359 protein-coding genes, 6 tRNA genes, 3 rRNA genes, 11 pseudogenes and 2 riboswitches (2 of these 381 cut by a window edge) are annotated in these 461,373 nt (G+C 71.0%); of the genes and pseudogenes, 118 read left to right on the top strand and 261 right to left on the bottom strand.

The annotated features are described in order from the left end of the window. The 3 genes from HEP85_RS29385 to HEP85_RS29375 form a co-directional block, all read right to left on the bottom strand. Positions 1 to 736, bottom strand: partial view of an ABC transporter substrate-binding protein gene (locus HEP85_RS29385; RefSeq protein ID WP_168530580.1) — the 5' portion only. The gene continues 323 nt to the left of window position 1, outside the view; 736 of the gene's 1,059 nt are visible here — the first part of the coding sequence; its start codon is at positions 734 to 736; its stop codon lies off the left edge, out of view. A 226-nt stretch (positions 737 to 962) separates the two neighbouring features. Continuing rightward, positions 963 to 1,838 (bottom strand): ABC transporter permease, encoded by an 876-nt coding sequence (locus HEP85_RS29380; RefSeq protein WP_168530579.1) that lies wholly within the window; start codon positions 1,836 to 1,838, stop codon positions 963 to 965. After that, the gene (locus HEP85_RS29375; protein WP_168530578.1) at positions 1,828 to 2,643 is read right to left on the bottom strand and encodes an ABC transporter ATP-binding protein; all 816 of its coding nucleotides are present in this window, start codon (positions 2,641 to 2,643) and stop codon (positions 1,828 to 1,830) included. The genes HEP85_RS29380 and HEP85_RS29375 overlap by 11 nt, the downstream gene beginning before the upstream one ends. Before the next feature lie 161 nt (positions 2,644 to 2,804). On the opposite strand from HEP85_RS29375, the gene HEP85_RS29370 reads away from it, so the two are divergent. Continuing rightward, on the top strand, positions 2,805 to 3,497 hold the full coding sequence (locus HEP85_RS29370) for a response regulator (RefSeq protein ID WP_168530577.1): 693 nt from the start codon (positions 2,805 to 2,807) through the stop codon (positions 3,495 to 3,497). Positions 3,498 to 3,680: 183 nt separating this feature from the next. On the opposite strand, the gene HEP85_RS29365 is transcribed toward HEP85_RS29370, so the two are convergent. From HEP85_RS29365 to HEP85_RS29340, 6 genes are all read right to left on the bottom strand, one after another. Beyond that, positions 3,681 to 5,273, bottom strand: a complete 1,593-nt coding sequence (locus HEP85_RS29365; RefSeq protein ID WP_168530576.1) for a cation acetate symporter — start codon at positions 5,271 to 5,273, stop codon at positions 3,681 to 3,683. After that, the gene (locus tag HEP85_RS29360; protein WP_248002117.1) at positions 5,270 to 5,758 is read right to left on the bottom strand and encodes a DUF485 domain-containing protein; all 489 of its coding nucleotides are present in this window, start codon (positions 5,756 to 5,758) and stop codon (positions 5,270 to 5,272) included. The genes HEP85_RS29365 and HEP85_RS29360 overlap by 4 nt, the downstream gene beginning before the upstream one ends. A 104-nt stretch (positions 5,759 to 5,862) precedes the next feature. Continuing rightward, positions 5,863 to 6,546 (bottom strand): response regulator transcription factor, encoded by a 684-nt coding sequence (locus HEP85_RS29355; RefSeq protein WP_168530574.1) that lies wholly within the window; start codon positions 6,544 to 6,546, stop codon positions 5,863 to 5,865. Next, the gene (locus HEP85_RS29350; protein ID WP_168530573.1) at positions 6,543 to 7,694 is read right to left on the bottom strand and encodes a sensor histidine kinase; all 1,152 of its coding nucleotides are present in this window, start codon (positions 7,692 to 7,694) and stop codon (positions 6,543 to 6,545) included. The genes HEP85_RS29355 and HEP85_RS29350 overlap by 4 nt, the downstream gene beginning before the upstream one ends. Beyond that, on the bottom strand, positions 7,691 to 8,215 hold the full coding sequence (locus tag HEP85_RS29345; protein ID WP_168530572.1) for a DUF1453 family protein: 525 nt from the start codon (positions 8,213 to 8,215) through the stop codon (positions 7,691 to 7,693). Before HEP85_RS29345 ends, HEP85_RS29350 begins: the two co-directional genes overlap by 4 nt. A gap of 470 nt (positions 8,216 to 8,685) precedes the next feature. Further along, positions 8,686 to 10,809 (bottom strand): type IIA DNA topoisomerase subunit B, encoded by a 2,124-nt coding sequence (locus HEP85_RS29340; RefSeq protein WP_168530571.1) that lies wholly within the window; start codon positions 10,807 to 10,809, stop codon positions 8,686 to 8,688. 439 nt (positions 10,810 to 11,248) lie between these two features. On the opposite strand from HEP85_RS29340, the gene HEP85_RS29335 reads away from it, so the two are divergent. Beyond that, complete coding sequence (locus HEP85_RS29335; RefSeq protein WP_153288178.1) at positions 11,249 to 11,479, top strand: hypothetical protein; 231 nt, start codon at positions 11,249 to 11,251, stop codon at positions 11,477 to 11,479. Positions 11,480 to 11,842: 363 nt separating this feature from the next. On the opposite strand, the gene HEP85_RS29330 is transcribed toward HEP85_RS29335, so the two are convergent. The 7 genes from HEP85_RS29330 to HEP85_RS29300 all read right to left on the bottom strand — a co-directional run bounded on the left by HEP85_RS29330 (position 11,843) and on the right by HEP85_RS29300 (position 22,640). Next, complete coding sequence (locus tag HEP85_RS29330) at positions 11,843 to 12,661, bottom strand: serine protease (RefSeq protein WP_168530570.1); 819 nt, start codon at positions 12,659 to 12,661, stop codon at positions 11,843 to 11,845. Positions 12,662 to 12,793: 132 nt separating this feature from the next. Beyond that, complete coding sequence (locus HEP85_RS29325; protein ID WP_168530569.1) at positions 12,794 to 14,329, bottom strand: RNA polymerase sigma factor; 1,536 nt, start codon at positions 14,327 to 14,329, stop codon at positions 12,794 to 12,796. A 429-nt stretch (positions 14,330 to 14,758) separates the two neighbouring features. Next, positions 14,759 to 15,646 carry a FadR/GntR family transcriptional regulator gene (locus tag HEP85_RS29320; protein WP_168530568.1) on the bottom strand — a complete coding sequence of 296 codons (888 nt, stop codon included), beginning with the start codon at positions 15,644 to 15,646 and terminating at the stop codon, positions 14,759 to 14,761. A gap of 162 nt (positions 15,647 to 15,808) precedes the next feature. Next, positions 15,809 to 17,569, bottom strand: a complete 1,761-nt coding sequence (locus tag HEP85_RS29315; protein ID WP_168530567.1) for an ATP-binding cassette domain-containing protein — start codon at positions 17,567 to 17,569, stop codon at positions 15,809 to 15,811. Positions 17,570 to 17,678: 109 nt separating this feature from the next. Then, positions 17,679 to 18,437 carry an NUDIX domain-containing protein gene (locus HEP85_RS29310; protein WP_168530566.1) on the bottom strand — a complete coding sequence of 253 codons (759 nt, stop codon included), beginning with the start codon at positions 18,435 to 18,437 and terminating at the stop codon, positions 17,679 to 17,681. 131 nt (positions 18,438 to 18,568) lie between these two features. Beyond that, a complete protein-coding gene (locus tag HEP85_RS29305; RefSeq protein WP_369657891.1) occupies positions 18,569 to 20,500 on the bottom strand; it encodes a glycogen debranching N-terminal domain-containing protein in 1,932 nt (643 codons plus the stop codon). 499 nt (positions 20,501 to 20,999) lie between these two features. Next, positions 21,000 to 22,640, bottom strand: a complete 1,641-nt coding sequence (locus HEP85_RS29300; RefSeq protein ID WP_369657890.1) for a DUF4192 domain-containing protein — start codon at positions 22,638 to 22,640, stop codon at positions 21,000 to 21,002. Positions 22,641 to 22,773: 133 nt separating this feature from the next. Here HEP85_RS29300 and HEP85_RS29295 point away from each other — a divergent pair, with 133 nt between their 5' ends. Together HEP85_RS29295 and HEP85_RS29290 are read left to right on the top strand one after the other, a co-directional pair. Further along, a complete protein-coding gene (locus HEP85_RS29295; RefSeq protein ID WP_168530565.1) occupies positions 22,774 to 24,954 on the top strand; it encodes a RecQ family ATP-dependent DNA helicase in 2,181 nt (726 codons plus the stop codon). 223 nt (positions 24,955 to 25,177) lie between these two features. Next, positions 25,178 to 25,813: a hypothetical protein gene (locus HEP85_RS29290; RefSeq protein WP_168530564.1), complete on the top strand. Its 636-nt coding sequence runs from the start codon at positions 25,178 to 25,180 to the stop codon at positions 25,811 to 25,813. Positions 25,814 to 26,672: 859 nt separating this feature from the next. Here the strand turns inward: HEP85_RS29290 and HEP85_RS29285 are convergent. The 3 genes from HEP85_RS29285 to HEP85_RS29275 form a co-directional block, all read right to left on the bottom strand. After that, complete coding sequence (locus HEP85_RS29285) at positions 26,673 to 27,296, bottom strand: hypothetical protein (protein WP_168530563.1); 624 nt, start codon at positions 27,294 to 27,296, stop codon at positions 26,673 to 26,675. Positions 27,297 to 27,364: 68 nt separating this feature from the next. Then, entirely contained in the window at positions 27,365 to 28,066 is a 702-nt protein-coding gene (locus HEP85_RS29280; RefSeq protein WP_168530562.1) for a ribonuclease HII, read from the bottom strand. An 82-nt stretch (positions 28,067 to 28,148) separates the two neighbouring features. Continuing rightward, positions 28,149 to 28,772, bottom strand: a complete 624-nt coding sequence (locus HEP85_RS29275; RefSeq protein WP_168530561.1) for a TetR/AcrR family transcriptional regulator — start codon at positions 28,770 to 28,772, stop codon at positions 28,149 to 28,151. A gap of 238 nt (positions 28,773 to 29,010) precedes the next feature. Here HEP85_RS29275 and HEP85_RS29270 point away from each other — a divergent pair, with 238 nt between their 5' ends. Continuing rightward, positions 29,011 to 30,558 carry an MFS transporter gene (locus HEP85_RS29270; RefSeq protein WP_168530560.1) on the top strand — a complete coding sequence of 516 codons (1,548 nt, stop codon included), beginning with the start codon at positions 29,011 to 29,013 and terminating at the stop codon, positions 30,556 to 30,558. Between the two features lie 283 nt (positions 30,559 to 30,841). Here HEP85_RS29270 and HEP85_RS29265 read toward each other — a convergent pair whose 3' ends face one another. The 3 genes from HEP85_RS29265 to HEP85_RS29255 form a co-directional block, all read right to left on the bottom strand. Beyond that, complete coding sequence (locus HEP85_RS29265; protein WP_168530559.1) at positions 30,842 to 31,747, bottom strand: ADP-ribosylglycohydrolase family protein; 906 nt, start codon at positions 31,745 to 31,747, stop codon at positions 30,842 to 30,844. Further along, entirely contained in the window at positions 31,737 to 32,420 is a 684-nt protein-coding gene (locus HEP85_RS29260) for a histidine phosphatase family protein (RefSeq protein ID WP_153288193.1), read from the bottom strand. Before HEP85_RS29260 ends, HEP85_RS29265 begins: the two co-directional genes overlap by 11 nt. A gap of 105 nt (positions 32,421 to 32,525) precedes the next feature. Next, positions 32,526 to 33,131, bottom strand: a complete 606-nt coding sequence (locus HEP85_RS29255) for a YdbC family protein (RefSeq protein WP_168530558.1) — start codon at positions 33,129 to 33,131, stop codon at positions 32,526 to 32,528. A gap of 157 nt (positions 33,132 to 33,288) precedes the next feature. Here HEP85_RS29255 and HEP85_RS29250 point away from each other — a divergent pair, with 157 nt between their 5' ends. After that, positions 33,289 to 33,822 carry a TerD family protein gene (locus tag HEP85_RS29250; protein ID WP_168530557.1) on the top strand — a complete coding sequence of 178 codons (534 nt, stop codon included), beginning with the start codon at positions 33,289 to 33,291 and terminating at the stop codon, positions 33,820 to 33,822. A 91-nt stretch (positions 33,823 to 33,913) separates the two neighbouring features. Here HEP85_RS29250 and HEP85_RS29245 read toward each other — a convergent pair whose 3' ends face one another. Both HEP85_RS29245 and nrdR read right to left on the bottom strand, forming a co-directional pair. Continuing rightward, positions 33,914 to 36,817: a vitamin B12-dependent ribonucleotide reductase gene (locus tag HEP85_RS29245; protein WP_329290939.1), complete on the bottom strand. Its 2,904-nt coding sequence runs from the start codon at positions 36,815 to 36,817 to the stop codon at positions 33,914 to 33,916. Positions 36,818 to 36,967: 150 nt separating this feature from the next. Next, positions 36,968 to 37,531, bottom strand: coding sequence for a transcriptional regulator NrdR (nrdR, locus tag HEP85_RS29240; protein WP_168530555.1), 564 nt, complete (start codon positions 37,529 to 37,531; stop codon positions 36,968 to 36,970). Positions 37,532 to 38,049: 518 nt separating this feature from the next. Between nrdR and lexA the strand changes: the two genes are divergently transcribed. Next, the gene (lexA, locus tag HEP85_RS29235) at positions 38,050 to 38,826 is read left to right on the top strand and encodes a transcriptional repressor LexA (protein WP_168530554.1); all 777 of its coding nucleotides are present in this window, start codon (positions 38,050 to 38,052) and stop codon (positions 38,824 to 38,826) included. A gap of 304 nt (positions 38,827 to 39,130) precedes the next feature. On the opposite strand, the gene HEP85_RS29230 is transcribed toward lexA, so the two are convergent. The 5 genes from HEP85_RS29230 to HEP85_RS29210 form a co-directional block, all read right to left on the bottom strand. Continuing rightward, on the bottom strand, positions 39,131 to 41,164 hold the full coding sequence (locus HEP85_RS29230; protein ID WP_168530553.1) for an ATP-dependent DNA helicase: 2,034 nt from the start codon (positions 41,162 to 41,164) through the stop codon (positions 39,131 to 39,133). Between the two features lie 112 nt (positions 41,165 to 41,276). Continuing rightward, positions 41,277 to 43,154, bottom strand: a complete 1,878-nt coding sequence (locus HEP85_RS29225; RefSeq protein WP_168530552.1) for an IucA/IucC family siderophore biosynthesis protein — start codon at positions 43,152 to 43,154, stop codon at positions 41,277 to 41,279. A 57-nt stretch (positions 43,155 to 43,211) separates the two neighbouring features. Next, complete coding sequence (locus HEP85_RS29220) at positions 43,212 to 44,225, bottom strand: GNAT family N-acetyltransferase (RefSeq protein WP_329290931.1); 1,014 nt, start codon at positions 44,223 to 44,225, stop codon at positions 43,212 to 43,214. A 39-nt stretch (positions 44,226 to 44,264) separates the two neighbouring features. Continuing rightward, entirely contained in the window at positions 44,265 to 46,277 is a 2,013-nt protein-coding gene (locus HEP85_RS29215) for an IucA/IucC family siderophore biosynthesis protein (protein WP_369658137.1), read from the bottom strand. Between the two features lie 303 nt (positions 46,278 to 46,580). Next, positions 46,581 to 47,969 carry a diaminobutyrate--2-oxoglutarate transaminase family protein gene (locus HEP85_RS29210; RefSeq protein WP_329295101.1) on the bottom strand — a complete coding sequence of 463 codons (1,389 nt, stop codon included), beginning with the start codon at positions 47,967 to 47,969 and terminating at the stop codon, positions 46,581 to 46,583. A gap of 345 nt (positions 47,970 to 48,314) precedes the next feature. Between HEP85_RS29210 and HEP85_RS29205 the strand changes: the two genes are divergently transcribed. Further along, positions 48,315 to 49,544: a serine protease gene (locus tag HEP85_RS29205; RefSeq protein ID WP_168530551.1), complete on the top strand. Its 1,230-nt coding sequence runs from the start codon at positions 48,315 to 48,317 to the stop codon at positions 49,542 to 49,544. A gap of 161 nt (positions 49,545 to 49,705) precedes the next feature. Here HEP85_RS29205 and hflX read toward each other — a convergent pair whose 3' ends face one another. The 6 genes from hflX to miaA form a co-directional block, all read right to left on the bottom strand. Beyond that, entirely contained in the window at positions 49,706 to 51,199 is a 1,494-nt protein-coding gene (hflX, locus tag HEP85_RS29200) for a GTPase HflX (protein ID WP_168530550.1), read from the bottom strand. Between the two features lie 191 nt (positions 51,200 to 51,390). Further along, entirely contained in the window at positions 51,391 to 52,830 is a 1,440-nt protein-coding gene (locus tag HEP85_RS29195) for a M1 family metallopeptidase (RefSeq protein ID WP_369658136.1), read from the bottom strand. Between the two features lie 195 nt (positions 52,831 to 53,025). Beyond that, positions 53,026 to 55,200 carry a bifunctional (p)ppGpp synthetase/guanosine-3',5'-bis(diphosphate) 3'-pyrophosphohydrolase gene (locus HEP85_RS29190; RefSeq protein WP_168530549.1) on the bottom strand — a complete coding sequence of 725 codons (2,175 nt, stop codon included), beginning with the start codon at positions 55,198 to 55,200 and terminating at the stop codon, positions 53,026 to 53,028. A gap of 459 nt (positions 55,201 to 55,659) precedes the next feature. Continuing rightward, a complete protein-coding gene (gene dapF, locus HEP85_RS29185; RefSeq protein WP_168530548.1) occupies positions 55,660 to 56,529 on the bottom strand; it encodes a diaminopimelate epimerase in 870 nt (289 codons plus the stop codon). Between the two features lie 61 nt (positions 56,530 to 56,590). Next, the gene (locus HEP85_RS29180; protein ID WP_168530547.1) at positions 56,591 to 57,193 is read right to left on the bottom strand and encodes a hypothetical protein; all 603 of its coding nucleotides are present in this window, start codon (positions 57,191 to 57,193) and stop codon (positions 56,591 to 56,593) included. 102 nt (positions 57,194 to 57,295) lie between these two features. Beyond that, positions 57,296 to 58,234, bottom strand: a complete 939-nt coding sequence (miaA, locus tag HEP85_RS29175; RefSeq protein ID WP_168530546.1) for a tRNA (adenosine(37)-N6)-dimethylallyltransferase MiaA — start codon at positions 58,232 to 58,234, stop codon at positions 57,296 to 57,298. Between the two features lie 245 nt (positions 58,235 to 58,479). Here miaA and HEP85_RS29170 point away from each other — a divergent pair, with 245 nt between their 5' ends. Both HEP85_RS29170 and HEP85_RS29165 read left to right on the top strand, forming a co-directional pair. Next, positions 58,480 to 58,785: a hypothetical protein gene (locus tag HEP85_RS29170; protein WP_369657889.1), complete on the top strand. Its 306-nt coding sequence runs from the start codon at positions 58,480 to 58,482 to the stop codon at positions 58,783 to 58,785. 24 nt (positions 58,786 to 58,809) lie between these two features. Further along, the gene (locus HEP85_RS29165) at positions 58,810 to 59,070 is read left to right on the top strand and encodes an antitoxin (protein ID WP_168530545.1); all 261 of its coding nucleotides are present in this window, start codon (positions 58,810 to 58,812) and stop codon (positions 59,068 to 59,070) included. A gap of 84 nt (positions 59,071 to 59,154) precedes the next feature. On the opposite strand, the gene HEP85_RS29160 is transcribed toward HEP85_RS29165, so the two are convergent. From HEP85_RS29160 to HEP85_RS29150, 3 genes are all read right to left on the bottom strand, one after another. Then, positions 59,155 to 59,874: a class III extradiol dioxygenase subunit B-like domain-containing protein gene (locus HEP85_RS29160; RefSeq protein ID WP_369657888.1), complete on the bottom strand. Its 720-nt coding sequence runs from the start codon at positions 59,872 to 59,874 to the stop codon at positions 59,155 to 59,157. A 35-nt stretch (positions 59,875 to 59,909) separates the two neighbouring features. Beyond that, positions 59,910 to 61,436 carry a tRNA (N6-isopentenyl adenosine(37)-C2)-methylthiotransferase MiaB gene (miaB, locus tag HEP85_RS29155; protein WP_329290914.1) on the bottom strand — a complete coding sequence of 509 codons (1,527 nt, stop codon included), beginning with the start codon at positions 61,434 to 61,436 and terminating at the stop codon, positions 59,910 to 59,912. Between the two features lie 182 nt (positions 61,437 to 61,618). Continuing rightward, the gene (locus HEP85_RS29150; RefSeq protein WP_369657887.1) at positions 61,619 to 62,593 is read right to left on the bottom strand and encodes a LysR family transcriptional regulator; all 975 of its coding nucleotides are present in this window, start codon (positions 62,591 to 62,593) and stop codon (positions 61,619 to 61,621) included. A gap of 29 nt (positions 62,594 to 62,622) precedes the next feature. Here HEP85_RS29150 and HEP85_RS29145 point away from each other — a divergent pair, with 29 nt between their 5' ends. Together HEP85_RS29145 and HEP85_RS29140 are read left to right on the top strand one after the other, a co-directional pair. Beyond that, positions 62,623 to 63,582, top strand: coding sequence for a serine hydrolase (locus tag HEP85_RS29145; protein ID WP_168530543.1), 960 nt, complete (start codon positions 62,623 to 62,625; stop codon positions 63,580 to 63,582). 83 nt (positions 63,583 to 63,665) lie between these two features. Next, the gene (locus HEP85_RS29140; RefSeq protein WP_369657886.1) at positions 63,666 to 64,703 is read left to right on the top strand and encodes an MBL fold metallo-hydrolase; all 1,038 of its coding nucleotides are present in this window, start codon (positions 63,666 to 63,668) and stop codon (positions 64,701 to 64,703) included. Between the two features lie 28 nt (positions 64,704 to 64,731). Here HEP85_RS29140 and HEP85_RS29135 read toward each other — a convergent pair whose 3' ends face one another. The 3 genes from HEP85_RS29135 to HEP85_RS29125 form a co-directional block, all read right to left on the bottom strand. Further along, positions 64,732 to 65,160 (bottom strand): DUF6234 family protein, encoded by a 429-nt coding sequence (locus tag HEP85_RS29135; protein WP_168530542.1) that lies wholly within the window; start codon positions 65,158 to 65,160, stop codon positions 64,732 to 64,734. Between the two features lie 81 nt (positions 65,161 to 65,241). After that, positions 65,242 to 65,910: a response regulator transcription factor gene (locus HEP85_RS29130; protein ID WP_168530541.1), complete on the bottom strand. Its 669-nt coding sequence runs from the start codon at positions 65,908 to 65,910 to the stop codon at positions 65,242 to 65,244. Continuing rightward, positions 65,907 to 66,932 (bottom strand): HAMP domain-containing sensor histidine kinase, encoded by a 1,026-nt coding sequence (locus HEP85_RS29125; RefSeq protein WP_248002113.1) that lies wholly within the window; start codon positions 66,930 to 66,932, stop codon positions 65,907 to 65,909. The genes HEP85_RS29130 and HEP85_RS29125 overlap by 4 nt, the downstream gene beginning before the upstream one ends. Positions 66,933 to 67,377: 445 nt before the next feature. Between HEP85_RS29125 and HEP85_RS29120 the strand changes: the two genes are divergently transcribed. Both HEP85_RS29120 and HEP85_RS29115 read left to right on the top strand, forming a co-directional pair. After that, positions 67,378 to 67,863 carry a cation:proton antiporter regulatory subunit gene (locus tag HEP85_RS29120; RefSeq protein WP_168530539.1) on the top strand — a complete coding sequence of 162 codons (486 nt, stop codon included), beginning with the start codon at positions 67,378 to 67,380 and terminating at the stop codon, positions 67,861 to 67,863. Positions 67,864 to 67,867: 4 nt separating this feature from the next. Continuing rightward, positions 67,868 to 69,148: a cation:proton antiporter gene (locus HEP85_RS29115; protein ID WP_248002112.1), complete on the top strand. Its 1,281-nt coding sequence runs from the start codon at positions 67,868 to 67,870 to the stop codon at positions 69,146 to 69,148. A 52-nt stretch (positions 69,149 to 69,200) separates the two neighbouring features. Here HEP85_RS29115 and HEP85_RS29110 read toward each other — a convergent pair whose 3' ends face one another. Further along, the gene (locus tag HEP85_RS29110) at positions 69,201 to 69,605 is read right to left on the bottom strand and encodes a MazG nucleotide pyrophosphohydrolase domain-containing protein (protein WP_168534129.1); all 405 of its coding nucleotides are present in this window, start codon (positions 69,603 to 69,605) and stop codon (positions 69,201 to 69,203) included. A 116-nt stretch (positions 69,606 to 69,721) separates the two neighbouring features. Here HEP85_RS29110 and HEP85_RS29105 point away from each other — a divergent pair, with 116 nt between their 5' ends. Next, complete coding sequence (locus HEP85_RS29105; protein ID WP_168530538.1) at positions 69,722 to 70,720, top strand: TAXI family TRAP transporter solute-binding subunit; 999 nt, start codon at positions 69,722 to 69,724, stop codon at positions 70,718 to 70,720. A 51-nt stretch (positions 70,721 to 70,771) separates the two neighbouring features. Here the strand turns inward: HEP85_RS29105 and HEP85_RS29100 are convergent, their stop codons facing one another. Together HEP85_RS29100 and HEP85_RS29095 are read right to left on the bottom strand one after the other, a co-directional pair. Further along, entirely contained in the window at positions 70,772 to 72,178 is a 1,407-nt protein-coding gene (locus HEP85_RS29100) for a HAMP domain-containing sensor histidine kinase (protein ID WP_329290900.1), read from the bottom strand. A gap of 8 nt (positions 72,179 to 72,186) precedes the next feature. Next, positions 72,187 to 72,873 carry a response regulator transcription factor gene (locus tag HEP85_RS29095; RefSeq protein WP_168530537.1) on the bottom strand — a complete coding sequence of 229 codons (687 nt, stop codon included), beginning with the start codon at positions 72,871 to 72,873 and terminating at the stop codon, positions 72,187 to 72,189. Positions 72,874 to 73,295: 422 nt separating this feature from the next. On the opposite strand from HEP85_RS29095, the gene HEP85_RS29090 reads away from it, so the two are divergent. From HEP85_RS29090 to HEP85_RS29055, 8 genes are all read left to right on the top strand, one after another. Then, positions 73,296 to 74,072: an amino acid ABC transporter ATP-binding protein gene (locus HEP85_RS29090; protein ID WP_168530536.1), complete on the top strand. Its 777-nt coding sequence runs from the start codon at positions 73,296 to 73,298 to the stop codon at positions 74,070 to 74,072. A gap of 131 nt (positions 74,073 to 74,203) precedes the next feature. Next, a complete protein-coding gene (locus HEP85_RS29085; RefSeq protein ID WP_168530535.1) occupies positions 74,204 to 75,037 on the top strand; it encodes a glutamate ABC transporter substrate-binding protein in 834 nt (277 codons plus the stop codon). 75 nt (positions 75,038 to 75,112) lie between these two features. After that, a complete protein-coding gene (locus HEP85_RS29080) occupies positions 75,113 to 75,778 on the top strand; it encodes an amino acid ABC transporter permease (RefSeq protein WP_168530534.1) in 666 nt (221 codons plus the stop codon). Then, positions 75,775 to 76,668, top strand: coding sequence for an amino acid ABC transporter permease (locus HEP85_RS29075; protein ID WP_168530533.1), 894 nt, complete (start codon positions 75,775 to 75,777; stop codon positions 76,666 to 76,668). The genes HEP85_RS29080 and HEP85_RS29075 overlap by 4 nt, the downstream gene beginning before the upstream one ends. Before the next feature lie 176 nt (positions 76,669 to 76,844). Beyond that, positions 76,845 to 78,524, top strand: coding sequence for an FAD-dependent monooxygenase (locus HEP85_RS29070; protein WP_369657885.1), 1,680 nt, complete (start codon positions 76,845 to 76,847; stop codon positions 78,522 to 78,524). A 492-nt stretch (positions 78,525 to 79,016) separates the two neighbouring features. Continuing rightward, positions 79,017 to 79,103, top strand: coding sequence for a putative leader peptide (locus HEP85_RS29065; protein ID WP_348772510.1), 87 nt, complete (start codon positions 79,017 to 79,019; stop codon positions 79,101 to 79,103). A gap of 79 nt (positions 79,104 to 79,182) precedes the next feature. Beyond that, on the top strand, positions 79,183 to 79,704 hold the full coding sequence (locus HEP85_RS29060) for a cysteine dioxygenase (RefSeq protein ID WP_168534127.1): 522 nt from the start codon (positions 79,183 to 79,185) through the stop codon (positions 79,702 to 79,704). Then, entirely contained in the window at positions 79,701 to 80,111 is a 411-nt protein-coding gene (locus tag HEP85_RS29055; RefSeq protein WP_248002111.1) for a rhodanese-like domain-containing protein, read from the top strand. The genes HEP85_RS29060 and HEP85_RS29055 overlap by 4 nt, the downstream gene beginning before the upstream one ends. Positions 80,112 to 80,357: 246 nt before the next feature. Here the strand turns inward: HEP85_RS29055 and recX are convergent, their stop codons facing one another. Both recX and recA read right to left on the bottom strand, forming a co-directional pair. Further along, a complete protein-coding gene (recX, locus tag HEP85_RS29050; RefSeq protein WP_369657884.1) occupies positions 80,358 to 81,281 on the bottom strand; it encodes a recombination regulator RecX in 924 nt (307 codons plus the stop codon). A gap of 3 nt (positions 81,282 to 81,284) precedes the next feature. Further along, complete coding sequence (gene recA, locus HEP85_RS29045) at positions 81,285 to 82,412, bottom strand: recombinase RecA (protein WP_168530531.1); 1,128 nt, start codon at positions 82,410 to 82,412, stop codon at positions 81,285 to 81,287. Between the two features lie 401 nt (positions 82,413 to 82,813). Here recA and HEP85_RS29040 point away from each other — a divergent pair, with 401 nt between their 5' ends. Beyond that, on the top strand, positions 82,814 to 83,683 hold the full coding sequence (locus HEP85_RS29040) for a hypothetical protein (protein ID WP_248002110.1): 870 nt from the start codon (positions 82,814 to 82,816) through the stop codon (positions 83,681 to 83,683). Between the two features lie 60 nt (positions 83,684 to 83,743). Here the strand turns inward: HEP85_RS29040 and HEP85_RS29035 are convergent, their stop codons facing one another. Both HEP85_RS29035 and HEP85_RS29030 read right to left on the bottom strand, forming a co-directional pair. Further along, positions 83,744 to 84,958: an AI-2E family transporter gene (locus HEP85_RS29035; RefSeq protein ID WP_168530530.1), complete on the bottom strand. Its 1,215-nt coding sequence runs from the start codon at positions 84,956 to 84,958 to the stop codon at positions 83,744 to 83,746. A 92-nt stretch (positions 84,959 to 85,050) separates the two neighbouring features. After that, entirely contained in the window at positions 85,051 to 85,245 is a 195-nt protein-coding gene (locus tag HEP85_RS29030; protein ID WP_168530529.1) for a DUF3046 domain-containing protein, read from the bottom strand. A gap of 80 nt (positions 85,246 to 85,325) precedes the next feature. Between HEP85_RS29030 and HEP85_RS29025 the strand changes: the two genes are divergently transcribed. After that, on the top strand, positions 85,326 to 86,288 hold the full coding sequence (locus tag HEP85_RS29025) for a hypothetical protein (protein WP_168530528.1): 963 nt from the start codon (positions 85,326 to 85,328) through the stop codon (positions 86,286 to 86,288). Between the two features lie 89 nt (positions 86,289 to 86,377). Here HEP85_RS29025 and HEP85_RS29020 read toward each other — a convergent pair whose 3' ends face one another. The 3 genes from HEP85_RS29020 to HEP85_RS29010 are packed head-to-tail and all read right to left on the bottom strand — an operon-like array spanning position 86,378 to position 88,316. Beyond that, the gene (locus tag HEP85_RS29020) at positions 86,378 to 86,686 is read right to left on the bottom strand and encodes an AzlD domain-containing protein (RefSeq protein WP_168530527.1); all 309 of its coding nucleotides are present in this window, start codon (positions 86,684 to 86,686) and stop codon (positions 86,378 to 86,380) included. Continuing rightward, entirely contained in the window at positions 86,683 to 87,369 is a 687-nt protein-coding gene (locus tag HEP85_RS29015; RefSeq protein ID WP_168534121.1) for an AzlC family ABC transporter permease, read from the bottom strand. Before HEP85_RS29015 ends, HEP85_RS29020 begins: the two co-directional genes overlap by 4 nt. After that, positions 87,321 to 88,316 carry an AraC family transcriptional regulator gene (locus HEP85_RS29010; protein ID WP_168530526.1) on the bottom strand — a complete coding sequence of 332 codons (996 nt, stop codon included), beginning with the start codon at positions 88,314 to 88,316 and terminating at the stop codon, positions 87,321 to 87,323. The genes HEP85_RS29015 and HEP85_RS29010 overlap by 49 nt, the downstream gene beginning before the upstream one ends. Before the next feature lie 143 nt (positions 88,317 to 88,459). Here HEP85_RS29010 and HEP85_RS29005 point away from each other — a divergent pair, with 143 nt between their 5' ends. The 3 genes and pseudogenes from HEP85_RS29005 to HEP85_RS28995 all read left to right on the top strand — a co-directional run bounded on the left by HEP85_RS29005 (position 88,460) and on the right by HEP85_RS28995 (position 95,184). Next, positions 88,460 to 93,352, top strand: a complete 4,893-nt coding sequence (locus HEP85_RS29005) for an ATP-dependent helicase (protein WP_369657883.1) — start codon at positions 88,460 to 88,462, stop codon at positions 93,350 to 93,352. A 106-nt stretch (positions 93,353 to 93,458) separates the two neighbouring features. Continuing rightward, a pseudogene (locus tag HEP85_RS29000) lies at positions 93,459 to 94,249 on the top strand (Fpg/Nei family DNA glycosylase); the annotation flags it as partial. Positions 94,250 to 94,422: 173 nt separating this feature from the next. Next, positions 94,423 to 95,184, top strand: coding sequence for an SDR family NAD(P)-dependent oxidoreductase (locus tag HEP85_RS28995; RefSeq protein ID WP_168530524.1), 762 nt, complete (start codon positions 94,423 to 94,425; stop codon positions 95,182 to 95,184). Here the strand turns inward: HEP85_RS28995 and HEP85_RS28990 are convergent. From HEP85_RS28990 to HEP85_RS28945, 10 genes are all read right to left on the bottom strand, one after another. Further along, positions 95,132 to 95,407 (bottom strand): hypothetical protein, encoded by a 276-nt coding sequence (locus tag HEP85_RS28990; RefSeq protein WP_248002109.1) that lies wholly within the window; start codon positions 95,405 to 95,407, stop codon positions 95,132 to 95,134. The genes HEP85_RS28995 and HEP85_RS28990 overlap by 53 nt on opposite strands. Before the next feature lie 113 nt (positions 95,408 to 95,520). Beyond that, positions 95,521 to 95,991, bottom strand: a complete 471-nt coding sequence (locus HEP85_RS28985; protein WP_168530523.1) for a Dps family protein — start codon at positions 95,989 to 95,991, stop codon at positions 95,521 to 95,523. Between the two features lie 189 nt (positions 95,992 to 96,180). Further along, positions 96,181 to 96,558, bottom strand: coding sequence for a helix-turn-helix domain-containing protein (locus HEP85_RS28980; protein WP_148010798.1), 378 nt, complete (start codon positions 96,556 to 96,558; stop codon positions 96,181 to 96,183). A gap of 109 nt (positions 96,559 to 96,667) precedes the next feature. Then, positions 96,668 to 97,213: a CinA family protein gene (locus HEP85_RS28975; protein ID WP_168530522.1), complete on the bottom strand. Its 546-nt coding sequence runs from the start codon at positions 97,211 to 97,213 to the stop codon at positions 96,668 to 96,670. Continuing rightward, positions 97,210 to 97,923, bottom strand: coding sequence for a CDP-diacylglycerol--glycerol-3-phosphate 3-phosphatidyltransferase (gene pgsA / locus HEP85_RS28970; RefSeq protein WP_168530521.1), 714 nt, complete (start codon positions 97,921 to 97,923; stop codon positions 97,210 to 97,212). Before pgsA ends, HEP85_RS28975 begins: the two co-directional genes overlap by 4 nt. Continuing rightward, positions 97,920 to 99,395 (bottom strand): 30S ribosomal protein S12 methylthiotransferase RimO, encoded by a 1,476-nt coding sequence (gene rimO / locus HEP85_RS28965; RefSeq protein ID WP_168530520.1) that lies wholly within the window; start codon positions 99,393 to 99,395, stop codon positions 97,920 to 97,922. The genes pgsA and rimO overlap by 4 nt, the downstream gene beginning before the upstream one ends. Positions 99,396 to 99,486: 91 nt before the next feature. After that, a complete protein-coding gene (locus HEP85_RS28960; RefSeq protein ID WP_168530519.1) occupies positions 99,487 to 100,341 on the bottom strand; it encodes a helix-turn-helix domain-containing protein in 855 nt (284 codons plus the stop codon). Between the two features lie 276 nt (positions 100,342 to 100,617). Beyond that, positions 100,618 to 103,341: a DNA translocase FtsK gene (locus HEP85_RS28955; protein ID WP_168530518.1), complete on the bottom strand. Its 2,724-nt coding sequence runs from the start codon at positions 103,339 to 103,341 to the stop codon at positions 100,618 to 100,620. A gap of 213 nt (positions 103,342 to 103,554) precedes the next feature. Continuing rightward, complete coding sequence (locus HEP85_RS28950; RefSeq protein WP_168530517.1) at positions 103,555 to 104,238, bottom strand: two-component system response regulator; 684 nt, start codon at positions 104,236 to 104,238, stop codon at positions 103,555 to 103,557. A 301-nt stretch (positions 104,239 to 104,539) separates the two neighbouring features. Beyond that, positions 104,540 to 110,041, bottom strand: a complete 5,502-nt coding sequence (locus tag HEP85_RS28945; RefSeq protein WP_211118085.1) for a HAMP domain-containing protein — start codon at positions 110,039 to 110,041, stop codon at positions 104,540 to 104,542. A gap of 364 nt (positions 110,042 to 110,405) precedes the next feature. On the opposite strand from HEP85_RS28945, the gene HEP85_RS28940 reads away from it, so the two are divergent. Next, entirely contained in the window at positions 110,406 to 113,153 is a 2,748-nt protein-coding gene (locus tag HEP85_RS28940; RefSeq protein ID WP_168530516.1) for a SpoIIE family protein phosphatase, read from the top strand. A 61-nt stretch (positions 113,154 to 113,214) separates the two neighbouring features. On the opposite strand, the gene HEP85_RS28935 is transcribed toward HEP85_RS28940, so the two are convergent. The 8 genes from HEP85_RS28935 to thyX form a co-directional block, all read right to left on the bottom strand. Next, a tRNA-Thr gene (locus HEP85_RS28935) sits at positions 113,215 to 113,290 on the bottom strand. A 104-nt stretch (positions 113,291 to 113,394) separates the two neighbouring features. Then, positions 113,395 to 114,057: a DegT/DnrJ/EryC1/StrS family aminotransferase gene (locus tag HEP85_RS28930; RefSeq protein ID WP_168534117.1), complete on the bottom strand. Its 663-nt coding sequence runs from the start codon at positions 114,055 to 114,057 to the stop codon at positions 113,395 to 113,397. A 114-nt stretch (positions 114,058 to 114,171) separates the two neighbouring features. Continuing rightward, positions 114,172 to 114,288 (bottom strand): 5S ribosomal RNA (rrf, locus tag HEP85_RS28925). A gap of 86 nt (positions 114,289 to 114,374) precedes the next feature. After that, positions 114,375 to 117,497 (bottom strand): 23S ribosomal RNA (locus HEP85_RS28920). A gap of 316 nt (positions 117,498 to 117,813) precedes the next feature. Further along, a 16S ribosomal RNA gene (locus tag HEP85_RS28915) occupies positions 117,814 to 119,338 on the bottom strand. The 16S, 23S and 5S rRNA genes sit together here, the layout of an rRNA operon. A 513-nt stretch (positions 119,339 to 119,851) precedes the next feature. Further along, on the bottom strand, positions 119,852 to 121,537 hold the full coding sequence (locus tag HEP85_RS28910) for a ribonuclease J (protein WP_168530515.1): 1,686 nt from the start codon (positions 121,535 to 121,537) through the stop codon (positions 119,852 to 119,854). 137 nt (positions 121,538 to 121,674) lie between these two features. Further along, positions 121,675 to 122,574, bottom strand: coding sequence for a 4-hydroxy-tetrahydrodipicolinate synthase (dapA, locus tag HEP85_RS28905; protein ID WP_168530514.1), 900 nt, complete (start codon positions 122,572 to 122,574; stop codon positions 121,675 to 121,677). A 210-nt stretch (positions 122,575 to 122,784) separates the two neighbouring features. Beyond that, a complete protein-coding gene (gene thyX / locus HEP85_RS28900; RefSeq protein ID WP_168530513.1) occupies positions 122,785 to 123,525 on the bottom strand; it encodes an FAD-dependent thymidylate synthase in 741 nt (246 codons plus the stop codon). A gap of 176 nt (positions 123,526 to 123,701) precedes the next feature. Here thyX and HEP85_RS28895 point away from each other — a divergent pair, with 176 nt between their 5' ends. Then, positions 123,702 to 123,941: a hypothetical protein gene (locus tag HEP85_RS28895; protein WP_168530512.1), complete on the top strand. Its 240-nt coding sequence runs from the start codon at positions 123,702 to 123,704 to the stop codon at positions 123,939 to 123,941. A 90-nt stretch (positions 123,942 to 124,031) separates the two neighbouring features. Then, positions 124,032 to 124,589: a hypothetical protein gene (locus tag HEP85_RS28890; protein WP_168530511.1), complete on the top strand. Its 558-nt coding sequence runs from the start codon at positions 124,032 to 124,034 to the stop codon at positions 124,587 to 124,589. Positions 124,590 to 125,051: 462 nt separating this feature from the next. On the opposite strand, the gene HEP85_RS28885 is transcribed toward HEP85_RS28890, so the two are convergent. The 5 genes from HEP85_RS28885 to rpsO form a co-directional block, all read right to left on the bottom strand. Beyond that, complete coding sequence (locus tag HEP85_RS28885; protein ID WP_168530510.1) at positions 125,052 to 125,507, bottom strand: hypothetical protein; 456 nt, start codon at positions 125,505 to 125,507, stop codon at positions 125,052 to 125,054. Between the two features lie 51 nt (positions 125,508 to 125,558). Next, positions 125,559 to 126,311, bottom strand: a complete 753-nt coding sequence (dapB, locus tag HEP85_RS28880) for a 4-hydroxy-tetrahydrodipicolinate reductase (RefSeq protein WP_168530509.1) — start codon at positions 126,309 to 126,311, stop codon at positions 125,559 to 125,561. A gap of 26 nt (positions 126,312 to 126,337) precedes the next feature. Further along, positions 126,338 to 127,717: a pitrilysin family protein gene (locus HEP85_RS28875; protein ID WP_168530508.1), complete on the bottom strand. Its 1,380-nt coding sequence runs from the start codon at positions 127,715 to 127,717 to the stop codon at positions 126,338 to 126,340. Further along, positions 127,714 to 129,933: a polyribonucleotide nucleotidyltransferase gene (locus HEP85_RS28870; RefSeq protein WP_168530507.1), complete on the bottom strand. Its 2,220-nt coding sequence runs from the start codon at positions 129,931 to 129,933 to the stop codon at positions 127,714 to 127,716. The genes HEP85_RS28875 and HEP85_RS28870 overlap by 4 nt, the downstream gene beginning before the upstream one ends. Before the next feature lie 351 nt (positions 129,934 to 130,284). Further along, complete coding sequence (rpsO, locus tag HEP85_RS28865; RefSeq protein ID WP_168530506.1) at positions 130,285 to 130,572, bottom strand: 30S ribosomal protein S15; 288 nt, start codon at positions 130,570 to 130,572, stop codon at positions 130,285 to 130,287. 265 nt (positions 130,573 to 130,837) lie between these two features. On the opposite strand from rpsO, the gene HEP85_RS28860 reads away from it, so the two are divergent. Continuing rightward, the gene (locus HEP85_RS28860) at positions 130,838 to 131,158 is read left to right on the top strand and encodes a DUF397 domain-containing protein (protein ID WP_168530505.1); all 321 of its coding nucleotides are present in this window, start codon (positions 130,838 to 130,840) and stop codon (positions 131,156 to 131,158) included. Positions 131,159 to 131,275: 117 nt separating this feature from the next. On the opposite strand, the gene eccD is transcribed toward HEP85_RS28860, so the two are convergent. Beyond that, complete coding sequence (eccD, locus tag HEP85_RS28855; protein ID WP_168530504.1) at positions 131,276 to 132,790, bottom strand: type VII secretion integral membrane protein EccD; 1,515 nt, start codon at positions 132,788 to 132,790, stop codon at positions 131,276 to 131,278. 395 nt (positions 132,791 to 133,185) lie between these two features. On the opposite strand from eccD, the gene eccCa reads away from it, so the two are divergent. Beyond that, entirely contained in the window at positions 133,186 to 137,151 is a 3,966-nt protein-coding gene (gene eccCa, locus HEP85_RS28850) for a type VII secretion protein EccCa (RefSeq protein ID WP_369657882.1), read from the top strand. A gap of 206 nt (positions 137,152 to 137,357) precedes the next feature. On the opposite strand, the gene HEP85_RS28845 is transcribed toward eccCa, so the two are convergent. From HEP85_RS28845 to eccB, 7 genes are all read right to left on the bottom strand, one after another. Beyond that, positions 137,358 to 137,660 carry a WXG100 family type VII secretion target gene (locus tag HEP85_RS28845; RefSeq protein ID WP_148010778.1) on the bottom strand — a complete coding sequence of 101 codons (303 nt, stop codon included), beginning with the start codon at positions 137,658 to 137,660 and terminating at the stop codon, positions 137,358 to 137,360. Between the two features lie 67 nt (positions 137,661 to 137,727). Then, the gene (locus HEP85_RS28840; RefSeq protein WP_168530503.1) at positions 137,728 to 138,066 is read right to left on the bottom strand and encodes a WXG100 family type VII secretion target; all 339 of its coding nucleotides are present in this window, start codon (positions 138,064 to 138,066) and stop codon (positions 137,728 to 137,730) included. A gap of 76 nt (positions 138,067 to 138,142) precedes the next feature. After that, positions 138,143 to 139,312: a S8 family serine peptidase gene (locus HEP85_RS28835; RefSeq protein WP_248002108.1), complete on the bottom strand. Its 1,170-nt coding sequence runs from the start codon at positions 139,310 to 139,312 to the stop codon at positions 138,143 to 138,145. A 123-nt stretch (positions 139,313 to 139,435) separates the two neighbouring features. Next, the gene (locus HEP85_RS28830) at positions 139,436 to 141,160 is read right to left on the bottom strand and encodes a hypothetical protein (RefSeq protein ID WP_369657881.1); all 1,725 of its coding nucleotides are present in this window, start codon (positions 141,158 to 141,160) and stop codon (positions 139,436 to 139,438) included. Continuing rightward, entirely contained in the window at positions 141,160 to 141,633 is a 474-nt protein-coding gene (locus tag HEP85_RS28825) for a hypothetical protein (RefSeq protein ID WP_329290850.1), read from the bottom strand. Before HEP85_RS28825 ends, HEP85_RS28830 begins: the two co-directional genes overlap by 1 nt. 234 nt (positions 141,634 to 141,867) lie before the next feature. Continuing rightward, positions 141,868 to 143,127 carry a type VII secretion-associated serine protease mycosin gene (gene mycP, locus HEP85_RS28820; RefSeq protein ID WP_168530499.1) on the bottom strand — a complete coding sequence of 420 codons (1,260 nt, stop codon included), beginning with the start codon at positions 143,125 to 143,127 and terminating at the stop codon, positions 141,868 to 141,870. 16 nt (positions 143,128 to 143,143) lie between these two features. Further along, positions 143,144 to 144,670: a type VII secretion protein EccB gene (gene eccB, locus HEP85_RS28815; RefSeq protein WP_168530498.1), complete on the bottom strand. Its 1,527-nt coding sequence runs from the start codon at positions 144,668 to 144,670 to the stop codon at positions 143,144 to 143,146. A 195-nt stretch (positions 144,671 to 144,865) separates the two neighbouring features. Between eccB and eccE the strand changes: the two genes are divergently transcribed. The 8 genes and pseudogenes from eccE (at position 144,866) to HEP85_RS28775 (ending at position 157,167) form a co-directional block, all read left to right on the top strand. Next, entirely contained in the window at positions 144,866 to 146,203 is a 1,338-nt protein-coding gene (gene eccE / locus HEP85_RS28810; protein ID WP_168530497.1) for a type VII secretion protein EccE, read from the top strand. A 5-nt stretch (positions 146,204 to 146,208) separates the two neighbouring features. Beyond that, positions 146,209 to 147,027, top strand: a complete 819-nt coding sequence (locus tag HEP85_RS28805; RefSeq protein ID WP_248002107.1) for a hypothetical protein — start codon at positions 146,209 to 146,211, stop codon at positions 147,025 to 147,027. Positions 147,028 to 147,440: 413 nt separating this feature from the next. After that, a pseudogene (locus HEP85_RS28800) lies at positions 147,441 to 150,862 on the top strand (SCO5717 family growth-regulating ATPase). Positions 150,863 to 151,191: 329 nt separating this feature from the next. After that, positions 151,192 to 153,036 (top strand): ABC transporter substrate-binding protein, encoded by a 1,845-nt coding sequence (locus tag HEP85_RS28795; RefSeq protein WP_248002106.1) that lies wholly within the window; start codon positions 151,192 to 151,194, stop codon positions 153,034 to 153,036. Between the two features lie 54 nt (positions 153,037 to 153,090). After that, on the top strand, positions 153,091 to 154,158 hold the full coding sequence (locus HEP85_RS28790) for an ABC transporter permease (protein ID WP_211118083.1): 1,068 nt from the start codon (positions 153,091 to 153,093) through the stop codon (positions 154,156 to 154,158). A 23-nt stretch (positions 154,159 to 154,181) separates the two neighbouring features. Beyond that, entirely contained in the window at positions 154,182 to 155,120 is a 939-nt protein-coding gene (locus tag HEP85_RS28785) for an ABC transporter permease (RefSeq protein WP_168530494.1), read from the top strand. Then, entirely contained in the window at positions 155,117 to 156,133 is a 1,017-nt protein-coding gene (locus tag HEP85_RS28780; protein ID WP_248002105.1) for an ABC transporter ATP-binding protein, read from the top strand. Before HEP85_RS28785 ends, HEP85_RS28780 begins: the two co-directional genes overlap by 4 nt. Continuing rightward, positions 156,130 to 157,167 carry an ABC transporter ATP-binding protein gene (locus HEP85_RS28775; protein WP_248002104.1) on the top strand — a complete coding sequence of 346 codons (1,038 nt, stop codon included), beginning with the start codon at positions 156,130 to 156,132 and terminating at the stop codon, positions 157,165 to 157,167. The genes HEP85_RS28780 and HEP85_RS28775 overlap by 4 nt, the downstream gene beginning before the upstream one ends. A gap of 262 nt (positions 157,168 to 157,429) precedes the next feature. Here the strand turns inward: HEP85_RS28775 and HEP85_RS28770 are convergent, their stop codons facing one another. From HEP85_RS28770 to rimP, 9 genes are all read right to left on the bottom strand, one after another. Then, positions 157,430 to 158,383, bottom strand: a complete 954-nt coding sequence (locus HEP85_RS28770; RefSeq protein WP_168530492.1) for a bifunctional riboflavin kinase/FAD synthetase — start codon at positions 158,381 to 158,383, stop codon at positions 157,430 to 157,432. Positions 158,384 to 158,516: 133 nt separating this feature from the next. Further along, positions 158,517 to 162,698 carry a trypsin-like peptidase domain-containing protein gene (locus HEP85_RS28765; protein ID WP_369657880.1) on the bottom strand — a complete coding sequence of 1,394 codons (4,182 nt, stop codon included), beginning with the start codon at positions 162,696 to 162,698 and terminating at the stop codon, positions 158,517 to 158,519. Between the two features lie 317 nt (positions 162,699 to 163,015). Further along, positions 163,016 to 163,921, bottom strand: a complete 906-nt coding sequence (truB, locus tag HEP85_RS28760; RefSeq protein WP_168530491.1) for a tRNA pseudouridine(55) synthase TruB — start codon at positions 163,919 to 163,921, stop codon at positions 163,016 to 163,018. Then, positions 163,918 to 164,367 (bottom strand): 30S ribosome-binding factor RbfA, encoded by a 450-nt coding sequence (rbfA, locus tag HEP85_RS28755; protein ID WP_329290832.1) that lies wholly within the window; start codon positions 164,365 to 164,367, stop codon positions 163,918 to 163,920. The genes truB and rbfA overlap by 4 nt, the downstream gene beginning before the upstream one ends. 33 nt (positions 164,368 to 164,400) lie before the next feature. Beyond that, positions 164,401 to 164,694 carry a DUF503 domain-containing protein gene (locus tag HEP85_RS28750; RefSeq protein WP_168530489.1) on the bottom strand — a complete coding sequence of 98 codons (294 nt, stop codon included), beginning with the start codon at positions 164,692 to 164,694 and terminating at the stop codon, positions 164,401 to 164,403. A 287-nt stretch (positions 164,695 to 164,981) separates the two neighbouring features. Further along, positions 164,982 to 168,155, bottom strand: a complete 3,174-nt coding sequence (gene infB / locus HEP85_RS28745; protein ID WP_356012991.1) for a translation initiation factor IF-2 — start codon at positions 168,153 to 168,155, stop codon at positions 164,982 to 164,984. Between the two features lie 147 nt (positions 168,156 to 168,302). After that, complete coding sequence (locus HEP85_RS28740) at positions 168,303 to 168,581, bottom strand: YlxR family protein (protein WP_168530488.1); 279 nt, start codon at positions 168,579 to 168,581, stop codon at positions 168,303 to 168,305. Positions 168,582 to 168,683: 102 nt separating this feature from the next. Next, on the bottom strand, positions 168,684 to 169,730 hold the full coding sequence (nusA, locus tag HEP85_RS28735; protein ID WP_168530487.1) for a transcription termination factor NusA: 1,047 nt from the start codon (positions 169,728 to 169,730) through the stop codon (positions 168,684 to 168,686). Between the two features lie 2 nt (positions 169,731 to 169,732). Beyond that, entirely contained in the window at positions 169,733 to 170,275 is a 543-nt protein-coding gene (rimP, locus tag HEP85_RS28730; protein WP_168530486.1) for a ribosome maturation factor RimP, read from the bottom strand. A 242-nt stretch (positions 170,276 to 170,517) separates the two neighbouring features. On the opposite strand from rimP, the gene HEP85_RS28725 reads away from it, so the two are divergent. From HEP85_RS28725 to HEP85_RS28715, 3 genes are all read left to right on the top strand, one after another. Continuing rightward, a complete protein-coding gene (locus HEP85_RS28725; RefSeq protein WP_369657879.1) occupies positions 170,518 to 171,132 on the top strand; it encodes a hypothetical protein in 615 nt (204 codons plus the stop codon). A gap of 95 nt (positions 171,133 to 171,227) precedes the next feature. Continuing rightward, on the top strand, positions 171,228 to 171,668 hold the full coding sequence (locus HEP85_RS28720) for a ferritin-like domain-containing protein (RefSeq protein ID WP_248002527.1): 441 nt from the start codon (positions 171,228 to 171,230) through the stop codon (positions 171,666 to 171,668). A gap of 40 nt (positions 171,669 to 171,708) precedes the next feature. Beyond that, positions 171,709 to 172,656, top strand: coding sequence for an aminoglycoside phosphotransferase family protein (locus HEP85_RS28715; RefSeq protein ID WP_369657878.1), 948 nt, complete (start codon positions 171,709 to 171,711; stop codon positions 172,654 to 172,656). 274 nt (positions 172,657 to 172,930) lie between these two features. Here the strand turns inward: HEP85_RS28715 and HEP85_RS28710 are convergent, their stop codons facing one another. The 6 genes from HEP85_RS28710 to dxr all read right to left on the bottom strand — a co-directional run bounded on the left by HEP85_RS28710 (position 172,931) and on the right by dxr (position 180,800). Beyond that, positions 172,931 to 174,622, bottom strand: coding sequence for a proline--tRNA ligase (locus HEP85_RS28710; protein ID WP_168530483.1), 1,692 nt, complete (start codon positions 174,620 to 174,622; stop codon positions 172,931 to 172,933). A 92-nt stretch (positions 174,623 to 174,714) separates the two neighbouring features. Then, complete coding sequence (locus HEP85_RS28705) at positions 174,715 to 175,284, bottom strand: GNAT family N-acetyltransferase (RefSeq protein ID WP_168530482.1); 570 nt, start codon at positions 175,282 to 175,284, stop codon at positions 174,715 to 174,717. Positions 175,285 to 175,363: 79 nt separating this feature from the next. Then, on the bottom strand, positions 175,364 to 176,212 hold the full coding sequence (locus tag HEP85_RS28700; RefSeq protein WP_168530481.1) for a GNAT family N-acetyltransferase: 849 nt from the start codon (positions 176,210 to 176,212) through the stop codon (positions 175,364 to 175,366). Positions 176,213 to 176,578: 366 nt separating this feature from the next. Next, positions 176,579 to 177,736 carry a flavodoxin-dependent (E)-4-hydroxy-3-methylbut-2-enyl-diphosphate synthase gene (gene ispG / locus HEP85_RS28695; RefSeq protein ID WP_168530480.1) on the bottom strand — a complete coding sequence of 386 codons (1,158 nt, stop codon included), beginning with the start codon at positions 177,734 to 177,736 and terminating at the stop codon, positions 176,579 to 176,581. A 506-nt stretch (positions 177,737 to 178,242) separates the two neighbouring features. Further along, the gene (locus HEP85_RS28690; protein WP_168530479.1) at positions 178,243 to 179,547 is read right to left on the bottom strand and encodes an RIP metalloprotease; all 1,305 of its coding nucleotides are present in this window, start codon (positions 179,545 to 179,547) and stop codon (positions 178,243 to 178,245) included. After that, complete coding sequence (gene dxr / locus HEP85_RS28685; RefSeq protein WP_168530478.1) at positions 179,544 to 180,800, bottom strand: 1-deoxy-D-xylulose-5-phosphate reductoisomerase; 1,257 nt, start codon at positions 180,798 to 180,800, stop codon at positions 179,544 to 179,546. The genes HEP85_RS28690 and dxr overlap by 4 nt, the downstream gene beginning before the upstream one ends. 192 nt (positions 180,801 to 180,992) lie before the next feature. Here dxr and HEP85_RS28680 point away from each other — a divergent pair, with 192 nt between their 5' ends. Continuing rightward, a complete protein-coding gene (locus HEP85_RS28680) occupies positions 180,993 to 181,445 on the top strand; it encodes a lamin tail domain-containing protein (RefSeq protein WP_168530477.1) in 453 nt (150 codons plus the stop codon). A gap of 104 nt (positions 181,446 to 181,549) precedes the next feature. On the opposite strand, the gene HEP85_RS28675 is transcribed toward HEP85_RS28680, so the two are convergent. After that, positions 181,550 to 183,481: an acyl-CoA dehydrogenase family protein gene (locus tag HEP85_RS28675; protein WP_168530476.1), complete on the bottom strand. Its 1,932-nt coding sequence runs from the start codon at positions 183,479 to 183,481 to the stop codon at positions 181,550 to 181,552. Between the two features lie 476 nt (positions 183,482 to 183,957). Here HEP85_RS28675 and HEP85_RS28670 point away from each other — a divergent pair, with 476 nt between their 5' ends. Together HEP85_RS28670 and HEP85_RS28665 are read left to right on the top strand one after the other, a co-directional pair. Then, positions 183,958 to 184,971: a LacI family DNA-binding transcriptional regulator gene (locus HEP85_RS28670; RefSeq protein ID WP_168530475.1), complete on the top strand. Its 1,014-nt coding sequence runs from the start codon at positions 183,958 to 183,960 to the stop codon at positions 184,969 to 184,971. A 165-nt stretch (positions 184,972 to 185,136) separates the two neighbouring features. Further along, positions 185,137 to 185,619 carry a hypothetical protein gene (locus tag HEP85_RS28665; protein WP_365769643.1) on the top strand — a complete coding sequence of 161 codons (483 nt, stop codon included), beginning with the start codon at positions 185,137 to 185,139 and terminating at the stop codon, positions 185,617 to 185,619. Between the two features lie 82 nt (positions 185,620 to 185,701). Here the strand turns inward: HEP85_RS28665 and HEP85_RS28660 are convergent, their stop codons facing one another. Then, positions 185,702 to 186,181, bottom strand: a complete 480-nt coding sequence (locus tag HEP85_RS28660; protein WP_168530474.1) for a general stress protein — start codon at positions 186,179 to 186,181, stop codon at positions 185,702 to 185,704. Positions 186,182 to 186,314: 133 nt separating this feature from the next. Between HEP85_RS28660 and HEP85_RS28655 the strand changes: the two genes are divergently transcribed. Together HEP85_RS28655 and HEP85_RS28650 are read left to right on the top strand one after the other, a co-directional pair. Further along, positions 186,315 to 186,455: a hypothetical protein gene (locus tag HEP85_RS28655; protein ID WP_168530473.1), complete on the top strand. Its 141-nt coding sequence runs from the start codon at positions 186,315 to 186,317 to the stop codon at positions 186,453 to 186,455. A 129-nt stretch (positions 186,456 to 186,584) separates the two neighbouring features. Next, the gene (locus HEP85_RS28650) at positions 186,585 to 186,758 is read left to right on the top strand and encodes a hypothetical protein (protein WP_168530472.1); all 174 of its coding nucleotides are present in this window, start codon (positions 186,585 to 186,587) and stop codon (positions 186,756 to 186,758) included. A gap of 103 nt (positions 186,759 to 186,861) precedes the next feature. Here HEP85_RS28650 and HEP85_RS28645 read toward each other — a convergent pair whose 3' ends face one another. From HEP85_RS28645 to HEP85_RS28635, 3 genes and pseudogenes are all read right to left on the bottom strand, one after another. Then, positions 186,862 to 188,307, bottom strand: coding sequence for an aldehyde dehydrogenase family protein (locus HEP85_RS28645; RefSeq protein WP_168530471.1), 1,446 nt, complete (start codon positions 188,305 to 188,307; stop codon positions 186,862 to 186,864). A 413-nt stretch (positions 188,308 to 188,720) separates the two neighbouring features. Then, positions 188,721 to 190,379 (bottom strand): PucR family transcriptional regulator, encoded by a 1,659-nt coding sequence (locus tag HEP85_RS28640; RefSeq protein WP_369657877.1) that lies wholly within the window; start codon positions 190,377 to 190,379, stop codon positions 188,721 to 188,723. A 142-nt stretch (positions 190,380 to 190,521) separates the two neighbouring features. Beyond that, a pseudogene (locus HEP85_RS28635) lies at positions 190,522 to 192,649 on the bottom strand (ATP-binding protein). Between the two features lie 504 nt (positions 192,650 to 193,153). Between HEP85_RS28635 and gabT the strand changes: the two are divergent. Continuing rightward, positions 193,154 to 194,488 carry a 4-aminobutyrate--2-oxoglutarate transaminase gene (gene gabT, locus HEP85_RS28630; protein ID WP_168530469.1) on the top strand — a complete coding sequence of 445 codons (1,335 nt, stop codon included), beginning with the start codon at positions 193,154 to 193,156 and terminating at the stop codon, positions 194,486 to 194,488. A 200-nt stretch (positions 194,489 to 194,688) separates the two neighbouring features. Beyond that, the gene (locus HEP85_RS28625; protein WP_248002098.1) at positions 194,689 to 195,552 is read left to right on the top strand and encodes a phosphatase PAP2 family protein; all 864 of its coding nucleotides are present in this window, start codon (positions 194,689 to 194,691) and stop codon (positions 195,550 to 195,552) included. Here the strand turns inward: HEP85_RS28625 and HEP85_RS28620 are convergent. The 8 genes from HEP85_RS28620 to HEP85_RS28585 all read right to left on the bottom strand — a co-directional run bounded on the left by HEP85_RS28620 (position 195,491) and on the right by HEP85_RS28585 (position 205,255). Next, complete coding sequence (locus HEP85_RS28620; protein WP_211118082.1) at positions 195,491 to 197,320, bottom strand: chitinase; 1,830 nt, start codon at positions 197,318 to 197,320, stop codon at positions 195,491 to 195,493. The two genes, HEP85_RS28625 and HEP85_RS28620, sit on opposite strands and share 62 nt — an antisense overlap. Before the next feature lie 126 nt (positions 197,321 to 197,446). Then, positions 197,447 to 197,902 (bottom strand): hypothetical protein, encoded by a 456-nt coding sequence (locus HEP85_RS28615; protein WP_329527525.1) that lies wholly within the window; start codon positions 197,900 to 197,902, stop codon positions 197,447 to 197,449. A gap of 199 nt (positions 197,903 to 198,101) precedes the next feature. Then, positions 198,102 to 199,520 (bottom strand): FAD-dependent oxidoreductase, encoded by a 1,419-nt coding sequence (locus tag HEP85_RS28610; protein ID WP_356012467.1) that lies wholly within the window; start codon positions 199,518 to 199,520, stop codon positions 198,102 to 198,104. Between the two features lie 29 nt (positions 199,521 to 199,549). After that, the gene (locus HEP85_RS28605) at positions 199,550 to 200,350 is read right to left on the bottom strand and encodes an ABC transporter permease (protein WP_153288298.1); all 801 of its coding nucleotides are present in this window, start codon (positions 200,348 to 200,350) and stop codon (positions 199,550 to 199,552) included. Next, positions 200,351 to 201,274 carry an ABC transporter permease gene (locus HEP85_RS28600; RefSeq protein WP_168530467.1) on the bottom strand — a complete coding sequence of 308 codons (924 nt, stop codon included), beginning with the start codon at positions 201,272 to 201,274 and terminating at the stop codon, positions 200,351 to 200,353. Next, positions 201,274 to 202,437: an ABC transporter ATP-binding protein gene (locus HEP85_RS28595; protein WP_168530466.1), complete on the bottom strand. Its 1,164-nt coding sequence runs from the start codon at positions 202,435 to 202,437 to the stop codon at positions 201,274 to 201,276. Before HEP85_RS28595 ends, HEP85_RS28600 begins: the two co-directional genes overlap by 1 nt. Next, on the bottom strand, positions 202,434 to 203,681 hold the full coding sequence (locus HEP85_RS28590) for a PotD/PotF family extracellular solute-binding protein (protein WP_168530465.1): 1,248 nt from the start codon (positions 203,679 to 203,681) through the stop codon (positions 202,434 to 202,436). Before HEP85_RS28590 ends, HEP85_RS28595 begins: the two co-directional genes overlap by 4 nt. Positions 203,682 to 203,734: 53 nt before the next feature. Then, complete coding sequence (locus HEP85_RS28585) at positions 203,735 to 205,255, bottom strand: gamma-aminobutyraldehyde dehydrogenase (RefSeq protein WP_329290791.1); 1,521 nt, start codon at positions 205,253 to 205,255, stop codon at positions 203,735 to 203,737. A 207-nt stretch (positions 205,256 to 205,462) separates the two neighbouring features. Here HEP85_RS28585 and HEP85_RS28580 point away from each other — a divergent pair, with 207 nt between their 5' ends. After that, on the top strand, positions 205,463 to 206,026 hold the full coding sequence (locus tag HEP85_RS28580) for an NADAR family protein (protein WP_211118081.1): 564 nt from the start codon (positions 205,463 to 205,465) through the stop codon (positions 206,024 to 206,026). Positions 206,027 to 206,078: 52 nt separating this feature from the next. Here the strand turns inward: HEP85_RS28580 and HEP85_RS28575 are convergent, their stop codons facing one another. Beyond that, a complete protein-coding gene (locus HEP85_RS28575) occupies positions 206,079 to 206,681 on the bottom strand; it encodes a DUF4190 domain-containing protein (RefSeq protein WP_369657876.1) in 603 nt (200 codons plus the stop codon). 413 nt (positions 206,682 to 207,094) lie between these two features. On the opposite strand from HEP85_RS28575, the pseudogene HEP85_RS28570 reads away from it, so the two are divergent. Continuing rightward, positions 207,095 to 208,269: pseudogene (locus HEP85_RS28570) on the top strand (adenosine deaminase). A 101-nt stretch (positions 208,270 to 208,370) separates the two neighbouring features. Then, a complete protein-coding gene (locus tag HEP85_RS28565; RefSeq protein WP_168530462.1) occupies positions 208,371 to 209,069 on the top strand; it encodes a glycerophosphodiester phosphodiesterase in 699 nt (232 codons plus the stop codon). Between the two features lie 24 nt (positions 209,070 to 209,093). Here HEP85_RS28565 and sigJ read toward each other — a convergent pair whose 3' ends face one another. The 7 genes and pseudogenes from sigJ to HEP85_RS28530 form a co-directional block, all read right to left on the bottom strand. Further along, on the bottom strand, positions 209,094 to 210,077 hold the full coding sequence (gene sigJ, locus HEP85_RS28560) for an RNA polymerase sigma factor SigJ (protein ID WP_369657875.1): 984 nt from the start codon (positions 210,075 to 210,077) through the stop codon (positions 209,094 to 209,096). Positions 210,078 to 210,084: 7 nt separating this feature from the next. Next, positions 210,085 to 210,849 carry an NAD(P)H-binding protein gene (locus HEP85_RS28555; RefSeq protein ID WP_365770805.1) on the bottom strand — a complete coding sequence of 255 codons (765 nt, stop codon included), beginning with the start codon at positions 210,847 to 210,849 and terminating at the stop codon, positions 210,085 to 210,087. A 61-nt stretch (positions 210,850 to 210,910) separates the two neighbouring features. Next, positions 210,911 to 211,360, bottom strand: a complete 450-nt coding sequence (locus HEP85_RS28550) for a hypothetical protein (protein ID WP_168530461.1) — start codon at positions 211,358 to 211,360, stop codon at positions 210,911 to 210,913. Positions 211,361 to 211,429: 69 nt separating this feature from the next. Beyond that, complete coding sequence (locus HEP85_RS28545; RefSeq protein ID WP_369657874.1) at positions 211,430 to 211,933, bottom strand: hypothetical protein; 504 nt, start codon at positions 211,931 to 211,933, stop codon at positions 211,430 to 211,432. Further along, a complete protein-coding gene (locus tag HEP85_RS28540; RefSeq protein ID WP_168530459.1) occupies positions 211,917 to 212,408 on the bottom strand; it encodes an RNA polymerase sigma factor in 492 nt (163 codons plus the stop codon). Before HEP85_RS28540 ends, HEP85_RS28545 begins: the two co-directional genes overlap by 17 nt. Positions 212,409 to 212,650: 242 nt before the next feature. Further along, entirely contained in the window at positions 212,651 to 213,274 is a 624-nt protein-coding gene (locus HEP85_RS28535) for a class F sortase (protein ID WP_329290777.1), read from the bottom strand. Then, positions 213,271 to 213,650 (bottom strand): annotated as a pseudogene (locus tag HEP85_RS28530) (sortase-dependent protein). Before HEP85_RS28530 ends, HEP85_RS28535 begins: the two are co-directional and overlap by 4 nt. 321 nt (positions 213,651 to 213,971) lie before the next feature. Here HEP85_RS28530 and HEP85_RS28525 point away from each other — a divergent pair. Together HEP85_RS28525 and HEP85_RS28520 are read left to right on the top strand one after the other, a co-directional pair. Next, a complete protein-coding gene (locus HEP85_RS28525; RefSeq protein ID WP_168530458.1) occupies positions 213,972 to 214,925 on the top strand; it encodes a 5'-nucleotidase in 954 nt (317 codons plus the stop codon). A gap of 252 nt (positions 214,926 to 215,177) precedes the next feature. Further along, positions 215,178 to 216,311 (top strand): hypothetical protein, encoded by a 1,134-nt coding sequence (locus HEP85_RS28520; RefSeq protein ID WP_168530457.1) that lies wholly within the window; start codon positions 215,178 to 215,180, stop codon positions 216,309 to 216,311. Between the two features lie 20 nt (positions 216,312 to 216,331). On the opposite strand, the gene HEP85_RS28515 is transcribed toward HEP85_RS28520, so the two are convergent. Both HEP85_RS28515 and HEP85_RS28510 read right to left on the bottom strand, forming a co-directional pair. Continuing rightward, positions 216,332 to 217,513 carry a spermidine/putrescine ABC transporter substrate-binding protein gene (locus HEP85_RS28515; protein WP_168534105.1) on the bottom strand — a complete coding sequence of 394 codons (1,182 nt, stop codon included), beginning with the start codon at positions 217,511 to 217,513 and terminating at the stop codon, positions 216,332 to 216,334. 589 nt (positions 217,514 to 218,102) lie between these two features. Beyond that, a complete protein-coding gene (locus tag HEP85_RS28510; protein WP_329290770.1) occupies positions 218,103 to 219,542 on the bottom strand; it encodes a gamma-aminobutyraldehyde dehydrogenase in 1,440 nt (479 codons plus the stop codon). Between the two features lie 165 nt (positions 219,543 to 219,707). Here HEP85_RS28510 and HEP85_RS28505 point away from each other — a divergent pair, with 165 nt between their 5' ends. The 7 genes from HEP85_RS28505 (at position 219,708) to HEP85_RS28475 (ending at position 226,450) form a co-directional block, all read left to right on the top strand. Beyond that, positions 219,708 to 220,226, top strand: a complete 519-nt coding sequence (locus tag HEP85_RS28505) for an Lrp/AsnC family transcriptional regulator (protein WP_168530454.1) — start codon at positions 219,708 to 219,710, stop codon at positions 220,224 to 220,226. Further along, entirely contained in the window at positions 220,211 to 221,590 is a 1,380-nt protein-coding gene (locus tag HEP85_RS28500; RefSeq protein WP_168530453.1) for an aspartate aminotransferase family protein, read from the top strand. The genes HEP85_RS28505 and HEP85_RS28500 overlap by 16 nt, the downstream gene beginning before the upstream one ends. Before the next feature lie 186 nt (positions 221,591 to 221,776). Next, positions 221,777 to 222,514, top strand: coding sequence for an ABC transporter ATP-binding protein (locus HEP85_RS28495; protein ID WP_168530452.1), 738 nt, complete (start codon positions 221,777 to 221,779; stop codon positions 222,512 to 222,514). Next, entirely contained in the window at positions 222,496 to 223,770 is a 1,275-nt protein-coding gene (locus HEP85_RS28490; RefSeq protein WP_329290768.1) for a hypothetical protein, read from the top strand. Before HEP85_RS28495 ends, HEP85_RS28490 begins: the two co-directional genes overlap by 19 nt. Positions 223,771 to 223,875: 105 nt before the next feature. Continuing rightward, the gene (locus HEP85_RS28485; protein ID WP_168530451.1) at positions 223,876 to 224,283 is read left to right on the top strand and encodes a VOC family protein; all 408 of its coding nucleotides are present in this window, start codon (positions 223,876 to 223,878) and stop codon (positions 224,281 to 224,283) included. A gap of 218 nt (positions 224,284 to 224,501) precedes the next feature. Then, positions 224,502 to 225,617 carry an LOG family protein gene (locus HEP85_RS28480; protein WP_168530450.1) on the top strand — a complete coding sequence of 372 codons (1,116 nt, stop codon included), beginning with the start codon at positions 224,502 to 224,504 and terminating at the stop codon, positions 225,615 to 225,617. A 149-nt stretch (positions 225,618 to 225,766) separates the two neighbouring features. Then, positions 225,767 to 226,450, top strand: coding sequence for an LAETG motif-containing sortase-dependent surface protein (locus HEP85_RS28475; protein ID WP_168530449.1), 684 nt, complete (start codon positions 225,767 to 225,769; stop codon positions 226,448 to 226,450). Between the two features lie 248 nt (positions 226,451 to 226,698). Here HEP85_RS28475 and HEP85_RS28470 read toward each other — a convergent pair whose 3' ends face one another. The 11 genes from HEP85_RS28470 to rpsB all read right to left on the bottom strand — a co-directional run bounded on the left by HEP85_RS28470 (position 226,699) and on the right by rpsB (position 241,915). Beyond that, positions 226,699 to 227,814 (bottom strand): ABC transporter ATP-binding protein, encoded by a 1,116-nt coding sequence (locus tag HEP85_RS28470; RefSeq protein WP_168530448.1) that lies wholly within the window; start codon positions 227,812 to 227,814, stop codon positions 226,699 to 226,701. Continuing rightward, positions 227,814 to 229,493, bottom strand: coding sequence for an iron ABC transporter permease (locus HEP85_RS28465; protein WP_168534103.1), 1,680 nt, complete (start codon positions 229,491 to 229,493; stop codon positions 227,814 to 227,816). The genes HEP85_RS28470 and HEP85_RS28465 overlap by 1 nt, the downstream gene beginning before the upstream one ends. After that, positions 229,469 to 230,563 (bottom strand): thiamine ABC transporter substrate binding subunit, encoded by a 1,095-nt coding sequence (locus tag HEP85_RS28460; RefSeq protein ID WP_168530447.1) that lies wholly within the window; start codon positions 230,561 to 230,563, stop codon positions 229,469 to 229,471. The genes HEP85_RS28465 and HEP85_RS28460 overlap by 25 nt, the downstream gene beginning before the upstream one ends. A 77-nt stretch (positions 230,564 to 230,640) precedes the next feature. Continuing rightward, positions 230,641 to 230,759, bottom strand: a riboswitch (TPP riboswitch). Positions 230,760 to 230,798: 39 nt separating this feature from the next. Further along, positions 230,799 to 231,905: a 23S rRNA (adenine(2503)-C(2))-methyltransferase RlmN gene (gene rlmN / locus HEP85_RS28455; RefSeq protein ID WP_168530446.1), complete on the bottom strand. Its 1,107-nt coding sequence runs from the start codon at positions 231,903 to 231,905 to the stop codon at positions 230,799 to 230,801. A gap of 162 nt (positions 231,906 to 232,067) precedes the next feature. Then, a complete protein-coding gene (locus tag HEP85_RS28450) occupies positions 232,068 to 233,069 on the bottom strand; it encodes a helix-turn-helix domain-containing protein (RefSeq protein WP_168530445.1) in 1,002 nt (333 codons plus the stop codon). 137 nt (positions 233,070 to 233,206) lie between these two features. Next, positions 233,207 to 236,941, bottom strand: coding sequence for a S8 family serine peptidase (locus HEP85_RS28445; RefSeq protein ID WP_369657873.1), 3,735 nt, complete (start codon positions 236,939 to 236,941; stop codon positions 233,207 to 233,209). Positions 236,942 to 237,263: 322 nt separating this feature from the next. Beyond that, positions 237,264 to 238,391, bottom strand: coding sequence for a phosphatidate cytidylyltransferase (locus HEP85_RS28440; protein ID WP_329290755.1), 1,128 nt, complete (start codon positions 238,389 to 238,391; stop codon positions 237,264 to 237,266). Then, positions 238,391 to 238,948 (bottom strand): ribosome recycling factor, encoded by a 558-nt coding sequence (frr, locus tag HEP85_RS28435; protein ID WP_153288324.1) that lies wholly within the window; start codon positions 238,946 to 238,948, stop codon positions 238,391 to 238,393. The genes HEP85_RS28440 and frr overlap by 1 nt, the downstream gene beginning before the upstream one ends. A 137-nt stretch (positions 238,949 to 239,085) precedes the next feature. Further along, the gene (gene pyrH / locus HEP85_RS28430) at positions 239,086 to 239,856 is read right to left on the bottom strand and encodes a UMP kinase (RefSeq protein WP_168530444.1); all 771 of its coding nucleotides are present in this window, start codon (positions 239,854 to 239,856) and stop codon (positions 239,086 to 239,088) included. A 179-nt stretch (positions 239,857 to 240,035) separates the two neighbouring features. After that, a complete protein-coding gene (tsf, locus tag HEP85_RS28425; protein ID WP_168530443.1) occupies positions 240,036 to 240,872 on the bottom strand; it encodes a translation elongation factor Ts in 837 nt (278 codons plus the stop codon). 95 nt (positions 240,873 to 240,967) lie between these two features. Continuing rightward, positions 240,968 to 241,915, bottom strand: a complete 948-nt coding sequence (gene rpsB / locus HEP85_RS28420) for a 30S ribosomal protein S2 (protein ID WP_168530442.1) — start codon at positions 241,913 to 241,915, stop codon at positions 240,968 to 240,970. Positions 241,916 to 242,185: 270 nt separating this feature from the next. On the opposite strand from rpsB, the gene HEP85_RS28415 reads away from it, so the two are divergent. Then, positions 242,186 to 242,857 (top strand): M23 family metallopeptidase, encoded by a 672-nt coding sequence (locus HEP85_RS28415; protein ID WP_356012458.1) that lies wholly within the window; start codon positions 242,186 to 242,188, stop codon positions 242,855 to 242,857. Between the two features lie 266 nt (positions 242,858 to 243,123). Here the strand turns inward: HEP85_RS28415 and HEP85_RS28410 are convergent, their stop codons facing one another. The 18 genes from HEP85_RS28410 to proS all read right to left on the bottom strand — a co-directional run bounded on the left by HEP85_RS28410 (position 243,124) and on the right by proS (position 258,141). After that, on the bottom strand, positions 243,124 to 243,681 hold the full coding sequence (locus tag HEP85_RS28410) for a TetR/AcrR family transcriptional regulator (protein WP_168534102.1): 558 nt from the start codon (positions 243,679 to 243,681) through the stop codon (positions 243,124 to 243,126). A gap of 134 nt (positions 243,682 to 243,815) precedes the next feature. Next, the gene (gene whiG / locus HEP85_RS28405) at positions 243,816 to 244,658 is read right to left on the bottom strand and encodes an RNA polymerase sigma factor WhiG (protein ID WP_168530441.1); all 843 of its coding nucleotides are present in this window, start codon (positions 244,656 to 244,658) and stop codon (positions 243,816 to 243,818) included. A 271-nt stretch (positions 244,659 to 244,929) separates the two neighbouring features. Continuing rightward, positions 244,930 to 245,997 (bottom strand): DNA-processing protein DprA, encoded by a 1,068-nt coding sequence (gene dprA / locus HEP85_RS28400; protein WP_248002526.1) that lies wholly within the window; start codon positions 245,995 to 245,997, stop codon positions 244,930 to 244,932. Positions 245,998 to 246,239: 242 nt separating this feature from the next. After that, a complete protein-coding gene (locus tag HEP85_RS28395; RefSeq protein ID WP_168530439.1) occupies positions 246,240 to 247,865 on the bottom strand; it encodes a YifB family Mg chelatase-like AAA ATPase in 1,626 nt (541 codons plus the stop codon). Further along, complete coding sequence (locus HEP85_RS28390) at positions 247,865 to 248,236, bottom strand: YraN family protein (protein ID WP_168530438.1); 372 nt, start codon at positions 248,234 to 248,236, stop codon at positions 247,865 to 247,867. The genes HEP85_RS28395 and HEP85_RS28390 overlap by 1 nt, the downstream gene beginning before the upstream one ends. A 163-nt stretch (positions 248,237 to 248,399) precedes the next feature. Next, entirely contained in the window at positions 248,400 to 248,708 is a 309-nt protein-coding gene (locus HEP85_RS28385; protein WP_003965949.1) for a DUF2469 domain-containing protein, read from the bottom strand. 55 nt (positions 248,709 to 248,763) lie between these two features. After that, complete coding sequence (locus tag HEP85_RS28380) at positions 248,764 to 249,240, bottom strand: NUDIX hydrolase (RefSeq protein ID WP_168534100.1); 477 nt, start codon at positions 249,238 to 249,240, stop codon at positions 248,764 to 248,766. A 133-nt stretch (positions 249,241 to 249,373) separates the two neighbouring features. Beyond that, positions 249,374 to 250,120, bottom strand: a complete 747-nt coding sequence (gene lepB, locus HEP85_RS28375; RefSeq protein ID WP_168530437.1) for a signal peptidase I — start codon at positions 250,118 to 250,120, stop codon at positions 249,374 to 249,376. A gap of 81 nt (positions 250,121 to 250,201) precedes the next feature. After that, positions 250,202 to 251,146 (bottom strand): signal peptidase I, encoded by a 945-nt coding sequence (gene lepB, locus HEP85_RS28370; RefSeq protein WP_168530436.1) that lies wholly within the window; start codon positions 251,144 to 251,146, stop codon positions 250,202 to 250,204. After that, positions 251,031 to 252,113, bottom strand: a complete 1,083-nt coding sequence (gene lepB, locus HEP85_RS28365) for a signal peptidase I (protein WP_168530435.1) — start codon at positions 252,111 to 252,113, stop codon at positions 251,031 to 251,033. Before lepB (HEP85_RS28365) ends, lepB (HEP85_RS28370) begins: the two co-directional genes overlap by 116 nt. Continuing rightward, the gene (gene lepB, locus HEP85_RS28360; protein ID WP_369657872.1) at positions 252,106 to 252,903 is read right to left on the bottom strand and encodes a signal peptidase I; all 798 of its coding nucleotides are present in this window, start codon (positions 252,901 to 252,903) and stop codon (positions 252,106 to 252,108) included. Before lepB (HEP85_RS28360) ends, lepB (HEP85_RS28365) begins: the two co-directional genes overlap by 8 nt. 45 nt (positions 252,904 to 252,948) lie before the next feature. Further along, positions 252,949 to 253,299 (bottom strand): 50S ribosomal protein L19, encoded by a 351-nt coding sequence (gene rplS / locus HEP85_RS28355; protein WP_037741626.1) that lies wholly within the window; start codon positions 253,297 to 253,299, stop codon positions 252,949 to 252,951. A gap of 132 nt (positions 253,300 to 253,431) precedes the next feature. Next, complete coding sequence (trmD, locus tag HEP85_RS28350; RefSeq protein ID WP_168530434.1) at positions 253,432 to 254,253, bottom strand: tRNA (guanosine(37)-N1)-methyltransferase TrmD; 822 nt, start codon at positions 254,251 to 254,253, stop codon at positions 253,432 to 253,434. Beyond that, positions 254,253 to 254,816, bottom strand: coding sequence for a ribosome maturation factor RimM (rimM, locus tag HEP85_RS28345; RefSeq protein WP_168530433.1), 564 nt, complete (start codon positions 254,814 to 254,816; stop codon positions 254,253 to 254,255). The genes trmD and rimM overlap by 1 nt, the downstream gene beginning before the upstream one ends. A 107-nt stretch (positions 254,817 to 254,923) precedes the next feature. Continuing rightward, on the bottom strand, positions 254,924 to 255,163 hold the full coding sequence (locus tag HEP85_RS28340; RefSeq protein WP_005479813.1) for an RNA-binding protein: 240 nt from the start codon (positions 255,161 to 255,163) through the stop codon (positions 254,924 to 254,926). 2 nt (positions 255,164 to 255,165) lie between these two features. Further along, the gene (rpsP, locus tag HEP85_RS28335; RefSeq protein WP_168530432.1) at positions 255,166 to 255,594 is read right to left on the bottom strand and encodes a 30S ribosomal protein S16; all 429 of its coding nucleotides are present in this window, start codon (positions 255,592 to 255,594) and stop codon (positions 255,166 to 255,168) included. 283 nt (positions 255,595 to 255,877) lie between these two features. Continuing rightward, complete coding sequence (locus HEP85_RS28330) at positions 255,878 to 256,474, bottom strand: hypothetical protein (RefSeq protein WP_168530431.1); 597 nt, start codon at positions 256,472 to 256,474, stop codon at positions 255,878 to 255,880. Positions 256,475 to 256,725: 251 nt separating this feature from the next. Continuing rightward, a complete protein-coding gene (gene proS, locus HEP85_RS28325) occupies positions 256,726 to 258,141 on the bottom strand; it encodes a proline--tRNA ligase (protein WP_168530430.1) in 1,416 nt (471 codons plus the stop codon). A gap of 199 nt (positions 258,142 to 258,340) precedes the next feature. On the opposite strand from proS, the gene HEP85_RS28320 reads away from it, so the two are divergent. Next, the gene (locus HEP85_RS28320; protein ID WP_369657871.1) at positions 258,341 to 259,198 is read left to right on the top strand and encodes an SAM-dependent methyltransferase; all 858 of its coding nucleotides are present in this window, start codon (positions 258,341 to 258,343) and stop codon (positions 259,196 to 259,198) included. Between the two features lie 278 nt (positions 259,199 to 259,476). Here HEP85_RS28320 and ftsH read toward each other — a convergent pair whose 3' ends face one another. The 6 genes and pseudogenes from ftsH to HEP85_RS28290 form a co-directional block, all read right to left on the bottom strand. Further along, on the bottom strand, positions 259,477 to 261,414 hold the full coding sequence (ftsH, locus tag HEP85_RS28315) for an ATP-dependent zinc metalloprotease FtsH (RefSeq protein ID WP_168530428.1): 1,938 nt from the start codon (positions 261,412 to 261,414) through the stop codon (positions 259,477 to 259,479). 152 nt (positions 261,415 to 261,566) lie between these two features. Beyond that, positions 261,567 to 263,120, bottom strand: a complete 1,554-nt coding sequence (ffh, locus tag HEP85_RS28310; RefSeq protein ID WP_168530427.1) for a signal recognition particle protein — start codon at positions 263,118 to 263,120, stop codon at positions 261,567 to 261,569. Positions 263,121 to 263,237: 117 nt separating this feature from the next. Continuing rightward, a pseudogene (locus HEP85_RS28305) lies at positions 263,238 to 265,766 on the bottom strand ([protein-PII] uridylyltransferase); the annotation flags it as partial. A gap of 59 nt (positions 265,767 to 265,825) precedes the next feature. Next, positions 265,826 to 266,164: a P-II family nitrogen regulator gene (locus tag HEP85_RS28300; RefSeq protein ID WP_054235369.1), complete on the bottom strand. Its 339-nt coding sequence runs from the start codon at positions 266,162 to 266,164 to the stop codon at positions 265,826 to 265,828. Further along, entirely contained in the window at positions 266,161 to 267,498 is a 1,338-nt protein-coding gene (locus tag HEP85_RS28295) for an ammonium transporter (protein ID WP_168530426.1), read from the bottom strand. The genes HEP85_RS28300 and HEP85_RS28295 overlap by 4 nt, the downstream gene beginning before the upstream one ends. 337 nt (positions 267,499 to 267,835) lie before the next feature. Continuing rightward, positions 267,836 to 269,308, bottom strand: coding sequence for a hypothetical protein (locus HEP85_RS28290; RefSeq protein ID WP_369657870.1), 1,473 nt, complete (start codon positions 269,306 to 269,308; stop codon positions 267,836 to 267,838). A gap of 483 nt (positions 269,309 to 269,791) precedes the next feature. On the opposite strand from HEP85_RS28290, the gene HEP85_RS28285 reads away from it, so the two are divergent. Beyond that, the gene (locus tag HEP85_RS28285) at positions 269,792 to 270,454 is read left to right on the top strand and encodes a bifunctional DNA primase/polymerase (RefSeq protein WP_356012456.1); all 663 of its coding nucleotides are present in this window, start codon (positions 269,792 to 269,794) and stop codon (positions 270,452 to 270,454) included. Positions 270,455 to 270,590: 136 nt separating this feature from the next. Here HEP85_RS28285 and ftsY read toward each other — a convergent pair whose 3' ends face one another. Beyond that, positions 270,591 to 271,802 carry a signal recognition particle-docking protein FtsY gene (gene ftsY, locus HEP85_RS28280; protein ID WP_168530424.1) on the bottom strand — a complete coding sequence of 404 codons (1,212 nt, stop codon included), beginning with the start codon at positions 271,800 to 271,802 and terminating at the stop codon, positions 270,591 to 270,593. 131 nt (positions 271,803 to 271,933) lie between these two features. Here ftsY and HEP85_RS28275 point away from each other — a divergent pair, with 131 nt between their 5' ends. Continuing rightward, a complete protein-coding gene (locus HEP85_RS28275; RefSeq protein WP_168530423.1) occupies positions 271,934 to 273,376 on the top strand; it encodes a cytosine permease in 1,443 nt (480 codons plus the stop codon). Positions 273,377 to 273,423: 47 nt separating this feature from the next. After that, a complete protein-coding gene (locus HEP85_RS28270; RefSeq protein WP_168530422.1) occupies positions 273,424 to 274,416 on the top strand; it encodes an LLM class flavin-dependent oxidoreductase in 993 nt (330 codons plus the stop codon). A gap of 70 nt (positions 274,417 to 274,486) precedes the next feature. Here HEP85_RS28270 and HEP85_RS28265 read toward each other — a convergent pair whose 3' ends face one another. The 4 genes from HEP85_RS28265 to HEP85_RS28250 form a co-directional block, all read right to left on the bottom strand. After that, positions 274,487 to 275,905: a sugar porter family MFS transporter gene (locus HEP85_RS28265; protein WP_168530421.1), complete on the bottom strand. Its 1,419-nt coding sequence runs from the start codon at positions 275,903 to 275,905 to the stop codon at positions 274,487 to 274,489. A 294-nt stretch (positions 275,906 to 276,199) separates the two neighbouring features. Next, the gene (locus tag HEP85_RS28260) at positions 276,200 to 279,907 is read right to left on the bottom strand and encodes an AAA family ATPase (protein ID WP_365770193.1); all 3,708 of its coding nucleotides are present in this window, start codon (positions 279,905 to 279,907) and stop codon (positions 276,200 to 276,202) included. A gap of 207 nt (positions 279,908 to 280,114) precedes the next feature. Next, positions 280,115 to 280,318: a hypothetical protein gene (locus tag HEP85_RS28255; protein ID WP_107021972.1), complete on the bottom strand. Its 204-nt coding sequence runs from the start codon at positions 280,316 to 280,318 to the stop codon at positions 280,115 to 280,117. 381 nt (positions 280,319 to 280,699) lie between these two features. Beyond that, positions 280,700 to 280,981 carry an acylphosphatase gene (locus HEP85_RS28250; protein ID WP_168530420.1) on the bottom strand — a complete coding sequence of 94 codons (282 nt, stop codon included), beginning with the start codon at positions 280,979 to 280,981 and terminating at the stop codon, positions 280,700 to 280,702. Positions 280,982 to 281,123: 142 nt separating this feature from the next. Between HEP85_RS28250 and HEP85_RS28245 the strand changes: the two genes are divergently transcribed. Beyond that, positions 281,124 to 282,098 (top strand): CAP domain-containing protein, encoded by a 975-nt coding sequence (locus HEP85_RS28245; protein WP_168530419.1) that lies wholly within the window; start codon positions 281,124 to 281,126, stop codon positions 282,096 to 282,098. A 260-nt stretch (positions 282,099 to 282,358) separates the two neighbouring features. Here HEP85_RS28245 and HEP85_RS28240 read toward each other — a convergent pair whose 3' ends face one another. From HEP85_RS28240 to HEP85_RS28230, 3 genes are all read right to left on the bottom strand, one after another. Next, on the bottom strand, positions 282,359 to 283,168 hold the full coding sequence (locus tag HEP85_RS28240) for a hypothetical protein (protein WP_168530418.1): 810 nt from the start codon (positions 283,166 to 283,168) through the stop codon (positions 282,359 to 282,361). Then, positions 283,165 to 283,704 carry a SigE family RNA polymerase sigma factor gene (locus HEP85_RS28235; protein ID WP_168530417.1) on the bottom strand — a complete coding sequence of 180 codons (540 nt, stop codon included), beginning with the start codon at positions 283,702 to 283,704 and terminating at the stop codon, positions 283,165 to 283,167. Before HEP85_RS28235 ends, HEP85_RS28240 begins: the two co-directional genes overlap by 4 nt. A 290-nt stretch (positions 283,705 to 283,994) precedes the next feature. Further along, positions 283,995 to 284,579 (bottom strand): flavodoxin family protein, encoded by a 585-nt coding sequence (locus tag HEP85_RS28230; RefSeq protein WP_168530416.1) that lies wholly within the window; start codon positions 284,577 to 284,579, stop codon positions 283,995 to 283,997. Positions 284,580 to 284,679: 100 nt separating this feature from the next. On the opposite strand from HEP85_RS28230, the gene HEP85_RS28225 reads away from it, so the two are divergent. After that, positions 284,680 to 285,087 (top strand): helix-turn-helix domain-containing protein, encoded by a 408-nt coding sequence (locus HEP85_RS28225; RefSeq protein ID WP_168530415.1) that lies wholly within the window; start codon positions 284,680 to 284,682, stop codon positions 285,085 to 285,087. Between the two features lie 76 nt (positions 285,088 to 285,163). Here HEP85_RS28225 and mutM read toward each other — a convergent pair whose 3' ends face one another. The 8 genes from mutM to recG all read right to left on the bottom strand — a co-directional run bounded on the left by mutM (position 285,164) and on the right by recG (position 292,714). Next, positions 285,164 to 286,024: a bifunctional DNA-formamidopyrimidine glycosylase/DNA-(apurinic or apyrimidinic site) lyase gene (gene mutM, locus HEP85_RS28220; protein WP_168530414.1), complete on the bottom strand. Its 861-nt coding sequence runs from the start codon at positions 286,022 to 286,024 to the stop codon at positions 285,164 to 285,166. 185 nt (positions 286,025 to 286,209) lie between these two features. After that, entirely contained in the window at positions 286,210 to 287,067 is an 858-nt protein-coding gene (gene rnc / locus HEP85_RS28215) for a ribonuclease III (protein ID WP_168530413.1), read from the bottom strand. Between the two features lie 19 nt (positions 287,068 to 287,086). Continuing rightward, on the bottom strand, positions 287,087 to 287,260 hold the full coding sequence (gene rpmF, locus HEP85_RS28210; RefSeq protein ID WP_006139588.1) for a 50S ribosomal protein L32: 174 nt from the start codon (positions 287,258 to 287,260) through the stop codon (positions 287,087 to 287,089). Positions 287,261 to 287,262: 2 nt separating this feature from the next. Next, the gene (locus HEP85_RS28205) at positions 287,263 to 287,919 is read right to left on the bottom strand and encodes a DUF177 domain-containing protein (protein ID WP_168534098.1); all 657 of its coding nucleotides are present in this window, start codon (positions 287,917 to 287,919) and stop codon (positions 287,263 to 287,265) included. 134 nt (positions 287,920 to 288,053) lie between these two features. Continuing rightward, on the bottom strand, positions 288,054 to 289,124 hold the full coding sequence (locus tag HEP85_RS28200; protein WP_168530412.1) for an ATP synthase F0 subunit B: 1,071 nt from the start codon (positions 289,122 to 289,124) through the stop codon (positions 288,054 to 288,056). Positions 289,125 to 289,223: 99 nt separating this feature from the next. Further along, the gene (gene coaD, locus HEP85_RS28195) at positions 289,224 to 289,703 is read right to left on the bottom strand and encodes a pantetheine-phosphate adenylyltransferase (protein ID WP_211118255.1); all 480 of its coding nucleotides are present in this window, start codon (positions 289,701 to 289,703) and stop codon (positions 289,224 to 289,226) included. A 26-nt stretch (positions 289,704 to 289,729) separates the two neighbouring features. Further along, on the bottom strand, positions 289,730 to 290,317 hold the full coding sequence (gene rsmD, locus HEP85_RS28190; protein WP_329527492.1) for a 16S rRNA (guanine(966)-N(2))-methyltransferase RsmD: 588 nt from the start codon (positions 290,315 to 290,317) through the stop codon (positions 289,730 to 289,732). A gap of 180 nt (positions 290,318 to 290,497) precedes the next feature. Then, positions 290,498 to 292,714 (bottom strand): ATP-dependent DNA helicase RecG, encoded by a 2,217-nt coding sequence (recG, locus tag HEP85_RS28185; RefSeq protein ID WP_168530409.1) that lies wholly within the window; start codon positions 292,712 to 292,714, stop codon positions 290,498 to 290,500. Between the two features lie 165 nt (positions 292,715 to 292,879). Between recG and HEP85_RS28180 the strand changes: the two genes are divergently transcribed. Both HEP85_RS28180 and HEP85_RS28175 read left to right on the top strand, forming a co-directional pair. Next, on the top strand, positions 292,880 to 294,718 hold the full coding sequence (locus HEP85_RS28180; RefSeq protein WP_168530408.1) for an HSP90 family protein: 1,839 nt from the start codon (positions 292,880 to 292,882) through the stop codon (positions 294,716 to 294,718). 11 nt (positions 294,719 to 294,729) lie between these two features. Beyond that, a pseudogene (locus HEP85_RS28175) lies at positions 294,730 to 297,757 on the top strand (tetratricopeptide repeat protein). Between the two features lie 292 nt (positions 297,758 to 298,049). Here HEP85_RS28175 and HEP85_RS28170 read toward each other — a convergent pair. Continuing rightward, a complete protein-coding gene (locus HEP85_RS28170; RefSeq protein WP_369657869.1) occupies positions 298,050 to 299,819 on the bottom strand; it encodes a DAK2 domain-containing protein in 1,770 nt (589 codons plus the stop codon). Between the two features lie 260 nt (positions 299,820 to 300,079). Here HEP85_RS28170 and rpmB point away from each other — a divergent pair, with 260 nt between their 5' ends. Further along, positions 300,080 to 300,265 (top strand): 50S ribosomal protein L28, encoded by a 186-nt coding sequence (rpmB, locus tag HEP85_RS28165; protein ID WP_168530407.1) that lies wholly within the window; start codon positions 300,080 to 300,082, stop codon positions 300,263 to 300,265. Positions 300,266 to 300,469: 204 nt separating this feature from the next. Here rpmB and HEP85_RS28160 read toward each other — a convergent pair whose 3' ends face one another. Then, the gene (locus HEP85_RS28160; protein WP_168530406.1) at positions 300,470 to 301,435 is read right to left on the bottom strand and encodes a thiamine-phosphate kinase; all 966 of its coding nucleotides are present in this window, start codon (positions 301,433 to 301,435) and stop codon (positions 300,470 to 300,472) included. A gap of 206 nt (positions 301,436 to 301,641) precedes the next feature. Here HEP85_RS28160 and HEP85_RS28155 point away from each other — a divergent pair, with 206 nt between their 5' ends. Next, positions 301,642 to 301,875, top strand: coding sequence for an Lrp/AsnC family transcriptional regulator (locus HEP85_RS28155; protein WP_003997603.1), 234 nt, complete (start codon positions 301,642 to 301,644; stop codon positions 301,873 to 301,875). Positions 301,876 to 301,895: 20 nt separating this feature from the next. Further along, the gene (locus HEP85_RS28150; RefSeq protein ID WP_168530405.1) at positions 301,896 to 302,390 is read left to right on the top strand and encodes a DUF3515 domain-containing protein; all 495 of its coding nucleotides are present in this window, start codon (positions 301,896 to 301,898) and stop codon (positions 302,388 to 302,390) included. Between the two features lie 113 nt (positions 302,391 to 302,503). On the opposite strand, the gene HEP85_RS28145 is transcribed toward HEP85_RS28150, so the two are convergent. The 3 genes from HEP85_RS28145 to HEP85_RS28135 all read right to left on the bottom strand — a co-directional run bounded on the left by HEP85_RS28145 (position 302,504) and on the right by HEP85_RS28135 (position 305,656). Further along, positions 302,504 to 303,661 (bottom strand): D-alanine--D-alanine ligase family protein, encoded by a 1,158-nt coding sequence (locus HEP85_RS28145; RefSeq protein ID WP_168530404.1) that lies wholly within the window; start codon positions 303,659 to 303,661, stop codon positions 302,504 to 302,506. Between the two features lie 157 nt (positions 303,662 to 303,818). Further along, positions 303,819 to 304,829 (bottom strand): NAD(P)H-dependent glycerol-3-phosphate dehydrogenase, encoded by a 1,011-nt coding sequence (locus tag HEP85_RS28140; RefSeq protein ID WP_168530403.1) that lies wholly within the window; start codon positions 304,827 to 304,829, stop codon positions 303,819 to 303,821. Further along, a complete protein-coding gene (locus HEP85_RS28135; protein WP_168530402.1) occupies positions 304,826 to 305,656 on the bottom strand; it encodes a 1-acyl-sn-glycerol-3-phosphate acyltransferase in 831 nt (276 codons plus the stop codon). Before HEP85_RS28135 ends, HEP85_RS28140 begins: the two co-directional genes overlap by 4 nt. A gap of 145 nt (positions 305,657 to 305,801) precedes the next feature. On the opposite strand from HEP85_RS28135, the gene cofC reads away from it, so the two are divergent. Next, positions 305,802 to 306,449, top strand: a complete 648-nt coding sequence (gene cofC, locus HEP85_RS28130) for a 2-phospho-L-lactate guanylyltransferase (protein ID WP_329527486.1) — start codon at positions 305,802 to 305,804, stop codon at positions 306,447 to 306,449. A gap of 817 nt (positions 306,450 to 307,266) precedes the next feature. Next, entirely contained in the window at positions 307,267 to 307,470 is a 204-nt protein-coding gene (locus tag HEP85_RS28125; protein WP_099943501.1) for a hypothetical protein, read from the top strand. 92 nt (positions 307,471 to 307,562) lie between these two features. Here the strand turns inward: HEP85_RS28125 and HEP85_RS28120 are convergent, their stop codons facing one another. From HEP85_RS28120 to leuC, 4 genes are all read right to left on the bottom strand, one after another. Continuing rightward, positions 307,563 to 308,216 carry an HU family DNA-binding protein gene (locus tag HEP85_RS28120; protein ID WP_168530400.1) on the bottom strand — a complete coding sequence of 218 codons (654 nt, stop codon included), beginning with the start codon at positions 308,214 to 308,216 and terminating at the stop codon, positions 307,563 to 307,565. Between the two features lie 138 nt (positions 308,217 to 308,354). Beyond that, complete coding sequence (locus HEP85_RS28115; RefSeq protein ID WP_168530399.1) at positions 308,355 to 308,585, bottom strand: hypothetical protein; 231 nt, start codon at positions 308,583 to 308,585, stop codon at positions 308,355 to 308,357. A gap of 289 nt (positions 308,586 to 308,874) precedes the next feature. Continuing rightward, positions 308,875 to 309,468: a 3-isopropylmalate dehydratase small subunit gene (gene leuD, locus HEP85_RS28110; protein ID WP_168530398.1), complete on the bottom strand. Its 594-nt coding sequence runs from the start codon at positions 309,466 to 309,468 to the stop codon at positions 308,875 to 308,877. Between the two features lie 3 nt (positions 309,469 to 309,471). Next, positions 309,472 to 310,908, bottom strand: a complete 1,437-nt coding sequence (leuC, locus tag HEP85_RS28105; protein WP_168530397.1) for a 3-isopropylmalate dehydratase large subunit — start codon at positions 310,906 to 310,908, stop codon at positions 309,472 to 309,474. Positions 310,909 to 311,098: 190 nt separating this feature from the next. Here leuC and ndgR point away from each other — a divergent pair, with 190 nt between their 5' ends. Further along, the gene (ndgR, locus tag HEP85_RS28100; RefSeq protein WP_037625007.1) at positions 311,099 to 311,815 is read left to right on the top strand and encodes an IclR family transcriptional regulator NdgR; all 717 of its coding nucleotides are present in this window, start codon (positions 311,099 to 311,101) and stop codon (positions 311,813 to 311,815) included. 262 nt (positions 311,816 to 312,077) lie between these two features. Here ndgR and HEP85_RS28095 read toward each other — a convergent pair whose 3' ends face one another. Further along, positions 312,078 to 312,617 carry a DUF4188 domain-containing protein gene (locus HEP85_RS28095; RefSeq protein ID WP_168530396.1) on the bottom strand — a complete coding sequence of 180 codons (540 nt, stop codon included), beginning with the start codon at positions 312,615 to 312,617 and terminating at the stop codon, positions 312,078 to 312,080. A gap of 81 nt (positions 312,618 to 312,698) precedes the next feature. Here HEP85_RS28095 and HEP85_RS28090 point away from each other — a divergent pair, with 81 nt between their 5' ends. Further along, on the top strand, positions 312,699 to 313,343 hold the full coding sequence (locus HEP85_RS28090) for a MerR family transcriptional regulator (RefSeq protein ID WP_168530395.1): 645 nt from the start codon (positions 312,699 to 312,701) through the stop codon (positions 313,341 to 313,343). Positions 313,344 to 313,444: 101 nt separating this feature from the next. Here HEP85_RS28090 and HEP85_RS28085 read toward each other — a convergent pair. The 10 genes from HEP85_RS28085 to HEP85_RS28040 all read right to left on the bottom strand — a co-directional run bounded on the left by HEP85_RS28085 (position 313,445) and on the right by HEP85_RS28040 (position 319,834). Further along, positions 313,445 to 313,517: transfer RNA gene (locus tag HEP85_RS28085), tRNA-Glu, on the bottom strand. Positions 313,518 to 313,546: 29 nt separating this feature from the next. Then, positions 313,547 to 313,618: transfer RNA gene (locus HEP85_RS28080), tRNA-Gln, on the bottom strand. Between the two features lie 33 nt (positions 313,619 to 313,651). Next, positions 313,652 to 313,724, bottom strand: a tRNA-Glu gene (locus HEP85_RS28075). 62 nt (positions 313,725 to 313,786) lie between these two features. Further along, positions 313,787 to 313,859: transfer RNA gene (locus HEP85_RS28070), tRNA-Glu, on the bottom strand. Between the two features lie 42 nt (positions 313,860 to 313,901). Further along, positions 313,902 to 313,973 (bottom strand) — tRNA-Gln (locus HEP85_RS28065). A 90-nt stretch (positions 313,974 to 314,063) separates the two neighbouring features. Beyond that, a complete protein-coding gene (locus HEP85_RS28060; RefSeq protein WP_168530394.1) occupies positions 314,064 to 314,798 on the bottom strand; it encodes an HAD family hydrolase in 735 nt (244 codons plus the stop codon). 36 nt (positions 314,799 to 314,834) lie between these two features. Next, positions 314,835 to 317,066 (bottom strand): FlgD immunoglobulin-like domain containing protein, encoded by a 2,232-nt coding sequence (locus tag HEP85_RS28055; RefSeq protein WP_369657868.1) that lies wholly within the window; start codon positions 317,064 to 317,066, stop codon positions 314,835 to 314,837. 199 nt (positions 317,067 to 317,265) lie between these two features. Beyond that, the gene (gene gltX, locus HEP85_RS28050) at positions 317,266 to 318,744 is read right to left on the bottom strand and encodes a glutamate--tRNA ligase (RefSeq protein ID WP_168530391.1); all 1,479 of its coding nucleotides are present in this window, start codon (positions 318,742 to 318,744) and stop codon (positions 317,266 to 317,268) included. Further along, entirely contained in the window at positions 318,737 to 319,525 is a 789-nt protein-coding gene (locus tag HEP85_RS28045; protein ID WP_168530390.1) for a fumarylacetoacetate hydrolase family protein, read from the bottom strand. Before HEP85_RS28045 ends, gltX begins: the two co-directional genes overlap by 8 nt. Positions 319,526 to 319,645: 120 nt before the next feature. Continuing rightward, entirely contained in the window at positions 319,646 to 319,834 is a 189-nt protein-coding gene (locus HEP85_RS28040; protein ID WP_168530389.1) for a hypothetical protein, read from the bottom strand. Positions 319,835 to 320,432: 598 nt separating this feature from the next. Here HEP85_RS28040 and HEP85_RS28035 point away from each other — a divergent pair. The 8 genes from HEP85_RS28035 (at position 320,433) to HEP85_RS28000 (ending at position 330,995) form a co-directional block, all read left to right on the top strand. Further along, complete coding sequence (locus HEP85_RS28035) at positions 320,433 to 324,245, top strand: nitrate- and nitrite sensing domain-containing protein (protein ID WP_369657867.1); 3,813 nt, start codon at positions 320,433 to 320,435, stop codon at positions 324,243 to 324,245. A 9-nt stretch (positions 324,246 to 324,254) separates the two neighbouring features. Beyond that, entirely contained in the window at positions 324,255 to 324,668 is a 414-nt protein-coding gene (locus tag HEP85_RS28030) for a roadblock/LC7 domain-containing protein (RefSeq protein ID WP_010984127.1), read from the top strand. Positions 324,669 to 324,779: 111 nt separating this feature from the next. Then, the gene (locus HEP85_RS28025) at positions 324,780 to 325,178 is read left to right on the top strand and encodes a DUF742 domain-containing protein (RefSeq protein WP_168530388.1); all 399 of its coding nucleotides are present in this window, start codon (positions 324,780 to 324,782) and stop codon (positions 325,176 to 325,178) included. After that, positions 325,159 to 325,734, top strand: coding sequence for an ATP/GTP-binding protein (locus tag HEP85_RS28020; protein ID WP_028802395.1), 576 nt, complete (start codon positions 325,159 to 325,161; stop codon positions 325,732 to 325,734). Before HEP85_RS28025 ends, HEP85_RS28020 begins: the two co-directional genes overlap by 20 nt. 350 nt (positions 325,735 to 326,084) lie before the next feature. Next, positions 326,085 to 329,324, top strand: a complete 3,240-nt coding sequence (locus tag HEP85_RS28015) for a nitrate- and nitrite sensing domain-containing protein (RefSeq protein ID WP_211118080.1) — start codon at positions 326,085 to 326,087, stop codon at positions 329,322 to 329,324. Positions 329,325 to 329,334: 10 nt separating this feature from the next. After that, positions 329,335 to 329,748, top strand: coding sequence for a roadblock/LC7 domain-containing protein (locus tag HEP85_RS28010; protein ID WP_005479603.1), 414 nt, complete (start codon positions 329,335 to 329,337; stop codon positions 329,746 to 329,748). Positions 329,749 to 329,842: 94 nt separating this feature from the next. Further along, a complete protein-coding gene (locus tag HEP85_RS28005) occupies positions 329,843 to 330,433 on the top strand; it encodes a DUF742 domain-containing protein (RefSeq protein ID WP_153288431.1) in 591 nt (196 codons plus the stop codon). After that, positions 330,414 to 330,995, top strand: a complete 582-nt coding sequence (locus HEP85_RS28000) for an ATP/GTP-binding protein (protein ID WP_030793786.1) — start codon at positions 330,414 to 330,416, stop codon at positions 330,993 to 330,995. Before HEP85_RS28005 ends, HEP85_RS28000 begins: the two co-directional genes overlap by 20 nt. A 256-nt stretch (positions 330,996 to 331,251) precedes the next feature. Here HEP85_RS28000 and HEP85_RS27995 read toward each other — a convergent pair whose 3' ends face one another. Beyond that, positions 331,252 to 331,446, bottom strand: a complete 195-nt coding sequence (locus tag HEP85_RS27995; protein ID WP_168530387.1) for an acyl-CoA carboxylase subunit epsilon — start codon at positions 331,444 to 331,446, stop codon at positions 331,252 to 331,254. Positions 331,447 to 331,503: 57 nt separating this feature from the next. Further along, the gene (locus tag HEP85_RS27990; protein ID WP_168530386.1) at positions 331,504 to 333,093 is read right to left on the bottom strand and encodes an acyl-CoA carboxylase subunit beta; all 1,590 of its coding nucleotides are present in this window, start codon (positions 333,091 to 333,093) and stop codon (positions 331,504 to 331,506) included. 622 nt (positions 333,094 to 333,715) lie between these two features. On the opposite strand from HEP85_RS27990, the gene HEP85_RS27985 reads away from it, so the two are divergent. Together HEP85_RS27985 and HEP85_RS27980 are read left to right on the top strand one after the other, a co-directional pair. Continuing rightward, positions 333,716 to 334,327: a YceI family protein gene (locus HEP85_RS27985; RefSeq protein WP_168530385.1), complete on the top strand. Its 612-nt coding sequence runs from the start codon at positions 333,716 to 333,718 to the stop codon at positions 334,325 to 334,327. A gap of 181 nt (positions 334,328 to 334,508) precedes the next feature. Then, complete coding sequence (locus tag HEP85_RS27980; RefSeq protein WP_168530384.1) at positions 334,509 to 335,018, top strand: GNAT family N-acetyltransferase; 510 nt, start codon at positions 334,509 to 334,511, stop codon at positions 335,016 to 335,018. Positions 335,019 to 335,214: 196 nt separating this feature from the next. Here the strand turns inward: HEP85_RS27980 and HEP85_RS27975 are convergent, their stop codons facing one another. Then, positions 335,215 to 336,597 carry a hypothetical protein gene (locus HEP85_RS27975; RefSeq protein WP_365771047.1) on the bottom strand — a complete coding sequence of 461 codons (1,383 nt, stop codon included), beginning with the start codon at positions 336,595 to 336,597 and terminating at the stop codon, positions 335,215 to 335,217. Between the two features lie 146 nt (positions 336,598 to 336,743). After that, a complete protein-coding gene (locus tag HEP85_RS27970; protein ID WP_369657866.1) occupies positions 336,744 to 339,764 on the bottom strand; it encodes a glycoside hydrolase family 3 N-terminal domain-containing protein in 3,021 nt (1,006 codons plus the stop codon). Between the two features lie 238 nt (positions 339,765 to 340,002). Between HEP85_RS27970 and HEP85_RS27965 the strand changes: the two genes are divergently transcribed. Further along, entirely contained in the window at positions 340,003 to 341,868 is a 1,866-nt protein-coding gene (locus HEP85_RS27965) for a ricin-type beta-trefoil lectin domain protein (protein ID WP_168530383.1), read from the top strand. A gap of 72 nt (positions 341,869 to 341,940) precedes the next feature. Here HEP85_RS27965 and cimA read toward each other — a convergent pair whose 3' ends face one another. The 5 genes from cimA to ureA form a co-directional block, all read right to left on the bottom strand. Further along, entirely contained in the window at positions 341,941 to 343,545 is a 1,605-nt protein-coding gene (gene cimA / locus HEP85_RS27960; protein ID WP_168530382.1) for a citramalate synthase, read from the bottom strand. 384 nt (positions 343,546 to 343,929) lie between these two features. Beyond that, positions 343,930 to 344,466, bottom strand: coding sequence for a TetR/AcrR family transcriptional regulator (locus HEP85_RS27955; RefSeq protein WP_168534091.1), 537 nt, complete (start codon positions 344,464 to 344,466; stop codon positions 343,930 to 343,932). A 225-nt stretch (positions 344,467 to 344,691) separates the two neighbouring features. After that, positions 344,692 to 345,729 carry an agmatine/peptidylarginine deiminase gene (locus HEP85_RS27950; RefSeq protein ID WP_168530381.1) on the bottom strand — a complete coding sequence of 346 codons (1,038 nt, stop codon included), beginning with the start codon at positions 345,727 to 345,729 and terminating at the stop codon, positions 344,692 to 344,694. Between the two features lie 11 nt (positions 345,730 to 345,740). Further along, positions 345,741 to 347,411 (bottom strand): urease subunit alpha, encoded by a 1,671-nt coding sequence (locus HEP85_RS27945; RefSeq protein ID WP_168530380.1) that lies wholly within the window; start codon positions 347,409 to 347,411, stop codon positions 345,741 to 345,743. Beyond that, complete coding sequence (gene ureA, locus HEP85_RS27940; protein ID WP_168530379.1) at positions 347,408 to 348,106, bottom strand: urease subunit gamma; 699 nt, start codon at positions 348,104 to 348,106, stop codon at positions 347,408 to 347,410. The genes HEP85_RS27945 and ureA overlap by 4 nt, the downstream gene beginning before the upstream one ends. Before the next feature lie 164 nt (positions 348,107 to 348,270). Here ureA and HEP85_RS27935 point away from each other — a divergent pair, with 164 nt between their 5' ends. After that, entirely contained in the window at positions 348,271 to 349,716 is a 1,446-nt protein-coding gene (locus HEP85_RS27935; RefSeq protein ID WP_168530378.1) for a cytosine permease, read from the top strand. Between the two features lie 50 nt (positions 349,717 to 349,766). On the opposite strand, the gene HEP85_RS27930 is transcribed toward HEP85_RS27935, so the two are convergent. The 4 genes from HEP85_RS27930 to HEP85_RS27915 all read right to left on the bottom strand — a co-directional run bounded on the left by HEP85_RS27930 (position 349,767) and on the right by HEP85_RS27915 (position 354,846). Then, a complete protein-coding gene (locus HEP85_RS27930; RefSeq protein WP_168530377.1) occupies positions 349,767 to 351,107 on the bottom strand; it encodes a KamA family radical SAM protein in 1,341 nt (446 codons plus the stop codon). A gap of 14 nt (positions 351,108 to 351,121) precedes the next feature. After that, positions 351,122 to 352,192, bottom strand: coding sequence for a hypothetical protein (locus tag HEP85_RS27925; RefSeq protein ID WP_168530376.1), 1,071 nt, complete (start codon positions 352,190 to 352,192; stop codon positions 351,122 to 351,124). A gap of 229 nt (positions 352,193 to 352,421) precedes the next feature. Then, positions 352,422 to 353,528, bottom strand: a complete 1,107-nt coding sequence (locus tag HEP85_RS27920; RefSeq protein ID WP_168530375.1) for a branched-chain amino acid aminotransferase — start codon at positions 353,526 to 353,528, stop codon at positions 352,422 to 352,424. A gap of 274 nt (positions 353,529 to 353,802) precedes the next feature. After that, positions 353,803 to 354,846, bottom strand: a complete 1,044-nt coding sequence (locus tag HEP85_RS27915) for a 3-isopropylmalate dehydrogenase (protein WP_168530374.1) — start codon at positions 354,844 to 354,846, stop codon at positions 353,803 to 353,805. Positions 354,847 to 354,989: 143 nt separating this feature from the next. Here HEP85_RS27915 and HEP85_RS27910 point away from each other — a divergent pair, with 143 nt between their 5' ends. Beyond that, on the top strand, positions 354,990 to 356,555 hold the full coding sequence (locus tag HEP85_RS27910) for a metallophosphoesterase family protein (protein WP_168530373.1): 1,566 nt from the start codon (positions 354,990 to 354,992) through the stop codon (positions 356,553 to 356,555). A 140-nt stretch (positions 356,556 to 356,695) separates the two neighbouring features. On the opposite strand, the gene HEP85_RS27905 is transcribed toward HEP85_RS27910, so the two are convergent. From HEP85_RS27905 to HEP85_RS27890, 4 genes are all read right to left on the bottom strand, one after another. Further along, positions 356,696 to 356,824: a hypothetical protein gene (locus HEP85_RS27905; protein WP_095852449.1), complete on the bottom strand. Its 129-nt coding sequence runs from the start codon at positions 356,822 to 356,824 to the stop codon at positions 356,696 to 356,698. A gap of 313 nt (positions 356,825 to 357,137) precedes the next feature. Further along, entirely contained in the window at positions 357,138 to 357,704 is a 567-nt protein-coding gene (locus HEP85_RS27900; protein WP_168530372.1) for a GNAT family N-acetyltransferase, read from the bottom strand. A gap of 172 nt (positions 357,705 to 357,876) precedes the next feature. Next, positions 357,877 to 359,508: an L-glutamate gamma-semialdehyde dehydrogenase gene (gene pruA, locus HEP85_RS27895; protein WP_168530371.1), complete on the bottom strand. Its 1,632-nt coding sequence runs from the start codon at positions 359,506 to 359,508 to the stop codon at positions 357,877 to 357,879. Between the two features lie 35 nt (positions 359,509 to 359,543). Next, complete coding sequence (locus tag HEP85_RS27890) at positions 359,544 to 360,470, bottom strand: proline dehydrogenase family protein (RefSeq protein ID WP_168530370.1); 927 nt, start codon at positions 360,468 to 360,470, stop codon at positions 359,544 to 359,546. Between the two features lie 166 nt (positions 360,471 to 360,636). Here HEP85_RS27890 and HEP85_RS27885 point away from each other — a divergent pair. Beyond that, positions 360,637 to 361,919: pseudogene (locus HEP85_RS27885) on the top strand (PucR family transcriptional regulator). Between the two features lie 70 nt (positions 361,920 to 361,989). On the opposite strand, the gene HEP85_RS27880 reads toward HEP85_RS27885, so the two are convergent. Continuing rightward, the gene (locus HEP85_RS27880; protein ID WP_168530369.1) at positions 361,990 to 362,595 is read right to left on the bottom strand and encodes a TetR/AcrR family transcriptional regulator; all 606 of its coding nucleotides are present in this window, start codon (positions 362,593 to 362,595) and stop codon (positions 361,990 to 361,992) included. Positions 362,596 to 362,705: 110 nt separating this feature from the next. On the opposite strand from HEP85_RS27880, the gene HEP85_RS27875 reads away from it, so the two are divergent. Both HEP85_RS27875 and HEP85_RS27870 read left to right on the top strand, forming a co-directional pair. Next, a complete protein-coding gene (locus HEP85_RS27875; protein ID WP_168530368.1) occupies positions 362,706 to 364,268 on the top strand; it encodes an MFS transporter in 1,563 nt (520 codons plus the stop codon). A gap of 237 nt (positions 364,269 to 364,505) precedes the next feature. Beyond that, entirely contained in the window at positions 364,506 to 367,511 is a 3,006-nt protein-coding gene (locus tag HEP85_RS27870) for an AAA family ATPase (protein WP_369657865.1), read from the top strand. 207 nt (positions 367,512 to 367,718) lie between these two features. Here HEP85_RS27870 and serA read toward each other — a convergent pair whose 3' ends face one another. From serA to HEP85_RS27840, 6 genes are all read right to left on the bottom strand, one after another. Continuing rightward, positions 367,719 to 369,308 (bottom strand): phosphoglycerate dehydrogenase, encoded by a 1,590-nt coding sequence (gene serA, locus HEP85_RS27865; protein ID WP_168530367.1) that lies wholly within the window; start codon positions 369,306 to 369,308, stop codon positions 367,719 to 367,721. A 432-nt stretch (positions 369,309 to 369,740) separates the two neighbouring features. Next, positions 369,741 to 370,739 carry a ketol-acid reductoisomerase gene (ilvC, locus tag HEP85_RS27860; RefSeq protein WP_168530366.1) on the bottom strand — a complete coding sequence of 333 codons (999 nt, stop codon included), beginning with the start codon at positions 370,737 to 370,739 and terminating at the stop codon, positions 369,741 to 369,743. A 115-nt stretch (positions 370,740 to 370,854) separates the two neighbouring features. Further along, positions 370,855 to 371,385 (bottom strand): acetolactate synthase small subunit, encoded by a 531-nt coding sequence (ilvN, locus tag HEP85_RS27855; RefSeq protein WP_148010603.1) that lies wholly within the window; start codon positions 371,383 to 371,385, stop codon positions 370,855 to 370,857. Between the two features lie 20 nt (positions 371,386 to 371,405). Further along, positions 371,406 to 373,262, bottom strand: coding sequence for an acetolactate synthase large subunit (locus tag HEP85_RS27850; RefSeq protein ID WP_168530365.1), 1,857 nt, complete (start codon positions 373,260 to 373,262; stop codon positions 371,406 to 371,408). A 237-nt stretch (positions 373,263 to 373,499) separates the two neighbouring features. Continuing rightward, complete coding sequence (locus tag HEP85_RS27845) at positions 373,500 to 376,484, bottom strand: bifunctional diguanylate cyclase/phosphodiesterase (RefSeq protein ID WP_168534089.1); 2,985 nt, start codon at positions 376,482 to 376,484, stop codon at positions 373,500 to 373,502. 454 nt (positions 376,485 to 376,938) lie between these two features. Continuing rightward, on the bottom strand, positions 376,939 to 377,880 hold the full coding sequence (locus HEP85_RS27840) for a 2-hydroxyacid dehydrogenase (RefSeq protein ID WP_211118079.1): 942 nt from the start codon (positions 377,878 to 377,880) through the stop codon (positions 376,939 to 376,941). Positions 377,881 to 377,956: 76 nt separating this feature from the next. On the opposite strand from HEP85_RS27840, the gene HEP85_RS27835 reads away from it, so the two are divergent. Together HEP85_RS27835 and HEP85_RS27830 are read left to right on the top strand one after the other, a co-directional pair. Continuing rightward, positions 377,957 to 378,985, top strand: a complete 1,029-nt coding sequence (locus HEP85_RS27835) for an aldo/keto reductase (RefSeq protein WP_168530364.1) — start codon at positions 377,957 to 377,959, stop codon at positions 378,983 to 378,985. Positions 378,986 to 379,104: 119 nt separating this feature from the next. Continuing rightward, positions 379,105 to 380,255: pseudogene (locus tag HEP85_RS27830) on the top strand (sorbosone dehydrogenase family protein). 11 nt (positions 380,256 to 380,266) lie between these two features. Here HEP85_RS27830 and HEP85_RS27825 read toward each other — a convergent pair. The 14 genes from HEP85_RS27825 to HEP85_RS27760 all read right to left on the bottom strand — a co-directional run bounded on the left by HEP85_RS27825 (position 380,267) and on the right by HEP85_RS27760 (position 397,059). Further along, on the bottom strand, positions 380,267 to 380,506 hold the full coding sequence (locus HEP85_RS27825; RefSeq protein ID WP_168530363.1) for a DUF6191 domain-containing protein: 240 nt from the start codon (positions 380,504 to 380,506) through the stop codon (positions 380,267 to 380,269). A gap of 38 nt (positions 380,507 to 380,544) precedes the next feature. Beyond that, complete coding sequence (locus HEP85_RS27820; RefSeq protein WP_168530362.1) at positions 380,545 to 383,658, bottom strand: helix-turn-helix transcriptional regulator; 3,114 nt, start codon at positions 383,656 to 383,658, stop codon at positions 380,545 to 380,547. A 179-nt stretch (positions 383,659 to 383,837) separates the two neighbouring features. Continuing rightward, positions 383,838 to 384,038 carry a hypothetical protein gene (locus HEP85_RS27815; protein WP_168530361.1) on the bottom strand — a complete coding sequence of 67 codons (201 nt, stop codon included), beginning with the start codon at positions 384,036 to 384,038 and terminating at the stop codon, positions 383,838 to 383,840. 174 nt (positions 384,039 to 384,212) lie between these two features. Continuing rightward, positions 384,213 to 384,836, bottom strand: coding sequence for a hypothetical protein (locus HEP85_RS27810; RefSeq protein WP_168530360.1), 624 nt, complete (start codon positions 384,834 to 384,836; stop codon positions 384,213 to 384,215). Positions 384,837 to 384,933: 97 nt separating this feature from the next. Then, the gene (locus HEP85_RS27805; protein WP_168530359.1) at positions 384,934 to 385,500 is read right to left on the bottom strand and encodes a GNAT family N-acetyltransferase; all 567 of its coding nucleotides are present in this window, start codon (positions 385,498 to 385,500) and stop codon (positions 384,934 to 384,936) included. A 262-nt stretch (positions 385,501 to 385,762) separates the two neighbouring features. Continuing rightward, on the bottom strand, positions 385,763 to 387,280 hold the full coding sequence (gatB, locus tag HEP85_RS27800; protein WP_168530358.1) for an Asp-tRNA(Asn)/Glu-tRNA(Gln) amidotransferase subunit GatB: 1,518 nt from the start codon (positions 387,278 to 387,280) through the stop codon (positions 385,763 to 385,765). Between the two features lie 16 nt (positions 387,281 to 387,296). Beyond that, the gene (locus tag HEP85_RS27795) at positions 387,297 to 387,539 is read right to left on the bottom strand and encodes a hypothetical protein (RefSeq protein WP_148010591.1); all 243 of its coding nucleotides are present in this window, start codon (positions 387,537 to 387,539) and stop codon (positions 387,297 to 387,299) included. Next, the gene (gene gatA, locus HEP85_RS27790; protein WP_168530357.1) at positions 387,536 to 389,041 is read right to left on the bottom strand and encodes an Asp-tRNA(Asn)/Glu-tRNA(Gln) amidotransferase subunit GatA; all 1,506 of its coding nucleotides are present in this window, start codon (positions 389,039 to 389,041) and stop codon (positions 387,536 to 387,538) included. The genes HEP85_RS27795 and gatA overlap by 4 nt, the downstream gene beginning before the upstream one ends. A 5-nt stretch (positions 389,042 to 389,046) precedes the next feature. Beyond that, positions 389,047 to 389,343, bottom strand: a complete 297-nt coding sequence (gene gatC, locus HEP85_RS27785; protein WP_010984178.1) for an Asp-tRNA(Asn)/Glu-tRNA(Gln) amidotransferase subunit GatC — start codon at positions 389,341 to 389,343, stop codon at positions 389,047 to 389,049. A gap of 598 nt (positions 389,344 to 389,941) precedes the next feature. Then, on the bottom strand, positions 389,942 to 392,173 hold the full coding sequence (locus HEP85_RS27780; protein WP_168530356.1) for a bifunctional diguanylate cyclase/phosphodiesterase: 2,232 nt from the start codon (positions 392,171 to 392,173) through the stop codon (positions 389,942 to 389,944). A gap of 261 nt (positions 392,174 to 392,434) precedes the next feature. Further along, positions 392,435 to 394,630: an NAD-dependent DNA ligase LigA gene (gene ligA / locus HEP85_RS27775; protein ID WP_168530355.1), complete on the bottom strand. Its 2,196-nt coding sequence runs from the start codon at positions 394,628 to 394,630 to the stop codon at positions 392,435 to 392,437. Positions 394,631 to 394,645: 15 nt separating this feature from the next. After that, on the bottom strand, positions 394,646 to 395,653 hold the full coding sequence (locus tag HEP85_RS27770; RefSeq protein WP_168530354.1) for a methionine synthase: 1,008 nt from the start codon (positions 395,651 to 395,653) through the stop codon (positions 394,646 to 394,648). A gap of 160 nt (positions 395,654 to 395,813) precedes the next feature. Then, positions 395,814 to 396,512, bottom strand: coding sequence for an SDR family oxidoreductase (locus HEP85_RS27765; RefSeq protein ID WP_168530353.1), 699 nt, complete (start codon positions 396,510 to 396,512; stop codon positions 395,814 to 395,816). 7 nt (positions 396,513 to 396,519) lie between these two features. Continuing rightward, positions 396,520 to 397,059: a TIGR00730 family Rossman fold protein gene (locus HEP85_RS27760; protein WP_168530352.1), complete on the bottom strand. Its 540-nt coding sequence runs from the start codon at positions 397,057 to 397,059 to the stop codon at positions 396,520 to 396,522. 50 nt (positions 397,060 to 397,109) lie between these two features. Here HEP85_RS27760 and HEP85_RS27755 point away from each other — a divergent pair, with 50 nt between their 5' ends. Beyond that, positions 397,110 to 397,433 carry a DUF427 domain-containing protein gene (locus tag HEP85_RS27755; RefSeq protein WP_153288472.1) on the top strand — a complete coding sequence of 108 codons (324 nt, stop codon included), beginning with the start codon at positions 397,110 to 397,112 and terminating at the stop codon, positions 397,431 to 397,433. 45 nt (positions 397,434 to 397,478) lie between these two features. Here the strand turns inward: HEP85_RS27755 and mnmA are convergent, their stop codons facing one another. Continuing rightward, entirely contained in the window at positions 397,479 to 398,606 is a 1,128-nt protein-coding gene (gene mnmA, locus HEP85_RS27750; protein WP_168530351.1) for a tRNA 2-thiouridine(34) synthase MnmA, read from the bottom strand. A gap of 87 nt (positions 398,607 to 398,693) precedes the next feature. Here mnmA and HEP85_RS27745 point away from each other — a divergent pair, with 87 nt between their 5' ends. Beyond that, positions 398,694 to 399,521: an N-acetylmuramoyl-L-alanine amidase gene (locus HEP85_RS27745; protein WP_168530350.1), complete on the top strand. Its 828-nt coding sequence runs from the start codon at positions 398,694 to 398,696 to the stop codon at positions 399,519 to 399,521. Positions 399,522 to 399,558: 37 nt separating this feature from the next. Here HEP85_RS27745 and HEP85_RS27740 read toward each other — a convergent pair whose 3' ends face one another. The 3 genes from HEP85_RS27740 to HEP85_RS27730 form a co-directional block, all read right to left on the bottom strand. Beyond that, positions 399,559 to 400,728 (bottom strand): cysteine desulfurase family protein, encoded by a 1,170-nt coding sequence (locus HEP85_RS27740; protein WP_329290587.1) that lies wholly within the window; start codon positions 400,726 to 400,728, stop codon positions 399,559 to 399,561. Positions 400,729 to 400,850: 122 nt separating this feature from the next. Continuing rightward, a complete protein-coding gene (locus HEP85_RS27735; RefSeq protein WP_168530349.1) occupies positions 400,851 to 401,117 on the bottom strand; it encodes a DUF4190 domain-containing protein in 267 nt (88 codons plus the stop codon). A gap of 23 nt (positions 401,118 to 401,140) precedes the next feature. After that, positions 401,141 to 401,308 carry a hypothetical protein gene (locus HEP85_RS27730; protein ID WP_329290584.1) on the bottom strand — a complete coding sequence of 56 codons (168 nt, stop codon included), beginning with the start codon at positions 401,306 to 401,308 and terminating at the stop codon, positions 401,141 to 401,143. Positions 401,309 to 401,491: 183 nt separating this feature from the next. On the opposite strand from HEP85_RS27730, the gene HEP85_RS27725 reads away from it, so the two are divergent. After that, positions 401,492 to 402,118 carry a TetR family transcriptional regulator gene (locus HEP85_RS27725; protein ID WP_168530347.1) on the top strand — a complete coding sequence of 209 codons (627 nt, stop codon included), beginning with the start codon at positions 401,492 to 401,494 and terminating at the stop codon, positions 402,116 to 402,118. A 207-nt stretch (positions 402,119 to 402,325) separates the two neighbouring features. On the opposite strand, the gene HEP85_RS27720 is transcribed toward HEP85_RS27725, so the two are convergent. Next, positions 402,326 to 403,186, bottom strand: a complete 861-nt coding sequence (locus tag HEP85_RS27720; RefSeq protein ID WP_356012744.1) for a thioesterase family protein — start codon at positions 403,184 to 403,186, stop codon at positions 402,326 to 402,328. 214 nt (positions 403,187 to 403,400) lie between these two features. Between HEP85_RS27720 and HEP85_RS27715 the strand changes: the two genes are divergently transcribed. Beyond that, the gene (locus tag HEP85_RS27715; RefSeq protein WP_168530346.1) at positions 403,401 to 404,630 is read left to right on the top strand and encodes an esterase family protein; all 1,230 of its coding nucleotides are present in this window, start codon (positions 403,401 to 403,403) and stop codon (positions 404,628 to 404,630) included. Here the strand turns inward: HEP85_RS27715 and HEP85_RS27710 are convergent. From HEP85_RS27710 to HEP85_RS27665, 10 genes are all read right to left on the bottom strand, one after another. Next, positions 404,530 to 405,195, bottom strand: a complete 666-nt coding sequence (locus HEP85_RS27710; RefSeq protein ID WP_168530345.1) for a trimeric intracellular cation channel family protein — start codon at positions 405,193 to 405,195, stop codon at positions 404,530 to 404,532. The genes HEP85_RS27715 and HEP85_RS27710 overlap by 101 nt on opposite strands. A gap of 66 nt (positions 405,196 to 405,261) precedes the next feature. Continuing rightward, positions 405,262 to 406,653 carry a M1 family metallopeptidase gene (locus tag HEP85_RS27705; RefSeq protein WP_168530344.1) on the bottom strand — a complete coding sequence of 464 codons (1,392 nt, stop codon included), beginning with the start codon at positions 406,651 to 406,653 and terminating at the stop codon, positions 405,262 to 405,264. Between the two features lie 106 nt (positions 406,654 to 406,759). Next, entirely contained in the window at positions 406,760 to 408,175 is a 1,416-nt protein-coding gene (locus HEP85_RS27700; protein WP_211118077.1) for an ABC transporter ATP-binding protein, read from the bottom strand. A 23-nt stretch (positions 408,176 to 408,198) separates the two neighbouring features. Continuing rightward, entirely contained in the window at positions 408,199 to 409,287 is a 1,089-nt protein-coding gene (locus HEP85_RS27695; RefSeq protein WP_168530343.1) for an ABC transporter ATP-binding protein, read from the bottom strand. Next, complete coding sequence (locus HEP85_RS27690; protein WP_168530342.1) at positions 409,284 to 410,297, bottom strand: ABC transporter permease; 1,014 nt, start codon at positions 410,295 to 410,297, stop codon at positions 409,284 to 409,286. The genes HEP85_RS27695 and HEP85_RS27690 overlap by 4 nt, the downstream gene beginning before the upstream one ends. A 99-nt stretch (positions 410,298 to 410,396) precedes the next feature. After that, on the bottom strand, positions 410,397 to 412,160 hold the full coding sequence (locus HEP85_RS27685; RefSeq protein WP_168530341.1) for an ABC transporter substrate-binding protein: 1,764 nt from the start codon (positions 412,158 to 412,160) through the stop codon (positions 410,397 to 410,399). Positions 412,161 to 412,217: 57 nt separating this feature from the next. Next, positions 412,218 to 413,216, bottom strand: a complete 999-nt coding sequence (locus tag HEP85_RS27680; protein ID WP_168530340.1) for an ABC transporter permease — start codon at positions 413,214 to 413,216, stop codon at positions 412,218 to 412,220. A gap of 1,027 nt (positions 413,217 to 414,243) precedes the next feature. Next, the gene (locus tag HEP85_RS27675; RefSeq protein ID WP_168530339.1) at positions 414,244 to 415,044 is read right to left on the bottom strand and encodes an enhanced serine sensitivity protein SseB C-terminal domain-containing protein; all 801 of its coding nucleotides are present in this window, start codon (positions 415,042 to 415,044) and stop codon (positions 414,244 to 414,246) included. A 170-nt stretch (positions 415,045 to 415,214) separates the two neighbouring features. Beyond that, a complete protein-coding gene (locus HEP85_RS27670) occupies positions 415,215 to 415,997 on the bottom strand; it encodes an enhanced serine sensitivity protein SseB (protein WP_168530338.1) in 783 nt (260 codons plus the stop codon). Positions 415,998 to 416,270: 273 nt separating this feature from the next. After that, positions 416,271 to 416,945: an AAA family ATPase gene (locus HEP85_RS27665; RefSeq protein WP_329295081.1), complete on the bottom strand. Its 675-nt coding sequence runs from the start codon at positions 416,943 to 416,945 to the stop codon at positions 416,271 to 416,273. Positions 416,946 to 417,113: 168 nt separating this feature from the next. Beyond that, positions 417,114 to 417,235, top strand: a riboswitch (glycine riboswitch). Positions 417,236 to 417,381: 146 nt separating this feature from the next. Here HEP85_RS27665 and gcvT point away from each other — a divergent pair. From gcvT to HEP85_RS27640, 5 genes are all read left to right on the top strand, one after another. Continuing rightward, positions 417,382 to 418,500, top strand: a complete 1,119-nt coding sequence (gene gcvT / locus HEP85_RS27660; RefSeq protein ID WP_168530337.1) for a glycine cleavage system aminomethyltransferase GcvT — start codon at positions 417,382 to 417,384, stop codon at positions 418,498 to 418,500. Positions 418,501 to 418,635: 135 nt separating this feature from the next. Then, positions 418,636 to 419,013 carry a glycine cleavage system protein GcvH gene (gene gcvH / locus HEP85_RS27655; RefSeq protein WP_168530336.1) on the top strand — a complete coding sequence of 126 codons (378 nt, stop codon included), beginning with the start codon at positions 418,636 to 418,638 and terminating at the stop codon, positions 419,011 to 419,013. 11 nt (positions 419,014 to 419,024) lie between these two features. After that, a complete protein-coding gene (gene glyA, locus HEP85_RS27650) occupies positions 419,025 to 420,287 on the top strand; it encodes a serine hydroxymethyltransferase (RefSeq protein ID WP_168530335.1) in 1,263 nt (420 codons plus the stop codon). Between the two features lie 100 nt (positions 420,288 to 420,387). After that, on the top strand, positions 420,388 to 421,755 hold the full coding sequence (locus HEP85_RS27645) for an L-serine ammonia-lyase (protein WP_168530334.1): 1,368 nt from the start codon (positions 420,388 to 420,390) through the stop codon (positions 421,753 to 421,755). A 25-nt stretch (positions 421,756 to 421,780) separates the two neighbouring features. Further along, positions 421,781 to 421,915 (top strand): hypothetical protein, encoded by a 135-nt coding sequence (locus tag HEP85_RS27640; RefSeq protein WP_282189858.1) that lies wholly within the window; start codon positions 421,781 to 421,783, stop codon positions 421,913 to 421,915. A 63-nt stretch (positions 421,916 to 421,978) separates the two neighbouring features. Here HEP85_RS27640 and HEP85_RS27635 read toward each other — a convergent pair whose 3' ends face one another. The 4 genes from HEP85_RS27635 to HEP85_RS27620 form a co-directional block, all read right to left on the bottom strand. Continuing rightward, positions 421,979 to 422,968: a polyprenyl synthetase family protein gene (locus tag HEP85_RS27635; RefSeq protein ID WP_168530333.1), complete on the bottom strand. Its 990-nt coding sequence runs from the start codon at positions 422,966 to 422,968 to the stop codon at positions 421,979 to 421,981. 105 nt (positions 422,969 to 423,073) lie between these two features. Continuing rightward, on the bottom strand, positions 423,074 to 424,468 hold the full coding sequence (locus HEP85_RS27630; RefSeq protein ID WP_168530332.1) for an NAD(P)/FAD-dependent oxidoreductase: 1,395 nt from the start codon (positions 424,466 to 424,468) through the stop codon (positions 423,074 to 423,076). 702 nt (positions 424,469 to 425,170) lie between these two features. Beyond that, positions 425,171 to 426,367, bottom strand: coding sequence for an MAB_1171c family putative transporter (locus tag HEP85_RS27625; RefSeq protein ID WP_168530331.1), 1,197 nt, complete (start codon positions 426,365 to 426,367; stop codon positions 425,171 to 425,173). Positions 426,368 to 426,370: 3 nt separating this feature from the next. Then, positions 426,371 to 426,535 carry a hypothetical protein gene (locus HEP85_RS27620; protein ID WP_168530330.1) on the bottom strand — a complete coding sequence of 55 codons (165 nt, stop codon included), beginning with the start codon at positions 426,533 to 426,535 and terminating at the stop codon, positions 426,371 to 426,373. A 630-nt stretch (positions 426,536 to 427,165) separates the two neighbouring features. Between HEP85_RS27620 and HEP85_RS27615 the strand changes: the two genes are divergently transcribed. Further along, entirely contained in the window at positions 427,166 to 427,723 is a 558-nt protein-coding gene (locus HEP85_RS27615) for a glycoside hydrolase family 25 protein (protein WP_168530329.1), read from the top strand. 98 nt (positions 427,724 to 427,821) lie between these two features. Here the strand turns inward: HEP85_RS27615 and HEP85_RS27610 are convergent, their stop codons facing one another. Both HEP85_RS27610 and HEP85_RS27605 read right to left on the bottom strand, forming a co-directional pair. Beyond that, complete coding sequence (locus HEP85_RS27610) at positions 427,822 to 428,571, bottom strand: NADPH-dependent F420 reductase (protein ID WP_282189914.1); 750 nt, start codon at positions 428,569 to 428,571, stop codon at positions 427,822 to 427,824. 252 nt (positions 428,572 to 428,823) lie between these two features. Next, a complete protein-coding gene (locus HEP85_RS27605; RefSeq protein ID WP_148010556.1) occupies positions 428,824 to 429,036 on the bottom strand; it encodes an EF-hand domain-containing protein in 213 nt (70 codons plus the stop codon). A 141-nt stretch (positions 429,037 to 429,177) separates the two neighbouring features. Between HEP85_RS27605 and HEP85_RS27600 the strand changes: the two genes are divergently transcribed. Beyond that, the gene (locus tag HEP85_RS27600; protein ID WP_356012758.1) at positions 429,178 to 429,813 is read left to right on the top strand and encodes a GNAT family N-acetyltransferase; all 636 of its coding nucleotides are present in this window, start codon (positions 429,178 to 429,180) and stop codon (positions 429,811 to 429,813) included. Positions 429,814 to 429,914: 101 nt separating this feature from the next. On the opposite strand, the gene HEP85_RS27595 is transcribed toward HEP85_RS27600, so the two are convergent. From HEP85_RS27595 to HEP85_RS27570, 6 genes and pseudogenes are all read right to left on the bottom strand, one after another. Beyond that, complete coding sequence (locus tag HEP85_RS27595) at positions 429,915 to 431,096, bottom strand: YncE family protein (protein ID WP_168530326.1); 1,182 nt, start codon at positions 431,094 to 431,096, stop codon at positions 429,915 to 429,917. Next, complete coding sequence (locus HEP85_RS27590) at positions 431,096 to 431,884, bottom strand: polysaccharide deacetylase family protein (protein WP_369657864.1); 789 nt, start codon at positions 431,882 to 431,884, stop codon at positions 431,096 to 431,098. Before HEP85_RS27590 ends, HEP85_RS27595 begins: the two co-directional genes overlap by 1 nt. A gap of 266 nt (positions 431,885 to 432,150) precedes the next feature. Next, positions 432,151 to 432,654, bottom strand: a pseudogene (locus tag HEP85_RS27585) (ATP-binding protein). Positions 432,655 to 432,964: 310 nt separating this feature from the next. Next, a complete protein-coding gene (locus tag HEP85_RS27580) occupies positions 432,965 to 433,732 on the bottom strand; it encodes an enoyl-CoA hydratase/isomerase family protein (RefSeq protein ID WP_168530324.1) in 768 nt (255 codons plus the stop codon). Positions 433,733 to 433,819: 87 nt separating this feature from the next. After that, a complete protein-coding gene (locus HEP85_RS27575) occupies positions 433,820 to 435,067 on the bottom strand; it encodes an Ig-like domain-containing protein (RefSeq protein WP_168530323.1) in 1,248 nt (415 codons plus the stop codon). Positions 435,068 to 435,271: 204 nt separating this feature from the next. After that, positions 435,272 to 436,489 (bottom strand): Ig-like domain-containing protein, encoded by a 1,218-nt coding sequence (locus HEP85_RS27570; RefSeq protein ID WP_168530322.1) that lies wholly within the window; start codon positions 436,487 to 436,489, stop codon positions 435,272 to 435,274. 382 nt (positions 436,490 to 436,871) lie between these two features. Here HEP85_RS27570 and glgX point away from each other — a divergent pair, with 382 nt between their 5' ends. After that, positions 436,872 to 439,073, top strand: coding sequence for a glycogen debranching protein GlgX (glgX, locus tag HEP85_RS27565; RefSeq protein WP_248002525.1), 2,202 nt, complete (start codon positions 436,872 to 436,874; stop codon positions 439,071 to 439,073). A 69-nt stretch (positions 439,074 to 439,142) separates the two neighbouring features. Here the strand turns inward: glgX and HEP85_RS27560 are convergent, their stop codons facing one another. From HEP85_RS27560 to HEP85_RS27545, 4 genes and pseudogenes are all read right to left on the bottom strand, one after another. Next, on the bottom strand, positions 439,143 to 439,781 hold the full coding sequence (locus tag HEP85_RS27560; RefSeq protein ID WP_168530321.1) for a response regulator transcription factor: 639 nt from the start codon (positions 439,779 to 439,781) through the stop codon (positions 439,143 to 439,145). Then, on the bottom strand, positions 439,771 to 441,027 hold the full coding sequence (locus tag HEP85_RS27555; protein ID WP_168534079.1) for a sensor histidine kinase: 1,257 nt from the start codon (positions 441,025 to 441,027) through the stop codon (positions 439,771 to 439,773). The genes HEP85_RS27560 and HEP85_RS27555 overlap by 11 nt, the downstream gene beginning before the upstream one ends. A 26-nt stretch (positions 441,028 to 441,053) precedes the next feature. Next, complete coding sequence (locus HEP85_RS27550) at positions 441,054 to 441,851, bottom strand: ABC transporter permease (protein ID WP_168534077.1); 798 nt, start codon at positions 441,849 to 441,851, stop codon at positions 441,054 to 441,056. Positions 441,852 to 441,883: 32 nt separating this feature from the next. Then, positions 441,884 to 442,787: pseudogene (locus HEP85_RS27545) on the bottom strand (ABC transporter ATP-binding protein). Between the two features lie 170 nt (positions 442,788 to 442,957). On the opposite strand from HEP85_RS27545, the gene HEP85_RS27540 reads away from it, so the two are divergent. The 8 genes from HEP85_RS27540 (at position 442,958) to HEP85_RS27505 (ending at position 457,322) form a co-directional block, all read left to right on the top strand. Further along, positions 442,958 to 444,868, top strand: coding sequence for an ABC transporter ATP-binding protein (locus HEP85_RS27540; RefSeq protein WP_168530320.1), 1,911 nt, complete (start codon positions 442,958 to 442,960; stop codon positions 444,866 to 444,868). Next, complete coding sequence (locus HEP85_RS27535; RefSeq protein ID WP_168530319.1) at positions 444,865 to 446,784, top strand: ABC transporter ATP-binding protein; 1,920 nt, start codon at positions 444,865 to 444,867, stop codon at positions 446,782 to 446,784. Before HEP85_RS27540 ends, HEP85_RS27535 begins: the two co-directional genes overlap by 4 nt. A 57-nt stretch (positions 446,785 to 446,841) precedes the next feature. Beyond that, the gene (locus HEP85_RS27530; RefSeq protein ID WP_168530318.1) at positions 446,842 to 448,584 is read left to right on the top strand and encodes an ABC transporter ATP-binding protein; all 1,743 of its coding nucleotides are present in this window, start codon (positions 446,842 to 446,844) and stop codon (positions 448,582 to 448,584) included. Further along, entirely contained in the window at positions 448,581 to 450,416 is a 1,836-nt protein-coding gene (locus tag HEP85_RS27525) for an ABC transporter ATP-binding protein (protein ID WP_369657863.1), read from the top strand. The genes HEP85_RS27530 and HEP85_RS27525 overlap by 4 nt, the downstream gene beginning before the upstream one ends. A 25-nt stretch (positions 450,417 to 450,441) precedes the next feature. Continuing rightward, a complete protein-coding gene (locus tag HEP85_RS27520; protein WP_168530317.1) occupies positions 450,442 to 451,710 on the top strand; it encodes a hypothetical protein in 1,269 nt (422 codons plus the stop codon). A 140-nt stretch (positions 451,711 to 451,850) separates the two neighbouring features. After that, complete coding sequence (locus HEP85_RS27515; protein WP_168530316.1) at positions 451,851 to 452,828, top strand: NAD(P)-dependent alcohol dehydrogenase; 978 nt, start codon at positions 451,851 to 451,853, stop codon at positions 452,826 to 452,828. Positions 452,829 to 453,327: 499 nt separating this feature from the next. Beyond that, positions 453,328 to 455,361, top strand: a complete 2,034-nt coding sequence (locus tag HEP85_RS27510; RefSeq protein ID WP_168534075.1) for a M4 family metallopeptidase — start codon at positions 453,328 to 453,330, stop codon at positions 455,359 to 455,361. Positions 455,362 to 455,660: 299 nt separating this feature from the next. Then, positions 455,661 to 457,322, top strand: coding sequence for a M4 family metallopeptidase (locus HEP85_RS27505; protein ID WP_369657862.1), 1,662 nt, complete (start codon positions 455,661 to 455,663; stop codon positions 457,320 to 457,322). A 283-nt stretch (positions 457,323 to 457,605) separates the two neighbouring features. Here the strand turns inward: HEP85_RS27505 and HEP85_RS27500 are convergent, their stop codons facing one another. Further along, positions 457,606 to 460,224 (bottom strand): glycosyltransferase family 1 protein, encoded by a 2,619-nt coding sequence (locus HEP85_RS27500; protein ID WP_168534073.1) that lies wholly within the window; start codon positions 460,222 to 460,224, stop codon positions 457,606 to 457,608. 405 nt (positions 460,225 to 460,629) lie between these two features. Here HEP85_RS27500 and HEP85_RS27495 point away from each other — a divergent pair, with 405 nt between their 5' ends. Then, positions 460,630 to 461,373 carry the 5' portion of a S8 family peptidase gene (locus tag HEP85_RS27495; RefSeq protein ID WP_329527439.1) on the top strand. Its footprint extends 459 nt past the window's final position, so the window shows 744 of its 1,203 coding nt (coding positions 1-744); its start codon is at positions 460,630 to 460,632; its stop codon lies beyond the right edge, outside the window.

Below are 461,373 nucleotides of genomic sequence, written 5' to 3'. Positions count from 1 at the left end.
GCATGTAGAGGCTGGACGAGGGATACGGGCCGCCGAACGCCTCCGCCGAACCCTTCGGCGTGCGCATGTCGATGAGCACCTTGCCCAGGCCCTTCTTCAGGACCGTGGCGACCGTCGGGTCCGTCGTCATACCGCCGTCGATCGCGCCCTTCTGGAGCGCGGAGATGAAGGTCGGTCCGGCGCCGACGGCGACCGGCGAGAAGTCGCTGACCTTCACCCCGTTCTTGACCGCCAGGTACTTGGTGAGGAAGTCGGTGGAGGAACCGAGCCCGGTGATGCCGAGCTTCTTGCCCTTGAAGTCCTTGGGCGACGTGATGTCGCCCGCGCGCTGGGCGGAGACGAGCTCCACCTCACCGGGCGCGTGCGAGAACTGCACGACGGACTCCACGGACTTGCCCTTGGTCTGCAGGTCGAGCGTGTGGTCGTAGAAGCCGACGGCCCCCTGCACCTGACCGGAGACGAGCGCGGTCTCCGCCTGCACACCGGCCGGCTCGCTGAGGAGTTCGACGTCCAGGCCCTGGTCGTTGAAGTAGCCGAGCCGCTGGGTGAGCATCGCCGGCAGGTAGATGACCTTGTCGAGGCCGCCCACCATGATCTTGACGTGTTCACCCTTACCACCGCCTCCGCCGCTGCCGCTGTCGGCGGTGGAGGCCGCGTCGTTGGCACAGGCGGTGAGCGAGGAGAGGGCGAGCAGACCGGCGGCTGCCAGCGCGGAGTATCTGGCGGTCTTGCGCATGATTGGGTCACGTCCTTGTGAGAGGGCGGTGCGGGCAGAACGGGCGCCCTGAAAGGTGTTGAACCGGGAACGGGCGTCCTGAAGAGGGGCGTTGAGCAGGGAACCTGGTTTTGCGGAGGGGCGCCGGGAGAGCGACGGGGGTTTCCTGGAATGGGGTTGGGCGCCGAGCGCGCCCTCCTGGTGGCGACCACGACCGGGCGGCGCGGAAAGCCGGGCCCCGGGTCGGTCAGCTCTCGGAGTCCGACGGCTTCCAGCGGAAGATGCGGCGTTCGGCGAAGGTGAGCAGTCCCTCGGCCAGCAGCGCGACCACGGCGAGGATGACCATCGCGGCGTACACACCGGCCGCGTTGAAGGTGCCCTGCGACTGCGCGACGAGCAGGCCGATGCCCTTGGTGGCGCCGATGTACTCCCCGACGATCGCGCCGATGAGGGCGAAGCCGAAGCTGACGTGGAGGCTGGTGAAGATCCACGAGGTGGCGGACGGAATGACGACCTGAAGCGTCACCCGTCGGTCGCTCGCGCCGAGGATCCGGGCGTTGGCGACGAGGTTGCGGTCGACCTCACGGGCACCCTGGAACGCGTTGAAGAAGACCGGGAAGAACACCAGGACCACCGCGGAGGCGACCTTGGAGGCGGGGCCGAGCCCGAACCAGATCACGAAGATCGGGGCCAGCACGATCCGCGGTATGGAGTTGAGCACCTTGATGTACGGACCAAGGACATCGGCGAGGAAGGTGACGCGTCCCAGCGCGATGCCGAAGACCACGCCGGACACCACGCCGATGACCCAGCCGAGCAGCGCCTCGTGGAGCGTGAACCAGATCTGCTCGCCGAGCGAACCGAGTGCGGTCCCGTGGGCGGTCCAGGTGTAGATCTGGTCCCAGATCTTCGACGGCATGGAGAAGTTGAACGGGTCGATGATCTCGGCCCGTGCGAACACCTCCCACAGACCGAGCGCGGCGACCAGAAGCACCGTACGGGCGGCGGCGACGATCATCCGGCGTCGGCGGGCGGCTCGGGCCCGTGAGTGGGCGCGTCCCGGCTTGACGGGTTCACGGTCGGCCGGCGCGACGACGGCCTCGGGCATGACGTCAGGCGACATCGGCCGCACCCCTCTCACGCGTGATGCGGACCTCTTCGCCGAGCGACTGCCAGATCTCGCGGTAGATCTCGATGAACCGCGGCTCCAGACGTACGGCTTCGACCTTGCGGGGCCGCGGCAGATCGATGTCGAAGATCTGCTTCACGGTGGCCGGGCCCGCCGTCATCACGACGACCTTGTCGGCGAGCGCGATGGACTCCTCCAGGTCGTGGGTGACGAAGACGACCGAGGCGCCCGTGCCCTCCCACAACTCCAGCAGTTCGTCCGACATCAGGGCCCTGGTCTGCACGTCGAGCGCCGAGAAGGGCTCGTCCATCAGCAGGATCTCGGGGTCGTTGACGAAGGTCGCGGCGAGCGCGACCCGCTTGCGCTGACCGCCGGAGAGCTGGTGCGGATAGCGGTCCTCGAAGGCCGCGAGCCCGACCCTGGCCAGCCACTCGCGGGCCCGCTTCTTCGCCTCCGCCTTGGGCACCCCACGAAACCGTGGGCCCGCCATGACGTTCGACAGGACCGTACGCCACGGGAAGGTGGCGTCCTGCTGGAAGACGAAACCGACCTTGTCACCGACACCCTCGACCGGCGCACCCGCCACCATGACCTCGCCCTCGGTGGGCTCCTCGAGGCCGCTCACCAGGGTCAGCGTGGTCGACTTCCCACAGCCCGTGGGGCCGACGACGGCGACGAACTCGCCACGGCCGATCGTCAGGTCCAGCTCCCTGACTGCCGTGTGCAGGCCGCCTGACGGGGTCTTGAAGATCTTGCTCGCGCCCCGTAGCTCTATGGCGGGGCTGGTGTCTGCGCTCATGGGCCGGGACGGTAGATGTGGCGCGAGCCACAGCATCAGTCTTCTGGGCGCAAGGCCTTCTTCTGCTTGCAAGAGTCTGTTGTGCTCATTTTGCTCGCGCTACAACGGCGGAGCCGAAACACGGGCTTAACGCTCGCCAGGCGTTGAGAGAAAGAGGCCCGATGATTGACGTCCTGGTCGTGGACGACGACTTCCGCGTCGCTGAGATCAACGCGAAGTACGTGGGGAAGGTTCCCGGATTCCGGGTGGCCGCCCGCGCGCACAGCGCTGCCCAGGCCCTGGCCGCCGTGGAGCGCGCGCCCGTCGACCTGGTCCTGCTCGACCACTATCTGCCCGACCAGACGGGCCTCGAACTCGTCCACCACATGCGTGAACGGGGTCACGGCACCGACGTCATCATGATCACCGCGGCGAGCGACGTGGTGACCGTGCGGGCCGCGATGCGTCTGGGCGCCCTGCACTATCTGGTCAAACCGTTCACCTTCGCCGCACTGCGCACCCGCCTCGACTCGTACGCGGCCCTGCGGCGCACCGTCGACCGGGTGGGTGGGCGCGGCGTCGCGGGTCAGGAGCAGGTCGACCGGATCTTCGGTGCCCTGCGCACCGCGCCCATACCGGCGTCACCGGGGCTGCCCAGAGGCCACTCCGAGCCCACCACCGACCTGATCTGCGGTGTGCTGCACCGTGCGAACCAACCGCTGTCCGCCCACGAGGTGGCGGCCGAGACGGGCCTCAGCCGCTCCACCGCCCAGCGGTACCTGCGCCACCTCGAACAGGCGGGACGCCTGCGCCTGTCCCTCAAGTACGGCGACACCGGACGCCCCGAGCATCGGTACGCGTGGGTGGCGCCCTGAGGGCTGTCCCCTCGGTGTCGCCCGCACGCGCCCCCCTGACGCGCGAGTCGGAGTCTCCTCAGGCACGGACCGGCTGCGGAGAGGTACGCCGCTGGAGGCCTGCGGCGCCGCAGGCCTCCGTCACGGGAGTCCTGGCGCCGCTCCCCTCGCCGCGGTTCACGTCGCCCGGGGGGCCGGGTGCCCTCAGACCGCCCCGGCACCCGTCAGCGACCGCACCTCGGTCTCCGCGTGTTTGGCCTCGTCCGGCGGCTCCACCGAGGTGACCGTCCCCAGCCAGCCCGCGAGGAAGCCGAGCGGGATCGACACCAGGCCGGGGTTCTGCAGCGGGAAGTACTGGAAGTCCACGCCCGGGAACAGGGAGTCGGGGCTGCCCGACACCACCGGCGACAGCAGCACGAGCACCAACGCGGGCACCAGCCCGCCGTATACGGCCCACACCGCGCCACGGGTCGTGAAGCTCCGCCAGAACAACGAGTACAGCAACACCGGCAGGTTCGCGGACGCGGCGACGGCGAAGGCGAGGCCCACCAGGAACGCCACGTTCAGGTCGCGGGCCACCAGCCCGAGCCCGATCGCGACGACTCCGATGCCCACCGCCGCCGCACGCGCCACCGCGACCTCGCTGCGTACCTTCGCGTGCCGACGTCGCAGTGAGGCGTACAGGTCGTGGGCCACGGACGCAGAGGACGCCAGCGTGATGCCGGCGACGACCGCGAGGATCGTGGCGAAGGCGATGGCCGCGACGACCGCGAACAGCACCGTTCCGCCTGTCGAATCGGGGCCGCCGCCCAGGTCGAGCGCGAGCAGCGGAACCGCCGTGTTGCCCGCCGCGTTCGACTCCCTCACGGCCTTCGGTCCGACGATCGCCGCCGCGCCGAAGCCCAGCACGATCGTCATCAGGTAGAAGCCCCCGATGAGTCCGATCGCCCAGACCACCGAGCGCCGTGCGGCTCGCGCGGTCGGCACGGTGTAGAAGCGCGAGAGGATGTGCGGCAGACCGGCCGTGCCGAGCACCAGCGCGAGGCCCAGGCTGATGAAGTCGAGACGCGCCGTCCAGTCCCCGCCGTACTTCAGGCCGGGCACGAGGAACGCGTCGCCGTGCCCACTGCGCCCGGCGGCCGAAAGCAGCAACTGGTTGAAGTCCCCGTGGAAGCGCACCAGGACGAGCACGGTCAGCGCGACGGCGCCGCCCATCAGCAGGACCGCCTTGACGATCTGGATCCACGTGGTGGCTCGCATCCCGCCCAGCGACACATAGATCACCATGAGCGCGCCGACGCCGATCACCGTCCAGTTCCGCGCCGCGTCGCTCGTACCTCCCAGCAGCAGCGCGACCAGGCTGCCCGCGCCCACCATCTGTGCCACCAGATACAGAACGGACACCGTCACCGAGGCCGTTCCCGCCGCGATCCGCACGGGTCGCTCGCTCATCCGCGCCGCGACCACGTCGGCGAGGGTGAACCGCCCGCAGTTGCGCACCAGTTCGGCGACGAGGAACAGAACGACGAGCCAGGCGACGAAGAATCCCACGACGTACAGCAGGCCGTCGTAGCCGTACAGCGCGATGAGTCCCGTGACCCCGAGGAAGGACGCCGCCGACATATAGTCACCAGAAATGGCAAAACCATTCTCCATTGATGAGAACAGTCGCCCTCCGGCGTAGAACTCCTCGGCCGAACCGTGCCGGTTGCGGCTCACCCATGTAGTGATCGCCAGAGTCACCGCCACGAATGCGCTGAACAGCAGCAGCGCCAGCGTCTGATGGTTGCCGGTCACCGCTCGGCTCCTCTGACGCTCCGCGTCAATTCCTGGGTGTCCCAGCGGAGTTCGAGTGCCGCCCGGTCCCGGCGCAGCCGCGCGTGCCGCGCGTACGCCCAGGTGAGCAGGAATGTGGTGAGGAACTGCCCGAGCCCCGCCACCATGCCCACATTGACCGCGCCCGCGACCGACCGGGCCATGAACCCGGGCGCTGCCGTCGCGGTCACCACGTAGCCGACGTACCAGGTGAAGAACACGGCGAAGGCCGGGATCACGAACCTCCGGTACCGCCCACGCACCTCCTGGAAGGCCGCACTGCGCTGCACCTTCAGATAGACCTCGGCCGTGCCGCCCAAGCGGCCTCCCTGCCCCTGGCGCGCGGGCGGGACGACGGGCGCGGGCGCCCCCGTGCCGTCCAACTCGCCCCAGCCGGAGGCGAGCGCGTCATACCAGGGGTCGTCGAACCGGACCTCCCCCGTGTCGCGGCCGTCGTGCTTCTCCACCGAACTCTCCTTGTCCGCGACCCGTTTCGGCCGCGTACCCAAGGATGTACAGATCGGGAAGATCCAGGACTCTTCTACCCACCCGCTTCACCCCATCAGGTGACTCAATTCACCGGTGGCCGGACGAGACCTTTCCCATAGGCATAACGCACCGCTTGGGCACGGTCCTTGAGTCCCGTCTTGGCGAAGAGATTGTTGATGTGGGTCTTCACCGTGGCGGTGGACACATGCAACTTGCGGGCGATCTCCTGGTTGGTGAGCCCCTCGGCGATCAGCAGCAGCACCTCGGTCTCGCGCGCGGTGAGCCCGTCGGGCGGCGTCACGGGCGCGGCCGACGGCGGTTCCGGCTGCGACAGCCGCTCCAGCAAGCGGCGTTGGACACTCGGTGAGAGTCCCGCGTTCCCGGACAGCACGCTCTCCACGGCGCGCACGATCTCGTCACCACCCGCGTCCTTGGTGAGATATCCGCGGGCCCCGGCCCTGAGCGCCGGAAACAGCGACTCGTCGTCCGCGTACGTGGTGAGCACGACCACCTGGGTCCCCGGATGCTCGGCGCGGATGCGCCGGGTCGCCTCCACGCCGTCGCAGCGAGGCATGCGCAGGTCCATCAGCACGACGTCCGGGGCGAGTTCGGCGACGAGCGCCACGGCCTCCTCCCCGTCCCCGGCCGCACCCACCACCTCGATCCCCGGCAGCAGGCCCAGCAGCATCACGATGCCCTCGCGCACCACCGTCTGGTCGTCCGCCACCACGACCCGAGCCGCCCTTCCGGTCTCCTCCGCCGTCATACGGGCACCTTCAGCGTGACCACGAAGCCCTCCTCGTCCGGCCCGGCCTCCAACGAGCCGCCCAACAGTTCGGCACGCTCCCGCATGCCCAGCAGACCGTACCCGGCGCCGGCGGCGCCGAGCTCCCCCGGCGCTCCCCCCGAGTCCCGTACGGCCAGCGTCACTTCGTGTTCGCCGTACTCCAGCCGGACGTCGACCTTGGCGCCCGGCGCGTGCTTGCGGACGTTCGTCAGGGCCTCCTGCGCCACCCTGCGCACCGCCTGCGAGGCCTCGGCCGGCATCGGCCGGCGTTCACCTGTGACGGTGACGTCCGCCCCGTCGGACGTGGCGACCAGTTCACCCAGGAATTCCTCCACCGGGGACATCTCGCCCCGTAGCGCGGAGAGCGCCTGCCGGGTCTCGGCGAGCCCTTCCCTGGCCATCCCGCGCGCCGCCACGACGCGTTCGAGGATCGTCGCCCGGTCGGCGCCTCGCTCGATCAGCAGCCGGGCCGCCTCGAGGTGCACCATCTGCGCCGAGAGGCTGTGTGCCAGCACGTCGTGGATCTCCCGTGCGATCCTGCCGCGCTCCGCGAGCGCCGCCGCCTCGGCCTCGGCCGCACGTGCCGCGCGCTCCTGGGCGAGGAGGCGCTGGGCACTGCCCCGCGCCTCCGCGTCGAGGCGCAGTACGTATCCCGCCAGGACGAGCCCGACGGCGGTGGCCACCGTGGTCAGCCAGATGTCGTTGTTGACCGCCGAGTAGGCGCCCAGCGCCACCGTGGTGACGGGCAGTGCCGCCGCCAGGGGCAGCCTCTCGATGGCGCTGATCCCGCACGCGCACCACAGCACGAGCGCCGGAATCCTGAATCCCGTGCTCGCCGCCACCGTCGCGATCGCGAGCAGCAGCGCGAGCAGCCCCACGGAGGGCAGCAGCCGGTGCTGGAGCGTGGTCTGCCAGAACGCCCAGGCGGCGACGCCGCAGACGATCACCCCCAGCGCCGCCGCGGCGGTGCCCCATCCGCTGAGATCGCTGTTCGTGAAGGTCGTCCACAGGAGCACGCCCAGGGCGAAGAGTCGCGTCGTCCGGGCGAGCCCGCGCCTGGCCTTGGTCACTCCCGCTCGGGAGAGCGCCTCGCGGGAGGGCCAGCGGGTCCAGGAATGCTCGGTCACACGCGCTCCTTCCACGCGGCCTGGGGCACGCCGCCACCGTACGCCGCGTCCTTCCCGACCGCCGGGCGCAGGGACTGCGACCGCCAGAGCAGGAGCCCGGAGCGGACCAGCAGGGTGGCCGCGAGCGCGAGCAGCAGGGCGGAGCTGTCCTGCCGCACGCCCAGCAGCGCACCGACGCCGAAGAGCCCCAGCCGCAGGGCTATGCCCACGCCCCAGACGGCCGCGCCGGCCTTGGTGCTCCTGCTCCAGACCGTGCCGTCCGGCTCCGCCCACATCCGGGTGGTCCACGCCCAGGCGGCTCCGACGGCCAGCCCGATGACGACCTCGGCCCCGATGAGCAGGATCGCCTCGGTCCGGTGATGGGCGTCGATGAGGCCCGGCTCACGCAGAGCGATCACGGCCAGCACGGCCGGCACGATCCACCAGCGCCTGTCCGTGCTCACCCTGCGCGTACGGAATTGGCGTGCGACGACCAGAACAACAACGGCGACGATCACCAAGGCGTTGACGAGCCCGGACATCGCGACCTCCATGGGCGAGGAAGAGCGGATACCGACAGCGAGCGCTGTCGACGCCTTCGACGCTACGGAAATCGCGAGGTCAGCAGATCGGAGCCCGGGTGGATCCCGGGTGGATCCACCCCGCCCCAAGCCTCCACCCACGGGTGGAGCCCCCGGCACCCTCAGCCCGTCCGGGCCTCGGCGAATCCCGCCCCAACCGGCCCCGCACTCCCCAACTCCCGGCACCCGACGACGCACGCGAGGGGCCGTGCCGGTACGTCGCAGCCCGTCGCTTACGCCCGGATCGAGCAACGGCTCCCCTGCCCGGCCCACGCCTGATCCAGCGGCGACGGGCTCGACGTACCAGCACGGCCCCGCCCCACCACCGCCCGCGCAACCGCACCGCCCGCACCGCCCGAGCCGTCGCCGCCCGCGAGCCCGCACCCGAGATGAAGCGGACGCCCCCACACCCACGACAGCCCGCGCAGCGTCTACGCGTCGATACGCGACCGGTCCAACGTCGCCGCGGACCTGGAGATGAACTCCTTGCGCGGAGCCACGTCGTTCCCCATCAGCAGATCGAACACCTGCTCGGACGCATCCAGGTCGGAGATGTTGATCCGGCGCAGCGTCCGGTACCTGGGATCCATCGTGGTCTCGGCCAGCTGATCGGCGTCCATCTCACCGAGACCCTTGTACCGCTGGATCGAGTCCTTGTACCGCACGTTCTTGCGCTGCAGCTCCAGCAGCGTCTCCCGCAGCTCACGGTCCGAGTACGTGTAGACGTACTTGTCCTGCCCCTTCTTGGGCTGGCTGAGCTCGATGCGGTGCAGCGGCGGCACCGCCGCGAACACCCGCCCGGCCTCGACCATCGGCCGCATGTACCGCTGGAACAGCGTGAGCAGCAGGATCCGGATGTGCGCACCGTCGACATCCGCGTCGACGAGGAGAATGATCTTCCCGTACCGCGCCGCGTCGATGTCGAAGGTCCGCCCGGACCCGGCCCCTATGACCTGGATGATCGCACCGCACTCGGCGTTCTTGAGCATGTCCGTCACGGACGACTTCTGAACGTTGAGGATCTTGCCCCGGATCGGCAGCAGCGCCTGGAACTCCGAATTCCGCGCCAGCTTGGCCGTACCGAGCGCGGAGTCGCCCTCGACGATGAACAGCTCACTGCGCTCGACGTCGTCGCTGCGGCAGTCGGCGAGCTTGGCGGGCAGGGACGAGGACTCGAGGGCCGTCTTCCGGCGCTGCGCGTCCTTGTGCTGGCGCGCGGCGATCCTCGTGCGCGCGGCGGCGACCGCCTTCTCCATCACGACGCGGGCCTGCGCGGCGTCGTCCCGCTTCGTGGAGGTCAGGAACGCCTTGAGCTCCCTGGAGACCACGTTGGTCACGATGCGGCGGGCCGCCGAGGTCCCGAGGACCTCCTTGGTCTGGCCCTCGAACTGCGGCTCGGCGAGACGCACGGTGACGACGGCGGTCAGGCCCTCCAGGGCGTCGTCCTTGACGATGTCGTCCTCGGCGACGCGCAGCAGCTTCTTGGCGCGCAGCACCTCGTTCATCGTCTTGGCCACGGCCTGCTCGAAGCCGGCGACATGGGTGCCGCCCTTGGGGGTGGCGATGATGTTCACGAACGACTTCAGGTTCGTGTCGTAGCCCGTACCCCAGCGCAGCGCCACGTCCACGCCGAGCTCGCGGGTGACCTCGGTCGGCGTCATCTGCCCGTGGTCGTCGAGGACCGGGACGGTCTCCTTGAAGCTGCCCTGCCCCGAGAAGCGGAGAACGTCACAGACGGGCTTGTCGGCGGCCAGGTACTCGCAGAACTCACTGATGCCGCCGTCGAAGCGGAAGGACTCCTCGCCCTTGCTGCCGCCCTCGCCGAGCCCGTACTCGTCACGTACGACGATGGTCAGGCCCGGGACCAGGAAGGCGGTCTGGCGGGCACGCTGGTGCAGGTGGTCCAGGGAGAGCTTGGCGTCCTTGAGGAAGATCTGGCGATCGGCCCAGTAGCGCACGCGGGTGCCGGTGCGGGTCTTGGGGATCCGCTTGAGCTTGCGCAGCCCGCTCGTCGCGTCGAAGGCGGCCTCGGGGCCGTCCGCCTTGAACGCTCCCGGGGTGCCGCGCCGGAAACTGACCGCGTGCGTGTTGCCGCCGCGGTCCACCTCGACGTCCAGACGGGCGGAGAGCGCGTTCACCACGGAGGCGCCCACGCCGTGCAGACCGCCGGAGGCCGCGTACGAGCCGCCGCCGAACTTGCCGCCGGCGTGCAGCTTGGTCATCACGACCTCGACGCCGGACAGGCCGGTCTTGGGCTCCACGTCGACCGGGATGCCACGGCCGTTGTCCCGCACGTCCACCGAGCCGTCGTCGTGCAGGATCACGTCGATGTGGTCGCAGTAGCCCCCCAGGGCCTCGTCCACGGAGTTGTCGATGATCTCCCACAGGCAGTGCATCAGACCGCGACTGTCGGTGGACCCGATGTACATGCCGGGGCGCTTGCGGACGGCTTCGAGCCCCTCGAGGACGAGCAGGTGCCGCGCGGTGTAGTTGGAGCCGTCCCGGTCTGATCCGGTCAGCAACGCTGTGGACGGCACGGACGTGTCGGCGGTCACGCGGTTCGCTCCTCGCTGAATTTCAGATGGGGCCCTTTTGGGTAAGGGGCCGGCTTCGGTCACCGCTGAGAGGGTACCGAGGCCTGGTAGAGCCGTTGTAACGCCACCCTCGCATGAACTCAGACTAGTCCAGGGTCGCATGGGTGTTCGATCCCTCGATGGAGTGAAGTACATATCACGTTCCCTTCGGGGCATGAACCATTTAGGCTCCGGGCACGTCCTCATGAACAACCGGCAAGCCAGCCGGGGAGGACCGACCCTGACAGACAGCGCGAACCCGTAAGACGCGAAGACGCAATACGGCTCATTCGCCGCCACCCGGCAGCAGACAGCCGCCTCGGAGAGAAATTTTCGAGGAAAAGCCACGAGCGGGAACGTTTTCGGCCTGGTTGGATGTTGACCCTGGTACGACAGCTCGTCGAGCTAGAGAAGAGGCGACGTGACTACTGTTCTGACCCCCGCGAGCCCGCTGACGGCCGCTGACCGCTGCGACCGTTGCGGCGCCCAGGCATATCTGCGCGTCGTCCTCCTCAGCGGCGGTGAGCTGCTCTTCTGCGCCCATCACGGGCGTAAGTTCGAGCCGGAACTCAAGAAGATCGCCGCTGAGATACAGGACGAGACGGAGCGACTGACGTCGGTCCCTGCAACGTCCGACGACGAAGAGCGCTGACACTTCTTCGCATCAACGACGAGCCAACTCCGGCATAGGCCGGGTGTACGGGCGGCCACCCCTGCCACTGGGGGTGGCCGCCCGTATGCGTACCGCTCCACCGGATGAGCCGCGCCGCCCCTGGTGCGTGCGGCTTCAGCCGCTTCGAGCACCAAGGGCGGCGCGGCCTCGATGGCCGGAATCCCGGCCCGCACCCCTCCGCAGACACCTGGGGCGCGACCCTGGGCCGCACAGCTTCCGGAAGCATGCGAATCCGTATGCCGGCCGACACGGCTACAAGGGCCCTCCCCGGGCTTCCACGGCCTCCGCACCCGCCTGGAGCGGCCGGCAGGTCCGACACGCCCGCTTCGGCCCGCGCGGCCCTCAGCGGCGCGAGCCGAGCGCCCTGACGACGTCTGAGACGCGCGTATAGACCCCGGGGCTCCCCGGGGTCCCGCAGCCGCTGCCCCACGACACGAGACCGATCAGCCGGCCCCGAGTGACCAGCGGCCCTCCGCTGTCACCCTGGCAGGCGTCCCGCCCGCCCTCGATCTCGCCGGCGCACAGCATGGAGGCGGCCCTGTAGGTGCCGTCCGCGTTTCCCGGATAGGCTCTCTCGCAGACCGCGTCGGACAGCACATTCACGCCCACGGACCGCAGGGTGAGCGCGTAGTCGCCGCCGCCCGACGTGTCGCCCCAGCCGTAGACCGCGGCTTCCGTACCGGGCGCGTAGGCGGCGTCCCCGGAGGCCGCCATCCTGATGACCGAGCTCTGGGGCAGCGGGGAGGCGAGCGTGAGCACCGCGAAGTCCCCGGCGTTCGCGGCGGCGTCGTAGCCCGGGTTGACCCACGTCTTGCTGACCCGGATCTCCTCACCCTTGGCGGACATCAGGTCCCCCCGGCCCGCGATGACCTTCAGGTCGCGGACTCGCTGAGGTGGCCCTCCGAGCACGACCGACCCCATGCAGTGGGCCGCGGTCAGTACGAGCGTCGGGCCGATCACCACACCGCCGCAGAACTGTCCGGCCCGCGTTCCCCCGAACCGGTCACGACTCGACAGCGCCACGGTCCACGGGCTCTGGGCGATATCGACGGGTTGACCTCCGATGATGACGCCACCGGTCGCGGCCGGGGCGGGGGACGCCAGCGGTATCACGGCCGCGGCGGCCGCAAGGGCCAGCGAGGCGACAAGGGGGCGGCGCATGCGCGCTCCTCACTCTGGGATGGTCTTGGAACACCCAGAGTGATCCACTGCGTGACGACGCGCACTCCGCGCACAGACCGAGGGCCCGGCTCCCCAGCGGGAGTCGGGCCCTCGGTGACGTACGGCCGAGACCTAGTCGAGGTAGTCGCGCAGCACCTGCGAACGCGACGGGTGGCGCAGCTTCGACATCGTCTTGGACTCGATCTGACGGATCCGCTCGCGCGTGACGCCGTACACCTTGCCGATCTCGTCGAGGGTCTTCGGCTGACCGTCGGTGAGACCGAAACGCATCGAGACGACGCCCGCCTCGCGCTCGGAGAGGGTGTCGAGCACGGAGTGCAGCTGCTCCTGGAGGAGCGTGAAGCTGACCGCGTCGGCCGGGACGACGGCCTCGGAGTCCTCGATGAGGTCACCGAACTCGCTGTCGCCGTCCTCACCCAGGGGGGTGTGCAGCGAGATGGGCTCGCGGCCGTACTTCTGGACCTCGATGACCTTCTCCGGGGTCATGTCGAGTTCCTTGGCCAGCTCCTCCGGGGTGGGCTCGCGGCCCAGGTCCTGGAGCATCTGGCGCTGCACGCGCGCGAGCTTGTTGATGACCTCGACCATGTGCACCGGGATACGGATGGTGCGGGCCTGGTCGGCCATGGCACGGGTGATCGCCTGACGGATCCACCAGGTGGCGTACGTGGAGAACTTGTAGCCCTTGGTGTAGTCGAACTTCTCCACCGCGCGGATCAGACCGAGGTTGCCCTCCTGGATGAGGTCCAGGAAGAGCATGCCGCGGCCGGTGTAGCGCTTGGCCAGGGAGACCACCAGACGGAGGTTGGCCTCCAGGAGGTGGTTCTTCGCCCGACGGCCGTCCTCCGCGATGATCTCCAGCTCGCGCTTGAGCTTCGGCGCGAGCTTGTCGGCGTTGGCCAGCTTGTCCTCGGCGAAGAGGCCCGCCTCGATGCGCTTGGCCAGCTCCACCTCCTGCTCGGCGTTGAGCAGGGGGACCTTGCCGATCTGCTTCAGGTAGTCCTTGACCGGGTCCGCGGTGGCACCGGCGGCGGCGACCTGCTGCGCCGGCGCGTCGTCCTCGTCCTCGTCGGACAGCACGAAGCCCTGGGCGCCGTCCTCGGCGGGCTCCTCGGCACCGGGCTTGCCCGGGGTCTCCTCGACCGCCTCGTCGTCGACCAACTCGACGTCGTCCTTCTTGGCGGTGGTCTTCTTGGCCGCCGTCTTCTTGGCGACCGTCTTCTTCGCGACGGCCTTCTTGGCGACCGTCTTCTTCGCGGCGACCCGGCCGTCGGACGCGTCCTCGGCCGGATCGTGGGCGGCAGGGGCGGCCGGAGCTGCGGTGGCGGTGGCCTTCTTGGTGGTCACCGTCTTCGCCGCGACCGTCTTGGTGGCGGTGCGCTTGGCCGGACTCTTCGCTGCGACGCTCTTTCGGGTGCGCTTGGGCTCCGCGGCACTGACCATCAGCGTCACACCCTCTTCCTCGAGGATCTGGTTGAGGCTGCGCAGTACGTTCTTCCACTGAGTGGCCGGAATCTGGTCAGCTTCGAAGGCCCGACGCACGTCATCGCCGGCGATCTGCCCCTCAGCCTTTCCCCGCTCGATGAGCGCCATGACAGAGACGGACTCGGCGATCTCCGGCGGGAGCGTACGGGATGTGCTGGCCGACACGAACAACCTCTCGGAACGTTGGAAAACGGCTTCCGGCCCCGTCCGGTACGGACAGGGACCGACGACCGCCGACTTGGGGATGGGTCGACGGCGCGGGCGGGGGCCGGGAAGATTCACAGCGCCGTGAACGGCGTCCGTATTCCTTCCTCGGCTGTCACCTCTTAGGTCATCGCGCAGTTCCGAAGAGCGTTACGCCCAATCTGCGTGGCCCGAGTCACACCCCGTAAGAGCCCAAAAGCGGCCAGATACGGTCAGAGAAGGTCAGCTGATGGACTCATCACCTCAAACCGACGGGTGCATCACCTCATCACATCACCGGACCCCGCCGGATCCGGGAGGATCCGAAGGGGTCCGGCGAAAGATGGTTCACCGGCCGAGCGATGCCACACGAGGACACATGCCCCCGACCGCGCCGCCCTCGGAGCGCGGTCAGTGCTCGCGCGGCGCGGGCACCACGCGCTCCACCTCGGGGTGGACCGTGAGCAACTGGCGCATGGCGGTCTCGGCCGCCGTGCCGTCCGCCGCGGCCAGCGCGTCGACGATGCGGCCGTGGTGCACCAAAGAGGCCTCGGTCGGCCGCTCACAGCCGGTGACGGGACCACCGGAGACCTGGAGCGCGGCCGACACGATCCCGGAAAGGTGCTCCAGCATGCGGTTGCCCGCGACCTGGATGAGCATCGAATGGAACTCCGAGTCGGCCCGCGAGAACGTGAGCGAGTCACCCTGCGCCAAGGCGTGGCCCATGATCTCGACCATGTCGCCGAGGCGCTGCTGCACCTCCTCCCGGCCGTGCCCGGCGGCGAGGCGGGCGGCGAGCGGTTCGATCGTCCAGCGCAGCTCGCTCAGCTCGCGTCGCTGATCGTCACGCTGCGGACCGAAGGCACGCCATTCGATGATGTCCGGGTCGAGAAGGTTCCAGTCACTGACGGGGCGCACCCGCGTACCGACGTTGGGCCGGGCGCTGACCAGGCCCTTCGCCTCGAGGACGCGGAGCGATTCACGGACGACGGTCCGCGAGACTTCGAACCTCTGTCCGATCTCCTCGGGGACGAGCGGACGGTCCGCGCCGAGGTCGCCGGAGACGATCATCTGGCCCAGCTGTTGAACGAGTTGCCCGTGGAGTCCGCGTCCGCGGTTGCCCGTGGAGCGTCGGCCCACGCGGCCGAGCTCCTGGTCGCTGTTCTCCCACGCGGGGACACCGAGGCGTTCGGTACCGGGGGAGTCGCTATAGGGGTAGCGGTCGAGTTCGCCCGGGCCGGCCAGGCCGGAGTCTGTGGAGCGGGCGGCGGTCATCATGGTGTGCGCAAGGGTACTCACGGATCATTTGTCGGCGCTGTCTCCAACTCCCTTGAGGTCTTTGGTGAAAAGCACACGAAAGGGTGATCGCTCACCCCGTCGCAATTGACGCCTTATCGGAAAGAAATGGGCGTTCTCCAAGGAGTTGTGGGCAGGGCGGAAACGGAAGGACGCGGACGGTCGTCATCGAACACGGCTCCGCAGGGTCGTGAGCAAATATGCGCAGAGCAGTGCGGTCAGCGACAACGTCAGCGCGCCGCCGACCGGTTGGGCGACCAACCGCGCCATGGCCGCCAGATAGCGCGCTCCCCCGAACGGCCACTGCACCAGCGTGAGCTCGCGCAGCCGCTCCGGGAACCCGGCCGCCGTCCGCACGGATGGCCCCGACAAGGCCTTTTGTACGAGCGGGACGACGACGACCGGAACGGCGAGAACGGCCGCGAGCCCGGCGGTGGTGGACCGGAAGAGACCCGCCGCCAGCACCCCGGCCCAGGCGCAGCCGACCACCAGGCCGGTCCAACTCGCACCCAGGGAAAGCCAATCGCCGGGAATTGCGGTGAGTTCCCGCCCGTACACGAGATAGAGGATTTCGAGGTCGCAGCCCACGGTGAGAAAGGCCAGCATGAGCGCGGTGCCCGAGGAGACGAGGAGTTTGGCCGCCAGCAGTCCCAGCCGGCGGGGGACGGTTCCGCGGTCCGCGGCCAGGGCGGGGTAGCGGAATTCCTCGCCGAAGGCGATCGCGCCGAGCAGTCCCGCGCCGAGCGCCGCGGGCGGCAAAGGGCTTTCGCGCGGCCAGGCGACCAGCAGCCGCGCGGTGGGGGTGTGACCGATTCTGGCGAGGAACACGGACAGGAGGACGGAGACGACCAGCACGGCGGCGGAGGTGCGGTAGCCGGTGCCGACACCGGCGGTGCGGCGCAGTTCGTAGCGCAGCGGACGCAGGGGGCTCGGTGCCTGGCGTACGGCGATGGGGGGCGGGAGCGCGGGCCGCCCCTCCGTGGCCGGTGTCCCGACCCGGGAAGAATCGTCACTGCCGAGCGCGTCACCGTGGGCGGACGGGTCGGGCGGAGTTCCCATGTCGCCGATCTCGTCGGCGAGTTGGTGGACGAGGATGCCGTGCCGGAAGGCGGTCTCGCCGACGTCGGCGCAGGTGCTGCCGTACACCGAGAGCCGGTTGCCGTCCTCGCGCACGACCTCGACGGAGCGCTGGCCGGTCCGGGCCTCCTTGGCGACCAGGGCGCCGAGACGGTCGGCGTGCGGGCTGCGGACGGCCACCCGGGGGCGCAGCCGGGTGCGGGCGAAGTCCGCGGCCTCCTGGTCGGCGGCGAGGCGGCCCTCCCGCAACGTGATGACGCGGTCGGCCACCCGAGCGGCTTCCTTGGCGTCGCCCGTACTGAACAGGACGGTGCCGCCCTGGGTCGCGTGCGCACGCAGGATCCCGTGCATCCAGCGGCCTTCACGGGCGGAGAGTCCGGCGGCGGGGTCGTCGAGGACGAGGGTGTGCGGGTCGGCCAGCAGGGCGCAGGCAAGGCCCAGGCGGCGGTCCAGACCGCGCGAGAGAGAGCTCAGGCGCTCGTCGCGCAGGCTGACGAGACCGGCCACTTCGAGGACCTCGTCGGCGCGCCGTACCGGAACCCCGGCCGCGGCGCACAGCATGCGGAGCTGTCCGTGGACGGTGCGCGCGGGATGGCCGGGCACATCGCCGAGAAGTACGCCGACCTCGTGCGACGGATGGGCGATCCGGTGCAGCGGCCGGCCTCGGAAGTAGGTGATTCCTCGGCCCTGCCGGAGTTCGAGCATGAGTTTCAGCGTCGTTGTCTTTCCCGCACCCGAAGCTCCGAGGAGGGCTGTGACGTGGCCCGCGCGCGCCTCGAAGGACACGTCGTCGACGGCGGGCGGAAGCTCCCTGCGGGGGTTGCTGGTCAGTCCGATGGCCTGGATCACTCACAGCAAGATAGCGCGACATTTACGTTTTTTCGGGCACCGGGCGGCCGGTCTCTGCCAGGCCGTCCCTCTGTCGCGTGACCTTCCTACCCTGGAGCCGGTCCGATCGTCAGACTTCGGGGCGCAGCATCGGCGGATTGAGCAGGGTGGCGCCGCCCGCGCGGAACAGCTGGGCGGGGCGGCCTCCCTGGCGCGTGGTCGTACCCCCCGTGGGCACGAGGAAGCCCGGTGTCCCCGTCACCTTGCGGTGAAAGTTGCGTGGATCGAGCGCGACGCCCCACACCGCTTCGTAGACACGGCGCAGCTCGCCGACGGTGAATTCGGTCGGACAGAAGGCGGTGGCCAACGACGAGTACTCGATCTTGGACCGGGCGCGTTCCACGCCGTCCCCGAGGATCGTCGCGTGGTCGAAGGCGAGTGGCGCCGCCTGCTCGCCGTCGCGGCCGTAACCGCCCTGCTGGAGCAGTTCCTCCACCGGCGCCCAGCGCGCGCTCCTGGCGTCACCTCCGGCCCTGGGCGCGGGCAGGTCGGGGGCGAGCGCGAGATGGGCCACGCTGACGACCCTCATGCGCGGGTCGCGTTCGGGGTCGCCGTATGTCGCCAGCTGCTCGAGGTGCGCGCCGTTGTCCTGCGCCGGCACGGACGGGTCGTGGGCACGCAGCCCGGTCTCCTCGGCCAGCTCGCGCGCCGCCGCCTGCGCCAGATTCTCGTCGGCCCGTACGAATCCGCCCGGGAGCGCCCACCGGCCCTGGAACGGCTGCTCGCCCCTGCGTACCGCCAGCGCGCACAGGGCATGGCGGCGCACGGTCAGCACGACCAGGTCCACGGTCACGGCAAAGGGCGGAAAGGCAGACGGGTCGTAGGGCATGCCGCGATCATAGTCGTCTCCTTGACGATAAACACGTCCTTCGCCGACCACGTCCGACCGTGATCCACTTCCGTTCGCGACAGGTTCCGGCGGACGCCGCGGACCACGGTCCGAAGGGGCCCACCGCGTGGTCACACTCCCAACTGCAGCCCGTCGGCGGCCTCCTCGACCATGGCGAGGCCGAGCCTGCTGACGCGCACGGAGAAGGGTCCGCCCGCGATCCGCAGTCCCGTCAGCCCGATCTCACCGAGCGGTGCGCTGCCGGCCGGACGCAGTGTCACCGTGCCCGCCGGGGCGTCGGGGCGGATACCCGCGAGGGCGGTGACGAGCAGCACCACGGCGGCCGCCGCCGTGGCCGCGGGCCGGCAGGCCGTGGGATGCGGCACCGGCGCGCCTCCCTGGGTGCGCTGCTCGCCCGCGTACATCTCGGGCAGCCGGTGTCCGAACGTCTCGGCGGCCGCCAGCAGTCCCTGCAACAGTGCGTTCGCCTCCTTCTCGTAGCCGGCCGCGATCAGCCCGGCGACGGCGACGGCGGTCTCGTGCACCCGTACGGCGCCGCTGCGGTGGCCGAAGGGGTTGTACGCCGCTTCCTTGGCGCCGAGGCTGCGCAATCCCCAGCCCGAGTCCATGGCGGGGCCCGCGAGCGCCCGCGCGAACTGCTCGGTCCGCGTCTTGTCCAGCAGGCCGGGGGCCAGGGCCCCGGAGCCGAGCAGTCCCGTGTCGAGGAGGTGGACGGTGCCCGCGCCGAGCGGCGACACCGGCCGCCCGTCCGGGGCGCGGGCGGCCGCGGGTCTTTCCTCGCCCCTGTCCTCGACCCAGAAGTCCTCGTGGAACGCCGCCCGCAGGTCCTGCGCCCACTGCCGCAGTCCCGCGGCACCGGGCCGGCCTGTCTCGTCGAGCAGGTCGGCACCCAGCACGGCCGCCCGATGGGCGTGGGCCTGCGTCTCGCAGCGGTACGGCCCGTCGGGTTGCGGGTCGGGCAGGTAGGTGCCGTCGCCCACGGTGGTCCGCAACCAGGCGAGGCACCGCTCGGCGGCGGGCAGCAGTTCCTCCGTCGCCTGCTCCGCCAGCCCCCAGCGCCGAGCCTCGGCGAGGAGCACGGGGAAAAGCAGGGTCGCTTCGGTTGCCGTGCATCCCGGCGGCAGATAGGGACCCGCGTCCCGGAGCGGCCCGGGGATCAGGCCGGATCGCGCTCCCTGGCCCGCGATCTGGGTCCGGGCGAGAGTCCGCAGGGTGCCCGCGGCGAGGCGGGTGCCGAGCGGCAGTGTCATCCGGGCCGCGGCGAGCGCGTCGGCCGGTGCCAGGCCGCAGCGCCACGGCGCGCCGGCCGCGAGGTGCGGGTCCGACGGATGCGCGGGGTCGCGCAACAGCAGGGCCCGGAGATCCTCCACGCCGGTGTGCAGGAGCGCCTGGATCCTGGGGTCGTCACCCACTGCCAGTGGCTGGGCCAGCGGGCTCGTCGCGACCCGCCCCACGGCTCTGTGGGGCCCCGCACCGTCGGGCCGTACCCGCAGCTCCACGGTGCGCGTGCCGCCGGGCGGCAGTTCCAGCTCCCAGCGGAGCAGTCCCGCGGAGGCCAGGGCGTCGGCGGGTGGCGGGTCGGCGGTGACGGTGGAGTTTCCCGTGGTGCTGGTCCACCGGAGGCCCGAGTCGTTGACGGTGGCGGGCAGTTCGGGCCCCGCTCGGCCCGAGGCGACCGAACCGAGTTCCGCGAGGTCCGTGCCGAGGGCGACCTCCAGCGAGAGGCGCAGCGTGCGGGAGGCAGCGCTGTGCAGGACGACCCGCTCCGTGCCGTCCGCGCTCCTGGTCCGTTCCACGATCACGTCCGGATCGGGGCCCGAGTCGGTGGACGCGCGCACCGTCCCCACGAAGCGGGCCCGGTCGGCGCCGATCATCCGGGCCTGTACGGGGAGCGGTTCGCGCCCCGCCACCTTTACCTGACAGCGGGACAGCATCCGCCGGCCCGCGCGGTAGAACCCGTCCAGTCCGCGACCGGTCAGCTGTCCCTGTTCCGTGGAGATCGCCAGTCCCGGCAGGGCGACACAGATGAGCGATGTGTGCACGGGAGGCAGGTCCGTGGACCGGCGCGGAAAGGGAACCGGCGCCGGGCGGGCCGTGGGACCACCCGCCGTCGCCGCGAAAGGGCTCAATGCGGTCTCCACTCCTGCGAACGGGGTGCCGAACCGCCTCGGCGGTTGAGGTGTCGCGCGGGGTCGCGCGACGGCGGGACGTCGCCGTCGGATTCGGAGGGCGGGTTGGGCATGGGCATGCGGCTTCCTCCGCGCTCGGTGCGCTGCGGGCGCGTTCGGCGCCGGGTCGGGGACTCCGGAGGGTCGGGGGCGTTCGGCGGCGCGGCCCGGCCGCGGGTACCGCCACACAGGTGAACGGAACGGCCCTACTCCGGGTCACGCCCTCGATGCCGGAAGCCGACCGAATGGCGGCGGGACGCACGGCCATCCGTGACGGGAAGGCCGACGGGCCGACGGGACACGCCGGGGATTCGCCGGGTGAACACGAGTACGCGTGCCTTGCTGCCTCCAGGTACTCGGGGGAAGCGACTGCTCATGTCGCCTCCCCCGCATCCTGGCGACCACCCTCGCGGCGAGCCCTCGCCCGATCGGTCGTCCGCCCGAACGCACGCCCCGGTTCTTCCCCGGTGGGCGAGGTGTCCTCGGCGGGCCGGAGCACGGGGAGACCGCGCGCCCCGGGAGAGCGGCGGCTCACACGCGTCCCGCCGCTCCCCGCCGGTCGCGCCCTGCGCCGACGACGGCCAGCCGCCCCGGCGGGCTGCGCCGTGACGTCGGACGATCGGGCAGGAGTCGATGCTCCTGGGGCCGGTGGCGGCTCCTCGGCTCCGAGCGGTGCCGCGCGGTCGGCTCCCGACGTCCGTGCCGCGTCCGCCCCCGGCCGGCCGGTGCGTTCCGCGCGAAGGCAACGGCGGATCGACTCGGGGTCCAGTCCCTCGTTGCAGGCCTGATGCAGAAGGCGCGCGAAGAGGTAGTCGGGATCGGCGCCCAGCGCCATGGCCAGGGCCTCTCGAGCCTCCAGTTCGTCACCGCTCGACCAGGCGACCCATCCGGCGAGGGCGAGAGGAGCCGCGGCGTGCTCGCCGTAGGAGCCGACGCAGCGGCGAGCCAGCGCTCGCCAGAGGCGCAGGGCCGGGCCGGCCTCGTCGCCCTCCATCCACGCGGCGGCGCGGTCACGGGTCGTACGGTCCTGAAGGCCGAGGATCAAGGTGGCGGCCTCCTCGACTTCCAGGAGTCCGTCGTCGCGGAGGTCGGCCGGACGGACACCGGAGACGGGCGGAGCGTCCGCGAACCGCTTCAGGAGCCGTCGCGCCTGTCCGAGTGTCTCCTCGGACAGGGCCGCGCGGCTCTCGTCGTCCAGGATCCTGGGGATCAGAGCCCTGTTCGCCGCGTCGAGCGCCACCTCCTGATCCACGGCGGCCCCGCGCTCCCAAGGGATGAGGCGAGCCGTGAGCTCTCGGAGAGTTCCGCGTACCTGGAGGCCCGCGTAGGTCGCCGCGGCGGCGAGGACGGAGGTGCCGGGCAGTCCCATCGCCTCTCCGTCGGATGGGCAGCATCCCTGACCTGGGCAGCAGTACGACCAGAAGCGGCCGTCGGAGATGCAGAGGGCCTCGATCACCGGCACGTCCAGGCGGCCGCAGGCCGTCCGCAGCAACTGGGCGAGCGGGCGCAGGCGCTCCATGACGTCCCGGCCCGACTCGCCGCTCCCGGGCTCCTGGCAGAGGTACGCGACCATGCTCCCCGGCCGGGCGCCTCTGCGCTCACTCCCCTTCACCAGCCCGTGCGCCAGCTGCTCGGCCACGGACGGCCAGTCGTCCGCCTGGGCCGGGATGCCGAGCCGCGCCCGCCCGCCGAAGCGGCCCCGCCTCTCCCCGTCGTGCAGGGCGGCGAGCACGATGCTGTCCTCCGGCCGGTACCCGAGCAGGTACGGCAGGGCGTCCGCCAGCTCGGCCGGTGTCCGCAGGGTGACCTGGTGCCCGCCGGGCAGATCGCGTCCGTCGTGCCCTGGCCTCTTCTTCCACTGTCCGCTGCGCGTGCCGCGGGCCCCGCACTCGTCATGTCCTCCGCGCGCACCGCCGTCATCGCGTCCGCCGTGCACGTCTTCTCCCCCGTGCCCACCGCGCCCGCTGATGTCACTGTCGCCGGACGCACCGGCCGATTCGCTGTGATTCGTCATGCCGTGACCATCCCGCGGATCACGAAATCCCGCTTCGACCTGTGGATAACCATGACCATGGGCACGACACAAGTTGTCCACAACGCGGTGGCCTCATTCGCGCGATGTCCGACTCATCGGGTTGCATGGGGCCATGAGCAACGAAGACCCGCGACCCACGTCCGGCGAAGACCTGCGCATCGCGGCCGATGCCGTACTCGCCCGCCTCGTCGGCGCCCCGGCGGGCGAGGCCCGGTTGCGCGAGGACCAGTGGCGCGCCATCGAGGCCCTGGTGGCCGACAAGCGCAGAGCGCTGGTCGTGCAGCGCACCGGCTGGGGCAAGTCGGCGGTGTACTTCGTCGCGACCGCGCTGCTGCGCGAGCGGGGTGCCGGGCCCACCGTCATCGTCTCCCCGCTCCTCGCCCTGATGCGCAACCAGGTGGAGGCGGCGGCCCGTGCCGGCATCCGCGCGCGCAGCATCAACTCGTCCAACACGGAGGAGTGGGAGACCATCCAGGCCGAGGTGGCCGCGAGCGAGGTCGACGTACTCCTGGTGAGTCCCGAGCGGCTCAACAATCCGGACTTCCGCGATCAGGTGCTGCCCAAGCTGGCGGCGGCGACCGGCCTGCTCGTGGTCGACGAGGCCCACTGCATCTCCGACTGGGGGCACGACTTCCGGCCGGACTACCGCAGACTGCGCACGATGCTCGCCGATCTCCCGCCCGGCGTCCCGGTCCTGGCCACCACGGCGACGGCCAACGCGCGCGTGACCGCGGATGTGGCCGAGCAACTGGGCACCGGTGCGAGCACGGACGCGCTCGTCCTGCGCGGACCGCTGGACCGGGAGAGCCTGAGTCTCGGCGTGCTGCAGTTGCCGGACGCGGCCCACCGGATGGCCTGGCTCGGCGAACGCCTGGACGACCTGCCGGGTTCCGGCATCATCTACACGCTCACCGTGGCCGCGGCCGAGGAGGTCACCGCTTTCCTCCGCCAGGCCGGCCACACGGTGGCGTCGTACACCGGGAAAACGGAGAACGCGGACCGCCAGCAGGCCGAGGAGGACCTGCTCGCCAACCGGGTCAAGGCCCTGGTCGCCACGTCGGCTCTGGGCATGGGTTTCGACAAGCCCGACCTGGGATTCGTGGTGCACCTGGGCTCCCCGTCTTCTCCCATCGCGTACTACCAGCAGGTGGGACGTGCGGGCCGCGGCGTGAAGCACGCCGAAGTACTCCTGCTGCCGGGGAAGGAGGACCAGGCGATCTGGCAGTACTTCGCGTCGATCGCCTTCCCTCCGGAAGAGCAGGTGCGCCGCACCCTGGACGTCCTGGCACGCGCCGACAGGCCGCTCTCGCTGCCCGCCCTCGAACCCCTGGTGGAGCTGCGCCGGTCCCGTCTGGAGACGATGCTCAAGGTGCTCGACGTGGACGGAGCGGTACGACGCGTCCAGGGCGGCTGGATCTCCACCGGCGTTCCCTGGACGTACGACAGCGAGCGCTACGCGTGGGTGGCCAAACAGCGGGCCACAGAGCAGCAGGCGATGCGCGACTACGTCTCGACGACCGGCTGCCGGATGGAGTTCCTGCGGCGGCAGCTGGACGACGAGCGGGCCGCGCCGTGCGGACGCTGCGACACCTGTGCGGGAGCCCGGTTCGAGGCTTCCGTCTCCTCGTCGGCACTCGACGCCGCGACCGGCGAGCTGAGCCGCGCGGGGGTCGACGTCGAGCCGCGCAAGATGTGGCCGACGGGCCTGCCGGCGGTCGGCGTCGATCTGAAGGGCCGTATCCCGGCCGGCGAACAGGCCGCGGCGGGGCGTGCCCTGGGACGGCTCTCGGACATCGGCTGGGGCAACCGCCTGCGCCCCCTGCTCGCCCGCCAGGCCTCCGACGGACCCGTGCCGGACGATGTGGCGAAGGCCGTGGTCGGTGTGCTGACCGACTGGGCGAAGGGGCCGGGCGGCTGGGCATCGGGACGGCCCGACGCGCAGCCACGACCCGTGGGCGTCGTCACCATGGCCTCACGCACGCGTCCGCAACTGATCCAGTCGCTGGGCGCACGGATCGCGGAGATCGGCCGACTGCCGCTGCTGGGGTCCGTGGAGTATGTCGGCGAGGCCTCGCAGCTCTCGCGGAGCAACAGCGCCCAGCGTCTGAAGGCTCTCGACGGCGCACTGTCGGTGCCTCCCTCACTGGCCGAGGCACTGAGAGCGGCGGCCGGCCCGGTGCTGCTCGTGGACGACGCGACGGAGACCGGATGGACGCTCGCGGTGGCCGCGCGACTGCTCCGCCGGTCCGGGGCACAGGGAGTGTTGCCGCTGGTCCTGGCCGTACAGGCGTGAACCACGTGTCGTCATCAAGAACAGTGGGCAAGGATATAAACGGCGTATAGCAAGAATTCGGTCGGTGGCCCCAATTGCTCGTTGCCGCAACCAAGTTCGACAGGAAGAATTGAAGTCCGCTCCCCGCACGGCTCGCCCGTGGTCCGGTAGGGCTCTGCCGCGACGTGCGCTCCCCCAAGTCCGACCCCGCCCGCAGTGTGGGCGCGTAGCCGAAGGGAGGATCGTGACCTTCGGATTCGCTCCGTCCTCGGCGGCATCCATGTCGACGTCTGCCGATCTGTCCGCCGCTTCCGCCAACCCACTGACCCGCATGCTCGAACCCGCCGAATGGGCAGCCGCGGGCATTCCGCTTCTGCGCAATCCCCGTGAGGTCGTCAGTGGTCTGCACGCTCGGCACCGGCCCAGACCGGCGACAGCGATCGTGGCCGTCCTCGACGCGGACGAGCGGCTGAGCGCGAGCGCCTCGTTCATCCGGCGGCCGACTCCGGCCGACGGCTGGATGTTCCGCAACGCCCTGCTCGCGCAGCTGCGCCGGGTCATCCCGCACGACCTGCGGCGGCGCACCCCGGTTCGTACGGCGGTCCTGCTCTACTGCCGCGAGGGCGACGCGCGTTGGACACAGGAGGACGGGGCGTGGATGTGGGGGCTGCGTGACGCGTGCACCTTGCACGGGCTGCGCTGCGGGGCGTACATCACGCTGACGCACGACGGCTGGCAGGTTCTCGGCGAGGGCCGGGGTGGACGTCGTCCGAACGCGGACTCACCACCGGAGTCCTTCGCGATGTCCGAAGCACCGCCACCGCTGCCGCGCACCGGAGGCGTCGCCTCGGAGGTGTTGCGGCGGGCGGCCGCCCGCTGATTGCAAGGCCTCGTTCCACGCTGGTCCTCGGCCACGCCACCACCGGCGGCGGGTAGGTCGATCGGCCAGCGCGGACCGCCTCGGCGATACATGAATCGGCCAGTTCGGAGCGGCTCGGGACGTCCAGACGGCCGCCTGGGAGCGGGCGGGCCCGCCGACGGTTCGTCCGCCGACCACAACATCGTCGATCGTCGACCGCGGCGTTGTCGATCAGCCGCACCTGATACCGGAGGGTCCACCAACCACAGGCCCGCGACAGACAGGCCGCCTCCGCGAGCAGTCACCTACGGCGACCCCGCGCGCGGACTCGCTTCGGTGGACCTCAGCCCGCCATCCGCCATCCGCCACCCGTCGACACAGCAGCGGCACCGGCACGCACGGGGCACCCCGTCGACGAGGCGCTCCACGGGCCTGCGCCGGTCTTCGGAGCCGTACGAATACGGCGTACGCCAGTGAGCGCTCCGTAGCCGACACCCCGCACTCGACAGCCGAACCCACACCCGGACCCGACGCCCGAACCCACTCCCGGCGCACCCGGCACCCGGCACCGGCACCGGCACCGGCACCGGCACCGGCACCCGAACCTGGGAACCGACGAGTCGGGCACTCCCGCTCGGGAACCCCGCGCAGGACACGGCCCCGGGACCACGGCCCACGCCCCGCCGCCCGCAGCGACCTGCGGAACCACGACGAAAGGTGTCCGAGGAGCCGTCACCGCGGTCGCGGCACGACCGCGGCGCACACAGTGATCCGCGGGCACGCCGAAACGATCACCTCGCGTACGTCACCACGCCGACTCACCACGGGGCGGCGGCTCCGAGCGAGTCCCGGACGGCCTCGGACGGCGTCCGGGACTCGTTCAGACTCCGGCGCCCAGAACCGAGTTGATCTGCTGCGGGTCACCGCAGACGATCAGCAGGGTGCCGGCCCGGCCGAGGGCCAGGGGCAGAGCGGTGGCGACAGTGTCGGAACCGCCGTTGACGGCGACCACGACGACGGGACGGGACTTGGCCCGGCCCACGACGGAGGCATCGGCGTAGAACACGTCGTCGCCCGCGTCGAGCTGCGCCCAGTAGGCGGTCTCGCCGAAGGAGAGCTCGTGCGCGGCCCACGGGTGCGGTTGGCCGGTGGTGATCACCAGCACCTCACCGGGGGCACGGCCCGACTCCAACAGCAGATCGACCGCTTCTTCGGCGGCGTCCAGCGCACCCTCGGCCGAGGCCGGGATCAGCTGGATCTTCGGGGTGGCGGCAGCGGGTGCGGCCGCCGGGACGGACGACCCCGGCGCGGCCACGACCGGCTCGCGCGGGGTGCGTTGGGCCGGCATCGGCCTGACAGGTCCCGGACGTCCGGGACGCGGCGGAGCCACGGGACGGGGACCGGGTACGGGACGAGGGGTCGGCGCGGTACGGCCACTGGCCGGAGTCGCGCGGGGACCCTGGGCACTCTCGTGAATCTGAGGCTCCTCGGGAATGAGAGGCATGAGCTGATTTTTATCAAACGCCGATGCGACTCGCGTCGGCGGGTGGCACATGAGTGCGAGCGGAACCGTCAGAAATCGAAGCCGAGCTGACCCTCGATCTCCGGACCGCTTCCGTCCGCCCAGCTGCGGACCTTCTTGAGGTGCCGCCACTGGGGCAGCGCATCAAGATACGCCCATGTCAGCCGGTGGTACGGGGTGGGGCCCCGCTCCGCCAGTGCGGCCTTGTGCACGGGAGACGGATACCCGGCGTTGGCCGCAAAGGCGAAGTCTGCATGGTCGACACCCAGTTCGGCCATCATTTTGTCGCGCTGAACCTTGGCGATCACCGAGGCCGCCGCGACGGCCACGCAGGACTGGTCACCCTTGATCACCGTGCGGACCCGCCACGGCGACCCGAGGTAGTCGTGCTTCCCATCGAGGATGACCGCGTCGGGCCGGACGGGCAAGGCCTCCAGGGCCCGCACCGCCGCGAGGCGCAGGGCCGCCGTCATCCCCAGTTCGTCGATCTCCTCAGGAGAGGAATGCCCCAGGGCGTACGACGTCACCCACTTCTCCAACTCCACGGCCAAGGCGGTTCGCCGCTTGACGGTGAGGAGCTTGGAGTCGGTGAGACCTTCGGGGGGACGGCGCAGACCCGTGACCGCGGCACAGACGGTGACCGGGCCGGCCCATGCACCGCGGCCCACCTCGTCGACACCGGCGATGGTCTTCGCTCCGGTCGTGGCGCGGAGGGAGCGCTCGACAGTGTGGGTGGGTGGTTCGTACGGCATGGCGACCTCAGCCTACGCCGCCCGGAGCCCCTCGCGACACCAGGGTTTCCCGCGGCGGCCAGGGCCCCGCCTCCGACCCGGTTCAGGCACCGTCGCGCCGTAGCAGCGGAACCATCAGCTGGTCGATCATCTCCTCCAGATCCCGCTCGCCCCATTCGCTCGCGCACACCTTGGAGCGGTACATCATCATCGCCGGAATGGCGTCGAAGACGTAGGGGTTCGCGGCGTCCGGACGCACTTCTCCCCGCTCGATTCCCCGGCGGACGATGTCTTGCAGCAGGTGCGTCGTCGGCTCGATGACCCCGCCGAGAATCACGCTGTGGAAGCGCTCGGCCTGCGCAACGTCGCATTCGTGAAGTACCGATCGGAGTGCGAATCCGGGTTGCGAGTACATCGCCTCCCGCACCAGCCGGCACAGCTCCAGCAGGTCCTCCCGGACACTCCCCAGGTCGGGGGCGTCGGCCAGACTCGGCAACCCGGCCTTCAGCGCGTCCGCGACAAGGTCCTCCTTGGAGGGCCAGCGGCGGTAGACCGCCGCCTTTCCGGTCTGGGCCCGCGCGGCGACACCCTCCATGGTGAGGCCGCTCCAGCCGACCGTACTGAGCTGCTCCAGTGCGGCATCGAGGATCGCGCGTTCGAGCACAGCACCGCGTCGGCGCAGGGAGGCCGCCTGAGCGGGGGCGGCCGTCCAACGCGAAGTAACCATCTGAGTGTCTCCGTTGTGCGAGGAGGCGGGGGACTGGGGTGAGGCCTGAGGCGAAACCCCCTGGGGGAGGGCCGCCAGCGGCCGGGCGCGGTCGGTGAGCTCGGTGCCGGTGCGAGCAGCCGAGTGACGTCACGCGGCAGCGACTTCAGTGAACGCTTGCGTTCACTGTCGGGGACTCACTACCGTTGACGCGACAGTGAACGCGAGCGTTCACTAACGCACTTGTGGGGGACCCATAGTGACAACCTCTCAGTTGATTCAGGATTCGAAGCCAGGAGCGGCCCGTCGGGAAGGACATCCCGGCCTCGCGCTCGCCGTCATCGCGGCCTGCCAACTCATGGTGGTACTCGACGCGACGATTGTGAACATCGCCCTCCCGCACATTCAAGACGCGCTCAAGTTCAGCACAACCGACCTGACCTGGGTGGTCAGCGCGTACACCCTCACCTTCGGTGGCCTGCTGCTGCTCGGTGGCAGGGCAGGCGACATCCTCGGTCGTCGCCGGGTCTTCATGACCGGCATCCTGCTCTTCACCCTCGCCTCGCTGCTCGGCGGACTCGCCCAGGAACCCTGGCAGTTGCTGGCCGCGCGCGCCCTCCAGGGCGTGGGTGGCGCGATCGCGTCGCCCACCGCGCTGGCGCTCATCACCACGACCTTCCCCGAAGGCCCGGAACGCAACAGGGCCTTCGCCGTCTTCGCCGGGGTCTCCGCGGGCGGTGGCGCGATCGGGCTCCTCGCGGGCGGCATGCTCACCGAGTGGCTCGACTGGCGCTGGGTGCTCTTCGTCAACGTGCCCATCGGTGTGCTGATCGCGGTGCTCGCGCCGATGTACATAAACGAGTCCGAGCGCCATCCCGGACGCTTCGACATCACGGGCGCGCTGACCTCGACGGCCGGTATGGCCACCCTCGTGTACGGCTTCATCCGCTCCGCGGCGGAGGGCTGGCGGGACGGTCTCACCATCGGGTCGTTCGTCGCGGCACTGCTCCTGCTGCTGGCCTTCGCCTTCACCGAGACCCGGGCGAAGGAGCCGATCACCCCGCTGAAGATGTTCGCCGACCGCAACCGCTCCGGCACGTACGTGATCATGCTGAGCCTGGCGGCGGCGATGTTCGGGATGTTCTTCTTCATCGTGCTGTTCGTGCAGAACGTCCTGGGCTACACCCCGATCCAGGCGGGCCTCGCCTTCCTCCCGGTGACGGCGGCGATCGGTATCGGCGCGGCCCTGTCGCAGCGGTTCCTTCCCGTACTGGGGCCCAAGCCCTTCATGATGGGCGGTTCCGCGCTCGTGGCGGTCGGGCTCGGCTGGCTGACGTTCATGAGCCCCGACAGCACCTATGTCGGCGGGATTCTCGGTCCGATGCTGCTCTTCGCCTTCGGTATGGGACTGAACTTCGTGACCCTGACCGTCACCGCGGTCTCCGGTGTCGCCCAGCACGAGGCGGGCGCGGCGTCCGGACTTCTCAACGTCACGCAGCAGGTGGGTGGTTCGCTCGGGCTCTCCATCCTGACCACGGTCTTCGGCACCGCGAGCCGGGACGAGGCGAAGAAGCAGGTGCCGAAGTTCCTGACCGGCTCCTCGCCGGAGCAGAAGGCGGAGTTCGCCAAGACGCACCAACTGCCCGCGCCCTGGGGCCATGACGTGCTCGCCCACGGCATCTCGACCGCTTTCGTACCGGCCGTCGCGATGGCCGTACTGGCCCTGATCACCGCTTCCGTGGTGATCCGTGTCCGCAAGAGCGACCTGGAAGCCCTGGCCGGCACGGCGGGACCGGCCGGAGCCTGACGAGGAGAGCTGCGGAGGCCGGGCCCGGCCCGGGGAAGACCGGTACGGTCCACGGTCCGGCCTTCCGCAGCGCGCGGCACCGCGCCGTCGCGCGTCGCGAACGGCACACCGTCCCGGCCGCGCCTCGCGGACGGGACGGTTCACCGCTTCAAGGGGCCCAAGGACGGACCCAAGGGGCCCCTGCACGGACCTAGGGGGCCCATGGACGGACCCAGGAGGCCGCTGGACCGCTCGCATCACCTTCCACGGGCGCGGCGGACATCGCACCTCAGCGACACCCCGCCTACGCCGCGACAGCCATCCACCGCGGCAGGCTCTCCGTCCGCGTCACCCACTCCCCCGGTGGGGCCCCCGCCTTTCCGGAGGCGACCACTCCGCCGACGATGGCACAGGTCGTGTCCATGTCGCCGCCCACCTGGGCCGTCGCCCAGAAGGCCGCTTCGTAGTCCCCGAGGGTCCGTGCCGCCGACCAGAGCGCGAACGGCACCGTGTCGTGCGCCGTCGTGCGCCGCCCGCATCCCAGTACGGCCGCGACCGTCGCGGTGTCCCCGTAGTCGAGCATGTCCCGGGCCCTGCGCAGCCCCGCGCCCACGGCGCTGCGCGGCACCAGCGCGATGACGCCGTCGAGGAGCTCCGCGGGGCTCGGCGGCCCCGCCGGGTCGGCCGCGAGGGCGGCGGCCGCGGCGACGGCCATGGCGCCCACGACGGCCTCACGGTGCTGGTGGGTGGGGTAGGCCGAGATCTCCGCCTGGTGGACCGCCTGCTCGGGGTCGTCCGCGTACCAGGCCCCCAGGGGGGCGATCCGCATCGCCGCGCCGTTGCCCCACGAGCCCTGCCCCTTGAAGAGGGCGGAGGCCAGCTGTCGCCAGTCGCCGCCTTCCCGGACCTGTCGCAGCAGCCGGTTGACCGCGGGGCCGTAACCGCGGTCGAAGTCGTGGTGCTCGGCGAAGGAGCGGGCCAGCTCGTCCTGGTCGATGCGGCGGTGCCGGCCCAGGACGGCCACCACGGAGGAGGCCATCTCGGTGTCGTCCGTCCACTGCCAGGGGCCGGGCGGAAGATCGCGGCGCTTGAGCAGCGGGTAGTGCGCGGGCACGAAGAACTGTGAGCCCAGCGCGTCCCCCACCGCGAGTCCACGCAGGCTGGCCAGGGCGCGGCCCATGCGTGCGTCGGGAGAGGTGTCAGCGGTCATCGCCCTGCCACTCTATCCCGCTGACCCCGTACGGCTCCGGATCACGCCAGCGCTCGAACGGGCGGTCGAGTGTGTACTTGTCGTCGTCACCGAGGACGAGCATCCGCATCTCCGCGTTCCCCGGATTCGACAGCGCCTCGAACTCGGCGACCGTCCAGTGGAACCAGCGCATGCAGAACAGGCGCATGGCCAGACCGTGGGTCACCAGGAGCACGTTCGGCGGATGGTCGGGTGCCTCGAAGCTGCGGTACAGGCTCTCCAGGAAGCCGCCGACCCGGTCGTACACGTCGGCGCCGGACTCACCCTGGGCGAAGCGGTAGAAGAAGTGCCCGTAGGCGTCCCGGTACGTCTTCTGAAGACGTACGTCGTCGCGGTCCTGCCAGTTGCCCCAGTCCTGCTCGCGCAGCCGGGGTTCCTCGCGAACCCGCATGAGCTCGGGGTCGAGGTGAAAGGCACGGAGCGTCTCGTGCGTACGCCGGTACGGGGAGACGTACACGCTGACGCGCTCGCGTCCCAGCACCTCCCGCAACCGCTTTCCGGTCTCCTCGGCCTGCTGCCACCCCTTCTCGGTGAGTGCGAGAGCGTGGTCGGGTTCGCGTTCGTACACGGTGTCATCTGCGTTGCCCGCTGACTCGCCGTGCCGGACAAGGACGATGCGCCGTGGTCTTACCATGCCAAGACCCTAATTCGGGTGATGGCCGATCGAGCACTCGTACGGGCTCCATACGGCGCAGATCACACGCGTCCCCCACATCGGGCACCCATGGTCACCACGCCTTCAGACCGTCCAGCCGGGTTCCAGCGCCACTATGTCGCCCGCGAGGGCCACGACATCGGTCTCCGTCTGGGCACGCAGCGTGAGCCGCTCGACACGCTCGGCGCGGTACTTGCCGTGCTCGGCGGCAGACAGCCACATGGACAGGATCAGGAACTCGTGGCCGGGCGCCTCGCCGAACAGCCCCCGCACCATGCCGGGCGACCCGGCCATCGCGGGGTTCCAGACCTTCTCCTGCATCAGCGCGAAGTGCTCGGCCCGTTCCTCGTGGACACGACAGTGGGCCACCCTCAGCACGTCGGTGTCCGTGAAGCGTGGCTCGAAGCCGGTCTTCACGTCGAACCGGTGATCGAAGAGCTTGACCTGCGCGTCCTTGAAGGTCCCGGACTGAGCGGTGGCGAGCCGATCGTGCGAGCGTGCCATGAAGGAGTCGTAGAAGGCACGGCTCTCCCAGAAGGTGAAGAGGTGCGCCACACCGGGCCGCCCCCGGCTCCAGCCCCCGCCCTGTCCCCGGAATCCCGGCTCGCCCAGAAGCCCCGCCCACTTTCGCTGCCCGCGCTCGAAACCGCGGCGGTCCACCACGGTGCAGCGAATCCACTTGACCAGCACCGCGCCATCGTAAGGCCACGGAGCGTGGCGTCGGTCACGCTCCGGCGGAGTGCACCCGCGCGAGCGCTCCCGCGCGCGTGGCACGATGGGCAACCGAACCTGACCGCACAGCAGTTGGGGCAGGAAACTGATGGAACGCGGGGAGGGGAAGATTCGGATGAACGGTCTCAACAAGGGGATACGCAAGGTCGAGCTCGCGGTGAAATGGGACCCCAGTCCTGTCGGTGAGCCCGCAACCGACCTCGACATCATCGCGGCGACCTACGGGGCCGACGACCCCTACGGAAGCCCCGTCTACGTGGTGCACTTCGACAGCCGCTCCCCGGACGGCACGATCTACCTCAACCGGGACAGCAAGGACGGCAAGGGCTTCGGCTGGGACGAGGTCATGACGCTGGAGCTGGACCGCCTCAACAGCCGCTACACGCGTGTGGTGGTCGGCGTCCTGATCCAGCAGCGCTCCGGCCACAAGGAGTTCGTCGGCGTACTCAACCCCGGTCTGCGCATGCGCGAGGGCTACACCGTCCTGGCGGAGGACAGCTTCGGCGGTGTCCTGGGCGCGACGGCCGCGACGGTCGGTGAGTTCGTCCGCGACGACTCCGGGGAGTGGACCTTCCACCCGGGCATCCACGGCTACGACACGGACCCTGCGGCGTTCCCCGCGATCATGGGCCGCCGGCACGACTCCTGAACCACACCCGAAGAAATCGCCCGCTCCGTAGGGCCGCGAAAACGCCGAAGGGCGGCACGACCGGTGGTCGTGCCGCCCTTCGTCCGTCGGATCAGCTGCAACCGCTGGTCGAACCGCAGCCCTCGCAGATGTAGCAGGAACCGGCCCGCTGCATCTTCGTGCCACAGGAGAAGCACAGGGGGGCGTCCGCCTGGATGCCCAGCTGCATCTCCACCAGTTCGGCACTGGTGTGAGCCTGCCTCGGGGCGGGCTCGGCCACCGCGACCTCGGCCACGGGGGCGGCGACGGCCTTCAGTTCCTGCGCGCGGGGCGCGGACTGGGCGAGGCCCTCGACGTCCATGTCGACATCTTCCATGGACGGCTCGTAGGAACCCGTCTCCAGATGACGCTGACGCTCCTCGGCCGAGTGGATGCCGAGCGCGGAACGCGTCTCGAACGGCAGGAAGTCCAGCGCCAGGCGGCGGAAGATGTAGTCGACGATCGACTGCGCCATCCGCACGTCCGGGTCGTCCGTCATGCCGGCCGGCTCGAAGCGCATGTTGGTGAACTTCGAGACGTACGTCTCCAGGGGCACCCCGTACTGCAGACCCACGGAGACCGCGATCGAGAAGGCGTCCATCATGCCCGCGAGGGTGGAGCCCTGCTTCGACATCTTCAGGAAGACCTCGCCGAGACCGTCGTCCGGGTAGGAGTTGGCGGTCATGTAACCCTCGGCGCCGCCCACCGTGAAGGAGGTGGTGATGCCGGGACGGCCCTTGGGGAGGCGCTTGCGCACCGGGCGGTACTCGACGACCTTCTCGACCGTCTCACGGATGGTCGCCTCGGCCTTCGCCGTGACGGCGTCGGTCGCGGGCTTCTCCTTGGTCTTGGCGGAGAGAGGCTGGCCGACCTTGCAGTTGTCGCGGTAGATCGCGAGCGCCTTGACGCCCATCTTCCACGCCTCGAAGTAGACCTCTTCGACGTCCTCGACGGTCGCCGTCTCCGGCAGGTTGACCGTCTTGGAGAGCGCGCCGGAGATCCAGGGCTGGATCGCGGCCATCATGCGGACGTGGCCCATCGCGGAGATGGAGCGCTCGCCCATGGCGCAGTCGAAGACCTCGTAGTGCTCGTGCTTGAGGCTCGGGGCGTCGACGACATTGCCGTTCTCGGCGATGTGGGCGACGATCGCCTCGATCTGCTCCTCCTGGTAGCCCAGGCGTCGCAGGGCCTGCGGGACGGTGCCGTTCACGATCTGCATCGAGCCGCCGCCGACCAGCTTCTTGAACTTGACCAGCGCGAGGTCGGGCTCGAGGCCGGTGGTGTCGCAGGACATCGCGAGACCGATGGTGCCGGTCGGGGCGATGACCGAGGCCTGCGCGTTGCGGAAGCCGTTCTTCTCGCCGAGGTGCAGCACGTCCTGCCAGGCCTCCGTGGCGGCGGCCCAGATCGGCGTGTCCAGGTCGTCCACCCGGACGGCCACGGCGTTGGCGTCGGAGTGCTGCTTCATGACGCGCTGGTGCGGCTGCGCGTTGCGGGCGTAGCCGTCGTACGGGCCGACGACCGCGGCGAGCTCGGCGGAGCGGCGGTACGAGGTGCCGGTCATCAGCGAGGTGATGGAGCCGGCCAGGGCGCGGCCGCCGTCGGAGTCGTACGCGTGACCGGTCGCCATCAGGAGGGCGCCGAGGTTGGCGTAGCCGATGCCCAGCTGACGGAAGGCGCGGGTGTTCTCGCCGATCTTCTGGGTCGGGAAGTCCGCGAAGCAGATGGAGATGTCCATCGCGGTGATGACGAGCTCGACGACCTTGGCGAAGCGCTCGACCTCGAAGGACTGGCGGCCCTTGCCGTCGTCCTTCAGGAACTTCATGAGGTTCAGCGAGGCGAGGTTGCAGGACGTGTTGTCCAGGTGCATGTACTCGCTGCAGGGGTTCGAGCCGTTGATACGGCCGGACTCCGGGCACGTGTGCCACTGGTTGATCGTGTCGTCGTACTGGATGCCCGGGTCGGCGCAGGCCCAGGCGGCCTCGGCCATCTTGCGGAAGAGCGACTTGGCGTCGACCTCCTCGATGACCTCGCCGGTCATGCGCGAGGTGAGGCCGAACTTGCCGCCCTGCTCGACCGCCTTCATGAACGTGTCGTTCACGCGGACCGAGTTGTTGGCGTTCTGGTACTGGACGGACGTGATGTCGTCGCCGCCCAGGTCCATGTCGAAGCCCGCGTCGCGCAGGGCGCGGATCTTCTCCTCTTCCTTGACCTTGGTCTCGATGAAGTCCTCGATGTCGGGGTGGTCGACGTCGAGGATGACCATCTTGGCCGCGCGGCGGGTGGCGCCGCCCGACTTGATCGTTCCTGCGGAGGCGTCGGCACCGCGCATGAAGGAGACGGGACCGGAGGCGTTGCCGCCCGAGGAGAGGAGCTCCTTGGAGGAGCGGATACGGGAGAGGTTCAGGCCGGCGCCGGAGCCGCCCTTGAAGATCATCCCCTCTTCCTTGTACCAGTCGAGGATCGACTCCATGGAGTCGTCGACGGACAGGATGAAACAGGCGGAGACCTGCTGGGGCTGCGGCGTCCCGACGTTGAACCAGACGGGGCTGTTGAAGCTGAAGATCTGGTGCAGGAGCGCGTACGCCAGCTCGTGCTCGAAGATCTCGGCGTCGGCGGGCGAGACGAAGTACTTGTGGTCCTCGCCGGCCTTCCGGTACGTCTTCACGATGCGGTCGATGAGCTGCTTGAGGCTCACCTCTCGCTGCGGGGTGCCCACGGCACCCCGGAAGTACTTGCTGGTGACGATGTTGACCGCGTTCACCGGCCAGAAGCCGGGGAACTCGACGCCACGCTGCTCGAAATTGACCGAGCCGTCGCGCCAGTTGGTCATGACGACGTCACGGCGTTCCCACTCGACCTCGTCGTACGGATGCACGCCGGGGGTGGTGTGGATACGCTCGATGCGCAGTCCCTTGCTGGCCTTGGTGCCCTTGGCGCGGGAACCTCGTGCCGGACCGCTCGCCGTCTCTGTCATGCCGCCTCCCTGTTTCAGGCTAAAACGCCCTGAAGTGCCACGTTCTTCCCATGGCACATTGTGTGTCCGATGCCGCGCGCGCCGTCCGTACGGCCTTGCGCAGCAGGTCTGTGGTCGCCGCCGGGCGGCCGGCCCGAGCCGGCCTTCCCGTCAGTCGGCGGCGGTGGCGGGCACGGTGACCTGGACGGTCTCTCCGGACCCGCGGTCGCATTCCGGGCGCTCCGCGTCCGCGGCGCCCGCGCCTCCCTCGTTCCCCACGGCGGGGCAGCGCCCCGTCTCCCTGAGTTCCACGATGGCGGCCTCGAAGTCCTCGAGCGAGTCGAACGCCCGGTAGACGGACGCGAACCGCAGATAGGCGACGAGGTCGAGTTCCTGCAACGGGCCGAGTATGGCCAGCCCCACGTCGTGGGTGGTCAGTTCGGCGCTTCCGGTGGCCCGCACCGCCTCCTCGACCCGCTGGCCGAGCTGGGCGAGCGCGTCCTCGGTGACGGGCCTCCCCTGGCACGCCTTGCGCACGCCGTTGATGACCTTGGTACGGCTGAAGGGCTCGGTGACGCCGGACCGCTTGACCACCATCAGCGAGCACGTCTCCACGGTCGTGAAACGACGGGAGCAGTCGGGGCACTGGCGGCGCCTGCGGATCGACGTGCCGTCATCGGTCGTACGACTGTCGACGACGCGGCTGTCCGGGTGCCTGCAGAAGGGGCAGTGCATGGCTCCAACCCTCCTTCACAGCACGGCTCATAGACCCCGCGAGACCTCACGGGCCTCTCGGAGCAGCCCCAAGCATAGGCGATGACCGGGGGCTCGAAGACCCGGGGGACCACAACTTCTGGGCCGCTCCGGCAATCCAACCACTAGATGTGGGGATCGACCCGTAAATTCGCCCAGGGCCCGCGTGTCGCGCACGTATGGGCATGTGCCGCACGGGCGTACCGATCCCGGACACGCGGAGATACCGTGGTCAGCGCGCGGACGGGGGGTCGGTACCCGACGGACGGGGTGCCGAATGGCAGACTGGGGCGCGGCCCACATCTGCCGGCTCGGTCATCGCCTCGGCGGTGAAGAGTACAGCAATGAGACCTTTTGTCCGACGGATGCGGAATCAGCCATACACCCAGCCTCATGATCGCGTGAGGCAATCCGCGTTTTTTCACTCGAACGTGTGTTTGGCGCAACCTTTCGAAAGCAACTACCGTTGTCCAGCAGGGAGACCATCGAGAGGGGCCGACGTGACCACCACCGCAGACAGCGCCACCATCACTGCCCAGGACCGCTCCCAGGGCCGACTCGAGCCGGTGCATGCGATGAACGAAGCCACGAACCATGAGGGGCCCAAGCGTTCCCTGCCGGGCCGACCTCCAGGCATCCGTGCGGACAGCTCGGGACTCACCGACAGGCAACGCCGGGTGATCGAGGTCATCAGGGACTCCGTGCAGCGACGCGGCTACCCACCGTCGATGCGGGAGATCGGACAGGCGGTAGGCCTCTCCAGCACCTCCTCGGTCGCACACCAGCTGATGGCACTGGAGCGCAAGGGCTTCCTGCGCCGAGACCCGCACCGCCCGCGCGCGTACGAGGTCAGGGGATCCGACCAGTCCTCGGCACAGCCCACGGACACCGCGGGCAAGCCGGCCGCGTCGTACGTCCCGCTCGTGGGCCGTATCGCCGCCGGTGGCCCGATCCTGGCCGAGGAGTCCGTGGAGGACGTCTTCCCGCTCCCCCGGCAGCTGGTGGGTGACGGTGAGCTGTTCGTCCTCAAGGTCGTCGGTGACTCGATGATCGAAGCGGCCATCTGTGACGGTGACTGGGTGACGGTCCGCCGCCAGCCCGTCGCGGAGAACGGCGACATCGTGGCCGCGATGCTGGACGGCGAGGCCACCGTGAAGCGGTTCAAGCGCGAGGACGGCCATGTGTGGCTGCTCCCGCACAACTCCGCCTACCAGCCGATCCCCGGCGACGAGGCGACCATCCTGGGCAAGGTGGTGGCCGTACTGCGGCGAGTGTGACAGCGCGCGCCGGGCGGCACCGTCCGCCCCGCCCCTGACCGGGCCCCGGGACCAACTGCGCCGGTTCCGGGGCCCTGCACGTTCTGCCGCGCGGCCCCGCGGCCGCCCTCGGTGAGATCGGTACGGGCCGCGGAGCGCCCCGGCGTTTCCCACCCGGGCGTCGGCCTCGGTACACCTCGATGGTGACCACCGAGGTGTTCATCGATCGTGGCGAACCGGGCATCCAACGCCGCGAACCGGGCACCCGACGCCCTCCACTCCGCCGGAGCACCGCTCGAACCGACCGGCCCCCGGCGGACAGCCGCTACGCTTCCTCGGCCGGCCGCGGCGCCTCCTCCGCCTCCGCCGCCTTCTGCTCGTGCAGCGCGTCCTCCGCCTTGCGTGCTGCCTCGTCGATCGCCGTGAGCGACCGCCGGACCTGGTTGCGGTCCGTCGTGTACCAGAAGTCGGGCAGCGAGGCCTTGAGATAGCTGCCGTAGCGAGCCGTGGCCAGGCGCTGGTCCAGCACCGCCACCACACCACGGTCCCCCGTGGCGCGTACGAGGCGGCCGGCGCCCTGCGCCATCAGCAGCGCCGCGTGCGTGGCGGCGACGGCCATGAAGCCGTTGCCGCCGTTGTCCTCGACGGCCTTCTGGCGGGCGCTCATCAGCGGGTCGTCGGGGCGCGGGAACGGGATCTTGTCCATGACGACCAGCTGACAGCTGGGACCGGGGACGTCCACGCCCTGCCAGAGCGAGAGCGTGCCGAACAGACAGGTCTTCGGATCGGCCGCGAAGTTCTTGATCAGCTCGCCGAGCGTCTCCTCGCCCTGCAGCAGGATGGGGTACTCGGGGATGCGCGTGCGCAGTTCCTCCGCCGCGAGCTGGGCGGCCCGCATCGAGGAGAACAGGCCCAGTGTGCGGCCCCCGGCGGACTGGATCAGCTCGGTGAGCTCGTCCAGCATGTCGCCGCGGTCGCCGTCACGCGCGGGGCGTGCCAGGTGCTTGGCCACGTACAGGATGCCCTGCCGGGGGTAGTCGAAGGGCGAGCCGACGTCGACGCCCTTCCACTGCGGGAGGTCCTCGCCCTCGGTGCCCTCCGGGGCGAGCCCCAGCGACGCCCCCACTCCGTTGAAGTCGCCGCCGAGCTTCAGGGTGGCCGACGTCAGGACGACCGACCGGTCCGAGAAGAGCTTCTCCCTGAGGAGACCGGACACCGACATGGGCGCCACCCGCAGCGACGCGCCGAAGCGGTCGTGGCGCTCGTACCAGACGACGTCCCATTCGGAGCCGTTGGTGATCCGCTCCGCCACGTCATGGACCGACTCCACCGCGGCGAGGGCCTGCTTGCGGACCGCGTCCTCGTCCTGGACGGACTTGTCGCGGGTGGAGCCGATCGCCGAGATCACCGTGCGCGCGGCGTCACGCAGCGCCATCAGCGCGTATCCGAGATCCTCCGGGATCTCCTCCAGACGACCGGGAAGCGCCAGCTCCATCAGCCGCTCGAAGCCCTCGGCGGCGGTCTGCAGCTGGTCGGCCGCCTTCTCGTTGACGAGCCGCGCGGCGCGCCGGACGGCGCGGTTGACCTGGCCGGGGGTGAGCTCGCCGGTCGCGACGCCGGTGACCCGGGAGACCAGCTCATGGGCCTCGTCGACGATCAGCACCTCGTGCTGCGGGAGGACCGGCGCGCCCTCGATGGCGTCGATCGCGAGCAGCGCGTGGTTGGTGACGACGACCTCGGCGAGCTTGGCGCGCTCACGGGCCATCTCGGCGAAGCACTCCGCTCCATAGGCGCATTTGCTCGCGCCCAGGCACTCCCGGGACGACACGGACACCTGGTTCCAGGCGCGGTCGGAGACGCCGGGCGTGAGGTTGTCACGGTCACCGGTCTCGGTCTCGTCCGACCAGTCCCGCAGGCGCAGCAGGTCCTGGCCCAGCTTGCTGGTGGGCGCGGCGGCCTCGAACTGGTCGAAGAGGCCCTCTTCCTCCTCCTGCGGCACACCCTCGCGCAGCCGGTGCAGGCACAGGTAGTTCGACCGGCCCTTGAGCATCGCGAACTCGGGGCGGCGGCGCAGCAGGGGATGCAGCGCGTCGACGGTCCGTGGAAGATCACGCTCCACGAGCTGCCGCTGGAGCGCCAGGGTGGCGGTCGCCACGACGACGCGCTCCCCGTGGGCGAGCGCGGGCACCAGATAGCCGAGGGACTTTCCGGTGCCGGTGCCCGCCTGCACCAGCAGGTGGGAGCTGTCGTCGATGGCACCCGCGACGGCTTCGGCCATGGTCACCTGGCCAGGGCGCTCCGTGCCGCCGACGGCGGTGACGGCGGCGTGCAGGAGTTCGGGGAGTGAGGGCTCTGTCATAGCGATGCCAGCCTACGGGGCTCCACTGACAACCGGGCGATCACGGCCCGGACGACGGACACGATCAGGACGATCGCGGGACGGGTGGTGAGGACGGGTGCGGGGCGGGTGATCACGACGCGTGAAGGGGGTTCGGCACGGTGCCGTGCACGGCGGCGTGCGGGCGCTCGGAGCGGTCGCGGTAACCGTCGAGATGCAGCCGGTTGCGGTTCAGGCACAGCCGCTCGATACGCGGAGTGAGCAGGTCGAAGGTCTCGTGACGTTCCTTGAGCTCGGGGAAGCGGGTCTGGTGGCGGACGACCTCGGCGCGGACGAGTGACCAGAACTCGGCCTCCGGAACACCCAGTTGTTCCTCGCAGAGCGGCGCGAGATAGCGGAAGACCCCTACGAAGAGCCCCGAGTGGATGAACTGGGTCAGGAAGGCCGGCGGCTCGGTCAGCAGCACCTCGCGCACCTCGTCCGGCATGGAGGAGTGTTCGGGCAGTGGATCCGCGCTCACGTTGATGTCGTCGACGAAGTCCTTCACGGCGAGTCGGACCGGTACGTCATGGTTGTCGAAGACGACGATCGCGTTCTCACCGTGCGGACTGAACACCGTGCCGTAGCGGTAGAGGAAGTGCAGGAGCGGCGGCAGGAGCGCGGTGAAGAGGCGGCGCAGCCAGGCCCTGGGTGCGAGACCCGAGCGGGCGACCAGCTCCGCCGTGAAGGCGCGGCCCTGGGGATCGGTGTGCAGGAGGGCGGCCAGGGTGCGGGCGCGCTCGCCGGGTGCGAGGTGCCGTGAGACCGGCTCGCGCCAGATCGCGCCGAGCAGTTCCCGGTACTGGTAGGGCACTTCGGGGAGTCCGTCGTACACGGGGTGGTGGACGGTGACCGAGGCGACCTCGCCGAGCAGGATCACCCCGCAGGTGTCGCGCAGGAACGGGTCGGCGTCCCGCAGGGTCCGCATCCAGGCGGTGACGGCGGGGGCCGCGAGGGTGCGTTTCGTGGGGAGGCCCCGCCACACCAGCGTGTTGAGGACGGACAGCGGAAGCTTCACCGTGTGCCGGTCCGGGCGCGAGACGTTGAGGAAGGTGCGGATCGACTGCTGGGGCAGGCGCAGATCACCGTCGGAGGGCAGCGGCACGATCGCTCCCGCGGCGACATGCCGCGCGAACAGCGGCAGCACGACGTCGTCCCACTGCCACGGGTGCACGGGCAGGTAGAGGTACGACTCCGGTGCGAGCCCGCGGGTGCGGAGGACCTCGTCGAAGGCCTCGCGGGTGGCGGGGGCCAGTTCGCGTGCGTAGAGCTGTTCGGCGGTGCCGAGGCCGTCGACGCCTCGGTAGGTGGCCAGCGTCGTGTGCACCGCGATCCAGGGAAGGGGCGTGGCCCGGCGGGCCTCGGGGGCCCAGGCGGCGGCGTCCCGCGCGGAGAAGCCGAGGCGGCCCTTGTTGAGCACGATCCAGGGGTGGCCGGTCTGATGGCCCTCCAGCTCGGCGTACCCGAGGTCGGCTAATTCGGCGGCCGTACGGGCGTCACGGTCGAGGCGCACGTCCGCGGCGAGCGTCGTGCTGAGCTCGCGCAGGGCGTGGCCCAGCGTGGCGCCGTCCAGTTCCAGCGTGCCGCGGGCCCGGGTGAGGAAGCCGAGCGGGTCGGTGAACGGACACGGTTCCTTCCCCTCTTCGGTGAGGGTGAGCGAGGCGGGGTCGACACGCCAGCTGTCGTACGAGAGGCGGCGGGCGCGGAAGGAGAGGCTGTCGCCGGCGTCGAGCCGGAGGGTGTAGGGGTGAAGGTCGTCGGCGGGGGGAGCGTCGGGGTGCGGGGCGTCGCGACGCACCGCTGGACGCGGGTGACCCTGTTCCGGCCGGACGATCTCCTCGTGCGCGAACTCCCCGATCATCTTCGCGAGCAGTCGGCGGCCGGCCTGCTCCCAGCGGTCCTCGCGCAGCTCGGGCGGGTCGTACAGGGCGGACAGTCCTTCGGAGGCCGGGCTTGCGGACGGATTCGGCACGGGGACTCCTCGACGGGGAACCGGGACGGGACGAGTGGAGTACGGAGAGTGACGGATCTACATCAGGTCGCGCAAGGCCCGGTCGCGCATCATGAGGGCTGCCTTCTTTCCGGGCAGTTCGACCTCGGCGGAGAACCGGAAACCCCCGCTCAGGAAGGCGGAGACGGAGGGGATGTTGCGCAGATCGGGTTCGGCCACGACCCGTGCGCAGGCGGGACGCCGGTCCAGTACGAGATCGGCGACGGCTCTGAGCAGGGCCGAGCCGAGACCGTGCCCGCGGTGGGCGACTCCGCCGATGAGCAGATGGACTCCCGTGTCGTGCGGGCGGGCGGGGTAGTGGCGGGCGAGCTGGTCGAGGTCCGCGCGGTAGATCTCCCAGTAGCTCATGGGGGTGTCTTCCAGCAGACCGATGCAGGGCACGCTGCGTCCGTCGCCGGCGAGCTGTCGGTTCAGATGCTCCTCGGTCACCGACTCGGGTCCCGCGAGCTCCCAGAAGGCCGAGACGGCGGGGTCGTTCATCCACCGGGTGACGAGTGGGAGATCGCGTTCCACTCGTACCGGAACCAGCTGGAAGGTGCCCACGGGGGTGGTGGTCGGACCCCAGCCGCCGATGCCGCCGAGCAGGTCGTCACGGGCTGGACCGACGGGAGCGGAGTGGGCCGCGCCCGCACCGCGGTGGTCTCCGGTGTCGCCCGCACGGTCCTCGCCGGGCCGGCTTCCGCCGACCGCTGGTCCCCCGGACGCGCCGGCGTGCGCGCCGGCCTCCCCGGATCGGCCGTCTCCCCGGGATTCCCCGACTGAACCGACTGAACCGGCTGACCCGACTGAGCCGATTGACTCGACCGGCCGAGCCGGCCCTGCCGACGCGACCGGCCCTGCCGAACTGATCGGCTCGACCGGCCCGCCGGGCTCGGCCGGCTCGGGTGTGCCGCCGAACAGGGCGATCAACTCGTCGGGCAGGCGCAGGTCGAGCGTGTCCTCGCAGTCCGTGCCCGGCCCGGCGTACGGGTCCGCGCCGGGATCGGTGTCGGGGGCGGTACCGGCGTCGGCGCTCGCATCGGTGGGAGGCACGGCGACGCTCCTCTCAGGAGACGGGGTGGGTCAAGTCCTTCAGGAACGAAGGGGGTTGGTGACGGTGACGTAGACGGACTGGGTGTCGACCGGGCCGACGAGTTCGTCGAGGCCGTGCAGCCGGGTGAGCAGGTTGGCCTTGCAGCGCAGAACGGGCGAGTCGAGCAGGAGGGAGGGCAGGGGCGTGTCGAGGCGTCCCGGGCCCGCCGCCGCCTCGGTGAGGAAGCGGCGGAAGGCGGCGAGCAACAGTCGTTCCTCGGCGAGGTGTTGGGAGCCGAACGCGCCGATGAGGCCGAACACGTTGTTGATGGCGAGGTAGTAGGCGAAGCGTTCGTCGGTGACCTCGTCGCAGACGAAGGTGTCGCTGTGCACGCCGATGCCGGGCAGCCGGGCGTCGAGCTCCGCGCGCCGTGACGCGCGGAAGTAGTAGCCCTGGTTGTCGCGGTAGCGGCCGCCGACGGGCCATCCCTCGCGGTCGAGCACGACCAGGGTGTTCTGCTGGTGGGCCTCCAGCGCGATTCCGGCCTCGCCGTCCAGCCAGAGCACGGGACGGACGACGTGTTCCAGGTAGCGCAGGAACCACTCGGTGGCGACGGCTCCCCGGGGCCGGCCGGCGCGGCCGGCCAGCCGGGTGACGATCTCGGCGAGCCGGGACCGCATGACGGGCCTCGGCTCGGCGTCGGCCCGTGCGCCGGGCTGGGCGTACGGCCGGGGCGAGACGAGCCCGGCGACGCAGCCGACGTCGTCCGTGGGGCCGAAGGGGTTGTGCCGGATCATCACGTCGAGCCCGGTCAGGGGCGTGCCGTCGGGGGCGTCGACCGCGAGCCAGGCCGGGTCACGGACGATGTCGAAGCCCGGGTGGGCGGCCTGCCACTGCTTGGACAGGCCGCCGCGCAGCAGCCGGTGGACCTCGACGCCGCGGTGGAGCTCCTTACGGAGGTTCTCCCGGCGGGAGTTGGTGATCCGCAGGCCCAGCGACAGCTTCAGCATCGCGGGGGCCCCGGGGCGGTAGAGGGTTCGGACGGAGGACGTGGGGTGCCAGGGGGAGCCGTAGGGGCCGAGGTCCTGGAGCAGCCCCGCGTCGAGCAGGGCCGCGGTCCCGGGGCGGTGCCGGACCTCGCCCATCTGCCAGGGGTGCAGGGGCAGGGCGGCGTACCCGTCGGGCAGCGGCAGGCCGGCTCCGGCCAGCCGTACGGTGAGCTGCTGTGCCTGGACGGGGCGTCCGCGCTCCGTCCACGCCGAGTCGGACGCCAGCAGCGAGGGGGCGACCGCCATCCAGTGCAACGGGAACGAACCGCGCAACTCGGGTGAGTACAGCGGCATCTCGGCCTCGGAGAGTTCCTCCCGGCTCTTCGGGGTGGGGTGCAGGGGGTGCCCCAGCAGGAGTGCCTGCTCGGCCGCGAGAAAGAGGTCGGGGGTGTCGGCGGGCCGCTCTCTGCGGTCGCTGAGGAACGCCACGGTCCGGCGTACGGAGTCGGCGACCCGTCCGACCAGGTCGGACGGGTCGGATCCGTCACCGGCGGGGTGACGGGCGGGGGCGGGATCCGGGACACGGGGGAGCGCGGTGTCCGTACCGCACGCGGTGCCCGTGTCGGTGCAGGTGTCGCCGCCGGTGTCGGACGTGGGCGCGGAAGCCATGGCGGACGCCGGCGCACGGTCCGTTCCGGACGTCGGCGCCGCATCCTCTTCCGGTGCCCCGCCGATCGTGGACGTCGCCCCCGTGCCTGGCCCCGGCTGGCGCGCGAGCAGTGCCGCCACCGTGACCGCGTCGGCGGGCGGTGCTCCCTCGGGGGCGTCGGCGAGATGCGGAAGCCCGAAACGGTGCCAGCCCGTCGGGGACCAGTAGTGGACCGGGACCAGCAGGGCCGTCCCACTGGCCGGGAGGGGGATGCGCAGCGTGCCGTCCACGGGCGCCGCGAGGTCGTTCTCCCGTACCCAGCAGCGCAGCAGGTTCTCCACCGCCGCCGCCTGGGCCGCGGTGGGGGCGACGGGGTGCTCCAGCGGGTCGGTGGCGGCGCCGCGCAGCCGCTCGGCCTGCGGGGCCCCTCCCATCTGCCGGGGGACCGATTCGGCATCCGAGGCGAGCGGGGTGTGCGGGCCACGCCCCGCTCGCTCGGGGGTGACGAAGCGGCCGTCGGGTGCGGGGGTGGCGTTCAAGAGAGTTCCTCGTGGGGTCGTTCGGACTCGTGCGGCGACGAGTCGGGGCGGTACGTGGGTGCGTGGGCTCTTCGGCGTTTACGGCTGCTGGGGGCGGTGGCGCGGCCGCGACGTCGTCGAGCCGGGGCCGGGCGGTGTGCGGGGCGGCGACGAGCCCGCCGGGACGGGGCCGGACCGGGGACCGGTCGGCGCGCCCCCTCAGCCCGATCCCCCGCGTGCCACCGCGCCCACCGCGTCCGCGAGCCGGTCGAGTACCGCGGCCGCCTGTTCGTCGGTGATCGTCAGGGGTGGCAGAAGCCGCACGACGCTGGCGTGCCGGCCGCCCAGTTCGACGATCAGGCCGCGGCGCAGGCACGCGCGCTGCACGGCGGCGGCGAGTTCCGGGGCGGCGGGCCGGGGTCCGTCGGCGGCGGGGTCCGACGGTGCCTCGGGCCGCACCAGCTCGACACCGATCATGAGCCCGCGGCCCCGTACGTCGCCGATGCAGGAGAACTCCCCGGCGAGGCGGCGGAGTTCGGCGATCATGCGGGTGCCCAGGGTCGCGGCGCGCTCCGCCAGTCGGTTCTCGCGTACGTACGCGAGGGTCGCCGTGCCCGCGGCCATGGCGAGTTGGTTGCCGCGGAAGGTGCCCGCGTGGGCGCCCGGCTGCCAGACGTCGAGGTCGTCGCGGTAGACGATGACGGCCAGCGGCAGGCTGCCGCCGATGGCCTTGGACATGACCATCACGTCCGGGGTGATCCCGCTGTGCTCCACCGCCCAAAAGGTGCCGGTCCGGCCGACTCCCGTCTGGACCTCGTCCGCGATCAGCGGGATGGACCGGTCCGCCGTGATCTCGCGCATCCGGCGCATCCAGGCGTCCGGCGCGGGAATCACCCCGCCCTCGCCCTGGACGGGTTCGAGGATCATCCCGGCGGGATGGGGCACGCCCGACTTGGTGTCGTCGAGCACGGACTCGGTCCAGCGCGCGGCGAGTTCGGCGCCACGCTCGCCGCCGATACCGAAGGGGCAGCGGTAGTCCTGGGGGTAGGGCAGGCGGGCGACCCTGACCTCGCTCGCGCCGCCGGACGCTTCGAGCGCCCCCGCCGTCATCCCGTGGTAGGCGCCGGTGAACGCGAGCGTTCCGGTGCGTCCGGTGGCCGCGCGCACCAATGTGAACGCCGCCTCGACGGCGTCGGTCCCGGCCGGTCCGCAGAACTGCACCCGCGCGCGTGCGGCGAACTCCGGGGGCAGGGTGCGGAACAGCTCGGTGGTGAAGGCGTCCTTGACGGGTGTGGCGAGGTCGAGGACGTGCAACGGCGCCCCGGAGTCGAGGACTTTCCTGATCGCCTCCAGGACGACCGGGTGGTTGTGGCCGAGGGCCAGGGTCCCCGCCCCGGAGAGACAGTCGAGGTAACGGCGCCCGTCCGCGCCCTCGATGGTCAGCCCGCGCGCCCGTACGGGAACGATCGGCAGGGCGCGTGCATAGGTACGCGCCGCCGATTCGCGCGCCGACTGGCGCCGCAGAATCCCCTCGTGCGCCGCGCGCGCCCCCTCGGAGGCGCCCGGCGAACCCTCCCGTGTCTCTTCGGGCTCGCGCCCCACCGGCACCACCGCAGACTCGGTCACCGCCACGACTTCAGGTCCTCCCGCTGTGCAGACGCGAGTTGGCGGGGGGTTCTGAACGCACGGTGCAGGCCCCCCGTACGTACCAACGACGTGACCGGCGTGGGGAAGCGGGTGAGGCGAAGATCCTTGCCGTGACGGAACCGTTGCCGTTCCGTGGGATGTCCCCCACAGCGAGCGCATAGTGTGTGATGCCGTTCGGCGCTACCGGAGGATCGCCGGCTCCGGCCGGTCGATCGGCGCGCGCGGTTCCGTACCAGGGGTCCCGTGCCAGGGGTTCCGGACCGGCGGATCCTGACAAGTTCTCTTACGTCCAGGGGGAGTTACACCATGCCATCCATACGCCCGCCCTTCACCGCCCGTCGCGGCGGGAGCGCGCGCCGCACGAACTCCCCCGTCCTGGCCGCGGTCGGCCTGGCCGCGGCGCTGACGCTGACCGCCACCGCCTGCGACTCGGGCAGCAGTACGGCGGGCGACCGGCCCAGCACGCCGGCGTCGCAGAACGGCGACGACAAGATCAAGATCCCGGACGACATCAGGAACAAGCTCAAAGAGCACGGGATCGACATCGACAAGTGGAAGGACGGCGCCTGGAAGAACTGGAACCGGGACGACTGGCTGCGCGAGGCCAACGACTTCGTCAACCCCATCATCAAGGGGCTGTGGAACCCGGACCGGATGCGCGGCGCCGACGACCCGGACAAGAACAAGGGCGTCGACGAGAACGACCTCTCCGGTGACCAGGGCGTCACCGATCCGACCCCCGCTCCGGTGGCGGCGAAGGCCGTGAGCCCCGCCTACCACGACAGCGTGCCCGAGGCGGGGAAGGTGTTCTTCGACTCCCCCGAGGGCACCATGGTCTGCTCGGCGACCGTGGTCGAGGACCCGGCGCACCCGGGCAAGTCGAACCTCGTGTGGACCGCGGGTCACTGCGTGCACGCCGGCAAGAAGGGCGGCTGGTACCGCAACATCGCCTTCGTGCCCTCGTACAACAGCGCCGGCAAGACGTCCGCCGAGCTGCAGAACGCCGACCGTACGGAGGTCGCTCCGTACGGTGTCTGGTGGAGCGACTGGGCGCAGACCTCGGACCAGTGGATCGGGCAGGGCGGCCCCACGGGCGGTCAGGGCGCGTCGTACGACTACGCGGTGCTGCACGTGACGCCCGAGAAGGGCGGCGACGGCAAGTCCTTGGAGGAGACGGTCGGCGCCGCGCTCCCGGTGGACTTCAACGCCCCGGCCGTACCGAAGGTCGCGAGCATCACGGCGACGGGCTATCCGGCGGCGGCGCCGTTCGACGGCCAGAAGCTGTACCAGTGCACGGACGGGCCCGGCCGGCTCTCGATCGCCCAGGCCGATCCGACGATGTACCGCATCGGCTGCACCATGACCGGTGGCTCCTCCGGCGGTGGCTGGGTGGCCGCCGGCCCGGACGGCAAGCCCGCGCTGGTGTCGAACACCTCGATCGGCCCGGTCAGCGCGGGCTGGCTGGCCGGCCCGCACCTGGGCGATGTGGCCAAGGGTGTGTACGACTCGGTGAGCAAGAAGTTCGCGGCACAGTAGGGCGACGGGCGTGAGCGGGACGTACGGCGGCCGGTAGGCGCTGCCGGGACCGGTGCCCGCGGCGCCACACGTACGAAGGCCCGCCCCCTGCGCGAGGGGGCGGGCCTTCGTACGTCCGTACACGGAACCGGGGGGCCCGGAAACCCGGGCACCGGGTGGAGCTAGAGCGCCGCCGCCGGAACGTACGGCGCGAGGTCCGCCGCCAGTTCCTCGTGGACCCGCACCTTGAGCAGCGTGCCCTCCGGGGTGTGCTCCTCGGAGATCACCTCGCCCTCGGAGTGGGCACGCGCGACCAGCCTGCCGTGCGTGTAGGGCACGAGCGCCTCGATCTCGACCGAGGGGCGGGGCAGCTCGTTGTCGATCAGCGCGAGCAGCTCGTCGATGTTCAGGCCGGTGCGGGCCGAGACCGCGATGGAGCGCGTCTCGTTCCGCATCAGGCGCTGGAGGACCAGCGGGTCGGCCGCGTCCGCCTTGTTGATCACCACGATCTCGGGGACGCCGGTGGCGCCGACGTCACGGATGACCTCGCGCACGGCGGCCAGCTGCTCCTCCGGCGCCGGGTGCGATCCGTCGACCACGTGCAGGATCAGGTCGGAGTCGCCGACCTCCTCCATCGTGGAACGGAACGCCTCGACGAGGTGGTGCGGCAGATGCCGTACGAAGCCGACGGTGTCCGCGAGGGTGTAGATCCGCCCGCTGGGCGTCTCGGCACGGCGCACGGTCGGGTCCAGGGTGGCGAACAGCTCGTTCTGGACCAGGACGCCGGCGCCGGTCAGGCGGTTGAGCAGGGAGGACTTGCCGGCGTTGGTGTAACCGGCGATGGCGACCGAGGGCACCTTGTTCCTGCGCCGCTCCTGGCGCTTGATCTCGCGGCCGGTCTTCATGTCCGCGATCTCCCGGCGCATCTTCGCCATCTTCTCGCGGATACGGCGCCGGTCCGTCTCGATCTTGGTCTCACCGGGGCCACGGGTGGCGAGGCCGCCGCCCTTGCCGCCGCCCATCTGACGGGACAGCGACTGACCCCAGCCGCGCAGTCTCGGCAGCATGTACTGCATCTGCGCGAGCGCGACCTGCGCCTTGCCCTCACGGGACTTGGCGTGCTGGGCGAAGATGTCGAGGATCAGGGCCGTACGGTCGATGACCTTGACCTTGACGACGTCCTCGAGGTGGATCAGCTGGCCGGGGCTCAGCTCACCGTCGCAGATCACGGTGTCGGCGCCGGTCTCCAGGACGATGTCCCGCAGTTCGTTGGCCTTGCCGGATCCGATGTACGTGGCCGCGTCGGGCTTGTCGCGGCGCTGGACGACACCGTCGAGCACGAGCGCGCCCGCGGTCTCCGCCAGGGCGGCCAGCTCGGCGAGCGAGTTGTCCGCGTCCTGGATGGTTCCCGAGGTCCAGACACCGACGAGGACGACGCGCTCCAGGCGGAGCTGTCGGTACTCGACCTCGGTGACGTCCTCGAGTTCGGTGGAGAGGCCGGCGACACGGCGCAGGGCCGCGCGCTCGGAGCGGTCGAACTGGTCGCCGTCCCGTTCTCCGTCGATCTCGTGGCTCCAGGCGACGTCCTCTTCCATCAGGGCATCGGCCCGAAGACCTTCGGGGTAGTTCTGCGCGAGGCTCTGCGCGTCCTGGGAAGGGGAAGAAGAGGAGGTCATTGGATCCTTACGTCGATGGGGGCTCCGGTGCGTCACTGGCGACACCGGGTCGGCGACGGACCGCGCCCGTCTGTGGGAACAACGTCCGGGGCGACCGGGAGATTCCCCGATTCCACCGGGCCGACCCTCCACGGGGGCCGCGCCGCCGACCTGGAGATGGTCGCACGGCACGGCCCGTCTCGTCATGCGAGTTACCGGGCGCCCTTGTGGGCCTTCGGGGCGTCACTCCTCCAGTCCGGGTGACCGGGCATCGGGGGGGTCCTCTTCCCGTACAGCCACGCCTGGAAGAAGCCGCTCAGGTCGCGGTCGCCGATGCTGGAGGCGAGCCGCTCGAAGTCCGCGGTCGAGGCCGTGCCGTCCCGGTGGACGGCGACCCAGGCCCGCTCCAGGCGTTCGAAGGCGGGCTGTCCGATCTCCTGGCGCAGCGCGTAGAGGGCGAGCGCGGCGCCGTCGTAGACGTTCGGCCGGAAGATGCTGATCTTCTGGCCCGGCCTGGGCCCCTTCGGTGCCGCGGGCGGGCCGCCGGCGGCCCGCCAGGTGTCGGACGCGCGGTAGGCCGCCTTCATCCTGGTCTCCATGGGCTTTTTGCCCTTCTCCTGCGCGTACAGGGCCTCGTACCAGGTGGCGTGCCCTTCGTTGAGCCACAGGTCCGACCAGTCACGCGGAGTGACACTGTCGCCGAACCACTGGTGCGACAGCTCGTGCACCATGATCGACTCGACGTACCACTTCGGGTAGGCGGGCTGGGTGAAGAGCTCCCGCTCGAAGAGGGAGAGCGTCTGTGTCTCGAGTTCGAAGCCGGTCTGCGCCTGGGCCATCAACAGGCCGTACGTCTCGAAGGGGTACCGGCCGACCTTGCGCTCCATCCAGGCGATCTGGTCGGGGGTCTTCCTGAGCCACGGTTCGAGCCGCTCGCGGTCCTTGGTGGGGACGACGTCGCGCACCGGCAGTCCGTGCGGACCGGTGCGGTGCAGGACCGTGGAGCGGCCGATGGAGACCTGGGTCAGCTCGGTGGCCATGGGGTGCTGGGTGCGGTACGTCCAGGTGGTGGCCCCGGGGGCGCGGACCACCCCGGTGGGCAGACCGTTGGCCACGGCCGTGTATCCCTCGGGCGCGGTGACGTGGATGGTGAACATCGCCTTGTCGGAGGGGTGGTCGTTGCACGGGAAGACGAGGTGGCCGGCGTCGGCCTGGTTGGCCATGGCGAGCCCGTCCTTGGTCCGCACCCAGCCGCCGTCCTGGTTGCCGCGGACCGCCGGGTCGCTGTGGTGGCGCACGGTGATCCGCATCCAGCCGCCGGCGGGCACCGGTCGTGCGGGGGTCACCACCAGATCCTCCCCGGCGTTCGTGAACGCCGCGGGTGACCCGTTGACCTCGACCGATCCCACCGTGCCGTGCGCGTAGTCGAGATTGACGCGCTCGAGGCGGCGCGAGGTCACGGCCTCGATGGTGGTGACGGCCGCCAGCGGTTCGGTGTTCTTGCCGGTGTAGTTGAAGGAGAGGTCGTACGACGTGACGTCGTAGCCGGGATTGCCCAGGTGCGGGAAGAGCCGGTCGCCGATGCCCAGGGGCGTCGCCGGGGACGGGGCACTCGCGGCGACGAGGCAGACGGAGACGGCGGAGGCGAGCAGTGCCGCCCGGACGCGGCGGCTCCGGGGGCCGGGGGCGTGGCGCCGGGTGCGGTGGGGGCGGGTGTCGTGGCGCCCGAGGCGCCGGACGTGCTGGGGTGGTCGGTCCTGGGGCGGGGGGTGAGCAGCATGGACCACCGCTACCAGCGGTCGTCGCTGTCGCGGTGGCGACGCGCTCCGGGCCCACCCGAACGTGTGCTACTGCGCGGCGGCCGCGGCGTGCTGCGCCCTGCTCACGTCGTACACGCCCGGCACGTTCCGCATCGCCCGCATCAGCCTGGGGAGGCGGGCCGCGTCCGGGAGTTGGAGCGTGTAGGTGTGGCGTACGCGCTGCTGGCTGGGGGGTTCGACGGTCGCGGAGACGATCGCGGCGCCCTCCAATGCGATGGCTTCGGTGAGGTCGGCGAGGAGATGGGGGCGCCCGAAGGACTCGGCGACCAGCGTGACGCGGCACTCGGTGGTGTCGCCCCAGCTCACTTCGACCTCCGCGCGTCCCGCGCCCTTCATGCGCGCCACCCCGGCGCACTCGACGCGGTGCACGGTCACCACTCCCCCGCGTACGGCGAAGCCGGTCACGCGGTCGGGCGGTACGGGGGTGCAGCAGCCCGCGAGGCGTACGGAGGCGCCCGGCTGCTCGACGACGGCGTTCGCGGCGGGGCGGGCCGCGGGTGCCTCGGCGGCCGGTCTGGGGGCCGCGGCGGGCTCTTCGGGCGGCGCCGTGTCGGGGGGCGAGGGGTGCGCGGCCAGCCAGCGCTGGATGGCGATCCGGGCGGCGGGCGTGTGGGCGTGCTCCAGCCACTCCCGGGAGGGTTCCGAGGCCGGGTCCTGCCCCATGAGGAGCTGCACGGTGTCGCCGTCCTTGAGCACCGTGCTCAGCGTCGCGAGCCGCCCGTTGACACGGGCGCCGATACAGGCGTGCGCGTCCTCGCCGTACTGCGCGTAGGCGGCGTCCACGCAGCTGGCGCCCTCGGGCAGGCCCAACGAGCCGCCGTCGGCGCGGAAGACGGTGATCTCGCGGTCCTGGGCGAGGTCCTCGCGCAGGGTGGACCAGAACGTGTCGGGGTCGGGGGCGCCCTGCTGCCAGTCGAGGAGCCGGGAGAGCCAGCCGGGGCGGGTGGGGTCGACCCGCTCGCCGTCCGCCGCCCGTTCGCCGTCGCCGTCCGTCTGCTCCTCCCCGGGAGCGGTGTAGGGGTTGCCGAGGGCGATGACGCCGGCCTCGGCGACCTTGTGCATCTGGTGGGTGCGGATGAGGACTTCGGCCACCTGGCCGTCGCCGCTCGCCACGGCCGTGTGCAGCGACTGGTACAGGTTGAACTTGGGGACCGCGATGAAGTCCTTGAACTCCGACACCACGGGCGTGAGACAGGTGTGCAGTTCACCGAGGACGCCGTAGCAGTCGGCGTCCTCGTTCACGAGCACCAGGAGTCGCCCGAAGTCCGCGCCGCGCATGGGCCCGCGCTTGCGCGACACCCGGTGCACGGAGACGAAGTGCCGTGGCCGGATGAGGACTTCGGCCTGGATCCCGGCTTCGCGCAGGACACCGCGCACCTCTTCGGCGATCTCCGCGAGCGGGTCGCCGGCGCGCGACGCGTTGTCTACGATCAACTCCCTGGTGTGCTCGTACTCCTCGGGGTGCAGGATCGCGAAGACGAGGTCCTCGAGTTCGGTCTTCAGCGCCTGGACACCGAGGCGTTCGGCGAGCGGGATCAGGACGTCCCGGGTCACCTTGGCGATCCGGGCCTGTTTCTCGGGACGCATCACACCGAGGGTCCGCATGTTGTGCAGCCGGTCGGCGAGTTTGATCGACATCACGCGGACGTCGTTGCCGGTCGCGACGAGCATCTTGCGGAAGGTCTCGGGCTCGGCGGCGGCTCCGTAGTCGACCTTCTCCAACTTGGTGACGCCGTCGACGAGATAGCAGACCTCGTCACCGAACTCCGCGCGCACCTGATCGAGTGTCACTTCCGTGTCCTCGACGGTGTCGTGGAGCAGGGAGGCGGTCAACGTCGTGGTCTCCGCGCCGAGTTCGGCGAGGATCAGGGTCACCGCGAGCGGGTGGGTGATGTACGGCTCTCCGCTCTTGCGCATCTGGCCCCGGTGCGAGGACTCCGCCAGCACGTATGCCCGGCGCAGCGGTTCCATGTCCGCGTCCGCGTGATGGGCGCGGTGGGCCTCGGCGACGTGGCCGATCGCGTCGGGCAGCCGGTCACGGGCGGCCGGGCCGAGCAGCGCGGCCCGGCCGAGGCGGCGCAGGTCGATCCGCGGGCGGCCCTTCCTGCGCGCCGGCGATCCCCCCTGCTCCAGCGGAACCGAGCGCTGGGGGGAGGGCGTTGCAGGGCCTGGCGTCGCGGGATTCGTCGCCTCCGCACTCATGGGCACCTCCGGCTGCGTAGACCGGCGGACGGGGTGCCCATGGCGTACTCGGCTCAGGGGTTGGCGTCGATCCCCCGTCCGGGCCGGTGCTTGATGCTACCGAGCCCACCACGCCCGGCCGACCACCTCTCGCCGAGCGTGAAACGGATCACCCATTCGAGCGAAGGTTCAGGGGTTTGCGGTTTCGAGGTTCCGGGAGGGGCCGGACGTCGCGGCACCGGGCCGGGCGGCGTCGTGCGACACCGCGTCGGACCAGGCGTTGCGGCAGCGGACCGCGCCGGGGCGTGTGACACCCCGTCGGACCAGGAGTCGCGGCAGTGTGGACCGGGCCAGGTCGGGTGACACCGCGTCGGAACAGGAGTTGCGGCAGTGCGGACCGGGCCGGGTCGGGCCACCCCGTCGGACCGGGCGCGGGCGCGTCCCGCAGGCGTGCGGCACCTCTCGCGACGAGGCGTTCGGTCAGAGCCGGACGGCGGCCAGCCACTCCGCGTCGATCTCGCCCTCGGCCACGATCACCGCGGGGCCGGTCATCTCGATCCCGCCGTCCGGACGCTCGGTGATCACCAGGCGTCCGCCGGGCACGTCGACGGTGTACGTCGTCAAAGTCCCGGTGACGGCCGGGTCGGCGCCGTCGCGGCGGGCCGCGGCGACGGCCACCGCGCAGGCGCCCGTGCCGCACGAACGGGTCTCTCCGGAGCCGCGCTCATGGACGCGCAGGGCGACATGGCGCGGGCCCCGGTCGACCACGAACTCGACGTTCACCCCGTCCGGGTAGGCCGACGTGGGTGTGACGGGCGGCGGTGTGAACAGGTTGCCCGCCTGGCCGAGGTCGTCGACGAACGCGACGGCGTGCGGGTTGCCCATGTTCACGTTCCGCGCGGGCCAGCTGTGCTCGCCGACGCTCACGGTGACGTCCCCCTCGGGGAGGGCCGCCTTGCCCATGCCGACGGTGACGTCCCCGTTCTTGGCGAGGTGCACGCGCTTCACGCCTGCGCGCGTGGCCACCGTGATGTCCCCCTCGGCCACGTGTCCGGCCCGCTGGAGGTAGTGCGCGAACACACGCACTCCGTTGCCGCACATCTCCGCGACCGAGCCGTCGCCGTTGCGGTAGTCCATGAACCACTCCGCCTCGGCCGCCATCTCCGCGGCCTCGGGGTGCGCGGCGGACCGTACGACGTGCAGCAGACCGTCGCCGCCGATGCCCGCGCGGCGGTCGCACAGGGCGGCCACGGCGGCCGGGGGCAGGTCGACGGCGTTCTCCGGGTCGGGGACGATCACGAAGTCGTTCTCGGTCCCGTGGCCCTTGAGGAAGGCGATCCGCGTGCTCATTCCTCGATCGTACGGGGTCGGTCCGGCGCTCCGTCCGCGACGGGTACCCGCCCCCGGCGGCTCAGCGCAGCCGGGCCACGCGTCCCACGGCGAGCACCGCCACCGCGGCGACCACCACGACGTACGCGAGCACGACGCGCCAGTCCAGGCGGCGGCCGGAGCCGCGCTCGGGGAAGCCCGGCAGGGTGTAGCCCACGCGGCGGGCGGCCATCATCCCCCAGCCGGCGGCGCACAGGCAGATGAGCAGGCCGAGCATGGCGACCACGGCACCGCCGTCGCCGAATTCGAAGGCCAGCGGGAACGCGAACATCAGCGAACCCGTCGCGGCCAGGACGACGATCGGCGCGAGCTGCCAGATACGCAGCAGGCGCTGCGGACGCAGCTCGACCTCGACCTCGGGTCCCGGGGACATCTCGTCCGGCCCCGGCCCGTCGGCGGTGACACCGCCCGGAGGTTCCTCGGGTCCGTCGGAGATCAGCGGATCGCCGTCGGAGACCGGGCGCTCGTCGTGGCCCATCGGGTCCCCGTCGAGGCTCAGCAGGTCCTCGTCGAGGCCTGGCCGGTCGCCCTCGAGGCCCTGCGGTCGCTGCTGCTTCTGCTGCTCCTGCGCGGTGTCCTGCTCCGCGTCCTGTGCGGTGTTGCGAGGGCTGGCCTCCATCGCCACGCGCCCTCCCAACTCGGACTCCACATTGTCGATCGAAGCTCGATGATGGCACGGCGCCGGAGGCCCCGATGGCGGCCGGAGCGTCCCGATGCCATGACGTGATCAGGCTGTGACCGGTCGTTCGACCAACGCCAGCGCGAGTTGTGGAAGTTCCGTGAGGTCCGCCGCGGCGCCGCTGAGCCAGTGCACCCGGGGATCGCGCCGGAACCATGAATCCTGACGTCGCGCGAAGCGTTTGGTGGCGCGTACGGTCTCGGCGCGCGCCTCGGCGTCGGTGCACTCCCCGGCGAGCGCCGCGAGCACCTGCTGGTACCCGAGCGCGCGCGACGCCGTGCGCCCCTCGCGCAGGCCTCGCGCCTCCAGTTCCCGCACCTCGTCGACGAGGCCGGCCTCCCACATCCGGTCGACGCGGCGGGCGATCCGCTCGTCGAGCTCGGGCCGCGTGACGTCGACACCGATCTGGACGGTGTCGTACACCGAGTCGTGGCCGGGGAGATTGGCGGTGAAGGGCTTGCCGGTGATCTCGATGACCTCCAGCGCACGCACGATACGGCGGCCGTTGCTGGGCAGGATCGCCTGGGCGGCCTCGGGGTCGGCCATGGCCAGTCGCGCGTGCAGCGCGCCCGAGCCGCGCAGCCCGAGCTCCTCCTCCAGGCGCGCACGCACCTCGGGGTCGGTGCCGGGGAATTCCATCTTGTCGACGGCGCCGCGCACATAGAGCCCGGAGCCGCCCACCAGGACCGGCCAGCGGCCCTCGGCGAGCAGGGCGTCGATACGGGCGCGGGCGAGCCGCTGGTACTCGGCGACGCTGGCGGTGACGGTCACGTCCCAGATGTCCAGCAGGTGGTGCGGAATCCCGGCCCGCTCCTCGGACGTCAGCTTGGCGGTGCCGATGTCCATCCCTCGGTACAACTGCATGGAGTCGGCGTTGACGACCTCGCCGCCGAGACGGCGGGCGAGGAAAACGCCCAGATCGGACTTTCCTGCCGCGGTCGGTCCGACGACGGCGATGACTCGGGGGGCGGGGGGTGCGCTGCTCACCGCCCCAGTCTCGCAAACCCGGGGCCCCTCCTCCGACGAGCCGCGTGACGCCACAGGTTCGGGGTCGTTGCCTGTTGCGAGGTTCCGGCCGCCGGTTTTCGAGGACCGGCGCCCCGGGCGACGCAATGGGACGCACCGGGTGACGCGGAATTTCGTCCTCACGAGTAACGTATGGAGTGGATATGGGCGTTTTTGCACGACTTCTCAGGAGGTCGAGGACTGCGGAAGAGGCGTCAACCGCCGAGGTGCCGGCCGGCACCCGGACGGCCGAATCCGAATCCGATGCCGGGACCGACGCCGAGGTCACGACGACGGACGCCGAGGTCACGACCGGTGCCGATGCCACGGCCGACGCCGGCGGCACGGCGGAGCCGGTGGCGGAAGAGGCGACGGGATCGTCCGAGAGCGAGAACGCGGGCGAGCGCGGCCGCAAGGCCGAGGCGGCTCACGCGGCGACGGGGGCCACGCCTTCGGAGGACGTCGAGATCCCTCAGCAGCAGACCGCCGAGAAGGCCGCCGACAACGGGGCCGGTGAGGGCGCCCGTAAGTAACTGTCCCGCGAGGGAAGGTGGACCATGAGTCTCCTGGACAATCTGAAAGCCAAGCTCGCGCCTGCCAAGGACAAGGTCTCGGACCTCGCGCAGCAGCACGGGGACAAGGTCACCCACGGCCTCGACAAGGCCGCCAGGGTGGTCGACGAGAAGACCAAGGGCAAGTACAGCGACAAGATCCAGACGGGCACGGGCAAGGCGAAGGGCGCCATGGACCGGCTGGCGCACAAGGACGGTGGCACCATGCCTCCGCCGGACGCGCCGCCACCGCCCCCCACGTTCTGAACGGCACACATCGACGGACGGCCGCGGAGCACCAGGCTCCCGGCCGTCCGCCGTGTCCGGGCAGGCGGCCGTTGCGGTGCGGCGCTACGACCAGGCCGCCACCATGTACCCCACCCCGTAGGGCGCGTCCTCGTACAGCAGGGCGCCGCCCAGCTCCGCGTTTTCGGCCGCGCCCGCGAGGACCTGCCAGGGGGCGCGTCCGGAGACCTTCAGCTCGCGGGCGAGCCCGGCGTCCAGCGTCTGCAGGGCGGCCACGTCCGCCGTCCCCAGCGCTCGGGCGACCTCCGCGTCGAAGCCGGCGGCGCGCTCGTCGAGGTAACCGGGCGCCTTCAGCGTCCGGCACGCGCTGGCGTCGCCCATCACCAGGAGCGCCACCCGCGCGGCCTGTCCGGCGGCCTCCGCTCCGGCGCTGCGGCACCGCTCGGCCGTGAGCGTCTCCGCCACGGCGAGACCTGCGACGGGGGCGTCGGACCAGTCCGTGCGCTCCAGCAGCCAGGCGGCGACGGCGAGCGAGGGCGGAAGCGCGCGCTGCGAGGGCGCCGGAGCCGTGCCGCCCCGCCCGAGACGGACGCCGAGGTCCACGCCGAACCCGTGGAACGAGCCCGGTGTCCCCTCGGGGTAGGTCCCGTGCCCGTCGTCCTCGGCGGGGCCGACGACGACCAGCAGATCGGGCCGGGAGGCGGCGAGCACGCCGAGCGCGTCCGCGCACGCGTCTCGCGCGGCGGCCAGCTCGGGCGCCGCCCCGGCGGCGATCCCGGGCACGAGCAGCGGCGGACAGGGGCAGGCTGCGGCGGCTACAAGCATGATCGGCAGCGTAGCCCTTCGCCGCGCGAGCGGGGTCAGTCGCAGCCGCAGCCGCTGCCGGCCACGGCGGGCAGCGGCTCCGGAGCGCCGATCCTCGGCAGACCCAGCATCACGCCGGCGGGCTTCGCCGCCTGAGCCGCGTTGCGCTTCTCCCAGGCGTCCCCCGCGCGTGTGCGGCGCACGGCGAGGACGGCGCCCTCGGCGAGCAGATGGTGCGGGGCGGCGTAGGTGATCTCGACGGTGACGACGTCACCGGGGCGTACGTCCTGGTCGGGCTTGGTGAAGTGGACCAGACGGTTGTCGGGGGCGCGGCCGGAGAGGCGGTGGGTGGCGCCGTCCTTGCGGCCCTCGCCCTCGGCGACCATCAGCTCCAGGACGCGGCCGACCTGCCTCTTGTTCTCGTCCCAGGAGATCTCCTCCTGGAGGGCGACGAGACGCTCGTAGCGCGCCTGGACGACCTCCTTGGGGATCTGCCCCTCCATGGTGGCCGCCGGGGTGCCGGGGCGCTTGGAGTACTGGAAGGTGAAGGCCGCCGAGAAGCGCGCCTCGCGGACCGCGTGCAGGGTCTGCTCGAAGTCCTCCTCCGTCTCACCGGGGAAGCCCACGATGATGTCGGTGGTGATCGCCGCGTCCGGGATGGCGGCCCGGACCTTCTCGATGATGCCCAGGTAGCGGTCCTGGCGGTACGAGCGGCGCATCGCCTTCAGGACGGTGTCCGAACCGGACTGCATCGGCATGTGCAGCTGCGGCATCACGTTCGGCGTCTCCGCCATGGCCGCGATCACGTCGTCGGTGAAGTCCCGGGGGTGCGGGGAGGTGAACCGGACCCGCTCCAGGCCCTCGATCCGCCCGCAGGCGCGCAGCAGCTTGCTGAAGGCCTCCCGGTCGCCGATGTCGCTGCCGTACGCGTTGACGTTCTGTCCGAGCAGCGTGATCTCGGAGACGCCCTCGCCGACGAGTGCCTCGATCTCGGCGAGGATGTCGCCCGTCCTGCGGTCCTTCTCCTTGCCGCGCAGCGCGGGGACGATGCAGAACGTGCAGGTGTTGTTGCAGCCGACGGAGATCGACACCCAGGCCGCGTACGCGCTCTCGCGGCGGGTCGGCAATGTGGAGGGGAACGCCTCGAGGGACTCGGCGATCTCGATCTGCGCCTCCTCCTGGACGCGGGCGCGCTCCAGCAGGACGGGCAGCTTGCCGATGTTGTGCGTGCCGAAGACGACGTCCACCCAGGGCGCCCGCTTCACGATGGTGTCGCGGTCCTTCTGGGCGAGGCAGCCGCCGACGGCGATCTGCATGCCGGGACGCTTCGTCTTCATCGGGGCGAGGCGGCCGAGGTTGCCGTAGAGCTTGTTGTCGGCGTTCTCGCGTACGGCGCAGGTGTTGAAGACGACGACGTCGGCGTCGCCGTCGGACCCCTCGGGCGCCCGTACGTAGCCCGCGCCTTCGAGGAGCCCGGAGAGCCGTTCGGAGTCGTGGACGTTCATCTGGCACCCGTAGGTGCGCACCTCGTAGGTCTTCGAATCCTGAACGTCCACCGCGTGGCTCCGGTCGCTGCTGCTCATGCGACAAGGGTAGGCGGTGCCGGGAGTACGTCGTCCCGGCACCGGCGTCTCCGGCTCGGGCCGGCGCCGGCGGCGCGGGAAAGCGCGGGGAAGTACGGGGAAGTACGGGGAAGGGGGCCCCGGCGTCCGCGCCCCGCCGGCCGCGGCACACCACCGGCCACGGCGGAGACCGCCCCGTCTCGCTAGCCGTACACGACCGACCACGGGCGGGGCGATCCGGCGGTGGGGACCGCCTCGCCGGTGCGGTCCGGGGCCGCCGCGCGGTCGCCGGCCAGCACCTCGGCGGCGAGTTCCGCGAAGGTCCGGGCGGCCGGGTGGGCGGTGCGTCCGGCGGGCCACGCGCCGCTCAGCCGCTGGGCGAGGGGGCGCCCCGCCAGGGGCCGCCAGGCGACACGGGGCTCCTTACGGGCCACGGGCCCCTGGTCGAAGGCGACGCCGTGCCCGGCCGTCACCAGTGCGAGCAGGAACTCGGAGTTGGAGGCGTGCCGTACCCGGCCCGGCACGAAGCCCGCGGCGCGGCAGACGTCGAGGACCTCGTCGTACCGGTCCGGAGCGTGGGCTCGCGGGAAGAGCACCAGGTCGTGGCCGGACAGGTCACCGAGCGCGACCTCCGGCCGCCGGGCCAGCGGCGAGGTGCGGGGCAGGACGACGCCGAGGTCCACCGAGACCTCCGGACCGAGCAGCAGTCCAGTGGTGTCGGCGGGACGGTGCACCAGTCCGACGTCGAGTCCGCCGGAGGCGAGCAGCGTGACCTGTTCCCGGGTGGTGACCTCCCGCAGGTCGACGGAGAGCCCCGGGGCACGCTCGGCGCAGGCGGCGAGCAGCGCGGTCAGCACGGCGGCCGCGGTGTCGGGGGGCACGCCCGCGCGCAGGGTGCCCAGGCCGCCGTCCCCCGCGCGCCGGGCCAGCATCCGCAACCGGTCCTCGCGGGCGAGGAGTTCACGGGCCTCGTCCCACAACAGCGCCCCGGCGGCGGTCAGCCTGATCCGGCGGTGCGACCGGTCGAACAGCTCGGCGCCGAGCTCCCTCTCCAGCCGCCGCACCGCCTGACTGACCGGCGGCTGAGCCATGCCCAGCCGGTCGGCGGCCCGGCTGAAGTGCAGCTCCTCGGCTACGGTGACGAACAGACGCAGGTGGCGCAAGAGATCCACGTCCATGGACCTTACGCGAGGGGGCGGGTGAACCGATGGCCGAGGAACGGATCCGCGCGGTTTTCGCGGAAGCGGGGGCCGAGGGCCTCCTGCACGCGGTCCCCATCGGTGTCGGACGGGCGGATCCGACTGGCGTCGCGCGGGCGGATCCCGGCGTGCCCGGGTCGGCCGTCCTCGCGGAGCCGCGCGTGTGCGAGGTGGCCGTCGGCGCCGACGAACCCGTCGTGCTCGCCTCGGTGTTCAAGGTCCTGCTGGTCCTGGAGTTCGCCCGGCAGGTGGCGGCCGGGCAGCTCGATCCCCGGGAGCGGGTACGCGTGACGGCGGCCGACCGGCTCGGTGGCTGGGGCACGGCGGGCTGCGCGGACGACGTCGAACTGTCCCTGCGCGACCTGGCGTTCTTCGCGATGTCGGTCAGCGACAACTCGGCGGCCGATCTGCTGCTCGACCGGGTCGGTCTGGACACCGTGCGGCTGCTCGCCAAGGAGCTGGGGCTCGACCGGACCCGCGTCGTGGGAGGGCCGCGGGACGTCCTGGAGTCGATGCTCGCCGAGGTGGGGGCGCGCGACGAAAGCGAGTTCGCGGTCCGTTACCCGGCCCTGCCGGAGGACCGCAAGCGGCGGATGGCGGTCCTGGACCCCCTGCGGACCAACTCCGGCACGCCCCGCGAGACCACCGAACTGCTGCGTCTCATCTGGCGCGACGAGGCGGGTCCGCCGGAAGTCTGCGCCCAGGTACGTGACTTGATGAGTCGCCAGTTGTTCCGGCACCGGCTGGTGTCGGGGTTTCCCGGCGGCACGGTGATCGCGGCCAAGACGGGGACGCTCCCGGGGCTGCACACGGAGGCGGGCGTCGTCCGGTATCCCGACGGCGGGTGCTACGCGGTCTCCGTCTTCGCCCGGACCCACGAACTCGCCGCCACCGGGCCGGAGGTGGACGCGGCGATCGGCGCCGCGGCCAGGATCGCCGTCGACTTCCTGCGGAGCGCGGGGCTGTGACCAGGCCACATATGCGGTCACGTATCAGCAGGGCATGGCGCTGATCTTGGACGGGGGTGGCCGGCCCCTGATCTCCTGACGTCATGCGCGACAACGAGAACCCCCAGGGTTCCCCCTTGCTCGGCCGCCGCACGGTGCTGCGAGGCGCCGCACTCGGCACGGCCGCCCCGCTCCTGCCCGCCGCGGCCGCCACGGCGGCCACGGCGGCCACGCCCCTGGTAGCGCCCACGTCCGCATCAACGCCGTCACCGTCACCGGGGGCGGCGTCGGCGGCGGCCTCCTTACGCTGGTTCGGCACCTCCGGCTGGCGCATCGACGTCGACGGCCGGACCGTGCTCTTCGACCCGTACATCACCCGCTTCAGGACCGGCCTGTTCGACGGTGCCTTCGACCCCGGCACGGAACTGCGCACCGATCCCAACCTGGTACGGGAACACGTGGGACACCCCGAACTCGTCCTGGTCAGCCACGCCCACTGGGACCACCTCGCCGATGTGCCGCACATCGCCAGAACCACCGGCGCCCGTGTCGTCGGCACCGAGACGACGTACCACCTGCTGGTCGCGTTCGGCGTCGACCCGGGGCAGATCTCCGTGGTGAAGGGCGGCGAGGTGCTGGACTTCGGCGGCGGACTCACCGTCGAGGTCGTGGCGAGTCTGCACAGCCGCAACAAGAAGTACTCCTACTTCGCGCCGGGCACCCTCCACGCACCGCCGACGACACCTCCGAGGACCATCTCGGACCTGCCGGAGGGCGACACGCTCGCCTTCCTCGTGACGGCCGGGAGCGGCGGTCCGTCGGCGTTCCTGATGGGCGCCAGCGACTTCAGCGAACGAGCGGTGCGGGGGCTGCGCCCCGATCTCGCCATGGTCGCGGTGCCGGCCGGCACCGCGACCCACGACTACGTGCCCAGGCTGCTGCGGGCCCTGGACCGGCCAGGGGTCGTCGTGCCCGTGCACTGGGACGACTTCGAGGAGCCCCTGACCGCTCCCCCGCGCCGCGACCCGTCGATGGACCTGGACGCGTTCGTGGCAAAGGCGCGCCAGGCGTCCCCGGCGAGCCGGATCGTCGTCCCGGACTACCGCACGGTGTACGGCGGCGACATGCGGCCGGTCACCTGACCGAAGGCGGCCCAGGGCTTCACCTCCGTCAGGAACCGAGGCACTCACTGTTGTCGCCGCCGGACCGGCACTGCGACTGCGGGCCGCTGTAGCCGGGGCCCGGTGCGGGCGGACGGCCGTCGCCACCGTGCCCGGCGGTCAGGCCGATCACCGCACCGAGCACGAGCGCGAGGCCGACGAACGTCTGTGCGCAGGTGGTGACGAGCGCCCCGCCCCGGTAGGACACGAGCGCGGAGGCCAGCACGAGCGCGCCGACGACCGAGACGTACACGACCGGTTCGACGACGCTGACGGCCTCCCGGTCGGCGCCCGTGTCGAAGAACGCGTACCCGGCCGCGTTCAGACCGGACACGAGCGCGACGACCGCGGCGACGGCGTCCACGACGAGCAGGGTGACGGCCAGCGCGACATCGGCGAACGGACTCAGCCGCCGGGCGGACTCCGGGGAAGACGTCATGCGGCAAGCGTCGCGCCCCAGGACGTCCGGGTCGTGAGCGAAAGTACCCAGCCCGGGTCTGAGTAGGAGGCGGCCGCCGGATCACGGCTCGATGAGCCCCGCGCGGATCGCGTACCGGGTGAGCTCCAGGCGGTCGCGCATACCGAGCTTCTGCAGGAGGTTCGCACGATGGCTCTCCACGGTCTTGGCGCTGATGAAGAGCAGCTCGCCGATCTCCTTCGTCGTGTGCCCCTCGGCGACCAGCTTCAGCACCTCCTCCTCCCGGTCGGTGACGGCCCGCGCGGGCAGCCCCTCGCCGCGGCGCAGACGTTCGAGGTAGGTGCGTACGATCGCGGTCTCGGCGCCGGGATAGATGAACGGCTCGTCGCGCATGGCCGCCCGGCACGCCTCGACCAGGTCCCGGTCGGCGACCGACTTCAGGACGTAACCGCAGGCACCGGCCTTGAGCGCTTCGAAGAAGTACTGCTCGTTGTCGTACATCGTCAGGATGAGGATGCGCAGGTCGGGCAGGCGCCGGGAGAGTTCGCGGGCCGCCTGAAGGCCGGTCATGCGCGGCATGGCGACGTCGAGGACGGCGAGGTCCACCTCCGTCTCGCGGGCCAGGGCGACGGCCTCGGCACCGTCTCCGGCCTCCGCCACCACGCTCAGATCGGGTTCACCGTCGAGGATGAGCCGCACACCGCGGCGTACGAGGGTGTGGTCGTCGGCGAGCAGGACACGCGTAGGCCTCCCGGCGGGCGCGGACATCATCGGTCTCCCTCGGAAGCGCTGCCGGACGCGGTGTCGATGGTGGTGGCGGCGCCCGGCCGTGGCTGCGGCTGCGGCTGCGGCTGCCCGCCGGTCGTCGTGATCCGCAGCCGTACGTCGGTGCCCCGCCCGGGTGCCGGGCCCAGCGAGAACGCGGCGCCGACCAGCAGCGCCCGCTCGCGCATCCCGGTGATGCCCGCTCCCTCCCGCGCCCGGCCCGGTCCCCTGCCGTTGTCCCGTACGAGGAGTTCGACGCCGTCCGTGACGCGCCGCAGCCGGAGTTCCGCGCGGTCGGCGCCCGCGTGCCGGGCCGTGTTGGTCAGCCCCTCCTGCGCCACCCGGTAGACCACGAGTTCGGCCTCGTCGTTCAGCGGAGGCAGATCGGCGTCGAGGTGGTGGACCACGGACAGCCCGTGTGTGGTGAACTCGCCCGTGAGGGAGCGCAGCGCGCTGTGCAGTCCGAGTTCCTCCAGCACACCCGGGCGCAGCCGGCGGGCGATACGGCGGATCTCGTCCAGGCTGCCGCGGGTGGCCTCCTGCGCCTGGCTCACCTCGTCCCTCAGCTCCCCCGGCACCCGGTCGGCGACCCGCTTGAGCTGGAGCAGGACGGCGGTCAGGGTCTGGCCGACCTCGTCGTGGAGCTCCTGGGAGACGCGCCGGCGTTCGCCCTCCTGCGCGGACAGCGCGCGGGCCGAACTGGCGGCGCGCTCGGTCTCCAGCCGGTCGAGCATGGTGTTGTACGTGGTGATCAGCTCGGCCACCTCGGCCGGGCCCGTGACGGGAGCCCGGGTTCCGGGATGGGTGAGGTCGGCGGTGGCCATGGCCCGCCCCAGCCGTTGCAGCGGGGTGAGGCCGATGCGCAGGACGACCGCGTTGAGGACGAGCATCAGCGCCAGCCCCAGCACGACGACGAGTGCCTCGCCGGGAAGTACCGGCGTCGAGACGGTGACCGGTCCCAGCAACAGCGCGGTCGCCACGGTCAGGCCCGCGGCATTGAGCAGGAAGATCCGCCGGAACAGCGACACGTTCCTCTGTCCGTCCCTTCCGGTCGGCTTCCGCCCGGCTGCCTTCGCCCGCCCCGCAGCGGACACCCCGTCCTTCCCGACCCTCGGCCGCGCCACCGCCCCCAACAGCCTCGCAACAGCCGGGCGGCCCTGTCCATCCGTGCCAGCACCCATGTCGCAACGGTACGGCGAGATGGCAGCATGACCGTTTTGGGTGGGCTTTTTCGCGGGCCGCATCGTGCCGACGCGCACGGCGGATCCGGCGTGACCGTCCTCGGCCGGACAGCCTCGACGCGGGGCCTCGACACGGGGCCTCGACACGGCCGGACGCGACGCGGACAGCCCCGACGGGGACGGACGTGACGCACACCGCTGCGACGCGTCCGGCCGCGACGACGAGCGGGCCCACCACGACGACCGACGCGCAACAAGCAACGAGAAACAAGCAACGAGCAAGGGGAGAATCATGTCGGCTCCACGCCTGCGGGCGACGCCACTGCCGGGTATCGGGGTGCAGTACGACCTCGTGACCCGTGAACAGCGCCACCTGTCCGTGGTGGCGCACCGCGACGGCGCCCGCACGGTCAGCGTGTACCAGGCCGACGACCCCGACTCCTGCGCGCAGTCGCTGCGGCTGTCGAGCGGTGAGGCCGCCTCGCTGATCAACGCCCTGAAGCCCTCCCCTCACAGCCCGAGCCTGCTGTACACCACCGACCTCGGGCTGATCGCCGAGCGCATCGAGATCGCCGCGACGTCGCGGTGGAACGGGCGGGTGCTCGGTGAGACCCGGATGCGGACCGAGACCGGCGCCTCCGTCGTGGCGGTGCTGCGGCGTGCCGAGGCGATCCCCTCCCCCACCCCGGACTTCCGGCTGGCGGGCGGGGACACCCTGATCGTCGTCGGGACCCGTGAGGGTGTCGACGGCGCCGCGACGATACTCGGACGGGAGTGAGCGCGTGCACTCTGCGGTCCTGCTGATCGAGTTCGGCGCCATCATCCTCTGTCTCGGCCTGCTCGGCCGTGCCGCGGCCCGGCTGCGGTTCTCCCCCATCCCGCTCTATCTGCTGGCCGGTCTCGCCTTCGGCGAGGGCGGGCTGCTCCCGCTCGGCGCGAGCGAGGAGTTCGTCGCCACCGGCGCCGAGATCGGCGTCATCCTGTTGCTGCTGATGCTCGGCCTGGAGTACACGGCGAGCGATCTGGTCTCGAACCTCAAGGCCCACTATCCGTCGGGTCTGGTCGACTTCACGCTCAACGCCCTGCCGGGAGCCGTCGCCGCGCTCCTGCTGGGCTGGGGTCCGGTGGCGGCCGTGGTCCTGGCGGGTGTCACCTGGATCTCGTCGTCCGGAGTGATCGCCAAGGTGCTGGGCGACCTGGGGCGGGTCGGCAACCGGGAGACTCCGGTGATCCTGAGCATCCTGGTCCTGGAGGACCTGGCGATGGCGGTCTACCTGCCCATCGTCACCGCGCTGGTGGCCGGCGTGGGACTGGCCGCCGGGAGCGTGACGCTGGCGATCGCGCTGGGGGCCGCGGGACTCGTCCTGTTCGTGGCCGTCCGCTACGGCCGCGTCATCTCCCGCTTCGTCTCCAGCGACGACCCCGAGAAGCTGCTGCTGGTCGTGCTGGGCCTGACGATCCTCGTCGCGGGCCTCGCGCAGCAGCTTCAGGTGTCCGCCGCGGTCGGGGCGTTCCTGGTCGGCATCGCCCTGTCCGGGGAGGTCGCGGAGGGTGCGCACACGCTGCTGAGCCCGCTGCGGGACCTGTTCGCGGCGATCTTCTTCGTCTTCTTCGGGCTGCACACCGACCCGGCGAGCATTCCGCCCGTGCTGCTGCCCGCGCTGGCGCTGGCCGCGGTGACGGCACTGACGAAGATCGCGACCGGGTACTGGGCCGCACGGCGGGCCGGTATCTCCGTCAAGGGCCGCTGGCGGGCTGGCGGTGCGCTGGTCGCGCGCGGCGAGTTCTCCATCGTCATCGCCGGACTCGCGGTCACCGCGGGTATCGAGCCGTCACTCGGCCCGCTGGCCACGGCGTACGTGCTGATCCTGGTCGTACTCGGCCCGCTCACCGCCCGCTACACGCAGCCGCTGGCGGCCCGTCTCACCGCCCGGTTCGGCGGCGGCCCCACCCGCGCGAGCGTCACCGCGCGCCCCGCGGAGGCGGAGGAGTGGACGACACCGGAGGCCGAAGCGGAGCGGGAGGACGACGTACGCCGGCGGACGGCCGTCCCGGAGGGCTGACTCGTCCGCTCCACGGCCGATGGCCCACGCGTCCGCACCAAGGCCGTATGCCTTACACGTCCGCGCCCCGCCACCCCTGCCCGCGCAGCACCGCCGTCACGTCCGGCGCGCGGTAGTGCTCCCCCTTGAGCACCTTGCCGTCGGCGCGGCGGGCGACGTGGCCGTCCGGCCCCAGCTTGGTCATGTTGGACCGGTGGACCTCGGCGATCACCTCGTCGAGGTCGATGCCGTGGACGAGTGCGGTGCCGTACGCCACGTACACGACGTCGGCCAGCTCGTGCGCCAGCCGGTCCAGCGGACCCGTGACCGAGACCTCGGCCACTTCGGCGGCCTCCTCGGCGAGCAGCTCACCCCGGTGGGCGGCGAGCGCCGGGGAGACCTCCGTCGGCGTGCTGCGGGCGGCGAGACCGAAGGCGAGGTGGAACGCGCGGACCAGGGCGGCGGGCGAGGGAACCACGGAGGGGGAGTCGGATGATACGGCGGGGGAGTCGGATGACGAGGACTGCATCGTGCGACCCTACCGACCCGCCCCGCCCTGGCCAGAAGGGTCCCCGGGCTGGCAGGATCGCGCGCATGTTCCAGGCACTCCCCCGCATCGGCAGGCGCCGCGCGCTGTTCGGCTCGGCGGCCGCGTTCGCGGTGTGCGGGCTGCTGCTCTGGTGGCTGCTGCCCCTGGGCGAGGAGTCGCCAAGCGGATCGATCACCTTCAGCACGGGCACACCGACGGGGGTCTACCAGAAGTACGGTGTGCTCCTGCAGAGCGCGATCGCCAAGGACATGCCACGCCTGGACGTACGCCTGAAGAACAGTGACGGTTCGCAGGAGAACGTGCGCCGCGTGGCCACGGGACAGGCCGACTTCACCATCGCGGCGGCCGACGCCGTGGAGACGTACCTGCTGGAGAACAAGCCGGGCGCGGACCGGCTGCGCGGCTGCGCGCGGCTCTACGACGACTACGTGCACCTGGTGGTCCCGCGCACCTCGTCCGTCCGGTCGGTGGCGGACCTGCGGGGCAAGAAGGTCGCCGTGGGGCCGGACGGTTCCGGGGTACGGCTGATAGCGGAGCATGTGCTCCAGGCCGCCGGCCTCGATCCGAAGAACGACATCTCGTCCTTCCCCGACGGCATCGGGACCATGCCCGACCTGCTCGAACACCACAAGATCGACGCCTTCTTCTGGTCGGGCGGCCTGCCGACCAGCGCCGTCCAGAAGCTCTCGAACAACTTCGACGTCAGGCTGGTGCCGATCAGCAGCGGCCTGGTCGCGAAGCTGCACGAGCAGGGGGGCGCCTCCCGCTACTACCGGGCGGCCGTGATGCCCGCCGACGCCTATCCCGCGGCACAGCAGGGCGGTTCCGTGCAGACGCTGGCGGTGGCGAACTTCCTGATCACCCGGGAGGACTCGGACGCGCGGCTGACGGAGGAACTCACCCGTACGGTGATCAACAGCCGTGACCACATCGGCTCCCAGGTGCACGCGGCCCAGTTGGTGGACCTGCGGACGGCGATCTACACGGACCCGCTGCCCCTGCACGAGGGCGCCCGGCGCTACTACCGCTCCGTCAAGCCGTAGGCCACGGCATCACCGGCCGGGGAAGGACACCCGCCCGGAGCCCGACAAGTGTCAGGACGCCGGTTCGGATCTCGGCACCGTCACCGTCACCTTGAGCCCGCGCGGCTCGTGATGGGTGTACGAGAGGGAGCCGCCGCCGACCGAGAGCAGCACCCGCGAGATGGACAGGCCGAGCCCCGAGCCCTTGATGTTCTGGTGGCCGGCGCTGCGCCAGAAGCGGTCGCCGATGCGGGCGAGTTCCTCGTCGCTCAGGCCCGGACCGCGGTCGGCGACGACGACCTTCGAGACCTCGCCGTTCGAGGAGACCTCCACCTCGACGGTCTCCCCCTCCGGCGTGAACTTCAGGGCGTTGTCTATCACCGCGTCCAGGGCGCTGGAGAGCGTGATCGGATCGGCCCAGGCGGTGGTGGCCGGGCAGGTACCGGTCAGCCGTACGCCCATGCTGTCGGCGAGGGGCGACCAGGAGGCGACACGCTCGGCCGTCAGCTCGCCGATGTCGGTGAGCCGCAGATCCGCCTCCGCGTGCTCGGCGAGCGCCAGGTCGAGCAGATCGTCCAGGACCTCGGCGAGCCGCTTGCCCTCGGTGCGGACGGAGGCGATCTCCTCGTTGCCCTCCGGCAGTTCGAGGGCGAGCAGTTCGATGCGCAGCAGCAACGCCGAGAGCGGGTTGCGCAGTTGGTGCGAGGCGTCGGCGACGAAGGCCCGCTGCTGCTCCAGGACGTCCTCGACGTTGTCCGCCATCTCGTTGAACGACCGTGCCAGACGCCGGAGTTCCGGCGGGCCGCCGGCGGCCGCCACCCGGGATTTCAGGCGGCCGGTCGCGATGTCGTGGGTGGTGGCGTCGAGGACCCGAACCGGCCTGAGCACCCAGCCGGTCAGCCGCAGCGCCGCGCCGAGGGCGAGGAGCATCGCGGCGATCTCGCCCGCGCCGATGATCAGCCAGCCGTGCAGGATCTTCGAACGCATCTGCCCGGTGGGCGAGTCGGTGACGACGACGGCGATGACGTCACCGTCCCGGATGACCGGGGACGCGACGACGAGGCGGTGCCGCTGCCAGGGCCAGACCTGCTCCGGGTCGTGGCTGCGGCGGCCGAGGAGCGCCTCGTTGAAGGCCTCGCGGCCCTCGCCCTGCGCGGGCAGGTACAAGGTCTCCGGCGCGTTGGCCATGACGGCGAGGTTGCGGTAGAAGACGCCCGTGCGGATGCCGTACACGTCGTAGTACGCGGCGAGTTCCTTGATCAGGGTCTGCCGGCGCTCGTCGACGGCGCTCTCCTTGGGGCCCGTCGGCTGGTCGGTGACGAACTGCGCGAGGGCGGCGAAGCGTGCCGTGTCGTCGATGCGGTCGACGACCACGCGCTGCTGCTCGGCGGCCGCGACGCTCCCGGCGAGCGGGATGCCGAGCGCGAGCAGCACGGCGGCCATCAGGACGATGAGCAGCGGAAGCAGGCGGGTGCGCACGGTGCACGCTACGACGTGGGGGCGACGAGGCGGTACCCCACACCGCGCACGGTCTCGATCAGCGCCGGCATCCGCAGTTTGGAGCGCAGGGACGCGACGTGCACCTCCAGGGTGCGCCCGGTCCCCTCCCAACTGGTGCGCCAGACCTCGCTGATGATCTGTTCCCGGCGGAAGACCACTCCGGGCCGCTGGGCGAGCAGCGCGAGCAGGTCGAACTCCTTGCGGGTCAGCTGAACGACCGAACCGCCCACGCTGACCTGGCGGGTGGGCAGTTCGATGCGGACCTGGCCGAGCCGCAGGGCGCCGTCGCCGGCCACCCCGGCGTCGTCGTGGACGCTGCGGCGGCTGACGGCGTGGATACGGGCGAGCAGTTCCCCGGTGTCGTACGGCTTCACCACGTAGTCGTCGGCGCCGAGGTTGAGGCCGTGGATGCGGGAGCGTACGTCGGAGCGGGCCGTGACCATGATCACCGGGGTGCTGGTGCGCTTGCGGATCTTGCCGCAGACCTCGTAGCCGTCCTGGTCGGGAAGGCCCAGGTCGAGCAGGACGACACCGAAGCAGTCGCTCTCCGGGACCAGTGCCCGCAGAGCCTCCTCGCCGCTGCGGGCGTGCGTGACCTCGAAGCCGTGCCGCGCCAGCACCGCGGACAGGGCGGCGGCGACGTGGTTGTCGTCCTCGACGAGCAGCAGTCTCATTCCGGCCCCCTCCGGTCCATCGGTCGTCCGCCCCGCTTCTTCGCTCATACGGTGCTTCGTTCGCACGTTCTTTCGTTCGCGTCTTTCGCTCGTGCGGTCACGGCCCGGACAGCCGCGGACGGGCCCAACTTGTACAACTTCAAACAGTCTCGTTCTGTACAACCAGGGCACACGCGCGTGCCCCCTGGAAGTCACGCCGATGGACAAGGACGGCGTCAAGAGGGTTCCGGTTGCGGAGGGCTTCCGTTACCCAGCCGGTACCCTGCCGCCCGCCGGCCGCGCACCGGGCGTCCGCGTGCGGCTACGACACGTGTCCGATTGCTATCCGATCGTGATGCTCAAGTTCCCCTCAGATGTAATGACGCTGGTCGCACGGGCTCACTACTGTCCACCGAAACCGAGGAGGACGGAGCCCCAGAGCGATGACCGAAGTATCGGTGGCCAAGGATGCCGTGGCCGCGACCGAGGACCTGGTCGTCCTGAAGAGCGTCAACAAGCACTTCGGCGCGTTGCACGTGCTCCAGGACATCGACCTGACGATCGCCCGTGGCGAGGTCGTCGTGGTCATCGGGCCCTCCGGGTCCGGGAAGTCCACCCTGTGCCGCACCATCAACCGCCTGGAGACGATCGATTCGGGCGACATCACGATCGACGGCGCGCCGCTGCCCGAGGAGGGCAAGGCGCTCGCCCGGTTGCGCGCCGACGTGGGCATGGTCTTCCAGTCCTTCAACCTCTTCGCGCACAAGACGGTGCTCGAGAACGTGATGCTGGGGCAGATCAAGGTCCGCAAGGCGGACAAGAAGCAGGCCGAGGAGAAGGCCCGGACACTGCTCGACCGGGTGGGCGTGGGCACGCAGGCGGACAAGTACCCCGCCCAGCTCTCGGGCGGCCAGCAGCAGCGCGTCGCGATCGCGCGGGCGCTGGCGATGGACCCCAAGGTCATGCTCTTCGACGAGCCGACCTCGGCGCTCGACCCCGAGATGATCAACGAGGTGCTCGAGGTCATGCAGCAACTCGCGCGCGACGGCATGACCATGATCGTCGTCACCCACGAGATGGGCTTCGCGCGCTCGGCCGCGAATCGCGTGGTCTTCATGGCGGACGGCCGCATCGTCGAACAGGCCGCGCCCGACCCGTTCTTCAGCAGCCCGCGCAGCGAGCGCGCCAAGGACTTCCTGTCGAAGATCCTGCACCACTGACGGCCCGCGCTTCTTCACCACCGAAGTTCGCTTCCGAACTGAAGATCCTCGTTGAAGTCCCTGTTCGAAGCCCCTCCTTGAAGCCCTTGACCGAAGACTTGCAACTCCTCCCCACACGAAGGACGTTCACCATGAAGCTCCGTAAGGTCACCGCCGCGGCGGCCGTTGTGCTCTCGCTCGCCGTGACCGCCACGGCGTGCGGTTCGGGCGACAAGAAGGACAGCGACTCCGGCGGCGGCAAGAAGATCACCGTCGGTATCAAGTTCGACCAGCCGGGCATCGGTCAGAAAACGCCCCAGGGCTACTCGGGCTTCGACGTCGACGTCGCCACGTACGTGGCCAAGAAGCTGGGCTACAGCGCCGAGCAGATCCAGTGGAAGGAGACGAAGAGCGCCGACCGCGAGGACGCGCTCAAGCGCGGTGACGTCGACTTCATCGCCGCCTCCTACTCCATCACTCCGGAGCGCCAGGCGAAGGTTGACTTCGCCGGCCCCTACCTGCTCGCGCACCAGGACATCCTGATCCGGGCAGACGACGACACGATCAAGTCGCCGTCGGACCTCAACAGCAAGAAGCTGTGTTCGGTGACCGGTTCGACCTCGGCACAGAACGTGCACGACAAGCTGGCGCCCAAGGCCCAGCTCCAGAAGTACCCGACGTACTCGGCCTGTCTGACCGGTCTGCAGAACAAGGCGATCGACGCCCTGACCACGGACGACTCGATCCTCGCCGGCTACGCCTCGCAGGCGACCTTCAAGGGCAAGTTCCAGCTCGGCGGCTTCAAGATGTCCAACGAGAACTACGGCATCGGCGTCAAGAAGGGCAGCGCCCTCAAGGCCAAGATCAACACTGCTCTGGAGTCCATGGTCTCCGACGGTTCCTGGGAGAAGGCCGTGACGGCCAACTTCGGTCCGGCGGAGTACAAGAACGAGCCTGCGCCGAAGATCGGCAACATCGTCAGCTGATGAAGGGCCCGCCGGTGCGCCGCCCTCGGGGGGTGGCGCACCCGGGCACCACCACACGCGGAAGCGCGGGAGATCGTGTTCGACTTTCTTCAAGGTTACGACCTGCTGGGAGCCTTCTGGGTGACGGTGAAACTCACCGTCCTCTCAGCCGCCGGCTCCCTGATCTGGGGAACGATGCTGGCCGCCATGCGGGTCGGTCCGGTGCCCCTCATGCGCGGTTTCGGTACCGCCTACGTGAACACCGTGCGGAACATCCCGCTGACCGTGATCATCCTGTTCACGTCCCTGGGCCTCAACCAGACGTTGGGCGTCAGTCTCGGCGCGAACAATTTCGACACCATCAACTTCCGGCTCGCCGTGCTCGGTCTGACCGCCTACACCTCGGCGTTCGTCTGCGAGGCGCTGCGGTCCGGCATCAACACCGTGCCCGTCGGCCAGGCGGAGGCGGCCCGCGCGATCGGCCTCAACTTCACCCAGGTGCTGACGCTGATAGTGCTGCCGCAGGCGTTCCGTTCGGTCGTCGGTCCACTGACCAACGTACTGATCGCCCTGACGAAGAACACGACGATCGCGGCCGCGATCGGTGTCGCCGAAGCGGCGACCCTGATGAAGAGCATGATCGAGAACGAGGCACAACTCATCGCGATCTCTGCTGTCTTCGCCTTCGGATTCATGTGTCTGACGCTGCCGACCGGCCTCCTTCTCGGCTGGGTGGGCAAGAAGGTGGCGGTGAAACGATGACGTCCGTCCTCTACGACGCCCAGGGCCCCCGTGCCAAGCGGCGCAACATCCTCTACTCGGCACTGTTCCTGGTCGCCTTCGCGGCCCTGTTGTGGTGGGTGATCACCAGCCTCAACGACAAGGACCAACTGGCCTGGGAGAAGTGGAAACCCTTCGTCCACGGTGAGGCCTGGAGCACGTACCTCTGGCCGGGGCTGCAGAACACGCTGAAGGCCGCGGCTCTCTCCATGGTCATCGCCCTGCCGCTCGGTGCTTTCTTCGGCATAGCCCGGCTCTCCGACCACGTCTGGATCCGGATACCGGCGGCGGCGGTCGTGGAGTTCTTCCGCGCCATCCCGGTGCTGGTCCTCATGATCTTCGCCGTCGCCGCGTACTCCGAGTACACGAGCGTCAGTTCGGACGACCGTGCGCTCTACGCGGTCGTCACGGGACTCGTGCTCTACAACTCCTCGGTCCTCGCGGAGATCGTCCGCGCGGGCATCCTGTCGCTCCCCAAGGGCCAGTCCGAGGCGGCCCTGGCCGTCGGTCTGCGCAAGAACCAGGTCATGCGGTTCATCCTGCTTCCGCAGGCGGTCACCGCGATGCTGCCGGCGATCGTCAGCCAGGTCGTCGTGATCGTGAAGGACACCGCGATCGGCGGCGCGGTCCTCACCTTCCCCGACCTGCTCGCCTCCGTGGGCCCGATGAGCGCGTACTACGGTGCGAACACCATCGCCAGCTTCACCGTCGCGGCCCTGATCTTCATCGCGATCAACTTCAGTCTCACGAGCTTCGCGAGCTGGCTGGAGGGACGGCTGCGGCGCGGCAAGAAGTCGACGGGCGCGGTACTGCCGCCGGCCGCGGTCGCGGGCACGGAAGCGACCGGGGCGGGCGGCGGCATCTCCATCTGACGGAGCCTCACCCGGGGTCGGCGCGGACGGGGGCAGCGGCATGATCGCCACTGCCCCCGTCACTTGACGCAAGCAGCGGCAATAGGTTGCATACGTTCTGTGATCGTGCACCCTGCTCCGTCCTCCTGTTCACCTACGTCCTTCAGGGCACCGCTGCGGGCAGGGGGCGCCGCGCCGTGGACCCGGTGATCATCGTCGGCGCGGGGCCCGTGGGCCTCACGCTGGCCCTTGCGCTGGCCCGCCAGGAAGTCCCCTCCGTGGTCCTCGACGAGGGACCGGGCAAGGACGAACAGCGGCTCGCGCGGACGGTGGTACTGCGTGAGGACACCGCCGCGCTCGTCGAACGCCTGACGGGTCTCCCCCTCTCCGCGGCCGGTTTCCATTGGGCCGGATGGCGGTCGATGCGGCGCAAGCAGGTGATGCGCGAGATCGGATTCGACGCGAAGGATTCCAGCGGGCCGGGAAGTACGGGGAGCCCCGGGGAGCCCGGCGACGACGTGCTCGCGCCACCGCTGCATCTCGCCCAGCACACCCTCACGACCGCCCTGCGCGAGGCCATCGCCCACGAGCGGCTCATCAAGCTCGCCGTCAACAGCCGCCTCGACTCGATCGAGCAGGAGACCTCAGGCGTCACCGCACACACCCGGGGCTCCAACGGCACCTGGTGGAGGGGAAGTTACCTCGTAGGCTGCGACGGTCCGCGCTCGACCGTGCGCAAGCTCCAGGACATCCGCTTCCCCGGGCGCACGGCCGTCGAACGGCACGCCGTGGCCGCGCTGCGGACAGAACTGCCCTGGCCCGGCGAAGCGTTGCTGCACCGGATGCCACCGTGGCGGACCTCCGGCCCCTCAGCCGGCGAGGTGACCGCCCGCCCCCTCGCCGACGACGTGTGGCGCCTGGACTGGCTGCTGCCGCCCGGCAAGGACCTGGTCACCCCCGACCTGCTGGTGACGCGCATCCGGGAGACCCTCGCGGGCTGGAGCGGCGGCCCCACACCCCCGTACGAACTGCTCGACACCGGCGTCCACACCGTCCATCACCGCCTCGCGCGCCGGTGGCGGTCCGACCGGGTGTTCCTGGCCGGGGACGCCGCGCACCTGCTCGGCGCACTCGGCACCCAAGGCCTGGACGAGGGCCTGCGCGACGCCGACAACCTCGCCTGGAAGCTGGCGGTGGCCTGGCACCACGGCCCGCACGAGGCGCTGCTCGACAGCTACCAGGTGGAGCGGCGTGCCGTCGTCGCCGCCCGGCTGCGCGCCGCCGACCAGGCGCTTCCGGTGCTGCGCGGTGGCGGAGGACTGCGGGCATACGTGCCCGGATCGGCCCGCGGCCACGACGTCATGCTCACGGACGGGCACCTGGGACGCGGCCCGCTGGGCAGGCCGGGGACGTACGCCGACTCACCGCTCGCACCCCGCCCCTCCGAGTCGGAGACTCCGGTGGACACGGCGCCCGGTGCGCCGGTCGTCGACGTACGGGTGACCGCGGAGGACGGCACGTTCGTACCGCTGCGGGACCGGCTCGGCCGCGGCGTGCTGCTCGTCGTCCTGATCGCACCCGGTACGGGGGTGTGGGAGCGGAAGCACTGGGTGACGGCCGGGATCATGCCCCGGCTCGCGGCCGCCGTGACCGCGCTGCCCCACCCCGCCGAGCTCCTGGTGGCCGAGAGCTACCCCGGCGCGGCCGCGCACAGCGTGCTGCTGGTACGGCCCGACGGCCACCTGGTCACCGCGCTGAGCGGAGTGCGCCCGGCCGACCTCTACGCGGCGGCCGAGGCGGCACTGGGCGGCCCGGCCGGGCCGGCGGCCGAAGCGGAGCGGGGGGCGAGAGCGGAGAACGCGGTGCGCACGGGGTGACGGCCGGGCCGTTCTCCCGCGGGGCCACCCGAACCCGCCCGTACCCGCCCGTACTCGCTCGAACCTGACGGGCTCGCACTCGCGGTGCCCATGGGTCGCGGCGGGCCTCCCGGGCCCGGCTCGCGGGTGCGATCCGGGTCTCGACCGCACCATCGTGACGCACCGCACGCGTGAGGGATCGCACGCAGTGACGAGGTGTACTCCGCGGATGCCCGTCCGCGGGGCCGCTGTCCGACCACCCCCGGGGTGATGCCCGTACGCCCGCGTGGTCGGTCGCGCGGGCGCTGGCCCGGCTGCCGGTGCCGCCCGGACCTCGCGTTCTTCCGGCTCACCGTCGCCCGTGAGCTCCCGGACCGACCTCGTCCGTGTCCGCCGCACTCGAGGACCGGTGTCCCGTCGGCCCGGAATCCGTCGGGCCGGCCCGGGTGACTGGCTGGTCCACATAGTGACAGTGAGTTGACCGGTCCGAACCGCCATGGTGTACTCCGGATCGTGACCGACACCTGTGTGCGCCTGTGGCGGAGGGTCCATATGGACCTCCTCCGCTATGCGGGCTGCGTGTGTCGACCGTCCTGCTGAATTCGCTCCCCCTCTTCCCGTGCGCGCCCTCCGTGCTGACGCGCGCCCCTCGCGAACCCTCAGGACGGTACAAGTGTCTGTGTCCCCCGCTGTCTCAGCGCCCCCACAAGCTCCCTCGCAGGCCGACCTGCTCGACTTCGTGCGCCGCGCCGCCGCCGACACCGAGTTGGTCGCCTCGCTTCCGCTCGACCCCCAGGGCCGTACCTGGGTCCGGCTGGAAGGCCCGGGGGGCAGCGAGGCGTGGCTCATCGGCTGGCCCCCCGGCACCGGAACCGGCTGGCACGACCACGCCGACTCGGTCGGCGCCTTCCTCACCGCGGCCGGCGAGCTCAGGGAGTACTCGCTCGCCGCACGGCTGCCCACCGACGGCTGGAAGACCCTCGAACTGACCGAGGGTGTCGACCGCGAGCGGCGGCTGCCGGCCGGCAAGGGCCGTTCCTTCGGCCGCCACCATGTGCACGAGGTGCTCAACGAGTCCACCGAGGAGCACGCGATCTCCGTCCACGCGTACTACCCGCCGCTGCCCCGGATCCGCCGCTACAGCCGTACCGGGCAGATCCTCCGACTTGAGCAGGTCGAACGACCGGAGGACTGGCAGTGAGCGACCGCACCCAAGCCCCGGTGGGCATCGACGCGTTGCTGGAGGAGGTCCGCGCGGGACTCGACCGGGTGGATGCCGGGGAGGCACACGACGCCGCACGGGCGGGCGAAGCCCTTCTCGTCGACATCCGGTACGCCGCCCTGCGTGACCGCGACGGGCTGATCCCCGGTGCCCTCGTCGTCGAACGCAACGAACTGGAGTGGCGGCTCGACCCCCAGGGCAGCCATCGCGTCCCCGAGGCCACCAGCCACGATCTGCGGGTCGTCGTGATCTGCAACGAGGGGTACGCGTCCAGCCTCGCGGCCGTGTCCCTGCGCCAGGTGGGACTGCGACGGGCGACCGACCTGGTCGGGGGATTCCAGGCGTGGAAGGCGGCCGGTCTACCGGTGACGGCGCCGTCCCCGTAGTCCCCGTAGCCCCGTGGTCCCCGTGGTCCCCGTGGTCCGGGCAGACCTCGTGGTTCAGGTGGTTCCGGGCGTGGTTCAGGTGGCTCCGCCAGGGTGGGCGCCCTCTGCCGTAAGGGGCGGCCGCCGTGGCGTACCGGCCCTCGCTCCTGCCGTTCGGAACCGGGTGCCCGGAATCCCGTCAGGCCCGGACCTCCTGTCCGGAATGCTCGCCGGGCCAGAACTCCCGGTGCCCGCGACCCTGCCGGGTCAGAACCCCTCGTCCCCGAGTCCCTCCGTGTCCTCGCCCTCTTCCTCCAGGGCCTGGCGGACCACCCGCAGGGCCATGCCCTCGGGGTAACCCTTGCGGGCGAGCATGCCCGCGAGACGGCGCAGCCGCTTGTCGCGGTCGAGGCCACGCGTGGAGCGCAGCTTGCGGGCCACGAGTTCGCGCGCCGTCATCTCCTCCTGCTCGGAGTCGAGCTGTCCGACGGCCTCGTCGATGAGCGTCGAGTCCACGCCCTTGGTCCGCAGTTCCCGGGCGAGGGCCCGCCGGGCCAGACCCCGGCCGTGGTGCCGGGACTCCACCCAGGCGTCCGCGAAGGCGCCGTCGTTGATCAGACCGACCTCCTCGAAGCGTGACAGGACCTCGTCCGCGACCTCGTCGGGGATCTCACGTTTGCGCAGCGCGTCCGCGAGCTGTTTCCGCGTACGCGGGGTCCCGGTGAGCAGGCGCAGACAGATCGCCCGCGCCCGCTCAGCCGGGTCCCCTGGGGGCTCCCCCTTCTCGGCCCTCGACGAGGTGGGAGTGCCTCCATCCTGTGGGTCGCCGGACGGCTCACCGAAACCGCCGCTTCTCCGAGGCCCTCGTCCACCGCGCGGCCCTCCGTCGCCGCGCCGGCCGGCACCGCCACGGCGTGAACCGTCAGCCGGCGAACCGTGCGGGTCCGCCGGAACGTCGCCGTAGCCCGCCGGACCGTCCGTGCCGCCGCGCCCGACACGGCCGCGGGGGCCTCCGCTCCAACGGCCCTCGCCGTCCGGTCCGTCCGGGTCCCCGCCGGGGAACCCGTCGGAGCCGTGCGCCCCGCCGTGGGCTCTTCCGCTGTCTCCGACCGCATCGCCGGGCCCCCCGTGCCCCCGCCCCTCCGGTGGCACGGGGTCGGCGTACTCGGCCCAGTCGGTTCGTCGCGTCATGGACTAGCTCTTGGCCGCCGCGGTCTTGGACTTGGTCGTCTTGACCGCGGGGGCCGGGACCGTCTTCGCGGCCTCGTCCGAGGCGGTCGGGGCCGCCGCGTCCGCGCCCGGCTCGACGGTGGGCTCCGCCGCCGGCCTCACGCCGACGCCCAGCTTCTCCTTGATCTTCCTCTCGATCTCGTTCGCGAGGTCGGGGTTGTCCTTGAGGAAGTTGCGCGCGTTCTCCTTGCCCTGGCCGAGCTGGTCGCCCTCGTACGTGTACCAGGCGCCGGCCTTGCGCACGAAGCCGTGCTCCACGCCCATGTCGATCAGGCCGCCCTCACGGCTGATGCCGTGCCCGTAGAGGATGTCGAACTCGGCCTGCTTGAAGGGGGGCGCGACCTTGTTCTTGACGACCTTGACGCGGGTGCGGTTGCCGACCGCGTCCGTGCCGTCCTTCAGCGTTTCGATGCGGCGGATGTCGAGACGCACCGAGGCGTAGAACTTCAGCGCCCGGCCACCCGTCGTGGTCTCCGGGGAACCGAACATCACGCCGATCTTCTCGCGCAGCTGGTTGATGAAGATCGCGGTGGTCTTCGACTGGTTGAGCGCGCTGGTGATCTTGCGCAGGGCCTGGCTCATCAGACGGGCCTGCAGACCCACGTGCGAGTCGCCCATCTCGCCCTCGATCTCCGCGCGCGGCACCAGGGCGGCGACGGAGTCGATGACGATGAGGTCGAGCGCGCCGGAGCGGACGAGCATGTCCACGATTTCCAGAGCCTGCTCACCGTTGTCCGGCTGGGACAGGATCAGGTTGTCGATGTCGACGCCGAGCTTCTTCGCGTACTCGGGGTCGAGGGCGTGCTCGGCGTCCACGAAGGCCACCTGGCCGCCGGCCTTCTGCGCGTTCGCCACCGCGTGCAGCGTCAGCGTCGTCTTGCCGGAGGACTCCGGGCCGTACACCTCCACCACTCGGCCGCGCGGCAGGCCGCCGACACCGAGCGCCACGTCGAGCGCGGTCGACCCGGTGGGGATGACCTCGATGGGCTCGTTCGGGCGCTCGCCCAGGCGCATCACCGCGCCCTTGCCGAATTGCCGTTCAATCTGTGCGAGCGCGGCGTCGAGCGCCTTCTCGCGGTCAGTACCTGCCATGGGTTCCACCCGATTTGCTTGAGTCGATCGCTTCACGTCAAAGACGCTAACGCCTGCCACTGACAATGCGCCCCGACGCCCGCCCGACCTGTGGATAACTCGGGCACATCTCCACGAAAGCCCTGCCGGAATCCCCGCCATGAGCCCCGCCGGAGATTCCATAAGAATGGATGTTCGATTTTGGTGTCAAGCGCACCACGCGGCACCTCCGAGACTACGGTCACGGTCCGACAACGGCCGGACCCCGGTGCCGGGCCCTGTCCGGGCGGGGATGCGACGCGGCGTACGGCGGAATCCCGGCCCACCGGCCCGGCCGTGTCCTCCGCATACTCTCCGCGGCGTACGGCGGGAGTCTTCGGCCGTACGACGACCCCGTGCTCCGGGCCGTCGAAGCTGAACCCATGGACCATCCGGAGAGCCTCGCGGAACACCGCGGCGGAACACACCCGCCCGCCCTCACCACTCCACCGGCCACCGTCCCCGCGCCGCGCCCGGGCCACCGGGAGGGCAGGGGTGCCCGTGCCGCGTGGCGCGCGGTCCGTCCCTCCGAGCGCCTCTGCCACGGCACCGGAGCCGTGCTGACGCTCTCCGGGCTGGCGCACCTGGTCGTCTTCGCCGTGGACGGCGGGCCCTGGGACGGGCCCGTCTCCTGGCGCAAGCCCGTGACGTTCGGGCTCTCCTTCGGACTGACGCTGATCGCGCTCACCTGGGTCACGTCGTACCTGCGCGTCGGTGCGCGCCTGCGCACCGCGCTGCTCGTCGTGTTCGCCGCGGACTGTGTCGTGGAGGTCGGCGGGATCACGCTTCAGGCGTGGCGCCGGGTGCCCTCGCACCTCAACATGGAGACCGCCTTCGACACGGCGGTGTCGATGACGCTCGCGGTGGGCGGCGGGGTCCTGGTGGTGCTGCTCACCGTGTTCGCGGTCGCCTCCTTCCGGAACCGGCCCGCGGGCCCCACGGGAATGCCGCTCGCGGTGCGCTCCGGGTTCGCGATCCTGCTCGTCGCCCTGCTGTCGGGTGCCGCGATGATCGCGCGCGGTGTCGTCCTCACCCGTACCGGCCACCAGGAGGCGGCGTATCACTCGACGGCCCCGCTCAAGCCCCTGCACGGCGTGAGCCTGCACGCGGTGCTGGTCCTGCCCGCACTGGCCGGGCTGCTGTCCCGCACCTCGTGGAGCGGCCGGACGCAACTGCGGATCATGTACGCGGCGGTCGGCTGCTGGTCGGCGACGGTCCTGGGCGCCGCGGCCTGGGCGGTCCTCACCTGGTGAGACCCGCCTCGCCGCAGGTCCCGCGGGACGGTCCCGGCCGGGCTCGTCCGCCGCTGGGCCTCATCTGCCGAACAGCCCGCGCAGCCGCGCGCGGAAGGGGGTGGATCGCCTGATCCGCCGCCCGTGCACCCGGGGGTCGTCCGTGACGTCGTACCGCTTCACGTACGCGCCCAGGAAGGCCTGCAGCGTGGCGACCGCGGGAATGGCGATCAGGGCGCCGACGGCACCGAGAAGCGCGGTGCCCGCGATGACCGAGCCGAAGGCGACCGCGGGGTGGATGTCGACGGTTTTGGAGGTCAGCTTCGGCTGCAGCACGTAGTTCTCGAACTGCTGGTAGATCACGACGAAGACCAGCACCCAGAGCGCGTACCAGGGATCGACCGTGAAGGCGATCAGCATCGGCAGGGCACCCGCGAGATACGTGCCGATGGTGGGGATGAACTGCGAGACCAGGCCCACCCAGACGGCGAGCACGGGCGCGTAGGGCACGCCCAGGGACTCCAGCAGGATGTAGTGCGCGATGCCGGAGATCAGCGCCATCAGACCGCGCGAGTACAGATAGCCGCCGGTCTTGTCGACCGCGATCTCCCACGCCCGCAGCACCTCGGCCTGCCGCGCGGGCGGCAGCACGGAGCACAGCGCGCGCCGCAGCCGCGGCCCGTCGGCCGCGAAGTAGAACGAGAACAGCGTGATCGTCAGCAGCTTGAAGAGGCCCCCGAGCACCTGCGCGGACACGTCCAGGACGCCGGTCGCGCTGTTCTGCACGTACTTCCGCAGCCAGTCGGAGTGGACCAGGCTGTCCTGGACGTCCACCCGTCTCAGGTCGGTGTGGAAGGTCGAGTTGATCCAGTTGATCACCGAGTCCAGGTAGTCGGGGAAGCCCTCGATCATCTTGATGATCTGGCCCGCGAGCATCGAGCCGAGCAGGGCGACGAATCCGGCGGTCACGATGAGCAGGCCGAAGAAGACGAGGAAGGTGGCCATCCCCCGGCGCATGTTGTAGGAGGCCATCCAGCTCACCGCGGGCTCGATCGCGAGCGCCAGGAAGAACGCGATGAGAATGTTGATCAACAGGCCTATCAGCTGGTGGAACGCCCAACTGCCGAGCTGGAAGACCGCGATGAGGGTGAGCGCGAGCACCATGGCGCGCGGCAGCCACCGCGGCATGCGGGCGCCCTGCCCCGCGGCGTTCCTGCCGGGAGGCGGTGTGGGCGGCGTCGTGCCGAACGGTGATGTCTGCTGGTCGACCTGTGCGGTCTCGTCTGTCGGGGCCACGGTGCAAGTCTCGCCCACGCCACCGACAATCGGTGCCCGGCCCCGGACCTTGGTGGCCGGTCAGCGGCTTTCGCCCGGAAGTTCCCGTCCCGTCAGCGGTTTTCGTACGGAACGTTCATGGTCGCGCACACCACGCGCCACACGTCCTTGGCCTCCCAGCCGGCGTCCAGGGCCTCGTGCACCGTCCGGCCGCCGAGATCCGTCATCACATGATCGCGCGCGAAGGTGTCGGCGTACCCCGCACCGAAGTGCTCCGCCATCCGCTGCCAGAAGACCGTCAACCGCATGACTCCAGTATCCCGCCCCTGAGAGTGGGTCCCGGCCGGGACCCCTTGCCGAGACCGCTTTCCGTCCTACGGTCTGAGGCATGGCCGAAACCGGAGCATCCCCACTCCCCCCGACGCCCCCGGCGCACACCCCGCTCTCACGCGCCGAGCACTTCGTCTGGCTCACGGCGCGCGTGCTGGAGCAGCGCCGCTTCGTGTACCACTTCCTGAACGGCGACGACGGCGACGACGGCGGCGCCGACGCGGTCGAGACCGCGCTGGCCGCCTACCGCAACGACGACGAGGGATACGGTCATGCGCTCGAACCCGATCTGCGCGGCCCGGTCAGCCAGCCACTGCACACGGCGCACGCCCTGCGCGTGCTCGACTCGATCGGGCGCTGCGGCGGACAGCGCGTGGACCGCGTGTGCCGCTATCTGACGTCCGTCTCGACGGCGGACGGCGCGCTGCCGGCCATCCGTCCCAGTCAGCGCGGGTATCCCCACGCCCCCTTCGTCCCGGTCGTCGACGACCCGCCGAGCGAACTGCTGGCCACCGGGCCCGTGGTGGGCCTGCTGCACCGCAACGAGGTGTGGCACGCCTGGCTGTTCCGGGCCACCGACTTCTGCTGGCAGGCGGTGGACTCCCTGGAGAAGTCCCATCCCTACGAGGTCGAGGCGGCCGTGGCCTTCCTGGACTCCGCGCCCGACCGCCCGCGCGCGGAGGCCGCCGCCGACCGGCTCGGCCGGCTGGTGCGCGAGCAACGGCTCGCCGCGCTGGACCCGGAGCGCCTCGACGCGTTCCCGGTGGCCTCCGGCTACGCGCCGGGCGAGCACCATTTCCCGTACGACTACGCGAAGACGCCGGGCTCGCTCGCGCGCGCGTGGTTCACCGACGAGGAGATGGCCCGCTCCCTCGACTTCCTCGCGGACGAGCAGCGCAAGGACGGCGGCTGGCCGGTCCGCTGGCGGGCCTGGGCACCGGGCACCGCCCTGGAGTGCCGTCCCATGGTGACGATCGAGGCACTGCGCACCCTGCGGGCCCACGGGCGGGCCATCGGCTGACCCCGGGGGCGCGGGTTCGGTCCGCCGGCCGTCACGGGCCGGGGATCCCCGCCGCCCGCCTCCGGTGCCGCCGGTCGTCGCCCGCGCCGTCAGCCGGTCATGGCCCGCACTCCCGCCGTCACGACCACCGCGGCACCCACCACGAGCAGGAAGGGGGCCCGTAGGAGCAGCGCCACGGCGGCCGCGGCGAGTCCGGCGGCCTTCGCGTCCACGACCAGGACGCGCCCGTCGGCGAAGGTCTGCTGCGCCGTGAGCGCGGCCAGCAGGGCGACGGGCAGCAGGGCTGCGAGGCGCTTGACGAGCGGGCGCTCCAGGACGCCCGCCGGAACGAGCAGCCCGGTGAGTTTGACCACGTAGCAGCCGACGGCGGTCACACCGATCGCGATCCAGATGTTCAACGGTCCTCCCCCGGTGCGTCGTGGCCGGTCCCCGGCCGTCCGTCGGTCCCCGGGCGCCGGCGTCCCTCCACGTAGAGGGCGGCGGGAGCGGCCAGCGCGGCCACCAGCACCGGAACTCCCGCGGGCAGCACGGAGAGCAGACCGAGCCCCAGGAGGACCGCGGCACCGGCGACCGCGCGCTCCGTGGTGGTCGTCAGCATCGGTGCGAGCAGTGCGAGGAAGACGGCGGGCCCGGCGGCGTCCAGCCCCCACGCGTCGGTGTCCCCGATGGCGTCGGCCCCGACGGCGCCCAGGAGCGTGGTCAGGTTCCACAGGACGTAGAGGGTGAGCCCGGTGACGGTGAAGCCGATCCGGACGCTGCGGCGGGTCGGCTGGGCCAGCGCCACGGCCGTGGTCTCGTCGATCACCCACTGCGCGGCGAACGGACGCACCGCGCGCGGGAGGGCCAGCAACTGCGACAGACGCAGTCCGTAGAAGGCGTTGCGCACTCCGAGGAAGAAGGCGCCCGCGGCAGCCGTGAGGGGATTGCCGCCGCTCGCGAGAGCGCCCACGAGCGCGAACTGGGAGGCGCCGGTGAACACCAGGAGGCTGAGCGCACAGGTCTGCGGCACCGTGAGTCCGCTGCCGGCCGAGGTCACCCCGAAGGCGAAGCCGGACAGTCCGACGGCGATCCCGACTCCCAGGGCGTCCCGGACGACGGCGGCGTCGGGTCTTCCGCCGTCTTCATTCCTGTGTGTCGCTGCGTGAGCTGTCTGTTCTGCCACACCCCGGACGGTAGGTACAGCCCCGGCTCGGCGTCTTGTACGTTCTTGCGCTCACGCTGGTAGGCGCCCGGGGGCACGCCCACGATCCGTGTGAAGTGGCGGTTCAGATGGGGCTGGTCGGTGAAGCCGACGGTGACGGCCGCGTCCGCGGGCGCGGAACCGGTGTCCAGGAGCCGGCGGGCCCTGCGGACCCGGGCGTCGGTGAGCCAGGTGTGCGGCGGCATGCCGTAGGTGTCACGGAAGGCGCGCAGCAGGGCGAACGGGCTGGTGCCCAGGTCGGTGGCGAGCCGCTCCAGGGTCGGCGGCTCGGCCATCCGCTCCTCCAGCACGGCACGCGCGCGAGCGGCGACGCGGGAACCGGCGGTGTGCACGGCCCGCCGCGGCAGAGGGCCCCCGTTCAGACGGAGCAGCCGGGTCACGGCGACCCTCAGCAGGGTGTCGGCGGCGAGCGCGTTGCCCTCCTCGGCGGCCCGGAGCACCTCGTGGACCAGGCTCACGGCGTACGGGTCGTCGAGCACCGGGCGGGTGAATCCGGGGGTGCCGCGGATCGTGGTGGTCTCGGCGGCGATCTCCGCCATCAGTTCGGGGGACGGGTACACCGCCCCGTACCGCCAGCCCTCGGGGACACCCGCCCGGCCCGTGTGCGGGGTGTCGGGGTTGACGAGCGCGAGGGTGCCCGGGCCCGCGTACTGGTCGGCGCCGCCGTGGTGGAAGACCTCGACGCCGTCGGCGATGGCGGCGATCACGAAGTTCTCGTGGGTGTGCCGCACGAAGACCTTCTCGACGAAGCGGGCGCGCAGCAGATCGACACCCGGCAGTTCCGCGTACTGCCAGTGCCGTGCCCGCTCCTGTCCCGAACCTGCCACCTCCTCATTCTCCGCGACGCCACGGCCGGACACCGACCACGGTTCGCCCCCCGGCCCGTCCCGGTCCGGCCGTGCCGGTTTCCCTGGCGGCCACATTCGCGCAGGTCAGGGCGGTTGTCAGTGGCGGGGTGCAGGATGGACGCATGGTCAGCTCCGCACACCGGGCCCTCGACGGCTTCTCTCCCGCGACCCGCGGCTGGTTCACGGGGGCGTTCTCCGCGCCCACCGCGGCCCAGGCCGGGGCGTGGAAAGCCATCGGTGAGGGCTCGGACGTGCTGGTGGTCGCCCCGACCGGCTCCGGCAAGACCCTGGCCGCCTTCCTCGCCGCGCTCGACCAGCTGGCCTCGGCACCGCCACCGGCCGACCCCAGGAAGCGCTGCCGGGTGCTGTACGTGTCACCGCTCAAGGCCCTCGCGGTCGACGTGGAGCGGAATCTGCGCAGCCCGCTGACCGGCATCCGCCAGGAGTCGGTGCGCCGGGGGCTTCCCGAGCCCGAGGTGAAGGTCGGCATCCGCTCCGGTGACACCCCGGCCGCCGAGCGCCGCGCGCTGGCCACCCGCCCGCCGGACATCCTGATCACGACTCCCGAGTCGCTGTTCCTGATGCTGACGTCGGCGACACGCGACGCGCTGACGGGCATCGAGACGGTGATCCTGGACGAGGTGCACGCGGTCGCCGGTACGAAGCGCGGAGCCCATCTCGCGCTGACCCTGGAGCGCCTCGACGAGCTGCTGCCCCGGCCCGCGCGCCGCATCGGCCTGTCCGCGACGGTCCGTCCGGTCGACGAAGTGGCGCGCTACCTCTCCCCCCGCCGCAAGGTGGAGATCGTCCAGCCGCCCTCCGGCAAGGAGTTCGACCTGTCGGTGGTCGTCCCGGTCGAGGACCTGGGCGAGCTGGGCGGCTCCCCGGTCGCCGACGGCAAGGAGGGCGCGGAGAAGCCCTCGATCTGGCCGCATGTCGAGGAGCGGATCACCGACCTCGTCCAGTCCCACCGCTCGACGATCGTGTTCGCCAACTCCCGCCGCCTGGCGGAGCGCCTCTGCAACCGGCTCAACGAGATCGCGTACGAGCGGGCGACCGGCGAGCCCCTGGAGGAGTCCCACGCCCCGGCCCAGCTGATGGGGGGCTCCGGCGCGGCCCAGGGGGCTCCGCCCGTCATCGCCCGCGCCCATCACGGCTCCGTCTCCAAGGAGCAGCGGGCCCTGGTCGAGGAGGACCTCAAGGCGGGGCGCCTGCCCGCCGTGGTCGCCACCTCCAGCCTGGAGCTCGGCATCGACATGGGCGCGGTGGACCTCGTGATCCAGGTCGAGTCCCCGCCGTCCGTCGCCTCCGGTCTCCAGCGCGTGGGCCGGGCGGGCCACCAGGTCGGCGCGGTCTCCACCGGTGTGGTCTTCCCCAAGTACCGCGGCGACCTCGTCCAGGCGGCGGTCGTCACCGAGCGGATGCGCACCGGCTCCATCGAGTCCCTCAGGGTCCCCGCCAACCCCCTGGACGTGCTCGCGCAGCAGCTCGTCGCCATGACCGCGCTCGACACCTGGCAGGTCGACGACCTGCTCGCCACCGTCCGGCGCGCCGCCCCCTTCGCCTCGCTCCCCGAGTCGGCGTTCACCGCCGTGCTCGACATGCTCGCGGGCCGCTATCCCTCCGACGCCTTCGCCGAGCTCCGGCCCCGCGTGGTGTGGGACCGCGTCGCCGGCACGGTCACCGGCCGCCCGGGGGCGCAGCGCCTCGCCGTCACCTCCGGCGGCACCATCCCCGACCGAGGGCTTTTCGGGGTCTTCCTCGCGGGGGCCGACCCCAAGAAGGGCGGCGGCCGGGTCGGCGAGCTCGACGAGGAGATGGTCTACGAGTCCCGCGTCGGAGACGTCTTCACCCTCGGCACGAGTTCCTGGCGCATCGAGGACATCACCCGCGACCGCGTCCTGGTCTCGCCCGCCCCCGGTGTCCCGGGCAGGCTCCCCTTCTGGAAGGGCGACCAGCTCGGCCGCCCGCTCGAACTGGGCCGCGCGGTCGGCGCGTTCCTCCGCGAGGTCGGCTCGCTGCCCAAGGACGACGCCCGGCTCCGGCTGCTCGCCGCCGGACTCGACGCCTGGGCCGCCGAGAACGTGCTGTCGTACCTCGCCGAACAGCGCGAGGCGTGCGGCCACATCCCGGACGACCGCACGATCGTCGTCGAGCGGTTCCGCGACGAGCTGGGTGACTGGCGGGTGGTCGTGCACTCGCCCTTCGGTGCCCAGGTGCACGCCCCCTGGGCCCTCGCGCTCGGCGCCCGGCTCTCCGAGCGCTACGGCATGGACGCCCAGGTCATGCACGCCGACGACGGCATCGTGCTGCGTCTGCCCGACGCCGACCTGATGGGCCTGGACCTGCTCGACCAGGAACCCGCCAGGGCGGGCACGGAGTACGACACCGACCAGGCGCCCGTGGGCGCGTCGGACGTCGCCTTCGACAAGGGCGAGGTCAACCAGATCGTCACCGACCAGGTCGGCGGCTCCGCGCTGTTCGCGGCCCGTTTCCGCGAGTGCGCCGCCCGCGCGCTGCTGCTGCCGCGCCGCAGCCCCGGAAAGCGCACCCCGCTCTGGCAGCAGCGCCAGCGCGCGGCCCAACTGCTGCAGGTGGCGAGCGAGTTCGGGTCCTTCCCGATCGTCCTGGAGGCGGTACGCGAGTGCCTCCAGGATGTTTTCGACGTTCCTGGCCTCACGGAACTGATGGGCGACATCGAGTCCCGCAAGGTGCGACTCGTCGAAGTCACGACACCCGAGCCCTCCCCCTTCGCCCGCTCACTCCTGTTCGGATACGTCGCCCAGTTCCTGTACGAGGGTGACTCGCCGCTCGCCGAGCGCCGGGCCGCCGCGCTGTCGCTGGACTCCCGTCTGCTGGCGGAACTCCTCGGGCAGGCCGAACTGCGCGAGCTGCTCGACGCCGAGGTGCTGACCGAGCTGGAGCGCGAGCTCCAGTGGCTCACCGAGGACCGGCGCGTCAAGGACTCCGAGGGCGTCGCCGACCTGCTGCGCCTGCTGGGCCCGCTCACCGAGGCCGAGTTGACCGAGCGGGGTGCCGAGCGGGAGTGGGCCGGGGAGCTCGCGGCGGCCCGCCGAGCCATCCGGGTCAGGATCGCCGGCGCCGACCACTGGGCGGCCATCGAGGACGCCGGCCGTTTGCGCGACGCGCTGGGCACGGCGCTGCCCGTCGGTGTCCCGGAGGCCTTCACGGAGCCGGTCAAGGATCCGCTCGGCGACCTCCTCGCGCGCTACGCCCGCACCCACGGCCCGTTCACGTCCACCACGGCCGCCGCCCGCTTCGGTCTCGGCACGGCCGTCACGGACGGAGCGCTGCAGCGCCTCGCCGCGAACGGCCGCGTCGTGCAGGGCGAGTTCCATCCGGCGGGCATCGGTCAGGAGTGGTGCGACGCCACCGTGCTGCGCAGACTGCGGCGCCGCTCCCTCGCGGCCCTGCGCCATGAGCTGGAGCCCGTACCGCCCGCCGCGCTCGCGCAGTTCCTGCCGCAGTGGCAGCACGTCGGCGGTGGGCACGGGCTGCGCGGCATCGACGGACTGGTGCGCGCCGTAGAGCAGTTGCAGGGTGCCTCGGTGCCCGCCAGCGCCCTGGAGAAGCTGGTGCTGCCCTCCCGGGTCTCCGGCTACGCTCCCGCGATGCTCGACGAGCTCACCGCCGCCGGTGAGGTGGTCTGGGCGGGCGCCGGGGCGCTGCCCGGCAAGGACGGCTGGGTCTCGCTGTATCTCGCGGACGCGGCCCCGCTGCTCCTGCCGCCCCCGCACCCCCTGGAACCGACCGCGCTGCACCAGTCGGTCCTGGACGCCCTCTCCGGGGGCTACGGCCTGTTCTTCCGCCAGATCACCGACCAGGTCCGCGCCACCACGCACCCCGACACCACGGATCCCCAACTCGCCGACGCGATCTGGGACCTGGCGTGGTCCGGACGGCTCACGAACGACACACTCGCGCCGATGCGCTCCCTGCTCGGCTCGGGCCGCACCGCCGTACTCCACGGCCCACCGAGCCAAGCGCACGGTCCCGCGCGGGCGTTACGGCTCCCTGACCGGCACCGCCCGCCCCCAGTCCCGTACCGGCCCCCGACCGTGGCTTCTGGCCGCTGGTCGCTGCTCCCCGCCCGTGAGGCCGACGCCACTGTGCGCGCCCACGCCCTGGCCCGCACCCTGCTCGACCGGCACGGTGTGGTGACCCGGGGCGCGGTCGCCGCGGAGGGTGTCGAGGGCGGTTTCTCCGCCGTCTACCGCATCCTGTCCGCCTTCGAGGACAGTGGCCAGGCGCGCCGCGGTTATGTCGTGGAGGGGCTCGGTGCCGCCCAGTTCGCGATGGACGGCGCGGTCGACCGGCTGCGCGCGGCGGCGAACGCACGGGACCGCGGCGAGGCCCTCACCGGCCTGGACGTCCCGCACGGCGCTCCCACCCCGAATGGCTTCCCGGCCTCCAGCGGTTTCGCCGACCCGGGCGGCTTCCCGGGCTCCAGCGGCTTCGCCGACTTCCTGGACGGTCCGGATTTCGTCGGCTCCGACGACCACGGCTTCTCGGCCGACGCCGCCTTCTCGACGCTCCCTGCCCACCCCGCCGGACGACTCCATCCACCCCCTGCCCCCGAACCGCACCCGCCCGCACCACCGCCCGACCGTCCAGGCGGTGGTGCTCGCCGCCGCCGACCCCGCGAACGCGTACGGCGCGGCCCTCGCCTGGCCCGAGCCGCCCACCGACGCCGGACACAAACCCGGGCGCAAGGCGGGTTCCCTGGTCGTGCTCGTCGAGGGCGAGCTGACCCTCTACATGGAGCGCGGCGGCAAGACGCTGCTGGCCTGGCCCTCCGACCCGGACGGCGCGGTCATGGACGACGCACGCCTGGGTGCGGCCGCCGGGGCGCTCGCCGCCGCGGCCCGCGCGGGCTCCCTCGGCACGGTCACGGTGGAGCGCGTGAACGGCGCCTCCGCCCTGACCTCCCCCTTCGGCACCCTTCTGGAAGGAGCTTCATCGCGACCCCCCGCGGACTGCGCCTGCGCGCCTGACCACCACAGACCCGCCCCGCCCCGCCCCGCACCCGCACCCGCACCCGCACCCGCACCCGCACCCGCACCCGAGCATCCCGCCCACACCCGTGCCACCCTGGAACTCATGCCTGAAGGAGACACCGTCTGGCAGGCCGCGAGACGGCTGCACATCGCCCTCGCGGGCAAGGTGCTGACCCGCTCCGACCTACGGGTCCCCAGGTTCGCCACCGCCGACCTCACCGGCCGCACGGTCCTGGACGTCACCCCGCGCGGCAAGCACCTCCTCACCCGGATCGAGGGCGGTCTGACCCTCCACTCGCATCTGCGGATGGACGGTTCCTGGAAGGTGTACGCGCCCGGCCGGCGCTGGAGTGGCGGTCCGGCCCACCAGATCCGGGCCATTCTCGGCACCACCGACCGCACGGCCGTCGGGTACCGGCTGCCCGTTCTGGAACTGCTGCGCACCACCGACGAGGACCGGGCCGTCGGCCATCTCGGCCCCGACCTCCTCGGCCCCGACTGGAACCCCGACAAGGCCTTGTCGAACCTCCTCGAGGACCCCGCCCGCTCCCTGGGTGAGGCGCTGCTCGATCAGCGCAACCTCGCCGGAATCGGCAATGTCTACAAGAGCGAACTCTGCTTCCTCCTCAGGGTCACCCCCTGGCTCCCCGTCGGCGAGCTCCCCGCCGACCGCACCCCCTGCTGCCCGTCCTCGCCAAGAGGCTCCTGGAGGCCAACCGCGACCGTCCGGTCCGCAGCACCACGGGCCGCCCCGACCAGAACCTCTTCGTGTACGGACGCGCGCCCCGCCCCTGTCTGCGCTGCGGTACCCCGATCCGGCGGGCCGACCAGGGCGACGGCTCCCGCGAACGCCCCACGTACTGGTGCCCGACCTGCCAGCCGGGCCCCACCCCGACATCCGGCCCCACCCCGAGACCCGACTCCACCCCGAGACCCGACTCCACCCCGACACCCGGCCCCACCACGACACCGGACCCGGACCGGACGCCGAGCGTCACCGAACACCGTACGAGGACCCCCCGCCCAAGTAATTGACGGACCGTCAGAAACCCTCGTACCGTCCCTACATGGCCGTGAAGGCGTACGACCTCACCGGACGCACCGCATTCGTCACGGGCGCCGCGGGCGGCATCGGCCGCGCGTCGGCCGTCCTGCTCGCGGAGGCGGGAGCCACCGTCCACTGCGCGGACCTGGACCCAGAGGGCCTGCACAAGACGGTCACCCTCATCGAGGACGCCGGCGGCGCGGCCCACGCGCACACACTCGACGTCACCGACCGCGAGCGGCTCCGCCAGGCCGTCAGATCGTGCCCGCGCCTCGACGTCATGGCGGCGGTGGCCGGGATCATGCACAGCAGCGAGGTGCTGGAGACCCAGGACGAGGACCTCGACCGGGTTCTGGGGGTCAACTTCAAGGGGGTACTCCACTCCTGCCAGGAGGCGGCCCTCCTCATGATCGAGCGGAACATCCGCGGCAGCATAGTCACCATGGCGTCGGGCGCCGTGGACACCGGCGGGCGCGGACTGCTCTGCTACGGCGCCGCGAAAGCGGCCGTCGTGCAGTTGACGAAGACGCTGGCGACCGAGATCGGCCCGCACGGCATCCGCGTCAACGCGGTCGCGCCCGGCTGGACACGTACACCGATGACCGACCGCCACGGTGAGGCACAGGCGCGCACCGAGGCGGCCATGGCCCGGCTGTCACCCCTGGGCCGGGTCGGCGAGGCCGAGGACGTCGCCCACGCCGTGCTGTACCTGGCCTGTGACGCCTCGGCGTTCACGACGGGTCAGATCCTCCGCCCGAACGGCGGAGTCGCGATGCCGTGGTAGCCCCACGGCGCCACCGCCCACGTTCCCTGACGCCATCGGCGGCCCCCGCGATGCCCGGCTTCGGCACGCAGTGCACCGGCAGCAGACTCAGTCCCCACCCGCCGGCGACGACCGCTCCTTCCAGCACACCCGCGCCGGGCACCAGCGCCAGCCGAAGCACCCCCCACCACCACAGCGCACCGAGCACCAGCGCCACCCCCCAGCGCGCTATCCGCCCTGCCATGGTGCTCACCTCCAGCCCGAAGCTAGACCCGCGCCCTCACGCGTCGACAGGGCGCACCAACGGCACAGAGGCGCACCCAGGGCACATACGGAGCCGACCGCGCCTGCCTCCACTCACCCGTTCTCCGCCTGGAACATCCAGTGGTGCTTCTCCAGATCGGCGGTGATCTGGATGAAGATGTCCTGGGTCACCGGATCCGCCTCACCGGTCGACTCCACCCGCGCCCGCATCCGGGTGATCACGGCGCCCAGCGCGTTGACCAGAGTCCCCACGGCATCGGTGTCCTTGACCCAGCCGTCCGGGGTCGCGCCGATGCCGCTGTCGGCGGCCACGGTCCGGGCTCGCCCGTCGGGCGGGACACCCAGCGTCGAGGCGCGCTCGGCCACGGTGTCGGAGTGCAGCCGCGCGGTGTCCACGACCTCGTCGAGCTGGAGGTGGACGGAGCGGAAGCGCGGTCCGACGACGTTCCAGTGGATCTGCTTGGCCACCAGCGAGAGGTCCACCAGGTCGACCAGTGCTCCCTGCAAGGCCTCGGACACCGTCTTCAGGTCCGCGTCCGCCAACGGGCTCTTCACGACGTACATCCGATTCCTCCGGCTCTCCTGACACGGCTCGATACGCCACGACCCACTAACCATGACATAAACGAACAATTCGGGTCACTCGAAGAAAAACGAAGGCCCCGGCCGAACCTGCTCCAGATCTCCCTGGAACAACCCCGGCCGGGGCCTTCGCACAAGCGTGCTCAGCTCGTGAGTGTGAACTCGTGAGCGTCAGGCGGCGACGACGTCGACCGCCTCGGCTGGCGCCTTGATGGTGACCCGTTCCGGTGGCACACCGGTGACCGACACGGAATTCAGCATCGGACGGCGTACCGGTGCGGGCACCGGGTCGGTGGCCGCTGCAGACTGTGCCAGCTCGGCGAGAGCGAGCTCGTCGCTCACTTCCCGCATGAGCTCGGACATCCGTACGTCCAGCGCGTCGCAGATGGCGGAGAGCAGCTCGGAGGATGCCTCCTTCTGCCCCCGCTCCACCTCGGAGAGATAGCCGAGTGAAACTCGGGCGGACGAGGAGACTTCGCGCAGAGTACGGCCCTGGCGCTGGCGCTGCCGACGCAGCACGTCACCCAGCAGGCGACGGAGCAGAATCATCGGTGGCTCCCTCCTCGGACCGCGTAGCCGCATCCTTCTCGCCCCACCGTACCGCCTCGCGCCGCGGCCGTGCGGGGAGCGATGTCGTGTTCACTCAGGGCTGCAAACATCAAGTCCCCCCGTTCTGTTCCGTATCCTGTGCCCGCTCATTTCCGGTGTGTTCGCCCGCGAGCTCTCTCAGGAGCAGCGCGAGTACGCTGCGTACACTCTCCATACGGATTTCCGCCCGGTCGCCGTTCAACCGCAGCCGGACCACTTTCCCGCTCCCGATGGCGGGAAACATCGCTTCGGCGGGGCCGTCCACGGCCACGAAGACCGTGCCGACCGGCTGTCCGTCCTGGGGGTCGGGTCCCGCGACACCGGTGGTCGCGATCCCCCAGTCCGCGCCGAGCGCCTTGCGCACTCCGGCCGCCATCTGGGACGCGACCTGCGGATCCACCGCCCCGCGCTCGGCCAGCAGGGTGGCGTCGACGCCCAGCAGCCGGTGCTTGAGTTCGGTGGCGTACGCGGTCACGGAGCCCCTGAAGGCGCGGGATGCTCCGGGCGTCGCGGTGATCTCCGCCGCCACCAGACCGCCGGTCAGCGACTCGGCCACGGCGAGCGTCTCGCCTCTCACCGTGAGTAGTCGCAGCACCTCGGCGGCCTCCGGACTCACCGCTCGGCCTCCACGGACGCCGCCAGGCGCGCGGCGATTCCACTCCTGCGCAGCACGATGGCCTGTCTCACATAGTCGAGCCCGGTGACGACGGTCAGGACGACCGCCACGGCCATCACCCAGAACCTCAGGGTGGCCAGGCCGCCCGTCAGCGCGAGGACGTACATGCCGACCGCCGTGCCCTGCGCCAGGGTCTTCAGCTTGCCGCCGCGACTGGCCGGAATGACGCCGTAACGGATCACCACGAAGCGCAGCAGGGTGACGCCGAGCTCGCGCCCGAGGATCACGCCCGTCACCCACCACGGAAGATCACCCAGCGAGGACAGACAGATCAGCGCCGAGCCCATGATCGCCTTGTCGGCGATGGGGTCGGCGATCTTCCCGAAGTCCGTGACCAGGTCGTACGTGCGCGCCAGGTGACCGTCGAAGATATCGGTGATCATGGCGACGGCGAAGGCCGCCCAGGCCCAGGCACGCCAGACGGGGTCGTACCCGCCGTCGGCCAGCATCAGCGCCACGAAGCCGGGTACCAGGACGAGCCGGATCATGGTCAGGATGTTCGCGATGTTCCAGAGGCTGGCCTGGTTGACCGCCGCGGCGCCCAGCTTCCCGCCCCGCGCCGGCTTGGAGTCCCCAGGGGCGCCGGGAGCGCCCGCCGCGCCGTTCGCGCTGGGGGAGCCGCCCGCCGCGGACGCCGGGACTCCGGTCATCTGCCCGCCTCCTCAGTACCGGGGAGCGAACCCGGGAGCGGCTCGGCCACCAGGTCCACACCTTCCGTACCGACCACCTTGGCCTCGACGATACGGCCGACGGTCAGACCTTCGCCGCTCGTGAACAGCACCTGTCCGTCCGTCTCGGGCGCCTGGTGCGCGGCGCGGCCGTACGCGCCGTCCTCGTCGTCGAGCGACTCCACCAGCACCTGTACGGTCTCGCCGACGCGCTCCTCCGCGCGCTGCGCGACCAGTTCCTCGGCGAGCCGGGACACCCGCGCGAGGCGGTCGGCGACGACGTCCTCGTCCAGCTTGTTCTCGTACGTCGCCGCCTCCGTGCCCTCCTCGTCGGAGTACCCGAAGACGCCGATCGCGTCGAGACGCGCGTGGGTGAGGAACCGCTCCAGCTCCGCGAGGTCGGTTTCGCTCTCCCCGGGGAAGCCCACGATGAAGTTGGACCGCACACCGGCCTGCGGTGCCTTGGAGCGGATCGTGTCGAGCAGCTCGAGGAAGCGGTCGGTGTCGCCGAAGCGGCGCATCGAGCGCAGCACGTCGGGCGCGGAGTGCTGGAAGGAGAGGTCGAAGTAGGGCGCGATGTTCGGCGTCGAGGTGAGGACGTCGATGAGCCCGGGGCGCATCTCGGCGGGCTGCAGATAGCTGACCCGCACCCGCTCGATGCCGTCGATCTCGGCCAGCTCGGGCAGCATCGTCTCCAGCAGGCGGATGTCGCCGAGGTCCTTGCCGTACGAGGTGTTGTTCTCGGAGACCAGCATGACCTCCTTGACGCCCTGCTCGGCCAGCCAGCGGGTCTCGTTCAGCACGTCGCTGGGGCGCCGGGAGATGAAGGACCCGCGGAAGGACGGGATGGCGCAGAAGGAGCAGCGCCGGTCACAGCCGGAGGCGAGCTTCACCGAGGCGACCGGCGAGCCGTCCAGACGGCGGCGCAGCGGTGCGCGGGGGCCGGACACCGGGGCCACGCCCTCCGGTAGGTCCGAGGGGGCGCCGTGACCGGGAAGGGCCACGTCCTCGCCGGCGCTCTGCCGCTCGGCCGGGCTGATCGGCAGCAGCTTGCGCCGGTCGCGGGGGGTGTGCGAGGCGTGGATCCCGCCGTTCAGGATGGTCTGGAGGCGGTCGGAGATGTCGGCGTAGTCGTCGAAGCCGAGCACGCCGTCGGCCTCGGGCAGGGCCTGGGCGAGCTCCTTGCCGTACCGCTCGGCCATGCAGCCCACCGCCACGACGGCCTGGGTTCTGCCCTGGCCCTTGAGGTCATTGGCTTCGAGGAGGGCGTCGACGGAGTCCTTCTTGGCGGCCTCGACGAAGCCACAGGTGTTGACGACGGCGACATCCGCGTCCTCGGCGTCCTCCACGAGTTGCCAGCCGTCCGCCTCCAAGCGGCCTGCGAGCTCCTCCGAGTCCACCTCGTTACGGGCGCAGCCAAGAGTGACGAGTGCGACGGTACGGCGTTCAGGCATGGGCTCAAGACTACTTTGTCTCACTGACAGCCCACGTCGACGGGGTTGGCCGATCTTGGCCAACCCCGTCCCCGCCTGTGCCCTGGGCCCGTTATCCGACGACGGGGTCACCCTTGGTGTAGGTCAGTCGCTCGACCTGGCCCGACTGGAACTGGTCGTCGATCTTCTTGCCGTTCACATAGAGCTGGATCGCGCCCGCGTCGCCGAGGACGAGGTCGATCTTCGTCTTGTCCTGGAAGGTCTGGGACTCGCCCTGCTTGAGCAGGCCGTCGAAGAGCAGCCGGCCGTTGTGGTCCTTGGCGGAGATCCAGCTGCGCCCGTCGGGGGCGCTCACCTGCACGGTCACCTTGTCCTGCGGGGCGGCCGCGATGGCGCTGTCGGACGGATCGGGCTTCGGGTCGGCGGGCTTGCTGATCTTGGGGCTGGCCGAGACGGGCGACTTGCCGGTGGTGGGCGTGGAGCCCTCGGCGACGTTCGACTTCGCGCCGTCGCCCGAGCTGCCCTTGATCGCGGTGAAGCCGACGAAGCCGATCACGGCGACGATCGCCGCGACCATGGCCGCGGTCCAGTTCGGCCCGCGACGCTCCGGGCGGATACGTTCCGCCTCGAAGAGCGGGGCGGCCGGGGTCGGCGCGGGACGCCCGCCGTGTTCGGCGTCGTAGCGTGCCAGCAGAGGAACCGGGTCGAGCTGTACGGCGCGGGCCAGGGTCCGGATGTGACCGCGCGCGTAGACGTCACCGCCACAGGGGCTGAAGTCGTCCTGTTCGATCGCGTGCACGATGGCGATACGGACCCGGGTCGCGTTGCTGACGTCGTCGACGGTCAGTCCGGCCTCGATGCGGGCCTGCTGCAGAGCACGGCCGACCGAGGGACCTTCTTCGTGGTGCTCTTCGAACGGGCGCTCGTCTTCGGGGATGTTGCCGTCAGGGGAGTTGCCGATGGACACGGGGGCGCCTTTCGAGCGTGTAGCCACCTGTGCTGGAGGTTCAGTTTAGGGGGGGTACGAAAGGGTGGGGCAACCGGGCGGTAGGACTTTGTACGCCATCAGAATGGCCGGTCATCCTGATGCGGGACATGTACCTGTCCCGTCGCTCAACTTGACGTTCGCCGAGGGGAAACGGTTGCCCTGCGGCTCCTTACGGGTGAGTCACGTTCGAATATCAACATGTCGTGTACCCCCTGGTCCGGTGACCGATGCGTCCCGGTTTCCCGGGCCGAGGACTCACGCTTCCGCTTCCCCGCGCATCACGGCGAGCACGCCGTCGAGCTCGTCGCCCTTCACCAGCACGTCACGTGCCTTGGATCCCTCACTCGGCCCCACGATGCCGCGCGACTCCATGAGGTCCATCAGCCGTCCCGCCTTGGCGAAACCGACACGCAGCTTGCGCTGGAGCATCGAGGTGGACCCGAACTGCGACGTGACGACCAGCTCGGCCGCGGCGCACAGCAGATCGAGGTCGTCACCGATGTCCTCGTCGATCTCCTTCTTCTGCTTGGTGCCCACCGTGACGTCGTCGCGGAAGACCGGCGCCATCTGGTCCTTGCAGTGCTGCACGATCGCGGCGACCTCGTCCTCGGTGACGAAGGCGCCCTGCATACGGGTCGGTTTGTTGGCACCCATCGGCAGGAAGAGCCCGTCGCCCTTGCCGATCAGCTTCTCGGCGCCCGGCTGGTCGAGGATGACGCGGCTGTCGGCGAGCGAGGAGGTGGCGAAGGCGAGCCGCGACGGTACGTTCGCCTTGATCAGACCGGTGACGACGTCCACCGACGGCCGCTGCGTGGCGAGCACCAGATGGATGCCGGCCGCGCGCGCGAGCTGGGTGATGCGCACGATGGAGTCCTCGACGTCCCGCGGCGCGACCATCATCAGGTCGGCCAGCTCGTCGACGATCACCAGCAGATACGGGTAGGTCTTCAGCTCCCGCTCGCTGCCCTCGGGCGTCTTCAGCTTGCCGTCGCGGATGGCCTGGTTGAAGTCGTCGATGTGTCGGTAGCCGAACGCCGCGAGGTCGTCGTAGCGCAGGTCCATCTCCCGCACGACCCACTGCAGGGCCTCGGCGGCCCGCTTCGGGTTGGTGATGATCGGCGTGATCAGGTGCGGGATGCCCTCGTACGCGGTCAGCTCGACCCGCTTGGGGTCCACGAGGACCATCCGGACGTCCTCGGGGGTCGCGCGGACCATCACGGACGTGATCAGGCAGTTGATGCAGGAGGACTTACCGGAACCGGTGGCTCCGGCGACGAGTACGTGCGGCATCTTCGCCAGGTTGGCCATCACGTAGCCGCCCTCGACGTCCTTGCCGAGCGCGACCAGCATCGGGTGGTCGTCCTCGGCCGCGTCCGCGAGGCGCAGCACGTCGCCGAGGTTGACCATCTCGCGGTCGGTGTTCGGGATCTCGATGCCGACCGCCGACTTGCCGGGGATCGGGCTGATGATCCGCACGTCGGGGCTGGCGACGGCGTACGCGATGTTCTTGGTGAGCGCGGTGATCCGCTCGACCTTCACGGCCGGGCCGAGCTCGACCTCGTAGCGGGTGACCGTCGGACCGCGGGTGAAGCCGGTGACGGCGGCGTCGACCTTGAACTCCATGAAGACGTTCTGGAGCGAGGCGACCACCGCGTCGTTGGCGGCGCTGCGGGTCTTGCCGGGGCCACCGCGCTCCAGGAGGTCGAGTGACGGCAGGGAGTAGGTGATGTCCCCGGAGAGCTGGAGCTGCTCGGCGCGCGGCGGCAGGTCGCGCGGCGCTTCGGGCGCGGACTTGGTGAGGTCGGGCACGACGGAGTCGACGGCCAGGGACTCCTGCCGGGGCCGCTTGGCTCCCGGCACGGCCTTGGCGCGGGCGGCCGGCACCGGAGTCGTCTCCTCGTACCCGTCGCGTTCCGCGGTGACGCCGTGCGTCAGGTCGGCGACCAGCGGAGAGGGCGGCATGCCGTGCATCACGGCGCCGTCGAGCGCGGCGGCGGCCGCCGCGGCGACGTCCACCGCGTCCATCGGCCGGTTCGGGTCGTGCTGTCGCGCGGGAGCCCGCCGGGGGCGGCCACGGCGCTTGGTGAGCGCCTCTTCCTCGGCGCTTTCGCGGTCGTACTCGCCGGGGCCGCCCGGGCCTCTGCGGGAGCGCGCGGGGAGCGCCTCGCGCCACTGCTCGTCGTAGCGCTCGTCGTCCTCGCCGAAAAGCATCTCGTCCGGGTCGCCCTGGACGATGCCGAGCCGCTGTCCGAGCAGCCGCAGCCGCTGCGGGATCGCGTTGACGGGCGTGGCCGTGACGACCAGCAGACCGAAGACCGTGAGCAGGACCAGGAGCGGTACGGCGAGGACGTCGCCCATGGTGTACGTCAGCGGGGTGGACGCGCCCCAGCCGATGAGGCCGCCGGCGTCCCTTATCGCCTGCATGCCGTCGCTGCGCGCGGGCGCCCCGCAGGCGATGTGGACCTGCCCGAGCACGCCGATGACGAGCGCGGACAGACCGATCACGATGCGGCCGTTGGCCTCGGGCCTCTCGGGGTGCCGGATGAAGCGGACGGCGATGACGGCGAGGAGTATCGGGACGAGCAGGTCGAGCCGGCCGAAGGCACCGGTCACCAGCATCTCGACGAGGCCGCCGACGGGCCCGCGCAGATTCGACCACGTGCCCGCCGCGACGATCAGCGCGAGACCGAGCAGCAGGAGCGCGAGGCCGTCCTTGCGATGCGCCGGGTCGAGCCCCTTCGCGCCCCGCCCTATGCCACGGAACATCGCCCCGACGGCATGCGCGAGGCCCAGCCACACGGCGCGTACGAGCCTGTACACACCCGCGGTCGGGCTGGGCGCCGGCGCGGGTACGGGCTTCTTCGCCGCGGCCTTCTTGGCGACCGCCTTTTTCGCGGGGGCCTTCTTCACCGGAGCCTTCGTCGGAGCGGCCGCCTTCTTCGCGGGCGGCTTCTTGGCTGCGGACTGACGTGAGGCCATGGGTGTGAGGTTACCGGTGGAGACGACAAGGGACACGTGTGACCACAGCTTCACCCGATCGTGTCGCCCTTGCCGGGGCACGGAACTGACGCCGGGTCACCGCGCACGGCCGCCCCCAAACGCTCGTCCACCGGACGGCGCCTCCGCGTTTCGCTCACCTCTCCTCGCGGGACCGAGGGTCGGTTCGCCATACGCCCGGCGCGGTACCGGAGGTCAGCTCTGCGAGGGAACCGACGCCGCGCCGTTGCCCGTGCCCGGCTCCAACGCGTCCAGTGCCCGGCGCAGTCCGGTGAGTTTGCGCTCGAGATGGGCGGCGGTCGCCACCGCCGCCGCGTCCGCCGAGTCGTCGTCGAGCTGCTTGGACAGCGCCTCGGCCTGTTCCTCAACGGCCGCGAGCCGCGCCGAGAGTTCGGCGAGGAGACCGGCCGGCTCCTTGGCGCTGCCGAGCGCCACCTTGCCGCCGCCCTCCAGCTGGAGCCGCAGCAGCGCGGCCTGCTCACGCAGTTGGCAGTTCTTCATGTAGAGCTCGACGAAGACCGAGACCTTCGCGCGCAGCACCCACGGGTCGAACGGCTTGGAGATGTAGTCCACCGCACCCGCCGCGTACCCCCGGAAGGTGTGATGCGGACCGTGGTTGATCGCGGTGAGGAAGATGATCGGGATGTCCCGGGTCCGTTCTCGCCGCTTGATGTGCGCGGCGGTTTCGAACCCGTCCATGCCCGGCATCTGTACGTCCAGCAGAATGACCGCGAAGTCGTCCGTGAGTAGTGCTTTGAGCGCTTCCTCCCCGGACGATGCCCGCACCAGTGTCTGATCGAGCGCGGAGAGGATCGCCTCCAGCGCCAGCAGATTCTCCGGCCGGTCATCGACCAGGAGGATCTTGGCCTTCTGCACCATGGCCCGCCCTCCTCGTCCCGGCAGTGCACCGGGCGCCGCCCCAGGGGACGACTCCCTTGCGCCGTCCGTCCTTGTGCCGGTCATGGTAGCCGCACCCCGCCTGTCGCCACACCCTGTCACCGCGATGTCACTGTGCACGTAGCAGAAACGTAGTGGGGGACCAGAAGGTTCCCCGAATCACGCGCTTCTACACGGCTTCGCCCACAGCCGGTTGTCCGACGTCGGGCGTGCCGCGGCGAGCCGCCGACGCGCACACCGCGGCGTCTTGGACGCCGCCACCGTACAGCGATCCGCACCCCGTTCACTCCCCTCGCATCCACTGCTCCATCACGGAGAGCAGGTGATCGGGATCGACCGGCTTGGTGACGTAGTCGGACGCCCCGGACTCGATGGCCTTCTCACGGTCGCCCTTCATCGCCTTCGCCGTGAGCGCGATGATCGGCAGTCCGGCGAACTGCGGCATCCGGCGAATCGCCGTGGTCGTCGCATAGCCGTCCATCTCGGGCATCATGATGTCCATCAGGACGACCGTCACATCATCGTGCTGCTCCAGAACCTCGATACCCTCACGGCCGTTCTCGGCGTACAGCACCGAGAGACCGTGCTGCTCCAGGACGCTGGTGAGCGCGAACACGTTGCGGATGTCGTCGTCGACGATCAGCACCTTCTCGCCCTCGAACCGGATGCCTCCCCGCGCCTGCGACGCCGTCTCCTGCTGCGCCGCGACCGGCCACTGCTCCTGGGCGGGTCCGCCGGCCCCGTTCGGCTGCGCCGTCAGCCCAGGACGCGACTCGGCCACCGGCAGTGCCCTGCGGCGCCTCCTGAAGAGCGCGGCGGGCCCGTTCTGGGTCTCCTGGTACGACTTCACCTCGGCAGGCGTCTCGATGTCCGCCCCGGCCCGCTCCGCCTCGGACGCGAGCAGCTCCCCCGCCCCCAGCGTGGGCGCGAGCTGCCCGTAGCCCTGCGGAGGCAGTTCGCTCGGGTGCAGCGGCAGGTACAGCGTGAACGTCGAACCGCGTCCCGGCTCGCTCTGGGCGTGGATCTCACCGCCCAGCAGACGCGCGATCTCCCGCGAGATGGACAGCCCCAGGCCCGTACCGCCGTACTTCCTGCTCGTCGTGCCGTCCGCCTGCTTGAAGGCCTCGAAAATCACCCGCATCTTGCTGGCGGCGATCCCGATGCCGGTGTCGGTCACGGAGAACGCGATCAGATCGGCGTCGGCGTCCCGCAGCGAACCCGCCTCCAGCAGCTGCTCCCGGATGGCCACCGGCACATCGGCGCCCGCGGGCCGGATCACCAGCTCGACCGCTCCGGAGTCGGTGAACTTCACCGCGTTGGAGAGCAGGTTGCGCAGCACCTGGAGGAGCCGCTGTTCGTCGGTGTGCAGCGTGGCGGGCAGTTCCGGCGACACCCGGACCGAGAAGTCGAGGCCCTTCTCCGCGGTCAGCGGACGGAACGTCGCCTCCACGTAGTCGACGAGCTGCACCAGCGCGATACGCGTCGGCGACACGTCCATCTTCCCGGCCTCGACCTTCGACAGGTCCAGGATGTCGTTGATCAGCTGGAGCAGGTCGGACCCCGCGCCGTGGATCGTCTCGGCGAACTCGACCTGCTTCGGGGTGAGGTTCGACTCCGCGTTGTCGGCGAGCAACTTGGCCAGGATCAGCAAGGAATTGAGCGGCGTCCGCAGCTCGTGCGACATGTTCGCCAGGAACTCGCTCTTGTAGCGCATGGACACCGCGAGCTGTTCGGCACGCTCCTCCAGGACCTGGCGGGCCTCCTCGATCTCGGTGTTCTTGACCTCGATGTCGCGGTTCTGCTGGGCCAGCAGCTCGGCCTTGTCCTCCAGTTCCGCGTTGGAGTCCTGAAGGGCCTTCTGCCGGTTCTCCAGCTCCGCCGACCGCTCCCGGAGCTGCTCGGTCAGCTCCTGCGACTGCTTGAGCAGCACCTCCGTCTTGGTGTTGACGGAGATGGTGTTGACGCTCGTCGCGATCATCTCGGCGATCTGGTTCAGGAAGTCCTTCTGGATCTGCGTGAACGGCGTGAAGGAGGCCAGCTCGATGACACCGAGCACGGTCCCCTCGAAGAGCACCGGAAGGACGATGACCTGCGCCGGGGGCGCCTCGCCGAGCCCGGAGGAGATCTTCAGATAGCCGCTCGGCGCGTTCTCCACCAGGATCGTGCGCTTCTCCTGGGCGGCCGTCCCGATGAGCGCCTCACCGGGCCGGAACGACGTCGGCATCGAGCCCATCGAGTAGCCGTACGACCCGAGCATGCGCAGCTCGTACGCCTCCTCGTCCTCGTCCCTCGCGTCCCTCCCGTCGACCAGCGGCATCGACAGGAAGAACGCGCCGTGCTGGGCGGAGACCACCGGCGTCAGTTCGCTCATGATCAGCGAGGCCACGTCGTCCAGGTCCCGCCGTCCCTGCATCAGCGCGGAGATACGGGCCAGGTTGCCCTTGAGCCAGTCCTGTTCCTTGTTGGCGATGGTGGTGTCGCGCAGGTTGGCGATCATCTTGTTGATGTAGTCCTGAAGTTCCTGGATCTCGCCCGAGGCGTCCACGTCGATCTTCAGGTTCAGGTCACCGCGGGTCACCGCGGTCGCCACGCGCGCGATGGCACGCACCTGCCGGGTCAGGTTCCCGGCCATCTCGTTCACCGACTCGGTGAGGTCGCGCCAGGTGCCGTCGACGTCACGGACCCGCGCCTGACCGCCCAACTGGCCCTCGGTGCCCACCTCGCGGGCCACTCGGGTGACCTCCTCCGCGAAGGACGACAGCTGGTCGACCATCGTGTTGATGGTGGTCTTCAGTTCGAGGATCTCACCGCGGGCGTCGATGTCGATCTTCTTCGTCAGGTCGCCCTTGGCGATGGCCGTGGTGACCATCGCGATGTTGCGCACCTGGCCGGTCAGGTTGGACGCCATCCCGTTCACGGACTCGGTGAGGTCCTTCCACGTACCGGCGACTCCCGGAACGTGTGCCTGGCCGCCGAGGATGCCGTCCGTGCCCACCTCGCGGGCCACCTTGGTGACCTGCTCGGCGAACGAACTCAGCGTCTTCACCATGGTGTTGAAGGTGTCGGCGAGCTGCGCGACCTCGCCGCGCGCCTCGATCGTCACCGTCCGGGTCAGGTCGCCGTTGGCGACGGCCGCCGCCACCTGCGAGATGTTCCGCACCTGCATCGTGAGGTTGTAGGCCATCAGGTTGACGTTGTCGCTCAGGTCCTTCCAGATGCCCGTGACCCCGGGCACCCGCGCCTGACCGCCCAACTGGCCCTCGGTGCCCACCTCGCGGGCGACCCGGGTCACCTGCTCGGCGAACGACGACAGCTGGTCGACCATCGTGTTGACGGTGGTGACCAGTTCGAGGATCTCGCCCTTGGCGTCGACGGTGATCTTCTTGGACAGGTCGCCCATGGCGACGGCGGTGGTCACCTCGGCGATGTTGCGCACCTGGATGGTCAGGTTGTTCGCCATGAAGTTCACGGACTGCGTGAGGTCCTTCCAGGTGCCGGAGACACCCTGCACCTCGGCCTGCCCGCCGAGCCGGCCCTCCGTACCCACCTCACGCGCCACCCGCGTCACCTGCTCGGCGAAGTTCGAGAGCTGGTCCACCATCGTGTTGAGGGTGTTCTTCAGCTCCAGGATCTCGCCGCGCGCGTCCACGTCGATCTTCTGCGACAGGTCACCCCGCGCCACCGCGGTCGCGACCTGCGCGATGTTGCGCACCTGCGCGGTCAGGTTCCCCGCCATGCCGTTCACGGAGTCCGTCAGGTCGCGCCACACACCCGCGACACCCGGCACCTGCGCCTGACCGCCGAGCCGGCCCTCCGTACCCACCTCACGCGCCACCCGCGTCACCTGGTCCGCGAAGGCCGAGAGCTGGTCGACCATCGTGTTGATGGTGTTCTTCAGCTCCAGGATCTCGCCGCGCGCGTCCACGTCGATCTTCTGCGACAGGTCACCCCGCGCCACCGCCGTGGTGACCTGGGCGATCTGCCGCACCTGCGAGGTGAGGTTCCCCGCCATGAAGTTGACGGAGTCGGTCAGTTCCTTCCACGTACCGGACACGCCGTCCACGCGGGCCTGACCGCCGAGGCGGCCCTCCGTGCCCACGTCCCGGGCCATCCGCGTCACCTGGTCGGCGAAGGACGACAGCTGGTCCACCATCGTGTTCACGGTGTTCTTCAGCTGGAGCATCTCGCCGGAGACGTCGACGGTGACCTTCTGCGACAGATCACCGTTGGCGACCGCCGTCGTCACCTGCGCGATGTTGCGGACCTGTCCGGTCAGGTTCCTGAAAGCCGTGTTGACGGAGTCCGTCAGGTCCTTCCACGTGCCCGCCGCGCCCGGCACCTGCGCCTGACCGCCCAGTTCACCCTCGACACCGATCTCCCGCGCCACGCGCGTGACCTCGTCACCGAAGGACGACAGCTGGTCGACCATCGTGTTGACGGTGTTCTTCAGCTCCAGCATCTCGCCGGCGACCTCGACGCTGACCTTCTGCGAGAGGTCACCGTTGGCGACCGCCGTGGTCACCGCGGCGATGTCCCGCACCTGGGTCGTGAGGTTCCGGAAAACCGTGTTGACGGAGTCCGTCAGGTCCTTCCACGTGCCCGCCGCGCCCGGCACGTTCGCCTGCCCGCCGAGCCGCCCCTCGCCACCGACCTCGTTGGCCACGCGCGTGACCTCGTCCGCGAACGTCCGCAGCGTCTCGGTCATCTGGTTGATCGTCTCGGCGAGCTGCGCGACCTCACCGCGTGCGGACACGGTCACCTTCTGCGACAGGTCACCGTTCGCGACCGCCGTCGTCACCTGCGCGATCCCGCGCACCTGCGCCGTGAGGTTGCCGGCCATCAGGTTCACCGAATCGGTGAGGTCCTTCCACACGCCGGCCACACCGGGCACCTGCGCCTGGCCGCCGAGTTCACCCTCGGTGCCCACCTCGCGCGCGACCCTCGTCACCTCCGAGGAGAACGAGGAGAGCTGGTCCACCATCGTGTTGACGGTGTTCTTCAGCTCGAGCATCTCGCCGGCCACGTGAACCGTGACCTTCCGGGACAAGTCACCCTTGGCGACCGCCGTCGTGACGAGAGCGATGTCACGCACCTGAGCCGTCAGCCGGTACGCCATGGTGTTGACCGAATCCGTGAGGTCCTTCCACGAACCGGACATACCGCGCACCCGGGCCTGTCCGCCCAGCTTGCCCTCGGTGCCGACCTCGCTGGCCACCCGGGTGACCTCGTCGGTGAACGTCGACAGCTGGTCGACCAGGTTGTTGACCGTGCGCCCGACCTTGAGGAACTCCCCGCGCAGCGGATGCCCGTTGCCGTCCGCCGCCTGCGCCCGCAACTCCATGCGGGGCGACAGATCACCCTCCGCCACCGCGGACAGCACCCGGCCGACCTCGGAGACAGGCCGTACGAGGTCGTCGACGAGCGCGTTGGAGGCGTCGATCGCCGCCGCCCAGGAACCCTCGCAGGCGCCCGTCTCCAGCCGCTCCGTGAGTTTGCCCTCACGCCCGACCATCCGCCTCACCCGAGACAGTTCACCCGTCAGATGCAGGTTGCGGTCGGCCACCTCGTTGAAGACCGCGGCGATCTCCGACATCACGCCGTCGCCGGAGACCGTGAGGCGCTTGCGGAAATTGCCGTCCCGCATCGACACCAGGGCGGCCAGCAGCCTGCTCAGAGCCGCCGAGTCCACCTCGGTGGTGCCGTTGCGCGGCGCGCGCTGGCTGTTCAGGGACTGTCCGTCTTTTGCGCGCGTCTTAGTGCCCCGCGTCGCTGCGCCAGACTCCACTGTGTCCCTCCCGCAAGGGTCGACCATTACTGCTCGGCGTACTGGGATACTGCTGCTCGGCGAACCGGAAGGCCCTCAGCCTGCCGGGACCTTCCCACTGGAGCCTGCCCAGTGTTTCACCCCTGTTGAACCAGGCCATAACAGTTCGGCAGCTTCGCACATCGTCCGCACACGGTTCCGACGCGAACCACAGGACCCTCCGGAGGGAAACATGGGCCCTCTCCGGGCGGAAACACTGGTGACCGGCATCCGCACGGACCGCGAAGGTAAGTAACCTTGCATGCGGCTGTCCAGCCACACCGGTCCGACCGGCCTGGGCGGTGGCACGAGAACGAGCGGGCAGGCATCGGAGGGGCACCGCACCATGACCACCGGACTGCATCCTGGGGGACCGCCTCAGGATCCTCGGCCGACAGGGAACCAGGCGCTGCCCCACCAGGAGCAGGCCGGGCCGGCACCGCTGCACGCCGACAACCGGACAGGGAGTTCTGTGATCACCGCGCGCGCGGCCGCCAGCTTCGACCCCGTGGGACGATCGGTCGCGACCGCCCGTTCCTTCGTCCGCGACACCCTCCAGGGGTGGGGCTTCGCCGACATCGTCGACGACGCCGTGGTCCTGACCAGCGAGCTGGTCACCAATGCCGTTGTGCACGCGGGCACCTCCGCCGACGTCCTGTGTCTGCGCAGCGACGAGGGCGTACGCATCGAGGTGGCGGACCGCTACCCAGAACGTGAGATTCCACTCCAGGCGTCGGCCGTGAACATGGGCAGCCCGGACCGCGAGGGCGGCCGCGGTCTCCAGCTCTGCGCGGCGCTGGCCGGCCACTGGGGCGTCGAGTACTCCCCCACCCACAAGCAGGTCTGGTTCCAGCTCGACCTCCCCGAGCGCCCGGTGGGGACACGCACCGCGGGCCCTTCCCTCCCCGCCCATCTCCTTCCGCTCGCAGACGGCCGGGTGCGCGTCGCGGTCATCCAGATCGACCGCGCCTGCTCCATCTCGGCGTGGAACGAGGACGCGGAGGACCTCTTCGGGTACGCCGCCGAGCAGGTCACCGGCAAACCGCTGACCGATCTCGCGGCCTGGCCGCACACCCCGGGCACCAGCACCGGCATCGTCGAGGCCCTTCAGCTCTCGCGCTGGGAGGGCAGTTACGGCATCCGCGGCGCGAGCGGCCGCGTCACCCCCGTCTACGCCTCCCACCTCCGGGTCCGTGACACGGGCGGCGAGCCCTCGACCGTCTGCCTCCTCGTGCGCGACCACGAACGGGCCGTGCTGCAGACCCCGTTGCGCGCCTCCGCCACGGACACGACGACCAGCTCCGAGGGCCAGGCCACGGACCCCTTCGAGGTCTTCATCGGTTCTCCGGCCCCCGATGACCTGGACGGGCTTCTCCAGCGCACAGTGGAGCGCGCCCGCGACATGCTCGACGGCGACTCCGCCTTTCTGCTCCTGGCCACCGACGACGAAACGGAGTTGGAGGTGCGCGCCTCGACGGGCCTGCCCTCCGCCCGCCAGCGCTTCGCCCGCGTCCCCGTCGAGGCCGGCCCCGGCCGCTACGGCTCGGCCCGGATGCCGGCCGTCCACGAGGATCTGATGGTCGTCCCCGGCGCCGTCCCCCTGCTGGGCGGCACCGGCATGCGTTCGGTGGTCACGGTCCCGCTGAAGGTCGAGGGGCGCCTGACGGGCTCTCTCGGTGTCGCCGCCGAGTCGCCCTCCAGATACTCCAACGAGGAGGCGCTGCGCCTCCAGTTCGCCGCGGACCGGATCGCGCTGGCGGTGGAATCGGCCCGTCTGGGCGAGCTGGAACGCCTGCGCCGCGGCTCGCTCTCCTTCCTCGTGGAGGCGTCCGACCTCCTCGCCGGCACCCTCGACCGTGACCAGACCCTGGCCCTGATGGCCCAGATGACCGTCCCGACGCTGGCCACCTGGTGTGCCGTCTACACGATCGCCGACCAGGCCTCGGACCCGTATCTCTCCTATGTCCTGCACGAGGACGAGGAACGCATCGACGGCCTGAAGGCCCTGCTGTCGAAGATCGCCCCGCCGGACCCGGTCCCCACTCCGGGCGCCCGTGTCTGGCCGGCCCCCGCCGAGGCGGCCCATCAGGCGGCGCTGCGCACCTCCATGCGCAGCCTGGGCCTCGGCGAACGCTCACCGGTGAGTTCCGGCATCGGCACGACGCTGGCGACGGCCGCGGCGGTCGGGGGCGAGACGGTCGTACTGCCCCTGGTGGCCCGCAACCGGGTCATCGGGATGCTGACGCTCGGCAAGCCGTCCGACGAGCACTTCCGGCAGGAGATCCTGGAGCTGGCCGAGGACCTCTCCCGAAGGGCCGCCCTGGCCCTCGACAACGCTCGTCTGTACTCGGAGCGCACGGCGATCAGCCAGTCCCTCCAGCGCAGCCTCCTGCCCCCGGAACTCCCCCACATCGAGGGCGTCGAGGTCGAGGTCATCTACCGCGCGGCCGGCGAGGGCAACGAGGTCGGCGGCGACTTCTACGACCTCTTCCCGATCCGCGACGGTGCCTACGGCTTCGCCATCGGTGACGTCTGCGGTACGGGCCCGGAGGCCGCGGCGGTCACGGGCCTGGCCCGGCACGCGCTGCGGTTGCTGGCCCGCGAGGGTTTCGGCGGACCGGCGGTCCTGGAGCGGCTGAACTCGGCGATCCTCGACGAGGGCGCCCGCAGTCGCTTCCTGACGCTGTTGTACGGCGAGTTGTGGCCCCAGGAGGACGGCAGCGCCGTGCTGAAGGTGGTCTGCGCCGGCCATCCGCTCCCGCTCCGTCTGCGCCAGGACGGCACGGTGGAGGCAGCCGCCGAACCGCAGCCGCTCCTCGGCGTCATGGAGGACCTGGAGCTGTACGAGCAGACGGTCACTCTCGATCCGGGCGATGTGCTGCTGTGCGTGACGGACGGCGTCACGGAACGCCGTGAGGGCACCCGCATGTTGGGGGACGACGGTCTCACGGACGTCCTCACCACGTGTACGGGTCTGACGGCGGGCGCGGTGGCCGCCCGGGTGATGCGCGCGGTGGAACGCTTCGCCTCCGACGCCCCGTCCGACGACATGGCGATTCTGGCGATGCGGGTACCGGGTCTGCAGGTGGACTGAAGTCCTCCCCGACGGAGGCAGCAAAAAGGCCCCGCCCGGGAGGGCGAGGCCTTTTCTGCTGTGGAGCCCCCCAACGGAATCGAACCGTTGACCTTCTCCTTACCATGGAGACGCTCTGCCGACTGAGCTAGGGGGGCCGGCCGCTTTTGCGAGGTTTCCCTCGCGGCAACGAAATAGATCATACCCCGAACAGAAGCGTGCTCCTAACCAGTCCTGCTGACGCCCTGTGAGGTCGGCCGGATCAGAAGGCGGGCTGCAGGAGACCGCCGAGCGCGTTGCAGGCGGAGACGATCCGCTGCATCTCCCGCTTCGTCAGCGACGCGTCCACGGGCAGCGCGAGCGTCTCGTCGGCGGCCCGCTCGGTCTCCGGGAGGTACACGTCCCGCCGGAATCCGGGCATGCGGTGCACGGGTGTCTTCACCGGTACCCGGCACTCGACTCCGCGGTTCCGTACGGCCCGTGCGAAGGCGTCCCGGTCCGGCCGCCCGTTGCCCGGCACCCGTACCACGTACTGCTGGTACGTGTGTCCGTCGCCGCCGGCCGGTGTGCGCACGCCGCTCAACCGCCCGTCGAGGTAGGCGGCCCGCTCCCGGCGCTGCGCGATGTCCTCGTAAGGCGCTTCGGACTCGCCCAGTTCGAGGACGAGGAGTCCGTGCCGCTGCCCGACGTCACGCAGTCGCACCATGTCGGCCGACCGCCCGAAGCGGTGGACGACGACGATAGCCATGGATCGTGCGGTCACGGCCGCCTCGACCGCGCCGGCGTCGAGGCAGTAGGTGGCCGGGTCTATGTCGGCGAAGACGGCCGAGGCTCCGGCCTGGGTCACGGCCTCCGTGACTTCGACGTTGCCGAACGCCGACACGATGACCTCGTCACCGGCTCCGACGCCCGCGGCCCTGAGCATTGCAGCAGTACCCATGACGCGGATGGTGGTCGCGCAAAGTGAACGCAAAGTGACGCACAACAAAAAAGAGCTGGTCCCCGAACCGAAGTTCGGGGACCAGCTCTTTTAATATTAGTTCGGCGGCGTCCTACTCTCCCACAGGGTCCCCCCTGCAGTACCATCGGCGCTGTGAGGCTTAGCTTCCGGGTTCGGAATGTAACCGGGCGTTTCCCTCACGCTATGACCACCGAAACACTATGAAACTGTCAACCGGAGCCGTGGCATAGCTACGACGGTTGTTCGTGGTTTCAGAACCAACACAGTGGACGCGAGCAACTGAGGACAAGCCCTCGGCCTATTAGTACCGGTCACCTCCAGCGGTTGCCCGCCTTCCAGATCCGGCCTATCAACCCAGTCGTCTACTGGGAGCCTTAACCCCTCAAAGGGGGTGGGAATACTCATCTCGAAGCAGGCTTCCCGCTTAGATGCTTTCAGCGGTTATCCCTCCCGAACGTAGCCAACCAGCCATGCCCTTGGCAGGACAACTGGCACACCAGAGGTTCGTCCGTCCCGGTCCTCTCGTACTAGGGACAGCCCTTCTCAATATTCCTACGCGCACAGCGGATAGGGACCGAACTGTCTCACGACGTTCTAAACCCAGCTCGCGTACCGCTTTAATGGGCGAACAGCCCAACCCTTGGGACCGACTCCAGCCCCAGGATGCGACGAGCCGACATCGAGGTGCCAAACCATCCCGTCGATATGGACTCTTGGGGAAGATCAGCCTGTTATCCCCGGGGTACCTTTTATCCGTTGAGCGACGGCGCTTCCACAAGCCACCGCCGGATCACTAGTCCCGACTTTCGTCCCTGCTCGACCCGTCGGTCTCACAGTCAAGCTCCCTTGTGCACTTACACTCAACACCTGATTACCAACCAGGCTGAGGGAACCTTTGGGCGCCTCCGTTACTCTTTAGGAGGCAACCGCCCCAGTTAAACTACCCATCAGACACTGTCCCTGATCCGGATCACGGACCCAGGTTAGACATCCAGCACGACCAGACTGGTATTTCAACGACGACTCCACCATGGCTGGCGCCATGACTTCAAAGTCTCCCAGCTATCCTACACAAGCCGAACCGAACACCAATATCAAACTGTAGTAAAGGTCCCGGGGTCTTTCCGTCCTGCTGCGCGAAACGAGCATCTTTACTCGTAGTGCAATTTCACCGGGCCTATGGTTGAGACAGTCGAGAAGTCGTTACGCCATTCGTGCAGGTCGGAACTTACCCGACAAGGAATTTCGCTACCTTAGGATGGTTATAGTTACCACCGCCGTTTACTGGCGCTTAAGTTCTCAGCTTCGCCACCCCGAAGAGTGACTAACCGGTCCCCTTAACGTTCCAGCACCGGGCAGGCGTCAGTCCGTATACATCGCCTTACGGCTTCGCACGGACCTGTGTTTTTAGTAAACAGTCGCTTCTCGCTGGTCTCTGCGGCCACCCCCAGCTCACCGAGTAAATCGGATCACCAGTGATGGCCCCCCTTCTCCCGAAGTTACGGGGGCATTTTGCCGAGTTCCTTAACCATAGTTCACCCGAACGCCTCGGTATTCTCTACCTGACCACCTGAGTCGGTTTAGGGTACGGGCCGCCATGAAACTCGCTAGAGGCTTTTCTCGACAGCATAGGATCATCCACTTCACCACAATCGGCTCGGCATCAGGTCTCAGCCTTGATGTGCGACGGATTTACCTATCACACGGCCTACACCCTTACCCCGGGACAACCACCGCCCGGGATGGACTACCTTCCTGCGTCACCCCATCACTCACCTACTACAGGTCTGGTCCGTCGGCTCCACCACTCCCCTTTGCCCGAAGGCTCCGGGGCGGCTTCACGGACTTAGCATCGCCTGGTTCAATGTTTGACGCTTCACAGCGGGTACCGGAATATCAACCGGTTATCCATCGACTACGCCTGTCGGCCTCGCCTTAGGTCCCGACTTACCCTGGGCAGATCAGCTTGACCCAGGAACCCTTAGTCAATCGGCGCACACGTTTCTCACGTGTGTATCGCTACTCATGCCTGCATTCTCACTCGTGAACCGTCCACCACTGCCTTCCGGCGCGGCTTCACCCGGCACACGACGCTCCCCTACCCATCACAGCGGGCGTTGGCCCTATTGCTGCAATGACACGACTTCGGCGGTACGCTTGAGCCCCGCTACATTGTCGGCGCGGAATCACTAGACCAGTGAGCTATTACGCACTCTTTCAAGGGTGGCTGCTTCTAAGCCAACCTCCTGGTTGTCTGTGCGACTCCACATCCTTTCCCACTTAGCGTACGCTTAGGGGCCTTAGTCGATGCTCTGGGCTGTTTCCTCTCGACCATGGAGCTTATCCCCCACAGTCTCACTGCCGCGCTCTCACTTACCGGCATTCGGAGTTTGGCTAAGGTCAGTAACCCGGTAGGGCCCATCGCCTATCCAGTGCTCTACCTCCGGCAAGAAACACACGACGCTGCACCTAAATGCATTTCGGGGAGAACCAGCTATCACGGAGTTTGATTGGCCTTTCACCCCTAACCACAGGTCATCCCCCAGGTTTTCAACCCTGGTGGGTTCGGTCCTCCACGACCTCTTACAGCCGCTTCAACCTGCCCATGGCTAGATCACTCCGCTTCGGGTCTTGAGCGCGCTACTAAATCGCCCTATTCGGACTCGCTTTCGCTACGGCTTCCCCACACGGGTTAACCTCGCAACACACCGCAAACTCGCAGGCTCATTCTTCAAAAGGCACGCAGTCACGACGCATTGAGTAAACTCAATGCGCGACGCTCCCACGGCTTGTAGGCACACGGTTTCAGGTACTATTTCACTCCGCTCCCGCGGTACTTTTCACCATTCCCTCACGGTACTATCCGCTATCGGTCACCAGGGAATATTTAGGCTTAGCGGGTGGTCCCGCCAGATTCACACGGGATTTCTCGGGCCCCGTGCTACTTGGGTGTTTCTCAAACGAGCCGTTGATGTTTCGACTACGGGGGTCTTACCCTCTACGCCGGACCTTTCGCATGTCCTTCGCCTACATCAACGGTTTCTGACTCGTCTCACGGCCGGCAGACCGTGAAAGAGAAATCCCACAACCCCACATACGCAACCCCTGCCGGGTCTCACACGTATATGGTTTGGCCTCATCCAGTTTCGCTCGCCACTACTCCCGGAATCACGGTTGTTTTCTCTTCCTGCGGGTACTGAGATGTTTCACTTCCCCGCGTTCCCTCCACTTGCCCTATGTGTTCAGGCAAGGGTGACAGCCCATGACGACTGCCGGGTTTCCCCATTCGGAAACCCCCGGATCAAAGCCTGGTTGACGACTCCCCGGGGACTATCGTGGCCTCCCACGTCCTTCATCGGTTCCTGGTGCCAAGGCATCCACCGTGCGCCCTTAAAAACTTGGCCACAGATGCTCGCGTCCACTGTGCAGTTCTCAAACAACGACCAACCACCCATCACCCCCGGTTCACACCGGAGTTCACTGGGGCCGGCACTGAAGGCAGCCAACAATCGGCCGTACCTTCAGACACCCAACAGCGTGCCCGACACACTCCCCGCTTCCCTCACTCTTTCCACGCCCCGAAGGACAGTACTCGAAGGAGAAGACGATCAAGTGTGCCGAATAATCAACGTTCCACCCATGAGCAACCACCGTCGAACGTTTGCCGACGTAGTGGCCTCTGACCTCACCCCGGAGGGATCGGTAAGAAGTGCTCCTTAGAAAGGAGGTGATCCAGCCGCACCTTCCGGTACGGCTACCTTGTTACGACTTCGTCCCAATCGCCAGTCCCACCTTCGACAGCTCCCTCCCACAAGGGGTTGGGCCACCGGCTTCGGGTGTTACCGACTTTCGTGACGTGACGGGCGGTGTGTACAAGGCCCGGGAACGTATTCACCGCAGCAATGCTGATCTGCGATTACTAGCAACTCCGACTTCATGGGGTCGAGTTGCAGACCCCAATCCGAACTGAGACAGGCTTTTTGAGATTCGCTCCGCCTCACGGCTTCGCAGCTCATTGTACCTGCCATTGTAGCACGTGTGCAGCCCAAGACATAAGGGGCATGATGACTTGACGTCGTCCCCACCTTCCTCCGAGTTGACCCCGGCAGTCTCCTGTGAGTCCCCATCACCCCGAAGGGCATGCTGGCAACACAGAACAAGGGTTGCGCTCGTTGCGGGACTTAACCCAACATCTCACGACACGAGCTGACGACAGCCATGCACCACCTGTACACCGACCACAAGGGGGCGACCATCTCTGGCCGTTTCCGGTGTATGTCAAGCCTTGGTAAGGTTCTTCGCGTTGCGTCGAATTAAGCCACATGCTCCGCTGCTTGTGCGGGCCCCCGTCAATTCCTTTGAGTTTTAGCCTTGCGGCCGTACTCCCCAGGCGGGGAACTTAATGCGTTAGCTGCGGCACCGACGACGTGGAATGTCGCCAACACCTAGTTCCCACCGTTTACGGCGTGGACTACCAGGGTATCTAATCCTGTTCGCTCCCCACGCTTTCGCTCCTCAGCGTCAGTAATGGCCCAGAGATCCGCCTTCGCCACCGGTGTTCCTCCTGATATCTGCGCATTTCACCGCTACACCAGGAATTCCGATCTCCCCTACCACACTCTAGCTAGCCCGTATCGAATGCAGACCCGGGGTTAAGCCCCGGGCTTTCACACCGACGTGACAAGCCGCCTACGAGCTCTTTACGCCCAATAATTACGGACAACGCTTGCGCCCTACGTATTACCGCGGCTGCTGGCACGTAGTTAGCCGGCGCTTCTTCTGCAGGTACCGTCACTTTCGCTTCTTCCCTGCTGAAAGAGGTTTACAACCCGAAGGCCGTCATCCCTCACGCGGCGTCGCTGCATCAGGCTTTCGCCCATTGTGCAATATTCCCCACTGCTGCCTCCCGTAGGAGTCTGGGCCGTGTCTCAGTCCCAGTGTGGCCGGTCGCCCTCTCAGGCCGGCTACCCGTCGTCGCCTTGGTGAGCCACTACCTCACCAACAAGCTGATAGGCCGCGGGCTCATCCTTCACCGCCGGAGCTTTCAACCCACCCAGATGCCCAGGCAGGTATTATCCGGTATTAGACCCCGTTTCCAGGGCTTGTCCCAGAGTGAAGGGCAGATTGCCCACGTGTTACTCACCCGTTCGCCACTAATCCACCCCGAAGGGCTTCATCGTTCGACTTGCATGTGTTAAGCACGCCGCCAGCGTTCGTCCTGAGCCAGGATCAAACTCTCCGTGAATGTTTTCCCGTAATCGGGACGACACCACGAGAGCGGAACCAGGAAGAGGAATAATCCTCCCGGTTCACAGCGTCCTCGCTGTGCGCCTACCCCAAGGGGCAGGACTTTTTCAAAGGAACCTCGTCCCGGCCGATCGGCCGGAGACGGGGTATCAACATATCTGGCGTTGATTTTTGGCACGCTGTTGAGTTCTCAAGGAACGGACGCTTCCTTTGTACTCACCCTCTCGGGCTTTCCTCCGGGCGCTTCCCTTCGGTCTTGCGTTTCCGACTCTATCAGACCGTTTCCGTATCCGATTTCCTCGGTGCTTTCCAGGTTTCCGCTCTCGCGTTTCCCTTTCCGGCGGTTCCGACTTTATCAGAGATTCTGAGTCGGAATTTCCGTCCCGCTCGGGGTGGTCCAGGCACACGATCGTTCCCGGGTTCCCGTTCAGGCGGAGCCGTAAACGTACTGGAGCGGGGCGCCCCGATGCAAATCGAGGCGCCCCGCTCCTGGTTGGCGTGTGCGAGGGGGTCAGACCTCGACGACGACCGGCAGGATCATCGGCCGCCGGCGGTAGTTGTCCGAGACCCACTTGCCCAGCGTGCGGCGGATGAGTTGCTGCATCTGGTGGGGCTCGACCACGCCGTCCTGGGCCGAGCGTTCGAGGACCTCGGTGATCCTCGGGACGACGTCCGTGAAGGCGGAGTCCTCGATGCCCGAACCGCGGGCGTGCACGTGCGGACCGCCAGTGATCTTGCCCGTACTGGAGTCCATCACCACGAAGACCGAGATGATGCCCTCGTCCCCGAGGATCTTGCGGTCCTTGAGCGCGGGCTCGCCGACACCGCCGACCGAGAGGCCGTCGACGTACACGTAACCCGCCTGCACCTTGCCGGAGATCTTGGCCTTGCCGCCGATGAGGTCGACGACGACGCCGTCCTCGGCGATGACGATGCGGTCGTGGGGTACACCGGTGAGCGCGCCCAGTTCGGCGTTGGCGCGCAGATGACGCCATTCGCCGTGGACCGGCATCAGGTTCCGCGGCTTGCAGATGTTGTAGAAGTACAGCAGCTCGCCCGCGGAGGCGTGCCCGGAGACGTGCACCTTGGCGTTGCCCTTGTGGACGACGTTGGCGCCCCAGCGGGTCAGGCCGTTGATGACGCGGTACACCGCGTTCTCGTTGCCCGGGATGAGCGACGAGGCCAGGATCACCGTGTCGCCCTGGACGATACGGATCTGGTGGTCACGGTTGGCCATCCGGGACAGCGCGGCCATCGGCTCGCCCTGCGAGCCCGTACAGACGAGGACGATCTCGTGGTCCGGGAGGTCGTCCAGCGTCTTGACGTCGACGACCAGGCCCGGCGGGACCTTCAGATAACCCAGGTCGCGCGCGATGCCCATGTTGCGGACCATCGAACGGCCGACGAAGGCGACCCGGCGGCCGTACTCGTGGGCCGCGTCCAGGATCTGCTGGATGCGGTGCACATGGCTGGCGAAGCTCGCCACGATGATGCGCTTGCTGGCACCCGCGAAGACCTGGCGCAGCACGTTCGAGATGTCGCGCTCGGGCGGGACGAAACCGGGGACCTCGGCGTTCGTGGAGTCCGAGAGGAGGAGGTCGATACCTTCCTCGCTCAGGCGTGCGAACGCGTGCAGGTCGGTGAGACGGCCGTCCAGCGGGAGCTGGTCCATCTTGAAGTCGCCGGTGTGCACCGCCATGCCCGCGGGGGTGCGGATGGCGACCGCGAGGGCGTCCGGGATGGAGTGGTTGACCGCCACGAACTCGCAGTCGAAGGGGCCGATGCGCTCGCGGTGGCCCTCCGCGACTTCGAGCGTGTAGGGGCGGATGCGGTGCTCCTGGAGCTTCGCCTCGATGAGCGCGAGGGTCAACTTGGAGCCGATCAGCGGGATGTCCGGCTTTTCACGCAGGAGGAACGGGACACCACCGATGTGGTCCTCGTGGCCGTGCGTGAGGACGATGCCCTCGATGTCGTCGAGGCGGTCCCTGATGGACGTGAAGTCCGGCAGGATCAGGTCGATTCCGGGCTGCTCCTCCTCGGGGAAGAGCACTCCGCAGTCGACGATCAGCAGACGGCCGTCGTATTCGAAGACGGTCATGTTCCGGCCGATTTCACCGAGGCCGCCGAGCGGGGTGACCCGCAGGCCCCCCTGGGGAAGCTTGGGCGGCGGGCCGAGTTCAGGATGCGGATGACTCAAAAGACTCTCCTCACCACACACGCCACGTACCTGGCAAGGCACGTGGCGCGCATGACGTTCGTGCAGTAGCTGTTGTCTGTGTGGGGTGCAGGCCGCCGGCCTGCGTTGTCGTACGTATTCAGTTGTGAAGTCTGTACTTAGAGCTGTACCCCGCCGGCAGCAAGATCGATCTTGAGCTGAGCGGTCTCCTCGGGTGACAGTTCGACCATCGGGGCGCGCAGCGGACCGGCGGGCAGACCCTGGAGGGTGAGCGCGGCCTTCGTCGTCATGACGCCCTGGGTGCGGAACATCCCGGTGAAGACCGGAAGCAGCTTCTGGTGGATCTCGGTGGCCTTCTGCACGTCACCGGCGACATAGGCGTCGAGCATGGCCCGCAGCTCGGGCGTGACGACGTGGCCGACGACCGAGACGAAGCCGACCGCGCCCACGGAGAGCAGCGGCAGGTTCAGCATGTCGTCGCCGGAGTACCAGGAGAGACCGGAGCGTGCGATGGCCCAGCTGGCCCGGCCGAGGTCTCCCTTGGCGTCCTTGTTCGCGACGATGCGCGGGTGCGCGGCCAGGCGGACGATCGTCTCCGTGCTGATCGGTACGCCGCTGCGGCCGGGGATGTCGTACAGCATCACCGGCAGTTCGGTGGCGTCGGCGATGGCCGAGAAGTGCCGGTACAGGCCCTCTTGCGGGGGCTTGTTGTAGTACGGCGTGACGGTCAGCAGGCCGTGCGCGCCGGCCTTCTCGGCGGCGCGGGCGAGCTCGATGCTGTGGCGGGTGTCGTTCGTGCCGACGCCCGCGACGACGTGGGCACGGTCGCCGACCGCCGCCAGCACGGCCCGTACGAGATCCGATTTCTCCGCGTCGCTGGTGGTCGGTGACTCGCCGGTGGTGCCGTTGACGATCAGGCCGTCGTTGCCTGCGTCCACCAGGTGGGTGGCGAGCCGCTGGGCACCGTCGAGGTCGAGTGCGCCGTCCGCCGTGAAGGGCGTGACCATAGCGGTGAGGACCCGTCCGAAGGGGGTCTGCGAAGTGGAGGTCGGAGCCATGGGTAACACGCTACTCGCTGCTCAGGGCGGGGTCTGCCCACGGGGGGCACGACAAAGCACGACAAATGCGGAGCCCGGCACTGCCTGCTCGGGGGTTCAAGCAGTGCCGGGTCCGTTTGATCAGGCTAGATGAACTTCTCGAAATGCCGCAATACGGACACCTCGCTCGGCTGATCCGTACATCTGTGCCGGAAGGCGCGTGGGAGCGCGCTACGGCGCCACCCGGCCGTTGGCGTTGAAGGCCGCGTACGTGAGCGGCATGAGCCTGGCCCACTCCGCTTCCATCTTCTCGCCGACCATCTCGATCTCCCGCTGCGGGAAGGACGGGACCTTGGCGAGCTCGTGCTGGGTGCGCAGCCCGAGGAAGTGCATCAGGGAGCGCGCGTTGCAGGTGGCGTACATCGACGAGAAGAGGCCGACCGGGAGGACGGCGCGGGCCACCTCGCGGGCGACACCGGCGGCGAGCATCTCCTGGTACGTCCGGTACGCCGCGCGGTACGAGTCCTCCATGGCGCCCGCGACCAGCGCGCGCTGCTCCTCGGTGCCCTCGACGAACACATACTTCCCGGGACGGCCCTGCTGGACCAGTTTGCGCGACTCGTCCGGGACGTAGAAGACCGGCTGGAGCTCCCTGTACCGGCCGGACTCCTCGTTGTACGACCAGCCCACGCGGTGCCGCATGAACTCGCGGAAGACGAAGATCGGGGCGCTGATGAAGAACGTCATCGAGTTGTGCTCGAAGGGGCTGCCGTGCCGGTCCCTCATCAGGTAGTTGATCAACCCCTTCGAGCGCTCCGGGTCCTTGCCCATCTCGTCCAGGGATTGCTCCCCGACGGTGGAGACACGGGCGGCGAACAGCACGTCGGAGTCGGCCGCGGAGTGCTTCACCAGCTCGACGGTGACGTCGCTGCGGAGATCGATCTTGAGATCGTCGGCGGGGGTGTCGGTCACGATTCGGGGGGTCCTTCCATCACAGCTTGCAACGCGGCCACTCTACGGGGCGCCGATACCAGGGCGTTCGGGCCTTGCCGCAATGAACTCGGCGAAACGGGGCACCAAAGAGGGCGTTCGTACGTCTGTATTGGTGACAGAGATTTCTTCGAGACTCCAGAGGAGACGCAGTCCTCATGTTCCGTCGGCGCGAGCCTGTACCGTTCGCCTTCATCGCCGAAGCCGACAACTTCCGCAGCAATGTCACTCCCCCACCGCGTGAGCGGGCCTCCGCCGGCCAGATAGCCGGGCGGTGGCTCATGGGACTCACCCTGGTCGCCGGGCTCGCGGGGTCCCTGATCCTCGGCATGCCGGCCCTGTCGCAGGACCCGTCACCGGCCCATACACAGCACTCCGAGGCATCGGACGGCCGCTGACACTTCCGGACCCCCGAGGGTGGTGAGCGGGGACCCGGCTCGATAGCCTCACCGGGCACAGCCCATGCGTGGATTGAGTGAGGATCAGTCGTGCCCCTGCCCTTCCTGACGGCGGACCGTACTTTTGACGAGGCTGCGGACGACCTCGCCCTGCCGTTCGACGACCGCGACCAATGGCGGCGCCCCTACCGGCCCGGCCCGTGGCGGGTGGCATTCGCCGCGCTGATTCTGCTGCTCGCGTCCTATGTACTCGTGGCCACCGTGATCACCGCGTTCGCCGGGAGCCGCTCCGCGGCCGTGGTCTGTCTGCTCGTCGCCGTGATCGTCGTCCTGAGCGCCTTGCGGCTGCTGCGGATGGGCGTCTGGGTGAGTGCCCGGGGGCTGCGCCGCGTGGGCTTCCTCACCACCAGTACCACGCCCTGGCCGCAGGTCGTCGCCGTGCGCACCGTCCAGCAGCCGGTGCGCTGGCTCGGGCTGCCGCGCACGGTGCAGGGGCAGGCGCTGCTCCTGGTCCGCAAAGACCGGGCGGCCGATGCCGTAGCACCGCTGCTGACCTCGCACAACTCCGACTTCCTGGCTCGCACGGAAGCATTCGACCGGGCGGCGGACGCCGTCGAGGTCTGGGCCGACGAGTACCGGGTGGGCTGAGCCCGGCCCGACGTGTACGAAGGGGCCGGTCCGCGTAGTGCGGACCGGCCCCTTCGTCGTGTCTCCCGGCCCTCCGCGCCGAGGCCCCGCGTTCTGCGCCGGGCCGGACTCCGGCGTTCTCGGGGTGCCGCCGCGGCCTCGGGCCCCTCGGCTTCGCTCGAGCAGGGGGGACCCCGTCATCCTGTCCCTGGGGGCTCCGCCCCCAGACCCCGCCAAGGGGCTGCGCCCCCTGGACCCCCGCTTCGCCCGAAGGGCTCGTCCTCAAACACCGGACAGGCTGAAAGACATGACCCCGGGCGTCGGCCTCTCAGCGAGGTCTCCCACCTCCAGCCCGGCCGGAACCACCCACCGCGGGCTCGTATCTCCAGCCCAGCCCGCGCTCGAGGACGAGGCCGTTCAGGCCGAACGGGGGTCTGGGGGCGGAGCCCCCTGCCGGGCCCCGCCCCGGGCCTCCGCCGGGACTCAGGCCTCAGCCGGCGGTCTGCCCTCGCGCAGGGCGATCGCCCGTTGCATCGCCTTGCGGGCGCGCGGGGTGTCCCGGGCGTCGTGATAGGCGACGGCGAGGCGGAACCAGCTGCGCCAGTCGTCGGGCGCGTCCTCGGTCTCGACCTTGCGCCGGGCGAAGACCTCGTCGGCCGAGTCGCGGTCGATACGGCCGCCCGCGGTGCGCCGCAGCTCGTCGACCGGCAGACCGCCCTCGGCGTCGAGCTCCGCGGCGAGCCGGTTGGCCTTGCGTACGAACTGCGTGTTCTTCCAGAGGAACCAGATTCCGATGACCGGCAGGATCAGCACCGCGATGCCGAAGGTGACGGTGATCAGGGTGCCGTTCTGGATGAGCAGCACGCCACGGCTGCCGACCAGGACGAAATAGACGACCAGGACGGCCGCCGTGACGGCGTAGGTGATCTTCGCGCGCATGTCTGCCAGGTGTCCGTGTCCGTCGGTGTCCGTCCGTGCTCGTCCCTCGGCTCAGCCGAGGTCCAGGAAGTGTTCCAGGCCGAAGGTGAGGCCCGGCGTGCTCACCACACGGCGGACACCGAGCAGGATGCCCGGCATGAAGCTGCTGTGGTGCAGCGAGTCGTGGCGGACGGTGAGGGTCTCGCCGTCGCCGCCCAGCAGGACCTCCTGGTGGGCGAGCAGACCGCGCAGCCGGACCGAGTGCACCGGGACACCGTCGACGTTCGCCCCGCGGGCGCCGTCGAGAGCGGTGACCGTGGCGTCGGGCTGCGGGGCGCTGCCCGCTCGCTCGCGTGCCGCGGCGATGAGCTGGGCGGTGCGCGTGGCGGTGCCGCTCGGCGCGTCCACCTTGTTCGGGTGGTGCAGCTCGATGACCTCGACGGACTCGAAGTACGGCGCGGCGATCTCGGCGAACTTCATGGTCAGTACGGCGCCGATGGAGAAGTTCGGGGCGATGAGCACCCCCGTCTCCGGCGACTCGGCCAGCGACGTGGTGAGCTGTGCGAGGCGTTCGTCGGTCCAGCCCGTGGTACCGACCACCGCGTGGATGCCGTTGCGGACGCAGAAGTCGAGGTTGCCCATCACCGAGTCCGGCGTGGTCAGCTCGACGGCGACCTGGGCGCCCGCGTCGACGAGGGTCTCCAGTCGGTCGCCCCGGCCGAGCGCGGCCACCAGCTCCATGTCCTCGGCGGCCTCGACGGCTCGTACCGCCTCGGCCCCGATCCGGCCCTTGGCACCGAGGACCGCCACGCGCAGCTTGCTCATTGCTTCGTTCCTAACAGAGACGGGATTTACGCGACCGCTTCGTGCAGACGGGACGCCTGCTTGTCCTTGAGCGGACCGATGACCGACAGCGAGGGCCGCTGTCCCAGGATGTCGTGGGCGATCGAGCGGACCTCGTCCGGGGTGACCGACGCTATCCGGGCCAGCATGTCGTCGACCGACATCTGCTCGCCCCAGCACAGCTCGCTCTTGCCGATACGGTTCATCAGCGCGCCGGTGTCCTCGAGGCCGAGGACGGTGGAGCCCTGGAGCTGGCCGACAGCACGGCCGATCTCGTCGTCCGACAGACCGTGCTCGGCGACGTGGTCGAGCTCGTCGCGGCAGATCTTGAGCACGTCGTGGACCTGGCTCGGCCTGCAGCCCGCGTACACCCCGAAGAGGCCGCAGTCGGCGAAGCCCGAGGTGTACGAGTACACGCTGTAGGCCAGACCGCGCTTCTCGCGGACCTCCTGGAAGAGGCGGGAGGACATGCCGCCGCCGAGGGCGGTGTTGAGGACGCCCAGGGCCCAGCGGCGCTCGTCGGTGCGGGCGAGGCCCGGCATGCCGAGGACGACATGGGCCTGCTCGGTCTTGCGGCCGAGCAGTTCGACGCGGCCGGCGGTACGGATGGCCCGGCGGCCGTCGCGCGGGGCGATCGGCTCGGCGGCGGCCTCCCGGAGGGCGCCCGCCTTCTCGAAGGCGGCACGGACCTGGCGTACGACCTTGTTGTGGTCGACGTTGCCCGCGCAGGCCACGACCAGATGGGTCGGGTCGTAGTGCTTCTTGTAGAAGCGGCGGATGCGGTCGGCGCCGAGGGCGTTGACCGTGTCGACCGTGCCGAGGACCGGGCGGCCGAGGGGGGTGTCGCCGAGCATGGTGTGCGCGAACAGGTCGTGCACGCAGTCGCCCGGGTCGTCCTCGGTCATCGCGATCTCTTCGAGGATCACACCGCGTTCGGCGTCCACGTCGGCCTGCTCGATCAGCGAGCCGGTGAGCATGTCGCAGACCACGTCGATGGCGAGCGGGAGGTCGGTGTCGAGCACGCGTGCGTAGTAGCACGTGTACTCCTTGGCCGTGAACGCGTTCATCTCGCCGCCGACCGCGTCGATGGCGGACGAGATGTCCAGGGCCGACCTGCGGCTCGTGCCCTTGAAGAGCAGGTGCTCGAGGTAGTGGGTGGCGCCGTTCAGTGTCGGCGTCTCGTCGCGGGAGCCGACGTGGGCCCAGATCCCGAAGGTCGCGGAGCGGACGGAGGGCAGCGTCTCGGTGACGATGCGCAGGCCGCCGGGGAGGGTGGTCTTGCGGACCGTACCGATGCCGTTCTCGCCCTTGATGAGGGTTTGGGTACGGGCGACGGCCCGCGCCTCCGAAGAGGTGCGGGCCGTCGTCGTGGAGCTACGAGACGTCACTGGTCGGTGTCGTCCTTCTTGTCGTCGTCGTCGCCTTCGCCCTCGACCACGGGGATGAGGGAGAGCTTGCCGCGGGAGTCGATCTCGGCGATCTCGACCTGGACCTTCTGGCCCACACCGAGGACGTCCTCGACGTTCTCCACGCGCTTGCCGCCGGCGAGCTTGCGGATCTGCGAGATGTGCAGCAGACCGTCCTTGCCCGGGAGCAGCGACACGAACGCGCCGAAGGTCGTCGTCTTCACGACGGTGCCCAGGTAGCGCTCGCCGACCTCCGGCATGGTCGGGTTGGCGATGCCGTTGATCGTGGCGCGGGCGGCCTCGGCGGCCGGGCCGTCGGAGGCACCGATGTAGATGGTGCCGTCGTCCTCGATCGTGATCTCGGCGCCGGTGTCCTCCTGGATCTGGTTGATCATCTTGCCCTTGGGGCCGATGACCTCACCGATCTTGTCCACGGGGATCTTGACGGTGATGATCCGCGGGGCGTTCGGGGACATCTCGTCCGGCGTGTCGATCGCTTCCATCATCACGTCGAGGATGTGGAGGCGGGCGTCGCGGGCCTGCTTGAGGGCCGCGGCCAGGACGGAGGCCGGGATGCCGTCCAGCTTGGTGTCGAGCTGGAGGGCGGTGACGAACTCCTTGGTGCCGGCGACCTTGAAGTCCATGTCGCCGAAGGCGTCCTCCGCACCGAGGATGTCGGTGAGGGCGACGTAGTGCGTCTGGCCGTCGATCTCCTGGGAGATCAGGCCCATGGCGATACCGGCGACGGGGGCCTTGAGGGGCACACCGGCGTTCAGCAGCGACATGGTGGAGGCGCAGACCGAGCCCATGGACGTCGAGCCGTTGGAGCCGAGGGCCTCGGACACCTGACGGATCGCGTAGGGGAACTCCTCGCGGGTCGGCAGGACCGGCACGATCGCGCGCTCGGCGAGCGCGCCGTGGCCGATCTCGCGGCGCTTCGGGGAGCCGACGCGGCCCGTCTCACCGACGGAGTACGGCGGGAAGTTGTAGTTGTGCATGTAACGCTTGCGGGTCACCGGGGAGAGGGTGTCCAGCTGCTGCTCCATGCGGAGCATGTTGAGGGTGGTGACGCCCAGGATCTGGGTCTCGCCACGCTCGAACAGCGCCGAGCCGTGCACGCGCGGGATGGCCTCGACCTCGGCGGCGAGCGTACGGATGTCCGTGACGCCACGGCCGTCGATGCGGACCTTGTCCTTGATGACGCGCTCGCGGACCAGCTTCTTGGTCAGCGCGCGGTACGCGGCGGAGATCTCCTTCTCGCGACCCTCGAACTGCGGGAGCAGCTTCTCGGCGGCGATCTCCTTGACGCGGTCCAGCTCGGCCTCGCGGTCCTGCTTGCCGGCGATGGTGAGCGCCTGGGCGAGCTCGCTCTTGACCGCGGCGGTCAGTGCCTCGAAGACGTCGTCCTGGTAGTCCAGGAAGATCGGGAACTCGCCGGTGGGCTTGGCGGCCTTGGCGGCGAGGTCCGACTGCGCCTTGCACAGGACCTTGATGAAGGGCTTCGCGGCGTCGAGGCCGGAGGCCACGACCTCCTCGGTGGGCGCCTCGGCGCCGCCCTTGACCAGCTGGATCGTCTTGTCGGTGGCCTCGGCCTCGACCATCATGATCGCGACGTCGCCGTCCTCCAGGACGCGACCGGCGACGACCATGTCGAAGACGGCGTCCTCGAGCTCGGTGTGCGTCGGGAACGCGACCCACTGGCCGTTGATCAGCGCGACGCGGACGCCGCCGACCGGGCCGGAGAAGGGCAGACCGGCCAGCTGGGTGGACGCGGAGGCGGCGTTGATCGCCACGACGTCGTACAGGTGGTCGGGGTTGAGCGCCATGATCGTGGCGACGACCTGGATCTCGTTGCGAAGGCCCTTCTTGAAGGACGGGCGCAGCGGGCGGTCGATCAGGCGGCAGGTGAGGATCGCGTCCTCGGAGGGCCGGCCCTCGCGGCGGAAGAAGCTGCCGGGGATCTTGCCGGCGGCGTACATCCGCTCCTCGACGTCCACCGTGAGGGGGAAGAAGTCGAGCTGGTCCTTGGGCTTCTTGGAAGCGGTGGTGGCCGACAGCACCATGGTGTCGTCGTCCAGGTACGCCACGGCGGAACCGGCGGCCTGCTTGGCCAGCCGGCCCGTCTCGAAGCGGATGGTGCGGGTGCCGAAGGAACCGTTGTCGATAACGGCCTCGGCGTAGTGGGTCTCGTTCTCCACTAGCGTTTTCTCCTCGTCTTCGTCCCGTCCTGCCCGTGTGGCAGGGGGACGGTGGCGGAGAGGCGCTCCTTCTGGTGCGGGCCGGTCTTCGATCGAAGCACCCGGGGTCGCAATCTCCCGGGGGCCACTACCGAGGACCGGCGGCGGCGAGGTGCGCTTCTCCTCGTTCGTTTGTCATGACGGTCCCTACCCGGCGGGTGGGGCGTCGTCACGCTGTGTCCTACGTGCCGCGTCCTGCGTATGTCGTTGTGCTACCACACTACAAAGCGTCGGTGACACTCCGCACGTAGAGGGCACGTACAGCAAAAGGAGCGGCTCCCAAGAGGTGGGAACCGCTCCCTTCACGGCGTCTTACTTGGCGCCCGCCGCACCGCGGCGGATGCCCAGGCGTTCGACCAGCGCACGGAAGCGCTGGATGTCCTTCTTGGCCAGGTACTGCAGCAGCCGGCGGCGCTGACCGACCAGGATCAGCAGACCACGACGGGAGTGGTGGTCGTGCTTGTGGGTCTTGAGGTGCTCGGTCAGGTCCGAGATGCGGCGCGAGAGCATGGCGACCTGGACTTCGGGGGAGCCGGTGTCGCCCTCCTTCTGGCCGAACTCACTGATGAGCTGCTTCTTCGTAGCGGCGTCGAGCGACACGCGTACTCCTCGTAGTCTTTGATGTGCCACCGAGTGCCCCTGGTCCACATCTCAGGGGAACTTCCGTTACTCGGGAGGCGGGGATCCGCTGGGCGCGGCCTCCAGAGCGATGGGCTCCGGGGGTGCGTACACAAACGGCCGTCACACAGCGTACCAGCCTGGCCGGATGCGTCCGCCCAGGTCCCGGAACCTCACGGGCGGTGCCGGTCCGGCCACTAGGGTGACGGCAGAGGTCAACCGTACGTGGGGAAGGGGCCGTCCGAACATGGCCGAGGCAGCAGCGGACAGGGACGTCGACGTCAGGGACGCGGACGTCAAGGCGCGCAAGGAGCGGGAGCGGGACGAGCTCTACGCGCTGGACATCTCGGACGTCGAGTGGCAGAGCGCGCCGGGTACGCAGGAGCACGAGGAGCGGGTCGAGATCGCGTATCTGCCCGCGGGTGCGGTGGCCATGCGTTCGTCGCTCGACCCGGACACCGTCCTGCGCTACACGGAGGCGGAGTGGCGGGCCTTCGTGCTGGGGGCCCGGGACGGCGAGTTCGACCTGGAGCCGGCGCCGCACAACGGCGGGCTCGCGGCGGAGTAGTCCGCGCGGCCGGAGCGGACGGCGGAACGGGCCGGCGGAACGGAAGCGGAACAGAAGGAGGGCGGTCGCCCGTGGGCCGACCGCCCTCCTTCTGTCGCCGCCGAGGCGCGTGGCCGGTCAGCCCGTCATCGAGCGGGCCGTGCCGTAGACGTCGAAGACCGCGAGTGCCAGCGGGATCAGGGTGAGCAGCACGAAGCTCTCGGCGATCTCCAGGAAGCGGCCCCAGAACGGGGTGAGGCCGCCGCGCGGCAGGATCAGGCCGAGCGCGGTGACCAGCGCGGCCGCCGCCGCGATCGCCGCGACGAGCCAGATCGTACGGATGTCCAGGTCCGCGCGGTCCCCGGCGAGGGCGTCGCGCACCAGGGAGTGCGGCGGGTGGAGTGCCAGGCCGAGGCCGAGCAGGACGAGGGAGCCGAGGCCCGCGCCCAGCACGGGGGCGACCTGCGCGGTGTAACGGAAGAGGTGGGCGCGCATCAGGAGGGCGACGCCGGTCGCGAAGGCGAGCAGCTGTCCCCAGAGGTCGTCGGAGAAGCCGAGCACCGCCGAGGCGCCGACGGCGAGCAGCGCGCACCCGCCGACGAGGCCGACGAGGAGTTCGTGGCCGCGGCGGGTCTGTGCCTCGATGCGGTCGGCGTCGACGGGCTCCGGAGGCGCGGGCTCGGCGCCGTACGCGCTGCGCGGGGTGGCGTTCGGGGGGTCGAAGCCGATCGGGATGCGGGCGAAGCGCATGGACATGCCCGGCAGGAAGGCCAGGGCTCCCACGGCGACCGGTGCGCAGAGCGCGGCGGTCTCGGTGGGCGTCCAGTGCACGAGCAGGGCCGCGAACACGGTGACCAGGCCGATGCCGGAGGCGAACACGAAGGCGACGAACGGGCCGTCCCCGCGCGGCGAGCACAGCGTCAGGATCACCGAGGCGACCAGCACCGCGGCGCAGGCCAGCAGGAACTGCAGCTTGCCGATGCCCTCACCGTGCGCGACGGCGAGCAGCCCGGAGCCCGCGACGCCCACGTTCGACAGCGCGCCGAGTCCGAGCGCGACCGCGGAGGCGCGGTCGTCGTAGATCCGGGCGCGGATCGCGGCGAGGACGACCAGGAGCACGCCGGTGACGCCCGCGAGGATGCCGGGCAGGCTGTGCATGTCGTGGCGGGGATCGGCGGTCCAGGCCACGAAGGCGAGCAGCGTCGGCAGCACGGCACCGCCGACGAGTCCGGCGGCCCGCGTCAGGTCGCCGCTCCACAGGCTGCGTTCGCGGGTCACCGCGGACGCGACGGCCTCGGAGACGTCGTCGAACACCGCGGGCGGCAGCGACTCGGAGAAGGGGCGCAGGGTGAGGAGTTCGCCGTCGAGGATCCGCTGGGCGGCGAAGGAGCGCGAGCTGTCGAGGACGGTTCCGTCGCGGCGTACGAGGTGGTAGCCGACCGGGGCGCCCTCGGCGGGGCTCTGCTGGGAGAGCCGCAGGATCTCCGGGTAGATGTCGGCGACCGGGATGTCGTCGGGCAGTGCCACGTCGATGCGGCTGTCGGGCGCGACGATGGTGACCCGGCAGAAGCCCAGGCCGGTGCCCGCCCCTTGGGGGGCTCCGGGGCCCGGCCCGCCGGCTCCGGTGGTTGTCGCGGAGGCCGTCATGCTCACCTGCTGCTCCCCCTCAGTGATGGTCCTGCGTCTGCGGTGGTTCCGGGTCTTCGGCGGTCGCGCTTCCGCGGTGGTTCCGCGGCTGCGGTGGTTCCGCGTCGGCCGTGTGAAGGTCCTGCGCCTCTTTGCTCCGCGCGCCGGGCCGGCTGTGCGGCGAGGCGGCGGAAAGCGGCCCGTGCGACCGGACCGAAGGCCCCAGGCACCTCCACATCGCGCGAAATGCCCTGATTCTCCAGCCCTGTTCGCGTGTGCTCACGCGAACATCCGGCACCTTACCGCCCACCCGTCTCCTGTGGCCTCAGCGGGAAGTCAGTAGGATCGCGCGGCGGCCTCCGCCCGCCTGACACGGGGCGGCGGGCGGAAGACCCTGGGGCCGGCAAGGGAATTGGTGAGCAGTGAGCCAAATCATCGTCAAGCGCCCGCCCAGGGCGCTGCCGTCGGAAGTACCCACCAACGAGGTCGTCCTGCAGCCACCGCCGGAACTTCCGCGCGGGCACCAGGACAGCGTCCTCATGCAGCTGCTGCCGACGCTCGGCATGGGCGGCTCGGTGGTCTTCTTCTTCACCAACGGGCAACCGTTCATGAAGATCATGGGCATGGTGATGATCGCGTCGACGGTGGCCATGTCCATCGCGATGGTGGTCCGCTTCCGCCGCGGCTCCCAGGGGCAGTTGGCGGACATGCGCCGCGACTACCTGAGCTATCTGTCGCAGACCCGGCGAGCCGCGCTGGACACGGCGCGGGCCCAGCGCGACGCCCAGTACTACCAGCACCCCTCCCCCGAGCAGCTGTGGGCGCTGGTCGCCGAGGGCAGCCGGGTGTGGGAACGGCGGCCGGGTGACGAGGACTTCGCCCAGGTGCGCGTCGGCCTCGGCCCGCAGTCGCTGGCGACCCCGCTGGTCTCCCCCGACACCGGGCCGGTCGACCAGCTCGAGCCGCTCACGGCGGGGGCCATGCAGCGTTTCGTGGCCACCCACAGCGTCCTGGACGCCCTGCCGATGGCGGTCTCGCTGCGCGCCTTCTACCACGTCACGGTCAGCGGCGACCCGCGGTCGGTACGCGCCTCGGCGCGCGCCCTGACCGGCTCGCTGGCCTCACTGCACTCCCCCGAGGACCTGACGATCGTGGTCGCGGCCGGGCGTGAGGAGCTGCCGCACTGGGAGTGGGCGAAGTGGCTTCCGCACGCGCAGGCGTCCGGCGCGGTGGACGGCGCGGGCAGCCGCCGGCTGATCGGCGCCGACACCCGGGAGCTGGAGGAGCTGCTGGCCACCCGGCTGACCGGGCGTCCGCGCTTCCACCCGGGCGCCACCCCGCTCCCCGACGAGCCGCACATCGTCGTCGTGCTCGACGGTCTGTCGCTGCCGCCGGACTCCGTCCTGGCCACCCCGGAGGGGCTGCAGGGGGTGACGGTCGTCGAGGTCGTCCCCGGTGAGCTCTCCGGAGCCCGCGGCGACCTCTCCATCGTCGTACAACCGCAGGCACTGCACCTGGAGTCGGGGCACGGCCTCGTCTACGAGGGCACGCCGGACGTCCTCTCGTACGAGTCCGCGGAGGCGCTGGCGCGTCAACTGGCGCCGCTGCGGATGGCCTCGGGCGGGGACGACGACGAACCGCTGCTCGCCAACCTGGAGTTCACGGATCTGCTGAGCCTCGGTGACGCCGCCTCGGTGGACACCAAGCGCACCTGGCGGCCGCGTTCGCTCGCGGAGCGGCTGCGGGTGCCGATCGGTGTCGGCGAGGACGGCCGGCCCGTGATGCTGGACCTCAAGGAGGCCGCGCAGGAGGGCATGGGTCCGCACGGGCTGTGCGTGGGCGCGACCGGTTCCGGCAAGTCGGAGCTGCTGCGCACCCTGGTACTCGGTCTCGCGGTGACGCATTCCTCCGAGACGCTGAACTTCGTCCTCGCGGACTTCAAGGGCGGTGCCACCTTCGCGGGCATGGCGCAGATGCCGCACGTCGCGGCCGTCATCACCAACCTGGCGGACGACCTGACGCTGGTCGACCGCATGGGCGACTCCATCCGCGGCGAGCTCAACCGCCGCCAGGAGATGCTGCGCGACGCGGGCAACTACGCGAACATCCACGACTACGAGAAGGCGCGCGCCGCGGGCGCCGCCCTCCAGCCGATCCCCTCACTCGTCCTGGTGATCGACGAGTTCAGCGAACTGCTCACCGCCAAGCCCGACTTCATCGAGATGTTCGTGCAGATCGGCCGCATCGGCCGCTCGCTCGGCGTGCACCTGCTGCTGGCCTCGCAGCGCCTGGAGGAGGGCCGGCTGCGCGGCCTGGAGACGTATCTCTCGTACCGCGTCGGTCTGCGGACGTTCTCCGCCGCCGAGTCCCGCGCGGCGCTGGGCGTCCCCGACGCCTACGAACTGCCGAACGTCCCCGGCTCCGGCTTCCTGAAGTTCGGCACCGACGAGATGGTGCGCTTCAAGGCGGCGTACGTCTCCGGGGTGTACCGCACCGGTCCGGCGCAGGCCGCGCTCGGCGGAACGCTGCCGGTGGACCGGCGGCCGGTGCTGTTCACGGCGGCGGAGGTGCCCGTGCAGTACGCGGCCGTGCCCCAGCAGCGCCCGGCGGCGACTCCGGAGACGGACGACGCCCTCGCCGACACCGTGCTCGACGTGATCGTGCGCCGGCTGGAGGCGCAGGGCCCGGCCGCCCACCAGGTGTGGCTGCCGCCGCTGGACAGCCCGCCGTCGCTGGACGGGCTGCTGCCGGGACTGGCCGCCGTACCGGGGCGGGGGCTCAGCCAGCCCGGCTACGAGGGGGCGGGGCGGCTCGTCGTGCCCGTCGGCCTCGTCGACAAGCCGTACGAGCAGCGCCGCGACCCGTTGTGGGTCGACTTCTCCGGCGCGGCGGGCCACATGCAGGTCATCGGCGGCCCGCAGTCGGGCAAGTCGACGCTGCTGCGCTCGCTGATCGCCTCCTTCGCCCTCACGCACACCCCGCACGAGGTGCAGTTCTACGGTCTCGACTTCGGCGGCGGTGGTCTGGCGGCCGTCGCGGGGCTCCCGCACGTCGGCGGGGTCGCCTCGCGCCTGGACCCGGAGAAGGTGCGGCGCACGGTCGCCGAGGTGTACGGCGTCATGACCCGGCGCGAGGAGTACTTCCGCTCCTCCGGGATCTCCTCGATCGCCGAGTTCCGTACGAAGCGGGCGCGCGGCGAGATCTCCGTGACCGACCAGCCGTGGGGAGACGTCTTCCTCGTCATCGACGGCTGGGGCAACTTCCGTGGCGACTACGAGGCGGCGGAGGGCGTCGTCCTGGACATCGCCGCCCGCGGTCTCGGCTACGGCATCCACCTGGTGCTGACCGCGTCCCGGTCGATGGAGGTCCGGGCGAACCTCAAGGACCACCTGATGAACCGCCTGGAGCTGCGCCTCGGTGACACCATGGACTCCGAGCTGGACCGCAAGGTGGCCGCGAACGTCCCGACCGGGGTGCCCGGCCGCGGCCAGTCCCCGCAGAAGCTGCACTTCATGGGGGCCGTCCCGCGGATCGACGGTCTGACCTCCGACACGGACCTCGCCGACGCGACGGCCGCGCTGGCGGCGGAGGTCTCCCGGCACTGGCAGGCGCCCGGCGCCCCCGAAGTCCGGCTGCTGCCGCGCGAGTTCCCGGCCGAGCAGCTGCCGCCCGGCGACAGCTTCCCGCGCCGGGGTGTCGCCTTCGCGCTCGACGAGGACAACCTCGAACCCGTCTACGTCGACTTCGAGCAGGACCCGTTCTTCCTCGTGTACGGCGAGAGCGAGTCCGGCAAGTCGAACCTGCTGCGGCTGCTGATCAAGCAGCTCACCGAACGCTATCCGGGCGACGACTGCAAGCTGATGGTCGTCGACAACCGGCGCTCGCTGCTGGACGTCACCCCGGCCACCCACCTCGCCGAGTACATCCCGATGTCCAACGCCATGGACCACCACATGGCGGCGCTGGTGGACCTGATGCAGCGCCGCACCCCCACGGCGGAGGTCACGGCGCAGCAGTTGCGGGAGCGGAGCTGGTGGCGGGGGCCGACGGTGTACGTCGTCATCGACGACTACGACCTCGTCTCCACGTCCGGCGGCAACCCGCTGGGCGGTCTGACGGAACTGCTGCCGTTCGCGCGGGACGTGGGCGTGCGGTTCATCATCGCCCGCTCCACGGCGGGCGCGGGGCGTGCCTCGTACGAGCCGTTCATGCAGCGGATGAAGGAGCTGGGCGCGCAGGGTGTGGTGCTCGCCGGTGATCCGGGCGAGGGCGACATCCTCGGCGGGGTGCGGCCCCGGCCGATGCCCGCGGGGCGGGGCGTCTTCGTGTCACGCCGGCGGGGGAAGCCGTTGGTGCAGACGGGGTTGGTGCCTGAGGGGACGTACTGACCGGCGGGTGCTGACCGGGCACGGGGTGACGGGACGGCGGCGAGGCGGACGGCGGCGAGGTGGGCGGGGTGAGCCGCTCTCCTCGCCGCTCGTGCACGGAGCCGGAGCCTCGCCGCGGCGGGGCTCCGGCGGTGGTGCGCCGGTGGTACGGACCGGGGTGGGCACCTCCCGTGCGTGCCCACCCCGGTCGTCCGTGCCGTCGGGTCCTACTGGAAGTAGCTGGCTCCCTTGAGGTCGCCGCCCCGGTAGTCACCGCCGGCCTGGTGGACCTTCTGCGAGATGGACAGCAGCGCCTGGTGCACGGCGGTGGCGTGGTTGTCCCACTCCTTCGACTGCGCCTGAAACGCGTCGTAGGCCTCGCCGCCCCAGCCTTCCGCCGCGTCGAGAACGGCCTGCTTGAGCGCCCCGAGGTCTTCCTCGAGCTTCTTGGCCTGGTTGCCGAGTTCCGTGGTGAGCGCGTCCAGGGTGCCGTACTTGACGGCGAGGTCCTGGTAGTGGACGCCGGACATGTTTCCTCATCTCCTTGACGATTTCGGACGGACCTCGCGGTCCGGGGAACGGTGCGGCTCGGCGCGGTCAGTAGCTGTTGAGCGCCGAGGTCTTGCCGCCGAGGTCCACCTGGATGTTGGTGATCGTCGAGTGGAGTTCGTCCTCAAGCTTGATCTTGTCCGACTTGGTGAGGTGCAGGTTCTCGAGGAACCGGTCGAGCATCCGGCCGATCTGGGCCATGTTGTCGTTGATCTCGGTCTGCTTCTTGTTGAAGGCGTTGGCGCCGACACCCGTCCAGCTGGCCTCGATCATGTCGATCGTCCCCTGGAGGGCGGCGAGTTGCTTCTTGATGGACTCGTACCGGTCCAGGACGTTCGTCTGGAGTTTCTGTACCCGGTCGTCGTCGAACTTGCGGCCGTCGGCCATGTCCGCACTCCCTTTCGTGGGTTGTGGTTCGTCTTTCTTGGACACACGTCACGAGGGTCCGGACGTGCGGGGGTGGTCAAGCGCGGCGCCGTGAACGGAGCACCGCGAAGGCGCCGCCCGCGATCACCAGCACGGCCGCGACGCCCGCGAGAACCACCCACAGGGTGTCCCCGCCGGACGACTCCGCGCTTGATCCTGCCGCCGAAGTCCGGTTGCCAGTATTGGTTTTCGGGGGGTGTGACGCAGTTGATGCGGTGGCGGAGGGGGAGGCGTCGGTCACGCCGGTCTCGTTCTCGTAGCTGAGCGGGTCGGTCTTGGCCGGGCCGGGGTCGATGCCGGTGTTCTCCAGCACCTTGCGGGGCCGGATGAGGCCGTATCCGAGGTAGTTGCTCGGGTTGTTCTTCGGCCAGTCGCGTCCCGCGGTGTCTATGAGACTCCCGAGGACCTGGTTGGCCGTCCACTCGGGGTGGGCGGACCAGACGAGGGCGGCGGAGGCGGAGGTGATGGCGGTGGCCATACTCGTTCCCTCGCCGGGGCAGTACGACTTGAACGTCGCGTCGCACCAAGTGGCCACGCCAAGACCCGGAGCCGCCAAGTCGACGTAGTTGCCGTGCTCCGAGAACTTCCCGACCTTCCCCGTCTTGTCCGCGGCGGCGACTCCGACGACGAAGGGATACGCGGCCGGATAGCCGATGGAGTTCTTCTTCTCCGCCTCGTTGCCGACGCTGGCGAACATCAACTTGCCCTTCGAGCGGGCGTACTTGATCGCCGCCTCCACGTCCGGATCGAAGTAGGGAGTGCCGAATGACATGCTGATGATCTTCGCGTCGGTATCGGCGGCGGCCCGGATCACCTTTGCCGTGCTCGGGGTGTTCCTCTTCTCGACCGGATCCTTCAGACCGTCCAACGCGATCCGGTAAGGGACGATCTTCGCTCCGGGTGCGAGGCCTTTCAGGCCGCCCCCGGCGCCCGTACCGGCGATCAGTTCCGCCATGGTGGTCCCGTGGCCGACGAAGTCCTGGGTCACGTGGTAGGAAACGGCTTTCGGCACCTCGTCGACCAGCACCTGCCCCTTCAGGGAAGAGGTCCCGGCGTTGACACCCGAGTCGACGACGGCCACCTTCACGCCCTTGCCCGTGCTCACCTTCCACATTTCGTCGGCCTTCATCGCCGTCAGGTACCACTGCTGCGACCGGACATCGTCGGCCGCGGCGTTCGGGGCGAGGGCCGCCGACAGGACGGCCACAGCGCCGAGCGCCGAACATACGGCGGACGCCCTTCTGCCGCTTCGCCCGGCAACGGGCCCTGTCCATCCGCCGCGTCGGCTGATCCCTGACACCATGACTGTGTTCGCCCTCGCTCTATCCGGTCAGTCGCTCGCCGGCGGCAGATCGCGCCGCTCGTCCGTGCGCGCACGTGTCTCGTCCTCGGTCGATGCATCACGACGCGAGGCTCCCTTGCGCCGTGTCCGCTCGGAGTCCCGGTTGCCCACCGTGCCCCGTGCCAGGCCGGAGCCACCAGAGGTCGATCCGCCGTTCCCGGCTCCGGGGACACGCCCCTTAGGCGCACCGACCACACCGTCGGGGTTGCCGGCGGACCGACGCGGCGTCTGCCGCGCGCCGGTGCCCTTGGCCGAATCGGGGGCGCCGATCACTCCGCGCTGCGCGGGCCGTGCGGCCGCAGCGCGCGAACCGGACGTGCCCTCGCCGCCGATGACCGTGCCGCGCGGTACCCGGGAACCGGTCTTGCCCGGTGTACCGCCGGTCGTGGGCCTCCCTCCGACGACACCGCCGGTACGTCCCGCGCCCACGGGACCGGGACCGCCGACGCGCCCTGACGCCGTGCCCGCGCTCCTGGGCATCCCGCCCGTGACGCTTCGCCCCATCGGTGACCTGGCGGTCGGCGTACCCCCGCGAGCGCCCGTCTGACCGGCCGCTGCCGCACGGCCCACAGGTCCTGCGGGGCCGTTCCCGGTGCGCCCTCCAGACGTGCCACCGGGATTCACGCGTCCCTGCTGCGTGGCCGGGGCCCGGCTCACGGGCGCTCCGCCGAGCCCTGTGGAACGGCCCGTGGTACCACGGAACGTGGAAGGCACCGAGCCGGTGGCGAAGGGGGGAAGCGTCCCCGCCGGGGAGCCGCTCGGGCCCGCAGGCCCCGGCGGTACGCCGACGGCGGGCTTCACGGTCTCCTGCGGGAGCGTCCCCACACTGTCGATCTCCGTACCGACATGCTTCCGGTCGTCCGGGTACGTGACGGAGTCGTCCAGGTGGTGGGAGGACGGCGGCGTCTCGTGCGCGGGCGGGTGGTTCACCACGGTGTGCACCGAGTGGTGGTTCGCGGTCCCCGACCCGTCCGTGACCGACCGGGATACGTGCTCTGTTGTCCCTGGAGGCGTACCTCTCTCGGGGGTCCCCTCGCTCGGCTTCGGCACCCCCACCCCCGGCATCGGCTCGAACACCGGCGGCTGTTGGGCCGCCAGCGTCTCCTCCGAGACCGCGTAGAACGACGACAACCGGTTCATCTGGTTGATCGCCTCTTGGCGATGGTTCTCGGCCGTCACCGCCGCCGTGTACTCGTGGTTGCCCTCGACCCGCTTGGGTGCCGGGATGTCGGCGACCGTCTTGGGGGCGAGCCGGGCGTCGCGCGGCGGCATGGACTTGCGTACGGACGCCAGGCCCGTCGCCGCCGCGGTGATCTGCGTGCCCGCGACCTCCGCGAAGGTGGCGAGGTCACGCGCGTGGGTGACGAGGTTGCCGCCCCACGTACGGAACGCGCTGCCCGCCTCGCCGTCCCAGTCGACCCGGCCGATGTGACCGCTCAGTTCCTCGGCGGCGTCGTTGATGGCGTCCCTGGCGTCCCAGAGGGCCTTGCCCGCGGTCTCCAGGTGCTCCGGGTTCGCGGACTCGACCATGTCGACCATGGTGTTGAGCTCGTGGCCCTCGAAGTCGGTCTTGCCGAAGAAGCGGACACCGCCACCGAGGAAGGTGTGGCTGAGCATCTCGGAGACGGCGTTGGTCGCGTCGATGACGCCGACCTGCTGGTTCACGTGCTCCAGGTCGGCCTTGTGGTCCGGCTTGTTCTTCTCGTCACCCATCAGTACCCGGCCTCGGACTTGGTGTCGTCGGAGCGCTTCTCTTCGGGCTTGCCGTGCTTCGCGGCCTCGGCCGCGGCCTTCTCGCGCTGCGCCTGCTCCTGCTCATGGCGAACCTGGGTCTGGATCTCCCAGAAGCGGTGCCGGAGGTCCTCCTCGAGGTTGTCGAAGCCGACGTCCGCGCCGTGCACGGCGATGCGGAGCGCCTCGATCTGCAACCCGAGGGACTTGGAGAGCGTGGTGAGACGTTCGTGGACGCGCTCGTACTGCGTGTGCAGGCCCTTGGCCTCCCCGAAGTCGCCCTTTCCGCAGAACGACGCCTGGGAGATGGTGTGGGCGCCGACCTTCGTGGCGCTGCCGGGTGAGCCCTCGAAGTTCGAGAGCACGCCGTCCACACGCTTCTTGAAGGTCGTCAACGCCTCCATGCCACGCCTCAGGTCAGCGCCCCCGCTGCCACCCATGTCCGCAGGAAGCACGATGCTTTCCCTCCCCGTTGTCGTCGCCTGCCCGGGGATACCGCGCCCCCGAGCGTTCCTGTCTGCAACGCAACCACTCTAGTCAATTCATGTGACAGCCCCAACTGCCTTATGCAGCAGCTCTGCTACTACTGTGCGAGGCTTCACTCCTCCTTCACCATGCCCGGTGCACCACGATGATCACTCCCGCAACGCGAGGCTAGACGTGCAACGGGCCGCCGGGCATGAGTACTTCTACTCAGTCCCCGGGATCCGGTGTCCGCGTCGGCGCGCGTCCCGTATCGCCACCGCGCCCCCGGCCAGCCCCGCGACCAGCACCACCGCGCCCACCGCCACGTACGTCGCCAGACGGGCGTTGCGTTCGTCCGGGGTCTCGCCCAGTTGCAGGGCGGCGGGGGCCGGGGCCTCCGCCTTGGAGAGACCCTCCCGGGGATCGGGGGACTCCAGGGGGTGGTCGTCCTCGGTCAGGGCGCGGACCGGGTCGACGACGCCCCAGCCGACCAGCCGGTCGTGGCCGGGCACGGAGCGTTCCGCGGTCTGTTCGATCTGCGCCACGACCTCGCGCGGGGTCCAGTCCGGGTGCTTGGCCTTGATCAGGGCCGCGACCCCGGCCACGTACGGGGCCGAGAAGCTGGTGCCGTTGTCGGAGCAGTGGCCGCCCTTGGGGACGGTGGAGATCATGTCCACCCCCGGTGCGGCGACACCGACGAAGTCGCCGGACTGGGAGAAGGAGGCGCGTTCGTTGTTGCGGTCCGAGGCCGCGACGGCCAGGACGCCCGGGTAGGACGCCGGGTAAGTCTTCTTGACGTTGCCCCCCTGGCCGTCGTTGCCCGCGGAGGCGACGACCACGACGTTCGCGCGCAGCGCCTCCTTCACCGCACTTTCCAGGTCCGGCGGAGGCTCCGTCGCGTTGGAGGTGTCCTGGGAGATGTTGATGACATCGGCGCCGGCCTTGATCGCTTGGCGGATGGCGTCGGCCAGTTCCTTCGCCGTGCCGTGGCCCTCGGCGTCGTTCTGTTCGAGCGGGATGATCGTCGCCTCGGGTGCCAGGCCCACGAATCCGGTCTTCGGGGCGGGCCGGGCCGCGATGATGCCCGCGACGCGCGTGCCGTGGCCGACGGTGTCCGTCGTGCCGTTCTCCTTGCCGCGTGGGATCGGATCCCCGTTGTCGTCCTTCAGCTTCTTGGGAAGGAAGTTGCGTCCGGCGGCCGCGTCCACCGCGTGGGTGAGCTGGGGGTTCTGCACGTCCACGCCCGTGTCGATGACGGCCACGCGTACCCCCTTGCCCTTGGACTGGCTCCACAGTTCGTCCAGGAGGACGCGCTGCAGGGCCCAGGGGCGGCTCGCGTACATCTTGTTCGGGAAGGTGCACTGGTCGGTGGAGGAGTCCGCGGTCGCGGCGGGCCCGAGGGCGGCCGCGGCGGTGCAGGCGATCAGCGTCGCGGCGGCGAGGGCCGCGGCACGCGGATACTTCGCGGTGGGCGCGTACGGCATGGACCGACCCCTGTCCCTAGGAGCCCTGCGGCTGACGGGCGGCCGACGTCGACAGACGGGGGCCGGTGGACAGGAACGAGGACCACGCGACGGGGATCGGCGCCGGATCCACACCGGAGTAACCCAGGCTGATCTGGGCCAGTTCGGCCTCCTGCTCCAACTGCTTGCGGTCCTTTGCCGTGGTACCGATGCCCGCGTCGTCCGTGGCGCTGTCGTCGTTGGACTGCATCGCGTAGCGCAGGCCGGTGTCGGTCACCAGGAAGACACCGCCCGCCTTGGTCTCCTCGCCCTGGAACTGGCGGTACAGCTGACCGGAGCCGGGGGTGACGTACGCGCTGGTGGAGCCGGTCGGGAGGGGGGCCGGGAAGTCGGTGCCCGCCCAGGTGCTGAGCGTCGTCGTGCCCTTGTCCTTGTCGACGCCCCGCAGGACGTTGCAGACGGTGTTGCGGCTGCCCTGGCCGGTGCCCGCCTCGTTGACGGTCGACGGGGACTCGGCCGGCCAGTCGTAGTCGGCGGCGAACTCCCCCGAGTCCGGGGTGAAGTCGGAGATCCGGACGTCCAGCGCGTCGGTCTGGTTGAGGCTTCCCAGGTCAGGGCTGCTGAGCAGCAGCTTCTCGGTGAAGTCCGAGACGGGCACCACCTTGCCCGGTTCGACGACGTAGTACTGGTCCCGGTCGCCGTTCGGAGCCTTGAGCAGCATGCCGACCTTGTCCGCGGCGGCGGGCAGACCGCCCCCGACGCCGGCGCCGGTGCCGACGTGCCCCTCGACCTTCGGGAAGATGATCGGGTCACCCTGGTGCAGGGTCTCCAGCCACTCCTGGGACACCCGTTGGGGTTCCCGGCCGGAGCCGACGAGGGTGCGCAGCAGGAACTCGTCGTTGCTGTCCACCTTGTACGACGTACCGTGCGCGTCCACGACGTAGCGGGTCTTGTCCGGTGCGACGACGTACAGCAGATCGCCGCCGTGCAGCTTCTGCCGGCCGCCCTCGGTCCTGTCCTTGTCGCGGGAGGCGAGGACGAAGGCGGCCTTCTGGATGGACCCGCCGCCCGCGCTCGGGCGTTCGCAGACGGCCCAGCGCTTCGTGGAGCCCGCCTCCGAGGCCGCGGGCAGGCGGTCGGGCGCGTAGGGGATGCCGATCGTGACACCGCGCGGGATGGTGCCCTTGTCGAGGATCGACTCGTCGACGGTGACGACCTCGCCCTTGCCCGTCTTGAGGAGGAGCTTCGCGGACGCCATGTTGAGGACCGGGTGCAGCTGCACCTTGCCGTCCGTCCTGAGCACCACGTAGCGGGTGGTGGAGTCGCTGGCGATGATCACCTTCTCGCCGACGGTGTCCCAGCCCTGCGGGGCCGTCGGTTTGAACATCCCCCACGCCCCGAACGCGGCCAGGATGACGACCCCGACGATGGTGCCCGGCAGCACGGCGCGCAACGGGCGCGGTGCCCCTTCGTCCGAGCCGTCCGGAGACGACTGGACGAAGGACGCGAGCATGCGGCGCTTCGCGAAGGTGTAGGCGTTGAGCTGGTCCCGCCGAGATGCCATGTGTGCCTGTGTCTCCCCGTGTCTCGCCCTGCCCGCGCTCGGGGGTCCCGTCCCCCGCCCTCCGTTGTCGGACCGGCCCCCTACTATGCCTGGTAAGGGAGCGGTCCGGTGGTGCGGGTAGGGTATCGGCGCCTCAAGGGCCCTGTGTGGTGGCCTTGTTCCAGTGAGTTGTGAGGAAATCGGGGGGATGACGTGATGGCTTCCGGAGCGCGGTTCCGGTCGCGTGACCGGTCGCGGGAGCAGGACTCGTCCGCGTCCCGGCCGCAGCCGCCCGGGACACCCGACCGGTCAGGGCAACCCGGCCCGCGTACAGGCGCGTTGCACCTCAAGGTGCGCGCCGGACAGTCCGGATCGTTCCGGTTGCAACGAGTCGTCCTGCTGGAGATCGCCGCCGCCGCGCTGCTCGTCGGATGGGTCGTCTCCCCCTTCGCCCTGGTCCCGGCGGCCGTGCTCGCGGTCGTGCTGGTCCTGCTCGCCCTCGTCCGCCGCCGAGGCCGCTCGCTGCCCGAATGGCTCGCCACGGCAAGGGCGTTGGGCGTCCGGCGGCGTCGCGCCGCCGGTACGCCGATACGGCCGGGTACGGAGCCAGGCCTCGCCCCGGCCGTGGAGTGCGACCCCAGCCTGCGCACCTCCGTGTACAGCGCCCGCGACCGGCGCCCCGTCGGTGTCATCGGGGACGGCACGTTCCTGACGGCCGTCCTCCAGGTGGAGTCCGACGCGACCGCGCTGCGCGCCGAGCGGAGCCACCAGCCGCTGCCCCTGGGACTGGTGCGGGACGCGCTGGAGGTGGACGGCATCCGCCTGGAGTCGGCGCAGATCGTGCTGCACACGCAGCCGGCGCCCGCCCTGCACCTGCCCCGGCAGTCCGTGGCCGTCAGCAACTACGCGCCGTTGCAGGAGCAGACCGGGGCGCCCGCCGTGCGCATCACCTGGATCGCGCTGAAGCTCGACCCGGAGCTGTGCCCGGAGGCGGTGGCCGCGCGCGGAGGCGGACTCGTCGGCGCGCAGAAGTGCGTCGTCCGCGCCGCGGACCACCTCGCGAGCCGGCTCACGGGAGCGGGATTCCGTACGACGCTTTTGAACGAGGAGGAGCTGATCGCGGCGGTGGCGACCTCGGCGTGCGCGAACCCCCTGGTGACGGCGGAGGCGGGACGCATGGACCTGCCGGCGCGGCGGACGGAGGAGTCCAGCCGCAGTTGGCGCTGCGACAACCGCAGACACACGACGTACTGGGTGCGGCGCTGGCCCCAGTTGGGCGGATCCGGCGGTCCGTCGCTGCCCCAACTCGTCGCGCTGCTCACGGCCGTGCCCGCGCTGGCGACCACCTTCAGTCTCACCCTGCGGCGCGGGGAGCGTCAGGACGTGTCGCTGTGCGGACACCTGCGGGTGACCGGGCGCGGCGACGACGAACTGGTCGCCGCGCGCCGCTCGCTGGAGGACGCCGCGCGACGGGCCGGCACGGGACTGACCCGGCTCGACCGCGAACAGCTTCCGGGTGTGCTCGCCACGCTGCCGCTCGGGGGTGTTCGCTGATGTCCATGACCTCATCGGGAACGACCGCGTCGGGGCCGTACGGGACTTCGGGGACTCCCGGGCCCGGTCCGTCGAGTGCTCCCGACGCGCCGGGGGCCTCGGCCGCGGAGCGTCCGCGCGGCCTGCTGCGCAGCGGTTTCGGTCTCATCGGGCCACGGCACGGGCGGCACGTGCTGTCCGTGGATCAGGTGGACTCGCTTGCGTTGCCCATCGGGGACGACGGGGTCGTCATCGGGGTGGACGCCGGGGGGCAGCCCGCCGTGCTCGGGCTCAACCGGCCGACGCCGTACGACGTCGTCCTGATCGGCGGACTGTGGACCGCGCAGGTGCTCGCGCTGCGGGCGGCGGCCACCGGGGCGCGCGTCGCCGTCGAGACGGGGCGTGCGCAGGCCTGGATGCAGATGGTGCACGCCATGGGCGGCGGGCAGAACGGCATGAGTGTGCACGACGTGGGGCGGGTTCCACCGCAGGGCGCCTCGGCGGGCAACCCGGTGCTGGTGGTGCGCGACTGCGGAATGCGGCCGCCGCGCGGGCGGGTGGTGGCCGGTCCCTGGCAGTCGATTCTGACGCTGTTGCCGTATCTCAGCCCGGTGGCCCCGCGGCTGCTGCGACAGGCGCGGCTCGTCGGCGTCCAGCGGGTCTCGCCGGACGAGGCCGCGGAGATCGGGCGGGCGCTGGCGCTTCCCCGGGGCGACGTGGACTCGCTGCCGACGCTCACCGACGGCGTCACGCTGTGGTGCGCCGACCGCGACCGGCAGTACGTGATGACGCAGCCCACGGACGCCGAGACCGGATTGTTCGGTACGCCGCGAAGAATGGACTGAGCGGGCGCGACCCCAGCGGCGGTCTGGCTCAATCCCGGCCTGTTCTGCGGCACTTCCGGTCAGGAGCCGGGCGTTTCAGGCCGATTACCCCCTCTCGCAACCGACTTGTTCACCAGGATTGCCCGATTTGTTTCGTCCTATGACGCGTGCGTAAGCCGCTTCTGGGCAGGGTGTGACCAAGTGGGCCCGTGCGGAGGGGTGGACGGGCCTGCCGTCGTGGCGCCCGTGGTGATTAGGCTGGGACCGGACGCGACACCCCGCCGTCGACCGACCCGTCGGCAGACCGCCCGCGTCCCGCGGGGCCGGTCGGGCGCGTCGGACGGCGTCGGACGGCGTCCGGCCAAGAGATTCAGATGAAGAGAACGGTCGCCCCGGCTCGGTATCGAGGGTGCTTGACCACACCAGGAGGAACTGTGAACAGCGATCGGGACGGGATCCGCGGGGGCTGGGCCACACCCGGCGATGACCAGTCCGACGCGGAGTCCGCCGTCGAGGCGACGGGCGAGTTCACCATCGACTACGCGCCGCCCGCCTGGTACACGCAGAACGCGTCGGCCGGTTCGGCACAGGCGTCGCAGGCTCCGGTTCCCGGGGTGCCGGCCGCTCCGGCTCCACCGGGCCCTCAGGGGCCGCCGCTGCCGCCGGGACCGCCGGTGGCCCAGGTTCCCCCGGTGCCGCCCGCGCCGATGCCGCAGGCCGCCTGGTCGCCGCCGGTCGTACCGGCCGGCCAGGGGGGTGCCGCGGCCGGTGACATCGAGAGCGGCGCGACCATGCGTATCTCCGCCGCCGCGCTCAAGCGCGAGTTCGCGGAGCGTTCCGCGGGAGAGCACGTCACCGAGGCCGGCGGTCCGGTCGCGGACGGGGCGAGCGGTGACGTCGCGGCCGTCCCCGAGGAGGAGCCGGCCGGTGCCGGGCCGGACGGCGGTGCCGCGGCCGGCGGTGACTTCGAGTTGAGCGCTCCGGCGCCGCAGGGCGCTGTGCCGGGTGCGGAGCCGGGGTCGGAGGCAGAGTCGGCCGAGGCTTCCGGCGCGTCCGCGGTGGGCGAGGACGCTCCCTCGCGACCGGAGAGCACGGACGCCGACGTGAGCGGGCAGGACAGCACCGGGAGCGGCGGCTCCACGAGCGCCGGCACCGGTGCCGGTCCCGATGCCGTGGAGCCCGTCGGGGCGCAGGGGCAGGAGCCCGCGGACGCCCAGGCCGACGTGACGGACCGAGCCGCCGACACGGACGGCCCGGACGCGGACGGCACCACGAACACCGCCACCGACGTCGGCGATGACGGTGGCGACGACGATGCGGAGGCCGGGCGGCTCGATGCCGTCGCCTCCCCGGAAGTGCCGTCGCAGCACGCCGGAGACCAGGACACCGGACCGCGGGACGGCATGGTCGAGGGTGCCGACCCGTCGGACACCCCGCACGGGAGCCCGGCACCGGACGCCGGAGTGGACGTACCCGTGGACGCGCCCGAAGCGGCGCCCGCCTGGACTCCCCCGCCGCTGGCGCAGGGCGCGCTGCCGCCGCTGCCGCCCGCCTATCAGCCCGCCGCCCCGGCGCCGGCCGCGCAGTGGCCCTCGCCCGGGCCGGTGGCACCACCCGCGCCCGAGATCCCGCAGCAGCCGCAGCCGTCGGCCGCGCAGGGGCCCACGCAGCCTCCTGTACCGCCCCACCCCGCCGTCACCGGGGCGCAGCCGCCCGCGCCGCCCCGTCAGCCCGAGTTCCAGCCCCAGCACGCCCAGGTCCAGCCGCACCAGCCGCCGGCCCAGCCGCAACCGCCGTTCCAGCCGCCGACCGCGCAGCCCGCGCCCCCGGCGCGGGACCCGCAGGCCGCACCGCCCGCGCCGGGCCCGGTACCGACGACGCCCGCCCCGGCCCCGCAGCGGGACGGCTACGGCTTCCCGCAGCAGGGACCCCCGTCCCGCCCGCGCCCGCACCGCAGGCGGCGTACGGCTTCCCCAGCCGGGCGCCCCGGTCCCCGGCCGCCCGCCCCACAGGACGGCTACGGCTTCCCTCAGCCCGGCGTTCCGGCTCCCCCGCGCCCAACCCCCCGGCCCCACCCACGGGTTATGGCTTCCCGCAGCAGGGCCCGCCGGTCCCGCCCGCGCCGCAGGACGGCTACGGCTTCCCGCAACCCGGAGTTCCGGCTCCCGCCGTACCCAACCCCCCGGCCCCACCGACCGGTTACGGATTCCCGCAGCAGGGTGCCCCGGCTCCCCAGCCGCCCGTACCCGGGGCGGCTTACTCGGATGCCCCCGCGCCGCAGGCCCTGGGCCCGCAGTAAGCCTACGGCTTCCCCCCGCACGCCCAGCCGCCCGCGCAGCCACAGCCGCACATCCCCGCGCAGTACCAGCCGCACCCGGGCCTGCCGCCCGAGGCCCCGCACCCCTCCGAGCACGAGCAGCCGCCTCAGCAGCCGCACCCGCAGCAGCCTCCCCAGCAGAGCCCCGTGGATCCCCGCAGCGGGACCGCCTGGCCGCAGCCCGTCCGGCACGACCAGCGGCAGCCCACCAACCCCTCCGCCGCGCCTCTCGGGTACACCGCCGCGGTGGAGCTGTCCTCCGACCGTCTGCTCAACAACAAGAAGCAGAAGGCCAAGAGCGGGCGCCCCGGCGGCAGTTCCTCCCGGTTCAAGCTGGGCGGCAAGAAGGAGGAGGCCGAGCGGCAGCGGAAGCTGGAGCTGATCCGGACGCCGGTGCTGTCGTGCTACCGGATCGCGGTCATCAGCCTCAAGGGCGGTGTCGGTAAGACGACCACCACCACCGCCCTCGGCTCCACGCTCGCCACCGAGCGGCAGGACAAGATCCTCGCGATCGACGCCAACCCGGACGCGGGAACGCTCGGGCGGCGGGTACGGCGGGAGACCGGGGCCACCATCCGCGACCTCGTGCAGGCGATCCCGTACCTCAACTCGTACATGGACATCCGGCGGTTCACCTCCCAGGCCTCGTCCGGGCTCGAGATCATCGCCAACGACGTCGACCCGGCCGTCTCCACGGCCTTCAACGACGAGGACTACCGGCGCGCGATAGATGTGCTGGGCAAGCAGTATCCGATCATCCTGACCGACTCCGGCACGGGTCTGCTCTACAGCGCCATGCGCGGGGTGCTCGACCTCGCCGACCAGCTCATCATCATCTCCACGCCGTCGGTCGACGGTGCGAGCAGCGCGAGCACGACGCTGGACTGGCTGTCGGCGCACGGGTACGCGGATCTGGTCTCGCGCTCCCTCACCGTCATCTCCGGGGTGCGCGAGACCGGCAAGATGATCAAGGTGGAGGACATTGTCAGCCACTTCGAGACGCGTTGCCGCGGTGTCGTGGTGGTGCCGTTCGACGAGCATCTGGCCGCGGGCGCCGAGGTCGACCTCGACATGATGCGGCCCAAGGTGCGGGAGGCGTACTTCAACCTCTCCGCGATGGTCGCCGAGGACATCGTGCGTCACCAGCAGTCGCACGGCCTGTGGACGAACGACGGCAACCCGCCACCGGTGGCCGCCCCGCCGATGCCGCGGCAGGCGCAGTACTCGTACCCGCTGGACGTACCCGTACCGGGTGGTCAGGGCGCCCCCGGCCAGCCGGTTCCCGGCCCGCCGCCGTCCGGACAGCCGGTTCCCGGCGGGCCCCACCCGTACCAGCAGGGCGGCCCCTACCCGCAGCAGCCCGGCCCGCCCCTCCCTCCGCCGCAGCCGGGACAGGCGTACCCGCCGCCCCCGCCCCCGCAGCCGCAGCCGCAGCCGGGTCAGTCCGACGCGGGCCGTCCCTTCGAGGACGGTCAGGCCTATCCGCCCCACCAGGGCCACACGCCGCCCCCGCCGCCTCCCGCGTCCCCTCAGCAGTAGTCGGGGACCATCACCCGAACGGCCCCTTCCGAGGGGCCGGTTCCCGCCAGGGCCCGCACCGTCCGTCCACGGTGCGGGCCTTCGCGTGTCCAGGGGCGAAAGGAAGCGTCACCCCCTGGCCAGGGGGGCTTCACCGGTCTGGACCAATGAGCGAATATTCCGCACCAACTCGTTATTTCCGCAGGCCACATGGGGTCCACCTGCCGTTGACTCGCGGAGACCGCCGCTGATAGACACACACATCAACCCCGCCGGCGCCCCCGTTCACCTCTGATCCATTAGTTCAACCAGCCATCCCCGTGCGAGCGATGACGCGAGGTCACCGACCCATGAACAGACAGGATCAGCTCACCGGAGGACGCCCGCGTCTCAGGCTCCTCGCCGCCGCGGGCGCCGCCGCGCTCACTCTCACCGCCGGTTTCGCGACCCCGCTCGATCCGGCCCCGCAGCAGGCCCGGGCCGCGGAGGGCAAGAACGTCCTCACCGTCGCGGTCGCGCAGAGCGTCGACTCGCTCAGCCCCTTCCTGGCGTCGCGCCTGGTCAGCACGAGCATCCACCGGCTCATGTACGAGTACCTGACCAACTACGACCCGGCGGACAACCACGCGATCCCGGGCCTCGCCACCAAGTGGGCGCCGTCCGCCGACAAGCTCACCTGGACCTACACGATCCGCTCGAACTCCAAGTGGTCGGACGGCAAGCAGGCCACCGCCGAGGACGCGGCGTGGACCTTCACGAAGATGATGACGGACCCGAACGCGGCCACCGCGAACGGCAGCTTCGTCGGCAACTTCAAGAAGGTAACCGCCCCGAGCCCCACCAAGCTGGTCATCGAGCTGAAGAAGCCGCAGGCCACCATGGCCGCCCTCGACGTCCCGATCGTGCCCCGGCACATCTGGGAGAAGGTCGGGGACTTCTCCAAGTTCAACAACGACAAGAGCTTCCCGATCGTCGGCAACGGGCCGTTCATCCTGACGGACTACAAGCCCGACAGCTATGTACGGCTGAAGCCGAACAAGACCTTCTGGCGGGGCGCACCCAAGTTCGACGAGCTGGTGTTCAAGTACTACAAGGACGGTGACGCGGCCGTCGCGGCCCTGCAGAAGGGCGAGGTGTCGTTCGTCTCGAATCTGACGCCCGCCCAGTCCGCCGCGCTCAAGAGCCAGCCGAACATCAAGGTCAACGACGCCCCCGGCCGCCGTTTCTACGCCCTCGCCACCAATCCCGGCGCCCAGGCCGCGAACGGGGACCGCTTCGGTGACGGAGCCGGGTCCCTGCTCGACCAGAAGGTGCGCCAGGCGCTGTTCATGGCGATCGACCGGAGCACCCTCGTCGACAAGGTCTTCCAGGGCCACGCCGTCGAGGGCGAGGGATACATCCCGCCGCGGTTCTCCACGTACTCCTGGAAGCCGACGGCCGGTCAGAACCTCGGCTACGACCCGGCGAAGGCGGCCCAGCTCCTCGACCAGGCGGGATACAAGAAGAACGGCGACGGCAAGCGCGTCGAGAAGAACGGCAAGCCGATCAACTACCGGCTGCTGTGCCACGCCACCGACCCGAACGACAAGGCGGTCGGGCAGTACCTGAAGGAGTGGTTCGGCAAGCTGGGCATCGGCGTCACCCTCAACTGCCTGGACAACGTGACGGACCCGTGGCTCGCGGGCAAGTACGACCTGGCCTTCGACGGCTGGTCCGTCAACCCCGACCCCGACTTCGTGCTGTCGATCCACACCTGCGCGGCGCTGCCCGCCACGCCCAAGGACACGGGCGCGACGGACAACTTCATCTGCGACAAGAAGTACGACGAGCTGTACGGCCGGCAACTCGCCGAGTACGACACCGCCAAGCGGGCGGAGATCGTCAAGCAGATGGAGTCGCGGCTGTACGACACCGGGTACATGAACGTCATGGCGTACCCGAACGCGGTGGAGGCCTACCGCACCGACCAGATCAAGTCGATCGAGACGATGCCGAAGGCGGCCGGGAACATCTACGGCCAGGACGGCTACTGGAGCTGGTGGTCGGCGGTTCCGGCCGGCTCCTCCGGTGCGTCCTCCGACGGTTCGGGCTCGACGGGCGTCATCATCGGCATCGTCGCGGGCGTGGTCGTCCTCGTGGGCGCCGGGGCGTTCTTCGCGATGCGTCGCCGTGCCACGGCCGAGGACCGCGAATAGCGCGCCCCACACCCCCCGGGGCACTCCATGGACGTACGAGCGAATGAGTAGTTCATGACCGCTGAGGCAACACCCTCGCTGGTCGAGGCGACCGACGGTCCGGCAGACGCCGGACCGTCGGTCCGCGGGCCACGGGCGCGCACCACGACCGCGTATCTGCGCTATGTGGCGGGCAAGTTGGGCGGCGCGGCCGTCTCACTGCTCGCCGTCCTCGTCACCAGTTTCTTCCTCTTCCGGCTCATCCCCGGCGACCCGGTCAAGTACATGACCGGCGGTCGGCAGGTGTCCGCCGAGCAACTGGCCCACTACCGGACGGAGTTCGGGCTCGACCTGCCGCTCTGGGAGCAGTTCACGGACTACTGCGGCAAGGCGCTCACCGGCGACCTGGGCACCTCCTACCAGTTCCGGGCCCCCGTCATCGACAAGATCACCGAAGCGCTGCCGAACACGCTGCTCCTGACCGTCACGGCGTTCGTCCTCTACACGGCGCTCGGCATCTTCCTCGGCACCCGCTCCGCCTGGCGCAACGGCGGGCTGAGCGACCGCCTCAACACCGGTCTGGCGCTGACCCTGTACTCGATCCCGTCCTTCTGGCTCGGGCTGCTGCTCATCATCGTCTTCTCGGTGGGTGTGGGCCCGGTCCCGGGCCTGTTCCCGACCGGCGGCATGGAGTCGGGGGGCAAGGAGGGCTTCGCGTACGTCCTCGACGTCGCCCACCATCTGGTCCTGCCGGTCGTGACGCTGGTCGCCGTCGAGTACGGGCAGACGCTGCTGGTCACCCGCTCGGCGCTGCTGGACGAGATGGGCAGCGACTACCTGACCACGGCACGGGCCAAGGGCCTGCGCGACGATCTCGTACGGCGCCGCCACGCCGTGCCCAACGCACTGCTGCCGACCGTCACGCTGATCTTCATCAACCTCGGCCGGACGGTCGCGGGCGTGATCCTCGTCGAGACCGTCTTCTCCTGGCCGGGCCTCGGCGGCCTGTTCTACCAGGCGCTGAGCGTGCCCGATCTGCCCCTGGTGCAGGGGCTGTTCTTCGTCTTCGCGGCGGCGGTGGTCGTGATGAACACGCTGGCCGACCTGATCTATCCGCTGCTGGACCCACGGGTGGGCCGATGACCACGACCGAGTCGGACGGGCCGATGACAACCGAATCCACGGCGGCCGAACAGGCCGTCACCGCGGACGCGAAGAGCTCCCGCACCCTCGCCAGGCAACGCCGCCGCAACTCCGCCGTCCGCTTCTGGCGGCAGTACCGCACCCACCGGGCGGGCGTCCTCGGGCTCGCCGCGCTCACGCTCTTCGCCCTCATCGCCCTGACGGCTCCGCTGACCGTCGGCTCCCACGTGCAGAGCGTGACCGACGCGCCGGGCCGGCCGATGGAGAGCCCCAGTGCCCGATTCCCGCTGGGCACCGACCAGTTCGGTCGCAATCTGCTCGGACTCGTGGTGTGGGGCGCCCGGGTCTCCCTGCTCGTCGGACTGCTCGCCGCCGTGCTCTCGGTCGCGATCGGCGCCCTCATCGGGATCACCGCGGGCCACTTCCGCGGCTGGTACGCGACCGTGCTGATGCGGATCACGGACTGGTTCCTGGTGATGCCGACGCTGGTCCTCGCGATCGCGCTGGCGACCGTGATGACCCGCTCGCTCGGCACGATCATCCTGGCGATCGGCGTCACCACCTGGCCGACGACGGCCCGGCTGGTCCGCGCGCAGACCCTCGCCGTCGAGTCGCGGCCCTACATCGAACGGGCCAAGGCGCTCGGTGGCGGGCACTGGCACATCATGTCGCGGCACGTGCTGCCCAATGTGATGCCACTGGTACTGGCTCAGACGACCCTGATCATCTCCTCGGCGATCCTGGCCGAGGCGACGCTCGCGTTCCTCGGCCTGGGCGATCCCACGATCGTGTCCTGGGGCGGCCTGCTCCAGGACGCGCGGGAGGCGGGCGCGGTCAGCGCCGGGAAGTGGTGGTACCTGGTTCCGCCGGGGATCGCGATCGCGGTGGTCGCGCTCGCGTTCACCCTGTGCGGGCGTGCGGTCGAGTCGGTTCTCAACCCGAAGCTGGGGGTGACCCGTTGAGCACTCCGGTGGACACTCCCGCAAGGCAGCCCCTGCTGGCGGTCAGGAACCTCGAAGTGACGTACGCGGGCGGGGCGGCCGCCGTACGCGGCGTGGACCTCTCGCTCGACGCGGGACAGAAGCTCGGTATCGCGGGCGAGTCCGGCTGCGGCAAGTCCACGCTGGCCCTCGCGCTGCTGCGGCTGCTGCCCCCGGGCACCCGCACGAGCGGGGAGATCCTGCTCGACGGCGAGGACGTGCTGACGATGAAGTGGGGCCGGGTGCGGGCGGTCCGCTGGGCGGGCGCCTCGATCGTCTTCCAGGGAGCGATGCACTCCCTGAACGCCGTGCACCGCATCGGCGACCAGATCGCCGAGCCGATCCTGCTGCACAAGAAGGCGACCCCGGCGGCCGCCCGGAGGAAGACCGGCGAACTGCTGGAACAGGTGGGTCTGCCCGCCGCCCGCGCGGACGCCTACCCGCACGAGCTCTCCGGCGGGCAGCGCCAGCGCGTCATGATCGCCATGGCGCTGGCCTGCGACCCCCGGCTCGTCATCGCCGACGAACCGACCACGGCGCTCGACGTGATGATCCAGGCGCAGATCCTCCGCCTGATCGAACAGCTCGTGAGCGAGCAGGAGTTGGGCCTCCTCATGATCAGTCACGACCTCGCGGTCCTGGCCGACACCTGCGACCGGCTCGCGGTGATGTACGCGGGCCGCGTCGTCGAGGAGGGTCCCGCCCGGCAGGTGTACGACAACGCCCGGCACCCCTACGGCCAGGCCCTGTCCGCGGCCTTTCCGCGCATCGGGGACAGCGCCTCGCGGTTCGCGCCGCGCGGCCTGCCCGGCGATCCCCCGGACCCCTCCGCGCTCCCCTCCGGCTGTACGTTCCACCCCCGGTGCCCGGTGGCGCTGGACTCGTGCGCCGACCAGGACCAGGGACTGCGGGACGCGGGCGCGGGACGGTGGGCGGCCTGTGTGCACGTGGACACGACCGCCGGAGCGGCAGAACCAGTCAGGAGCACGCCATGACGAACCCGCCCGCGCCGTCGTCCCCCGTACCGGCGGCGACACCGGCGCCCGCGCTCGCACCGCCGCTGCTCAGCGCCGAGGGACTGCACGTCGCCTTCCCCGGACGGCGCGGCGCCGCCCGCGCCCGTGCCGTCGACGGGGTCGACCTCGACATCCGCCGCGGCGAGATCGTCGCGCTGGTCGGCGAGTCCGGCTGCGGCAAGACGACGCTCGCCCGTTCCCTGCTCGGTCTCGTCCCGCCCACCGGCGGTCGTGTCACCTTCGACGGCGGACCGCTCGACTACTCCTCCCGCGCCCTGAAGGCCTACCGCAAGCGGGTCCAACTGGTCCTCCAGGATCCGAGCGGCTCGCTCAACCCCCGGCACACGGTGTACGACGCGGTGGCCGAGGGGCTGCGCATCCACGGATACGGGGGCGACGAACGGGCGGCCGTCGCGGAGGCCCTCTCCCGGGCCGGCCTGCGTCCACCGGAGCGCTTCTTCCTGCGTTACCCGCACGAACTGTCCGGGGGCCAGCGTCAGCGCGTCGTCATCGCGGGCGCGCTCGTCCTGGAACCCGAACTCATCGTCGCCGACGAGCCGGTGGCCTCCCTCGACGCGTCGGTACGGGGCGAGATCCTCGCCCTGCTCCTGCGGCTGCGCGCCGAACTCGGCCTGTCCGCCCTGGTGGTCACCCACGACCTGGGCCTGGCGTGGAACATCGCCGACCGGGTCGCGGTGATGTACCTGGGCCGGATCGTGGAGACGGGCGAGGTCGCCGAGGTCCTGACGGCGCCCCGACACCCGTACACCCAGGCCCTGTTGTCCGTTCTCCCGGAGGCACCGGGCGCTCCGGTCGTGCTCACCGGTGAGCCCCCGGACCCGTCCCGCATCCCCTCGGGCTGCCGCTTCCACGCGCGCTGCCAGATCCTGGCGGGCGGAGAGGCCGAACGCGCGGGCGTCGCGGACGCGTGCCGCGGGCAGGACCTGCCGGTACTGGGCGGCGGCGGAGAGGCGCAGGTGGCGTGCCACTGGGCGGCGACGGTCGGGACGTGAGGTGCGGGGCGACACGTGAGGTGCGCGGCGGTACGTGAGGTGCGGGCCGGTACGTGAAGCGGGGTGACCGTGGACGGTGGCTCGGGTGGGCGCCTGCCAGGCCGAACGGGAATGGCCGGTTCCGGTGCCGAGGCGGGCGCTGGATCCGGTTCCGGTGAAACCGGTATGGACCGCCCTGCCTCACGGGGCGCCGGCGTCCGGGGAAACAGGGGTGGCCGGTGCCCGGTGAGGGGCGCCGGCCACGCGGCTGTGTGAGGGACGGCTACAGGGCCCCGTACGCCTCGATCAGTTCAAGGGACCGCTTCACGTCGTCGGCGATGGCCTCGAGCAGTGCCTCGATGGAGTCGAACCGGGCCTGGCCGCGGACGAAGGCGAGGAAGTCGACGGCGACATGCAGGCCGTACAGGTCGAGGCCGACGCGGTCGATGGCGTAGGCCTCCACCGTGCGCTCGGTCCCGTCGAACTGCGGGTTCGTGCCGACGGAGATCGCCGCGGGCATCGCTTCGTCCCCGACGTGCAGCCAGCCGGCGTAGACGCCGTCGGCGGGGATGGCGGTGTGCGGGAGGGTCTCGACGTTGGCCGTCGGGAAGCCGAGCTCGCGGCCGCGCTGGGCGCCACGCACGACGATGCCCTCGACGCGGTGCGGACGGCCCAGGATCTCGCGCGCCCCCTCCACATCGCCCTCGGCGACCAGCCGCCGCGTCATGGTCGAGGAGAAGGGCTCACCGCCGCCGGCCGCACCGCTCACGTAGAGCTCCACCACCTCGACCTCGAAGTCGTACGTCTGGCCCTGCTCGCGCAGGAAGTCGACGTTGCCGGCGGCCTTGTGGCCGAAGCGGAAGTTCGGGCCCTCCACGACGGCCTTGGCATGCAACTTGTCGACCAGCACCTTCGCCACGAAGTCGGCGGGCGACAGCTTCGAGAACTCGGTCGTGAAGGGGAGGATCAGCAGCGCGTCGACGCCCAGTTCTGCCATCAGCTCGGCGCGGCGGTGGTGCGGGGCGAGCAGCGGCGGGTGGCTGCCCGGCCGGACGACCTCGCTCGGGTGGGGGTCGAAAGTGACCACGACGGAGGGAACACCCAGCTCCCGGGCCCGGTCCACCGCATGGCTGATGATCAACTGGTGTCCGCGGTGCACCCCGTCATAGGAACCGATGGTGACGACGCTGCGCCCCCAGTCCTGGGGGATGTCCTCCAAGCCACGCCAGCGCTGCACTGTGACCGCTCCTTGTCGAACCCGTGTCCGTGATTGCCTCATTCGCAGCTCTAAGGGTGCCATGCCGCGTGCTCCCGGTTCGCATCGGCATCGAGCTGTGACGCGGAGCACGAGAACCTGACCAAGGCCTGACTCAAGCGGGGACCCGCACGCCGGCCAGATTCTCGATCATGCGGCGGGTGCTCGGGCCGACCACCCCGGCCCACTCCTCGGGGGCGCCGGCCAGCCAGCCGGCCACCACCGCGGCGAATCCCGGCGCCTGGCGGGCCAGCTCGACGAGGCCGCGGTCGAAGCAGGTGGCCCCGGCGGGGGTGCGCACCAGTAGCCGGCCCGTGCGGTGCACCAGCTCCCGGGTGGGTTCCTCGCCCCGGCGGGCCATGCCCTCCGCGGCGGCCCGCAGCAGGGTGCCGAGGACGGCCGGGTCGCGCTCGTGTGCGAGCAGCAGATCCAGCAGCTCACGCCGCAGCTCCTGGGAGGTACGGCTGCCCGGCGCGGCCAGCACCGTCGCGAGGGCCGACCGCACCGGGGCCGGGCAGCCGACCAGCAGCCCCGTGACCAGCGGGAAGAGCGCCGTGCGCGCGACGGACCCGTGGGCGAGACGACGGTCGACATAGGCGGCCATGTGCGTGGCGGCCTCCGGGCGCAGCTCCACCATCTCCCGTACGAGCGCGGCGACCCGGTGGGCGAGCGCGGGCGTGGTGACGTCGGCGAGCGTGCGCAGCGCCTCGGCCGGATCCGCGCCGGGCTGCCGCAGCCGGGCCCGGAACGCGGCGATCACCTGGTCGGGGTGCGTCGCGAGGGCGGGGACCAGGGCGCGGGCGGGCAGCTGCGCGTCGCCCGCCGCGAACCGCTCCAGCGCCTGCGGCAGATACGCGGCCCGGCTCCGCGGATCCCGTACGAGCAGGCCGAGCGCTCCGCCGTGCAGTGTGCAGTCGGCGGGGCGGGCCAGCAGGGCGAGCGCCGCGTAGCGCAGCAGGGCGCGGTCGGCCTCGGTGCGTACGTGCGGCGCGGCGCGCAGTCCGTACGCCACCGCTGCCACCCGCCGGGCCGGCCGTGTGTCGTGCGCCCACCGGTCGACGGCGCGGCAGACCGCCGACGGCTCCTCCTCGGCGAGCGCGGCGAGCAGCTCGTCGGCCCGGCGGTGCGCGCTGTCCACCAGGGCCTCCGCCAGGTCGTCCAGGGCACGCCGCCGGTGAGCGTAGAGCAGCGCCTGGGCCGCGGTGGCCACGGTGGCGTGGGGCGTCGCGGGCAGGGGGCGGTCGTCGTCGAACCAGGTGATGAGGTGAGGTGCCACGCCGGTGGGGTCGGCGGCGAGGAGCCGGGCCACGGCGTCCAGATAGCGGGGGGTACGGGTGTCTTCCGGCGTACGGGGGGCTTCCGGAGGGACGGTGCTTTCCGGCGTGCGGGTGCCTACGGGCCTCTGGTGGGCAGCGGGGGGCCGGTCGGCCGGGGCCTCGTCGAGAAGGCGGGCGCCGTCCGTGGCCGCGCGCTCCCGTGCTCCACCGGCGGACGCCGCACCCTCCGGTGCCGCACCCGCGGTGGCGTCGGCGTACCGCGCCGTGTCGACCGAGGGGGCGGCGTCGAGGGCCGCGCCGCCCCGCGCCATCCCGACGACGGCCGTGTCGCCCGGCACCATGCCCACGGCGGCCGCGCCCCGCGGCACCGTGCCTCCGGGGGCCGGGTCCGCCGGCACCATGTCCACGGGGGCCACCTCGGCCACAGCCGTGCCGAGCTGCACCATGTCGGCCGGGGACATATGGATCGGACCCATGTCGACCCGACCCATGTCGACCGAGGCGCCGTCGTGCGCGGTCGTGTCGTCCGGGCCCGCCTGACGCGGCGCCTCGTCCGCGACGACCAGGCTCCTGAGCAGGTCGAGCCGCTCCGTCCGCGGCAGCGGCAGCGCCTCCCAGAAGGACGGCCCGAACTCCGCCGGAACACCCCGGCCCGCCGCCCGCCATCGCACGATCCGCTCGGCGAGCAGCTCCAGGACCCCCGTGTACGGGGTCGCGTCGGGCAGCCGCAGCACGACGTCACCGAAGAGTCGCGTGGCCCACCAGACGGGGTCCTCCGGCGGCGCGGGCGCGTCCGGCAGGAGGGCATCCAGGGCGTGGACCAGTTCTTCGAGTCGAGGGGTCAGCGCCGCCGCGTCCTGTTGACGGGCCAGGAGGAGCAGGGCCTCGACGACCGGCCCGATGCGGTGCCGGGGGACGGGAATGAGGCGCGGGCCGGTGCGGACGGCGGGACGGGAGCCACGCGACCGCCGGCGGCGCGGCGCGCCTGTCCGGGTCTCCGGCCCCGGCGCGGCCCCCGGTCCCGCCTCGGCCGACGGCGGTGTCCGCTGGGCGGGTACCCGCTCGGCTTCCGTCCCGGACGGGGGCGGCACCCGGGCCCCGGCGGCCGGGGCCGTGTCACGGCTCCGGTGGACCAGGGCGTGCAGGGCCGCGTCCAGGTCCAGATGGGTGCCCTGGATCCAGTCGGCGAGTTCTTCGTGGGCGAAGCGGTAGCCGTTGCCCGCGGGGACCAGGAGGCGCTCGGTGAGGACGGCGGAGGCCCAGCCGGTGGTCCGGCCGGAACGGCGCCCCGGAGCGGGCCCCCAAGGGAAGACGGCTTCGAAGGACTCGCGGTCCAACTGGCCCTGCCCCGGCCCGAGACAGCGCCGCGCGGCCTCGTGCATCCGGCCGGAGACCTGCGCGGCGAGACGGCGTACGGCGCTGCCGCGCACCCCGTTCGCCGCCGCGAGCCGAACCGCGACGCGCAGGCACATCAGATCCAGATGGGCACCGAGGACGTCGTGCCGGTCGAGCCGCCCGGCGGGGGCGTCCGGCAGCACGGCGCGCACCTCGGCCAGCAGGCGAAGGGTCAGCGGGTGCCGTGCGTCGGCGGCCCCCAGCATGCCCTCGGGGATACCGGCCCGCGCCCGGATCCGCCGCGCCTCCTCCTCCGTGAGATCACCCAGCCGGACGCACGGCGGCAGCGGCGGCTCGGGCCCGGCGGCCCGGTGCAGGAGCTCCGCCGGGAAGTGCGCCCCCGCCTGCTCCCAGTACTCCGGCCGGCAGGCGACGACGAGCCGCGCCCCGGTCTCCCCCAGCCACTCGGCCGTACCCGCCGTCCAGTCGGGCAGCCGGTGGGCGAGGGCTGACGGCATCTCCTCGGGGCCGTCGAGGAGAAGCAGCAGCGGACGTCCGGCGTCCCGGGACAGCGAGGCGAGGCGCTCCGGGCCGATGTCGCCCAGCTCACCGCCGTACTCGCCGGGGGGCAGCACCTCCGAGTCCCCGGGCGTCCCCTCCCGCGAGGCCGCCACGATCCGTCCGGCCCGCTCCAGTGCCCGTGCCGCCGCGTCGGCGACGGAGGTGTCCGTGGCGAGCAGGTCGGCTCCCCGCAACCAGAGCGTGGGGGCCGGTTCGGCGCCGCCGGTGCGGCGGGCGGCGAGGGCCGCCAGCTCCGTCGTACGGCCGCTGCCGGGTGGGCCGACCAGCCCGAGAACGGCGGCCGGGCCGCTCACGAAGTTGTCGAACTCCCCGACGACGGCGGTCCGTTCGACGATGGTGGACGATTCCTCACCGGTACCGGACGGCCCCGCATCCGGTCCGTCGGAGCCGACCGAGGTCGCCGTGAGCTCCAGCACCCCGGCCGGATTGAGATCGGCGCCGTACGCGGGCACGGTCGCGGCATTGCGGGCCAGCAGCGTGGCGAGCGGTCCCCGCACGCCGGGTGTGCGCAGGGGTACGGCGAACCGCGCGGTCGGGTGCTCCCCGTGCAGCGCGGTGCCCACGACGCCGATCACCGCCCCGGTCGACACGTCGAGGACCGGGCCTCCGGCCGCCCCGCCGCCGAGCCGCAGGGCGTCCGCGCCCGCCGTGCCGATCGCCAGCTCCAGCGCCTCGCCGAGCAGGTGGAAACGGTCGGTGGCCGTGTACGTCACGGCGGTGGTGTCGAGCACCCGCGCCTCGCGCCAGCCCCCCGCGGCGATCCGGACGTACGTGCCGGTCCCGACGCGGTCCCGCACGGTGACGGGGAGCGGGTCGAGGTCGAGGCCCTCGGTGCGGACGAGTGCCAGATCGGCGGCGGGCAGGGGGGTCACGGCGTCGGCGCCCACCACACAGCTGCGGTCGCCGGGGGCGTGCAGCACGAGGCGGGCCAGACCGTCCACGGCCTCGTGGCTGGTGATCACCGTGCCGTGGTGGTCGGCGACGAAGCCCGTGCCGCGCGGGCGTCCAGCCAGATCGCAGATGCGCACCAGGCCTTCGTCCCGCGCGCGGTCGATGGCGGCCGGTTGCTGCTCGTCCCCGGTCCGCGGGCCCCGTCCCGCCATGTTCGAACCTCCCCGCCGCGCTCCGTTCCTCCGACCGTAGGCGCGAGGTGATCAGCGGGACAGATCGCGTGGTGAACGCGCCCCCTTCCGCTCCCTCGGTTCACTCCGAGCGCCTGCCCGATGGGGTGAATAGGGCAGGACGGATGGATACACCTCTGGGTGGGGGAACCGAGGGGGGACCATGGAGCGGCGGGCGCGAAGCCCCGTGACCGCCGCTCCACGGGCGAGTGGTCCCTGCCGGAAGCACGCGCCCTCAACCGGCCCGCAGGATCTCGCGGGCCGTGGGGATGCGCGGGCTTCGACGGATGCCGCGGGCCTCAGCCGAACACGGCGAGGCTCTTGGCCTTCCCCTTCTGCTCCTCCACCAGCGCAAGGAACTGCCCCGCCGGATCGAAGACGGCCACGGCGCCCGCTCCGGCGTACTCCTCGGGGATCTCCAGGCGCACGCCGTTGAGCAGCAGTCGCGCCCGTCTGTCGTCCACGTCCCAGCGCGGGAACGCGGCCGTGGCGGCCTCCGCGATCGGCATCACGGTCAGCTCCTCCTGGAGCTGGTCGAGGGTACGCGCGCAGTCCAGCTTGTACGGGCCGACGCGGGTACGGCGCAGGGCGGTGAGATGGCCGCCGACGCCCAGGTCCGCGCCGAGGTCGCGGGCGAGCGCCCGGATGTACGTCCCGGACGAGCAGACCACGGAGACGACCAGGTCCAGGACGGGCGTGCCGTCCTCGGCCACGGCGTCCCGGACGTCGTACACGGTGAACGACGAGATCGTCACGGGACGGGCCGGGATCTCGAAGTCCTCGCCCTCACGTGCCCGCTTGTAGGAGCGCACGCCGTCGATCTTGATGGCGCTGACCTTGGACGGCACCTGCATGATGGCGCCGCTGAGCTTGGCGATCCCGGCGTCGACGGCTTCCCGGGTCACCCGGGAGGCGTCGGTGGAGGAGGTGAGGTCGCCCTCGGCGTCGTCCGTCAGCGTGTTCTGGCCGAGCCGGATCGTACCGAGGTACTCCTTCTCGGTGAGCGCGAGGTGCCCGAGGAGCTTGGTCGCCTTCTCGACGCCGAGGACGAGCACGCCCGTCGCCATGGGGTCGAGGGTGCCGGCGTGGCCGACGCGGCGGGTCTTCGCGATGCCCCGCATCTTGGCGACCACGTCGTGCGAGGTGAAGCCCGACGGCTTGTCCACGATGACAAGCCCGTCGGGCGTCCGGAGCTTCTGGGTCATTCGGCGGCGTCGTCCTCGTCCTCGTCGCCCGGCTTCTTGTACGGGTCCGCTTCACCGGCGAAGGCGGCTCCCGCCGAGACCTCACGCACCTTGGCGTCGGAGGCCCGTGCCTTGTCGAGCAGGTCCTCGATGGTCTTGGCGGTGTCCGGCAGGGCGTCCGCGACGAAGGTCAGGGTCGGGGTGAACTTCACGCCCGCCGCCGCGCCGACCGCGGAGCGGAGCACGCCCTTGGCGCTCTCCAGGCCCGCGGCCGCGGCCGCGCGCTCCTCGTCGTCCCCGTACACCGTGTAGAAGACGGTCGCCTCCCGGAGGTCCCCGGTGACCCGGGTGTCCGTGATGGTGACGTGGGTGCCGAGCCGCGGGTCCTTGATCCCGCGCTGCAGCTTCTTGGCCACGACCTCTCGGATGAGGTCCGCCAGCCTCTTGGCACGCGCGTTGTCGGCCACTGGTCCGTCTCCTTCTTCGCCTTGCTTGTTTCGTCAGTCTTCGTCTGTGTGGAGCCTGCGCCGTACCGAGAGCAGTTCCACCTCCGGCCGTGCAGCGACGAACCGTTCGCACCGGTCCAGTACGTCGGTGAGGTGCTCGGTGTCTCCGGAGACCACCGCGAGACCGATCTCGGCCCTGCGGTGAAGGTCCTGGTTGCCCGTCTCCGCCACGCTGATCGCGTACTTCCGCCGGAGTTCGGCGACGATCGGACGGACGAGAGAGCGCTTCTCCTTGAGCGAGTGGACATCGCCGAGGAGCAGATCGAAGGACAGCGTCCCCACATACATGTGTAACCGGATGTCCCGCCGGTACGGGATAGACGGCCTGCCAGTCACTTGGCAGGGACATCAGAACCGTACAACGAACGGGTGGGATGCTCGCCGGGGTTTTTCGCCCCCACATCCTCCGGGGCTCCACCCCGGACCCCGTGGGTCGTTCTTCGACGGCGGGCGGGTGGGGGCCTGTCGCGCAGTTCCCCGCGCCCCGAGACGGGGGCGCGGGGAACTGCGCGATCGTTCAAACGGCAAGCCGGCCGACGGTGATCTCCCACCGCCGGCCAGCTCCAGCCACTGTCTTACGACCGCGGCTTCTCGCGCATCTCGTACGTCGCGATGACGTCGTCGACCTTGATGTCGTTGAAGTTTCCGAGGTTGATACCACCCTCGAAGCCTTCGCGGATCTCGGTGACGTCGTCCTTGAAGCGACGCAGCCCGGAGATGTTGAGGCTCTCCGCGATGACCTTGCCGTCGCGGATGAGGCGCGCCTTGGTGTTGCGCTTGACCTCGCCCGAGCGGACCAGGACACCGGCGATGTTGCCCAGCTTGGACGACTTGAAGACCTCGCGGATCTCCGCCGTACCGAGCTCGACCTCCTCGTACTCCGGCTTGAGCATGCCCTTCAGGGCCGCCTCGATCTCCTCGATGGCCTGGTAGATCACCGAGTAGTACCGGACGTCGACGCCCTCGCGCTCCGCCATCTGCGCCGCGCGGCCCGCTGCGCGGACGTTGAAGCCGATGACGATGGCGTCGGAGCCGGTCGCCAGGTTGATGTCGGACTCGGTGACCGCACCCACACCGCGGTGCAGGACACGGATGTCGACCTCGTCGCCGACGTCGAGCTGGAGCAGCGAGGACTCGAGAGCCTCCACCGAACCGGACGCGTCGCCCTTGATGATGAGGTTGAGTTCCTGCACCAGACCGGCCTTGAGGGCCTCGTCCAGGTTCTCCAGGGAGAACCGGACACCCCGGCGGGCGAAGTTGGCGTTGCGCTCGCGCGCCGCCCGCTTCTCGGCGATCTGACGCGCCGTGCGGTCCTCGTCGACGACCAGGAAGTTGTCGCCGGCGCCCGGGACGTTGGTGAGACCCAGGACCAGGACGGGGGTCGACGGACCCGCTTCCTCGACGTTGTTGCCGTTGTCGTCGAGCATCGCCCGGACACGGCCGTACGCGTCGCCGACCACCATGGTGTCGCCGATGCGCAGCGTGCCGCGCTGGACCAGGACCGTCGAAACGGCACCGCGTCCGCGGTCGAGGTGGGACTCGATCGCAATACCCTGCGCGTCCTGCTCCGGGTTGGCCCGCAGGTCGAGCGAGGCGTCCGCGGTCAGGACCACGGCCTCCAGCAGGGAGTCGATGTTCAGACCCTGCTTGGCGGAGATGTCGACGAACATCGTGTCGCCGCCGTACTCCTCGGCCACCAGACCGAACTCGGTAAGCTGACCGCGCACCTTCGTCGGGTCGGCGCCCTCGACGTCGATCTTGTTGACCGCGACCACGATCGGCACGTCGGCCGCCTTGGCGTGGTTCAGCGCCTCGATCGTCTGGGGCATCACGCCGTCGTTGGCCGCCACCACGAGGATCGCGATGTCGGTCGACTTGGCACCACGGGCACGCATGGCGGTGAACGCCTCGTGACCGGGGGTGTCGATGAAGGTGATCCTGCGCTCTTCACCGTTGACCTCGGTCGCGACCTGGTACGCGCCGATGTGCTGCGTGATACCGCCGGCCTCGCCCGCGACGACGTTCGTCTTGCGGATGGTGTCGAGAAGGCGGGTCTTACCGTGGTCGACGTGACCCATGACGGTCACGACCGGCGGACGGACCACGAGGTCGTCCTCGTCGCCCTCGTCCTCGCCGAACTCGATGTCGAAGGACTCGAGCAGCTCGCGGTCCTCCTCCTCGGGGCTGACGATCTCGAGGACGAAGTTCATCTCGTCCGCGAGGAGCTTCAGCGTCTCGTCGGAGACGGACTGCGTGGCAGTGACCATCTCGCCGAGGTTCATCATCACGCCGACGAGCGACGCCGGGTTGGCGCCGATCTTCTCGGCGAAGTCGGTGAGGGACGCACCGCGCGACAGGCGGACGGACTGTCCGTTGCCGCGAGGCAGCATCACGCCGCCGACCGACGGGGCCTGCATGGCCTCGTACTCCTGGCGCCTCTGCCGCTTCGACTTGCGACCACGACGCGCCGGACCGCCGGGACGGCCGAACGCACCCTGTGTGCCACCACGGCCACCGGGACCACCCGGACGACCGCCGAAGCCGGGACGGCCACCGCCGCCACCGCCGGGACCACCCGGACGGCCGGCGAAACCGCCGCCACCGCCACCGGGACCCGCCGGACGACCGGCGAAACCGCCACCGCCGCCACCGGGACGACCGGCGAAGCCGCCGCCGCCCGGACGACCGCCGCCGCCACCGGGACCACCGGGACGACCGCCGCCGCCACCGGGACCACGGCCACCGGGGCCGCCGCCGGGACGCGGGCTGCCCGCGGCAGGACGCTGCGGCATCATGCCGGGGTTCGGACGGTTGCCACCGGGGCCACCGCCGGGACGCGGAGCGCCACCCTGCGGACGGGGCATGCCGCCCGGGGTCGGACGGGCACCGCCCGGACCGCCCTGCGGACGCGGAGCGCCGCCGGGACCGCCCTGGGGACGGGGACCACGGTCCTGGCCGCCCGCGCCCTGCGGACGCGGACCACCGGGAGCACCGGCGCCACCGGGTCGGGGCGCACCACCCGGACGGGGCGCCTGCGGGCGCGCCATGCCGGTGGAGCCACCCGAGGTGAAGGGGTTGTTGCCCGGACGAGGACCGGCCGGACGGGCACCGGGACGCGGGGACTGGCCGCCGGGACGCGGGGCGCCCTGACGGTCGCCGCGCTCGGGACGGTCGCCGCGCTCGGGACGGTCGCCGCGCTCGGGACGCTCACCGCGGCCCTGGCCACCCTGGCCGGGACCACCGGCGGGACGGGCACCGGGACGCGGGGACTGGCCACCGGGACGCGGGGCGGAACCCGGACGGGCACCCGCGGCCGGAGCCGAGGGAGCCGACGGGGCCGACGGCGGCGCGGTGAACTCGGGAGCGGCCGGCGCCGGAGCCGCGGGAGCGGGCTTCGGAGCGGGCTTGGGACCCGGGGTCGGACGCGGACCCGACGCGGCCGGGGTGACCGGCGCGGCGGCGGGCCGCTCGGAAACAGCCGGCTTCGGGGCCGGCGGGCGCGGGGCAGCCGGACGGGCGGCCTGCGCGGGAGAGGGGGCTGCCGGCCTCGCCGGGGCAGCCTTGCGTGCGGCGGGCTTGCCGCCACCGTTGCCCTGCTGGAGGGCGTCGGTCAGCTTGCGTACTACGGGCGCCTCGATCGTCGACGACGCCGAACGGACGAATTCACCGAGCTCCTGGAGCTTGGCCATGACGACCTTGCTCTCAACCCCGAACTCCTTGGCGAGTTCGTATACCCGGACCTTAGCCACTTCGCTCCTTTTAGGTCCGGGTTGCGTCCGGACCGTCGCTACTTCATGGGCGTACTCATCGCGTGCTCATCGAGTGCTCATCGCAATCTCGACCTACTTCCAACTCGCGGGGTACCAGGGCCGTACGGGGGTTCCGCACGACACGTCTTACGGTGTTGCCTGCTCGACGCAGAGGCGCAACGCCGCTGTGTCGAGCACTCCCTGGGCACGCAGCGCCCGTGGGAACGCCCGGCGGCGTACCGCCAGGTCCAGACAGACCGGGGCGGGGTGTACGTACGCGCCCCGGCCGGGCAGCGTACCGCGATGATCGGGGACGCATTCACCCTCGATCGCCACGACCCGCAGCAGATCAGTCTTGGCCGCTCGCTCCCGGCACCCCACACAGGTGCGTTCAGGGCATGCGCGGGCTCGCGTCCGGCCAGACACTCTTAAGTCTACCTCTCCGCACCGACCTCACCCCTTTGGGGCAAGAATCGAACAGTTGCTGCGCAGATAACTGTCGTGATCCAAGCCACTCGCGGCTTGGATCTATTCCCCGCTCCGGTCCCCGCGCCGGTCCCCACTCCGGTCCCCGCGCCGCTCGGCGGGCTCGTCGGAGGACTGCTCGGTGTCCGGGCGGATGTCGATCCGCCAGCCGGTGAGGCGGGCCGCGAGGCGGGCGTTCTGGCCCTCCTTGCCGATCGCCAGTGACAGCTGGTAGTCGGGGACCGTCACCCGCGCGGAGCGGGCCGCGAGGTCGACGACCTCCACCTTGGACACACGGGCCGGGGACAGCGCGTTCGCCACCATCTCGGCCGGGTCGTCCGACCAGTCGACGATGTCGATCTTCTCGCCGTTCAGCTCGGCCATGACGTTGCGCACCCGGCCGCCCATGGGACCGATGCAGGCGCCCTTGGCGTTCAGGCCCGACCGGGTCGAGCGGACGGCGATCTTCGTGCGGTGGCCGGCCTCGCGGGCGATGGCGGAGATCTCGACGGACCCGTCGGCGATCTCCGGCACCTCCAGCGCGAAGAGCTTCTTCACCAGAGCGGGGTGCGTACGGGACAGCGTCACGGACGGACCGCGCACGCCCTTCGCCACCCGGACGACGTACGAGCGCAGTCGCAGACCGTGCTGGTACGTCTCGCCGGGGACCTGCTCCTGCACGGGCAGGATGGCCTCCAGCTTGCCGATGTCGACCAGCACGTTCTTCGGGTCGCGTCCCTGCTGGACCACGCCCGTCACGATGTCGCCCTCACGTCCGGCGTACTCGCCGAGCGTCGCGTCGTCCTCCGCGTCCCGCAGTCGCTGCAGGATCACCTGTTTGGCGGTGGTCGCGGCGATCCGGCCGAACCCCGACGGGGTGTCGTCGAACTCGCGTACTTCCTGCCCCTCCTCCAGGTCCTCGGGGTCCTCCTTCGCCCACACGGTCACATGACCGGTCTCCCGGTCGAGCTTCACGCGCGCGTGGCGGCGGCTTCCCTCGGTGCGGTGGTAGGCGATGAGGAGGGCCGACTCGATCGCCTCGACCAGCAGGTCGAAGGAGATCTCCTTCTCCCGTACCAAACCCCGCAGGGCACTCATGTCGATGTCCACGGCTACGCCTCCTCTGCGTTCTCTTCGGTCTCTTCGGATACTTCGGGCTCTTCGGGCTTGTCGTTCGCGTTCTTACGGTTGAACTCGACCTGGACACGCGCCTTGGCGATGTCCGCGAGGGCGAGCCGCCTGGTGGTGGGCCTGCGCCCCTTCACACCCGGCACCTCCACGTCGAGGCCGTCGTCGTCGGCGTTCAGGATGCGGGCGACCAGCTCGGCGCCGTCGCCCAGCTGGAACTTCACCAGCCGGTCCGTGGCGCGTACGTAGTGACGGTGCTCCTTGAGCTCGCGCTCGGCACCGGGGGTTCCGACCTCGAGGGTGTACTCCCCCTCGCCCATCGCGTCGCTCTCGTCGAGCTTCGCCGAGAGCGCGCGGCTCACATCGGCGATCTGGTCCAGGTCCGCACCGGCGTCCGAGTCGACGACCACACGCAGCACGCGCTTGCGTCCGACCGAGTCCACCTCGATCTCTTCAAGGTCGAGTCCCTGGGAGCTGACGAGCGGTTCCAGAAGTTCTCGCAGCCTCTCGCTCTGGGTGGTGCTCATCCGGGTGACTCCTCGGCCGCGTGTGCTGTTGTGGGTTGGTCGCGTGTCTGGTCAAAGGGTATCCGGTCGCAGGGGGTGTTGCCGTCCACCGGGGGCGGGCACGGGAAGGCCCGGCGGCTGCCCGGGAACCGGCCCGGCGGAGGCACGGGAGAGCCGCTGGCGGGCGCCGGGTCCCGGCGCGGGTACCGTGATCACGGGCGCGCCGCCCTCCCGTTCGTACGAGCCTTCCGAGGACGTCTGCCGTGTCGTTCACCCCGCCGTCCCGCACCCCGTCGGGTCCGCGCCGAAGGAGCCTGCTCACGTCGGCCGCGGGCGCCGCCGTGCTCGTGGGCTGTTCCGCTCCCGAGTCGTCGTCCCCCGTTACCGCGGGCCGGAGCCCCTCGGCCGCGGACGCCGCACGCGCGCGTGCGGCCCGCGACAGCGAGACGCTCGCGGCGCGCTACGCCGCCGTGATCGTCGCCCATCCGCCGCTGGCGAAGCGGCTGGACCCGCTGCGCACCGAGGTCGTACGGCACGCGCAGGCGTTCGGCGGCACCGGGAGCCGGCCCTCGGCCTCGGCGTCCGCCTCTTCGTCCACGTCTTCGTCCGCCTCTTCGTCCGCGTCCCCTTCGGGCTCTGCCTCCGCGTCGCCCTCGGCCTCCGCCTCCTCGTCGGCTCCGGCTTCCGCGAGTTCCTCGCCCGCCGTGCCGGCCCGCGAGAAGGACGCCCTCGCCGACCTCGCGGCCGCCGAACTCGCCCTGGTGGACCGGCGAACGAAAGCTCTGCTGGACGTGCCGGGAGAGTTGGCCAGACTGCTGGCCTCGGTGGCGGCGGCCGGGGCGGCCCACGCGTTTTTGCTGACGAAGGAGGCGAAGTGAGCTCGACGGGGGCTACGGAACCGGCCGCGAAGGCCGGGAAGACCCGCGAAGCGGGGACGGCCGGAAACGCCGGGCGGAAGGCCGCGGCGACGGAGCTGACGGCCCTGCAGGCAGCGCTGGCCGCCGAGCACGCGGTGGTGTACGGGTACGGGGTCGTCGGCGGCAGGATCGGTGAGTCCCGCCAGGGCGAGGCACGCGCGGCGTACGACGCGCACCGTGCGCGCCGCGACGAACTGGCGCGCGCCATAAGGGACCTGGGCGGACAGCCCGCGCCCGCGGCGGCGGCGTACGCGCTGCCCTTCGCCGTCAAGGACTCCGGCACGGCCGTACGGTTCGCCGCCGAGCTGGAGGAACGTGTGGCCGGGATCTACTCCGACCTGGTGCGCGCCTCCTCGGGCGACCGGCGGAGCTCGGCGGCCGAGGCGCTGCGGGAGGCGGCGGTGCGGGGAGTGCGCTGGCGCGGGGAGAGCGTAGCCTTCCCTGGGCTCGCCGAGCGGACGACCGCCTCGTTCGCGGCGGCGCCCTCCCACACCTGACGCGACTCTCGGAAGGAACCCCTCCCGCATGGACTCCCGCATGGCTTTCGAACCGCCGCAGCGCCTGGTACGGGCGCTCGGCGAGGCGCAGCGGGGCGGGTCCGACGAGGTCAAAGGGGACGACGGGTCGGGCAAGTGGCTGGACCAGCTGGCCGGGGCTCTTCAACAGGCAGTCGGCCTACGTGAGTTGACCGTGGAGCGGGTGCAGGCGCCGGGCGGCCGCAGCAGCCTGGTCGTGCTGGTGCGGCAGGCCGACGGGACGCCCGCGGTACTGAAGCTGGCGCCGGAGCGGGCGCGTCCGGAGAGCGAGCGGGCCGCGCTCGCCCACTGGGGCGGCCGGGGCGCGGTGCAGCTCCTGCCTCCCCTCGGCGCGGTGGGCGACGTCCAAGGAGTGCTGCTGCTGGAGCGGCTGCGGCCCGATCTGTCGGTGCGTTCGCTGCCGGAGGCGAAGGCGTTGCTGGAGGCGGCCGGCACGCTGCGGCGGCTGTGGGTCGAACCGCCCGCCGAGCGGGCGCACGTCTTCGAGACGGTGGCCGAGCGGACCGGGCGGCAGGCCGAGGCGATGCGGGCCGCGGCGGACACCGACGCCGAGGTCGGGGAGCTGGTCGACGCGGCGCTCGCGGCCCGTGAGGAGCTGATCGCCGGCCCGCCCGAGGAGCGGCTGCTGCACGGCACCTTCCGGCAGAGCAAGGTGCTCGCGGGTGAGCGCATGCCCTGGCTGGCCGTGGGCCCGGACCCGGTGATCGGTGAGTGCGCCTTCGATCTGGCCCGGCTGGTCCGTGACCGGGTGGAGGACCTGATCGCCTCGCCCTCGGGGGCCTCGATCACCCGGCGGCGGGTGAAGCGGCTCGCCGAGTCGCTGGAGGTGGACCAGGAGCGGCTGCGCGGCTGGACCCTGTTCCGGGCGGTCGAGTCCGGCGTGCGGGCGCGGCGGGTGGGGCGTGAGCAGGACGCCGAACTGCTGCTGGAGTTCGCCGGCTGGCTCTGAGCCGGCGGGCCTCGCGGCCCGCTCCGAGCACCCGGCCCGGCCGCCCCTCGCCGGATGGCGCGGTGCTGCCCCGTCCTCCGGTCGGCGAGCCGCGGGAAGCAGACCCCGCCGAGCACCCGCGCCGCCCGGGAAGAACACTCCGGGCGGCGGCTTCCAGGACGGACTTCCCGGACGGACTTCCGGCACCGGCTTCCGGCGTAGGCCGGGGCGTGGCAACCCCGGCCGGGCCGTCCGTCCTGCCGACGACGTCTGTCGGCCCGCCTCGGTCAGGCCGTCAGGCCGTCAGGCGCGCGATCGCCTCGTCGACGGTCAGTTCCTCGCGCTCGCCGGTGCGGCGGTCCTTGAGTTCCAGGACGCCCTCGGCCGAGCGGCGCCCGGCGACGAGGATCTGCGGTACGCCGATGAGCTCGGCGTCCGTGAACTTCACGCCCGGGGAGACACCGGCGCGTTCGTCCACCAGGACCCGCACGCCCGCGGCGCCCAGCTTCTCGGAGACGTCGAGGGCCAGCTCGGTCTGCAGCGCCTTGCCCGCGGCGACGACGTGGACGTCGGCGGGGGCGATCTCCTTGGGCCAGCACAGACCCTGCTCGTCCGCCGACTGCTCGGCGAGCGCCGCCACCGCGCGCGAGACGCCGATGCCGTAGGAGCCCATGGTCACGCGGACCGGCTTGCCCTGTTGGCCGAGGACGTCGAGCTGGAAGGTGTCGGCGTACTTGCGGCCGAGCTGGAAGATGTGGCCGATCTCGATGGCGCGGTCCAGCTTGAGGCCGGCGCCGCAGGACGGGCAGGGGTCGCCCTCCTCGACGACGACGACGTCGAGGTAGTCGTCGACCTCGAAGTCACGGCCCGCGACGACGTTCTTCGCGTGCGTGTCGGCCTTGTTCGCGCCCGTGACCCACGCGGTGCCCGGCGCCACCCGCGGGTCGGCGATGTAGCGGACCTTCTCCAGACCCTGCGGCCCGACGTAACCCCGTACGAGGTCGTCGCGGCCCTCGAAGTCCTCGGCCGTCACCAGTTCCACGACGGCGGGCGCGAGGTGCTCACCCAGCTTGCCGAGGTCGACCTCGCGGTCGCCCGGGACGCCGACGGCGACGATCTCGCCGTCGACCTTGACCAGCAGGTTCTTGAGGGTGGCGGAGGCCGGGACGCCGAGGTGCCGGGCGAGCGTGTCGATGGTCGGGGTGTCGGGGGTGTCCAGCTCCTCGACCGGGCCGTGCTCCTCGGAGACGGGCGTGAGCTTGAAGGTCACGGCCTCCGTGTTGGCGGCGTAGTCGCAGGCCGGGCAGTCCACGAAGGTGTCCTCGCCGGCCGCGGCGGGAGCGAGGAACTCCTCGGAGGCGGAGCCGCCCATGGCGCCCGAGACCGCCGAGACGATGCGGTAGTCGAGGCCCAGCCGGGCGAAGATCTTCTGGTACGCGGCACGGTGCAGCGCGTAGGACTCGGCCAGGCCTTCGTCCGTGGTGTCGAAGGAGTACGAGTCCTTCATCTGGAACTCGCGGCCGCGCAGCACGCCGGAGCGCGGGCGGGCCTCGTCCCGGTACTTGGTCTGGATCTGGTAGAGCATGACCGGCAGGTCCTTGTAGGACGCGACCTGGTCCTTCACCACCAGGGTGAAGATCTCCTCGTGGGTGGGGCCGAGCAGGTACTCGCCGCCCTTGCGGTCCTGGAGGCGGAACAGCAGGTCGCCGTACTCCTCCCAGCGGGCCGAGGCCTCGTAGGGCTCCTTGGGGAGGAGGGCCGGCAGCAGGACCTCCTGGGCGCCGATGGCGTCCATCTCCTCGCGCACGACCCGGGAGATGTTGTCGAGGACCTTCTTGCCGAGCGGCAGCCAGGTCCAGATGCCGGCGGCGTTGCGGCGCACATAGCCGGCGCGGACGAGCAGCTTGTGGCTGAGCGTCTCGGCGTCGGCCGGGTCGTCACGCAGTGTCTTGACCATCAAACGGGACATGCGCTGGACCTGGGCCATGGTTCTCGACTCCTGCTGCGTAAGGGTGATGGCAAGGAGGTTAGCCGGGGGGCCGCCGTCCCCGGAAATCCGTTTCGCCCCGGGGCCGCCCGTCAGGGGCGCCGCAGTGGCAGTGGCGCGCCCATCACCGCGTACGGTTTCGGCGCGCTCGGGAAGAGGACCTGGCGTGCCAGGTCCTCGTAGCCCAGCGAGTGGTACAGGCCGCGGGCGGGACTGTCCGTGTCGATGGCCGAGAGGATCGAGCGGGGTAGGGCCGCGCTGTCCGTGATGCCGGTGATCAGGGCGCGGCCCGCGCCGCGGTTCTGGTAGCGCGGGTGGACGTGCAGCTCGGTGATGACGAAGGAGTCGTCGAGCCAGGTGTCGTTGCCCCGCGTCCGCAGATAGGGCTCGACGACGGTCGACCACCAGTGCCCACGGTCGTTGGGCATGCCGTAGACGAATCCGACGAGCCGTCCGTCGACGGTGGTGGCCCCGAGGGCGCGGGCTCCCGGGCTGGTGAGGTGGCGCAGCACGATCTGCCGGCGGACGGCGATCTCGTCGGGGCCCAGCCCGAAGGCGAGCGCCTGGACGGCGAGCGCCTCGTCGACGCGCGCGGCGAGATCCAGCGGGCCGATGACCACGTCGTCGGGGGTGCGGGGCCCCTGACCGGGAAAGCGCAGCATGCCGGGGAGACTACAGGGCACGTACGAGGCTCAGAGCGGCTCCGCGGCGCGGTGGCCGCGGGTGTGGCCGGCGGTGTAGCTAGAACAGGACGCTCATGAACGCCCCGACCTCCTGGAAGCCCACGCGTCGGTAGGTCGCGCGGGCGGCCGTGTTGAAATCGTTGACGTAGAGGCTGACGAGGGGGGCGACGTCCGCGAGGGCGTAGCGCAGGACCGCCGCCATGCCGGGGGCCGCGAACCCCTGGCCCCGGTACTCGGGGGCGACCCAGACGCCCTGGATCTGACAGGCCTGGGTGGTGGCGGCGCCGATCTCGGCCTTGAAGACGACCCTGCCGTTCTGGTCGAGGCGGGCGAACGAGCGTCCGGTGCCGACGAGTTCGGCCACCCGCGCCTGGTAGAGGAGGCCGCCGTCGCCGGCGAGCGGCGAGACGCCGACCTCCTCGGTGAACATGGCCACGCACGCCGGCATGATCGTCTCCATCTCGTCCTTACGGATGCGGCGGAGGTAGGGGTCCGGGGCGATGTCGGCGGGGAGGCGGTCGGTGACCATGAGGGGCTGGTGGCGGCGGACCTCGCGGGCGGGGCCCCAGCTCGGTTCGAGCAGCCGCCACAGCTGGGCGGTGGCCTCGACGGGGCCGACGATCGAGGAGCAGCGGCGGCCGGCCCGGCGGGCGCGGTCGGCGAAGCCGCGGACGGCTCGGGGGGTCGCACAGATCGGGACCAGGTTGGCTCCGGCGTAGCAGAGGGACTGCAGCATGCCGTCCTCGTACCAGCCCCACATCTCGCCGCCGAGCCGCCAGGGGTCGAGGCCGGCGATCTGCACCCGGGATGCGACGAAGGCGTTGGCGACCGGCTCACGGCCGAGCACGGCGAGCGCGGCGTCCAGGTCACTCGGTTCGAGGACCCTGGTGGTGGTCTGGGTCAACACGTACGGGGGCCTCACCCTGGGGTCTACTGATCTCCGCACTGTACCTGGCGAGGTTGCGGGGCGCCGCCCCTTGTACGGGGGTGGACCTTCGGCCGCGGGGGGTCTCGGACTCAGGGAGTGTTCGGCTGCGGCTGGGTGGGGGCTGAGCGCGTAGTTCCCGGCGCCCCTGAACGCGGCGGGGAGTTGGTGATTTCGGGCGGAGTGGACGGCCCCGGGCTCCGTCTCGACCTGGCGGGCCGGACGTGCCCCGTCAGCGGCGCGGGGAACTGCGCGACCAGCCCCCACTGCCCGCGGCCGAGGGACGGCTCGGGCAGGGAGGCGGGGGCTCGGGCAGGGAGGCGGGGCGAAGACCAGGGACGGGGGGCGTCAGCCCGCCACGGCCACCGAAGGCTCGCCGGAGGCGACCCCGTCGGCCTCCATCTGCTCGGCGAGCTTCATCGCTTCCTCGATGAGGGTCTCCACGATCTTCGACTCGGGCACGGTCTTGATGACCTCGCCCTTGACGAAGATCTGCCCCTTGCCGTTGCCGGAGGCGACGCCGAGGTCGGCCTCGCGGGCCTCGCCCGGTCCGTTCACCACGCAGCCCATGACGGCGACGCGCAGGGGGACCTCCATGCCGGTCAGACCCGCGGTGACCTCTTCGGCCAGCTTGTACACGTCGACCTGGGCGCGGCCGCAGGACGGGCAGGAGACGATCTCCAGGCCGCGCTGCTTGAGGTTGAGGGACTCCAGGATCTGGAGGCCGACCTTGATCTCCTCGACGGGCGGGGCCGAGAGGGAGACCCGGATCGTGTCGCCGATGCCCTCGGACAGCAGCGCGCCGAAGGCGACCGCCGACTTGATCGTGCCCTGGAAGGCGGGGCCCGCCTCCGTCACACCCAGGTGGAGGGGGTAGTCGCAGGCGGCGGCCAGCTGCCGGTAGGCGTTGACCATGACGACCGGGTCGTTGTGCTTGACCGAGATCTTGATGTCCCGGAAGTCGTGCTCCTCGAAGAGGGACGCCTCCCACAGCGCCGACTCGACGAGCGCCTCCGGCGTCGCCTTGCCGTACTTCTGGAGCAGGCGCCGGTCGAGCGAGCCCGCGTTGACGCCGATCCGGATCGGGGTGCCGGTGTCCTTCGCGGCCCGGGCGATCTCCTTGACCTGGTCGTCGAACTGCTTGATGTTGCCGGGGTTGACGCGCACCGCGGCACAGCCCGCGTTGATCGCCGCGAAGACGTACTTCGGCTGGAAGTGGATGTCCGCGATCACCGGGATCTGCGACTTGCGGGCGATCGTCGCGAGGGCGTCCGCGTCGTCCTGGGTCGGGCAGGCGACCCGGACGATCTGGCAGCCGGACGCCGTCAGCTCGGCGATCTGCTGCAGCGTGGCGCCGATGTCCGACGTACGCGTGGTCGTCATCGACTGCACCGAGACGGGTGCGTCTCCACCCACGGCCACGGTTCCGACCTGGATCTGCCGGCTCTTCCGGCGCTCGGCGAGCTTGGTCGGAACGGACGGCATGCCGAGAGAAATCGCAGTCATCTGCTGTGCAACCCCAAGTTGTGGATCAAGGTCCCGGAATCGTGGGCTCCAGGCTCCGAGATTACGGCACGGAGGTGTACGGAGGCACATGACGTCCTGCGGTCCACTCGATGACGTTGTAGGGCGAGCGGCCCGACATGGAGACGGTTCCCCCTGGGCAGCCTGTCCGGATGGAACCCTGTCCGGCCGATCGCCGGGCCCTCAGGCGACCCGTTCGGCATCCAGTACGGTGCGGATCCTCAGTGATGGCACGGTTCGCTGAAAGACGGGCCGCAGCGGCGACCAGGTGATCCGGCGCTGTCATCCCGCGGGCCTCCTGAAGGTCCTGGCGACGCTCCAGGCAGACCGCATCGCCCGCGGATGCGCCCAGTGAGGGGGTATTCCGCGATGGGAACCTACGAAAACCGCACACGTGAAGAAGCGAAGAAGCCCCGCCCTTCATCCATGTGAGTTACACGGGTGAAGGGCGGGGCACGGGCGGCGGGGCCGCCCGGACGGGTGCTCCGTCAGCTGATGCGGACCGGGTTGACCACGTCCGCGATCAAGACGAGAAGCGTGAAGCAGACGAAGATCCCGGCCACCACGTAGGCCACCGGCATCAGCTTCGCGACGTCGAACGGACCCGGGTCGGGCCGCTTGAGCACCTTCGCCGCGTTCCGCCGCAGCGACTCCCACAGCGCGCCCGCGATGTGCCCGCCGTCGAGCGGGAGCAGCGGGAGCATGTTGAACAGGAAGAGGGAGAGGTTGAAGCCCGCGACCAGCAGCAGCATCATCGCGACCTGCTGGGAGGCCGGGATGTCGAGGGTGAAGACGTCACCGCCGATCCGGGCCGCTCCGACCACGCCCATCGGGGAGTCCGCCTTGCGCGGGCCGTCGCCGAAGGCCGCGTTCCACAGGTCGGGGATCTTGCCGGGCAGCGAGACCAGCGACTCGACGCCGTTCTGCATCATGTCGCCCATGCGGTTCACGGACTGACCGAACGACTGCTGGACGATGCCGGAGGCGGGGGTGAAGCCGAGGAAGCCCGCGTACACGTACTTGCCCTCGACGTAGCCGCCGTTGCCGTCGGTCTTGCTGACCTGGTTCTTGATCAGGTGGGTCTTGAGGTCAAGCCGCTGGCCCTTGCGCTCGACCGTGATGGTGACGTCCTTGCCGGGGTTGGAGCGGATGTCGGACTGCAGGGCCGACCAGTCGCCGACCGTCCTGCCGTCGAACGCGACGATCTTGTCGCCGCCCCTGAGCCCGGCCGCCTTGGCGGGCGCGGCCTCGTCGCTCGCCGCGCACTTGGAGCGGTTCTCGCTCTGCTGGATGACACAGTCCGAGACCTTGCCGACCGTGGTGGTCTGGGTCTGCACGCCGAACGTCATCATCACGCCGAGGAAGATCGCGACGGCCAGGATCAGGTTCATGAACGGGCCCGCGAACATCACGATCACGCGCTTCCACGGCTTGCGCGTGTAGAAGAGGCGGGTCTCGTCACCGGGCTTGAGCTCTTCGAAGGCGGCGGACCTGGCGTCCTCGATCATGCCCCGGAAGGGGGAGGTCGAGCGTGCCTCGATCCGGCCGTCGGGACCCGGCGGGAACATCCCGATCATGCGGATGTAGCCACCGAGCGGGACCGCCTTCACCCCGTACTCGGTGTCGCCCTTCTTCCGCGACCAGATGGTCGGCCCGAAGCCGACCATGTACTGCGGCACACGGATACCGAAGAGCTTGGCCGTCGACAGATGTCCCAGCTCGTGCCAGGCGATCGAGATGAGCAGGCCGACCGCGAAGACGACTATGCCGAGGATCATCATCAGGGTCGTCATGCACGAGCCTCCGCGGTTGTCGTCTGTGCCGTCAGTTCACGGGCCCGGGCACGCGCCCAGGTCTCCGCTTCGAGGACGTCCGCCACCGTCAGGGAAGTTCCCGATCGGGGTGTTCCGTGTTCCTCGACCACCCGCGTGACGGTCTCCATGATCCCATTGAACGGCAGTGTGCCGTTCAGGAACGCGTCGACGCACTCCTCGTTGGCGGCATTGAACACCGCCGGGGCCGTGCCCGCGAGCCGGCCCACGTGCCGGGCGAGTCCGACCGAGGGGAACGCCTCGTTGTCGAGCGGGAAGAACTCCCAGCTCGACGCCTTGGTCCAGTCGCAGGCCGGGGCCGCGTCGGGGACGCGCTCCGGCCAGCCGAGACCGATGGCGATCGGCCCCCGCATGTCGGGGGGCGTCGCCTGGGCCAGTGTCGATCCGTCCGTGTACTCAACCATCGAGTGGACATACGACTGCGGGTGCACGACCACCTCAATGCGATCGAAGGGAATGTCGTAGAGGAGGTGCGCCTCGATGACTTCCAGCCCCTTGTTGACCAGGGTCGCGGAGTTGATCGTGATGACCGGTCCCATGGCCCAGGTCGGGTGGGCCAGGGCGTCGGCGGGTGTGACGTCCGCCAGCTCCGCCTTCGTGCGGCCCCGGAAGGGTCCTCCGGAGGCGGTCACGACCAGCTTGCGGACGTCCGCGCGGGTGCCGGCCGCCAGGGCCTGGAACAGGGCCGCGTGCTCGGAGTCGACGGGAATGATCTGTCCCGGCTTGGCCAGCGCCTTCACCAGCGGGCCGCCGACGATGAGCGACTCCTTGTTGGCGAGCGCGAGGGTGCGGCCCGCCTCCAGGGCGGCGAGGGTCGGGGCGAGGCCGATGGAGCCGGTGATGCCGTTGAGGACGGTGTGACCGTCGGATCCGGCGAGGTGGGTGGCGGCGTCGGCTCCCGCGAGGATCTCGGGGAGCGGCTCACCGGCGGCGTACTGGGCGGCCAGTGCCTCCCGCAGCGCGGGTACGGCGTCCTCGCGCGCGACGGCGACCGTGCGCACCCGCAGTCGGTGGGCCTGCTCGGCGAGCAGTCCGACCCTGCCGCCGGCGGCGGAGAGCCCGGTGACGCGGAAGCGGTCGGGGTTGCGCAGCACGAGGTCGATGGCCTGGGTCCCGATCGACCCGGTGGAGCCGAGGATCACGACATCCCGGACTCCGTCCACGGGGTCGAAGACAAGATGCGGATCAGCGAGGGGGGCTGGACTGTCGCTCATCCCCCCATTGTGGCCGCAAAGCGGGCCGCGCAGGACAGGGCTCCCCTCTTCCGCCTCCGCCCTCATTAGCACCCCGGCGTACCGGAGGACGTGAAATCACCCTTTGTGAATCTCACGTGAAGATCACGTGATAGCACTTCACCACTGGCCGGTGGACGACCGGCCGGGGAACGACACCCTGGGGGGGTTCTCATGCGGATACGCGCTGCCCTGCCCGCGCTCGCGGGCGCCGTGGCACTGACAGGCACGTTTCTTCTCAGCACTCCGGCGCAGGCCGCCGGCGGTGTGACCATCCATCACGTCTGGTTCGACAGCCCGGGCTCCGACAACCGCTCCAACGCGAGCCTCAACGGCGAGTGGGTGCAGCTCAGGAACACCGGTTCCGCGGCGGTCTCGCTCAAGGGCTGGGTCCTGAAGGACGTGTCGAACCACCGGTACACCTTCCCCAACGTGAAGATCGGGGCGGGCAGGACCATGAAGGTGCACACCGGAAGCGGTACGGACACCACGGCGGACAAGTACCAGCACCGCCGCGCGTACGTCTGGAACAACACCAGTGACACGGCCACGCTCACGAAGGCGAGCGGCTCCAAGGTCGACTCGTGCTCGTGGACGACGCGGGATCCCAGCGACAAGTACTGCTGATCCCCGGGCGCCCCGCCGCCCGGGGGTACCCGGGCGGCGGGGCGGAGGACGTGGCCGACGCGCCCGACGGCGCCGGCCACCGCCCGTCCCCGCCGGGACCCGGTTCAGCGGATGGGCCGGCGCACGTTCTCCCGCTGGGCGGGACCGGGCGTCGCGTCGGCGATCCACGGTCCGTCGCCGGACGGGTCGACGACCCCCTCCTCCAGCCAGGTGTAGGTGCCCGACATCACGCCCTTGACGACCCTGCGGTCGAGCTCGTCGGTGTTGGTCCACAGCCGCCCGAAGAGTTCGTCGACTCGGATGCGGGACTGCCTGCAGAAGGCGTCTGCGAGCTGGTACGCCTCACGGCCGTGCTCCCCTTCGCTGCGCAGGAGTTCGGCCCGCACGCAGGCGGCGCTCATCGCGAAGAGTTCGGCGCCGATGTCGACGATCCGGCCGAGGAAGCCCTGCTTGGTCTCCATCCGTCCCTGCCAGCGCGACATGGCGTAGAAGGTGGAGCGGGCCAGCTTGCGGGAACTGCGTTCGACGTAGCGCAGATGCGGCGAGAGATCGACGCCGTGCTGGAACTCGCCGTACGAGCGCGGGAGCTGACCGGGGCCCGCGACCAGCTTCGGGAGCCACTTGGCGTAGAAGACGCCGGCGTTGGCGCCCGCCCTCGCCTTGTCCGAGAGGGACTTGTCGGGGTCGATGAGGTCACCGGCCACCGAGAGGTGGGCGTCCACGGCCTCGCGGGCGATCAGCAGGTGCATGATCTCCGTCGAGCCCTCGAAGATGCGGTTGATGCGCAGGTCCCGCAGGATCTGCTCGGCCGGGACCGCCCGTTCACCGCGGGCCTTGAGGGACGCGGCGGTCTCGAAGCCGCGGCCGCCGCGGATCTGGACCAGTTCGTCGGCCATCAGACAGGCCATCTCGGAGCCGTACAGCTTGGCGAGGGCGGCCTCGATACGGATGTCGTTGCGGTCCTCGTCGGCCATCTGCGAGGACAGGTCGACGACCGCCTCCAGGGCGAACGTCGTCGCCGCGATGAAGGAGATCTTCGCTCCGACCGCCTCGTGGAAGGCGACCGGCTTGCCCCACTGCTCGCGCGCGGCGGACCACTCGCGGGCGATCTTGAGACACCACTTCCCCGCTCCGACGCACATGGCGGGGAGCGAGAGCCGGCCCGTGTTGAGCGTGGTCAGCGCGATCTTCAGACCCGCGCCCTCCGGGCCGATCCGGTTCGCGGCGGGGACGCGTACCTGGTGGAAGCGGGTGACACCGTTCTCCAGACCGCGCAGGCCCATGAAGGCGTTGCGGTGTTCGACGGTGATGCCGTCGGAACCGGCCTCCACCACGAACGCCGTGATGCCGCCCTTGTGGCCCTCGGACTTCGGCACCCGCGCCATGACGACGAGCAGATCGGCGACGACACCGTTGGTCGTCCAGAGCTTCACGCCGTCGAGGACGTAGTCGTCGCCGTCCGGCACGGCGGACGTGGCCAGCCGCGCCGGGTCGGAGCCGACGTCCGGCTCGGTGAGCAGGAAGGCCGAGATGTCGGTACGGGCGCAGCGGGGCAGGAAGGTGTCCTTCTGCTCCTTGGTGCCGAAGATCTTCAGCGGCTGTGGCACGCCGATCGACTGGTGCGCGGAGAGCAGGGCGCCGATCGCCGGGCTCGCGGAGCCGACCAGGGCGAGTGCCTTGTTGTAGTACACCTGGGTGAGGCCGAGGCCGCCGTACTTGGTGTCGATCTTCATGCCGAGGGCGCCGAGCTCCTTGAGCCCGTCGACGACCTCGTCGGGGATCCGCGCCTCGCGCTCGATACGGGCGGAGTCGATCTTCGTCTCGCAGAAGTCGCGCAGTTTGGCGAGGAACTCCTCGCCGCGCTGGACCGCCTCGTCGGGCGGCAGGGGGTGCGGGTGGATCAGGTCGAGCCGGAAGCGCCCGAGGAACAGTTCCTTGGCGAAGCTGGGCTTGCGCCAGTCCTGTTCCCGCGCCGCCTCGGCGACCTGACGGGCCTCACGTTCGGTGACTGTGGGCCGGTGGGGTGTTGCGGACAAGAAGCTCACCTCGCCGCGAATAGGGATCACTGGGGGTCTTCGTTACTGACCGGTGCTACTCGATCGTATGTACCTGATTGCGGGCGACCCCACCAGTCCTCGCGCAGCGTTCGGACCGTCCCCCGACCGTCCGGGGAGCGGCCGGCGTCCGCCACTTACGCGGCTTTCCATCCGGTGTCGCCTGACATGTTCCACATTGCGCCATCCCGACCGGCGCCGCCGTGCCGGGTGTCGCATCACTGGACCGTTCGCGTGACACTCCTCCACGGTCACCGTCTCCCCGGAAGGGCACGACAGCGGGAGGTACGGGCACCCCAATACGCGTCCGGCGAGGAGCAGTGTCGAAGCGCTTCAACACTGCTCGGCGTCTCTGGACACACTGTCCCCACCGGGCTAGTGTCGAGCAGCCCTCACCCGCTCCTACCCGCGGGCGATGCGCCCACTGTCGAAGCGCTTCACGAAGCTTGGAGAGCCGGATGGTCACCCTCGCCGAGGTCGCCCAGCACGCCGGGGTCTCGGCGAGCACGGTGAGCTATGTCCTCAGCGGCAAGCGGTCCATCTCCGCGGAGACCCGGCAGCGGGTCGAGCTGAGCATCCGGGAACTCGGCTACCACCCGAACGCGGGCGCCCGGGCCCTGGCGAGCAGCCGGTCCAACATCATCGCGCTGATGGTTCCGCTCCGCACCGACATGTACGTACCCGTGATGATGGAGATCGCCATCGCGGTGGCGACCCACGCCCGCACCTTCGGGTACGACGTGCTGCTGCTCACCGGCGAGGAGGGGCCCGACGCCGTGCGCCGGGTCACCGGCAGCGGGCTCGCCGACGCGATGATCCTGATGGACGTCGAACTCGACGACGAGCGGCTGCCGTTGCTGCGCCGGACGGACCAGCCGTCCGTGCTGATCGGGCTGCCCGCCGACACCTCGGGACTGACCTGCGTCGATCTCGACTTCGGGGCGACGGGCGCGCTGTGCGCCGAGCATCTGGCGGTGCTGGGCCACCGGGACATCGCCGTCATCGGCGAGGCACCCGCCGTCTACGAACGGCACACGGGCTTCGCCGAGCGCACGCTCGACGGACTCCGTTCCCGCGCCCGCGAGTTGGGCCTGCGGGTGCTGCACCGTCCCTGCGAGGGCGGCTTCGACGCGATGTCCCTGACGCTGGCCCGGGTCTTCGACGAGCGCCCCGGCACCACGGGCTTCGTCGTACAGAACGAGTCCGCGGTCGAGCCGCTGCTCGCCCTGCTGCGCCGGCAGCGCCGGGCCGTCCCCGAGGACGTGTCGGTGATCGCGATCTGCCCGGACCAGGTCGCCACGCAGGCCTCGGTGCGGCTGACGTCGGTCGCCATCCCCGCCCAGGAGATGGGCCGGCAGGCCGTCGAGATGGTGATCGCCAAGCTGGAGGGGCGCGGCAGCGTCGAAGTCGCGCTCATCGCACCCGAGTTGACGATCCGCGCGAGCACGGGCCCGGCCCCGGCGTCCGCCTGACGCTCCGCCCCCCGCCCGGTCCCTGTCAGCTCCCCGTGGGTATCCCCGCGGGACGGGCCCCCGGCTGACCGCGGTGGAGCAGCCGCGCGACACGTGACGTTTCCGTTGCCCGGAACTGTGGCCTCCACCACAGCGGGGCCGATCCCGCCCTGCTGAAGTCGGCGGATGGTTCCTCTGCTCCTGTTGTTGCTTCCCGGCGGGCTGGTCGCCTGCGTCGCCCTCGCCGGGTACGGCTTCGGCAGGCTCGGGCGCCCGGGTGCGGAGCGCGCCGACGGCGGAGGGCGGCTGCGCGGGCCGGCCGCCCTCGTGGGGGCCGCCGCGGTCGCCGTGTATGTGTGGGGCCTGCTCCATGTCGCCGGAGCGGTCCTGGCGGCGGAGGACGGCGGCACCGACTCGGCGCCGATCCGGCCGTGCCGTACGCCCGGCTGGCAGGAGTGGGCGCGGGACCCCGGCATCACCGGTTACACGGTGAGCTATCTGCCCGTGCGGTTCGTCTGCGAGACGGGGGACGGCGCCCGGTACGCCACCGGCCACGTCCCCAGGTACGTCAACCCGGCCTTCTTCTGCCTCGCGGTGGCCGCGGTGGCGCTGGCCGGCACCGCCGCCCTCGACACGGAGCGCCGGGCCAGGAGGAGGCCGGCCGTGTGACGCGCGGCGCCCGACCGTCCCATGCTTCTCGGCCTTCTCGGCCTTCTCGGCCTTCTCAGTCCCCTCGGCCGCCTCAGTCGCCTCAGCCTTCGCGCCAGCCGAGTTTGACGAGCAGGTTCTTCGCCTCTTCCGCGACCTCCGCCTGGGCGACCACGTCGTAGCGGGAGGCGACGATCTGGCTGCGGGACGCGAAGTCGCGGCGGCCTCCGGTGAACGCGTGACCGGCGAAGCCGAAGAGCGCACCGAAGATCGCGCCGTAGAACAGGCCGCTGATCATCAGCACCAGGACGTGATGGTTGCCCGCGGCGAACAGCGACAGGAGCAGGCCGACGAGCAGCCCGAACCAGGCACCCGAGCCCGCGCCGGCCAGGGCGGCCCGGCCCCGGGTGAGCCGGCCGAGGACCGTCTCCACCATCCGCAGGTCCGAGCCGATGATCGCGGTGTGCTCCACCGGGAACTTGCTGTCGGAGAGGAAGTCGACCGCACGCTGCGCGCCCTCGTAGGTCGGATACGAGCCGACCACCGGCCGGTCGAGCGGCGCCGTGGGCGATTGCTGGATCATCACAGGGCTCCCTTTCTCACCGTCCCCGTCGAACAGCCTGCGGCGAGGCCGTCGCCCCCGCAAGGCGGAGCGGGCCGGCCGGGAAGCCGGACCGATGTCACTCCCCGAGGCTGATATCGCTGCCCGTGGAGCGATGTTCGTCATACCGGTGATCGTGTTCGCCTCCTGGGGCTGGAAGGCCCCTGCGACCGCGTTCACGTGCGCGGTGGTCGCGGGCGGTGCGCGGGAGGCCGCCGGGGTGACCGCCGGCTCCGCCCGTGCGGTGACCGCGTAGGTTCACCCCGTCGAGGCGGAGCCGCGTCTCGACGCGCCCGTGCCCGGCGAGCGAGGCGACGGGCGATCATCGCCTCGAACACGACCAGGCACGCCCCTCATTGTCATACCCCCGCCGTACGGTGTGGCTATGTCGTACTCCCCCGGGCCTGACGGCCAGGTGCCGCACGCCCTTGACCAGGTCAACGACCGTATCCGCCACCTGATGACCGAGCCGGCGAGCTCCGCGCGCGCCGAGGAGTACCAGGAGCTGCTCTCGCTGTGGTCGGCCCTCTCCCGCGACGACGTGGCAAAGGCGGCCTGACCAGGATCCGAACCGGGCGCCTGTGAGCCGGCCCCCCAGACACGCCGACGGCCGGAGCCCCCGCACAGTGGGCTCCGGCCGTCGGCGATCGTTCAGGCAGCGCTCAGAGCGCGAGGCCCGTCAGCACGAGGACGCGCTCGTAGGTGTAGTCGTCCATCGCGAACTTCACGCCCTCGCGCCCGACACCGGACTGCTTCACCCCGCCGTACGGCATCTGGTCGGCGCGGTAGGACGGCACGTCGCCGACCACGACACCGCCGACCTCCAGCGCCCGGTGCGCGCGGAACGCACTCTGCAGGTCATGGGTGAACACACCCGCCTGCAGGCCGTACTTGGAGTCGTTGACGGCGGCGAAGGCGGCTGCCTCGCCATCCACCTTCCGCACGGTGAGGACCGGTCCGAAGACCTCCTCGCAGGAGACGGTGACGTCGTCCGGCACGTCGGCGAGGACCGTCGGCGCGTAGGAGGCACCGTCGCGCTTGCCGCCGGTGAGCAACGCGGCACCCGCCCGGACCGCCTCGTCGACCCACGACTCGACACGCTTGGCCGCGTCCTCGCTGACCAGCGGGCCGACGTCGGTCTTGTCGTCCGACGGGTCACCGGTCACCTGGACCTCGACGGCGGCGACGATGCGCGGCAGCAGCCGGTCGTACACGGACGCGTCCGCGATCACCCGCTGCACCGAGATGCAGGACTGGCCGCCCTGGTAGTTCGAGAAGGTGGCGATCCGGGTCGCGGCCCAGTCCAGGTCCTCGTCGCTCGCCCAGTCGGCGAGCACGACGGCCGCGCCGTTGCCGCCCAGTTCCAGGGTGCAGTGCTTGCGGGGCACCGAGTCCATGATCGCGTAACCGACCTTCTCGGAACCGGTGAACGAGATCACGGGCAGGCGCTCGTCCTGGACGAGGGCGGGCATGCGGTCGTTGGAGACCGGCAGGATGCTCCACGAACCGGCGGGCAGGTCCGTCTCGGCGAGCAGGTCACCGATGATCAGGCCCGACAGCGGCGTCGCGGGAGCCGGCTTCAGGATGATCGGCGCGCCGGCCGCGATGGCCGGGGCGATCTTGTGGGCGCACAGGTTGAGGGGGAAGTTGAACGGCGCGATGCCGAGGACGACGCCCTTCGGGAAGCGGCGGGTCAGGGCGAGGCGGCCCTGGCCACCGAGGTCGGTGTCCAGGCGCTGGGCCTCGCCGCCGTTGAACCTGCGGGCTTCCTCCGCGGCGAAACGGAACACGGAGACCGCGCGGCCGACCTCGCCGCGGGCCCACTTGATCGGCTTGCCGTTCTCGGCGGAGATGAGCCGCGCGATCTCCTCGGTGCGCTCGACGAGGCGGCGGCTCACGTGGTCGAGGGCGGCGGCGCGGACGTGGGCGGGGGTGGCGGCGAACTCGTCGCGTACGGCGTACGCGGCGGCGACGGCCTCCTCGACCTGGGCCTCGGTCGGGACGCTGACCTGGGCGACGAGCCGGCCGTCCCACGGCGAGGTCACGTCGAAGGCGGTCTCGCCGGTGGCCTGGCGGCCGGCGAGCCAGAAGGCGGTGGTGGAAGTCATGTCGAGTTCCGGGCCCTTCCGAGGTTGAGGAGTCCTTGGCTTTCGTGGTCCACGGTAGGGCCGGGGTGGCGGAGGGGTGTTTGTCCGAGGCGTAGCAGTCACCCGGCGGGGTACGCCGCTTTGTCCCGGTCGCCGAGGGGTGTCTCGCCCCCGCCGCCCCTACCCGACCCATCCGTTCCTGGGGGCTCCGCCCCCAGACCCCCAGGGACGCTGCGCACCCTGGGACCCCCGCATCGCCCGAAGGGCTCGTCCTCAAACGCCGGACGGGCTGGATATGCGCGCCCGCGCTGGAAGGTTCCGGCCGAGGCCAGGTCTTTTCAGCCCGTCCGGCGTTTGAGGACAAGGCCCTTAAGGCCGATACGGGGGTCTGGGGGCGGAGCCCCCAGGGATGGGGGCGGCGGGGGCGAAACCCCCTATTCCGCGGCGGCAGCCGTCGTCTTCAGGGCCAGCCAGAGTTCCATCCGCACATCCGGATCGTCGAGGGACCTCCCGAGGATCTCCTCGACCCTCCGCATCCGGTACCGCAGCGTATGCCGGTGCACACCGAGATCCGCGGCCGCCGCGTCCCACTGCCCGTGCCGGGACAGCCAGGCCCGCAGTGAGGCCACCAGATCGCCCCGCCCGGTCGCGTCGTGCTCGTACAGCGGTCGCAGCAAGCCGTCGGCGAACGCCCGTACCGCGTCGTCCGCGAGGAGCGGCAGCACCGACCCCGCGGCCAGTTCCTCGTGCTCGACCAGGGAACGGCCCCGGCGCCGGGCGACGGACAGCGCCTGTTCGGCCTGCTTGTAGGCCCCTGCCGCGGCGATCGGCCCGGCCGGGGCGGACAGGCCGACGACCAGCTCGTCCTCCTCGGCCGCCGGCTGTTCCCGGGCCCCGGTCCGCGCGGCGTCCAGGGCGAGGGCGTACTCCCCGCACGCGGCCACCGCCGCGCCTCCGTCCACGGCGAGCACGACCAGCCGCTCGCCGTCGGGCACGACGAGCACGGACTCGCCGGAGCGGGCGGCGGCCGACTCCACGATCTCGGCGAGCCCGCCGAGCGGGTCGCCGTTCGTGTCCGGTACCGCGACCTGGGCCTTGGACGGCTTCGCCGCGGCGACCTTGGCGTGCCCGTCGGCGTGCGCCCGGGCCGCCGAGGCGGACGCCGACTCGGCGAGGATGAGCCGGAACGGCGCGTCGAGCAGTTCCCCGTACAGGTCCCCCGCCACGGTCCGGGCGTGCTCCGGCTGGCCGGCGAGCAGCATGCGCAGCACCGCCGCGCCGATCCGCTGCTCGGCCGCGTGCAGGGGCCGTGACCGCTCGGTGGTCAGGGTCAGCAGCGCGATCGCCGAGTGCACGGCGTACCGCTCGGCGGTGCCGAGGGCGGCGGCCGTGCCGACGGCGAGCGCGGCGCGGGGCCTGCGTCCGGTCCCGAGGGAGTGCAGTTCGACGCGGTCCTCGCCGCCCACCACCGAACTCGCGGGCGCGGGCCGTTCGCGCAGTCGCTCGACGTCCGGGGTGAGCCGCCCGGCCCGCCGTCCGGCCCACTCGGGCGCGGCGGCGACGACGGCGCCCGAGGCGTCGTACAGCGCGGCCCAGCCGTCCACCTGTCCGGCGAGCGCGGCGAGCAGTCCCTGGGGGCCGTCGCTCAGCGCCTGCTTGGTCAGCTCGCGCTGGGCGGCGAAGCCGGCGGTCACGGCCCGGTACTGGTCCGCGGCGATCGCGGCCGACACGGCCTTGCTGATCGCCAGGAACGGTGTGCGCCGGGGTACCTCCAGCAGCGGGAGCCCTTCCCCCTCGGCCGCGTCGACGAGTGCCTTCGGGGTCTCCTCGTAGTTGACGCCGACGGCGAAGCCCAGACCGACGACCCCCGCTCCGGCGAGCCGCTTCACGTACCGCCGCATGGCGTCCGGGTCCTCCGCGTCCAGCGTGAGCGCGGTGATGAGCAGCAGCTCCCCGCCCTCCATGTACGGCACGGGGTCGGCGAGCTCGCTGACATGCGCCCAGCGGACGGGCACGTCCAGGCGGTCCTCGCCCGCACGCACCGTGAGCTTGAGCGCGGAGTGGTGGACGAGCGAGGCGAGCGTGGGGGGCATGGGACCTTCAGGTCTTCACAGGATCTTCGACGGCCACGGGAGGTGTGATCTTTTGGATCTTTTGGCCGCAACGTATGAACGACCTATGTCGATTCTGCCTCACCGTACGGTCGGCCGGTGACCTGACGTCCGGACGTCCCGGTCAGCCGCGCAGATCCACCAGCAGGGGCGGCGCGTGTTCACCGCGCACGGTGGTGAGCGACAGCACCGCGTGCCCCGGCGGTACCCCGTGCGCCAGCTCGGACGCGGACCACCGCTCCCGTTCGACCTGCCGGACGGTCACCGCCCGCGCGGTCGGGGCGTGCCCGGTGATCACGCGCCGCAGCATGTGCACGGCCTTTCCCGCCGGGGTCTCCGCGATGATCTGCCGGTCGGTGACGTCCCGCGCCTCGATCCATTCCTTGCCCCACACCTCGGCGAAGTCCTGGCCGTCCCACGGGGTGAGTCCGGACAGCGCCATCCGGCATCCGATGGAGCCGAGCAGGGGGCCGCGCAGCGGGCGCGGTACGTCGTCGAGCGTGCGCAGCGTCAGCACGGCCCCGGCGTTGCCCGACCGCAGCCGCTGGATGCCCCGTACGGCCTCGGGTGTGACCAGTCCCGTCGCGTCGTCCAGTACGAGACAGGCGAAGAGCGAGCGGTCCTCGCGTACCGCGACGCTCGCCGTGAACTGCGCGAGCACGAGCCGCGCGAGGATCCGCGAGGCGTCGGCGTGTCCGCGCGCGGGCAGGTCGACGCGTACTCGCACCGGGTGGTCGAGTGCCCGCAGGGAGAAGGGCCGCGACTGTCCCGAGGTGTCGAAGAACCCGGCGAACGCGGGCCTGTCGAGCAGTGCGACACGGTCCGCGAGCACGCTTCCGACGTCGCCGGGGTGTCCCATCTGGCGTTCCCGGGCGTCGAGTTCCCGCAGCAGTGACTCCTGTCCGCCGTCCTGCAGTGCCTTGCGCAGCGCGCCGAGCGGTCCGGGCGTCCCGTCGAGGAGCTGCCGCAGCTCGGGCACGGAGGGGAAGCGCCCGTGGACGGCGCGATAGGGGCCGAGCAGCTGGGCGAGCACGGTGGTCGAGCGGCGGCTGTCGCCCCCGGGGTGCGGGTCGGCGAGGTCCCCGGCCAGCGCCTCGGCGAGCACCGCGGCGGCTTCGTCGGGGTCGGTGGTCCCGCCGTACAGGTCGAGGTCGTACACGGACTCGGGGTTCCCGATCCGGACGACGACGTCGTACGCGTCGACGGGGCCGAGCCCGGCGCCCGCGGCGCCCACCACCACGACGGCGGCGCGCCCGGCTAGGGCGTGCAGGCACAGCGACTCGGCGAGCGGCCAGACGACCGCGCCGGTCTTGCCGGACCCGGCGGGGCCGACGGCGAGCATTGAGGTGCCCAGCAGATCGGGGCCGAGGGCCAGTCCGGTGTCGCGGTAGGCGTAGGGGTTGCGCGGGTCGTCGGCGGTCGCGCCGAGCCGTACCTGTCCGGTCACCAGGTCGTGGCGGGCCAGTCGGCCGGGCAGGTCGCGCTCGCCGGAGGGGTGCAGGCAGGCGGCGGCGCCGTCCTTGAGCACGGCGGCGGTGAACGTGGCGAGGCTGTGGCGTCCGCTGCGCACTCCCCTGCCAGGCGCGGGCGATCCGGGCGTGGTCGACATCGCGCATCAGCCCGCGGTAAGCCTCGGCGGCGAGCCGGTCGGCGGCGTCGGCGGCTCCGGCGGCGCGCAGGTGGTTCCACTGGGCGGGGTCTTCCTCGGGCGCGGGCGGGCGCTCGTGGACGGGGGCGGCGCGGTGCCACGCGGGCAGTCCGTAGCGCCGCCAGACCTCACCCCAGCGGCCGAGGCGGCCGACGACGATCATGATGGCGAGGGCGATCAGCGTGTAGTAGCCGTACCAGAGGAACGCGTTGCCGACCCGGTCGTCGCTGTGGCGCCATGAGTCGGGGGTGAACAGTTCGAGCGGCAGGACCCACCAGCCGCCGAGGTAGCCGTTCCACAGCAGCGACCAGACCAGCCAGCCCACCAGGAAGGCGATCACCGCGCCGCTGAGCAGTTGCCGGGCGGGGATCCGTTCCGGCTCCTGCTCGGGCCGGGGCCGGTAGCCGAACCGCCACACCCCGGGGGCGGCCTCGGGCCGCGGTGCCCGCAGCCAGGCCAGGAAGGCGGACCCGTCCGGCAGTGGCGGTACGCCCGGTGCCCGTGCCGGCCGGGGTGGCGTCGCCGCCGCGTCCGGTGGTCCCGCCGGACGCGGCACCGGCCGGGCATGCGTGCCCCGCGCGTCCTGGGTCCCGTCGCTGTCCATCGCCCTGCCCCCTGACCAGCCGCTCCCTGCTTCGTCCGCGAGTCAATCTAGTGCCCCTGCGGGGCGAGTTCACCGTTTACGGGGCTGCCCCCGCCGGGCGAGTCCACGGTTCCCGGGGCGGGGGACGCGGCGACCCGGACGGCCCGCCCCCCGGCACCGCCCGCGCATGGCGCCGCCCGCTGTGCGCGGTGCCTCTGACCACGGCGCCGCCGTCCCCCCGTCCACCTGTCCACTTGTCTCCCTGCCCCCCGTCCCCCTGTCCCCCCGTCCCCCGTCCCCTGCCCCCCTGCCCCCCTGTCCACGGTGTACAGGTCCGCACCCTGCTGCCCTCCCTCTATGTCCACCACGGACAAGCGGTCCTTCCGACAACGCCCACATGGAGCATGCCCACCCCCCAGGGCCGGCCCTAGCCTGCGAAGAAAGAAGTCAAGCGTCCGAAAACACCCGCCCGGCGCCCCGTCCGCCGGGGACCGTCCGGTTCGCAAGATCATCAGGGAGCCCCTCATGACCGCACTTCCGCAGGAGCGCCGCGTCGTCACCGCCATCCCCGGCCCGAAGTCGCAGGAGCTGCAGGCCCGCCGTACCGCCGCGGTCGCGGCCGGCGTGGGCTCGGTGCTCCCGATCTTCACCACGCGCGCCGGCGGCGGCATCATCGAGGACGTCGACGGCAACCGTCTGATCGACTTCGGCTCCGGCATCGCCGTGACGTCGGTCGGCGCGAGTGCCGAGGCCGTCGTGCGCCGGGCCTCCGCCCAGCTCCAGGACTTCACCCACACCTGTTTCATGGTCACGCCGTACGAGGGCTACGTCGCCGTCGCCGAGGCGCTGGCCGAGCTGACGCCGGGCGACCACGCCAAGAAGTCCGCGCTGTTCAACTCGGGCGCGGAGGCCGTCGAGAACGCCGTCAAGATCGCCCGCGCGTACACCAAGCGCCAGGCCGTCGTCGTCTTCGACCACGGCTACCACGGCCGGACGAACCTCACGATGGCGCTGACCGCCAAGAACATGCCGTACAAGCACGGCTTCGGACCGTTCGCGCCCGAGGTCTACCGGGTGCCGGTGGCCTACGGCTACCGCTGGCTGACCGGCCCGCAGAACGCCGGTGCCGAGGCGTCCGCGCAGGCCATCGACATGATCAACAAGCAGATCGGCGCGGACAACGTGGCCGCGATCATCATCGAGCCGGTGCTCGGCGAGGGCGGCTTCATCGAGCCCGCGAAGGGCTTCCTGCCGGCCATCAGCCAGTTCGCCAAGGACAACGGCATCGTCTTCGTCGCGGACGAGATCCAGTCCGGCTTCTGCCGCACCGGCCAGTGGTTCGCGTGCGAGGACGAGGGCATCGTCCCCGACCTGATCACCACCGCCAAGGGCATCGCGGGCGGTCTGCCGCTCGCCGCCGTGACCGGCCGCGCCGAGATCATGGACGCCGCGCACTCGGGCGGCCTGGGCGGCACCTACGGCGGCAACCCGGTGGCCTGCGCGGGCGCGCTCGGCGCGATCGAGACCATGAAGGAGCTCGACCTCAACGCCAAGGCGAAGAACATCGAGTCGGTCATGAAGGCCCGGCTGGGTGCCATGGCCGAGAAGTTCGACATCATCGGCGACGTGCGGGGCCGCGGCGCCATGATCGCCATCGAACTGGTGAAGGACCGCGCGACCAAGGAGCCGAACCCGGAGGCGACCGCCGCGCTCGCCAAGGCCTGCCACCAGGAGGGCCTGCTGGTCCTGACCTGTGGCACCTACGGCAACGTCCTCCGCTTCCTGCCCCCGCTGGTCATCGGCGAGGACCTCCTCAACGAGGGCCTCGACATCATCGAGCAGGCCTTCTCCCGCGTCTGACGTCACCGCCGCACCCGCACCGGAACCCGGCAGGCCGCCGACGGCGGATTCCGCTTCGTTCCGCGGCGGGTGCGGCCGGGGGCAGAGCGTGTGAAGAACGTGTGCGAGGTGGATGGCAGGACGCGTTTGCGACTGTCCGTGCCGCATCCCCTGCCGTAGGTTCTACCCAGATGAGAGAAACACCCCGCCCACAGGGGACTGTGGGCGACACAGGGTCGAGGCCTCCCCAGCTTCACCCTGGTCGTGCCCTCGCGCACACACCCGGAGCTTCCGGCTCCGGATCTCCTCACCGATCGGACAGTCGCCCGCCCCAAACCCCCCGGGGCGCGCGACGATCCGATCTGGTCGGCCGCCCCGGAACTACCCCCCCTGTTCCGGGGCGGCCGACCTTCCTCCTGGGCCTTCCGGGCCTCCTGTGGCTGCTCGGCCTTCCGGCCGCCCTCTTCGCGCTGATCACCTGGCAGGTCGCGGCCCACGGCCCCCTCGCCCGCGCGGACGAGCGCCTCAGCCGCTCCCTCGTCCACCCGGACCGCGTCTCCGAACTCCTCGCCGACCTGGGCGGCGTCCCCGTCGCGGTACCGGTGCTGGCCGTCGTCCTCGGGTACGTGGCGCTGTCCGGCCGCGCCGCCGGGCGGGAACGCTGGTGGCTGCCGCCGGCCGTCGCCGCGGGGCTGATGGCGGTCGTCCCGGCGGTGATCGTGCCGCTGAAGGAACTGGTCGCCCGCCCGGGCCCACCGGTCATGGGCCCGGGCACGGGCTTCTACCCCTCGGGTCACACCGCGACGGCCGTCGTCGCCTACGGCTGCGCCACCCTGCTCCTCCTCCCCCGGCTCCGTACCGCCCGCGCCCGCCGCGGACTGCTGGGGCTCTGCCTCGCCCTGAACCTGGCGGTCGCCTTCGGCCTGGTCCGCCGCGGGTACCACTGGCCGCTGGACGTCCTGGCGAGCTGGTGCCTGTGCGCGGTGCTGCTCACGGCGTCGGCCCTGTTCCTCGACCGGAGCGTCAGCCGAAGTAGCCGTCGAAGTTCCGCTGGAACTCCCAGCCCGCGAACCGGTCCCAGTTGACCGACCACGTCATCAGGCCGCGCAGTCCGGGCCAGGTGCCGTGGGTCGCGTACGAGCCGCAGTTCGTCCGCTTCGTCAGGCAGTCCAGCGCCTTGTCCACCTCCGCCGGGGACACATAGCCGTTGCCCGCGTTCACCGAGGCCGGCATGCCGATGGCGACCTGGTCGGGACGCAGCGGCGGGAAGACGTTGCCGGTGTCTCCCGCGACCGGGAAACCGGTGAGCAGCATGTCGGTCATGGCGATGTGGAAGTCGGCGCCGCCCATGGAGTGGTACTGGTTGTCGAGGCCCATGATCGGGCCGGAGTTGTAGTCCTGGACGTGCAGGAGCGTGAGGTCGTCGCGCAGGGCGTAGATCACCGGGAGGTACGCGCCGGCCCGCGGGTCCTGGCCGCCCCACTTGCCCGTGCCGTAGTACTGGTAGCCGAGCTGGACGAAGAAGGTCTCCGGGGCCATCGTGAGGACGAACCCGGAGCCGTATCTGGCCTTCAGGGTCTTCAGCGCGGAGATCAGGTTCACGATCACCGGCGTCGTCGGGCTCTTGAAGTTCGTGTCGTTCGTGTCCAGCGAGAGCGAGTGCCCCTCGAAGTCGATGTCCAGGCCGTCGAGACCGTAGGTGTCGATGATCTTCGAGACCGAGGAGACGAAGGTGTCGCGGGCGGCAGCGGTGGTCAGCTGGACCTGGCCGTTCTGGCCACCGATCGATATCAGCACCTTCTTGCCCGCCGCCTGCTTGGCCTTGATCGCCGCCTTGAAGTCGGCGTCGCTCTCGACCGTGGGGCAGTCGGTGACCGGGCAGCGGGTGAAGCGGATGTCGCCGGACGTGGTGGAGGTCGGTTCGCCGAAGGCCAGGTCGATGACGTCCCAGCTGTCGGGGACGTCGGCCATCCGGGTGTAGCCGGAGCCGTTGGCGAAGCTCGCGTGGAGGTAGCCGACGAGGGCGTGCGGGGGAAGCCCGGTCGAACCGCCGGAGCCGGCGGACGTCGTCGCCGTCACCGTGGCCGACTTCGCGGACTCGCCCGCGTCGTTCGTCGCGGCGACCTGGAAGCCGTACGCCGTCGAGGGCGTGAGGCCGCCCACGGTGGCCGATGTCCCGGTGGCCGTCTGGACCCTGGCCCCGTCGCGGTAGAGGACGTAGCCCGTCGCGCCGGTCACCGGCGACCAGGACAGGGCGACCGTCGAGGACGAGACGGTGCCGGCCGTCAGGCCGGTGGGCGCCGCCGGGGGCTGCCCCGCGTCGGCGCCGGGACCGACGAGGGAGAGGTCGTCGGCGTAGTACGCGCCGGTGCCGTACCAGCCGTGGGTGTAGATCGTGACCCGGGTGGTGGCCGGGCCGGTGCGGAAGGTGGTGGTCAGGCGCTGCCAGTCGGGCGCGGACTGGGTCCAGGCGGAGACGTCGGTGGTGCCGGTGCCGCTCGCTCCGAGGTAGACGTAACTGCCCCGGACGTATCCGGCGAGGGTGTACGAGGAGTCGGGTCTCACGGTCACCGTCTGCGAGCACTGCGCGTTGTCGCTGCCGGCCGGGGTCGCCTGCAACGCCGAACCGCCGCTCCGCACGGGAGTTTTCACGACGGCGCCCGCCGTACAGGTCCAGCCGTCGAGGCCGGTCTCGAAGCCGCCGTTCCTGACCAGGTCCGCGTCGGCCGCGTGGGCGGCCGGCGAGAGCGCGGCGAGGCCGGGCAGCGCCAGCACGGTCGCCGTGCAGACGGCGAGCAGCCTCCGGCGGATCGGGAGTGGTCTGTTGGGGCCCCTGTGTTCGGTGCGTTCCACAACTGCCTCCAGGCATGGGGGAATTCAGGAGGGTGGAGCGCGCCCAACTTGGTCCAGACCAATCCGGTTGTCAAGACCTCTGCCGATCGGTGCGGCTTCCGCGGGCGGCCGGGTCCGTTCCCGCCGTCACGGTCGGTCCTCGCTTCCGGCGAGACCGGCGGCCGCCTCGTGCATGGCCAGTTCCAGCAGCGCCGGATCGGTGAGCGTTCCGGTGCCGTCCGGCGGGACCAGCCAGCGGACCCCGCCGGTCAGCCGTCCCGGGTACGGCACCACGATCCAGGTGCCGTGCCCCGCCGTGCGCACTCCCGTGCCGAGCCAGCGCGCGGCGGTGCCCGGCGGCACGAAGAAGCCCATCCGGGAGTCGCCGAAGTCGACGAGCACCGGGCCCGGCTGGTCGATGACCCGGGTGAGCACGTCGAGCGTGGGGTAGCCGAGCCGGCCCGGCAGGATCAGTACGTCCCAGAGCCGGCCGGCCGGCAGCAGCGCGACCCCCGCCGGATTGCGCTCCCATTCCCAGCGGCAGGCCCCGGGATCCGGTGCCACCGATGCCAGCCACTCGACCGCCGTCTTGGCCCCTGTCATGGCGGTACCTCCCTCTCTCCTCATGTCGACGCTGGTCGCGTCAGAAGGGAGAGGGAGGTTCGGGCCGGGCATTACGCGGGTTCGGCCGTCCCGTGGGAGTGAACCGGATCACAGTGGGTGAGCTGGGCGTACGCCCGTGGATCAACGGCGCTCCGAAGCGCCCCGGCGATCAACGGGCCGGTGGTCATCGGCCCGGACCTCAGCTGTCGAAGCCCAGCCCCAGCCTGTCCATGGCCCTGAGCCACAGATTGCGCCGCCCGCCGTGCGCGTCCGCCCGCGCCAGCGACCACTTGGTGAGCGCGATGCCCGTCCAGGCGAACGGCTCGGGCGGGAACGGCAGCGGCTTCCTGCGGACCATCTCCAGCTCGGTGCGCTCCGTGCGCTCCCCCGCCAGCAGGTCGAGCATCACGTCCGCGCCGAACCGGGTCGCGCCGACCCCGAGCCCCGTGTAGCCGGCCGCGTACGCGACCCGGCCCCGGTGCGCGGTGCCGAAGAAGGCCGAGAACCGCGAGCAGGTGTCGATCGCGCCGCCCCACGCGTGGGTGAAACGGACGCCCTCCAGCTGTGGGAAGCAGGTGAAGAAGTGCCCGGCGAGCTTCGCGTAGGTCTCCGGGCGGTCGTCGTACTCGGCGCGCATCCGGCCGCCGTACGGGTAGATCGCGTCGTAGCCGCCCCACAGGATCCGGTTGTCGGACGACAGCCGGAAGTAGTGGAACTGGTTCGCCGAGTCCCCCAGCCCCTGGCGGTTCTTCCAGCCCACGGAGGCCAGCTGGTCGGCGGTCAGCGGCTCGGTCATCAGCGCGTAGTCGTAGACCGGGACGGTGTACGACCGCACCCTCCTGACCAGGTTCGGGAAGATGTTGGTGGCGAGGGCCACCCGGCGGGCCCGGACGGAGCCGTAGGGGGTCCGTACGGCCATGCCGGCGCCGTGCGCCTTCAGTTCGAGCGCGGGGGTGTGCTCGTACACCCGCACCCCGAGCCGGAGGCAGGCGCGCTTCAGACCCCAGGCGAGCTTCGCGGGGTGCAGCATGGCCACGCCGCGGCGGTCGTACAGGCCGGCCAGGAAGGTCGGCGAGTCGACCTGGTCCCGGACCGCCGCGGCGTCCAGGAACTCCACGCCGTCCGCGAGACCCCGGCCGCGCAGTTCCTCGTACCACTCCCGGAGTTCCTCGGCCTGGTGCGGCTCGGTGGCGACGTCGATCTCGCCGGTGCGCTCGAAGTCGCAGTCGAGGCCGTAGCGGGTGACCGCCTCCTCGATCGCATCGAGGTTGCGGGCCCCCAGTTCCTCCAGTTTCCCGATCTCGTCCGGCCAGCGGGTGAGCCCGTTGGCCAGGCCGTGGGTCAGCGACGCCGCACAGAATCCGCCGTTGCGGCCCGAGGCGGCCCAGCCCGCCTCGCGGCCCTCCAGGAGCACCACCTCGCGCCCCGGGTCGCGCTCCTTGGCGAGCAGCGCGGTCCACAGTCCGCTGTAGCCGCCGCCGACGACGAGCAGGTCGCAGCTCTCGGCGCGGGTGAGGGCGGGCTCGGGGTGGGGCCGGCCGGGGTCGTCCAGCCAGTACGGAACGGGCTGGGCTTCGGAAAGGGACGTGGTCCAACGGGTCATGGCGCTCGGGGCCATGATTTCAACTCCCTACGGATTGATTGCGCTTATGCCTTCTGCCTGTTGCGGCGATTGCCTATGACCATTCCGACCAGGACGAACAGTACGGCGACGATGAACATGGCCGTACCGATGACGTTGATCTGAACGGGTGTTCCGCGCTGCGCCGAACCCCAGACGAACATGGGGAAGGTGACGGTCGAGCCCGCGTTGAAATTGGTGATGATGAAATCGTCGAAGGAGAGCGCGAAGGCGAGCAGCGCGCCCGCGGCGATTCCGGGGGCGGCGATGGGCAGGGTGACCCGCAGGAAGGTCTGCACCGGACCCGCGTACAGGTCCTGGGCCGCCTGTTCCAGGCGCGGGTCCATCGACATCACGCGCGCCTTGACGGCGGTCACGACGAAGCTGAGGCAGAACATGATGTGGGCGATCAGGATCGTCCAGAAGCCCAGCTGGGCGCCCAGGTTGAGGAAGAGCGTCAGCAGCGAGGCGGCCATCACGACCTCGGGCATCGCCATCGGCAGGAAGATCAGCGAGTTCACCGCGCCGCGTGCCCGGAAGCGGTAGCGGACCAGCGCGAAGGCGATCATCGTGCCGAGGACGGTGGCCCCGAGGGTCGCCCAGACGGCGATCTGGAGGCTGAGGGAGAGCGAGCCGCACATGTCGGCGACCCCGCACGGATCGCGCCAGGCGTCCGTGGAGAACTGCTGCCATTCGTAGTTGAAGCGCCCCTTCGGTTTGTTGAAGGAGAACACCGTGACGATCACGTTCGGCAGCAGCAGATATCCGAGGGTGACCAGTCCCGCGATGACGACGAGATTCCTCTTGAACCAGCGTACGAAGGCCATTTAGACCAGATCCTCCGTCCCGGACTTGCGGATGTAGAGCGTGACCATGATGAGGATCGCGGCCATGAGGATGAAGGAGAGCGCCGCGGCCGTCGGATAGTCGAGGATCCGCAGGAACTGCGTCTGGATGACGTTGCCGACCATGCGGGTGTCCGTGGAGCCGAGCAGGTCCGCGTTGACGTAGTCGCCGCTGGCCGGGATGAAGGTGAGCAGCGTGCCGGAGACGACTCCGGGCATCGACAGCGGGAAGGTGACCTTGCGGAAAGTGGTGAACGGCTTCGCGTACAGGTCGCCCGCCGCCTCGTGCAGCCGCCCGTCGATGCGCTCCAGCGAGGTGTAGAGCGGCAGGATCATGAACGGCAGGAAGTTGTACGTCAGACCGCAGACCACCGCGAGCGGGGTGGCCAGCACCCGGTCGCCCGCCGTGAACCCGAGCCAGTTGGTGACGTCCAGGACGTGCAGCGTGTTGAGGGCGCCGACCACCGGGCCGCCGTCCGCGAGGATCGTCTTCCAGGCGAGCGTGCGGATCAGGAAGCTGGTGAAGAACGGTGCGATGACCAGGATCAGCACGACGTTGCGCCAGCGGCCCGCCCGGAAGGCGATCAGGTACGCCAGCGGGTACCCGAGCAGCAGACAAAGGATCGTGGCGGCGCCGGCGTAGAGCACCGAGCGCAGGAACTGCGGCCAGTAGTCGGACAGCGCGTTCCAGTACGTCTGGAAGTGCCAGGTGACCTTGAAGCCCTCCTCCAGGGAGCCCGTCTGCACGGACGTGGAGGCCTGGTAGACCATCGGCAGCGCGAAGAAGACCAGCAGCCACAGGATTCCGGGCAGGAGCAGCCAGTACGGGACGAGGCGGCCGCGTCTGCGGGGCGGCTTGCTGTCCGGCTGCGGCGCGCGGGGCGGCGCCTCGGTGACGGTGGCCATCAGGCGGCCTCCTCCTCGACGCTCTCCACGCCCGCGTCGATGTCCTGCGCCGCGTCCAGCCCGAAGGTGTGCGCCGGGCTCCAGTGCAGGACGACGTCGGCGCCGGGGGTGAGCCGCGGGTCGCGGTCGATGTTCTGGGCGTAGACCTCGAACTCGGGACAGACGGCGCTGTCGATGACGTACTGCGTGGAGACGCCGATGAAGCTGGAGTCGGCGATCTTGCCGGTGATGCGGTTGCGGCCGGCCGGGATCTCGCCGGCGTCGTCGGCGTGGGTGAGCGAGATCTTCTCGGGGCGCACGCCGACCAGGACCTTGCCGCCGGTCGTCGTGGGCGCCGCGCAGCGGGCCTCGGGCAGCACGAGCTTCCCGCCGCCCGCCTTCAGCACGATGTCCCCGCCGCCCCGGGAGTCGACCTCGGCCTCGATGAGGTTCGAGGTGCCGAGGAAGTTCGCGACGAAGGTGGTGTTCGGGTTCTCGTAGAGGTCGGCGGGGGCGCCGAGTTGCTCCACGCGGCCCGCGTTCATCACGGCGACCGTGTCGGCCATGGTCATGGCCTCCTCCTGGTCGTGCGTGACGTGGACGAAGGTGATGCCGACCTCGGTCTGGATGCGCTTGAGCTCCAGCTGCATCTGACGGCGCAGCTTGAGGTCGAGGGCGCCGAGGGGCTCGTCGAGGAGCAGCACCTTGGGGTGGTTGATCAGCGCGCGGGCCACCGCGACGCGCTGCTGCTGGCCGCCGGAGAGCTGGTGCGGCTTCTTGCGCGCCTGCTCGCCGAGCTGGACGAGGTCGAGCATGTCGCCGACCTGCTTCTTCACCGACTTGATGCCGCGTCGGCGCAGGCCGAAGGCGACGTTCTCGAAGATGTCGAGGTGCGGGAAGAGGGCGTAGGACTGGAAGACGGTGTTCACCGGCCGCTTGTAGGGCGGCAGGTGGGTGACCTCCTGGTCGCCGAGGAACACGGTGCCGGAGGAGGGTTCCTCCAGTCCCGCGATCATGCGCAGGGTGGTGGTCTTGCCGCAGCCGGAAGCGCCGAGCAGGGCGAAGAACGAGCCCTGCGGCACGGTCAGGTCGAGCGGTTGCACGGCGGTGAAGGAGCCGTAGGTCTTGCTGATTCCGGAGAGGCGGACGTCGCCGCTGTTGTCCGTGGTGTTCATCGTCGTCACGCCCCTGTGAGCTTCGCGAACTTCTGCTGATAGGCCGTCTCTTCCTTCGAGCTCAGTGAGCGGAAGGCATGGGACTTGGCCTGCATGGCCTTGTCGGGAACGATCAGCGGGTTGTCCGCCGCCGACTTGTCGATCTTGGCGAGATAGGGCTGCACTCCCGCGACCGGGCTCACGTAGTTGATGTAGGCGGCGAGTTCGGCGGCCGGCTCCAACTCGTAGTAGTAGTCGATGAGCCGCTCCGCGTTCGTCTTGTGACGCGCCTTGTTCGGGATGAGCATGTTGTCGGTCGACGTCATGTATCCGCTGTCGGGGATCACGTAGCCGACGTCGGGGCTGTCCGCCTGGAGCTGCACGATGTCGCCCGCCCAGGCGACGCACGCGGCGAAGTCGCCCTTGCTGAGGTCGGACGTGTAGTCGTTGCCGGTGAAGCGGCGGATCTGCCCCTTGTCGACGGCCTTCTGGAGGCGGGCGATCACCGCGTCGTAGTCGTCGTCCGTGAACTTCGCCGGGTCCTTGTCCATGTCGAGCATGGTCATGCCGACGCTGTCGCGCATCTCGGTCAGGAAGCCGACACGGCCCTTGAGCTTGGGGTTGTCGAGCAGATCGGAGATCGACCTCACCTCGATGCCGTCGAGCGCCTTCTTGTTGTACGCGATGACGGTCGAGATGCCCTGCCACGGGTACGAGTAGGCGCGCCCGGGGTCCCAGTCGGGGGCGCGGAACTGGTCCGACAGGTTCGCGAAGGCGTGCGGCAGGTGGGACGGGTCCAGTTTCTGGACGTAGCCCAGCCGGATCATGCGGGCGGCCAGCCAGTCGGTGAGCACGACGAGGTCCCGGCCGGTGGCCTGACCCGCGGCGAGCTGCGGCTGGACCTTGCCGAAGAACTCGTCGTTGTCGTTGATGTCCTCGGTGTACTTGACCTGGATTCCGGTCCGCTTCGTGAAGGTGTCGAGCGTGGGACGGTGTTTGCCGCTGTCGTCCGTGTCGATGTATTCGGGCCAGTTGGAGAAGTCGACGACCTTCTCCTTGGCCGAGTGGTCGTCGGCGGACACACCGCCCTGTGTCTTGCCCGCCGCGGGGATCCCGCAGGCGCTCAGCGCCCCCAGTCCCCCCACCGCGAGCGCGCCGCCCGCGGAGGCGCGCAGCAGGGAACGGCGGGTCATGGCGGCCCGTCCGTTGCGGAAGCTGCGCCGCACGGCGGCCGCTTCGGCCGGTGTCAGGCGGTCGGGCTCGTACTGCTTCATGCGCGTGCTGCCCTTTCGGGAGGTCTCGGCCACGGACGGGGCGGACCGTTCTGCTAGCGGTCCCCGAAGATCGTGCGGTGCCAGTCCTTCCTGGCCACCGCGGTGTTGTCGAACATGACGTGCTTGATCTGGGTGTACTCCTCGAACGAGTACGCCGACATGTCTTTGCCGAAGCCGGACGCCTTGTATCCGCCGTGCGGCATCTCGCTGATGATCGGAATGTGGTCGTTGACCCAGACGCAACCCGCCTTGATCTCACGGGTCGCGCGGCCCGCCCGGTACACGTCCCGGCTCCACGCGGAGGCGGCGAGACCGTACGGGGTGTCGTTGGCGAGCCGGATCCCTTCGTCGTCGCTGTCGAAGGGGAGCACCACCAGGACCGGACCGAAGATCTCGGACTGCACGATCTCGCTGTCCTGGGGGGCGTCGGCGACGAGGGTGGGGCGGTAGTACGCGCCGGCCTTGAGCTCCCGCGGGATCTCTCCGCCGGTGACCACGCGCGCGTAGCCGCGCGCCCGGTCGACGAATCCGGCCACCCGGTCGCGCTGCGCGTGCGAGATGAGCGGGCCGAGGTCGGTGCCGGCGGCGAACGGGTCGCCGAGGCGGACGCTCGCCATGAGGTCGGCCGCCTGGCGGACGAACTCCTCGTAGAGGGGCCTTTGCACGTACGCGCGGGTGGCGGCCGTGCAGTCCTGTCCGGTGTTGATGAGCGATCCGGCGACCGCGCCGTGCACGGCCGCCTCCAGGTCCGCGTCGTCGAAGACCACGAAGGGGGCCTTGCCGCCCAGCTCCAGGTGGAGCCGCTTGACGGTCGCGGTGGCGATCTCGGCGACGCGCTTGCCGACGGCGGTGGACCCGGTGAAGGAGGTCATGGCGACGTCGGGGTGGCCGACGAGGTGTTCACCCGCGTCCCGGCCGGCTCCCGTGACGATGTTGATCACACCGTCCGGGATCCCCGCCTCCGTGGCCGCCTCGGCGAACAGGAGCGAGGTCAGCGGGGTGAGTTCGGCCGGCTTGAGGACGATCGTGTTGCCGGCGGCGACGGCGGGGAGGATCTTCCAGGCGGCCATCTGGAGGGGGTAGTTCCAGGGCGCGATGGAACCGACGACGCCGATGGGTTCACGGCGTACGTAGGAGGTGTGGTCGCCGGAGTACTCGCCCGCCGCCTGCCCCTGCAGATGCCGGGCGGCGCCCGCGAAGAACGCGGTGTTGTCGATGGTGCCCGGGACGTCGAACTCCCGGGTGAGCTTCAGCGGCTTGCCGCACTGGAGGGACTCGGCCCGCGCCAACTCCTCGGCGCGGTCGGCCAGTACGGCGGCGAAGCGGTGCAGGGAGTCGGAACGCTCGCCGGGGGTGGCGCCGGCCCAGCCGGGGAACGCCGCGCGGGCGGCGGCCACGGCCGCGTCCACGTCGGCGGTGCCGGCCAGCTCGTACGTGTAGACCTCGTCGCCGGTGGCGGGGTCGACGACCGCGTGCGTGTGACCGGAGGTGCCCTTGGCCGGCCGGCCCGCGATGTACTGCGCGCCGTCGGCGAAACGGTCCTGCGCCTGGAAGCGATGGCCCGGATTGTGCATGTCGCTCTCCTCCGCCGTCCGCCCCCTTGCCGCGGGGTCGGCGTGGCTCCAGCTCGATTTGAGTGCCGATCCTGACAGAGCAAAGGGACTCCAACAAGTGATTCCGTTGTTGCCTTTTGGTTACGCGACGGAATCTGTCGACCAGGTGTCGAGTCCCCACGGAAAAGGGGGGACGGAGTGTCAGTGGTGGATGCCAGACTCGCGTGCATGGGGAAGATCGATTCTTGGGAAGCGCTGGTCAGCGCGGTCGACTCGGGGACGCGCGTCAAGTACCTGCACTTCTGGGGGCACCGGCCGCGGCAGGACGGCCAGGTGGGCGCGGGCTGCCTGAGCCAGTGGTGGCCGTCACCGTTCGTGGTCGACGGTGTCTCCTACGCGACCGCCGAGCACTGGATGATGGCGGGCAAGGCCCGGCTTTTCGGGGACACGGCGGCCGAGCGGCGCGCGTTGGAGGCGCCGAACCCCGCCCTCGCCAAGAAGGCGGGCCGGCTCGTGCGGGACTTCGACGACTCCGTGTGGGAGCGGGAGCGGTTCGCCGTCGTGGTCGAGGGCAGCGTCCACAAGTTCGCCGCGCACCCCGATCTGCGCGCGTTCCTGCTGGGCACGGGTGAGCGGGTGCTGGTGGAGGCCAGTCCCATGGACCGCGTGTGGGGCATCGGGCTCGCGGCGGACGACGAACGCGCGTCGGATCCCGAGCGCTGGCGGGGACCGAATCTGCTGGGCTTCGCCTTGATGGCGGCGCGCGAGCGGCTCGCCGGGACGGGCGGCTGACGGGCGCCGCCCACCCGGCGGGAAGGGACGGACGCGGCCGGGGCCGGCCGGTTCAGCGTGGCACGACGAGTGAGGTGGAGTACCCGTCGTCGCCGGTGAACGGGGAGTCGCCGCCGCCGTCGTCCGGGAGGAAGAAGAAGATCACGATCATCCCGATGCTCAGGGCGATGCCGACCGCTCCGCAGATGATCCCGGCCAGGGCCTGCCCCGGATTCGTCGCCTCGCCCCGGCGGGCCCTGCGGCGGCCCACCACACCGAAGATCACGCCGAGGGCGCCCAGCACGAAGGCCACCGGCCAGAGGCAGAACACCACGGCCGAGATGATGCCGACCACCAGCCCCGCGGTGCCCATGCCGTTGCTGGGTGGGAGCGGCATCGCCGGCCAGCCGTAGCCGGTCACGCCGGGATATCCGGGGACTCCGGGGTAGCCGGGGTAGCCGGGCGCGCCCTGGTGGCCGGCACCGGGCGGGCCGTACGGCGGGTAGCCGTACCCGTAGCCGTACGGGGCCTGGCCGGGACCCTCGGGACCGATGGGCGGCGGCGGGACCGGCTCTCCGGCGCTCGCGTGCGGGTAGGGCGTGTGGCCGGCGGGAGGCGCGAATGGGTTGTCCCAGGGCGCGGCCGGAGGGCTTACCGCGCCGGGGTACGAGGCCATCGTCGGCTGATCGTGCACCGAGGGCGACGCGGGGGACGTGGGCGACGCGGGGTGCGTGGGAGCGCCGCCGAAGCGGGACGGGGCCGGGTCCGCGGGCGGGGCCCAGGGGTTCGGCTCCTGCGCGCGGGCGGCGGGGGCCGCGTCCGCGGGGGCCGGTCGGCCGGGGCGGCCTGGCCGGGCCGGGGGTCCGTCGTGCCGTCGTACGCCGGGGCCGGCGACCCGGAGGGGAAGGCGGGCGCGATGCCCGCCGCGGGTATCGCGTCCTCGGGGTCCGCGGCCGGTGCCACGTCGGCCGGCCGAGACGGCGTGGCCCCGTGGTCCGGGGACGCCCACGGCGTCCCGGCGGCGTCCCGCGGGGCCTGTGGCGCCTGCGCCTCGTCGGACATGGGTCCCCCTCTGTCGTGCGTGCCGTCATGCTACGGGCCTGGGCCCACACCGCGCGGGCCGCCGCCTACGATGATCCCCGAGTCATCGATCAGCCGATCACCCGCGTCCCCCCGACCCTGCTCCGGGGACGCCGTTCCCGGGGAGGGACCCCTTGACCGATCACCGCGACGCCCGCGATCTGCACGCCTTCATCGCCGGACTGCCCAAGGCCGAACTGCATGTGCACCACGTCGGATCCGCCTCGCCGCGCATCGTCTCCGCCCTCGCCGCCCGTCACCCCGACTCCCGGGTGCCGACCGACCCGGAGGCGCTCGCGGACTACTTCACGTTCACGGACTTCGCGCACTTCATCGAGGTGTACCTGTCCGTCGTCGACCTCGTGCGCACCCCCGAGGACGTCCGGCTGCTGACCTACGAGGTCGCGCGGGACATGGCCCGGCAGCAGGTCCGCTACGCCGAACTGACCATCACCCCTTACTCCTCCACCCGCCGCGGCATCGACGAACTCGCCTTCATGGAGGCGATCGAGGACGCCCGCAAGGCCGCCGAGGCCGAGTTCGGGGTCGTTCTGCGCTGGTGCTTCGACATTCCCGGCGAAGCGGGTCTGGAGGCGGCCGAGGAGACGGTGCGGCTCGCGACCGAGGACCGGGTGCGGCCCGAGGGGCTCGTCTCCTTCGGGCTCGGCGGGCCCGAGATCGGCGTACCGCGGCCGCAGTTCAAGCCGTACTTCGACCGGGCCATCGCCGCCGGGCTGCGGTCGGTTCCGCACGCCGGTGAGACGACCGGGCCGGAAACCGTGTGGGACGCGCTCAACGACCTGCGGGCCGAGCGCATCGGTCACGGCACCAGCTCCGCCCGGGACCCGAAGCTGCTCGCGCACCTCGCCGAGCACCGCATCGCCCTGGAGGTCTGCCCGACCTCCAACATCGCCACCCGCGCGGTCCGCACGCTCGACGAGCACCCCATCAAGGAGTTCACCAGGGCCGGGGTCCTCGTCACCATCAACTCCGACGACCCGCCGATGTTCGGCACCGACCTCAACAACGAGTACGCGGTCGCCGCGCGCCTCCTCGACCTCGACGAACTCGGTCTCGCCGCGCTCGCCAAGAACGCCGTGGAGGCGTCCTTCCTCGACCCGGCGGGGAAGACCAGGCTCGCCGAGGAGATCGACACCTACGCCTCGACGTGGCTCGCGCCCTGACCCACCGCACCACCACGCACCCATCACGGACCCATCACTGACCCACGGACCCGCTTCACGATCGGGCCCACCGCGTCACGGGCTCATTGCACAATGGGCCCATGCGCACCGTGACCGCCGTCGCCCATCGCGGCGACCCCTATCGCGTCCGTGAGAACACGATCGACTCACTGCGTTCCGCGCTCCACCGGGGCGCGGACGCGGTGGAGATCGACGTACGGCTCACCCGCGACGGCATCCCCGTGCTGCTGCACGACGAGACGCTGAAGCGGCTGTGGGACGTGGACCGACCGCTGCGGGCGCTCTCGGCGGACGAGGCGCACGGCCTCACCGGCGGCGGAGTACCGACGCTCGAAGCGGCCCTCGCGGCGACCGGCGACAGCCGGATCATGGTCGACCTGCCGGGCGGCCCCGACGCCGGGGCCGTCCGCCGGATCGTCGACGTCGTCCGCTCGTGCGGCGCCGGGGAGCGGGTGTACTACTGCGCGGGCGCCCCGGCCATGCTGGCGGTGCGCGCCGCCGACCCCGCCGCGGAGATCGCGCTGACCTGGACGACGCTCGCGCCGCCGCGCCCGGCCCTGCTCGACGCCGTACGGCCGCGCTGGCTCAACTACCGCTTCACGCTGGTCGACCGGGACCTCGCCGCCCGGGTCCACCACGGCGGCCATCTGCTGTCCGTGTGGACCCCGGACACCCGGCGCTCCCTGCGACGGCTGCTCGGCCTCGGCGTCGACTCGATCACCACGAACCGCGTCGACACGCTGTGCGGGCTGCGCGAGGGCCGGGCCGACCAGGGCTGAGCCGCCGTCGGCTTCCGCACCGGCTCAGCCCGATGCGTCGCCTCCACCGTCACCGTCACCATCGGCATCGGCATCGGCATCGGCATCGGTCCAGGCGTGGAGCTTGTCCGGGTTGATCACCAGCCACAGATCGGTGACCAGACCGTCGCGCACATCGGCGGCCACGACGGCGACGGTGGTGCCGGCGATGCGGACCGTCACGCCGGGAAGGCCGTTCACGTCCTCCTCGACGAGCTCCATCCCGGGCTCCTTGCGCATGAGGCCGACGAAGAGGCGCGCCACCTTGTCCCGGCCGACGACCGGGCGCAGAGCCGCGCGCACCTTGCCGCCTCCGTCGCTGCGCGACTCGACCGCGGGGTCGAGGAGGGCGACGAGGGCATCCAGGTCACCGGTCTCGCACGCCGCACGGAACGCGGAGACGACCTGCCTGTGTTCGTGCGCCGGCCGGCCGCCGGACCGCCGGTGGGCGAGACGTCTGCGCGCCGAGGCGGCCAACTGGCGGCAAGCCGCGGGGGTTCGGCCCATCGTCCCGCCGATCTCGGTGAACGGCAGACCGAAGACGTCGTGCAGGACGAAGGCGACGCGTTCCGCGGGCGTGACCGTGTCCAGGACCACGAGCACCCCCATGCCGACCGATTCGTCGAGGGTGATCCGGTCGGCCGGATCGTCCTCGCCCGCCCGCCCCGCGCTGGTCCACACGGTGCCGTCCCGCAGGGGCTCGGGCAGCCACTCCCCGGTGTACCGCTCACGGCGGACCCGCGCCGAGGCGAGATGGTCGAGGCAGATCCGGGAGGCGACCCGCGTCAGCCACGCCAGCGGTGTCCCGATCTCCCGCTGCGCCTCCTCGGGCTGGGCGTACCAGCGGGCGTACGTCTCCTGCACGACGTCCTCGGCGTCCTGCACGGAACCGAGCATGCGATAGCCGAGGTTGAGCAGCCGCCGGCGTTCGGCCATCAGGGAGCCGACGGTGGGGTCGGAGTCCCGCGCGGGTCCGGGTGGTGTGGACACGGTGTCGTCATCCTCCCTGGGCGATGTGCTGGGCGACGTACGTGGCGAGCCACGCGTCGAAGGTCTGGGTGCCCCGGGGCCCGGGGCCGGCCGGGAGCAGACCGTCGCCCGTCATGGCGGCGCCCGTGTCGCCGGGCATCCTCACCGGCAGCACCAGCCGGCGCCGGTGCCGGGCCCGCAGCAGCCGGCCCACCATGTCGACGAGGTGCTCGACCCGCGGCCCGGCGAGCTCGGGGGCCATGCCCCGCGCCGGTGCCGTCACGAGCCGCACCAGGTGCTGGGCCACCTCACGGGCCGCGACCGGCTGCGTCCGCATCCGGGGCACCACCGCGAACGGCTTCGGGACGCGGTCGAGGGTCTGCTCCGCGAACTCGTGGAACTGGGTGGCGCGCAGCACCGTCCACGGGGTCCGCCCGTTCCTCACCACGTCCTCCTGACGCAGCTTCCCCTGGTAGTAGCCGAGGCCGACCCGGTCGACGCCGACGATCGACAGCACGACGTGGTGCCGTACACCTGCCCGCTCACCGGCGTCCAGGAGGTTGCGGCCGACGCTGTCGAAGAACGAGACGGCCCTCCGCCCGCTCATGGTGGTCACGTTGCTCACGTCGACGACCGCGTCCGCGCCCGCGACGGCCGCGTCGAGTCCGGCGCCCGTCACGAGGTCCACGCCCCGCGACCTGGCCAGCACCACCGGCTCCTGTCCCGCCGCGGCCAACTCCTCGACCACGTACCGTCCGACCAGCCCCGTCCCGCCTGCCACCGCTACGCGCATGCCGTGCCTCCCACGTGTCCCCATGGTCCTCTACGTCTACGTCCTCGTGCGCCGCCCCGGGTCACCGTGGGCCGTCCCGTCGTACGGGCCGTGGGCCGTCCCGTCGTACGGGCGCGACCGGCAGCACCAGCAGGGCCGACGCGAGCAGCAGCGCGGAGAGGGTCACGACGTTGAGCACCTGGTCGCGGGTCCCGTACATGTCGAGATGCTGTACGTGATAGCCGAAGTGCAGGACACCGAAGACCAGCCACACCGCGCCCGTCGTCCGGACGAGCCGGTCGTCGCGCGCCTGGCGCAGGGTGACGGCCGTCAGCACGGCCAGCGCGAGGAACATGGCCCCGGTGTCCTTGGCGAGGTGTTCGTTGTAGGGACCCAGCTGAGGCAGCCGGCTCAGCCCGAAGCCGGGGAAGTGCGCGTACCAGCCCTTCGGGGAGAAGTAGGCCCAGACGCCTGTGTACAGCCCGGTCACGGCCAGGAGGCCGAGACCGCCGTACCGGATTCTCGTGTTCATGCCCCTATGACGAGACAGCGGCCGCCGATGTGAGGCGTGCCGGCGGGACACGGCCGGGCGGTCGTGGGCCTACCGCCGGATGCCGCCCTCGGTGGTCACGATCCGGTCCGCGCCCGGCGTCGGTACGGCGGACGGCGAGGAGAGGGTCGGGCGCGGTGTCGTGGACGGCGCGCGGCCGCCGGTGGCCCGGCCGGTCTGGGCGCTGGGGACGCGGGTCCGGGTCCTCCCGCCGGGGCGGGGCGTGACGGAGCTCGGCCGCGCCGAAGGGTCGGGCGCGACCGACGGAGTGCTCCGGGGCGCCGGACTGCTCGCGGGCGGCGGGGCGAGCGGGACGGTCGGGGACACGGGCGCGTCGGGTGCCGTCATGCGGAGGGGCAGCGCGACGAGGGCGGCGGCGGCACAGGTCAGGCCGGCCCCGGCCGCGGCGCGCAGCAGTCTGCGGCGGGCCGCTCCGCGGCGGATCGCCTCGTACCGGCCGGCGGGCGGGCCGAGATAGTCGGACGAGGGACGCAGGATGATCGCGAGGGGGTCGTCGGGTTCGGAGTCCGGACCGTCATCAGGGCGTGTGATCAAGGCTTCTCCTCAGATGGGCGCGGAGCAGTTCTCGGGCCGCGTGGAGATCGGCCTTGATGGTTCCTTCCTTGCGCCCGGTCAGCACGGACACCTCTCGGATCGGCATGTCAGCGTAGTAGTGCAGCAGGATCGGGACGCGCAGCCGTTCGGGCAGCGACTGCACGAGCAGGCGTACCGAGGGATCGGCCTGTTCGACCGGTGGGCGCGCGGCGGCCTCCACGGTGGCGCGGTGCACCGCCCGGCGTTCGCGTTCGAGCTTGCGCCAGTGGTCCCGGACGAGGTTGGCCGCGGTGACGTAGAGGAATCCGCGGGGTTCCGCCACGGACGTCCAGCGGGCCCAGAGCCGGGTGAACGCCTCCGAGGCGATCTCGTGGGCCGTCTCGTCGTCGTCGACCAGACGGCGGCACCAGCCGGCGAGGCGCGGATAGAGGGCGGCGAACAGCTCGGACGCGGCCTTCTCGCGGGACCGTTTCAACGCTCTCCATGGTCGTGGGTCACTCGTGGGGAAGGATCCCGGGCCGTCGGCGTACGGTCCAGCGGCCCGGGATCCTGGCGGCGGAGGGGCGGGGGCGGTGTCCTCGGCCGCCGTGGTGGTGACGGCCGCCGTGTCGGTGACGGACGGTCCCGGCAGGTGGCCGGCGGTTCCGGCAGGTGGCCGGTCGTTCCGGCAGGTGGCCGGTCGTTCCGGCAGGTCGCGGCGGGCCCTGGGGCCCCGGGTCAGCGGCCCACGGAGCTCAGCGTCGCGAAGACGATCACGTTGTCGAGGTATCCGTCGCCGGTGCGCGGGCCGCCGCAGGTGATGAGCCGCAGCTCCGGACGGTCCACGTCACCGTAGACCGCGTCCGCCGGGAACTCCGCCTTGGCGACCGTGCGTACGGAGTCGACCGTGAACACCGCCGTCGTGCCGTTCTCCAGGCGCGCCTCGACACGGTCGTCCCGGCGCAGCCGGGCGAGGTGACGGAAGACCCCGTCCCCGTAGGCGCCGACCGTGACATGACCGAGGATCACCGACGGACCGGTCTGACCCGGCGTCGGCGAGAACTGGTACCAGCCCGCCCGGTCGTGTGCCGTGACCGGGGGCACCTGCACGCCGCCGCCCGGGGTCAGCCCCAGCCGGATGAGCGGGGTGTCGACCTCGATGGCCGGGATCCGCAACCTGACCGGGACCGAACGCCGCAGGGCACGCGCCGCGTTCGCGGAGTGCCGCGAAGGCGGCGTGGGCGGTGGCGTGGTTCCCCGGTGCGGGGTCGTCGTGGTCCGGTCCGCCGGCCGGCCGCCGCAGCTCACGAGCAGCGAGGCCAGCGCCGCGGTGGCGAAGGCGCGCCTGGAGGGTGAGGTCATGCCCCGGTCGCCCGCCGGCGGCGTACGAGGAGGACCGCCGCGCCTCCGCCGACGAGCACCGCGGCGGCGCTCCCGCCGATCAGCGTGCTCTGCGATCCGGACCCCGTGGACGTCGGCGCCACACCGGTGTCGGGTGCGCCGTTCGGTACGACGGCGACCTGGCCCGGGGTCGACGCCCGGCTCGGTACGGGACTCGGAGCCCGGTGTTGCCGCCCGTCGCCCGGCTGGGTTCGGCGCTGGGGGCCGGGGCGGCGGTGGCGCTGGGGCGGGTGCTCGGGCGGGCGCTGGGGCTCGACCCGTCGGCGAACGCGGACACCGTGCTCACCGGCACGGCCAGGCACGCGAGGGCCACGGCGCTCAGGACTGTTCGGCGCATGAATCGCTCTCTTTCCTCGGACCGCCCGCCCGGTCACCCGGGGGGCTGCGTTGTGGATCGAGCGGAGAGACGAGACAGCGACGGACCGGGTTGTAAAGAACGGGCAAAGCCGCCGAGGGTCGGGGTGCGCCCGGCTCGGATTCGGCCTCGGCCTCGGCCTCGGCCTCGGCCTCGGCACCACGGTCGTGGCGAGACCGGCCGGGCCGGAGGCGTGGCCCACCGCACCTGCCGCCGAAGCGTCCGCCGGTGCCACACTGTGCCCCGGGGAAAGGGGTGGGCCCGTCCCCGCACATTTTTCCGGCACGCAAGGGAAGAGTCGCCATGCCCCCCTATAGCCTCGAGAACCGGCTGGTCATAGGAGTGGCCTCGAGCGCGCTCTTCGACCTCGCGGAGTCCGACGGGGTGTTCCGGAAGGAAGGCGAGGAAGGCTATCGCATCTATCAGCGAGCCCATCTCGACAACACCCTCCAACCCGGTGTCGCTTTCTCTTTCATTCGCCGCATCCTGTCGCTGAACGACTTGAACCCGGCGGACGACCCGCTGGTCGAAGTGATCATCCTGTCCCGCAACGACCCCGACACAGGGCTTCGGGTCATGCGGTCCATAAAGACGCACGACCTGCCGATAACCCGCGCCATATTCATGCAGGGCCGGGCGCCGTACAAGTTCGTGCGCGCTCTGCACATGTCCTTGTTCCTGTCCGCGGACGAGAACGACGTCCGGGAGGCCGTGGCCGCGGGGCTGCCCGCGGGCCGGGTTCTCGGCTCCGCCGTCGCCGACGATCCGGAGGACAGGGACCTGCGGATCGCCTTCGACTTCGACGGCGTCCTCGCCGGCGATGAATCGGAGCGCGTCTTCCGGCAGGACGGCATAGAGAGTTTCCGCGCTCACGAGACCATGAACGTGGCGACCCCTCACGACGCGGGCCCGCTGAGGGACTTCCTGCGCGAGATCAACAAGCTGCAGCGAAGAGAGCAGGAACGCCGCAGGGAGAACGAGGACTACACGATCCGCGTTCATGTCTCCATCGTCACGGCACGCAACGCGCCGGCACATGAGCGCGCCGTGCTGAGTTTGAACAAATGGGGAGTGACAGTCAACGACGCCTTCTTCCTCGGCGGCATCGACAAGAGTTCGATCATGGATGTACTGAGGCCCCACATCTTCTTCGACGACCAGGAGATCCACCTCAAGGGAACTTCCCAGACGACCCCGAGCGTCCACATTCCCTTCGGAGTCGTCAACCAGGGGCAGAGCACCGACACGTCCGGATAGGTTTCGCGCCCGGATCGCGACACCGGGCGGACGCGCTCCGGAGCGGACGACCGGGGCGGGAGCAGCGCCGTGGGCGCTACGAGCAGAGGGCACGTTCCCGCCCTGGCCGCCCGTTGCCCGGTCGGGCCGGGGCCGCCGAAAACCATTGCGCGAACACTCCCTGGCCAGGCATGATGCCCGCGTTGCTCGTGCGGCAGGGGTGGAACAGCTGTGAACCAGGAAGCCCGCGGTGGCGGAGCGGAATTGTCGGGAATGGTCGACCGAGTTCGCTATCGGGCTTCGTGGCAGCAGTCCCTGCCCCTGGGCCTGATCCTCGGCGTCATCGTGCTGACGCAGTTGTCGAACCCCTTGTTGTGGGAGCACCACCGGTCCGGGCTGACCGGCCTGCCGTTCGAGCCGCGGGTCCTGGCCATGGTGCCGCTGCTCCTGGTCACGCTCGAACTGTGGGTGCTGGGCCACTACGTCGGGGTGACCCTGACCCCTGAGGCGGTCGTCGTCCACAACCTGCGCCGCCGGACCATCCCGTGGACCGACGTGGCCGAGGTCGCGGTCGAACCGGTCACCGGCGGACGGCGGGTGGTCCTCTACGAGACGGGCGGACGCCGCACCCCGCTACGCATGCCCAGCTCCGGTTTCCTGTCCCCCGACCGCCGGCTCGACGACAAGGTCGCGACGATCCGAGGCTGGTGGCTTGCCCACGGCGGCGCGGCCCGAGCCGCGGACACCGCCGGTGAATTCGGCGCGTGGGGGCACACCTTCGGCCGGCCGCCCGAGCGACTGGGCATACGACCCGCGCCGAGCCGGTCGGTGCCCACGGTCCTGCTGCTCTGCTGGCTTGCCGCTGACGCCGTGATGGCGGGTTTCGCCGTGGGGCCCGACGCCGATCACCCGACGCTCCTCGGCCGCACGCTCGGCGCACTCGTCGCGCTCTCGCTGCTGCTGGGCGCGGCCTTCCTGAGCTTCGGCAGAGGTGTCACCCTCACTGCCGACCACCTGGTCGTACGAGGGCTGCGGCCCCGAACCGTTCCCTGGGCCGAGATTCAGGGGATCGCCGTCGAGCGCCACCGCGGCGGGCGCAGGCTGGTCATCCTCGAAGCGGGCGGTCACCGAACGCCATTGCCCGCACCGCGTGTCGGACGCGTGCTCTGGGACTCGGAGTTCGAAGCCAAGGTCCGGACGCTACGTCAATGGTGGCGCACCCACGCGGAGATCGGCACGACCCCGGCCGAAGCGGCGCCCCAACCCCCGGACCAGCCACCGCTCCTTCCCTACCGCGGACCGCGTCCGTGGCAGAAGGGAGTGCTGGTCCTGGCCTGCGTCGTCCTCGGCTACGAGATCCTCCTGTCCGTTCTGGTCGGAGCTCTGTTCCTCACCTTCGGTCAGTGAGAAAGCCTCACCGGACGGCGTCACAGCCCCGCGATCGCGTTCCAGCGCTTCGCGAACGCGGTGCGTTCGGTGGACGTGATGTCGCGGGCGATGGCGAGCCGCTTGCGCATGGTGGCGTCGGGGAAGATCAGCGGGTTCTCGGCGAGGGCGGCGGTGTCCTTGTCCCCGGAGGAGGCGAGGATGTCCTGGGCGGCCGGGACCGGGCAGACGTAGTTGACCCAGGAGGCCAGTTCCGCCGCCACCTCCGGCCGGTAGTAGTAGTCGACCAGCTTCTCCGCGTTGGCCTTGTGGTGCGCCAGGTTGGGGATCATCAGCGAGTCGGACCAGAGTTCGGCGCCCTCCTCGGGGACGACGAAGCGGATGTCCGGGTTGTCGGCCTGGAGCTGGATCACGTCGCCCGAGTACGCCTGACAGGCCAGTACGTCCCCGCTGACCAGGTCCTTGGTGTAGTCGTTGCCGGTGAAGCGCCGGATCTGGCCGCTGTGGACGTGCCCTTCGACCTGGTCGCAGATCCGGTGGAAGTCGTCGGCGGTCCACCGGGTGATGTCGACGCCGTTGCCCTGCATGAGCAGCGCGAACGCCTCGTCCAGACCGGAGAGCAGGGTGACCCGGCCCTTCAGGTCACCGGCCCACAGATCGGAGACGTGCCTGATCTCGCGGCCCACCTTGCGGCGGTTGTACGCGATGCCGGTGATCCCCGACTGCCACGGCACGGTGGACCTGCGGCCGGGGTCGAAGGACGGTGAACTCAGCAACGGGTCAAGGTACTTGGCGACGTTCGGCTGCTCGGCCCGGTTCATCCGCTGGACCCAGCCGAGGCGGACGAAGCGCGCGCACATCCAGTCGCTGATGACGATCAGGTCGCGGCCCGTCTGCTGGTGGTTCATCAGGGACGGGCTGATCTTGCCGAAGAACTCGTCGTTGTCGTTGATCTCCTCGATGTAGTCGACGGAGATCCCGGTGCGCTTCTCGAAGGCGTCCAGCGTGGGCCGCTTCGTGTGGTCCTTGTCGTCGGTGTCGATGTAGAGCGGCCAGTTCGACCAGGTCAGCCGTTTGTCGCGGGCGGAGAGGTCGGCTCCGGCACGGTCACCGGGCGACACGTACGCCGCGGGCACCCCGCATCCCGCCAGCGCGCCGAACACCGCACCCCCGCCCAGGGCGCGCAGCAGGGACCGGCGGGACAGGGTCGAGGTCTTCCGCATCACTGGCACGCGGGCAGCATCCCGTTCCCGGGACCGCCCGGACAATGGACGCTGCGTCGAGCACTCGCCCGCCGAACCGACACCCTGTCGATCAAGGCGTGCCGGGCGGTCGCTCCGTACGGTGCCGTTCCGGCGCCGGCCGCCGGGGCGGGGGCCGTGGCCGGGGCGCCGGCCCCTGACCGTCGCGGCGGATTCGGGTTCGGGTACGACGACTTCACGGCCGTCGCGCTCCGCGGACTGCGGGGCGGTGGGACCGTACGGTGCCGGGTGCGCCGCCCTGCGCTCCCGGCACAGCGCGGCGGCCACGGTCTCGGCGAGCTCTCCGTGCCGCTCGACCACCAGCACACGCATACCGTCCAGTATGCCGCGCGCCGGTCGCCCCCGGGCCGCGCCTCGTACACCGCCGCTCCCCCGACACCACCGTTCCCCCGCTCACGCCGCTCACGACCGAAGACCGGCGTCGTGCGCCGGGCCACGGGCCGTGGGCCGCCGCGGGGAAAGAGGGAACGCCGCGGCCCCGGACGGATCACCACCGTCCGGGGCCGCGCGCTCACCGCCTGGGGCCCTGCCCCTCGCTCACCGCTCAGGGCTACGCGTTCAGCGACGTCATCACGTGCTTGATCCGCGTGTAGTCCTCGAAGCCGTACCCGGAGAGGTCCTTGCCGTAGCCGGACTTCTTGAAGCCGCCGTGCGGCATCTCGGCGACCAGCGGGATGTGGGTGTTGATCCACACGCAGCCGAAGTCGAGGGCCTTGGACAGCCGCATCGCCCGGCCGTGGTCCTTCGTCCACACGGAGGACGCGAGGGCGTAGTCCACGCCGTTCGCCCACTCGATGGCCTGGGCCTCGTCGGTGAAGGACTGGACGGTGATGACCGGTCCGAAGACCTCGTTCTGGATGATCTCGTCGTCCTGCTTCAGGCCCGAGACGACGGTCGGGGCGTAGAAGAAGCCCTTGTCGCCGACCCGGTGGCCACCGGCCTCCACCTTCGCGTGGGCGGGCAGCCGCTCGATGAACCCGGTCACCTGCTCGAGCTGGTTGGGGTTGTTCAGCGGGCCGTAGAGCACGTCCTCGTCGTCCGGCTGGCCGGTCTTGGTCTCGGCCGCCGCCTTGGCGAGCGCGGCCACGAACTCGTCGTGGATGCCTTCCTGGACCAGCACACGGGTGGCGGCCGTACAGTCCTGGCCGGCGTTGAAGTAGCCCGCGACCGAGATGTCCTCCACCGCCTTGGCGATGTCGGTGTCCGCGAAGACCACGACCGGGGCCTTGCCGCCGAGCTCCAGGTGGACCCGCTTGAGGTCCTTGGACGCCGACTCGGCGACCGACATGCCCGCGCGCACCGAGCCGGTGATGGAGGCCATCGCCGGGGTCGGGTGCTCGACCATCGCGCGGCCGGTGTCGCGGTCGCCGCAGATGACGTTGAAGACGCCCTTGGGGAGGATGCCGCCGATGATGTCGGCGATCAGGACGGTGGAGGCGGGGGTGGTGTCCGAGGGCTTCAGGACGACCGTGTTGCCCGCGGCGAGCGCCGGCGCGAACTTCCACACCGCCATCATCATCGGGTAGTTCCACGGTGCGACCTGCGCGCAGACGCCGACCGGCTCACGGCGGACGATGGAGGTCATGCCCTCCATGTACTCGCCGGCCGAGCGGCCCTCGAGCATCCGCGCCGCGCCCGCGAAGAAGCGGATCTGGTCGACCATGGGCGGGATTTCCTCGGACCGGGTCAGACCGATCGGCTTGCCGGTGTTCTCCACCTCGGCCGCGATGAGTTCCTCGGCCCGCTCCTCGAACGCGTCCGCGATCTTCAGGAGGGCTTTCTGGCGCTCGGCGGGGGTCTGGTCGCGCCAGGCCGGGAAGGCCGCGGCGGCGGCCGCCATCGCGGCGTCCACATCCGCCTGGCCGGACAGCGGCGCGGTCGCGTACGCCTCGCCGGTCGCGGGGTTGACGACCTCGGTGGTCCGCCCGTCGGCGGCGTCCCGGAACTCGCCGTCGATGTAATTGCGCAGTCGACGCAGCTCGGTGCTCACTGCCGGCCCTCCAAGTTCAGGTGTCCAATCGCTGAGACACCCACACTAATCCGTGCTTCCACGTTTTCAACACCCCTGGCGACCCCCCGACTGCGAAATCCGCAAGCTGGGTACCCGTAAACAACGAATTTCATCGCTACAGCCTTGCGGAACCGTCGAGACGTCGTGCACAGTGAGGTCGTGGCCAGTCGAAGCGCAGACCCCAGGGACTCCACCCGCGAGTCCAGGAACGGCAGTCCCCAGCTGGACTCCGTGTCCCTCGCCATCATCGAACAGCTCCAGCAGGACGGACGACGTCCGTACGCCGCCATCGGCAAGGCCGTGGGCCTGTCCGAGGCGGCCGTGCGCCAGCGCGTGCAGAAACTGCTCGACCAGGGCGTGATGCAGATCGTCGCCGTCACGGACCCGCTCACCGTGGGCTTCCGCCGGCAGGCCATGGTCGGCGTCAACGTCGAGGGCGACCTCGACCCGGTGGCCGAAGCGCTGGCCGCCATGCCGGAGGTCGAGTACGTGGTGATGACCGCGGGCTCCTTCGACATCCTCGCCGAGGTCGTCTGCGAGGACGACGACCACCTGCTGGACGTCATCAACAAACGCATTCGGGCGCTGCCCGCCGTGCGCTCCACCGAGAGCTTCGTCTACCTGAAGCTCAAGAAACAGACCTACATGTGGGGAACCCGATAGCCGTGAGCAAGGACCTCAGCCGAACCGCGTACGACCACCTGTGGATGCACTTCACCCGCATGTCCTCGTACGAGAACGCGCCCGTTCCCACCATCGTCCGTGGTGAGGGCACCTACATCTACGACGACAAGGGCAAGCGCTACCTCGACGGTCTCGCGGGTCTGTTCGTGGTCCAGGCGGGCCACGGCCGCACCGAACTCGCGGAGACGGCGTTCAAGCAGGCGCAGGAGCTGGCCTTCTTCCCGGTGTGGTCCTACGCCCACCCCAAGGCCATCGAGCTCGCCGAGCGCCTCGCCGACTACGCGCCGGGCGACCTGAACAAGGTCTTCTTCACCACCGGCGGCGGCGAGGCCGTCGAGACCGCGTGGAAGCTCGCCAAGCAGTACTTCAAGCTCCAGGGCAAGCCGACCAAGTACAAGGTCATCTCGCGCGCGGTCGCCTACCACGGCACCCCGCAGGGCGCCCTGTCGATCACCGGTCTGCCGGCTCTGAAGGCGCCCTTCGAGCCGCTGGTCCCCGGTGCCCACAAGGTCCCGAACACCAACATCTACCGCGCCCCGCTCTTCGGCGACGACCCCGAGGCCTACGGCCGCTGGGCCGCCGACCAGATCGAGCAGGAGATCCTCTTCGAAGGCCCGGAGACCGTCGCCGCGGTCTTCCTGGAGCCGGTGCAGAACGCCGGCGGCTGCTTCCCGCCGCCGCCCGGCTACTTCCAGCGGGTCCGCGAGATCTGCGACCAGTACGACGTGCTGCTGGTGTCGGACGAGGTCATCTGCGCCTTCGGCCGCCTCGGCACGATGTTCGGCTGCGACAAGTTCGGCTACGTACCGGACATGATCACCTGCGCCAAGGGCATGACCTCGGGCTACTCCCCCATCGGCGCGTGCATCGTCTCCGACCGGATCGCCGAGCCGTTCTACAAGGGCGACAACACCTTCCTGCACGGCTACACCTTCGGTGGCCACCCGGTCTCCGCCGCGGTGGGTCTCGCCAACCTCGACCTGTTCGAGCGCGAGGGTCTCAACCAGCACGTGCTCGACAACGAGGCCAACTTCCTGCAGACCCTGCAGAAGCTGCACGACCTGCCGATCGTCGGCGACGTCCGCGGCAACGGCTTCTTCTACGGCATCGAGCTCGTGAAGGACAAGGCCACCAAGGAGACCTTCACGGACGAGGAGTCGGAGCGCGTGCTCTACGGCTTCGTCTCCAAGAAGCTCTTCGAGTACGGCCTCTACTGCCGCGCCGACGACCGCGGTGACCCGGTCATCCAGCTGTCGCCGCCGCTGATCTCCGACCAGTCGACCTTCGACGAGATCGAGGGGATCGTCCGTCAGGTGCTGACGGAGGCGTGGGCGAAGCTCTGATTCCGCCCGGCTGATCCACAACGGCCCCGGGGCGCCCGTTCGAGTGAGAATGGGCGCCCCGGGGCCGCGTGCTGTCCGGCCTCCCGCCCCCGACTCCCTAGCGTGCCCAGTGACCGATCGGCCCTGTCTTCGTTCCCCCGTCCGGGGGATTGGCAGCGCAAATCAGATCTGAACGAGGTGTACGCGATGGTGGCCCCGCCGGACAACGACGTGCTCTGGGCACGCGCCCTGCACGTCAAGCACAACGGCTCACCCGCGCTCAGCGGTGTCTCGCTCGGCGTCCGCGACGGAGAGATCCTCGCCGTCGGCGGCCCGCGCGGCAGCGGCAAGACCACACTGCTCCAGTGCCTGTCCGGGCAGCTCCTGCCACAGCAGGGCGAGGTCTGGTTCAACAGCGTGCCCGTGCACACCATGGGCGCGCTGGCCCGCGAACGCCTGCGCCGCGACCGCTTCGGCTGGATCGACCCCGTGCCCGTCCTCGTGCCCGAGCTGAACTCCTGGGAGAACGCCGCGCTGCCCCTGATGCTGCGCGGCTCCGGCCGCCGGGCCGCGAAGACCGCCGCCCTGGAATGGCTCGAACGCCTGGACATCGGTGACTGCGCCCGCAAACGGCCGCACGCGCTGCTCCAGGCCGAGCGGCAGCGCGTCGCCATCGCCCGCGCGCTCGTGCCCGCCCCCCAGGTGCTCTTCGCCGACGAGCCGACCGCTCCCCTGCACCGCGCCGACCGCGCCCACGTGCTGCGCACCCTCACCACCGCCGCCCGCTCGCACGGCATCACGGTGGTCCTCGCCACGCACGACGCGGACACCGCCGCCCTCGCCGACCGCACCATCACGCTGCTCGACGGACGGCGTGTGAACACCGTCCACCTGCCCCCGGTCACCGAGACGGAAGGCCGGGCCGCGTGCTCGCTCTCCGTCTAGCCCGCGGGGCACATCCCCTCGTCCAGCTGCGCAGGCTGCTGGTCGCCGCCGCCTCGGCGGGCACCGGCTTCCTGCTGCTGAGCGCCCTGGGATACGCCATGGCGCATCCCGACGCCTCGACCGGCTCGGTGCTCAGGCTCCTGTGGTGCCTCGCGCCCCTCGCCGCCAGCGTCCACCTCGCGGTCGCGGTCGCCCGTACGGACCCGGGGACCCGGCCCCGCCCCGGGCTCGCGGCGGTCGGGCTCGGCCCCGGGCGCCTGATGGCCTTCTCGGCGGTGACCACCGCCCTGTCGACCACGCTGGGCTCGATGCTCGCGCTGCTGGTCTTCCTGCACCTGCGCGGCGATCTGACGGGCATGCCCTTCGACGGCGCCGCGACCGCCTTCCTCGCCGCGGACCAGCCTCTGCCGCTGCCCGCGGCCCTGACCCTGCTGCTCCTGGTACCGGTCGCCGCGTCCCTGGCCAGCGCGGTCGCACTGCGCCCGCGGAGCGTCGGCCCCGGCCGGGCGGGCCGGCCGGCCGCCACCGCCGCGGGAGCACCCGGTGCCCCCGGCACGCCCGGGGACCCCGCTCCCGTGACGGCCGAGGCAGGCCCGAACGCCGACCACCTTGACCTCCCGCCGGACCCGCGGCCCTTCCCGCCGCCGCTGCCCGCGCCCGCCGGACTGCCCTGGGGCACCGCCGTCGTCGCGGCGGGGCTCGCCGTGGAGTCCTACGCGAGCCGTTCCGGAGCGGCACCCGGCTCCGACCTGACGAGCCGTTTCGCGGGCAGCCCCGCCGGAGTGCTCGGCGGCTGGGCCCTCACCGCGGTCGGACTGGCCCTGGCCGGACCCGCGATCACCCACGTGTGCGGATGGCTGCTCCAGGCCGTGCGCCCCGGCGCACTGCGCCTGCTCGCCGGGCGCGGTCTCCAGGGAGAGGCCCGGCGCATCGGGCGCCCGCTGGGAGTGGTGTGCGCGGTGGCGTCGGGCGCGTACGCCATGGCGACCGTGTACGCGGGAGCGCGGCCCTCGATCGGGCCGCTCAGCACGCTCGGAGCGCTGCTCGTCGCCGGATGCGCCGTCGCGACGCTGTTCACGGCGGCGCTGGAGACCAAGCAGGCCCGCGCCGACACCACGGCGGCGCTGCTGCGGCTGGGGGCGCCCGCCTCGGTGCTGCGCAACGCGGCACTGCTGCGCGCGGGCGTACTGCTCGCCGTGTTCGGACCGCTGACCTGGCTGGTCGCGGAACTGGCCGCGATGCCGCTGGCCCGCTGAACAGAGGTACGAAACGTCTTCGCCACGGCCGATGAGTTCGGCGAGGACGGACGGTCTACCTCTCCGTACGGCACCCGACTTCACCTCCACCGGGAGAGACCGCTCATGTACCAGCAGATGATCTTCGTGAACCTCGCCGTGAACGACGTCGACGCCTCGAAGAAGTTCTTCACCGAGCTCGGCTACACGATCAACCCGCAGTTCTCGACGGACGACTGCGCCTGTGTCGTCATCAGCGACACGATCGTCGCGATGCTGCTGAGCAAGCAGCGCTACGCGGACTTCACGAAGAAGGAGATCGCGGACTCGGCCCGGACCAGCGAGGTGCTGCTCTGTCTGAGCGCCGAGAGCCGCGAGAAGGTGGACGAGCTGTGCGACAAGGCCCTCTCGGTGGGCGGCTCGGGCACCCGGGAAGCCCAGGACCACGGCTACATGTACGGCCGCTCCTTCGACGACCCGGACGGCCACACCTGGGAGGTCATGTGGATGGACCCGGCGGCCGTCCAGGGCTGAGTGCCCCGCGCGCCCGGACCCGGCGGCCGTCGTGGCCCGGCGCCGCCGCCCGGGTCCGCCGCCGGTCCGCCGCCCGGCCCGTCGGTGGCCGGGTCCGCCGCCGGCCGGTCCGTCGGTGGCCCGAGGCCGTCGTGGTCCGAGGCCGTCGTGGTCCGGGGTCCATGGCCGCCAACGCCCCGCCCCGGCTTCCTTTTTGACCCACCGCCTACCATGGCCGCGTGCAGCCAACTCCCCTCCACGCCGGTCATGACCGTGAGATCGAGTCCCTCGCCGAGTTCGACGAGGTCGTCTCCGAGCACGGCTCACTCACCCGGTTCCGCGTCCAGTCCGTGGATCTGACGGACCGTACGGACGCCCTGCTCTCCGTGGACACCTCGGGCGCCGTCTTCCTCGGCTGCCCGATGGATCCCCGGGCGGCGGCTCGGGTGAGAGCCACGGGCGCGCTGGTCTTCCCGCCCATACCGGGGCTGCCCTTCGATCCGTACCGGGGAGTGCTCCACTCCCCCGACGAGCTCTTCGCGTCCCTCGACGCCGGGTACGAGGCGACACCGGACGCCCGTACGTACACCTGGTTCCAGCGGACCAAGGCCGACGGCGACGTCTTCGCGTCGATGCTGCGCTCGATCCACGACGACGCGGTGTCGGACGCCCTCGACGAACTCCTCGTCGGCACACGGGTGGTGGGCGTGATGGGCGGCCACGCCATGGCCCGCGGCACACAGGCGTACGAGGGCGCGGCACTCCTGGGCCGCGAACTGGCGCGCTCCGGCCTCATGGTCGCCACCGGCGGCGGGCCGGGAGCGATGGAGGCCGCGAACCTCGGCGCGTACGCGGCCCCGTTCGACGACGCGATGCTCACCGAGGCACTCCGGCTCCTCGCCGGGGCACCGTCGTTCAACCCCTCGATCACCGACTGGGCGCGCGCCGCGTTCACGGTGCGGGAACGCTGGCCCGCCGGTGGCCCCTCGGTCGGCATCCCGACCTGGTTCTACGGTCACGAGCCGCCGAACCCGTTCGCCGCGCACATCGCCAAGTACTTCGCCAACGCCACCCGTGAGGACGGGCTGTTGGCGCGCTCGAACGCGGGCGTCGTCTTCCTGCCGGGCGCCGCCGGGACCGTACAGGAGATCTTCGACAACGCGACCCCGAACTACTACGAGTCGCACGGGGAGCCCACACCGATGGTGCTCGTGGACCGCGCGCACTGGACGGAGAGGCATCCCACCTGGCCGCTCCTCCAATCCCTCGCCCGTGAGCGGTCGATGGAGTCCCGCATCGCTCTCGTGGACCGGATCGAGGACGCTCCGGAGGCCCTCAAACGCCTCGGTGGTTAACGACATGGCAAAGCCGACGGCACGGCAGGGCATATGCATTGACAGCACTTAGCTGGCACTTATAGACCTGTGTGGCCTAAGGGAGTCCTGTTGCCACAGCAGAACCCCCCTCAAACCCCCCGCAGTTGCGCAATCTGTGAAGGGCAATCGTGTCCATATCTCGCCGTACCGCACGTTCTGTGCGCATCCTCGGTGTTGCCTCCGCCACGGCCGCGCTCGCGCTCGGTGTCGCCGGCAACGCACTTGCTTGCAATATCCGTGACTTCTCGGCCGTCGCCTCGTGCGACGACAACGGGAAGGGCATCATCACCGTGACCGACACCGACGCCTCCGGCGTCGAGGCCACGGTCTCCGTCTTCCTCGAGACCAACGGCGCGGACGCCCGCCAGGTCGGCTCCGAGACGGTCAAGGGCACCCGCGAGGGCGCCACTGTCACCTTCTCCGAGGACTGGGCGCCCAACGCCACGTACCGTGTCCACGTCACGGCCGGGAAGATCGTCGACAAGGACGTCTCACCCCAGCTGACCACGCCCTCCGAGGCGTGCAAGTCCGACGAGTCACCCTCTCCGACGCCGAAGCCGTCGGAGACCTCGTCCTCGCCCGCCCCCTCGGAGTCGGCTTCCGCGACCCCGTCGGAGTCGGAGAGCAGCGCCGCGCCCGCGACGCCGGGAGACAACGCCCCGTCCCCCGCGGTCGGTGACTCCAACCTCGCCGAGACCGGTGCCAACTCCAACACCCCGATGATCGCCGGCATCGCCGGTGCCCTCGTGGTCGTCGGCGGCGGAGCGGTCTTCTTCGGTATGCGCCGCCGCGGCGCCTCGAAGACCGGCTGAACCGCACCACGCCTGTAGGACCGTGTGGCCCGTCCCCTCCCGCAGGGGGCGGGCCACACGTCTGTGCGGGGCGCTGTCCGAAGGGCGTCCACCGCCCGAAGGCGACCGGTGAGGACGGCGGGGGCTGCTTGGGGACAGTGGTCCTCGGGTCCGTACAGGACTCTGCCGTCCCTCGCGTCCCGATGGCGTGCGCGGGCCGGTCACGGTGATGCGCGGGCGCCTCGGTCCCCGTGGCGGTGATCGGAGGTCTACCCGGCCGAGGACTCCCCGAGCACGACGACCTCGGCCGCGTCGAACGCCACCGCGACCTGGTCGCCGGGCGCGGGCGCCTCCCGCAGCGCGCAGGCAGCCTCCAGCTGCGGCGCGCCCTCCGGCTGGAGATGGACGGCTACGTGGGTGCCCCGGAAGGTGCGTGCGGTCACCGTGCACGGCAGCCCGTCGGCGAGAGCGACCAGCCGTACGCCCGCGGGCCGCACGAGCAGCGTGCCGGGACCCCCTGGCGCGCCCTCCGGTACCGGAAGCTTCCCCCATGGCGTGTCCGCGACCCGGCCGGTCACCGTCGCGTCGACGACGTTGTCGAAGCCGAGGAAGCGTGCCACGAACTCGTCCGCCGGATGCTGCCAGACCTCAAGTGGCGTACCTGACTGGGCGATCCGCCCCTCACGCATCACCACGACCCGGTCGGCCAGCGCGAAGGCCTCGCCCTGGTCGTGCGTGACCGCGAGCACGGTCGTGCCCAACTGTCCGAAGAGCTGCCGGAGTTCGACGACCAGTCGTTCGCGCAGCGAGCGGTCGAGCTGGCCGAGTGGTTCGTCGAGCATCAGCAGCCGGGGGCGCGGGGCGAGGGCACGGGCCAGCGCGACCCGCTGCTGCTCGCCTCCGGACAGGGCCGCGACGGCCCGGGGGGCGGCGCCGGGCAGCCCGACGAGGTCCAGCAACTCACCGACCCGCAGCGTCTGTTGTTCCTTCGACGCCCCGTGCATCCGGAGCCCGAAGGCGACGTTGCCGCCCACGTCGCGCTGCGGGAAGAGCTGGTGGTCCTGGAACATCAGCCCGACGCCCCGGCGGTGCGCGGGCACCCCCGCCTGGTCGTGGCCGGTCAGGAGCACACGTCCCGCGTCGAGCGGCTGCAGTCCGGCCACCGCCCGCAGCAACGTGGACTTGCCGCTGCCGCTCGGTCCGAGCACGCACACGATCTCGTGCTCGGCGACCTCCAGATCGACGGCGTCCAGCACCGGCCGGTCACCGAAGCGTACGGTCGCCGCCTCGACGCCGAGCAGGACCTCCGGCGCCGCCGCCCCCGGACCCGCACCCGCACCCGCACCCGTCGTCCCAGACGTCGCCTTCGTGACGAGCCTCGCCATCAGAACTCCCCTGTCCGGTCGGTCCGCATACGCTCCAACAGCAGCAGCGCCACCGCGCACACCACCATCAAGGTCGTCGAAAGTGCCATCGCCTGCCCGTAGTTGAGGTCACCGGCGCGCCCGAGCAGCCGTGCGACCGCGACCGGCAGCGTCGGGTTGTCGGGGCGCGCGATGAAGACCGTCGCCCCGAACTCGCCGAGCGACACGGCGAAGGCGAACCCCGCCGCGATCAGCAGCGCCCTCCGCACCATCGGCAGGTCGACCTCCCGCCACACCCGCCACGGTGAGGCCCCGAGCACCGACGCCGCCTCCCGCAGCCGTCCGTCCACGGCCCGCAGCACGGGCAGCATCGTCCGTACGACGAAGGGGACACCCACCAGCGCCTGCGCGAGCGGCACCAGGATCCAGCTGCTCCTGAGGTCGAGCGGCGGCTCGTCCAGCGCGATCAGGAACCCGAAACCGACGGTCACGGCGGACACACCGAGCGGCAGCATCAGCAGTGCGTCGAACCCCCGCACGAGACGACCGGCGCGGCCGGTGAGCGCGGCGGCCGCCAGACCTCCGATGACCACGGCGATCGCGGTGGCGGCGAGGGCGTACTCCAGCGAGTTGCCGATCGCCTCGATCGGGGCCACCAGGAAGATGCCGCCGTCGTCGGAGGCCAGCGCCCTGTAGTAGCCGAATCCGAAGCCCCCGGGGGTGTCCAGGGACCGCTGGACCAGGACTCCGAGGGGCAGCACGAGCAGGACCGCGATGCTCGCGACCACTCCCGTGAGCAGCGCCCACTGCCCGGCCCCGCGCGGCCGGCGGGCGGTCGTCTCCGGGGCCACCAGACGCAGGGCGGTCTCCCGGCGGCGTACGGTCCCCGCGTGGACGGCGAGGATCGCGCCGACGGCCACGAACTGGATGATCGTCAGCACCGCCGCCGTCGCGAGGTCGAAGATCTCCGAGGTCTGCCGGTAGATCTCCACCTCAAGGGTGGAGAAGGTCGGCCCGCCGAGGATCTGGACCACCCCGAACGAGGTGAAGGTGAAGAGGAAGACCATGAGCGCCGCGGCGGCGACGGCCGGGCTCAGGGCCGGGAGCGTCACCGTGCGCCAGGCCGCGAACCGGGAGGCGCCGAGCATGCGCGCGGCCTCCTCCTGGCGCGGGTCGAGCTGCGACCAGAGCCCGCCGACCGTACGGACGACCACCGCGTAGTTGAAGAAGACGTGCGCGAGCAGGATCGCCCAGACGGTGGTGTCGAGCCGGACGCCCCACAGGCCGTCCAGCAGTCCGCCGCGGCCGATCAGCGCCAGGAACGCCGTACCGACGACGACGGTGGGCAGCACGAACGGGACGGTCACCACCGCGCGCAGCACCTGCTTGCCCCGGAAGTCGAAGCGCGCGAAGACATACGCGCCGGGGAGCGCGATCAGCAGTGTGAGCGCTGTCGAGGCGAGCGCCTGCCAGGTGGTGAACCACAGCACGTGCCGGATGTCGGACCGGCCGAGCACCTCACCGATGCGTCCGAGCCGCCAGACCCCGTCGGCCTTGAGACCGCGGGCCACGATCGCCGCGACGGGGTAGGCGAAGAAGACGCCGAAGAACACGACCGGCAGGGCCATGAGCCACAGCCGCGTCGCGCTCCCGCGCCTCCTGGGCGCCGCCTCGCCTACTTCAGTACGAGCGAGGTCCACGACTTGACCCACTGGTCACGGTTCTTGGCGATCTCGGCCGGGGCCAGGGTCTCCGGGTGCTCGGCCTGCGGGCCGAACTTCACGAACACCTCGGGCACCTTGGCGGTCTCGCGGACCGGGTACACGAACATGTTCAGGGGCATGTCCTGCTGGAACCTGAAGCTGATCAGGAAGTCGAGGAGCGCCTTGCCGCCCTTCGTGTTCTTCGCGTTGCTCAGCAGCCCCGCGTACTCGACCTGGCGGAAGCAGGTGCCGCCGGCGACCCCGGTCGGCGCGGTCTTCGGTTTCGGGTCGGCGTAGATCACCTCGGCGGGCGGGGAGGAGGCGTACGAGACGACCAGCGGCCGGTCGGCCTTGGCCTTCTTGCCGCCCGCGGACCCCGAGAACTCGTCGTTGTAGGCCTGCTCCCAGCCGTCGACCACCTTCACGCCGTTGGCCTTGAGCTTCTTCCAGTAGCCCTGCCACCCGGCGTCCCCGTACTTCGCGGCGGTCCCGAGCAGGAAACCGAGGCCGGGCGAGGACGTGGACGCGTTCTCGGTGACGAGCAGGTTCTTGTACGCGGGCTTGACCAGGTCGTCGAAGGAGGTGGGCGGCGCCAGCCGGTGCTTGCTGAAGTAGGCCTTGTCGTAGTTGACGCAGATGTCGCCGGAGTCGATGGGCGTGACCCGGTGCTTGTCCTCGTCGACCCGGTAGCGCTGGACGATCTGGTCGGAGCCCTTGGGCTCGTACGGCTGGAACAGCCCGTTGTCGAGCGCGCGGGAGAGCAGGGTGTTGTCGACGCCGAAGAAGACGTCGCCCTGCGGGTTGTCCTTGGTCAGGATGGCCTTGTTGACGGCCTGGCCGGCGTCTCCGTCCTTGAGGATCCTGACCTTGTAGCCCGACTCCTGCTCGAAGGCGTGCAGCACGCTCTTGGAGTAGGCGAAGGAGTCGTGGCTGACGAGGGTCACGGTCCGGGAGCCGGCGGCCTTGTCGCCGGAGCCGGACGAGCCGCACGCGGACAGCGTGACGAGGCCCAGCGCGACGACCACGGCCGCGGCCGTCCGCCTCTTGGTGCTCGCTTTGGTGCTCACTGAATTCCTCCTGGGGTGACCAGGAAGAGACGCGGCCCTGCCCGGGAACTCGGCGGTTCCCGGGCAGGGCGCAACAGCTTGAGTGATGCCCGAACTTCCTACCCAGAATGACCTGGGCGAGGTTCAGAGGGTCTGCGGCCCACCGGTGCCCCGGCTGCCGCACTCTCAGCGCTGTGGCGCTCCCCTGTCGGAATATGAAGATGTCGGAATATGAAAATGTACGTGCCGGGTCAGACTACCGCTCGGTCGCCGCGAGCTGGCCGCACGCCCCGTCGATCTCCTGGCCCCGGGTGTCCCGGACGGTGACCGGCACGCCGTGGGCCGCGATGGCCTCGACGAACGCCTTCTCGTCCTCGGGCCGCGAGGCGGTCCACTTCGAGCCCGGGGTCGGGTTCAGCGGGATGAGGTTGACGTGCACGGGCTTGCCCCTGAGCAGCCGCCCGAGCCGGTCACCGCGCCACGCCTGGTCGTTGATGTCCCGGATGAGGGCGTACTCGATGGAGAGCCGGCGCCCCGACTTGGCCGCGTACTCCCAGCCCGCGTCGAGCACCTCCCGCACCTTCCACCGCGTGTTCACGGGGACGAGGGTGTCGCGCAGCTCGTCGTCCGGTGCGTGCAGGGAGATGGCGAGGCGGCACTTGAAGCCCTCGTCGGAGAGCCGGTGGATGGCCGGGACCAGTCCGACCGTCGACACGGTGATGCCGCGCTGGGAGAGTCCGACGCCGTCCGGCTCGGGGTCGGTGAGCGCGCGGATGGCGCCCACGACCCGCTTGTAGTTGGCCAGCGGCTCGCCCATACCCATGAAGACGATGTTGCTCAGCCTCGCGGGGCCTCCGGGGATCTCCCCGTCCCGCAGCGCCCGCATGCCGTCCACGATCTGGTGCACGATCTCGCCGGTCGACAGGTTCCGGTCGAGGCCGGCCTGGCCGGTGGCGCAGAACGGGCAGTTCATCCCGCACCCCGCCTGGGAGCTGATGCACATGGTCACCCGGTCCGGGTAGCGCATCAGCACGGACTCGACGAGCGTGCCGTCGAAGAGCCGCCACAGGGTCTTGCGCGTGGTGTCCTGGTCGGTCGACAGATGCCGCACGACGGTCATCAGCTCGGGAAGCAGCGCTTCCTGGAGCTTGCCTCGCGCGGCGGCCGGGATGTCCGTCCACTCCGCGGGGTCGTGCGCGTACCGCGCGAAGTAGTGCTGCGAGAGCTGCTTGGCGCGAAACGGCTTCTCCCCGATCGCGGCAACCGCCTCTTTACGCTCGGCGGGCGTGAGATCGGCAAGGTGCCGCGGCGGCTTCTTGGCTCCGCGGGGGGCGACGAATGTGAGTTCTCCGGGCTTCGGCATAACCCTTCCAGTGTCGCAGATCAACTCGACCGTCCCAGGCCGCAGCGGGGTGGGGACGGTCACCCCTGGGCACCGCCTGTCGGCTTCGGTCGCCCTCGCACGGCCCGGGTACCGCCCAGAGACGGCCCGGCGCGGTCCTCGGTCGGACCCTCCTGACGCCTGCTAGTTCGGCACAGGTGGCGCTGCCCAGCCGTGTCGGACGGCGTGACCGCCGAGCTGCATCCGGGTACGGACCCCGGCCATGTCCATGAGGTGGCGCAGGCGTCGGTGCAGCGTGCGCTGTGACAGGCCCAGCTGTGCAGCGGTCGTCTGATCGGTCAGGCCGGCCAGCAGGAGCGCGAGGATCCTCCGGTCGAGGTCGGTCGGATCTTCCGCGCCGAGCGCCACGGTGGTTTCGGCTTCTGTGCCGGTAGCCGACAGCTCGAGCGGGTGGGCGGTGCGCCAAACCGTCTCGAACAACGCGTCCAACGCGTCCAACAGGCCGCTGCGGTGCAGCAGTACGGCGCCGGGCTCTCCGGCCGGTGTGACCGCGAGCGGCACCAGGCCGAGGTCGGCGTCGGCCAGCACGAGTTTCATCGGCAGTTGGTCGGTGACCCGCAGTTGCACGCCGTTGCGCAGTGAATCGATCGCGTCGGTGATGATGCCCGGCTCTGCCAGCACGGCCCGGTCCAGTACCGCGCGGAAGTGCACGCCGCGGCCGATGGCCATGGGTTCGGCCGTGTTCTCGTCGGGCGGGACGGCGAGGAACGGCGCGGTGATGAAGCTGCGGACCTGCGTGCGGGCCGCCTGCTGCACCTGGAGGAAGCGATGGCGGATGGCGTCGCGGCCCGTGACGACTTCGATCAGATCGTTGATGCTGTTCCCGGTCATCGCCGCCCGGTGTTCCTCGGCGAGGGTCACCAGTGCCTGCTCGGCCATCCGCAGCCCCTCTCGGCGCTGGGCGATGAGAGCACCGAACGCCATAGCCGGCGGCGCGGCGGTGAACCGCTCGTCCGCCGACCCGATCACCAGTCCCCACTCGACCAGGCGGGACAAGGTCTTGTCGACGTGGGCCCGCGGTACGGCGAGCAGATCCGACAGCAGCGTCGCGGTGGAGTTCGGCTGGCCGACCAGCGTCCGGTAGACGCGCTCGTCATCGGGTTCGAGGCCCAGAACGTCCAGCATCGGCGACCGACCTTCTTCCACTTGCCGCAGCGGGGAGAGTATGCGCCATGGCGGCAGACACTGAATAGTGCCTGCTGGGAGCGGGTGTGACGGGAAGGGCCCCGGGGAGGTGACTCCCCGGGGCCCTTCAGCGCGGTTCATCGCAGGCCGTACGCCCGGATGATTTCGTTCTTGACACTGAACCCGCGGTCCGTCCCGGCGCTCGCGCGGACCGAGAGGAAGCCGCCGGGCTTCTTCGCCGTCCTGAACGAGCCCTTCCAGTAGCCGTCGGCGCCCTGGGACAGGGTCACCTTCTGCCAGGTGGCACCGTCGTCGTACGAGACGTCCAGCTTCACCGTGGTGACCTTGCCCGGCACGGTGCCGAGGCCCATCGACACCGGCTTGAGCGCGATCCGCTGGGTCGCATGGGACTTCACGTCACCGTGCAGGTCCGACTCCAGCTTGTAGTTCAGGTTCAGCACCGAGAACGGCTCGAAGAAGTCCGAGTCGACGGTGTCGGACAGGAACGTCCACTCGGTGTGGGTGCGCGTCGACAGCCGGAAGACGTCGCCGGGCCGCTCGGCGTCGAGGACAGCGCGGTAGGGCAGGTTGCCCGCCGGCACCTCCACCCACTGCATGTCTCCGCTGACCGGATTGTCGTGGATGAGCGTGTCGCCCTGGAAGACCCGCAGGTGGGACGGCGTCTCACCCCACGGCAGGTAGCCGCCCAGCCGCATGGTCTCGCTGGCGGAGGCCCACGCCTGCACGTTCCAGGTCATGTAGTTCTGCCAGCGGGAGTTGTACACGCCGAAGGACTCGCTCTGGGCCGGCCGGGTCGCCGGAGCGAACCAGTCCAGACGGGTGGTGCTGCCCTTGGCATACGTGTTGTCGCCCGACACCATCGTCCACGGCAGAGCTCCGTCGACGCCCTGTGTGTGGAACTCCCGCCAGTCCTGGCCCGGGGTCACCCATTCGGTTCGGGTGCCCGGGTGCCACTCGGTCTCGGGGAGGTTGAACGACGGGCTGAGGGTGAAGTCGGACCGGTAGCCTTCCGCCGACCCGCCGTCCGTGGCCGAGTAGTAGCGGGCATCGATCCGGGCGAGGTCCCGCTGGGTCGGCTTGTAGACCAGGGCACGGTCCGGCACCCGGCCGGGGTAGTCCCGGGTCAGGTCGTAGACGAACGGCGTGTACTCGGTCTGCTTGGCCGTCAGCTTCACCTTGCCGGCCTTGGCCATCGCGATGAGGGTCCTGCCCGCGTCGCGGTGCACCGTGGCGACCGGGATGGCCGATTCGCCGACGTACTCCATCAGCGCACCGACACCGTCGTCGACCACGATCAGCACCTTGGCACCGGCCGCGACCGCCGCTTCGGCGCGCTCCTGCGGCGAGACCTCGTCGCTGCGCTCGATGACGACGACCTTGCCCTTGGCCCTGACCTTCTCGTATGCGGCCGCCGCACCGTCGCCCGCGTAGACGGCGTCCAGCGTGTTCGTGGCGGTTCCCAGGGCACTGCCCGCCTGCACCAGTGCGTCGAACCGGAGCCGACCGCCCAACGCGCTCAGACTGAGCTGCGGCTCGCCCTTGCGCCAGCGGGTGGTCAGGATGAACTCGCCCTGCTTCATCGGCTCCGTCGGCGCGACGTAGACGTCGTCGTACATCGGCGGCACCACGTACGCGCTGCGGTAGTCCAGGTACGGGTCGAGGCCCTTGTAGTGGACGTTGAAGTCGACCTTGCGCTGGCGGTCCTCGGTGCGCTGCGGCGCCTCGGTCCGCAGCAGGCGTGCCTTGCTCGCGTCCAGCACCACGTCCATGGAGCCGTCCTTGAGCACGGTCTCGGGGTCGACCAGCACGGCCATACCCGAGCGGTCCGCCTTTTCGCCGGCCACGTCGATGTACCCCGCGACGGTGTACAGACCGGGTGCCATACGCATGGTGGTCGAGCCGTCGACGTAGACGTTCCACGGCAGGACGTCGCCGGCCAGGTTGATGCCGACCCAGCCGGCAGCGGGCTTGCCGTCCCGGCCGACCAGCTTGATGTTCAGGTCGTAGCGCTCCTCCTCCTTGAGCAGCGCCACGGACGTGCGGGTCACCGGCTTCCCGGTGGCCTCGTCGGTGCCTGTCACGTAGCCGACGTGCCGGCCGGCCGAGGCGGCCTGCGGGTCACCGGTCACCGGGACGGCGGCGGTGCCGCCCGCCGGGACGGTCACCGTGGTGTCTCCCAGTGAGAAGGGGCCACCGTCGTCGGTCAGCGCCAGCTTCAGTGTGACGTCGGTGGAACCGGCGTTGGTGAAGGTCAGGTCCTTCGTGACGGCGACGTCGCTCGGCTCGTGCGGCCAGGTGTAGTTCCCGAAAAAGAGCGATCCGGTGCCGCGGACCGTGGTGCGCACGGCCGCGGCCACGTCGACACGGCCGGTGCCGACCTCGTACGGCGAGTACCCGTCGTCCAGGCCCTTCGCGGTGCTCATCAAGTGTTCCTTGAGCTGCGCGCCGGTCCAGTCCGGGTGCCGCTGGGCCAGGATCGCCGCCGCACCGACCACGTGCGGGGTGGCCATGGATGTGCCGCTGAGGGTGCGGTACAGCCCTTCCCCACCGTCGGTCATGTCCTGCGAGCGGGCCGCGGTGATGTCCACGCCGGGCGCCGCGATGTCCGGCTTCATGCCGCCGGAGTAGGCCAGCGGGCCGGTGCTGGAGAAGGACGCGAGCTGGTCCTGCTTGTCCGTGGCCGCCACGGTCAGCGCCGAGGCGGCCGCACCCGGGGCGGAGATGCTCTCCGGGCCCGCGTTGCCGGCGGCGATGACGAACAGCGTGCCGTACTGCTCGGAGAGCGCGTCGACCGTCTGCGACATCGGGTCGCTGCCGTCCGTCGGGTAGGAGTCACCGAGGCTCATGTTGACGACGTCCGCGCCGGATTCGGCGGCCCATTGCATGCCCGCCATGACCCAGGAGTCCTGGCCGGAGCCCTCCGCGCCGCCGAGCACCTTGCCGACGAACAGGTCGGCGCCGGGGGCGACCCCCTTGTTGTCGCCGCCGGAGGCGGCGCCGGAACCGACGATGGTGCTGGCCACATGTGTGCCGTGCCCGTTGACGTCGGTGACGCCCTCACCCGGCACGAAGCTGGTCGTGCCGTCGATCACACCGGCGAAGTCGGGGTGGTTGACGTCGATGCCGGTGTCGAGCACCGCGACCTTGACGCCCTTGCCGGTGTAGCCGTCCTTCCAGGCCTCGGGCGCGCCGATCAGCGGCACGCTCTCCTTCAGGCTGGCTTTCACGCGACCGTCGAGCCACAGTTTCGACACACCCGCGCCCAACTTCGCGCTGCCCTGCGGCGCGACGGTGGTCCAGAAGGTACGGGCCTGCCGCTTCTCGGTGCTCAGCGCGGCACCGTGGATGCCCTTGAGTTCGCGGGTCAGCCTGCTGCCACGGGGGGCCGTCGGCTCGATGGCGGAGCGGGACTTCGGCTGGGCGTACGCCGCTATCAACGGCACCGCGGCCGACTTCGCGTCGTCGTAGCCCATCTCGATCAGGTCGGTGACGTTGAACAGCCGCCGGTCCAGCTTCTCGGTGCTCAGGAGCGGAGCCGCCTCGTCCGGGATGACGAACAGGTCGCCCTTGATCTCCTGGATCTTCACACCCCCGACGGCGCTGTCCGGACGGTGGACGTCGGCGGTCTGCTTGCCGTCGGCCGTCGTGGTGACGGTGACGACGTCGCCGGTGACCAGGGTGACCTTGTGGGTCGCCGAGGGCCTGGCGGGAACCGAGGGCTTGCTCGGAGCGGCTTGTGCGGGCGCTTGCAGAAGCGCGAGCCCCAACGCCAGCAGCGGCAACGCGGTGGCGGCGGAGACAAGCCGCCGGCGCCCGCGCCGGAAGGCGAAGGACTGAGAGGGGGAGGACATGCCATGGGTCTATCGGCCGGTTCACGCCGACGTGAAGGCCGGATGACGGCAAGTCCCCGCCATGGCAAGGACTTGCCAGCCGCAAACCGCGCACGTCCAGGCGAGGTTGCACTTTTCGGACACGGAACGCCGGGGAACGCCGGGACGCCGATCGGCTGCCCGTGGGCGAAGGCGGACGCGCGGGAATCGCGCGCGTCGGACGAGTTCCGTGAAGAGTCCATCGCCCCCGAAGACCCTGCCTCGGTCCGGGATACCGCTGCTCAATGCGGTGAGGGGTCCGTCGCCCTGCGGACGACGGACCCCTCACCGGCAAGAGCGCAGGTCAGCCGGACCCTACGAAGATCACCAACAGGAGCCAGACCACGGGTGCCGTCGGCAGGAGCGAGTCCAGACGGTCCATGATGCCGCCGTGACCCGGCAGCAGTGTGCCCATGTCCTTGATGCCCAGGTCCCGCTTGATCATGGACTCGCCGAGGTCACCGAGCGTGGCGGTGGCCGCGACCGCGAGGCCGATGATCAGGCCCTGCCACCACGTACCGTCCTCGATCAGGAACTGCAGACACAGCGCGCCCCCGACCATGGCGAAGACGACCGCTCCGACCAGGCCCTCGCGGGTCTTGCCGGGGCTGATGCGGGGCGCGAGCTTGTGCTTGCCGAAGCGCCAGCCGATCGCGTACGCGCCGGTGTCGCTGACGACCGTCAGGAGCAGGAACGTCAGGACGCGGCGCGGGCCGTCGTCCGCGGTCAGCATCATCGCCACGAAGGTCGCCAGGAACGGCACGTAGAAGGCGGCGAAGACGCCGGCCGTGACGTCCTTGAGGTACCCCTCGGGCGGTTCCGTCATCCGCCAGACCAGTACCGCCAGCGCCGTGAGTGCCATCGCCACCCACGCGCCCTCGGCACCCCGTACATAGCCGGCGACGACCATGGCCGCACCGCCGACCGCCAGTGGCACGAGCGGCGCCTTGATGCCCTTGCGTTCCTCGAGCCGCGAGGTGAGCTCCCACAGCCCCACCACCACGGCGACGGCGACCACACCGACGAAGACGGCCTTGACGACGAACAACGACGCGACGATCACCGCACCGAGCCCGACGCCCACCCCTATCGCAGCACCGAGGTCGCGACCTGCACTCTTCTTGGGTGCGGGGGCGGGCTGCTGGGCGGCGCTGGGCATGGGCTCCTGCGGCTTCTGCGACGGGTTCCCGTAGGACCCCGCCGCCGGTGTGTCGTCGCGAACCGGGGGGCCGCTCAGCCGAGCGGCCCCCCGGTCGTCATCCTGGTCTCCGCCGTGAGCGGGTCCCTCGGGCACGATGGGCATGGGGCGAGTGTGCTGCGCGTCATGCGCATCGTACGCGGGACCCGCCGGGCCTGCCCCCTGGGCAGACCCCTGGTCGGAGGGCCCCCAGTACCCGGCTTGCGGCGGTGCCCCCCAGGAAGAGTCGTTCATCAGACCTCGAGCAGCTCCGCTTCCTTGTGCTTCAGGAGCTCGTCCACCTGTGCGACGTACTTCGCGGTGGTGTCGTCGAGCTCCTTCTCCGCACGGCGGCCCTCGTCCTCGCCGACCTCGCCATCCTTGATCAGCTTGTCGATGGTCTCCTTCGCCTTGCGGCGCACGGAGCGGATCGAGATCTTGGCGTCCTCACCCTTGGTCTTGGCGACCTTGATGAACTCCTTGCGGCGCTCCTGGGTCAGCTCCGGGAAGACCACGCGGATGATGCTGCCGTCATTGCTCGGGTTGACACCCAGGTCGGAGTCGCGGATCGCCTGTTCGATGTTGCGCAGCGCGCTCTTGTCGAACGGGGTGACCACGGCCATGCGCGGTTCGGGGACCGCGAACGAGGCCAGCTGGTTGATCGGCGTCAGTGCGCCGTAGTAGTCGGCCACGATCTTGTTGAACATCGCCGGGTGCGCACGGCCGGTGCGGATCGCGGCGAAGTCCTCCTTGGCGACCACGACGGCCTTCTCCATCTTCTCCTCGGCCTCGAGGAGGGTCTCTTCGATCACCACTTGCTCCTGCGTGTCTTGAGTAGGCCCGGCAGCTGTTCCTCGTCGGGGTGGCAGCCGGCTGCGTCGCGTCTTGTTCCTGCACGGTTCCGGACCGGCAGGACATTGTCCATCCCCCGGTCAGGGTCCGTCCCGGGTCAGGCCCGGCCGCTCGGGTCACCCACGAGTGTGCCGATCTTCTCACCCTTGACGGCCCGCGCGATATTGCCCTCCGCCAGGAGCTCGAAGACCAGGATCGGCAGCTTGTTGTCACGGCACAGCGTGATGGCGGTCATGTCGGCGACCTTGAGGTCGCGGGTGATGACCTCGCCGTAGCTGAGCGAGTCGAACTTGACGGCCTCGGGGTGGGTCTTGGGGTCGGAGTCGTAGACCCCGTCCACACCGTTCTTGCCCATCAGCAGGGCCTCGGCGTCGATCTCCAGGGCACGCTGGGCGGCCGTGGTGTCGGTGGAGAAGTAGGGCATGCCCATACCGGCGCCGAAGATGACCACACGGCCCTTCTCCAGGTGCCGTACGGCGCGCAGCGGGATGTACGGCTCGGCGACCTGTCCCATGGTGATGGCGGTCTGCACGCGGCTGTCGATGCCCTCCTTCTCCAGGAAGTCCTGGAGGGCGAGGCAGTTCATCACCGTGCCGAGCATGCCCATGTAGTCGGAGCGTGCCCGGTCCATGCCGCGCTGCTGGAGTTCGGCGCCGCGGAAGAAGTTGCCGCCGCCGATGACGACGGCGATCTGGGCGCCCCCGCGCACGACGGCCGCGATCTCGCGGGCGATCTTGTGCACCACGTCGGGATCGACGCCCAGTCCGCCGCCACCGGCGAACGCCTCACCGGAAAGCTTCAGCATGAAGCGTCCGGCGCCTTTGCCGTCGTCGGTCTTCTCGCCTTTGTCGGCCTGGGTGCTGGTCATGGAGATCTCCTCATGGTGCACATACGAAGAAGGCCATTGCCGGTGGGGTGTTGGCTCCCATGCTCGGCAATGGCCTCCTCGTCAGATCTGCTGTCGTCCGGCACGCACACGCGCGTGCCGACGTACGCGGACGACTGCTGTCGACCCTATAGGGGTCGCGCGTCGATCGCTGTACGGACTCAGATGCCGACCTTGATGCGCGCGAAGCGCTTCAGGGCGACACCGGCCTCGTCCAGAACCTGCTGGACGGACTTCTTCTGGTCCAGCGCGTAGGGCTGGCCCAGCAGGGTGGCCTCCTTGAAGAAGGCGTTGACGCGACCCTCGACGATCTTCGGGAGGGCGGCCTCGGGCTTGCCCTCGGCGCGGGTCGTCTCCTCGGCCACGCGGCGCTCGGACTCGACGACCTCGGCCGGGACGTCCTCCCGGGAGAGGTACTTCGGGGCGAAGGCCGCGATGTGCTGGGCGACACCCTTGGCGAGCTCGGCGTTGGCCTTGTCCAGCTCGACCAGGACACCGATCTGCGGGGGCAGGTCGGGCATGGTGCGGTGCATGTACGCGGTCACGTAGGCACCGGAGAACTGGGCGAAGCGGTCCAGGACGATCTTCTCGCCCAGGTTGGCGTTGGCCTCGTCGACGAACGCCTGAACCGTCTTGCCGGGCTCGATCTCGGAGCCCAGGAGGGCCTCGAGGTCGGCCGGGGAGGTCTTGGTGACGTGGTCGGCGATCTGGGCGGCGACGGCCTGGAACTTCTCGCCCTTGGCGACGAAGTCCGTCTCGCACTTCAGCTCGACCAGGACACCGGAGGTGTTGTCGTCGGCGATGACGGAGACCACGGCGCCGTTCTCGGCGGAGCGGCCCTCGCGCTTGGCGACGCCCTTCTGGCCCTTGATGCGCAGTTCCTCGACGGCCCTGTCGACGTTGCCGTCGGCCTCGTCCAGCGCCTTCTTGCAGTCCATCATGCCTGCGCCGGTGAGCTCACGGAGCTTCTTGACGTCGGCGGCGGTGTAGTTCGCCATGATTCCTGGAATCTCTCTCGAAGTCTGAAGATCTACGGGCCGGACGGCGGGGGCTTGGTGTGCCCCCGCCGTCCGTGACCCGAAGGGGTGAGGGGTCAGGCCTGCTCGGCGTCCGCGGCGGGGGTCTCGGCGGCAGCCTCGACGGCCTCGGCGGGGGTCTCGGCGGCAGCCTCGACGGCCTCGGCCTCGGCGACGGGAGCCTCGGCCTGCTCGGCGTCGGCGACCTTCTCCGTCTCGGCGGAGGTCTGGACCTCGGGCTCGTCGGCCTTCTTCTCGCCCTCGAGCAGGTCGCGCTCCCACGCGGCCAGCGGCTCGCCAGCGGCCTTGTCACCCTCGGCGGCCTTGCCGGCGCCGGAACGGGAGATGAGGCCCTCGGCGACGGCGTCGGCGATCACGCGGGTGAGCAGGGTGACGGAGCGGATCGCGTCGTCGTTGCCCGGGATCTTGTAGTCGACCTCGTCGGGGTCACAGTTGGTGTCGAGGATGGCGACGACCGGGATGTTGAGCTTCCGGGCCTCGCCGACCGCGATGTGCTCCTTCTTGGTGTCCACGATCCAGACGGCGCTGGGCACCTTCTGCATCTCGCGGATACCACCGAGGGTCTTCTCCAGCTTGGCCTTCTCGCGCGAGAGCACGAGAAGCTCCTTCTTGGTGAGACCCGAAGCGGCGACGTCCTCGAAGTCGATCTGCTCGAGCTCCTTGAGGCGCTGCAGACGCTTGTAGACGGTCGAGAAGTTGGTGAGCATGCCGCCCAGCCAGCGCTGGTTGACGTAGGGCATGCCGACGCGGGTGGCCTGCTCGGCGATGGCCTCCTGCGCCTGCTTCTTCGTGCCGACGAACATGACCGTGCCGCCGTGGGCGACGGTCTCCTTGACGAACTCGTAGGCGCGGTCGATGTACGACAGCGACTGGAGCAGGTCGATGATGTAGATGCCGTTGCGCTCCGTGAAGATGAAGCGCTTCATCTTCGGGTTCCAACGACGGGTCTGGTGACCGAAGTGGACGCCGCTTTCCAGCAGCTCCCGCATCGTGACGACGGCCATGGCCGTTCTCCTTGGTGTTCTCGGTTGTGCCGCGTGTGCCGGACGGCACTCGCGCCTGACGCCCGCGATGCGCCTTGCCACGAGGGACCGAGGGGCGCTGACACCGGCTTTTGATGACCGCGTGTCGGGGCGTGCGAAGTCGACCCGGTGACCCGGATCGCCACGAGAAGTGTACGGGACCCGCGAGGTGCGGGGTGACGCCGCTGTCCACAACCGGCCGGTGGTCCACAGGCCCCCGCCAAGATCCGCCCGATGCGGGACCGTTCTCGCATGCGAGCGAAACGATATGTGCGTACGTGGCTGGAGTTGCTGCCGGGAATCACGGCGGCCGCACTCGCCGTGCCGGCCGTCTCGGCCATGCCGGCCGTGCACGCCGCGCCGGCCCCATCGCCGGTCGCCCTGGCCGCCCGGACCTCCTCGTCCCGGCCGAACGGCCCCGCGCCTCCGGTCCCCGCGGAGCCGCCGGACGCCGACGCGCAGGTCCCGGCGGTCGCCCGCCTCTGGCCGGTGGGCACGCGCCCGTCGGTCCTGCGGGCCTGGCAGCCCCCGGCGACGCCCTACGGTCGCGGCCACCGGGGCGTGGACCTCGCGGCGGCCCCGGGCGCCCCGGTCCGGTCCGTCGCACCGGGCCGGGTCTCCTTCGCCGGCCGCGTCGCGGGCCGCGGAGCGGTCGCCGTCGAGTTGGCGGGCACCGGCGACCCACCCCTGCGGACCACCTTCACCCCGGTACGGGCCACGGTGAGAAAGGGCGACGAGGTGGCCGCCGGCGAGGTACTGGGCACCCTCGAAGCGGACGGCTCCCACTGCCCCACGAGCTGCCTCCACTGGGGCCTTCTGCGAGACCGGACCTACCTCGACCCGCTCTCCCTGCTCCCGTCATGGCTGCTGCACCGCGCCCCGTCCCGGCTACTGCCGGTACCGACAGCACGCAGACAGCCATGACCGCCTCCGGCACAGGCACAGGAGCGGGAGCGGGAGCGGGCACGGGAGCGGGCACAGGAGCGGGCGCGGGCACGGGCGCGCTTGCCGTCGGGACGGCACCGGTGGGCCCGTGAAACTTGGCAGGCGCGCGGAGGCGTAGCAGGGCGCGGGGCGCGCGGGTGGTGGGTAGTCGCGCGGGACGCGACGGGTGTGCGGGAGGGGGCAGGCGCGCGCGGCGGGGGCGGGAAGGGGGCGGGGGGAGGGGGGAGGGGGGAGGGGACCGAGGTTCAGCCGCGCACGCCCCGCAGGGCCATCGTGACGGCCGCGTCCGTAATCGCGTCGGGGTCCTCCGCCGCTCCCAGTTCGATCCGCCGTACCGCCGCGTCGACGACGCCCTGGAGCAGCATCGCGGCCAGTCTCGGTTCGGCGTGGCCCATGTCCCGGAGCGCCTCCGCGATCATCGCGACGAGGCCACCGTGCGCCGCGCGGATCTTCTCGCGGGCCCCGGCGTCGAGCTCACTCGCGGAGATGGCCACCACGGCCCGGTGCCGCCGGTCCCCGACGAGGGCCAGTTGCTGCCGGACGTAGGCCTCGACCTTGCCCTCGGGCCCGTCGGCCGCGGCCATCACCGCCTCGACCTCGGCCGCCCACACGGGGAAGTCGACCTCGCACAGCTCTTCGACCACGGCGGCGCGGGACCGGAAGTACTCGTAGACGGACGACCGCGCCAGGCCCGTCCGCTCGGCGAGGGCGGGGAAGGTCAGCGCTTCCGTCCCGCCCTCGGACAGCAGGGACCGGGCCGCGTCCAGCAGGGCGGCTCGCTGCATCGACCGGTGCTCGGCCACGGAGGCCGCTCGAATCCTTGGCACGCCCTCCACTTTACGGACGGACCGCGGATGACGGCAGCCACTCCCACCACCTGGAGGAATAACGGTCCTGATGTCGAAGGGACGATTCAGCACCCGCGCCGCGCTCCGGATCAGCGTCCGAAACTGGCGAGCTTCGCGCGCAGCTGCAGTACCGACTTGGTGTGGATCTGGCTCACCCGGCTCTCGGTCACTCCGAGGACGTTCCCGATCTCCGCGAGCGTGAGGCCCTCGTAGTAGTAGAGCGTGACCACGGTCTTCTCCCGGTCGGGCAGTGTGTTGATGGCCCGCGCAAGGAATCTCCGCAGCTCCCGGTCCTCGGCCACCTCGACCGGGTTGTCGGCCGCCGTGTCCTCCAGGGTGTCCATCAGGCTCAGCCGGTCGCCGCCCTCGCCGCCGACATGCAGGAGTTCCTCGAGGGCCACCACGTTGGCCAGGGACAACTGACTGAAGACGGCGTGGAGATCCTCCACCGCGATCCCCATCTCGGAGGCCACCTCGCCCTCCGACGGCGTGCGTCTCAGTCGGGCCTCCAGCGTCGCGTACGCCCGTTCCACGTTGCGCGCCTTCTGCCGCACGGAGCGCGGGATCCAGTCCAGGGCGCGCAGCTCGTCGATCATCGCGCCCCGGATGCGCGTGATCGCGTACGTCTCGAACTTGATCTCCCGTTCGATGTCGAACTTCTCGATCGCGTCGATCAGCCCGAACACGCCCGAGGAGACGAAGTCCGCCTGCTCCACATTGGCCGGCAGGCCCACGCTGACCCGTCCCGCGACGTACTTGACCAGGGGCGAGTAGTGCAGGATCAGCTGCTCGCGCAGTCGCTCGTCACCCGTCGTCTTGTACGACCGCCACAGCTCGTCGAGCGTCGTGGGAGCGGGCGGCCGCCTGCTACCGCCGTCGCGGGCGGCTGGGGGGATCGCCGCCCGATCGGACCCGGAGGTGTGCTGGGGCATTCGTCGCCTTGTGCCGTTCTGCCGTGAACTGGGGGTGCCTGGGTGAGCTGTCGCTCTGATGCCGAGTTGCGCGTCTGCGTCGGAACCCAGGTGAGCGTAGCGTGACTGGAGTGTCGCAGTGCGCGAAGGGCCGGGGGCGGGCGATGCGCAGATACGTTCCGCTGAGCGTTTGCGTCGGTCGCCCTCGTCGCCGTCCGTGACCGTCCGCAGACGCCAACTGCGGGTATTGCCAAGGGTGTCGGCGTTCGCCCGGACGGCCGAACACGCTCGGTCAGCACCCGCGACGATCATCGTGGACCGGGATCATCATCTGGCGTGTCAACTTCCAGCCGTCGCCGTGTCGTTCGACGAACCCGAGCGAGCGGAGTTCGTACAGTCTCCCGACCGCGTCGTCCGTCGTGGTTCCGGCCCCGCGGGCGATCTCCTCCGCTCCCGCCAGTCCGCGGGCCGGCAGCGCGGCGAGCACCCGTCCGGCACCCGGGTCCAGCAGGTCGCGCGGCAGCACGGGCCCTCGCCGGTCCGGGGCCAGCTCACCCATGTCGCCGACCAGTTCCGCGACTTCCGCGGCGTCGGTGACCAGCATCGCCTCCCCCCGCAGCAGTTCATGCACCCCGGCCGACAACCCGCTGGTGACAGGGCCGGGCACGCCCATCGCGAACCTGCCCAGCCGCTGCGCGGCGCGCGCCGTGACCAGGGCGCCACTGCGATAGGCGGCCTCGACGACCACGGTCCCCCGGGTGAGCGCCGCGATGACCCGGTTGCGGAGGATGAACCTGCTCGGCGTGGGATGCTCTCCCGGCGGTAACTCGCCGACGACCAGGCCCTGTTCGGCGATTCTGGTGATCAACTCGGTGTGTCCCCGGGGATAGGGCCGGTCGACTCCGCAGGCCAGCACGGCGACGGTGGCCCCGCCCGCCGCCAGTGCGCCGCGGTGCGCGGCGCCGTCCACGCCGTAGGCGCCGCCCGACACCACCACCCACCCGCGCTCGGCCAGCCCGGCGCCGAGGGTGGCCGCCATGTGGGCGCCGTACTCCGTACAGGCCCGCGCTCCGACGAGGGCGACGGACCGCAGCGCCCACATCCGCAGGCTGGGGCGTCCTCGTACCCAGAGTCCGACGGGACGGCCGTCCCCGAGGTCGTCGAGCTGTGCGGGCCACTCGGAGTCCCCCGGGCACACGAACCGGATTCCGGCCGCACGGGCGTCCGCGAGGTCCCGCTCCGGGTCGGCCCGCTCGGCCCGCGCCCGCAGTCCCGCCCATCTCCCGTCCGTCACCCCCCGCGGCCGCTCCCCGCCGTCCAGGAGCCCCCGGACGGCCCGCTCCGCCCCTGCCTCACGGATCCAGCGCCCGAAGACCTCGTCGCCCGGTTCGGCGACGCGGGCGAGAAATGCCCGGTGCGTGCGCTCGGCCGCACGGACCGGATCCTGCCGGTGCGCGCCTTCCCGGCTCCTGTCCTCTCGGCGTGCGCCTTCCCGACACGTGTCCTCTCCGCCTGCACCTTCCCGACGCCTGTACTCTCCGCGTGCGCCTTCCCGGCTCCTGACTTCCTGGCCCGTGCTCTCCCCGGGCGGGCCGTCGTGGTTCACGACAGCGCGCCGATCGCCATCGGTACCCCGCGCGGCACGCCGGTGCGCAGTTGCAGCGCGAGGGCGACATCCGTCGCGTCGGGCCGGTCGTGCCCCACGAGGTCCGCGACGGTCCAGGCGACGCGCAGCACCCGGTCGAGGCCCCGGGCGCTCAGCACGCCCCGATCCAGGCTCCGCTCCGCCTCGTCCAGCGCGCCCGGCGACGCGTGCCACCGGCTGCGCAGTTCACGGCCCGGAACCTCGCTGTTCGTCCGCCAAGGGGTGCCCGCCAGCCGTGCCGCGGCCCGTTCTCTGGCCGCTTGTACGCGGGCGGCGACGGTCTCCGTGGATTCGCCCCGCGCCCCGCGCCCGGTCAGCTCGGAGCGTGTGACGCGGTCCACCTCGACGCGTAGATCGACCCGGTCGAGCAGCGGGCCGGAGAGCCTGGCCTGATAGCGGCGGATCGCGGAGGGTGGGCAGTCGCACAGGTCGTCCCGCTGCGAGAAGCGCCCGCACGGGCAGGGGTTCGCCGCGAGCACCATCAGGAACCGCGCCGGAAACCGCACCACCCCCGCGCTGCGCGCGATCACCACGTGTCCCGCCTCCAGGGGCTGGCGCAGCGCGTCGAGGGCCTGGCCGCTGAATTCCGGGGTCTCGTCGAGGAAGAGCACTCCCCGGTGGGCGAGCGACACCGCGCCCGGTCGTGCGATTCCCTGGCCTCCCCCGACGAGGGCCTGCATGGTCGCCGAGTGGTGGGGCGCGCAGTATGGGGCGGTGTCGACCAGGGGTTTGCCCGGTGGCAGCAGGCCGGCGACCGAGTGGACGGCTGTGACCTCCAGGGACTCGCCCCTGGTGAGCGGTGGCAGGACGGCGGGCAGCCGCTCGGCGAGCATCGTCTTGCCCGCTCCTGGTGGGCCCTCCAGGAAGAGGTGGTGTCCGCCTGCCGCCGCGACCTCCACGGCGGTGCGCGCGGAGCGCTGGCCGACGACGTCGGCGAGGTCGTGGCCGTGGTCGTGCTGGGCGCCGCCCGCGCCGTGCATGCCGGTGGCCGCGCCGGTGCCCGGCAGGCGCAGGCCGGCCATCAGCGGACTGGGGCGGCCCGCTTCGTCGGGATCCTCCTCGGGGACCGGCTCGTCGGTGAGCACGGCGATCAGCTGGCCCAGGCTGCGCACGCCGAGCACGGAGATCCCCGGCACCAGGGTGGCCTCGGCGGCCGCGCACTCGGGCACCACCACCTGTTCGTACCCCGCGTCCGCCGCGGCGAGGACGGCGGGCAGCACTCCCCGCACCGGCCGGACCCGCCCGTCGAGTCCGAGCTCGCCGATCATCACGATGTCGGAGAGCACCCGGGGATCGATCCGCTCCGCGGCACCCAGGACCGCGCAGGCGACGGCGAGGTCGAACCCGCTGCCGCCCTTGGGCACCGAGGCCGGGCTCAGGCCCACGGTGAGCTTTTTCTGGGGCCACACCGCGCCGGAGTTCACCACTGCCGCGCGGACCCGGTCCCTGCTCTCCGACAGGCTCTTGTCGGGGAGGCCGACCAGGGTGAACGCCGCGACGCCCGGCTCCAGGTCCGCCTGGACCTCCACCACGACGCCCTCGACGCCGACGAGGGCCACCGAGCACGTACGCGCGAACCCCATCAGGCCACCCCCCGGGCGTGCTCGACCACGGGTGCGCCGCGGTCGGGGAGGAGGACACCGATCAGGTCGATGCGGACACCGCCGGGCGGTGCCCCGCCGTGTTCCTGGAGCCAGCGCTCCGCCAGGCCGCGCAGGCGCTGTGCCTTGGCCGGGGTGACGGCCGCCATCGGGTGCTCGAACGCCCCCGTCCTGCGTGTCTTGACCTCGCAGACGACGAGCGCGTCGCCGTCCCGGGCCACGATGTCGATCTCACCGGTCCTGCCGGCGCGCCAGTTGCGCGCCAGGACGGTCATTCCGGCCCCGGTCAGCCGCCGCGCGGCCAGATCCTCGCCGTACCTGCCGAGTGCGTTGCGTGCCTTGGACGTCTTCATGTCGGCACCACCTCCGGCGCCCACATTGCGGCCGTCCCCGCCCGCTGTTGGATCTTGGTGGACAGGCGGCCGACTGGGGACAACTCCATCACCCTCACGAGTGATCATCGCCCGTCGGCGGCCGCCGGTCGCACTCACGCGATCATCGGATCCACCGGGGCGGTCAACCGCCGGGCAGCTCCAGATCGCTCTTGTTCAGCTCCTCGATGTTCACGTCCTTGAATGTGAGCACCCGCACCTGTTTCACGAAGCGCGCGGGCCGGTACATGTCCCACACCCAGGCATCCGCCATGGACACCTCGAAGAAAACCTCGCCCTGGACCGAGTGCACCTGCATCTCGTAGTCGTTGGTGAGGTAGAAGCGCCGTTCGGTCTCGATCACGTATTTGAACAGACCGACGACATCGCGGTACTCCCGATAGAGCTTCAGCTCCATCTCGGTCTCGTACTTCTCGAGGTCCTCGGCGCTCATGGCATGTTCCCCTTCAGCCGTGCGTCCCCCTATTGTGCGCCAGCCCCGCGAGCCCCTAGACGATTTCGGTGTCGAGGACCTCGGGCCTGGCCGGGGGACCCTCGTCGAGCAGCCTGCGCAGCAGCTCGGCGAGCCTGGTCGGATACACCGTCTCATGTGCCTCGGTCAGTTCCCGGCACGTCCACCAGCGTGCTCCGGCGACACTTCGCCGTTCCAGCTCCGTCAGCCCGGCGGCGACGGTTCCCGTCTGGGTCGTACGGGCCAGGAAGTACCATTCGTCCTGGTCCCAGCGGCGTCCCGCGAAGGGGAAGGAACATGTTCGCCGCCACAGCACCGGGCCCAGTTCGACGTCGGTGATGCCGGTCTCCTCGACGAGTTCCCGCAGCGCGGCCTCCTCGCGGGTCTCGTCGCCCTCCAGGCCACCGCCGGGCGTGAACCACCAGTCGTCCGCGGGATCGTCCGGCTCATGACCGTGCAGCAGCAGGATGCGCTCCTGTGCGTCGAGGAGCACCACCCTGGCGACTTTCCGCAGTCCGCCGGCGTACGAGTCCGCACCAAGGTCCGCACCCGGGTCCGCGCCCGAGGTCCGTTCCGACGACACGGCTGGCCCGGGTGACGCCCCGGGCGGGCCGGCCTGCCCGGCCTGTCCGGCCTGTCCGGGCGGCTCAGCCGACACCGACCGGCTCCGTCCGCCCCCGGCCACGCCGCCGCCCCAGGCGCTTGGCGACCGGGCCGTACGCCGCCCCGCCCAGCACGAGCACCGCGCCCGCCATCACCGCGGTCAGGATCGGCCGCAGCGGACCCGGCGTCGAGATCCCGCCGAGCGTCTCGAAGCCCGTGGGGCGCTTCAGCATGCCCTTCATGGGCCAGGCGACGGCGTCTACGCGGCCCTTCACCGCGGCGCGCGACACCGTGCCGTTGAAGGCCTCGGTGAGGTGCGCCGTCGAGTCCAGTGAGCCGCTGCGCTCGTCACCGAGCAGGAAGAGTCGTCCCTTGGGGACCTCGACGGTCGGGATCCGGTTCGTCTCGGCGGCCTGCCCCTTGGGGAGATACGGTTCGTCGATCTTCTTGTCGTTGACGGTCAGCTTGCCGTTCGTGCAGCAGGCGACGGTGTCACCGCCGACCGCGACGACCCGCTTGACGATCAGCATGTCGCCCCAGCTCTTCTGCTTGAAGACGATGACGTCACCGCGCTTGACGTCATTGCCGTCTATCCGCTCCGCCAGGATGCGGTCGCCGACCTTGATGGTCGGCACCATCGACTCGGTCGGCACGGTGTACGGCTGATAGACGACGGCGCCCCAGGCGAAGCCGCCGAGGAAGAGCACACAGCCGAGGGCCACGGCCAGTCCCGACAGCACGCTGCCGAGCCGACCGTGGCCCTCGTCCGTACGACCTGACGTCCTGCTCATCCCAGTGCTCCCCCGACTCGGAGAATCGACCCCGCGGTCCTGGGTACGGCCCGCGGAAGATCGGCGATCTGGGACGGCACCCTACCCGGCGGTACCCCGGCCAGAAACCCTGGGGTTTCCGGCGGTAAGGCGACGCCTGCGCCACAGCACCAGCGGCGCCGCGCCGGCCAGTCCCAGGGCGCCCGGGGCGGCCGCGCTGAGGTTCTGGTCGAAGGTGTCGGGGATCGGCAGCGTGTTCCAGCGGGTGGGCGGCCAGGCGATCACGATGGCGCGGCCCACGACGTTGCCCACGGGCACGAAGCCCTGGTACTTGTCCTGCTGGTGGTAGCGGGAGTCCAGCGAGTTCTGCCGGTGGTCGCCCATGACCCAGATTTTGCCCGCGGGTACCGTCACCTTGAACTGGCCGCCCTGGTCGTCGACGCTGCACGGCGTGTTCCCGGCGTACACGTACGTCTCGTTGAGCGCCTTGCCGTTGACCGTCAGCGGGCCGGAGTTCTCGCACTCGATCGTGTCGCCGGCGACACCGATGACCCGCTTGATGAGGTCCTTCTCGTCCGCGGACGGCATCAGGCCGATCTTGCTGAGGACCTGCTGCACGGCGTTCGGGTTGGGCGTCGGCTCGCCCGCCAGCCAGTTGTCGGGGTCGTGGAAGACGACGACCTCGCCGCGTGAGGGCTCCGAGCCGAACCACGGTGTGAGCTTGTCGACCAGTACGCGGTCGCCCTGCTGGAGGGTGTTCTGCATCGAGTCCGAGGGGATCGAGAACGCCTGTACCAGGAAGGTCTTGATCAGCAGCGCGAGGACCAGTGCGATACCGATGAGGAGCGGCAGTTCCTTCCAGAAGGAACGCGGATTCTTGGGCTTCTCGTCCTGCTCGCCGTGCTCCTTCGTACCGCCGCCGTCCCCGGATTCACTCCCGGTGGCGACGACCTCGTTCGTGGCCGGGGTGGCCGATCCGTCGGTTCGCTCCGGCTGTTCCTCGGGGCCATCGTGTCCGGATCGTGCGCCGACCGCCAAATCCCCCACATCCACTCCTCACTCCGTGCCGCCGCCTGCCCCGGATCCGGCGCAGGCCCACCACTCCCATAACGAGCGGGAGTTCCGCAGGGCTCGGGAGCGGGATCAATCCATTGAGATCCGCGGACGCCACCCTATGCGACGGTCCCATGGCCGTGGTCGACCCGCTCGGCACCGACGCGTACGTGTCCGGCTCCTTCAGGCGGGTCCAGTGCCCGAAGGGCCACGCGATGACCATGGCTCTGCCGACGACGGACTTCTCGGAGACGGTACCGCCGTACTTCTCCTTGCGGTGGTACCTGGAGTCGGCCGAGTTGGCCCGATGATCGCCCATGACCCAGAGGCGGCCCTTGGGGACGGTCTCCTCGAAGGGGAAATCCGACGGTTTGTTGTCGGCGTGTATGTACGGCTCCTCGAGCGGCATGCCGTTGACCGTGACGCGCCCCTGCGTGTCGCAGCACTTGACGGTGTCGCCGCCGACCGCGACGACCCGCTTGATGAGGTCCTTGTCGTTGTCGGAGGGCAGCAGACCGATCTGGGTCAGCCCCTCCTTGACCTGCTTGATGACGACAGGGTCGTTCTTCTTGGTGGTCTTCTCCCCGGCCAGCCAGTCCCCGGGGTCCTTGAAGACGACGACGTCACCGCGCTGCGGCTTGGAGCCGAACCATGGCGTGAACTTGTCGACGAGCACCCGGTCGCCGATCTGGATCGTGCTCTCCATGGAACCCGAGGGGATGACGAAGGCCTGGACGAGGAAGGTCTTGAGGACCAGGGCTATGAGCACCGCGACGCCGACGAGAAGCGGGATCTCCTTGACCGCGGAGCGCCGCCGTCGTCGCTTCACCTTGCGCTGGAGCTTGCGGCGCTCGGCGCGGCCGGGGCGTACCGCGCCGCCGGAGGCACGCCGTGTCCCGGTGGGCAGCAGGTTGTCGGCCGCGCTTTCGGAGACTCCGCGCGGCCTTCCGCGGTTACCCATGGGCACCGTCCGCGGCCGGCACGCGCGCGTAGGCGCCGGGGCGTCTCAGCCGGGCCCGGTCGTCCGAGGGCCAGGCGATCCAGTCGGCCTCCGCGGCCGGCACGCGCGCGTAGGCGCCGGGGCGTCTCAGCCGGGCCCGGTCGTCCGAGGGCCAGGCGATCCAGTCGGCGCGGCCGATGACGTCGCCGACGGGGATCATGCCGCCCCCGGGGGACCCCAGGTGGTCCCGGGAGTCGCTGGAGTCGCTGCGGTGGTCGCCCAGGAGGAACAGACTGCCGGTGGGCACGACGACGTCGAAGGGCACCTCCGACGGGCTGTCCCCGGGATACAGAAACGTCGACTCGTCGACCGAACGGCCGTTCACCTCGAGCCTCCCCTCCTTGTCGCAGCAGACCACATGGTCTCCCCCCACACCGACGACGCGTTTGACGTAGTCGGCGTTCCCGAAGTAGCCGGTGCCGTCGAACACGACGATGTCTCCCCGCTGCGGCTCAGCACCGAAACGGTACGCCAACTTATTTACGAGAACGCGGTCCCCGATCCTCAATCCGCGCTCCATCGAGCTGCTGGGAATCTCGAAGGGCTGCATCACGAAGGTGCTGAAGCCGACCAGGAACAGGAGGCAGACCAGCACGGTCAGGGTGATCCGCCCGCCGGGGAGCCACTGCGCGACCCGGTCCAGCAACGCGAAACGCGACCGTCCCTCCTGCCCCTGGGTGCCCGAGATCTCCTCGGACTCGGCGGGGTGGGAGGAGCGGTCGCGCTCCGTGTGCTGTGCTTCGGTGTTCATCGGAGCCAGATGTTATCCGGCGTCCGTATGAGCCTCCGCGCGAGCTCAGTTGTCGCGCTTCTCCTTGATCTTCGCGGCCTTGCCGCGCAGGTCACGGAGGTAGTAGAGCTTCGCGCGACGCACGTCACCGCGGGTGACGAGCTCGATCTTCTCGACGATCGGGGTGTGCACCGGGAAGGTGCGCTCGACGCCGACCGAGAAGGAGACCTTGCGGACCGTGAAGGTCTCGCGGACACCGGCGCCCTGGCGACGGATGACGACGCCCTTGAACTGCTGCACACGGGAGCGGTTGCCCTCGATGACGCGCACGTGGACGTTGACGGTGTCACCCGGGCGGAAGGCCGGGATGTCGGTGCGCAGCGAGGCGCTGTCGACGGAGTCGAGCAGGTGAGACATTGGATCTGCTTTCTTCGCCAATGCCACAGGTCATCGACGGGAGAAGGGTTTTCAGGAGAGTGCTGCCGCGTCGGGGCGGGCGTCGTGTCCCCCTGTGGCAGGGGCGCACGCCGGACGACGTAGAGCAGCGGCCTATTCTTCCACGGCCTCGGGCCTGCGCCAAAATCGGCCGTCGGGTTCCGGCTGCCATCCCAGGATCGAGAGCATTTCGCGGTCCTTCTTGTCGAAGAGGGACGCGTCGCAGCGCTCGATGAGGTCGGGCCGGTTGGCCGCGGTACGGCGCAGGGCCTCGTCGCGGCGCCAGCGGGCGATCTTGCCGTGGTGGCCGCTGAGCAGTACCTCGGGGATCTCCCGGCCGCGCCACTGGGGGGGCTTGGTGTAGACGGGCCCCTCCAGGAGGTTGGCCATGGCGCCGGGGGCGAAGGAGTCGTCCCGGTGGGACTCGGCGTTGCCCAGGACGCCCGGCAGCAGGCGCGCCACGGCCTCCGTGACGACGAGCACGGCGGCCTCGCCGCCGGCGAGCACGTAGTCGCCGATGGACACCTCGTGGACCGGCATGCGTGTGGCGTACTCGTCGATGACCCGGCGGTCGATGCCCTCGTAGCGGGCGGGGGTGAAGACCAGCCAGGGGCGCTCGGACAGCTCGACGGCGAGTTCCTGGGTGAAGGGGCGTCCGCTGGGTGTGGGCACGACGAGGACGGGCCCGTGCGAGCCCGTCTCGTATCCGTCGGCCAGTACGGAGTCCAGGGCGTCGCCCCAGGGGTCGGTCTTCATGACCATGCCGGGGCCGCCGCCGTACGGGGTGTCGTCGACCGTGTTGTGGCGGTCGTACGTCCACTCCCGAAGGTCGTGCACGTGCACGTTCAGCTGTCCGCGCGCGCGTGCCTTGCCGACGAGCGAGACGTTCAGGGGGTCCAGGTACTCCGGGAAGATCGTGACGACGTCCAGCCGCATTACGCCTCTTCCCCGGCTTCCTGGGCGGTGTCCCGGGTGGACGCGATCTCGGCGCGGTCGTCGATCAGGCCCGGCGGCGGGTCGATGACGGCCCGCTGCTCGTCCAGGTCGATCTCGATGACGATCTCCTCGACGAACGGGATCATGACCTCGGTGCCGTCCGGCCGTTCGACAACGAACAGGTCCTGCGACGGCAGGTGCGAGATCTCGGTGATCCGTCCGACCTCGTCGCCCTCCTTGGTGACCACGTCGAGGTCCATCAGCTGGTGGTCGTAGTACTCGTCCGGGGCCTCGGGCTTCTCGTCCGGGTCGACGTCGGCGATGAGCAGGGTGTTGCGCAGTGCCTCGGCGGCGTTGCGGTCGCGTACGCCCTCGAAACGCAGCAGCAGACGTCCGCTGTGCACGCGGCCCGTCTCGATGGTCAGTGGACCGGTGGAGGCGGGGTCGGTGGCCAGGACGGCACCGGGGGCGAGCCTGATCTCCGGCTCGTCGGTACGTACCTCGACGGTGACCTCGCCCTTGATGCCGTGGGCGCGGCCGACGCGAGCGACTACCAGCTGCACTGTGCTTGATCTCCTGTCGGTGTGCCTGCGGCGTTGCTTCGCAGACGACTACGGGCCGGGGACGGCCGGATGGCCCTCCCCGGCCCGAGCCGGTGCTGCCTGTTACGTCAGCGGACGTGGTCCACGTCGACGAGGTCGACGCGGACACCGCGGCCGCCGATGGCGCCCACGACGGTGCGCAGAGCGCGCGCGGTGCGGCCGTTGCGGCCGATCACCTTACCGAGGTCGTCGGGGTGGACCCGGACCTCGAGTACGCGCCCGCGGCGCAGGTCGCGCGAGGCGACCTGCACATCGTCGGGGTTGTCGACGATGCCCTTCACGAGGTGCTCGAGAGCCTCCTCGAGCATGCTCAGGCCTCGGTCGACTCAGACGAAGAGGACGTGGCCGGGGCCTCGTCCTTCTTCTCAGCCTTCTTCTTCTGGGTGATGGCCTCACCCTTGCCCTCGTCGTCGCCGCCCAGGGCGTCGAACAGCGGGCGCGAGGCCTTCGGCTCGGCGACGAGCAGCGGAGCGGGGGCGGGCAGACCCTTGAACTTCTGCCAGTCACCGGTCAGCTTCAGGATGGCGAGCACGGGCTCGGTCGGCTGCGCGCCGACACCCAGCCAGTACTGCGCGCGGTCCGTGTCGACCTCGATGCGCGAGGGGTTCTGCACCGGGTGGTACAGGCCGATCTCCTCGATGGCCCGGCCGTCACGGCGGGTACGGGAGTCGGCGACGACGATGCGGTAGTGAGGCGAACGGATCTTGCCCAGACGCTTCAGCTTGATCTTGACTGCCACGGAAGTGGTGTCTCCTGGTCTTGACGTGGTTGGGCACGGCGAGATGGCCGCGTGGGGTTGCGGTACCCGAGTGCCCGATGGACGCGTCAGCCGGAGGAGAGAGGGGTCCTATGCGACTGTCGAGTACAGCTAGACATTGTGCCACACCCTGGAGGTTCACCTCACCGGACGTACGCGCGCCCATGCCTGACCGGCACCCGGCGCCGACTCCCGGGCGCCGGCGCTGTACCCGGCACTCAGCGGGCGGTGCGGCCGAGCACGGCTGCCACGAGCAGCCGTCCTCTCAGCTCGCAGCCGCCCCGACCGCCTCCGGAATCCGGAAGGGCTTGCCGCACCCCCCGCACACGATCGGCGCCTGGGCCAGCACGGACGGGACGACCCGTACGTTGCGGCCGCAGTCGCAGACCGCTTTGACGCGGACGCCTCCTCCGGAGGAGCCGTGCCGGGCGGCGGGGCCCCGGAACGAGCGGGCCGTGTCGGCGGCGGTCGCGGCGGTGTGGGCCTTGAGGGCGCGCTGCAGCCGCTCGATGGTCGGGCGGTAGCGGCGCTTGGCCTCGGGGTTGAGCGTGACGAGCGAGAAGCCGCTGCTGGGATGCGGTTCCTCGGGGTGGTCAAGGCCCAGCTCCTCGGCGATCGCCAGGAATCTGCGGTTGTGGTAGCGGCCGGCGCGCGAGGTGTCACGGACTCCGCGGGCGGCGGCGATGCCATGGACTGCCTCGTGCAACAGGCGTTCGAAGGAGAGTTCGTGCCCGCAGGCGGACGACGATTCTCCGATCAGGGACTCGGGCGCGGCCAGATCCGGCAGTTCGGGGTGGTGCCGCTGAATGTCGGCCCACGCCCCTGCCAGTTCTGCGGCAAGAACAGGTGGTGTCGTGCTCACGTCGTGACAACGAGCCGGGGGCCCTGTGTGTTCCTATTCCGGGGCATCCCAAATAATTTGCACGTACCCGTCAGTTGCCGCTGATGTGTCCTGACGAGGGCGGGTGCGCTGATCTGCGGAGAAGCCTCACAGCTCGCACCAAGCTGGTACGTAGTCACGCGTACGCCCCGGCGCGTAGATGCTGTCCGCGCGCCGGGGTACCTGTCGTCATCAGATGCGCAAGAGGCGTTTCGGCCGCCCTCGGGGACGGCTCAGTAGGCGCGCGCCACGACCGCGACGTTACCCGGTGCGTCGTCGCTGCCGGGCACCGACCCGTCCTCGGCGACCAGACACCGTACGGTCACGGAGTGCTCGGCGAGCCTGGCCTCGCCCTCTTCGCCGAGGTCGGCCCACGGAATGCGGGCCCAGCCGCCGGCCGTGGCGGCCTCGACGGCCTGCTCGATCGTCGCCACGTCCGACGTACGGGACTCACGGCGCCCGCGCGACTGCTCCAGGAGGAGCGCCTGGTCCTCCTCCAGGAGGGTGGGGAGCAGTCCCGCCAGGGCGTCGAGGGCGACCGGCTCCTTGCCCCCGGGGATGCGGCGGGCCAGCATCGCGGTGCCGTTCTCCAGGTCACGGGGGCCGACCTCGATGCGCACGGGTACGCCCTTGAGCTCCCAGTCGACCGCGCGCCGGCCGAAGGGGGTGTCCGTGCGGTCGTCCACCTGGACCCGTACGCCCGCCGCCGAGAGCCGGTCGCCGATCTCGCGGACCTTGGCCAGAACCGCCTCGTCGTCCTTGATCGCGAGGACGACGGCCTGGACGGGGGCGAGCCGTGGCGGCACCCGCAACCCGCTGTCGTCGCCGTGCGACATGATCAGGCCACCGACCATGCGGGTCGAGGACCCCCAGGAGGTCTGCCAGACGAGTTCCTGGCGGCCGTCCTTGGACAGGTACTGGGTGTTGAAGGCCTTCGCGAAGTTCTGGCCGAGTTCGTGGCTGGTGCCCATCTGGAGGGCCTTGCCGTCGCCCATCATGCCTTCGAGCGTGAGGGTGTTGACGGCGCCGGCGAACCGCTCCCTCGGGGTCTTGCGGCCGAGCAGCACGTCGATGCCGAGGACGTTCACCATGAAGTCCTCGTACACCTCCTTGTGGATGTACGCCGCGTAGTCCCGGGCGTCCTCGTACGTGGCGTGGGCGGTGTGGCCCTCCTGCCACAGGAACTCGGTGGTCCGCAGGAACACGCGCGGTCGCATCTCCCAACGGACCACGTTCGCCCACTGGTTGATCAGCAGCGGCAGGTCGCGGTAGCTCTGCACCCACTTGGAGAAGGAGGCGTTGATGATCGTCTCGGAGGTGGGGCGGACGACGACCGGCTCCTCCAGCTCCTTGCCGCCGCCGTGCGTGACGACCGCGAGCTCGGGGGCGAAACCCTCGACGTGCTCGGCCTCCTTCGTCAGGTACGACTGCGGGATGAAGAGCGGGAAGTACGCGTTCTGGGCACCCGCCGCCTTGATGCGGGCGTCCATCTCCTGCTGCATCCGTTCCCACAGCCCGTACCCGTAGGGCCGGATGATCATGGTGCCGCGCACCGGCCCGTTGTCGGCCAGCTCGGCCTTGTTGATCAGGTCCTGGTACCAGCGCGGGAAGTCGTCCGCCTGGGGCGTGAGAACAGGTGCCTTTGCCATGGCGCGATCGTACGGGCACACGTTGCCGGGACGTGAATTCTTGCGCCGCGCGCGGACAGCGCACAAGCAGCGCGCCGCAACCCCTGGACGCCGCGACGAGTGCGGAGTTACCTGACATACGGGGGAAGTGCGCGCGCATGGCGCGGGGGTCGGGGAAACGGGGCACAGCGACAACTCTCGGCGGATTGGGGCGCTTTCGATGACACCTACGCTCGTGCGGCAACACCCGCAGCACACGGGACCTGCCTCCCGTGTGGACTCGCGGGTACGCGCGCGTGACTGGGCCGAGATCCAGGAGCGGATGCTGGTCCCGCTCCACGAGGCCGTCTACGAGCGACTCGAAGTCGGCGGCGGGACACGGCTGCTCGGCCTCGGCTGCGGTTCCGGGCTGGCCCTGCTGACGGCGGCCTCCCGGGGCGCCGCGGTGACCGGGGTCGACGACTCCTCACCCGAACGGGTGAGGCTCGCTCGGGAACGGCTGCTTCCTGAGGGACACGGCACCCACACGCGTGGCGACGCCCGGATCGTGCGGGGAACGCCCGCGGACCTGGCCGGCGCCGGGGGACCCGCGTACGACCTGGTGACCGCGTTCGAGCCGGTCGGAGGCGTGGCGGGTGACTCCGACGGGCTGGTCGACGTGCTGGAGGCGGCCGCGCCGCTCGCCGGGCGGGGGGCTGCCGTGGTGCTCGTGGGATGGGGGCCGCCGGAGCGCTGCGCCACGTCCGCCGTCCTGCGGGGCGTCGGCAGACTGGCCGAACCGCTGCGGGGCGGCGGCGGGTGGCAGGCCGCCCGGCGGGACGATCTGGAGGAGGTCGCCGAGCGGGCCGGGCTCGGGCTCGACGGGTCGGGGCGGGTCGCGTGCCCCTTCGGGTACGCGGACGTGGAGAGCGCGGTACGGGGGCTGCTGTCGACCGGGCTGCTGGACGCGGCGGTGGCCGCGACGGACGAGGTCCAGGTCGACAAGGAACTCACGGAAGCGCTCCACCCCCACCGTCGGCGGGACGGGACGGTGTGGATGCCGAACGTCTTCCGGTATCTGATCGCCCGCACGAGGTAGCGTCCGGCCCGCCGGCACGAGGTAGCGTCCGGCCCGCCGGCACGAGGTAGCGTCCGGCCCGCCCGCACGAGGTAGCCGTGCGGTCGCCCTGACGAGGCACGCATCCGGTCACCCGGACACGCAGGCAAGCGGTCCCCCGTACGCGCAGGCACGGCGCCGGACCAGAACCGGCGCCTGGCCCGGACGGGACACGCACCCGGTCGCCGGAAGGGACAGGCATGCGGTCGCGTCCGAGCGGGGCACGCCTGCGAGTCCGGCGCCCCCGGAGGGTGGAGGGCTCAGCCCTCCTCCTTCCGCGTCCGGGTGATGCCCGCGATCCGGTACGCGTCCGCCTCCTCCAGCGTCTCGTTGGCGAGCAGCGCCTCCGCCAGGGCGTCCAGCTGGTCGCGGTGGTCACGGAGGTTCTGGCAGGCCTCCTCGTAGCACTCGTCGACGATGCGGCGCATCTCGTGGTCGATGGAGTCGAGGGTCGCCGGAGCGGCGGCGAGGCCGTAGGCCTGCTGGGCGTCGCCCGGGAGGGCGGAGAGCCGGCCGACGCGTTCGGACATGCCCCAGCGGGCGACCATGCCCCGGACGATGTTGGTGACCTGTTCGAGGTCGTTCTCGGAGCCGGTGGTGACGACTCCGTAGACGACGTGTTCGGCGGCCATGCCGCCCAGGGCGCCGATGATCCGGCCGCGCAGGTACTCCTCGGTGTACGCGTAGCGGTCGGCGTCCGGGGTCGAGAGCGTGACGCCGAGCGCGCGCCCGCGCGGGACGATGGTGATCTTGCGGACCGGGTCGGCGCCCGGCCGCAGCATGCCGAGCAGGGCGTGGCCGCTCTCGTGGTACGCCGTGCGGCGGCGCTCCTCGTAGGGCATGACCAGCGGGCGTTCGGCACCCAGCTGCACCTTTTCCAGCGCCTCGGAGAGGTCCGTCCGCGTCACCTGCTCCTGTTTGCGCTTGACCGCGAGCAGCGCCGCCTCGTTGGCGAGGTTGGCCAGATCGGCACCCGTCATGCCCGGGGTCGTCCGGGCCACCTGGGCCAGGTCCACGTCCGGGGAGAGCGGGATCTCGCGGGTGTGGATCTCCAGGATCGCCTCGCGGCCGCCGCGGTCGGGCGGCGAGACGTTGACGACCCGGTCGAAGCGGCCGGGGCGGGTCAGTGCCGGGTCCAGGATGTCGGCGCGGTTGGTCGCGGCGATGACGATGACGCCCTCGGCGCCCGAGAAGCCGTCCATCTCGGTGAGGATCTGGTTCAGGGTCTGCTCGCGCTCGTCGTGGCCGCCCATCGCCGAGCCTCCGGCGCGGGCCCTTCCGATGGTGTCGATCTCGTCGATGAAGATGATGGAGGGGGCGACCTTGCGGGCCTCGGCGAAGAGCTCACGGACGCGCGAGGCGCCCACGCCGACGATCATCTCGATGAACTCCGACGCCGAGGCCGAGAAGAACGGCACCCCCGCCTCCCCGGCCACCGCTCGCGCGAGCAGGGTCTTTCCGGTGCCGGGAGGGCCCGCGAGGAGTACACCGCGCGGCATCTTGGCGCCCATCCTGCGGTAGGCGCCCGGGTTCTTGAGGAAGTCCACGACGTCGTTGAGTTCGCCCGCGACCTCGTCGATGCCCGCCACGTCCGCGAAGGTCGTGCGCTGGGCGCCGGGCTGCAGTTCGACGGGTTTGGGGGGTGCCTTGCGGCCGAGCATGCCGCCCGGGCCGCCCATCCCCGGCCGCAGCCGCCGTGCGACGAAGAACCACAGCGCGACCAGAACCAGGATCGGGGCGAGGGAGAGCAGCAGGTTGGACAGCAGGCTGCGCTGCTGGACCACCGGCGAGGCGGTCACCGTGACGCCGCGCTTCTCCAGGTTCTGCCAGAGCTTGTCGTCCGCGAAGGACGGACGCTGCGTCTTGAACTTGGTGTACTTCCCGCCGCCGTCCGGCTTGTTCCGTGCGGTCCTGAGTTCGCCCTGGATCGCGTCGCCCTTGGAGTAGATCTTGGTGACGTTGCCCCCGTCGATCTGTTTGCTGAACTCCGTGTACGAGATCGTCGGCTCGTTGCCCTCGTTGAAGAAGGACAGCGCCAGGACGGCGATCACGAACACGATCAGAGCGGCGACCGCCAGGCCTATCCAGCCACCCGGCATCTTCCTCCGCCCCGAGGGCGGCGGGGTCGGCTCGGGTGGCGTGCCCTCGGTACGCCACGGCTGGTCAGGGTCCTTGCGTGGCGGCACAGGGTTGCTCATATCAGGACGTTACGCCACGTAATGCGCGCCAGCACGCGCAGGAAGCCGCCGGAAACGCGCCGGGGGCGCCCCCTCCGGCGAGGGGCGCCCCCGGTGACGTACGGGACGGCGGCGGTGCGCGGGACGAACCGTCCGTCCATGCGTCGGTGCGATCAGTCCATGAACTTCTTGAACTCGTCCGGCAGCTCGAAGTCCTGAGCCTGCTGACCGGCCGGCAGTCCGAAGGCGCCGCCCGGCTGGGCACCGGCCTCGCGGCGCGCCGCGGCCTCTTCCTCCTGCTGCTTGCGCTTCATCGGATTGCCGGAGCGCTGCTTGCCCTTGGCCTGCTTGACCTTCTTCTTGGCGCGGCCGGGGCCGCCGCCCATGCCCGGGATCCCGGGCATTCCCGGCATGCCGCCGCCCTGGGCCATGCGGGACATCATCTTGCGGGCCTCGAAGAAGCGCTCGACCAGGCCCTTGACCGCGCTGACCTCGACGCCGGAGCCCTTGGCGATCCGGGCGCGGCGCGAGCCGTTGATGATCGTCGGCTCCTGGCGCTCGGCCGGGGTCATCGACTTGATGATGGCGGCCGTGCGGTCGACGTCGCGCTCGTCGAGGTTGTTGATCTGGTCCTTGATCTGGCCCATGCCGGGGAGCATGCCGAGCAGCTTGCTGATGCTGCCCATCTTCCTGACCTGCTCCATCTGGGACAGGAAGTCGTCCAGGGTGAAGTCCTGGCCCTTCTTGGACGCCAGCTTGGAGGCCATCTTCTCGGCCTCTTCTTGACTGAACGTCTTCTCCGCCTGCTCGATCAGGGTGAGCAGGTCACCCATGTCGAGGATGCGGGAGGCCATCCGGTCCGGGTGGAACGCGTCGAAGTCGTCGAGCTTCTCGCCGTTCGACGCGAACATGATCGGCTTGCCGGTGACCGAGGCGATGGAGAGCGCGGCACCGCCGCGGGCGTCGCCGTCGAGCTTGGAGAGCACCACGCCGTCGAAGCCGACGCCGTCGCGGAAGGCCTCGGCGGTGTTGACCGCGTCCTGGCCGATCATCGCGTCGACGACGAAGAGGATCTCGTCGGGGCTGACCGCGTCGCGGATGTCCGCGGCCTGCTGCATCAGCTCCTGGTCGATGCCGAGGCGGCCGGCGGTGTCCACGATCACGATGTCGTGGACCTTGGTCTTCGCGAACTCCATGGAGTCCTTGGCGACCTTGACCGGGTCACCGACGCCGTTGCCCGGCTCGGGCGCGTAGACGGCCACTCCGGCGCGCTCGGCGACGACGCTGAGCTGGTTCACGGCGTTCGGGCGCTGGAGGTCGGCGGCCACCAGGAGCGGCGAGTGGCCCTGGTCCTTGAGCCACTTGCCGAGCTTTCCGGCGAGCGTGGTCTTACCGGCACCCTGCAGACCGGCGAGCATGAGCACGGTGGGCGGGTTCTTGGCGAACCGCAGACGGCGGGTCTCGCCGCCGAGGATCGTGACGAGTTCCTCGTTCACGATCTTCAGGACCTGCTGGGCCGGGTTCAGCGCCTTGGAGACCTCGGCGCCGAGAGCACGTTCCTTGACGTTCTTGATGAAGGTCCGCACGACCGGCAGGGCCACGTCGGCCTCGAGGAGCGCGATACGGATCTCGCGTGCGGTGGCGTCGATGTCAGCTTCGGACAGCCGGCCCTTGCCCCGCAGGTTCTTGAACGTCGCTGAGAGGCGATCGGAGAGAGTATCGAACACGGCGCTCGTCTGTCCTCAGGGGTCGGGGGCGATGGGAATCGCCCTCCAGGGTATCCGGCCGGGTGCGGTGGGGTCTCCACCGCGTTCGTACGAGACCGGGGGCGGCCTCGGTCCCGGTCATCCCCGCAGCATCTCCTCCAGCCCACGGGCCACGGAAGCAGCCTCCTCCCCCGGCAGTGGGGTGCCCTCGGGTCCGGTCACGTAGAAGGCGTCCACGGCGTTGGCGCCGAGCGTGGAGACGTGCATGCTGCGCACCCGTACGCTCGCGTCCTCCAGGGCGCGGCCGATGCGGTGCAGCAGGCCGGGGGCGTCGTGCGCGCGGACCTCGATGACCGTGGCGTGCCGGGAGGCCGCCGGGGCGACCGTGACCCGGGGCGGCGGCGCGATGGTTCCGCGGCGCCGCGGATAGGCCGCGTCGCGCTCGGCGAGCCGGGCGGCGATGTCCAGGGAACCGTCCAGGGCGCGGACGAGGTCGGCGCGCAGCCGGGCCGCCTGCGGGATGGAGCCGTACTCGGCGGCGACCCGCCAGTTGAGCAGCAGCACCGAGCCCCGCACACCGTCGGGCAGGTCGAACGCGCGCAGCTCGGCCGTGCGGACGGTCAGGCGGTGCATCGCGAGGACACCGGCCACCGCGGGCAGCACTCCGGGCTGGTCGGGGACGGCGATCAGCAGTTCCACGCCGAGGGGTTCCGGATCTCCGGAGGGCTCCTCCTCGGTGGGCGGTTCGGTCTGCGCGCGCAGGGCCAGGACCGGGCCGCCGGTGCGGAAGGCCTCGATGGCGAGCCGTTCCTGCTCGGCCGTGGGGGCCGCCGCCTCGGGCTCCTCGGGTGCGTCCCCGGCGAGCACGGCCGCGACCCGTTTGACCAGGTCGGTGACGAGGGAGCCGCGCCAGGAGGACCAGGCGGCCGGCCCGGTGGCCAGCGCGTCCGCCTCGGTGAGCGCGTGCAGCAGTTCGAGGGTGCCCTGGGAGCCGACGGCTTCGGCGACCGAGCGGACGGTGGCCGGGTCCTCCAGGTCGCGCCGGGTGGCCGTGTCGACGAGCAGCAGATGGTGGCGTACGAGGGTGGCGAGGACGGCCACGTCCGCGCGGTCGAAGCCGATCCGGGTGGCCACGTCGCGGGCGATGATCTCGCCCGCGACGGAGTGGTCGCCGGGCCAGCCCTTGCCGATGTCGTGCAGCAGGGAGGCGACGAGGAGAAGGTCGGGGCGGCCCACCCGGCGGGCCAGCTCGGAGGCGCGGACGGCCGTCTCGATGAGGTGGCGGTCGACGGTCCAGATGTGCACGGCGTTGCGCTGCGGCCGGCAGCGCACCCGCTCCCAGTCGGGCAGCAGCCGGGTGATCAGGCCCTCGGCCTCCAGTGCCTCCCAGACCTCGACGGTCGGGCGCCCGGAGCCGAGCAGGGTGACGAGTTGTTCCCGGGCCTCGGCGGGCCAGGGTGTGGGCAGCGGGCGGGCGACGGCGGCCATGCGCCGGACGGCGTGCAGGGACAGCGGAATTCCCGACTGCGCCGCGGCGGCCGCGGCGCGGAGCGGGAGCACGGGGTCGCGCTCGGGGCGCGCGGCGCGGGCGAGCACCACCTCGCCGTCCATCTCGACGACCCCCTCGGCGAGGGGTGAGCGTTCGGCCGCGGGTTTGGCGCCGCCGCCGAGCATGGCGCGCAGCCGCGGCCGTACGGCGCGTGACTTGAGCACGCGCCCGACCTCGCGCCAGGTGACGTCGCTGGCGTACGAGACGACCCGCGCGGCCTCGTAGACCTGGCGCAGCAGCGTGTCGGCGTCCAGCAGTCCCAGTTCCGCGGCGACCTGGTCCTGCTCCTGGAGCGCGAGTCGGTCGGTGGCGCGTCCGGTGGCCAGATGCAGCGCGTCGCGTACGTCGAGCAGGTGCCGTCGGGCGTCGGCGAGGCCCTCGCGGGGCGCGTCGGCCAGCCAGGAGGCGGCGACGGCGCGCAGGGCGGTGGCGTCGCGGAGACCGCCGCGGGCCTCCTTGAGGTCCGGTTCCAGCAGGTACTGCAGTTCGCCCTGGCGTTCGGCCCGTTCGACGCAGAGCTCCTGGAGTTCGAGGAGACGCTTGGGGGCCTGGTTGCGCCAGTCGGCGAGGACGGCCGTACGCAGTGAGGCGGTGAGGCCGAGGTCGCCCGCGATGTGGCGTGCGTCGAGCAGCCCCAGTTGCACCTTGAGGTCGTCGCCGGCCGTCTTGCGGGCCTCGCCGGGGGTGCGGACCGAGTGGTCGAGCGCGAGACCGAGGTCCCAGACGGGGTACCAGATGCGGTCGGCGAGGGCGGCGACCGCACCGGAGTCGCTGCCGTCGTGCAGGAGGAGCAGATCGAGGTCGCTGCGCGGGGAGAGTTCACCGCGGCCGTAGCCGCCGACGGCGACGAGCGAGACCCCGCGCAGGCCCTCCCGTCGGCCGCCGGCGCCCTTCTGGGCGAGCCGCGCGGCGTCGTCCGTGCCGTCCCGGCCCTCCGTGCCGTCCGTGCGGTCCCTGCTGCGCTTGCTGTCCTTGCCGTCCTGGGTGCCCGCGCCGAAGAGGCCGGTCAGCCACTCGTCCGTCAGTTCGGCGAGGGCGGCACGGCGCGGCGGCCCGGACCGCGCCCCCTCCTGGAGGAGGCGCAGCCGGGCCGCCGCGTAGCCGCTGGGTCCCGAGTCCTCTGCTTCCGTACGCATGCCCGTGCTCGTCACCCAGCGCTCCTGTTCTGTTCTTCCGCTTAGAGCGCGTCCGGGCCGCGCTCGCCGGTCCGGACCCGGACGGCCGTCTCGACCGGGATGGACCACACCTTGCCGTCACCGATCTTGCCCGTGCGGGCCGCCTTCACGACGACGTCGATCAGCTGTTCGGCGTCGTCGTCCTCGGCCAGCACCTCTATGCGGATCTTGGGGACCAGGTCGACGGTGTACTCGGCACCACGGTAGACCTCGGTGTGTCCCCGCTGGCGGCCGTAGCCGCTGGCCTCGGTGACCGTGAGGCCGTGCACCCCGAAGGCCTGCAGGGCCTCCTTGATCTCGTCGAGGCGGTGGGGCTTCACGACGGCGGTGATGAGCTTCATGCGTCCACCTTCTTGCTCTGCGTACCCGCGAGGGCGGAGACCGAGCCGCCGACGATGCCGCCGCCCGCTCCGCTGAAGTCGTATGCGGTCTCGGCGTGCTCGGCCTGGTCGATGCCCGCGATCTCCTCGTCCTCGCTCACCCGCATGCCCATCGTCCTGTCGATGAGGAAGGCGAGGATCGCGGAGACGACGAGGGAGTAGCCGAGGACGGCGAAGACGCCGGCGCACTGCTTCCAGAACTGGGTGAGGCCGCCGCCGTAGAAGAGGCCCTCGACGGTGGACTGGCCCTTGCCGCTGGCGAAGAAGCCGATCAGCAGGGAGCCGATGACACCGCCGACGAGGTGCACGCCGACCACGTCGAGGGAGTCGTCGTAGCCGAACCTGTACTTGAGGCCGACGGCCATGGCGCAGACCACACCGGCGATGGCGCCGACGGCGATCGCGCCGAGCGGGGAGACCGCGCCGCCGGACGGGGTGATGGCGACCAGACCGGCGACCGCGCCGGAGGCGGCGCCCAGCGTGGTGAACGCGCCGTGGCGGATCTTCTCGTAGATGAGCCAGGCCAGCATGGCGGCGGCGGTGGCGACCTGCGTGTTGACGAACATCAGCGCGCCCACGCCGTCGTCGTTGCCGAGCCAGGAACCGGCGTTGAATCCGAACCAGCCGAACCACAGCAGACCGGAGCCGAGCATCACCAGCGGGAGGCTGTGCGGACGCATCGGGTCCTTCTTGAAGCCGACACGCTTGCCGATGACCAGGATCACGCCGAGCGCCGCGGCACCCGCGTTGATGTGGACGGCCGTACCACCGGCGAAGTCGATGACGCCGAGGTCGAACGCCCAGCCGCCGGTGCCCCAGACCCAGTGGGCGACCGGGAAGTAGACGACCGTGGCCCACAGCGTGATGAACAGCGACCACGCCGTGAACTTCACCCGGTCCGCCAGCGCACCGCTTATCAGCGCGGGCGTGATGATGGCGAACATCAGCTGGAAGACCATGAAGACGAAGATCGGGATGGTGTATCCGGGCCACAGTTCCGTCAGGCCGACGTTGCTGAGGCCGACCCAGTCCGAGGTCCAGCCGATGAAGGAGCCCTTGTCCGTGCCGAAGGCGAGGGAGAAGCCGTACAGGACCCACAGGATCGTGATGATCCCCATGCTGATGAAGCTCATCATCAGCATGTTCAGGGTGCTCTTGACCCGGACCATGCCTCCGTAGAAGAAGGCCAGGCCGGGGGTCATGATCAGCACCAGGGCGGAACAGATGAGCATGAACCCGGTGTTGGCGGCCGAGAGCTTGGGAGCTTCTGCGGCTAGCGTGATGGCTGGTGCCATCGGCGTCTCCTCGTCGTTGGTACGGCCCCGTGCGGGCGAAGCCTGAGCGGTCATGAGGGGTGGGCCGGTTATGCGCCATGAGATTGACGCAGCGCGGTTTCCGTCGACGCCCCTCGATGTTTCGCCGCAGTGACGAAGGCGTCTCGTGTGTTACGCGTGCATGAACTGCCCGATACCGGGCGGAGCGATCGTTATTGTTGCGCAACCTTCCCCGGATACGAAGAAACCGGCCACGGTCGGTCGTCCGATGACCTGGCATGGGGGAGCCGAGTCGGGCAGTTCGGGACGGCCGGCCGTGGCCGGGGTACTGGGGTCGGACCGCTTGCGCGGCCTGGGCTCAGACCGCTTCGGCGGTCTCCGGAAGGTCCACGGCGAGCTGCTCGGCGAGGTCCACGACCTCCGCGAGCTCACCGAAGTCACGCACGGCCGTGTCGACCGTCTTTCGGATACGAGTGTTCACGCGCTCCGAGCGCACTTTCCTGGCGACCGCCATCGCGTCCTTGGCCAATACCGCACTCTGCTCCGGCTCGCGCCGCAGCAGGTGCACGGTGGCCATGCCGATGAGGTTGAGTGCGTACGAACGCTGGTGTTCGGTGTCCTTGGCGAAGAGGTCGACGGCCTTCTGCATCAGGGGCTCGGAGAGCGAGGCGTAGGTGGGGCTGCGGCCCGCGACGTAGGCGAGGTCGCGGTAGGAGTGCGAGTTCTCGCCGTGCAGCTCGGCCTGCGAGAAGAAGCGGATCCAGTCGGGATCGGGGTCGTCCCAGTCGTGGACGTCCTCGAAGCTGTCCTCGGCCATCCGGACGGCACGCTTGCACTTTCCCGGCTGTCCCATGTTGGCGTAGGCGCGGGCCTCCATCGCATACAGCATGGACTGGGTGCGCGGGCTCGCGCAGTCCCGGCTCCCGTACTGCGCGAGGTGGATCAGCTCCAGCGCGTCGTCGGGCCGGCCGAGGTGGATCATCTGGCGGCTCATGCTGGAGAGGATGTACGAGCCCAGCGGTTTGTCGCCGGCCTCCTTGGCGGCGTGCAGGGCCAGCACGAAGTACTTCTGCGCGGTGGGCTGGAGACCCACGTCGTAGCTCATCCAGCCCGCCAGCTCGGCCAGCTCGGCGGCGACCTTGAACAGCCGCCTGCTGGTCGCCGCGGGCTGGGGCTCCTGGAGCAGGTCGGTCACCTCGTGCAGCTGACCCACGACCGCCTTGCGCCGCAGGCCGCCGCCGCACTGGGCGTCCCACTGGCGGAACATCATGGTGGTGGACTCCAGGAGGTCCAGCTCCGGCGCGGAGAGCCGGCCGCGGCGGGCGGCGGCCGGGTGCTCGGGCTCCTCCGGGGGCGGGGTGGGGGTGGGCACCAGCCAGCGCTGCATCGGTTCGATGAGGGACGGCCCGGCGGAGAGGGCCAGCGAGCTGCCGAGGAAGCCGCGCCGCGCGAGCATCAGGTCGCTGCGCGAGTACTCGCTGATCAGGGCGACGGTCTGCGGGCCGGTCCAGGGCAGGTCCACACCCGACACGGAAGGTGACTGGTGGGCGGCGCGCAGGCCGAGGTCCTCGACGGCGACGACACAGCCGAACCGCTCGGAGAACAGCTCGGACAGGATCCGCGGAATCGGCTCACGCGGGTTCTCGCCGTCCAGCCAGCGGCGCACCCGTGAGGTGTCCGTGGAGATGTGACTGGCCCCCAGTTGACGGGCCCTGCGGTTCACTTGACGTGCCAGCTCGCCCTTCGACCAGCCACTGCGCACGAACCACGAGCCCAACAGCTCATTCGGGCGCTTGTCAGCGTTCACACCGCTTCCGCCGTTGCCGCCCACTGGAACGCCCCCATCCCTGAGACCACTTGTACGCTGCGTGCGCCAAGCCCTATCAGAATGCCGGTAAATACGGCCGCACGTCCGGTGGTTCTCACCCTTCGAACGGGAAGCCGAGTTGCCTCCGGCATACCCACGAGTGCATTCGTCTCCAGGACTCGTGCACTCAAAGTAATCCTACGATCACCCGTCCAGCCATGGCGATCCGTGAAACGCCACCTTTCGCCACCCCTTCGAATGAACTCCGGATCGCCAGTACGCGATTCACTTGACATAGGACAGCCAGAAGTGGGCGCAACGGTGCACGCAGGGGCGCGCAGAGCAGAACGCAACCCTCGAAGCGCTCCCACGCGCCGCCGGGGCCGCGCGGCATCCAGGGGCATGAGGACAGACACGAGCGCAGACATGGGCGCAGGCGCGGGCACAGTGAGTGACGGATCGCATCCGAGTCGTAACCATGGGTGCGTCGGACCCGTTGGAGGGGGCATGGGCTTCACGATCGGCAGCAGCCGGGGGATTCGCGAGATCCGGCCCGGCTCCCGCCGCCGCGGCCGCTCGTCGGAGTGCACCGCGGTGGCCGAGTTCACCGGACTGTGGGGGTGGGACGTGGTTCCCGGCGCCCGGGCCGCCGCGGGGGCGTGTTCGTGCGGAAGGGCCGGCTGCTCCGTGCCGGGGGCGCATCCGCTGGACTTCGCACCGGTGATCCCGGCGGGCGCGACGCTCGACGAGGTGTCCGAGGCCTGGTCCGAGTTCCCGGGTGCCGCGATGATGCTGCCGGTCGGCCGTGCCTTCGACGTGATCGAGGTCGCCGAGCCCGCCGGACGGCGCGCGCTGGTCCGGCTGGAGCGGATGGGGCTGCCCACGGGCCCCGTGACCGCCACCCCGGACGGCCGCGCCCACTTCTTCGTCGCCCCCGGCGCGGCGGCCGAACTTCCCGAGCTGCTCTACCGGATGGGCTGGGACGACGCGTCCCTCGACCTGCACGGCCTGGGCCCCGGTACGTTCGTCACGGCGCCGCCCTCCGACCGCGCCGGCCTCGGCCCGGTCCGCTGGCTGCGCTCCCCCGCGCTGGACTCGGCGACCAGGCCGCCGCAGGCACGGCTGCTGCTGGGGACGCTGGCGTACGTGGCGCACAGGTCGCGCGCGTAACCACGGCCGGCGCCCGCCGGTACGACGAAGCGCCCCGTTCCCCCGGTACGAACACCCGCCCGTTCGCCGGTACGACGAAGCGCCCGTTCCCCTCGCACCGAGGGAACGGGCGCTTTCGTGTGCGCCTAAGCCGGGATCACTCGCCAATGAGCGCGTCCACGAACGCCTCGGGCTCGAACGGGGCCAGGTCGTCCGCGCCCTCGCCCAGACCCACCAGCTTGACCGGCACGCCCAGCTCGCGCTGGACCGCGATCACGATGCCGCCCTTGGCGGTGCCGTCCAACTTGGTCAGCACGATGCCGGTGATGTCGACGACCTCGGCGAAGACCCGCGCCTGGATGAGACCGTTCTGGCCCGTCGTGGCGTCGAGGACGAGCAGCACCTCGTCGAGCGGCGCGTGCTTCTCGACGACACGCTTGACCTTGCCGAGCTCGTCCATGAGGCCGGTCTTGGTGTGCAGGCGCCCGGCGGTGTCGATGAGGACGACGTCCGCGCCCTCCTCGATGCCCTCCTTGACCGCGTCGAAGGCGATCGAGGCGGGGTCGCCGCCCTCGGGGCCGCGCACGGTGCGGGCGCCTACGCGCTCGCCCCAGGTCTGCAACTGGTCGGCGGCGGCGGCACGGAAGGTGTCGGCGGCGCCGAGCACCACGTTCTTGCCGTCGGCGACGAGCACGCGGGCGAGCTTGCCGGTGGTGGTGGTCTTCCCGGTGCCGTTGACACCGACGACCATCACGATGCCCGGGGTGTCGAGGTTCGAGTCGGTCCTGACCGTCCGGTCGAACTCGGGGACGAGGATCTGCAGGAGTTCCTCGCGCAGCAGCGAGCGCAGTTCGACGGGCGTGCGGGTGCCGAGCACCTTCACGCGCTCACGCAGCCGCTCGACCAGGTCCTGGGTGGGCTGCACGCCGACGTCCGCGGTCAGGAGCGTGTCCTCGATCTCCTCCCAGGTGTCCTCGTCGAGGTGCTCGCGCGAGAGGAGCGTGAGCAGCCCCTTGCCGAGCGCGTTCTGCGAGCGGGAGAGCCTGCCGCGCAGCCGCACCAGGCGTCCGGCGGTGGGCTCCGGGATCTCGATCGCGGGCGCCTCGATGACGGGCGCGGGTTCCTCGACGGCGACGCCGGACGGCGACGAGCCGTCCGGAAGGTCCACCTCCTCTATCGTCCGGCGCGCTTCGTCGCGCGGGGTCTCGGCCTCGTCGCCGACGTGCGGCTCGGCCGGAGGGGCGGTGATGTCGGGCGTGGTGGGGGGCGCCGGGGGCAGCGGCTTCTTGCGGCGACTGCCGATGACGAGCCCGCCGAGTGCGCCGATCACGACCACGGCGATGACTACAGCAAGGATGACGGTTTCCATAACGCCCCCAGTATCAGTCATCGCTCCCCGGGGAGGGAGATTCCCTTGCCGGGGAGGGAATCCGTGACCTCATGGGGGAGCGCGGGAACACAGGAAAGGCGACAAACCGACATAATCTATGATCATTGCCCATGAGCACCGCCGAGCCCTCCGATGGCGCCCTCGAAACGCGTGGCATCGAGCCCGTGCCGAACTCCGGGCGGCATGCGAGAACCCGCGACCTCTTCCCCACCTGGGTGGCGGCCAACATCACCGTCCTGCTGCTGACCATGGGCGCCACGCTGGCCGTGTCGTACGGACTCGCTCTCTGGCAGAGCCTGGTGGTCGCCACCGTGGCGCCGACCGTGTCGTACGGCCTGGTCGGGCTGATCGGCATCGCGGGCAAGCGGGGCGGCGCGCCCGGCATGGCCCTGTCCCGTGCCGTCTTCGGCCAGCGCGGGAACCTCCTGCCCGGCTCGCTGATCTGGGTATCGCGCTGGGGCTGGGAGACGATCAACGCGGTGACCGGCGCCTACGCCCTGCTGACCGTCCTGGACATCGTCTTCGGCATCAGGAGCAACACGTTCCTGATCCTCGTGACCCTGCTGCTCTTCGTGGCCGCGACGTTCGCGATCTCCGGCTTCGGCATCAACGCCGTGCACCGGTGCAACAGGTGGGCGGCCTGCCTCTTCGCCGCCTTCTCCCTGCTCGTCCTCGGCCGCCTGGCCGCCAGGACGGACTGGGCCGAGGTCCTGCGGGGGCCGGCGGGGCCGACTCACCTGATGATCACGGGCATCGGGCTGATCGCGGCGGGCGGGATCAGCTGGGCGCCCTCGGCTCCGGACTTCACGCGCTATCTGCCGCGCGGGGCCTCGTCCGCGGCGATCGTGTGCTGCTCGCTCGGCGGCGCCGTCGTCGTCGTGGTCCCGCTGACCCTGATGGGCGCGGTCATGGCGGTCGCCACGCCGGACCTGGCCTCGGCCACCGACCCGGTCTCGTTCCTCGGCGCCGTCCTGCCGCTGTGGATGGCGGTGCCCTACCTGCTCATCGCGCTGGTCGGCATGGTGCTGATCAACGCCATGTCGATGTACTCGGCGGGCTTCACCGCGCAGAGCCTCGGCGTGAGGCTGCCGCGCCCCTGGGCGGTCGCGGTCAACGCCGTCGTCTCGCTGCTCCTCGGTGGCGTCCTGATGCTGGTCGCGCCCTCCTTCATCGGCTCGTTCCTCGCGTTCCTGACCCTGCTCGCGGTCACGTTCTCGGCCTGGGCCGGTGTCTTCGGCGCGGACATGCTGCGCCGCCCGGCGTACGACGCCGGGGCCCTGCTCGACACCACGCGCACCAGCGCCTACTGGTACCGGGGCGGCTTCAGCCCGGCCGCGGTCACGGCGTGGGCGATCGGCCTCGGCTGCGGACTGCTGTTCACCACGTCCGACTGGTTCACGGGCCCGCTGGCGACGGGTAATCCGGTCGGCGCGTACGGCCTCGGCTGGGCGGCGACGATGGTGACCTCCTTCCTCCTCTACGCCGTCCTGCCGAAACCCCCGGTGGCCCCCGGGGCGGAACCCGCCGAGGAGCCCGCGACTATGGCTGTCTGACGCTCCGTCAGTTACCGTCCCCCTCCACACACGAAGGGGGGCTCCCCATGCCCGTGACGGTCGTGCGCTTCAACCTCGTCGACCCGGACGCGACCCCCGCGTCACTGAGCGCCCGCTACCGGGCCGCGGTCGAGATGTCCGCCTACGCCGACGACCACGGCGTCACCACCGTGCAGACCGAGGAACATCACGGCGTCGCCAACAACTGGCTGCCCTCGCCGTTCACCTTCGCGGGCGCGGTCTTCGGCGCGACCCGGCACCTGGCGGTCACCGTCTCGGCGATCATCGGCCCGCTGCACGACCCCCTGCGGCTCGCCGAGGACGTCGCCGTGCTCGATCTGCTCAGCGGCGGGCGTCTGGTGACGGTGGCGGGCATCGGTTACCGGCCGGAGGAGTACGCCCTGTTCGACGTCGACTGGAAGCGGCGCGGCCGGCTCCAGGACGAGGTGCTGGAGACGGTGCTGAAGGCGTGGACCGGCGAGGAGTTCACCTACCGGGGCCGGACGGTACGGGTCACCCCGCGCCCGTTCTCGGATCCGCATCCACTGCTGCTGGTGGGCGGATCCTCCCGGGCCGCCGCCCGTCGCGCCGCCCGGCTAGGGCTGCCGTTCTTCCCCAGCGCGCATCTTCCCGACCTGGAGGCGTACTACAAGGAGCGGCTGACCGAGTACGGTACCGAGGGCTGGACCATGATGCCCGCCGCCGAGACCCCGCTGCTGCACATCGCCGAGGACCCGGACCGGACGTGGGCCGCGTACGGGCGGCACTTCCTGCACGAGGCACGCACGTACGCCTCCTGGCAGTCCGGTGACATCCGCTCGGCGGTGAAGTCGGCGGCCACCACGGTCGAGGAGCTGCGCGCCGAGGGCGTGTACCGCGTCCTGACGCCCGAGGCGTGTGTGGCCCAGGGCCTCGACCACCATGTGCTCCATCCGCTGTCCGGTGGCATGCCCGTCGAGGAGGGCTGGCGCAGCCTGCGCCTGTTCTGCGAAGACGTGATGCCCCGGCTCAGGGACCTGGAAGGCCGAGCCGGGGCATGACGTCTCTCACGAGTACGAGGAGAGGGGCAGCGGGGACTTGGCCCTTCTCCCCGAGTCGGGGGGTGCGGGCCTAGCCCATTTCCTCCAGGGCCTTGCCCTTGGTCTCCTTTACGTACTTGAGCACGAAGGGGATGGAGAGCGCGGCGAAGACCGTGTAGATCACGTAGGTCACGGAGAGGTTCCAGTCGGCCAGCGACGGGAAGCTCGCGGTGATGGCCCAGTTGGCGATCCACTGCGCGGAGGCGGCCACGCCGAGGGCGGCGGCACGGATCCGGTTCGGGAACATCTCACCGAGGAAGACCCAGACCACGACACCCCAGGAGAGGGCGAAGAAGAGGACGAAGACGTGCGCGGCGATCAGGGCGACCCAGCCCTGGGTGGCCGGCAGCTTGCCGCCCACCAGGTCGTAGGAGAACGCCCACGCTTCGAGGCCGAGACCGATGACCATGCCCACGGAGCCGATGAGCGCGAGCGGCTTACGGCCGACCCGGTCGACGAAGATCATCGCGATCACGGTGCCGATGATGTTGATGATCGACGTGGTGAACGAGTAGAAGAACGACTGCGAGGGGTCGACGCCGACCGACTGCCACAGCGTCGAGGAGTAGTAGAACGCGACGTTGATGCCGACGAACTGCTGGAAGACCGAGAGACCGATGCCGACCCAGACGATCGGCTTGAAGAAGAAGCCGCCGCCGAGCAGGTCCTTGAAACTCGACTTGTGCTCGCTCTTCATGGCGTGCTCGATCTCGGCGACCCGGGCGTTGAGGTCGATCTTGTCGCCCTCGACCTCCTTGAGCACCTCATGGGCGCGGTCGTGCCTGCCCACGGAGATCAGGAAGCGCGGCGACTCGGGGATCGCGAAGGACAGCAGGCCGTACAGGACGGCCGGGACGACCATGACGCCGAGCATGACCTGCCAGGCCTCGAGCCCCATGAGCTTGCCGCGCTGGTCGCCGCCCGCGGCGTTCAGGATGCCCCAGTTGACCAGCTGCGAGATGGCGATGCCGATGACGATCGCGGCCTGCTGGAAGGACCCGAGCCGGCCGCGGTAGGCGGCCGGGGAGACCTCGGCGATGTAGGCGGGGCCGATGACGGAGGCCATGCCGATGGCGAATCCTCCGATGATGCGCCACAGGGCGAGGTCCCACAGCGCGAACGGAAGCGCGGAACCGACGGCGCTGACCGTGAAGAGGACGGCGGAGATCTGCATACAGCGGATCCGGCCGATGCGGTCGGCTATCCGGCCCGCGGTCGCCGCGCCGACGGCGCAGCCGATCAGTGCGATGGCGATGACCTGCGCCAGGGCCGCGGAACCGACGTCGTAGCGGCCGCGGATCGCTTCGACGGCACCGTTGATCACGGCGCTGTCGTAACCGAACAGGAAGCCGCCCATCGCGGCCGCCGCCGCGATGAAGATGACGTGCCCGAGATGTTCGGGGTGAGCCGTCCCGGCTCCTGATGTGGGTGCCTGCGCAGTGCTGGTCACGTGTAACTCCTCGGGCCACCGGCCTCGCTGCCGGGGTGTGGGGGCAAGCCCTTCAGCGGTGGTTCCCGTGGCACACAGCTTCACGCCACACACCACCTGAAGGTAAAAGCAACGCTGCAGAGACTATGCCTTCAAGTATCGAAGTTAATAATCAGACTGCTGTGACTTTTCCCCACTCCGGTGAGGCCATCGTGTTCAAGTCTTGAATGCTTGAGGCTGACGTGGTTCGGATACCCCGAGAAACCGGAGGCACTCCGCCCGCTGCGGCTTCACCGGCCCGGTGGAGCCCGCCGGCTAACGGAGCCGCTGGCTGATGACCTTCGACACACCGTCGCCCTGCATGGAGACGCCGTACAGCGCGTCGGCGACCTCCATCGTGCGCTTCTGATGCGTGATCACGATCAGCTGCGAGGCCTCCTGGAGCTCCTGCATGATCCGGATCAGCCGCTGCAGATTGGTGTCGTCGAGCGCCGCCTCGACCTCGTCCATCACGTAGAACGGGCTGGGCCGGGCCTTGAAGATCGACACCAGGAGCGCGACGGCCGTGAGGGACCTCTCCCCACCGGAGAGCAGGGACAGCCGCTTCACCTTCTTGCCCGGGGGCCGTGCCTCGACATCCACACCCGTGGTGAGCATGTTGTCGGGATCGGTCAGGATCAGCCGCCCGTCACCCCCCGGGAACAGCCGGCTGAAGACACCTTCGAACTCCCGTGCGGTGTCCCGGTATGCCTCCGTGAAGACCTGTTCGACCCGTTCGTCGACCTCCTTCACCACCTGGAGGAGATCGGTACGCGTCTTCTTCAGGTCCTCCAGCTGCTCGCTGAGGAACTTGTGACGCTCCTCCAGCGCGGCGAACTCCTCCAGGGCGAGCGGGTTGACCTTCCCCAGCTGCTGGTAGGCCCGCTCGGCCGACTTGAGCCGTCGCTCCTGCTCCGCGCGGTGGAACTGCCGGGGCTGGTTGCGCGGGTGCTCAGGGTCCTCCGGCAGCTCCTCTCCCTCGGCGGGCAGCGAGGGCGGTACGAGCTGATCCGGACCGTACTCCGCGACCAGCCCCCCCGGTTCGACGCCGAGCTCCTCCAGCGCCTTCATCTCCAGCTGCTCCATCCGCATCCGCTTCTCGGCGCCGAGCACCTCGCCGCGGTGAACCGAATCCGTGAGTTTGTCCAGCTCCGCCTTGAGGTCGCGCCCCTCGCCCCGGACCGCTCCGAGCGCCTGCTCCTGGTGCGTCCTGGCGTTCTCCGCCGCGCCCCGCTCCTCCTCGGCCCGGCCCAGCGACACCTCGACGTGCGCGAGCAGTTGCCGGGCGCCGGAGGCGACGGCCTCGGCGACCGCCGCCTCGTGCCGCAGCCGGGCCCGCCGCTGCTCCGCACGCGCGCGTGCCTCACGCTCCGCGCGCGCGGCCCGGTCGAGCCCGTCGGCCCGCCCGGCCAGCCCCTTCACCCGCTCCTCGTGCGTACGCACCTGGAGCCGGGCCTCCATCTCGGTCTGGCGCGCGTTGGCCCCGTCGGCGGCGAGCCGATCGCGTACGGCGGTGTCGGGCTCCTCCTCCACGGGCATCTCCTCGGCGACGGCCAGCCGCTCGGCCAGCACCTCCGCCTCCTCCACCGCCCGGTCCAGCGCCTCCTGCGCCCGCGCGGCGGCGGCGGTGCTCCGCTCGGCCTCCCCGGCCGCGCCCCGCGCCTGCCCGGCCAGCCGCCCCAACTGCTGGGCCACGGAGGACTTCTCCCGCTCGGCGGCCCGCCGTCGCTCCCCCAGTTCCTCGACGAGCGCGGCCCGCTCCTTGCGCCGCTCGACGGCCCGGTGCTGCGCCTCGCCGAGGTCCTCACAGCGCACGGCGAGCTCTTCGAGCTCGGCCGCGGCCTCGTCGACGGACGCCTGCACCTCCAGCAGGCTGGGCGCCCCTGCGGAGCCGCCGTGCGCGAAGTGCGCCCCGAGCAGGTCGCCCTCGGCGGTGACCGCGCTCAGCCCCGGCCGCGCGTAGACCAGGTCCTCGGCGTCCTCCAGCGTGCCGACCACGACGATCCCGCGCAGCAGTCGCCGTACGGCCGGCATGAGCTCCGCGGGTCCCCGCACGAGGTCCGCGGCGTAGGGAGGACCGGTGGGGTGCGCCGGCAAGGTCCCGGCGGTCTCGCCGCCGTCGCCGTGGTCCCGGGCGGGCTGCCGGATGTCGGAATGGCTCCAGGCCCGGTCCCCACCGCCCGGTTCACCGGTGTGCGCGTCCCGGCGCCCGGTCCCGCCCGCCGTGACGCCGTCCCCGTTCCGTGGTGCCGCCGGCTCCTCCGGAGCTCCCGCCAGCAGCAGCGCCGCCCGCCCGGCGTCCTGTTTGCGCAGCAGACGGATGGCCTCGGCCGCCGAAGCGGGGGTGGTCACCGCGATGGCGTCCGCCGCCGTACCGAAGGCGGCGGCGAGGGCGACCTCGTACCCGGGGGTGACGGACAGCAGTTCGGCGGCGGGTCCGAGAAGCCCCGCGAGCCGGTCCTTCGCGCCCAGCAGCGCGCCCGTACCGTCCTTGCGCCGCAGGCCGAGCGCCAGTGCCTCGTGGCGGGCCTGGGTCGCGGCGCGTCTGCGTTCGGCCGCGGTGGCCGCCTCGCGGGCCTCGGTGAGGGCGGACTCGGCGTCGGCGAGTGCCCGTCTGGCCTCCTCGTGCCGCTCCGTCAGTTCGGTGTCGCCGGCGTCGAGGCCGTCGACCTCGGCCTTCAACTGCTCGTACTCCTCCTGCGCCGTGACCGCCCGCTCCTGGGCCTCGTCGCGGGCGGCGGCGAGCCGGTCGATCTCGGACTGGGCGGAGGCGGCCCGTGAACGCGCCGCGTTGACCTGGCCGTTGAGGCGGGCCAGGCCCTCACGGCGGTCGGCGATGGCACGGGCGACGTCCTTGAGACGGCGTTCCTCGACGGCGAGCTCGCGCTCCAGCTCGGCCCGGTGCGCGACCGTGTCCTCCAGGGCGTGCTCGGCGGCCTCCAGGGCCGCTTCGAGCTCGGCCTCCTGCTCGCGGATGCGCGCGGCCTCGCGCTCCATGTCCTCGGGATCGCGCCCGCGCCGCTCCTCCGGGGGCGCCGAGGTGGCGCTCTTCACGCGCGCGTCGGCCAGCGAGATCGTGCCGCGTACCCGCTCGGCGAGCTGCGACAGCTCGTACCAGGTCTGCTGGGCACGCTGGAGGCGGGGCGTGAGGCGGCGCACCTCCTCCTCCAGGAGCGCTTCGCGCTGGAGTGCCTTCTTCAGATCGGCCTCGGCCGCGTCCTTGCGTTCCTTGAGTGCCGCCTCGTCCGCGATCTCCGTCTGGAGCGCCTGCCTGAGACGTACGAGGTCGTCGGCGAGCAGGCGGAGCCGGGCGTCGCGGAGGTCGGCCTGGATGACGGCGGCGCGGCGCGCGACGGCGGCCTGCCGGCCGAGGGGCTTGAGCTGGCGCCGGAGTTCGTCGGTCAGGTCCTGGACCCGGGCGAGGTTCGCCCGCATCGCGTCCAGTTTCCGCAGCGCCTTCTCCTTGCGCTTGCGGTGCTTGAGGACCCCGGCCGCCTCCTCGATGAACGCGCGGCGGCCCATGGGATCGGCGTGCAGGACGGAGTCGAGCTGCCCCTGGCCGACGATCACGTGCATCTCGCGGCCGATGCCGGAGTCGGACAGGAGTTCCTGGATGTCGAGGAGCCGGCAGGTGTCGCCGTTGATCTGGTATTCGCTGCCGCCGTTGCGGAACATGATCCGCGTGATGGTGACCTCGGCGTACTCGATGGGCAGCGCCCCGTCGGAGTTGTCGATGGTCAGGGACACCTCGGCACGGCCCAGCGGCGGGCGGCCGGTGGTGCCGGCGAAGATGACGTCCTCCATCTTCCCGCCGCGCAGCGACTTGGCCCCCTGCTCGCCCATCACCCAGCTCAGGGCGTCCACGACGTTGGACTTGCCCGAGCCGTTGGGGCCCACGACGCAGGTGATGCCCGGCTCGAAGCGCAGCGTGGTCGCCGAGGCGAACGATTTGAACCCGCGCAGGGTCAGGGCCTTGAGGTGCACGCCGCCGGACTCTACCTTTCGGGCCGGTCTCACTCCATGAACCCGCGGTTTCACCCATGAACGTGCAGGGCACACCAGACGTACAAGAGCTTGAAGTACAGGCGGGGGAAAGAAGAAGGGACGCCGAAGAGGCGTCCCTTGCAAATCTGACAACTTAGCGGTTGATAGGGGCTGCCCAACCACTGCCGTCGTGGTGCGGTGCAGTGATCAGGTGAGCGCAGGCTCCGCCTGGGGTACGTCGATGCTCTCGAGAAGCGAGTCGTGAGAAGCGGCAGCCGCGAGCGCGTCGTTCTCGGCCTGAATCCGTCCGAGCTCGGATTCGAGGTCCTGGACGCGCTGCTGGAGCCGTCGCATCTCGGCAATGAGTCGCGGGTCGGAACCGCCGACGTAACCGAGAAGCGCCTTTGCCATGATGGATGGTCCTCCACACTGAGTGACCGACCGAAGCGGTGTGGGTCGTGAGGGAATCGCACCCGCGATGCTTGGCACTTGCTAAATTCTTGCTGCGGTTCCACATGCCAAACAGCTAAGGTGCGCGGGGCTTTCAGCGTCTCACCAAAAAGTTTGACGGTCAACACGATCACACCCCGTATTGGGGGGCAACCCGCTGTCGCGCGGCTCTGGGGCGGCTGCGCTGCGACTCCTGTGGGGCCCTGGGGGTGTGGAGATGATCCTTCTCCCGGGAGCCTGCCACGACGAGCCCTTCTTGGCAACCACCAGGCCGTTTCCGCTCCCGGCAGGTGCCAGAGGCATGCGCCGGCGCGTCCGGCGGTGGCCTCGTGCCCGTCACCGTCACCGGATGGCGAAGTCCTCGTAGATCCCCCGGGGCGTGTCCCAGATCTCAGTGACTCCGTCCACCCGCCCGGGTGTGTCGTCCCCCTGGAGCCAGTCCAGCAGGCCCTCGCACGCGACTCTGGGGCCCTCCGCGACGACCTGGACCCGTCCGTCGTCCAGATTGAGGGCGAAACCACTCAGGCCGCCGATCTCCAGCGCCCTGGCCCGCGTGAACCAGCGGAAACCCACACCCTGGACACGCCCGCGTACCCAGACGACCAGTCGTACAACCTCGTTCATGCGTGCACGCTAACCGGACAAAGTCTCTCCGGGCACTTCCTCCCCTCCCGCCATGCGGTACCGTCCCGGTCCAATGAGTCTCATATGAAACTCACTCTTTCGAGTGAGGGACGCTGACCGAAAGATCGAGGAAGGCCAGGAGATGGGACGCCACCGACGCTCCGCCGCCGGCCGCGCCGCCACAAGCCGCGCCACCGGGGTCACCGATACGCACGGACCCCTCACGGAAAGCTATGGGCCGGAGAACCTCTACGGCTATGCCGCCATCGCCGACCTCCCGAGCACGGCCGCCGCGCGCTCGCACCGCAAGCGGAAGGCCGCGACGCCCGTTCGCACGGGTCTGCTCGGTGTCTCCGCGGCCGTCGCCCTGGGCACCGTCGCCGTCGCAGCCGGAGTAGTGCCCGGCGCGAAGGACTACGCGCTCGGCGGCGGGGGCAACAACTCCGACCAGGTGCAGGCCGTCGGTTCCCCGTCGAGCCAGGAGACCCAGCAGGGCGGCACCTCGGGCAGTGCGGACAGCCGCGACGACCAGTCGACGAGCCGCGACTCCGACCGCGCTTCCGCCCCTTCCGCGCCCCCCGCCACGTCGGCGGCCACCGCGCCGACGGCGACACCTTCCCAGGAGCCGGCCACCACCGATCCGGGCAGGACCGCCGAGCCCACGGAGCCCTCGGCCCCGGTCTCCGAGGTCGCGAGGCCCAAGGCCCCGGTGACCACCGCGCCGGTGACGCTGACGGCCGAGGCCGCCGCGGAGGCCGAGGTGCTCAAGCTGGTCAACGAGGAGCGGGCCAAGGTCGGCTGCTCCCCGGTCTCGGCGAACAGCGCCCTGACGGACCTCGCCCAGTCCTTCAGCGAGGACATGTCCCTGCGCGACTTCTTCGACCACACCGACCCGAGCGGGCTCAGCCCCTGGGACCGTGCGGCGAAGGCGGGCATCACCGCGCTCGGCGGCGAGAACATAGCCCGTGGCCAGGCAGACGCGGCAGCGGTCATGGACGCCTGGATGAACAGCGAGGGCCACCGCGCCAACATACTGAACTGCGACTTCAAGACCCTGGGCGTCGGCGTGCACCTCGGCGCCGGCGGTCCCTGGTGGACGCAGGACTTCGGCTACTGAGACAGCCGCGGGTGAGGAGGGCCAGGAGCCTTCCTGGGCCGTGTCCGGGCCGTCCGTCGTGGGTTCTTCGTCCGTGAGGACACCATCCGTGGCGGCCCGGGTCCGGTTCGCCGGTCGGAGCGGACACGACGGCTGACACCGACGCCGGACACGACGGCTGACACCGGCGGGCCAGGTTCCTGGGCCCCCGCGCCTCGCGGGGCGCCGTCCCGCAGTCGATGGACGGCACCTCGCCAGTTCGGCTCGGGCCCGGCATCCGGTTACTTCGTCACCTCCGCGGACTTGTACGTGGTGGATCCCGGGGCCACGCAGACGAACCAGTTCGCGGTGGGATAGCCGTGCACGGACCGGATCACGGCCTGGGTGCCGCGCTGAGCGGAGTTCTCGGGAGCCAGGTCGGCCAGGGTGGTGCTGCCGTCCTTCCAATGGCAGGCGACCTGCTTCGCGGTCTTCGCGACCGTGCCGACGACCAGGCGCAGCGGAGCGCCGTCCCCGGTGAGGGGCTGGGGAACGGCGTGGATGTCGGTTCCCTCCGGCCGGGGCAGCTTGCCGACCGTGTCGAACGCCACCAGCCGCGTGCCGGAGTCACCGTAACCGCGCAGGACGAAGTAGCTCGTCCTGCCGACCAGGTCGGAGGGTCCGCCCGTGGTCGCCGGAGTGAGCCCCCAGCTGTTCATGGCCTTCATCTGCCGGGTGGCCTCGGTCCTGTCGCGCGGCGCCGCCCACACCTGCACGTTGACGCCCCACTGCTTGCCCTCGTAGGTACCGAAGCCCACGTGCGAGATCTGCGGCTCGTCCACCTGGCGTCCGTCCGCCGGGACCGGCTTCGCGGGCGTGGCGGGGTCGTCCGTGCCGGGCAGGCCGGTCAGCGCGAGCGCCCCCGTCGATCCCGCCAGCACCACTGCCGCGACCGCCGTGACCGTCCGCCGTCGCGCCCTGCGCCTGCCGCCGGCCCGCATGACCGCCTGGACGGGGGCCACACCGACCTCGAACCCGTCCGCGGCGTCCGTGAGGAGGGGGGTGAGCTCTCGCTGTGCCATGCCGTCGTTCTCCAGGTCCGTGCTCGTCACTTCCGCCCCCTCTGCAACACCGCGTCGCCGAGTACCGGCAGGGCGCGCAGCTTCGTGATCCCCTTGGCCGCGTTGCTCTTGACCGTGCCGACCGAGCAGCCCATCGCCTCTGCCGTCTGCGTCTCCGTCAGGTCCGCCCAATACCGCAGGACCACCGCCTCGCGCTGCCGGGCGGGCAGGTGGCCGAGGGCTTCGAGCAGCGCGCGGCGGTCGTCGACCTGGGCCATCCGGTCGTCGATGTCGGCCACCTCGTCGACCAGGTCCGAGTCGTCCCTCGATGCCAGGAACTCCCGCAGTTTTCTTCTGTGCCTGCGGGCGTGCGTGTTGATCATCACGCGCCGGACGTACGCCTCCGGGTCGTCCGCGGAGCCGACCCTGCGCCACGCCGCGTAGACCCGCTCCATCGTCGACTGGGCCAGGTCCTCGGCGGCGTGCCGCTCCCCCGTGAGGAGAAACGCGGTACGCATCAGTCGCGGCCAGTGGCCGGTCATGAATCTCCGGAACTCCTCGTCCCGTACCTGCTTGCCGTCCCTCATGGACACCTCCTACATGGGGGAATGAGTCCATGAGCCGACCGGACCGTTGCCTCGTACATGGACTCCGGGGAAAGAAAAAACCTCCGCGCCGGCCACGACGACGTCAACACGACCCCGCCCTTGACTTCTTCGGCCACCGACCGCCCCGGCGCACGGCAGGGCCGCACCCGCCGAGAACGGTGGGCGCGGCCCTGTCGTGGGGGGCGCGGGCGGCGCGGGCCTGTCGTAGGGGGCGCGGCCCCGTGTGCGGCGCGGACCCCGCAAGAAGGCCTGGCCGCTCCCGTCGTCGCCTACGCGGCCGCGCGCCCCAGCGAGAACGCCCGTGCCGCCTCCGCGACCCGGCGGCCGAGGTGCTCGGCCGTCGCGATGTCGGCCTTGTGCACGGTCTCGGGGCCCTCGTCGATGTTGGTCTGCGCGGCGGCACCGGCGAAGACGCCGAGGCGGTTGAGGTCGTGCTCCGACGCCGAGCTGCTGTTCCAGCCCGGGTGCAGACCGAGGTTGATCCAGTTCATGCCGTGCTGCGCGGCCAGGATCTGGAAGAACTGCAGGGTGTGCAGCTTGTCGCCGCTCTTGGAGCCGGAGTTGGTGAACCCGGCGGCGAGCTTGTCCTGCCAGTCCTGCCCGAACCAGCGCTTCGAGGACGCCTCGGCGAAGACGTGGAAGGCGCCGGACGCCGTGCCCATGTAGGTCGGCGAACCGAAGACGATCGCGTCCGAGGCGTCGAGGCGTTCCCACTCGGCGTCGGTGATCCCGTCGACCTTGATCAGGTGGACCTCGGCACCGGCCTCGGCCGCTCCGGAGTGGACTGCCTCGGCGAGAACGGCCGTGTGGCCGTAGCCCGAGTGGTAGGCGATGGAGACAACAGGGGTGCTCACGATAGGACTCCTCCAGGTGGTGACAACGAACAAAAGGAAAGCACTAACTTCTAGTTAGTGCAACCTTCTGGTTAGCGCTGACTCGGAGTATGGTGATGGCATGGAAATCGCCGTGCCCACCGCCGAGAGCGGTGAGTTTCAGGACCTCGCCTACAACGTGTTCGCGCGCAGCTGCCCGTCCCGGGGCACGCTGGAGCACGTGACCGGACGCTGGGGATCCCTCACGCTCGGAGCGCTGCACGGCGGCACGTTCCGTTTCAACGAACTGCGGCGCCGGGTCGACGGCGTCAGCGAGAAGATGCTCTCCCAGACGCTGCACGCGCTGGAGCGCGACGGCCTGGTGCACCGCGACGCCCAGCCGACGAACCCGCCGCGCGTCGACTACACCCTCACACCGCTCGGCCAGGAGGTCGCGGAGCGTCTGCTCACCCTCATCCACTTCCTGGAGGGACGCATGGACGACGTCCTGGAGGCGCGTGAGCACTACGACGTGACGCGTGACGCGTGAGGCGTGAGGCCTGAGGGGACGAGAAGGCCTTCGGGGGCGCGCCGTCACCGAGGGCCCTTCCGGGCGCGCGTCGGCGTCAGCCGGTGACCCGGGGCGGTCGCTGGCAGCGGGGGCAGAAGTAGCTGGACCGGTTCATCCAGGCGCGCCGGCGCATGGGCGTGCCGCACCGGCGGCAGGGCTCGTCCTCGCGCCCGTAGGCGTCGAGTGAGCGGTCGAAGTAACCGGACTCGCCGTTGACGTTGACGTACAGGCTGTCGAAGCTGGTGCCGCCGACGGCGAGGGCCTCGTTCATGACGTCACGGATGTGGCCGAGGAGTTCGGCGGTGCGCGGCCGGGTGAAGCCGGCCACCGGGCGTTCGTAGTGGAGCCTGGCGCGCCAGAGCGCCTCGTCCGCGTAGATGTTGCCGACGCCGCTGATCAGCGACTGGTCCAGCAGGGCGCGCTTGATCGTCGTGCGGCGGGCGCGCAGGGCGGCGTGGAACGCGGCATCGTCAAACAGGGGGTCGAGTGGGTCGCGGGCGATGTGCGCGATGACGTCCGGCAGGCCGTCCGGGGTGGTCTCGTGCAGGGAGAGGCCACCGAAGGTGCGCTGGTCGACGAAGCGCAGTTCGGTGCCCTGCGCGTCGTCGAAACGGACGCGGATGCGCAGGTGCTTCTCGTCCGGGGCGTCCTCCGGCTGCACCAGGAGCTGACCGCTCATGCCGAGGTGCGCGAGTACGGAGAACGGGGAGTCGTCCAGGGGGAGCCAGAGGTACTTGCCGCGGCGCATCGCCGGTCCGACGCGCTGCCCGGCGAGTGCCTGGGCGAAGCCCTCGGGTCCGGCCTGATGACGGCGTACGGCCCGTGGATGGCGTACCTCGGCCGAGGTCACGGTCCGCCCGCTGACCCAGCGCTCCAGACCGCGCCGCACGACTTCGACCTCGGGCAGCTCGGGCACGGCGCTCCTTCGGAGTGTGGTTGCGGGGATGCTCGAACCCCGCCGCGGCACGGACGCTGCGACGGGGTTCGGGCCCTGCGGTTACTGCGCTGCTGCTGGTGCCGCCGGTCCCGCGGGACCGCCGACACCGCCGGTGGGCGGGGTCCACGGTCGCCGCGGGTGCTGCCGGCGTTCTTACGAAGGAATCAGGCCGTGGCCGGATCGCTGGTCGGAGCCGAGGGAGCCTCGGTGGCCTCCTCGGCGGCCTGGGCTGCCTGCTGAGCGGCCTGAGCCACCTGCTCGGCGGCCTGGGCCGACTTCGCGCGCTCGTCCGCGGCGGAGCGGATCGCACGCCACGCGGACTCCGCGGCCTGCTGCTCCGCCTCCTTCTTGCTGCGGCCGGTGCCGGTGCCGTACGAGACGCCTCCGACGCGGGCGGCAGCAGTAAAGGTCTTCTCGTGGTCGGGGCCGGTCTCCGAGACCAGGTACTCGGGTACGCCGAGCCCCTCGGTCGCGGTGAGCTCCTGGAGACTGGTCTTCCAGTCCAGGCCGGCACCGAGGTTCGAGGACTTCTCGATCAACGGGTCGAAGAGCCGGTGGACGAGTTCGCCCGCCGCTTCCAGACCCTGGTCGAGATAGACCGCGCCGATCACCGCTTCAAGGGTGTCGGCGAGGATGGATGCCTTGTCCCGGCCTCCCGTGCCTTCCTCGCCCCGGCCGAGCCGGATGAAGGAGCCGAGTTCGAGGCCGCGGCCCACTTCCGCCAGCGCACGCGAGTTGACCACCGCGGCCCGCAACTTGGCCAGCTGGCCTTCGGGCAGGTCGGGGTGGGTGCGGTACAGCGTGTCCGTGACCACGAGGCCGAGCACGGAGTCCCCGAGGAACTCCAGCCGCTCGTTGGTCGGCAGACCGCCGTTCTCGTACGCGTAGGAACGGTGGGTCAGCGCACGCACCAGAAGGGCGGACTCGAGCTTGTACCCGAGCCGCCCTTCCAGAAGCGTGTGGGACGAGGCTGTGTTCTCCGCCTTTTTCTTGGCGTTAGGTTCCGCCTTGGCGTCAGACATCAGACCTCTCACCGGCCGCTCAGACCTCGAGGACCTGGCGCTTGTTGTAGGTGCCGCAAGCCGGGCACGCGATGTGCTGCAGCTTGGGCTCGTGGCAGCGCTCGCACGCAACCAGGGTGGGGACCGCAGCCTTCCACTGCGACCGGCGGTGGCGCGTGTTGCTGCGCGACATCTTCCGCTTCGGAACAGCCACGGCTACTTCTCCTGCTTCTCGTCGACGTGCGCTGATGGAAGCGCGCCGCCGCTCAACTCGTCCTTCTCGCCGTCTCCGGATGAACCAGCGAGTCCCTGCAGTGCCGCCCAACGGATGTCGACGGCGTCGTGGTGGTGGTCCGGGTCGTCCGCGAGCCGGGCTCCGCATTGGGAGCACAGGCCGGGGCAGTCGTCCTGGCACACCGGCTGCATCGGCAGTGCGAGCACCACCGCATCACGCAGCACGGGTTCGAGGTCGAACAGGCCGTCCTCGATGAAGAGCATGTCCTCGTTATCCGTGGATTCCCCGGCGTCGTCGGCCGGATCCGCTTTGGCGCGGCCCCGGTCGTCGGCGTCAGGGTACGAGAACATCTCCTGGAAGTCCGCGGCGAGCGACTGCTCGAGCGGCTCCAGACACCTTACGCACTCCCCCTCGACCCGTGCACGGGCGGTGCCTGTGACGAGCACACCTTCCATGACCGACTCGAGCCTGAGTTCGAGCTCCACCGGGGTGCCTTCCGGCACTCCGATGACTCCCTGGATCCCGAGATCCCTGGGGGCCTCGATCGTGCGGGTCAGGCGCTGCAGCGCACCAGGACGCCGGCCCAGCTCGTGTGTGTCGAACACGAGAGGGTTGCGGTGGTCGAGGTGGGTGTTCAGAGCCGTTCCTGCTTTCGATCTTCAAAAACTCGAGGGGCCGCCACCCCTGGTGTTCCCGGGCAGCGGCGATCGCGGACGTACACGCGACCGAAGAGCCAGGATACTGGACCTTTCGCTCTCGGCCCAATCCGGTGTCAGCGCCCCTGTTCGTACGCCCTCAGCTGCTCGGCGCTGATCATGGTGGTGTCGAAGAGGCTGGTCTCGTCCAGGGCGTTCGCCTGCGGGTCCAGGGCGTGCGTCGGCTGCTGCGGATAGCCCTGCTGACCGCCCTGGTCGTACCCCTGCTGCTGGTCGTAGCCGTGCTGCGGGTAGGCGGCGTACGGATCGGCCTGCTGGTAGCCGTACGCGTCCTGCTGGGCGTACTGCTGCTGGTAGCCGTAGGGGTCCGCCTGCTGCTGGTACGCGTAGGCGTCCTGCTGCTGCGCGTAGGACGGCTGGGCCGGCACCTCGGGGCTCTGGACGACCCGCTCGGGGACCTCCGAGAGCTCGGCGAGGCCGGCCAGGTAGTCGGCGTCGCTGGTGTGCTGGACGGGGGTCCCGTCCTCGGCGAAGGCACCCAGGTCGCCCAGGTCGTCGCTGGCGATCCGGCCGTGCAGCTTCTGCCGGCCGCGGCCGACGGCCTCCAGGGTCTTGGCGAGGACGGCCTCGAAGGCGCCGAGCTTCACGTCGACGTAGTCGTCGGCGTTGCGGCGCAGCGTCTCGGGGTCGTGGCTGCGCTCGGGGGCGTCCTCGTCCTCGTAGCCCTGCTCGTCGATGCCGGGACCGGTGCCGAGGAGCTTCTCGCGGCCCCGGCCGACGGAGCCGAGGGTCTTGGTGAGGACGACCTCGAAGTTGGCGAGCTTGGAGTCGACGTAGTCGTCGGCCTCGGCGCGGATCTCCTCGGCCTCCTGGCGGGCCTCGGCGAGAATGCGGTCCGCCTCGTTCTGGGAACGGCGGGCGACCTCGGTGTCGGAGATCAGCGAGCCGCGCTCGGCGTGCGCGGTCTCGATGATCCGGTCGGCCTCCATGCGGGCCTGCTCGACCATCTGCTCGCGGCCGCCGATGAGCTCCTCGGCCTGGGCGAGGGAGCCGGGCAGGGCCTGGCGCACCTCTTCGAGCATCGAGAGCAGCTCGGCGCGGTTGACCACGCACGAGGCCGACATGGGCATGGAGCGGGCGCTGCCGACCGCCGAGACGATCTCATCGAGCTTCTTCTGCACGTCCACCGTGTGCTCGCCACTCTCTACAGCTGTGATGGAGACGGACGGTTCGACTGTACGACCACTCCCGCCCCACCCGACACCGGGTGACGGACTGTCAGCCCGTCAGTCCTGGCCGAGCCGCCCCTTCAGCGCCTCCAGGACCACCGGCGGCACCAGGTGGGAGATGTCGCCGCCCCAGGTCGCGACCTCCTTGACCAGCGAGGAGGAGAGGAAGCTGTAGGTGGGGCTGGTCGGGATGAACAGCGTCTCCACGCCCGAGAGGCCGTTGTTCATCTGGGCCATCTGCAGTTCGTAGTCGAAGTCGCTGACCGCGCGCAGTCCCTTGACGATGGCGGGGATGTCCCGCTGCTTGCAGAAGTCGACGAGCAGGCCGTGGTAGGGCTCGACCTGGACGTTGCCGAACTCCGCGGTGACCTCGCGGATCAGCTCGATCCGCTCGTCGACGGTGAACAGGCCCTGCTTCGACTGATTGATCATCACCACGACGTGCACGACGTCGTAGAGCCTGGAAGCGCGGGCGATGATGTCGAGGTGTCCATTGGTGATGGGGTCGAATGACCCCGGACAGACGGCGCGGCGCAACTGTGGTCCCTCGCTCTCCGGTCCGGTCATCGTGCGTCTTCGCACGTAGAGGCGGCGCGACCGTACCAAAAGGTCCCCTCGCCGTAACGACGGGCCCGGAGCGCGTCAAAACCGTCCGGCCACCCGAATTCGCCGCCTCTGGTGCTGCGCTCCACGGTGACGAGCGCATCGCCCGCGAGCCAGCCCTGCGTCCGGAGTGTGAGCAGAATCTCGCGAAGATCGTCGTCCGGCACGGCGTAGGGCGGGTCGAGGAAGACCAGGTCGTACGGTTCCGCGGGCGCCGGTGCCTGAACGATCTGTTCCGCTTTGCCCGGCCTGACTTCGGCGCCGGGCAGGCCCAGCGCCTTCACGTTCTCCCGGATGACGCGGGCGGCGCGGGCGTCGGACTCGACGAGCAGGGTGTGTCCGGCACCGCGGCTGAGCGCCTCCAGGCCCACGGCGCCGGAGCCCGCGTACAGGTCGAGCACGCGCTCGCCCTCCAGCGGGCCGCCGAGCAGGGACTGCCAGGTGGAGAAGAGGCCCTCGCGCGCCCGGTCGGAGGTGGGCCGGGTGCCGGTGCCCGGCGGGACGGCCAGACGGCGTCCGCCGGCCCGGCCGGCGATCACGCGGGTCATGAGGGTCCTTTGCGCTGGTGACGTGTCGGCTGCCAGTGTCTCAGCCGGAGCCCGGATCCCGCCTCCCCGCCCCGCCTCCGGGTGCTTCCCGGGCAGGGGTGCTTCCCGGGCAGGGCTCCCGCCGGTCGCTGTCCGCCCGGTCGGGCACCCTACGGCTCCCGTCGGCCTCGGGAGTTCCTGTCAGCCCTTGTCGAGATACTGCTCGCGTTCCTCGTCCAGGAGCGCCTCCAGGGCGGTGCGCAGACCCGGGAACCCGGCGAGTTCCGGGTCGGCGGCGACGACCGCGGCCGCCTCCTCACGGGCCTCGGCGATGATCTCCTCGTCCTCGATGACGGTGAGCATGCGCAGCGACGAGCGGACGCCGGACTGGGCCTGGCCGAGGACGTCGCCCTCACGGCGCTGTTCGAGGTCGATGCGCGAGAGTTCGAAACCGTCGAGTGTGGACGCCACCGCGTTCAGCCGCTGACGGGCCGGGCTCGCCTCGGGCATCTCGCTGACCAGCAGGCAGAGTCCGGCCGCGGAACCCCGGCCGACCCGGCCGCGCAGCTGATGGAGCTGGGAGACGCCGAACCGGTCGGCGTCCATGATCACCATGGCCGTGGCGTTCGGCACGTTCACGCCGACCTCGATGACGGTCGTGGCGACCAGGACGTCGGTCTCGCCGGCGGCGAAGCCGCGCATCACGGTGTCCTTGTCGTCGGGCGGCATACGGCCGTGCAGGACCTCGACCCGGAGTCCCTGGAGGGGGCCCTTGGCCAGCTGCCGGGCGATGTCGACGACGGCGAGGGGCGGGCGCTTCTCGGCCTCGTCCTCGGGCGACTTCTTCTTGGCGCCCTTCTTCGGGTCGTCCTCCCCGTCCCCGATGCGGGGGCAGACCACGTAGGCCTGATGGCCGTTGCCCACCTCCTCGCGCACGCGCTCCCAGGCACGGGCGAGGAAGTGCGGCTTGTCCGCGGCGGGGACGACATGGCTGGCGATCGGTGAGCGCCCCGCGGGGAGCTGGTCGAGGACGGAGGTCTCCAGGTCACCGAAGACGGTCATCGCGACCGTGCGCGGGATGGGGGTGGCGGTCATGACCAGGAGGTGCGGGGGCTGCTTGCCCTTGCCGCGCAGGGCGTCGCGCTGCTCGACGCCGAAACGGTGCTGCTCGTCGACGACGACCAGGCCGAGGTCGTGGAACTGCACCTTGTCCTCGATCAGCGCGTGTGTGCCGATGACGATGCCGGCCTCGCCGGTGACCAGGTCGAGCAGCGCCTGCCGGCGCCCCGCCACCCCCATGGACCCGGTGAGCAGCACGACTTTGGTGGAGTGCTCGGCGCCGCCCAGCGTCCCGCCCTCGGCCAGCTCCCCCATCATCTCGGTGACCGACCGGTGGTGCTGCTGGGCGAGCACTTCGGTGGGCGCGAGCATCACGGCCTGCCCGCCCGCGTCGACGACGGCGAGCATGGCGCGCAGGGCGACCAGTGTCTTCCCACTGCCCACCTCCCCCTGGAGCAGCCGGTGCATCGGATGCTCCGTCGCGAGGTCGTCGAAGATCTCCTTGGAGACCTTCCGCTGGCCCTCGGTGAGGGTGAAAGGGAGCTTGGCGTCGAAGGCGGTGAGCAGGCCGTCCGGTGCGGGGACGCGGGCCACGGCGGGGAGTTGGGCGTCGGCGTGGCGGCGGCGGGCCAGGGCGACCTGGAGGACGAAGGCCTCGTCCCACTTGAGGCGGGCGCGGGCGTCGCCGATGTCCGCCTTGGTGTGCGGACGGTGGATCTTGAGGAGGGCCTCGGGGAGGGTCACCAGGCCGCGGCCGTCGCGAAGGGAGTCCGGGAGCGGGTCGACGGCTTCCTGGGCGCTGGGCAGTACCGTCTGGACGGCTTTGGCGAGCTTCCAGGACTCCAGCTTGGCGGTGGCCGGGTAGATCGGGATGAGGGCACCGGCCCAGCTGTCGACGCTCTCCACGGCCTCGTCGCCGTCACCGGTCAGCAGTTCGTAGGCCGGGTGGGCGAGCTGGAGGCGGTGGTTGAAGACGGAGACCTTGCCCGAGAACATCGCGCGGGTGCCGGGCAGCAGGTCCTTGTGGGGCTTGTGCACGCCGTTGCCGAAGAAGACCAGCTGGAGGCGGCCGCTGCCGTCCGTGATGGTCACCTCCAGGCGCTGGCCCTTGCCGCGCGGCGCCTTGGAGGAGGCGAAGGTGTGCAGGCGCGCGTCGGCGACCTGGGCGACCACCGTCACATGCTCGTCCATGGGCAGGTCGGCGAGGTGGGTGAGCTGTCCGCGCTCCTCGTATCTGCGCGGATAGTGGTGCAGGAGATCACCGACGGTGTGCAGGCCGAGATGCTCGGCCATCACCTTCGCGGTGGGAGGGCCGAGCACCTTCTTCAGTGGTTCATCGAGCGCGGGCACGAGATCCATTGCACACCACACCACCGACAATGCCGTATACGTCCTGGAAATCCGCTGGTCAGGCGGCTCGTTCGGGCCTAGGATGGCGCGCTCCGGACCTCTTCGCGGTCACCGTCCGCCGGGACCGCCCGACCCCGCGCCGTCGCCCGTCCCCCCACCCTCGGCGCAGCGACGATGGACTCCCAGACCTCACAGCCATCCCAGGCATCCCCGTCACCCCATTCGTTCCAGGTCGACCTGCGTGGTCTGGTGGACCTGCTCTCCCATCACCTGTACTCGAGCCCCAAGGTCTATCTGCGCGAACTGCTGCAGAACGCCGTGGACGCGATCACCGCCCGGCGCGCCGAACAGCCGGACGCGCCCGCCACCGTGCGGCTGCACGCGGCGGGCGGCACCCTGCGCGTGGAGGACTCCGGCATCGGGCTCACCGAGTCCGACGTGCACAGCCTCCTCGCGACGATCGGCCGCAGCTCCAAGCGGGACGACGGCATCCAGGCGGCCCGCTCCGACTTCCTGGGGCAGTTCGGCATCGGACTGCTGGCGTGCTTCGTGGTCGCCGAGCGCATCCGCGTCGTCAGCCGCAGCGCCCGGACGCCCGACGCGGCGCCCGTGGAGTGGACGGCGACCGACGACGGCTCGTACACCGTGCGCACGCTGCCGCACGAGGCCCGTACCGAACCGGGCACCACCGTGCACCTGGTGGCGCGCGCCGGAGCCGGCGAGTGGCTCACCGAGGAGCGGGTGCGGTCACTGGCCCGCGACTTCGGCTCCCTGCTGCCGTACGACGTACGCGTCGGCGACGAGGCGATCGCGGACCTTCCCGCGCCCTGGGACCGCGCCCATCCGAGCCCCGCCACCCGCAGGGTGGCCCTGGCCCGGCACTGCCACGAGCTGTTCGGCTTCACTCCGCTGGACTCGATCGAACTGAACGTGCCGCTCGCGGGGGTACGGGGCGTCGCGTACGTCCTGCCGACCGCGGTCAGCCCCGCGCAGCGCGCGAGCCACCGGGTGCATCTGAAGGGCATGCTGCTGACCGAGCGGGCCGAACAGCTGCTGCCCGACTGGGCGTTCTTCGTGCGCTGTGTCCTGGACACCGACAGCCTGCGGCCCACCGCGTCGCGCGAGTCGCTCTACGAGGACGAGACCCTGGCGGCCGTGCGCGAGGCCCTCGGCGAGCGCATCCGGTCGTGGCTGACGGGACTCGCGGCGGGTGACCCGGAGCGGCTGGCGGCCTTCCTGTCCGTCCACCACCTGGGCGTGAAGTCACTGGCGCGGCACGACAACGAGATGCTGCGCACGATGCTGCCGTGGCTGCCCTTCGAGACGACCGACGGACGGCTGTCCCTGGAGGAGTTCGCGCTCCGCCACCCGGTGGTGCACTTCACGCGCACGGTGGAGGAGTACCGCCAGGTCGCGCCCATCGCCTCCGCACAGGGCATCGGTGTCGTCAACGGCGGCTACACCTACGACAGCGAGCTGGTGGAGGCGCTGCCCTCGGTGCGTCCGGGCGCGGTGGTCGCGGAGCTGGACGCCGACACCGTCACGGCGCACCTGGACGCGATCGACCCCGCCGAGGAGCTGGCCCTCTCGGGTTTCCTGGCGGCCGCGCGCGCCAAGCTCGACCCGCTGGGCTGCGACGTGTCACTGCGCGCCTTCCACCCGCTCTCGGTCCCGGCCCTGCACCTGGACGACCGGGCGGCCCGTCACGAGCAGGCCCGCGCGGAGGCGGAGGAGCAGGCCGACGACCTGTGGGCGGGCATTCTCGGCTCGCTGCGCGGCAGCGCACCACGCGCGCGTCTGGTGCTCAACCATCTCAACCCGCTGATCCGGCGCATCAGCTCACTGCGCGACCCGGAGCTGATCGGCACCGCCACCGAGTCCCTCTACGGCCAGGCCCTCCTGATGGCGCAGCGCCCGCTGCGGCCCGCCGACTCGGCGCTCCTGAACCGCTCGTTCATCGGCCTCCTGGAATGGGCCACCCACACCGACACCGGAGAGGACGACCGCGGATGAGCGGCCCGGCCATGGACTTCGACACCCTGCGCCAGGCGATGGGGGACAACTACGAGCAGCCGGAGGGGCCCGCCCGCAACGCGCGCGCGGAACAGCTGCTCGCCGAGGCGGAGAAGCTGGACATCCCGCTCGCCGTGATCGAAGCGCTCGGACACCAGCTGAAGGTCTACAACTACAGCTCCGAGAAGGACAAGATGTTCGTCCCCTTCGCGCGCCTGCTGCGCCTGTGGGACGAACACCCCGAGGACTTCGACGAGTACGAGATCCACTCGCTGCACTGGGTCTTCAAGTGGCTGTCGGCCGGCATGCTCGACCAGCCGCACATCCCGCTCGCCTCCATAGAGAAGTGGCTCGGCGAGATGGAGTACCGCTACCGGCTCGCCGGTCACTCCGAACGGGCCGTGCGCGGTGCCGAGTTCAGCGTGGCCGCGCACCTGGGGGACATGGAGCGCGCGGAACGCGCCCATGCCGCCTGGCTGGCCGCCGACCGGGACAGCATGGCGGACTGCCACGCGTGCGAACTGCACAGCCAGGGATGGTGGCGGGCCGAGCGGGACGCCGACACGGAGGCGCTGGAGCTGTGGCGCCCGGTCCTGGAGGGCGAGCACAGCTGCGCCCACGAGCCGCACACCGTACTGGCGTCCTCCCTCGTCCCGCTGCTGCGCCTGGGCCGCCTGGAGGAGGCCCGTGCCCATCACCTCCGGGGCCTGCGTCTGGTGCGCCCCATGGAGAGCATGCGCGCGGCCTACGCGGACCACGTGGAGTTCTGCGCGCTGTCGGGGAACGAGGCGCGCGCCCTGGAACTGCTCGCCGAGCGGCCCGCCTACTTCACGGACTCCGGCGACCCGCGCAGCAAGCTCGACTTCATGGCCGTGACCGCCCTGGTGATGGGCCGCCTGACCGGGCTCGGCCTCGGCGGGCGGACGGTCCCTGGACCGGCCGGGCGCGCGTGGACCGCGGCCGAACTCGCCGTCCACGCGCGCGAGCAGGCCCTTTCGCTCGCGGCACGCTTCGACGCGCGCAACGGCACGTCGTACGTCAGCGGGCGGGCGCGGGCGCGGATGGACCGGCGTCCGCTGGTGGACCGGCTGCCGCTGGGCGTGCGCTCGGCACGGCACGTACCGACGGCCACGGCCGCCACCGCGTCGGACCCGGACGCGCGCCCCGGGTCGGTCCCGAGCCCGGACAGGACACCGCGGCCGGGGAACGACGGCCCCGAGCCGGCCACCGGGCCCGACCTGCCCGCGCTGCTCGCCGAGGCCCGGCGGCTGTCGCAGTCCCGCGACCCGGACGCCGTGGCGGCCTGGGCGGCGGTCGCGCGCGCGGCCGAGGGCCTGGAGCTGGAGGTCCGCGACCGCGCGGAGATCGCCGACCACGCGGCGATGGAGCGCGGGCCCGAGGGCATCGGACTCTTCCACGAGGCCGCGGAGCTGTACGACGCGGCGGGCGACCCCGGGGAGGCGCTCGCCGCCCGCGCCCGCGCCGCGTACGTCCTCGCCCTCGTCGGCGGGTCCGAGGAGGCACTGGAGGCCGTCACCGAGTTGCACGAGAAGGCGCTCGCTCTGTTCGCGGACGGCGGGACGGGCGTGTCCCAGACGGCATCCGTGCTGGTGGGACGGGCACGGATCCTGGTGCACCGGGTGCAGGAGGGCGGCGACGCGGACGGGTCCGGGCCGGGGCGGCCCGATGCGGCCGACGCCGACGGGGTCCGGGCCGCCGAGGCGGCCGTACGGGAGCTGCTGGCGCTCGCCGAGCCGCATGTCGCGGACGTACGGATGGCCTCGCGGGCCGCGGAGGCGCAGGCGATGCTCGGCGAGCTCGCGGCGCACTCCGGGGACGCCGCGGCCGCCGCGGAACTGCTCGGACGCGCGGCGGAGGCGTTCGTGGCGGCCGGACTGCCGTCGTTCGCCGTGGAGTACGAGTCCCGGCTCGCCGGAATCGCCCGGCACCTGGGCGACGCGCAGGGCGCCGAGCGGGCCGCACGGGCCGCGCTGGAGCACGGCGGGCCCCGTCTGGAGCCGATGGGGCAGGCACAGCTGCACCTCCAGCTCGCCGAGATCCTCGGCGAGACCGAGCAGGACGCCGCCGCCGCGGAACACGCGCTGGAGGCCGCGCACTGGGCCGACGAGGCCGGGCAGGGGCCCACGCTCGGGGCCTGGGCCCGCCACCAGCTGGGCGGCTTCCTGCTCCGGCAGGGGCGTTGGGCCGAGGCCGCGGAGATCCTGGAGTCGGCGCTGCCCGATCTGACCGGTGACATGCACGGTGACGGTGCCATCGTGCAGACACGGTGGTGGCTCGGCGACTGTCTCACCGAGCTCGGTGAGCACCGGGCCGCGGCCGAGAACTGGCTGCGGGCCGCGGACATCGCCCGGCACTGGCCCGAGCAGCGCGACCACGCGACGCTCGCCCATCTCGCCGCCGAAGCGCTCGGTCGCGCCGGGCTGCCCGCCGAGTCGGAGGGGGCCTACGCCCGGGCCGGCGACCTGTGGCGGGAGCTCGGCAACGTGCACGCGCTGGTGCGGTCGCTGCGGGCGCGGGCCTGGGCGTCCTTGCGTACGGGGGCGGGGCTGGACGCGGCGCGGGAGCTGATGGCGGAGGCGGTGCGGGAGTGCGAGGAGGGGGTGCGGGCGCTTTCCGGGACGGGGAGCGTGGAGGACCCACAGGGCCCGGTCGCCCTCCGTCTCGTCTCCGAACTCGGCCACACCCACCGGCAGTTCGGCGACCTCGTCGCCCGGTCGGTCACTGACGACACGCAGGAGGGCGTCGCCCGGGGGCTCTTCGGGGAGGCGTTGGGTCATGTCACGCGGGCCGTATCGGTGTTCGCGCCCCTGGGGGACGAGGCGCTCGACGCGCGGACCGGGGCGGAGCTTGCCGCGGGGTGGCTGGAGGCGGACCTGCTCCGGGCCGCCGCGGCGGCGCGGGCGCGCGGTGTTCTGGCCGCTTACGCGGGGGGCGTCGGAGGGGGACGGGGCCGCGGGGGCGCGGTGTGCCGAGGCGGAGAACATGCTGAGGATGATGGAGGAGCGGGGTAAGGAGTGAGGCGTGGGGGGTGACCGGAGCGGGGACCCACGTCCACCTGGCTTACCAACCACCTTGTCTTCGCCCCCGCCGCCCCTACCCGTCCCATCCCGTACCTGGGGCTGCGCCCCCAGACCCCCGGTCGGCCTTAAGGGCCTTGTCCTCAAACGCCGGACGGGCTGACTACCCAGCCCGTCCGGCGTTTGAGGACGAGTTCTCGGGCGATTGCGGGGGTCTGGGGGCGCAGCCCCAGGGATGGGACGGGTAGGGGCGGCGGGGGCGAAAAACCCCGGGGTGCGCTGGGCCGGCGGTGCTATTCCACGCCGATCAGCAGCAGCGCACCCTGCCGACCCCCTCGATACACCACCGTGTCGACCGCCAAGTACGTCTCCCTGACCCGGGATTCGAGACGCGCCGCGATGGCACCGGGCGCCTCGTCACCGAGGACGAGCGTCACCATCTCACCACCGGCGGCGAGCATACGGTCGATGACCGCCTCGGCCGTGGCCGCGATGTCCGCACCGATCACGGCCACATCCCCCTCGATGAGACCGAGTACGTCCCCGGCCTGGCAGATGCCCGCCATGGTCCAGGACTGCCGCTCGGCGACGGCGACCTCCGCATACCGGGTGGCACCCGCCGCCGAGGTCATGGCGACGACGTCCTCGTCGAAGCGCCGCCCGGGCTCGTGCACGGCCAGCGCGGCGATGCCCTGGACCGCGGAACGGGTCGGGATCAGCGCGACCCGCACCCCCTCCGTACGGGCCTGCTCCGCCGCGGCCGCCGCGGTGTGCCGCAGGTCGGCGTCGTTGGGCAGCAGCACCACCTCGCGCGCGTGGGCCCGCCGTACGGCGTCCACGAGCTCGCCGCTGGCGGGCGGCTCGCCGGGCCGCGCGAGCACGGTGGTCGCCCCGGCCTCGGCGTACAGCCCGGCCAGTCCCTCGCCGGGCACCACCGCCACGACGGCCCGCTGCGCCCGCTCCCGGGGCGGCAGCCCCGCCGCACCCGCGGTGTGCGCGTCCCCGAGCCCGAAGTGCGTGATCCTGATGCGGTGCGGCCGCCCGGCCTCCACGCCCGCCTCCACCGCGGCGCCCGCGTCGTCCACATGGACGTGGACGTTCCACAGTCCGTCGCCGCCGACGACCACGAGCGAGTCCCCGAGGCGGTCGAGCCGGTCGCGCAACCGCGTCACCGCCGCGTCCTCGGCCTCCAGGAGGTAGATGACCTCGAAGGCCCGCCCTCCGTCGTCCGGCCGGTCGTCCGCGCACCCGGGGCCGGCGTGCCCGGCGTCGACGCCGGGAGCGGGACGGGCGCCGGCGACCGCGGTGGCCTCGGTCACGGGCCCGGCCGCCATGGCCACCCGCGTGTGCACCTCTCCCAGCGCCCACCCGGCGCGCGGCGACTCCCCCGTGAACGTCTCCACCAGCGCCGCCAGGACCGCCACCAGCCCCCGCCCACCCGCGTCGACCACACCGGCACGGGCCAGGACGGCGAGTTGCCGGGGGGTCGCCACGAGGGCCGCCCGCGCTCCCTCGTAGGCCGCGCGCGCGACCGTGCCGCAGTCCCCCTCGGCGCCGCCGGCCGCTTCGGCGGCGGCGGAGGCGACCGTGAGGACCGTGCCCTCGACCGGATGCGCGACGGCGTCGCGCGCGGAGTCGGCGGCCTGCCGCAGGGCGAGACGGAGTGCCTCGGCATCGGTGCGAGCGCTCTCACCGGCGGCGGCCAGCACCAGCGCCATACCGCGCAGCAGCTGCGCGAGGATCGTCCCGGAGTTGCCGCGGGCCCCGATCAGCGCCCCGTGCGCCATCGCCCGCACGGCGTCGGCGAGTGTGGGCCGCCCCTCCCCCGCGCTCGCGCGGCCGTCGCCCGCGTCGGCGACCGTCTCGTGGCCCGCGAAGACCGCCTCCACCGCCGCCGTCGCCGACTCCACGGTCAGATAGAGGTTCGTCCCGGTGTCCCCGTCGGCCACCGGATAGACATTGATGGCGTCGATCTCCTCGCGGGCCCGTCCCAGCGCCTCCAGCGCGAGGCCGCACCAGGTGCGCACCGCGAGAGCATCCAATGTCTGCGGCACCTGCGGCACCTGCGCCTCCTTGAGCTGCTGGACGTGGGACGCAGCGTAGACCCAGAGCGGGTTACTGTCGGTAGTGGGTCCGGAGGAGGGCCGGGGCCGGTCCCGGGGCGGCCATGGTAGTTTCGTTCTCCGGACGCAGTCGTTGTATGCTGCTCCAGTTGCCCGATTCCGATCGGGTCTTCCCCCTGGCACCGCCACTCAGATCCTAGATCTTGATCCCGGCATGCCGGGATCCACCGTAAGTGCATCTGAAGTCTTTGGAGTGACCCGTGGCTGCCAACTGCGACGTCTGCGGCAAGGGGCCGGGCTTCGGCAACAACATCTCGCACTCGCACCGCCGTACGTCCCGCCGCTGGAACCCCAACATCCAGCGTGTACGTACCGTGGTGAGCGGGACGCCGAAGCGCGTGAACGCTTGCACCTCGTGCATCAAGGCCGGCAAGGTGACGCGCTGACAACCGCCAGCGCGCGGCCACTGCTGGTTCGCTTGCACTGAACCCGTCCACCTCACGGTGGGCGGGTTTTTTGCCGTCCGCACACCGGCGCACGGGACGCAGACGTACAGGACACGGACTCCCAGGCCACAAGCGCCCGGGACACCGACCCATGGGCAAGCGCGGCGCACGCCCTCGACGCGCACCGCACCGGCCCCGACGGCCTCACGACTCGATGTCGCCGAAGTGGTCCCAGCCGCCCTTGCTGGTCCACGGTGCGCCGTCCACCGTGACCTGCGGCAGCGCGGAGGGGTTGAGGACCTCGCCGATCACCTTCCAGCGCGCGGGCAGCTTCACGTCCGGCGGGAAGGCCGCGACGATCGCGTGGTCCTCGCCGCCGGTGAGCACCCACTGGATCGGGTCGACGCCGACGGCCTGGCCGATGTCGTTCATCTGCGACGGGATGTCGATGGCGCCCGAGCGGATGTCGATCCTGACCTTGCTCGCCTCGGCGATGTGCCCCAGGTCGGCGATCAGCCCGTCGCTCACGTCGCACATCGCCGTCGCGCCGAGCCCGGCGGCCGCGGGACCCGCGTGGTACGGCGGTTCGGGGCGCCGGTGCGCCTCGACGAAGGCCCGCGGCGAACGGAAGCCGCGGGAGAGCACCGCGTGTCCGGCCGCCGACCAGCCCAGCCAGCCCGTCACGGCGATCACGTCGCCGGGCTGTGCGCCGCCCCGGGTCACCGGTTCGTGGTTGCGCAGATCGCCGAGCGCGGTGATCGCGATGGTGATGGTGTCTCCCCGTACGACATCGCCGCCGACCACGGCCGCGCCCGCGACCTGGCACTCGTCGCGCAGCCCGTCCATCAGCTCGGACGGCCAGGTGGCCGGCAGTTCGGCCGGTACGACCAGACCGAGCAGCAGCGCGGTCGGTACGGCGCCCATCGCGGCGATGTCCGCGAGGTTCTGGGCGGCCGCCTTGCGCCCCACGTCGTACGCCGTCGACCAGTCGCGGCGGAAGTGCCGGCCCTCCAGGAGGATGTCGGTGCTCGCCACGACCCTGCGGTCGGGCGCGGCCACCACCGCGGCGTCGTCGCCGGGGCCGACCCGGACCGCCGGGGTGGTGGTCAGACGCGAGGTGAGCTCCTTGATGAGCCCGAACTCCCCCAACTCGCCCACGGTGCCCTTCATCGTCGTACTGCTCCCTCTGCCGCCACCGGTGCCCGGTAGCGAGCCGTCTCTGTCCTCGGTACGGTCGAGTTGACCGTCAACTTGTGCAGTCCGCGCACCCCGGCGCGCAAGCCACAGTCCCCGCGGGTCTCCCCGCGGCGAGCGGCGACGCGATACCGTGGCGTTCCTTTTCCCCACATGATCCTCGTGGCCGCCCTGGAGGTTCCGTGGTACAGGCGTACATCCTGATCCAGACGGAGGTCGGCAAAGCGTCGACCGTCGCCGAAACGATCAGCAAGATCCCGGGGGTGATCCAGGCCGAGGACGTGACAGGACCGTACGACGTGATCGTGCGGGCCCAGGCCGACACCGTGGACGATCTCGGCCGCATGGTGGTCGCGAAAGTCCAGCAAGTGGATGGCATCACCCGCACCCTGACCTGCCCGGTGGTGCACCTCTAGCCCCCGTCTACCCTTGGCCGGTGAACTCTTCCCGTCACCGGCACACCACTCTTCTCGGGCTGCCCGTTCTCGCCCTGCTGATCTCCGCCACGGGCTGCTCCTCAGCAGACGACGGCGCCTCGGCCGTGGTTCCCGGTCCGGACGCGAAGGTCTCCGCGCTGTGCCAGAACCTGGACAAGGTGCTGCCGAAGAAGGTGGACGACCTCGACCGGAACGATCCCGAGCCCCGGTCCGCGCTGACCGCGGGCTGGGGAAGCCCGGCGATCATACTGCGCTGCGGTGTCGAACGACCCTCGAAGATGAGCGACGAGGACGCGCTCAGCGGCGAGGTGAACGGCGTCGGCTGGCTGATGGAGAAGCAAAGCGACGGGGCGTACCGCTTCACCAGCAGCCTGCGCCGGGCGTACGTCGAGGTCAGCGTGCCGAAGAAGTGGGCCGAGCGGGACGGTTCGGCCGCGCTCGTCGATCTGGCGGCGTCCATCAAGAAGGCGATCCCCGCGGGGATCGCCGACTGAGACGAACGGACGGAACCTGACGGAACGAGCCGGGCCGGGCCGCGGTGGCCGGATCGAACCGGAGCGACCGGACCCGCCGGAGTGACCGGACCGGAGAGGCCCGGGTCCAGTGACTAGCGCAGGCCCGTGGAGCGCCGCAGCGCCGCCTGCACCAGGAGGTCGACCAGCTCCGGGTAGCCGACCCCGGTCTCCTCCCACATCCGCGGGTACATGGAGATCGGCGTGAAGCCCGGCATCGTGTTGATCTCGTTGATCACGAACTCACCGTCCTCGGTGAGGAAGAAGTCCGCGCGGACGAGACCCTCGCACGACGCCGCGTCGAAGGCCTCGACCGCCAGGCGCCGCACCTCGGCGGTCTGCTCCTCGGTGAGCGGCGCGGGCACGATGCCCGGGGCCGAGTCGATGTACTTCGCCTCGAAGTCGTAGAAGTCGTGGGACTGCACCGGCGGGATCTCGGCCGGCACGCTGGCGCGCGGGCCGTCCTCGAACTCGAGGACCCCGCACTCGATCTCACGGCCGCGCAGCAGCGCCTCCACGATGATCTTCGGGTCGTGGCGCCGGGCCTCCTCGAAGGCCTCCTCGAGACCTTCGAAGGAGTCGACCTTGGTGATGCCGAACGAGGAGCCGGCGCGGGCGGGCTTGATGAACAGCGGCCAGCCGTGCTCCCCCGCGAACTCCGCGATCCGCTTGCGGGCGCCGGCCGGGTCGAGCTCCCACTCCCGGGGACGGATCACCGTGTACGGGCCCACCTTCAGCCCGAAGGAGGTGAAGACCCGCTTCATGTACTCCTTGTCCTGGCCGACGGCCGAGGCGAGCACGCCCGAGCCGACGTACGGGACCCCGGAGAGCTCCAGGAGGCCCTGGAGCGTGCCGTCCTCGCCGTACGGGCCGTGCAGCACGGGGAAGACGACGTCGACCTCGCCCAGGGCCTTGGGGACGGATCCGGGCTCGCTGTAGACGACTTCGCGGTTGGACGGGTCGACGGGCAGGATCACGGCGCCCTCGTCCGACTCCGCGAGGAGGTCCACGCTGGGCTGCTGCCGGTCGACGATGGCCATCCGCTCCGGCTCGTCGGCGGTGAGCGCCCAACGGCCGTCCAGGGTGATGCCGATCGGCAGGACGTCGTACTTCGTACGGTCGATGGCGCGCAGGACGGCGCCGGCCGTGACCACGGAGATCCCGTGTTCGGAGCTGCGCCCGCCGAAGACGACGGCCACGCGCGGCTTGCGAGGCGCCTGCTCAGGGCTCTGGGGGAGGTTCTCGGTGCTCATATCGCGTTGAGAGTACCCGGTGGTACGGCGCTGAGTCAGCGCCCCGCTGCGGCCGTTGCTCAGCGTCGCGCGAGTGGTCGCACAGCGTTGATCCCCGGTGTCGCGGGAGCCGCCGTGAAGCGCTCTCCGGCCGGTGCCGGGGCGGCACTCCGACGGCTCAGCGGCGTTCGGGCTTCGCGCTGCGCGACATCAGTTCCTTGAGCGCGACGACCGGCGGCTTGCCCTCGTGGACGATGCCGACGACCGTCTCGGTGATGGGCATGTCGACACCGTGCCGGCGGGCCAGATCCAGCACGGACTCACAGGACTTGACGCCCTCGGCGGTCTGCTTGGTGACCGCGATGGTCTCCTGCAGGGTCATGCCCCTGCCGAGGTTGGTGCCGAAGGTGTGGTTGCGCGAGAGGGGCGACGAGCAGGTGGCCACCAGGTCACCGAGGCCCGCCAGTCCGGAGAAGGTCAGCGGGTCGGCGCCCATGACGAGCCCGAGCCGGGTGGTCTCGGCCAGCCCGCGCGTGATGAGCGAGCCCTTGGCGTTGTCCCCGAGGCCCATCCCGTCCGCGATGCCGACGGCGAGACCGATGACGTTCTTGACCGCGCCGCCGAGTTCGCAGCCCACCACGTCGGTGTTGGTGTACGGGCGGAAGTACGGGGTGTGGCAGGCGGCCTGGAGGCGCTGGGCGACCGCTTCGGAGGTGCAGGCGACGACGGCGGCGGCCGGCATCCGGGCGGCGATCTCCCGCGCGAGGTTGGGCCCGGTGACCACGGCGACGCGGTCGGCGCCGACCTTGGCGACGTCCTCGATCACTTCGCTCATCCGCATGGCGGAGCCGAGTTCGACGCCCTTCATGAGGGAGACGAGCACGGTGTCCGGCTCCAGCAGCGCCACCCAGCCGGCGAGGTTGGCGCGCAGGGTCTGCGAGGGCACCGCGAGCACGGTGAAGTCGGCGTCGCGCGCGGCCTCGGCGGCGTCGGTGGTGGCCCGCAGGTTCCCGGGGAGTTCGACGCCCGGCAGGTAGTCCGGGTTCGTGTGCGTGGAGTTGACCGCTTCGGCGAGTTCCGCGCGCCGCCCCCACAGGGTGACCTCGCACCCCGCGTCGGCGAGCACCATGCCGAAGGCCGTACCCCACGACCCGGACCCGAAGACGGCCGCCTTGACGGGCTTGCTCACGTGCCCTGCCCCTCTTCCCGCTGTGCCTGCACCTGCGCCGTTCCCTGGGCGTGGATCCGGGCCTGGGCCTGGGCCTGCGCCTGGGCCTTCTCCTGGGCCGCGGTGCGGCGGCGCTGCTCGATCCGCACCTGACGCGGGTCGTAGGGCGTCTCGGGCGCCTTCTCGCCGCGGATCTCCTCCAGCAGCGCGGTCACGGCGGCCATGATGACCTCGGTGGCCTCCTTGAGGAGGTCCGGGCTCATCTCCCGGTCGTAGAAGCGCGAGAGGTCCACGGGGGGACCCGCGAGTACCTGGTGGGTCTTGCGCGGAAGGAGGTTGGGCTTCTTGGCGTACGGCGGCAGCAGTTCGTTGGCGCCCCACTGGGCGACCGGGATCACCGGGCACTTGGTCTGCAGGGCGACCCGCGCGGCGCCGGTCTTGCCGGTCATCGGCCAGCCGTCGGGGTCACGTGTGAGGGTGCCCTCGGGGTAGAAGGCGACACATTCGCCGCGCTCCACGGCGTCGATCGCGGCCCGGAAGGCGCTCAGCGCGTCGGTGCTCTCGCGGTAGACGGGGATCTGTCCGGTGCCGCGCATCGCGGCCCCCACGAATCCCTTCCTGAAAAGCCCGGCCTTGGCCAGGAAACGCGGAACACGCCCGGTGTTGTACTGATAGTGGGCATACGCGAACGGGTCCACATGCGAATTGTGGTTCACCGCGGTGATAAATCCGCCCTCGGCCGGAATGTTCTCCATTCCGCGCCAGTCCCGCTTGATCAGAACCACGAGCGGCGGTTTGCAGAGAACCGCTGCGAAGCGGTACCAGAAGCCGATTCTGCGGCGGGGCACGCGGGCACCTTCCTCTTAGAGCCTGGGGGGCCGGACAAGTGTCGCCCCAGGCCGCCAGTCTGTCGAGAACACCGTACGCCCCGACGTCCGGACCGCCAGGGCCACCGGGTCACAATGGGCGCGACAAGGCAGGAACGGAGCGCCGGTGCAGTGGACGTTGGTCGTACCCCTCAAACCCCTGGCGCGCGCCAAGAGCAGGCTGTCGGACACCGCCGACGACGGAGTGCGTCCGGGGCTCGCCCTCGCGTTCGCGCAGGACACCGTGGCGGCCGCGCTGGCCTGCGGGGCGGTAGGTGATGTGGCGGTAGTCACGGACGACGCGCTGGCCGGGCGGGAGCTGGCGGCGCTGGGGGCGCGGATCGTCCCGGACGAGCCGGGTGGCGGCCTGAACGCCGCGCTGGCGCACGCGGCGGCCGTCGTACGTTCCCGCGGCCCCGAATGCGCGGTGGCGGCCCTGAACGCCGATCTGCCCGCGCTGCGCCCTCTGGAATTGGCCCGGGTACTCGACGCCGCGGCTGAATTCCCGCGCGCTTTTCTCGCCGACGCGGCGGCAATCGGGACCACCCTGCTGGCCGCCTCACCGGGCCGAGAATTGCGCCCCGCTTTCGGCACCGATTCCCGTGCCCGGCATCGCGCCTCGGGCGCCGTGGAACTCCTCCTCACGGCGGTGGATTCGGTACGTCAGGACGTGGACACAGGCGACGACCTGCGCGCGGCGCTCGCCCTGGGCGTGGGCCCGCGCACGGCCACGGTGGCGGCCAAACTCCTCATCCCGGGCCAGCCCGGCACCTGACGCCGGGCCGCGATGGGGGGCCACGGTGGGGGCCACCGTGGCGGAGGACGTGACGGGGCGCCGCACGGCACCGAGCGGCCGTGGGCACAGCGCCGGGCGTGGCCGGGTGCTGTGCCCTCCGCGGACAGGTCGGGGGACGCCGCAGGCCCTGTGCCGGGCCCGGCACAGGGACCGACAGGTCGCCGGACGGGCGGAGGGGCCGACGTCATGCGCTCGATGTGCGGGTGCCCTCGCAGGTCCGAGGCGTGGACGGTTCGTGGTTGTCCCGTCCGCGAAGGCCCGGCATCGGGTGCGGGCACCGGGCCGGCGCAAGGCCTGCGCGGCCCGGCATCAGGGGCACGGGGCCGCCGTCAGGCCCGCAGGGCCCCGTACCGGGGGCACGGCGGGCCCGCGAGGCCCCTCGTCCCCACCGCGCCGCCCGGCCCGCAGGCCTCGTCGCTGTCGCGCCTCGCACCCGCGACGGGCGGCGCCGGTGTCAGGCCGCCCCTCCGGCCTCGCGCCTCGTGCCGGGCCGCTCCGGAGCCCGGACCCCGGAGCTGGTGTCAGGCCGCTCCCGGAGTCATCGTCGGACGTCGGATGCCCCTGCATCCGTAAACCGGTCCACCCGCACACCGGGACACCGGGACACCGACGCACGACGGACGCCCTCTACGTCGGTCGGCACCGGCCAAGCACGGCGCCCGAGGGCAAGTCCAGGAGGCCCGCGCACCGGGGCGGGAACCGGGCCCGGGATGCCAGGGCCGACGAGGTGGCCGCGCTTCCGCCCAGTCCCCCGGTACGCACCCCCGGCGGGACCGGCGCTGGATAAACTCCCGGCATGCAGGCGACCGCGTACACGTACGACCCCGACACCCGTAGCGGGCAGGTGCTGCTCGACGACGGCACCCCCGTGCCCTTCGACGGCGCGGCGTTCGACGCCGGCGGCCTGCGGCTGCTGCGCCCGGGGCAGCGCGTGCGTATCGAGACCGAGGGCGACGGCGCGGCACGGCGGATCACCCTCGTGACGCTCCAGACGTTCTGACCGGGGCCTTCGGACCGTCCCCGGACACGCCGCGGGCCGGGCTCCCCGTGGGAGCCCGGCCCGGCGCGTGAGGTGCCCTGCGCCCCTGCTTCTCAGCGGGCGGTGGTCTTCTTGGCGGTGGTCTTGCGAGCCGTCGACTTCTTGGCGGGGGCCTTCTTGGCGGTCGCCTTCTTCGCCGGGGCCTTCTTGGCGGTGGCCTTCTTCGCCGTCGTCTTCTTCGCCGCGACCTTCTTGGCCGTCGCCGTGGTCTTCTTGGCGGTCGCCTTCTTGGCCGTCGTCGTCTTCTTCGCGGCGGCGGTGGTGGTCTTCTTCGCGGCCGTCTTCTTCACGGCGGCGGTGGTCTTCCTGGCCGTCGCCTTCTTGGCGGTGGTGGCCTTCTTGGCCGCGGCCTTCTTGACGGTGGCCGAGGCGCCGCCGGAGAGGCTGCCCTTCGGGGCCTTCTTGACCGCCACGTCGTTCTTCGGGAGCTTCTTCGAGCCGCTCACCAGGTCCTTGAAGCCCTGACCGGCGCGGAAGCGCGGCACAGAGGTCTTCTTGACCCGAACACGCTCACCCGTCTGCGGGTTGCGGGCGTAACGAGCCGGACGGTCGACCTTCTCGAAGGAACCGAAGCCGGTGACCGAGACCCGGTCCCCGCCGACAACTGCACGGACGATGGCGTCCAGTACGGCGTCGACCGCGTCGGCGGCCTGCTGACGCCCGCCGACCTTGTCGGCAATCGCTTCTACGAGCTGCGCCTTGTTCACGTCTTCCCCTTCGGAGACATTGCCCGAACGAATGCGTTCAAGCTTTTTCGCACGTTAGGCAGATATATACCGCAAATCAAACACGAAACGGGCTAATCACCCTTGTGCCGCAACGAACTCGGGCTGCAGCGCGGTACCTCAGCGTTCCCCTTCGAGGAATCGGCCCTCGTCGAGGTCGGTGGTGAACCGCTCCAGCCGCCTTGCCGCGTCGGCGAGATCGTGCTTGGCCACGGCCGTAATGACCAGCAGCTTCCGGGTCAGCGCCATCCGTACGCCCTCCGGGACTTGCAGTGCACGCACTCTTGTGTGCGCTTCCTTGAGTTGGACCGCGACTGCCGTATAGAGCTCGAGTTGGCCGTCGTGTTCCATGCACAGATTGTGCCATCTGGGGCGAGTTGTCGCCTGCCCAGGGGGTAACTGCCGCGCCCCCAGGGGGTCCTGGACGCCTCCGGGCGCCATCGCCGCAACAAGCGCCTGTCCAGGCAATTCCCTTTGCGACTGCGGTAGTTGGAGCCCTTCGAAGCGACGCACGGAGGCCCTCCGGGGGCAGACACAGCTGTACCCCCAACCGTCCACGATTGGGGGTACAGAGGGGTGTTGCGGTGGCTGAAATCAGCTGTGCGACGGCCGCGCGGCGGGTCGCGCCGCGCGCCGGGCGTCAGACCTGGAGCGTCTTCGGCTTGTACGACGGCCGCTTGGCCTCGTACTCCGCGATGTCGCCCTCGTTCTGGAGGGTGATGGAGATGTCGTCCAGGCCGTTCAGCAGCCGCCAGCGGGCGTTCTCGTCGAGCTCGAAGGCGGCGGTGATGCCCTCGGCGCGCACCTCACGGGCCTCCAGGTCGACCGTGATCTCGGCCTGCGGGTCGTTCTCGGTGAGTTCCTGCAGCGCCTCCACGGTCTTCTGCTCCAGAACCACTGTGAGCAGGCCGTTCTTGAGCGAGTTGCCCCGGAAGATGTCCGCGAAGCGGGACGAGACGACGGCCTTGAAGCCGTAGTTCTGCAGCGCCCAGACGGCGTGCTCGCGCGAGGAGCCCGTCCCGAAGTCCGGGCCGGCGACCAGGACCGTGGCGCCCTTGCGCTCGGGCTGGTTGAGGATGAAGGAAGAGTCCTTGCGCCAGGCCTCGAAGAGCCCGTCCTCGAAACCGTCCCTGGTCACCTTCTTGAGCCAGTGAGCGGGGATGATCTGGTCGGTGTCGACGTTGCCGCGGCGCAGCGGTACGGCCCGGCCGGTGTGCGTGGTGAATGCTTCCATGGCTTATCGGACTCCAGCGGGCGTACGGTCGGCGGGCGCGTCGGACAGGTCGGCCGGCGAGGCCAGATGGCCCAGCACGGCGGTGGCGGCGGCGACCTGCGGGGAGACCAGGTGCGTACGGCCGCCCTTGCCCTGCCTGCCCTCGAAGTTGCGGTTGGAGGTGGACGCGGAGCGCTCACCGGGTGCCAGCTGGTCGGGGTTCATGCCCAGACACATCGAGCAGCCCGCGTGCCGCCATTCGGCGCCGGCCTCCTTGAAGACCACGTCCAGGCCCTCGGAGACGGCCTGCAGGCCGACCCGGGCGGAGCCGGGGACCACCAGCATCCGTACGCCCTCGGCGACTTTGCGGCCCCCGACGATCGCGGCGGCGGCCCGCAGGTCCTCGATGCGACCGTTGGTGCACGAACCTACGAAGACGGTGTCGACCTCGATGTCGCGCAGCGGCTGTCCGGCGGTCAACCCCATGTATTCCAGGGCCTTTTCGGCGGCCAGGCGCTCCGAAGCGTCTTCGTACGAAGCCGGGTCGGGGACGGACGCCGAAAGCGGCGCGCCCTGGCCGGGGTTGGTGCCCCAGGTGACGAACGGGGCCAGCGAGGGACCGTCGATGACGACCTCGGCGTCGAAGACCGCGTCCTCGTCCGTCTTCAGCGTCTTCCAGTACGCGACCGCCGCGTCCCAGTCCTCGCCCTCGGGCGCGTGGGCGCGTCCCTGGAGGTAGGCGAAGGTCGTCTCGTCGGGGGCGATCATGCCCGCGCGGGCACCGGCCTCGATCGACATGTTGCAGATGGTCATGCGGGCCTCCATCGAGAGCTTCTCGATGGCGGAGCCGCGGTATTCCAGGATGTAGCCCTGGCCGCCGCCGGTGCCGATCCGGGCGATGATCGCCAGGATCAGGTCCTTCGCGGTGACGCCCTCGGGCAGCTCGCCGTCGACCGTGATGGCCATGGTCCTGGGGCGGGCCAGCGGCAGCGTCTGGGTGGCCAGCACGTGCTCGACCTGCGAGGTGCCGATGCCGAACGCCAGCGCGCCGAAGGCGCCGTGCGTGGAGGTGTGCGAGTCGCCGCAGACCACGGTGGTGCCCGGCTGGGTCAGGCCCAGCTGCGGTCCCACGACGTGGACGACTCCCTGCTCGACGTCACCGAGGGAGTGCAGGCGCACACCGAAGTCGGCCGCGTTCTTGCGCAGCGTCTCCAGCTGGACCCGGGAGACCGGGTCCGCGATGGGCTTGTCGATGTCGAGGGTCGGGGTGTTGTGATCCTCGGTGGCGATGGTGAGGTCGAGACGGCGCACCGGGCGCCCCGCCTGACGCAGGCCGTCGAAGGCCTGGGGGCTGGTCACCTCGTGCAGCAGGTGCAGATCGATGAAGAGGAGGTCGGGCTCGCCCTCGGCGCGCCGGACGACGTGGTCGTCCCAGACCTTCTCCGCGAGTGTCCTACCCATCGCTTTCCCTCCGACCGGCCTGTGTGGCGCCGGCCCAACTAGAGATTTCCGGGGCGGCAGACGTCCGTACCCCTCGTCCGGACGTCGTCCGCCAGGCCCGTTGGTCCGCGGGCCGCTGTGTCTACAAGGGTGGCGCGTTCCACCGGAAATTGAACTTGCGTTTCACAGAGTGAGACGCGAGTATCGTTTCATGGACAACAGTAGCGGCGTCGGCGTTCTGGACAAGGCAGCCCTTGTCCTGAGCGCTCTGGAGTCCGGTCCGGCCACCCTCGCGGGCCTGGTCGCGGCGACCGGACTGGCACGACCCACGGCACATCGTCTCGCCGTGGCGCTGGAACACCACCGCATGGTGGCGCGCGACATGCAGGGGCGATTCATTCTCGGACCCCGCCTCTCCGAGCTGGCCGCGGCGGCGGGTGAGGACCGGCTGCTCGCCACGGCGGGGCCGGTGCTCACGCACCTGCGCGACATCACGGGCGAGAGCGCCCAGCTCTACCGCCGGCAGGGCGACATGCGTATCTGTGTCGCGGCGGCCGAGCGTCTGTCCGGCCTTCGGGACACGGTGCCGGTCGGCTCCACGCTCACCATGAAGGCCGGGTCCTCGGCCCAGATCCTGATGGCCTGGGAGGAGCCGGAGCGGCTGCACCGCGGTCTGCAGGGCGCCCGCTTCACGGCGACGGCGCTGTCGGGCGTACGGCGCCGGGGCTGGGCCCAGTCGATCGGCGAGCGCGAGCCGGGCGTCGCCTCCGTCTCCGCGCCGGTGCGCGGGCCGTCGAACCGGGTGGTGGCCGCCGTCTCGGTCTCCGGACCGATCGAGCGTCTGACCAGGCACCCGGGCCGGATGCACGCCCAGGCGGTCATCGACGCCGCCGGCCGTCTCTCCGAGGCCCTGCGCCGCACCGGCTGACCGCACTCCGGACACGTCACGGGAACGGGCCGGCCTCAACGCCGCGGCAGGCCCGCCCCCGGACACTCCCGGCCTCGCGAGGCGCGCGGGAAACCGCGCGAACAGCCACGAACAACCCCCACCCGCCTACCGGCCATCGCCCCCACAGGGGCGCGGGGAACCGCGCGCTCAAGCACGAACGACCCGCGCAGGCCGATCAACCACCACCCCACGGGGGCGCGGGGAACCACGCGCTCAACCACGAACGACCCGCGCAGGCCGATCAACCCGCGCCACCCCCGGCCTCCGCCTCCACCCCCGCGCGAGCGGCCCGGTACGCGAACCGGTCCGCCCCCCGCCGCCCCCGCTTCTCCACCGGCAGCGCCCCGTACGCCGCGGCCAGTCCGAAGGGCGGCATGTCCGCGTAGATCGACTCGTACGACCCCTCCGGCACGACGTACGTCTCGTGCCAGATCCCCACGTGCTGCCGGAGCTTGCCCGCCCGCTCCTTGCGGTTGACGATCCCCCACGCCTTGTGGTGGAACATGTCGGGCGCCGACGCGTACGCGTAGAGCTTCTCCTTGGACTCCCAGTACTGGACGACGTAGTACGTGCGTGGCGACGCCGTCAGCAGGATGCGGCCGAGCAGGCCCCGGCCCGGCTCCTTCTCCAGGTCCCGCACCATGCGCAGCATGGCGAAGAACACCGGTACCCACTGGTGCACCGCCCAGAAGTGGTTGACGCGCATACCGATCAGCAGGACGACCACGTCCCCCTCGGCGGCTGCGGTGGTACGGCCTGCGGTCACACGGGTGCCGGACATCTCGTCCCCTCCGTTGGTGAGCGGCGCTATCCGATGGCGCCATGCTTGGATAGTGGCGTCACCCAAGGAAGGGCGCAAGGGATGCGGCTTGCGGAGTTGAGCGAGCGGAGCGGAGTGTCCACCGCGACGATCAAGTACTACCTGCGGGAAGGGCTGTTGACGTCGGGACGGCAGGTCAACGCGACGACGGCGGACTACGACGAGAGCCATCTGCGCCGGCTGCGGCTGGTGCGGGCACTGATCCAGGTGGGCCGGGTGCCGGTGGCCACGGCCAGGGAGGTCCTCGCGCACGTCGACGACGAGTCCCTGGGCCGGACGATCCGGCTGGGGGCGGCCCTGTGGGCGCTGCCGCAGGAGCCGGAACCGGACGATCAGGACCCGGCCGTCCGGTCCGCGCGCCGCGAGGTGGACCAGTTGCTGGCGGACCTGGGCTGGGAGACCGCGCGGGAGCTCGCCCCGCTCTCCCCCGTGCACCGTTCGCTGGTGGCGGCGGTGGCCACGCTGATCCGGCTCGGCTATTCCTGGGATGCCGAACTCCTGGCGCCGTACGCGGAGTTGATGCACCAGGTGGCCGCGCGGGACCTGGACTACCTGGAGACGCACACGTCCGACGCGGAGCGGGTGGAGACCGCGGTCGCCTCGGCCGTGCTCTTCGAGCCGGTGCTGCGGGCGTTGCACCGGCTGGCGCAGGAGCAGGAGTCGGCGCGGCGGTACGGCATCGAGTGACCGGCCCCGCGGGCGGGGCGCGTCGGACCGTACGACGGGGTCCGGGGCCGCCCGGGAAACGCCTACGGGCCCCCACCGAAGTGGAGGCCCGTAGGACTCTGTACCCCCGACCGGATTCGAACCGGCGCTACTGCCGTGAGAGGGCAGCGTGCTAGGCCGCTACACAACGGGGGCCTAGGATCTTGCGTTTCCGCAGATCCGAGCTGGGCTACCAGGACTCGAACCTAGAATGACGGTACCAGAAACCGTAGTGTTGCCAATTACACCATAGCCCAAAGCGGTTTAAACCATCAGATGGTTTAGACCAGTACCCCCGACCGGATTCGAACCGGCGCTACTGCCGTGAGAGGGCAGCGTGCTAGGCCGCTACACAACGGGGGCCCTAGCGATCCTGCATGAGAGGCAGCGGGTGCGACCCGGACTGCCTTCCTGGGAAGGATCTGTACCCCCGACCGGATTCGAACCGGCGCTACTGCCGTGAGAGGGCAGCGTGCTAGGCCGCTACACAACGGGGGCGTTGCGGAATCGATCTCCGCGTTTGCAGATGAGCTCTGCGAGCTGGCCTACCAGGACTCGAACCTAGACTAACGGAACCAGAAACCGTCGTGCTGCCAATTACACCATAGGCCACTGAAACTCGATCCCCTGCAGGGATCTTGTTTTAGCTTGCGCCTCCGAGCTCCGGCCTTACGGCCCGTTCTCGGCGGCGCAGGAAGAACATTACCTGAAGGTGGACGGCGCTCCAAAACGGGTATCGGCGCGGAGGACCGCGGGGAGTTCGGCCAGCGAGACGATCCGGTGCGGACCCGTCGGCGGGCCGCCGACGGCGGTGTGAGTGCCCTCACGGTCGATCCAGACGGAGAGCAGTCCCGCCTCGGCGGCGCCCCGTCCGTCGATCTCCGGGTGGTCGCCGACGTAAGCGACCCGGTGCGGCGGCAGGCCCAAGGCCTCGCAGGCCGCGTGGAAGGCGGCCGCTGCGGGCTTGGCGACGCCGAGTTCGGCGGCGCACAGGATCGCCTCGAAGCGGTCGTGCACACCGAGGACGCGCAGCTTGCGGTCCTGTACGAGAAGGCTGGAGTTGGACAGGACCGCGTGCCGGTGGCTGGCGACGAGGTCGTCCAGGACGGGCAGGACGTCCGGGAAGAGGGTCCAGCCGGACTCGTAGTGCGTGATGTAGCGGTCGAACCAGGCGTCGGCGTCGGTGTCGCCCAGCGGCTCCCCCAGAAACACCCGGACCCGTTCCCGGCGCTGGCCCTGCCAGTCCGTCTCGCCCGCCGAGAACCGCGCCCACTGCGCGTCGGTGACCTCGCGCCAGCGCGCGAGGGCCTCCTCGACGGACGCGTACCCGTCGAGCAGGCCCTCGGCCGCGAGGTGCGCGCGCATCCCGGCCCGGTCCGCGGTCGTGTAGTCGAAGATCGTGTCGTCGACGTCCCACACCACAGCCCTCACAGTCATGGTCCGACGGTAACCCCGGGCGGGCCGGGCCGTCCGTCAGTTGACGGTGGCCGTGCCGGTCAGGAGGAGGTCGGGCCCCTCGTGGTCACGGGGCTCGGCGGTCAGCTTCCAGGTGTACGACCCCCGGGGCGCCCTGCCCCCCGCCGTGGTCGCGCCGTCCCAGGAGGCGCGCACCGCGGCGGCGGTGGAGGTGCCGGTGAGGGTGCGGACGACCGTGCCGGTGGTGCTGATCAGCTGGAGGGTCCACGCCGAGGGCTTGCTCAACTGCCACACGGGCAGCCACGGCTCGGCGACCGTCGGGCCGGGCGCGGCGTCGGTCTGGGCCTCCATCTGCGCGAGCGGCGAGGTGGGCACGCCCGCGGTGACGATCGCCACCTGGCCGCGGTCGGTCAGGTAGGCGACGTTGCCGCCGAAGCGGTCGACGGTCCAGCGGCCGGTGTTGCCGCCCGTGTCCCGGTCGGTCGTCGGCAGCACGGCCGCCGTGCGGGTGATGGCCGACCCCGCGTGGAAGTCCGTGAGCAGCAGTTCGTGCGTGGTGCGGTTCTCGCGGAGCAGGTAACCGTCGGCGAGCCGGGCCTGGCCGGCCGGCACGGTGATGGCGCGGTTGGTCGCGCGGTCGTAGACGCCGGCGGGGCCGGACGCGCCGCAGCTCCAGTACAGCCACGCGTTCACGGCCTGGATCTCGCTGGGCGTGCAGGGGGCGCCGGTGGCGACGGTGGCCACGTTCTTCCCCGACTTCAGGTCGTACCCCACGACGCTGCCCTGGGAGGTGCCCGGCGTCCACAGTCGCTGGCCCCAGACCGCGGCGGCGGTGCGGGTGCGGTCGAGCGCGGTCCGGCCGTCCGCTCCGCGCGGGAAGTCGGCGACCTTCTGCACACCCGGCGTTCCGCCGTTGTAGAGCACGTAGCGGCCGGTGCCGGTGCCGATGCGTCCGCCGGAGGCGCCGGTGGGCTCGGCCGCGTACGAGTTCGGCTCGCGTCCGGTGACGTGCACGGACTCCTTGCCGTCCGCGCCCGTGGACAGGTAGGCGAAACCGCCGTCGCCGAGCGCCTCGAACTGGGGGCAGGCCACGTCTCCGGCCAGGCACGGCGAGAGGTTCAGCAGCGAGGCGCGGTAGGTCTGGGGCCCGGCCGGGCGGCCTGCGGCGTCGAGCTGGACGCCGTGGACGGAGTCGTAGCCGCCCTGGTCGGTGACGTTGCCGTACATCAGGAGCTCGCCGCCGGAGAGCATCATGCCCCCGATCGTCGACCGGTTCGCCTCGACGTCGAGCACCCGCGCGGCGGTGGCGCCGGTCTCTGTGGGCGTGACCCGGTAGACGTGCCAGTCGGCGCTGGACGGGCCCGCCGTGGCGAGGAGGCCGCCGTCGAGGGTGGGGGTGTAGCTGCCGCTGGAGTTGTCGATGACCGTGGTCCGCGTGCCGTCGGCGAGGGAGATGCCCACCAGCCGGTAGGTGTCGGGGCTGAAGACCACGGACGGGTTGGCGAGCATCAGCTGGTCGCCGACGACGCCCTGGATCTTGTAGTCGCCGTAGGTGGGGACGGGTACGGGGTCGGTGCCCGGTGCCGCGTCCACCCGGGCCACCTTGTTCCCGGCGACGAGCCAGCGGTCGTTGAACCTGACCGGTCCCGTGGTGGTGACGCCGGTGACGTACGAGCGGAAGGTGCCGTCGGCGAGATCGAGCAGCCCGAGCGAGTCGACGCCGTCGAGGGTGTAGCCGACGGCGAGTCTGCGCACCGAGCCGCCCGTGCGGAACAGGCCGTCCGGCGTCGCTCCGGACGGCAGGCCGGTGACCGGGAGGTCGGTGGTCGTGCCGTCGCCGGCCGTGCGCAGGACGTGCAGGGCGCCGTCCGCGTCCTGGGTGAGCACGCTCCAGCCGACGGCGGTCTTGTAGGTCTGCCCCTGGGGCACGGTGAGCGTGACACTCACCCCGGTGGACTGGTGCTTCTGGGTGACGGTGCCGACGCCCCCGGTGGTGATCACGTCGGTGCCGGTGGCCAGGTCGTCCGGGCCGGCGTGCGCGGGCGGCGTGTAGCCCGGGTAGTCCGCCCAGTGCGCCGTCGGTGATCCGGTGTCGGGCAGCGTGTAGCGGAAACCGGAGGCTCCCGCCCAGCCGAAGAGCACCTCGGGAGGCGTGACCTGGTTCAGCTGGACCGTGGCGACCGGGGTGTCGGCGGCCGGCGCGGCCTGCGCGGGCACGGTCTGCACCGCGCAGGTCAGAGCCACGGCTCCGCTGAGAGCCAGCCCGACAAGTCTTCGTGAACGGGTCACGTTCGCCTCCCCTGGAACATGGTGAGCAGGCGCGTCACACGCCTGCTCGAACATCCAAACGGGTTTCGGGGAGCGGGAGTTGACAGGAACGGTGAACTCCCGGAGACCACTGGGTGTACAGCGGCGGGGCGGCGTCCGAACCGGACGCCGCCCCGCTGTCACCGTGCCGTGGGTCCGCCGCGGTGGCCGCGGCGGGCTGCTACCGCGCCGCGAGCTTCGCCAGCGCCGCGTCGACGCGCGCCAGCGTCGTGTCCTTGCCCAGGATCTGCAGGGACTCGAAGAGCGGCAGGCCGATCGTGCGGCCGGTGACGGCGACACGGACGGGGGCCTGGGCCTTGCCGAGCTTGAGGCCGTGCTCCTCACCGGCGGCCAGGACGGCCTCCTTGAGGGACTCGGCGGAGGACCAGTCGGCCGTGTCCAGCTTCTCGCGGGCCGTACGCAGGAGCGCGTCCGAGCCCTCCTTCATCGCCTTCGTCCAGGAGGCCTCGTCGTGGGCCGGCTCCGGCAGGAACAGGAAGTCGACGTTGTCCGTGATCTCGGAGAGGACCTTCAGCCGGGACTGCGCGTGCGGGGCCATCGCCTGCCACTTCGCCTCGTCGAAGTCCTCCGGCGCCCACGGGGCGAAGGGGGCCTTCAGCCAGGGGGCGCAGCGCTCCGTGAAGTCCTTCACGTCGAGCAGCCGGATGTGGTCGGCGTTGATCGCCTCGGCCTTCTTGAGGTCGAAGCGGGCCGGGTTCGGGTTCACGTCCGTGACGTCGAAGGCGGCGACCATCTCGTCGATGCCGAAGATGTCGCGGTCCGCCGAGAGCGACCAGCCGAGCAGGGAGAGGTAGTTCAGCAGCCCCTCGGGGAGGAACCCGCGCTCCCTGTAGAGGTTGAGCGAGGACTCCGGGTCGCGCTTGGAGAGCTTCTTGTTGCCCTCGCCCATGACGTACGGGAGGTGGCCGAAGGCCGGGGTCTCCTTGGCGATGCCCAGCTCGGTCAGCGCCTTGTAGAGGGCGATCTGCCGGGGGGTGGAGGAGAGCAGGTCCTCGCCGCGCAGGACGTGGGTGATCTCCATCAGGGCGTCGTCGACCGGGTTGACCAGCGTGTACAGGGGCGCGCCGTTGGCTCGTACGATGCCGAAGTCCGGCACGTTCTCCGGGAGGTATGTGATCTCGCCGCGGACCAGGTCCGTGAAGGTGATCGTCTCGTCGGGCATCCGGAAGCGGACGATCGGCGTGCGGCCCTCCGCCTCGTACGCGGCCTTCCGCTCGGCGGAGAGGTCGCGGCAGTGGCCGTCGTAGCCGGAGGGCTTGCCGGCGGCGCGGGCGGCGTCGCGGCGGGCGTCCAGCTCCTCGGTGGAGCAGTAGCAGGGGTACGCGTGGCCGGCGTCCAGCAGCTTCTGGGCGACGTCCTTGTAGAGGTCCATCCGCTGCGACTGGCGGTAGGGCGCGTGCGGGCCGCCGACCTCGGGGCCCTCGTCCCAGTCGAAGCCCAGCCAGCGCATCGCGTCGAGCAGCTGGCCGTACGACTCCTCGGAGTCGCGGGCCGCGTCGGTGTCCTCGATGCGGAAGACCAGGGTGCCTTCGTTGTGCCGGGCGAACGCCCAGTTGAACAGGGCCGTACGGACCAGGCCCACATGGGGGTTGCCGGTCGGGGACGGACAGAAACGTACGCGGACGGACGCGTTAGCCACGCTTGATCACCTTGTTGGTGAGAGTGCCGATGCCTTCGATGGTGACGGCGACCTCGTCGCCGACGTTCAGGGGGCCTACCCCAGCGGGGGTGCCGGTGAGGATCACGTCGCCGGGGAGCAGCGTCATGGCCTCGGTGATGTTGACGATCAGGTCCTCGACGGAGTGGGTCATCTCGCTGGTGCGGCCGAGCTGGCGCTGCTGCCCGTTGACCGTGCACTGGATGGTGATGCCCTCGGAGACCGCGGCGAGGTCCAGGTCCGTCTCCACCCAGGGGCCGAGCGGGCAGGAGCTGTCGAAGCCCTTGGCCCGCGCCCACTGCTTCTCACGCTTCTGGACGTCGCGCGCGGTGACGTCGTTGGCGCAGGTGTAGCCGAGGATGACGTCCTTCACCCGCTCGCGGGGGACCTCGCGGCACATCCGGCCGATCACCACGGCGAGTTCGGCCTCGTGGTGCAGCTCGTTAGAGAAGGAGGGGTACTGGATGTCGTCGCCGGGGCCGATCACCGAGGTCGACGGCTTGAAGAAGGCGAACGGGGCGTCGGGCACCTCGTTGCCCAGCTCCTTCGCGTGCTCCGCGTAGTTGCGGCCGAAGGCCACGACCTTGTTCGGGAGCACCGGCGGCAGGAGCCGGACCTTGCCGAGGGGGACCTTCGTGCCGGAGAGCTCGAAGTCCGCGAACGGGATGCCCTTGATGATGTCGAGGACGAGTTCGTCCGGCTTGTCGCCCTCGACCGCGCCGAACGCGACGTTGCCGTCGATGGAGAACCTGGCGATGCGCACGGGATCCTTGCGCCCCTCACTGAGCTGGCTGGAGTCTGACGCTCCAGGCTAACGCGGAGAGGGGTCGGCGCCCCGCGCATATCCGTCGGCGCGGTGAGCGGGCGGCGGCCGGCGCGCGTACTAGTCGGCGACGGAGGCCGCGACCGGGGCTTCCATGAGGATGGTGCGCCGCGGGTTGGCGGTCTGGGTGGGGAGGTCGACCGAGTGCTCCGGCTGCTCCTGCGCCTGCATCGCGTCGGCGTCCTCGAGGTGCGCCAGCGTGGTGCGTCGCGGGTTGGCTATGTTGCGGAACATCATCGTCGTCTTCACTGTTGTCTTCGACCTCGTCAGAGCGGGCGCCGGGTGGGCTCAAGAGCCCCCGCGTCGGCGCAGGTTGTCGGATTTGCCATCCCTGTAAAGCGCCAGGCTAAACATGCGATTCCCGGTGGAAGCCGTGAAGACCTCATGATCGGCGTGTGAGTTTGCTCACTAGGGGGCTGGCAAACCGGTCAATTCAGGCCGCCAACCCTCCCCGGCGAAACGGACATTGCTCCACTGAACCCATCATTCCGCTCCTGATCATGGCGACTGGGACACCCCGTGCACCCCGCTGGATCGTAGGGATAAGACCGGAATGTACGAGATCACTTTCTACGTGTCGTGACCTTGCCCTCACAAGCTGTCACGGTGGTCACAGCCTGGTACACGGGCCTTGTTGGAGATCCTGCACTGTGCTGGAATTCCACGAACCGCCGCGGGATCGAACCGGCGCGCAGGAGGCGCGACTCAGCGCCGAGTGGCGGCGGGGAGGGGGAGCAGCGCCGGTCACTCACGACCACACCAGGGGGCGCGTCTGCGCCCCTGAACGACGCCGACACCGTCCCGCCGTTTGCGCGGAGGGGCGCCTGGTCCAGAGGTTGCGACGCTAGTGCAGGGACGTTTCAAGAGGGATGGCAGCGCTTCGGCGGAGCCGGAGCCGCACGGCGGGACCGACCGCGGTTCCTCGCCCCAGCACGCCCAGAACCCGGGACAATCAGAGCTCGGCGGTGGTGAGCGCTCCGCGCGCTCCGGCGCTACGGCTCCCGACACGCCGCCCGTGAAGCCGAAGGCCCCTCCGGGTCCCGGCCCCCGCGTGGCCCTGCGCAACTGGCGCATCTCCACGCGACTGGTGTCGCTGCTCGCGCTCCCCGTGGTCGCCGCGACCACGCTGGGCGCGCTGCGCATCAACCAGTCCATGGACGACATCCAGCAGCTCGACAACATGAAGCTGCTGACCGACATGACCAAGCAGGCGACCGAGCTCGCCGTGGCGCTCCAGCAGGAGCGAGACGGGTCGGCGGGTCCGCTGTCGCAGGGCATCAAGCCCGACAAGTACGAGGTCACGTCGGTCCGCGACGCGACGGACCGCGCCAAGACGCACTTCCTCGCCGGCACCCAGGAGATCGACGACGCCAGTGCGAGCGGACAGCTCTCCGGTGTCCGTGACAGCCTCGTCGCCATCGCGGGCGAGCTGAACAAGCTCGGCACCATCCGCAACGCGGCCTACAGCGACCCGCAGAACGCCTCGCAGACGGTCGACGGGTATCACCGCCTCATCACCGAGCTGATCAACCTCTCGCAGGACATGGCGGAGGCGACCAGCAACCCGGAGATGATCCAGCGCACCCGCGCCCTGTCGGCCTTCTCCTCGGCCAAGGAGTACGCCTCCATCCAGCGCGCGATCATCGCCGCCGCGCTGCCGGCGAAGCCCGACCGCTTCGGCAAGCTCTCCGAGAACGACCGGCTGTACGCGACCTCGGCCCAGGACAGCGAGGCCTCCGAGCGCACCAGCTTCGCGAGCATCTACGGCGCCGGCGCCGAGAAGCTCACCGAGACGATCGACCAGGGCAACCCGACCATCCAGGCGGCCGACCAGTACGCCAAGCGCGTACTGGACTCGGCGGGCGGTCTGAGCACCCAGGACAAGAAGTCCTCCAAGGACTGGTTCGACGCCGACACCACCAAGATCGACACGATGTCGAAGATCGAGATCACGCTGCTCGGCGAGATGACGCAGAAGTCCCGTGAGCTGAAGAACGCCTCCCAGCAGGAAGCGATCATCTCCGGTGCGCTGATCCTCCTCGTCCTCGGCGTCTCCCTCGTCGGCGCCTTCGTCGTGGCCCGGTCCATGATCCGCTCGCTGCGCCGGCTGCAGGACACCGCGACCAGGGTCGCCCAGGACCGTCTGCCCGAGCTGGTCAAGCAGCTCTCGGAGTCGGACCCGCAGGACGTCGACACCTCCGTCGAGTCGGTCGGTGTGCACTCCCGGGACGAGATCGGCAAGGTGGCCGCGGCCTTCGACGACGTGCACCGCGAGGCCGTCCGCCTCGCCGCCGAGCAGGCCCTCCTGCGAGGCAACGTCAACGCGATGTTCACCAACCTCTCGCGCCGTTCCCAGGGCCTCATCCAGCGTCAGCTCTCGCTCATCTCCGAACTGGAGTCCCGCGAGGCCGACCCGGACCAGCTGTCCTCCCTCTTCAAGCTCGACCACCTCGCGACCCGCATGCGCCGTAACGGTGAGAACCTCCTCGTTCTCGCCGGTGAAGAGCCCGGCCGCCGCTGGACCCGCCCGGTCCCGCTGGTCGACGTGCTCCGCGCCGCGGCCTCCGAGGTGGAGCAGTACGAGCGCATCGAGCTGGCCTCGGTGCCGACGACGCAGGTCGCCGGCCGGGTGGTCAACGACCTCGTGCACCTGCTCGCCGAGCTCCTCGAGAACGCCACCTCGTTCTCCTCCCCGCAGACCAAGGTCAAGGTCACCGGTCACGCGCTGCCCGACGGCCGGGTGCTGATCGAGATCCACGACACCGGTATCGGCCTGTCCCCCGAGGACCTCGCCGCGATCAACGAGCGCCTCGCCGCGCCGCCCACCGTGGATGTCTCCGTCTCCCGGCGCATGGGCCTCTTCGTGGTCGGTCGTCTGTCGCAGCGTCACGGCATCCGTATCCAGCTGCGTCCGTCGGACTCCGGCGGCACCACCGCGCTCGTCATGCTCCCCGTCGATGTCGCCCAGGGCGGCAAGAAGGCTCCGGGCAAGCCGGGCCAGGGCGCTCCCTCCTCCGGCGGCCCGGCCGCCGCGCAGGCCTCGGCCGGTGTGGCCGCGGCCCGCCGCGGAGGCGGCCAGGGCGGTCCGTCCCTCGGAGCGGGCGCGCCCGCCGGCGGCGGCGGTCTCCTCGGCGGTGCGCCGCAGCGCGGCCAGGTCGGCGCCGGACAGGGCCCGCGGGCCGCGCTTCCCGGCAGCGGCCAGGGCGGTCACCCGGGTGCTCCGGGTGGCGCGCGCGGACCCCAGGGTCCGGGCAACCCGCAGCAGGGCAGGCCGGCCCCGGCCGGTGCCGGTGCGAGTGTCTTCGGACAGAACGCGCCGGGTGCCTCGCAGGGCCTGCAGGCCACCGGAGCCGGCACGCCCCAGGGCTTCGGTGACGGACCCGGCAACCGCCAGGGCTTCAACTTCGGTGACAGCGCCCCCGCGGCGACGCCCCCGCAGCAGCAGCCCGCGGGCAACAAGGGCGGCGGCCGTCGCCGGCCGCAGCTGCCGGGACGCGGTGGTCCGCGTGCCGAGCTGCCCGGCGGCAGCGCGCAGCAGTCCCGGCCGAGCTGGAGCGACGAGAACGCCCAGCCGCCCGTGCCGCGCGCCTCGCTGGACTCCCCGCGCGGTCACGAGGAGCCCGACACCACCTCGCGCATGCCGCGCGTCGACGACCGGCAGGGCCCGGCCTCGACCTCGGAGATGCCGCGCATCGACGACCGTCACGGTCCCGCCGCCACCTCCGAGTTCGCCCGCCCCGACTTCGACGGCCCCCGCCCCGGTATGGGCGCGCCGCAGAACAACGGGCAGAACCACGGCCAGAACACCGGCCAGTTCGTGCGCCCGGACGTCTTCGGCACCGCGACCACGAATCCGTCCTCCACGGGCCAGTTCGCGAACCCGGGGTACGGCAACGGCCAGCACCCTTCGTCCACCGGCCAGTTCGCCAACCCGGGCTACGGCAACCCGCAGGACCCCTCGTCCACCGGCCAGTTCGCGCGGCCCGGGTACGGCAACGGTCAGGACCCTTCGTCCACCGGCCAGTTCGCCAACCCGGGTTACGGCAACGGCCAGGATCCCTCGTCCACCGGTCAGTACGAGCGGCCGCAGCAGCGGCCCGCGCGTGCTCAGGAGCCGGAGGCGCTGCCGCCGGCCTCCGGCCCCGGTGACGGACGTACGCCGCTGTACGACACGCTGGAGACCAACTGGTTCCACGGTCAGGCGAACGGCTCCCAGAACGGAGCGCACGACAACGCTCAGAACAACGTTCAGAACGGCGCCCAGAGCGGCGTTCAGAACGGTGCCCACATGAACGGCTCGCAGCCTCCCCAGCAGCAGCCCCAGGCTCCCGTCGCCCCCCAGCGGGCCGCCACTCCTCAGGCCTCCGCCTCCTGGCGGACGTCCCCGAACGACGACCTCGTCCGTCAGGCCGAGCGCGTCCGTCAACCGTCGGCAGGCGGGGTCACCACCTCCGGCCTGCCGCGCCGGGTCCCGCGAGCCAACCTCGTCGCGGGCACGGCACAGCAGCAACAGCACCAAACAGGTCCGCAGGTCTCCCGTGCGCCCGATGACGTACGCGGCCGGCTGACCAATCTCCGTAGGGGCATTCAGCAGGGTCGCCAGGCCGGTACCGGCCAGACCGGCAGCTTCCCCAGCCCCACTCACCAGCAGGAGCGTTAGTTGAGCCCGATGAGCCAGGCCGCACAGAATCTGAACTGGTTGATCACCAACTTCGTGGACAACACCCCTGGGGTGTCCCACACCGTCGTCGTGTCCGCCGACGGGCTCCTTCTGGCGATGTCCGAAGGATTCCCGCGCGATCGCGCCGACCAGCTCGCGGCCGTCGCCTCCGGGCTGACCTCACTGACCGCCGGGGCATCCCGGATCTTCGAGGGCGGCACGGTGGCCCAGACGGTCGTCGAGATGGAGCGCGGTTTTCTCTTCCTCATGTCCGTCTCGGACGGATCGTCCCTGGCGGTCCTCTCCCACCCGGAGTGCGACATCGGCCTTGTCGGCTACGAGATGGCGCTGCTCGTCGACCGGGCGGGCGCCGTACTCACTCCGGACCTGCGCGCCGAACTACAGGGAAGTCTGCTCCACTGACGGCTCCTGGTTCTACCGACTGCACGAAATCACCGTCCGGCCGCCACAATCCCCCCACCGGCCCCAACAGACGGCACGACTGACCGACCTGCTGTCCCGCCCGGAGGATTCATGACCCCGCCCACCGCCTCTCATGATCCGTACGCTGAGCCGTACGGGGACGAGGGCGACCAGCCGCTGGTACGTCCGTACGCGATGACCGGCGGCCGGACCCGGCCGCGGTACCAACTCGCCATCGAGGCGCTGATCAGCACCACGGCCGACCCCACGCAGTTGATGGGGCTGCTCCCGGAGCACCAGCGGATCTGCCACCTGTGCCGTGAGGTCAAGTCGGTGGCCGAGGTGTCGGCCCTCCTGTCCATGCCGCTCGGCGTGGCCAGGATCCTCGTCGCGGACCTCGCGGAGGCCGGACTCGTCGCCATCCACCAGCCTGGCGGCGATGAGAACAACGGCGGCGTGCCGGCCGTGACTTTGCTCGAAAGGGTGCTCAGTGGACTTCGCAAGCTCTGACGGAGGTCGGGCGACCACCTCCGCGAAGATCGTGGTGGCGGGCGGCTTCGGCGTGGGCAAGACCACGTTCGTCGGCGCCGTCTCGGAGATCAACCCGCTGCGCACCGAGGCCGTCATGACGTCCGCGTCCGCGGGCATCGACGACCTCACGCACACCGGAGACAAGACGACCACCACCGTCGCCATGGACTTCGGCCGCATCACCCTGGACCAGGACCTGATCCTGTACCTCTTCGGTACGCCGGGTCAGGACCGCTTCTGGTTCATGTGGGACGACCTGGTCCGCGGAGCCATCGGTGCCGTGGTCCTGGTGGACACCCGCCGCCTCGCCGACTGCTTCCCCGCGGTCGACTACTTCGAGAACTCCGGCCTGCCCTTCGTCATCGCCCTCAACGGCTTCGACGGACACCAGCCCTACAACCCCGAAGAGGTGCGCGAGGCGCTGCAGATCGGCCCGGACGCTCCGATCATCACGACGGACGCCCGGCACCGCGCGGACGCGAAGAGCGCGCTCATCACCCTGGTCGAGCACGCGCTCATGGCACGTCTGCGCTAGCAGCCAAGTCGACAGGTCCATAAGGAAGTTGTCGTAGACGCATTGGAGCCGGCTGTGTCGTTTGACACGGCCGGCCACAGTGTTCATAACGTTTCGACATGGAATTCGATGGGCACCAACACGCATCGCGGTCACCCGGTGCCGCTGCGCTCATAAAAGCCCCGTCTTTTGACGGGGCTCGTTCTTTATGACCGTTTTATCTGGGGGATGCATCACTCGGAACCATCGGTTCCGAGTGTTTGGAAGGGCGCTGCCTGACGTGCTGGAATGCGCTGAACTGCCCAGTAGTCAAGGGCGCTGGAGACACCGCGGCACAACGTAGGTGCCGACGCCGAGAGGTTGTTGGTCGAGTGAGGCGAAGCAAGAACGGTCCCGAGCCGTCGGCACGGGGCAACTTCACCCCGCCGCCGCGCGGAGCGGCGCCCGCACAGGTGCCTGTTCCGGAGCCCGTGCCGGCGCCCGCGCCGAGCGGCGGTCGTCTGTCCCCCCGCAACTGGCGTGTACCCACCAGGCTGAACGCGATCCTGCTCATACCCGTGGTCGTCGGCCTGGTCATGGGCGGCTTCCAGGTGAAGAGTTCGATCAACACCTGGCAACAGGCCCAGGACGCGGAGAAGACGGCCCGTCTGGTACAGGCCGCGCTGGCCTACGGCGACAAGCTCTTCGTCGAGCGTGACGTCACCGCCCAGCCGCTGCTGGAGAACAAGAACGGCAAGGGCGCCGCCGACCCCACGGTCGTCAAGGCCTACAAGGACACGGACCAGGCCGCGGCCGCGTTCGACCGGGCGGCCCAGAACATGCCGAGGACGCCGGGCCTGGAGCGCCGGCTCGCCATCTTCCGCAAGGTGGAGCCCGGTCTCGGCAACCTGCGCAAGGTCGCCTACAAGACCAAGAACGTGGACACCGAAGAGGGCTACCTCCAGATCCAGCACCCGCTGATGGAGTTCGCCAACGAGCTCGGCCTGGGTACCGGAAACATCACCAGCTACGGCCGTACGGTCTACGCGATCTCGCTCTCCAAGGCCGCGCTGTCCCTCGAGCGGTCCATCGGCATGCACCTCCTGGTCAAGCCGGGCCCGGGCCTGAGCGCTCTCACCACCCAGCGCACCGCCCTCTCCTCGTACGCCTACCTGGAGCGCATCGCCGTCGAGGAGTACCTCGGCGGTGGCACCCAGTCCGACGCCGCCAAGCTCGACGCGATCACGAAGCAGATCACGGCCGAGCTCAAGAGCCAGGGCACACAGGCCGCGACGGCCGCTGCGGCCCAGGGCGAGAAGTACGTCCCCCCGCCGGCCGACATGGTCGCGCAGGTCGTCGGCCTGAAGTCGCCGCTCGACTCCGACCGCGCCGAGCTGGCCGCGGGCGGCGTCACCCCGCAGAACTGGTGGGCGGTGAACACCGCCAAGTACAACGGCTACCGGCAGATCGAGTCGGACCTCGCCGACAAGGCGGTGGCCGAGGCCGCCGACATCGCCGACAACGCCAAGACCGACGCCTTCATCACCGGTGGCGCCGTCGTGCTCGCCCTGCTCTTCGCGTTCATCCTGGCCGGCATGGTGGCCCGCCAGATGAGCCGCGCGATGCGCCAGCTGCGCAACGCGGCCTTCAGCGTCGCCGAACAGCGTCTGCCGATGCTGGTCGACCAGCTCTCGCGCACCGATCCCGGCCGCGTCGACACCCGCGTCCAGCCCATCCCGATCACCACCACGGACGAGATCGGCGAGGTCGCCCGCGCCTTCGACCAGGTCCACCGCGAGGCCGTCCGACTCGCCGCCGAGCAGGCTCTCCTGCGAGGCAACATCAACGCGATCTTCACCAACCTGTCGCGCCGCAACCAGTCGCTGATCGAGGGCCAGCTGACCCTGATCACCGACCTGGAGAACAACGAGGCCGACCCGGACCAGCTGGAGAACCTCTTCCGCCTGGACCACCTCGCGACCCGTATGCGCCGCAACGGCGAGAACCTCCTCGTCCTCGCCGGCGAGGAGCCCGGCCGCCGCTGGGACCAGCCGGTGCCTCTCGTGGACGTCCTGCGCGCCGCCTCCTCCGAGGTGGAGCAGTACGAGCGCGTCGAGCTCTCCGGCGTCCCCGAGGCCGAGATCCACGGCCGCGCCGTGACCGACCTCGTGCACCTGCTCGCCGAGCTGCTGGAGAACGCCACCACGTTCTCCTCCCCGCAGACCAAGGTCCGCGTCACCGCGACCCGTCTCCCGGACGGCCGCGTCATGGTCGAGATCCACGACAAGGGCATCGGCCTCACCGCCGAGGACTTCGCGGACATCAACCACAAACTGGCCAACCCGCCGACCGTGGACGCCGCGATCTCCCAGCGCATGGGCCTGTTCGTGGTCGGCCGGCTGTCCGACCGGCACGGCATCCGCGTCCAGCTGCGTCCCTCGGGCGAGCAGGCGGGAACGACCTCGCTGGTCATGCTCCCCGACGCGATCACCCACGGTGGTGGAGGCGAACAGCAGGTGCAGCGCGACGAGTTCACCGTCTCGCAGATCATCCCGGAGCAGCAGAACTTCCAGGCGGAGTCCTTCCAGGTGGAGTCGGCACGCACCGCCGCGGAGCTCGGCTTCGACGACAGCCGCTACACCGAAGTCCCGGATGACATCCGCGAGTTGGATCCGGTCGGCCGCTCCCTGATCCGCGAGGAGCGCCGCGCGGCCCTGGAGGCCCAGACGACGGGTCAGCCGGACGCCCTGGAAGCCGGGCAGTACCCGGAGGACTTCAACGCGCCCCAGCCCGGCTACGACGGCGCTCAGCCGTCCTTCGAGGGCGCACAGCCCCCGTACGGCAACGGACAGAGCGCGTACGAGGAGCAGCCGGCGACGTACGACCAGCAGTCGGCGTACGAGGCACCGCAGCAGCCGACGTACGACGAGACGTACTTCCCGACGAACGGCGGCTACCCGGAACCCGGGTACCCGGAGCGGTCCCGGGAAGAGCCCGTGGAGGCCCGCGGCGCCGCCCCGGAGACCTTCTCCGCGTTCGAGGAGCCGTCCTACCAGGACGACTGGCCGCAACGGGACGCGTACCAGAACGACGTCCGGTCCGGGTACGCTCCGAAGGGGGAATCCGCGCAGGTCGCTGACGCGGGTGAGCAGGACCGCGTAGGCTTCGGCCGTCCGGGCCCCGCCCCCTCGTCCGCTCACCAGATGACCGACGCCGGGCTGCCGCGCCGCGGATCCGCCGCGAGCGGGGCGAACGGTCGGCGCCCTGCCGACTCGGGTGCCCAGGGGATCCAGACACCGCCCGCGGCCGCCGCGAGCAACGGCGAGGGCAACGGCACCGACGACTGGCGTTCGAACAACGACGACCGCTGGCAGCGTGCCGAGCAGCTCAAGAAGCCCAAGGCGGGCGGGGTCACCTCGTCCGGACTGCCGCGTCGGGTCCCCAAGGCCAACCTGGTCGAGGGAACCGCGGAATCGACCCCGCAGGGCGGCCCCCAGGTCTCCCGGGCACCCGAGGACATCCGGGGCAGGCTCAGCAACCTGCGCCGCGGCGTGCAGCAGGGGCGCAATGCCAGTAGTGACACGAACGGTCAGGGCTTCGGTTCTGACAGCACCTACAACCAGGAGCGTTAGTGTGAGCCCGATGAGCCAGGCGGCGCAGAACCTGAACTGGTTGATCACCAACTTCGTGGACAACACCCCCGGGGTGTCCCACACCGTGGTGGTCTCCGCCGACGGACTCCTTCTGGCGATGTCCGAAGGCTTTCCCCGTGACCGCGCCGACCAGCTCGCGGCTGTCGCGTCCGGTCTGACCTCGCTGACCGCGGGCGCGTCCCGCATCTTCGAGGGCGGCAGCGTGAACCAGACAGTTGTGGAGATGGAGCGAGGATTCCTCTTCATCATGTCCGTTTCCGATGGTTCATCGCTCGCGGTCCTTGCACATCCCGAAGCGGACATCGGTCTCATCGGGTACGAGATGGCCCTTCTGGTGGACCGTGCGGGTACGGTCCTGACACCGGATCTACGAGCGGAGCTCCAAGGGAGCCTTCTCAACTAACAGTCAGACCGTGCGTTTTGGCGTCCCGGGGCCGTAAGGTTTCGGGACGCGGTCCCACACTGATGGGTGCCCGGCACAGTCGGAGGAGGAGAAAGTGGCAACACCCCCAGGCGGTTCGTCTTCGGGCAACTGGTCGTACGGCCCCGGACAGGGGCAGGGCCAGGGCGATGGTTCGCAGAACCCGAACCGTTACAACTTCCCCTCCGCGCCAAGCCACCGACGCCAGCAGCCGTACACGCCGCAGGGCCCCGGCCCCTCGCCGTACGACCAGCCCCCGGCGCCGCGCATCCAGCCGGTGCAGCCGCAACGGCGCACACCGGAGGCGGCGCCCGCGGGTTCGTCGAACAACCCTCTGGTGCGCCCGTACGCCATGACGGGCGGCCGCACCAGGCCCCGTTACCAGCTCGCCATCGAGGCGCTGGTGCACACCACCGCACAACCGCACCAGATGCAGGGCCAGTTGCCCGAGCATCAGCGGATCTGCAATCTCTGCCGGGAGATCAAGTCGGTGGCCGAGATCTCGGCCCTGCTGACCATCCCTCTCGGCGTGGCCAGGATTCTCGTCGCCGACTTGGCGGAGGCGGGCCTGGTCGCCATTCATCAGCCGGGCGGCGACGAGAGCGCCGGCGGCCAGCCAGCCGTGACATTGCTCGAAAGGGTGCTCAGTGGACTTCGCAAGCTCTAGCGGAGGGCCTTCCCGCTCCACCACGTCCGCGAAGATCGTGGTGGCGGGCGGCTTCGGCGTGGGCAAGACCACGTTCGTCGGCGCCGTCTCGGAGATCAACCCGCTGCGCACCGAGGCCGTCATGACGTCCGCATCCGCGGGCATCGACGACCTCACGCACACCGGAGACAAGACGACCACCACCGTCGCCATGGACTTCGGCCGCATCACCCTGGACCAGGACCTGATCCTGTACCTCTTCGGCACCCCTGGTCAGGACCGCTTCTGGTTCATGTGGGACGACCTGGTCCGCGGCGCCATCGGCGCGATCGTCCTCGTCGACACCCGCCGCCTCGCCGACTGCTTCCCCGCGGTCGACTACTTCGAGAACAGTGGTCTCCCCTTCGTCATCGCCCTCAACGGCTTCGACGGCAATCAGCCGTACAACCCGGACGAGGTGCGCGAGGCGCTGCAGATCGGCCCGGACGCTCCGATCATCACGACGGACGCCCGGCACCGCGCGGACGCGAAGAGCGCGCTCATCACCCTGGTCGAGCACGCGCTCATGGCCCGCCTGCGGTAGCCGCTCCGCGCGACGGACGCCAACAGAGGGCGGCTTCTCCCCGCGGGGAGAAGCCGCCCTCGGCCGTTCTCCCCGCCCTTCCCGTCCACCGGCGCCTCCGCCCCGCCGGAACTTCCGGCCAGGGTGCTTCCCTCCGGCGGGCGCTCCGCCCCGGCCACGTTTCCTCCCCCGCCCACACTTTCCACCGGCACGGGCACGGCGAAGGGGCCCGCTCCGGATACGGAGCGGGCCCCTCGTCACGTACAAGCGCCGCGGGCTAACCGTGCCAGCTGTGCGGGGCACGGAAGCCGGGCTCGCGCTCCAGACGGCGCCAGCCGGCCTTCGTACGGCCTCGGTGGGTGGGGGTGGTGTCCGGCTGGGCGGCGGCCCGGGCCAGGAGGATGGCCGTGATGGCGGCGACCTCCTCGGGCTCGGCGTGGCCCTTCTCGACGCGGATCTCGGGGTCGTTCATAGGTGTCAGTCTCCGTGAGAGAGGTTTCCGCGGCGCTGCCGCGGAGGAGCCGCAGGGTTACTGCGGGGGGTTGCCGTGCTTGCGGGAGGGCAGGTCCGCGTGCTTCGTGTGCAGCATCGCCAGCGAGCGGATGAGGACCTCGCGGGTCTCGGCGGGGTCAATGACGTCGTCGACCAGACCGCGCTCAGCGGCGTAGTAGGGGTGCATGAGCTCGGCCTTGTACTCCTTGACCATGCGCACACGCATGCCCTCAGGATCGGCGGCGTCGGCGATCTGACGGCGGAAGATGACGTTGGCGGCGCCCTCGGCGCCCATCACGGCGATCTCGTTCGTGGGCCACGCGTACGTGAGGTCCGCGCCGATGGACTGGCTGTCCATCACGATGTAGGCACCGCCGTACGCCTTGCGCAGGATCAGCGAGATCCTCGGCACCGTCGCGTTGCAGTACGCGTACAGGAGCTTCGCGCCGTGCCGGATGATCCCACCGTGCTCCTGGTCCACACCGGGCAGGAACCCCGGAACGTCCAGGAGGGTGATGATCGGAACGTTAAAAGCGTCACACATCTGGACAAAGCGCGCAGCTTTTTCCGAGGCCTCGATGTCCAGGACGCCGGCGAGGGTCTGCGGCTGGTTGGCGACGATGCCCACCACCTGGCCGTCCAGGCGGGCCAGCGCGCAGATGATGTTGCGGGCCCAGCGCTCGTGGACCTCGAGGTAGTCGCCGTCGTCGACGAGTTCCTCGATGACCTTCGTCATGTCGTAGGGCCGGTTGCCGTCGGCCGGCACCAGGTCGAGGAGGACATCGCCGCGCCGGTCCACGGGGTCCTCCGAGGCGACACGCGGGGGGTTCTCGCGGTTGTTCTGCGGGAGCATCGACAGGAGGTAGCGGACCTCCGCGATGCAGGTCTCCTCGTCGTCGTAGGCGAAGTGACAGACCCCGCTGGTCTCGGCGTGCACGTCGGCGCCGCCGAGCCCGTTCTGGCTGATCTCCTCACCGGTGACGGCCTTGACCACGTCCGGGCCGGTGATGAACATCTGCGAGGTCTCACGGACCATGAACACGAAGTCCGTCAGGGCCGGGCTGTAGGCCGCGCCGCCCGCGCACGGGCCGAGCATCACGGAGATCTGCGGGATGACACCGGAGGCCTTGGTGTTGCGCTGGAAGATGCCGCCGTAGCCGGCCAGCGCGGAGACACCCTCCTGGATCCGGGCGCCCGCACCGTCGTTGAGGGAGACCAGCGGCGCACCGGCCGCGATGGCCATGTCCATGATCTTGTGGATCTTCGTGGCGTGGGCCTCGCCGAGCGCGCCGCCGAAGATACGGAAGTCGTGCGCGTAGACGAAGACCGTACGGCCCTCCACCGTGCCCCAGCCGGTGATCACACCGTCCGTGTACGGCTTCTTGGCCTCCAGGCCGAACCCGGTCGCCCGGTGCCGGCGCAGCTGCTCGACCTCCTGGAAGGACCCGGGGTCGAGGAGCAGCTCGATCCGCTCCCGGGCGGTCAGCTTGCCCTTGGCGTGCTGGGCCTCGGTCGCCTTCTCGCTGGGGCCGCGCAGTGCCTCCGCACGAATCGCGTGCAGTTCGGCCACGCGCCCGCGTGCGTCCGTGGGTTCGCCTGAGGGTGCGGCCTCGTCCAAAACGGTCATGTAGCGACCTTACGAAGTCGAACAAGAAAAGCGAGCCGTCGACTCCGTACAGTCTCCAGCCTGTTTTCCTGGTACCCCTGAACAGAACCTCGACCGGATGCAGGCGATCTGACTGCTCAGGGGGCATGCGGCTTGTAGAGGTCACACAAAGCCGTCAGCTGAGAGTCACCTCACATTCATGGGTGAGGCATACCATCCCCAGAGTGACATGGCCCCTCGAACGGCGGCCTGCGCCGCGCACTTCGGCCGCCGCGCCCACCCGGCCGCACCTGCCGCACCGGCCGGGCCCGGACACTCGCCCGGGGACTCCCCTGGGTGCGGCCCCTCCGCGAAAAGGTTAACGGAGCGCCCCCGCGCCGTGGACACGCCCGTGCCCCGGCGACAACCGCCGACAGAGCTCCCACCAGCGGTGATGCGCACCGGTTCGACCGGCCGGGAGTGCGCGACGGGGAGCGCCTCGCCGGAACGCACAGTAACGTCGGCAACACACAGCGGATGATGTTGAAAGTTGAATGGAATAGGTCTACCGTCAGTCCTGTTCACCTCGTTGAATGTTTAACAAAATGATCCTCGCGGTTCCGCTTCCCCGATCCGCGACCCCGTCCCCCCTTAGGAGCACGTCATGGGCATCTTCGGCCGTAAGACCACCGACACCCCCACCGCCGGCGCGGCAGCCGCCGCCGTGAACCCCGACCTCGCGGCGCTCACCGGCGAGTACACGATCGACCCGGCGCACTCGACGATCGGCTTCGTCGCCCGTCACGCCATGGTCACGAACGTCAAGGGCTCCTTCCAGGACTTCGAGGGCGCGCTGCACCTGGACGGCGCCGACCCGTCCCGGTCCACCGCCACGATCGACGTCAAGATGGACAGCATCGAGACGGGCTCCGCGGACCGCGACACCCACCTCAAGAGCTCGGACTTCTTCAAGACCGACGAGTTCCCGGCGATGACCTTCCGCTCCACCAAGGCGGAGGCCCTGGGCGGAGACGACTACCGGATCACCGGTGAGCTGTCGATCCTCGGCACCACGAAGCCGCTCACCATCGACCTGGAGTTCAACGGCTCGGCGAAGGACCCGTTCGGCAACGAGCGCGTCGGCTTCGAGGGCAAGGCCGAGATCCTGCGCTCCGAGTGGGGCCTCACCTGGAACGCGGCCCTGGAGACCGGTGGCGTCCTCGTCTCCGACAAGATCAAGCTGAACTTCGACATTTCGGCGATCAAGAACGTCTGACCCGCCCTCACGGCACCCTGAGCGCGCCCGTCCTCTACTCCCCCCGTACCGGGAGGGCGGGCGCTCCGGCGTGTCCGCGTACAGGTCACCCCCTGCACCGGTGCAGGCCCGTGACGGGCGTCCGCCGAGGGCGGGCGATATCCCGGTGCGGTGGCCGTCGTCCGGCGGCTAGCCTCCGGGCATGACCTGGTTGCCTGCCGACTTCGCGCACCCCCTCCGTGTCGAACTGTCCGGGGGGCATCACCTCAGGCCCATCACGGGTGCCGACGCGGCCATGGACTATCCCGTGGTCATGGGCTCGCGCGAGCGGCTCTGGTCCCTCTTCGGGGAGGCCTGGGGCTGGCCCGCCGAGACCATGACGTACGAGGCGAACCAGAGGGATCTGGAGCGGCACGAGGCCGAGATCGCCGCCCATGAGTCGTTCAACTACGTTCTGCTCGACGGGACCGGGACCGTCGAGTCCGGGTGTGTCTACATCGACCCGCCGGAGAAGGCCGGGGCCGACGCCGAGATCTCCTGGTGGGTGACGGACGACAGGGCCGGCACCGGACTGGAGCGTGAGCTTGCCTCGCTGGTGCCCCGGTGGATCGCCGAGGACTGGCCCTTCGAACGGCCTCGGTTCATCGGCCGTGATCTGTCGTGGCGGGAGTGGCTCGCCCTGCCCGACGCGGACGCCGACGCCGACGCCTGAGAAGCATGGCCGGGCCCGATGTCAGGCCGCGGCCACTCCGGACGCCGAGCGGGACCGAGTGCGAGGTACCGCGTCCGGCGGCGGCCCTGCCGGACCTCCTCGCCCGTGCCCACGCCGGGCCTCGCGACGCCGGGCCTCGCGACGCCGGGCCTCGCGACGCCGGGCCTCGCGACGCCGTGGCTCGGGGCGCCGTCGCTCAGAAGCCGCCGCCGAAATCTCCTCCGCCGCCGAAGTCGCCGCCCCCGCCGTCCCCTCCGCCCCCGCCGTCCCCGAATCCGCCGCCGAAGTCGCCGGGGTCGAAGGAGGCACCCGAGACGTCGCCGCCGTCGTAGCCGCCGAAGTCCCCGTAACCGGTGCCGTAGTCGGCCGCGTAGGAGGGGGTGGCCATCGCGCCGCCGAGCAGGGTGCCGACGAGGAGGCCGGGGAGGATGCCGCCGCCGAAGTAGCCGCCCGCCCAGGGGCCGTAGGCCGGTCCCGCGTCCCAGTAGGGGCGGCGGCCGTACTCGGTGTCGACCTCGCGGACCGCCGGGTCGTCGCCGTCGGCCAGCCGGGCCCGGTCCGCCGCGCAGACGGGGACCTCGCGGGCCGCGCCGCCGGCCGGCGTCCAGGTCGCGTCCGCGACCGAGGGACCGTGCCGCGGGTCGAAGAAGCAGGGTGCGCGGCGCTCCGGCAGCGGGCGGCCCTCCCGGCGGGCGGCCAGCAGCGCGAGGGAGAAGCGGCCGTCCTCCAGCGCCTCGGTGACGGCGCGTACGTCCTCCGGGCGGCGGGCGGCCGTCATCGACGACTTCGCCTGTTCGTACGCGTCGAGCGCGCGTTCGTAGTCGGCGCGCATCGCGTCGTCCGCGCCGACCTCCGCGGGGTGGAAGTCCAGCCGGTCGAGTTCCTCGCCGAAGGCGGTGATGTCCTCGTCCACCACGACGCGGAGCTTGTCCAGCGCGGCCCGCTGCTCCTGCGACCTGCGGCGCCGGTTGCGGCGTACGAGTGTGTACGCGCCCGCGCCGCCGGCCACGACCACGGCGCCGACGGCGATCAGCGCGGTCGTGGAGACGCCGCCGTCCCCGCCGCCCGCGTGGGACCCCCAACTGCTCGGGGCCGAGCCCTTGACGCTGTTGAGCGCGCGGTCCGTGAAGTCGTTCAGCTGGGTCTTGGCGGGTTCGCCCTGGACGCTGGTGACGAGGTTCTGCACGCCGGTGCGGGCCAGCACGGCGGAGTCCGCGCGGGCGTCGAAGCGGGTGCCGAGCCTGATGGCGTACAGGCCGGTGACGCCGGTGTCCGTGCGGAGGTTCTGGAAGAGGTTCTGGGTGGGGAAGCCGTCGGGGAGAACCGCCACGAAGACGGGCTTGTCCGCCTTCTTGATCTTCGCGGCGAGGGCGCGGGCGTCCGCCGCGGACAACTGGGCGGAGGCCGCGGGGTCGACGTAGACCGGGCTCCTGCGAAGGGCCGCCGCCACCGTGCCGACGTCGGTGGCGGTGGCGGTGGCCGCGTGCGCGGGGTACGCGCCGGGAGAGAGGGCCGCGAGAGCGGCGAGGAGCAGCGCGATCAGCAGTCCGGGGAGCCCCCGGATCAGTGCGGCCTTCATATCTCCGAAGCTACCCGAAACCTGCGCGAACGTGCGCTGAACGGAGCATCGGGTGCGGGTGGGACAGAGGTGGCCAGGGGTAACCCCAGCCCCACCCGCCCCACCCGCTCCCACCCGCACCGTGCTCGCGGGCTACGAGGTGGACGTCACGCGGCGCGGTACGCCTCCGTCAGCTTGCTCACCGCCTCGGCGTAGTGGCCCGTCAGGAGGAGGTGATCGGCGTCGGCGAAGGGTTTGCTGGTGGCCGGCGTGAGGGCCGAGGACAGTTTCTGCTGGACCAGCAGGCGGGCCTTGGAGACGACGGCGCGGCCCAGCGCGTCGGCGCCCGCCCGGTCCGCGCCAGCGGCCACCAGGGCGAGGGCCCTGAGGGTCGCGGAACCGCCCTCGGGGACCTTGCTGAGCGTGGTCAGCCCCCAGCCGTAGGGGAACTGGGGATCGTAGGCCGTGTCACCGACGTTGATCGGCAGCTGGGCCTCCGACTTCGGCCAGGTGACGGGGAGCTGTCCGGTGAAGGGCCGCCTGCCGTAGAGGACGTCCGCGACACCGTCGCCCTCGGTGCCGGGCAGCCAGGAGGCGACGAGCGCGTCGATGTCACCGAGGCGGTCGCCGATGAGCTGCGGGCGGCCGGAGACGATCAGGACCGCGCACTTCATGGCGGCGCACACCTTGTCCACGGCGGCCTTGTCGGCGGCCGTCAGCTCCAGGTCGTTGCCGTTGCCGACATCGCCGACGCCCTCGGCGTACGGGGTCTCGCCGACGACGACCACCCCCACGTCGTAACCGCCGGTGGGCGCGGAGGCATCCTTCGAGTAGGTGACGTCACCGCCCGCGCGCTTCATCCCCTCCAGGATCGTGGTGCCGTCCGTGTTCTTTCCGGAGGAGCCCTGCCAGGTGATGGTCCAGCCGCCGGTCTGGTTGCCGAGGTCGTCGGCGTTCGAACCGGCGACGTAGACCTTCTGGGACTTCTTCAGGGGCAGCACGCCCGCCGAGTTCTTCAGCAGGACCTGCGACTCGGCCGCCGCCTCGCGGGCCACCGCCCGGTGCGCGGGCGAGCCGATCCGCGACGCGCCGCTCGTGTCGGCGTACGGCTTCTCGAAGAGGCCGAGCTTGAACTTCTGCGTCAGGATCCGCGACACGGCGTCGTCGATCCGCTGCGCGGTGACGCGGCCGGCGTTCGTCTCGTCGATGAGCGTCGTACGGAAGTCCTTGTAGGAGTACGGCACCATCATCATGTCGACGCCCGCGTTGACCGAGGTGCGGACGTGGGAGGCGTAGTCGCCGGGGAGCTGGTCGATGGCGTTCCAGTCACTGATCACGAAGCCGTCGAAGCCCATCCGGCCCTTGAGCACGCCGTTGATCATGTCCGCGCGGGCGTGCATCTTCACCGGGCCCTGACCGTCGCCCAGGATGTCGAGCGAGGAGTACGAGGGCATGACCGTGCCGATGCCGCGGTCGACGGCCGTCTGGTACGGGGCCAGGTGCACGGCCTCCAGCTGCTGCCGGGTGACCTTCGTGACGCCCTGGTCGATGGTGTAGGAGCCGGTCGTGGAGGAGCCGTACTCCGTGCCGCCGTCGCCCACGAAGTGCTTCGCGGTCGCCAGCACCTTGTCGTCGTCCTTCAGGTCGCTGCCGTCGCGGGCGCCCTGGAGGCCCTGGATGACCGTCTCCATGGACTTCACGAGGGCCGGGTCCTCACCGAAGGACTCGTACGAGCGGCCCCACCGTTCGTCGCGGGTCACGCACAGGCAGGGGGCGAAGTCCCACGGGATGCCGGTGGCGCGGACCTCGGCGGCCGTCACCGAGCCCGCCTTCTCCGCCAGACCCGGGTCGCGGGTCGCGCCGATGCCGATGTTGTGCGGCATGATCGTCGCGCCGGCGAGGTTGTTGTGGCCGTGCACCGCGTCCACGCCGTAGATCAGCGGGATCTGGAACCGGGTGGCCTGCGTCCGGAGCTGGTAGCCGTCGATCATCTTCGCCCAGGCCGCGGGGGTGTTCGGCGTCGGCGTGGAGCCGCCGCCGGAGAGCAGCGAGCCGAGGTCGTACGAGGCGATGTCGCCGCCCGCTCCGATCGCGCCGCGCTCGGCCTGGGTCATCTGTCCGGCCTTCTCCTCCAGGGACATCCGGGAGACGAGGTCGGCGACCCGCTTGCGCACGGACAGCTTCGGGTCCAGGTACGGCAGCCCGTGGGCGTCGATGACCACCTGCGGGGTCTCGGCGGGGGCCTTCGCGCCGGTGACCGTCAGCTTGAGGGGGATCGTCTCGGCGGCCTCGGCCGACCGGTCCTTCAGGGTGGACACCCGGATCGTGCGGGAGGCCCCGGAGGCGGTGCCCGCCGGGAAGGTGATCTCACCCTTGACCGGTGTGTAGTCCTTGCCGGACTCGGCGGTGCCGCCCGCGCTCTCGTAGGCGACCGTCACGGGTTCGTCGAGCGGGGCGGACCCGGTGGTGGCGACGGAGAGCTTCACCGTCGCCGAGCCGCCCTCCTTCACCGGGTAGACGGCCGAGTCGGCGTTCACGGAGGCCCGCAGGGACTGGTCCGCCTTGCCGTACAGCTCGACGTCGTCCATGGCGAAGTGGCCCTTGACGCCGACCGGGAGCGTGACGGCGTACCCCCACATCTGGGTGAGGCCGAGAACCTGGTCGATTCCGCCGACGGGCTGGTAGTCCGTGCGATAGGTGAAGTTGCCGAAGGGGATCTCGATCTGTTTCCAGCCGGTGAAGTCGTCCGTGAAGGAGGTCGTCCACAGCTCGGAGGCCTCGCCGTGGGCGCCGCCGTCCTTGATCTCGAAGTTGACCTTCTTCGCGTTGTTCTGGCCGTCCCACCAGAAGCGGATGCCCCGGTGGGCGGACCAGTCGTGGGCCGGCTGGCCGGCGGCGAAGTCGTGGGTGAAGCCGCCATAGCCGCTGATGTCGTAGTCGCCGCCGAGGACCTTGTCGCCCTCGGGAGCGTCCGGCCGTGCGGTCAGGGCGAGTGCGGGCGGGTCGTCGGCGTCGCCACCCCAGGTGAAGATGCCGTCGGCGGGCTGGCTCGCGAAGGGCACTTCCCCCTCGAAGCGGTCGACCGGGACGGGGGCTGGGTCGTCGGCCGCGGCGACCGTGCCGGCCGCGGCCAGCGGAAGCAGCCCGACGAGCAGGGCGGCTGAGGCGAGCAGGGCGGTTCTTCGCATGGACCTTCCCTCGGCTCTCGTAGTTCACTTACGGCTTAGATCACGGCGTGAGTTAACTGATGCCACGGGGGACCGTCAAGGCTTCACGTCAGAACCGGTACAGACTCAACCCCCGGCCGGATCAGGGGTGTTGTTCCTTCAAAGTGTGAACGCGCACCCCCTTGACGCGCCCCGCGAGCCGTCATTTACTCACGCCTCGCACGCCTCCCCACCCCCACCTCCAGAAGGGCGGCGCCCCATGAGGGGATCCACTCGAGCGGTCCGGCTGCTTCTCGCCGGTCTGCTCACCACGGCCGGGTTCACGGCGGCCGCGCCCGCGCACGCCGCGGGCGAACAGGTCACCGCCTGGCTGACCACGACCGATGACGACGGCGGCCGTCATGTCGTACGCGGGCTCCAGGCCCAGGCGCCGTTCGCCTTCCAGTCCGGCAGCGGCGGAAGCGGCGAGAACATCACCGTCGACGAGAACACCCGGTACCAGACCTTCACCGGCGGCGGTGCCTCCTTCACCGACACCGCCGCCTGGCTGATGAACAGCAGTGGCGCGCTCTCGCAGTCGACGCGGGACGCCACGATGCGCAAGCTGTTCTCACCGACGGACGGCATCGGGCTGTCCTTCCTGCGCAATCCGATGGGCGCGTCGGACCTCGCGCGGTTCGGCTACACCTACGACGACGTGCCGGCCGGGCAGAGCGACCCGAACCTGGCGCAGTTCTCGATCGCGCACGACCTGGCGGACGTGGTGCCGCTGACGAAGCAGGCGCTCCAGCTGAACCCGTCGCTGACGGTGATGGCCTCGCCGTGGACGGCTCCGGCCTGGATGAAGGACAGCGGGCAGCTCAACGGCGGCTGGCTGAAGTCCGAGGACTACGGGGCGTACGCCTCGTACTTCGTGAAGTATCTCCAGGCCTACCGGGACCAGGGCGTGCCGGTCTCGTACGTCACCGCGCAGAACGAGCCGACCTGCTGCTCGGGGTACCCCTCGATGAGCTGGAACGGCTCCGGGCTCGCCTACTTCACCAAGAGCGAGCTGCTGCCGAAGCTGCAGGCGGCGGGCCTGTCCACGAAGGTCCTCGCCCACGACTGGAACTGGGACGTGTACGACTCGTACGCCGCCCCGACCGTCGACGACGCGGCGGTGCGCTCCCACCCGAACTTCGGCGGGATCGCCTGGCACGGGTACGGCGGGGACATCAACAAGCAGACGAGTGTGCACAACCAGTACCCGGGGCTGGACGCCTTCGGGACCGAGCACTCGGGCGGCACCTGGATCGCCAACCAGCAGCGCGAGGACATGCTCAACATCGTCGACTACACGCGCAACTGGGCGAAGTCGGTGACGAAGTGGTCGCTGGCCGTGGACCAGAACCGGGGGCCGCACAACGGCGGCTGCGGGACGTGCAGCGGGCTGATCACCGTGCACAACGGCGACGGGGCGAGCGGGAGCGTCGACTACACGGTCGAGTACTACACGATGGGCCACCTGACGAAGTTCGTCCGGCCCGGTGCCCAGCGGATCGCGTCGACGGCGTCCACGTCGGTGCCGAACGTGGCGTGGCGCAACCCGGACGGGTCGAAGGCGCTGATCGCGTACAACGACGCGTCCGCCGCGAAGACGATCACTGTCAACTGGGGCTCGCAGCACGCCACCTACTCGTTGCCGGGCAAGACCTCGGCCACCTTCACCTGGTCCGGCACGCAGTCGGGCGGGGGCGGCGGCCAGTCGGGCTCCTTCGTCGGGCTCGCGGGCAAGTGCCTGGACGTGGCGGGCGGTTCGAGCGCCAACGGCGCCGCGGTGCAGCTCTACGACTGCAACGGCAGCGCGGCCCAGAAGTGGGCGGTGCAGGCGGACGGCTCGGTGCAGACGCTCGGCAAGTGCCTGGACGTGACCTCGGCCTCGACCGCGAACGGCGCCAAGGTCCAGCTGTACGACTGCAACGGGAGCGGCGCCCAGCGGTGGTCGTACAACGCCTCGACGGGTGACGTGGTCAACACCGCGGCGAACAAGTGCCTCGACGTGACCGACAACTCCTCGGCGAACGGGGCACGGGCGCAGATCTGGACGTGCACGGGAGCGGCCAACCAGAAGTGGCACCTGCAGTAGGCCACGGAGGTCCGGCGCGGGTCCCCGGCGAGGTCTTCACACCTCGCCGGGGCCCGTGCCCGGCTGCTCGCGCTACGCGGCCGGTTCCACACCCGCCCGCAGCAGACCGTAGGTGCACGCGTCCTCCAGTGCCTGCCAGGACGCGGCGATGACGTTCTCCCCGACGCCGACCGTGGACCACTCGCCCGCGCCGTCGGAGGTGGAGATGAGCACACGGGTCGTGGAGGACGTGCCGTGCTTGCCCTCCAGGATGCGCACCTTGTAGTCGACGAGTTCCAGCGTGGCGAGCTGGGGGTAGATCTTCTCGAGCGCGACCCGCAGCGCGCGGTCGAGGGCGTTGACGGGACCGTTGCCCTCGGCGGTGGCGACGATGCGCTCGCCCTTGGCGAAGAGCTTGACCGTGGCCTCGTTGGCGTGGGTGCCGTCGGGGCGGTCCTCGACGATGGCCCGCCAGGACTCGACCTCGAAGTACGTGCGGGCCCTGCCCTCGGCCTCCGCGCGCAGCAGGAGCTCGAAGGACGCGTCGGCCGCCTCGTACGTATAGCCCCTGAGCTCGCGTTCCTTGACCCGCTCGACGACCCGGCCCACCAGTTCGCGGTCGCCACCGAGGTCGATGCCGAGTTCCTTGCCCTTGAGTTCGATCGACGCGCGGCCCGCCATGTCGGAGACCAGCATCCGCATGGTGTTGCCGACCTGCTCGGGGTCGATGTGCTGGTAGAGGTCCGGGTCGACCTTGATCGCCGAAGCGTGCAGACCGGCCTTGTGCGCGAACGCGGAAACACCCACATAGGGCTGGTGCGTCGAAGGCGTCAGGTTGACCACCTCCGCGATCGCGTGCGAGATCCTCGTCATCTCCCGCAGCGCGCCCTCGGGCAGCACCCGCTTGCCGTACTTCAGCTCCAGGGCCGCCACCACCGGGAACAGGTTCGAGTTGCCGACCCGCTCGCCGTAGCCGTTCGCCGTGCACTGCACGTGCGTCGCGCCCGCGTCGACGGCGGCCAGCGTGTTGGCCACCGCGCAGCCCGTGTCGTCCTGGGCGTGCATGCCGAGCCGGGCCCCGGTGTCGGCGAGGACGGTGGCGACGACCGCCTGGACCTGGGCCGGGAGCATGCCGCCGTTGGTGTCGCAGAGCACGACCACGTCGGCGCCCGCCTCGGAGGCGGCCCGGACGACCGCCTTCGCGTACGCGGGGTTCGCGCGGTAGCCGTCGAAGAAGTGCTCGCAGTCGACGAAGACGCGCCGGCCCTGCGAGCACAGGTAGGAGACGGTGTCGCGGACCATCTCCAGGTTCTCGTCCAGGGTCGTGCGCAGCGCGAGCTCGACATGGCGGTCGTGGGACTTGGCCACCAGCGTGATCACCGGGGCACCGGAGTCCAGCAGCGCCTTGACCTGCTGGTCCTCGCTCGCCTTCGCTCCCGCCCGGCGGGTGGCGCCGAAGGCCACGAGCTGGGCGTGCTTGAAGTCGATCTCCTGCCGGGCGCGGGCGAAGAACTCGGTGTCCCGCGGGTTGGCGCCGGGCCAGCCGCCCTCGATGAAGCCCACCCCGAAGTCGTCCAGGTGCCGTGCGATGGCCAGCTTGTCCGCCACGGTGAGGTTGATGCCCTCACGCTGCGCGCCGTCGCGCAGGGTCGTGTCGAAGACGTGGAACGAATCGTCGAGCTCGCTGGTTTCGGTCATGGTGTCTGGCTCCTGTGTTGGATCTCGGTCTGTACCGGAATGACCGGCTCCACCGTCCCCCAATGATCCCTCGCGCTCCCTTCCCGGCTTGTGGTGGGCCAGGAAAACGAAAAACCTCTCGCGGGTGCGAGAGGTCTGCGCGCGGGTCGAGGACGACGGTGCCCGCCCGTACGTGGTGGTACGTGGCGGTCACTGCGGACCGGCGCGCCTGCTGCCCATAATCATGGCGAACGAGAGCACGGGGGCAGTCTGGCACAGCGCCGCCCACGGGCCCAGATCGTCTCAGGATGCGAGCGGTTCGTCCGTTTCCGAGGGCGGCTTCCGGCCATGGCCGTCCCGGGCCGCACGGGTCCGCACCCGTCCGCGACCGGGCGGCGCCCGTGGTCAGCCGAGCGATGCGTCCAGGAACTCCTTCACGTGGCCGAGGGTCCGCTCCCGGTCGGTGCCGCGCAGCCCGATCGCCACGTGGATGGAGAAGCCGTCGAGCAGGGCCCGCAGCCGCGCGGCGAAGCGGTCCGGGTCGACCTGCCGGAATTCGCCCCGCGAGACACCCTCGGCGATCAGCGCCACCAGGTCCCGGTGCCAGGCCCCTTCGATGGCGACCTGCCGCTCACGGGCGTCCTCGCCGGCGTTCTGCGAGTGGTTCCAGACCTCCAGCCAGAGCGTCCAGTGGGGGTCGCGGTGGCCGTCGGGGACGTACAGGGCGACGTACGCGTCCAGGCGGCCGCGGGCGGTGCCCCGCGCGGCGAGCAGCCGGCCGCGCTCGGCACCGAGCCGGCCCTCGCTCCACTCCAGCGTCTGGAGCAGCAGTTCGTCCTTGGAGCGGAAGTAGTAGAGGAGGTGGCCGCTGCTCATCCCGACCTCGCGGCCGAGCGCCGCCATGGTGAGCTTCTCCAGGCCGCGCTCGGCGATCATGCCCATCGCCACCCCGAGGACCTCCTCGCGGGGCGGTGCGGTGTTGCGGCGACGGGTCACGGGGCGGCCTCCACGGTCTCCGTACCGCCCGGGGCCCGGTCGGCCCCGGTGGTCACCTCGGCCCGGCGAGGGCGGCGCCGGCACACGGTACAGAGCAGTACGTTCACCTGTACGTTCTACCCGACCCCCGCTCGCGCGGGTCGGCGGGCCCCGGACCTCGGGCCCCTGGCCTCAGACCTTCGGCTGCTGCTGGGTGATGCAGTGGATACCGCCCCCGCCCGCGAAGATCGTACGGGCGTCCACCAGGGTCACCGTCCGCTCGGGGAACAGTTCGCGGAAGATCCCGGCCGCGGTGTCGTCACGCGGGTCGTCGAAGCCGCACAGCACGACACCGCCGTTGCAGAGGTAGTGGTTGATGTAGGAGTAGTCCGCCCAGTGCCCGTCGGCCTCCAGGACCGTCGGTGCCGGGACCTCGACGACCTCCAGGGGGCGCCCGCGCGCGTCGGTCTGCGCCCTCAGCAGCCCGATGACCTCCTTCGTCACCTCGTGGTCGGGGTGCGCGGGATCCGGCTGGTGGTGCGCGACGACGACTCCGGGGCGGGCGAAGGCGGCCACGATGTCGACGTGCCCGAGCGTGCCGAAGCCGTACGGGGGGTAGTCGCCGGTCAGTCCGCGCGGCAGCCAGATCGCCTTGCGGGTGCCGAGGTGGGCGTGGATCTCCGACTCGACCCGCTCGCGCGTCCAGTCCGGGTTGCGCTGCGGGCCCAGTTGGACGGTCTCGGTGAGCAGGACGGTCCCCTCGCCGTCCACGTGGATCGCGCCGCCCTCGTTGACCAGCCGCGAGGCGTACGTCCTGGCGCCCGCGAGGTCCGAGACGTACGCGCCGATCTTGGCGTCGTGCTCCCAGCGAGCCCACTCCTGGGCGCCCCAGCCGTTGAACGTCCAGTCCACGGCGGCCAGTCCACCCTTGCCGTCGGTGAGGAAGGTGGGGCCGATGTCACGCATCCAGGCGTCGTCGAGTTCCCGTTCCACGGTGTCGACCCCGGGGCCGAGGAGCTCCGCGGCCTCCCGGGACTGCCCCTGCCCGCACACGACGGTGACCGGTTCGAAGCGGCGGACCGCGCGCGCCACCGACGCCCAGGCGGCCCGCGCCCGCGCGAGCTCGTCCGGGTCGTCGAAGGTGGGGTTCGGGCCCGGCCACGCCATCCAGGTGCGCTCGTGCGCGTCCCACTCGGCGGGCATCCGGAAACCGTCGGAGGCAGGGGTCATGGCGGGCACCTTCACAGGAAGTAGAGGCGGTTGAGGGATACGGAGTCGGCGGCCTCGGAGCGCAGTGGCTCGCCGTCCAGGGTGACCAGGCCGGTGCGCTGGTCGACGTCGACGGCTCCCGTACGGGAGTTGAGGCGCAGGTCGGCGGGGCCGATCCCGCGCGTGCCTCGCACGGCGACCCTGCGCCGGCGCGTCGGCATCCGGTCGTTGCCCTGGTCGAGGGCCGCCTGGGCGACGAAGGCCACCGAGATCTCGGCGGGCGTCGCACCGTGCGCCCCGAACTGCGGCCCCAGGACGAGGGGTTCGCAGGTGTCGGTGGCGGCGTTCGGGTCGCCGACGACGCCGTAGGCCGGGAAGCCGGACTTCAGGACCAGTTGCGGCTTGGCGCCGAAGAACTCGGGGCGCCACAGCACGATGTCGGCGAGCTTGCCGACCTCGAGGGAGCCGACCTCGTGCGCGAGCCCGTGGGCGATGGCCGGGTTGATGGTGAGCTTGGCGATGTACCGCAGGACGCGTTCGTTGTCGTGGTCCTCCGGGGCGCCGAACTCGGTCTTCATCTTTCCGGCCATCGCGAAGGTCCGGCGTACGGTCTCGCCCGCGCGGCCCATGCCCTGCGCGTCCGACGACGTGATGCCGATCGCGCCCAGGTCGTGCAGCACGTCCTCGGCGCCCATGGTCCCGGCGCGGATCCGGTCGCGCGCCATGGCGGCGTCGCCGGGCAGGTCGGTCTTGAGGTCGTGGACGGAGACGATCATGCCGTAGTGCTCGGCGACCGCGTCCCGGCCGAAGGGCAGGGTGGGGTTGGTGGAGGAGCCGATGACGTTCGGGACGCCGGCCATCTTGAGGACGTTCGGGACGTGCCCGCCGCCGCAGCCCTCGATGTGGAAGGCGTGGATGGTCCGGCCGTCCAGCACCCGCAGGGTGTCCTCGACCGAGAGGCATTCGTTCAGCCCGTCGCTGTGCAGGGCGACCTGGACGTCGTGCTCCTCGGCGACGCGCAGCGCGGTGTCGAGGGCGCGGGTGTGGGCGCCCATGTCCTCGTGGACCTTGAAGCCGCTCGCGCCGCCCTCGGCGAGGGCCTCGACCAGGGGCGCGTCGGACGAGGACGAACCCCGGCCCAGGAAGCCGATGTTGACCGGCCACGCGTCGAACGCGGAGAAGGCGTGGCGCAGCGCCCAGGGCGAGTTGACGCCGACTCCCCACACCGGCCCGAACTCCTGGCCGATGACGGTGGTGACGCCGGAGGCGAGCGAGGCCTCCATGATGCGCGGCGACAGCAGGTGGACGTGGGTGTCGACGGCTCCGGCGGTGGCGATCAGTCCCTCGCCGGACACGATGGACGTGCCCGTGCCCACCACGACGTCGACCCCGTCGAGGGTGTCGGGGTTCCCGGCCCGGCCGATCGAGCAGATCCGCCCCTCGCGGATGCCGATGGAGACCTTCCGGATGCCCTGCGCCGCGTCGATCACCACCACGTTGCTGATCACGACGTCGCAGGTGTCGCGGACGGCGGCGGCCTTGAGGTGCAGCCCGTCGCGGGCGGTCTTGCCGAAGCCGGCGAGGAACTCGTCGCCGTGTCGCTGGGAGTCCGACTCGACGCGGATGGTCAGCCCCGAGTCGCCGAGGCGGACGCGGTCGCCCGCGCGGGGGCCGTGGGTGGCGGCGTACTCGTACGGATTCATCGTTCGTCCCCTTCGGCTTCGTCGGCGCCGAGGTACCCGCAGGCGGCTGCCCTGCGCAGGGCCTCCTCCCGGGCTCCGGGCGCGTCCAGCGGACCGTCCACGAGTCCGGCGAAGCCGATCGCGACCCGCGCTCCGCCGATCGGGCGCAGGCCGACCTCGGCGCTCTCCCCGGGGCCGAAGCGGACCGACGAACCGGCGGGGACGGCGAGCCGCATCCCGTAGGCCGTCGCCCGGGGGAAGTCGAGCCGCGGGTTGGCCTCGAAGAAGTGGAAGTGCGAGGTGACGGAGACGGGCACGGTGGCGGTGTTGGTGACCGTCAGCCGCACGGCGGCCTCGGGCTCGGTGTGCGCGGGACCCGGCAGCAGGGCGCCCGGTCCCTCCTCCCCCAGTCCCGCGCCGAGGGGGTCGCTCACCACGGCGAGCCGGGACCCGTCGTCGAAGACGGCCTCGACGTGCACCTCGGTGACGATGTCGGCGACACCCGGCAGCACGTCGTCCGGGCCGAGCACGGAGCGGGCCGCCTCGATGGCCTCCGCGAGCCGGCGCCCGTCGCGGGCCGCCTCGCACACGGTGTCCGCGATGAGCGCGGTCGCCTCGGGGACGTTGAGCCTCAGGCCACGGGCCCGGCGGGCCCGGGCCAGCTCGGCCGCGCCGAAGAGCAGCAGCCGGTCACGTTCCGTGGGGGTCAGTCTCACGACGCGGCACCTCCTTGCCTTCCACTGGTTAGAACATCACTCTAAACAACGGATGGGCAAGAGGGAAACATTGACAGGCAGTGGGGCATTGACGGGCGCACCTGGAAAGCGACACATTGAACGTCGCTCTAAACAACCGGGCGGCGGATCGAAGGAGACCAGCCATGCCGATAGAACAGCGCGGAGTCGACACCATCCCCGACGAGGAGCGGACCAGCGGTCCGCGCGACCTCGTCTCGATCCTGCTCGGCTCCAACCTCTGTCTCGGCGTGATCATCTTCGGCTGGCTGCCGCCGTCCTTCGGGCTCGACTGGTGGTCCTCGGTGAGCTCGATCGTGGCCGGCACGGTGATCGGCACGGCGCTCACCGCTCCCCTGGCGCTGGTCTCGCTGCGCACGGCCACCAACCTCTCCACCTCCTCCGGCGCCCAGTTCGGGGTGCGCGGGCGGCTGGTCGGCTCGGTCGTCGGGCTGCTGCTCGCCCTCGGCTACACCGCGCTGACCGTGTGGATCGGCGGCGATGTGATGATCGGCGTCCTGCACCGGCTGTTCGGACTGCCGGTGGACGGCCTCGCCTACGCCGTCGTGTACGCGCTCCTCGCCGCCGCCACCGTCGCGGGCGCGGTCTACGGCTACCGGGTGCTGCTCGCCATGTCCCGTGTCCTCGCGGTGGGCATGACCGCGCTGCTCGCCCTCGGCGTCCTCGCGTACGCGCCGCACTTCACCACCGCCGCGCTCCCCGAGGCGGGCGGCTACCTGCTCGGCTCGTTCTGGCCGACCTGGCTGCTGGCGGCGGTCGCGGCGGGGCTGTCCGGGCCCATCGCGTTCATCACCCTGCTCGGTGACTACACCCGGTACATCTCCCCGTCCCGGCACTCCTCGCGCACGGTCCTGCACGCCACCTGGCTGGGACTGATCGCCGGCCTGCTCGTCCCCCAGCTCTTCGGGACCTTCACGGCGTACGCGGCCCGCGCCGCCCTCGACTACGCGGGACCGCTGGTCTCCGCCTCCCCCGCCTGGTACCTGGTCCCGCTCCTGCTCGCCGCCTCCGCGGGCTCGGTCGGCAACGCGGGACTGATGCTGTACTCGATGGGCCTGGACCTGGACGCGATCCTGCCGCGGGCCTCACGCGCCCGGGCCACCCTCACGGTCGCCGTCGTCGCCACCGTCTGTGTCTTCGTCGGCCACTACGCCTGGAACGCGCAGTCCGCGATGACGTCCTTCGTCCTTCTCCTGACGGCCATCGGCACCCCGTGGGCGGTCATCACCCTCATCGGCTTCGCCCGCAGCCGCGGAAGCTACGACCCGGACGCCCTCCAGGTCTTCAACCGCCGCTCCCGGGGCGGGATCTACTGGTACCGCGCCGGCTGGAACGTCCGGGCGACGGTCTCCTGGGTCCTCGGCGCCACCGTCGGCCTGCTCGCCGTGTCCCTGCCCTCCTACGAGGGACCACTCCTGTCCCTCACCGGCGGGGTGGACTGCAGCTTCGTCCTGTCGGGACTGGTCGGTGGGGTCGCGTACCTGGCGCTGTCCCTGAGCCCGGCCTCCGGGACGAGCGGCTCGGAGTCCGCTCAGGAGGGGATCAGCGTTGCAGCGGGCCCACGGAGCTGACCATCGGCGAGCCCTGGGCGCCGGGTGAGAAGGCCGAGGCGATCCTCGGCTCAGCCCGCATCCAGGCCGGGCAGGAACCGGCTCGCGCCGAAGGCGGGCTTGAGGTCGCTGAACCAGGTGGCGTTCTCGTCGTACGCGGCGAAGAACGGGCGGCCCACCAGGTCCGGGTCGCGGGCCTGGATGAGGTGGAGCACGAAGACCTTCTCGCCGGCCACCTCCGTGACCCCGTCCACGCACACCTTGCCCGGCATCGCCGACATGACCGGGCCGCGCACGGTCCGCGCGAGGCCGGACACCTGGGCGTAGGCGTCGCGGAAGATCTGGTGACCGCGGGCGAGCGGCACCCCGAAGTAGCCCTGGGGGCCGGTGTCCCGCTCCACGAACAGGTAGTACGGCACCGCCCCCAGCGCGGTCGTCTCGTTCCACAGCCCGGCCCACGCCTCGGCGCTGTCGTTGATGCCCCTGACCAGTGGCCCCTGGCAGCGGATCACGGCACCCGTGTCCCGCACCCGGCGCATCGCCTCCCGCACCACCGGGGGCCGCAGCTCCTGGGGATGGGTGAAGTGGGCCATCAGCGCGAGGTGGCGGCCGCTCGCGACCACCTTCTCGAACAGGCGCAGCACGTCGTCGGCGTCACGGTCGGTGAGGAAGCGGTGGGGCCAGAAGGCGAGCGACTTGGTGCCGACCCGGATCGACCGGACGGACTCGATCTCCAGCAGCGGCTCGACGTAGCGGCGCAGCACCTCGGTGCTCATCACCATCGGGTCGCCGCCCGTGATGAGCGTGCTGGTGACCTCCGGGTGGGCGCGCAGATAGGCGGAGGTGGCGGCGATGTCGTCGGTGGCGATGCGCAGGTCGGACTCGCCGACGAACTGGGGCCAGCGGAAGCAGTACGTGCAGTAGGCGTGGCAGGTCTGGCCCTGGCGCGGGAAGATCAGCACCGTTTCCGGGTACTTGTGCTGGAGGCCGGTGAGACGCCGCCCCTCGTGGACGGGGACGTTGGCGTCGAGCTGGCCGGAGGGATGCGGGTTGAGCCTCATCCGGATCTCGTGGGCCGCGCGCAGCACGTCGGCCTTCGGGGCGTCCTGCGCGAGCAGGTCCGCCATCTGCTTGAGGTCGGGCTCGGGCAGCATCTCGGCCTGCGGGAACGTCAGCCGGAAGAGCGGGTCGTCGGGCACGGCCGCCCAGTCGATCAACTCGTCGACCACGTAACTGTTCGTACGGAACGGCAGGACGGCCGCCACGGCGCGCAGGTCCAGTCGCTCGGCGGGCGACAGGGACACGCGCCGCAGCAGGCCGTCCAGGTCACGGGGCGTGAAGGCGCGGAAGCGAGGGCTCGGGTGCGCGGAGCCGGGTCTCGCGGGCCGAGCGGGGTGGAGCGCTGAACTCATGTGTGCCGGGGCCTCTATTCCCTGACCAGGATCAACGGCCGCAACTCGACGAAGGCGCCCGCCGACGCATCGTACTTCTCCGCGAAGCGCTGCATGAGCAGGCCGTGCAGCTCGCTCTCGTCGTCCACGACCATCAGCTCGTGCGCCCCGGAGGCGTTCAAGGCCTCGCTGTAGGCGGAGAGTTGGTCGAGACGGTGGCGGGCCAGGTACGACACCAGGTCGTGCCCGGCGACGTACGGGCAGTCGTCCACGTGGACGAAGCGACAACTGAACTCCCGGCGCCCGTCGGTCGCGTCGACCAGGGTCAGCGGCAGATGGGTGAACCGTTCCATCGGCTTGCTCTGCTGCCACAGTTCGTCGAAGCGTTGTTCGACGAAGGTACCGAGCGGTGAGTGGACGGCGACCTCCAGCTGGACTCCCTCGCCGGACAGACGCCCGACGGTGAGGAAGGAGACCAGGGAGCGCTCGTCCCAGCGGTAGAGGGTCACGCCGGGGGACGTGGAGCAGAGGCGCACTTCGAGGAGCTGCCGGGATGTCTCGTCGAGCCGGAGCGCGAACCGGTCCAGCGTGCGCAGGTTGCGCAGGATGTCGCGGCGGATGTCGTCACTCCGCTCGCCCAGTTCACGGCCGCGCAGGATGACCGCGAGGGAATCGGGGTCGAGAAGGAGGATCTGCACGCGGGCGCCGTGCCCGGTGGCCGCCTTGATGCCGCGGAAGAGCCGCTCGGAGAACTGCGGGCCGAACACGTGGGAGAAGGTGTCGAGGACCTTCACGTTCGAGGTCGAGCCGTAGACCTGGGCGCTGAACCACTCGTAGTCCAGTCGGGTGTGCTCGCGGACCCGGCCCTCCTGGGCACGGCTGATCAGCGGGCCGATCACGAAGACGGTGACGACGACGCCGACGATGTCCGTGCCGAGGTTGAGGGTGAGGTTCTCCTCGTAGTTGTCCATCCGCGAGCTGCTCCACAGGAGGAGCGCGGCGACGCCGGCGAGCAGGACGAGAACCGTGAGGCTCTGGGGACGGCGCGGGGTGCGTAAGGTGCGCAGCAGCCAACGCAGTCGTGGCAGCGGCGACCCTGCGCTCACCTGCGCTCCCTCCGTGGTCGTACGGGCGCACGGGAGGGCGGCACGCTCCCCCGTGGAATCTGTGGATACCCGTGTCGCGGAGCCGCTACGCGTCGAACGAACCGCCGGTCCCCGCACTCCTGTCGGGGGGACCGGGACCGGCGGGACTCGTGGATCGCCGGACCGATGACCACGCCGCGGACGCGCGTGCCCCGCACCGCGTCCCGCCGCGTGATCCGAACGACAGGCCCTAGCCCAGCCGGTGCATCCAGCCGTGCTGGTCCTCGCTGATGCCGCGCTGGATGTCGAGGAGTGCCTCGCGCAGCTTCATGGTGACCTCGCCGGGCTCGCCGCCGGACTGCTTCCACTCGGCGCCGGTGCGCTTGACCGTGCCGACGGGGGTGATGACCGCCGCGGTGCCGCAGGCGAAGACCTCGGTCAGCGTGCCGTTCTCGGCGTCGCGCTGCCACTGGTCGATGGAGACGCGGCCCTCACGGGACTCGTAGCCGAGGTCGCGGGCCACCGTGAGCAGGGAGTCGCGGGTGACGCCCTCCAGGATGGAACCGGTGAGCGACGGGGTGACGATCACCGGCTTCTCACCGGACGCGCCGCCGTACACGAAGTACAGGTTCATGCCGCCGAGCTCCTCGATCCACTGGTGCTCGACCGCGTCGAGGTAGCAGACCTGGTCGCAGCCCTTGGCGGCGGCCTCGGCCTGCGCGAGCAGCGAGGCCGCGTAGTTGCCGCCGGTCTTGGCGTCGCCCATGCCGCCGGGGACGGCGCGCACGCGGTCCTCGGAGAGCCAGATGGACACGGGCTTCACCCCACCCGGGAAGTAGGCGCCGGCCGGGGAGGCGATGACGAGGAACAGGTACTCGTTGGCGGGCTTCACCCCGAGCCCGACCTCGGTCGCGATCATGAACGGGCGGAGGTAGAGGGACTCCTCGCCGCCGTGCCGCGGGACCCAGGCCCTGTCCTGCTGGACCAGCACGTCGCAGGCCTCGATGAACGTCTCCACGGGGAGCTCCGGCATGCCGAGGCGACGGGCCGAGGCCTGGAAGCGGCGGGCGTTCTTGTCCGGGCGGAAGGTGGCGACGGAGCCGTCGGGCTGGCGGTAGGCCTTGAGGCCCTCGAAGATCTCCTGCGCGTAGTGCAGGGTCATGTTCGCCGGGTCGAGGGAGAGCGGGCCGTACGGAACGAGCTGACCGTCGTGCCAGCCGCGGCCCTCGGTCCACTTGATCGTCACCATGTGGTCGGTGAAGTGGCGGCCGAACCCGGGGCTGGTGAGAAGCGCCTCGCGCTCCGCATCCGAGCGGGGCTGCGAAGAGGGCTTGAGCTCGATCGTGGGCGTCGTCATGAGTGGTTGTCCTTCACCGGTTGTGTGTGACGGGCCGCGCTCACGCCTGTACTGCCCGTGGCCAGTGCTAGGACGTCCGAGCATTCCCTCATTCAGCGGCTCCGCGTTCGATTATCGCGCGAGTATCGCGCGCTCGGGGCCGTGGACGAAAACGGGGTGAATGCGGCCCATGGGGTTGCCCAGGGGTTGATGGTGGCACCCGGCGAGGGCAGAAGAAAAGCCGCCGGGCGCGGTTGCGACCCGGCGGCTGCTTCGTTGGGGTGAGCGCGCGGGGTCAGCCGGCTACTCGTACGGCGAGCGCGTCGCCGATCTCCTCGGTGCTGCGGGCGGGCTGCCCGACGCGCTCGGCGAGGTCGGCGGCGACGGCGTCCTCGATGCGCGCGGCCTCGGGCTCGTAGCCGAGGTGGCGCAGCAGGAGGGCGACGGACAGGACGGTGGCGCTGGGGTCGGCCTTGCCCTGGCCCGCGATGTCGGGCGCCGAGCCGTGCACGGGCTCGAACATCGAGGGGAACTCGCCGCTCGGGTTGATGTTGCCGGAGGCGGCGACGCCGATGCCGCCGGAGACGGCCGCGGCGAGGTCGGTGATGATGTCGCCGAAGAGGTTGTCGGTGACGATCACGTCGAAGCGCTCGGGCTGCGTGACGAGGTAGATCGTCGCCGCGTCCACGTGCATGTACTCGGTGGTGACCTCGGGGAACTCCTCGGCCACCTTGTTGAAGACGTTCGTCCACAGGTGACCGGCGAAGGTCAGCACGTTGTTCTTGTGGATCAGCGCCAGCTTCTTGCGCGGGCGGGCCTGGGCGCGGGCGAAGGCGTCCCGGACGACGCGCTCGACACCGAAGGCCGTGTTGACGGAGACCTCGGTGGCGACCTCGTGCTCGGTGCCCTTGCGGATGGTGCCGCCGTTGCCGGTGTACGGGCCCTCGGTGCCCTCGCGGACCACCACGAAGTCGATCTCGGGCTGGCCGGCCAGCGGGGTGGCGACCCCGGGGAGCAGCTTCGAGGGACGCAGGTTGACGTGGTGGTCGAAGGCGAAGCGCAGCTTGAGCAGGAAGCCCCGCTCCAGGACGCCGGACGGGACCGAGGGGTCGCCGATCGCGCCGAGCAGGATCGCGTCGTGCCGCTTCAGGGCGTCGAGGTCGGCCTCGGTGAGGGTCTCACCGGTGGCGTGGTAGCGCCGGGCGCCGAAGTCGAAGTCCTTGGTCTCCAGCTTCACATCCTGCGGAAGGACGGCGGAGAGCACCTTCAGCCCCTGGGCCACGACCTCCTGGCCGATGCCGTCACCGGGGATCACTGCGAGATTGATGCTGCGAGACATGAAGGCACCGTACTCCCCTGTCCCATGGGATGACACGACGTGTCCGCCATACGGACGAGCCGGTGCCGCCGCACTCCAACCCGTCACCCTGCGTTCACCCGTATGTGTGACGCCCGTTGAGACTCGCTGGGAAGTTCTCAAACATGGACACTCCCGACGTAGGCATCCCCGAGCAGCTCGCGCGCCGTATGAGCATGGCCGAGCAGCACGAGTACCTGCGGACGAAGCTCACCCGGCGCCGCGCGCTGACCGCGGCGAGCGCCTTCGCCGGTGGTGGGCTGCTGGCCGGCTGCGCGTCGGGGCCGAAGAGCCCGCCGCGGGCGTCGGCCCCGGGGACGGGCTCCGCCACCGGGCAGGTGCACGGTTCCGCCGTCACTCCCTTCGGCCGTCATCTCGCCTTCGGCGCGGACCCGAAGACCCAGATGCGGATCTCCTGGCAGGTGCCCCTGGCGGTACGCAAACCGTACGTACGGGTGGGGCTGACGCCCGGGGGGCTGAGCCGGAGGATCGAGGCGGAGGTCCGTGACCTGCACACGCCGGGCCTCACCGGGCAGCGGTTCGCGCTGGACCAGTACTACCTGCACGCGGCGCTGGACAGCCTGCGGCCCGGCACGACGTACTACTACGGAGTCGGCCACGAGGGGTTCGACCCCGCGTCCCGGGAGCGGCACTCCACGGTCGGCTCCTTCCGTACCGCGCCCGCGCGTCCGGAGAAGTTCGTCTTCACCGCCTTCGGCGACCAGGGCGTCACCCCCGACGCGCTCGCCAACGACAAGGTGCTGCTCGGCCGGCACCCGGCCTTCCATCTGCACGCGGGCGACATCTGCTACGCGGACTCGGTGGGCCTCGGCGCGAAGTCCGACGTCTACGAACCCAGCGCGTGGGACCTGTTCCTCAGGCAGACCGAGCCGGTGGCGAAGTCGGTGCCGTGGATGGTGACGACCGGCAACCACGACATGGAGGCCTGGTACTCGCCGAACGGGTACGGCGGCCAGTCGGCACGCTGGTCCCTCCCGGACAACGGCTTCGACGCCCGCCGCGCGCCGGGCGTGTACTCCTTCACGTACGGCAACGTCGGGATCGTGGCGCTGGACGCGAACGACGTGTCGTACGAGATCCCCGCCAACAAGGGCTACACGGACGGACGGCAGACGGCCTGGCTCGACAGGCGCCTCGGTGAGCTGCGCGGGAGCGTCGACTTCGTGGTGGTCTTCTTCCACCACTGTGCCTACTCGACCTCGACGCACGCCTCCGACGGCGGCGTGCGGGACGCCTGGCTCCCGCTGTTCGCCAAGCACCAGGTGGACCTGGTGATCAACGGGCACAACCACGTGTACGAGCGCACCGACGCCGTCAAGGAAGGCGGGGTGGGCAGGCCGGTGCCGGTCGGCGCGTCGACCGATCCGACCCGGGACGGGATCGTGTACGTCACGGCGGGCGGGGCGGGCAAGAGCCTGTACCGGTTCCCCGCGGGGGTGAAGGACAGCTACGAGAGGAAGGCCACTCGCCACGAGCCCGTCCAGACCTTCCACTGGACGGAGTCGCGGCAGCAGCAGCACGACACCGTGGAGTGGTCGCGCGTGCGCTACACCGGGTACTCCTTCCTCTCGGTGGAGGCGGAGACCGGCGCGACGCCGAAGCTCAAGGTGTCGGCGCTCGCCCAGAACGGCGAACGGATCGACTACTTCGAGGTGCGGCGCGGAGCGTGACCCCGCGCCGCACCTCGTTCGGGTGCGGCTCCCGGCTCAGGGGACGGACTGCTCACAGGACCGCGCGGGACCCGGCGGCGGGCCGGGGCGCGGCTTGACGGGGACGGACCTTGACGGGGACGGACGCGGGGCGGCGGGCCTCAGTGGCCCGTCTCACCGCCGTTGTCCCTGCGGTCCAGGGCTCGCTGGAGGGCGGCCGCCGCGTTCTTGCGGTCGGACTCACTCGAACGGGAAACGTGACGGACTCGGCGGACGGTCGTCTCGGCCATGATGAATCGACTCCTTGGCCTCCGGAGGACCCGGGACGGGCGGCCGGAAGTGCGGTGAGGGATTACGAGACGCCGGAAGGGGCGGGGAGCGGTGCCGCAGGGGTTGCCTGCCAGGGGCTCCGGCTCACGACCGCCATTCGCTTGGTCTAGCGAGACGTTCGGCTCCTACAAACGTAAGGGAGGACGGAGCATCTGTCTCCATGATTACTCGGACTTCCTACTATCTGAGACGGCGGATCGGGTCACCCGAGCCTGACCAGCGCCGACGGTCCGGACGGGACCGGGCCTTGCGGGGGGGGCAGCGGGGTGGCGATCAGAGCACGTCCCCCTCCCGCCAGTCGAAGACCAGCTCGTGGGCCGGGTCGAGGGCGCCGTGCAGGGGCCGGCCGGGGGTGACGGCGGTGACTACGGGCCGTACGAAGGTGCTGCCCTCCTCCTCCGGCAGGCGCACCACACCTCCCGGTCCCAGGGCGCAGATCCGGCCCGGCCAGCGCTGCCAGCCACGGGCGGCGTACAGGGGGCCGCCCTCCTCGCTCGCGGAGAGCGCGCCCAATGTGTACGAGCCCTCGATCACCCGCTCCAGGGCCGCCATGACCCGGCCGCCCAGCCCCCGTCTGCGTACGTCCGCCCGGACGCCCACGGCCTCCACGTAGCCGACCCGCAGCGAGCGGCCGCGGTGCAGCACCCGGCGCTGGATCACGGAGCCGTGGCCCGCGAGGCCCTTGTCGTCGTGCACGAGGGCGTGGATGCCGCCGAGGCCGTGGTCCCAGTCCTCGTCACCGAAGTCCCCGCCGAAGGCGTCGTCCAGGAAGGCGCGGACCGCGTGGAGTTCGGCGGGCGCGAGGTCCGCGGTGTGGGCGGTCCGCAGTCGGGTGGCCATCCGCCCAGTATCCCGGCGCCCCCCGTGGCCGTCGATCGCCTCGCGCGCCGGGCCGGCGGCCGGTGCGGGCACCGCGGGGCGGCCGGTACGGCGCCGGCCGCGAAGACGCGCGCGGGCCGGACGGCCGCCCTGATCGGCGGCCGCCCGGCCCGCGTAGGACTGCCCGTGGGCGTCAGCCCATGTGGGGGTACGTGTAGTCGGTCGGCGGGACCAGCGTCTCCTTGATGGCGCGGGTCAGCGTCCAGCGCATCAGGTTCTGCGGGGCGCCCGCCTTGTCGTTCGTGCCGGAGGCACGGCCGCCGCCGAAGGGCTGCTGGCCGACGACGGCGCCGGTCGACTTGTCGTTGATGTAGAAGTTGCCCGCGGCGTAGCGGAGCTTCTCCATCGTGTAGGCGGCGGCCGCGCGGTCGCCCGAGACGACCGAGCCGGTCAGCGCGTAGTCGGAGGCCGACTCCATCTGGGTCAGCATCGCGTCGTACGCGTCGTCCTCGTAGACGTGCACGGCGAGGAACGGGCCGAAGTACTCCGTCTTGAAGACCTCGTTCTCCGGGTCCGAGCACTCGACGACCGTGGGACGCACGAAGTAGCCGACCGAGTCGTCGTACGAGCCGCCCGCGACGACCGTGCAGGCCGGGTCGGACTTCGCCCGGTCGATCGCCGCCTTGTTCTTGGCGAACGACCGCTCGTCGATGACCGCGCCGATGAAGTTCGCCAGGTCGGTGACGTCACCCATGGTCAGGCCGTCGATCTCGGCCGCGAACTCCTCCTTGAACCCGGAGTTCCAGATCGACGCCGGGATGTAGGCGCGGGAGGTCGCGGAGCACTTCTGGCCCTGGTACTCGAAGGCACCGCGGGTCAGGGCCGTCTTGAGGATCGCGCGGTCGGCCGACGGGTGGGCGACCACGAAGTCCTTGCCGCCGGTCTCACCCACCAGGCGCGGGTACGAGCGGTACTTCTCGATGTTGCCGCCGACCGTCTTCCACAGGTACTGGAAGGTCTTGGTCGACCCGGTGAAGTGGATGCCCGCGAGGTCGCGGTGCTCCAGCGCCACCTCGGAGACCTCGATGCCGTCACCGGTGACGAGGTTGATGACGCCCTTGGGCAGACCGGCCTCCTCCAGGAGCTGCATCAGCAGCACGGCGGCGTGGGTCTGGGTCGGGGACGGCTTCCAGACGACGACGTTGCCCATCAGCGCGGGAGCCGTCGGCAGGTTGCCGGCGATCGCCGTGAAGTTGAAGGGCGTGATCGCGTAGACGAAGCCTTCGAGCGGGCGGTGGTCGAGGCGGTTCCAGACGCCCGGCGAGTTGGCCGGGGGCTGCTCGGCGAGGATCTGCCGGGCGTAGGCGACGTTGAAGCGCCAGAAGTCGACCAGTTCGCAGGGGCAGTCGATCTCGGCCTGCTGGGCCGTCTTCGACTGGCCGAGCATCGTGGAGGCCGCGAGGGTCTCGCGCCAGGGGCCGGCCAGCAGCTCGGCCGCGCGCAGGATGATCGCGGCGCGGTCGTCGAAGGACATCGCGCGCCAGGCGGGCGCGGCCGCGAGGGCCGCGTCGATGGCGTCCTGCGCGTCCTGCTGGGTGGCGTGCGCGCCGGTGCCGATGACGGCCTTGTGGTTGTGCGGCTGCACGACCTCGAAGCGCTCACCGCCACCGAGCCGCTTCTCGCCGCCGATGGTCATCGACAGCTCGATCGGGTTCTCGGCCAGCTCCTTGAGCTTGGCCTCCAGACGGGCGCGCTCCGGCGAGCCGGGGGCGTAGCCGTGCACCGGCTCGTTGACGGGGGTGGGGACCTGGGTCACAGCGTCCATGGGTTCCGTACTCCTTAGTGAGCGGTGGTTCGGACTCAGCCCTTGGTGAGGATCGAGCGCGCGAAGAAGAGCAGGTTGGCCGGCTTCTCCGCGAGGCGGCGCATGAAGTAGCCGTACCAGTCGGTGCCGTACGCGGTGTAGACCCGCATGCGGTGGCCCTCGGCGGCGAGCCGCAGGTGCTCCTCGCCACGGATGCCGTAGAGCATCTGGAACTCGTACTCGTCGAGTTTGCGGCCGGCCCTGCGGGCCAGCTCCTGGCCGATGGAGATCAGGCGCGGGTCGTGGGACCCGATCATCGGGTAGCCCTCGCCCTCCATCAGGATGCGCAGGATGCGGACGTACGCCTTGTCGGTCTCGGCCTTGTCCTGGTACGCGACCTCGGCGGGCTCCTTGTAGGCGCCCTTCACGAGGCGTACGCGGCTGCCGTTCGCGGCGAGGCGGCGGGCGTCGGCCTCGGTGCGGAACAGGTAGGCCTGGATGACGCAGCCAGTCGCGGGGAAGTCCTTGCGCAGCTCCTCGTGGATGGCGAACATCGAGTCGAGGGTGGTGTGGTCCTCGGCGTCCAGCGTGACCGTGGTGCCGATCGCGGCCGCGGCCTCGACGACCGGGCGGACGTTGGCGAGAGCCAGCTCGTGGCCGCCGTCCAGCGCCTGGCCGAACATCGAGAGCTTGACGGACATCTCGGCCTGGGTGCCGAGGTCCAGTTCCTCGAGGTGCTCGATGAGCTCCAGGTAGGCGTCGCGGGCGGCGAAGGCCTGGTCGCGCGTGGTGATGTCCTCGCCGACGACGTCCAGGGTGACCGAGAGCCCCTTGGCGACGGCGTCCTGGACGACCGGGACGACCTGGTCGACGCTCTCACCGGCGATGAAGCGGGCGACCACCTGCTTGGTGCCGGGGGCCGCCGACACGAAACGGCGCATGCGGTCGCTGCGCGACGCGGCGAGAATCACGGGACCCAGCACGGGCACCTCCACGGAAAGTACGGACGGCCGCGAACCCCCGCACAACAGGCGGGGACGGCACGGGGAACCACCGTGAAACCTAGGGATCCCCCCGATCCTCGGCCATCGACAGCTGTCACGCATCCGTGCCCTGGATCTCAGACATCTGTATGAAGGGTCTCGGGTGATGGGGGAGAATGCCCGTGTGACGGGTGATTTCAAGGCGGGCAGAACGGCCGGCGGCGGTGAGTACCAGGAGCTCGTCGACGAGATCTCGGCGCTGCTCGACGCCCCCGCGACCCTGGAGAACCGGGATTTCGAGCTGATCGCCTTCGCCGCGTACGGGAGTGACGGCGACGACGATTTCGACGCGGCCGCCCTCGACCCCGTCCGTACCCGCTCGATCCTCACCCGCCGCTCCACTCCGGCGGTCCGCGCCTGGTTCGAGGGCTTCGGCATCGCCCGGGCCACCGGCCCGGTCCGTATTCCGCCGACCCCGGAGGCGGGGGTCTACCGGGGACGCGTCTGCCTGCCCGTACGCCATCGGGGTGTCGTGCTGGGGTACGTGTGGCTCCTGGACGACGACCCCGGGCCGGCGCAGGAGCGTTTGGACGCCGCCATGGGCGTCGCCTCCCGTATCGGCGCGCTGCTCGCGGACGAGGCGCAGGCGGGCGCGGACCTGACCCGCGAACTGCGGGCCGTGCTCACCGCCGAACGGGGCTGGCAGCGGGACATGGCCGTGGCCGAACTGCGCACGGCGCTCGGCCCGCGCGGTGCGGGTCTGCACACGCTGGTGTGCGTCGCGCCCTGGCCCTCGGCCGACCCGGACGACGCACCGTCGGCCCGTACGGTGCCGGGTGCCACCGCCCTGTGCACGGTGCCGTGGAGCGGCGGTGCCTCCGTCGCCGTCGCCGAAGGGACGGAGCCCGGCTGGAGCCTGGCGCTGCTGGTCCGGCTCCGCTCGCCCGAGGTGCTGACCCCGGCGCTGACGGCGGCCGTCCGGTTCGTACGGGAGGCGGAGGGGGAGCGCGCGGGAGGCACCGGAGCCGCGGGAGCACGGGCGGCGGCCGGGGTCGCCGGGGCGCGGGTGGGGCTCGCGGAGCTGGGGGCTTATATTGGCAGGAGGCGTCCGCCGCCGCCCGCGCGGTCCTCGCCGAACCCCGCCTCGGCCCGGTCGCCGAGTGGTCGTCGATCGGCCCGTACCGCCTCCTCACCGCGCTCCCTCCGGAGGCCGCCAGGGACCCCGCCGTCCGCACCCTTCTCTCCCCCGCGCACCACGAACTCGCCCGCACCGCGGAGGTGTTCCTCGACTGCGCGGGCCAGGCCGGGCGCACCGCCGCCGAGCTGGGCATCCACCGGCAGACGCTCTACTACCGCCTCTCCCGCGTCGAGCAACTGACGGGCCTCGACCTGGACGACGGCGAGGACCGTCTGCTGCTGCACATGGCGCTCAAGGCGGCACGGCTGTGAGGAGCGCGGAGCACTCGCTCCCGCGTCCGGCCGGAGTCGCCCGGACGGGCGAACGGGCCGCCGGGGACGGTCACGGAGACACCGCGCCGTCCCGTCGCGCGGTCCCCGCCGCCTCGATCACGCGGCGCAGCCCCTCCGTCAGGTCGTCCGCGGTCGACGCGCTCGCCGGGTCGAAGAGCCACTGCACCATCAGCCCGTTGAGGAGCGCCTGGTAGAAGCCTCCGACGGACTTCACGGTCCGTTCGTCAAGGGTCTCCTCGTCCAGGCCCAGCAGCATCGCGGTGAGCCCGGCCCGCCCCTCGGTCTGCGCCCGCGCCATCAGGCCGCGCAGTTCCGGCACCCGCTCCCCCTGGGTCACGACCTCCATGCTGGCCGCCCACACGGGCCGGTACTCCTCGAAGGAATCCAGCATCCGCGCCCACACGCTGTGGAAGCGCTCCACGGAACCCCCGGGCGTGTCCTCCTGCTCCGGATGATGGCCGGACTTCTCGCCCCACTCCTGCACGAGCTCCACGAACGCCTGGGTGAGCAACGCGTCCTTCGACCCGTAGTGGTAGCCGATGGACGCCAGGTTCGTCCCCGACTCCTTGACGATGTCGCGCGCGGTCGTGCGCACGAACCCCTTCTCCAGCAGGCAGCGCTTGGCGCCTTCGAGCAGATCCTCACGGTGTCCCATGCGGGTCACCCTACCCCCGATCCATACAAACGTCTGATACACGCGTCACACACGAACGTATTAAACGCTCGTTCTAGACAAGCGTTTAAGACGTGCGTACAGTCCCTGTCATGACGAACCCGACGCGCACGACTCCCGCACCCGGCGCACGTGCCGGCCGCCGCGAATGGACCGCCCTCGGTGTCCTGATGCTTCCGCTGCTCCTCGTCTCCATGGACGTGTCGGTCCTCTACTTCGCGATCCCCGCGATCAGTGCGGACCTCGAGCCGAGCGGCACCCAGCAGCTGTGGATCTTCGACATCTACGCGTTCGTGCTCGCCGGCCTGCTGATGACGATGGGATCGCTCGGCGACCGCATCGGCCGCCGTCGGCTCCTTCTGTTCGGCGCCGCCGCGTTCGGTGCGGCGTCCGCCCTCGCCGCCTACGCCGACAGCGCGCAGACACTGATCGCGGCCCGCGCGCTCCTCGGCGTCGGCGGCGCGACCCTGATGCCGTCGACGATGGCGATCGTCCGCACGATGTTCACGGACCCCGGCCAGCGCGCGAAGGCCATCGGTCTGTGGTCCGGCGTCATGACCGGTGGCGTCGCGCTCGGCTCGGTGATGAGCGGAGTCCTGGTGCAGTACTTCTGGTGGGGCTCCGTCTTCCTGGTCAACCTGCCCGCCATGGCACTGTTGCTGGTCCTCGGCCCGGTCCTGCTCCCCGAGTCCAGGAACCCGCGGCCGGGCCGCTTCGACCTGCCCAGCGTCCCGCTGTCGATGGCGGCCGTGCTGCCCGTCATCTACGGCATCAAGGAAATCCCCTCCGAGGGCTGGAAGTTCGAGTACGTCCTCTCGATCCTCGTCGGCCTCCTCTTCACCGCCCTCTTCGTCCGGCGTCAACGCACCGCCGAATCCCCGCTGATCTCCCCCGAGTTGTTCCGCGGCCGCGGCTTCGCGCCCGCCGTCGTCCTCAACCTCGTCTCCTCGTTCGGGATGATGGGTTCGGCGTACTTCACCACCCAGTACCTGCAATCGGTGCTGGGCAAGAGCTCCATGGAGGCCGCCCTGTGGGCGCTGCTCCCGACGGTCCTGGTCGGCGTCGCCGCGCCGGTGGCCGCGCAGTTGGTGCAGAAGGGCGTGCACCGCGCCCATGTCGTCTCCGGCGGGTTCGTCCTCGGCGCGTGCGGCTACGGACTGCTGGCGCTCACCGGCACGGACTCGCTGTGGTGGGCACTCGCCGGAGCCGGTGTCCTCGCCGCCGGCATCGTCGTCGTCATGTCCCAGATGATGGACCTGGCGCTGAGCACGGTCCCCGTCGCCAACGCGGGCGTCGCCTCCTCCCTGCTGGAGACCGGCGCGGAGTTCGGGGGTGCGCTGGGCATGGCCGTCCTGGGCTCGATCGGCACGGCGGTCTATCGCCACGGGATTCCGTCCGACGCCCCGGACGCGGCCCGCGAGACCCTGGGCGGCGCGCTGGCGGTGGCCCGTGAACTCCCCGGCGACACGGGCGGGACCCTGGTCCGGGCGGCGCGCGAGGCCTTCACCGACGGGATGCATGCGGCGGCGGTCGCGGGTGCGGTGCTGTTGCTGGGCGCGGCGGTACTCGCGTCGGCGACGCTTCGGCGGGTGCGGGTGCGGGAGGGTGTGGCCGGGGTCCCGCACGGCGAGCGGGAGCCGCTGGTCCGGTCCTGACCCCGGGGTTCTTCGCCCCCGCCGCCCCTACCCGACCCATCCCGTACCTGGGGGCTCCGCCCCCAGACCCCCGGTCGGCCTCAAGGGCCTTGTCCTCAAACGCCGGACGGGCTGACTACCCAGCCCGTCCGGCGTTTGAGGACGAGCTCCTCGGGCGATGCGGGGGCTGGGGCGGAGCCCCAGGGATGGACGGGTAGGGGCGGCGGGGGCGAGGGCACCTTCCTACGGCGTGCCAGGATGGTGTTTGTGGCACAGACATTCGGCACGCCATTCATCGGCCGCGGCAGCGAACTCGCCCGGCTCACCGACGTGCTGGACCGAGCCAGGAACGGCACCCCCCGCGCCGTACTCGTCTCCGGAGACGCCGGCGTCGGCAAGACCCGCGTCCTGACGGAGGCCGCCGCCCACGCCATCCGCACGGACATGACGGTGCTCACAGGCCACTGCGTCGACCTCGGCGACGTGGGCCTGCCCTACCTCCCGTTCACGGAGATCCTCGGCATGCTCGCCGCGGACGAACGGTTCGCGGCCGCGTTCGCCGCCCACCCGGCGGTCGGCCGACTGCTCGGCACCGGCAACGGAACAGGCACCGGCACCCCCGACGGCACCACGGACACCGGCAGCCGCCTGCGTCTCTTCGACGGGGTGGCCGCCCTGCTGGCCGCCGTCGCCGACATCACCCCCCTCCTCCTGGTCCTCGAAGACCTCCACTGGGCCGACCAGTCCTCCCGCGACCTCCTCCGCTTCCTCCTCAGCCGCGGCCTCCTGCAGAACGCGGCGCCCGGTGCCCCGGCCCACCGGCTGGCCGTCTTCGCCTCCTACCGCGCGGACGACCTGCACCGCCGCCACCCCCTGCGCCCCCTGCTCGCCGAACTGGTCCGGCTGCCCTCCGTGGACCGTCTCGAACTGCGCCCGATGGCCGACGCCGAGGTGGCCCGCCTGGTGCGCGCCCTGCGGGCGGAGGCCCTCTCCGACACCACCGTCCGCCGTATCGTCGAACGCGCCGAGGGCAACGCCTTCTACGCCGAGGAGCTGCTCGCCGCGCTGCCCGGTGACGTCGACCCGGCCGCCCCCGTCATGCCGAGCGGCCTCGCCGACGTACTCCTCATCCGCATCGAGCAACTGTCCGACACCGCCCAGCAGGTGCTGCGCACGGCCGCGGTCGCCGGGCGGCGCGTCGAGCACAAACTGCTGCACGACGCGGTACAACTGCCGCAGGACGCCCTGGAGTCGGCGCTGCGCGAGGCCGTCGGACGACAGCTGCTGGTCCCGGGCGAGGACGGCACGTACTCCTTCCGGCACGCCCTGACCCGCGAGGCCGTCTACGCCGATCTGCTGCCGGGCGAGCGGGTCCGGCTGCACGGCACGTTCGCCGGACTCCTCACCGGGCAGGCCCGTTCGGCCGAGCGCGCCCACCACTCGCGCGAGAGCCACGACCTGGCGGACGCGCTGACCGCCTCCCTGGAAGCCGCCGACCACGCCCAGGTCCTCGGCGCGCCCGCCGAGGAGCTGCGCCACCTGGAGGCCGTGCTCGAACTGTGGTCCGCGGTGGACCCCGCCGCGCGACCGCCGACGTGCGGGCCGGTGACGCTCACGCTGCGCGCCTCCGCGGCCGCCGCGCACGCCGGCGACGCCCACCGGGCGGTCTCCCTCACCCGCGCCGCGCTCGCCCGGGCCGGTTCGGACGCCGACTCGGAACTCGCCGCCCGCGTCCGCTACACCCTCGCGGGCAATCTGATACGCGTCGACAGCACGAAGGCCGCCTACACGTACAGCAGCGAGGCGCTGGCCATGATCCCGGCCGAGCCCCCCTCGCACACCTGGGTGTGGGCCGCGGCCACCCATGTCATGGCCGCGCGGTACATGGGCCACGACGAGGACGCCCAGCGTGTCGCCCGGCAGGCCCTGCGCACCGCCGAGGAACTCCGGCTGCCCGACGCCCAGGCCGACCTGATCATCTCCCTCGTCGGTCTGGACGGCGGCAACCGGCGGACCCCGCGGGGCCGGGAGCGACTGCGGCGCGCCCGCGACCTGGCCCGGCACGCGGGCAACGTCTCCGTCGAGATGCGCGCGCTCTTCAACCTGGCCATCGGGTGCTACGAGTCCGGGGCGCTGGACGAGTGCCTGACCTGGCTCTCCGAGGGACTGGAGCGAGCGCGCCGCTCCGGACTCCTGTCCTCGCCGTACGCGCTGGAGCTGCGCTACCTCCAGTCCTTGATCCTCTACACCCTGGGCCGCTGGGACGAGTGCGCCCGGGGGGCCGCCGCCGACGCCGAACGGCTGCCGCCGGCGGGCGGGTTCGCCACCGGTCCCGCGCTGTGCGTCGCCCTGGCGCGTGGCGAACAGGGGGCCGTCGAGCGGGCCCGCGCCCTGCTCGCAGGGCCGTTCGACTGGATGGCCTCACTCGTCGCGGGCATCGTGCTGACCGACGCCGCGGCGCTGCACGGGGACGCGGAGGGCGCCGTCACGGCCATGCGCGAGAGCCTGGCCGCACTCAGCGACGGCTCCGGCAACGAGCGGCCCGACATCGGTGTACGGCTCGCCGCGCTCGCGCTCTCCGCGGTCGCCGACGCGGCCGTACGGCTGCGTCGGGGCGGCGACGAGGCCGGGGCTCTCCGCTGGGCGGCCGTCGCCTCCGAACTGGTTGAGGTCGCCCGGAGCACCGCCGCCAAGGGCGAGGACGGGACACGGCAGGGCCCGGAAGGCCTCGCCTGGCTGGCCCGCGCCGAGGCGGAGTGGCTGCGCGCGCGCCCGCGGACGGACGGCGCCGCGCGGGAGCGGGCCGTCGCCGCGTGGGAGACGGCCGTCAACGCGTTCGACTACGGCGATCCGTACGAACTGGCGCGCTCCAGAAGGCGGTTCGCCGAGGCGTTGCTCGCCGCGGACCGGCGCGAGGAGGCCGCCGGGCAGGCCGGCGCCGCCCGTGACACCGCCGACCGGCTCGGTGCCGTGCCGTTGCGCGACGAGGTGGACGCCCTGATCCGGCGCGGCCGGCTCGCCGGCTCACCGTCCGCCGCGGACCGCATCGCGGCTCTGACCGCCCGCGAGAGCGACGTCCTGCGGCTGCTCGCCCGTGGCCGCACCAACCGCCAGATCGGCGAGGAGCTGTTCATCAGCGGCAAGACGGCGAGCGTCCATGTCTCCAACATCCTCGCCAAGTTGGGGGCCGCCGGCCGCACGGAGGCGGTGGCCATCGCGTACCGCGAGGGCCTGATCGAGCCGGAGCCCACCGCGTCCGCCTGAGCGCCCGTCCGCGCCCACGGGTCGGCCACCGCCGATCCGCAGCCGCCGGTCCCCCGTTGAGGGCCGGCCGTGTCCACCACCCCCGGTCCCCCGCTGCCGCCGGGGAGCCTGCGCCGTCTGCCCGTGGGTCCCGGCGGACGCGTTCCCGTGTGCGCGCACGACCGAGGGCCGGGCCCCCGTGGGTGGCCCGGCCCTCGAAGGCGTACGTCAGACGAGGTTCACCGACCGGGCCGACGTGGCGCCGATCTCGTCGGCCACCTCGTTGAGGACACCCTGCGGGACCGTGTCGTCGACGGTGAGGACCGCGAGGGCCTCGCCGCCCGCGGCCGCGCGGGCCACCTGCATGCCCGCGATGTTGATGCCCGCCTCGCCGAAGACACGGCCGACGGTGCCGACGACACCGGGCCGGTCCTCGTAGCGCAGCACGACCATGTGGTCGGCGAGGGCGAGGTCCACGTCGTACTCGCCGACGGCGACGATCTTCTGCAGGTGCTTCGGACCGGCCAGCGTGCCGGAGACCGCGACCTCCTGGCCGTCGCCGAGCGTGCCGCGCACGGTGACGACGTTGCGGTGGTCCGGGGACTCCGAGCTGGTCGTCAGGCGCACCTCGACACCGCGCTCCTGCGCGAAGAGAGGGGCGTTGACGTACGACACCGTCTCCGCGACGACGTCCTCGAACACGCCCTTGAGCGCGGAGAGTTCGAGCACCTTCACATCGTGCTGGGTGATCTCGCCGTACACCTCGACGTCGAGGCGGACCGCGACCTCGCCCGCCAGCGCGGTGAAGATGCGGCCGAGCTTCTCGGCGAGCGGCAGGCCCGGCTTGACGTCCTCGGCGATGACACCGCCCTGGACGTTCACCGCGTCCGGGACCAGCTCACCGGCGAGCGCCAGACGCACCGAACGGGCGACGGAGACACCGGCCTTCTCCTGCGCCTCGTCCGTGGAGGCGCCGAGGTGCGGGGTGCAGACGACCTCGTCGAGCTCGAAGAGCGGGGAGTCCGTGCAGGGCTCCTTCGCGTACACGTCCAGGCCCGCGCCCGCGACGCGGCCCTCCTTGAGCGCCGAGTACAGCGCCTCCTCGTCGACGATCCCGCCGCGCGCGGCGTTGACGATCCGCACCGACGGCTTGACCTTGTGCAGCGCCTCGTCGCCGATGAGACCGACCGTCTCGGGGGTCTTGGGCAGGTGCACGGTGATGAAGTCCGCGACCTCGAGCAGCTCGTCCAGCGACAGGACCTTGACGCCCATCTGCGCGGCCCTGGCAGGCTGGACGTAGGGGTCGTAGGCGACGACCTTCATGCCGAACGCCGACATCCGCTGGGCGACCAGCGCGCCGATGCGGCCGAGACCGACGACACCGAGGGTCTTCTCGGCCAGCTCGACACCGGTGTACTTCGAGCGCTTCCACTCGCCGTTCTTCAGCGCCGAGTTGGCCTGCGGGATGTGCCGCGCGGTGGCCAGCAGCAGACCGCAGGCCAGCTCGGCGGCGGTCACGATGTTCGAGGTGGGGGCGTTGACGACCATCACGCCGGCCTTGGTGGCGGCGGAGACGTCGACGTTGTCCAGGCCGACGCCGGCTCGTGCGACGACCTTCAGTTTCTTCGCGGCGGCGACCGCCTCGGCGTCGACCTTGGTGGCCGAACGGATCAGGATCGCGTCGACGTCGGCGATCGCCGGCAGCAGCTCGGCACGGTCCGCGCCGTTGCAGTGCCGGATCTCGAAGTCCGGGCCCAGGGCGTCAACAGTCGCGGGCGACAGCTCTTCAGCGATGAGTACGACAGGTTTCGAGCTCACGTGAGTCCTCACAAGTCCAATGCGGACGGCCGTCCCGACGGCCGCGGGCGAGTGGAGGGATGCAGCGGCCTCGGCGAGGTGCGGGTGCGTTCTCGCGTCGTCCGGTGCGTGCTCTCGGTCTGCCGGACGGGGCTCTCGTAGCGGAAGCTACTCGGGCCTGTGACCGGTGCGGCGAGAGTGCGTGCCGGGCGGCGCGGGGGCGTGCCTGCAGATCTTCGGGGTCGCTCGAGCCGCGTGGAAGACGCACGACGCTGTGGGCCTGACGCGTATGTTGTGCAGCAGTGTAGTGCCGCGACAGGGGTCTTCTTGCGCCCCTGTGGAAGGATCACTCGTCCGTGGCTGGACGGTGTGTACAACGTCGCGCGCACGGGCATTACCCAGGGTCAGGCCGAAGGGCCGGAGCGGTCCGCCCCGGCCCCTGGGCCGTTCGGCTTACGCCTCGTCGTTGACCCACGACATGAGCTTGCGGAGCTCCTTGCCGGTGGTCTCCAGGAGGTGGTTCTCGTCCTGGGTCTTGTACTCGTTGTACTTCTTCAGACCGGAGTGGTACTCCTCCATCCAGTTCCTGGCGAACGTGCCGTCCTGGATCTCAGCGAGGATCTGCTTCATCTCGGCCTTGGTGGCGTCGGTGATGATGCGCGGGCCGGTGACGTAGTCGCCCCACTCGGCGGTCTCGGAGATCGACCAGCGCATCTTCTCCAGGCCGCCCTCGTACATGAGGTCGACGATCAGCTTCAGCTCGTGGAGGCACTCGAAGTACGCGATCTCCGGCTGGTAGCCCGCCTCGGTCAGGGTCTCGAAGCCCGCCTTGACCAGCGCCGCGGTACCACCGCAGAGGACGGCCTGCTCACCGAACAGGTCGGTCTCGGTCTCCTCGGTGAAGGTCGTCTTGATGACGCCGGCGCGGGTGCCGCCGATGGCCTTCGCGTACGACAGCGCCAGCTCGAAGCCGTTGCCGGTCGCGTCCTGCTCGACGGCCGCGATGCAGGGCACGCCGCGGCCCTCCTCGTACTGGCGGCGAACCAGGTGGCCCGGGCCCTTCGGGGCGACCATGCAGACGTCGACCCCGGCCGGCGGCTTGATGAAGTCGAAGCGGATGTTCAGGCCGTGGCCGAAGAACAGCGCGTCGCCGTCCTTGAGGTTGTCCTTGATGGACTCCTCGTAGACCTGCGCCTGGATCGGGTCCGGCACCAGGATCATGATGACGTCGGCCTCGGCGGCGGCCTCCGACGGCGTCACCACGCGAAGGCCCTGCTCCTCGGCCTTCGCCTTGGACTTGGAGCCCTCGTGCAGACCGACACGGACGTCCACACCCGAGTCGCGCAGCGACAGCGCGTGGGCGTGGCCCTGGCTGCCGTAGCCGATGACCGCGACCTTGCGGCCCTGGATGATGGACAGGTCGGCGTCGTCGTCGTAGAACAGCTCGGCCACTGGGGTTCTCCTTGGTGTGCGGTGTCGCGTCCCACCGTACGGCGGGCGGGGGAGGGAAAGTTTCGGGGTCTCGGCATACGGGCGGCCGGCGGTCACCGGCCGCCCGTTCCAGGACTCAGGCTGACCGGTCGAGCGCGCGCAGCGACCGGTCCGTGATCGAACGCGCGCCACGTCCGATCGCGATCGTGCCGGACTGGACGAGCTCCTTGATGCCGAACGGCTCCAGCATCTTGAGCATGGCCTCCAGCTTGTCGCTGCCGCCGGTGGCCTCGATGGTGACGGCCTCCGGGGAGACGTCCACGGTCTTGGCACGGAACAACTGGACGATCTCGACGATCTGGGAGCGCGTCTCGTTGTCGGCGCGCACCTTCACCAGAACGAGTTCACGCTGCACCGCCGCGCCCGGCTCCAGCTCGACGATCTTCAGGACGTTGACGAGCTTGTTGAGCTGCTTGGTGACCTGTTCGAGCGGCAGCGCCTCGATCACGTTCACCACGATGGTGATGCGGGAGATGTCGGGGTGCTCGGTGATACCCACGGCGAGCGAGTCGATGTTGAAGCCGCGGCGCGAGAACAGGGCGGTGATCCGGGCGAGGACACCGGGCTTGTTCTCCACGAGGACGGAGAGGGTGTGCTTGGTGCTCATGGTTCGGACTCGGCTCTCTCTCAGTCGTCTTCGTTGTCGCCGAAGTCGGGGCGGACGTCCCGGGCTGCCATGATCTCGTCGTTCGAGGTGCCGGCGGCGACCATCGGCCACACCATGGCGTCCTCGTGGACGATGAAGTCGACCACGACGGGGCGGTCGTTGATCGAGTTCGCCTCTTCGATGACCTTGTCGAGGTCGTCCGGGGACTCGCAGCGGATGGCGTAGCAGCCCATCGCCTCCGACAGCTTCACGAAGTCCGGGACGCGGGTGCCCGCGCTCGGCTGCTTGCCGTCCGCGTCCGGACCGCTGTGCAGCACGGTGTTGGAGTAGCGCTGGTTGTAGAAGAGGGTCTGCCACTGGCGGACCATCCCGAGGGCGCCGTTGTTGATGATGGCGACCTTGATCGGGATGTTGTTCAGGGCGCAGGTGGTGAGTTCCTGGTTGGTCATCTGGAAGCAGCCGTCGCCGTCGACCGCCCAGACCGTGCGGTCCGGCTGCCCCGCCTTGGCGCCCATCGCGGCCGGCACCGCGTAGCCCATCGTCCCGGCGCCGCCGGAGTTCAGCCAGGTCGCGGGGTTCTCGTACTGGATGTAGTGCGCGGCCCACATCTGGTGCTGGCCGACGCCCGCGGCGAAGATCGTGCCCTCCGGCGCGAGCTGTCCGATGCGCTCGATGACCTGCTGCGGCGACAGCGAGCCGTTGTCGGGCTGCTCGTATCCCAGCGGGTACGTCTCGCGCCAGCGGTTGAGGTCCTTCCACCAGGCGCTGTAGTCGCCGCGGTGTCCCTCGCTGTGCTCCTTCTGCACGGCCTGGACCAGATCGGCGATGACCTCGCGGGCGTCCCCGACGATCGGCACGTCGGCCGCGCGGTTCTTCCCGATCTCGGCCGGGTCGATGTCGGCGTGGACGATCTTGGCGTACGGGGCGAAGCTGTCCAGCTTGCCGGTGACGCGGTCGTCGAAGCGGGCTCCGAGGGCGACGATCAGGTCGGCCTTCTGCAGCGCGGTGACGGCGGTGACCGCACCGTGCATGCCCGGCATTCCCACGTGCAGTTGGTGACTGTCGGGGAATGCGCCGAGCGCCATCAGGGTGGTGGTGACGGGCGCTCCGGTGAGTTCGGCGAGGACCTTCAGCTCGGCGGTGGCACCGGCCTTGAGGACACCGCCGCCGACGTAGAGGACGGGCCGCTTCGCCTGCGTGATCAGCTTGGCGGCCTCGCGGATCTGCTTCGCGTGCGGCTTGGTCACCGGGCGGTAGCCGGGCAGGTCCATGACGGGCGGCCACTGGAAGGTGGTCTGCGCCTGGAGGGCGTCCTTGGCGATGTCGACGAGGACCGGGCCGGGGCGGCCGGTGGAGGCGATGTGGAAGGCCTCCGCGATCGTCTTCGGGATGTCCTCGGCCCTGGTGACCAGGAAGTTGTGCTTGGTGACCGGCATGGTGATGCCGACGATGTCCGCCTCCTGGAAGGCGTCCGTGCCGATCGCCTTGGACGCGACCTGCCCGGTGATCGCCACGAGCGGCACCGAGTCCATGTGCGCGTCGGCGATCGGCGTCACCAGGTTGGTGGCACCCGGGCCGCTGGTCGCCATGCAGACCCCGACCCGGCCGGTGGCCTGCGCGTAACCGGTGGCCGCGTGACCCGCGCCCTGCTCGTGCCGGACGAGCACGTGCCGCACGCGCCGGGAGTCCATCAGCGGGTCGTAGGCCGGAAGGATCGCGCCGCCGGGAATGCCGAATACCGTGTCGGCCCCGACCTCCTCGAGAGAACGGATGAGGGACTTGGCACCCGTCACCTGTTCGGGCGCGGACTGCTGTCCTCCGGAACGGGGCCGCGGCTGCGGATGATGGGCCCCGGTGGCCTGCTCGGTCATCGTCATTCTCTTCTCGATGCTGAGGGTTTTTGCGAGGTTTGTACGATGTGCGGTTGTTGGTCGACAGTCACCTGTGCAACAAAAAACCCCTCGTGCCGTGAGGCAAGCGAGGGGAGCGCGCCGGGTGCGGTCGCTGGGTCTTCCGGGTCCGTCCGGTGATCACCAGCTTCAGCCGACGCGCTTTCCAAGTACGAGAATTCGGGTGCGCATGGCATTGACCCTCCCCCCGGCACGCATCGACTGTCAAGTAGGTGGGACGGGAGTCTCATTATGTGAGCGGAGGGCGGTTCCGCCCCCGAGAACAGCGGGCACACCACTCGTATACACCCCGGCGCCGCCTCCCGCGAACGCGGGCTCGGCCGGCCCGTGCGGGACCGGGTAGTGGCCGGAGGACAGCGCCCTGCGCAGCCGGTACTCGTCGAGGGGTCCGGAGAAAGCCATCCCCTGGCCGTGCGTACAGCCCATCGCGCGCAGGGCCACGACCTGCTCGGGGAGATCCACGCCGTCGGCCACGGACTGCAGCCCCAGGTCGGTGGCGATCCTCAGCAGTCCGCTGGTGATCTTGTGCAGCCGGGCGGACTCGACGACGCCCTCGACCAGGCCACGGTCGAGCCTGAGGACGTCGACGGGGAGCCTTCTGAGTGCCGTGATCGCGGCACAGCCGCCCCCGAAGCCGTCCAGGGCGATCCGGACCCCGACCCTCCGCAGCGCGTTCAGCCGGCGCTCCAGCTCGTCCAGGGCGACCCGTGGATCGGCGTCGGACAGCTCGACGATCAGGGCACCCGAGGAGAGCCCGTGCCGGGTCAGCAGGGCCTCCACGGAGCCGAGGGGCGCCGAGCGGTCCAGCAGGCGACGGGCGCTCATCCGGACGGCGACGGGCACCGTGACCCCCGCCGCTGCCCGCTCGGCCGCCTGTTCGACCGCCTCCTCGAGGATCCAGCGGCCCAGCTCGGCGGTCCGGTCGCTGTCCTCGGCGACGCGCAGGAACTCGGCGGGGGTGAAGAGCACCCCTTGGGAGGAACGCCAGCGGGCCTGGGCGGTGACCGTCGCGATCCGGCCGTTCTCCAGGCAGACCACGGGCTGGTGCAGCAGCGCGAACTCGCCGTCCTGAAGAGCCGAGCGCAGCCGCGTCGCCAGCTCCGCCTTGCGTACGACATCCTGCTGCATCTGGGGTGCGTACAGCTCGACGCGCCCCTTGCCCGCCGCCTTGGCGCGGTACATGGCCAGGTCGGCGTTGCGCAGCAACTCGCCTGCCCCAAGGCCCGGTTCGGCGAAGCCGACGCCGATGGACGCGGCCACCCGGACATCGTTGCCGTCGATGGCGTAGGGCTGCGAGAGCTTGATCCGCAGTCGGTCGGCGAGTTCCATGATCTGTTGCTCACGCGCGGCACGGTCGCGGTTGCCGTCGCCGACGATCAGGGCCGCGAACTCGTCGCCGCCGAGCCGGGCGGCGGTGTCGCCGTGCCGCACCGAGTCCTGGAGTCTGCGGGCGGCCTGCACGAGGAGCTCGTCGCCGGCCTGGTGCCCGATCGTGTCGTTGACCGCCTTGAAGCCGTCGAGGTCGATGAAGAGAACGGCCGTGCCACGGTCGGTGGAGCGGCGGCCGGACAGGGCCTGCTGGACGCGCCGCGTGAACAGGGCGCGGTTGGGCAGGTCGGTGAGCGGGTCGTGCTCGGCGTTGTGCTGCAGTTGTGCCTGCAGCCGCACCCGCTCCGTCACGTCACGGCTGTTGAAGATGAGGCCGCCGTGGTGCCGGTTGACGGTGGACTCCACGTTGAGCCAGCCGCCCCCGCCGGACTTGAAGCGGCACTCGATGCGCGTGGTGGGCTCCCGCAGGTGACTGGCGGCCAGGAAGCGGCGCACCTCGTGCACCACGCAGCCGAGGTCCTCGGGGTGGATGAGCGAGGCGAGCTCGGAGCCCACGAGGTCCTCCGCGCTGCGGCCGTAGACCCCGGCGGCTGCCGGGCTGACGTACTTCAGGATGCCGTTCGGCGCCGCGATCATGATGACGTCGCTGGAGCCCTGCACCAGGGAGCGGAAGTGGTTCTCCTTCTGGGCCAGCTCCTGGGTGAGGGTGATGTTGTCGAGCAGCATGATGCCCTGGCGCACCACGAGGGCGAGCACGACCAGGCCCGCGGTGAGGAGTACCACGCGGTCGACGCTGCGGCCGTTGAGCACGTTGTAGAGAATCCCCAGCGTGCAGACCGCGGCGGCCAGGTAGGGCGTGAGCGCGCCCAGTGATCCGGCGATCGGGCGGGGGGCCGCGTACCGGTGGTGGCCCGCGCCCTGCGGGACGGGGTGCCCCACGGGGTGTCCGCCGTCCGGCCGCCGGTCCGGGATGTGTTCGTGCACCACGCGCGCGTGCCCGTCCTCGCCGTAGCCGTCCCTTCCGTGCCCGCTCCGTTCGTACCCGCTCCGTTCGTGCCCGCTCCGTTCGTGCCCGTTCCCGCGCGGTTCGTTGCCGCCGTGTTCGCCGGCGTCCGGCTGTCCCTGCCGGGTGCCGGCCCAGGGGGCGTACGCGAGGAGCAGCGAGCCGGCGAACCAGCCCGCGTCGAGAAGCTGCCCGGAGTGGTAGTTGTTGTGCAGGAGGGGCGAGGTGAACAGGGCGTCGCACATCACGGTCAGGGCGAGTGCGCCGATCGCGGTGTTCACCGCCGAGCGGTTCAGGGAGGAACGCCTGAAGTGCAGCGCCAGCACCATGCTGACCAGGGCGATGTCCAGCAGGGGGTACGCCAGGGAGAGCGCGGTGTGCGCGACGCTCGGGCCGTCGAACTTCGCCGCCTGGGCGAGCGCGAGACTCCAGGACAGCGTGAGCAGGGAACCGCCGATGAGCCAGGAGTCGAGTGCCAGGCAGATCCAACCGGCCTTGGTCACCGGCCTCTTGGCGAGCACCAGCAGTCCCACGATGGCCGGCGGCGCGAAGCACAGGAAGAAGATGTCGGCGAAACTGGGGCTCGGGACCTGACGCTCCAGGACGATCTCGTACCACCCCCAGACGCCGTTGCCCAGCGAGGCCATGGCGGAGGAGACCGCGAAGAGCATCCACGCGGGTCGAAAGCGGCTGCGCCGGTGGTGGGCGTAGAGGAAGCAGGAGACGGCCGCGGTGCCCGCGGCGGCGCTCAGCCCGAAGTCGCCCATGATCAGTGCCAGATTCGCCGAGCCCCAGCCGAGGGCGGAACCGACGGCGTATCCCGCGCAGACCACGGCCAGCGCGAGCTGCGAGACCATACCCGTCCCACCGCCGAGTACCGGACGGCGGGTCAGCAGCGCTCCGGGGGAACTCACCGGTCCCACCCGGTCCGCACAGCGGGGTCCCGCTGCTCCGGGCACGCTGGGTGCGCATGCCTCCTGCGGGCGCCGTGCCTGCGGTGATGATGTCCGCCGTGGCCGCCGTGGGCTCGGCTGCGCGTGGCCGCGCGCCAGGGTCGTCGGCGGCCCCGCCGCGTCGGATCGTTCGTCCATAGGCCGTGCATCGCCCGTCGCCCCCCTCGCAGTCCGAATGTCCATCCCCGGCGCCGAACGGTGCGCGGCGCAGCCCCTGTCGGGACGATACACCAGTCTCGTCACTCAGGGACATAGTTCCTCTACGCTCCGTAACGACCAGCGGGGATGCGGACACGACCCGCATTCGGGGGAATGCGGAGAGTGTCCCTGCCCGGGCGCGGCCGCGGACGGCGGCGCGTTACGTGCCCGTGGTGAGGACCACGTTGCCGAGCGGCTCCCGGTTCACGAAACGATTCAACTGCTTGACCAGCAGCCGCTCGGCGCGCGGCAGGAACGCCGACGTGGGGCCGCCGACGTGGGGGCTGATGAGCACGCCGGGCGCCTGCCACAAGGGGTGCCCCAGGGGCAGCGGCTCGGGGTCGGTGACGTCGAGGGCCGCGGTGAGGCGTCCGCTGTCCAGCTCGGCGAGCAGGGCCTTGGTGTCGACGACGGGGCCGCGGGCGACGTTGACCAGGAGCGCGCCGTCCTTCATACGGGCCAGGAAGTCCGCGTCCACCAGGCCGCGCGTGCTGTCGGTGAGGGGCGTGGACAGCACCACGACATCGGCCTCGGGGAGCAGCGCGGGCAGTTCCGTGAGTGGGTGCACCGGACCGCGCGCCGTGGTGCGCTCAGAGCGCGCGACGCGCGCCACCCGCGCCACCTCGAAGGCCACGAGCCGGTCCTCGATCGCGGACCCGATCGACCCGTACCCCACGATCAGAACGGACTTGTCGGCCAGCGCCGGACGGAACCCGGAGCGCCACTCCCCCTTGTCCTGGGCGCGTACGAAGTCGGGGATGCCCCGCAGCGAGGCGAGGATCAGGGCGAGGGCGAGTTCGCTGGTGCTCGCCTCGTGCACCCCACGGGCGTTGCACAACTGCACTCCCGGGCGCAGGGACTTCAGGCCCGGCTGGACGTGGTCGACTCCGGCGGAGAGGGTCTGCACGGCCTGCAGGGAGGTCATTTCGGCCATCGGCCGCCGGCCGACGGCGGGCGGCTTCATGTACGGCACGACATAGAACACGCAGTCGGCCGGGTCCGCGGGAAACTCCTGGCCACCGTCCCAGAAGCGGTAGTCGAGGCTCTCGGGCAGGCCCTTGATCTCGTCGGCGTGAAAGGGGAGCCACACATCGGAAGTCATGCTCAGGAGGCTATGTCAGGCGGCGGGACCTACAGAGGTTAGGTTGGGGTGGCAGGAGAGGGAGGGTCACGGCCAGGTGGAGCGCAGGACGATCGGCGCGGCGACGCTCGATGTGGGGGCGATCGGGCTCGGGTGCATGCCGATGACCTGGGCGTACACCGGTTCGCGGCAGCGCGGTGAGGAGTCGCTGCGCACGGTGCACGCGGCCCTCGACCTGGGCTCGACGCTGCTCGACACGGCGGACATGTACGGGCCCTTCACCAATGAGCTGCTGGTGGGCCGGGCGCTGCGCGAACGGCGTCCGGAGGCCTTCGTGTCGACGAAGGTGGGACTGCTGGTGGGCGAGCAGCACATCGTGGCCAACGGGCGTCCACGTTATGTGCGGCGCGCCTGCGACGCGTCGCTGCGCCGGCTGCAGACCGACGTGATCGACCTCTACCAGCTGCACCGCGCGGACCCCGAGGTGCCGGTCGAGGAGACCTGGGGCGCGATGGCCGATCTGGTGGCGGCCGGAAAGGTGCGTTCACTCGGGCTGTGCGCGGTCGGCGCCCGTTCCGCCCGTCGCCCGGGGGCGCGCCCGTACGACGGGCGGCTGTACGGAGGGCGGCTGTACGACGGAACGATCCGGCAGCTGGAGCGGGTTCAGCAGGTCTTCCCGGTGAGCGCGGTGGAGGCCGAGCTGTCGGTGTGGTCGACGCAGGCGCTGGACGCGCTGCTGCCGTGGTGCGCCGCGCGCGGCGTGGGTTTCCTGGCGGCGATGCCGCTCGGCAACGGTTTCCTGACCGGCACGCTGACGCCCGGCGGGGGCTTCGAGCCCGACGACGTACGCGCCCGCCATCCCCGCTTCACGGCCGAGATGATGGCCGCCAACCAGCCGATCGTCGCCGGGTTGCGGCGCGTCGCCCGACGGCACGGGGACGGGGTCACTCCCGCGCAGGTGGCGCTGGCCTGGGTGCTGTCCCAGGGCCGGCACGTGGTTCCGGTGCCGGGGGCCAAGCGGGCGCGGTGGGCGGTGGAGAACGCGGGGGCGGCCGGGCTGCCGCTGACGGCGGAGGATCTGGCGGAGGTGGCGGGGCTTCCCCGGGCGCAGGGGTCGTGGGACTGAGGGCTCCCGCGGCTGCTCGCGCATCGGGTGTTCCTGATCGGGAACCCGCGGGACGCGAGCGGTGTATGAACAGTAGGACCGCCACGTCGAAGGGACCTCTGATCGTGCAACGTCGAGTGGTGAAGGCCGCGTTGGCCGCGGCAGCGCTGGTGGTGACGGCTTACTGTTCCTCCGGCGGCTCGGGGGCGGATCGCCGGTCGGCCTGAACCCGTCGTCGGGCGGTGGGGTGACGGGGTCGGCCTCCTCGGGGCGGCCGACCGAGACGGCCGCGCCCGCCAAGGGTTCGGTGAAGGTGGTGCGCACCGTCGCCGAGGGCCTCAAGTCGCCCTGGGGCCTGGCGCCGCTGCCGGAGGGCGGTCTTCTGGTGTCCTCGCGGGACGAGGGGACGATCACCCGGGTGGACGAGAAGACCGGGCGGACGACGGAGCTGGGCCAGGTGCCGGGGGTGGCCCCCGCCGGGGAGGGCGGCCTGCTCGGTATCGCGCTCTCCCCCGCCTACGCCTCGGACCACATGGTCTACGCGTACTTCACGACGGCTTCGGACAACCGGATCGTCCGTATGTTGTACGACGCGAAGAAGCCGCCCGGCGAGCAGCTGGGCGCGCCGGACACGATCTTCAAGGGCATCCCCAAGGGAGTGATCCACAACGGCGGCCGGATCGCCTTCGGCCCGGACGGGATGCTGTACGCGGGAGCGGGCGAGACGGGCTCCCGGGGTCTGGCCCAGGACAAGAAGGCGCTGGGCGGCAAGATCCTGCGCATGACGCCGGACGGGGACCCGGCGCCGGGCAACCCCTTCGGCGACTCGGTCGTGTACTCGTACGGGCACCGCAACGTACAGGGTCTCGCCTGGGACGACAGACAGCGCCTGTGGGCCTCCGAGTTCGGGCAGGACACCTGGGACGAACTGAACCAGATCAAGCCCGGCGACAACTACGGCTGGCCGGTGGTCGAGGGCAGGAGCGACGACCCGAAGTACCACAACCCGGTCGCCCAGTGGCACACGGACGACGCCTCGCCCAGCGGCATCGCCTATGCCGACGGTTCGATCTGGATGGCGGGGCTGAAGGGCGAGCGGCTGTGGCGGGTCCCCCTGGAGGGCACACGGGCCGCCGCCGCTCCGCAGTCCTTCCTGAACGGCAGGTACGGGCGGCTGCGCACGGTGGTCTCGGCGGGCGGTGACAAGCTCTGGCTGGTCACCAGTGAGACGGACGGACGGGGCAGCCCCGGGAAGGGCGACGACCGGATTCTGGAGCTGGAGGTGAAGTAGGGTCCGCGGCCTCAGGGTTCGTCCGGCTCGGACACGGGTTCGTCCGGCTCGGACACGGGTTCCTGCGCCGGTTCCGCCCCCTCGCGTTCCCGCTCCGGCGGCCGTACGACCACCTTGCCCGAGGACAGGTCGATGGGGCCGCGGCCCGGATCACCGTCGTTCAGGTCCACGCGGGTCAGTTCGAGCCGTTTGCGTTCGTCGTCGGTGTGCTTGCGGCCTGGTGCGAAGATCTCCTCGAACATGTTGAACACGGCGCCTCCCTCGGCCCGGATCCCTGCCAGCGTATGCCTCAGCCCGCCGTCGGGGCAGTGGGGGTCTCCTGGGGGAACAGCCGGAGCCGATGGGCCAGTGCCGCCGCCTCTCCCCGTCCCGAGACGTCGAGCTTGGCGAGGATGTTCGACACGTGGACGCTGGCGGTCTTCGGGGAGATGAAGAGTTCCTCGGCGATCTGGCGGTTGGTGCGGCCGGCCGCGACCAGACGCAACACGTCGCGCTCACGGCTGGTGAGGCCGAGGGCCTGGGCCGGATCGCCGGGGGTCGGGTCGTACGGCCCGGGGGCCCTGCCCAGGGCGAGGCGGGCCCGCTGGGCGAGCAGCGCCACGGCGTCGGCGAGGGGGCGGGCGCCCAGATGGTCGGCCGCCGCCCCGGCCAGCCGCAGGAGCTCGGTGGCGCGTGCCCTCTCGTCCTCGTCGGCGCCCGCGGTCAGCAGGGAGTCGGCCAGGTGGTGACGGACGCGGGCGAGGTCGTAGGGGCGTTCCAGGCATTCGAAGGCCGAGACCACCTCGGCCCACTCGTGCGGGTCGGACACGCCCTCGGCCCGTCGGAGTTCGGCGCGCACCCACCGCTCGTACGCGTGCCAGAGAGGCACTCCGGTGGCCAGCGTCCTGGCGGCCTCCCGGAGGGACCGCACGGCCTTGTCGCGCCCCGCCTCGGCGGCGGGCAGTCCGCGGGCGTCGGCCTCCGCGGTGGCGGCGGCGAGCAGCAGGGGCCAGCCGTAGCGTTGGGTGCCGGGCGGGAAGCCCGCGTCCAGCGCCTGCTCCAGCGCGGTGCGGGCGTCGAGGAGGCGGCCCTCGCCCGCGGCGACGCGGATCGTGCTGCGCACCAGCGGCAGGGCGTGCTGCGGCATGGGGTCGTGGGTGCCGAAGTGGGCGCGGGCGGCGTCCAGTCGACGTGCCGCCTCGGCGAGGTCGCCGCGGTCGAGGGCGAGGTCCGCCAGGCGCATGGCGCCGCTGCCGGACGGTTTGCCGCTGGCTCCCACGCCCAGGGCGTTCCGTGCCGCCTCGACGGCTTCGTCCCACCGGCCGAGTGAGCTGAGCGACTCGGCGAGGTTGCCCCACACCCAGGCCTCGGTGTCCAGCAGGCCGTTCCTCCGGGCGAGTTCGGTGCCCTGCCGCAGGATCGGGACGGCTTCGCGGGAGCGGCCGACCGACTCCAGGTGGGAGGGCAGGTTGATGTGGAGGCGTCCCGCGACGAGGGACGCGCCGTGCGGCGGGATCTGCTCCTTGACCTCGTACATCTCCGTGATGCCCGCCTCGATGTCCCCCGCGTCGACCATGAGACCGCCGAGGGTGAGCCGGGCGTTCAGCTCGATGTCCCGGGCGCCGACCATGCGCGCGTACTCCACGGCGCGCTCGGCGGCGAAGAGGGCGCCGGGGCCCGGTTCGTGCAGCATGCACCAGGCGGCGACCAGGGACAGCACCTCGGCGTGCACCTCCGACGGGGGCAGGCCGCGTACCAGGTCCCGGGCGGTGGCGAGTTCGTGCCACCCGTCGCCGCGGGCCTGCGCGGTGATCAGCCGGGAGCGCTGGACCCAGAACCAGGCGGCACGCAGGGGATCGCTCTCGTCCTCCAGGACGTGCAGCGCCCGTTTGGTGATCTTCAGGGCCCGTTCGCGCTCCCCCGCCAGCCGGCCGGCGACGGCGGCCTCGGCCATCAGGTCGAGATAGCGCAGGGGTGCCGGGACCTCCGGGGACGCCGGGTGTCCCTGGGCCGCCGGGTCTTGGCCGCAGGGCGGGAACACCTCCACGTAGTCGATGGGGCGCAGGGCTGCCCGTACGGCTTCCGGGGCGACCTCCCACAGCTCCATGGCCCGTTCCAGGAGCCGGAGCTGTTCGGAGTGGGCATGCCGGCACCGGGCGTCGACGGAGGCGTCCAGGACGGCGGGCAGCGCCTTGGCCGCGTCGTGCGCGTGGTACCAGTAGCTGGCCAGCCGGGTGGCGCGCTCGTCGGCCGGTACGAGCGTGGGGTCGGCCTCCAGGGCTTCGGCGTAGCGCCGGCTGTAGCGGGAGCGCTCGCCGGGCAGCAGGTCGTCACTGACTGCCTCGCGGACCAGGGAGTGACGGAAGCGGTAGCCGTCGCCGCCGGGTGAGGCGAGCAGGATGTTGGCGCCGACGGCGGCGCGCAGCGCCTCGATGAGGTCGTCCTCGGCGAGCCGGGCCACGGCGGCGAGCAGCCGGTACTCGACGGTGGAGCCGCCCTCGGCCACGATCCGGGCGATGCGCTGGGCGCTCTCGGGCAGCGCTTCGACGCGTACGAGGAGCAGGTCGCGCAGCGAGTCCGTGAGGCCGGTGGGACAGCCCTGGTGGGCGGCGACGGCGAGTTCCTCGACGAAGAACGCGTTGCCGTCGGAGCGTTCGAAGATGTCGTCGACCTGGGCCGGGTCGGGTTCGTGGGCGAGGATTCCGGCAATCTGGCGGCCGACCTCGGCGCGGGTGAAGCGGCCGAGTTCGATACGGCGGACGGTGCGCAGGCGGTCCAGTTCGGCGAGGAGGGGGCGCAGCGGGTGGCGGCGGTGGATGTCGTCGGCGCGGTACGTGGCGACGACGACGAGGCGTCCGCTGCGCAGCGTGCGGAAGAGGTAGGCCAGCAGGTGACGGGTGGAGGCATCGGCCCAGTGCAGGTCCTCCAGGGCCACGACGACCGTGCGGTCGGCGGCGAGGCGCTCCAGGAGGCGGGCGGTGAGTTCGAAGAGGCGGGCCATGCCCTCCTCGTCGGGGCGCCGGCCGCGGTCGGTCTCGCCCAGCTCGGGGAGCAGCCGGGCCAGCTCGTCCTCCTGGCCGGCGGCGGCCGCGGCGAGCTCGTCCGGGAGCAGCCGGCGCAGGGCGCGCAGGGCGGTGGAGAACGGGGCGAAGGGCAGTCCGTCGGCGCCGATCTCGACACAGCCGCCGCACACGAAGACGGCGCCCTCGCGGTCGGCCACGGTGGCGAACTCCTCGATCAGGCGGGTCTTCCCGACCCCGGCCTCGCCGCCGAGGAGCAGCGCCTGCGGTTCGCCCCCGGTGTCCGACGCCTGGGAGCCGCTGCCGCCGGCGGCGCGGGCCAACGCCTCGCGCAGGACCCCGAGTTCGTCCGCGCGGCCGACGAACACGGGGCTGACGGATCTGGTCTCCACGGGCCCGAGCATCGCACAACGGTCCGCGGGAGCGGCACTGGTTATCGGGCGGCCGGCCATCGGTGCCGGGCCGTGTGCGGGGAGAGCGGCGAGCGCTCTCCCGGGAGGCCGGCCGACCCCCGTACGGCCGGCCTCCCCCGGCGTCCGAGGGGGGCCGCCGCCAGTGCGGGCAGCCTCCTTCGGCCCGGCGTTCACGCGGCGCGGGTGAACCGGTACCGGCGGGGGCGCGGGCTGTGCGCCCGCCCCTCTGTGTCGTTCCGGCCGGACTCGCGCGCGGCGGTGCGGCGGCGGTCGGCACGGCGGCCGCGGAGGGCCTCCTGTGCCAGTCGGTGGTTCTGCGCCTCGCGGATCAGCTCGGCGGATCGGATCTGGTGGAGCTCGTACTCGAACATCTCGTACCCCTCGTGAAGAGCCGGTTTCGGCCTCGCTCTGTGCGATGCCTCAACCTTCGTCTCCCAGGGGGGTGCGTCACATCGGGAGAGTTCCGCATCTTGCGCACGCGAAGGGCCTTAGAGCGGCGGCAGGTTACCCACGCCGGCCCTAAGGCCCCTCAGAGGTACGGAGGTTCACTTGGTGGAGGGCAGTCCGAGCAGGATGTCGGAGTACTTGGCGACCGCGAGCACGAGGCCGACGACGCCGAGCGAGACGCCCGCCCAGGCGACGGACTTGATCCAGGCGGCCTGCGGCTTGCCGGGCGCCCCGAAGGCGGGCCGGGCCAGGACCACGACGCCGACGATCAGCGCGGCCAGCGCGAAGAGGCCGCCGACGAGCGCGGTGGTCGCCCAGGCGTCGCCGTAGACCTCCTTGACCTGCGTGGCCACGCTCGCGGACGACGAGGTCTGCAGTTGTCCGACCAGGGTCTCGCGGGCGGCGGCCACGGTGGCGACCCAGCTGCCGGTGAGCGACACGATGCCGAGTCCGGCGGAGACGACGGCGGCGGCGCCCTGGCCGACGCCGGGGGCGTCCTTCTCCCCGGCCGCGGGGACGTCCTCGTCCGCCGGGGCGTCGGCCTCGGTGTCGTCCTGCTCCTCGGCCTCGGCCTCGGCGTCGGTCTCGGCTCCGGTCACGGCCGCGCTGTCGGGCGTCTCCTCGGTGCCAGTGCCGGTGCCGGTGCCGTCCACGGTCTCCTTGTCGCTCTTCGCCTCGGTGCCGTTCGCGTCCACGGCTTCGTCAACTGTCTTGGTTCCCATGTCCCGCACCGTACGGACGGAGTCTGAGAAGTCTCTTAATGATCCCTGTGCTCGCCGGTAACGATCGGCGTAAGCGTGCGTGACCGTCGTGCAACGCTCAGTCGCTCGTCCCCGCGCGCGTCGCCCGCCAGTCGGGCGCGAGCACCGACCAGACCTCCATGTCGTGGCGTACCCCCCGGTAGGGGAAGCTCTCCCGCAGCACGGCGTCCCGGGTCATCCCCAGCCGCCGGGCGCCGTTCACACTCGGCTCGTTCGCCGAGGCGGCGATCCACTCCACCCGGTGGATCCCGCGTTCCTCGACGGCCCAGTCGATGAGCAGTCGCATCGCGCGTGTGACCAGGCCCCGTCCGGTACCCGCGGGTTCCAGCCAGCAGCCGACCTCGCAATTGCCCTGGGCCGCGTCGAAGTTGAGGAAGAGCACGCCGCCCACGAGCGTTCCCTCCAGCCACAGGCCGTGCAGGGATCCGGTGTCGGCGGCACGGTTGTCGGCGTACCGCTGGAGCAGTTCCCGCGCGGACGCCACGTCCGTGGCCGCCGAACCGAACGGGATGTACTGCCCGATGAACTCCCGCCCCCGGTCCAGATGCGCGAGGAACTCCTCGGCGTGCCAGGGCTCCAGGGGGCGCAGTTCCGCGCCGTCGTCACCCAGGGATATCGCGTACATCCTGCTGCTGCTCCTTCTCCGTTGTGTCCGCCGGTTCCGTGTCCGTCGCGGCGGCCGGTCTCTCATGGGTGGTGCGGCACTCCGGCGGCCCGGCGGCGGCCGGCGACACCGGTTGACGGCACCGGTCGACGGCACCGGTCGACGGCACCGGTCGACGGCACCGGTCGAGCCGGTGGACTCCGCCGCGCCGGGGTGCCCACGACAGGCCTGGGGGGACGCACCGGTCCCGGTGCGTCCCCCCAGGTGGGTGGTGCGCGGACGGTCAGCCTTCGCTGACGCCCAGCTTCTCGAGGATGAGCTCCTTGACGCGGGCCGCGTCGGCCTGGCCCCGGGTGGCCTTCATGACGGCGCCGACCAGGGCGCCGGCCGCGGCCACCTTGCCGCCGCGGATCTTGTCCGCGACGCCCGGGTTGCCGGCGATGGCCTCGTCGACGGCGGCGGTCAGCGCGCCCTCGTCCGAGACGACCTTGAGACCGCGCTTGTCGACGACCTCGTCCGGGGTGCCCTCGCCCGCGAGCACGCCCTCGATGACCTGACGGGCGAGCTTGTCGTTCAGGTCTCCGGAGGCCACGAGCTGCGTCACCCGGGCGACCTGCGCCGGGGTGATGGGCAGGTCCTCCAGGGCCTTGCCCGACTCGTTGGCGCTGCGGGCCAGTTCGCCCATCCACCACTTACGGGCGGACGCGGCGTCCGCGCCGGCCTCGGTCGTGGCGACGATCGCGTCGATGGCACCGGCGTTGAGGATCGACTGCATGTCGTGGGCGCTGACGCCCCAGTCCTCGCGCAGCCGGTTGCGGCGGGCCAGCGGCTGCTCGGGCAGACCCCCACGCAGCTCCTCGACCCAGTCGCGGGACGGGGCGACGGGGACCAGGTCGGGCTCCGGGAAGTACCGGTAGTCCTCGGCCTCCTCCTTCACGCGTCCCGAGGTCGTGGACCCGGTGTCCTCGTGGAAGTGGCGCGTCTCCTGGATGATCGTGCCGCCGGAGTTCAGCACCGCGGCGTGCCGCTGGATCTCGAAGCGGGCGGCGCGTTCCACCGAGCGCAGCGAGTTGACGTTCTTCGTCTCGGAGCGCGTGCCGAACTTCTCACGGCCGTGCGGGCGCAGCGACAGGTTCACGTCGCAGCGCATCTGCCCCATCTCCATGCGGGCTTCCGAGACGCCGAGCGCCTTGATGAGCTCGCGCAGCTCGGCGACGTAGGCCTTGGCGACCTCGGGCGCGCGCTCGCCCGCGCCCTCGATCGGCTTGGTGACGATCTCGATGAGGGGGATGCCCGCGCGGTTGTAGTCGAGCAGGGAGTGCGAGGCGCCGTGGATACGGCCGGTCGCGCCGCCGACGTGCGTGGACTTGCCGGTGTCCTCCTCCATGTGGGCGCGCTCGATCTCGACGCGGAAGACCTCGCCGTCCTCCAGCTGTACGTCGAGGTAGCCGTTGAAGGCGATCGGCTCGTCGTACTGGGAGGTCTGGAAGTTCTTCGGCATGTCCGGATAGAAGTAGTTCTTCCGGGCGAAGCGGCACCACTCGGCGATCTCGCAGTGCAGCGCGAGACCGATCTTGATGGCGGACTCGACGCCGGTCGCGTTGACGACGGGCAGCGAGCCGGGCATGCCGAGGCAGGTGGGGCAGGTCTGCGAGTTGGGCTCGGCGCCCAGCTCGGTGGAGCACCCGCAGAACATCTTGGTCTTGGTGCCGAGCTCGACATGGACCTCGAGGCCCATGACGGGGTCGTACGTCGCCAGGGCGTCCTCGTACGACACCAGCTCGTCGGTCGTGGTGGTCACGGTGAAAACTTCCCTCTCAGCCCAGCAGGACGTCGTCGTCGCCCAGGCGCCTGAGCTCCCGGTAGAGGATGGCGAGGCCGGTGACGATGGCGGCGGCGGACACGGCCGCGTCGATCAGGCGCAGCGTGTCGTGCTCCGTGCGGGCCTTCTTGGCCTGCTTGGCGACGCCGAGAGCACCGAACGCGGTGGTCGCGATGGACAGGTACGTGCCGGACTTGGACTTCTTGAAGCCCTTGGCCTTGGTCAGAGCCTTACTCACAACGACGGAGCCTCCTCGATCAGCGGGTGCCCCCACTTTTCCACGAAGGCGGCCTCGACGGCGGCGCCGACCTTGTAGAGCCGGTCGTCCTTCATCGCGGGGGCGATGATCTGCAGACCGACCGGGAGGTTGTCCTCCGGCGCGAGACCGCAGGGCAGCGACATGGCCGCGTTGCCCGCCATGTTGGTCGGGATGGTGCACAGGTCCGCGAGGTACATCGCCATCGGGTCGTCGGCGCGCTCGCCGATCGCGAAGGCGGTGGTGGGCGTGGTCGGCGAGACGATCACATCCACCTGCTCGAACGACTTGTCGAAGTCGCGGGTGATGAGCGTACGGACCTTCTGCGCCGAGCCGTAGTACGCGTCGTAGTAGCCGGAGCTGAGGGCGTACGTGCCGAGCATGATGCGGCGCTTGACCTCGTCCCCGAAGCCGGCCTCGCGGGTGAGCGAGGTGACCTCCTCGGCGGAGCGCGTGCCGTCGTCCCCGACCCGCAGGCCGTAGCGCATCGCGTCGAAGCGGGCGAGGTTGGACGAGCACTCGGACGGCGCGATCAGGTAGTACGCGGAGAGCGCCAGGTCGAAGGACGGGCAGTCCAGCTCGACGATCTCGGCGCCGAGGTCCTTGAGCAGGGCGACGGCCTCGTCGAAGCGCTGCAGGACACCGGCCTGGTAGCCCTCGCCGCGGAACTGCTTGACGACACCGACGCGCATGCCGGCGACGGAGCCGTTGCGGGCGGCCTCGACCACCGGGGGGACCGGCGCGTCGATGGAGGTCGAGTCGAGCGGGTCGTGCCCGGCGATGACCTCGTGCAGCAGCGCCGCGTCCAGGACCGTACGGGCGCAGGGGCCGCCCTGGTCGAGGGAGGAGGAGAACGCCACCATGCCGTAGCGGGAGACGCCGCCGTACGTGGGCTTGACGCCGACCGTGCCGGTGACGGACGCGGGCTGGCGGATGGAGCCGCCCGTGTCGGTGCCGATGGCGAGCGGCGCCTCGAAGGAGGCGAGCGCGGCGGACGAGCCGCCGCCCGAGCCGCCGGGGATGCGGCTGAGGTCCCAGGGGTTGCCCGTGGGGCCGTACGCGCTGTTCTCGGTGGAGGACCCCATGGCGAACTCGTCCATGTTGGTCTTGCCGAGGATGACGACGTCGGCGGCCTTGAGCCGCTTGGTGACCGTCGCGTCGTAGGGCGGGATCCAGCCTTCGAGGATCTTGGAACCGACGGTGGTCGGGATGCCCTCGGTGGTGAAGATGTCCTTGAGCGCCAGGGGCACGCCGGCGAGCGGTCCGAGCTTCTCGCCGCGCTCCCGCTTCGCGTCGACGGCGCGGGCCTGCGCGAGGGCGCCCTCGCGGTCGACGTGCAGGAAGGCGTGCACCTTCTCGTCGACGGCCTCGATGCGGGCGAGGTGGGCCTCGGTGACCTCGACGGCGGTGAGCTCGCCTGCCGCGATCTTCCCGGCGATCTCCGCCGCGGTGAGCTTGATGATGTTGACGTTGGTGTCCGTCATGGTGATTAGTCCTCCCCCAGGATCTGCGGCACCTTGAAACGCTGCTGCTCCTGGGCCGGGGCGCCGGAGAGCGCCTGCTCGGGGGTGAGCGACGGGCGGACCTCGTCCGCGCGCATGACGTTCGTCAGCGGCAGCGGGTGGGAGGTCGGCGGTACGTCTTGGTCGGCGACCTCGCTGACGCGGGCGACCGCGCCGATGATGTCGTCGAGCTGGCCGGCGAAGTGGTCGAGCTCTTCCGCCTTCAGCTCCAGACGCGCCAGCCGTGCGAGGTGGGCGACCTCCTCGCGCGTGATGCCAGGCATGCAGCGATCCTCTGGGTGAGAGTGTGTGGTTTGGCCCAATCCTATGGGGCCGGGGCCGATGCCCGCGCCCGGGTTTGCCCGGGGGGCCCTCCCGTGTACGAGGTGGGAGTCGCCGACGGGAGTTCCGCACCGCCGCCACCGGTCCGTCCCGGGGGCTGTCACCGCCTTCCGAACCTGCGGGCCGCGCGTGGCTGGGTGCGCAGTTCCCCGCGCCCCCGTCAGGGGGCCGCTCCACCATCGTGACCGAGCTGCGGGCCGCGCGTGGCTGGGTGCGCAGTTCCCCGCGCCCCTGTCAGGGAGGCGCCACCCCCGTGGGAGAGCTGCGAGCCACCCCTGGCCGATCGCGTAGTTCCCCGCGCCCCCGTCAGGGGGCCGCTCCACCACCGTGACCGAGCTGCGGGCCGTCCGTGACCGGGCGCGCGGTTCCCCGCGTGCCTGGCGGGGTGCGGGCGCCGGCGGTGAGGGACCGCCGCGGGAGGGCTTCACTTTTCGGGTGACCGTCATGGGTGGTGCGCGGGTGGGAGAAACACCGCGGAGCCCCACGGACCCGCACCCGACGAACGACGGACGACGGACGACGGACGACGACCCGCCGGAACTACTCCGCGGCCGGCAACGCGGCCCGCGGCCGCTGCCAGCCCCGCGACCCCCGCGCCAGCAACCACGCCGTGGCCTCGTCCGGCGGCATCGCGGCGGCGACCAGCCACCCCTGCACCGCGTCGCACCTCAGATCCCGCAGCCGCTCCCACGTCTCGTCGTCCTCGACGCCCTCCGCGACGACCAGCAGCCCCAGCGAGTGCGCGAGGTCCACCGTGCAGCGCACGATCTCCGCGTCCTCGTTGTCGATGGCGAGCCGCGCGACGAAGGACCGGTCGATCTTCAGTTCGCTGACGGGCAGCCGGCGCAGATGGACCAGTGAGGAGTACCCCGTGCCGAAGTCGTCCAGCGACATCTTGACCCCGTGCCCGGTCAGCCCGGCCAGGGTGTCCGCGGCACGCTGCGGGTCCTCCAGCAGTACGTGTTCCGTTATCTCCAGCTGGAGGGCCCCCGCGGGAACCCCGTGCCGGGCGAGCCGGGCGGCGACCGCGCCCGCGAAGCCGGGGGTGTGCACGTCGCGCGGCGACACGTTCACCGCGACCGGCACCCGCAGCCCCTGTGCCCGCCACCGCGCGACCTGCGCGAGGGCCGTCTCCAGCACGTACTCGGTGAGGTGCGGCATCAGCCCGGACGATTCGGCGATCGCGATGAACTCGTCGGGCGGGACCTTGCCCCGCTCCGGATGCACCCAGCGGACAAGTGCCTCGAGGCCGACCACCTGTCCGTCGAAGCGGACCTTCGGCTGGTAGTGCACTTCGACGTCACCGGCGTCCAGGGCCCGCCGCAGGTCCCCCAGCAGACCGAGCCGGTCCGGTGTGTTCGAGTCCCGCTTGGACTCGTAGACCTCCACCCCCGTACGGTCCCGCTTCGCCTGGTACATCGCGACGTCGGCCCGCCGCAGCAGTCCCTCCGCGTCGAGCGCGTGGTCGGGGAAGACGGCGAGTCCGGCGCTGGCCTCCAGCACGAGGGTGAGCCCGTCGAGGTCGAGCGGCGAACCGAGCGCGGCGACGAGATTGCGGGCCACCCGGGTGGCCGACGTCGTGGAGTCGGCGACGGGCAGTAACACCGCGAACTCGTCACCGCCGAGCCGCGCGGCCTCCGCCCCGCGCGGCAGCGCCAGCCGCAGCCGTTCGGCTATCTGGAGCAGCAGCCGGTCCCCGGCGAGGTGCCCCAGCGTGTCGTTCACGGAGCGGAAGCGGTCGAGGTCGATCAGCATCAACGCCGAACGCGCGCCTATGCGTTCGGCGTCGTCCAGGGCCGCCCAGGTACGTTCGAGCAGCCACTGCCGGTTGGGCAGCCCGGTCAGCGGATCGCGCAGTTGCTCCTCGGCCCGGACGCGCGCGATCCACAGCGTGGAGTCGAGCGCGATCAGGGGGATCGAGAACAGCGGCAGCAGCATGGGCTGCGCGACGGCGACCACACAGATCAGCGGTGCGATGCCGAGCAGGGCGACCGCGACGAGACCCTGCCGGACCAGGGCCGTGCGGGCGGCGGTCGGCAGGCCGCCGGTGCCCTGCGTGTGCAGGTACCAGAGCAGGACGCGGGTGACGGCGAGATACGCGGCGGCGACCAGCACCACCTGGGGCGCGGCGTAGAAGTCCCAGCTCTGCGGGTTCCAGGGGGCCTCGACCGACGGCACCCGCCCGAACACGGCGAGGACCACCGCTCCGGCGCCGATGCCGAGGATGTCGGCCGCGCCGTGCAGCACCCCCTGGCGCCAGCGGCCCCGGCGCGCGGCGCCGACCAGGACGACGACGGTCAGGCTGACCATCCCGGCGGCCACCCAGCCGTACAGCAGCAGGACCGCGAGGGTCAGGGCGGCGCCGGAGCCGGTGCCGCCCCACCAGCGCGCGCGGCCCAGGGCGACCAGATGACCGACGATGACGCCGGTCAGTACGGCCAGCGACCAGCCGACCGATCCGGACGGGAAGAGCGCGTGGTGGTCGCTGAACGCCCGGTAGAAACCGCCGCCGAGGACGAGCGCGGCCAGGGAGACGACCGCGGCGGGAAGTGTGGGCCAGGAGGTGGGCCGTTCGGGATCGTGGCCGGGCAGGCCCGAGCCGCGCCCGGCGGTGTACCGGCCTCCGGTGGTGGCGGTGAAGGATATGTGGTCCCGCTCGCCCGCGCCGGGGCGCGTCGACGACCGTCCCGTCCGGAGGCCCGCCATCCACGCGCCGGTCGTTCGGCGCAGGCGCAGCCGTACGTCCGGGGCGGCGCTCTCGGTCGGTTCCATTCCCGTCCCTCTCACAGCCGGCGGTGCCCACGCCACGCGACCCGTTGCCGGCGACAACCGCCAACGGCACCGCGTCTCAAGAACTCGTCCCCCGACTCGTCAGGAGCAGGGGATGCCCCAACCGCAGCCGGGCACGGCAGGCGCACACCTCAACAGTAGGCCGCAGAAGGCTTCCACGGGCAGCGGTCGACGACGGTTGCCCGAATGCGACCCGGCCACCCGTATGCATCTGATATGCGCCGAACGGGTGGCCTTCAACCCCTACTCCTCGGTCGGAAGCGCGACTTCCGCGGCGGCCTCCGGTCCCTGTTCGAGCAGAACGGCGAAGCCGTCCTCGTTCAGAACGGGAACTTTGAGCTGCATGGCCTTGTCGTACTTCGATCCAGGATTCTCGCCCACTACGACAAAAGATGTCTTCTTCGAAACAGAACCGGTCACTTTCGCTCCCTGGCTCTGCAGGGCGTCCTTCGCGCCGTCGCGCGTGTGGTGTTCGAGCGTGCCGGTGACGACGACGGTGAGTCCCTCGAGCGGTCGGGGGCCCTCGTCCTCGCCGGAACCCTCGTCCTCCATACGGACGCCCGCCGCCCGCCACTTGCGGATGATCTCGCGGTGCCAGTCCTCCGCGAACCACTCCTTGACCGAGGCCGCGATGATCCCGCCGACCCCGTCGACCGCGGCGAGTTCCGCCTCGGTGGCCTGCTCGACGCGGTCGATGGAACGGAACTCGCGGGCCAGCGCCTCGGCGGCCACCGGGCCGACGTGCCTGATGGAGAGGCCGTTGATGAAGCGGGCGAGCGGACGGTTCCTCGCCTCGGCGATGTTGTCCAGCAGGGCGAGCGTGTTCTTCTTCGGCTCACCCTTCTGATTGGCGAAGACCGTGACGACCTTCTCCTCACCGGTCTTGGGGTCCCGCTTGGGCAGGCCGCTGTCCTGGTCGAGGACGTACGCCTTGATGGGGAGCAGTTGCCCGGCCGTGAGGTCGAAGAGGTCGCCCTCGTCGACGAGCGGCGGGGCGGCGGGCTCCAGTGGCCGGGTCAGCGCCGCCGCGGCCACGTTGCCGAAGTGCTCGATGTCGAGGCACTCCCGGCCCGCGAGGTAGGAGACGCGCTCTCTCAACTGGGCCGGGCAGGCTCGACTGTTGGGGCAACGCAGGTCGATGTCGCCTTCCTTCATGGCGCGCAGCGGCGTCCCGCACTCGGGGCACTCGGCCGGCATCACGAACTCCCGCTCGGTGCCGTCGCGGAGATCCACCACCGGCCCGAGGATCTCCGGGATGACGTCGCCGGCCTTGCGCAGCACGACCGTGTCCCCGATGAGGACGCCCTTGGCCTTCACGACCTCCTGGTTGTGCAGGGTCGCGAACTCGACCTCCGAGCCCGCCACGGTGACCGGCTCGACCTGCGCGTACGGGGTGACGCGCCCCGTACGGCCGACGCCGACCTTGATGTCGACCAGCTTGGTGTTGACCTCTTCCGGCGCGTACTTCCAGGCGATGGCCCAGCGTGGGGCGCGGGCCGTGGAACCGAGGCGGCCCTGGAGACGGATCTCGTCGAGCTTGACGACCACCCCGTCGATCTCGTGCTCCACGGAGTGCCGGTTCTCCCCGTAGTACGTGATGAACTCCCGTACGCCGTCGAGGTCGTCGACCACCTTCGCGTACCGCGTGGTCGGCAGGCCCCAGGAGTGCAGCAGTTCGTACGCACCGGAGAGGCGGGTCAGGCCCTCGAAGCCCTCCAGGGCGCCGATTCCGTGGACCACCATGTGCAGCGGGCGGCTCGCGGTGACGCGCGGGTCCTTCTGGCGCAGCGAACCCGCCGCCGCGTTACGGGGGTTGGCGAAGGGCTTGTCACCGGCCTCGACCAGACGGGCGTTGAGCTCCGCGAACTTCTCCATCGGGAAGTAGACCTCGCCGCGGATCTCCACCAGGTCCGGGAAGTGGTCGCCCCGGAGGCGGTCCGGGATCTCCGCGATCGTCCGCACGTTGGGCGTGATGTCCTCGCCCGTACGGCCGTCGCCCCGGGTGGCCGCGCGGGTCAGGCGGCCGTGCTCGTAGGTGAGGTTGACCGCGAGGCCGTCGACCTTCAACTCGCACAGGAAGTGGTACACGGAGGCGCCGACGTCCTTCGCGACCCGCTCCGCCCAGGCGGCGAGCTCCAGGTCGCTGAAGGCGTTGTCCAGCGACAGCATGCGCTCGCGGTGCCGCACGGACGTGAACTCGGTCTCGTACGCGCCCGCGACCTTCTGGGTCGGGGAGTCGGGGGTGCGCAGCTCGGGATACCGCTCCTCCAGCGCCTCCAGGGAACGCAGCAGCTTGTCGAACTCCGTGTCACTGACGACCGGCTGGTCCTTCACGTAGTACCGGAAGCGGTGCTCCTCGATCTGCTCGGCCAGCCGCGCGTGCTGCTCGCGCGCCTCGGCGGGCAGGGGGTTGGGCTGTGCGTCCTTGTCGCCGGCCACCGTGTCGTCCTCCCGTTACTCTGGGTTGTCCGCGAGGGATCTCGCCGCCCGGACGCAGTGGGCGAGCGCCCGGCGCGCGTACTCGGGGGAAGCGCCCGCGAGTCCGCACGACGGAGTGACCGTGACGGCCTCCGCGAGAAGCCCCGGATGCAGCCCCAGCCTGCGCCACAACGTCCTGACACCCATGACGCTACCGGCAGGGTCCGACAACGGGCCGTCCGTGCCGGGCACGACACCGGCGAGGAGCCGGGTGCCGCCCTCCACCGCCTCGCCGATCGCGTCGTCGTCACGTTCGGTGAGCAGGGTGAGGTCGAAGGAGATGCCCGCGACGCCCGCCCTGCGCAGCAGTTCGAACGGCACGTCCGGCGCGCACGAGTGCACCACGACCGGGCCGCCGGCGTGAACCCCCACGACGTCCCGCAGCGTCGACTCGACCAGTTGCCGGTCGACGGCGCGATGGGTGCGGTACCCGCTCGCGGACTTCACATGACCGCGCAGGACGGCGACGAGCGAGGGTTCGTCGAGCTGCAGCACGACCTGGGCTCCCGGTACCCGGCGCCGTACCTCGTCGAGATGGATGCGCAGGCCCTCGACGAGCGAGCCGGTGAGATCGCGGCAGGCCCCGGGGTCGGACAGGACCGCCTCGCCGTTCCTCAGCTCCAGCGCGGCCGCCAGGGTCCAGGGCCCCACCGCCTGCACCTTCAGCGGCCCCTCGTACCCCTGGGTGTTCTCCTCCAGCGCGTCGAGGTCCTCGCCCAGCCAGGACCGGGCGCGCCGGGTGTCCCGCCCCGGCCGGTCCCCGATCCGCCAGCCGCTGGGCTCCACGCGCGCGTACAGCTCGACCAGCATCCCGGCCGTCCGCCCGATCATGTCGGCGCCGGGGCCGCGCGCGGGCAGCTCCGGCAGATGGGGGAAGTCGTCGAAGGACCCGGTGACGGTCCTGGCGGTCTCCCGCGCGTCACCGCCCGGCATGGACCCGACACCGGTGGCGGCACCGAACCCGAACTCGCTTTTTTCGCTCACCCGCGAAGCGTACGTAACCCCGCGGGGTGCGACGCGAGCGAGCCGGTGCGCACCGTGCGTCCCCGGTGTCCCCCGCGCCGCTCCCAGGCGTCCCGCGCGTCGCTCACCCGGTGCCCCACGCGTCGCTCAAGAGCCCCGCGCACCGCGCCGTGGGCCCGCGTCAGCGCCCCGGTCGCACCGTCAGGTCGTTGACCTCCGCGTCGCGCGGCAGGTCCAGGGCCGTCAGGATCGTCGTCGCGACGGACTCCGGGTCGATCCACTTCGAGGAGTCGTACGGCTTGCCCTCCTGCTGGTGGACCTTGGCCTGCATGGGGCTCGCGGTACGGCCGGGGTAGACCGAGGTGACCCGGACCCCGTTGCCGTGCTCCTCGTGGCGCAGCGAGTCCGCGAGGGCCTTCAGACCGTGCTTGGAGGCGGCGTACGCGGACCAGTCGGCGTTGGCGCTGAGGCCGGCGCCGGAGTTCACGAACAGCACGTGGCCTTGGGCGAGGCGCAGTTGGGGCAGGAAGTGGCGGGTGAGCTCGGCGGGGGCGATCAGGTTGACGTTGAGCTGGTGGCGCCAGGACTTGGGCGTCAGCTCGCCGACCGGGCCGAGGTCCACCACGCCCGCGATGTGCAGGAGCGAGTCGACGCGGTCGGGCAGGGACTGGTGCGAGAACGCCCAGGAGAGCTTGTCCGGGTCCGCGAGGTCGCCGACCAGGGTCTTCGCCCCCGGGTACGCGGCGCCGAGTTCCTTCGCGCGACCCGCGTCGCGCGCGTGCAGTACGAGTTCGTCCCCGCGCGCGTGCAGGCGGCGGGCGACGGCCGCGCCGATGCCGGAACCGGCCCCGGTGATCAGATGTGTAGCCATGGACGCCATGCTCGCATCACCGGGTGCCCGCGCTCTCCTCCAGGTAGGCCAGCGCGCCCACCGGCTCCTCGGCGAAGAACACCAGGTCGATGAGCGGCCTCGGCAGGAAACCCTCGGCCTCCATGCGCCGGAACTGTTCCTTCAGGCCGTCGTAGAAGCCCGCCGTGTTCAGCAGGACCACCGGCTTGTCCGTCCTCCCGTGCTTCTTCAGCTCCAGGATCTCGGTCGCCTCGTCGAGCGTCCCCGTACCGCCGACCATCACCACCACCGCGTCGGCCTTCTCCAGGAGCAGCGCCTTGCGCTCGGCGAGGTCCCGGGCGATCACCATCTCGTCGGCACCCGCCCGCGCCCTGGCCGCCAGGAAGTCCACGGAGACGCCCACCAGCCGCCCGCCCGCCTCCTGGACGCCGTCGGCGACCACCTTCATGAGGCCGACGTCGGAACCGCCCCACACCAGGGTGTGACCGCCCTTGCCGAGGAGTTCCGCGAACTCGCGCGCGGGGCCTGTGTAGCGGTCGTCGAGGTCGGCGGCGGAGAGAAAGACACAGATGTTCATGCGATCACGGTACGCGGGAAGAACCCGGGCCCCGCGGGTGCTTTCCCGTTATGACCCAAGGACACACGATCACCATCGAGCAGGGCACCCAGCGCGTACGCGTCGTGCACGGCGACCAGGTCCTGGCGGAGAGCGACCGGCCGCTGCTGCTGCGCGAGACGGGCTGTCCGGTGCGCTACTACATCCCTCCGCAGGACGTCCGCCTCGACCTGCTGACGGCCTCCGACACCCACACGCACTGCCCCTTCAAGGGCGACGCGTCCTACTGGTCCCTGCCCGACGCCCCGGACCTCGTCTGGTTCTACCCCGAGCCGAAGCCGGACGTCGCGCAGATCAAGGACCACCTGTGCTTCTACGAGGTGGAGGTCCTGTAGTCCCCGCCCGCCGACCCGTGCCGGCGGGACCGGCGGCAGGTCCCGCTAGACGGACGCCGTCGCGCGCGTGGTCGTCGCGATCGTCGCCGAGCCCACCACGCGCGTGCCGTCGTACAGGACGATCGCCTGGCCGGGCGCGACCCCGCGGACCGGCTCGGTGAACGCGACCTCCAGGCCGCCGTCGACGAGGTCGGCGGTGACCGTCGTCTCGCCGCCGTGGGCGCGGAGCTGGGCGGTGTACGTGCCGGGGCCGGCCGGGGCGGCGCCGCACCAGCGGGGCTTGATCGCCGTCAGCGCGGAGACGTCCAGGGACGCCGCCGGGCCGACCGTCACCCTGTTGTCCACCGGCGAGATGTCCAGGACGTAGCGCGGCTTGCCGTCGGCGGCCGGGGTGCCGATGCGCAGGCCCTTGCGCTGGCCGATGGTGAAGCCGAACGCGCCCTCGTGGGAGCCGACGACCGCGCCGGACTCGTCCACGATGTCGCCCTCGGCCTTGCCCAGACGGTTCGCGAGGAAGCCCTGGGTGTCGCCGTCCGCGATGAAGCAGATGTCGTGCGAGTCGGGCTTCTTGGCGACCGCGAGGCCGCGCCGCTCCGCCTCGGCTCGGATCTCGTCCTTCGTGGTGAGTGTGTCGCCGAGCGGGAACAGCGCGTGCGCGAGCTGGCGGTCGTCCAGGACACCGAGGACGTACGACTGGTCCTTGGCCATGTCGGAGGCGCGGTGCAGCTCGCGGGTGCCGTCCTCGTTCACGAGCACCTTCGCGTAGTGGCCCGTGCAGACCGCGTCGAAGCCGAGCGCGAGCGCCTTGTCGAGCAGGGCGGCGAACTTGATCTTCTCGTTGCAGCGCAGACACGGGTTCGGGGTGCGCCCCGCCTCGTACTCGGCGACGAAGTCCTCGACCACGTCCTCACGGAAGCGCTCCGCGAGGTCCCACACGTAGAACGGGATGCCGATGACGTCGGCGGCGCGGCGGGCGTCCCGGGAGTCCTCGATGGTGCAACAGCCGCGCGCGCCGGTGCGGAACGACTGGGGGTTGGCGGAGAGCGCGAGGTGCACGCCCGTCACGTCGTGGCCCGCTTCCGCCGCGCGGGCGGCGGCGACGGCGGAGTCCACGCCGCCGGACATGGCGGCGAGGACGCGGAGGGGGCGGGGGCGCGGCGAGGTCTCAGTCATAGCCCCTCCAGGGTACGGGGCGCCGGGAACCGATTCCCGCGAGTATGCGTTGAGGATCGCGACGGGGAGCGATAGGGGACGAACACGATGAGCGGAGCCGCGCAGGAGGCGCCGGAAACCCGGGGGACTCCGGACCCGGAGACACCGGACGAGGAGTCGACCGGTCGCGAGTCAGCGGACCAGGGCGCACCGGACGGTGGGACACCGGAGGCGAAGGGGCGGCCGGGCAGGGACGGCGACCGGCGGGTCGGGCGGCGGACGCTGCTCATCGGTGGCATGGCGGCCGCCGTGGGAACGGCGGTGCTGGCGCGGGGCGAGCTGGGCCACCTGTGGTGGCGGCTGCCGGGGGTGGAGAAGCCCCGCGAGGCGGGCGTGGTCGACTTCCGGGGCGCCCAGTGGGTGGCGGCGTCGAGCGCGAACTGGCGGCGGGCGGACCGGCCCGACGACTACGCCATAGACCGGGTGGTCATCCATGTCACCCAGGGCAGCTACCGCAGCGCGGTCAAGGTCTTCCAGGACCCGGGCCACGGCGCGGCCGCGCACTACATCGTCCGCAGGGACGGCCACATCACCCAGATGATCCGCGAGCTGGACGTGGCGTTCCACGCGGGCAACCGCGGGTACAACGAGCGCAGTGTCGGCATCGAGCACGAGGGCTTCGTCGAGCACGCCTCGTCGTTCACCGACGCCATGTACCGCGCGTCGGCGCGGCTGACGGCCGGGATCTGCGCCCGCTACGACATCCCCGTCGACCGCGAGCACATCATCGGACATGTGGAGGTGCCGGGCACCGACCACACCGACCCCGGCCGCTACTGGGACTGGGACCGGTACCTGCGGCTGGTGCGCCAGGCGCGCACCGCGGCGCAGCCGGCCGGAGCCTCCGCCGGGCCGACGCGCACCGCCGGGACGTAACCGCCCGGCGCGCGCTGCCGTCAGCGCGTGGCGGCGGTCAGGTCAGACCCGCCGTCCGCGCCCGCTCCACGGCCGGACCGATGGCCTTCGCGACCGCCTCGACGTCGGCCGCCGTGGAGGTGTGGCCGAGGGAGAAGCGCAGGGTGCCGCGGGCCAGGTCCGGATCGGTGCCGGTGGCCAGCAGGACGTGGCTGGGCTGGGCGACGCCCGCCGTGCACGCGGAGCCCGTGGAGCACTCGATGCCCTGCGCGTCCAGGAGCAGCAGCAGGGAGTCGCCCTCGCAGCCCGGGAACGTGAAGTGCGCGTTGGCGGGCAGCCGGCCCGCGGGGTCGGGGTCGCCGCCGAGGAGGGCGTCGGGCACGGCGGCCCGTACGGCGTCGACCAGGTCGTCGCGGAGCGCGCCGATCTCCCGGGCGAACCACTCGCGCCGCTCGGTGGCGAGCCGGCCGGCGACGGCGAAGGACGCGACGGCGGGCACGTCCAGGGTGCCGGAGCGCACATGGCGTTCCTGACCGCCTCCGTGCAGGACCGGTACGGGGGTGTACTCGCGGCCGAGCAGCAGCGCGCCGATGCCGTACGGGCCGCCGATCTTGTGGGCCGAGACGGTCATCGCGGCGAGGCCGGAGGCCGCGAAGTCGACGGGGAGCTGCCCGAAGGCCTGGACGGCGTCGGAGTGCAGCGGGACGCCGAACTCGGCGGCGACGTCGGCCAGTTCACGGACCGGCAGCACGGTGCCGATCTCGTTGTTGGCCCACATCACGGTGGCGAGGGCGACGTCGTCGGGGTTGCGGGCGATGGCCTCACGCAGGGTGTCCGGGTGGACGCGGCCATAGGGGTCGACGGGCAGGTACTCGACCGTCGCGCCCTCGTGTTCGCCGAGCCAGTCGACGGCGTCGAGGACGGCGTGGTGCTCCACGGGGCTCGCGAGCACCCGGGTGCGGGCCGGGTCGGCGTCGCGGCGGGCCCAGTACAGACCCTTCACGGCGAGGTTGTCGGCCTCGGTGCCGCCGGAGGTGAGGACCACCTCGCTGGGGCGGGCGCCGAGGGCCTCCGCGAGGCTCTCGCGGGCCTCCTCGACGGTACGGCGGGCCCTGCGGCCGGCGGCGTGGAGGGAGGAGGCGTTGCCCGTGACGCTCAGCTGGGCGGTCAGTGCCTCTACCGCCTCCGGGAGCATCGGGGTGGTCGCGGCGTGGTCGAGGTAAGCCATGGTGGCCCTGATTCTACGGGCCCCCGCTCCCCCGCTTTCGGCCCCCCGTCGGCGGGGACCGTCCCCGCGGTCCTCGTCCGGTGCGCGATCGGAGGTTCTCAGGTGTTCCAGGACGTCGTGGGTCAGAAGTTCCAGGACATCGTGCTGTCGAAGTGCATGAACGCCACCAGCACCACGAGGTCGGCGATGCCCAGGCCGAGGCCGAGGAAGGCGCGTCCGCGACGGGCGGTGCCGCGCCGCAGGGCGACGGAGGCGAGGACGATGGCGATCGGGCCCAGGAAGACGTTCAGCACCAGCAGACCGAGCAGCCCGAGGATGAAGGAGGCGACGGCCATGCCGTCGGCGTCCCGGGTGCCGGTGCGGCGGGTGGGCGTGGCGGTGAGTTCCATGGGGTGAGTCAGCTCCCTGCGGCTCAGTGGGCGGAGGTGTGGCGCCGGCGGCCGGCGCGCTCGCGGACCGCGAAGACGGTCAGCCAGACACCGATGACGGCGGCGGCGACGAGGGAGACGGGCAGCGGGGCATGGGCCACCGAGCCCATGACGACACCCATCAGCAGGAGGGCGGCGACGAGGAACAGCATGTGAGTGCCTCTCGTGAGTCTCTGGGTCCGGTCCCCGTGGTCGCCGCCTCGACGGTGAGGCTCCGATTGTTTCGGGGACCTGACGATTCAGTGAACGGTTGTAGTAACACTTGTTCACTGACTCCGAAGTCTAGCGCGTCGCCCGGCTTTTCAATTACAGAGAACAGTTGTTAACTGCATGGTATGAGTCACACTCTCGGCATCCGGCAGGCGCAGAAGCAGAAGACGCGACAGGCGCTCCTGGACTCGGCGCTGGAGCTGCTGGAGGAGCAGAGTCTGAGCAGCCTGGGCCTGCGCGAGGTCACCCGCGCCGTGGGCGTGGCCCCGACCGCCTTCTACCGGCACTTCCGCTCGACGGCGGATCTCGGTGTGGCGCTGGTCGAGGAGGCCCTGGGCAGCCTGCACCCGATGATCGGGGACACGGTGTCCGCGGCCGGCGACAGCGGCGAACGCATCGAGCGCGCGGTCGATCTGATCGCCCACCATGTCGAGACCCACCCCGCCCACGTCCGCTTCATCGCCCGCGAGCGCCACGGCGGCGTCCAGCCGGTACGGCGGGCGATCAGTGACCAACTGGCCCGGTTCGCCCAGGAGGTGCGGGTCGAGCTGGCCAAACACCCCGAATCGGAGGGGTGGAGCGACGACGATCTGCTGATGCTCGCCGGCCTGTACGTCGACCAGATGCTGATGACGGCCTCGCTCTTCCTGGAGGCGCTGGAGGCGTCCGAGGAGGAACGGGAGCGGGTGGCCCGGGTGGCGGGTCGCCAGATGCGGCTGATCGCCATCGGCCGCCGCAACTGGCTGGGTTGACGGAGCCTCCCCGGCAACGGGCCCGGGTGACGCCCCCGTTCACCGAACGCGCCACCCCGGGACCCTGGGCACCCGCCCTGGGCGGACCATGGATCCTGGGACACCCGATCACGCCGACGCGGGAACTCCGTCCGGCTCGGCACCCCCGGCGCCGGGCGGGCGGACGCCTACGGGCGGACGGCGGCCCCTGTCCGGGCCGGCGGCCGGCTAGCCGAGCCTGACCCGGGCGAGCTGCCGGGACTGCGCGACCAGCCGGTCCGCGCTGTCCCACACCTCGGCGTCCTCCTCCAGGAAGCCGCCGGCCAGGTTGCGGGTGGTGATGGAGACCCGCAGCGGGCCGGGCGCGGGGCGGCAGCGCACGTGCACCGTGAGCTCGACCGTCGGCACCCAGCCCGACAGCCCGATCTCGAAGGCGGTCGGCGGCAGCGCGTCGACCGCGAGGAGCAGCGAGAGCGGGTCGGCGTCGCGGCCGTCGGCGAGCCCGAACCAGGCCCGCATCTCGCCCCTGCCGGACGGCGCCCCGAGGGCCCAGCCCAGCGTCGAGGGGTCGAGCTTGAGCATCAGCCGCTCGGTGATGGCGGAGCTGCCGTCGATGGGGGCCGGTCCGTCCTCGGGCCCGAAGCAGTGCTCCATCGGCGGGATCGCGGGCGGTGTCGCCGTGGTGCGGACGTCGTCGGGCAGGGCGCCCAGGTCGCCGTACGAGGCGAGCACGCGGATCCGTTCGACCTCGCGGCCCTCGTCGTCGTACTGGAGGAGCGAGGCCTGGCCGGTCGACAGGGTGCGGCCGGTGCGGACGACGTCCGTGCGGACGACCGCGGGTCCCGGCTGGGAGGCGGTGAGGTAGTGCGCCGAGATGGTGAACGGGTCGTCGTGCGGCAGGGCGTCCGCGAGGGCGCGGCCCAGGACGGCCAGCAGGTACCCGCCGTTGACGGCGCTGATGATCGTCCATCCCGGGGACAGGTCGACGTCGTAGACGCCGGGTGCACGCAGGGTGACCGCGGTGTCGCGGTCGAACTCGCTGTCGCCGATCGTGGCTCGCACGGCCTGTGCCGAGGCTGCTTCTGACATGCCTGAACGGTACAACAGGCCATTACTAAGCGGTAGCTTTTGCTGCTTCGCGCACATCACACGCCCGTGCCCAAGGTGAGATTTCGGCAATTTCTTGGTAAGTGTCCGCCACTCGTCCGTGACCAATGGCTTCGGAACCCCCTCTTCAGGGACATACAACCCGATGCAGCCGCCGAGCCCGATCCAGCCCGTCACAGGAAGAGCCGCACAGACCGTGAGCCTCACCGGAACGCCGTTCCTCCTCACCGCGATCGCCCTGGTCGCGGTCGCCCTCGTCCTCCCTCTCGTCCTGTGGTCGCGCATCCCCGGCCCCGCGTTCCTGCGCAGCACGGCCCGGATGCTGATGCTGCTGTTCGCCCAGGGCACGGCGATCACCCTCGTCTTCGTGCTCGCGAACAACGCCAACAGCCTCTACGACAACTGGTCCGACCTCCTCGGCACGGGCAACCACGTGCAGGCGGCCGCCGACCTGGGCGCCGACGGCACCGGTGGTGTCCAGGTACGGGACCTGCCCAGGGTCCACCAGACGTTCGCGGAGTCGGACGGCCCCGCCATGCGCCAGGCGGGCGGGGTGCGTGTCACCCAGCTGCACGGCCAGGTCTCGGGCGTGAACGCGGAGGTCTACGTCTGGCTGCCGCCGCAGTACAACGAGCCCGCCTACCGCAACCGGAAGTTCCCCGTGGTCGAACTCCTGCCCGGCTACCCGGGCTCGGCCAAGGCATGGTTCGGTTCCCTGAAGGTGCACGAACAACTGCTGCCGCTGATGCGTGACGGGCAGGTCGCGCCGTTCATCCTGGTGGCACCGCGTACGACGCTGCTGGCCAAGGTGGACACCGGCTGCGCGAACGTCCCCGGCAAGGTGAACGCCGACACCTGGCTCAGCATCGACGTGCCGAAGATGGTGACGGACAACTTCCGCGCCAAGGCCGCGCCGGACGGCTGGGGCGTCGCCGGCTACTCGGCGGGGGCGCACTGCGCGACCAAGCTCGCCGTCGCCCACCCCGACCGCTACCGGGCCGCGGTCAGCATGTCCGGCTACAACGACCCGATCGGCGAACGCAACTCGCTGCCCGCGCGCAACCTCGAACTGCGCCGCCGCAACAACCCCTTCCTGCTGCTGCGCGCCGACCGCGTCCCGCCCCGCGTCGCCCTCTACTACTCCGGCGAGGTGCACGACGGCTACGAGGCGGGCGCCGCGCTCCAGCGGATCGCGAAACCGCCGACGACCGTGCAGGTGGTGCTGCTGCCGCGGAGCGCCGGTGGCCACAACATGGCCCTGTGGCGGCCGCAGGTGACCGAGGTGTTCCGCTGGCTGACCCTGCAGATCGGCCCCGGCGCGCGGGCTAAGGCGTCTCCGCCTCCGTCGCTGTCGAGCGCCGGTTCCAGGCACGCGGCGCTCGCCAGTGGAAGCGCATCGCGAGAAGCCGCAGCACGAAGGCCATGACGACCGCGAGACCGCTGGTGAAAGGGGTCAGCGCGTCGTAGCGGATGCACAGGGCGACCATGGTGGCGCCGACGATGGCCGGGACCGCGTAGAGATCGCGGTCCCAGCGCAGCAGCGAGGGCACCTCGTTGGCGAGCACGTCACGCAGCACACCGCCGCCGACGGCGGTGGCGAGCCCGAGGGCCGCCGACGCGGTCAGGCCGAGACCGTACTCGTACGCCTTCGTGGTGCCCGCGACGCAGAACAGACCGAGTCCGGCCGCGTCGAAGACGTTCACCGCGACCTGGATGCGCTCCACCTCGGGGTGCAGGAAGAAGACCAGGAGCGCGGCGAGCAGCGGCGTGAGGAAGTAGCCGAGGTCGGTGAACGCGGCCGGCGGCACGGCCCCGATGACCACGTCACGCAACAGCCCCCCGCCCAGCGCGGTGACCTCGGCGAGGACGGCGATGCCGAAGACGTCGAAGTTCTTGCGTACGGCCAGCAGGGCACCCGAGATCGCGAAGACGAAGATGCCGATCAGGTCGAGCGTGTGCTGGACGGAGGGACTGAAAAGTTGCTGAAGCACCCCTACATTCTCACCCGCCGCAGGGACTGCACCTTACAAAGGAAGGCCTAGAAGGCGAACGGATGCCTAGAGGGAAGGTTTTCCCGGGCTGTAGAGCCAGGTCTGGAAGAGATCGTCGAGCTGCTGCCCCGAGACCTTCTCCGCGAGCCGGATGAAGTCGGCCGTGTTCGCGTTGCCGTAGCGGTGCAGCTTGGTCCAGGCGGGCAGCAGCTTGAAGAACGCGGTGTCGCCGATGCGCTCGCGCAGCATCTGGAGCGTCATCGCGCCGCGCTGGTAGACCGCCGAGGCGAACATGGTGTCGCGCTGCGGATCGGCCACCACCGTCTGCCAGAAGGACGAGTCCGCGGGCCGTGTGCCGTACCCGGCGAGGAACGAGTCGTGCGCCGAGCGGACGCCCTGGTGCTCGGACCACAGCCACTGGGCGTAGGTCGCGAAGCCCTCGTTGAGCCAGATGTCCTTCCAGTGCTCGACCGAGACCGAGTCGCCGAACCACTGGTGCGCCAGCTCGTGCACGATGGTCGACTCGGAGCGCACGGCGGAGTACGCGGGCTTGGACTGCACCTCCAGCGAGAACCCGGCCTCCGGCATGTCGTCGACGATCGCGCCGGTCTCCTCGAAGGGATACGGACCGAAGATCTGCGACCAGTAGTCGGTGGCCGCGGCCGTCACGGCGTACACGTCGACGCTGTTGCTGTTGGCGAGCACCGGGTCGATGGCGACGTAGATCGGCGTGCCGGCCGGGGTCCGCCCCGACTTCACGTCGAACTTCCCGATGGTCGCGGTCGCGAGGTAGGTCGCCATGGGCCGGTTCTCGCGCCAGTGCGTGACGGTGCTGGCCCCCCGGTCGCGCGTCGAGATCAGGCGGCCGTTGGAGACACCGGTGAGGCCCTTCGGAGCCTTGATACGGATGTCGTACGTGGCCTTGTCGGACGGGTGGTCGCTGGAGGGGAACCAGGTGGAGGCGGCGTTCGGCTCACAGGCGACGAAGACCCCGTCCGCGGTCTTCATCCATCCGTAGTCGGAACCGAAGACTATGGGGCCGTTGAGGGCTTCGGGGACACCCCCGTAGGTGACGGTCACCGTGAAGGTCCTGCCCTTCGACAGCGTGCCGCGCGGGGTGATGCGGATCTCGTCGCCCGTACGCGTGAAGCCCGCCCGTCTGCCGTTCACCTCGACCTTCGTGACCTCGAGCTTCTGCAGGTCCAGGTCGAACGACGAGAGGTTCTGGGTGGCGCGGGCCGTGAGCGTCGTACGCCCGTCGAGGCGGTCGGTGTCCGGGTTGTACGCCACGTCGAGGTCGTAGTGGCGGGCGTCGAAGCCACCGTTGCCGAGCTGGGGGAAGTAGGGATCGCCGATGCCGTCGGCGCCCGGTTTCGGGGCGGAGGAGGCGGCGATGACGAGAAAGGAGGCCGCCGCGGTCGCGAGGGCCCCTAAACGTGCCGAACGGGAGAGTGCCATGAGCGTCCCTTTCGTACGTGTTCCGATCGTTCCTGATCAGATGGACACGCGAGACTCTGCACTCTCCCGTTCGGGCATGTTCATGACTTTGCCCAATCGTCACGGCCTACTTGTCGGTTGACTCCTGACGACCGGCTTCCGGTTCGGCGGGGGCTTCCGCCTCGGTGACCTCAGGAGCCTCGACCGACGCGGAAGTCCCGGGAGCATCGACAGCCTCCGGAGCTTCGGCGGCCTCGGGGGCCTCGGGGGCCTCGGGGGCCTCAGCGGCCTCAGTGGCTTCCGCGACCTCAGCGGTCTCGACAACCTCAGCGGTCTCCGCAGCCTCGGCCGCGGCCTCGGGGGCCTTCTCCGCCGGCGCCTCGGACTTCTTCGCGGCGGCCTCCTCGGCCAGCACCGCGTCCGGGACCAGCTCGATCGCGACCTTGGCGGCCGACAGCAGCACCACGTCCTGCGGCGCCTGGTCCTCCGCGTTCTCCGGGTGGTGGCAGGCGACCTGCTGGCCGGGCTTCAGCTCGAGGAGCGGCGGCTCGGTCGTCTTGCAGATCTCCGTGGCCTTCCAGCACCGCGTGTGGAAGCGGCAGCCGCTGGGCGGCGCGATCGGCGAGGGCACGTCGCCCGTGAGCAGGATCCGCTCGCTCTTCACGTTCCGGCGCTTCGGGTCCGGGATCGGCACCGCGGACATCAGGGCCTTGGTGTACGGGTGCATCGGCGCCGTGTAGAGCGAGTCGCGGTCGGCGAGCTCGACGATCTTGCCGAGGTACATCACCGCGATCCGGTCCGAGACGTGCCGGACGACCGACAGGTCGTGCGCGATGATCACGTACGTGAGGCCGAGCTCCTGTTGCAGGTCGTCGAGAAGGTTGACGACCTGCGCCTGGATGGACACGTCCAGCGCCGACACCGGCTCGTCCGCGACGACCAGCTTCGGGTTCAGAGCGAGCGCGCGGGCGATGCCGATGCGCTGACGCTGACCGCCGGAGAACTCGTGCGGGTAGCGGTTGTAGTGCTCGGGGTTGAGGCCGACGACCTCGAGCATCCGCTGCACTTCCTTCTTGACGCCGCCCTCGGGCTCGACGCCCTGGAGCCTGAAGGGAGCACTGACGATCGTGCCGATCGTGTGACGCGGGTTCAGCGACGAGTACGGGTCCTGGAAGATCATCTGCACGTCGCGGCGCATCGGGCGCATGCCCCCGGTGCTGAGGTGCGTGATGTCCCTGCCCTGGAACTCGACCTTGCCACCGGTCGGTTCGAGCAGCCGGGTGATCAGCCGGCCCATCGTCGACTTGCCGCAGCCGGACTCGCCCACGACGCCCAGGGTCTCCCCCGCGCGCACCTCGAAGTCGATGCCGTCGACGGCCCGCACCGCGCCGACCTGCCGCGACAGCAGGCCCTTGCGGATGGGGAAGTGCTTCTGCAGCCCGGTCACCTTGAGCAGCGTCTCGCCCTTGGCCGCGCCCTTGGTGAGGGTCGCCGCCGGGGTCTTCGCCGTTTCCGCGCCGTCGCTCTGTGCAGGGATGGTCACTGCTTTGTCCTCTGCGTTCTCACTCACAGCTTGGGCGCAATCTCTTCGATCCAGATCTTCTCGCGCTGCTCCTGCGACATGTGGCAGGCGGCCCAGTGATCGCTGCCCACCTCGGCCAGCTCGGGGCGGACCGTGCGGGTGAGGTTGTCCTTGGGCACGTCCGCGTACGGGCAGCGCGGGTTGAAGGCACAGCCGGACGGGATGTTGATCAGCGAGGGCGGGGAGCCCTTGACCGGGATGAGGCGCTCGGTCTGGGCACGGTCCAGCCGCGGCATCGAGCCGAGCAGACCCCAGGTGTAGGGGTGCCGGGGCTCGTAGAACACCTTCTCGGCCGAACCGCGCTCGATGCAGCGGCCGCCGTACATGACCAGGATGTCGTCCGCCATCTCGGCGACGACGCCCAGGTCGTGGGTGATCATGATGACCGCGGAGCCGAACTCCTTCTGCAGATCCCGGATCAGGTCGAGGATCTGGGCCTGGACGGTCACGTCCAGGGCCGTGGTCGGCTCGTCCGCGATGAGCAGTTCGGGGTTGTTGACCAGCGCCATCGCGATCATCGCGCGCTGGCGCATACCGCCGGAGAACTCGTGCGAGTAGCTGTCGACCCGCTTGCCCGGCTCCGGGATGCCGACCCGGTCGAGCATCTCGATGGCACGGGCCCGCGCCACCTTCCTGCTGACCTTGTTGTGGGTGCGGTAGGCCTCGATGATCTGCGCGCCGACCGTGTAGTACGGGTGCATGGCGGACAGCGGATCCTGGAAGATCATCGCCATCTTCTGGCCGCGCAGCCGGCGCACGTGGTCGGGGTCGGCGCCGATGAGCTCCTCGCCGTCCAGCCACACCTCGCCGGAGATCTTCGCCTTGGCGGTGCGGTGCAGCCCCATGATGCCGAGCGAGGTGACCGACTTGCCGGAGCCGGACTCGCCCACGATGCCGAGGGTCTGGCCGGGCCTCACGTCGAAGCTGACGCCGTCCACGGACTTGACCAGGCCGTCGTCCGTGTCGAAGTGGATACGCAGGTCGCGGACCGAGAGGAAGGCCCCCTCGGCATCCGTCGGCGCGCTCTCCACGGGCTCACCGACTGCCGCTCCGGTCTTGCTGAGTTCAGTCATGCGAGCCTCACCCGGGGATCAATGGCGGCGTACACCAGGTCCACCAGCAGATTGCAGACGACGATGAAGAAGGCGGCGACCAGGGTGACGCCCATGACGATCGGCAGGTCGTTGTCCGACACGCCCTTGACGGCGTAGAAGCCGAGGCCCTGGAAGGAGAAGACGTTCTCGGTGATGACGGCGCCGCCGACGAGCAGGCCGAAGTCCATACCGAAGATCGTGACGATGGGGGTCAGCGCGGCCCGAAGACCGTGCTTGGCGATCACCTTGGACTCCCGCAGGCCCTTCGCCCGGGCGGTGCGGATGTAGTCCTCGTTCATGGTCTCCAGCATTCCGGCTCGGGTGAGCCGGGCATAGAGCGCCGAGTAGAGGAACGCGAGGCTGCACCACGGGATGAGCAGGTTCCACGCCCATTCACCGGGGTTGTCGGTGAAGTTGACGTAGTTGACGCCCGTGTCCCAGATCGGCCACTGGACGGTGAAGAGGCCCAGCGCCAGCATGCCGGTGAAGAAGATCGGGAGGGAGACGCCGGCGAGGGCGATACCCATGAAGAAGCGGTCGAGGAACGAACCCCGCTTGAGGGCCGACACGACGCCGGTCGCGACACCGGTGGTCACCCAGATGACCGCCGCGCCGATGGCCAGCGAGAAGGTCACCGGAATGCGGTCGGTGATCTGCGGCCAGACCTCGATGTGGGACTTGAACGAGTAGCCGAAGCACGGCGCGGAGCAGTGCGAGGCGTCGGGACCGAACTTGTAGTCCGCTCCCACGAAGATCTGCTTGATGAAGTGCCAGTACTGCTCGTAGAGCGGCTTGTCGAACCCGAGGTTCTGCTTCACCGCGGCGATGGACGCCTTGTTGGCGTCCTTGCCCACGTACTGGGCGGCCAGTTGGTCCATCGACTGCCCGGCGAGCCGGGGGACGAGGAAGAAAATCGCGAAGGTGACGGCGCTGACGATCAGCAGCAGCACCACAGCGCCAAACACGCGTCGGATGATGTACGCAGCCACAGCTGTCCGGCATCGATGCCCGCCGGCCGGGGGTCACCCGGCCGGCGGACACCGGCGCCTTCACCTGCCTTTCAGTCTCTTAGCCCAACGGGCCCGCAATTACTTCGCGGAACCCATCAGCAGGTAGTCGTACATGCCGAGGTAGGCCTGGGTGACCGTGACGTTCGTCGCGGAGGTGGGCCGCATCAGCAGGTTCTTGCGGTAGACCAGCGGGACCACGGAGGCGTTCTCCATGACCAGCTTGTCGACCTCGCCCCACGCCTTCGTACGGGCCGTGGCGTCGGTGTTGGCAATGCCCTCGTTCAGCGCCTTGTTGATCGCCGGGTCGTTCAGCTCCGAGACGTTGTTACCACCGGACGGCTTGATGGCCGAGCCGTTGATGATCTGGTCCAGGAAGCCGAAGCCGGTCGGCCAGTCCGCGCCCCACGCGGTCATGATGATGCCGAGGTCGTGCTCGTGCACGTAGCTCGGGACACCCGCGAAGTTCGAGAAGTACTTGCCGCTCGGGTAGGACTTGATGTTGACCGTGATGCCGATCTTCTTCAGCGACGCCTGGATGGCGGTCGCCATGGCCATCTCAGCCGGACGGTCCGAACGGGCCGACAGGTTGGTGGTGAAGCCGTTCGGCTTGCCACACGCCTTCAGCGAGTCCTTGGCCTTCGCCACGTCGCCCTTGTTGCCCGCGGACGGGTACAGGTCGAACTTGGTGTAACCGTTGACGGTCGGCGGAAGCAGCGTCGTGGCGACGTCACCCTTCGGGTCACCGCCGGCCGCGGCCTGGACCGAGGCCTTGTCGAGACCCCACTGGACGGCCTTGCGGCAGTCGATGTTGTCGAAGGGCTTCACGTGCAGGTTCAGACCCGCGTACCCGGTCGCACCGGCGTAGGAGCTGTCGAGCTGCGCCTTGTACTTGGCGTTCGTCAGAACCTTGGGCTGGGTCTCCGGAGCCACACCGGTACCAGCGCCGTCAACCGTGATGTTGTCCGACATCAGGTTGTTGTCGATGGTCGTCTGGTTGACCTTGAACCGGATGTTGACCTTGTCCGGCAGGGCCTTGCGGATCGGGTCCGTCGCCGGGTCCCAGTTCGTGTTGCGGACGAGGGTGGCGCTCTTGCCCTCCTCGTACGACTGGAACTTGTACGGGCCCGAGGAGACGATGTGCTGGACGTACGAGGCGCCCGTGTCCTTCGCCTGCGGCACCGGCGCCGTCTGGTTGAACGTCGCCAGGTAGTCGAAGTCCGCGAAGGCGTCCTTCAGCTTGAAGACGATCGTCGTGTCGTCCGGCGTCTCGATGGACGCGATGCCGTCCTTCGACTTGTCCTTGTAGGGACCCTTGTACTTGTCGCCACCGAGGAGGTGCGCCTTGAAGTACGTCGGACCGTTGGACAGCGCCTCGGGAGCGAAGTTGGAGCGCTCGACGGCGTACTTGACGTCCTTCGAGGTGATCGGGGTGCCGTCGTCGTACTTCAGACCCTTGCGGAGCTTGTACGTCCAGGTCTTGGCGCCGTCGCTGGGCACACCGAGACCCTCGGCGAGGTCCGGGACGACCTCGAGGCCGGCCTTGCCCGCCGCGGGCTTGAAGGTGGTGAGAGAACGCGCGTAGAGGCGGGAGAAGTTCTGCACCCAGCCGTAGTACGTGTTGCCCGGGTCGAGCGAGTCCGGGACGTCGGAGATCTCGAAGTTCTCCGTGCCGCCCTTCTTGGTGCTCGCGTTGACGACGGACGTGAGCGCGGCGTCAGCCTTCGCGGAGGAGCCCCCCTTGCTGCCGCCACCGTCTCCGCTGTCGGAGCTGCTGCACGCAGACGCCCCCAGCGTCAGCGCCACTGCAGTGGCGACTGCAGCTGTCACTTTCTTGGTCTTCACCTGAGGAAAGCCCCCTCAATTGATGGTTGCGGCGGACGAACTGGGTGTTGCCGCGCGTTACTTGCTGCGGGGATCGAGTGCGTCACGCAGCCCGTCGCCCAGCAGGTTGAATGCCAGGACCGTGATGAAGATGGCCAGGCCCGGCACGATCATGTACATCGGATCGGTCTCGTAGAGGCCGGCCGCGCTGGTGAGCATGCCGCCCCAGGAAGCCTGAGGCGGCGCGATGCCCACGCCGAGGAAGCTGAGGCCCGCCTCGAACAGGATGTTCGTCGGGATCAGCAGCGTCGCGTAGACCAGGATCGGCGCGACGAGGTTGGGCAGCAGCTCTCGGAAGAGGATGAACGGCCCGCGGGCACCGAGGCTGCGTGCGGCCTCGACGAACTCGCGCTCACGCAGACTCAGCGTCTGCGCACGCACGATGCGTGCCATGTACGGCCAGTTGAAGAATCCGATCACGAAGATGAGTACGGCGATCCGCAGCGGAAGTCCGGTCAGTCCGAACGCCCCGTCCTGCAGCGAGGCCGAGATCGAGATCGCGAAGAGCAGCAGCGGGAAGGCGAGGAAGGTGTCCATCGCCCGGCTGATGATGGTGTCGACCCAGCCGCCGTAGAAGCCGGCCACGACGCCGAACACGACGCCGATCACGACGGACAGCATCGTGGCACCGCCTGCGACCAGCAGGGAGACCCAGGAGCCCTCGATGATGCGGGTCAGCACGTCGCGCCCGAACTGCGGGTCGACACCCAGCGGGTGGTGCAGGCTGATGCCGCCCCAGCTGCCCCTGGGCGACAGCAGGGCCGGGTCGATGAGGTCCTGGTGGAACTCGTTGGGGTCCAGACCGAAGATCGATTCGATGGGCTTCGCCAGGACCGCCATCAGGATCAGGAGGATGACGACGATTCCGCCGGCCACCGCGACCTTGTCCCGCTTGAAACGGTTCCAGGCGATCCGCCCGAGGGAACGACCCTGGATCTGGCTCTGTTTGGCCCCGGCGAGGACTGCCTCCGGCTGCGCCTCGGCAGCCGCCCCGGTGGTCTCGATCGGTGCGGTCACAGTGCCCTGACCCTTCTCGCCGGTGGTCACCGGCCTCTGCATGCCGCGGTCTACGGCTTGCCTCGCCTACGACGTGCGCAGTTGCCGCAGATGATGCGGCGCCGCTGCGCTCTTGAACTACGACTTGTCTCGCTCACAGGATCGATGACCCCATGTCTGACACGGGAGTCTTCAGCGACTCCACGATCACGTGCCAGAGCTGACGGGGAAAGTATGCGCAACCGTGATGCTCTTAGGGGGATTCCGTTATCCGAACAGTGGGTAACGGGGGTCGGACAGTGGTCAGTTGGTATGGAAGGGTCCACGAGGGACCCTTTCACCGCTTGTCACCCCCAAAGCGGACAACCGGCCCTTTCGCCTTCTCGCGCGCAGGTCAGCGCGGTGAGGAAGGTGAAGGGGCAACCAGTATGCGTGAGGCCGCGACAAGCCGTGACCACTCGCCGCCGGCTCAAACCTGGCCATCGGCAGCCTCCCCGGCGCACCGATGGAACCCCGCATTCCCCCAGGGACCAGCCCCTACCTCCCCGGCGACCCCGATGAGCGGACACCCCAACTCCCCGTTGGCGCACTCCACTTCGACGGCGAGTGACATGGATCACAGCGGCCGGGAGGCGCGCCCGGTCCAGGACTTCCGGCGGACGTCACCCACCCCCGCAGGCCGGACATTCCACGCGATCACGAGGTGGGGCCACCCCTGATGAAAGCGGATTCCGGTACGAACAGGCCCGCGCCCGCCGTACCGCGGGGCGCTCGGCGCGAGCCTCGAAGGGAAGTTGGCCAGGACCGAGAAGATCGAGGCCGACGGCGGTTGCACGGACACGCTCACCCGGCGGGCCAAGAAGGAACAGCGTCTCTTTTCCGTTGCCGGCGGCAGGAAAGCACTACGGATATGCGCGGCCCAAGCTCCCGTGCGCCGACCGCACCACGAAATGGGCCGACCGCACCGCCAAGCGGAAGGAGAAGACGAACCGCGCCGTGGTGACGGAACGGCCGGCGCCGGCCCGCAGCCGGCACCGTGCGGCGCGGATCAGTACAGTCCGCGCGCCGGCGGGTAGCCGTACCCGCCCGCCATCGGTGCCTGCGCCGGGGCCGCGTGGGCCTCGCGGTCGTAGAACGGGCGCGCGTTGGCGCGCAGCCACATCGCCACCGGGTCGTACTCGTCGGACATCGCGACGGTCGACACGGGCAGCCCGTCCGGAACCGCGCCGATCGACTGCTGCATCATCGCCCGCACCGAGTCGACGGCGGGCGGCGAGGTGTCGTAGACCTCGAGGCCGATGGCCAGATACGGCGCACCGAGCGCGGGCTGCACCCAGGTCCGCCGCAACGAGCGGACGGCCGGGGTGCGATGCGCGTTCTGCGTGAGCAGGGCGTAGAACTGCGGGATCTCGATGCCGGGTTCGGACAGCCGCAGCGGACCTGCGGGCTGGCGCTCCAGGCCCGCGGCGATCCGGCGCAGATCCAGCCACGGGATGCCGAGCCCGCCGCCCGGGGCGTGCGGATTGAGCCACAGCCCGAAGTGGTCGGGGTAGAGGGTGCGGGCCACGTCGACGCCGTCGACGACCTCGTACGACCGGTTCCAGCCACTGGCCGAGAGCTCCTGGGCGGAGGTGACGCACGGCGCGTAACCGAAGCCGCCCACCTCCATGTTCCCGTACTGGGCGTCCGGGGAACCGCCCTGGCCGTGCCAGAGCAGCATCCACACCTGGCCGGACGACGGGGTCGCGAGCGCGCGAAGGAGCGCCTCGTAGGCGTCGTAACGCCCGGGCGTCACCTGGCGCAGCATGTGCTCGACCTGCCCGGCCGCGGCCGTGCCCGACGCACTCACCCTCAATCGCCCCTTCGCGAAGAAATCACGATGAACTCACCCATTACGCCAGCGACACCGGCGGCCGAGGTACCTCGACACCTCGACCACACCCCGACCGAGCCATGAAACCAGCTTAAGCGGCGATCCTGACAGCGACTTGACGCACGGCCCGGGAGCTCCCCGCCGCGTCAGTAGCCCTGCTGGTAGAACGGGCGCACGTTCGCGCGCATCCACTCCCCCACCGGGTCCTGCGCGACGTCGAGGAACACCATGTTCACCGGCCGGTCCACCGGCACCCGGCCGAGGGCGCGGCCGAGCGCGTCCAGCGGGAGCGTCCGGGCGTCGCCCTCCCATCCGGCCAGTTCGACCCCGATGAACATCAAGGGGTGGTCGCCCTCGATGCTGGCCAGGCAGCGACGCGCGGTCAGCACCACACCGGTCGCCGCGAACTCGGCCGAGGCCGCGGCCAGGAAGTCCACCGGGTCGTCCTGCCAGTCCGGTTCGGAGAGTTTCACCCGGCCGCCGCTCGCGGGACCGTCCAGCGGGGTGCGCCCGGCACGGCACAGTTCGGCGACCGCGAGGGGCGGCAGCGGTACGCCCACCACACCTCCCGGGTTGATCGCGACGCCGACCTGCGGGGGCAGCCCGCGGGCGAACTCGACGGCGGGCGCGATCGTGAACGACAGATGGCCGCCGACGACCTGGCGGAACTGCTCCTCGGAGCTGAAGACCGGCACGTACGCCTGTCCCTCGATCTCCAGCGTGGGCAGGTCGAGGGGGCCCGCGTGCGGACCGCCGCCGTTGGGCAGCGGCACCCAGACGAAGCTGCGGCCGAGGACCTCGACGATGCGGCCGCCCGCCGAGGGCACTCCGAGGGACGCGGAGAGCACCTCCTCCAGTTCGTTGCCCGGCCACCCGCCGTGCGGGTGGGGGTGCGGGTGCGCTGGTGCCGGGAAGTCGGGGAAGTCCATCTGTCTACCGCCTGCTGTGAACCGCTGATCCGGTGTTCCGGTGTCCTGGTGTGCTGTTCTGCTGTGGTGTTCCGGCTGGAAAGGTTAGTGGGCGCCTACGACCCTCTCGTACGTCGATGTCCCGTTCTCCCGTGCCGGCTTCCGTCCGGCCCTCTGTCCGACCGGCTCCGCACTGCCGTACGACGTGCTTTCGTACGACGTGCTTCCGTACGACGTGTTCCGTACGACGTGTTCCGTACGACGGGCTCGCGCGCGGCCGGCACCCCGCGCCCGTCAACCGTCGAAGCCGATCCGGCGCAGGACGTCCGCCGCTTCGCGGTCGAGGAGTACCGCCGAGCCGCATCCCTCCGGCAGTTCGCCCCGCTCGACGGAGCGCACCAGCCGGCTGAGCGCGCCCCGGTGACGCGCGAACGCGTACCGCGAGACGCCCCGGCCGCGTTCGCGCTGGCCTTCCAGCGCCGTGCCCGGTGTGACGTCGAGGAGCAGGAGGTGGAGTGTGCCGCCCCGGCGGCGGGCCTCGCGGGCGAGCCAGCGGCGCACCCAGGCCTGGGTACCGCAGTCGTGCACGACGACGCCGGTGCCGGAACGCAGCGTGCGGCGCAGGCCCGCGTAGTGCGCCAGGCGGACGAGGGGGCGGTAGAGCGCGTACGGGAGCCGGCGGGCCAGCCGGCCGTCCCAGCGGTCGCGGGTGTCCTGGGAGTCCACGCGCCGGCCCGCGACCGCGCGGCGCATCAGGGTCGACTTGCCGCTGCCGGGCAGCCCGGTGACCACCACGAGGTCCGCCGTGCCGAAGTACAGGCCGTGCGGGCTGTGTCCGGCGCGCTCCCGGAGATCGCGCACGACGGCCGCGGGGAGCGCGCCGCACACCTCCCGGGCCGTGGTACCCGGCTGCGGCGGCAGCGCGAGGGCCGAGGTCGTGGCGTACGCCCTGGTCCTGTTCACCGTGATCGTCCTCCCCTTGGGTCTGGAGTCCCATCCCCGTCGAGTGTAAAGAGAAGGTAATGCGCGATGCTTGCTGTTTCCATGTTCGGACTGCCACAGCCCGGTTACAGATGCGGACTGCCGTCATCGGACGGCGCGTGCAATGATGTGCCCGCCAACTGCATACCGGCCGCTTGAATCCGCGCGGGAGAGTTCCCAGTGACGTGCACACATCCGTGTGACGTACGTCCGGCTGGGACGCCGAAGGAGCAAGTCCCTCCCTTGAATCTCTCAGGCCCCGTTACCGCGCGGGCGAGGCACATCTGAAAAGCGGGCCGCTGACCGGTGGCTCCACCCAAGGTGCAAGTCGTGACCTCCGTTCGCGGGGTCGTGATGAACCTCTCAGGTTCCGATGACAGATGGGGAGGAACGACCTCGCCGTCATGCCTTGGGAGCCCCACCGATGAGCAGTAACGCACCCCGCCGTACCGCGCTCGATGCCGTGCATCGCTCGCTGGGCGCGATGATGACCGACTTCGCGGGCTGGGACATGCCCCTGCGGTACGGCTCCGAGCGCGACGAGCACGTCGCCGTCCGCACCCGGGCCGGTCTCTTCGACCTCTCCCACATGGGCGAGATCACGGTCACCGGCCCGCAGGCCGCCGCGCTGCTGAACCACGCGCTGGTCGGCAACATCGCCTCCGTCGGCGTGGGCCGCGCCCGCTACACCATGATCTGCCGGGCCGACGGCGGCATCCTCGACGACCTGATCGTGTACCGGCTGGCCGAGACCGAGTACATGGTCGTCGCCAACGCCTCCAACGCCCAGATCGTCCTCGACGCGCTGACCGGGCGCGCCGCCGGCTTCGACGCCGAGGTCCGTGACGACCGGGACGCGTACGCGCTGCTCGCCATCCAGGGCCCCGAGTCCCCCGGGATCCTCAAGTCGCTCACCGACGCCGACCTCGACGGCCTGAAGTACTACGCGGGTCTGCCGGGCACGGTCGCGGGCGTCCCGGCGCTGATCGCGCGCACCGGCTACACGGGCGAGGACGGCTTCGAGCTCTTCGTGGCCCCGTCCGACGCCGAGAAGCTGTGGCAGGCGCTGACCGAGGCGGGCGCCCCGGCCGGGCTGGTCCCGTGCGGTCTGTCCTGCCGCGACACGCTGCGCCTGGAGGCGGGCATGCCGCTGTACGGGCACGAGCTGACCACCTCGCTCACCCCGTTCGACGCGGGGCTCGGGCGGGTCGTGAAGTTCGAGAAGGAGGGTGACTTCGTGGGGCGCGAGGCCCTGGAGGCAGCCGCCGGACGCGCCGCCGCGAACCCCCCGCGGGTGCTCGTCGGGCTCGTCGCCGAGGGCCGCCGCGTCCCGCGCGCCGGGTTCGCCGTCGTCGCGGGCGGCGCGGTCGTCGGTGAGGTCACCTCCGGCGCTCCCTCCCCGACGCTGGGCCGGCCGATCGCCATGGCCTACGTCGACGCCGCGCACGCCGCGCCGGGCACCGCCGGCGTCGGCGTGGACATCCGGGGCAGTCACGAACCGTACGAGGTCGTGGCGCTGCCGTTCTACAAGCGCCAGAAGTAGGTCCACCCGGGGCCGGGCGCGTCGACGTGACGTACCTCGTCGCGCCCTGTCCCCTGTCTCACGACACCCCGGCATCCGGACACCCCGTCCGTACCCGTTCACCAGCACTCCCCCGCGTACAGGAGAATTCAGGCCATGAGCAACCCCCAGCAGCTGCGCTACAGCAAGGAGCACGAGTGGCTGTCGGTCGCCGAGGACGGCGTCTCGACGGTCGGCATCACCGAGTTCGCGGCCAACGCGCTCGGCGATGTCGTCTACGCCCAGCTTCCGGAGGTCGGTGACACGGTGACCGCGGGCGAGTCCTGCGGGGAGCTGGAGTCGACCAAGTCGGTCAGCGACCTGTACGCGCCGGTCACCGGCGAGATCGTGGAGGCCAACCAGGACGTGGTGGACGACCCGTCGCTCGTGAACTCCGGGCCCTTCGAGGGCGGCTGGCTGTTCAAGGTACGGGTCACGGACGAGCCGGACGACCTGATGTCCGCCGACGAGTACACCGCCTTCACCGCCGGCTGAGGAGTCACCGCATGTCGCTTCTGAACACGCCCCTGCACGAACTGGACCCGGACGTCGCGGCCGCCGTCGACGCCGAGCTGCACCGCCAGCAGTCCACCCTGGAGATGATCGCCTCGGAGAACTTCGCTCCGGTCGCGGTCATGGAGGCCCAGGGCTCGGTCCTGACCAACAAGTACGCCGAGGGCTACCCGGGCCGCCGTTACTACGGTGGCTGCGAACACGTCGACGTCGTCGAGCAGATCGCCATCGACCGCGTCAAGGCGCTGTTCGGCGCCGAGCACGCGAACGTACAGCCGCACTCGGGCGCCCAGGCCAACGCGGCCGCGATGTTCGCGCTGCTCAAGCCCGGCGACACGATCATGGGCCTGAACCTCGCGCACGGCGGGCACCTGACCCACGGCATGAAGATCAACTTCTCCGGCAAGCTCTACGACGTGGTCGCGTACCACGTGGACGAGGAGTCGGGCCGGGTCGACATGGCCGAGGTCGAGCGCCTCGCCAAGGAGTCCAGGCCGAAGCTGATCGTGGCCGGCTGGTCCGCGTACCCGCGCCAGCTCGACTTCGCCGCCTTCCGCCGGATCGCGGACGAGGTCGGCGCGTACCTGATGGTCGACATGGCGCACTTCGCCGGCCTGGTGGCGGCGGGGCTGCACCCGAACCCGGTGCCGCACGCCCACGTCGTCACCACCACCACCCACAAGACGCTGGGCGGCCCGCGCGGTGGCGTGATCCTTTCCACCGCCGAACTGGCCAAGAAGATCAACTCCGCGGTCTTCCCGGGCCAGCAGGGCGGTCCTCTCGAGCACGTGATCGCCGCGAAGGCCGTCTCCTTCAAGGTCGCCGCCTCCGACGACTTCAAGGAGCGCCAGCAGCGCACGCTCGACGGCGCGCGGATCCTGGCCGAGCGCCTGGTGATGGCCGACGTCACCGAGCACGGCGTCTCGGTCCTGTCGGGGGGCACGGAGGTTCACCTGGTCCTGGTCGACCTGCGCAACTCCGAGCTGGACGGACAGCAGGCCGAGGACCGGCTCCACGAGGTCGGCATCACGGTCAACCGGAACGCGATCCCGAATGACCCGCGACCCCCGATGGTGACCTCGGGCCTGCGCATCGGCACGCCCGCCCTCGCCACCCGCGGCTTCCAGGCCGAGGACTTCACCGAGGTCGCGGACATCATCGCCGAGACGCTGAAGCCGTCCTACGACGCGGACGCCCTCAAGGCCCGGGTGTCCGCTCTGGCCGACAAGCACCCGCTGTACCCCGGCCTGAAGTAGTTCGCGCGGAACGTACGATTCCTCGGGGCGCCGCGCACACTGGAAGCACAGCCGTGCGCGGCGCCCACCTCATGCACCACCCCGCTTGCTAGGAGTTCCCGTGGCCATCTCGGTCTTCGACCTGTTCTCGATCGGCATAGGCCCGTCCAGCTCCCACACGGTGGGCCCGATGCGCGCGGCCCGGATGTTCGCCCACCGGCTGCGCAACGAGGACCTGCTGCCCGCCGTGGCCTCCGTCCGGGCCGAGCTGTACGGCTCACTGGGCGCGACCGGCCACGGGCACGGCACCCCGAAGGCGGTGCTGCTCGGCCTGGAGGGCGCCTCGCCGCGGACGGTGGACGTGGAGGGGGCCGACGACCGCGTCGAGGAGATCAAGGCCTCGGGCCGCATCAGCCTGCTCGGCGAGCGGGAGATCCCCTTCTCCTTCGACGACGACCTGGTCCTGCACCGGCGCAAGGCGCTGCCGTACCACGCGAACGGCATGACGATCTTCGCGTACGGCGCCTCCGGCGAACTCGTGCTGGAGAAGACGTACTACTCCGTCGGCGGCGGCTTCGTGGTCGACGAGGACGCGGTGGGCGAGGATCGCATCAAGCTGGACGACACCGTCCTGAAATACCCCTTCCGCACGGGCGACGAGCTGCTGCGGCTGACCAAGGAGACCGGGCTGTCGATCTCCGCGCTGATGCTGGAGAACGAGCGCGCCTGGCGCACCGAGGACGAGATCCGTGAGGGCCTTCTCGCCATCTGGGGTGTGATGCAGGCCTGCGTGTCGCGCGGCATGTCCCGTGAGGGCATCCTGCCCGGCGGCCTGCGGGTGCGCCGCCGCGCCGCCGTCTCGGCCCGCCAGCTGCGCGCCGAGGGCGACCCCCTGGCGCACGCGATGGAGTGGATCACCCTCTACGCGATGGCGGTCAACGAGGAGAACGCGGCCGGTGGCCGGGTCGTCACCGCCCCCACCAACGGGGCCGCGGGCATCATCCCCGCGGTGCTGCACTACTACATCAACTTCGTCCCCGGCGCGGACGAGGACGGCGTGGTCCGCTTCCTGCTGGCCGCGGGCGCGATCGGCATGCTCTTCAAGGAGAACGCGTCCATCTCGGGCGCCGAGGTCGGCTGCCAGGGCGAGGTCGGCTCCGCCTGCTCGATGGCGGCGGGCGCCCTCGCCGAGGTACTGGGCGGCTCCCCCGAGCAGGTCGAGAACGCCGCGGAGATCGGCATGGAACACAACCTCGGCCTCACCTGCGACCCGGTCGGCGGTCTGGTCCAGATCCCCTGCATCGAGCGCAACGGCATGGCCGCGGTCAAGGCGGTCACCGCCGCGAAGATGGCGATGCGCGGCGACGGCTCCCACAAGGTCTCCCTCGACAAGGTCATCAAGACCATGAAGGAGACCGGCGCGGACATGAGCGTCAAGTACAAGGAGACGGCGCGGGGCGGGCTGGCGGTCAACATCATCGAGTGCTGAGGCCAGGGGCAAGGCACAAAGCGGCATGTCCGCCTACGTCGAAAGCCTCATCCAGCGCCAACTCGAACGCCGTCTCCCGCATCCGGTGGCCGTCCTGACCTCGGACCCCGAGGACCTCTTGATGCCGTGCGGCCCCAGCGTCCGTGTGATCAAGGTCTGACGCGGTGCGATGCCGCGCCGACCGCGACGTTCGACTCCCCGCTGATCGACTCGAGGGTCGGGCTCATCCGGCGGTGTCCTCCGGGCGCACCAGCATTCGGGACGTCTGGTCCACGAGTTGCCGGAGAACGGGCAGGTGGCTCTCGTCGCCGCCGAGGTCGCCGAGGATGCGGTGCGCCTCGTCACGGAACTTGTGGATGTCGTCCTCGTAGCGGTCGAGAACGGCGGGGGTGAGGAGCAGGCCGGTCAGGGCCGATCGTGACGCGGCCGATGTTCTCGCACCGGCGTGCAGGTCCAGGATGCGGGGCCTGATATCGGGCGCCGCGTCTTCCAGAGCGCAGGCGAAAAGATAGGTCACGGTGCCGTTCAGCAGATCTTCGTTCCGTCCGGAGGCGATGTCCTCCTGGTCATTGAACATCTGCCACAGAATTCCGAATACGGAGCCGAACTCCCGCCACAGATCGATCCGCTCGGCCTCCGCGCCCGCGAGTATCGCGGCCATCGCGGTGATCATGCCGAAGGGGGCGCCGGATTTCTCCCGGTACGCCGTGACGACCGAGTTCCGGGACACGTTGCCCACGTCTGCGCGCATGTCGCCCAGCTGCCCCTGGGCGGCAGTGATCCCGCAGTCGAGGACTTCGTCCGTCAAAGCGCCGCGGACCGGCTCCGGGATCCGTCGCGAGCCGATCGCCTTCAGCGAGAGCACGTGTCCCGTGACCACGGCCGCCAGAAGTGCTTCGTGCGGGGTGAGTCCGGCGGGCGTGTGCGCGCCGTGCCCGTCCGCCAGATCGTCGAGATAGCAGGCCGAGGTCCACCACAGCACGTGCACGGCGGACAGCGGGACGGCGGGTCCGGGGCTGCCCGTCTCTACGCCGTGCACGACCAGCGGCAGCACCGAAAGAGGGTATTTCATCTTCTGGTGGCACAGGAGTTCCGCGACGACGCTCCTGACGGATTCCGCCGACGGGCCGAGCCGTTCAAGGATGGACTCTATTTCCTCCTCTATTTCCGAGGAGAATTCCTGATGGAGGTCCAAATAGGATGCGGGAGTCATGTGCTGTTCCGTGTCTTCGTGGTGGATTTCAACGGGCCGTTCCGGACGCGGGCGCCGGGTCGTCCGGGGCACGGAATACGCGACGGCGGCCCGGCGGGAACGGCTTCAGCCGGTGGCGGCCGCGCGCTCGTGCTCCGTCAGGGGCGGCCCATCCAGAAGGGGCTTCTTCCGGCCGAGGTAGACCAGGGCGAGCATGTCGGGCATCAGCAGCCGGGCAGGCGGTTTCTCCATGCTCATCACGTCCAGCAGGATGCGGAGGGCGTGGGGGTTGCGCGCGCCGGCGTCGACGGCCTTGTCGACGAAGGCGGCGAGGTTCCTTTCGAGCCGGGTGGGGGGCTGTTCACTGGCGCCCGGGTAGAACACGTCCTGGCCCACGGCCAGGCTCCACGCGTTCTCGACCGGGCGGGCCGCGGCCTTTTGGATGCGCCGGGACGTGCCGGGGGCGCGAAGGTCCTGCCGCCGCAGGACGTCGCGCAGGGCGACGACGCTCTGTGCGGCGGCGCTCAGTCCGTGACCGTAGACGGGGTTGTAGCCGGCGACGGCCTCGCCGAGGACGGCGAAGCCGTCGGGCCAGCGGGCGGCCTTTTCGTAGTAGCGCCGCTTGTTGGCCGTGCTACGGGTGGTGACGACGTCCGTCTCGGGCTCGGCGCCGGCGAGGAGTTCACCGATGACGGGGTGCGGCAGCTTGAGCGCGAAGGGAACGAAGTCCTCGTTGCCGGGGCCGGGTTGACCCCCACGGGTTCCGGCGAGCGTGACCAGCCAGCGGCCGCCTTCGATGGGGGTGATGATGCCGCCCCTGCCCGGGTTCTGGCGGGGGTCCGCCTGGACGTTGACGATCGGGAAACCGTCGGCGGTGGTGCCGGGAGCGCGGTAGATCCGGCTGGCGTAGCCGACGCCCGCGTCGACCGTACGCTCGGCCACGGGTGGAAGGCCCAGGTCCCGCAGCCAGCCGGGGGCGCGGCTGCCACGCCCGCCGGCGTCGATGACCAGATCGGCGGCAAGGGCGCTGTGGGTGTCCGCCGCGCGTATGCGGACTCCGGACACGCGTCCGGCGTCGCCTTCCAGGGACACCAGTTCGGTCTGCTGCCGCAGGGAGATGCGCCGGTCTTCGAGCACCCTGGCGCGGATCACGGCATCGAGCAGGTCGCGGCTGCACAGAAGGTTGATGTGGCGGGCGTCGCCGAAGCGGCGGAACCACTGGCCCGACGGAGCTTTGGACACCAGGTCGCTCATGATGCGGCTTCGCCGTGCGCCCTGGCCGACGAGCCGGTCGACGACACCCGGCAGGAGTTCCTCGAGGGCTTTGACCCCGCCGGACCACAACACGTGGGCGTGCCGGGCCTGCGGCAGCCCCTTGCGGGGTCGCGGGCCGTCCGGCAGGAGGTCGCGCTCGACGATCGTGACGTCGGCGTGGTCGGCGAGCACGGCTGCCGCGAGCATGCCCGTCATGCCCCCGCCGATGACCACGGCGGTGCGGCGGGGAGCGGATCTGTCGGGCATGTACGGAACTCTCTTCTGTCGCAGGGACGGAGCGGACGGCGGACCTCGCCGGCCGCACACCACACCGCATCATCCGCGACGTCGTGTCGCGGCTGCGAGCGGAGTGGTCCAAGGCCGGCCGGCCACCGGGGTGTTGCGGGACACGCGACGGTGGTGCGACGAACGTGTCCGGCCGAAGGCTTCCCACCCGAAGGGCGGTTCGATCTCCCGCGGGGCGCCGTTGCCGCGCGTCACCGTCCGGCGGCCCGGGACACCTGCCTGCCGGGCTTCACCGGGTCGGGAGCCGGCGCGGCGCCGCGCCGGTCACCACCGCACGCTGTGTACGGCGGAGCCTCTCCGCACGTCAGTCATGGGTGGTGGTCATCCGGTTCTCGGCCCGCCGGCGCGCTTCGCCACGGTCTGTGACGTGGAGAGCGCGCCCGCCAGACGGGCCATCGGATGCGGTTCCGCCATGGACCGCAGCGTCCCGACGCTCGCCGGGGGCTCGGTGCCGCCCGTGCGGGACGCCCGCACGCCGGCTGCCGGCATCGCCGCTTCGGCCACGAACGTGGCCCGGTGTACGGCGTGGGGTGGCGGGCCGGCGTCCGAGGACGCCGACGGCGCTCTCGGCGCTGCGCGGAGCCGCTGGGTGACCGCGCCTGCGAGCATCCCCGAGAGCGATCTCCCGGCGGCTGACCCGGCGGCGGTGAGCTGGGCCGGGGTTCACAGGGGGGTTCTTTCGTCATCCGCCGCCGTGCGGACCCCGGCGGCGGCACGGGCCGCCACGACGACGGGGGACGTGCGCAACGCACGTGCCACACCCACCAAGGTGGCACGCGAAGCGAAGCTCGCGGTGTTCTGCGCGACGTCCACCGGGGCAGCGGACGCGTCGGCGCGGTGGGAGCGGACGGCGGCGGCGATCATCGCCGCGAGACCGATGCGGAAGGCGTCCTCCTCGGTGTGGCCCGCGGCTCGGGCCAGGCTCTGCGCGTGGGTACGGACCTGGTCGTCGAGGTGCGGGCGGACGAGGTTCAAGCCGTCCTGGATGCCGGCCTCACGCCGGGTGAGGCGCACGGCGCAGGACGAGTACCAGGGGATCGGCGCGGCGAGCGGGGTGCCGGGAGAGGCGCCGGCGAGTTCACGCCACAGGGGGCCGAGCCGTCTCCAGCTCACCACCGCACGCCAGAGCGCGACCAGCCGCGGGCCGTACAGCGGCAGCGTGAAGCCGACGGTGGCGACGGTGGCGGCCAGGCCCACGAGGCCCGGCGCCAGGACGGTGCTCAGCACGTCCCAGTCCCGGCCGGCCCACCGTGCCATCACCGCGGTCAGCTTCAGCGTGCTGAAGGACAGGTTGAGCAGCCAGCCGGCCACGAGCAGCCACAAACCGGCCCGCAGCCATCCGTGCACCTGGATCGCCCAGCGCCAGCACAGCACCGTGGTGGCGATCGCGGCGGTCATGTGGCCGAGCAGATACAGCACGATCATCTGCCCGATCCAGGGCGAGGTGGCGTAGTGGGTGTCGAGGTCCGTCCGCCGCTCGACCGGGGCGTCCCCCAGGACGAACAGGAGGATCAACAGGGCGATCACGACGGCGTAGCCGATCTGCCAGCGCCGGGCGAGACGGCGCACATGGCCGGCCGGACCTCCGCGCCAGTGCAGGATGAGCACCAGACAGGAGGCGCTGTAGGCGCTGACGACGGCGTAGACCAGCAGGGCGGCGAGATTCGGGATGCCGCTCGTCCTGTTCACGGCGGCGACGGTGGGCGGGGCGGCGAAGGCGAACCCCGCGCCCCCCAGGAAGATCACCCAGCAGACCCACCGAACCAGCGGGTCGCGCCAGGACCTCACCAGGTCGGGCAGCTTCGAGGCGAGGCCGGCCCACAGGGCCAGCGCCGGTATGTAGTAGGTCGAGGCGCCCACGGCTCAGACCCTGGACCGGCGTTGTCCCAGTGACGCGGCGATCCGGCCGGCGATCCGGGTCCGGTCCGTGGACGCGCCGTCGTCGGGGTCCGAGGGAACGGGCAGGCGTAACCCGTCGGTCAACTGGCCGATCAGGTGCCGCATCTCCCTGGCGCTGCCTGTACGCACTGTGCTCCCCGCGAACCTTTGCGTGGGCGCCCGTGCCCCGGAAACCGCCGAGCCTCACCCGGCAGGCAAATATGCCAAACCAGGTGTCCCTTCGGCCAGATCAGGCTCTGCGCGGCGCAACAAGCTGCGGGTCCCTAAGTACCGATCAAACCGGACTTGCACCGATCTGACGCCGGCACGTCCGATGCGCTCGCGACGCGATCCGGCCAGATGGAGAGCATTCACCGCCCACGGGGACGCACCCTGCGGACATCCCGCCGTCCCGCCGTCCGGCCGTCCCGCCGTCCCGCCTCGGCGGCCGTCTCGCCGAGTGGTGCCGCGGCAGCCTCACCGGCGCCGTCCAACGCACCGACCACGGCGCTCAGTACGCGAGCCGCGCACGCGCCGACGCCTTCCGTCAGGCCGACGTGATCCGGATCACCAGCCGTTCCGCTTGATCGAAATCCGGGCCACCGGAAATAAGTCATTCGTCTGGACCGGGCGGGGCGTCGGCCGGTCGTTCGAGGGTGGGGTGGGCGATGTGGGGGAACGTCACTCGGAGAGGTCGTAAGACCTGTGAAACCCGGAACTCACCCCACCCACAGGGGCAGAATCGCTCGCACCCGTCCCCCACCCACGGAGGAGTCCCCCATGCTCCGCGGCATCGACGTCAGCGCCTACCAGTCGTCCGCCTACTCGACCGAGGGGCTCTCCTTCGTCTTCATCAAGGCGACCGAGGGTCGTTCGTACGTCAATCCGAAGCTCACGGCCCAGGTGAAGACGGCCCGTGACGGCGGCTGCGTCGTCGGTTTCTACCACTTCCTGTGGCCCGGCGACCTCACCGCCCAGGCCGAGTACTTCGTCGGCAAGGCCCCGGAGAAGGCCGGTGATCTGCTCGCCGTCGACTGGGAGACCACCGGTGACGGCACCCACGCCAGCAACGCCGAGAAGGACCGCTTCGTGCGCAAGGTGAAGGAACTGAGGCCGGACCACCGGGTCCTGCTCTACACGAACCGCAACTTCTGGCTCAACGTCGACACCACCTCGTACGCGGGAGACGGTCTGTGGATCGCCGACTACGTGACCGCGGGCGAGCCCCGTATCAAGGCGAAGTGGCGCTTCCATCAGTACACCGACAACCCTCTGGACAAGGACGTCGCGCAGTTCTCCAGCAAGGCGGCGCTGCGCGAGTGGGCCGCGGTCGACTGACCGGCGTGGGTGCGGCGGGGCTCCGGCAGCGGTCCGGACGCGCGTCGCCGTCCGACACCGGGTGACCGGCGCCGGACGGGTCGAGGAGGCGTGGAGCGTCAGCCGCGGAAGTCCGCCGGGCGCTCCGCGGACGCCTCGGCCAGTGCCTTCGTCACCGCCTCGAGGCCCTTCTGGAGGCCGTACACCGGAGTGCCGGGCTGCTGGCGCCAGGATTCGTCGATGCCACCCGCGTCGACCGTGTCGAAGCCGAGTTCGTCGATGAGGTCACGTACGACCTGCTTGGCGGCGGCGTCGTCGCCGGCCACCGGCAGGGCCATGCGGTCGGGGTCGCCCGCCGGACGGTGCCGGTCCAGGATGTCCTGCGCGTACGTGCCGTTGAACGCCTTCACGACGGGGTGGCCGATCTGCTGGGACGTCCAGCGGCTCTCGGTGAGCCGGCCGTCCTCGATCGCGGCGATCCTGCCGTCCCGCTGCTGCGGGTAGTAATTGCCGGTGTCGATGACGGCGGCTCCGTCCGCCAGCCCGTCCAGCACGCCGGACGGCAGGTCGGGCACCGCCTTCAGCGGGACGGTGACCACGACCACCTCGGCACCGCGCGCCGCCTCCCCGACCGGGACGGGTGTCGCCCCGGTCTCCTCGGCGAGCGCGGTCAGGGTCTGGGGGCCGCGCGAGTTCGCGACGGAGACGTCGTGCCCGAGGGCGGTCAGCCGCCGGGTGAGGTTGCCGCCGATGTTGCCCGCGCCGATGATGCCGATCTTCATGAGTGCCAGGCCCTTCAGTGGTTGATGCTCCTGATGGCGAGCATCAACCCCGGGGCCGGGAAGGCTATTCCGCGGGCGTACGGCGATCGGGTGAGCGCCCCCGCGGATTCACCCCGGCGGCCTCGCACTCACGGGTCACGGGTCGTGCTCGCGTACCCCGGGGGCCGGCGCGGTCGGCGTGGGACCGGTCGGCTCCGTCCTGACCGGTGACCGGCTCGGCGCGTGCTCCGGTCCGCGCCGGCGACGGCGCGGCGGGACGGACGGGGGAGCGTGCGCATCGCCCGGGGGTACGGCGAAGGGGCGCCCGCCGGATCACCGGTGGGCGCCCCTCCGCGTACGTCACTTGTTCAGGTGGGTCCAGAACTCGTCGAACGAGAGGACCTTGTCGCCGTTGAGGTCGCGGGTGGCGATGACGGCCTCCGCCACCGACTCGGTGACGTTCCAGTCGCCGCCCTGGGCGAGGGCGCTCTTGAACTCGGCCGCGGTGATGAACCCGTCACCATCCGTATCGATCCGCTCGAACTGCTTGCGTGCTTCCTCGATGTCCGCCACCGATCCGCCCCTTCGTAGTGCATTACTGCCGTGTGTACGGAGGTCAGATTAACGGGCGGGCAGGCCGCGCGGTGCGGCGCCCACCCACGCGGCCTCCTCGCGGTGCGCGGGTGGAGACCCGAGCGGTGGGAGGGTACGGGGATGGGTGACACTCTGCGCGGCATTCTGGACTCGGCGGCCCATGGCGTCTTCCCCCCGCCCGACGGCTCCACGACCGTCGTACCGCAGCACGCCCACCGGGACGCCGGTGTCCTCGCCTTCACGGCGCACTCCGTCGTCTTCACCGACGAGGATCCGCGGTGGGTGCGCGAGACGCTGGCCCGGGTCGGCTGCGACGCGCTCGCCGCGGCCGTGAATCCCCGGTTCCTGGCCGCGTTCATGGACCGTACGGGGCGCTCCCACGACACGGTCGACCTGCTGCTGGCCGCCGCTCCGGCGCCGGGGCGGCCGGCGGTGGACCTGGCGGAGATCGGCGATCCTGGCCATCCCCGGGTGGTACGGGCCCGGCGGCACCGCGACGACGTCCGTGTCTGGGCCGCCGGGGGCGGGGTGCTCGTCCTCGGGCGCGGGGTCGCGGGACGGCTGGAGGCCGCCGTCGAGGTCGACGAGGGGTTACGGCACCGCGGGCTCGGGCGGGCGCTCGCGGCGGCGGCGCGACAGCTCGCCGGCGAACCCGTCTGGGTCCAGGTGGCACCGGGCAACGCCCGCGGTCTGCGGGCGTTCCAGGCGGCGGGCTACCGTCCGGTGGGCGCGGAGGCGCTGCTCACCGCGCCCTGAGGCCCGGTGCCAGGGGTCGTGGTGCGGGCCCGCTCGCGCAGGTGTCCCCCGCCCCGGTCCCGGGCCGCCGGGCGAGGGGGTCAGGCCCGACTGTGGCCCGGTCAGCGGAAGATGCCGGTGTGGCCGAGCGAGTAGCGGCCCGGCTGCGGGTAGACGGCCAGGCCGTGCGGGCCGCTGCCGACCGGGATGCGGGCCAGCTGCTTCCCGGAGCGCGTGTCGATGGCGTACACCTCGGAGTTGTAGCGTCCCGACAGCCACAGGACCTTGCCGTCGGCCGAGACACCGCCCATGTCGGGGCTGCCGCCGTGCGGCAGGCGCCACTTCTTGGTCAGCTTGTCCTGGGCGAAGTCGAAGACGGAGATCGTGCCCTCGCCCCGGTTGGAGATGTACATCTCGCGCGAGTCGCGGCTGACGTACAGGCCGTGGCAGCCCTTGCCGGTGTGCAGCAGCGTCGGCTTGCCGAAGCCGGCCGCGTCCAGGACCCACACCCCGTCGGCCACCATGTCGGCGACGTAGTACTTCTTGCCGTCCGGGGAGATCTTCACGTCCTGCGGCATGGCGCCGCGGAAGGGGAGCTTCTGCTGGGCGACGACCTTCATCTTCTCGGTGTCGACCTTGAGCAGCTCACCGCTGAACTCGCACGACACGATGAAGGAGCGGCCGTCGGGCGAGAAGTCGGCGTGGTTGACGCCGTAGCAGCTGACCGGCACGGTCTTCCTGGGCTCCATGGTGTGCGCGTCGCGGAAGACCAGCTCGCGGTCGAGGGAGGCCATGACGATCGCGTACTTGCCGTTCGGCGTGAAGTACAGGTTGTAGGGGTCGTGGACGTCGACGGACTTGCCGGCCTTGCCGGTCCTCGGGTCGATGGGGGTGAGGGAGTTGCCCCGGTCGTTGTTGACCCAGAGCGTCTTCATGTCCCAGGAGGGCACGACGTGCTGGGGCTGCACGCCGACCCGGATCGTCTTGATGACCTTGTACGTCGCCGGGTCGATGACGGAGACCGTGTTGGAGTTGGTGTTGGGCACGTAGACGCGGGACGGGAAGTCCTTGACCACCGGGGACAGCTGGTTCGCGCGGTCGGCGGCGTAGACGTCCTTCGCGTCGAGCACGGGGGGCATGCCGGGCAGGCCGTCCGGCATCTTCGGCTGGGCCGGCCGGACGGCGGCCTGGGTACCGGCGGCCTGGTTCGCGTGGTCCTTCGACCCGCCGCTGCAGCCCGCGAGGGCGGCGAGCACGGCGCCCGCGATCAGGGCGCTCCGGAGGTGGTTGCGGTTGCGGTGCATCAGCTCAGCAGCTCCGTGGTGGTGACCGCGCGCAGTCCGCGACGGCCGAGTTCTTCCAGGACGGCGGGAAGCGCGGCGACCGTGTCCGCGTACCCGAAGTGCAGGCTCACCACGGATCCGTTGCGGATCCCGCCGAGAACCTGGCGGGTGACGGCGGGGGCGCCCGGCGAGGTGTAGTCGAGCGAGTCGAGGTCGTAGGAGAGGACGTGCGGGTAGCCCGCGCCGCGGGCGAGCCGTTCGACGGCCTGGGAGGCCCGGGGGGTGCGGGACGGCCGGAACCAGGTGCCGATGGATCCGGTCAGCCGGCGCAGGCGCTCCGCGCAGCCCCGGATCTCCGCGTCCGCGTCCGCCTCGGACATCGCGTTGATGTCGAGATGGCGCAGGGTGTGGTTGCCGAGGTCGTGGCCGCCGTCGAGGATGCGCCGGGCCAGGTCCGGGTGTTCGTCCAGCCAGGTCCCCACCGCGAGCACCGTGACCCGGGCCCCGCTCTTCTCGGCCTCGCCGAGGAGCGTCCTGGCGACGGCCGGATCGCCCTGCCCGTGGAAGGTGAGGGCGACCTGGGGGCGGTCCCGGGGGCCGTGGGTGATCTCGGCGGGCTGTTGCGGGAATCGCCGGGGCGCGGGTGCGGCGCGCTGCGCGGCCGGGGGCGTGGCGGGCGGTGTGCCGGACGCGCGGGACGCGGCGGGCGGGTGGGCGACGGCGCCGGGGGTGGCGCAGCCGTATGGTGAGCGTCCCGGCGGCGAGTGCGACACCCGAACGCAGCGCCGCACGCCGGTCCGGCGCGGCACGCGTGTCGCTCTCTTCGGTGGAGTGCTGAGGGGGACGGGCGGGCGTGGTCACCCGCACCATTTAAGGGTGTATGGGTAAGAAAACAGGCGATTGGACCGGTAGGTGGGGTGCGGGTCGCGGCATCGGCCCGGGCCCGCGCACGGAACGGGGACGCGGGTGGGGACGCAGGCGGGGACGCTTACCGGGACACGGACCGGGGACGCGGGCGACGGGCGAGGGGCGACCGGCAACGGGGCGCGGCACGACAAGGGCGGGCGGGTCACGGTCAGCGGTCGGCGACGCGCATCTCGAACCAGGTCGTCTTGCCGCGGGGCAGGAGGTCGACGCCCCACCGGTCGGAGAGCTTGTCGACGAGGAAGAGGCCGCGGCCGCTCAGGTCCATCTCCTGGACCGGCATCAGACAGGGCAGCCCCCGGGAGGGGTCGCGGACCTCGACGCGGATCCAGCCCCGGCGCCGCCGCATCCGCAGCCCGAAGACGCGGGCGCCCGTGTGCCGTACGGCGTTGCCGACGAGTTCGGACACGAGTAACACGGCGTCCTCGGTCATCTTCGGGGAGAGTCCCCACTGGCGCAGGACGACGACCTGGGCGAGCTAGCGCGCGGTGGCCGCGGATTCGGGGCGGGACGGCAGCGGTACCTCCGCCTCCGTCGGGTTGCCGAACAACTCGAGCGCCTTCAGCGCCCGTTCGTCCTCGACCGCAGGCGACCAGCGCGCCGCGGTCGCACTCACGTGCCGCCGCGGCTGTTCCATACCCTCCAGCCCCGCCATGCCCCCATCATGGCCGCCCAGGCCGCCCCCGGGGGCCGTTCCGGAGGAATACGCCCCCCGGAAGCGCCCATTCCGCACCATCCGATCGGCATATGCCAGCGGCAGTTCGGACCCGGTCACAGCCCGTCCGACCTGCGGCGACTCCACCTCGGAGGGCAATCGCCCAGGGTCCCCCGCAAGGCAGCCTTAAGGCTGCCTTAAGGACCGCATAATCCAGCCCTTCGGGGGACACCGGGTAAGACACCGAGTCAACTGCAAGTGGATCAGCCGAACTTGACGGGTGAATTTCCGCGCAGCCGGACGCGTCCCGTCAGAGGAACTTCGCCTTGCCCGGCCCCTCCTCGACGAAGCTGCGCATGCCGCGCTCGCGGTCCTCCGTCGCGAACAGACCGGCGAACCAGTTCCGTTCCACCGCGAGTCCGGTCTCCAGGTCCGTCTCCAGGCCCGTGTCGATCGACTCCTTGGCCGCGCGCAGCGCGATCGCGGGTCCCTGCGCCAGCTTCGCGGCCCAGGTGTGCGCCTCGGTGTACACCTCGGCGGCGGGGACGATCCGGTCCACCAGCCCGAGCGAGAGCGCCTCGTCGGCCTTCACCATCCGGCCCGTGAAGATGAGGTCCTTGGCCTTGGAGGGTCCGATCAGCCGGGAGAGGCGCTGGGTGCCGCCGGCGCCCGGGATCAGACCGAGCAGGATCTCCGGCTGCCCGAGCTTGGCGTCGTCCGCGGCGATGCGGAAGTCCGCGCAGAGCGCCAACTCGCAGCCACCGCCGAGCGCGTACCCGGTGACGGCCGCGACGACGGGCTTGGGGATGCGGGCCACGGCGCTGAAGGAGTCCTGCAGGGCCCGGGACCTGACGATCATCGTCGCGTGGTCCATCGCCTGCATCTCCTTGATGTCCGCGCCCGCCGCGAACACCTTCTCCCCGCCGTGGATGACCACCGCGCGTACGTCCGTACGCCGGGTGACCTCCTCGGCGAGTTCCTTGAGACGGTCCTGCGTGGCGATGTCCAGCGCGTTCATGGGAGGGCGGTCCAGGCGGATCGTGCCGACGCCTTCGGCCACTTCGAGATGCACAGTCATGCAGGCAGGTTAACGCGCGCTAACGACAACGGGCCCGGTGTGCTGGGTCACAGCGCACCGGGCCCGCGTCGAGGACGGGAGGGACGGTCAGGCGGTCCACTTCTCCCAGGACATGTTCCAGCCGTTGAGGCCGTTGTCCGGGGCGACCGTACGGTCGTTGGAGCGCTTGACGACCACCACGTCACCGGTGATCGAGTGGTCGAAGAACCAGGCGGCGGGAGCGCTGCGGTCGCCGCCCCCGCGGACGTCACGCAGGCCCACGCAGCCGTGGCTGGCGTTGTAGTTGCCGAAGGCGTCGCCGCCCCAGTAGTTGCCGTGGATGAAGGTGCCGGAGTCGGTCAGGCGCTGGGCGTCCGGCACATCCTTGATGTCGTACTCGCCGCCGTACCCGACCGTCTCGCCGTTCATCCGGGTCACCCGGAGCTGCTCGCTGATCACCATCTGGCCGTTCCAGGTGTCGTAGCCCGGCTTGCCCGTGGTGATCGGGATGGTCTTGATGACCTTGCCGTCGCGCTTGACGACCATCTTGTGGGTCTTCGCGTCGACGGTGGAGACCTGGCTGCGGCCGATGGTGAACGCCACCGTCTTGGCCTGCTTGCCGTAGACACCGGGCCGGCCCTCGACACCGTCCAGGTTGAGCGTGACGGTGACCTTCGTGCCGGCCTTCCAGTACTGCTCGGGACGGAAGTCGAGGCGGTCGTTGCCGAACCAGTGACCCTGTACGTCCACGGCCGGCTCGGTCTTGACCGTGATCGCCTTCTCGACGTCCTGGGGGTGCGTGATGCCCCGTGTGAAACGGACCGAGAAGGGCATTCCGACGCCGACCGTGGAACCGTCCTCGGGCGTGAAGAGGCCGACGAAGGTGTTCTTCGGGGTCAGCGTGGTGAACGCGGACTCCTCGGCCGCCTCACGGCCGTCGGTGTCCTTGGCCACCGCGTGGACCTTGTACTTGGTGGCGGCGGCGAGGTGAGTGGCGGGTGTCCAGGTGGTTCCCCCGCCGGTGATCGCCCCGTCCACCGCCTTGCCCTTGGTGTCCTCGACCTTCACCTCGGTCAGCTTGCCCTTGGCCGCGGTCACCTTGAGGGCACCGCTGGTGGCCACACCGGCGCTGCCGTCCTTCGGGGCGATGGTCACCACGGCCTGCGAGGCCTTGGTGTCCGCCTTCCCGGCGCTGCCGGTGCTCTTGCCCTTGCCCTCGCCGGAGGAGTCCGAACTCCCTCCCCCGCCGCAGGCGGTCACGGCCAGCAGCAGCACACCCAGCAGCAGTGCCAGGACTCCCTTGCTCCCCCGGGTCCGCGCACCAACCGATGCCCCCGATATCGGTCGCCCGTTCACGTTCGTTCTCCCCTCGCACGGCCTGATCAGGCCCGCACCCCAGCGCGTCGTCCCCGCGCGTATCGCGCTAATTAATCACACGGTCACAAGCCATGGATCCCCGGGATTGTCACTGTTCAGTCCCAACTTCGGCCGTGTGGGGGCGGGCTGGGTTCCTGTCCGTCCCCCGCCCGCTCGCGCCCCGGTGCCCGCCGCCCGCCGCGGCTACTTCACCGCGCCGCCCGCCTTCCACCGCGCCCAGCCCATGTTCCATCCTCCGAGCCCGTTGTCGGGGGCGACCTTCTTGTCCTTGCTGTGCACGACCTCGACGACGTCGCCGATCAGGCTGCGGTCGAAGAACCAGCCCGCGGGGGTGTCGGAGCCGCCGCCCTTCACGTCCCGCAGACCGACGCAGCCGTGGCTGACGTTGGTGGAGCCGAAGACGTCGCCCGACCAGTAGTTGCCGTGCAGGAAGGTCCCGGAGTCGGTGAGGCGCATCGCGTGCGGGACGTCGGGGATGTCGTACTCGCCGCCGAACCCGACCGTGCGGCTGTTCATCCGGGTCACCTCCAGCATCTCCATGACGACCATCTTCCCGTTGTAGGTCGTGGTCTCGGGGGAGCCCGCGGTGATCGGCACGGTGGTGAGGAGGTCGCCGTCGCGGCGGACCTCCATGGTGTGGTCGGCGGCGTCGACCAGCGAGACCTGGCTGCGGCCGACGGTGAAGGTGGTGGTCCTGGACTGGAGTCCGTACACGCCCGGCGCTCCTTCCACGTCGCGCAGTCGCAGGTCGACCGTCACCTCGGTGCCCGCTTTCCAGTACTCCTCGGGCCGGAAGTCGAGACGGTCCTTGCCGAACCAGTGCGGGCGGATCTCGACCGCGGGGCTGGCCTCCACGTGGATCGCGCGCTCGACGGCGGCCCGGTCGCGGATCTCCCGGTTGAACTTCAGCGAGACGATCATGCCGGTGCCGACGGTGGACCGGTTCTCCGGCGTCGCGTAGCCGATGAAGCGTTCCTCGGGGACGTACGTGGTGAACGTCGTGTGCCGTGCCGTGCGCCGCCCGTGCCCGTCGAGGGCCACCACGTCCACGGTGTACTTGGCGCCCAGGGCGAGCCGCGGGGAGTCGGGCTGCCAGGCCAGGCCGTCGGCGGAGACGTGTCCGGGCACCGCGGACTCCTGCGCGTCCTGGTCCTTGACGACCTGTACGGAGTCCAGCCTGCCGTCCGCCACCCGTACCCGCAGCTCCTGCCCCGCTCGTACGTTCTTGCTGTCGTCGGCGGGGGTCACCTGGATGACGTCCTCGGCGGCGGGGGGTTTGCCGAGCACCTCGTCCATCGTGCCCGACGTGCAGCCGGCGGCTGAGGCCAGCAGTGCGGCCCAGGTCAGTGCGGCGGCCAGCGCGGCCCCCGCGCGCCGGGGGCCGAATGTCGTATGCCTCACGCGAACCTCGTGTCCTTCCGGCCGGGGGCAGGGGATCGCCCTCGGAAAGTGCGGTACAGGGGGCCCAACGACCGCGCACCTCCGGGGAAACGTGAGTGCGAGCCAAGCTCTGGGCAGAACAGTGGGGAGGACGACGCGACGAGGAGCCGCGGCCGGGACGCCGTGCGCTCCTCTTCGGGCCGCCCACCGAGCCGCGGGAGGCTGAACGGTGTCGAGCGCAGCCGAGCAGGAGGCAGTGCAGGAGGGGCGCGCCCCCGACGGCGAAGCGCGGGAAGGACGCGCGCCCGAGGGCGGAGTGCGGGAAGGGCACTCGCCCGAGGGCGGAGTGCGGGAAGGACACGCGCCCGAGAGCGGAGTGCGCGAGAAACGCCTGCCCGACGGCGTGCTGCCCGCGCCCCTGGTGAACGGGTCCAGGCGCCCGGCTCCCGCCGTGGCCGTGTGGCCCGGCGCGCCGACCCCGCTCGGGGCCCGCTTCCGGGTCGGTCCCGACGGCGTCGCGGGCACCAACTTCGCGCTGTGGGCGGGCGGGGCGGAGGCCGTCGACCTCTGTCTCTTCGACGAACGGGACGGCGCGACCCACGAGACCCGGGTCCCGCTCACCGAGCTGACCCACGAGATCTGGCACGGCTTCGTCCCCGGCGTACTGCCGGGCCGCCGCTACGGCTACCGCGTGCACGGCCGCTGGGACCCGTGGACCGGCGCCCGCTGGAACCCGGCGAAGCTGCTCCTGGACCCGTACGCCCGCGCCGTGGACGGCGACTTCAGCCTGCCGCCGGAGGTGTACGGGCATGTGCGCGACTGGCCGCAGCAGCACGTCGCGGACACCGTGCGGGACGACCGGGACTCGGCGCCGTACGTCCCCAAGGGCGTCGTCGTCCAGGACGACGACGACTGGTCGGACGACCACCGTCCGAAGACCCCGTGGGCGGACTCGGTCATCTACGAGCTGCACGTGCGGGGTTTCACCCGTCTGCACCCGGGGATTCCGGAGGAGCTGCGCGGCACCTACGCCGGGCTGGCGCACCCCGCGGCGATCGAGCACCTGGTCGCGCTCGGCGTCACGGCCGTGGAGCTGCTGCCGGTGCACCAGTTCGCGCACGAGGACCATCTGCTGCGCCGGGGGCTGAAGAACTACTGGGGCTACAACTCGATCGGCTACTTCGCCCCGCACGCGGGGTACGCCGCCGCCGGGACGACGGGCGGGCAGGTCGGCGAGTTCAAGCGGATGGTGCGGGCGCTGCACGCCGCCGGCATCGAGGTGATCCTCGACGTGGTCTACAACCACACCGCCGAGGCGGGCGAGCTGGGGCCGATGCTGTCGCTGCGCGGTATCGACAACCGGGGGTACTACCGGCTCCAGTCGGACGCCCGGCGGTACGCGGACTACACCGGGTGCGGGAACACGCTGCATGTGGTGCAGCCCCATGTGCTGCGGCTGATCACCGACTCGCTGCGGTACTGGGTGACGGAGATGGGGGTGGACGGCTTCCGTTTCGATCTGGCGGCGGCGCTGGCCCGCTCCATGCACGACGTGGACATGCTGTCGCCGTTCCTGGCCGTCATCGCGCAGGATCCGGTGCTGCGCCGGGTGAAGCTGATCGCGGAACCGTGGGACGTGGGATCCGGCGGCTACCAGGTGGGGGCCTTCCCGCCGCTGTGGACGGAGTGGAACGACCGGTACCGCAACGCGGTACGGGACTTCTGGCGGGGGGCGCTGCCCGACGTACGGGATCTGGGGTACCGGCTGTCGGGATCGAGCGACCTGTACGCGTGGGGCGGGCGGCGGCCGTACGCGTCCGTGAACTTCGTGACCGCGCACGACGGTTTCACCCTGCGGGACCTCGTCTCCTACGAGCGCAAGCACAACGAGGCCAACGGGGAGGGGAACCGGGACGGCACGGACGACAACCGGGCCTGGAACTGCGGGGTGGAGGGGGAGACGGACGAGGAACGCGTACGGGCCCTGCGGCGGCGGCAGTTGCGGAACCTGCTGACCACGCTGCTGCTGTCCACCGGGGTGCCGATGCTGGTCGCCGGGGACGAGTTCGGGCGGACGCAGCGCGGCAGCAACAACGCGTACTGCCAGGACAACGAGATCAGCTGGGTCGACTGGAGCCTGCTGGAGGAGCCGGGCTGGCGGGCCCTGTTCGATCTGACGTCCCGCCTGATCGCGCTGCGGCACCGGCATCCGGTGCTGCGGCGGCGGGCGTTCTTCTCGGGCCGGGCGCACTCCGTGGACGGGCTGCGGGACCTGGCGTGGTTCACCGCGCGCGGGGCGGAGATGACGGAACGCGACTGGTACGCGCCCGCCGGGACGCTGGGCATGTACCTGTCGGGGCGGGACATACCCGGGCGGGACGCGCGGGGAGCGCCGGTGGTGGACGACAGCTTCCTCGCCGTGCTGCACGCCGGGGACCGGCCGGCGGGCTTCGTGCTGCCGGGGCCGCCGTGGGCCCACCGCTACGAGGTCGTGGTCGACACCTCGGCGGAGGAGCAGGGCGTGTCACCGGGGTTGGTCCATCGTGCGGGGGTGACGATCACGGTGCCGGCCCGGTCGGTACTGCTGCTGCGGGTCGTCGAGTGACGCGGGCTGGTGGCGTGACGCGGGCGGCGTGAGCGGGCCGGGCGCCCGCCGGGGACCACGGGACGGCCGTCAGCCGAGGATGCCCCGGTCGTAGCCCACCGCCACCGCGGCCGCCCGGTCGTTGACGCCCAGCTTGGCGTACAGGTGGGTGAGGTGGGTCTTGACCGTGGCCTCGCTGATGAACAGGACGCGGGCGATCTCGCGGTTCGACGTGCCCTTGGCGACCAGGGCCAGCACCTCGCGCTCACGGCCCGAGAGGGAGTCCTGCACGGTCGTGGGGGTGCGTACGGCCGAGACCAGCCGGGAGGCCACCGCCGGGGAGAGCACCGTGCGGCCCTCGGCCGCCGCACGCACCGCGGTGAAGAGCTCGTCGCGCGGGGCGTCCTTGAGCAGATAGCCCGTCGCGCCCGCCTCGATCGCGGGCAGCGTGTCGGAGTCGGTGTCGTACGTGGTCAGCACGAGGATCCTCGCGCGGGCGCCGCGGCGGGTGAGCTCCGCGATGGCCGCGACGCCGTTGCCGCCCGGCATGCGCAGGTCCATCAGGACGACGTCCGGGTCGAGGGCCTGAGCCAGGGCGAGCGCCGCCACCCCGTCGGCCGCCTCGCCGAGGACCGTGAACCCGGGCGCGGACTCGAACATGCCGCGCAGCCCGTCCCGTACGACGGGATGGTCGTCGACGATGAGAAGGGTGATCGCGTCATCGCTCATGGCGCACCAACGGTACGCGAGCCGACACCGCCGTGCCCTGCCCGGGCTCCGACTCGACGGTGAGCGAGCCGGCGATGCGCTCGGCCCGGGCCCGCATGCCCTCGAGGCCGAACCCGCCGCTGCCGGTGCGCTCGGGGACGGCCACCGGGTCGAAGCCGCGGCCGTCGTCGCGTACGTCCAGGGTCACCTCGTCCCCCATGAAGGAGAGGGTGACGCCGAGGCGGGCTGCGCGGGCGTGGCGCGACGCGTTCGACAGCGCCTCCTGGGCGATGCGCAGCAGGGTCGCCGACACCTCCTCGTGCAGGTGCTCGGCCGTGCCGGTGAGCGTGAACTCCGAGCGGACGCCGGTGCGACGGCCCCATTCCGTGACCGTCTTGTCCAGTGCCTCCGGGAGTCCGTCGTGCTCCAGGGCGACCGGGGCGAGGTTGTGCACGGAGCGGCGGGCCTCGCCGAGGCTCTGCCGGGCCAGGTCCGAGGCGCGCCCCAGGTGTTCGCGGGCGGTCCCGGGGTCGGGGGTGTTCGCGACGACCTGGAGCTGGGCGATGATGCCGGTCAGGCCCTGCGCGATGGTGTCGTGGATCTCGGCCGCCAGCCTGCGCCGTTCGTCGGCGACGCCCGCCTCCCGTGCCTGCACCAGGAGTTGGGCGTGCAGGGCCGCGTTCTCGTCGAGGGCCCGCTGCAACGCGGTGTTGGTGCGCTCCAGTTCACCGATGGTGGCGGACTGGACGCGGGCCCGCTCGTCCTCCTGGAGGGCCAGCCGGTTGAAGGCGGCGACCAGGACGAGGGTGATGGCGAGCACGGCCGAGAACAGCAGCCAGCCCGTCCCGCCGCGCGGCGGGAGCCCGCCGGACTCCGATCCGGCCATCGTGACGGCGGTGGCGACGAGCCCCACGTTGACCAGCCGGGACGGCAGGATCCGGCGGACACCGAAGTAGCCGGAGACCGCGTAGAACGCGAAGAACGGATTGATCCAGGTGAGCACGAAGGCGATCGCCCAGCGGACGGCGTAGTAGCCCACGCTCACCGCGGAGCGCTCCGGGCGGTCGCGGACGGCGCGCACCCAGCACAGTTGCAGGACGAGGCCGGCGGCGACCAGGGCCGTCACCGCGTACCAGTCGCCGCGGCCCATCCCGAGCAGGTCCGTGGTCGCGGCCGCCAGGAGCGTGCCGACCGCCAACAGCCCGTACGGTCCCAAGCGGTTGAACGCCGCCCACCGCCGCTCGACCCCCGCCACGTCCTCTTCCATGCCCTCAGTGTCGTCCACGGCCGCGCTCACTCCCAGCGGAACCAGCGGGCCGCCGCCCCGGACAGCACCACCGTCCACAGCGCGAGCACACCCAGGTGGGACCAGGCCGGCCAGTCGCCCGAAGCGGCCTGGTCCAGGGCCCGCGCGGCCGCGCCGAAGGGCGTGGCCTCCACGACCCGGGCGAGCGCGCCCGGCATGGACCGCACCGGCAGCCAGACGCCCGCGCAGAACATCATCGGGAAGAGGACCGCCGAACCCACCGCGTTGGCGATCTTGGAGGTGCGGGAGAGCGCCGAGACGAGGGCGCCCAGCGCGAGGGCGCTCCCGACGGCGAGCAGCAGGGCGACGGCGTAGCCGGACGCCTGGCGCGGCAGCGCCACGCCGAAGGCGATCCTGCCGACCGCGAGCGACAGCAGCGCCGAGCCCAGCGCCGCCACGCCGTGCAGGCCCGTCTGCGCCGAGAGGAGGGCGGCGGGGCGGACCGGGGTCGTCGACATCCGGCGCAGGATGCCGCGTTCGCGGTAGCCGGTGACGACCGGTGGCATGGCCTGCACGCCCGCCATGATCAGGGCGATCAGCACGGTCACCGGGACGTACGCGTCGACCGGGCGGATGCCGCCCAGCGCGTCGTCCGCCGTACGGAAGGAGGGGATCGAGCCGAGGATCGCCAGGAGCAGGGTGGGGAACGCCAGGACCCAGAAGAGGGAGCCGGGTTCGCGCCGGAAGAGGCGGGCCTCGGTCCGCAGCACCGCCAGGGTCGTCGTTCGCCTCGAGGTCGTCGTGTTCTCCGCGCTCGTCGCGTTCGTCGTGTTCGTCGCGTTCATCGTGTTCGTCGTGTTCGTCGTGTTCGTCGCGCTCATGATTCCGTTCCCGTCAGATCGAGGAAGGCGTCGTCCAACGTGGCGTCGGTGACACGGAGTTGATGGGCGGTGATGTGGTGGCGGGAGAGCAGCGTGAGGACCGCGTCGACGGTCTCGTCGGTGCCGCCGAGCGTGATCCGGCCGTCCTGGTGCGCGACGGAGGCGAGGTGGGGCAGTGCGGCGATCTCACGCTCGTCGAGCGGCGCCGAGGGGGTGAAACCGATGACGGTGGAACGCGTCGCGCGCCGGATCAGTCCGGCGGGGGTGTCGAGCGCGGCCACCCGCCCCCGGTCGACGACCGCGATCCGGTCGCACAGCCGCTCCGCCTCCTCCATGAAGTGGGTGACGAGCAGGACCGTGACACCGCGGGCGCGGACGTCCTCGATGAGCTCCCAGGTGTCGCGACGGGCCCGCGGGTCCAGCCCGGTGGTCAGCTCGTCGAGCACCACCACCCGCGGGTCGCCGACCAGCGCGAGCGCGATGAACAGGCGCTGCTTCTGGCCCCCGCTGAGTTTCCCGAACCGGGTGCCCAGCCGCTCGGTCAGGCCGAGACGCTCGGCGAGCGGACGCCAGTCGGCGGGGCGCGGGTAGAAGGCGGCGTACAGCTCCAGTGCCTCGCGCACGGTGAGCTTGGCCTGCAGTTCGCTCTCCTGGAGCTGCGCGCCCAGAACCCGGCTGACGGCCTCGTGGTCGGCCACGGGGTCGAGCCCGGCGACCCGGACGCGGCCCGCGTCGGGGATCCGCAGACCCTCGACGCAATTCGACGGTGGTGGTCTTGCCGGCGCCGTTGGGGCCGAGGATCCCGAAGATCTCGCCCTCCTCGACGGCGAAGGAGACACCGTCGACGACGGGCCGGCCGCCGTAGGACTTGCGCAGTGCGCTGACTTCGATGACTGACATGCCCCGAGCATCCCGGCGGGACCGGGGCCGCCACATCGTCCATCGCGCTCGAAGAGGCATCAGCCGATCGGTCGATGCGGCACTACGACCCCCGTGCGCCCCGTGGAACGATTCAGGTCCGGCCAAAACTCGGTGGGCACTGTCAGTGCCGGTCCGTAGGCTCGCTTCTGATGTCCACTTCAGATGCAGTGACCACGGACCGTGCCGGAACCAGGGACCATTCGACCGTCGGCAGCCTGCTGCGCCTGTGGCCGTACGTACGGCCGGTGCGGGGGCGGCTGTTCGGCGCGGCCGTCGTCGCGGTCGTGGCGTCCTGTACGGGGCTGGTGATCCCGCTCGTCCTGAAGTGGATGGTGGACGGTCCCGTGACCGACCACGACCCGGCGGGCATCTGGCTCGGCGCGCTGTACCTGCTGCTGCTCGGGATCGCCGAGGCCGTCCTGTTCGGGCTGCGACGGTGGCTGGTGGCGCGGCCGCTGGCGGGGGTCGAGGCGGACATGCGGGCGGATCTGTACCGGCATCTGCAGCGTCTCCCGGTCGCCTTCCACGACCGCTGGGCCTCCGGCCAGCTGCTGTCCCGGGGCACCACCGATCTGATGCTGCTGCGTCAGTTCCTCGCCTTCCCTCTGACGTTCCTGCTGGTCAACGGCGTGACGATCCTCGTCGGTGTCCTCATCATGCTCGATCAGGAGTGGACACTGGGGCTGGTGCTGCTCGCTCCCGCGCTGCCCGTCATGGTCGTCTGCTGGCTCTTCGAGCGCCGCTACTCCCAGGTGGCGCGACGGGCCCAGGACCAGGTGGGCGACCTGACGACGGTCGTCGAGGAGAGCGTGCTCGGCATCCGCATCATCAAGGGTTTCGGTCGCCATCGCAGCCAGGCCCACGCCTTCCGTGAGCTGTCCCGCACCCTGCGCGGCACGGAGCTGGCCAAGGCCCGGCTGCTGGCCTCCATCTGGGCCGTCATCGTCACCCTGCCCGAACTCGCCATCGGTGCCGCCCTCGTCCTCGGCACCACACAGGTCGCCGACGACCGCCTCTCCGCGGGCACGCTGGTGGCCTTCCTCTCCACGGCCCTCGCACTGCGCTGGCCCGTCGACTCCATCGGCTTCCTCATCGCGATGAGTCAGGAGGCGGCGACGGCCACGGAGCGTTACTTCGAGGTGATGGACGCGGAGCCGGAGTCCTCGGACACCTCCACGGCCGCCGACGCGGTCGCCGGTGCGGGTCCGCGCACGGGCACGGGTACGGGTACGGGTCCGCACGCGAGCGCGGGTACGGGTCCGCACGCGAGCGCCGGTGCGGACGCCGTCGTGAGCACGGCCACGGGTTCGGACGACGGCGGACTCCGGTTCCACGGCGTCCGATTCCGCTACCCGGACGCCCCCGCCGACGCGCCCCCCGTACTCGAACGCATCGACCTGCACATCCGGTCGGGCGAGTCCATGGCACTGGTCGGCGCGACCGGTACCGGCAAGACCACCCTCACCGCCCTCGTCCCCCGCCTGCACGAGGTGACGTCCGGGCGGATCACGCTGGACGGCGAGGACATCACCGCGATGCCGCGCGAGGAGCTTCGCGCGCGGGTGGCGGTGGCCTTCGAGGAGCCCACCCTCTTCTCGGCGAGCGTCGGGGAGAACGTATTGATGGGCGCGGGCGACACCGCCGGGGAGGCCGAGCTGGACCGGGCCCTGGCCGTCGCGCAGGCCGACTTCGCGCACGCCCTCCCGCAGGGCACGGCGACACAGGTCGGCGAGCAGGGCCTGAGCCTGTCCGGCGGGCAGCGCCAGCGCCTCGCCCTCGCGAGAGCGGTGGTCGGCCGCCCACGGTTCCTCGTCCTCGACGACCCCCTGTCGGCGCTGGACGTCCACACCGAGGCCGCGGTGGAGGCCGCGCTCCGCCGCGTCCTGGCCGAGACGACCGCCCTGATCGTGGCGCACCGCCCGTCCACGGTGCTGCTCGCCGACCGCGTCGCGCTGCTCTCCGGGGGCCGCGTCACCGCGGTCGGCACCCACCACGAACTGCTGCGTACGAACGCCGAGTACGCCCATCTGATGTCCGGCGACGAGGAGACCGAGCGATGACGGCGCCCACGACCACCGCGCCGGACCGGGAACCCGGCGGCGAGTCCCGCGGGGAGCCCGGCACGGAGTCCGGTTCGGGTACGGAGTCCGGCCGGAGGGCCCCGGCGCGGACGGCGGAGCGGCACCAGGACCCCTTCGACCGGGACACCTTGCCCACTCCCCCGGGCGCCACCGCCACCCTGCTGCGCTCGCTGCTCGCCCCGCTGCGGGCCCGCGTCGTGGTGACGACCGTCCTGCTCCTGTTCCAGCAGGCCGCCGTGCAGGCCGGACCGCTGCTCGTCGCGTACGCCATCGACCGGGCCGTACCGGCGCTGCGCCGGGGCGACCACGGTCCGCTGGTCGCGGTGGGGGTCGCGTACGTGCTGTGCGCGCTGGTCGCCGGCGGCCTCCAGTACGCCTTCATCGGCGCGTCCGCCCGCGTCAACCAGGACGTGCTGCTGGATCTGCGCGGCCGGATCTTCCGGCACGCGCAGGCACTCAGCATCGACTTCCACGAGCGCTACACCTCGGGCCGGCTGATCTCCCGCTCCACGACGGACGTCGAGTCGCTGCGTGAACTGCTCAGCGAGGGCCTGCAGGAACTGATCACGGTCATCCTGTCCTTCGTCTACATCTCGGCGATGCTGCTCTGGCTGGACCTGGGTCTCGGCGCGGTCGCGGTGGCCTCCTTCGTGCCGCTCTATCTCCTCGTACGGGTCTACCGGCGCCGGGCGGGCCGCATCTACCGCCTCCGCTCGACCGCGATCGCCGCCGTCATCGTGAAGTTCGCGGAGACGATGAACGGCATCAGGCCGGTGCGGGCGTTCCGCCGCGAGGACGTCAACGACGCGGAGTTCCGGGTCCTGAACAAGCGCCACGAGCACACGAACGGCGACGCCCTGCTGGAGATGGCCCGCTATGTCGTCGGCTCGCGCCTGGTCGCCAACGCGGCGGTCGCGGCGATCGTGCTGTGGGGCGCGTACCGGGTGGCTTCGGGGTCACTGGCGCTGGGGGTGCTGGCCGCGGCGGTCCTGTATCTGCGCCGCCTCTACGACCCGATCGACCGGCTGGGCATGTTCCTCAACTCGTACCAGTCCGCGGCGGCCTCGCTGGAGAAGATCGCGGGTCTGCTGGCACAGACGCCGTCCGTGCCGGAGCCCGCCGCTCCGCGGCAACTGCCCGCCCTCGCCTCCGAACAGCCGGGCCGCGCGGTGGTCTTCGAGGACGTCCGCTTCGCGTACCGCACCGGCGGTGAGGTGCTGCCCGCCTTCTCGCTCACGCTCCCGGCGGGGCAGACGGTCGCCGTCGTCGGCTCGACGGGAGCGGGCAAGTCGACGCTCGCCAAGCTGCTGGCCCGCTTCTACGACCCCACGGACGGCCGGGTGCTGCTCGACGGCGTGGACCTGCGCGAGCTGTCCGTGCCGGAGCTGCGGCGCGGGGTGGTGATGGTGACCCAGGAGGCCTTCCTGTTCTCGGGCACGGTCGCCGAGAACATCGCCATCGGACGCTCCGACGCGAGCCGGGAGGAGATCGAGCGGGCCGCGAAGGCGATCGGCGCCCACGACTTCATCAGCGCGCTGCCCGAGGGCTACGACACGGACGTCCGCAAGCGGGGCGGCCGCATCTCCGCCGGTCAGCGTCAACTCGTGGCCTTCGCACGGGCGTTGCTCGCGGATCCGGCCGTCCTCATCCTCGACGAGGCGACCAGCTCACTGGACGTCCCCGGCGAGCGGGCCGTGCAGCGCGCCATGCTGACGGTCCTGCGCGGCCGGACGGCGGTGGTCATCGCGCACCGCCTGTCGACGGTGGAGATCGCCGACCGGGTGCTGGTGATGGAGCACGGCCGGATCGTCGAGGACGGCGCTCCGGCCGAACTCGTGGCGTCCACCGGCCGGTTCGCGGACCTGCACCGGGCGTGGCGGGACAGCCTCGTCTAGCGGACACGGCAGCCCGGCGGGAGACGGACACGGCACCGGAGGAGCGCTGGGGAGCGGATGATCGACGCGTACGAGGACCCGGGGACGCCCGACGCCCGAGGGGGCGGCCGGTATCTGTGGTGGCTGATCGCCCGGCAGCCGGGGCGGGCCGTCGCCGGTGCGGTGCTGGGCACCGTCTGGATGGTCCTCATGGCGCTCGCGCCGTATCTGCTCTCCCGCGCGATCGACGACGGTCTGGAGCCCGGCGACCTGACCGCACTGGCCGGCTGGGCCGCCGCCCTGCTGGGTCTCGGGGTGTTCAACGCGTGGGTGAGCATCATGCGGCACCGCATGATGACCCGGCTGCGGATGGACGCCAACTTCCGCACGGTCAAGATCGTGGTCGCGCAGGCGGCCCGGCTGGGTGCCGCCCTCTCCCGGCAGGCCGGCGCCGGTGAGGTCGTCACGATCGGCGTCGGTGACGTCCAGACGATCAGCCAGTCCCTGACCGTCGTCGGGCCCGGCGTCGGCGCGGTCGTCGCGTACGCCGTGGTGGCCGGCCTGCTGCTGTCGGTCTCGGCGTCGCTGGCCGCGGTGGTACTGCTCGGGGTGCCGGTGATCGCCCTGCTGGTCGGCCCGCTGCTGGGACGGCTGCAGGGAGTGGAGGCCGGCTACCGGGAGCGGCAGGCGGTGCTGACCGCCCGCATCGGCGACCTCGCCGGGGGCCTGCGCGTCCTCAACGGCCTGGGCGGCAAGGGACTGTACGCGGCTGCCTTCCGCCGCGACTCGCAGGAGTTGCGCGCGCAGGGCTACCGGGTCGGGGCGGTGACCAGCTGGGTACAGGCCCTCGGCGCCGGGCTGCCGACGGTGTTCCTGGCCGTCGTGACCTGGCTGGCCGCCCGGCTGGCGGCCCAGGGGGCGATCTCGGTGGGCGAGCTGGTGTCCGTGTACGGCTATGTCGCGGTCCTGGTGATGCCGGTGGCGTTCTTCGTCGAGTGCGGCTACCAGCTCAGCCGGGGCCTGGTGGCCGCCCGCCGGGTCGTCCGGTTCCTGGCCCTGGAGCCCCTGGCGTCCCCCGACCCCGACGCCCTGGACGGCCCCACGTCCCCGTCCGTGCTGCGCGACCCGGAGTCCGGTGTCGAGGTGACGCCGGGGAAACTCACCGCACTGGTCGGCGGCCGCCCCGCGGACTCGGCGGCCGTCGTCGACCGGCTCGGCCGGTACACCCGGTCGGCGGCGACCTGGGACGGCGTGCGCCTCGACGCCTTCGACCTCGCCCAGGTCAGAGCGCGGATCCTGGTCGCCGACAACGAGGCCGACCTGTTCGCCGGCACGCTGCGCGAGCTGGTCTCGGGCCGCGGGGACCCCGACGACGCGGCCGTCCTGCGCTGTCTGCACGCGGCCGTGGCGGACGACATCGTCCTCGGGCTGCCGGACGGCCTCGACTCGGCCGTCGACGCACAAGGCCGCAGTCTCTCCGGCGGGCAGCGCCAGCGCGTCCGGCTGGCGCGGGCACTGCTCGCCGATCCCGAGGTGCTGCTCGCGGTCGAGCCCACCTCGGCGCTCGACGCCCACACCGAGGCCGCCGTCGCGAGCCGGCTGCGCGCGGCGCGCTCGGGCCGTACGACCGTCGTCACCAGCACCTCGCCGCTGCTGCTCGACCACGTGGACACCGTGCACTACCTGGTCGACGGCCACGTCGCGGCGAGCGGCGCCCATCGCGAACTCCTCGACACCGAGCCCGGATACCGCGCGCTGGTGGCCCGCGACGCGGAGAGCGACACCCAGGGGGCCGAGGACACCCAGGAGACCGTGCGATGAGTGCGCAGCTGCCGGTCGCCGAGCCGGCCGAGGTGCGGCGGGCCGCGCTCCGGCTGGTGCGGGCGGACGGACGGGCCTTCGCCGGGGTCCTCGCGCTCAACGTGCTGGCCGCCGCGGCCGGACTGGTCGGGCCATGGCTGCTCGGCCGGATCGTTGACTCCGTCGACGTCGCCACCGTCCGGGCCGGCGGCGGTGCGGGTGCGGGCGCGGTGGACCGCCTGGCGCTGGTCATCCTGGTGTGCGCGCTCGCCCAGTTGCTGCTGACGCGCGCCGCCCGCCGGACAGGGCACCGCTTCGGGGAGCGGACCCTCGCGCGGGTGCGCGAGGAGTTCGTGGAGCGGGCCCTGGCGCTGCCCGCCTCGGTCGTGGAGCGGGCCGGCACGGGCGATCTGACGGCCCGGGGGACCGCCGATGTCGCCCTGGTGGGCACCACGCTGCGCGACGCCGGACCCGCACTGCTCATCTCCTCGGCGCAGGTGCTGTTCATGCTCGGCGCGGTCTTCGTCATCAGCCCGGTACTCGGCGGCTGCGGAGTGCTCGGGCTGGGCGGCATCTGGTTCGCCACGCGCTGGTATCTGCGCCGGGCGCGCGCCGCCTATCTCGCGGAGGGCGCGGCCACCTCGGAGGTCGCCGAGGTCCTCGCGGCCACCGCGGAGGGAGCCCGCACCGTCGAGGTCTTCGGGCTACGGCGCAGGCGGGTCGCCGCGAGCCGCGACGCGCTGGAGACCTCCCGTCGCACCCGGCTGCACACCCTCCATCTGCGCACCGTGTTCTTCCCCGTCGTCGAGGTGTCGTACGTCGTCCCCGTGGCCGGTGTGCTGCTGCTGGGCGGTGTCCTGCACGCGCACGGTGCGATGAGCCTGGGCGCGGTGGTGGCCGCCGCGCTGTATCTGCGCCAGGTCGGCGAACCGCTCGACCAGATCCTGGTCCAGGTCGAGCAGTTGCAGAGCAGCGGCGCGTCCTTCGCCCGGGTGGAGGGCCTCGGCCGGGCACCCAGGGCCGACCCGGCCGGCTCCCCCGCCCCGGTGGACGACCGGATCGACGTCACCGGCGTCCGCTACTCCTACGGCCGGGGGGCCGAGGTGCTGCGCGGGGTCGACCTGACCGTACGGCCCGGGGAGCGGCTGGCGGTCGTCGGCCCCTCCGGCGCCGGCAAGACCACCTTGAGCAGGCTGCTCGCGGGCATCGACGCGCCGAGCTCGGGCAGCGTGACGGTCGGACGGGTACCGGTCGCCGGCCTCGATCCGGAGCGGCTGCGGCGCCAGGTCGTCCTGGTCACCCAGGAGCACCATGTCTTCCTCGGGACCGTCCGCGACAACCTGCTGATCGCCGCGCCGGCCGCCGAGGACGCCGAACTGTGGGCGGCGCTGACCGCCGTCGGTGCCGACGAGTGGACCCGGGAGCTGCCGGAGGGACTGGACACCGCGCTGGGCCCGGAGGGACACGTCGCGGACGGTTCACGGGCCCAGCAACTGGCCCTGGCCCGCGTGGTGCTGGCCGATCCCCACACGCTGATCCTCGACGAGGCCACGGCGCTGCTCGACCCGGCGACCGCCCGGCACACCGAGCGCGCGCTCGCCGCCGTGCTCGAAGGGCGCACGGTCATCGCCATCGCGCACCGGCTGCACACCGCGCACGACGCGGACCGGGTCGCCGTGATGGAGGACGGCCTACTGACCGAACTCGGCACGCACGACGACCTGGTGGCGGCCGGCGGCGCGTACGCGGCGTTGTGGCGTTCCTGGCACGGCGAGCGACGGCCCCGGGACGCCTCCGCGGCCCTGCCGGCGCGGCGTACCCCGACGGTGCCTCCCACAAGCCTGGTTGAATGACCGGCCCGCGCCAAGAGGGGGAGACATGGGCCTTGAGACGACCGTCGCCGTGGCGGGACTGCTGGTGGGAATCGTCGCGGCGGGGTTCGCCTGGGCGCCGCAGCGCCAGGCCGGCCGCGAGCAGGGCGTCGCCCTGTTCGTCCGGGTGCGCGGCCATCTCAAGGGCCACCGGGCCGAGTTGAGCACCGCGTGCGCGGAGGGCCAGACCGAGCACCGCGCCGATGGAGAACTGGTGCTGCTGACCCGGCCCGGATGGGTTCCGCCCCGCCCGCAGCCCCTGGACGCCGTACGCCTGACGCTGCGCGAGTCCCGGCCGGACGAACAGCTGGACTCCTGCCGCGCGGACGTCTCCCGTTACTGGCCGCACGGCCCGGGGGCTCGGCGGGCGGAGAGCTACTCGGCCGCGATCGAGGCCTACGACCGGCCGGGCGTCTGGTTCAACGGCCCGTCCTACCGCCTGCTCGACGTCACCTCCCCGCCGGCCGAACATCCCGGGGACGGACTCGCCCTCACCTTCGCGCTCGGCCGCTACTTCGACGGCCTCGACACCACCGAACCGCTCGCGTACGAGGAGGCGCTGCGCCATCTGAAGGGCGGCACCACGCCGTTGCGGGGGCCGTTCCGGCGAGGGCTCGGCAGTCCCTTCGCCCTGCACAGAAGAGCCGCGCTGCCGGGCGTGAACACGCTGACGGTCCGGGTCGAGAACGGCGGGGACGGCCGGCCCGAGAACGGCGGGGCGTACTTCTTCATGCGCCGGCGCGACCCCGGCAAGGTCGCCTTGGCCATGGACACCACCCATGTCGCCCCGGCCGGAGAGTTCCAGCCGCACGCCGACGTCCTGCCCGTGTGGCGCTCCGACCTCGACCTGTGGCACAACACGATGCGCGAGTACGCCGAGGAGTTCCTGGGCGCACCCGACGCCGCCGGCAGCGGTGGGGTGACGCTGGACTACGCCCGCGACGCGCCCTACGCCGACTTCGCGCGTGCGGTACGGGACGGCCGGGCCCGGGTGCGCTTCCTCGGCCTCGGCCTCGATCCGCTGACCTGGAAGCCGGAGATCTGTCTGGTGTGCGTGTGGGACGCCGCGGCCTTCGACGAGATCTTCGCGGGAATGGGCGAGCACAACGAGGAGGGTGTCCTCGTGGTCGGCGCCAGGGCGGGCGACGGATATCGCGGCGTCCCCTTCACCGCCGAGAACGTGCTCGGCTACGCCGGACATCCCACGACCCTGCCCGCGGGCCGCGCGTGTCTGACGCTGGCGTGGCGGTGGCGCCACGAACTGGGCCTGGTCTGAGGCCCCGAGCTCCCTCCCCTCCGGGCTCGCCCCGATTCCCGTACCCCGCCCGCTCGGCTACCGTCGTGAGCAGTGGCGCCCGGCCGCCCGATGCACCCTTCGCACCGACCCCTCGCGTTCCCGTGTGTCACGGAGGCCCGATGAAGGCGATCGCCCAGGACCGGTACGGCTCTCCCGATGTGCTGGAGCTGAAGGAGTTCGACAGACCGGTACCCGGCGCGGGTGAGGTTCTCGTGCGGGTGCGCGCGGTGTCCGTCAACGCCTACGACTGGCACCTCATGCGCGGCGACCCGTATCTGGCGCGGCTGTCCTTCGGTGTCCGCCGCCCGAGGACGGCGGTCCGCGGCCGGGACTTCGCCGGCCGGGTGGAGGCGGTCGGCGCGGACGTGAAGCGGCTGCGGCCCGGGGACGAGGTGTTCGGCGAGACCGACGGCGCGTTCGCACAGTACGTGGCGGCGTCGCAGGACATGGTGGCCCTGAAGCCGGCCGGGCTGAGCTTCGAGCAGGCCGCCGCGCTGCCGCTCGCGGGGAACACCGCGCTCATCGGCCTGCGCGACCTGAGCCGTGTGACGACGGGGCAGCGGGTCCTGGTCAACGGCGCGTCGGGCGGGGTCGGGACCTTCGCCGTGCAGATCGCCAAGGCGTACGGCGCGGAGGTGACCGCCGTGTGCAGCACGCGGAACGTGGACCTCATCCGCTCGCTCGGCGCGGACCACGTCATCGACTACACCCGGGACGACTTCACCCGTGCGGGGACGCGCCACGACGTCGTGTTCGACCTCGTGGCCAACCGCTCGCTGTCGGACCTGCGGCGCGCGCTCACGCCCACGGGAACGCTCCTGCTGTCCGGCGGGGGCGTGTCCGGGGGCGGCAGCCTCCTCGGGCCGATGCGTCTCATCCTCAAGGGGCAGGTGCTGTCACGCTTCGTCGGCCAGCGGCTGCTCACGTTCTTCGCGGCACCGAGCGGGGCGAACCTGGCCGTGCTGCGGGAGTTCGTCGAGTCCGGGAAGGTCATCCCGGTCGTCGACCGGATGTACGGGGCGCTCGGCGAGGTGCCCGAGGCCATCCGGTACGTGGAGGGGGAACACGCCCGCGCGAAGGTCGTCGTCACGGTGTGACGGGGCCACTCCGCCACCACGGCACGGACGGCACGGGCCGGCATCACCTGCGCGGCCGACCACGGCTCCGGGGGCCCGGCTTCACGGAGACGACTTCACGGACACGGCGCACGAACGAGCCAATTCCTCTCAGGACGGGACCGTTCGTCACGTTCGTCACGGCGTCGTACACGATCTTGCCGACCACCGCGTCGGTGCGGTCGGATCCGGTCCGGGTGCACAGAGATGCACGGGTTCGTTTACCGAACATGACCAACCGGAGAACGAAATGATTCCGGCCAAGTTCTTGATGCGCTCCTGACAGGAGACGAGATCTCCTGCCACTCTTCCCACGGTCGCTCCACAGCAACCTCACAGCACCTCCGCCGTGCCGCGACCGAAGACCTTCGTGCAACTGGTTCCGCGTTCCGACCTGTTCTGCCCGGACGGCTACCCACCGCCCGGATCCCCACTGGCCGCGCGAGCCGTGGCCACGCAGAAGGAGTCAGTGTTGAGCAGCATGTCCTCGCACAGACGCACCTCCCACACCGCCCGTCGTCGTGTCGCCGCCGTCGCCCTCGTCGGCGTCTCCGCCCTGCTGGCCGCCGCGGTCCAGTCGGGCGCCGCGAGCGCCGCCCCCCAGAAACCGGTCCCGGGCAGGATCGACCCCGGCGCCGTCGCCCTGAGGCTCACCCCCTCACAGCGCGCCGAGCTGATACGCGACGCCGACGCCGCCAAGGTGACCACCGCCAAGGACCTCGGCCTCGGCGCCAAGGAGTCACTGGTCGCCCGTGACGTCATCAAGGACGCGGACGGCACGGTGCACACCCGCTACGAGCGCACCTACGGCGGACTCCCGGTCCTCGGCGGCGACCTGGTCGTCGACACCGCCAAGTCCGGCCGGACGGAGCGGGTCATCAAGGCGACGGGGGCCGCGATCAAGGTCGCCTCCCTCACGCCCGCGGTCGCGGCCGGCACCGCGGAGCGCCAGGCCCTCTCCGCCGCCAAGGCCGACGGGTCGAAGAAGACCGACGCCGACCGCGCGCCCCGCAAGGTGATCTGGGCGGCGAACGGCAGGCCCACCCTGGCCTACGAGACGGTCGTCGGCGGCTTCCAGGACGACGGCACCCCGAACCAGCTGCACGTCATCACCGACGCGGCCACCGGCAAGAAGCTCTACGAGTACCAGGGCATCGAGACCGGCGTCGGCAACACGCAGTACAGCGGTCAGGTGACCCTGACGACGACGCAGTCGGGCTCCAACTACACGCTGACCGACGGCGCCCGCGGCGGCCACAAGACGTACAACCTGAACCGGGGGACGTCCGGCACCGGCACGCTCTTCTCGCAGACCAGCGACACCTGGGGCAACGGCACCATCTCCAACGCCGCGACGGCCGGCGCCGACGCGCACTACGGCGCCGCGGAGACCTGGGACTTCTACAAGAACACGTTCAACCGCACTGGCATCAAGAACAACGGCGTGGGCGCCTACTCCCGGGTCCACTACGGCAACGCGTACGTCAACGCGTTCTGGGACGACAGCTGCTTCTGCATGACCTACGGCGACGGTTCCGGCAACGCGGACCCGCTGACCGCGCTGGACGTGGCCGGCCACGAGATGAGCCACGGTGTCACCTCCAACACCGCGGGCCTCAACTACACCGGCGAGTCCGGCGGTCTGAACGAGGCGACCTCCGACATCTTCGGCACCGGCGTCGAGTTCTACGCCAACAACACCTCCGACCCCGGTGACTACCTCATCGGCGAGAAGATCGACATCAACGGCGACGGCACCCCGCTGCGCTACATGGACAAGCCCAGCAAGGACGGGGGTTCTGCGGACAACTGGTCCTCCAGCGTCGGCGGCCTGGACGTCCACTACTCCTCGGGCGTCGCCAACCACTTCTTCTACCTGCTGTCCGAGGGCAGCGGCGCCAAGGTCATCAACGGCGTCAGCTACAACTCGCCGACCGCCGACGGCCTCCCCGTCACCGGCATCGGCCGCGACAAGGCCCTGCAGATCTGGTACCGGGCGCTCACCACCAAGTTCACCTCGACCACCAACTACGCGGCGGCCCGCACCGGCACGCTCGCGGCGGCGGGTGAGCTCTACGGCACCACCAGCGCCGAGTACACGGCGGTCCAGAACGCCTGGGCGGCCGTGAAGGTCGGCTCGCGTCCGGGCGGTGGCGGCGGCACGGGTACGTCGTTCGAGAACACGGCCGACGTATCAATTCCGGACAACGGAGCGGCGGTCACGTCCTCGGTCGCCGTCACCGGCCGCACCGGCAACGCCCCGTCGAACCTTCTGGTCGACGTGGACATCGTGCACACCTGGCGCGGCGACCTGGTCATCGATCTGGTGGCCCCCGACGGCTCGACGTACCGGCTGAAGAACTTCAGCTCGTCGGACTCGGCGGACAACGTCCAGGAGACCTACACGGTCAACGCCTCCTCCGAAGTCGCCAACGGCACCTGGAAGTTGAAGGTCCAGGACCAGGCGGCGCAGGACACCGGCTACATCAACAGCTGGAAGCTGACCTTCCCGTAGACCGCGGGTGAACGCGCGCCGAGGACAGGGCGCCGCCCCGGTGGTTCAACTCCCCGGGGCGGCGCCCTCTTTGCGTCGCCCGGAGTTTGCGTTGCCCTGCCTTTTACCCGTGATCGGGTCCGTATTACGTACAGCGATCTTCATCCAACGGACGCTTTTCGGCCAACATGCGCTTGCACTCCTGACATGTACGCGCCCCGGATGTCACTCTTCCACCGCACGGCTCACCCGCACCGCAACTTCACTTCGTCCGGACGACCACCCCACGGCGCCCGGACGCCCCCACAGAAGGAGCTTGCGTGACTCCCCTCTACGCGCGTCACAAGCGCACCACTCTGGCCATCGCCACCGCTGTCGCCGCCGGAGCCCTGCTCACCACCGGTCTGACCACCGGTGCCTCGGCCCAGACCGAGCCCCTCGCCGCGGCCGGCGGCGCGAAGCTCCCCGGCGCCACGGCGCAGCTGTCCGCCGTCGCGCGCACCAGCCTGATCAAGCAGGCCGACGCGGCCGCGCCCGAGACCGCCCAGCAGATAGGCCTCGGCGCCAAGGAGAAGCTGGTCGTCAGAGACGTCGTCAAGGACGTGGACGGCACGGTGCACACCCGCTACGAGCGCACGTACAACGGCCTCCCGGTCCTCGGTGGCGACCTGGTCGTCCACGAGTCCAAGGCCGGCCGGACCGAGGGCGTCACCAGGGCCGTGAAGGCGGCCATCAAGGTCGCCTCGCTGAAGCCGCAGGTCACCACCGCGAAGGCCGAGAAGCAGGCGCTGACCGCCGCGAAGTCGGCCGGCTCGGCGCAGACCACGGCCGACCGTGCCCCCCGCAAGGTGATCTGGGCCGCCACCGGCAAGCCCACCCTCGCCTACGAGACCGTCGTCGGTGGCCTCCAGGACGACGGCACCCCGAACGAGCTGCACGTCATCACCGACGCGGCCACCGGCAAGAAGCTCTACGAGTACCAGGGCATCGAGACCGGCACCGGCAAGAGCCTCTACTCGGGCACGGTCACGCTCAGCACCACCAAGTCGGGTTCGACGTACAACCTGACGGACGGCACGCGCGGCGGCCACAAGACGTACAACCTCAAGCACGGCACGTCGGGCACCGGCACGCTGTTCACCGACGCCGACGACGTGTGGGGCACCGGCACCGCCTCCAGCTCCACCACGGACCAGACGGCCGCCGCGGACGCCGCCTACGGGGCCCAGGAGACCTGGGACTTCTACAAGAACACCTTCGGCCGCAGCGGCATCAAGAACAACGGCGTGGGCGCCTACTCCCGGGTCCACTACGGCAGTTCCTACGTCAACGCGTTCTGGGACGACAGCTGCTTCTGCATGACCTACGGCGACGGTTCCGGGAACACCCACCCGCTGACCTCGCTGGACGTGGCCGGCCACGAGATGAGCCACGGTGTCACCTCCAACACCGCGGGCCTCAACTACACCGGCGAGTCCGGCGGCCTGAACGAGGCGACCTCCGACATCTTCGGCACCGGCGTCGAGTTCTACGCGGCGAACACCTCCGACCCCGGTGACTACCTCATCGGCGAGAAGATCAACATCAACGGCGACGGCACCCCGCTGCGCTACATGGACAAGCCCAGCAAGGACGGCGGCTCGGCGGACAGCTGGTCCTCCACGGTCGGCAACAAGGACGTGCACTACTCGTCCGGCGTCGCGAACCACTTCTTCTACCTCCTCGCGGAGGGCAGCGGCGCGAAGACCATCAACGGCGTCTCGTACAACTCGCCGACGTCGAACGGCTCCACGGTCACCGGCATCGGCCGCGCCAAGGCCCTGCAGATCTGGTACAAGGCGCTGACGACGTACATGACCTCGACGACGAACTACAAGGCCGCCCGCACCGCGACGCTCTCCGCGGCGTCCGCGCTGTACGGCTCCGGCAGCACGGAGTACACGACGGTGGCGGCGGCCTGGGCCGCGGTCAACGTGAACTAGTGATCCGCTAGGCGCGAGGCCGAGTCCGAACCATTCCCGTCGGGCGGGCGGCGCCCGCTGATCCGACGCGCATTCTCGGACACGGCCCAGGGCGGTACCGGAGTACGGCACGGCCGGCTGCACGTGCCGCCGCGAGTCTCGGTCTCGGCCGGACGCGGTAACCCGGCCCGCGGCCTCCAGCACGCGTACGCGCGCCGCTGCGGTCTGGCCCTGCGCCGCCTGTGCGCGGGCCTCGACCCGGTCTGACGGCGGCGCGGGCCACCGGGCCCCGGTGCGCCCGGACTCAGCGCATCAGGACCCCGGCCGCCTCCCCCACTCCCTCCGCGGGCACCGCCACGACCCCCACCTCGGCGCTCGACGCGAGCAGCCGGTGCGTGGGCAGGATGCGGACGGTGTAGCCGAAGGGTCCCGTGCGGTCGAGCGAGAGCGGGCCCTCGTACACCCACCGTCCCTCCGGGTCGGGGCCGCCCGCCGGCTTCAGCGGGACGCAGGTCGCGTCCGCGATGCGGTCCTGCGAGTCGACGCGCCCGGAGACGGCCTGCACCTCGACGTCGTCGGGGGCGAGGTCGGCCAGCGCGACCCGGACGCGCAGGTTGAGGGTGGTTCCGAGTTCGGCCGTGGTCGTGGCGGCGGAGGCCTCCACGTGGTCGACCGTGACCCGGGGCCAGGCGGCCCGGACGCGGGACTTCCAGGACGCCAGTTCGCGGGCCGTGTCCGGGGAGAGCGCGCGGTGCGAGCGGGCCGCGGGGGTGTACAGCCGCTCGACGTACTCGCGCACCATCCGTCCCGCCAGGACCTTCGGGCCGAGATGGGTCAGCGTCTGGCGGACCATCTCGATCCAGCGGTCCGGCAGACCGCCCTGGCCCCGCTCGTAGAAGCGGGGGGCGACGCGCTGCTCCAGCAGGTCGTACAGCGCCGCCGCCTCCAGGTCGTCGCGCCGGTCGTCGTCGGTCGCCGTGCCGTCCGCGGTCGGGATGGCCCAGCCGAAGTCCGGCCGGAACCACTCGTCCCACCAGCCGTCCAGCACCGAGAGGTTGAGGCAGCCGTTGAGCGCCGCCTTCATCCCGCTCGTCCCGCACGCCTCCAGCGGGCGCAGCGGGTTGTTGAGCCAGATGTCGCAGCCCGGGTAGAGCTTCTGCGCCATCGCCATGCCGTAGTCGGGCAGGAACACGATCCGGTGGCGTACCCGCGGGTCGTCCGCGAACCGGACCAGTTCCTGCACCAGGCGCTTGCCGCCGTCGTCCGCGGGGTGCGCCTTGCCCGCCACCACGATCTGGACCGGCCGCTCGCTGTGCAGCAGCAGGTCCATCAGCCGGTCCCGGTCCCGCAGCATCAGCGTCAGCCGTTTGTACGAGGGGACGCGGCGCGCGAAGCCGATGGTCAGCACGTCGGGGTCGAGCACCCCGTCGATCCAGCCGAGTTCGGCGGTCCCAGCGCCGCGCTGGCGCCAGGAGGCGTGCAGCCGCTCGCGCACCTCCACCACCAGCTGCTCCCGCAGTACCCGGCGCAGATCCCAGATCTCCTGGTCGGCGATGTCCGCCACCGCGTCCCAGCGGTCCGAGCCGCCGACCGTGAGCGCGTCCTCGGTGCGCTGCGCGCCGATCTGGCGGGCGCCGAGCCTGAAGACCTCCGGCGCCACCCAGGTCGGGGCGTGCACGCCGTTGGTCACCGAGGTGATCGGGACCTCGTCCGGGTCGAATCCCGGCCACAGACCGGAGAACATCTCCCGGCTGACGTGTCCGTGCAGCAGGGAGACGCCGTTCGCGCGCTGTCCCAGCCTGAGGCCCATCACCGCCATGTTGAAGAGGTTCGGCTCGCCACCCGGATAGGTCTCCATGCCGAGGCCGAGGATCCGCTCGACGTCGATGCCCGGGAGTTCGGCCTCGGGACCGAAGTGGTGGGCCACCAGTTCACGGTCGAAACGGTCGATCCCGGCCGGGACGGGGGTGTGGGTGGTGAAGACGGTTCCGGCCCGCACGGCCTCCAGCGAGGCCTCGAAGTCGAGTCCGGTCTCGGCGAGTTCGGCGATCCGCTCCAGTCCGAGAAAGCCGGCGTGCCCCTCGTTGGTGTGGAACACCTCGGGCTGCGCGTGGCCGGTGAGGCGACAGTACGTCCGTACCGCGCGCACCCCGCCTATGCCCAGCAGCATCTCCTGGAGGAGCCGGTGTTCGCTGCCGCCGCCGTACAGCCGGTCGGTGACCCCGCGCTCGCCGAGGTCGTTCTCCTCCACGTCGGAGTCCAGCATCAGCAGGGGCACCCGGCCGACCTGGGCCAGCCAGATACGCGCCCGCAGGGCCCGTCCGCCGGGGAGCGCCAGCGCCACCTGGGCGGGGGTGCCGTCGATCTCGCGCAGCGGTACCAGCGGGAGTTCGTTCGGGTCGAGGAGCGGATAGTGCTCCTGCTGCCAGCCGTCCCGGGACAGGGTCTGCCGGAAGTAGCCGTGCCGGTACAGGAGTCCGACCCCGATCAGGGGTACGCCGAGGTCGCTGGCCGCCTTCAGGTGGTCGCCCGCGAGGATGCCGAGGCCCCCGGAGTACTGCGGGAGCGCGGCCGTGATGCCGAACTCGGGTGAGAAGTAGGCGATGGCCGCCGGGAGTTCGGACGACTGGGTCTGGTACCAGCGCTCGCCGGTCAGGTAGTCGCGCAGGTCGTCGGCGACGGCGGCGAGCCGGCGCAGGAAGCGGCGGTCCTCCGCGAGTTCCGCCAGCCGCCCGGGCGGCACGCTGCCCAGCAGCCGTACGGGGTCGCCGTCCGAGGCGGCCCAGCGCTCGGGGTCGACGGACTGGAAGAGGTCACGGGTCTCGGCATGCCAGGACCAGCGCAGATTGCGCGCCAGGTCGCTGAGCGGGTGGAGAGTCTCGGGCAGTACGGGCCGGACGGTGAATCTGCGGATTGCCTTCACGAGTTCCACCTTCACGAAGGACGTAAGCGGCAGGACGTACGCGGCTGAGGGACGCACGTCCTTGTGCGCCCTTCGTCATCCACGACGTTAGCGGCGAGAGTGCCTCCGTAACTACGGCGCACGGGGGGTACTCCGGTGCGGGAGGCCGGGGGCTGCCCGGCCCCGGACGTCCCCTTGACAAGACTCTGGCCATCACGGCGGGTTCGGCGTGAACTCTCCGCGATCTTCACCCGCACCCCACGACCGATATGGCCGATTCCGCACTCATGGGTGGCCTTGTGGCACTTCACACCGCACGAGAGGCTGCCAGGTGGCGTGCGGCGGACCGGGTCGGCACCGGTCCGCACCGGTCCGCACCGGTCCGCCCGGTCCGCGCACGCCGAGTCGAGGAGGGGAAATCACGTCATGGCACGGACGAGACAGTGGCGTCCGCACGGGGCGGGAGGCCTGCTCGCGGTCGTGACGGCCGCGGTGCTCTCGGCCGTCACGCCGCCCGCGCACGCCGCATCGGAGGGCCGGCCGGCCGGCGTCGGCGCCCCCGGTTCCGTCGGCGGAAGCTACATCGTGACGCTGAGGGAGGGCATCCGGGCTCCGTCCCCCGAAGGAAAGGGCATCGCCCGGAAGTACGGGGCCAGAATCAGCCATACGTACGGCACCGCGCTCAACGGATACGCCGTACGGGCCGGTGAACGGCAGGCCCGCCGGCTCGCGGCCGACCCCCGCGTCGCCTCGGTCGTCCAGGACACCCGGGTGCGGCTCGACCGGGCCGGGAAGAACCCGCCGTCCTGGGGCCTGGACCGGATCGACCAGCCCGGTCTGCCGCTCGACAGGAGTTACGCGGCGCCGGCGCCGGCCGGCGCGGGCGTGACGGTGTACGTCATCGACACCGGCGTCCGGATCACGCACAGGGACTTCGGGGGGCGGGCCCGGTACGGCTGGGACTTCGTCGGGAACGACCGGACCGCGGGCGACGGCAACGGGCACGGCACCCATGTCGCGGCCACCGTCGCCGGGACGGCGTACGGCGTCGCCAAGAAGGCCCGGATCGTCTCCGTGCGGGTGCTCGGCGACGACGGCTCCGGCACCACCGCGCAGGTCATCGCGGGTATCGACTGGGTCACGCGGCACGCGCACCGGCCCGCGGTCGCC

Origin of the sequence: Streptomyces sp. RPA4-2, assembly GCF_012273515.2 — a bacterium.
GTDB lineage: Bacteria > Actinomycetota > Actinomycetes > Streptomycetales > Streptomycetaceae > Streptomyces > Streptomyces kaempferi.
Note: the sequence above shows the minus strand (reverse complement) of the source record. Positions and strands in the feature narration are given on the sequence as shown.

Bases quoted from the DNA above. Each gene is read 5' to 3' on its own strand.
- HEP85_RS27755 (WP_153288472.1), top strand. From the start codon at position 397,110: ATGACCCAAGGACACACGATCACCATCGAGCAGGGCACCCAGCGCGTA.
- HEP85_RS29040 (WP_248002110.1), top strand. From the start codon at position 82,814: ATGGACCATCCGGAGAGCCTCGCGGAACACCGCGGCGGAACACACCCG.
- HEP85_RS29095 (WP_168530537.1), bottom strand. From the start codon at position 72,873: ATGAGACTGCTGCTCGTCGAGGACGACAACCACGTCGCCGCCGCCCTG.
- HEP85_RS28830 (WP_369657881.1), bottom strand. From the start codon at position 141,160: ATGGGTGACGAGAAGAACAAGCCGGACCACAAGGCCGACCTGGAGCAC.
- HEP85_RS28660 (WP_168530474.1), bottom strand. From the start codon at position 186,181: ATGATCCAGCAATCGCCCACGGCGCCGCTCGACCGGCCGGTGGTCGGC.
- HEP85_RS27635 (WP_168530333.1), bottom strand. From the start codon at position 422,968: ATGACTCCCGCATCCTATTTGGACCTCCATCAGGAATTCTCCTCGGAA.
- HEP85_RS28550 (WP_168530461.1), bottom strand. From the start codon at position 211,360: ATGAACACGAGAATCCGGTACGGCGGTCTCGGCCTCCTGGCCGTGACC.
- whiG (WP_168530441.1), bottom strand. From the start codon at position 244,658: ATGCCCCAGCACACCTCCGGGTCCGATCGGGCGGCGATCCCCCCAGCC.
- HEP85_RS29250 (WP_168530557.1), top strand. From the start codon at position 33,289: ATGAACGGTCTCAACAAGGGGATACGCAAGGTCGAGCTCGCGGTGAAA.
- HEP85_RS28300 (WP_054235369.1), bottom strand. From the start codon at position 266,164: ATGAAGCTCATCACCGCCGTCGTGAAGCCCCACCGCCTCGACGAGATC.
- HEP85_RS28495 (WP_168530452.1), top strand. From the start codon at position 221,777: ATGGTGGCCCCGCCGGACAACGACGTGCTCTGGGCACGCGCCCTGCAC.
- HEP85_RS28955 (WP_168530518.1), bottom strand. From the start codon at position 103,341: ATGGCCTCACGTCAGTCCGCAGCCAAGAAGCCGCCCGCGAAGAAGGCG.
- HEP85_RS27970 (WP_369657866.1), bottom strand. From the start codon at position 339,764: ATGCGAAGAACCGCCCTGCTCGCCTCAGCCGCCCTGCTCGTCGGGCTG.
- HEP85_RS27820 (WP_168530362.1), bottom strand. From the start codon at position 383,658: ATGCTCGGGCCCGTGGAGACCAGATCCGTCAGCCCCGTGTTCGTCGGC.
- HEP85_RS29230 (WP_168530553.1), bottom strand. From the start codon at position 41,164: ATGACAGAGCCCTCACTCCCCGAACTCCTGCACGCCGCCGTCACCGCC.
- gcvH (WP_168530336.1), top strand. From the start codon at position 418,636: ATGAGCAACCCCCAGCAGCTGCGCTACAGCAAGGAGCACGAGTGGCTG.
- HEP85_RS29345 (WP_168530572.1), bottom strand. From the start codon at position 8,215: ATGTCCGGGCTCGTCAACGCCTTGGTGATCGTCGCCGTTGTTGTTCTG.
- HEP85_RS28030 (WP_010984127.1), top strand. From the start codon at position 324,255: ATGAGCCAGGCCGCACAGAATCTGAACTGGTTGATCACCAACTTCGTG.
- recG (WP_168530409.1), bottom strand. From the start codon at position 292,714: ATGGATCTCGTGCCCGCGCTCGATGAACCACTGAAGAAGGTGCTCGGC.
- HEP85_RS28450 (WP_168530445.1), bottom strand. From the start codon at position 233,069: ATGCTGGACGTTCTGGGCCTCGAACCCGATGACGAGCGCGTCTACCGG.
- HEP85_RS29280 (WP_168530562.1), bottom strand. From the start codon at position 28,066: ATGCCGTACGAACCACCCACCCACACTGTCGAGCGCTCCCTCCGCGCC.
- rpsB (WP_168530442.1), bottom strand. From the start codon at position 241,915: ATGGCCGTCGTCACGATGCGGGAGCTGCTGGAAAGCGGCGTCCACTTC.
- trmD (WP_168530434.1), bottom strand. From the start codon at position 254,253: ATGCGGCTGGACGTCGTCACGATCTTCCCGGAGTACCTGGACCCCCTG.
- HEP85_RS27550 (WP_168534077.1), bottom strand. From the start codon at position 441,851: ATGAACGCGACGAACACGACGAACGCGACGAGCGCGGAGAACACGACG.
- HEP85_RS27980 (WP_168530384.1), top strand. From the start codon at position 334,509: ATGACCTGGTTGCCTGCCGACTTCGCGCACCCCCTCCGTGTCGAACTG.
- HEP85_RS28790 (WP_211118083.1), top strand. From the start codon at position 153,091: ATGACCGCTGAGGCAACACCCTCGCTGGTCGAGGCGACCGACGGTCCG.
- HEP85_RS28395 (WP_168530439.1), bottom strand. From the start codon at position 247,865: ATGGGGTTCGCGCGTACGTGCTCGGTGGCCCTCGTCGGCGTCGAGGGC.
- HEP85_RS29160 (WP_369657888.1), bottom strand. From the start codon at position 59,874: ATGCTTGTAGCCGCCGCAGCCTGCCCCTGTCCGCCGCTGCTCGTGCCC.
- HEP85_RS27695 (WP_168530343.1), bottom strand. From the start codon at position 409,287: ATGACTGAACTCAGCAAGACCGGAGCGGCAGTCGGTGAGCCCGTGGAG.
- HEP85_RS28950 (WP_168530517.1), bottom strand. From the start codon at position 104,238: ATGGTGCAGAAGGCCAAGATCCTCCTGGTCGATGACCGGCCGGAGAAT.
- HEP85_RS28340 (WP_005479813.1), bottom strand. From the start codon at position 255,163: ATGCTCGAGGAGGCTCTCGAGCACCTCGTGAAGGGCATCGTCGACAAC.
- HEP85_RS28295 (WP_168530426.1), bottom strand. From the start codon at position 267,498: ATGGCACCAGCCATCACGCTAGCCGCAGAAGCTCCCAAGCTCTCGGCC.
- dapA (WP_168530514.1), bottom strand. From the start codon at position 122,574: ATGGCTCCGACCTCCACTTCGCAGACCCCCTTCGGACGGGTCCTCACC.
- HEP85_RS29370 (WP_168530577.1), top strand. From the start codon at position 2,805: ATGATTGACGTCCTGGTCGTGGACGACGACTTCCGCGTCGCTGAGATC.
- HEP85_RS28885 (WP_168530510.1), bottom strand. From the start codon at position 125,507: ATGCGCGCGAAGATCACCTACGCCGTCACGGCGGCCGTCCTGGTCGTC.
- HEP85_RS27990 (WP_168530386.1), bottom strand. From the start codon at position 333,093: ATGACCGTTTTGGACGAGGCCGCACCCTCAGGCGAACCCACGGACGCA.
- nrdR (WP_168530555.1), bottom strand. From the start codon at position 37,531: ATGCACTGCCCCTTCTGCAGGCACCCGGACAGCCGCGTCGTCGACAGT.
- HEP85_RS29355 (WP_168530574.1), bottom strand. From the start codon at position 6,546: ATGACGGCGGAGGAGACCGGAAGGGCGGCTCGGGTCGTGGTGGCGGAC.
- HEP85_RS27935 (WP_168530378.1), top strand. From the start codon at position 348,271: ATGCCGATAGAACAGCGCGGAGTCGACACCATCCCCGACGAGGAGCGG.
- HEP85_RS28895 (WP_168530512.1), top strand. From the start codon at position 123,702: ATGTTCCGTCGGCGCGAGCCTGTACCGTTCGCCTTCATCGCCGAAGCC.
- HEP85_RS27975 (WP_365771047.1), bottom strand. From the start codon at position 336,597: ATGAAGGCCGCACTGATCCGGGGGCTCCCCGGACTGCTGATCGCGCTG.
- HEP85_RS27965 (WP_168530383.1), top strand. From the start codon at position 340,003: ATGAGGGGATCCACTCGAGCGGTCCGGCTGCTTCTCGCCGGTCTGCTC.
- HEP85_RS29135 (WP_168530542.1), bottom strand. From the start codon at position 65,160: ATGACGTCTTCCCCGGAGTCCGCCCGGCGGCTGAGTCCGTTCGCCGAT.
- HEP85_RS29105 (WP_168530538.1), top strand. From the start codon at position 69,722: ATGTTCCAGGCACTCCCCCGCATCGGCAGGCGCCGCGCGCTGTTCGGC.
- HEP85_RS28930 (WP_168534117.1), bottom strand. From the start codon at position 114,057: ATGCTCAGGGCCGCGGGCGTCGGAGCCGGTGACGAGGTCATCGTGTCG.
- HEP85_RS27845 (WP_168534089.1), bottom strand. From the start codon at position 376,484: ATGGTCTCGCAGCTCGCGCTGGCCGTGGTCTGCGCGGGATACGCCGTC.
- HEP85_RS27995 (WP_168530387.1), bottom strand. From the start codon at position 331,446: ATGAACGACCCCGAGATCCGCGTCGAGAAGGGCCACGCCGAGCCCGAG.
- HEP85_RS28515 (WP_168534105.1), bottom strand. From the start codon at position 217,513: ATGCGGAAGACCTCGACCCTGTCCCGCCGGTCCCTGCTGCGCGCCCTG.
- HEP85_RS28580 (WP_211118081.1), top strand. From the start codon at position 205,463: ATGGGGAAGATCGATTCTTGGGAAGCGCTGGTCAGCGCGGTCGACTCG.
- HEP85_RS29205 (WP_168530551.1), top strand. From the start codon at position 48,315: ATGCCATCCATACGCCCGCCCTTCACCGCCCGTCGCGGCGGGAGCGCG.
- HEP85_RS27520 (WP_168530317.1), top strand. From the start codon at position 450,442: ATGGGCCTTGAGACGACCGTCGCCGTGGCGGGACTGCTGGTGGGAATC.
- ispG (WP_168530480.1), bottom strand. From the start codon at position 177,736: ATGACTGCGATTTCTCTCGGCATGCCGTCCGTTCCGACCAAGCTCGCC.
- HEP85_RS27915 (WP_168530374.1), bottom strand. From the start codon at position 354,846: ATGTCTCGCAGCATCAATCTCGCAGTGATCCCCGGTGACGGCATCGGC.
- recA (WP_168530531.1), bottom strand. From the start codon at position 82,412: ATGGCAGGTACTGACCGCGAGAAGGCGCTCGACGCCGCGCTCGCACAG.
- HEP85_RS28270 (WP_168530422.1), top strand. From the start codon at position 273,424: ATGCCCGTGACGGTCGTGCGCTTCAACCTCGTCGACCCGGACGCGACC.
- leuC (WP_168530397.1), bottom strand. From the start codon at position 310,908: ATGGGTAGGACACTCGCGGAGAAGGTCTGGGACGACCACGTCGTCCGG.
- dxr (WP_168530478.1), bottom strand. From the start codon at position 180,800: ATGAGCGACAGTCCAGCCCCCCTCGCTGATCCGCATCTTGTCTTCGAC.
- lepB (WP_168530437.1), bottom strand. From the start codon at position 250,120: ATGAGCAGGACGTCAGGTCGTACGGACGAGGGCCACGGTCGGCTCGGC.
- lepB (WP_168530435.1), bottom strand. From the start codon at position 252,113: ATGGGTAACCGCGGAAGGCCGCGCGGAGTCTCCGAAAGCGCGGCCGAC.
- HEP85_RS27735 (WP_168530349.1), bottom strand. From the start codon at position 401,117: ATGGAACTCACCGCCACGCCCACCCGCCGCACCGGCACCCGGGACGCC.
- gcvT (WP_168530337.1), top strand. From the start codon at position 417,382: ATGAGCAGTAACGCACCCCGCCGTACCGCGCTCGATGCCGTGCATCGC.
- HEP85_RS28665 (WP_365769643.1), top strand. From the start codon at position 185,137: ATGGTTCCTCTGCTCCTGTTGTTGCTTCCCGGCGGGCTGGTCGCCTGC.
- HEP85_RS27810 (WP_168530360.1), bottom strand. From the start codon at position 384,836: ATGGGAACCAAGACAGTTGACGAAGCCGTGGACGCGAACGGCACCGAG.
- HEP85_RS27535 (WP_168530319.1), top strand. From the start codon at position 444,865: ATGACGGCGCCCACGACCACCGCGCCGGACCGGGAACCCGGCGGCGAG.
- HEP85_RS28585 (WP_329290791.1), bottom strand. From the start codon at position 205,255: ATGCACAATCCGGGCCATCGCTTCCAGGCGCAGGACCGTTTCGCCGAC.
- HEP85_RS28415 (WP_356012458.1), top strand. From the start codon at position 242,186: ATGCGAGCGAAACGATATGTGCGTACGTGGCTGGAGTTGCTGCCGGGA.
- ftsH (WP_168530428.1), bottom strand. From the start codon at position 261,414: ATGAGCAACCCTGTGCCGCCACGCAAGGACCCTGACCAGCCGTGGCGT.
- HEP85_RS28995 (WP_168530524.1), top strand. From the start codon at position 94,423: ATGGCCGTGAAGGCGTACGACCTCACCGGACGCACCGCATTCGTCACG.
- rlmN (WP_168530446.1), bottom strand. From the start codon at position 231,905: ATGCCGAAGCCCGGAGAACTCACATTCGTCGCCCCCCGCGGAGCCAAG.
- HEP85_RS27875 (WP_168530368.1), top strand. From the start codon at position 362,706: ATGACGAACCCGACGCGCACGACTCCCGCACCCGGCGCACGTGCCGGC.
- dapF (WP_168530548.1), bottom strand. From the start codon at position 56,529: ATGAGCACGCGGATCGCCTTCCTCAAGGGCCACGGGACCGAGAACGAC.
- HEP85_RS28980 (WP_148010798.1), bottom strand. From the start codon at position 96,558: ATGATTCTGCTCCGTCGCCTGCTGGGTGACGTGCTGCGTCGGCAGCGC.
- HEP85_RS27870 (WP_369657865.1), top strand. From the start codon at position 364,506: ATGGTGTTTGTGGCACAGACATTCGGCACGCCATTCATCGGCCGCGGC.
- eccB (WP_168530498.1), bottom strand. From the start codon at position 144,670: ATGGCATCTCGGCGGGACCAGCTCAACGCCTACACCTTCGCGAAGCGC.
- HEP85_RS28125 (WP_099943501.1), top strand. From the start codon at position 307,267: ATGCAGGCGACCGCGTACACGTACGACCCCGACACCCGTAGCGGGCAG.
- HEP85_RS28845 (WP_148010778.1), bottom strand. From the start codon at position 137,660: ATGTCCGGCGTCCACTACCAGGACCTCGCCGTCAAGTACGGCACCCTG.
- pruA (WP_168530371.1), bottom strand. From the start codon at position 359,508: ATGGACGCTGTGACCCAGGTCCCCACCCCCGTCAACGAGCCGGTGCAC.
- HEP85_RS27630 (WP_168530332.1), bottom strand. From the start codon at position 424,468: ATGCCCGACAGATCCGCTCCCCGCCGCACCGCCGTGGTCATCGGCGGG.
- HEP85_RS29215 (WP_369658137.1), bottom strand. From the start codon at position 46,277: ATGGGAGGGGCCCCGCAGGCCGAGCGGCTGCGCGGCGCCGCCACCGAC.
- HEP85_RS28575 (WP_369657876.1), bottom strand. From the start codon at position 206,681: ATGGCCTCGTACCCCGGCGCGGTAAGCCCTCCGGCCGCGCCCTGGGAC.
- HEP85_RS27600 (WP_356012758.1), top strand. From the start codon at position 429,178: ATGGGTGACACTCTGCGCGGCATTCTGGACTCGGCGGCCCATGGCGTC.
- HEP85_RS28255 (WP_107021972.1), bottom strand. From the start codon at position 280,318: ATGGCAAAGGCGCTTCTCGGTTACGTCGGCGGTTCCGACCCGCGACTC.
- HEP85_RS29120 (WP_168530539.1), top strand. From the start codon at position 67,378: ATGTCGGCTCCACGCCTGCGGGCGACGCCACTGCCGGGTATCGGGGTG.
- HEP85_RS29030 (WP_168530529.1), bottom strand. From the start codon at position 85,245: ATGCGGTTGACGGTCTTCTGGCAGCGGATGGCGGAGCACTTCGGTGCG.
- HEP85_RS27840 (WP_211118079.1), bottom strand. From the start codon at position 377,880: ATGACTTCCGATGTGTGGCTCCCCTTTCACGCCGACGAGATCAAGGGC.
- rplS (WP_037741626.1), bottom strand. From the start codon at position 253,299: ATGTCTCACCTGCTCGACTCCGTCGACAGCGCCTCGCTGCGCACCGAC.
- HEP85_RS28590 (WP_168530465.1), bottom strand. From the start codon at position 203,681: ATGAAGCAGTACGAGCCCGACCGCCTGACACCGGCCGAAGCGGCCGCC.
- HEP85_RS29190 (WP_168530549.1), bottom strand. From the start codon at position 55,200: ATGAGTGCGGAGGCGACGAATCCCGCGACGCCAGGCCCTGCAACGCCC.
- HEP85_RS27555 (WP_168534079.1), bottom strand. From the start codon at position 441,027: ATGGAAGAGGACGTGGCGGGGGTCGAGCGGCGGTGGGCGGCGTTCAAC.
- HEP85_RS27540 (WP_168530320.1), top strand. From the start codon at position 442,958: ATGTCCACTTCAGATGCAGTGACCACGGACCGTGCCGGAACCAGGGAC.
- rimP (WP_168530486.1), bottom strand. From the start codon at position 170,275: ATGAGCACCACCCAGAGCGAGAGGCTGCGAGAACTTCTGGAACCGCTC.
- HEP85_RS28565 (WP_168530462.1), top strand. From the start codon at position 208,371: ATGCGCACCGTGACCGCCGTCGCCCATCGCGGCGACCCCTATCGCGTC.
- proS (WP_168530430.1), bottom strand. From the start codon at position 258,141: ATGGCAAAGGCACCTGTTCTCACGCCCCAGGCGGACGACTTCCCGCGC.
- HEP85_RS29285 (WP_168530563.1), bottom strand. From the start codon at position 27,296: ATGCCTCTCATTCCCGAGGAGCCTCAGATTCACGAGAGTGCCCAGGGT.
- HEP85_RS27670 (WP_168530338.1), bottom strand. From the start codon at position 415,997: ATGGACTTCCCCGACTTCCCGGCACCAGCGCACCCGCACCCCCACCCG.
- leuD (WP_168530398.1), bottom strand. From the start codon at position 309,468: ATGGAAGCATTCACCACGCACACCGGCCGGGCCGTACCGCTGCGCCGC.
- HEP85_RS29275 (WP_168530561.1), bottom strand. From the start codon at position 28,772: ATGGTTACTTCGCGTTGGACGGCCGCCCCCGCTCAGGCGGCCTCCCTG.
- HEP85_RS28095 (WP_168530396.1), bottom strand. From the start codon at position 312,617: ATGTCCGGCACCCGTGTGACCGCAGGCCGTACCACCGCAGCCGCCGAG.
- HEP85_RS27705 (WP_168530344.1), bottom strand. From the start codon at position 406,653: ATGGCACTCTCCCGTTCGGCACGTTTAGGGGCCCTCGCGACCGCGGCG.
- HEP85_RS28985 (WP_168530523.1), bottom strand. From the start codon at position 95,991: ATGTACGTCGTGAAGAGCCCGTTGGCGGACGCGGACCTGAAGACGGTG.
- ndgR (WP_037625007.1), top strand. From the start codon at position 311,099: ATGGACAACAGTAGCGGCGTCGGCGTTCTGGACAAGGCAGCCCTTGTC.
- HEP85_RS27725 (WP_168530347.1), top strand. From the start codon at position 401,492: ATGAGTCACACTCTCGGCATCCGGCAGGCGCAGAAGCAGAAGACGCGA.
- HEP85_RS27560 (WP_168530321.1), bottom strand. From the start codon at position 439,781: ATGAGCGATGACGCGATCACCCTTCTCATCGTCGACGACCATCCCGTC.
- HEP85_RS27850 (WP_168530365.1), bottom strand. From the start codon at position 373,262: ATGACGATGACCGAGCAGGCCACCGGGGCCCATCATCCGCAGCCGCGG.
- HEP85_RS28445 (WP_369657873.1), bottom strand. From the start codon at position 236,941: ATGTCCTCCCCCTCTCAGTCCTTCGCCTTCCGGCGCGGGCGCCGGCGG.
- rsmD (WP_329527492.1), bottom strand. From the start codon at position 290,317: ATGACCCGCGTGATCGCCGGCCGGGCCGGCGGACGCCGTCTGGCCGTC.
- mnmA (WP_168530351.1), bottom strand. From the start codon at position 398,606: ATGACTGAGACCTCGCCGCGCCCCCGCCCCCTCCGCGTCCTCGCCGCC.
- HEP85_RS28285 (WP_356012456.1), top strand. From the start codon at position 269,792: ATGGGCTTCACGATCGGCAGCAGCCGGGGGATTCGCGAGATCCGGCCC.
- HEP85_RS29330 (WP_168530570.1), bottom strand. From the start codon at position 12,661: ATGCGCCGCCCCCTTGTCGCCTCGCTGGCCCTTGCGGCCGCCGCGGCC.
- ftsY (WP_168530424.1), bottom strand. From the start codon at position 271,802: ATGGAAACCGTCATCCTTGCTGTAGTCATCGCCGTGGTCGTGATCGGC.
- HEP85_RS29085 (WP_168530535.1), top strand. From the start codon at position 74,204: ATGAAGCTCCGTAAGGTCACCGCCGCGGCGGCCGTTGTGCTCTCGCTC.
- HEP85_RS27720 (WP_356012744.1), bottom strand. From the start codon at position 403,186: ATGTCAGAAGCAGCCTCGGCACAGGCCGTGCGAGCCACGATCGGCGAC.
- HEP85_RS27950 (WP_168530381.1), bottom strand. From the start codon at position 345,729: ATGACCCCTGCCTCCGACGGTTTCCGGATGCCCGCCGAGTGGGACGCG.
- HEP85_RS27910 (WP_168530373.1), top strand. From the start codon at position 354,990: ATGGACACTCCCGACGTAGGCATCCCCGAGCAGCTCGCGCGCCGTATG.
- HEP85_RS28010 (WP_005479603.1), top strand. From the start codon at position 329,335: ATGAGCCAGGCGGCGCAGAACCTGAACTGGTTGATCACCAACTTCGTG.
- HEP85_RS28645 (WP_168530471.1), bottom strand. From the start codon at position 188,307: ATGACTTCCACCACCGCCTTCTGGCTCGCCGGCCGCCAGGCCACCGGC.
- HEP85_RS27920 (WP_168530375.1), bottom strand. From the start codon at position 353,528: ATGACGACGCCCACGATCGAGCTCAAGCCCTCTTCGCAGCCCCGCTCG.
- HEP85_RS27900 (WP_168530372.1), bottom strand. From the start codon at position 357,704: ATGGCCACCCGACTGCGGACCGCCCACACCGCGGACCTCGCGCCCGCC.
- HEP85_RS28750 (WP_168530489.1), bottom strand. From the start codon at position 164,694: ATGTATGTGGGGACGCTGTCCTTCGATCTGCTCCTCGGCGATGTCCAC.
- HEP85_RS28680 (WP_168530477.1), top strand. From the start codon at position 180,993: ATGCGGATACGCGCTGCCCTGCCCGCGCTCGCGGGCGCCGTGGCACTG.
- HEP85_RS27615 (WP_168530329.1), top strand. From the start codon at position 427,166: ATGCTCCGCGGCATCGACGTCAGCGCCTACCAGTCGTCCGCCTACTCG.
- HEP85_RS27530 (WP_168530318.1), top strand. From the start codon at position 446,842: ATGATCGACGCGTACGAGGACCCGGGGACGCCCGACGCCCGAGGGGGC.
- HEP85_RS28060 (WP_168530394.1), bottom strand. From the start codon at position 314,798: ATGACTGTGAGGGCTGTGGTGTGGGACGTCGACGACACGATCTTCGAC.
- HEP85_RS28765 (WP_369657880.1), bottom strand. From the start codon at position 162,698: ATGGCGGGACGGGGCCCGCGGACCGGGGACGAGCAGCAACCGGCCGCC.
- rimO (WP_168530520.1), bottom strand. From the start codon at position 99,395: ATGCCTGAACGCCGTACCGTCGCACTCGTCACTCTTGGCTGCGCCCGT.
- tsf (WP_168530443.1), bottom strand. From the start codon at position 240,872: ATGGCGAACTACACCGCCGCCGACGTCAAGAAGCTCCGTGAGCTCACC.
- HEP85_RS28610 (WP_356012467.1), bottom strand. From the start codon at position 199,520: ATGGCCCCGAGCGCCATGACCCGTTGGACCACGTCCCTTTCCGAAGCC.
- HEP85_RS28245 (WP_168530419.1), top strand. From the start codon at position 281,124: ATGGGACGCCACCGACGCTCCGCCGCCGGCCGCGCCGCCACAAGCCGC.
- HEP85_RS29375 (WP_168530578.1), bottom strand. From the start codon at position 2,643: ATGAGCGCAGACACCAGCCCCGCCATAGAGCTACGGGGCGCGAGCAAG.
- HEP85_RS28990 (WP_248002109.1), bottom strand. From the start codon at position 95,407: ATGGCAGGGCGGATAGCGCGCTGGGGGGTGGCGCTGGTGCTCGGTGCG.
- HEP85_RS28385 (WP_003965949.1), bottom strand. From the start codon at position 248,708: ATGAGCGCCGAGGACCTCGAGAAGTACGAGACCGAGATGGAGCTGAAG.
- cimA (WP_168530382.1), bottom strand. From the start codon at position 343,545: ATGACCGAAACCAGCGAGCTCGACGATTCGTTCCACGTCTTCGACACG.
- recX (WP_369657884.1), bottom strand. From the start codon at position 81,281: ATGACGCGACGAACCGACTGGGCCGAGTACGCCGACCCCGTGCCACCG.
- eccE (WP_168530497.1), top strand. From the start codon at position 144,866: ATGGCTTCCGGAGCGCGGTTCCGGTCGCGTGACCGGTCGCGGGAGCAG.
- HEP85_RS29310 (WP_168530566.1), bottom strand. From the start codon at position 18,437: ATGCCCTACGACCCGTCTGCCTTTCCGCCCTTTGCCGTGACCGTGGAC.
- HEP85_RS28655 (WP_168530473.1), top strand. From the start codon at position 186,315: ATGTTCGTCATACCGGTGATCGTGTTCGCCTCCTGGGGCTGGAAGGCC.
- HEP85_RS28225 (WP_168530415.1), top strand. From the start codon at position 284,680: ATGGAAATCGCCGTGCCCACCGCCGAGAGCGGTGAGTTTCAGGACCTC.
- HEP85_RS28940 (WP_168530516.1), top strand. From the start codon at position 110,406: ATGACCACCGGACTGCATCCTGGGGGACCGCCTCAGGATCCTCGGCCG.
- HEP85_RS28025 (WP_168530388.1), top strand. From the start codon at position 324,780: ATGACCCCGCCCACCGCCTCTCATGATCCGTACGCTGAGCCGTACGGG.
- HEP85_RS28860 (WP_168530505.1), top strand. From the start codon at position 130,838: ATGGCCGAGGCAGCAGCGGACAGGGACGTCGACGTCAGGGACGCGGAC.
- hflX (WP_168530550.1), bottom strand. From the start codon at position 51,199: ATGACCTCCTCTTCTTCCCCTTCCCAGGACGCGCAGAGCCTCGCGCAG.
- HEP85_RS28795 (WP_248002106.1), top strand. From the start codon at position 151,192: ATGAACAGACAGGATCAGCTCACCGGAGGACGCCCGCGTCTCAGGCTC.
- HEP85_RS27945 (WP_168530380.1), bottom strand. From the start codon at position 347,411: ATGAATCCGTACGAGTACGCCGCCACCCACGGCCCCCGCGCGGGCGAC.
- rnc (WP_168530413.1), bottom strand. From the start codon at position 287,067: ATGTCTGACGCCAAGGCGGAACCTAACGCCAAGAAAAAGGCGGAGAAC.
- truB (WP_168530491.1), bottom strand. From the start codon at position 163,921: ATGACCCAGAAGCTCCGGACGCCCGACGGGCTTGTCATCGTGGACAAG.
- HEP85_RS29165 (WP_168530545.1), top strand. From the start codon at position 58,810: ATGAGTCTCCTGGACAATCTGAAAGCCAAGCTCGCGCCTGCCAAGGAC.
- HEP85_RS28710 (WP_168530483.1), bottom strand. From the start codon at position 174,622: ATGGCCCAGGTCCAGCGCATGTCCCGTTTGATGGTCAAGACACTGCGT.
- ilvN (WP_148010603.1), bottom strand. From the start codon at position 371,385: ATGAGCACCAAGCACACCCTCTCCGTCCTCGTGGAGAACAAGCCCGGT.
- HEP85_RS27815 (WP_168530361.1), bottom strand. From the start codon at position 384,038: ATGTTCGAGTACGAGCTCCACCAGATCCGATCCGCCGAGCTGATCCGC.
- lepB (WP_369657872.1), bottom strand. From the start codon at position 252,903: ATGAACACCGAAGCACAGCACACGGAGCGCGACCGCTCCTCCCACCCC.
- HEP85_RS27930 (WP_168530377.1), bottom strand. From the start codon at position 351,107: ATGAGTTCAGCGCTCCACCCCGCTCGGCCCGCGAGACCCGGCTCCGCG.
- gabT (WP_168530469.1), top strand. From the start codon at position 193,154: ATGACCGCACTTCCGCAGGAGCGCCGCGTCGTCACCGCCATCCCCGGC.
- HEP85_RS28250 (WP_168530420.1), bottom strand. From the start codon at position 280,981: ATGAACGAGGTTGTACGACTGGTCGTCTGGGTACGCGGGCGTGTCCAG.
- HEP85_RS28440 (WP_329290755.1), bottom strand. From the start codon at position 238,391: ATGAACGACTCTTCCTGGGGGGCACCGCCGCAAGCCGGGTACTGGGGG.
- HEP85_RS28525 (WP_168530458.1), top strand. From the start codon at position 213,972: ATGCCCCCCTATAGCCTCGAGAACCGGCTGGTCATAGGAGTGGCCTCG.
- HEP85_RS28775 (WP_248002104.1), top strand. From the start codon at position 156,130: ATGACGAACCCGCCCGCGCCGTCGTCCCCCGTACCGGCGGCGACACCG.
- HEP85_RS27765 (WP_168530353.1), bottom strand. From the start codon at position 396,512: ATGGCGTCCATGGCTACACATCTGATCACCGGGGCCGGTTCCGGCATC.
- HEP85_RS29245 (WP_329290939.1), bottom strand. From the start codon at position 36,817: ATGACAGAGACGGCGAGCGGTCCGGCACGAGGTTCCCGCGCCAAGGGC.
- HEP85_RS27525 (WP_369657863.1), top strand. From the start codon at position 448,581: ATGAGTGCGCAGCTGCCGGTCGCCGAGCCGGCCGAGGTGCGGCGGGCC.
- HEP85_RS27955 (WP_168534091.1), bottom strand. From the start codon at position 344,466: ATGGGCATGATCGCCGAGCGCGGCCTGGAGAAGCTCACCATGGCGGCG.
- HEP85_RS27515 (WP_168530316.1), top strand. From the start codon at position 451,851: ATGAAGGCGATCGCCCAGGACCGGTACGGCTCTCCCGATGTGCTGGAG.
- HEP85_RS28090 (WP_168530395.1), top strand. From the start codon at position 312,699: ATGCGGCTTGCGGAGTTGAGCGAGCGGAGCGGAGTGTCCACCGCGACG.
- HEP85_RS28470 (WP_168530448.1), bottom strand. From the start codon at position 227,814: ATGGCGAGGCTCGTCACGAAGGCGACGTCTGGGACGACGGGTGCGGGT.
- HEP85_RS28705 (WP_168530482.1), bottom strand. From the start codon at position 175,284: ATGCTGCGCTTTCCCGGTCAGGGGCCCCGCACCCCCGACGACGTGGTC.
- glyA (WP_168530335.1), top strand. From the start codon at position 419,025: ATGTCGCTTCTGAACACGCCCCTGCACGAACTGGACCCGGACGTCGCG.
- HEP85_RS27595 (WP_168530326.1), bottom strand. From the start codon at position 431,096: ATGCACCGCAACCGCAACCACCTCCGGAGCGCCCTGATCGCGGGCGCC.
- HEP85_RS28180 (WP_168530408.1), top strand. From the start codon at position 292,880: ATGGACTCCCAGACCTCACAGCCATCCCAGGCATCCCCGTCACCCCAT.
- HEP85_RS29300 (WP_369657890.1), bottom strand. From the start codon at position 22,640: ATGACGAATCACAGCGAATCGGCCGGTGCGTCCGGCGACAGTGACATC.
- HEP85_RS29140 (WP_369657886.1), top strand. From the start codon at position 63,666: ATGCGCGACAACGAGAACCCCCAGGGTTCCCCCTTGCTCGGCCGCCGC.
- HEP85_RS28650 (WP_168530472.1), top strand. From the start codon at position 186,585: ATGTCGTACTCCCCCGGGCCTGACGGCCAGGTGCCGCACGCCCTTGAC.
- HEP85_RS29260 (WP_153288193.1), bottom strand. From the start codon at position 32,420: ATGGTAAGACCACGGCGCATCGTCCTTGTCCGGCACGGCGAGTCAGCG.
- HEP85_RS28605 (WP_153288298.1), bottom strand. From the start codon at position 200,350: ATGGCCTTCGTACGCTGGTTCAAGAGGAATCTCGTCGTCATCGCGGGA.
- HEP85_RS27580 (WP_168530324.1), bottom strand. From the start codon at position 433,732: ATGACTGTGCATCTCGAAGTGGCCGAAGGCGTCGGCACGATCCGCCTG.
- HEP85_RS27745 (WP_168530350.1), top strand. From the start codon at position 398,694: ATGAGCGGAGCCGCGCAGGAGGCGCCGGAAACCCGGGGGACTCCGGAC.
- HEP85_RS29265 (WP_168530559.1), bottom strand. From the start codon at position 31,747: ATGACCGCTGACACCTCTCCCGACGCACGCATGGGCCGCGCCCTGGCC.
- HEP85_RS27805 (WP_168530359.1), bottom strand. From the start codon at position 385,500: ATGTACGCGATATCCCTGGGTGACGACGGCGCGGAACTGCGCCCCCTG.
- HEP85_RS28485 (WP_168530451.1), top strand. From the start codon at position 223,876: ATGTACCAGCAGATGATCTTCGTGAACCTCGCCGTGAACGACGTCGAC.
- HEP85_RS28715 (WP_369657878.1), top strand. From the start codon at position 171,709: ATGGCTTTCGAACCGCCGCAGCGCCTGGTACGGGCGCTCGGCGAGGCG.
- HEP85_RS28160 (WP_168530406.1), bottom strand. From the start codon at position 301,435: ATGAAGGGCACCGTGGGCGAGTTGGGGGAGTTCGGGCTCATCAAGGAG.
- HEP85_RS28115 (WP_168530399.1), bottom strand. From the start codon at position 308,585: ATGGAACACGACGGCCAACTCGAGCTCTATACGGCAGTCGCGGTCCAA.
- HEP85_RS28615 (WP_329527525.1), bottom strand. From the start codon at position 197,902: ATGACAGGGGCCAAGACGGCGGTCGAGTGGCTGGCATCGGTGGCACCG.
- HEP85_RS28600 (WP_168530467.1), bottom strand. From the start codon at position 201,274: ATGGCCACCGTCACCGAGGCGCCGCCCCGCGCGCCGCAGCCGGACAGC.
- HEP85_RS27905 (WP_095852449.1), bottom strand. From the start codon at position 356,824: ATGGCCGAGACGACCGTCCGCCGAGTCCGTCACGTTTCCCGTTCGAGT.
- pgsA (WP_168530521.1), bottom strand. From the start codon at position 97,923: ATGACCGGAGTCCCGGCGTCCGCGGCGGGCGGCTCCCCCAGCGCGAAC.
- HEP85_RS28555 (WP_365770805.1), bottom strand. From the start codon at position 210,849: ATGCGCGTAGCGGTGGCAGGCGGGACGGGGCTGGTCGGACGGTACGTG.
- gatA (WP_168530357.1), bottom strand. From the start codon at position 389,041: ATGACGGACACCAACGTCAACATCATCAAGCTCACCGCGGCGGAGATC.
- HEP85_RS28390 (WP_168530438.1), bottom strand. From the start codon at position 248,236: ATGAAGACGTCCAAGGCACGCAACGCACTCGGCAGGTACGGCGAGGAT.
- miaB (WP_329290914.1), bottom strand. From the start codon at position 61,436: ATGAGCAGCAGCGACCGGAGCCACGCGGTGGACGTTCAGGATTCGAAG.
- HEP85_RS27730 (WP_329290584.1), bottom strand. From the start codon at position 401,308: ATGCTGTTCCTCGTCGCCGCCCTCCTGCTGATGGGTGTCGTCATGGGC.
- HEP85_RS28275 (WP_168530423.1), top strand. From the start codon at position 271,934: ATGAGCACCGCCGAGCCCTCCGATGGCGCCCTCGAAACGCGTGGCATC.
- HEP85_RS27880 (WP_168530369.1), bottom strand. From the start codon at position 362,595: ATGGGACACCGTGAGGATCTGCTCGAAGGCGCCAAGCGCTGCCTGCTG.
- HEP85_RS28805 (WP_248002107.1), top strand. From the start codon at position 146,209: ATGACCTCATCGGGAACGACCGCGTCGGGGCCGTACGGGACTTCGGGG.
- HEP85_RS28785 (WP_168530494.1), top strand. From the start codon at position 154,182: ATGACAACCGAATCCACGGCGGCCGAACAGGCCGTCACCGCGGACGCG.
- HEP85_RS29025 (WP_168530528.1), top strand. From the start codon at position 85,326: ATGGCCGAAACCGGAGCATCCCCACTCCCCCCGACGCCCCCGGCGCAC.
- gatC (WP_010984178.1), bottom strand. From the start codon at position 389,343: ATGCCTGGCATCACGCGCGAGGAGGTCGCCCACCTCGCACGGCTGGCG.
- HEP85_RS27985 (WP_168530385.1), top strand. From the start codon at position 333,716: ATGGGCATCTTCGGCCGTAAGACCACCGACACCCCCACCGCCGGCGCG.
- HEP85_RS29295 (WP_168530565.1), top strand. From the start codon at position 22,774: ATGAGCAACGAAGACCCGCGACCCACGTCCGGCGAAGACCTGCGCATC.
- HEP85_RS28320 (WP_369657871.1), top strand. From the start codon at position 258,341: ATGACACCTACGCTCGTGCGGCAACACCCGCAGCACACGGGACCTGCC.
- HEP85_RS29005 (WP_369657883.1), top strand. From the start codon at position 88,460: ATGGTCAGCTCCGCACACCGGGCCCTCGACGGCTTCTCTCCCGCGACC.
- HEP85_RS28235 (WP_168530417.1), bottom strand. From the start codon at position 283,704: ATGAGGGACGGCAAGCAGGTACGGGACGAGGAGTTCCGGAGATTCATG.
- HEP85_RS28145 (WP_168530404.1), bottom strand. From the start codon at position 303,661: ATGAGCACCGAGAACCTCCCCCAGAGCCCTGAGCAGGCGCCTCGCAAG.
- HEP85_RS29090 (WP_168530536.1), top strand. From the start codon at position 73,296: ATGACCGAAGTATCGGTGGCCAAGGATGCCGTGGCCGCGACCGAGGAC.
- HEP85_RS27640 (WP_282189858.1), top strand. From the start codon at position 421,781: ATGTCCGCCTACGTCGAAAGCCTCATCCAGCGCCAACTCGAACGCCGT.
- HEP85_RS29380 (WP_168530579.1), bottom strand. From the start codon at position 1,838: ATGTCGCCTGACGTCATGCCCGAGGCCGTCGTCGCGCCGGCCGACCGT.
- HEP85_RS27760 (WP_168530352.1), bottom strand. From the start codon at position 397,059: ATGAACATCTGTGTCTTTCTCTCCGCCGCCGACCTCGACGACCGCTAC.
- HEP85_RS27780 (WP_168530356.1), bottom strand. From the start codon at position 392,173: ATGGAACCGACCGAGAGCGCCGCCCCGGACGTACGGCTGCGCCTGCGC.
- HEP85_RS27510 (WP_168534075.1), top strand. From the start codon at position 453,328: ATGTCCTCGCACAGACGCACCTCCCACACCGCCCGTCGTCGTGTCGCC.
- HEP85_RS29075 (WP_168530533.1), top strand. From the start codon at position 75,775: ATGACGTCCGTCCTCTACGACGCCCAGGGCCCCCGTGCCAAGCGGCGC.
- HEP85_RS28690 (WP_168530479.1), bottom strand. From the start codon at position 179,547: ATGACGACCCTGATGATGATCCTCGGCATAGTCGTCTTCGCGGTCGGC.
- HEP85_RS28535 (WP_329290777.1), bottom strand. From the start codon at position 213,274: ATGACCTCACCCTCCAGGCGCGCCTTCGCCACCGCGGCGCTGGCCTCG.
- HEP85_RS28640 (WP_369657877.1), bottom strand. From the start codon at position 190,379: ATGCCCCCCACGCTCGCCTCGCTCGTCCACCACTCCGCGCTCAAGCTC.
- pyrH (WP_168530444.1), bottom strand. From the start codon at position 239,856: ATGACCAGCACCCAGGCCGACAAAGGCGAGAAGACCGACGACGGCAAA.
- HEP85_RS28840 (WP_168530503.1), bottom strand. From the start codon at position 138,066: ATGGCCGACGGCCGCAAGTTCGACGACGACCGGGTACAGAAACTCCAG.
- HEP85_RS29130 (WP_168530541.1), bottom strand. From the start codon at position 65,910: ATGATGTCCGCGCCCGCCGGGAGGCCTACGCGTGTCCTGCTCGCCGAC.
- HEP85_RS29145 (WP_168530543.1), top strand. From the start codon at position 62,623: ATGGCCGAGGAACGGATCCGCGCGGTTTTCGCGGAAGCGGGGGCCGAG.
- HEP85_RS27740 (WP_329290587.1), bottom strand. From the start codon at position 400,728: ATGGCTTACCTCGACCACGCCGCGACCACCCCGATGCTCCCGGAGGCG.
- dapB (WP_168530509.1), bottom strand. From the start codon at position 126,311: ATGAGCAAGCTGCGCGTGGCGGTCCTCGGTGCCAAGGGCCGGATCGGG.
- mycP (WP_168530499.1), bottom strand. From the start codon at position 143,127: ATGCCGTACGCGCCCACCGCGAAGTATCCGCGTGCCGCGGCCCTCGCC.
- HEP85_RS28670 (WP_168530475.1), top strand. From the start codon at position 183,958: ATGGTCACCCTCGCCGAGGTCGCCCAGCACGCCGGGGTCTCGGCGAGC.
- HEP85_RS28520 (WP_168530457.1), top strand. From the start codon at position 215,178: ATGGTCGACCGAGTTCGCTATCGGGCTTCGTGGCAGCAGTCCCTGCCC.
- HEP85_RS29150 (WP_369657887.1), bottom strand. From the start codon at position 62,593: ATGGACGTGGATCTCTTGCGCCACCTGCGTCTGTTCGTCACCGTAGCC.